Below are 461,373 nucleotides of genomic sequence, written 5' to 3' on the forward strand. Positions count from 1 at the left end.
CCGAAATCGATCGTCTGAACGATGTCGATACGACCCCGGTTATCGTCAACGGCGTGGTTTACGCGCTGGCGTACAACGGTGACCTGACGGCGCTGGATCTGCGCTCCGGCCAGATTCTGTGGAAACGCGAAATCGGCGGTGTGAAAGATCTGATTGTTGATGCCGGCCGCATCTATCTGGTCGATCAGGATGACCGTGTGATTGCCCTGAACGCGGACGGTGGCGTCGCTATCTGGCGTCAGAGCGATCTGCTGCATCGCAACCTGACTTCACCGGTGCTCTACAACGGCTATCTGGTGGTTGGCGACAGCGAAGGGTATCTGCACTGGCTGAACACCACCGACGGTCGTTTTGTCGCGCAGCAGAAGCTGGACAGTTCCGGTTTCCAGACCGAGCCCGTGGTCGCCAGCGATAAGCTGCTGATCCAGTCGAAAGATGGTGAGGTTTATGCGATTACCCGTTAACGGGTAAACGTCCGGCAGGTGAAATCCTCCGTTCCGACGGCTCCTGATTTAATCAGGGGCCGTTTCGTTTTTAGTCAGGCATGGTATTCTTTGCGCCTTAAGCCTGAACTTAACGGCCAGAGCCGTTATAATCACGCCATTCGGGCGATTCATTTTTTATTGAGGCATTTTGTTATGGTACCTGTGGTCGCGCTGGTTGGGCGTCCCAATGTGGGAAAATCTACGCTATTTAACCGCTTAACCCGCACTCGTGATGCGCTGGTAGCGGATTTTCCCGGACTGACTCGCGATCGCAAATATGGTCGCGCCGAAGTGGAAGGGCGCGAATTTATTGTTATTGATACCGGTGGTATCGACGGCACCGAAGAGGGTGTTGAAACGCGGATGGCCGAGCAGTCGCTGCTGGCGATTGAAGAAGCGGATGTCGTACTGTTTATGGTCGACGCACGTGCGGGCATGATGGCCGCCGATCAGCAAATCGCTAAACATCTGCGTTCCCGCCAGAAAGCCACTTTCCTGGTGGCGAACAAAACTGACGGGCTCGATCCGGATCAGGCGGTTATCGACTTCTATTCACTCGGCCTGGGCGAGATCCACGCCATTGCGGCGTCGCACGGTCGTGGTGTCACCAGCCTGATTGAAACGGCGCTGCTGCCGTGGATGGAGACGGTTGAGCCGGTCGAACTGACCGAAGAAGAAGAGAACCAGGCTTACTGGGCGGCGCTGGACGCCGAAGAGATCGCTGAGCAAGAAGCCGCCGAGGAAGAAGAAAACTTCGACCCGACAGGTTTACCTATCAAGCTGGCCATCGTGGGGCGTCCTAACGTAGGTAAGTCAACGCTTACTAACCGTATCCTCGGTGAAGACCGCGTGGTGGTCTACGATATGCCCGGCACCACCCGCGACAGTATCTATATTCCAATGGAGCGTGACGGACGTGATTACGTACTGATCGACACCGCCGGGGTGCGTAAGCGCGCCAAAATTTCTGACACCGTAGAGAAATTCTCGGTGATCAAGACGCTGCAGGCGATCGAAGATGCCAACGTGGTGATGCTGGTCATCGACGCCCATGCCGGTATCTCGGATCAGGATCTCTCCCTGCTGGGCTTTATTCTCAACAGTGGCCGCTCGCTGGTAATCGTGGTTAACAAATGGGATGGCCTGTCGCAGGAAGTGCGTGACGAAGTGAAAGAGACGCTGGACTTCCGTCTGGGCTTTATCGATTTCGCCCGCATCCACTTTATCTCTGCGCTGCACGGCAGCGGCGTAGGTAACCTGTTTGAATCGATCACTGAAGCCTATGACTGTTCGACCCGGCGCGTAAACACTTCGCTGCTGACGCGCATCATGAACATGGCGGCAGACGATCACCAGCCACCCCTGGTGCGCGGCCGTCGCGTTAAGCTTAAGTATGCCCATGCCGGTGGTTACAACCCGCCCATCGTGGTCATCCACGGGAATCAGGTGAAAGATCTGCCAGATTCTTACAAGCGCTACCTGATGAACTATTTCCGCAAATCCCTGAATGTGATGGGAACGCCAATCCGTATTCAGTTCAAAGAGGGTGAGAACCCTTATGAAGGCAAGCGTAACCTGCTGACGCCGACTCAGCAGCGTAAACGTAAGCGTCTGATGGCGCATATGAAAAAGAATAAGCGTTAATGAGAAGAGGGCCATGAGGCCCTCTTTTTTTTGTGCTGAACACGCTGCTCAGGAGGGGAAAGGTGACTATTCACTGCGAAAAATGTCAGCAGCCACTGCGGCTCAGCGACGGCGAATTTATCTGTGACCGCTGCAGTGCGCACTATCCGGCGCAGCCCGTCTGTCCGGACTGTCACCAGCCACTGACGGTACTGAAAGCCTGCGGTGCGGTCGACTATTTTTGTCAACATGGCCACGGATTGATCTCGCGCAGGCGGGTGCAGTTTCAGCCGTCCACACCGTAAGATTTGGCTATGATTAAACGCACCGGTGAACCCGACCCGCCCGCCGTTTTGTAGCAAAAATGCTATTACGTCGTAACAAATGAGTTGTATATGTTCACTCGGTTATGTACCAGGTGGTACAATCCTGCCGCGTCGTGGGAGGGGCCAGCCACATCTGTAGGCTTCCGGCCCTCAGATTCTTACGGACGCGGGTCTGTTTATAATTGATTTGAAACAGAACGGGGCTCTGCGCAGAACGTTTAAGGCGCGGAGTCCGGACGGTACCTGTCCGGACGTTCTGTTTATTCAGGAGAGATAGTTTATGGCTGAAACATCCTCCCGCTCCGCCAGGGGGTTGGGAATCGCATCCGTGCTGCTCGGACTGGTGCTGCTTGCTACCGGTCTGTTCTTTGCAATCGGTGGGGGCAAACTGGTTGCGCTTGGCGGCAGCTGGTACTTTTTGATTGCAGGGATCGTCATCGTACTTTCCGCAATTCAGTTCTTCCGCCGCAAATCGTCGGCAGCGGTTCTTTTCCTGCTGGTCTTCATCGGCACGCTGATCTGGTCGCTTTTTGATGCCGGCCTGGATTTCTGGCCGCTGGTCTCACGCCTGATGGTGCCAGCCGGACTGACACTGCTGGCCTTCCTGATCTGGCCTTCACTGCGTAAGCATGAAGGTAAGCCCTCACTGGCAAAACCTTCCTATACCTTCTCCGCACTGCTGGCCGCAGGCATGGTGGTCACGCTGGTGCAGATGTTCCAGCCGCATCCTACCGTGGCTGGTAACGGTGAAGAGCTGCCGCTGATCCCGGTCGATAAAACCAAACAGCAGAAAGACTGGGATAACTACGGCAATACGCCGCAGGGCAGTCGCTTTGTGGCGCTGGACCAGATTACCCGCGACAACGTGAAGGATCTGAAAGTTGCCTGGACCTTCCGCACCGGTGACACCCCGGTCAGCCCGACCGGTAACGGCGCAGAAGATCAGCAGACGCCTTTGCAGATTGGCAACACGCTCTATCTCTGCACCCCACACAATAATGTGATTGCGGTGGAAGCGAACAGCGGTAAGCAGATCTGGAAACGCGAAATCAATGCGCAGGCTGAAGTCTGGCCGCGCTGCCGTGGTCTGGCTTACTTTGACGCGACGAAACCGCTGCAACAGCCGGACAAGCCGGGGTCAGTTCCGGTAACGGCCGTTACCCTGCCTGCCGGTGACACCTGTCAGCGTCGTATTCTGATGAACACCATCGACGCGCGTCTGATTGCCATCAACGCCGACAACGGTGAGTTCTGTGAAGACTTTGGCGATCACGGCATTGTCGATCTGAAAGCCGGCATCGGTAAGGCGCCAGACCCGCAGTATCAGCTGACCTCAGCCCCTACGCTGGCAGGCACCACTGTCGTGGTTGGCGGACGCGTGGCGGATAACGTACAGACCGATATGCCGGGCGGCGTGCTGCGTGGATTCGACGTTATCACCGGCAAGATGCGCTGGGCGTTTGACCCGGGCAACGTTGACCCGAATGCGATCCTGATGCCGGGCAAGGAGTACACCCGCAGTACGCCAAACTCCTGGGCACCGATGTCATACGATCCGACCATGAACACCGTGTTCATTCCGATGGGCAGCTCCTCTGTTGACCTCTGGGGCGCGAACCGTACTCCACTGGATCACAAATATGGCGCATCCGTGCTGGCGCTGGATGCCACCACCGGTAAAGAGAAGTGGGTCTATCAGACCGTGCATAACGATCTGTGGGACTTTGACCTGCCGATGCAGCCAAGCCTGATCGACTTCCCGCAGAAAGATGGCAGCACCACGCCAGCGGTGGTGATCGGTGGTAAAACCGGCATGATCTTTGTGCTCGACCGGATGACCGGTAAGCCTTTGACCAAAGTCGAAGAGCTGCCGATGCCGCAGGGCCATATCCCGAACGAGCAGTACACTAAAACTCAGCCACACTCGACTGGCATGCCGCAGATTGGCAACCAGACGCTGAAAGAGTCTGACATGTGGGGGGCAACGCCGTTTGATCAGCTGGCCTGCCGTGTTGCCTTTAAATCGATGCGTTATAACGGCCTGTTCACCGTGCCGGACACCGACAAGTCGCTGAGCTTCCCGGGCTCGCTGGGTGGAATGAACTGGGGCAGCATGTCGACTGACCCTAACAATCATCTGCTGTTCGTTAACGATATGCGTCTCGGCCTGTGGGTGCAGATGATCCCTGCTGACACCAATAGCATTTCACGTGGCAGCAACGGTGGCGAAGCGATCAACACCGGTATGGGTGCAGTACCGCTGAAAGGCACGCCGTACGCCGTAAACAAAAATCGCTTCATGTCTCCGCTGGGCATCCCTTGCCAGAAGCCGCCATTTGGTACGCTGTCGGCGATTGACATGAAAACCCAGAAAATCGTCTGGCAGGTACCGGTTGGTACCGTGCAGGACACCGGACCGTTTGGTATCAAAATGGGCGTGAAAATGCCGATTGGTATGCCGACGCTGGGCGGAACGCTGGCAACGCAGGGTGGCCTAGTCTTCATCGCCGGTACCCAGGATTACTATCTGCGCGCCTTTGATTCTTCAACCGGTAAAGAGGTGTGGAAAGCGCGCCTGCCGGTCGGCAGTCAGGGTGGCCCGATGAGCTACGTCTCACCGAAAGATGGTAAGCAGTACATCCTCATCTCGGCAGGTGGCGCACGTCAGTCACCGGATCGCGGTGATTACGTGATTGCTTACGCGCTGCCAGACAGCAAGTAATATCGCAAAAGGAAAAGGGCCGACATTGTGGGCCCTTTTTTGCTTATTTGCCGTCGCGCCACAGCGCCTGCAATTCGGGAGGGGCGACCTGTTCCGGGATCAGCAGCACAATGGTGCCGACCTCACGGCGGGTCGCATACTGGATCTGAATGCGAAAATAGCGCTGATCGCCACTGCCCACCTGCGCGGCTTTCTCCTCGGGTTCGCCCAGCGGCATCGCCTGTTCCAGCGCATGGCAGACGCGCTGTTTTTCAGGCGGTGGCAGATCGCCCAGCATAAAGCGACGCTCGGCGCGCAGCCCCGGAATAAAGGCCATGCCGCCTTCACGCGCGACGATGACCGTAGCGTCATCGGTGAGTTCGGGCAGTTCACTCATAGCACGCCAACCTCCTTCCACGCCTGTTCAATGGCACGGCCGACCGACGAATTAAAGCGCTTTTCACCATGCTGAACGGTGAAGCGGGCAAAGGTCTTGAAGTCCGCATCCTGAGGCAGCTCGTCGTCACACAGGGTGTCATACCAGGCGTAGCCTGCCTGCTCCCAGGCAAAGCCGCCCAGCGCGGTGGCCGCCAGATAAAATGCCCGGTTAGGAATACCGGAGTTGATGTGAACTCCGCCATTATCTTCACGGGTTTTCACATAGTCATCCATGTGCGCCGGTTGCGGATCTTTACCCAGCATCGGGTCATCGTAGGCGGTGCCGGGTTCAGACATTGAACGCAAACCGCGCCCATTGATGCCGCTTGCCAGCAGGCCTTCACCGATAATCCAGTCCGCCTCTTCGGCGCGCTGTTTCTTGCTGTACTGTTTGACCAGGGAGCCAAAGACGTCAGACAGGGACTCATTCAGTGCGCCAGCCTGCTCAAAGTAGATCAATCCGGCTTCATTTTCCGTGACGCCATGCGCGAGTTCATGTGCCACCACATCAATCGCAATGGTAAAGCGATTAAAAATTTCGCCGTCACCGTCACCAAATACCATCTGCTGACCGTTCCAGAAGGCGTTCTGATATTTTTCCCCGTAATGGACGGTACCGAGCAGCTTCAGCCCCTGATTATCCAGCGAGTTACGCTGATAAGCCTGCCAGAAAAAGTCATAGGTGACGCCGAGGTAGTCCCAGGCTTCTTCAGCCGCCACATCATCGCTGGCGGGCTGGCCCTCCTGTCGAATCAGCTTACCGGGCAGGGTTTCTCTGCCCTGGGCATCATAAATTTCCCGGTCCACATGGCCGCCCGCAGCCGTTTTAGCCACGGCGGGCTTTTGCCAGTGTTCTGCCATCAGGTGCTGAACGTGGGTGAGGGTGCGACGCGCCTGCGCCTGCTGGTGACCGGAACCGTGAGCAATGATCTTACGAAGGATATAGGGAGGAATAACGCAGTAAGCCATCTGAAACTCCTTGGCAGCTGAGAAAGAGGTACCGGAGAGTATAGACCCGTCAGGCAGACAACTTTGACAGGCCATCTGAAACTCCCTGGCAGCAGAGATGTACCGGAGAGTACAGACCCGTCAGACAGACCACGTTGACAGGCCATCTGAAACGCTCTGGCAGCAGAGATGTACCAGAAAGTATAGACCGGTCACGGCGAATGCACGCGGTAAATGAGACCAGCCATAACTGGAAAGGAAGGGCGATAAGAGCGGAGCGGGTCAGGAGGCGGTTTTGCGGCGACGCTTTTTCTCAGGCAGTAACTGTGTGACCTGGCTTTCGACCCAGCCATCATCCAGACGGGTGCGCAGCAGGTCGCCGCTCTGCAGCTGCGCCGTTTTTTTCACCACCTGTCCGGTGGTGTCGGTCGTGACGCTGAATCCGCGTGCCAGCGTGGCCAGGGGACTGACGCCCTCCAGTTGCGCTACCAGCTGACCAAACTGCTGTTTTCCGCTGCTCAGCTGAGTGGTCATACTCTGCTGCAGGCGGTAGTGCCAGCTTTGCAGCTGCTTCTGCGCTTCGAACAGGCGCTGCTGCGGCTGTTGGGCACTGAGCCGGTGCTGCAGGCGATCCTGCTGACGGGTAGCGTGACGCAGACGGGTTTCCATCGCATCCCCCAGACGCTGCTGCAGGCGGAAGAGGGCAGTCTGCTGGCGGGCCAGACGCAGCTGCGGATGCTGCTGCTGCAGGCGATGCTCCAGGCGGCTGTAAAGCCGCTGCTGGCGCGCCAGATAGTAATCCATCGCCATCTCCAGCCGCTGCTGCTGCGACTGCAGCTGACGCAGCAATTCAAGCTGATTGCGGCTGACAATTTCTGCTGCGGCCGACGGTGTGGGCGCGCGTAAATCTGCGACGAAGTCGGCAATGGTGACGTCGGTTTCGTGTCCGACTGCGCTGACGATGGGAATGCGGCTGGCAAAAATTGCGCGCGCTACCCGTTCGTCGTTAAAGCTCCACAAATCTTCCAGCGAACCGCCGCCGCGCCCGACAATTAACACGTCGCATTCATTGCGCAGGTTAGCGACTTCAATCGCCCGGACGATAGCCGCAGGCGCATCGACACCCTGCACGACAGCAGGATAGATGACCACAGGCAGGGAGGGATCGCGGCGATGCAGCACGCGTAACACATCGTGCAGGGCGGCGCCGGTCGCCGAGGTGATCACCCCGACCTGACGCGCCGGTTCCGGCAGCGGCTGCTTATGCTGCGGGTCGAACAATCCTTCGGTCGACAGTTTTGCCTTCAGCAGTTCAAACTGCTGCTGCAACAGCCCTTCGCCCGCCGGATGCATACTCTCGGCAATCAGCTGATAGTCGCCACGAGGCTCGTAAAGGGTGATGCTGGCGCGCACCAGCACCTGCTGGCCGTGCTGCGGACGAAAAGTGACGCGACGATTGCTGTTGCGGAACATGGCGCAGCGCACCTGCGCGCCATCATCTTTCAGCGTGAAGTACCAGTGACCGGAAGCCGGCTGAGTAAAATTGGAGATCTCGGCGCTGATCCAGACCAGGCCCATCTCTTTCTCCAGCAGCTGACGCACTGTCGTATTGAGACGGCTGACGGTAAAAATATTGGCGTTGGATGGCAGCGACATGTGACGAAGATCAAATTCCAAATCAGCAGGTTAATTCACCGATACTACAGGGCTGCCAGTGCGGATCAAGAGTTTTTCGTAAATAATAGTGGAGGCAATCGATTACGGCCTGTATAATGCCGCGGCAATATTTTATCTAATCTCAATCACCCGAGGTGGAGTATTGCCATGTTAAGAATCGCTAAAGAAGCACTCACTTTTGACGACGTTCTGCTCGTTCCTGCTCACTCCACCGTCCTGCCTAATACGGCCGATCTCAGCACACAGCTGACCAAAAATATCCGTTTAAACATTCCTATGCTTTCCGCTGCCATGGACACCGTGACCGAAGCGGGTCTGGCAATTGCGCTGGCACAGGAAGGCGGCCTTGGCTTCATCCATAAAAATATGTCGATTGAACGCCAGGCGGACGAAGTGCGCAAGGTGAAGAAACATGAGAGCGGCGTCGTGACTGAACCGCAGACCGTACTGCCGACCACCCCACTGGCTGACGTCAAAGCGCTGACCGAGCGCAACGGCTTTGCAGGCTATCCGGTAGTTAACCGCGACAATGAACTGGTTGGTATCATCACCGGTCGTGACGTGCGCTTTGTGACCGATCTCTCTCAGCCTGTTTCTGCGGTCATGACCCCGAAAGATCGTCTGGTGACGGTGAAAGAGGGTGAAGCGCGTGATGTCGTGCTGCATAAAATGCATGAAAAACGCGTAGAGAAAGCGCTGGTCGTGGATGACAGCTTCCATCTGCTGGGCATGATCACCGTTAAAGACTTCCAGAAAGCCGAACGTAAGCCTAACGCCTGTAAAGATGCGCAGGGCCGTCTGCGTGTGGGTGCCGCTGTCGGTGCCGGTGCAGGCAACGAAGAGCGTATTGATGCGCTGGTTGCTGCGGGCGTTGACGTGCTGCTGATTGACTCTTCTCACGGTCACTCTGAAGGCGTGCTCTCCCGTATCCGTGAAACCCGTGCTAAATATCCGGACCTCGAAATTGTCGGCGGTAACGTCGCTACCGGTGCCGGCGCACTGGCACTGGTTGAGGCCGGCGTCAGCGCGGTCAAAGTCGGTATCGGCCCTGGCTCTATCTGTACCACCCGTATCGTCACCGGTGTCGGTGTTCCGCAGATCACCGCCGTCTCTGACGCCGTGACTGCACTGGAAGGCACCGGTATTCCGGTCATCGCCGATGGCGGTATCCGTTTCTCCGGTGATATCGCCAAAGCGATCGCGGCGGGAGCCTCCTGCGTCATGGTGGGTTCAATGCTGGCGGGCACCGAAGAGTCTCCGGGCGAGATCGAACTCTACCAGGGTCGTGCATTTAAATCCTATCGCGGCATGGGTTCACTGGGCGCGATGTCCAAAGGCTCTTCAGACCGTTACTTCCAGACCGATAACGCCGCTGACAAACTGGTGCCGGAAGGCATCGAAGGCCGCGTGGCCTATAAAGGCCGTCTGAAAGAGATCGTCCATCAGCAGATGGGTGGACTGCGTTCTTGCATGGGCCTGACCGGTTGCCCGACCATTGATGAGCTGCGCACTAAAGCGGAGTTTGTCCGCATCAGCGGCGCTGGCATCAATGAGAGTCACGTACATGATGTGACCATCACCAAAGAGTCACCGAACTACCGTATGGGCTCGTAATTCCGATTTCCCGCCCGGCTTAAGCCGGGCGCTTTTATTTATTAAGTCACCGTTCTGGAACCCCCTCAATGACGACGGAAAATATCCATAAGCATCGCATTCTGATTCTCGATTTCGGCTCGCAATATACTCAGCTGGTGGCACGCCGCGTGCGCGAGCTTGGCGTTTACTGTGAACTCTGGGCATGGGATGTGAGCGAAGAGCAGATTCGCCAGTTCAACCCAAGCGGCATCATCCTTTCCGGTGGCCCGGAGAGCACTACCGAACTGAACAGCCCGCGTGCGCCGGAATATGTCTTTAATGCTGGCGTGCCGGTCCTGGGCGTCTGCTACGGTATGCAGACCATGGCGATGCAGCTGGGCGGCGCCGTTGCCGGTTCAAACGAACGCGAGTTCGGTTATGCGCAGGTTGAAGTGACCACGCCAAGCGCTCTGGTTCGCGATATCGAAGATGCGATCAGCGCGGCCGGTAAACCGCTGCTGGATGTCTGGATGAGCCACGGCGATAAAGTCACCGCTATCCCGGCTGACTTCGTAACCGTTGCCAGCACCGAAACCTGTCCGTTTGCCATCATGGCGAACGAAGAGAAGCGTTTCTACGGCGTGCAGTTCCACCCGGAAGTGACCCATACCCGTCAGGGCCTGCGGATGCTTGAGCGCTTCATCATCGACATTTGTGAATGTGAAGCCCTGTGGACGCCAGCCAAAATCATCGAAGATGCGGTAGAACGTCTGCGTGAGCAGGTAGGAAATGACAAAGTTATCCTCGGTCTGTCTGGCGGTGTGGATTCATCGGTAACGGCGATGCTGCTGCACCGTGCCATTGGCGACCGTCTGACCTGCGTGTTTGTGGATAACGGTCTGCTGCGCCTGAACGAAGCGCAGCAGGTGATGGATATGTTTGGCGATCACTTTGGTCTCAACATCGTCCATGTTCCGGCTGAGCAGCGCTTCCTGGACGCACTGGCGGGTATTGATGAACCTGAAGCCAAGCGTAAAACCATTGGTCGCGTCTTTGTGGAAGTGTTTGACGAAGAAGCGCTGAAGCTGGAAGACGTTAAGTGGCTGGCGCAGGGCACCATCTATCCGGACGTGATCGAGTCGGCGGCATCAGCCACCGGTAAAGCGCACGTCATCAAGTCGCACCACAACGTTGGCGGCCTGCCGAAAGAGATGAAGATGGGCCTGGTTGAGCCGCTGAAAGAGCTGTTCAAAGACGAAGTGCGTAAGATTGGTCTGGAGCTGGGCCTGCCGTACGACATGCTGTTCCGCCATCCGTTCCCGGGCCCGGGTCTGGGCGTGCGCGTGCTGGGCGAAGTGAAGAAAGAGTATTGCGATCTGCTGCGTCGTGCCGATGCTATCTTCATCGAAGAGCTGCACAAAGCGGATCTCTACAACAAAGTCAGCCAGGCGTTCACCGTCTTCCTGCCGGTTCGCTCGGTCGGTGTGATGGGCGATGGCCGTAAATATGACTGGGTGGTTTCATTGCGCGCAGTGGAAACCATCGACTTTATGACCGCTCACTGGGCGCATCTGCCGTATGATTTCCTGGGCCGCGTCTCTAACCGCATCATCAATGAAATCAACGGGATCTCCCGCGTGGTGTATGACATCAGCGGTAAGCCACCGGCGACGATTGAGTGGGAGTAATCGGCCTGTAGCCGGTTAACCCTGACGAGGTTCAAGCCCGCTTCTCAGCGGGCTTTTTTCTGCCCTGGCTGCGCGCCGATCCACCGTTTTAACCTTTCAGCACATCCGCACCCGAACCTGGTGGTTTTCTGTTCACTTTGCCGCAAATTGCGCTATTCTGCTGGTCAGCAAAAGCACGTCGGGTTTCCTGTCTGACGCCCGCTTTTGACTCGCCGCTTTTACCGATTGTCCATATCTCAAAGCCGCCGCTTAAGGAAACCGCCCGCACCGCAGGCGTTTCCTGATTCTGACGCCACCAGGAATGTTGTCATGCTCTCACTCAAAGTGTTCAGCCTGTTTTTTGTTGTCGTATTGCTGCTCTCTCTGGGAGCCAGTATCGCCCAGGCGACCCGTCACAGCGAAACCGCAGAGCGGGGCGGCTGGTGGTCGGCGCGACGCGATTCAGCCGGTATTGCGCCCGACCCACGCGCCTTCGCTAATCTGGCTATCGTGCAGGTCTATGCCGCGCCCACCTATGGCTGGAAAGGGCGGGTCGCGGTGCATCCCTGGATCATCTTCAAACGTGCCGGTGAAACGCACTACAATCGCTATGAAGTGATCAGCTGGGGCAGTGGCGATAAAGTGCGTCACAATACCAATCTTCCTGATGGCTACTGGTATGGTGCAAAACCGCGGCTGCTGGTGAACCATCGCGGACCCGAGGCAGAAGCGATGATCCCGCAGATTGAAGCGGCTATTCAATCCTATCCCTGGCCGACGACCTATCACGCGTGGCCGGGGCCCAACAGCAATACTTTCCTGGCGCACATTGGTCGCGAAGTCCCGGCCTTAAAACTCGATTTGCCTGCGAATGCCCTGGGCAAAGATTACCGGCCACTGTGGCGTCCGGTCGGGCTGCCGCCATCCGGGCGAGGGCTGCAGGTATCGGTTCTGGGTGTGGCGGGCGTCACGCTGGGAGCGGAAGAGGGGTTCGAAGTGAATCTGCTGGGTCTGAACATGGGCCTCGACTTTACCCCGTTCCGCCTGCGGTTGCCGTTTATTGGCGGGCTGGGTAACGACAACCTGCAGCAGGATAAGCCCTGATCGTCTGGCCCCGCTAACGGGGCCGGTTTGTTTCAGCACACGCCAAAATCGCCCTCTTCGTGATAGAGGTTAACGCTCTCTGCCTTCACTTCAATCTCTTTTTTGGTCGCATCATCCACCCGTGCGCAATACAGGGTGTCACCTTCAACGCGCAATACCTGCATTTTAGGGCCACCGGTTTTCGACTGAACAAAATCCTCTGCTTTAAACATAGTTTCTCCGTCGTGAGTCGTGATTGCTGCCAGCATCGCGCTGACATTTTTTGCGTAACGTTTTCCAGTGTAGATCCTGACCGTTTTACTGTGTGAAAAAGTCTGCGCATGCTCAGCCGGATAAGAATATTTCTTCTGGTTGTCAGTTGACAACTTACTAATCCGACGGCAGGATAGTGGAGGACAGATGGCAAGGAAGCGGCATCCTGATAAAGAGATCGAAGCGGCGTTACGTTATGCCGAATCCCACGGCTGGCTGGTCGTTACGGGCGGTCATCACGCCTGGGGCAAAATGTACTGCCCGAACATGCTGCTGAGATGCCGCTGCGGGGAGTTTTGTCTGACCTGTATCTGGAGCACGCCAAAAAATGCGCATAACCATGCCCGTGCGCTCCGGCGAGTGGTCGACAATTGTGATTATCTGACGTCCTGAGAGTGCATAAGGAGAGGCATATGGAATATTGTTTTACATTACGGTTCAGCCTGCCGGAAGGGCATGCGCCGGCAGATGAGATGATGGAAGTGCTGGCCGCAGCCGGCTGTGACGATGCGCTGATCGGTCTGGGGACGCCGGGGCGAATCGCACTGGAGTTTACCCGGGAGTCAGGCTCTGCGACGGAGGCACTGGCAGAGGCAGAAGCGGCGGTCCTGCGCGCGATACCGGGTGCCACGCTGGTGGAAGCGGCGCCTGACTTTGTGGGACTGACTGACGTAGCCGAGCTGATCGGCATGTCGCGGCAGAACATGCGCAAGCTGATGCTCAGCCACCGCCCGCCATTTCCGCTGCCGGTGCATGACGGCAAAACCGCCATCTGGCACCTGGCAGATGTACTGGAGTGGCTGAACCAGCGCGGTAACTATGTGCTGCCGGTGGCGACCCGGGAACTGGCGCAGGTGACGCGCCAGCGTAATCTCTGCGGGTCACTGCAACGCTACGGTCTGCTCGCCTGAGGGTCAGTGCGTGGTCAGAAACAGCGTCGCCAGTCCCAGGAAGATAAAGAATCCGCCGGTGTCGGTGATGGCGGTAATCAGAACGCTGGAGCCGACGGCCGGATCGCGCTTCAGTCTGGTCATCACCAGCGGTACCAGCACGCCCATCAGCGCCGCCAGCAGCAGATTAAGCGCCATGGCCAGCATCATGACACCGCCCAGCGCCATATTGTCATACATCAGCCAGGTGATGCCGCCCATGATGCCGCCCCAGAAGAGGCCGTTGATCAGCGCCACGCCCAGTTCACGGACGATCAGAAACGAGAAGTTACCCGGCTCCACCTGATGCAGCGCCAGCGCGCGCACAATCATGGTGATCGTCTGGTTACCGGTATTGCCCCCGATCCCGGCCACAATCGGCATCAGTGTCGCGAGGGCGACGATTTGCGAGATGGTCCCTTCAAACAGCCCGATAACGCGTGAGGCAACAAAGGCGGTACAGAGGTTGATCGCCAGCCAGGCCCAGCGTTTACGGACTGACTTATGCACCGGGGCAAAGACATCCTCTTCCTGACTGATACCACCCATCTTACGGATATTGCTTTCGTTTTCGGCATTAACCAGATCGATGATATCTTCAATGCTCACACGGCCAATCAGTTTGCCTTTTGCATCGGTAACGGCGGCAGAGATGAGGTTATAACGTTCAAAGGCGCTGGCGGCGTCTTCAGCCTTGTCATTAAGCTGGAAGGTGGTAGGGCGTGCGTTCATCACCTCGCTCACCAGCGTTTTGGGCTTATTCAGCAGGATATCGGTCAGCAGCAGTTCACCCAGCAGCTGATTATCTTTATTCGTGATGAAGAGCTTATCGGTGCCGCCCGGCATACTTTTGCGCTTGCGCAGGAAACGCTGCACCGTCGCCAGCGTGACATCTTCACGCACCGTCAGGATGTTGAAATCCATCACCCTGGCGACGCGGTCGCGGTCAAACTGCACCATGCTGAGCATCCGGGCGCGCAGGCCAGGTTCCACGGTGGCCAGCAGGCGTCCGGTCAGGTCACGCGGCAGATAGCGCGCCAGCCAGACCTGATCGTCGATATCCAGCGGCTGGATGGCGCGCAGGATATCGCGGTCGCTCATCTCCTCCGTGAGGCTGGCCCAGACCGTTTCTGATGCTTCAACCAGCACGTGACCGCGCCGCTCGTTTGGCACCAGCCGCCATAGCGCCTGGCGCTCCTCTTCCGGCAGGGCTTCGAGAATATCGGCAAGGTCAGCGGCATGCAGCTGAAGAATATCCTGTTCCAGCGCTTCACGCTGGGCCGCATTTTCACGTTGCTGTTCAGGCGGCTGATCGCCGGATTTCTCCAGCAGGGCATCAACCAGATCGTGTTCATTGAGCAGCAGCGTCAGAATGCGATGACGGGTTTCACTTAAACGTTGAGAGTGAGAGGCAGACACATTGGATCCCTTTAGTCTGAAAGCACCAGCACGAAGTGTAGCGTTTCGCCTGAAAAAGGGATGCAAAAAAGCGTCCGATCGGTCGGATAACGTTTTAAATTCAGTTCAGAAGGGGACTGTGCGTTAGCGGGTATCGCCTGATGTCACTGTAACCGGTCCAGGCGTCGCTTTCTGTTGCTGATGATGTTCGAAGGCAGCAGGCAGGATGAAAATCAGGCGACTAAAGAGAATGATAAAACTGATCAGCAACACGATGCGGGTCATGGTGCCGGTTTTCTGACGTCTTCGGGGAGAAATAGCGCTGTTCACGCGGGGTGGTTCCTGTAGTGACCCTCATCGGGGCGATTGCAATATTTAGTCACAGTCGCCCGATGAAATCAATCGCTGTTGAAAAAAACAGCAGATAATGATCAGTAACTCGCTTTCTGCGCCAGCAGCGTGGCAAAGCGGCAGGTGATGCGCTGGCCGTTTTCATCTTTACGGTGCAGCTGGCCGGGATGCTCGTTGTACTTCACGATGTGCCAGTTGCGATAGTAGTGACTGAGTTCACCCGATTTAAACGCAAAAGAGAAATCAGCCGGGCAGGGCATATCGTCCGTATTCATCGCCGCGACAATCAGGTTAAAGCCATATTTCACCGTGCAGGCCTGCATGTCCGCAATCAGCTGTGGAATGGTCTGCGGCTGCAGAAACATCATCACCACGGTCGACAGCACAAAGTCATAGCCGCCATTGAAGCGCGTCGTGTTCAGGTCATGCTGCGCGGTGTGGATACCGCTGAGGTTTTCCTGCGTCACAATCTCCTGCAGGCGCGCCAGACTTTGTGGATTGTGATCCCACGCCGTCACGTCAAATCCCTGCTGATTCAGAAACAGCGTGTTACGGCCCACGCCACAGCCAAGATCCAGCGCCTTGCCGACGGTGAGCTGGGGCAGCGCCGCAACCACTTCAGAGTGAGGCGGAGTCAGGCCATAGGTTTCGGCGAAGTAGTTTGCGCCTGAAAGCAGTGTGGTTGGTTGTGTCATAGTCATCAGTTCAGTTAAAAGGGCGCCAGGCGCCCGTAAGGTCAGGCTTCTTCTTTAAGGATCAGTTTCCATCCCGTCACGTCATTCCAGTAAACCTGCTCACGTTCGAGATCGAGCTGAACCAGGTTGTTCTGACTGAAATAGCCTGCCGGGAAGGTCAGCGTCCAGTGGCCGTCATCACACTTCAGGCTTAACGCATCCGGGCGCGTCGTGGCCTGGCGCTGATTATTGAGCAGCGTACCCAGGCGCAGCAGGAAAATCAGCGGAATAAACTGCTTTTTCTTGAACAGCGTGACGCGCGGCAGCTCATCAAGTTTAATCGCTTTGCGATGGAATCTGACCAGCGCAGCCAGCAGCATCTGCTGATCCTGATTGAAACCGGGCAGGTTGGTGTTTTGCAGGATATAGGCGGAATGACGCTGCAGCGCGCTATGGTTAATGGTCAGGCCGACTTCATGCAGCATGGCCGCCCACTTCAGCAGCGCAGCCAGTTGCGGATTGGCCAGCTTAGGATTCTGCTCGCTCCACTGCACATAAAGCTGCTCGGTGGTGTCAAGCACGCGTCGCGCCTGATCGCTGTCGATGGCGTAGTGATTCGCCAGACTCTGTGCGGTCCGGCTGCGAATATCCTGATGGCGGAAGCGGCCTTCCATCTCATAGAGCACGCCTTCACGCAGTGCACCGTCAGAGAGGCGCAGCTCGCGGATCGCCAGTGCATCAAATACGCCACAGAGAATCGCCAGTCCCGGCACGAAGACGTTTTTGCGCTCTTCAGAGAGGCCCGGCAGGCTCAGTGCCGCAAAGGATTTATGCTTCATCACCTCGTCATAGAGCTTGTCGAGACGCTCAGGGGTGATCAGCTTCTCTTTCTCATCCATCGCCTGCAGCACTTCACAGGCGGCTTTGATGGTTCCGGACGCCCCCAGCGCATATTTCCAGCCATGCAGACGATACTGCCACGCCAGCGTTTCCAGCTTCTGCGCGGCCGCTAAACGGGCACGACGGAAGTTTTCACGGCTGATTTCCCCCTTAGGGAAATAGAGCTGGGCGAAACTGACGCAGCCCATGCGGCGGCTCTCAACCAGCTGCGGTTCAAAATCCTCGCCAATCACCAGCTCGGTCGAGCCGCCGCCGATGTCGATCACCAGCTTGCGGCCTTTTTCCGGCTGCGTATGCTCCACGCCCATAAAGATCAGACGCGCCTCTTCATGACCTGAAATCACCTCGATCGGGTAGGGGATCACCTCAGCCGCCCGCTGCAGGAAGGTTTCGGCGTTTACCGCCTCACGCAGCGTATGGGTGCCGACAATCGTCACGTTGCTCGGGCTGAACCCCTGCAGGCGCTCGGCGAACAGCGCCAGACAGGCTAAGCCGCGCTCCATCGCCTCTTCGCTGAGTTTGTGCTGAGCATCCAGCCCGTCAGCCAGATGGACGCGCTGCTTCAGGCGACCCAGCACCTGCATCGCACCGTCGACGACTCGCGCAATCACCATATGGAAACTGTTCGAGCCCAGGTCAATCGCCGCAAACTCCTGGGGTTTAGGCGTACTTTTATGAGAAATTGGCATAGGATTTAGTCAGGTTGTTCCAGTTTCTTGATGTAATCATAGATGGCCAGCTGCGAGCGCACTTTACGGCGATTGCCTCGCTGGACGTAATGGTTACTCAGCTCTTTGTCGACGATGCGGGCTTTCACCGTATCACTCAACTGAATGGCAATAATGTCGAGTATGCGCTGCCGGATGCGTGGATCGAGAATCGCCACCGCCACCTCGATACGGTAATCAATATTACGCGTCATCCAGTCAGCGGAGGAGAGGAACACCTTCTTATCGCCGCCATTCTCAAAAATATAGACGCGATCGTGTTCCAGATAGCGGTCAACAATACTGATGACGCGAATGTTCTCGCTGATCCCCGGCAGATCCGGGATCAGTGAGCACATGCCACGCACCAGCAGATTGACTTTTACCCCTACGCTGGAGGCTGTATAAAGCCGATCAACCAGCCCTTTGTCCACCAGATTGTTTATTTTCAGAGTAATGCCGGAGGGCTTCTGCTGCTGGGCATTGGCGATTTCGGTGTCGATCAGTTCATACAGCATCCGGCGTGAGTTCTGCGGAGACACCATCAGGTGATCAAACGTCACGGGCCGGTAGGGGTTCTCAATAAAGTTGAACACCCGACGCACTTCGTTGGTGATACGCGCATCGGCGGTCAGCAGGGAGTAGTCCGTGTAGAGCCGGGCGGTCTTCTCGTTAAAGTTGCCGGTGCCGATATGGGCATAGCGCACAATCTCTTCCCCTTCACGGCGTGAAATCAGGAACAGCTTGGCGTGGATTTTCAGGCCAGGGGCGGAGAAAATCACATGCACACCGGCTTCGGTCAGGCGTTTAGCCCAGTAGATGTTGGCTTCTTCATCGAAGCGCGCCTGCAGCTCAACCACCACCGTGACCTTCTTACCGTTATACGCGGCGTGGATCATCGCATCCATGATGCGCGAGTGTTTGGCGACGCGGTAAATATTGATTTTGATCGCCAGCACGCTCGGGTCAAACGACGCCTGACGCAGCAGCTCCAGCACATGCTCAAAGGTGTGATAAGGATAATAGAGCAGCACGTCGCGGTCGCGGATCGCATCAAAGCCGTTGCGGTAGCCGTCGAAGCCGATGTGGCGGATCTGCGGCAGCGGACGATTTATCAGGTTGTTTTTGCCGACGTTCGGGAAGCCGATGAAATCTTTAAAGTTGTGATAGCGACCACCGGGCAGAATCGAATCGAAGTTAGAGATAGAGAGCTTGTGGCACAGCAGTTCAACCATCGCCTCCGGCATATCGCGCTGATAGACGAAACGCACCGGCTCTGCCGTCAGTCGCTGCTTCAGGCTGGAGGACATCAGCTCCAGCAGGCTCGACTCCATCTCCGTCACCAGATCGTACTCGGCGTCACGCGTCATTTTCATGGAATAGGCGTTGAGCGCGTCGTAGTCGTAAAAGCCTTTGAAAATATCATCCAGGCAGTAACGTAAAATGTTGTCGAGCAGGATCATCGGCTTACGGCGACGCGGTGGCTCAGCCGGAAGATTGATAAAGCGCGGCACCTTGTCGGACGGGATCTCCAGCAGCGCATAGCGGATGTCGTCACCCCGGATAATCTCGACCGCCAGGTAGGTGTAGTCATCTTTAAGAAATTCGGTCAGGTCGGTTTCATGGGTGATCAGAATCGGCGAGATGTGCTGACGCAGCTCATGCTTAAAGTAGTGACGCAGCCACGCCTGCTGATTGGGCGACAGCTGACGTTCGTTGATCAGGAAGATCTGGTTGCGCGCCATCTCCAGCAGCAGTTCGTTATAGAGGGCATCGAACTCCTGATCGGACTTCATCACCCGCTGCTGAATTTTCTTAAACAGATGACGTGGCGTACTGGCGGAACCCTGCTCTTCACCAATCAGAATACGGCGTTTCAGGTCGGCAAAACGCACTTTATAGAATTCATCGAGGTTGTTGGAGTAGATACCCAGAAAGCGCATCCGCTCAATCAGTGGATTGCTTTTATCTGCCGCTTCCTGCAAAACCCGTTCATTAAAGGATAACCAGCTCAATTCTTTTTCAATATAAAGCTTTACCTGACCCATTCTCACTCCATTTAGCGGTTGCAGGACTGAAGATCCAGTGTCCCTGAACATTATGGCGAGAGTATGGCAGCGTTGTCCAACGCCAGGAGTTGTCTTATCAACCCGCTACGGGCAACATAGCGGCTTATTTCAGCCTGCTGCCGGAACCGCATGAGCGTAAACCACATTCCTGTCCAATTCAGCGATCGTAAGCGTCGTGCCATTGACCGCCTGACGCGGCGGCTGGTTACCTGCTGCGGCGTGGCGATCCTGCTGCTGATGCTGCTGCTGTTCTGCTGGCTGATTGGAGTGGTACTGCCGCTGTTTACGGCGCCGGGTCTGCAAATCGCCTCCAGCCAGCAACTCTGGGATCGTGCGCCTGCATTAGCGATGGGCAATCAGGGCAAGGTCGGCTGGCGTATCAGCGATCGCGGCGCGGCGCGTTTTATTCCGCTGGATGGGCAGCCCGCAGAACCGGCACTGGCGCTGACGCCACCACCGGGTGCGATTGTGCAGAGTGCCGACGGGCAGACGCTGCTGCTCAATATTGAGGGAGCGCTGACGCTGCTGCAGCCCACAGCCGACCAGCAGTGGCGCTTTCCGCTGGGCGACAAACCCTTTCATCTACCCGCTGGCGCGGTGACGAAGATGGCGCTGGCAACCCGCCATGCCGATCAATGGCGTATCGCGGCGCTCACCCAGGCCGGACTTCAGGTGCTGACGATCGGCACCGATCGTCAGGCTGCTATTCTCTCGCTGCCTCAGCATCAGCTTGATCTGCTGGCGCTTTCACCGACAGGCGATCTGCTCTACACCACGGAAGGCAATCTGCTGCGCGTCTGGCAGCTGGGTGATGCACAGGCGTCATTACGCGAAACGCACACCCTGCCGCAGCCGCCGCAAAGCCTGCACCTGCTGGTGGGCGGTGCAAGCCTGCTGATTCAGGATCGCAGCGGCGTGACACAGTGGTTTGCTGTGGCCGGCGAGCAGGGGCCGCGCCTGCAGCGCATAAAGACCTTCGCGGAAAGCGACGGTGAGACGCTTCTGGTGACGGAGCCGCACCGTCGCGTGTTCGCCACACTCAGCAGGCAGGGGCTGCTGCGGCTGTTCGCCAGCAAGCAGAGCGGCCCGATACTGGAGCGTCAGCTGGCGCCCGGCATCGTACAGGCGCAGTTTTCACCCCGCGGCGACAGCCTGCTGATTGAGCGGCCCGGACACTGGCAGATGCTGCGGCTCGATAACCCGTGGCCCGACGTCACGTGGCGTAATTTCTGGCAGAAAATCTGGTATGAGAACTATCCCGCGCCGGACTGGGTCTGGCAGTCGACCGCCGCGGGCGACGGCTATCAGGCAAAGTTCAGTCTGGTGCCGATGGTGACGGGCACGCTGAAAGCGGCCGGGTTAGCGCTGCTGTTTGCCACGCCGCTGGCGCTGGCCGCCGCCATGTACACCGCGTGGTTTATGGCCCCCGGCCTGCGACGCTGGGTGAAACCGGCGATTGAGATGATGGGGGCGCTGCCGAGTGTGGTGGTCGGGCTGATTGCCGGACTCTGGCTGGCACCGCACATCGGGCAGGCCCTGCTGGGGGTGCTGCTGCTGCCGCTCACCCTGGCGGGCGCGCTGCTGCTGTGCGGGGTATTCAGCGCCCGCTTACCGCCGCGCTGGCGTCAGCCCGGTCGCGAAGTGCTGATTCTGCTGCCGCTGCTGCTGTCAGTGACGCTGCTGACGCTGTGGCTGCCCGCTCGATTTATGCCGGATGCCGGCGACTGGCTGCCGCATTATGAACAGCGAAATCTGCTGGTGGCCGCGCTGGCGATGGGCTTTGCGCTGGTGCCGCTGATCTTTACCCTCTCGGAAGATGCGCTCTTCAGCGTCCCCGCGGCGCTGGGACAGGGCTCGCTGGCGCTGGGCGCGACGCCGTGGCAGACGCTGACCCGCGTGGTGCTGCCCGGTGCCTCTGCCGGTATTTTTGCCGCGCTAATGGTCGGTCTGGGGCGCGCCGTGGGAGAAACCATGATTCTGCTGATGGCGACCGGTAACACGCCGCAAAGTGAAGGGGGCCTGTTCAGCGGCCTGCGCGCGCTGTCCGCCAATATCGCTATCGAGATGCCGGAAGCGGCGGCGGGCAGTGCCCACTACCGGGTGCTGTTTCTCAGCGCTCTGCTGCTGCTGCTGTTTACGCTGGTTATCAACACCATTGCAGAGCTGATCCGTCAGCGGCTGCGTCAGCGATACAGTCAGCAGGAGGAGCAGGCATGAAGATGATGCGCCAGAACGATCGCTGGCGGTGGTTAACCGCTGGCGCGGTAGCCGTCTGCCTGCTCGCCTTTACGCTGCTGATTGGTTTGCTGGCCTGGCAGGGGGTGCGTGCCTTCTGGCCGCAGCGCGTTGACCTTTACAGCTTCACCCAGCCGGACGGCGGCGAGACGCGCCTGCTGGGTGAAACGCTGGAGCATCAGCGGCACTTTCCCGCCCCGGCCGATGAGCAGGGCAACCAGGGTGAGAAGGTTCATCGCTATCTGATTAAGACCGGTAACCGGGAGTGGGATGCGCCCGATTTCCGCGTGGTTTACAGCCGTCAGGCGGCGCAGGTCACTCAGCCCGCCGATGTCATGGTGCTGCAGCGGCGCGGCCACGGTCAGGCCTATGGCTGGTTTGTCGGGCTGCGTGAAGACAATGAAGAGTTAACCGCCAGAGACCCGGATGCGCTGCTGCATCAACGGCTCGGGCAGGTGCAGACCCTAGTGCGCCAGGCCAGCCAGATCCGCCGGGTCGATATGGCGCGTCTCAACAGCCAGCGGGAGCAGTTAGACGAGCAGGCGGAGGCACGACGGGCCGCCGGACGCTTTGATTTGCAGACTGAGTCGGAATTTCAGGCCAATCAGGCCGCCCTGCAGCGCCGTTTCAATCAGCTGAGTGAGACGCTGGCCTCTCTGCAGCAGCAGAGTCAGCGCGATCTGCTGATCCTGCGGGATGTGCACGGCACCGAACATGCGATTCCGCTGACCGACATTGTGGACAGCTGGAAGCCCAATGCGATGACGCCAGGCGGCAAAATGCTGCATTTCCTGCATCAGCTGTGGCGCTTCGTCAGCGACTCCCCTGCGGAGGGCGAGAGTGAATCGGGCGCGTTTCCGGCCATTTTCGGCACCGTGCTGATGGTGCTGCTGATGTCGGTGGTGGTGATGCCGCTGGGTGTGATCGCGGCAATCTGGCTGCATGAATATGCCGGACGTCATGCGCTGACCCGGCTGGTGCGTATTGCGGTGGTCAATCTGGCGGGCGTCCCCTCGATTGTCTATGGCGTCTTTGGCCTGGGCTTTTTCGTCTGGCTGGTGGGCGGCACGATCGACCAGCTCTTCTTCGCCAGCGCGCTGCCCAATCCGACGTTTGGCACGCCAGGGCTGCTGTGGGCCTCACTGACGCTGGCGTTACTGACGCTGCCGGTGGTCATTGTCGCGACCGAAGAGGGGCTGTCCCGTATTCCCAACAGTCTGCGACAGGGTTCGCTGGCGCTGGGCGCAACGCAGGCGGAAACCCTGTGGAATGTGGTGCTGCCTATGGCGGTGCCCGCGATGCTGACCGGCCTGATCCTGGCGGTGGCGCGGGCGGCCGGGGAAACCGCACCGCTGATGCTGGTGGGGGTAGTAAAAATGGTGCCGGAGCTGCCGGTAGACGCGGTGTTTCCTTATCTGCATCTGGATCGCAAGTTTATGCATCTGGGCTTCCAGATTTACGATCTGGCGTTTCAGAGCCCGAATATTGAAGCTGACCGGCCGCTGGTGTTTGCCACCGCGCTGCTGCTGGTGCTGATTATTCTGTCGCTTAATCTGCTGGCGATGGCCCTGCGTCACCGTCTGCGTGAACGCTATCGCCTTATGACTCAATAACAGGCTATGACTATGACGTCCGACACGGATATGGCGCTTACCGTTAACCATCTGTCGCTGTGGTATGGCGAGCGCCAGGCGCTGCAGGATATTTCGCTGCAGGTGCCGAAAAACAGGATCACCGCGCTGATTGGTCCCTCAGGCTGTGGTAAATCGACGCTGCTGCGCTGCTTTAACCGCATGAATGATGTGATCGATCACTGCCGGGTTGAGGGAGAGGTGCTGCTGGGCTCGCTGCCGATACTGCGACCGGAGCAGGATCTCTCCGCGCTGCGGCGTCGGGTCGGGATGGTGTTTCAGCGGCCGAATCCGTTTCCCAAGTCGATCTATGAGAATGTGGTTTACGGGCTGCGCCTGCAGGGGGTTCGCGACCGGCGGGTGCTGAACGAAGCCTGTGAGCGTGCGCTGCGTGCGGCGGCGCTCTGGGGCGAGGTGAAAGATCAGCTTTCTCAGAATGCGCTGGCGCTCTCGACCGGACAGCAGCAGCGGCTGGTGATTGCCCGCGCTATTGCGATTGAACCGGAGGTTCTGCTGCTGGATGAACCGACCTCTGCGCTGGACCCTATTTCGACGCTGGTGATTGAAGAGCTGATGACCACGCTGAAGCAGCATTTCACGCTGGTGCTGGTGACACACAATATGCAGCAGGCTTCTCGCGTGTCAGATTACACCGCGTTTATGCATCAGGGCGTGCTGGTGGAGTTTGATGAGACCGACCGTATCTTCACCGCGCCGAAACAGCGCCGGACCGAAGATTATATTACGGGGCGTTACGGCTGAGTCCGCAACGGGAAAGGGGCGCTCTGTCACCGGCTCAGGGGGCCTGTGTCCTGCGTAAAGACGCAAAAGACGCTTTCCATGGCGGGCTCAGCGCGGGCCCTCCATGGCCCGCTATGCTTTACTCCGGACACAGGCCCCCATCGCTTCAGGTTTATCCGCTGTCTGTGTGACTTCCGGTGTATCAGTCGTTAGCATAGCCCTGCGGCGGCAGCGGTTCGCCATCCAGCCAGGCCTTACCGTCACGCATCGCCAGCCGTCCCTCAACAAACCAGTCGATGACCAGCGGATAGATGGCGTGCTCCTGATGCTGCACCCGCTCCGTGATCTCCGCCTCCCTGTCGTCGGCAAAAATCGGTACTTTTGCCTGCAGGATCACCGGCCCGCCATCCAGCTCGTCAGTGACAAAATGCACTGACGTGCCATGCTCGCTGTCACCGTTCTCCAGCGCCTGACGGTGCGTATGCAGGCCCGGATATTTCGGCAGCAGGGAAGGGTGAATATTCAGCAGGCGATCGTGAAAATGGGCCACGAATGCGCTGCTGAGAATACGCATATACCCCGCCAGGACGACAAGATCGGGCGAGTACGCTTCAATCTCAGCGATCAGCTGGCGATCAAAGGCGTCACGGTCGGTGAAATCGCTGGCGGCCAGCGCGTGAGCCGGGATGCCCGCCTCACGCGCCCGCGTTAAGCCAAAGGCAGCGGCGCGGTTGCTGAACACGGCAGCCACGCTGCCGTGAATGCGCCCGCTGGCGCAGGCGTCAAGGATGGACTGAAGATTGCTTCCGTTGCCGGAGATCAGTACAACCAGCTTTTTCATCCGTTGATGACCACACGCTCTTCCGCCTCTGACGCTTTGATCACGCCGAGCTTCCAGGCTTTCTCACCGGCCGCTTCCATCAGCGCGATCGCTTTATCCGCGTCGGCCGGGCTCAGGGCGATGACCATCCCGACGCCGCAGTTAAAGGTACGGTACATCTCGAAACGGCTGACGTTACCGGCCTGCTGCAGCCAGCTGAAGACGGCCGGCCACTGCCAGCTCTTCTCATCAATCACCGCCTGGGTGTTGTCGGGCAGCACGCGAGGAATATTTTCCCAGAAGCCGCCGCCGGTCAGGTGTGCGATAGCATGCACATCGACCTGTTCAATCAGGCTCAGGATATTTTTCACGTAGATGCGGGTTGGTTCCAGCAGATGATCAGCCAGCGGTTTGCCTTCCAGCTGTTCGGTCAGCGGATCGGTGCTGCTGACTTCCAGAATCTTGCGCACCAGCGAATAGCCGTTGGAGTGCGGGCCGCTGGAGCCGAGGGCGATCAGCACGTCGCCATCCTGCACCTTGCTGCCATCAATGATTTCTGATTTTTCCACCACGCCCACGCAGAAACCGGCCACGTCATAATCTTCGCCGTGATACATGCCTGGCATCTCGGCCGTTTCACCGCCGACCAGCGCGCACCCTGACTGCAGACACCCTTCGGCGATGCCGGTGATCACCGCAGAGGCAGTATCCACGTCCAGTTTGCCGGTCGCGTAGTAATCCAGGAAGAAGAGCGGCTCAGCACCCTGTACTACCAGGTCGTTAACGCACATCGCCACCAGGTCAACACCAATGGCGTCGTGACGTTTGAGATCCATCGCCAGACGCAGCTTGGTACCAACGCCATCGGTGCCGGAGACCAGCACGGGTTCACGGTATTTTTGCGGCAGCGCGCAAAGCGCACCAAAACCGCCCAGTCCACCCATCACTTCCGGGCGACGCGTCTTTTTCACTACGCCTTTAATACGGTCAACCAGGGCATTACCAGCATCAATATCAACACCGGCGTCTTTGTAACTGAGAGAGGTTTTGTCGGTCACTGCGAGGTCCCCACGCGAGTTGCGGTTGGTGGTTAAAATAAAGCGCGGCAATTCTAACAGTGCAGGCAAACGTTTGCGAGTCCGGGATTGCGCATCGGACAATTTTCATTAATCCTTGTTTTATCCCGGCCAGACTCGCGGCTTTGCGCAAGGACAGGTGGCGCAGAGCGGAAAAGGCGGTATAATCCCGCGATTTTTTTTTAGCTCAACTCATTCCGGGAGAACACCAATGAAGATCGTGGAAGTCAGACACCCGCTGGTCAAACATAAACTGGGCCTGATGCGTGAGCATGATATCAGTACAAAGCGCTTTCGTGAGCTGGCGTCTGAAGTGGGCAGCCTGCTGACCTACGAAGCGACCGCCGATCTGGAAACGGAGCGCGTCACCATTGAGGGCTGGAACGGCCCGGTTGAAATCGATCAGATCAAAGGCAAAAAGATCACGGTGGTGCCGATTCTGCGTGCCGGTCTTGGCATGATGGAAGGGGTTCTGGAGCACGTTCCCAGCGCCCGTATCAGCGTGGTTGGGGTTTACCGTGATGAAGAGACGCTGGAGCCGGTTCCCTATTTCCAGAAGCTGGTTTCTAACATCGAAGAGCGCCTGGCGCTGGTGGTAGACCCGATGCTGGCGACCGGGGGCTCAATGATCGCTACCATCGACCTGCTGAAAAAAGCGGGCTGCACCAGCATTAAAGTGCTGGTACTGGTTGCCGCCCCGGAAGGGATCGCTGCACTGGAGAAGGCACACCCTGACGTTGAGCTCTACACGGCGTCTGTGGATCAGGGACTGAATGAGAAGGGTTACATCATTCCCGGACTCGGCGATGCCGGGGACAAGATTTTCGGAACCAAATAAATCGCATAGCCGACCAGAGAGTCGGCTTTTTTTTGCAAAAAAAAGCTCTCCGACCGGGGCGGGTTTGCCGCAGGGCTGACCCGCGTGCCTGAGGCTGTGCCTGAAGCGCGCACCCGTGGGGAAAATAACATAAGGGGATAAATGATGACTCGTCGCGCCATTGGCGTCACTGAACGACCGCCGTTACTGCAAACCATTCCACTCAGCCTGCAACACCTGTTCGCCATGTTTGGTGCCACGGTGCTGGTGCCGATTCTGTTTCACATCAACCCGGCGACGGTTCTGCTGTTTAACGGCGTCGGCACGCTGATCTACCTCTTTATCTGTAAGGGCAAAATCCCCGCCTATCTCGGTTCCAGTTTCGCCTTTATCTCGCCGGTACTGCTGTTGCTGCCGCTGGGCTATGAGGTGGCGCTGGGAGGATTTATCCTCTGCGGGGTGCTCTTTTGCCTCGTGGCGCTGATTGTTAAACGCGCGGGAACCGGCTGGCTGGACGTGATGTTTCCGCCAGCGGCGATGGGCGCGATTGTCGCCGTAATCGGTCTGGAGCTGGCGGGCGTAGCGGCCAATATGGCGGGCCTGCTGCCGGCAGAAGGCAGTGCACCCGACAGTAAAACGGTGCTGATTTCGCTGGTGACCCTGGCCGTCACGGTATTTGGTTCGGTGCTGTTCCGCGGCTTCCTGGCGATCATCCCTATCCTGGTCGGCGTGGTGGCGGGTTATCTGCTCTCCGCGTTTATGGGCATCGTGGACTGGCGCGGCGTGGTCAGTGCCCCCTGGTTTGCCCTGCCGACCTTCTATACGCCGCGCTTTGAGTGGGTGGCGATGCTGACGATTCTCCCCGCCGCGCTGGTGGTGATTGCCGAACATATCGGGCATCTGGTGGTCACGGCTAACATCGTGAAGAAAGATCTCATCCGCGACCCTGGCCTGCATCGCTCAATGTTCGCCAACGGCTTATCGACGGTGATCTCCGGCTTCTTCGGTTCCACCCCGAACACTACCTACGGCGAAAACATCGGCGTCATGGCGATTACCCGTGTCTACAGTACCTGGGTAATTGGCGGTGCGGCGATTCTGGCGATCCTGCTCTCCTGCGTCGGCAAACTGGCGGCGGTGATCCAGGCGATCCCGGTGCCGGTTATGGGCGGCGTGTCGCTGCTGCTGTATGGCGTGATCGGCGCATCGGGTATCCGCGTCCTGATCGAATCGAAAGTCGATTACAACAAAGCGCAAAACCTGATCCTGACCTCGGTGATCCTGATCATTGGCGTCAGCGGCGCGAAGGTGCACATCGGCGCGGCAGAGCTGAAGGGCATGGCGTTAGCGACAATCGTGGGCGTCGGACTCTCATTGATCTTCCGGGTGATCTCGCTGCTGCGTCCGGAAGAAGTGGTGCTGGACGCCGAAGAATCCCGCGAGCCCTGATCGCATCGTGACGGACAGGATCGGGGCAGGGACGCCCCATTCATCTCTTTCTGAAAACTGTGGTAGACTTCCCCCGATTTTTTGCTTGTTCTCTTGCTGAGGTGCTTCTGAACACGCCGGCACAATTGTCATTGCCACTCTATTTACCTGACGATGAAACCTTCGCCAGCTTCTGGCCGGGGGAGAACCCGTCGCTGATTGCCGCGCTGAAAGGCGCTCTCAGCCAACAACATGGCAGCTATCTCTACTTCTGGTCACGCGAAGGCGGCGGGCGGAGTCATCTGCTGCACGCCGCGTGCGCCGAAATGTCCGCACGCAGTGAAGCGGTGGGGTATGTGCCGCTGGACAAACGCACCTGGTTTGTACCGGAAGTGCTGGAGGGGATGGAGCAACTGTCACTGGTCTGCATCGATAACATTGAGTGCATTGCCGGTGAGCCGGAGTGGGAGATGGCGATCTTCGATCTCTATAACCGCATTCTGGAAACCGGCAACACGCGGCTGTTCATCACCGGCGATCGTCCACCGCGCCAGCTGAATCTGCAGCTGCCGGATCTCGCCTCGCGCCTGGACTGGGGGCAGATCTATCGCCTGCAGCCGCTCTCCGATGAAGATAAACTGCAGGCGCTGCAACTGCGCGCCGGGTTACGCGGCTTTGAGCTGCCGGAGGATGTGGGACGTTTCCTGCTGAAGCGACTGGATCGTGAAATGCGCACCCTGTTTGAAACGCTGGATCGGCTGGATCGTGCCTCGATCAGCGCCCAGCGCAAACTTACCATTCCCTTTGTTAAAGAGACGCTCGGCCTTTAAAGAATGTCGAGCACCGCTTCCGGCGGACGTCCGATTCGCGCCCGATCGCCCTTGATCACAATCGGCCTTTCAAGCAGTTGCGGATGGGCGGCGAGCGCGTCCAGCAGCGCACTTTCCTCTTTATCACTCAACGCCAGTTCGCTGTAGAGCGCTTCTTTCGTCCGCATCAGCTGGCGTGCGCTCTGCATCCCCAGCTTCTGCAGCAGACTCTGCAGCGTCTCGCGGTCAGGCGGCGTCTGCAGATAGAGCACCACTTCCGGTGTCAGGCCGCGGGCGTTCAGCAGGGCCAGAGTTTCGCGACTCTTGCTGCAGCGCGGGTTGTGGTAAATCGTCACCATGTCAGGCTCTCCCTTTCTGGCTGTTATGCTCAGCCTTTCTGATATTGTTTGAAACGCTGCTGCAACTGACGCAGCTGATCGATACGGGCATCGTAGCGCGCCTGCTTCAGGCTGCCGAGCGGCACCTGGGCGCTGGCGCTACTCAGTGCGCTAATCGCCTGATCGAGCTGACCATTCAGTGCCAGACTCTCGGCCCGCGCTGAGAGCTCCTCATCATTCAGCCCCTGCTGAGCAGAAGCCTGCGCCAGTAAATCCCAGCCGTTGGGATCATCCTTGTTTGCCCAGGTGTAGCGATTCAGAATGCGGCTGGCGCTGGCATACTGTTTCGCTTCCACATAGGCATTCGCCAGGTTGAGCTGCACCACCGGGCTGTTTTTCGCCCCGGTAGCCGCGGTGAGCAGGGCAATCGCCTGCTGCGGCTGGTTCAGGCCGATATCGATATCGGACATGATGTCGAGGAACCAGACATTACCGGGCTGCTTCGCCAGCAGTGGGGTCATAATCCGCTTCGCGTCGGCAAAACTCTTCGCCTGCAAAAACTGTATCGCTTTGCCATATTGTGAGGCCAGCTGCTCACGCGAATTGCCGCTGGCATACTGGCTAAGCAGTTCGTCAGTAAGCTGATTGCGCCCGGTGGAGTACATGCCCAGCGCCCGGACCTTCGCCAGATAAAAATCTTCCGTCGACTGCACGACTACTGGCCGCATCTGGTTGGCGCGGTTTCGGGCATCCGCCAGACGGCTGTCGGGCAGGGGGTGTGTCAGCAGAATTTCCGGTGGCTTTGACGAGAAGCGGCTCTGATCGGCCAGCTTCTGCAAAAAGTTCGGCATCGCCTGCGGATCGAATCCGGCGCGCTGCAGCACCTGAATCCCGATGCGATCTGCCTCCTGCTCATTTCCCTGGGTAAAGCTGATGATCCCCTGCTGGGTGCCCGCCAGCGTACCGGTCAGTGCGGCCATGCCCGCCTGCGGACTCGCCATCGCCAGCAGAATGGAGCCCAGCGCACCGACCCAGGTCAGCGGCGCATTGCGCTTCTGATCTTCCATCGCGCGCGCCAGATGGCGCTGGGTAACGTGAGAAATCTCATGCGCCATTACCGACGCCAGCTGGCTTTCATTCTCGGTAAAGCGGAACAGCGCGGAGTGCAGCACCACATTGCCGCCAAAGAAGGCAAAGGCGTTCAGCTCATCGTTCTGTATCAGAAAGAAGTGGAACGGCGTTTTCACCGAGTCAGCGTGCGCAACCAGGCGCTGGCCGAGTTGATTGATGTACTGATTGAGAAGCGGATCGTTGATCAGCGGTGCGCTGGCGCGAAGCTGGCGGACATAGAAGTCGCCCATCTGCAGCTCCTGATTAATCGACAGCGTCGAACCGGCCGTGGTGCCAATATCGGGAAGAGAATCACTGACATCAGCGTAAGCCGGTGACAGCGTGGACAGAATGAGCGTCGGCAGAAGCGCGGCGATCAGCGTTTTTTTTAACCGGTTCAACATGCCTTAATCCTGTAGAGAGGCTCTGAAAAGAGACAGGTGCGCAGCGGGTAGGTTCCCTTTTCCGCAGATAACGACGGTTTGCGCCTATCTTAACCAGTGCCCGAAAAGAAAGAAATGCTGTTTTCGGGGCCAGCCGGCGGCGCGGTTTGTGCAAGATCAGCGAATATGACGAAAAAAATTGAACATTCCTGAAACCTAAACCGTAGTTAAACGGATAAGTCGGGGCAGGGGATTGCCCGCGCCGGCGCGCAATTATACAACGGCTTATTTACCCTGCTGATTGAGTCCGGCATGAATAAAGCAGAATCTTCTGTCGGTCTTCTGACGTTAATCCGCTTTCCTTTTTAAAGTTATGTAAATTCACTCAAAAAAACTGAATATGGCATGATTTTTTCCAGGTCAAATCTGAAAAAAACAGCGAAACGCATGGGTTTAATTCCGTTTTTACATTGATAAATTCAATCGTTATTCCGGCCATATCTGTTTTTTTCTATTTAACGCTGGCTGTTATTTTTTAAATCTTTCCCCTGTCGCCATAAATAAGGCGGCCCTTATCGCGGGCCAGTGATAAGAAGATGGTTTTTAGTCGCTAATGAAATTTTTCGATTAATTCAGGCGGTGAATCATTTCTGCTGTCATCAGCAGCGTGCCTGCCCGCCTTTCCTTCAGGAGAGAATCACGTCCGCGCTGTGATATAGATAGCCGACCTGATTCAGTCCTGAATCGGCCAGAGATTATTTGCCGGAGAGAAGTGTTATGCGTTCAGCTATTTCGTACGCTTTAATCGCCATTATCGGTGGCGTAGTGGGTGCGGCTGTTACTCAGAGTGGCACTATTTATGACAAGGTCACACGCCATTTTGCCTCAGAGCCTCAGGAACCCGCCGGATTCTGGAGTACACCGGCGATTAAAGGCTACGGCAAAATTCATTATGAGCCTGATGCCGCCTTTAAACCGGTGCCGGGTCTGAGTAATAAAATTGTTTTCCAGATCACCCGCAGCGATGGCGCGATGACCGCACCCAATCTGGGACTGGAGCGCGTCGCGCGGGTAGTGAATCTTTATATCGCCTCTGGCGTTCCGGCCGATCAGCTGAAGTTTGTGGTTTCGGTTACCGGTGACGCGACCCCCGCCATGCTGGATAACGCCCATTTCAAACAGTTTTATGGCATCGACAATCCCAACCTGAAGCTGATTAACGAGCTGAATCAGGCGGGCGTCAAAGTCTCCGTGTGCGATCAGTCGGTGGCCTTCCACCACTATCCCAACAACTGGATTGATAAATCCGTTGTGCATGCGCTTTCCAGTCCAACCACGGTCTCAACGCTGCAAAACCAGGGGTATGCGTGGCTGGCAATGTAATTAACGTTCTATTTAATCGGGAGAATATCTGATGCGTCCAGCAGCTTTAGTGGTGGTGGCAGCCGTCGCGGGATTTATTGGCGGCAATGTTTTACAGCTGCCCGCTTTATTTGGTAAGGCCAGCGATAAACTGGCGGAGAATAAAACCGAGCCTGCCGACTTCTGGAGTACACCGGCAATTGAGGGGTATGGCAAAATACATTATGTCGATACGCCAGCCTTTAAACCCGGCACAACGACAGGCCTGAGTAATAAAATCGTCTTTCAGATCAACCGCAGTGAAGGGGATATCCGTAAACCGAATCTCGGTCTGGAGCGCGTCGCGCGTGTAACCAACCTCTATTATGCGGCGGGTGTTCCGCTCGATCAGCTGAAATTTGTGGTATCCATTAACGGCGACGCGGTTTCATCTGCCCTGAACAATGCGCAGTTCAGCAAAGCCTACGGTGTCGATAACCCGAACCTGAAATTAATCAGCGAACTGAAAAAAGCGGGTGTGCAGGTCACTATCTGTGACCAGTCAGTGGCGTTTCATCAGCTGGAGCGTGACTGGATCGACCCGATGGTCACCCACACGATCTCCAGCGGCACCACGGTCGCCACCCTGGAAAACAGCGGTTACGCCTTCCTGATGCTCTGATCCTCCTGACAGCGGCGTCATGGCCGCTGTCATCTGCTGTGCTTTGCTTTTCCTGTAAGGCGGACCGGCCTTACTCCTTTCTTCTCACCGGATGCGCCCTGTCGCTTCGGGCTGGCCTTAATTGCCGCGGCTCCTACGATAAAACGTCATGTTTACCGGGGTTCGGGACCACTATCTATCGTGCTTTTTCCCTGTCAGCAGGGAAGCCCCGATCATTAAATCAGTGCCAGGATAATTTGTATTTAGTCGGCTGAAATTTGTCTTAATGCTGCTCAAAAAGGCCAGCAGGGTGTAGACTTAAGCCCGGATTATCAGCTGGCTTTCATTAAAAAAATAATCAGGCATTCATGACATGACTTCCTTCTTCGGGGCGGCAACGCCATGCTAAAGCTGTTTCGGCCTAAAGCCGATTTGCGCAATCTGATCGCCCTGCTGGTCATTGTCAGTATTGTCATTACGCTCGCCAACACACTTTACGCCACCTGGCGGGTGCAGCGTCAGGTGCTGATCGATTCCACGCTTGAAGCTAACCGCGCCTATGCCGCCAAGCTCGCCTCTACCAGCGAAATCTTCTTCCAGCTGGCGCAGTCACAGCTGCACTTCAGCGCCAATCAGCTCAGTCGTGACTTCAATAATGATGCGTTGCTGAGCAGTGAGGTCAACCGCCTGCGTGAGCAGACCACCAGTTTTAACTCGGTGGTGGTGGTGGATGGGCAGGGCGTGGTCAAAGCGATCTCGCCTGAGTCCCTGACCCTGAAAGGCATGCATCTCACCAGTGATGCCTCGCGCGAAGCGCTGACGCTGCGGCAGCCGGCAATCAGCAAACCGACGCTGTCACCGGCTAATAATCTGCTGGTGTTTGTCTCGTGGCCAATCTGGAGCGAACAGGGCGACTATCTGGGCTACGTCGGCGGCACCATCTATCTGAAAAAGAAAAGTATTCTGAATGCGCTGCTGGGTGAACAGTTCTACCGCGATGGCACCACGGTCTATGTGCTCGACAGTAATAATGAGGTGCTGTATCACCAGAATCGTCAGCTGGTGGGCAAAACCCTGCCTGCCATCGTCAGTCCCAACGGTGAGGAGACTAACGGCTCGCTGATGATGACCGGTGCGGGAGAATCCACGCAGCTGGCCGGCTATGCCGTCGTTCCGACCACCGGCTGGACGGTGGTGGCCCTGAAGCCCATCAATGCCACGCTCGATCCGCTCTCCGGGCTGTTAATGAAAGTGCTGAAAAACTCGGTGCCGTTTGCGCTGCTGACCCTGCTGGTGGCTGTGGTGCTGGCGCGACTGATCGCCCGCCCGCTGTTTCAGCTGGCGCGCAAAGCCAGCCGGATGGATGCGCAGGGCGTCTCTAAGGAGATTGGCGGTATCAGCGCCTGGTATTTTGAGGCCGCACAGGTGAAGCGCGCGCTGCTCACCGGTATCGGCCTGGTGCAGGACAAAATCGGCCGTCTCAGCTCAGAAGCGCAGACCGACCCACTCACCCAGCTGCTGAATCGCCGCGGGCTGAACGCGGTCCTGGAGTATTACCGCACGCTGCGCCAGCCTTTCGCGGTGCTGGCGCTGGATATCGACCATTTCAAAAACGTTAACGACAGCTGGGGCCATGACGTCGGTGATCGGGTGATTCAGCAGGTGGCCAGCACGCTGCGTGCCAGCGCCCGTCACTCGGATGTGGTGTGCCGCAACGGTGGGGAGGAGTTTCTGATGCTGCTGCCAGGAACGTCGCTGGATGAAGCGCAGGTCATCGCAGAGCGGGTGCGGCAGGGCATTGCAGAAGCCTGGCTCAGGGATGTGGGGCGGATTACCCTCTCTATCGGCGTCGCGGCCTGGAAAGGAACGCAGGATGCCGGGCTGGAAGTGAGCCTGAAACAGGCGGATGCCGCGCTTTATGAGGCAAAGAATGCCGGGCGCAACTGCGTTATCGTTGTCCGATCTTAACGGTTCGGGAAGCGGGGAGGGCGGGAAAAGAGAAAGAAGAAGGGCGCGGCACCCAGGCTACCGCGCCCTTAAGATCAGGCGGACTTGACGTAATCCAGCACCATGTCGTGGTGATTCGAGGTCTTGAAGTTATCAAACACTTTCTCAACCTTGCCCTCTGCATCCACCAGGAAGCTGATGCGATGAATGCCGTCATAGGTTTTACCCATAAACGTTTTTTCACCCCAGACGCCAAACGCCTGGCAGACTTCATGGTTTTCATCTGAGAGCAGGGTAAAGTTCAGCAGCTCTTTTTCCGCAAAACGTGACAGTTTTTCCGGTTTGTCGGTGCTGATACCCAGCACTTCCACACCCGCTTTTTTCAACTCATCCATGTTGTCACGCAGACCGCACGCCTGCACGGTGCAGCCTGGAGTCATCGCTTTCGGGTAGAAGTAGACCAGAACGCGCTGTCCCTGGAAGTCGGTCAGATTCACTTGTTCGCCGTCCTGATCGGGCAGGCTAAATGCGGGTGCGGTGTCACCGGCTTTCAGTGGATTCATCACATCTCTCCATTTTTTTATTCAGGCTGTGGGTAATACACCATCCAGCGAAAAACAACCAGAGGGAACGTTACCATCAGGGGGTATTTCACCACATAGCCGGTCACGTTTCAGTGGCAGTAATGTGGAGAAATAACTCCGGTTTATTTGCAAAGTTTAGCGCACCGCGCTGACAGATTCGCTGCTGTCGGCGTCTGACACACTATAGAGGCGCAGCGTGCCCTGGGCATTCAGCTCCTGACACAGCGAATTGAACGCCTGCTCAAAGGTGGTGCCGCTGGTGCGTGTCGGACTGTGTGCCGTCATCTGAATATAGAGTGTCGGCGGCAAACTCTGTTGCGCGGGAGTGATGCGCGACACCAGTTCCGCCACGTTCATCTGATGCTTATCAATAAGATCGGTAAAGCGCTCGATGATGTGCGGTGAATCGGCGACCTCGACCTGGATAAAGGCGGTATCCGGCATCGGCGGGCGTAACCGCGCGTTGGTACGCTTCATGACGATCAGCAGCTCCAGCTCTGCCCCTTTCAGCGGCAGCGTCGATTCAATCAGCGTGATCGCATTCCAGCTGCCGGACAGCAGCATGATAAACGTGAACTCATCCCCGAGCATGGCAAGACGGCTGTCTTCAATATTGCAACCACAGCTGCTGACGTGTCGGGTAATGGTGTTGACGATACCCGGACGGTCAACACCGAGGGCGGTGATCACCAGATGATGGGGCTGAGATTGCGACAAAATGGCTTTTCCTCTGCTTTCGCTAATAACCATAAGGTAAACATAAAAAAAACTGCTGACAAGCGCGGGAATGGCGTGGCTTGCTTGCTTTTCCCTAAGCGTAAAACGTACCATGAAGCACTTGTTTGTCGAGGGGATCGCCAATGTTTACGGGAAGTATTGTTGCACTCGTTACGCCAATGGATGACAGCGGTAATGTCTGCCGGTCGAGTCTGAAAAAACTGATTGATTATCACGTCGCCAGCGGCACCGCGGCGATCGTTTCCGTCGGCACCACAGGCGAGTCTGCCACCCTGAGTCATGAAGAGCATGGCGATGTGGTGATGCTGACCCTGGAACTGGCCGATGGCCGTATTCCGGTGATTGCCGGAACCGGGGCTAATGCCACCGCTGAAGGCATCTCCCTGACGAAGCGTTTTGAACATTCCGGCGTGGTGGGTTGCCTGACCGTCACCCCTTACTATAACCGCCCGACGCAGGAAGGGCTGTTCCAGCACTTTAAAGCGATTGCTGACAGCACCAGCCTGCCACAGATGCTCTATAACGTTCCCTCACGTACCGGTTGTGACATGCTGCCGGAAACCGTTGCCCGCCTGGCCGAAATCAAAAATATTATCGGAATCAAAGAGGCAACCGGGAACTTATCGCGGGTTAGTCAGATCCAAGAGCTGGTTAATGAAGATTTCATTCTGGTGAGTGGCGATGATGCGACGGCACTGGACTTTATGCAACTGGGCGGCAAAGGCGTCATCTCGGTGACCGCGAACGTGGCTGCACGCGAAATGGCGGAAGTCTGCCAGCTCGCACAGCAGGGCAATTTCGTCGAGGCACGCCGCCTGAATCAGCGTCTGATGCACCTGCACCAGACGCTTTTCTGTGAACCCAATCCTATCCCGGTGAAATGGGCAGCGAAGCAGCTGGGATTAATCGCTAACGACACGCTGCGTCTGCCAATGACGCCACTGACAGCAGCCAGCCAGCCGAAAGTGGAACAGGCGCTGGTGAAAGCGGGTTTGCGATAATTTAGGGAGTTTGAATGAATTACTCAGTAAAGCGGTCAACAATTGCCACAGTGGTGGGGCTTTCTACCCTGATGCTGTTGTCGGCCTGTTCAACCGATCAGCGTTATAAGCGCCAGGTCAGCGGCGACGAATCCTATCTTCAGGCCAGTGAACTGCATGAGCTGAAAGCGCCTGCCGGGATGATCCTGCCGGTGCAGCGTGGCGACTATGATGTGCCCCGCACCGCCAGTCAGGGCCCTACCGGCAAGCAGCTGGACATCCGTCCGCCAGCACAGCCGCTGGCACTGATGAACGGCACCCGCGCGCAGTTCAGTAACAACACCGGCGCGCTGATCATTGATAACAGCCGTGGCTCGGTCTGGTCGCAGGTCGTCAATGTGGTGCAGTCCTACAAATTCCCGATCGCCTCCCGCAATGATGCCGGTCAGCAGCTGACGACCGACTGGGTTCAGTGGAACCGTGCGGATGAAGATCAGCAGTACCGCGGTCGCTACCAGATCAGCGTGCAGTCGCAGAGCTATCAGCAGCTGCTGACTGTGCGTCTGCTGGAGCTGCAGCAGGATGGGAAAACCATCACTTCACCTGCCCAGATCCAGCGTTACACCGCGCAGATGCTGAATGACATCAGTACCGGCATGGACAAGATCGATACCGCCAGTGAAAACGCGGCATCCGGCCGGGTGAATGGCGCGATCGATGTGCAGAGCGGTGCCGATGATACCGGTCTGCCTATGCTGATCCTGCGAACGCCTTACAACGTGGCCTGGCAGCGTCTGCCAGACGCAATGAAACGCGTTGGCATGGAGGTGACTGACACCACCCGCTCTACCGGCAGCATGAAGGTGACCTACAAGTCACTGAGCAGCAGCGACTGGGATTCCTTGGGCGCGAAAGATCCGGAATTGCCGAACGGCGATTACAAAGTGCAGGTCGGCGATCTCGACAACCGCACCAGTCTGCAATTCATCGACCCGAAAGGGCATGTGCTGACCCAGTCGCAGAACGATGCGCTGGTGGCCGTGTTCCAGGCGGCGCTGAACAAATAAAGTTGCCTCAGGCCGGAGATTCTCCGGCCTTTTTTTTTTGTTTTTGGCATAATAGCGCGCGGCGAAGTAAACGATTGCGTCAAGGCAATCGCCGCAGCGGCGCTGGCCGCTGAACACCCGTTATTTCAAGTCTGGAGTGAACAAGATGCAAAAGCGAGCTGAGTTGTATCGCGGTAAAGCGAAAACCGTATACAGCACCGATAACCCGGATCTGCTGATACTCGAATTCCGCAACGATACGTCAGCAGGTGATGGCGCCCGAATCGAGCAGTTTGATCGTAAGGGAATGGTTAACAATAAGTTTAACCACTTCATCATGACCAAATTGCAGGAAGCGGGTATCCCGACCCAGATGGAAGCGCTGCTGTCCGATAATGAGGCGCTGGTCAAGAAGCTGGAGATGGTACCAGTAGAGTGTGTGGTGCGTAACCGCGCCGCAGGATCGCTGGTAAAACGTCTGGGCGTGGAAGAGGGCATGGTGCTTAATCCGCCGCTGTTTGATCTTTTCCTGAAAGATGATGCAAAGCATGACCCGATGGTCAACGAATCCTACTGCGAAACCTTTGGCTGGGTCAGTAAACAGAACCTGGCGCGGATGCAGGAGCTGACCTTTAAAGCTAACGAGGTGCTGAGCAAGCTGTTCGACGAGGCGGGTCTGATTCTGGTCGACTTCAAACTGGAGTTTGGTCTGTTCAACGGTGAAGTGACGCTGGGCGATGAGTTTTCCCCGGACGGTGCGCGCCTGTGGGACAAAGAGACGCTGGATAAAATGGACAAAGACCGTTTCCGCCAGAGCCTGGGGGGTGTGGTGGAAGCCTATGAGGCGGTGGCACAGCGACTGGGCGTTAAACTCGACTGAGACTGACGACCGTGCAGAAGATAAAAAGGAGAGCCCCGGCTCTCCTTTTTTCATTTTGGCGTAAAGCTGGTGATTGCTTCGTCGCACAACTAAAATCATGCCATCTGAAGATTATCAAAGGGAGTAGAGCATGCGCTGGCAAGGGCGTCGCGAGAGCGACAATGTAGAGGACCGTCGCGATCAGTCATCCGGTTTTGGCGGCGGCGGACGCCAGATTCGTCTGCCACGTGGCAAAGGTGGCATCGTGCTGCTGATTGTGGTGGCGGTAGCAGGCTATTACGGTTACGACCTCACCGGACTGCTGACCGGCGGCGACGTGGCACCGACCAGCCAGCAGCAGCGCAGCGTCAGCGCCAATGATGATGAGGCGGCGAAATTCACGAAGGTGATTCTGGCTACCACTGAGGATACCTGGGGCAAACTGTTCCAGCAGATGAACAAGCAGTATGTGGCCCCGAAGCTGGTGATGTATCGCGGCGCAACCCGGACCGGCTGTGGCACCGGCCAGTCAGTGATGGGACCGTTTTACTGTCCTGCTGACCAGACCGTCTACATTGACCTCTCCTTCTACGACGAGATGAAGACGAAACTGGGCGCGGGCGGAGACTTTGCTCAGGGGTACGTGGTCGCCCATGAAGTGGGTCACCACGTGCAGAAGCTGCTGGGCATTGAGCCAAAAGTGCGTGAAATGCAGCAGGGCGCCAGCCAGACACAGGTCAATCAGCTCTCCGTCAAAATGGAACTGCAGGCTGACTGTTTTGCTGGTGTCTGGGGACACTACATGCAGAAGGAAAACATCCTGGAAGCGGGCGATCTGCAGGAGGCGCTGAATGCTGCCGAGGCGATTGGTGATGATCGTCTGCAGCAGAAAGGTCAGGGGCGCGTGGTGCCGGACAGCTTTACCCACGGCACCTCTGAGCAGCGCTACACCTGGTTCAAGCGCGGATTTGATGGTGGCGATCCGGGACAGTGCAACACCTTCGCCAGCAACTGATGTCTCTGCCACAGCAGACGCAGCTTATGCAGCAGGCCGGTGTCCGTCGTCTGGCGGTGATCAGCGGCGACCCGGCCTGGTGTGTGATGCGGGCTGCAGAGTGGCGTGAAATGCTCCCGGGCGACTGGCTGCAGGTGAGTCCTGAACCGCTGTTTACGGGGCCCTCTGAGGCTCCCGAACCGCATAAACCGCCCGCAGCGCTGCGAACGCTGCTTGGCCGCGAGTTTCATCACGCCATTTTTGACGCCCGACAGGGCTTTCATGCCGAGGCTTTTGCTGCGCTGGCGGGGACGCTCAGCGCCGGTAGCTGGCTGTTACTGCTGGTGCCGCCCTGGGGGCAGTGGTCGCAGCAGCCTGACGCCGATAGCCTGCGCTGGGCAGATGTTGCGGAACCGATCGCAACGCCCGGTTTTGTTCGCCATCTGCAACAGCTGATAATCGGCGATAAGCAGGTGCTGCTGGCGCGTCAGCATCAGTCTGACCGTTTTCCGCCCCCACCGGACTGGCCGTACTGGCACTGTCAGGCACCGCAACAGCAGCAGGCGATACTCGAGCAGCTGGCGACGATGCCTTCCGGCGTTGCAGTCCTGACGGCCGCCCGCGGACGGGGCAAATCGGCGCTGGCGGGCATGCTGGCCCGGCAGAACGGGCAGTGTCTGGTGACCGCCCCGGCCAGAGCCTCCACGGAAGTGCTGGCGGCCTTTGCTGCTGAGGCTTTCCATTTTATGGCCCCGGATGCTCTGCTGGCGTCTGATCCCCTACCAGCGGCGTCGTGGCTGATCGTGGATGAAGCGGCGGCCATCCCGGCTCCGCTGCTGCAGGCGCTGGTCAGCCGCTATCCCCGCGTCCTGCTGACTACCACCGTGCAGGGCTACGAGGGGAGCGGGCGCGGGTTTATCCTTAAATTCTGTGCCGGGCTGCCGCAGGCACGCTACTTCACGCTGGATGAGCCGCTGCGCTGGTCGCGTCACGATCCGCTGGAGCAGTGGCTGAATGCGGCGCTGCTGTTTGAGGATGCCGCTGCCACCACGTCCGCTTCTGCCGTGACGCCACACCCGGTCCCGCGTCACGATTTCCCCATGCTTGAGGCCGCCTATCGTCTGCTGACCAGCGCGCACTACCGCACCTCGCCGCTCGATCTGCGCCGCCTGCTGGATGCACCGGGTATGCAGCTGTGGCGGGCAGGGGAGCCGCCGGGTCTGCAGGGGGCGCTCTGGCTGGTGGAGGAGGGCGGGATGGAGCCCGCCCTGGCGCAGGCGGTCTGGGCAGGCACCCGGCGACCGCGCGGCAATCTGGTGGCGCAGTCACTGGCCGCACACGCGGGTCTGGCTGAGGCGGCGACCCTGCGCTCGCTGCGCATCAGCCGGATTGCCGTGGCGGCGGAGAGCCGCCGTCGGGGAATGGGGCAGCAGCTCGTGGCCGCTGCCGCCCGCGCCGCCGCCGAGCGCGACTACCTCTCGGTCAGCTTCGGCTACACTGAATCTCTCTGGTCATTCTGGCGCGCCTGTGGTTTTACGCTGGTACGGATTGGCAGTCAGCGTGAGGCCAGCAGCGGCTGTTATGCGGCGATGGCCATCCTGCCCTGTTCTGCAGCCGGCGAGGCATTGCAGCGTCGCGCGGCAGACCAGCTGGCGCGTGACTGGCCGCTGCTGCGCCAGCACATCGCGCTGGATCTGCAGTTTGAGGCGAGGTGTGATGATGGATGGCGTGTGCAGGACATCCCGCTGGCCGCAGGTTTTGCCTGGGCGCAGCGCCCACTGGAAGCGAGCCTGCCGGTGTTGCAGCGTCTGGTGGCGGCCAGTGCGGCCCCAGACTCACTGCTGGCCGCAGCGGTAAGCACACCGGATGCGTTAAGCGGGCTGGCACACCAGGCGGGCATAAGCGGACGCAAGGCGCTGATTTCGGTACTGCGTCAGCAGGCGGCAGCCGCCCTGGAAAGTCTGGGCATTCGGCAGGATGCGCTGCACCCGTCGTTGAAATAATTCGACCAGCGGGTTCAAATAATCCTCATATCATTCTTTGCCAGCTGGCGTAGAGTGAATAACGGAGGTCACTATGACACTGAAATATGTAATCGTTCAACAGCCTGCCACCACGGCTCAGCTGTTTCTGCTCTACCATGGCGTAGGCGATAACCCGGATTCTATGGGTGAGATTGGCAGCTGGTTTGCCCGGACATTTCCTGAGGCGCTGGTGGTTTCTGTTGGCTCGCCGGCTGCGGGCCGTCAGTGGTTCAGCGAGGCTGAACTGCACGATATGACGCTACAGCAGCGGGTTAACGCGGCGATGCCACAGTTTGTGGAATCCGTGCGTCACTGGCAGAAAAAAAGCGGTGTGCGCCCGGAAGCGACGGCGTTAATCGGTTTTTCCCAGGGCGGCAGTATGGTGCTGGAAGGGGTAAAAGCCCATTCCGATCTGGCCGGTCGCGCGGTGGTGTTCAACGGCCGGTTTATTACCCTGCCGGAGAAAGCCAGCACCCGTACCACGGTTCACCTGATCCACGGTGATTATGATGAGCAGATTCCGGTGTTTCATGCGCAGCAGGCGGAGCAGCGACTCACCGCCAGCGGGGGCGACGTCACGCTCGATATCGTCGACGATCTGGCGCACGCTATTGATGACCGCAGCATGGCGCTGGCGCTGAATCATCTGCGCTACACGGTGCCAAAACGCTACTTCGATGAAGCGTTAAGCGGGGCAAAACCCGGTGACGATGATGTCATTGCGATGATGTAAAAATGCCCCTGCAGAGCAGGGGCATTTTCGTTACTTCTTCTTCGGCCAGTCGTCTTCGTCATCCCACTTATCGTTAAAGTCACGGTGGGGCGGCAGGTCAGGTTTGTTATCCATGAATTTTTTATGGTCGATCCGTTTCAGATCTTTATAGACATTCATCAGCACGCCAACCATCAGCAGGATCACCAGGATCCACCAGTAATCTTTGATAAATTCCATTTGCTGCTCCTTAACATCGCCATCAGGCGATCAGTTGTTCCATGATGCGTTGGTACATCCGGCTTAGCATCTGCAGGTCGGAAGCTTTCACACACTCATTGATTTTATGAATGGTGGCATTCACCGGCCCCAGTTCCACCACCTGCGCCCCCATCCGGGCGATAAACCGGCCATCGGAGGTGCCGCCCGTCGTCAGCAGCTGCGGCTTAATTTCATTATAGTGCGCTACCGCTTTCACGACGGCATCAACCAGCTTTCCGCGTGAGGTCAGGAAAGGCTGACCTGAAAGTTTCCACTCAATGGTGTAACGCAGCTGGTGACGATCCAGCAGTTCTGCGACCCGCTGGCGGATCATCTCATCGGTGAGTTCGGTGCTGAAGCGGAAGTTGAACTGCACAAACAGCTCGCCGGGGATCACATTGTTGCTGCCGGTGCCCGCCTGGACGTTGGCAATCTGCATACTGGTGGCCGGGAAGAACTCATTACCCTGATCCCACTCTGTCGCCACCAGCTCATTCAGGGCAGGCATCGCGCGGTGAACCGGGTTGTCAGCCAGATGCGGATAGGCAACGTGACCCTGCACGCCATGTACCATCAGGTTGGCGGTGATCGAGCCGCGTCGGCCATTTTTCACCACGTCACCCACTACTTCGGTGCTGGAAGGCTCACCGACCAGGCAGTAGTCGAGGCGTTCCCGGCGCGCCATCAGCCGTTCCACCACTTTCACCGTGCCGTTGGCACCGCTGGCCTCTTCGTCAGAGGTGATCAGAAAGGCGAGTCGCCCTCTGTGATGGGGACGGGCCGCCACAAAACGCTCGGCCGCGACGACCATGGCCGCCAGCGATCCTTTCATGTCGGCCGCACCGCGACCAAACAGCATGCCGTCGCGGATGGTGGGTTCAAACGGCGGGTTAATCCAGCGGCTGGCATCGCCCGGCGGCACCACATCGGTGTGACCGGCAAACGCCAGCGTTTCCCCTTCGCCACGGGTGGCCCAGAAGTTCAGGGTATCGTCGATGTTCATCGTCTCAATCTGAAAGCCAATGGCTTCAAGACGGGCGATCAGCAAAGCCTGACATCCGGCATCATCGGGGCTGAGAGAGGGACGACGAATAAGCTGCTGCGTCAGCTCAATGACCGGGCAAAACATATTATGGCTTCTCCTGAATAGCATTCTGATAGGTGGCTTCGCTGAAACCGGCGAGCAGGCTGCCATCCGGGGCGCGCAACAGCGGACGCTTAATCATGGCGGGATGCGCCAGCATCAGCGCTTTGGCGCTGCGGGCATCGGTCACCGCGTTGCGGTCAGCCTCGGGCAGTTTACGCCAGGTAGTGCCGCGGGTGTTGAGCAGGGCTTCGTAGCCCAGCGCATCGATAAATTCCTGCAGCAGTGCATCGCTCAGGCCATCGGCCCGGTAATCGTGAAAGTGATAATCAACGCCTGCATCTGTTAAAAAGCGCCGGGCTTTTTTTATGGTGTCGCAATTTTTTATCCCGAACATCACCCACTGCGTGCACATCGCCTGATCCTTATTGTTATGAAGCGCGTTAAGCTGAAAAAGCAGCCAAAGCGCGAGTTTAGCATAGTGTGATCCGTTGCGGCATCTGCCCTGACGGCTGATCGTGCGTAAAGCGAGCCTCAGGCAGACGATCATTTCCCCCCGGGTAAACGCTATCAATTCAGCGGGCAATCATTACCCTGCTCATCATTTCGCGATTAAGAATTTCGCCATGCTGAAAAAATCGTCTACCGCTGGGTTAATCGCGAAATATTTCCTGCGTAGTTAGGAGGTTGCTGAAATGTGCGTCAGCTTACAAAATCCGCAATATTCATGTTTTCATCGCTGCTGCCGATAGTGATAACAGGTGTAAACGTATTCACCTGGCGAAAAAAAACGCGTAATATTGCCAGCACAATAAGAGAGGGCATTATGATTGACACTGAAATGGGAACCTGGAAAGAATTCATCGAAGCGATGTTACGCAACAAGTAACACGTGGAGATTAAAGCAGGACATTCCCGCTTGCTGACATTCTTACCACACACAGAAATAAGGCGGCCGCTGATCTCAGGGGCCGCTTTTTATTGGCTCCGCATTCAGTCATGCGGCTTCTCTTTCAGCGGGAAGCGACGGCGTACCAGCACAAAGAACAGCGGCACGAAATAGATCGCCAGCAGCGTCGCGGAGATCATGCCGCCCATCACGCCGGTTCCCACGGCATGCTGGCTGCCGGAGCCTGCTCCGCTGCTGATCGCCATAGGCAGCACGCCAAAAATAAAGGCCAGTGACGTCATGATGATGGGCCGCAGGCGCTGACGCGACGCCTCCAGCGTAGACTCCACCAGCTCACGCCCTTTACTGTTCATCTCACTGGCAAACTCGACAATCAGGATGGCGTTTTTCGCCGACAGGCCGATCACCGTCAGCAGGCCCACCTGAAAATAGACATCATTTTCCAGCCCGCGCAGCCAGGTGGCGATCAGCGCCCCGACGACGCCGAGCGGCACCACCAGCATCACCGAGAAAGGAATCGACCAGCTCTCATAGAGCGCGGCCAGGCAGAGAAAGATCACCAGCAGCGAAATGGCATAGAGCGCCGGGGCCTGTGAGCCGGAGAGGCGCTCCTGATAAGAGGCGCCACTCCACTGGAAGCCGACACCCAGCGGCAGGGCGTTAACCAGCTTCTCCATCTCATCCATGGCAGCGCCGCTGCTCACGCCACTGGCGGCTTCGCCCACAATCTCCAGCGATGAGTAGCCGTTATAACGCTCAAGGCGTGGTGAACCGGTCTCCCAGCGGCTGGTGGCAAAGGCGGAGAAGGGCACCATTTTGCCGCTGCTGTTGCGGACATACCATTTGTCAATGTCGTCCGGCAGCATGCGGAACTCAGCGGCGGCCTGCACATAGACCTTTTTCACCCGGCCGCGATCCAGAAAATCGTTGACATAGCTGGAGCCCCACGCTGTGGTCAGGGTGTCGTTGATGGTATCCAGTGACACGCCCAGCGCCTGCGCTTTGCGCGCATCCACATCGATCTGCAACTGCGGGCTGTCATCCAGGCCATTGTGCCGCACCCGCGACAGCGCCTTATCGTTGCCCGCCATCTCCAGCAGCCTGTCGCGCATCGCCATCAGCTGGGTATGACCGATGCCACCGTGATCCTGCAGCTGCAGGTCAAAGCCGGAACTGCTGCCCATACCGGTGATCGCGGGGGGACTGCTGGCTATCACCCGGCCCTCTTTGATCTGCTGAAAGGCTCTGGTCGCGCGCTCGATAATCGCAAAGGAGGTGCGATCGTCACCGGGCCGCTCCTCCCAGTTTTTCAGCCGCACAAACAGACGCGCCACGTTCTGTCCGTTGCCGCCCGGGCCTGCGCCAATGGTTGAGAAGACTGACAGTACGTTCGCTTTCTCCTGAGTCAGATAGTAGTGCTCCACCCTGGCGACCACGCGAGCGGTCTGTTCCAGCGTCGAGCCCGCCGGCAGCTGCACCTGCGTCAGGAATACGCCGCGATCTTCCAGCGGCAGAAACGAGGTAGGCAGGCGCAGAAACAGAAAGGCCATCAGGCCGATAAGGCCGAGATAGAGCAGCAGCCAGCGGCCTCCCCGGCGCAGAATCGCCGCGACCCCGCGCTCATAGCGGTCAGCGTTGCGGTTGAAGTGACGATTGAACCAGCCAAAAAAACCGCGCGCCGCATGCTGTTCGCCCTGTGCCACCGGCCTGAGCAGCGTGGCGCAGAGTGCCGGTGTCAGGATCATCGCCACCAGCACCGACAGCACCATCGCCGACACAATGGTGATGGAGAACTGACGGTAAATCGCGCCGACGGTTCCGCCAAAAAATGCCATCGGCACAAACACGGCTGACAGCACCAGCGCGATACCGACCAGCGCGCCCTGAATCTGGCCCATCGATTTCCGGGTGGCGGCCCGCGGCGAGAGTCCCTCTTCGCGCATGATACGTTCCACGTTTTCCACCACCACGATGGCATCATCCACCAGTAACCCGATCGCCAGCACCATGGCAAACATGGTCAGGGTGTTGATGCTGAATCCGCAGGCGTAGAGCACGCTGAAGGTGCCAAACAGCACCACCGGCACCGCAATGGTCGGAATGAGGGTGGCGCGAAAATTCTGCATGAACAGATACATCACGCCAAACACCAGCACGATCGCTTCCAGCAGCGTCTTCACCACATCGGTAATTGACGCTTTGACGAATGGCGAGGTTTCATAGGCCACTTTTGCTTCCAGCCCGTGCGGGAAGTAGTGCGACAGCTCCTCAATGCGCGCCCGCACCAGCTTATCGGTGTTCATCTCGTTGGCGCCGGAGGCGAGCTTTACCCCCAGCCCCGAGGCGGGCTGACCATTGTAGCGGCTCAGATAATCATACTTTTCCGCCCCCAGCGCCACGCTGGCGACATCGCCCAGCGTCACCACGGAACCGTCAGGATTGTTCTTCAGGGTGATGGCCCGGAACTGCTCCGGGGTCTGCAGCATCGACTGCGCATTGACCGTGGCGTTCAGCGCCTGCTTCTCCACCGAGGGCAGGCCTCCGACCTGACCCACGGCAACCTGTGTGTTCTGCGACTGAATAGCGCTGACCACATCCCCGGTGGTCAGGGCATAGGCGATCAGCTTGTTGGGATCGAGCCAGATGCGCATGGCATATTGCGAGCCGTAGGCGTCCACCTGGCCGACGCCATCAATGCGGCTCAGGGGGGCCTGAATGTTGCTGGCGACATAGTCTGCAATATCCTGCTTATCCATGCTGCCGTCGGTGGAGACGAAAGCTACCATCAGAATGTTACTGTCACCGGTTTTGTTCACCGTGACGCCCTGTGACTGCACCGCCTGTGGCAATTTGCGCAGCGCAGACTGCAACTGGTTCTGCACCTGCTGACGCGCTTCATCAGGATCGGTTCCGGCGGTAAAGGTGAGGGTGATTTGCGCCTGGCCGGTGTTGCTGCTGTTGGAGGACATGTACATCAGGTTATCGATGCCGGTCATGTTCTGCTCGATCACCTGGGTGACCGTATTTTCCAGCGTCTGGGCCGATGCGCCCGGATAGTTAGCGGTAATGCGGACATTGGGCGGGGCCAGGTCGGGGTACTGCTCAATGGGCAGTGACCTGATCGACAGCGTGCCGCACAGGCACAGCAGAATCGCCAGCACCCAGGCAAAGATGGGGCGGTCGATAAAGAAATTCGACATTAAACCGACACTCCTCACGACAGTTAAAATCGACCAGGCCTGCCCGCTACGGGCGCACTGACAGACAAATCGGATGTGCTTTGCCACGATTCGCCGCCGCCATTCACTCTACGTGCGGCAGCGGGGGAAATCGTGGAGAAATTGAGGAGAAAGTGTAAATTCGTTGGCTATTTGCGGCTTTCCAGCCACATCACCGTGGCGGCGACGCGCGAACGCACATCCAGCTTGCGCAGCAGATTGCGGATATGCACTTTTACCGTCTCTTCCGAGATGTGCAGAATAGCGGCAATCTCCTTATTTGACAGGCCGCGCGCGACCTCCTGCAGCACATCCCGTTCGCGATCGGTGAGCTGACGCAGCGGATCGGCGCTATGCTGGCGATTCGTCAGATAGCTGGCGACGCCTTCACTGAAGACTTTTTCGCCTCGCGAAGCCTGCAGAATATGCGCCAGCAGGATCTCCGGTTCGCTGTCCTTGAGCAGATAGCCATCGGCACCGGCATCCACCATCGCAAAAATGTCACTGCGGGCATCAGAAACGGTCAGCACCAGAATACGGGCGCTGATCCCTTCATGGCGCAGCGCCTTCAGCGTGTCCAGCCCGGACATGCCTTTCATATTCAGGTCGAGCAGAATGATGTCGGGCTCCTGACGGCGCGCCTCGGCCAGCGCCTCTGTGCCGTTATTCGCTTCGGCGACCACCGTCAGTTGCGGCTCCAGCGCCAGCAGCTGACGAATACCGCGACGCATCAGCGGGTGGTCATCCACAATCATCAGGGTTAATGCGGGTTGTTGCATAGTCTCTCCGTTTATCGGTTCAGTGAAACCGACAGTCTGTTCTGGCGAGTAAACCAGGCTGCGGCCCGTTACTCCAGCGGGCGGGCAGGCTGCGGCGGAAAGCGCAGTTCGACCCGGGTGCCCCGCGGTTGCGCGTGGATGGTCAGGTTGCCGCCCAGGCGCTGAGCGCGTTCCGCCATAATGGTCAGGCCATAGTGGCCGGGGGGTTCGTCGGTGCTGTTCATGCCCACACCGTCGTCTGTAATCGTCAGTAAGTGCTCACCTTTTTCACTGTGCTGATACTCCACCCGGATGACCTCTGCGCTGGCGTGACGTATCGCGTTCAGCAGCGCCTCACGGGCGATCTGCAATACATGCACCTGCTGCTGCGCTTCCAGACTCAGCAGCCCGGTCTGATAGCGAAACTGTATCTCTGCGCCACTCTTCTCCTGCAGCGAGGCGATCATCGCCTGCATCGCCGCGACCAGATCTGCCTGCTCAATGGTCAGGCGGAAGGTGGTCAGCAGTTCACGCAGCTGCCGGTAGGCATCAGCCAGCGCCCGATCGAAGTCGGCAATGATAGTGTGCGCTGCGCTATCCTCTTTATCGACGGTGCGGCGCAGCAGGGTCAGCTGAATGCGTAAAAAGGAGAGCGACTGCGCCAGCGAATCATGCAGTTCACGGGCGATGGTGGTGCGCTCTTCGATCAGCAGCATCTGCTGATACTGCTGCTGCGCCTGCCAGATCCAGATAGCGCGTCCGAGCATCGCCGCGAGGCTGCGCATCAGCTCATCCGGGGGAGAGGCTCCGGCTGTCTGCCAGCGCAGCTCGCCCATTGGCTGGTCGGCCTGCCGGACCGGCAGCCGCTGCCACTGACCCCCGGCCTCTTCATCACCGGCGCAGAACTGAAACTGATCGCTGTCGAGCCGGATAGCCGTCAGTTTTTCACGCGTCAGCACGCGGCTTAAGACGGCTTCAAACAGGGCCGGATGCAGCGGGCTGGCCGTCAGCATCTGTGAGCTGTCATAGAGCAGGGAGAGGGTGCGGTTCGCCTGGGTTAAATCCTCGGTCTTTTCACGCACCGTACTTTCCAGCAGCTTATAGTGCGAGTGCAGGCGTGCCGCCATGCCGCTAAAGGCGTGAGACAGTACCCACAGCTCATTCTGCTGTTCGACCTGCAGCGGCGGAAAAGCAAAATTGCCGCTCTCAACGTAGCGACTGGCGGTGACCAGCGCATTGAGGGGCCGTACCACCTGCAGACGGGTAAAGCGAATCGTCATCAGCGCCAGTGCCACAATCGCAATCACCCCCACCAGGCTGCTGCCCGCCACCAGATGCATTTTCAGTTCGGTGTAACGCTGTAAGCCCAGCACAAAGCGGTCGATCTCGGCGACGTAAACCGGGATCTGATGCTGCCAGGTGACGGTATCGCCCTGCAGCAGCTGCTGTTGCAGGTCGGGCCAGGCGGCGCGCAGACGTTGATAGCGAGTGCTGACTTCACGCGGAACCCAGGGGCGATCCAGCTTCTGAAACACCGGGGAGTCGAGCGTCTGCTGATAGAGCGCCAGATGTTGCGGCAGATTCTGCGGCTGACGGCTGGCATCCCAGGCCATGCGGTAACTCTGCATACGCAGTGAACCGGCCAGATTGATCGCCTCTGCGTCGCGCTGACTGCTGAGCAGCGTGACCAGGGCCAGACCTGTTGTGAGCAGCGACAGCAGGACAATTGCACTGAGCGCCTGCGCGATGCTTTGAGTTACGGAACGTTTAACAATCACATGAATGGCCCTGTGGTGAGTGCGGGATTATAAAAGAGCAATCCCCTGACGCAAATGATCCTGCTGCGGTTTATCGCCTCCGTCGTGTCGGACAGAACAAAAAATGACCGCAACTGACAGTTCCCAGGATCGACGACGGTTCTGTGGTCAAAAAACAAACAGCTTTACACCGCCCCGATGTTGCTTTTCATTGCAGCGCTAATAATTCTTCCAGTCACTGACTTACCCCCGATTACAGATTAAGGAGCATCCCATGAAAAAACTGAATGCTGTTCTGGCGGGCGCCTTACTGACTACCGCCTCATTTGCCACTTTCGCTGCTGCACCGGTCGATCAGGCCCAGGCGCAGAACCTGCAGAGCATCGGCAGCGTCTCGGTCTCCGGCGTGCGAGGCTCGCTGGATGATGCCAGCCGCCATCTGTCGCAAAAAGCGGAAGAGATGGGCGCCAGCCACTACCGTGTTATCGGCGTCGATAACCCAGGCGACTCCAGCCTGTGGAGCGGCACCGCAGAGATTTATCGCTAGCTATACCCTCCTGTTTCCATCCCTGTAGCTCTTACCGGCCTGAAAATGGCCGGTTTTTTTATTTTTGTGCATCATGACGGATTCTTACAAATCAGCCTGTGCATCCGCCCGGTATATTTTGCTTCGTTCCTGCATAACGGGTAGGATTCATCGCCGTAAATTCCCGCCTTGCCTGGCACTCACTCACAGGCAAGCGCACAGAGGAAAATACCCCATAACTCAGGGCATGACACCTGCATGGGGGAAGCGACGACTGATGGTCAGGACAAACAGGAAAGCTATGAAATCTAAAAAGAAAACCCCAGGCGAGTTGCGCGCTGCGAAACGACGCTGGCTCAATTCTCATGACGCGGGCTACCAGAAGGCTATGGGTAACCGGCACGTACAGATGATCGCAATCGGTGGTGCCATCGGCACCGGTTTGTTCCTGGGCGCAGGTGGCCGTTTGCAGGCTGCGGGCCCCGCCTTAGCCATCATCTATCTGGTGTGTGGCATTTTCTCCTTCTTTATTCTGCGTGCACTGGGTGAGCTGGTGTTACACCGTCCCAGCAGCGGCAGCTTTGTCTCTTATGCCCGTGAGTTCCTCGGCGAGAAAGCCTCCTACGTGGCGGGCTGGATGTATTTCGTCAACTGGGCCATGACCGGTATCGTGGATATCACCGCCGTCGCGCTCTACATGCACTACTGGGGCGCGTTTGGTGATGTGCCGCAGTGGGTCTTCGCCCTGGGTGCGCTGGCGATTGTTGGCACCATGAACATGATCGGCGTGAAGTGGTTTGCCGAAATGGAGTTCTGGTTCGCGCTGGTGAAAGTGCTGGCTATCGTGGTCTTCCTCGTGGTGGGCGTGGTGTTCCTTGGCACCGGCAAACCGCTGGATGGCAACAGCACCGGCTTCCATCTGATTACCGACAACGGCGGCATCTTCCCGCACGGCTTACTGCCTGCGCTGGTGCTGATTCAGGGGGTAGTGTTCGCCTTTGCCTCGATCGAACTCGTCGGAACAGCGGCGGGCGAATGTAAAGATCCGCAGACCATGCTGCCGAAAGCCATTAACAGCGTGATCTGGCGTATCGGTCTGTTCTACGTCGGTTCGGTGGTTCTGCTGGTGCTGCTGCTGCCGTGGAACGCCTATCAGGCCGGTCAGAGTCCGTTCGTGACCTTCTTCTCAAAGCTGGGCGTACCTTACATCGGCAGCATCATGAACATCGTGGTGCTGAGCGCGGCGCTCTCCAGCCTGAACTCCGGCCTCTATTCGACCGGACGTATTCTGCGTTCCATGTCGATGGGCGGTTCTGCACCGAAGTTCATGTCTAAGATGAACGGTCAGCAGGTGCCGTATGCCGGGATTCTGGTCACCATCGGCGTTTATGTCATTGGTGTAGTGCTTAACTACTACGTGCCGTCGCAGGTGTTTGAGATCGTCCTGAACGTCGCCTCACTGGGTATTATCTCCTCCTGGGCCTTTATCGTGGTCTGCCAGCTGCGTCTGCGTAAGGCGATCAAAGAGGGCAAGGCGGATGATGTGAGCTTCAAGCTGCCGGGCGCGCCGTTTACGTCCTGGTTGACCCTGCTGTTCCTGTTCAGCGTGCTGGTGCTGATGGCGTTCGACTACCCGAACGGCACCTATACCATCGCCTCTATTCCGCTGATTGCCGTGGTGCTGGTGCTGGGATGGTTTGGCGTGCGTAAGCGCGTTAACGCTATCGCTGAAACCGAGCATGATCATCATGAAGAGGAGGCAAAGCCGACCCAGCTGGCGGATGAATCCTCCCGCTGATCGCCATTGCCGTCATCAGGCCAGCCTTCGGGCTGGCTTTTTTTTGGGCGCAAACCGGCGCCGTGAATTAGGATAGTTTTCCCGCCTCCTTGCCCCTATGATGAAAGGCTCCCTTTATGCGGTAGCGGAGTCTGCATGTCGTTTAAGATCAACATCATCAAAGATAAACTCCTGTCTGAAAACTGGTTTGTGCTGCGTAACTACACCTATGAGATAACCGACCGTCAGGGTGAGGTGATCCGCCACAAGCGTGAAGTCTACGACCGCGGCAACGGGGCGACCATCCTGCTCTATAACCGTGAAAAAAACAGTGTGGTGCTGACGCGCCAGTTCCGCATCGCCACCTACGTCAACGGTAACGACAGCGGCATGCTGATCGAAGCCTGCGCGGGGTTGCTGGATGATGACACGCCGGAAGATTGCATCCGCAAAGAGGCCATCGAAGAGACCGGCTACGCCGTGGGTGAGGTGGAAAAACTCTATACCTGCTACATGTCACCGGGCGGCGTGACCGAACAGGTCCATTTTTTCGCGGCGGAATATCACGACGCGCTGCGTGACAATGCGGGCGGGGGCGTTGATGATGAGTCAATTGATGTACTGGAGCTGCGCTTCCCGGATGCGCTGGCGATGGTCGCCGATGGCCGCATTCGCGACGGTAAAACCATTATGCTGCTGCAGCATGCCCGCATCGCAGGCTGGCTGACGCCATAAACGTGCCCTGAACGGCCCGCCGCGCGACAGCCCGGGATGTAATGCGGACACTGTCTCCAGGTTATGCACGCTTTTTAAGCAGTTAACTGCGCTTTTTGCACGGGTTCACAGAATGCGAACCCTGTCTGGCCCATTGATGCGCTATCCTCTCCACTCTGGGTTTTTGGGGATCGATTTTCTTAATGTCGTACTGGATGAAATCGCTGTGGCTGTCGACGTCTCTGTGGGTGACCTGTGTTCAGGCGGAACCGTTGCAAAAGTCATTCAACGACTGGCAAATCACCTGCAACAACGAAGCCTTCTGCGTGGCCCGCAATATCCCCGGCGATAAAGGGCTGGTGATGACGATTTCGCGCCATGCGGGCGTTAACGATCGCCCCTTACTCCGCATCGACTACGGCAGTGCCTATACCGGCGCGCTGCCTGGCGGCCCGCTGCAGGATAATCTGCTGCTCGACCAGCGGCGTCTGAAACCGGACCTCAAACACTGGACGGCTGAACCGCACCATCTCGCCACCAGCAATGCTATCGCCATTGATGAATTTCTTGATCTGGTGATGGAAGCCAAAACTCTGCAACTCACCTACGATGCCAGTGCCGCGATCTCCCTGCGCGGTATGAAAGCTGCACTGCTGCTGATGGATGACAGGCAGGGGCGGGTGAACAGCATGAGCGCGTGGATTAAACGTGGCGACCGCGCCAGCTGGGAGGTTCCGCCGCCGCCGGCATTGCCACAGCTGCCTCCCCCCGTGAGGCCGCCTGCGCCCCTGACGCGCGAAGAGACCAGCGGATTAATCGATTACGGCACCTGGCGCATCAATACCGACTCCTGCTCACTCGACCCGCTGCGGCGTGAGGTCAGCGTTGCGCCTCTCACCGATCAGCATGCGCTGTTGCTGGTCAGTTGTGAAATGGGGGCATACAACGTCATCGATCTGGCGTTTGAAGTGACGCGCAGCCCGCCCTACGTGGCCCGGGGCATCACGCTGACGCTGCCCTTTACCCCGCCGCGGGCGAGTGACCGCCAGCTTGAGCTGATTAACGCCGACTATGATGCGGCCAGCGGCCAGCTTTATACTTTTGGCAAGGGGCGGGGGCTCGGTGACTGCGGCAGTGCCACACGCTGGCAGTTTGATGGCACCCGCTTTGTGCTGGCGGAATATGCGGAGGAGTCGACCTGCGATGCCTGGCACAGCAGTGATGACTGGCCAACCCTGTGGGTCAGCCAGTCAGACGGTGGCGTCCAGCAGCGTTAGCGGATGACCTGCACCATCATCGGAGAGCCGGTCTGGTTGCCGACCAGCTCAGCCAGCATGTTGTTTACGCCGTCGCTCATTGGCGTAAAGCGGGTCAGCGGCGAGCGCGTCACCACGACAAACACGCCCACATTATGCTGCGGCACCATCGCCATATAGGTAATGAAACCCCCGCCACCGCCGGTTTTCTGAATAATCCCGGGACGACCATTCTTTGGTCCCATGTAGACCCAGCCCATCCCCAGCGCATCCGCTTTCCCTGGCACATCCATGCCTTCCACGCGGGTCAGCTGATCGCGGCGATAGATCAGCGTTTGCAGCCGATCGATCTGCGGGGTGCGATGGTTAACCGACGAGTTAAGGAACTGCTGCATCCAGCGGCCCATATCATCCGGCGTGGAGTAAACGCCGCCGCTGCCAATCGCCGCCAGCGTGTTGTTACAGGGGCTGGCCCCTTTCTCAGCCACCATCAGGCGACCACACTGCTCAGGCGAAGGCGTAAAGGTGGTGTCTTTCATACCCAGCGGACGGGTGATCAACTGCTGAAACAGGGCCGGGTAGGGCGTGCCCGCCGCGCGCGACAGCGCATCGCCCAGCAGATCGTAACCCAGGTTGGAGTAGGCGGCACTGCTGCCCGGTGCGGCTTTGAGGTTCGCCCGTGACAGCCACGTCCAGCGTTCACTGCGCGTCGGCCAGACAAACACCGGTCGCTGCGCCTTGCCGCCAGGCTGTTCACGCGGCAGTCCGCTGGTGTGGGTGGAGAGGTTGATCAGACGAATGGGCTGTCCGTTATAAGCAGGCACGCGGGTGCCCGGCGGCGCATATTTACTCAGGGGATCGTCGAGGCGAATCTGTCCGCGCTCCGCCAGCTTGACCATCACTTCACTGGTCATCAGCTTACTCAGCGAGGCGATACGAATCAGCGAATCTTTTTGCGGGCGCACATTGTTGCCTGGCCGGGTTTCACCAAAGCTGGCGAAGACCCGCTGATTGCCATCAATCGCGACCAGTGCCATACCGGTTGCTCCACTGCCATAAAAGATATGCTCCGCATAGCGGTCAACAATCTGAGAGGCGAGCAGCGGATCGGGCGCGACCTGCGCCATGCTTTTTAATGGAAGCAGTGAAACCATCAGGGCCAGTAAATAGGGTGTGCGCATGTTCAACGGAAATGGCTTCGCTATAGAGATCGGAGGAGATCTGCCTTCACGCATCGGACAGACGCGGGCAGCACATCGCGTTATTCCGGCAGAACAGCAGCAGGAACAGGCGGGCAGCCAGGGCGCAGGCAGCATTAACTATGACGGCTCTATAGTAATCAGTTTGTGCGGGGCGTGAAGAGGGGAGAGGAGATTTTTTTCTGTTTCGGGCTATGTGATGAAATGGCCCTTCCCGGTGTGCCGGGAAGGGCAAAAGCATTACACCGGCTTGAGTAATGCTTCAGCGTGACTGACGATATTCTCTACCGTGAAGCCAAACTCCGGGAACAGCTTGCCGGCTGGCGCTGATTCACCAAAGGTGGTCATACCGACAATCGCGCCTTCCAGACCCACATACTTGAACCAGTAGTCGGCGATTCCGGCTTCCACCGCCACGCGCGCCTTCACGCCGACAGGCAGAACGGATTCGCGGTAGGCAGCATCCTGCGCATCAAACAGGTCGGTTGAAGGCAGTGAAACCACCCGCACCTTGTGACCGCCTGAAGTGAGCTTATCGGCTGCACCCAGGGTGATCTCAATTTCTGAACCGGTGGCAATCAGGATCACTTCGGGGGTGCCGTCGCAATCTTTCAGCACATAGCCGCCGCGTTTGATGTTCTCGATCTGCTCCGGGGTACGTTCCGGCTGCAGCAGATTCTGACGGGAGAGGATCAGCGCAGTCGGGCCATGATGGCGTTCGATAGCCGCTTTCCACGCCACAGCCGTTTCCACCTGATCGCACGGGCGCCAAACGCTCATGTTGGGGGTCAGACGCAGGCTGGCGATCTGCTCAACCGGCTGGTGGGTCGGGCCATCTTCGCCCAGACCGATGGAGTCATGGGTGTAGACCAGAATCTGTCGCGCCTTCATCAGCGCCGCCATGCGTGCTGCGTTACGCGCATATTCGACAAACATCAGGAAGGTGGCCGTGTAGGGGACGAAACCGCCATGGTGCGCAATACCGTTACCAATCGCCGTCATCCCGAACTCACGCACGCCGTAGTGAATGTAGTTGCCGGCCGGATCTTCTTTGATCGATTTGGAACCAGACCAGATCGTCAGGTTACTGGGCGCCAGGTCTGCAGAACCGCCGAGGAACTCCGGCAGTAATTTGCCGTAGGCTTCCAGCGAGTTTTGTGAGGCTTTGCGGCTGGCAATTTTCTGCGGGTTAGCCTGCAGCTCCTGAATGAAACGGGTGGCTTCGCTTTCCCACGTTGACGGCATCTCGCCATTCATACGGCGTTTATACTCTTTCGCCAGCTCAGGATGTGCCTCTTTATAGGCCGCAAATTTTGCATCCCAGGCTTTTTCCCGTTCTGCACCGGCGGCTTTGGCATCCCACTGCTGGTAGATTTCAGCCGGGATCTCAAACGCCGGATAGTTCCAGCCAAGTTGCTTGCGGGTCAGGGCGACTTCTTCCTCACCCAGCGCTGCGCCGTGCGACTCCTCTTTACCGGCTTTGTTCGGGGAACCGAAACCGATAATGGTGCGGCAGATAATCAGCGAAGGCTTATCGGTTACGCTCTGCGCCTCTTTGATCGCCTCGCGAATGGCGTCCGCGTCATGGCCGTCGATGTCGCCGATGACGTGCCAGTTGTAAGACTCGAAGCGCTTATGGGTGTCGTCGGTAAACCAGCCTTCGGTTTCACCATCGATCGAGATACCGTTATGGTCATAGAAGCCGATCAGTTTGCCGAGACCCAGGGTGCCCGCCAGGGAGCAGACTTCGTGCGAAATCCCTTCCATCAGACAGCCATCGCCCATAAAGACATAGGTATGGTGGTCAACAATCTCATGATCCGGACGGTTAAACTGCGCGGCCAGCGTGCGCTCTGCAATCGCCAGTCCAACGGCGTTCGCCAGACCCTGACCCAGCGGGCCGGTCGTCGTTTCCACGCCCGGCGTGTAGCCGATTTCCGGGTGGCCCGGCGTTTTGGAGTGCAGCTGACGGAAGTTTTTCAGCTCTTCAATCGGCAGGTCGTAACCACTCAGGTGCAGCAGGCTGTAGAGCAGCATTGAGCCGTGGCCGTTGGAGAGGATAAAGCGGTCGCGATCAAGCCAGGCGGGATTGGTCGGATTGTGCTGAAGGAAGTCGCGCCACAACACTTCGGCGATATCGGCCATTCCCATTGGCGCACCGGGGTGGCCGGAATTTGCCTTCTGAACCGCATCCATGCTCAGTGCACGAATCGCGTTTGCCAACTCTCTGCGTGAGGACATAAAGTTCTCCCTTGTTATGCATCAGGGCGGGAAAGTCCCGCCCGACTAAAATGAGGACTACAGACGTGCGGCCAGTACATCTTCCAGCTTCTGCTGGTCAACAGCGAACTGGCGGATACCATCAGACAGTTTCTCAACCGCCATCGGATCCTGATTATGCTCCCAGCGGAACTCCGCCTCAGAGAGCGGTGATGGCTGATGGAAGCCTTCGGTAGACGGCTCCAGCTTGCGCTCCAGCGGCGCGTCGCTGTTCTGCAGCTCTTCCAGCAGGTTAGGGGAGAGCGTCAGGCGATCGCAGCCCGCCAGCGCCACAATCTGCTCCACTTTACGGAAGCTGGCACCCATGATGATGGTGCTGTAGCGGTGCTTTTTGTAGTAGTCGTAGATGCGACGCACGGATTTCACGCCCGGATCTTCATCCGCCACGTAGGGTTCCATCGGCTTGCGTGAGTTATACCAGTCGTAGATGCGACCCACGAACGGCGAGATCAGGAACACGCCCGCTTCCGCGCAGGCACGCGCCTGCGCGAAGGAGAAGAGCAGGGTCAGGTTGCAGTGGATACCATTCTTCTCCAGCTCTTCCGCAGCGCGGATACCTTCCCAGGTTGAAGCCAGCTTAATCAGAACGCGTGAGCGGTCAATACCCTGCTCTTCGTACATCCGAATCAGTTTTTCTGCTTTGGTCACACACATGCCACGATCGAAGGAGAGGCGCGCATCCACTTCGGTCGAAACACGGCCCGGTATGCTTTTCAGGATTTCCATACCGAGATTGATTGCCACTTTGTCGCTGGCGTTGATGATCTGGGTCTCTTTGCTGCCGCCCTGTTTTTTAGCGTACTCAATCGCGTCATCCATCAGGTGTTTGTACCCTTCGAGACCGGATGCTTTCAGAATGAGAGAAGGGTTGGTGGTGGCGTCTTCCGGGTGGTAATGACGAATCGATTCAATATCGCCACTGTCCGCCACCACGGTGGTGAACTGTTTTAGGGCTTCTAGCTGGTTCATCTCTAAACTCCTTGAAAAGAAAAATGAAAGCGAACAGGGATCACCTCAGGCCTCGCAGCCGGTCTGTGGCATGTGCTGCTAGCGGGAACGCGAACCCATAACATTGCAACAGACACTTTCTGATGAAAATGCGGTTTCTCTGATTGTTGCGCTGCGAGGCGGTGCGAAGGAGCCGTCATGCGGTGTAACCCGAGGGGTGCGCCATATTCCACCCTTAAGCATAGCAGTCGGGGAAAATGACGCAGGCAACACTGTAGCAATCCGTGCCCTCTCCGCATCAAAGCGGCGTTACGACACTCACTCTCGTCATACGCCGGGAGCAGAAAACGGTGTGGTGAATCGGAAAGTAAAAACGGGGGACGGGAAAAGTGCTGCCACAGTGAAACGTGGCGGGGCAGGCTGAATGCTAAACAGGGGGGGGTGTCTGAGCCTCCCCGGGAGAGGCGTTTTAAAAACAGGCCGCGATGAGAGTACAGGCGGCCCGAATCCCGCGCTGCGCTATTGCCTCTCAAAAAATTGCGCCAGCGTTATTTTGTGGTGGGGGTAGTAAAATTTATTATGCGTCAGCGGGATATACATTCCTTCGGGTTCACCCGGCATAAAATAGTTGCCCTGCCAGCGGTTCGGTTCACAAACCGGCCCGTCGTTATAGACGGTGCCCAGCGGCGCATAAGTGACATCCCGACCGAAAATAGAATAGACGGCGGCATCGACAAAATTGAAAGATTCCGGAACGCCACGCAGATGGGTATCCTGAATCAGTAAGCTGTGCAGTTTATCTTTGATATAAAAGAGGCTGCCGAGGTCACGGATCACCTGTTCGAAATCGTGCGCGCCATCATGATGAATGATGACGTTTCCGCCTTCTTCTTTCATCAGCACATCCCTGACATACTCCGGAAGGGTGCCATGGTACATCCTGACCCGGCTTTCGACGGTTTCCGGATAGGCTCTTCTTGCGCGCTCTCTGGCGAACTGTAAATGGTCCGGGCTGATGTCGATCAAATCGAGTTCAATACCCAGATAGTGTGCACAGCCAGCCAGAACAGAGGTGCTGCCTCCCATAAAGACGCCCACTTCAACGATTCTGCTGACTTCACCCAGTGCCGACTTAATGGTATTAAAAATATCAAAGTAATATTTCCCGGAGCATTGATCTTCGTAGTGACCTTCAGTCGCCGCTCTCTTTGCGATGATGTCGTCGAAGATAATATTTCTGCCCAGCCAGGGAGAAAGGTCGGGTTTGAAACCACTGTATATTTCGATGTTAAGCCGTTCCGCTATTTCCGCAAAACTCTGTGTTTCAAGGTTTTTATCGGGGTCTGTGAATGAAGCCATCATTGGTGTCCTTATCCTGAATATGGCCTAGTGTATCAATGAAATTCAGGGCACTAATGAATGAGAAACAAACGGAACTGAACCCTTTTTATCGGTTATCAGGTCGGGTGGGAGCGGCAGGAAGATGAAGGGTTTCAGGCGGTTGAGACAGCGTAATGAACCGCAACGCAGGCAGAGAGCCACGTTGCGGTCCGGAGGATTATGACGGCAGATTGAGCCAGTTCTTCACCGGCAGGAAGTCGCGATAGAGGGCCGCTTCAGGCGAGTCTGGTTCAGGCTGATAATCATATTCCCAGCGCACCAGCGGCGGCATCGACATCAGGATCGATTCCGTGCGGCCGCCGGTCTGCAGGCCAAACAGGGTGCCACGGTCCCACACCAGATTGAACTCCACATATCGCCCGCGGCGGTAGAGCTGGAACTGGCGCTCGCGATCGCCCCACGGATGATCTTTGCGGCGTGCCACAATCGGCCGGTAGGCATCAATAAAGCCGCGCCCCACCGCCTGCATAAAGCTGAAGCTCTGCTCAAAATCGGGCGTGTTGAGATCGTCAAAAAACAGGCCGCCAATGCCGCGCTGCTCATCGCGGTGTTTCAGATAGAAATAGTCGTCGCACCACTTTTTATATCGCGGATAAACGTCGTCGCCAAAAGGCTGACAGAGGTCGGCGGCAGTCTGATGCCAGTGCAGTGCATCTTCTTCGAAGCCGTAGAACGGCGTGAGATCAAACCCGCCGCCAAACCACCACACCGGATCGGCACCGGGTTTCTCCGCGATAAAAAAGCGCACGTTGGCGTGGCTGGTGGGCACATAGGGATTGTTCGGGTGGATCACCAGCGACACGCCCATAGCTTCAAAGCTGCGGCCCGCCAGTTCCGGACGGTGCGCCGTAGCCGAGGCCGGCATCTTATCGCCATGCACGTGCGAAAAGTTTACGCCCGCCTGTTCAAACACCGCACCGTTTCGCAGTACGCGGCTCTGACCGCCGCCGCCGCCAGGACGCTGCCAGCTATCTTCTGCGAACGCTGCGCCGCCATCTTCAGCCGCCAGCTGGTTACAAATCTCATCCTGCAGAGCGAGCAGGAATGCTTTTACGCGGGAAATATCAGCCATCTTTTCGCTTATCGTCGGTTTTAATTTAGGGCGATTATACGCAAAATCGGCCTGCTTGCATGAGTGCGGCTATCCAGGCAGGCATACAATGGGAAATTTTCATGTCTGAAGAACCTTGCAGAATTTTATAAAAATGGGTGAAGCGCTGCGCAAAAATCCATCGGCCGCGGAGGAGTTTATTAATGCTATCGAAAACTATCAGGCTGATCCGTAAGCTGATAGCCGGGGTGTCAGGCGGACTTGTCCTTATGGCGATAGTGGTTGGCATATTTCTGACCGCAACGCTGAATGAAGGGGCGATGCGTATTGTCGGGCCGCTGCTGGTGCTTGTTGCTGGTCTGGTGATTTATGGGCTGACTTATCTTATCGCGGATAAGTCTGACCGCCGATAACCCTCTGCCACGATTAACTTCTGGCAGAGAGGCAGACAGAAGGCCGTCAATACGGCCTTACTTAAAACATAATTCAGGATGATCTCCGCCGCTCGCTTCGCCTGAACGTTACGTCGGATGGAGCATTTCTCAGGTTCACATGCGTTTATTCAAGCTTCTGCACTGAGTCATTATTACTTTCCGCATCAGGCATTACGGCGATCAAACTCATCAAAGTAGTTGACGATACCGCTGGCAATGGCGGCGGCAATTTTCTGACGAAATGCCGTGGTGCCGAGCAACTGCTCTTCGTGCGGATTGGTAATAAAGGAGGTTTCAACCAGCACCGAAGGAATGGAGGGCGACTTCAGGACCGCGAAAGCAGCCTGTTCCGTGTGCTGGCTATGCAGATGATGAACCGGGCGAATCTGATCCAGCACATGTTTGCCCAGTGTCAGGCTGTTTTTGATGGTGTCGGTCTGAACCAGATCGAACAGGATCTGCTGCAGATAGTGATCCTGCTGCTGCGCCTTCACGCCGCCCAGTTTGTCCGCATCGTTCTCACGCTGAGAGAGATAACGCGCCATTGAACTACTGGCACCGCGATTAGAGAGCGCAAATACCGAGGCGCCGCTGGCATCGGGGCTGGTAAAGCCGTCGGCATGGATCGACATGAACAGATGCGCGCCATGCTGATGAGCAATCTCCACCCGCTGGTAGAGCGGAATAAAATGGTCGCTGTCGCGGGTCAGACGCACTTCGATGCGCGGATGGCTCTGCAGTTGCCGTTTCACGTTACCGGCAATCTCCAGCACGATGTGTTTCTCTTCTGAACCCTCCTCGCCGACCGCGCCGGAGTCGATGCCCCCGTGGCCGGGATCAATCATCACAATGCGCTTTCCGTTACTGGCTGGCGGAGCAGGGCGTGCATGGCGGCCTGTTCCTGTAAGCGCGGAAGGCTCTCTGGCCTGAACCGCGCGCGGCGATAAAACGGCCAGAGCCAGACCGGAAAGGAGTAACTGACGGCGATGAATCAAACGTTTAAGCAGGTGCATGTGCGGGTCCGGTAACAGAAATCCTGCCGGTGTTATAGCCTAAGGCTCTGTTGTCTGCGATCACATAACCATTTCAGGGCATTACTTTGTATTGCAGGCCGCGAACAGAAAATTTGCGCTTTTTTATTTGCCGCCGTTCAGCCGAGGGTTGCGTGCGGCAGAGAATGCGTGATAATCAGCAAATTGTGCTTAATTGCAGGTGAAGAAGATGGAAATCCGCGCCTTCCGCCAGGAAGATTTTGAAGAAGTGATCACCTTATGGGAACGTTGCGATTTGTTACGGCCATGGAACGATCCGGAGCTGGATATCGAACGCAAAATGCATCACGACCCCGATCTCTTTCTGGTCGCTGAAGTCGGCGGCGTGGTCGTCGGCACCCTGATGGGGGGCTACGATGGTCATCGCGGTGCGGCCTATTATCTGGCGGTGCATCCTGACTATCAGGGACGCGGCTTTGCGAATGCGCTGATGAATCGTCTGGAGAAGAAGCTCATCGCTCGCGGCTGTCCGAAGCTGCATCTGATGATCCGTGAAGAGAACGATCAGGTGGTGGCCTTTTACGAGAAGCTCGATTATGAGCCGGTCGATGTGCTGCTGTTTGGCAAACGTCTGATCGAAGATCGTGAATACTAAACCGTCCCCTGACTATCAGCCGGACCACTATGACGCCAGAGGGCAGCTGCGGCTGCCGTTTCTTTTTTGGCTGATCCTGTTACTGCAGGCGCGCACCTGGCTACTGCTGGTTATGGCCGGGGCGTCACGGCAGCAGGGTAACGATCTGCTGGCGCTCTTCTATCCGGATCGCCAGGCGTTCTGGATCGGTCTTGCCCTGGGATTACCGGCGCTGGCAGGTCTGCTGCTGACCGGTTACCGGCTACGGCTGCCGCGACTCTGGCAGCACTGGCGCAGCGTGCTGTCGCTGTCATTTTTAGTGAATCTTATCTGGCAGGGGCTGCAGTTTGTGCAGGGTGATCTGCTCAGTTCGCCGCTGCCCTTGTTGCTGACGCTGTTTGACCTGCTGGCACTCATCTGGCTGCAGACTGACCGTCGCTGCCGCGACTGCTTTCTGCCTGAACATCATCTTAAATAAACTTTTTGGCGCTTTGCGACTCCAATCAGTTCCGCCTTCCGGCATCGTATTTACAGGAGTTCTCATGAAAGCTGTTCGTTCCACGCTACTGATCGCCGCCGTTGCACTGAGCGGCTGTGCCAGTTCGGGTTCCGGCACTGACAGCAGCCAGCAGGCCAGCTGGTGGAATCCGCTGACGTATCACTGGTCCTCGGCGCTGCCGTGGAACTGGTTCGGTTCATCGCTCACCGCGACGGAGCAGGGCGTAGGCGGACTGACCGCCTCGACGGCCATGAAAGAGGAGGCGATCAAAGCCGGCCTGAATGGGGATTACACCTTGCGTCAGGGCATGCGTGGCGAAAACGGTCAGGTGATTGCGTTCTGGCAGGCGCTGGATGACGACAAGGTGAAGCTGGTGATTTACGGGCAGTCGCAGGTTGAACGCATTGAAGTGATGGACAGCCAGATTGCCAGCAGCGACGGCAGTAAAGTCGGCGATGCCTTCAGCAATAAGTTCACCAAAGCCTTCAGCAACTGCACCCTGGCCAGCGGAACGGATGCGCGAGACGTAGCATGCCGGGCCCCTGGCAGTCAGCATCTCACCTATCTCTACCATGGCGACTGGCATGGACCGGAAGGGCTGATGCCTTCCGATGACACGCTGAAAACCTGGAAACTCAGCAAAATCGTCTGGCAGCGTTAACACTGCCTGCTAAACGCCATGCGCTGACGCGCCTGGTTACCCCCGCAGGCTGGTGCTCAGCGGGGGTTATCCTCTCTGCGGCTTTTGCTGATTTCTGCATAAACTCTGCCGCTGTCTTATGCTTTTTTCGACTTTGAAATCATCAAACGATATATAAAACCGTTACTGGTTTTCCCTGAGTTATAAATAAACTGATGTTTCAGCGGGTGAGATCCGCATCAAATTTTTTTCAGGGTGCCAAATGACATTACAAGCGATGAAAAAAGTCGTGAGCGGTATCGCGTTGTCGCTGAGCCTTGCTGGCGCAGCCAATGCCACTGAACTTCTTAACAGCTCTTACGATGTGTCCCGGGAGCTGTTTGTTGCCCTGAATGCCCCTTTCGTTAAACAGTGGGATGCCAGCCATCCTGCCGACCCGCTGACCATCAAAATGTCTCATGCCGGTTCATCTAAACAGGCGCTGGCTATCCTGCAGGGACTGCGCGCCGATGTTGTCACTTACAACCAGGTGACGGATGTGCAGGTCCTGCATGATAAAGGCAACCTGATTGCCGCAGACTGGAAAAGCCGTCTGCCGAATAACAGTTCACCCTTCTATTCCACCATGGCGTTTCTGGTGCGCAAAGGAAACCCAAAGCAGATTCATGACTGGTCAGATTTGACCCGTAACGATGTGAAGCTGATTTTCCCCAACCCGAAAACGTCCGGCAATGGTCGCTATACCTATCTGGCCGCCTGGGGGGCTGCTGATAAAGCGGACGATAACGATCAGGCTAAAACCCGTGCCTTTATGACGCAGTTTCTGAAAAACGTTGAAGTCTTTGATACCGGGGGCCGTGGTGCGACCACGACCTTCGCTGAGCGCGGTCTGGGCGACGTGCTGATTAGCTTTGAGTCGGAAGTGAACAATATCCGCAACCAGTACGGCAAAGATGAGTATGAGGTGATCGTGCCGAAAACCAACATTCTGGCGGAGTTCCCGGTGGCGTGGGTAGATAAAAACGTTGCCGCTAACCATACCGCGGATGCGGCCAGTGCCTATCTCCGCTACCTCTACACACCGGAAGCGCAGACGATTATTACGCACTACTACTATCGCGTGAACAATCCGCAGCTGATGGCAGAGCAGAAGGATCGCTTCCCGCAGACCAGCCTGTTCCGGGTTCAAGAGGCCTTTGGCGGCTGGGACAATGTGATGAAAACGCATTTCGCCAGCGGCGGTGAGCTGGATAAATTGTTAGCGGCGGGGCGTGGATAATGTTTGCAGCAAGTCATAAACGCGTGTTGCCCGGCTTTGGACTGAGCCTGGGCACCAGCCTGCTTTTTACCTGCCTGATTCTGCTGCTGCCCATCAGCGCCGTGATCATGCAGCTGTCACAGATGACCCTTCAGCAGTACTGGGATGTGGTGACCAACCCGCAGCTGGTTGCGGCCTACAAGGTTACGCTGCTCTCCGCCGGTGTCGCCTCGCTGTTTAATGCGGTGTTCGGCATGCTGATGGCGTGGATCCTGACCCGCTACCGCTTCCCGGGCCGCACGCTGCTGGATGGCCTGATGGATCTGCCGTTTGCGCTGCCGACCGCCGTCGCGGGCCTGACACTGGCCGGACTCTTTTCGGTCAACGGCTGGTATGGACAGTGGTTTGCCCATTTCGATATCAAAATCTCCTACACCTGGATCGGCATCGCCATCGCCATGGCCTTCACCAGCATCCCGTTTGTGGTGCGCACGGTACAGCCGGTGCTGGAGGAGTTAGGCCCGGAGTATGAAGAAGCCGCTGAAACGCTGGGTGCCACACCGTGGCAGAGCTTCCGTCGGGTTGTGTTACCGGAAGTCGCCCCGGCGCTGCTGGCGGGCACAGCGCTCTCCTTTACCCGCAGCCTGGGGGAGTTTGGAGCAGTGATCTTTATTGCCGGTAACATCGCCTGGAAAACGGAAGTGACCTCGCTGATGATTTTTGTCCGGTTGCAGGAGTTTGACTATCCGGCCGCCAGCGCCATCGCCTCGGTGATCCTGGCCGCCTCGCTTATCCTGTTATTTGCGATTAACACCTTACAGAGCCGCTTTGGCCGTCGACTGGGAGGTCACTAATGGCTGAGGTCTCACAACTGAATCATGCGGATCGCCAGCCGGTGAACTGGGGCAAATGGCTGTTGATTGGTATCGGCGCGCTGCTCTCGATTCTGCTGCTGCTGGTGCCGATGGTCTCCATCTTCTGGGAGGCGCTGAATCAGGGACTGCTGGTCTCCCTGAGCAACCTGGCTGACCCTGATATGCTGCACGCCATCTGGCTGACGGTGATGGTGGCGCTGATCACCGTTCCGGTTAACCTGGTGTTCGGCACGCTGCTCGCCTGGCTGGTGACCCGCTTTACCTTTCCGGGGCGTCAGCTGCTGCTGACCCTGTTTGATATTCCGTTTGCCGTGTCGCCGGTGGTGGCCGGTCTGATGTATCTGCTGTTCTGGGGCGTCAACGGGCCGGCGGGCGGCTGGCTGGATGCGCATAACATCCAGGTTATGTTCGCCTGGCCGGGCATGGTATTGGCGACCGTGTTTGTGACCTGTCCGTTTGTGGTGCGCGAACTGGTGCCGGTGATGCTGAGCCAGGGCAGTCACGAAGATGAAGCGGCGGTGCTGCTGGGCGCTTCAGGCTGGCAGATGTTCCGTCGTGTGACATTGCCGAACATTCGCTGGGCGCTGCTGTATGGCATCGTGCTGACCAACGCCCGTGCGATTGGTGAGTTTGGTGCGGTCTCGGTGGTATCGGGATCGATTCGCGGTGAGACCTATACGCTGCCGCTTCAGGTTGAATTATTGCATCAGGATTACAATACGGTCGGCGCCTTCACCGCTGCCGCGCTGCTGACCCTGATGGCCATTGTAACGTTGTTTCTGAAAAGTATTGTGCAGTGGCGTCTGGAGCAACAGCACAAGCACCTGCAACAGGAGGGAAATCATGAGCATTGAGATTAACAAGATCAACAAATCCTTTGGTCGCACCTCGGTGCTGAACGATATCTCTCTGGATATTGCCTCGGGTGAAATGGTGGCGCTGCTTGGCCCATCCGGCTCCGGTAAAACCACGCTGCTGCGCATTATTGCCGGGCTGGAGCATCAGAACAGCGGCCAGATCCGTTTTCATGGCAACGATGTGAGTCGTCTGCATGCGCGCGATCGTCAGGTTGGATTTGTTTTCCAGCACTATGCGCTGTTCCGCCATATGACGGTGTTCGACAACATCGCCTTTGGCCTGACGGTGCTGCCGCGTCGGGAACGTCCTTCTGCGGCCGAGATCAAACAGCGTGTTACCCGTCTGCTGGAGATGGTGCAGCTGGCCCATCTGGCGAACCGCTTCCCGGCTCAGCTGTCGGGCGGGCAGAAACAGCGTGTGGCGCTGGCGCGTGCGTTAGCGGTAGAACCGCAAATCCTGCTGCTGGATGAACCTTTTGGCGCGCTCGATGCGCAGGTGCGTAAAGAGCTGCGTCGCTGGCTGCGTCAGCTGCATGAAGAGCTGAAATTTACCAGCGTGTTTGTGACCCACGACCAGGAAGAGGCGATGGAAGTGGCAGACCGCGTGGTGGTGATGAGCCAGGGTAATATCGAGCAGGTCGGCACGCCAGATGACGTGTGGCGCGATCCGGCAACCCGCTTTGTGCTGGAGTTCCTGGGTGAAGTGAATCGCTTTGATGGTGAGATCCATGGGTCGCAGTTCCATGTCGGCGCGCATCACTGGCCGCTGGGGTATACCTCGGCACATCAGGGCCCGGTTGAGCTGTTCCTGCGTCCGTGGGAAATCGACGTGTCCCGCCACAGCAGCCTGGAAACCCCGCTGCCGGTGCAGGTGCTGGAAGTGAGTCCGCGTGGACACTTCTGGCAGCTGGTGGTGCAGCCCGCTGGCTGGCAGAGCGAGCCGTTTTCGCTGGTATTTGAAGGTGAACAGACCGCCCCGATTCGCGGCGAACGCCTGTTTGTTGGCCTGCAGCAGGCGCGTCTCTATAAGGGTGATACCCCGCTGCGCGCTGTTGCCTTTGCCCAGAGTGCCTGATATTTTCTGATCAACACCGGGCGGGAGTGTGACTCCCGCCTTTTTTTTGCCTTCTGTTTGCATTAAGCCAGGAACCTTACCGTGACGACTCTCGAAAATACCATCGGCAATACCCCGCTGGTCAGGTTACAGCGCCTGACACCCGCTAACGGCAGTGAGGTCTGGCTTAAGCTGGAAGGCAACAATCCGGCGGGTTCGGTCAAGGATCGTGCGGCCTGGTCGATGATCAATCAGGCGGAGCTGCGCGGGGATATCACCCCCGGCGATCAGCTGATCGAAGCCACCAGTGGCAACACCGGCATTGCGCTGGCGATGATCGCCGCGATGAAAGGCTACCGTATGCGCCTGCTGATGCCGGACAACATGAGTCAGGAGCGGCAGGATGCGATGCGTGCCTATGGGGCAGAGCTGATACTGGTGCCGCGCGAGCAGGGAATGGAAGGGGCGCGCGATCTGGCGCAGGCGATGGCGGCACGCGGCGAGGGCCGGGTGCTGGATCAGTTCAACAATCCCGATAATCCGCTGGGCCACTATCAGACCACCGGCCCGGAGCTGTGGCAGCAATCGAATCAGCGTATGACCCATTTTGTCTCCAGTATGGGCACCACCGGCACGATCACCGGCGTGGGACGCTACCTGAAAGAGCACAACACCGGCGTGCAGGTCATTGGCTTACAGCCCAGCGAGGGCAGCAGCATTCCGGGCATCCGTCGCTGGCCACTGGCCTATCTGCCGGGGATCTACCGTCCCAATCTGGTGGATGACGTCATCGATATGACGCAGAAGGAAGCGGAGGAGACCATGCGGGCGCTGGCACGCCGTGAGGGCATCTTCTGTGGCGTCAGTTCAGGCGGCGCGGTGGCGGGTGCACTGCGCATCGCCGAGGCAAATCCGGGAAGCGTGGTGGTGGCGATCGCCTGCGATCGCGGCGATCGTTATCTCTCGACCGGTCTCTATCACCCGTAACCGCTGTGGATGCGAAACCTGGCCTGTGAAGCGTCTGCTGCTCACAGGCCTTTTTTTTGCCCGGTTTACTGTGCCAGCGAGTGTGAATCTGTAAGGATCACGTAAATCAGGCTGCGCCGATCGGCCGCACAGGTGAAAATAGCGCCCGTTCTCCGGAGAAATGACCATGAAAATTCTGCTTGTAGATGATGATGTAGAGCTGGGCACGATGTTAAGCCAGTACCTGATTGCGGAAGGCTTCGATGCTCAGCTGGTGCTGACCGGCAGCGCCGGGATTCAGGGCGCGCTCTCCGGCCAGTTCACCGCGATGATCCTGGACATCATGCTGCCCGACATGAGTGGCATTGACGTTCTGCGCCAGGTGCGTCAGAACAGCCGCATACCGGTGATTATGCTGACCGCCAAAGGCGATAACATTGACCGCGTAATCGGTCTGGAGATGGGGGCCGATGACTATATGCCCAAGCCCTGCTATCCGCGCGAGCTGGTGGCGCGTCTGCGGGCGGTGCTGCGGCGTTTCGAAGAGCAGGCTCCGCAGCCGGATAGCCAGGAGCCGCTGCGCTGGGGGGGGCTGACCCTCAATCCCGCCACCCGTATCAGTGAATGGCAGGAGAAAGCCTTCGATCTCACCGCCTCGGAATTTAATCTGCTGGAACTGCTGATGCGCGCTCCGGACAGGGTGGTCTCAAAAGATGAGCTGTCGGAGAAGGGGCTTGGTCGCCCGCGCGAGGCGTATGATCGCAGCGTCGATGTGCATATCAGCAACATCCGTCAGAAGCTCAGTGCCTTAACCGCTGACAGCATCACGATCGAAACCGTTCGCAGTATCGGTTATCGCATTCGATGAGGCACTACCGTGGACGCCTGTTCTGGAAGATCTTTATCGGCTTCTGGATCGTCTTTGTCATTATCAGTCAGCTTATCTGGCTCGGCTTTTCGCTCTCCGGTAGACGACACGAGCCGCCTGAACTGGTGGCGGTCCGTCGCGTGGCCGATCTGCAACTCACCTCGGCGGCGACGGTGCTGGCGCAGAACGGGCCTGAGGCGCTGAACGCGATGCTGTCGGGCTGGGACGAACGTGACCGGCAGTTTTTCCACATCCTGCCACAGGCGCAACCGTCGGCTGCACAGGCTAACCCGGATGGGGAGGCGCATCGGCCCGCCGAAAGTAAACGCTGGGTGCGCGGCGCTGATGGAAAAGGGTATCAGCTGCGCTATGACATTGATGGCATGCGAAAAGAGAGCATGATGAACAGCATGCCGCGCAGATTCCTCAATATCCCTGAGCCGATGTTTGTCTTCGCCGGTTCGGTAGGATTACTCTTCAGCCTGCTGCTTGCCTGGAATCTGACGCGACCTATGCGTCAGCTGCGCGAAGGGTTCTCCCGGGTCGCAGAGGGCGATTTAAGCGTACGGCTTTTTCCGGTGATGCGTAAACGGCATGATGAGATTTCTGATGTCGCCCGGGCCTTTGATACCATGGCTGAGCGGCTGGAGACCCTGGTCCGCGCGCGAGAAGAGCTGCTGCACGATATCTCACACGAGCTGCGTTCACCGCTGGCGCGCCTGCAGCTGGCGACCGGGCTGGCCAGACAGACGCCAGAAAATGTGCATAGTTCGCTCGATCGTATCGACGAAGAGGCGCGCCGGCTGGATAAGATGATCGGTGAACTGCTGACGCTGTCGCGGGCTGAGCATGAAAGTATTCCGGATGAGCAGTACTTTGACCTCACCGGCCTGCTGGAGGCGGTGATCACCGATGTCCGCTATGAAGCGCAGCTCCCCGGTGTGCAGGTGGCGTTTCAGGTGGACGATCGGGCCGACTACACCGTGCGTGGCAATGCCGAACTGATACGGCGCGCCACCGAAAATGTGTTACGCAACGCGCTGCGCTTTTCCCTGCCAGGCCAGCGGATCGAGGTTGAAGTGCGCACCGCGCAGCAGTGGCTGGAAATTCAGGTGCGCGATCAGGGGCCGGGTGTCGATGAAGAGAAACTCTCCAGCATCTTTGACCCGTTTGTGCGGGTCAACTCACCGCTGATGGGAAAGGGCTATGGCCTTGGGCTGGCGATCGTCCGCAAAGTGGTGCTGGCGCATCAGGGCGAAGTCGAGGCACGGAACCGGCCGGAAGGAGGGCTGGAACTGACGCTGCGACTGCCGCACTGGCCCTCCTGAGAAGCGCGGAGAGCAGAAACGAAAACGGCACCCGAAGGTGCCGTCAGAGCAGGAACGAAGCCTTACTTTCTGATGCGAATCACCGGCGTTTCGCCGACGGTGACCTGGCCAGAGAGCTTAATCAGTTCCTTGATCTCATCCATGTTGGAGATAACAACCGGAGTCAGGGTTGATTTCGCTTTCTCTTCCAGCAATGGCAGATCGAACTCGATAACGACGTCGCCTTTTTTGACCTTCTGGCCTTCTTCAGCGATGCGTTTGAAACCTTCACCTTTCAGTTCAACCGTATCGATACCGAAATGCACAAACAGCTCAATGCCGTTGTCCGATTCGATTGAAAAAGCATGGTTGGTTTCAAAAATCTTACCGATAGTGCCATCCACCGGCGCAACCATTTTGTTGCCAGTCGGTTTGATCGCGATACCGTCGCCCACGATTTTTTCTGCAAACACCACATCTGGTACGTCTTCAATATTCACAATTTCGCCTGACAGAGGCGCTACGATATCGATTGTCCCAGCGCTATCCGTTTTTTCGCCAAAAAGTTTAGAAAACAAACCCATGATCTTCTCCTAAGCAGTAATTTGGGGCCAGCATCATGCAGATTAGCAGAGCGTTTTTTCTTTAATGAACTTGTTCACCAGGTTCATTAAATCTTCCGCTGTCGGTTGAGCCAGTGCCTGCTCTGCCAATGCCTTCGCATCTTCAAAATTAGTATTACGAATGATTTTCTTGATGCCAGGGATAGAAATGGCACTCATGCTGAACTCGTCCAGCCCCATTCCCAGTAACAGTAGTGTAGCACGTTCATCACCTGCCAGCTCACCACACATGCCGGTCCATTTACCTTCAGCGTGAGATGCATCAATGACTTGCTTAATTAAGTTAAGCACAGACGGCGTCATTGGATTGTACAGGTGCGAAATCAAATCGTTACCACGATCGACCGCCAGAGTATACTGCGTCAGGTCGTTTGTCCCAATACTGAAGAAGTCGACTTCTTTCGCCAGATGACGTGCAATCACCGCTGACGCCGGGGTTTCCACCATAATACCGACTTCGATGGACTCGTCGAACGCTTTGCCTTCTTCACGCAGCTGCGCTTTCAGCAGTTCCAGTTCCGCTTTCAGCGAACGCACTTCTTCAACGGAAATGATCATCGGGAACATGATGCGCAGTTTGCCGAAGGAGGAGGCGCGCAGGATAGCACGCAGCTGCGCATGCAGAATCTCTTTGCGGTCCATGGCGATACGGATAGCGCGCCAGCCGAGGAAAGGGTTTTCCTCTTTCGGCAGGTTCATGTAAGGCAGATCTTTGTCACCGCCGATATCCATGGTACGGACGATAACGGCCTGTGAACCCATGGCTTCAGCAACGGCTTTATACGCCTGGAACTGCTCTTCTTCGGTCGGCAGCGCATCGCGGTCCATGAACAGGAACTCGGTGCGGTAAAGACCCACGCCTTCTGCGCCGTTGCGCTCTGCGCCGGCGACGTCGCGCACGGTGCCGATGTTGGCACAGACTTCAACCTGATGACCATCCAGCGTGACCGCAGGCAGGTCTTTCAGCTTGGCTAATTCGTGTTTTTCCGACAGATACTGGTTCTGTACGGCTTTCAGCTCTTCCTGAACGGCGTCAGAAGGATTGACGTGAATCGCGTTGTTCACACCATCCAGAATCAGGAAGTCGCCGTTTTTAACCGTGACGGTGACATTGCCGGTGCCGACAATGGCTGGGATCTCCAGCGAGCGCGCCATGATTGAGGTATGTGAGGTACGGCCACCCAGATCGGTAATAAAGCCCAGCACCTTTTTCAGGTTTAGCTGTGCGGTTTCTGACGGCGTTAAATCTTTTGCTACCAGAATGGATTCATCCGGAATGGCGCTCAGGTCAACGATATGCAGACCGAGGATGTTTTGCAGCAGACGTTTACCGATGTCGCGCACGTCAGCTGCACGCTCTTTCAGATACTCATCATCTAACTCTTCCAGCGCTTTCGCCTGACCATCGATAACCGAGTCGACAGCAGCATCGGCAGAGGCGTGATCTTTTTTGATCAGGTCGATGATTTCCTGCTCCAGCTCTTCATCTTCCAGCAACATAATGTGGCCTTCGAAGATCGCAGCTTTCTCTTCACCGAGGGTTTCACCCGCTTTGACGCGAATCGCTTCCAGTTGCTGTGCCGCTTTACCGCGACCATCGAGGAAGCGCTGAACTTCCTGCTCAACCTGGTCATCAGAAATTTTTTTACGGTTGATGACGATCTCGTCTTCTTTCAGCAGCAGTGCTTTGCCGAAAGCGATACCTGGTGATGCTAAAATGCCTGAAATCATAACGCTACCTTTTAATCACGATGGCTGATGGGACTCTTTGCGGTGCCATTGTCGCGGGACACGTACTCTACGAAAGCAATAACGCGGACAGATTGTCCGCGATCAAGATGTTTGCACTCAATGGCGCAGAGGAGTCGATTGGCTGGAGAGCTGAGCGGAGATTACTCCAGTTCAGCCATCAGTTTGACCAGATGCTCAACTGCTTTCTGTTCGTCTTCGCCTTCTGCTGACAGGGTCACAACGGTTCCCTGCGTTAAACCCAGTGTCTGCAGCTTGAACAGGCTCTTGGCGCTGGCAGATTTACCGTTAGAGGTCACAGTGATTTCTGACTGGAAAGCTTTGGCTTCTTTAACGAATTGCGCTGCTGGGCGAGTATGCAGACCGTTTGGTGCAGTAATGGTAACTTCTTGCTGGAACATTCTATTTCCCCAACGTTATCAGAATGAGTGTTATGGATCTAAAGTCTAGCCTGGAGCCTTCACTTTAGCCTGTGTCGGTGCGCGGGTATAGCTTCATGCTGACCCAGGACGCGCATGCGTCAAATCGACATTCCGTTGCGTCGTAAAACCGATTCTACACGTCACCGGTTAATTATGCCGTGATTCGCCGTTTCACTGAATCCGTAAATCGATTCAGCTTGATCCACTTCAAACGCGGATTAATTTCAGGCATCGAAATAATTGGCAGTCTAAATACCAGAGCGGCGTCACTGAAATCAATCTGCCGGGTGGTGAAAGTGAGATCTGCGCCACAAAAAAGCACCCGGTCGGGTGCTTTTTGCGGCATTTTCAGACTTTCTGCCCCGACTACTGCAGCTCTTTTTCTGTAAAGAGATCGGCGAACAAAGCGGTACTCAGATAGCGTTCACCTGAGGAGGGGAGAATCACCACGATATTCTTGTTGGCGAAGGTTTCCTCTTCCTGCAACTTCAGTGCGGCGGCGACTGCAGCACCGGAGGAGATACCGGCCAGAATGCCTTCCTGCTCCATCAGCAGACGCGCGGTGCTGATCGCTTCCTCATTCGTGATAGCCACAACCCGATCAACCAGATTCAGCTCAAGGTTGCCCGGAATAAAGCCTGCGCCGATCCCCTGAATTTTGTGAGGGCCAGGTTTGATCTCCGCTCCTGCCAAGGCCTGAGCAATGACCGGCGAATCGGTTGGCTCCACCGCGACGGTGATCAGATCTTTTTTGCCTTTGGTGTTCTTGATGTAGCGGCTCACGCCGGTCAGCGTACCGCCGGTGCCGACACCAGCAATAAAGACATCCACTTCGCCGTCGGTATCTTCCCAGATTTCCGGGCCGGTGGTCTTTTCATGGATCTCCGGGTTAGCCGGGTTGCTGAACTGCTGCAGCAGGACATATTTATCCGGGTCGCTTGCAACAATCTCTTCAGCTTTGCCGATAGCCCCTTTCATGCCTTTGGCACCTTCAGTCAGGACCAGATTCGCGCCCAGCGCTTTCAGCAGCTTACGACGCTCAACGGACATCGTCTCAGGCATGGTCAGGGTCAGTTTATAACCGCGCGCGGCGGCCACATAGGCGAGGGCAATCCCGGTATTGCCGCTGGTCGGTTCAACCAGTTCAATACCCGGTTTCAGAATACCGCGTTTCTCTGCGTCCCAAATCATATTGGCACCGATACGGCATTTTACGCTGAAGCTCGGGTTACGGGATTCAACTTTCGCAAGGATGCGGCCGTTACCGATGCGGTTCAGTCGAACCAATGGCGTATGACCAATTGTCAAAGAGTTGTCTTCGTAGATCTTACTCATAGCCTGTCCTTAACTGTATGAATTATTGGGAACCCTATGAGCATACCTGTTCTGCCTGGGGGCGGAAGGAAAGAAATCGCATATCTATATGTCACCCGGCAATAAGCCTTGTTAAAAAGAGCATAAGGCGCGCTGATATGTTCAGCGCACTTCCTGCCGTGCCAGTTGCTGCCGATAGCGATCGACCCACATCGCTGTGGCCCCGCAGACGGCCACCGGCATGATGACCAGGTTCAGCACCGGGATCATGGTAAACAGACTGGTAAGCGCACCAAACTGCATATTGGCGGTTTTATGCCGACGCAGGGCGTTACGCATCTGCTGAAAAGGCACTTTGTGATTATCGAAGGGGTAGTCGCAATACTGGATCGCGAGCATCCAGGCGCTGAACAGGAACCACAGCACGGGCGCAACCGTCTGGCCGAAACCCGGGATAAAGTAGAGCAGCAGCAGTCCCACCGCACGTGGCAGGTAGTAGCCCAGCTTTTGCAGCTCGCGCTTCATGATGCGCGGCACATCTTTGATCAGACCCGCCCAGCCGCTGTCAGGCAGCGGTTTACCGGTCAGGCGTCCCTCAAGCTGCTCGGCCAGCAAACCGCAAAACGGTGCGGCGATAAGGTTAGCGAGGGTGGAAAAGAAGTAGCTGAAGACCAGCACAATCGCAATCACCGACAGTGGCCATAACAGATAGCTGAGCCACTGCAGCCAGTCCGGAATCGTGGCCATCAGCCGCGGGATCCAGTCACCCAGACGATAGAAAAGCCAGATGAATGCGCCACCCAGCATCAGAATGTTGATCAGCAGCGGCATGACCACAAAGCGACGAATGCCAGGCAGACGCATCAGTTTCCAGCCCTGGCTGAAGTAGTGTATGCCGTTAAAATCTGAGACGGACTTCTCAAGGGCCATATAGGCAATTCTCCTGAAGGTAATAGGGCGGGCCCACTATAACCTGGCTTTTTCCCCAGGCCAGGTGCCGTTTGGGTAAAAAAACAGCGAAAAAGCGTGGGTTGCCTATCTTATTTGTTAGAAAATAGTGCACAGACTTGCACTTGTGTAGCAGGGCAAATACAGTTAGAGGATAAAGTTTGCCGCGGTGGCAAGGTATTGGAACAACAGAGAATACAATGATGCAGGATTTGCGTCTGATATTAATCGTTGTTGGCGCGATCGCCATAATAGCGCTCCTTCTTCACGGACTGTGGACCAGCCGTAAAGAGCGTTCGTCAGTGTTCCGCGATCGCCCGCACAAACGTCTGAAACAACGTGATGAACATGATGAGCCGGACCTGATCGACGACGAAGATGATGGCGTCGGCGAGGTTCGTGTTCGCGCTGAGCGCAGCAACCATCAGGAACCGCGTTTCGATGATATTCGCGAATCCCAGCCGGTTGCGCCGCGTAAGCCCGCGCCTGCTGAGCCTGTACGTCAGCCTGCGCCACGACCTGCTCCGCAAGCCGAACCGGAAAGCGATCCGCTTTTCAGCCCCGCACCGCAGCCTGCTCCTCAGCCGCGTCCGGAACCGGCTCGTCAGCAGCAACAGCCTGCGCCTGCTTTTGTCGCACCGCCTGTGCAGGCCGATCCGCTGCTGGATCTGGACCCGCTGGAATCGGTGCAGCCTGCACCGCAGTACCAGGCTGAACCTGAGCCGCAGCCTGAAATCACTCAGGCGCCGGAACCGACTCCCGTTCCGCCGTCTGCACCTGCCGCACCGGCAGAGAAGCCGAAAGAAGCCGTGCTGGTTCTGCACGTTGCCGCACACTCGGGTGGCGAACTCAATGGTGAGGCTCTCCTTCAGGGGATTCTGCAGGCGGGCTTCCAGTTTGGTGAGATGAACATCTTCCATCGCCATCTCAGTCCGGCAGGCAGTGGTCCGGTCCTGTTCAGTCTGGCCAATATGGTCAAGCCTGGCTCGTTTAACCCTGACCTGATGACAGATTTCAGCACGCCGGGTATCTCTATCTTTATGATGGTGCCTTCCTATGGCGATGCGAATCAGAACTTCAAGCTGATGCTGCAGTCGGCACAGCGCATCGCTGATGATGTTGGCGGCGTAGTGCTGGATGATGAACGTCGCATGATGACGCCGCAGAAGCTGGAAACTTACAAGGCGCGTATTCGCGATGTGGTCGGTGTCTGACCACGGCGCAAACCGCTATCTGAACTGTTAAAACAAACCCCCGCATGTCGGGGGTTTTTTATCTGATGGGGCTTTATGAAATCCGTCCAGGATCACATCACCGAACTGCGCACTACGTTGCGTCATCACGAATACCTCTATCACGTCATGGATGCACCGGAAGTGCCGGATGCCGAATATGATCGCCTGATGCGTGAACTGCGCCAGCTGGAAGCGGATCATCCCGATCTGATTACGCCGGACTCACCAACCCAGCGCGTCGGCGCTGCGCCGCTGACGGTGTTTGAACAGGTTCGCCATGAAGTCCCGATGCTGTCGCTGGATAACGCCTTTGATGAAGCGACCTTTATGGCCTTCAACAAGCGGGTGCGCGATCGGCTGAAAAGCAGTGAAGAGATTACCTACTGCTGTGAACTTAAACTCGATGGCTTAGCGGTCAGCCTGATGTATGAAAACGGGCTGCTGGTTCAGGCCGCCACGCGGGGAGACGGCACCACCGGCGAGAATATTACCGCCAACGTGCGCACCATTCGCGCTATTCCGCTGCGTCTTAAAGGTGACAACATTCCGGCGCGGCTGGAAGTGCGTGGCGAAGTCTTTATGACGCAGCGCGGCTTCGAAAAGCTGAATGAGGAAGCGCGCCGCACGGACGGCAAAGTCTTTGCTAACCCGCGCAACGCAGCGGCAGGTTCGCTGCGTCAGCTTGATCCGCGCATCACTGCAAAACGTCCGCTGACCTTCTTCTGCTACGGTTTCGGCCTGCTGGAAGGCGGCGAGATGCCGCACAGTCACATGGCACGCCTGCAGCAGTTCAAAGCCTGGGGGCTGCCGGTCAGCGACCGCATTAAGCTGGTGCATAATGCGGAAGAGGCACTGGCTTTTTATCACGACGTTGAGCAACAACGCCCCAATCTCGGATTTGATATCGATGGCGTGGTCATCAAAGTCGATTCACAGGCGCTGCAGGAACAGCTGGGCTTTGTGGCGCGTGCGCCGCGCTGGGCGATAGCCTTTAAATTCCCGGCGCAGGAGCAGCTGACCTGGGTGCGGGATGTCGAGTTCCAGGTTGGCCGGACCGGGGCAATCACTCCTGTCGCCCGCCTGGAGCCGGTGCAGGTAGCGGGAGTGATTGTCAGCAACGCCACGCTGCATAACGCCGATGAAATCGCGCGGCTGGGACTGCGCATCGGGGACCGGGTCGTGATTCGCCGTGCAGGCGATGTGATCCCGCAGGTCGTGAATGTGGTCACCGCTGAACGTCCTGAAGAGACGCGTGAAGTGGTGTTTCCTGCTCACTGCCCGGTCTGTGGTTCTGAGGTGGAACGGGTCGAAGGTGAATCGGTCACGCGCTGCACCGGCGGTCTGATTTGCGGCGCGCAGCGAAAAGAGGCGCTGAAGCATTTTGTCTCGCGCCGGGCGCTCGATGTCGACGGCATGGGCGATAAGATTATCGACCAGCTGGTGGAGAAAGAGTATGTCTTGACCCCCGCCGATCTCTTCCGTCTCACGGCGGGTAAGCTGACGGGGCTGGATCGCATGGGGCCAAAATCGGCGCAGAACGTAGTGGATGCGCTGGAAAAAGCGAAGTCGACGACGCTGGCACGCTTCCTCTATGCACTGGGGATCCGTGAAGTGGGCGAAGCCACCGCCGCCAATCTGGCAAACCACTTTGGTGAGCTACAGAAGGTGATGGATGCCGATCTGGATGCGCTGATTGCCGTGCCGGATGTGGGTAAGGTCGTCGCCGCGCACGTTCGCAACTTTATGGAAGAGGAGAGCAACCGCGAGGTCATCCGCCAGCTGACGGACGATATTGGTGTTCACTGGCCGGCTGTTGTGGTGGTGAAAGCCGAAGAGATTGACAGTCCGTTTGCCGGGAAAACCGTGGTGCTGACCGGTTCGCTGTCGCAGATGAACCGCGACGATGCCAAAGCACAGCTGATCGCGCTGGGAGCTAAAGTCAGCGGCAGCGTGTCGAAGAAAACGGATCTGCTGATTGCCGGTGAAGCGGCGGGTTCCAAGCTGGCGAAAGCGCAGGAGCTGGGCATTGAGGTGATCGATGAAGCTGAAATGATCCGTCTGCTGGGTGCCTGAGATGGATAAGCATCAGCTGGTGGCGATAGCGAACACGGCGATGCCGTTTGGGAAATATAAAGGGCGGATGCTGATCGATCTGCCTGAACCCTACCTGCTGTGGTTTGCCCGCAGTGGCGACTTCCCCTCCGGCCAGCTGGGTGACCTGATGCAGCTCACGCTGACGATAAAAATCGAAGGTCTGGAGGGGCTGGTGAAGCCGCTTCAGACCCGGAAATAACGTGGCCCGCACAGGCGGGCCATGCAGACTATTTCTGCGACTCCATCACGGAGGTTTTCACCTCTAAAGCCTGCTTTTTCTCACCGCTCTTCTTATAGCGTCCGGCGATGAACGAACAGACCATCAGCTGAACCTGATGGAAGATCATCAGAGGCAGCACGATAATCCCCACGGTACTGGCCGGGAACAGGATATTTGCCATCGGTACCCCATTCGCCAGACTCTTCTTCGATCCACAAAACAGCACCACAATCTCATCGGCGCGTTTGAAGCGGAACAGGCGCGAAGCCAGCAGGTTGATAATCAGCACGGTGGCCAGCAGCAGAATGGAGCCTGCCACAATCCAGAGCAGGGTAATCACGCCCACGCGATGCCAGATGCCGTTCACCACCGCCTCACTGAAGGCACTGTAGACCACCAGCAGAATCGAGGTCTGGTCAGTTTTGCCAATCAGGCTGCGGTGCTTTTCAACCCAGCCGCCGATCCAGCGGCGTGAAAGATGGCCCAGTATGAACGGCACCATCAGCTGCAGCATAATCTTACCGATCTGCTCCAGACCGTCAGTCGGCGCGCTGCTGTGGATATCCATCACCACATTCACCAGCAACGGGGAGATGAAGACCCCCAGCAGGCTGGATGCCGAGGCGCTGCACACGGCGGCGGCGACGTTACCGCCGGCCATCGAGGTAAATGCGATGGCGGACTGCACGGTGGCAGGCAGGATACAGAGATAGATAAAGCCGGTATAAATTTCCGGACCGACATCAACCGGATGCCACCAGACCAGCAGCATGCCCAGCGCCGGAAAGAGCACAAAGGTGCTGAACATGATCCAGAGATGCAGCTGCCAGTGGCTGCTTCCCGCAATGATCTTCTCCCGCGACAGCTTGGCACCGTGCATAAAGAACAGCAGTGCGATAGCCGCGGTGGCGAGGTAGCTGAAGATATCGACGTAGATCCCTCTGGCAGGCAGGAAGGTGGCCAGCAGCACGGTGATGATGAGCTTAACCATCATCGGATCAAGTTTTAAAAATCCCATTGTTAAAATCCGGTAAATTTTTCAATAGGCCGATTGTGCGGGAATCATTTTTAGAAATAAAATTGATTTATTGCATTAATCTATGAGCGTAATCGATGAATTATACCCTGCGGCAATTGCGGACTTTCATTGCGGTGGCACATTATGGTGGATTCAGTCAGGCGGGGCAGGCGATAGGCCTGAGCCAGTCGGCGGTGAGTCACAGCATCAAAGAGCTGGAGGCGGAAACCGGCGTGCGGCTGCTGGATCGCACCACGCGCGAGGTGATGCTGACCGAGGCAGGAAAACAGCTGGCATCCCGCATGGAACGTCTGCTGGAGGAGATTAATACCACGCTGCTGGATATCCGCAGTTTTGGCGAACAGCGCAGCGGCACCGTGCGGGTGGCAGCCAGCCAGACGATTTCCGCGCATCTGATGCCTCAGTGTCTGGCGGCCAGCCAGCAGCACTTCCCCGACATTAAAGTGATACTGCACGACCGCGCGCAGCAGTGGGTGCTGCAAAGTGTGCGAAACGCCGAAGTCGATTTTGGCATCGTAATCGGGCCGCTGCGCGACAGCGATTTTGACACGATTGCCATTCTGGATGAGCCTTTCTTACTGTTGTGCCGGGATGATGATCCGCTGGCGCGGGTGGACAGGGCGGAATGGTCGATGCTGGATGGGCGCACGCTGGTGTTGCAGGATTATGCATCCGGCAGTCGGGTACTGATTGATGCAGCCATGCAGCAGCAGAATATTCAGGCAGAGGTGGTGCAGGAGATTGGTCATCCTGCCACGCTGTTTCCGATGGTGCAGGTAGGGATTGGTATCAGTATTCTGCCCGCGCTGGCATTACCCCTGCCGGCGGATCGCGCGCTCACCGTGCGGCGGCTTTATCCCGAGATCAATCGAAGTCTGACCCTCATTAAACGCAAAAACCGCTCACTGACGCCCGCCGCCGAAGCCATCTGGCAGGAGGTGCGCCAGCAGGCGGCGCTGCTGGCGCAACAGCGGGCCATTACGCCCGCGTTTTAGATATAGACATCGACATTATTTTTGTCAGTCGGGCGGTTAATCCCGTTCGCCTTGCTTTCACTGACCGGGTTAACACTGTCGCTTTTCTGCTGCGCCTTTTCGGCCTGCTCAGCCTGCTTCTTTTGCAGCTGAGCAATCTGCGCTTCCAGCATGGTGATCTGCGACTGGTACATCTGCGCTATTTTAGATTTCTGGTCTTCGTCAAGATCGTGGTTGTCGGCCAGCTCTTTGATTTTTTTCATCACGCTCTGAATCTGTTTATTCAGTGCGGCGATCTGCGAGGCGATACTGCCGCCGCCGCTGTCACCTCCACCTGGCATAACTTTTAAAACTCCGGCTATCGAGGACATCATTTTCTCCCTGTAGTTCGTCTATAAGGTTATCGGCGCAGGCAGGAATAACTGAAGTGTCAAAAAGAGCAGGGGAGTAAAAAAGCAGATTCTTCTTCTGAAAGCCCCTTTCTGAGGGGAGTCGTCATTCAGGCTTAGCCTGGCGCAGTAAAATAAACGTGGTACTCAGGCAGCCAGAATAAGTGAAGGGGGGCTGAAACGAAAAAAGCGCCTGAAAGGCGCTTTTCTCTGAATTGGTGGGTCGTGCAGGATTCGAACCTGCGACCAATTGATTAAAAGTCAACTGCTCTACCAACTGAGCTAACGACCCGAAGTGGTGGGTGATGACGGGTTCGAACCGCCGACCCCCTCCTTGTAAGGGAGATGCTCTACCAACTGAGCTAATCACCCACTTCGTACTTCAGTAATGCTAACAGGCAAGATATGGTGGGTGATGACGGGTTCGAACCGCCGACCCCCTCCTTGTAAGGGAGATGCTCTACCAACTGAGCTAATCACCCATATCTTCATACCTGTTCACTGCGGGCACCCTGTTAAGAGTGGTGGGTGATGACGGGTTCGAACCGCCGACCCCCTCCTTGTAAGGGAGATGCTCTACCAACTGAGCTAATCACCCCCGCTGTGTGGAGTCGCATTATAGGGATAGTTGATTTTGAGTCAACGCTTTTTAAAACATAAATGTTCGTTCGGTTTATTTTTAAACATCCTGTCGCGCTTTTAGCCAATATGCTGGTTTTACTGGCAGAAAAGCGTCTTTTCGCGGCCGGCAACCGGCTGGCATCCATTGAGGATTCATGGGCAGATGCTAGAATGTGCCCACTGTTTTTCGCGTCTAACCTGTTTTTTGTCATCCAGACAACGAACCCGCGCATCTAAGGCAATACTCAATGAAAATCAAAACACGCTTCGCGCCCAGCCCGACCGGCTACTTACATGTCGGTGGCGCTCGTACCGCACTTTACTCCTGGCTTTTTGCCCGTCACAACCAGGGCGAGTTTGTGCTGCGCATCGAAGACACCGATCTGGAGCGCTCCACGCCGGAAGCCATTGAAGCCATCATGGATGGGATGAACTGGCTGAGCCTCGACTGGAATGAAGGCCCTTACTACCAGACTAAACGTTTTGATCGCTACAACGCGGTCATTGATGAAATGCTGGAAGCGGGCACCGCCTATAAATGCTACTGCTCTAAAGAGCGTCTGGAAGCGCTGCGTGAAGCGCAGATGGCCAATAATGAAAAGCCGCGTTATGACGGCCGCTGCCGTGACAGCCATGGACATCATGCCGATGATGAGCCCTGCGTCGTGCGCTTCCGCAATCCGCAGGAAGGCTCGGTCATCTTTGACGACCAAATCCGTGGCCCGATTGAGTTCAGCAACCAGGAGCTGGATGACCTGATCATCCGTCGTACCGACGGGTCGCCAACTTACAACTTCTGCGTCGTCGTGGATGACTGGGATATGGGTATCACCCACGTTATTCGCGGTGAAGACCACATCAACAACACGCCACGCCAGATCAACATCCTTAAAGCGATTGGTGCACAGGTTCCGGTCTATGCGCACGTTTCGATGATCTTGGGCGATGACGGTAAAAAACTCTCTAAACGTCACGGTGCGGTAGGGGTTATGCAGTATCGTGATGATGGCTACCTGCCGGAAGCGCTGCTGAACTACCTGGTGCGTCTTGGCTGGTCACACGGCGATCAGGAAATTTTCAGCGTAGCTGAAATGACCGAGCTGTTTACCCTGGATGCGGTCAGCAAGTCTGCCAGTGCGTTCAACACTGAGAAACTGCAGTGGCTGAACCATCACTATATTAACGCGCTGCCGCCAGAATATGTGGCGACTCATCTGCAGTGGCATATTGAACAGCAGAACATTGATACCCGCACCGGCCCGGAACTGGCGAAGCTGGTTGGCCTGCTGGGCGAACGCTGCAAGACGCTGAAAGAGATGGCGGAATCGTGCCGCTACTTCTATGAAGACTTTGCCGAATTTGATGCGGATGCCGCGAAGAAACATCTTCGTCCGGTGGCGCGTCAGCCGCTGGAAGTGGTGCGCGATAAGCTGGCCGCAATCGCTGAGTGGAACGCTGAAAACGTGCATCAGGCTATTCAGAGTACGGCAGATGAGCTGGAAGTCGGGATGGGCAAAGTCGGCATGCCGCTGCGTGTTGCGGTGACCGGTGCTGGTCAGTCTCCGGGTCTGGATGTCACCGTGGAAGCAATCGGCCGCAGCCGCAGCGTGGCGCGCATTGAGCAGGCTCTGGCCTTTATCAGTGAGCGGGAAGCGCAGGCTTAATTCACACAGCCGGAAGCATCACGCTTCCGGTTTCTTTACTCCTGGCTGATGCCCAGTCGCTGCAGAACGCCTTTTATCCCTTCACGTAAGATTAACGCAGTGAACTGATCCTGCTCTTCCTGACTCATTTGCTGGACGGAACTTATTAATAACGCAGGTAACGAATTGGCTGCGGCACCGTAGGTTGCCACCGGTTCGTGGAGATTGCGGGTAGACTGTATAAAACTTTTCACACGCTCATCAATATGGATGAGACGCGCTTTGCCGCCTTGCACACCGGGCTTCGGTGTCGTCGTCCAGTTCTCACGCTTAATCCATTTATTCACCGTTTGCCGACTGTAACCCGTTTCTGCAGCCAGCTCTTCGGGAGTAAGCCATTCCTTTTTCACGATGCTATCCCTGTTAAATACATTAGCGGTACATATTACAGCAAAACCTAACGCGTGAAAGTAACTGAAGCAGAAATTGCCTTTTGTCGCTCGACAAAAGGCAAAAGAGGATTATTGCGGGTTGCTGGCAGGTTCAGCGGCAGGACGGAAGGCAAGGAAGTAGGCCAGGCCGACGAAGACGGCGCCCCCTACGGCATTGCCTGCGAAGACGGCAACGAAGTTGGGGAAGTATTCCGCCCAGCTCAGCTGACCGGCAAAAATGGCGGCCGGAATAATGAACATGTTCGCGACGACGTGCTGGAAGCCGATGGCCACAAACGCCATGATCGGGAACCACATGCCAAAGATTTTGCCCACCACATCTTTACTGGCAAACGCCAGCCAGACCGCCAGGCAGACCAGCCAGTTGCAGCCGATGCCGGAAATGAAGGCGTGCAGGAAATCGGCGTGAACTTTTGCCGAGGCGATGGCTACGGTCTTCTTCAGATAATCGCCTTCGGTCATGCCCAGGATGTGGCCAAAGAACCAGGCGACAGCCACGCTGCCGAGGAAGTTAGCCAGGGTTACCCAGAACCAGTTGCGCGCCACGCTCATAAAGCTGATGCGGCGGGCGAACCAGGCGACAGGCAGGGTCATCATATTACCGGTCAGCAGCTCACCACCGGCCAGTACCGTCAGAATCAACCCGACCGGGAAAACGGCTGCGCCGAGCAGGCCGCCAAAGGAACCCCAGTCTGCAGGCAGGGAGTTAATGACATGAAGATCCAGCAGGAAGCCGGTCGCGATAAACGCGCCCGCCAAAAAGCCGAGAATCAGAAGGATGCTGACAGGCACACGGCTTTTAGCCACGCCTGCCTGGATCGCCAGTTGTGCGATTTCTTTAGGTGTATGCAGCGACATAGTATCTCAGTAGTTTTTTTATGAATAATGGGACGATAAACGCCTGGTGGACGCGCGGCGCGCGGGAGAGGGTCCCGGCATCCGCTAAATTAGCGGGCTAAGTTTTGCATGCGTAAAAGATGAAGACAAGAAAATTCCTATAACATATTTAACCATGAATTAACCTGACCTCAGGGTAAATAACAGCCATTGTCCCCGTATGAGGTCAGCGTCACGGTTTTCCGCTGCGCCATGCTGCTGAAACTTCGCAGGTTGCCGCCTTTTTCAGCGATCAAACCGAGAATGTGATTTTGCCGTTGACACCCTGAGGGCGGTTTCATATTATGCCGTCCGTCGCTTAACACGACAGTTTTTCGGTTCGGGGCTATAGCTCAGCTGGGAGAGCGCCTGCATGGCATGCAGGAGGTCAGCGGTTCGATCCCGCTTAGCTCCACCAAACTTCTTCCCAAAAGTTTGGTACTGAAAAACGATTCCAGATGTGGGGGTATAGCTCAGCTGGGAGAGCGCTTGCATGGCATGCAAGAGGTCAGCGGTTCGATCCCGCTTATCTCCACCATTTTCTGACACATCGCTGTCAACATCCTTTCTGTAGTACGCATTCTTCGCCTTTTCTGCGAGTCTCACTTCCTGTTGCTGTTTCTCCCGCTTTGCCCTCGTTAACGCTTTCAGCCATCAGGGTTGCTCTGCGCCAAGCTACTGTCCCGGACACGCTGCGCGGCCTCTGTACGGCGGTTAAACGAAGAGAACAGGCCTGAGCAGGCAGGCGGAAGGCGAGCGAAGGGGATAAGCTAAAGCGATGCAGGGAAGAGAAGGGTAAGGCAGAAGAGAAGGGCGAGACCGGCTCGCCCTCTGAAACTTAAAACGCCAGCACCAGCCCGGCGATAGCGGCGGAGAGCACGCTGACCAGCGTAGAGCCGTACAGCAGCTTCAGGCCAAAGCGGGAGACCACGTTGCCCTGCTCTTCGTTCAGACCTTTAATCGCACCGGCCACGATGCCGATGGATGAGAAGTTAGCAAACGACACCAGGAACACCGACAGGATACCTTCTGAGTTTGGCGACAGCTGACCCGCAATTTTCTGCAGATCCATCATGGCAACAAACTCATTGGAGACCAGCTTGGTCGCCATGATACTGCCAACCTGCAACGCTTCACCGGACGGCACGCCCATCATCCACGCAAACGGATAGAAGACAAAGCCAAGCACGCCCTGGAAGGTGACGCCGAAGATGAGGTCAAACAGCGCATTCAGGCCTGAAATCAGCGCGATAAAACCAATCAGCATAGCCGCAACGATAATCGCGACGCGGAACCCCGCCAGAATATATTCACCCAGCATCTCAAAGAAGCTCTGACCCTTGTGCAGATCCTGCAACTGGAGGTCTTCTTCGTTCTCAACGCGATAAGGGTTTATCAGCGACAGCACAATGAAGGTGCTGAACATGTTGAGCACCAGCGCCGCGACCACATACTTTGGCTGCAGCATGGTCATGTAGGCACCGACGATAGACATCGAGACGGTCGACATCGCGGTTGCTGCCATAGTGTACATGCGGCGGTTAGACATCTTGCCGAGGATATCTTTATAGGCAATGAAGTTTTCTGACTGTCCCAGAATCAGAGAACTCACGGCGTTGAAAGATTCCAGTTTTCCCATGCCGTTCACTTTCGACAGCACGGTGCCGATACCGCGAATCACCCACGGCAGGATACGGAAATGCTGCAGAATGCCGATCAGCGCCGAGATAAAGACGATAGGGCAGAGGACGTTCAGGAAGAAGAAGGCCAGACCTTTGTCGTTCATGTTGCCAAAGACAAAGTTGGTTCCCTGGGCAGCATACTTCAGCAGATGGTCAAAGAAGCCTGCGAAACCTTTAACGAAGCCCAGTCCCGCTTCTGAGTTCAGGAAGAACCAGGCGAGGACTATTTCAATCACAAGAAGCTGTATGATGTAGCGGATGCGAATGCTTTTACGATCGTGACTGACCAGCAGGGAGAGTATCCCGACCACCACCAGTGCCAGAATAAACTGCAAAATATGGGACATAGTTGCTCCAAATTTGAGGAGGATTGTATTTTGCTGCGTATTCTATGTAACGCGTTACTTAAAAACGAGATCTGAACCACAATATAAGTATTCGCTATCGCTATATTTTCCAGAAAAGTTTCCGTGATCACGTCCTGTTTACAAATCATTTACCTCTTATAACCACATAATTATTGTCTATATTTTACACAGAGCGTAAAGTGACATGCTTGCTCACATTTTTAGCAGTCACTTCCTTTGCTGTAATGTATAGCAATGGCTATACTTTATAGCAGTATCTATTACACCGATAACAATAAACGAATTTCACTTGCTCATGCCAACCCCTAAGCTGCCGGGGCAGGCACATGTTCAGACAGGGTACCGGATATGTTTGAAAGTCGTACCGCCGAGCGCGCCGCTCGCGGAGTCAGAAAAGTCAAACTCGCACTGCTGGGGCCCGCTTTTATCGCCGCTATCGGCTATATCGATCCGGGCAACTTTGCGACCAATATTCAGGCGGGCGCCGCTTACGGCTATAAGCTGCTGTGGGTCGTGGTGTGGGCAAACGTCATGGCCATGCTGATCCAGCTGATGTCCGCCAAGCTGGGTATCGCCACGGGTAAAAACCTCGCTGAACATATCCGCGATCGTTTTCCCCGGCCCGCCGTCTGGTTCTACTGGGTGCAGGCGGAAATTATCGCGATGGCGACCGACCTGGCGGAGTTTATCGGGGCCGCGCTGGGGTTCAAACTGCTGCTCGGCATCTCGCTGATGCAGGGCGCAGTGTTGACCGGTGTCGCCACGTTCCTGATCCTGATGCTGCAGAGCCGGGGGCAAAAGCCGCTGGAGCTGGTGATAGGAGGACTGCTGCTGTTTGTGGCGGCGGCCTATATCGTCGAACTCTTCTTCTCTCAGCCTGACGTCAAAGAGCTGGTGACCGGGATGGCACTGCCCGCGCTGCCGACATCCGATGCCGTCTTCCTGGCGGCCGGTGTGCTGGGCGCCACCATCATGCCGCACGTTATCTATCTGCACTCAGCCCTGACGCAGGGTAAAAGTGAGGACAGCAAAAGTCAGCGTTACTCCTCGACCAAGCTGGACGTGGCCATTGCGATGACGATTGCCGGATTCGTCAATCTGGCGATGATGGCGACCGCGGCAGCCGCCTTTCACTTCAGCGGTCACAGTAAAATTGCGGAACTCGATCAGGCCTACCTGACGCTGCAACCGCTGCTGGGTCAGGCAGCGGCGACGGTCTTCGGTCTGAGTCTGGTCGCCGCGGGATTATCCTCGACCGTGGTGGGCACCCTGGCGGGCCAGGTGGTGATGCAGGGCTTTATCCGCTTCCATATTCCGCTCTGGTTACGCCGCACCATCACCATGCTGCCCTCGTTTATTGTCATCGCGGCAGGCTGGGACCCAACCCGGGTTCTGGTGATGAGTCAGGTGCTGCTGAGTTTCGGAATTGCACTGGCGCTGATCCCGCTGCTGGCTTTTACCGGCAATCGCGAGCTGATGGGGGAGGATATGGTTAACTCCCGCCTGATGCAGAACACCGGCCGCCTGATTGTGCTGCTGGTGATTACGCTGAACCTCTATTTGCTGGTGGGAGAGGCGCTGGGGCTGTAACGCGCCTGACTGACAAAAAACGCCCGGTTATGCCGGGCGTTTTGTTTAGTGACGATCGTGGCCGTGCGGGCCCGGTCCGTGAGGCCCGAACCCATGCGGCCCCGGACCACGACGGTCATGATGATCCCAGTCACGATCGCGGCGATGCTGATGTTCCCAGCGACGCTCACGGTCGCGCTCATGCCAGCGACGTTCACGCTCCCACTGCTGATGACGCCGCCACTCTTCGTGGCGCCACCAGCGGCGTTCATTATAAGAATAACGATCGTTCCACCAGCGCGGTTCACGCCAGCGACCGCCATCCCAGTAGTAGCCACGGCGATCGCGGTCACCCAGGTTCAGGGTTACGCCGGGGGCCAGTGTAATTGAGGCTCCAGAGGCTTGGGCGGTCTGGTGTGCCAGTGGCGACAACAGGGCCAGCAGGGCAGCAAATATCAGGGCTCTTTTCATTTTTTTCTCCTCATCAACAGTCTGATGCTGTTGCGGCGCAGTCTGTGCCTGCGGATTGCTGTTGTTACCGTATCATTGTGTCGGAAGATTGTGAGGAAATTGGGGAGAGAAAGGGGATTGAGACAATTCTGGCCCTGAAACTGCCCGGTGAGCACCGGGCAGGGCAGGGATCACATCAGGGCCGCGTCAATGGCTGCCAGCTCGTCATCGCTGAATTCACGGCGGGCCAGCATCGCCACGGCATCATCAATCTGCGCCGTTTTACTGGCACCAATCAGTACCGATGTGACGCGCTCATCGCGCAGCACCCACGCCAGCGCCATCTGCGCCAGCTTCTGCCCGCGCTGCTGCGCCAGGGTATTCAGCCTGCGCACCCGCGCCATTTTCTCCTCCGTCAGCTGGTTCTCATCCAGGAAGCGGCTGCCGCTGGCCACACGCGAATCGGCCGGGATGCCCTGCAGATAGCGATCGGTGAGGACACCACCCGCCAGTGGGGAAAAGGCGATACAGCCGACGCCCGCCTCGCCGAGCGTCTGAATAAGTCCCTGCTCCGGTGTGCGTTCAAACATCGAATAGCGCGGCTGGTGGATCAGACAGGGCGTGCCGAGATCGCGCAGGATCGCTATCGCGTCAGCCGCGAGCCCGGCCGGATAGTTCGAGAGGGCGGCGTAGAGCGCTTTGCCCTGACGCACCACATGATCCAGCGCGCGCATTGTCTCCTCCAGCGGGGTGTCCGGATCGGGGCGGTGATGATAGAAAATATCCACATACTCCAGCCCCATACGTTTCAGGCTCTGGTCCAGACTGGCGACCAGATACTTACGCGATCCCCAGTCGCCATAAGGCCCCTGCCACATGGTGTAACCCGCTTTAGTGGAGATAATCAGCTCATCGCGATGCGCCCGAAAATCTTCCCGCAGAAGCCGGCCGAAGTTCTCCTCTGCCGAGCCGGGCGGCGGACCATAGTTATTCGCTAAGTCGAAGTGCGTAATGCCACGGTCAAAGGCATGGCGCAGCAGTTCACGGCTGTTATCGACGCGGGTGCTGTCACCAAAGTTATGCCACAGCCCCAGCGAAATGGCGGGCAGCTTAATGCCGCTGCGGCCGCTGCGCCGGTATTCCATCTGCTGATAACGGTCGGGATGGGGGAAAGAGGACATTCAGCGCTCCTGAGTAAAAACGGGAAGATGTGCCAAAAGTCTATCAGTGTATACGGTTACACTCAGTGGCAATGCGCACCAGTTCGCAATTTTACAGAATATTCCGCCAGCGTAACGCCCGCTTTCCGCACATTGCGGCGGCTGAAAACCACCCCTTTTCTCGCTAATTTCAACGGCTGTCAGATACTTAAGCCGACTCTTCCCTGAAAGGAATGCGCGATGTCTACATTTACCGTTGGCGATTACCTGCTAAGCCGTCTGCAGGAGATTGGTATAGAGCATCTGTTTGGTGTGCCGGGCGACTATAACCTCCAGTTTCTTGATCGGGTCATTGCCCATCCCACCCTGAGCTGGGTAGGGTGCGCCAATGAACTTAACGCAGCCTATGCGGCGGATGGTTATGCGCGCTGCAACGGCGCAGGGGTACTACTGACGACCTTTGGTGTCGGCGAGCTGAGCGCAATCAACGGCGTCGCAGGCAGCTATGCTGAATATCTGCCGGTCATTCACATCGTGGGTGCGCCTGCGACAGGCGCACAGTCGCAGGGCGACTGCGTTCACCATTCGCTGGGCGATGGCGATTTTCAGCATTTCATTCGCATGGCCGGGGAGGTCAGCGCCGCAACCGCCCGGCTTACCGCGGACAACGCCACGGCTGAGATTGACCGGGTGATAACCCATGCGCTGCAGGCACGTCGTCCGGGTTATCTTTCGCTGGCGGTTGACGTCGCGGCGACGGAAGTCCCGCCACCCGCCCGGCCGCTGATTATCCGGCAAACCTCTTCGCCCGACGTCCGCCGTGCTTTCCGCGCTGCGGCGGAGCGGATGCTGGCTTCGGCGCAGCGCGTGTCACTGCTGGCGGATTTCCTTGCGCTGCGCTGGCAGCAGCAGGCGGCACTGGCCGCGCTGCGTGAACAGCGTGCGATACCCTGCGCCACGCTGCTGATGGGTAAAGGCGTACTGGATGAACAGCAGCCGGGTTACGTCGGCACCTATGCCGGTGAGGCGAGCGCCGGACAGGTGCGTGAACAGATTGAGCAGGTGGACGTGGCGATCTGCGTCGGCGTCCGTTTTACCGATACGATCACCGCGGGCTTCACGCAGCAGTTCGTCCCGGAGAAATGTATTGATCTGCAGCCGCACAGCGCCCGCGCAGGCTCGGAACAGTTTGCCCCGCTGTCGATGGCCGATGCGTTAAGCGAACTCCAGTCGCTGTTCGCGCAATATGGGCAGCAGTGGCAGAGTGGCGACACGCCCACCGTCGCGCAGCCCGAAGCGCCAGCGGCGATCATCAGTCAGCAGGCGTTCTGGCAGGCCATGCAGTCATTCCTGCAACCCGGCGACCTGATTCTGGCCGAACAGGGGACGGCAGCCTTTGGTGCAGCGGCCCTGCGACTGCCTTCACAGGCACAGCTGGTGGTGCAGCCATTGTGGGGTTCAATCGGCTATACTCTTCCGGCAGCCTTTGGCGCGCAGACGGCCGCGCCGGATCGCCGGGTTATCCTGATCATCGGTGACGGCTCGGCACAGCTGACCATTCAGGAACTGGGCTCAATGCTGCGCGACCAACAGTCGCTGATTATCTTTCTGCTGAATAATGAAGGTTATACCGTAGAAAGAGCGATTCACGGCGCAACTCAACGTTATAATGATATTGCACAGTGGAACTGGACCGCCTTACCGCACGCTTTCAGCCTGCAGGGCCAGGCGCAGAGCTGGCGCATCAGTGAAACGGTGCAGTTAAACGAGGTGATGGCGCGGCTCTCACGGCCTCAATGGCTGTCGCTGGTTGAGGTGGTGATGCCGAAAGATGATCTGCCGCCGCTGTTACGAAAAGTCACGGCCTGCCTGAATCAACGCAACGGCGGCTAAGATTCAGATAGTTGCCGCTGTGCAGGGTTGACTATCGCGGTTAGGCTGTAGCACACCTGAGTAAGACGCTCACCAATCGCACCGGTGAGCGTTGTTGTTTTATGGGCAGAATTTTATAGTGTCCTCCAACTCTTAAGACCCCAAGCGGAGCAACAGAAGAATGACAACCTATGCCTTGGTCGGCGATGTCGGCGGGACTAACGCGCGCCTCGCCCTGTGTGAGGTGGAAAGCGGCAGCATCTCCCAGGCCAAAACATTCTCAACATCAGACTACGACAGCCTCGAAGCTGTCATCCGCCACTATCTTGATGAACAACAGCAGGATGTTAAAGATGGCTGTATTGCCATTGCCTGCCCGATTACCGATGACTGGGTTGAAATGACCAACCATGACTGGGCGTTTTCGACGCGCAAGCTCAAAGAGAACATCGGTTTTGAACACCTGGAAATCATTAACGACTTCACGGCAGTCTCAATGGCGATCCCGATGCTGACCGCTGACAACGTGATTCAGTTCGGCGGAACTGAACCGGTAAAAGATAAACCTATCGCGATTTATGGTGCCGGTACAGGGTTAGGCGTCAGCCATCTGGTGCATGTGGACAAGCGCTGGGTAAGCCTGCCGGGCGAGGGCGGCCATGTCGATCTGGCGGCCAACAGCGAAGAAGAAGATCAGATTCTGGAAGTGCTGCGCGAAGAGCTCGGCCATGTTTCCGCCGAGCGCGTGCTGTCGGGTGCCGGTCTGGTTAACCTCTATCGCGCGATTGTTAAAGTGGACAAGCGCGTGCCGGAGAACCTGAAGCCGAAAGATGTCAGCCAGCGTGCGCTGGATGACAGCTGCACCGACTGCCGTCGTGCGCTGTCGATGTTCTGCGTCATCATGGGCCGTTTTGGCGGCAATCTGGCGCTGAATCTCGGCACCTTCGGGGGCGTCTACATCGCAGGGGGCATCGTGCCTCGCTTCCTGGAGTTCTTTAAGGCGTCCGGGTTCCGGGCTGCCTTCGAAGACAAAGGGCGTTTCCGCGACTATGTGGCCAGCATCCCGGTCTATATGATTACGCACGATCAGCCTGGCCTGCTGGGCGCGGGCGCGCATCTGCGTCAGACCCTGGGTCGCGAAATCTGATCCGGCTTCCGCTCGTGCACGGCATCTGACTGTGCGCGAGCGGGTTCCCGACTTGATCAGGGCGGGCCCGGGCACGCCTTATCCGCTTTACGACTCCCTTCCCGGACACGCTTTTCCCCGGCATCAGAGCCGCATTAACTGTCGAAACAGCTTGACCTTGCTGCGGCTGACCGGCACCTGAAACTCCAGATCGCGCAGTTTCAGCAGATAGGTATTGTTAAACCAGGGTTCGATTTCGCGAATTTTGTTCAGGCTGACGCAGTAAGAGCGATGGCAGCGGAAAAACTGCTGCTCCGGCAGGCGGGAACAGAACTCGGTAATGTTCATCGACATCACATAGGATTCACGCCGGGTGTAGACGAACGTCAGCTTCTCATGTGCCTCAACGTAGTAAATATCATTCACGTCCGTGACGAGGATGCGCTCATCTTTGACCAGATTGACCGTCTGCGGGGCGGGTGTGGCACTGAGATGGCTGACCGCCTGCTGCGCCTGTGCCGTGGCTTCAAGCTTGTTCAGCATGGTGACAATCCGTGATTCCTGATAGGGCTTGAGAATGTAGTCAAACGCCTCCAGCTCAAACGCCTCCACCGCATGCTCTTTCCAGGCGGTAATAAAGACAATCAGCGGCTTGTGGGCAAACTGATGGATGTTCTGCGCCAGCAGCATGCCATCCAGTGAAGGAATGTTGATGTCGAGAAAGATCACATCCACCCGATGCTGTTGCAGATACTTCAGCACGTCGAGGCCGTCATCAAAGCAGGCTTCAATTTCGATTTTGCTGTGATGCTGGATCATCCAGCTCAGCTCCTGCTGCGCCAGGAATTCATCTTCCACAATAATGGCTTTCATAACAGATTCTCCGCCAGCCGCTGGCCGTTTTTACTGAGCGTAAAAGAGATTTCCGTGCCCGGCTCATGCCGCACAATGCACAATCCCTGACCCGACAGCAGTTTCACCCGGTGATGCACGTTGAGCAGGCCGATTTTATTGCCGGGCATGTCGTTGCGCGCCACCCGGGCCATCACCTCCTGGCTGATCCCCTTGCCGGTATCCCGCACTGAAATCCGCACCTGGTCGCCCTGATCCCGCACGCTCAGCGTCACCACGCCTTTGCCTTTACAGGGCTGGATACCGTGCACAATGGCATTCTCCACCAGCGGCTGAATCAGCAGGCTGGGCAGCAGAAAGTGCAGATCTTCATCGACGTCATAAATCATCGTCAGCTTGTCGCCAAACCGCGCCTGCTCTATGGCGATGTAATCTTTGACCTGCCACAGCTCTTTGCGGATGTCGATCAGCTCATCGTCGTTCAGCTCCAGGTTGTAGCGCAGATAGCGCGACAGGTTAATCACCAGCTGGCGGGCGGTATCGGGATTGAGCCGGATGGAGGAGGAGATCGCGTTCAGGGCATTAAACAGAAAATGGGGATTTATTTTGCTTTGCAGCGCGCGCAGTTCCGCTTTATTGGCCATTTCGCGCAGCTGCTCGGCGCGCGACACCTCCAGCTGCGTAGAGATAATCTGTGACAGACCGATCGCCATCTCTTTCAGCGAGCCGGTAATACGATGCGCACGACGGTAGTAGATTTTCAGCGTACCGGTGACCTTGCCCTTTTCCCACAGCGGAATCACAATCATGGAGTGAATGTCTTTGGTGCGATGGGCTTCATCATTGTTTTTGATGATAATTTTACCGCTGGCGATCGACTGCGCGGTGGTAGGACTGATACCGTCATCCCCGTGCTGATAGTTATGTTCGCCATAGCCAACATAGGCCAGAATCTGCTTTTTATCGGTCATCGCCACCGCATCGGCTTTGATTTCCCGCCGGATAATGTCACAGATGTTGCGCAGTGAGTCGCTGTTAACCTGACGAAACAGCGGCAGCGTTTTATTGGCGATCTCCAGCGCCAGCTTGGCCTGACGCGCGGCAATCGCCTCTTTTTCCCCTTCAACGCTCTGCACCAGCAACACAATCAGGCCGATGCTGGAGGCGCCGAGGATCATCGGCAGGGCGATTTCGGACACTATCGCCAGGCCGAGCGATGTGGGGCGCGCCCACAAGACAATCAGCACCATCGTCAGGGCTTCACACAGCATCCCGCCGACGATACCGGCACGCCAGCGATGCTCTTTCAGGACCCGCCGGTTAATGCCACCCGCCACAACACCGGCAATGATGCTGGTAATCAGACAGGGAACAGAGGTCACGCCGTGGATATCGATCAGAAAACGGTGCAGGCCGGCGATGATGCCGGTGGCGATACCGACCCAGGGACCAAACAGGATGCCGCCCGCCATCACGGCGATCACCCGCACGTTCAGCAGCGACCCATCCACATTGACCCCCGACCAGGTGCTGAACAGGGCAAACAGGGAGAAGATCGCGGTGACCGCTATCTTCTCTGCGCGGGTGTGTTCATCTTTCTGCAGCAGCTGACGAAACGGACGGGTGCGCGTCAGGAAAAACAGGCAGATCAGCATCAGGGCGGCGCGGTCAAAAACGGCCAGCAACATCGTGAAGTGGGAGGGCACAGGCAGCTCGTCGGCAAGGGAAAGTGACCCTATGATAAAAAATGTGATCGCGAACCGCCAGCCTCCTGGTGAATCGTGCCGGGCATTCCTGCTGCAGGTCAATTTTTAAGGGAATGCAGCTAAAAGAGGAAAGCCTGAGCGCAATAAAGGGGAACAGTTTTCCCGCCGGTTAACGCTGGTCGCTGGAAGGCCGTTTTGCTATGTTGCCCGACTAACGCGCGCCAGCGATCGCCGGTAAACCGCATCACCCGGGAGCAGCAGATGCAACTTGTCACCACCCGTTTAACCCTCACCCGACTACAGCCAGAAGACTGGCAGCTGTTTCGCGCCGTCCATGAAGATCGCGACACCATGGCCTGGGTGAGTGAAATCCCTGATGAGGCGGATATCCGCCAGCGTTTCACGTCGCGTCTGGCCCCCTGGCAGCCCGGAAGCTTTCATATGCTCTGTCTGGTTGCGCGGCGGCGGGATAACGGGGAGCCGATTGGCCTGTTTGGCTGCAGCCCGGAGTGGGAGCCGCATCGGCAGGCAGAAGTGGGCTACATGCTGCTGCATCGCTACTGCGGTCAGGGATATGGCAGCGAGGCGCTGGCGGCCCTGTGCCAGTTTTTACTGGAGGCTGATTTCCATAAACTTAAGGCACTGGTGGTAGAAGGTAACTGGGCCTCGCGCCGTATTCTGGAGAAGAACGGTTTTCAGCTGGAGGGGACGCTGCGGGATAATTATCTGCTGAACGGCTGTTGGGTGAACGACTGGCTGCTGGGACGACTGAATCCGCAGCAATAAAAATATTTTCTGCCATGCTCGACAAAATGATCCTCACCACGTTATGTTCGTAACGGGTCACCGCAGTGACCCGCGTCGCTCGGACGGTCCGGGCGCTTACGTAATCCAGAGGACACTATGGCTGATAACAGCACACCCCGTCGTTTCTCGCGTATTGAACGTTTACCCCCTTACGTTTTTAATATCACCGCTGAACTGAAGATGGCTGCGCGCCGGCGCGGCGAAGATATCATCGACTTTTCAATGGGCAATCCCGATGGTCCGACCCCACCGCACATCGTCGAAAAGCTCTGCCAGGTGGCACAGCGTGATGACACCCACGGTTACTCGACTTCCCGCGGCATTCCGCGTCTGCGCCGGGCCATTTCCCGCTGGTACGCCGATCGCTACCAGGTCGAAATCGATCCGGAATCGGAGGCGATTGTCACTATCGGTTCTAAAGAGGGGCTGGCGCATCTGATGCTGGCAACGCTGGACCACGGCGACACCGTGCTGGTGCCGAACCCCAGCTATCCGATTCATATCTACGGCGCGGTGATTGCGGGTGCGCAGGTGCGGTCAGTGCCGCTGGTGGCGGGCGTTGATTTCTTCAACGAGCTGGAACGCGCCATCCGCGAGAGTTATCCCAAGCCAAAAATGATGATCCTCGGCTTCCCGTCCAACCCCACCGCCCAGTGTGTGGAACTCGACTTTTTCGAACGGGTCATTGCGCTGGCGAAACAGTACAACGTGCTAGTGATCCACGATCTGGCTTACGCCGACATCGTCTACGACGGCTGGAAAGCGCCGTCAATCATGCAGGTGCCGGGGGCGCGTGATGTCGCCGTGGAATTCTTTACCCTGTCGAAAAGCTACAACATGGCGGGCTGGCGCATCGGTTTCATGGTGGGCAACAAAGAGCTGGTTGCCGCCCTGGCGCGTATCAAAAGCTACCACGACTACGGCACGTTCACACCGCTCCAGGTGGCGGCGATTGCTGCGCTCGAGGGCGATCAGCAGTGCGTGCGCGACATCGCCGAGCAGTACAAACGCCGTCGCGATGTGCTGGTGAAAGGTCTGCATGAAGCGGGCTGGATGGTGGAGAATCCGAAAGCGTCCATGTACGTCTGGGCAAAAATTCCGGACCACTATGCGCATCTGGGATCGCTGGAATTTGCCAAACATCTGCTGCAGGAGGCAAAAGTCTGTGTCTCGCCCGGTATCGGATTTGGCGACTACGGTGATACGCACGTGCGTTTTGCGCTGATTGAAAACAGCGATCGCATACGTCAGGCGGTGCGGGGGATAAAAGCGATGTTTCGTGCCGACGGCGTGTTGCCGGGCAGCATGAAACTGCAGGAAGAAGAACGCTGACAGCCAGCAAGGGCGACGTTAACGTCGCCCTCTGGCGGCACTGTCACGCCGTTACTTCAGCAGCAGAACGAAGGTTCCGAACCAAAGTAATGCGAAAAAAGAAATTCCCATCAAGGCATATTTCACAAAGCAACTCCTCTGAGCGGTTACGATGATGGCGATCCCAAACCAGTGCAACGCGAACAGATGTGGAAAAGAGAGCGCCATAAGCGGCAGGGTCTTCTCTTGTCCGGGTCGATCTGAATAACTCAGAACAGGATCGAGCGCTAATTTACGCGTAATCCCGCCCAAATGAAATAGGTCCGTTCTGAGATATTGCTCACAATATTACGGTACGTCGATGTCCGGGATCGCAGACATGCCGACACGCAACTGGGCCAGATTGGGTTGGTCACTATCCAGCACAATTTTGACCGGCAAACGCTGAACCACTTTAGTGTAGTTGCCGGTAGCGTTATCGGGAGAGATAGCGGAAAAAGTTGCGCCGGTTGCCGGTGCCATGCTGTCCACGTGGCCGGTGAACGTCCTGCCAGGCAGGGCATCTACCCGGATCTGCACCCGCTGACCGGGACGCACATCGCTGAGCTGCGTCTCAAGATAGTTCGCGGTCACGTAGGTTTGCTGCAGCGGGACCACCGCCAGCAGACGGGTTCCGGCGGAGACATAGGCGCCTGTCCGCACCGCACGCTGACCGACCATGCCGTCCACCGGGGCGACAATACGCGTGTAGGAGAGATTCAGCCGGGCCTGATCGACGCTGGCCTTCGCGGCAGCCACATCCGCTTCCGCCGACCGCACCGCTGCCTGGAGTACCCCCACCTGTTTAACGGCTGACGCCAGCGCGGCCTGACTCTGGTGAACCGCCGCCAGGGCTGAGCGCTGAGTTGAGCTCGCTTTTTGCTGATCGTCGGCTGCAACGGTGCCGCTCTTATAGAGGCGGTTGTAGCGTTCCGCGCTCTGACCGGCATACTGTGCTGACGCCTGACTGGCCGCTACGCTGGCTTTTTGCTGATCGATCACGGACTGCTGCTGTTCAAGCTGCGCCTGACTGCTGAGCAGCTTCGCCTGGCTCACCTGCAGGTCAGCGGTAGCGCTCTCCAGCGCCACGCGATAGTCACGATCGTCCAGCGTGGCCAGCAGCTGGCCTGCTTTAACCTGCTGATTATCCTGAACCTGCACGCTGCTGACATAGCCCGAGACTTTCGGCGCCACCAGCGTGTAATCGGCATTGATGTAAGCATCGTTGGTGCGGTGATCGTTGCCGTTCATCAGTGACCAGACGACAAAGGCCATGACCAGCAAAATCACCAGCAGCAGAGTCAGCAGCAGGGTTCTTTTCATTTCAAAAGCACGCATATTCAGTTATTCCGGGAAGGGGGTTGAATCAGAGTCTGCGGCGGCCAGACCCGTTTTGGCAGGATGGCGGTCAGCACCAGCAGGCAGGCGGCAAAGCCTGTCAGCATCAGCCAGCTGTCGCTCAGGCCCAGCACCGTTGCCTGATGCCGCACCAGGGTGGCGAATCCACTCAGATTCGCGCTGGTACTGATGCTGCCGTCAGGCAACAGCGGCAGGCTGCTGCTGGCCTGAGCGGCAGTCGGGGCGGTCATCAGCCAGCTGCGGCTGGCCGCCTGGTCAATCAGCACGCTGGAGTGAAACTGCTCGCGGTGAGTCAGGAATACTTCAACCAGTGTGGAGGCTGCGATGCTGGAAAAGCCGCGCACCGTATTAAACATCGCCGAGGCAAAGGGGCCTTCGGGTGGCGCCACGACGCTGGTGGCGCTCATCAGAATCGGCAGAATGATCATGGGTTGTCCGAACGCCTGCAGGATCTGCAGCAGCCAGAAATTCTGTCGCGCCCAGTCGCTGGTGATCTGTGTGCCCAGCAGACAGGCAACCACCAGCAGGCCGACGCCCGCTGTCAGCATCCAGCGGCAGTCGACCCGGCGAATATTCAGCAGGGCGGCAATCAGCGGCGCGATCAGCAACTGCGGCAGGCCGACCGTCAGCGCCAGCGGGGCAAACTCCAGGGTGCGAAATCCGCTGACCTGAGCAAAATAGGCGGAGGGCAGGGCAGAACCTGACAGTCCCAGGATCAGCACGCAGGCCAGACCCAGCAAGCCATGCGCCAGATTGGGCCGCCGGAGCATCTGCAGCTTAAACAGCGGCAGCGGGTGAAACCACTCGTTAATCAGAAAGACCAGCAGCAGCGGCAGAGCCGTCAGCAGCATCCCGGTAATCAGCGGCGAATTGAGCCAGTCGAGGCGCTCCCCCTGGGTCAGCACCAGCACCAGCAGCGCCACCCCACTGCAGCCGGTCACCATGCCGAACAGATCGATCTGCTGAAAACGTTCGGGACGCAGTGGGTCCTGCGGGATCCCGTGGCTGATCAGCAGCATGGCAACCAGCATGCCGGGCACCACCTGCCAGAAGACCATCATCCAGCTGACGTGATCGGTCCACAATGCGGCGAGCGAGGCCGCCATGTTGGGACCGAACGTCGCGGTCAGGGCATAACCCGCCAGGCCAAAGAGTTTAAACGGGGGCGGCAGAAAGCGCAGGGCGACCGTCATCAGCATCGGCGGTAATGCGCCGCCAAAAAGTCCCTGCAGAACGCGCAGGCTGATAAACAGCGTAGGGTCAGGCACCAGCGGCAGCAGAATACCGGTCAGCATAAATCCCGCTGACACGCCGAGCGTGAAGCGTCGCAGCGACAGCGTGACGGCAAACCAGGGCGCAATCATCATGGCAGCGACTTCGGCTGCCTGATAACCGGAAATAATCCAGCTACCCTGATCGACACTGATACCGATTGCGGCACGTATATCGGCCAGCGCAATATCACTGACGCGATCGTTCAGTCCGGAGGTCAGGGCGGCGATCAGGACACCGACTAAACCCAGCGCCAGACGCAGCGTAAAAGGGTGGGGGGCCGGCACAGCGGCGGACCTGGCGTTCATAGCAGGCGATCTCGTAATTATGATGCAGTGTATTGCGATGTGATACAGACGGTAATATTACATCCCGGTATGCTGTATTGCAATGTGGTACATGCTGTAAAAAGTGCGGCAATCGGGTTACAGTAAGGCAGCTCAAACAGGACGACGCTATGGCACATCACCCCTCCAGCCGCGAGGATGAGAAAACGGGCGGTATACAGGTCATCGCCCGTGCGGCAAAAATTCTTAATGCGCTGGGCCAGCAGCCGGGCGGCATGAGCCTCGGCGAGATCGCGCAGGCGGTCGAACTGCCGCGTTCAACGGTGCAGCGGATTGTCGCCGCGCTGGACAGCGCAGAGCTGGTGCGCAGCAGCGGGGCGGGCGGACTGCGGCTGGGGCCGGCACTGCTGAAACTCATCTCCAGCGTCCATACCGATGTCGTAGATCTGGTCAGCCCGCTGCTGGAAAAACTCTCCTCCGATACCAACGAAACCGTCTCACTGGCACGCGCCAGCGGCAGCCAGCTGGCGATTGTTCATCACGTGGTGGCATCGCGTGAGCTTCGTGTCGTTCCGCATATGGGGCTTAATCTGCCGCTTTACAGCACATCCGGGGGGCGGGCACTGCTGGCGCTCGAGTGTGACAAAGATGTGCGAACGATTGTCGGCGATGACTGGCAGGAGTTAACGGATATGACCGTGAAAACCCTGCCGCAGTTGCTGCAGCTGCTCGGGGAGGTTCGCGAAACCGGCATTGCCGTGGATCGGGGCGAAACGCTGGAAGGGGTCTCTACCATGGCGTTTGCGCTGGATACGCTGTTTGGTCGTTTTTCTGTCTCTTTGCTGGTGCCCTCTGCACGTTTTCTGCGACACGAAGCCCGCTTTCGTGACGAGATGCTGAAGTGTAAAGAGGCACTGGTACGTGAAATCGGCAAAGTTGCCGCGATAGAAGGATAAGCATCTGATGAAAACCCTGCTGATGGCCATTGATCACTCTCCGGTAGCGGAGAAAGTGGTCGCCTTAACCATTGAAGAAGCGCTGGCACATCGTGCGGAAGTGGTGGTGCTGTGCTGTATAGATCCTGCCTACTCCGCCTGCAATCAGCCGATGGAAATCGACGCGGGTGAAGATCCGGCCGATTTTGTGGCCGCGCAGGATGAGCAGAACACTGCGGAGCTGGTGGTGCGCCATGCGCTGGCACCGCTGCTGCGCGCCGGCATTACGGCCCGAGGCATGATTCTGGCCGGTGACGCGGCAGAGTCTATCGTTGCCCAGTCGCAGCAGCTCAAGGCCAGCATGATCATTATGGGGCGTCGCCATCTCTCCTCTTTTAACCGGTTATTGAAAGGCTCCGTCAGCGCGTCGGTCATTGAACGTGCGCACTGTCCGGTGCTGATCGATGTGCGTAAGGATTAATCCCGCCGCATGAATGGGCTGCTTTTTATTACGCTGACGGCGTTTGCGCTGCTGGCGCTGATCATTATTGTTCTGATCAAAACGACCCGGCTGCGTTTGTGGCAGGGACTGGTTCTCTTTCTGCTGCCGCTGATACTGGCGAATCTCGTCTGGTTCAGCTGGGTCGCCCCGCATCGGTTGCAGGCCAGCCAGCATGAGCAGGCGGTGAAGCAGCTGGCAACAATGCCGGGCTACCGGGTGTTGCAGACGCAGGAACCGGCGCTGTGGCTGCTGCTGACCCAGGAGCTGACCCGCCGCATCCGGGCCGGAGAACCGGCTGAGCAGGCGACGGGCGAACTGCGCGGCTGGCTGATCGAGGTGATTAATCAGCGGCTGATGCGCGGAACGGATCAGGCGGTTGTTAACTATATCCGCGTTTCAGTCGAAGAGATGAAGGCGCTGAACAGACTCGATCCGGGCCTCTGCTTCCGTTATCTCTATCCGCAGGTGAGCGGAGGCATCAATTTGCTGACCACGCTGCCACCTTCCCTGAACCGCAAGGAGGCGGATGCGATGGAACAGCTGCTGCTGAACAGTCCTCCGCCCGATCAGCCACTGGATAAGCCGCTGGCACAGGCGGATCTGCAGAACATCGTCGGTCGCCTCTATCAGCAGTGGGGCGAAAAGCTGCAGCAGCTGAATATGCCTGCCGACACGGCGGTAGACCGTTCATCGCTGTGTGCCATGTCCATCGATCTCTACAGTGCCATTCTGGCATTACCTGACAAGCGCGCCGCTAATCTGTTACGTAGAATGATTGCCCTGACCGGTCAGTAACGGATGGCCGGAAGCGGGCAAAAAAAAGCCCGCTAAGCGCGGGCAGGGAAGAGAGGAACAGATTCTTATTTTTGGCATTTCCTGGTGTGGTGCAGTCTTTCGTTGGGTCTGACTGCATCCTGTCATGTCTGGTACGATAGCGATAGCCGTTTAATCATATCGCATTAATTGGCAAAATCTTCTAAGGTTTCGATTTTTCGCGCATTAATCCTATGGATGCGTGACAGGCCGCGTCATACACTGCGCGGCAAAGTGAGGACAACGAAATGAAAAAATTAATTACCGGCGCACTGGCGCTTATTCTGCTGAGTGGATGTACCTCCAGCAAACCCGGGGCATTTGAACGTGTTGACGAAGATCCCAGCTCAAATACCGTTCAGTATCGGTTTGACCCGCTGAAGGTCAATCGTGATGCGATGGATATTGACCTGGCGAATTACTGCAGCAACAAAGGATTTGATAAAGTGGAGGCGCTGCCGGCACAGGAAAGTCATATTCCGGGGCTGAAGAAAGCGTGGTTCCAGTGTAATTACGCCATAAAAAGCTAAATAAAAAAGGGCGGGATAATTATCCCGCCCTGACGATTTTATATTTTTATTTTATGCTGTGTGACATCTTTGCCCGTTAATGGCGATGGTGACCGCCATGATACCCTCCGTGATGATCTCCGTAATAGCCTCCGTGATACCCGCCACCTCCATGGTGCCAGCCGTTGTCGTGCCTCGGGCTGATGATACAACCGCTTAATAAGGTCATCAGCGTTACCACCGAAGCGACTTTAATTAATCTCTTCATCGGAAGCGTCTCCTCTTTTCCAATGACTATGACATTACGACGGAAAAGTGAAGTGAGAATGCAGGCTTTGTAGAGTTAGTTAAACAGATATGACGGAATATTTCAGCTCGTTCTTTTCTGCGGCGGCTGAAAATAAAGAAATCAGAATGGGCTGAATAATAAACACTATCAGAGAGAATCTTCTTAAAATCAAGCGAAAATAATTCTCATCTGACCGTTTTTATCACTACATTATTAGCAGGTCAGTTTAACGGGAGAAAAACATGGCACATGAAGTAAGACATATTCTGGCATTACAGGCTGAGCTGGGCGAATGTCCGCTCTGGTCAGTGGAAGAACAGGTGTTGTGGAGTGTCGATATTCTGGCACCGGCGATTCACCGTTTCGACCCGGCCAGCGGTGAACTGCAGACTTTTCCGCAGGCGGAAGAGGTAGGCTGCATTGGTCTGCGCGAGCAGGGTGGACTGATCGCCGCCTTGCGTAACGGTGTCTGGCTGCTGGACGCACAGGGCCGGCCTGAGAAAAAGATTGCCGAAAATCCGGGTGACGCGCCGTTAAGCCGGTTCAATGATGGACGCGTCGATCCCTGGGGCAATTTCTGGTGTGGCAGCCTGTGGGAGCCGCAGGATAAAAATGGCGGCCTGCTTTGCCGCGTCACGCCCGACCTGACGCTGGAGGTGAAAGCGCGCGACATCAAAATCTCTAACGGGTTGGCTTTCTCCCCCGATCGGCGCTGGATGTATCACAGTGACACGCCGAACGAGACCCTCTACCGCTATCCTTTAGATGAGCAGGGTGAACCGGGCGAGCGTTCGGTATTCCGGCGCTTCGATGCGAAAGGGGGATTACCGGATGGTGCTGCGGTGGATAGCGAAGGATTTTACTGGTCAGCCCAGTTCGATGGCGGACGTGTGGTGCGTATCGACCCGCAGAGCAGTGAAATTGTCGATGAGATCCTGCTGCCGGTGAAGTGGCCAACCATGGTGGCCTTTGGCGGCGCCGACCTTAAAACGCTGTTTATCACCAGCTCACGGGAAGATCGAACGGAGGAGGAGCTGGCGCGCTATCCCCTGTCGGGCGATCTCTTTGCTGTGGACGTGGCCGTGGCGGGTGTGGCAGAGCCGCGTTTCCGCGGCTGAGGATGATAGGGCCGTGGCAACACGGCCCGACAGGATCAGTGACGCTGCAATACCGGTGCTGGCGCAACCGTACGCTGTGGCAGACGGATAGTGAGTGACAGGAACAGGGAGATGACCAGCAGCGTCATAATCAGGCTGAATGTCACCGTGAAACCGCCAAACAGTGAGGCAACCAGTGAGCCCAGTACGCTGCCGATGCCAAAGCCGAGATAGAGCAGGCCATAGTTTTTGGTCAGGTTGTTAAGGCCGAAGAAGTCACTGACCAGCGAAGGGAATACCGTGATGGTTCCGCCAAAGCTGAAGGCCACACAGGCGAGCGACAGGAAGAAAGTGCTCTCATTCATCCGGGTGAAAAGCAGCACGCTCATCCCGATCAGCGACACTATCTGCGCCAGCGAAATCACCCGGATGCGCATCATCCGGTCGGACAACACGCCCAGCACCAGACGACCGCTCAGGTTAGCGATGGCGATCACGGTGACGGCACTGGCGGCAGTCTGGGTGGTCAGATGCACCAGGCCTTCACCGATGTCTTTAGCCACCCCGATAACATAGAGACCACTCATGCAGGCGGTCAGGAACATCAGCGCCAGCATCCAGTACTGCGGCATACGCACCGATTGTGCCAGCGTATAATCACGCGCCTGTTGCTGACCTCGCTGGCTGCTGCTGTTTTCCTGCAGAGGCGCATCGCGCATCAGCAAAGCCCCCAGGATAATCATCGACATGGCCAGCACGCCCCAGATCATAAAGGTCTGCTCCAGACCCACCGAGGCCAGCAGTGCGCCGCAGATGAACTTGAATCCCAGACTGCCCAGGCCATATGCGCCAATGGCACAGGCAGAGATCATCCCTTTGCGTTCCGGGAACCACTTCACGCAGTTTGACAGGGTCATCAGGTAACCCGCCCCATCGGCCAGACCCACCAGCAACCCGGCGCTGAAATAGAGCATCATCAGGTTATCAGCCTGCGCGGTCAGCCAGAAGCCGACCGCCATTAGCACACCGGCTCCGATCGTGACGCGGCGCACGCCAAAACGTTCCTGTAATTTACCGGCCAGTGACGAGGCAATTGCCAGCCCCAGACTCAGCAGGCCAAACGAAAAAGCCACCTGACTGATCGGTGCATTCAGCTTGTGGGAGAGCTGGCCGTTGAAAAGACTCCATGTGTAGACTGACCCCAGCGCGAACTGAGTGATTACGGTGCCGAACAATGTAAGCCAGCGGGAACGCTGGTATGAAGCCTGCTGCGTCTGGTTCATCATTTATCTCTCCCGTCCGGGAATCTGGAAACTGCGGTCAGAATAAAGCAGTAACGCGCGCGCAGGCGTAGCAAACGCATGAACGGAACGGATCAGGGAATGAAATGCCATCCAGCGGGTATGAATGGCATTGTGCACTCTCTGTGAGGTCGCGCTGAAGGTAACCAAAGCGGCAACCTGATGAGTAAGCGTAATGAGCGGTAAGATAATGTTTCACACTGCTGTTTCTGTAAGCAGGTTTCCGGATCTTTTGCCAGGATAGGGGTTCACTCAACAGGAGGAAATATGAAAGACCGGACATATGAATCCACTACCAGTGAAGACGAAGTCTGCTGCATCATCGGTCAGGCCGTGGTTGAACTCAGTACAGAACAGCAGCCTGTGACGAAATCGACGCTGGCACTCAAGCTGCTGTCGATGGCTGACCGTGACAGTGACGATGAGCGTGTTCTGCTCTACTGGATTGCGCGCAAAGCGATCAATCAGCCGCAGCAACTCCTCCCGCAGTCGTGGGCATAACAGTCAGCCCATGCGGGCGCTACGCCCGCATCTCTGTCAGACGGTCGCCCGGCTAACGCTGAGCGGCCAGCGGGCAAACATCACGACATTGCCCAGCAAAATCATGACAAGGCCAGGGATGGCACTGGCGTGCCACTCATATCCCTCATAGCGGGTTGACAGTGCCAGCGCGACCAGCGGAAACAGCACCGTCGTGTAGGCCGCCCGGCTGGCACCGATGCGACCCACCAGCGTAAAGTACGCACCAAACCCCATCACCGATCCCACAATCGCCAGATAGCTTACCGCGCCTGTCCATTGCGCGTTCCACGTCGGCTGCAGTGAAACCCCCTGAAGCAGTGAAACCAGCGCCATCATTAACGCGCCGTACAACATGCCATAGCTGTTGGTGGTCAGCACGTCACGATGCAGACGCTGATGCCGCTGACTGATCATATTGCCGAATGAGAATCCCAGCGTGCCCAGCGCACTTAATCCAATGCCCCATAGCAGGCCCGCAGAGGTCTCTGTGTTGCGCAGATCGTGCCAGAACAGCGCCACAATGCCTGCCATGCCCAGTACCATGGCCGGAAACAGTCGCGCGGAAGGGCGCTGACGGAAAAATATCCAGCTGTTAATGGCGTTATAGATCACCGCCATGGAGAAGATGACCGACTCCAGACCACTGCTGATATATCCCGAAGCGTAATAGAAACAGACAAAATTGAAGCCAAACACACAGCAGCCCTGCAGCAGACAGAAGAGATGATCGCGCAGGGTCAGCTTATCCAGCCGCTTTATCAGCTTAAGCAGAAGCAGCATCACCACCGAGGCCAGTAAAAAACGCCAGAAAACCGCGACGGTCACCGCGCTGGCGCCCGCAGACTGTTGCGCATAAATCGCAATCCAGGTTGTGCCCCAGATCACCACCACAGAAAGATATAAAAACAGGTTCATGGCCTGAATCTCCACGTTAAAAGGCGGAGTCTGCACCGGTACGGCAATCAGGTCTTACAGCGGATTGCGCGGAGTTTGCAAAATCTTGCGCATTTTTCTGTGTCGTCCCGATGTGACCTGTTTTCTGTCCCGCGTTGTCCGTAAACTGGCACTCTGTTCAACCTGAAATGCGACCCCGATGCCTGTTTATCAGACTTTTGAAATGCTGCAGCGCCAGAAAGCCCAACTGCGTGATCAGGTGCAGCTTCACAGCGGCATTCAGCTGGCCGCCTGGTTTAACAGTGGCGATCGTGTCACCAACTTCAGCGATCACCACACGCTGAGCCTCTATGTCGCGGGGGGATATGACACCTGGCACAAAACTGCGCATGGCTGGCGCAACGGTGGGGCACCGGATCGCTTCTGTCTGATGCCTGCCGGCACCGAGTCGACCTGGGACCTGCGGGCCGATCTCGCCTTTGTCCATCTCTACTGCAGTGAGACGCAGCTGCGACAACTGGCTGAACGGGTATGGGATCGCAGCCCGGCACAGTTAACCCTGCATGAGAAAATCTTTTCTGCTGACGACCGTATTACGCAGCTTTACCGGCACTTTCTGCTGAGCTGCGACTGGCAGCAGCCCGCCAGTCAGGTGATGCTGAGCAGCGCCTCCACCTTACTGCTGACCCACCTGTTGCAGCACTACAGCGATGTGCAGTGGCAGCTGCCCCAGGTGCGGGGCGGCCTGGCACCGGCAGTGTTACGGCGGGTGCTGGACTTTATTGAAACCCATCTTGACCAGCCTTTAACCCTGGCGGTGCTGGCACAGGAAGCGGCGCTCAGCGAGTTTCACTTTGCCCGCATGTTCCGGCACACCACCGGCGCAGCGCCACACCAGTTTGTGATGCAGCGTCGGATGACACGCGCACACGCTTTGCTGGCACGTCCCGATCTGACACTGACCGAAATTGCCTTTCAGTGTGGTTTTCACTCTTCCGCGCATTTCAGCCACCGGTTCCGCCAGGTTTATGGCATGACGCCCTCCGCCTGCCGTCGGGCGCAGAGCTGAAGGCGGTTTTTAAAAACGTTTTAAATGATATCCGGCCGCGTTTTAAAGAGTGCGTGAATCGGTATCTTCTGGTGGCGTAAATCACCGCGCTGGCTGGGTGTGGGGGAGGGTTTAAATCTATTCTCACCAGCGGTTCCTGCAATTATCGCATTAAATCAGGCACGCTTTGTCTTAATAAAAATTCGATATCATTCTGGACATCTTTCTTAGGAATATTCCACAGTTTCTCCTGTCAGCCCGCGTTATAACGTCCGACGTTTCTTTCCGCCTTTATATCTTCTGTTCCAGAATGCTCCTTCAGTCAGTCAATGACTCTTTTTGGTGTAGCTGTATTGATGCAAATCAATGCCATAACCATTTACGCGTAATTTTTCGTTCGTTTTCACTGCAGCGACATAAATGTTTATTTAATTGCTCACTTCTGGCTCAAATCGCTGGTATGGCGACAATCACCGCTATTAAAATTCAGCAGAAAATTCTTAATATATCGAGCAAATAGCGTAATGATCTTAATATTTGATCTTATCTCGATCATTATTCTATTATCGTGCGTCTATAGCTTTAGTCTGAAAAATCCATGTAGCGATAATCTGAGGGATGATGAGATGTCGGATAGTTTCCAGAGTGAAGTGCCGAAGGCACGTATTAATTTGAAACTCGATTTGCATACGGGGGGCGCAAGCAAGAAAACGGAACTCCCCCTTAAATTACTGGTGGCGGGTGACTTCAGTCATGGTCAGGAATCTGCACCCCTGTCTGAGCGTAAGAAAGTTAATCTCAACAAAAATAACTTTGACTCAGTGCTTTCCGAATATTCCCCAAACGTCAATCTGACCGTTAAAAACACACTTGCTGGTGATGGCAGTGAGGAAAATATCACGCTGACATTCCAGAGTATGAAGGATTTCACCCCGGAACAGGTTTCACGGCAAATACCCCAGCTGAAAGCCATGCTTTCCATGCGCAATTTACTTCGCGATTTAAAAGCCAACCTGCTGGACAACCAGGCATTCCGAAAAGAGCTGGAAAAGATTCTGCTCGATCCGGCATTGAGCGCAGAACTCAGAGCCGAACTCTCCGCCCTGGCCCCGAAACAGCCATAACGATCACGATGCTTTAACGGATTAATAAGGAAGATGCTGATGTCTGTAAAAAATGAGAATGCCGCGGGTGGCGAGAGTGTCGTGCTGGAACGTCCTGCTGCCGGTGGGGTATATGCCTCCCTGTTTGAAAAAATCAACCTGAACCCGGTGTCTGAACTGAGTGCGCTGGACATCTGGCAGGACGCGCAGGCGATGTCAGATGCGACCGCGGATGAGCGTCTGACTGCCGGGATGCAGGTGTTTCTGGAATGCCTGACAAAATCGGGCTCAAAAGTCGAAAAGCTCGACAAAAACCTGATTGACCACCATATCGCAGAACTGGACTATCAGATCAGCCGCCAGCTTGATGCCGTGATGCATAGCGAAGAATTCCAGGCAGTGGAAAGCCTGTGGCGCGGCGTGAAATCACTGGTTGATAAAACCGATTTCCGTCAGAACGTGAAGGTTGAACTGCTGGATATGTCAAAAGAAGAGCTGCGTCAGGACTTCGAAGACAGCCCGGAAATCATCCAGAGCGGATTGTATAAGCAAACCTATATTGAAGAGTATGATACACCGGGTGGCGAACCGATTGCCGCGCTGATTTCCGCTTACGAGTTTGATGCGTCTGCGCAGGATGTCGCGCTGCTGCGCAATATCTCCAAAGTCTCTGCCGCAGCACATATGCCGTTTATCGGCTCGGCTGGCCCGAAATTCTTCCTGAAAGATTCGATGGAAGAAGTGGCTGCTATCAAGGATATCGGTAACTACTTTGACCGTGCGGAATACATCAAGTGGAAATCCTTTCGCGAGACGGACGATTCCCGCTACATCGGTCTGGTCATGCCGCGTGTGCTGGGCCGTCTGCCCTATGGCCCGGACACCGTGCCTGTTCGCAGCTTCAATTATGTTGAGGAAGTAAAAGGCCCGGATCACGACAAATATCTCTGGACCAACGCCTCTTTTGCCTTTGCGGCAAACATGGTGCGCAGTTTTATCAATAACGGCTGGTGTGTACAGATTCGGGGCCCGCAGGCCGGTGGTGCGGTTCAGGATCTGCCTATTCATCTGTATGACCTTGGCACCGGCAATCAGGTGAAAATTCCGTCCGAGGTCATGATCCCGGAAACCCGCGAATTTGAATTTGCCAACCTGGGTTTCATTCCGTTGTCATATTACAAAAACCGCGACTATGCGTGCTTTTTCTCGGCGAACTCCACTCAAAAACCTGCGCTGTATGATACGGCAGATGCGACGGCTAACAGCCGTATCAATGCCCGTCTGCCCTACATCTTCCTGCTGTCGCGTATTGCCCACTATCTGAAGCTGATTCAGCGTGAAAACATCGGCACCACCAAAGACCGTCGTCTGCTGGAGCTGGAGCTGAATACCTGGGTGCGCAGTCTGGTCACGGAAATGACCGACCCGGGCGACGAGCTGCAGGCCTCTCACCCGCTGCGTGACGCCAGAGTGGTGGTGGAAGACATTGAGGATAACCCCGGCTTCTTCCGCGTGAAGCTCTATGCCGTGCCGCACTTCCAGGTGGAAGGGATGGACGTCAGCTATGCTGAAATAAAACAGAATGCCGCAGAGTAGTCGCAGGCGCGAAAAGGCAGTGTGATTAAGTCCGCTATAAGCATGGCGACCGCGATGCAGTCAGCGCGGATGAATGTTCTGCAGACTCTGCTCAATGCCTGCCCGAGTGACATTCCGGAAATCGTATTACCGGGTCAGACTCGTTGCATGACGAAACGTCATGGACAGCACTCAGATCAGGTTAACAAGTGAGGATTTATCGCGCCGGTAAAAAGCAGGTTTTTAATGCGGGCAGGTGTAAAAGGGAGGGCAGATATTGTCCCCTGCAGGAATCGAACCTGCAACTAGCCCTTAGGAGGGGCTCGTTATATCCATTTAACTAAGGGGACAGCGGCACGCAGTATAGCGAAACAGGCGATGAGATTCATCAGGTCGCCGCGCGTTTGCTCATTACGTCAGCAATGTCGCTGTTCAGCCTCTCTTTTGAGACTACTTTTTTCATGCAGGGGCCAGATAACACGTGCAGCGCAAATCCTTCTGTGCTGCACTTTTTTACCTGACGACGGTTATTCAGCACCTTCCTCTTTTTCTCCGCGCTCTTCACGCTCACGACGCTTCTCCTGCCTGCGCTTTTCCGCCTTCGCTTTGGCGACCGCCGCTTCACTCATGTCATTACGGATCTGTGCGTGACTGATCAGCGCAAAAATCAGGGTGCCGCCGGTGATGTTGCCGAGCAGGGTAGGCAGGGCAAACGGCCAGAGGAACTCATGCCAGCTGATGCTGCCATTGAAGACCAGATAGAGCACCTCCACCGATCCCACCACGATATGCGCCAGATCGCCCAGCGCAACCAGCCAGGTCATCATGACAATGACCACCAGTTTGGCCCCGCCCGCAGAGGGGAACATCCAGACCATGGTGGCGATAATCCAGCCGGAAATGACGGCGTTGGCAAACATCGAGCCGGGCGAGTTCTCCATCACTTTCATGCTGATGTCGGTAAAGGCCTGGCGGGTTGCCTCGTCAAAAATGGGCATCTCGTTGAAGGCCAGCGCACCCAGTGCCGTACCGATCAGGTTGCCCAGCAGGACAATACCCCATAACCGTAACAGCAGACCGCCATTACCCCAGGTCGGTTTGTGCATGACCGGCAGCACTGCCGTGACGGTATTTTCGGTAAATAACTGCTGGCGCGCCATAATGACGATGACAAAGCCAAAGGTGTAGCCGAGATTTTCCAGCAGAAATGCACCCGGCACGCCATCAAGGTGGACCTTGAATATCCCCTTCGCCATCAGTGAGGCACTCATGGAGAGGCCTGCGGCAATGGCTGACCAGAGCAGGGCCATCCCGTCACGCTCCAGCTCTTTCTCCCCATCCTGACGGATCTCTTCATGGATCGCCGCGGCGCGGGAGGGTAATGCCTCCTCATCGACTTCGATGTCAGTGCCCTTGTCCTTCTCTTCGCTATCGACGTCGTTAGGACCCTGTTCATTACCTGATGAAGGCTTCATATTTTCTCCTGGTGATAGTGCTGTGGCGTAATAAGCGTAGCTGTTTTTTATTTGCCAATTATGTAACGAGCGATGCGAATAAGCGTAACAAGCTTTTTCATACCTGCATTTTTATTCAGACTCAGCGCCAGACCGCACGAATAAACCCCTTACAGCGCGCCTGAGCAGCGGCTCAGACTTCGGCCCTTAGCAACATTGTGGTAATATCCCGGCCACTTTTAGCTGGTGCGATTCCCCCCTCGATGTTGGAAATCATTACGCTCACTTGTGCATACGATGAACGCGCGCTGTTTCAGCAGCTCTCATTTCGCGTCTCTGCCGGTGATATTGTGCAGATTGAAGGCCCCAACGGTGCCGGTAAAACCTCGCTACTGCGACTGCTGGCAGGGCTGAGCCGTCCTGAGCAGGGTGAGATACGCTGGCAGCAGCAGCCGATCCTGCGGCAGCGCGACGCCTGGCATCAGGCGATGCTTTATCTGGGCCATCATCCCGGCGTCAAAGGCGTCCTCACGCCGCTGGAAAATCTGCGGTTCTACCATCCTGACTGCAGTGACGCGCAGATTTTTGCTGCGCTTGACAGTGTCGACCTCACGGGTGACGAAGAGGTGCCGGTAAGCCGGTTGTCGGCGGGTCAGCAGCGTCGCGTCGCGCTGGCGCGCCTCTGGCTCAGCCAGGCCCGTGTCTGGATCCTGGATGAGCCGCTGACCGCCATCGACAAAGCGGGGGTTGAAAAATTAATGGCCAGATTTGCCGCCCATGCCGATAACGGGGGCGCCGTAATCCTGACAACCCATCAGGATCTACCCGCTGCGGCCGCGCGGGTGCGTAAAATTCGCCTCGGCGATGCGGAGGCAAGCTGATGCTGTTTCGCCTGATTCAGCGTGAATTGCGTATCGCCTTTCGCGGCGGCGCTGATGTGGTCAATCCGCTGTGGTTTTTCCTGATTGTGATTACCCTGTTTCCGCTGGGCATCGGACCTGATCCGCAGCAGCTGGCGCGCATTGCGCCGGGTGTCGCCTGGGTGGCGGCGCTGCTGGCGTCGCTGCTGGCGCTGGAGCGCCTGTTTCGCGACGATTTCAGCGACGGTTCGCTTGAGCAGCTCCTGCTGTTGCCTTCGCCGCTGCCGGTGACGGTCATCGGCAAAGTCGTGGCGCACTGGCTGATCACCGGTCTGCCGCTGATTATCCTGTCGCCGCTGGCGGCGCTGCTGCTGTCGCTGGATTTCAATGGCTGGCGGGCGATGGCCCTGACGCTGCTGCTCGGCACGCCCACTCTGAGTTTTCTCGGTGCCATCGGCGTCGGGCTGACGGTGGGATTACGCCGGGGTGGGGTATTGCTCAGCCTGCTGGTATTGCCGCTGGCGATTCCGGTGTTGATCTTCGCCAGTGCCGCGATGGAAGCCGCCAGTCAGGGCCTGCCGATGGGTGGCTATCTGGCGATTCTTGGCGCGATGCTGGCAGGCAGCGCCACGCTCTCGCCGTTTGCCACGGCGGCGGCGTTACGGATTACGTTGCAGTAACCGCGCATAAAAAGACGCGGCCTTTTTTATCGTTAATGTGAGCATTTGATATGTGGAAAGCGTTACATCAGCTGGCCCGGCCCGAACGGCTCTATCAGCTTTCGGGGCGCCTGGTGCCCTGGTTTGCGATAGCAGGCGTGGCGACGTTGCTGCTGGGCTGGATCTGGGGATTTGGATTTGCTCCCGCTGACTATCAGCAGGGCGACAGTTTTCGCATCATGTATATCCATGTGCCCGCTGCCATGTGGTCGATGGGCATCTATGCCGCCATGGCCGTCGCGGCATTTACCGGTCTGGTGTGGCAGATGAAAATGGCCGATCTGGTTTCTGCCGCCATGGCACCCGTGGGCGCAGTCTTTACCTTTATTGCACTGGTCACCGGTTCCGCGTGGGGCAAACCGATGTGGGGAACCTGGTGGATCTGGGATGCACGCCTCACCTCGGAGCTGGTGTTACTTTTCCTCTATATGGGCGTGATTGCACTCTGGCACGCGTTCGATGACCGCCGCACCGCAGGCCGGGCCGCCGGCGTCCTGATTCTGGTCGGCGTGGTCAACCTGCCCATCATCCACTTCTCAGTGCAGTGGTGGAATACCCTGCATCAGGGCTCGTCCGGCATCCTTCAGCAGGCGATTGCGCCGGTGATGCGAACGCCGCTGCGCTGGGCCATCCTCGGTTATCTGCTGCTGTTTATCACGCTGACGCTGATGCGGCTGCGCAACCTGATTCTGTTAACGGAACGCCATCGCCCCTGGGCACTTGACGTCGCAAAACGGGGAGAGCAGAAATGACGCCGGCCTTTTCCTCCTGGCACGCCTTTTTTGCCATGGGCGGCTACGCCTTTTACGTCTGGCTGGCGGTGGCCTGCACGCTGCTTCCGCTGGCGGGACTGACGCTGCATACCCTGTTACTGCGCCGCCGCCTGCTGGCGGAGATCCTCCAGCGTGATGCGCGTGAACGTCGCACCCAGGCAGCTAAATCCAGAAAAGCCGCGGCTGAAGCGGCAGGAGAGAGTGTGTGAATAGCCGTCGACGCAATCGCCTCTGTGCGGCCGTTGCGATTCTGCTTGGCCTGGGCCTGGCCACCGCGCTGGTGATGTATGCGCTGCGCTCAAACATCGATCTGTTTTATACCCCGGGAGAAATCCTCTATGGCAAAGGCGAGGCGCATGAGAAGCCGGAGGCGGGCCAGCGGCTGCGCGTCGGTGGCATGGTGATGCCCGGCAGCGTGCACCGGGACCCGAACAGCCTGGCGGTAACGTTCAAACTTTATGATGCGCGCGGCGTCGTCAGCGTCAGTTTTGAAGGCATCCTGCCGGATCTGTTCCGGGAAGGGCAGGGCGTCGTGGCGCAGGGCGTGCTGGCGGACGGTAACCAGATCGTTGCCAGAGAAGTGCTGGCCAAACACGATGAGAAATATACGCCGCCGGAGATAGAAGACGCGATGAAGAGCAATCACAACGGCCCGCAGTCACAGTATCAGGCGGGAAATAAATCATCATGATGCCGGAAACCGGGACTTTTCTGCTTTGTCTGGCGCTGGGGCTGGCGCTGCTGCTCAGCAGCTATCCACTCTGGGGCGCAATTCGTCAGGATGCGCGGCTGATGGCGATGGCGCGCCCGCTGGCCTGCGGGCTGTTTGTCTGCATCGCTGCGGCCTTTATGCTGCTGGTCTGGGCTTTTATCTGCAACGATTTTACCGTGGCCTATGTTGTCACCAACTCCAACAGCCTGCTGCCGGTCTACTACCGCATTGCCGCCACCTGGGGCGCGCATGAGGGATCGCTGCTGCTGTGGGTGTTGCTGCTCAGCACCTGGACCTTAGCCGTGGCGATCTTCAGTCGCGGTATGCCACAGGACGCGCTGGCGCGCGTGCTGGCGGTCATGGGGATGATCAATCTTGGTTTCCTGCTGTTTATCCTGCTGACGTCGAATCCGTTTGCCCGCACGCTGCCCGACTTCCCTGTAGACGGGCACGACCTGAACCCGATGCTGCAGGATATCGGCCTGATCTTCCATCCGCCGCTGCTCTACATGGGTTATGTCGGATTCTCAGTGGCCTTTGCGTTTGCCATCGCTTCGCTGATGGCCGGACGGCTCGATACCGCGTGGGCGCGCTGGTCGCGTCCCTGGACCACCGCGGCCTGGGTCTTCCTGACTATCGGGATTGTGCTGGGCTCGGCCTGGGCCTATTACGAACTGGGCTGGGGCGGCTGGTGGTTCTGGGATCCGGTAGAGAACGCCTCGTTCATGCCGTGGCTGGCGGGCACGGCGCTGATCCACTCGCTGGCCGTCACCGAAAAGCGTGGCACCTTTAAGGCCTGGACCGTGCTGCTGGCGATCACCGCCTTTTCGCTCAGCCTGCTCGGTACGTTTCTGGTGCGCTCCGGCGTGCTGGTGTCGGTCCACTCGTTCGCTTCCGATCCGGCGCGCGGCATGTTTATCCTCGCGTTTCTGGTGATTGTCATCGGCAGTTCGCTGCTGCTCTATGCGATCAAAGGGGGGCAGGTGCGGAGCCGGGTACAGAACGAAACCTGGTCACGGGAATCCTTTCTGCTGGGCAACAATGTGCTGCTGATTGCGGCCATGCTGGTGGTACTGCTCGGCACGCTGTTGCCGCTGGTGCACAAGCAGCTGGGACTGGGCAGCATTTCGGTGGGTGAGCCGTTCTTCAATACGATGTTCAGCTGGCTGATGGCGCCGTTTGCGCTGCTGATGGGGATCGGGCCGCTGGTACGCTGGCGGCGCGATGAACCGCAGAAACTGGCCAAACGGCTGGCGCTGGCGCTGCTCGTTACCCTGGCCTGTTCGATAATTATTCCCTGGTGGCTGCAGGATCGCATTGCGGCGATGACCGTGGTGGGCTTACTGATGTCCCTCTGGATCATTGTGCTGACGCTGCTGGAACTGCACGAACGCGCCACGCATCGCCATCCGTTTCTGACCGGGCTGCGTCACCTCTCCCGCAGCCACTGGGGCATGGTGCTGGGCCACCTTGGTGTCGGGGTCACGGTGATTGGTATCGCCTTCAGCACGCAATACAGCGTGGAGCGCGACGTGCGGATGCGGGCGGGGGATAGCGTGGACATCCATCACTATCACTTTGTCTTCCGCGGCGTGCAGAACCTGCAGGGGCCTAACTACAGCGGCGGCATGGGGATTATCGATGTCACGCGCAACGGGAAACCGGAAGCGACGCTGCAGGCGGAAAAACGCTTCTATACCGCGGCCCGAACCATGATGACCGAAGCGGCGATTGATGGGGGTTTCAGCCGCGATCTCTATGCAGCGCTGGGCGAGGAGCTGGAGGATGGCGGCTGGGCGGTGCGTATCTACTACAAACCCTTTGTCCGCTGGATCTGGGCTGGCGGCGTACTGATGGCGCTGGGGGGCCTGTTCTGCCTGTGGGATCCCCGCTATCGCTCGCGCAAAAAAGCCGCACGTGAGGAGCGCGCATGAACAAGAAAATCCTGTTTATCCCGCTGGTGCTGTTTCTGCTGCTGGCAGCGGCGCTGCTGTGGCAGCTGACCCGCAATGCGGATGGCGACGATCCGACCCGTCTTGAATCGGCGCTGATCGGTAAACCGGTGCCGCTGTTCCGGCTGGAAGCGCTCGACCAGCCCGGCAAAACTTATGACCAGCGCGTGCTGACCGATGGCAGGCCGATACTGCTGAACGTCTGGGCAACCTGGTGTCCGACCTGCCGCGCCGAACATCACTATCTGAATACGCTGGCGGAGCAGGGCATTCGGGTGGTCGGCCTGAACTACAAAGACGATCGCCATAAGGCGGTTAACTGGCTGAACACGCTGGGTAACCCCTACGCCCTGAGTCTCTACGATGGCAGCGGCATGCTGGGACTCGACCTCGGCGTTTATGGCGCACCGGAAACTTTTCTGATCGACGGTAAAGGGATTATCCGCTATCGCCACGCCGGCGATCTCAACGCGCGCGTCTGGGAGCAGGAAGTGAAACCGTTGTGGATGAAATACAGTGCGGAGGCGGGATCATGAGATCGCTGTTACTGATCTGTGGCCTGCTGTTCAGCATCAATCTGTGGGCGACCATCGACACACTGCAATTTGACTCTCCGGCTCAGGAGGCGCAATACCGTGACCTCACCGCATCACTGCGCTGTCCGAAATGTCAGAACAACAGCATCGCCGACTCGAATGCCATGATTGCCGCCGATATGCGGCTGAAAGTTTATGAGCTGATGAAGCAGGGGCAGAGCCGCCAGCAGATCATTGATTATATGGTGGCGCGCTACGGCAACTTCGTCTCTTATTCGCCACCACTGACCCCGTCAACGCTGATCCTGTGGGCTGGCCCGGCGCTGTTTGTGCTGCTGGGTGGCGCGGTGATTATTCTGCGCAGCCGTCGGCGTCACACCCACAGTGCGCTGGATGACGCTGAGCAACAGCGTCTCGATGCCTTACTGAAGTCAGACAGGAAGCCGTCATGAGTGCATTCTGGATTACCCTTTTTCTGTTACTGCTGGCGGCGTGCACGCTGTTCCTGGCCGCAGGCTGGCGGCAGCGTTATGCCAGCCCGGGCGACCGCGATCGCCTCAATCAGCGCTTTTACCATCAGCGGATCGATGAGCTGGCACAGGATGAAGAGCAGGGCGTTGTTGCTGAGCGCCCGGTAATGGAGCGCGAGTTACAGCAGACGCTGCTGGCCGATATTCCGCCGGCGCAGAGCCTCCCGTCCCACAGCAGCAGCCGCTGGATTTTGCTGCCGGGCCTGCTCGTGCTGATTGGGGTGTCGCTGGGAACCTATCTGAAAACCGGCGGCCTGACGCAGTACACCGGCTGGATGCAGGTGCAGCAGGCGTACCCTGCGCTGCGTGCGCGGCTGATGGACCCCGGCGCCAGACCGCTCAGCATGGAGGAACTGGCACGTTTAGAGCTCGGATTGCGTACCGCCCTGCAAACGGAACCGGATAATCTGGCCGACTGGACCATGCTGGGGCGGCTTGGCATGGTGCTGAATCAGGCTGATATCGCCAGTCAGGCGTTTGAGCATGCTTTACAGCTCTTACCCAACGATATGACGCTGAAGCAGGATTATGCAGAGGTGCTGACGCGCTCTCCCGATCCGCAGGATAACCGTCAGGCGTCACTGCTGCTGCGCGCTCTGCTGAAAGCGGAGCCGCAAAACCCGCGTACGCTTGGCCTGATGGCGTTTAACGCCTACGGCCAGCAGCAGTACGATCAGGCGATTGAGGCCTGGCAGGCCCTGCTGAACGTGCTGCCTGCCGGTGACACACGACGCGCGATGATCGCCCGCAGCATTGAGCAGGCGAGAAGTGATGCCGGAGAGCAGAGCCGTCAGCTGGCACTGACCGTGCGGCTGACCCCGCAGGCAGAAAAAATGTTACCGCAGGACGGAGTGTTGTATATTTCGGTTTCTGACGGGACGTCACCGGTGCCGGTGGCGGTGAAGCGCATGCCGCTGAGCCACTTCCCGCTGACGCTGACGCTGGATGACAGCAATGCCATGATGCCGGATCGCCTGCTGTCGGCGCAGCATCAGGTCGCGGTTCGGGTGCGTATCTCCCGCGACGGCAGCGCCAGCCCGCAGCCGGGTGACTGGCTGGGTGAGAGCGCCGTGACGCCCTGGGATGGTCATCAGCCGATCGCGGTAGAGATTAATCAGCAGCTTCCCTGAACATCATCAACGATCCTGTTCAGGTCGCTGCGTGCCATTGCCTGCTGCCTCTGGCATAAAGTCAGCTATGCTCATCGGGTAAGCCGATTCGACGCCGGGCTGTGCCTGAACGATGGGTAGCCCTTTTTCATCCGCACAGGGAGATTGGAATGAATTATCGCCTGACCAGCCTGGCTGTGGCCAGCGTCCTTCTGGTAGGTTGTGCCAGTTCAAAGCCGGCAAATAGCGATCCTGCGCAGCGCAGCGATCCGTTCGAAGGCTTTAACCGCACGATGTTTAACTTTAACTACAATGTGCTGGATCCCTATGTGCTGCGTCCGGTCGCTGTCGCCTGGCGCGACTATGTGCCGGTGCCTGCACGAACCGGCCTGAGCAATTTCCTCGGCAACCTGGAAGAGCCCGCCAGCATGGTTAACGCCATTCTGGTTGGTGACGGACGCGATGCGGGTATCCACTTCACCCGTTTCTTCCTGAACAGCGTGCTGGGTCTGGGTGGTTTCATTGACGTCGCCGGTAAAGCCAATCCGGAACTGGCGCGTGAACAGCCGCACCGTTTCGGCACCACGCTGGGCCACTATGGTGTCGGCTATGGTCCTTACGTTGAGCTGCCGGCTTACGGCAGCTTCACTATACGGCAGGATGGCGGTGACTACGTTGATACCCTCTATCCGATCCTCGGCTGGCTGACCTGGCCGATGTCGATTGGTAAGTGGACGCTGGAGGGGATTGAGACCCGCGCGCAACTGCTGGATTCCGATGCGATCCTGAAGCAGCAGAGCGATCCGTACGCCTTTATCCGTAACGCCTACTTCCAGCGTCACGACTTCCTGGCGCGTGGCGGCAAACTCAAGCCGGAAGAGAATCCAAACGCCGCCGCGATTCAGGATGACCTGAAGGATATCGACGCGCAGTAACGTTATGAGATCCTCAAGAAGCCGTGTCACATAAACTGTTCTGAGTTTGTTGACTGCGCCTGACCCGGTCTGCTTCAAGACCGGGTCAGCGCAAATAAGCGTTTTAAGCCTTTCCCAGACTGTCCGGTTTGCCTCGTTTTTGCTTCGGACCCTTTTCTCCTCTGTTTCTACTTCTGACGTTTTCCGTAACGACCTGTTTTTTTCCTGTCCGGGTCTGCTATTAGCTTCCTGCCTTCCGTTATGAGCCTGTTTTAAACAAATCTGGTGTCAGAGAATGACTGTTTATATGAGGCAGATCCGGGTGTAAAATTCGGAGGAAAATTCTGATGTGAAAAAACGCTGTGTAATCAGCGGGATATTTTTAGAGTGTTCCCCTCGTGAGCGGGGATAAACCGCTACTTATCCTGAATTCACTGCCAGGCGGTAGTGAGTGATAAGCAGCCTCCGGCTGTCATAGTCGCATGTAAAACCCGGATCAACAGTAAGTCATATGATACTCATTTTGCCAATTACCGACGCCGGCGTGATGAAGAAGGATTCCATTAAAAACTGCTGTACTGGCAGGCTTACAGAGTGGGATTGTGACTATCTATGGCAGGGCTGCCCGTAAACCGGCAGGCAGAGCCAGTACTTACCTGAGTCTGTGATAAAAGGCATCCTCGATAATCACACCGATCAGGCCGTCAGGATATCTCGTCAGATCCCGGAATATCGCATTTTTGAAGGCAACAGGTCTGACTGTCATTTCTTATTTCACTAACGAGTCAGGAGTAATATATTCCTGAACTACATGGAGCTAAATAGCCCTCGAAGGTGATTAGATGAATGTCTCAAATATGGATATGCAGCAGAAACTTGAACTTGCCATAATCAAGGCGGCAAAACTACTGCCGGGTGATGTGGGTGAACAATTGCTGGCAATGCTAACTCCATCAGCTCTGGCTACAATGGCAGCGATTACGGGGGGTTGGGCAGGCGCACACTTTTTTGGCATAGGAGAGTTAGCTGATCTTATTCTGATAGTGGCGGGTTGGGTTGCCGTTGGTGGTGTGGCTGTTGAGGCTTCAAAAAAACTCTATGAATTCGTTAAGACCACATACAGCGCCAGAACTGAAAGTGATCTGGATGAAGCAGCAGCCTGTTTAGCTGCAGCCATCACCCTAATTGGCGTCGATACTGTGATGGCGATTTTACTGAAAAAGAACCCTCGTGACGCCTTCAGGCATTCATACCGAAATATTCGTATGCCCAGATACAGCGCATCAGTGGGACGCGCAATGAATGGCCCCCGGAACAGTTCTCCATCCTGGCGGTATCGCCCTAAAATTCGCTTTACTGATAAGCAAAGCGCCGGATTAGGCTCAACTAACATGTGGGGTGACATTACCATTGGCCGTGCCTACGACCGTACGGTAAAAACAGCAGAACAGGCTGCTGAGGATGTTCTGGCGACCCTATATCATGAGCGGGTGCATTCATCCATTGCGCCGAAGTTTTATCTGCTTCGCGAGCTTAGAGCTTTCATGCATGTTAGCGCCTATCACAAATCATATATCTTACGGTATCTGGAAGAGGCATTTGCAGAGCTGGTTGGGTTAATGAGAGCGAAAGGGATGTCACCGCGTTATGTTATTGACGGTTTCAAATTCCCGTTGACCAACAACTATGAGATCACCTTTACCGCTCTGCGACATGAAGCAGCTGGCGTGCTTCTGGGGCCGGTTGTTGTCGGCGGGTCAATGTACAATGTCTATTATGGAATTCAGCAATGATCAACGCAGAAGATGCAAAGGATGCCGCACGCGACTACGCATTCCGACATAAACTGGGATGGAGTGAGAAATTCACTTTCATTAAAACGTCTTCTTTTGACGGCGTTGAATGCTATATCGTCGAAACATCGAGCGAAGATGCGGAAAACAAATCATGGATGGAAATCGAGACCTCTACTCCCGTGAATATTTACGTCGATGTGAACACCGGCAAATGCTTCGGGCATCAGTTCGGTAACAGAGGTTTTAACAAGGGTATCTGATACCCTTAATCTTCTGTTGTGTGCGTGTACCCCCGCGCCTGCGGGGCATCAGTCGGAATAGGTCAGCAGTCTGAAGGCGACTCATCCGAGTCGCCTTTTTGAATCCCACCCGCCGGTCAGAACTTGTAGTTAAAGTTCGCGCCGTAAAGCCAGGCCTTGCCTTCTGAGTTAAAGGTATAAGGACCTTCTTTCACCGTCACTTTCTGCCCATGCATATAGGAGATGCCCAGATCGACCGAGGCGTTATCATTGAAGGCGTACGAGGTACCCGCACTCAGCCATAAACGATCCTGATCCGGGATGGAGATAGAGCGTTTATCGGCTGGCACCGGGCTGTCATCAAATGCGATACCGGTGCGGAACGTCCAGTTGCTGTCGTAGAAATAGGTGGTGCCCAGCGCGATACGGTAGGCATCGTGGAAGCTTTCATCTTTATAGAACAGCGTCTGGCCCTGAGAACCGGTGGCTTTCAGCTCCTGGAACTGACTCCAGCTGGTGTAGGCCATGCTGTAGTGAACCGCCCACTGCGGAGCCACTTTATGCCAGCCCGACACTTCCCACATCTCCGGCAGATTCAGGGTTAACGCGCCCGGAACGGTCGTGCCGTTGGTACCAAAAGGCACGCCTGACACTTCCGGGTTGTTGACCGCGTTCAGACGGGAGGACAGATTACTTTTGTAATCGCCATCAAAGTCGATCTTCACCTCTGAACGATAGCTGAAGCCGAAGCGGTTATTTTCATCCACTTCATACAGGATACCGGCATTCCAGCCGTAGCCCCACTCGTCGCCTTTCAGATGGGCAACCTGCGTATCAGCCGGTACGCCCAGTCTCGCGCCTGATTCACCGGCATAGCGTTCAATTTTCGCTTTAGCATAAACCGCATCAAAACCGACGCCCACGCTGAAGTGCTCATTAAACCGGTAAGCGGTGCTGAGGTTTAAGTTGCCGGTCATCAGGTCCGTTTTACCGCCGTAGCCGCCAGCGGTGTAACCATTATTAAACTCTGTTGCTAAGCCATAGTTAGAGGTTGCCGATGCGCCAATCCACCACTGATCGTTGATGGGCTGAACGTAATGAATATTAGGTATCCACTGATTCGGGGCGATATTGCTGGCATTCAGGCTGCGTCCCGTCGGACTGCGGCCCGTGATATCCACATCCGGGTCAATATAAACCGCACCGATGGAAAATTCCGGGCGATCCATTAACGCCATCGTTGCCGGGTTACGGCTGGCGGATGCCGCCGTATCGCCCATTGCCCCTTCGCCTGAGTAGGCGCGACCTAAACCAATCGTAGAGAACTCATTTAACTGAAACCCAGCTGCGTAAACGTGTGAAGAGACAAGCGCCACTGCAGCCGCCACGGCTGACTTTGCGAACAGGTTCTTATGGTTCATGACCACAACCTCATGTGAATTATTATTTAACGCTATAACGTCGCGTAACAAAGGACGGCGGATTGTAGGGACTGACGGTAAACGCACATATCAGACCAGTGCGGAGAGTATAGGTCCGACCTGTGTGCAAGTTGCAATATTGTTTTTAAAATATTTCAGAGTTGATCGCTTAAAATTCGATCTGCATAACAAAAAGCACCCTGGTGAAGACAGCATACCGATTCCAGTTTGTTCTGGATCAATTTTTATTGTGATATTCGTCACTTAGCCACAGTCGCGTGGCGCATCTTATCGCAAGCGGGTAAAATTCCGGCCATAAAATCGCTTAACTCACCCGAAGCCGGGGCAGGAGATAAAGATGACTGATGCCATTAAAAAATGCAGTGCGACCGAAACCGCTGCCTGCTGCTGCGTTGATGTCGGCACCGTAATGGATAATACCGACTGCACCGCCAGCTGGTCAGAGTGGTTCCCGCAGCGACAGGATGCGGAAGCCAAAGCCGCCCGGCTGACTGAGCGTGCCCGTCAAGTGGAATCGGAACCCTGTGTGATTGACGTCCGGTTCAGCGATGTCGATCAGGGCGTGCAGCTGGATATCGATTTCACCTTCAGCTGCCAGGCTGAAACCCTGATTTTCCAGCTCGGCCTGCGATAACGCCTCTTACGCCGCCTCAGCGCGGCGTTTTTCAATTTCGTGTTTCCCTTCGCACTTTTTCCTTTCTGCTATTGGCGGCTCACCCGCTTGTGGTTAACACTGATCAGGTCAGACCTCTTCAGGCAATGATGCCACAGTCCCGGCTACAGGTGAGAACAATGAGCAAAGCGCAGCCGCTGCTGACGCGTGATGGCGAACGCATCGCAATTACCCACGGGTTACGAACCCCTTTCTTACGCCAGGCGACCGGCTTTCATGGCATTCCCGCCATTGAGCTGGGACGGATGGTGGTCAGCGAATTAATGGTGCGCAGTGAGTTACCGGCAGACGTGATTGAGCTGCTGGTATTTGGTCAGGTGGTACAGATGCCGGAAGCGCCAAACATTGCGCGTGAAATTGTCTTAAGCAGCGGGCTGAATGTGAATACCGACGCCTACAGCGTCAGCCGTGCCTGCGCCACCAGTTTTCAGGCGGTGGCGAATGTGGCAGAGAGCCTGATGGCGGGTACGGTTTCTGCCGCTATTGCCGGCGGGGCAGACTCCTCGTCAGTGCTGCCGATTGGGGTCACTAAAACGCTGGCCCGCGCGCTGGTGGATCTCAATAAGGCCCGCAGCCTGGGGCAGAAACTGCATATCCTTAAACGGCTGCGCCCGCGCGATCTGCTGCCGGTGCCGCCTGCGGTGGCGGAGTACTCGACTGGCCTGCGGATGGGGGACACGGCCGAGCAGATGGCGAAAAGCTACGGTATCACCCGTGAGGCTCAGGATGCGCTGGCGCTCCGTTCCCATCAGCATGCCGCCAGAGCCTGGCAATCCGGGGTGCTGAATCAGGAAGTCATGGCAGCCTTTGTACCGCCGTGGAAAACCGCAATCGATCAGGACAATAACGTGCGGATGAACGCTAAAGCAGAGGATTACGCCCGACTGCGTCCCGCCTTTGACCGCCAGCACGGCAGCGTTACCGCCGCCAACAGCACGCCGCTGACGGATGGCGCGGCAGCCGTCATTCTGATGCGGGAAGGGCGCGCCCGGGAACTGGGCGCCACGCCGCTGGGCTTCCTGCGCAGCTACGCCTTTACCGCCATTGATGTCCAGCAGGACATGTTGCTGGGGCCAGCCTATGCTTCGCCGCTGGCGCTGGATCGTGCCGGGGTGAGCCTGGCCGATCTGACGCTTATAGATATGCATGAGGCGTTCGCGGCCCAGACGCTGAGCAATCTGCAGCTGTTTCGTGACGAGCGTTTCGCCCGTGAGGTGCTGAACCGGCCGCATGCGCTGGGCGAGGTCAACGAAGAGCGTTTTAACGTGCTGGGCGGTTCCATCGCCTATGGTCATCCTTTTGCCGCCACGGGCGCGCGTATGATTACCCAGACGCTTAATGAACTGCGCCGCCGTGGAGGCGGGCTGGGACTGGTCACCGCCTGCGCGGCGGGTGGTCTGGGTGCGGCAATGGTTCTGGAGGCCGAATAATGGAGCAGAATGCGTTTCAGCTGACGATGCGACAGGATCACGTCGGCATTATCACGATTGATGTCCCTGGCGAGAAGATGAACACCCTGAAAGCGGAATTCGCCGGCCAGATTGCCGCCATCATTGCGGAAGCGCGACGCGATCCGCAACTGGCGGGACTGGTCCTGATCTCCGGCAAAACGGACAATTTTATCGCGGGCGCGGACATCAGCATGATTGACCGCTGCCAGAGTGCGCAGGAAGCTGAAGCGCTGGCGAAGCAGGGCCAGGAAGTGATGGCGATGATCGACGCGCTGCCTTTTCCGGTGGTGGCGGCCATTCACGGGGCCTGCCTGGGCGGTGGACTGGAACTGGCGCTGGCCTGCGATGCGCGCATCTGCTCGCTGGATGATAAAACCCGCCTCGGGTTGCCGGAGATACAGCTCGGCTTGCTGCCTGGCTCTGGCGGGACGCAGCGGCTGCCGCATTTAATCGGCGTTCAGCAGGCGCTGCCGCTGATGCTGACCGGCAAAAGTCTGCGCGCGAAGCAGGCGCGAAAGCTCGGCGTCGTCGATGATGCGGTTCCCCGCCCGATCCTGCTGGAGACCGCGATTGCACGGGTGAAAAAGGGCAAGGTCAGCGGACGCGTCCTGCCGCTGCGCGATCGGCTGCAGCATGGCCCGGTCGCCCGCCAGGCGTTGTTTGCGCTGGCGACACGCCAGACCGCGGCGAAAACGCAGGATAACTATCCGGCCGCCAGACGGCTGATTGAGGTGGTGCGCATCGGGCTGGAGCAGGGCAGCCGCGCCGGCCATGATGCGGAGGCGCGCGCCTTTGGCGAACTGGCGATGACGCCGGAGTCCGTTGCGCTGCGCGGACTCTTCTTTGCCACCACGGCGATGAAAAAGGAGCGGGGCGGTGAAGCTGAACCCGCGACCGTGAAGCGTGTTGCGGTACTGGGCGGCGGGCTGATGGGCGGCGGCATTGCCAGCGTCACCGCGATCAATGCCGGGTTGCCGGTGCGCATCAAAGATATCAGCCTGGAAGGCGTCAGCCATGCGCTGAAAACCAGCTGGGATCTGCTCAGCAAAAAGGTCCGTCGTCGTCAGCTGACCCCGGCAGCGCGCCAGCAGCAGATGGCGCGCATCACTGGTGGCATCGATTATCAGGGATTCTCGCAGCGCGACGTGGTGATCGAAGCGGTGTTCGAAGATCTTGCCCTGAAGCAGCAGATGGTGCACGACGTCGAGGCACACTGTCAGTCGCATACCCTGTTTGCTTCCAACACCTCTTCACTGCCGATTGCGGATATCGCCGCCGGGGCGCAGCGTCCTGAGAATGTCATCGGGCTGCACTATTTCAGTCCGGTGGAAAAAATGCCGCTGGTGGAGGTGATACCGCATCTGAATACTTCGGCCTCGACGCTGGTTACCGTTGTGGCACTGGCGCGCAGTCAGGGCAAGACGCCGATCGTCGTCGCAGACAAGCCGGGTTTCTATGTCAACCGCATCCTGACCCCCTATATAAATGAAGCGATGCGCTGTCTGCTGGAGGGGGAGCCGATTGAGCACATCGATCGGGCGCTGGTGAAGTTTGGTTTTCCGGTTGGTCCGCTTCAGCTGCTTGATGAGGTCGGCATTGATGTCGGCAGCAAAATCAGCCCCATTCTGCATCAGGCCTATGGTGAACGCTTTGCCGCACCCGCCGCGTTTGATGCGGTGATCAGGGATGGCCGTAAGGGCCGTAAAAATGGCAGGGGCTTCTATCGTTATGACCTGCCGCGCTGGCAGCGTAAAAAACCGGACGCCTCGCTTTATAGCCTGCTGAAGGTCACGCCGCAGGCCAGGCAGAGTGGGGCACAGATTGCAGAACGCTGTGTGATGATGATGCTGAATGAGGCCGCCCGTTGTCTCGATGAGCAGGTAATTCGCAGCGCCCGGGACGGCGACGTGGGGGCGGTGTTTGGCATCGGCTTTCCGCCTTTCCTGGGCGGGCCGTTCCACTACATGGATAAACTGGGCGCGGCGGAAATGGTCAGCCGGCTGAACCGTCTCGCGCAGCAGCACGGTGAACGATTTGCCCCCTGTGAGGCGCTGATTCAGGCGGCTGCAGAACAGACGAAATTTTACATTTCTCTGTGAAATGGAATAACGGCTCCGATTCAGCGGGTTAGAAAAGCGCCGCCCGCGTGTGCGGCGCAGCATGAATCTGAGAAGTGCTTATTTAATAAACAACCGGTTGACTATACTGAAGCCATTAGGGTAAAACACAGCGTTCATTCGCAGAGTGAAGAGTCTGACGCGTCGCGTCGGGCGATATCGACAAACAACAGCGGTGCTTTATGCAAGTTTTTATCATGCGTCACGGCGATGCGGCTCTGGAAGCAGCAAGTGATTCAGTCAGGCCTTTAACCTTATGTGGCTGTGATGAATCGCGTCAGATGGCCCACTGGCTTAACAGCCAGACGCCGGACATCGAGCGTGTCCTGGTCAGTCCCTATTTACGCGCGCAGCAGACGCTCGCTACCGTGCGTGAAGCCTATCCCCTGCCGGAAGGCCAGGACGTGTTACCGGAGTTAACGCCGGGTGGCGATCCGGGCCTGGTCGGCTGCTATCTGCAGGCGCTGGCGAACGAAGGGGTGAAATCGGCGCTGGTCATCTCCCATCTGCCCCTGGTGGGCTACCTGGTTTCCGAACTCTGCCCGCAGGAAACCCCACCGATGTTTGCCACTTCCGCCATTGCCTGCGTCGAGTTCGATCCGGCAGAGAGTGCCGGTAAACTGCTGTGGCAGGTCAGTCCGAAGAAGCTGGCGAAAGCCATCTGACGACGAGGGGCCGATGACACCGGCCCTGTCAGGGCAACTCAGGCGGTTGCCACTCCTCAATCTCAATCAGCACCAGCAGCGCAGCATCACCGCCGAACATTTTCGGCGCCTGATGAAACGCCATGACCCACGGATGCTGGGCCAGCCACAGCGGCGTCTGCTGCTTCAGAATATGTTTTCCATGTCCGGTCATGACGCTGGCGCAGAACAGATGTTCACGGCGGCAGGCGGCGATCAGTGCGCCCAGCTCCTGCTTGGCCTGCATCTGCGTTAAGCCGTGCAGGTCGAGAAAAATCTCCGGGGTATAGTCACCCCGGCGCAGTTTTTTCAGCTCAAAATGGCTGACATCGGCGCGCACGTAACGGGTAGCCCCTTCGGTCGAGAGCAGGGGCTGAAACTCATCCGAAAAGTAATGGCTGTTGTCCGCCTGCTCGGAAAGCAGACGCTTTACCGGAATCTCGCGGGTTTTTACCGGCGCTTTATGGACATAAGTGTCCTGTTTTAACTGACGTGTCCCCGTCATTAACTGGCGAAACAGCGCCTCATCATCCGGGCTTAGCGGTGTTTTTTTACTCATGGCAGGTCAGTCTTATCAGAAAAGGCTGTCACACAGCAGAGCTGATACCTTACCGTTAAGTGTCATTAATTGTCAGCTTTTTCACCTCGCTGCGCTGAATTCTCCCCGGCTTCATGGCACACTATCGGCCGATTTAGCAAAAGGCCTGCGGAGGGCTACGTGGACAAAATTTTCGTCGATGAGGCAGTGAACGAACTGCACACCATTCAGGACATGCTGCGCTGGGCGGTAAGCCGCTTTTCCGCTGCCGGAATCTGGTACGGACATGGCACAGACAATCCCTGGGACGAAGCCGTTCAACTGGTCCTGCCGTCTCTCTGGCTGCCGCTGGATATTCCGGAAGATATGCGCAACGCGCGTCTGACCGCCAGCGAACGTCTTCTGATCGTCGAGCGCGTCATTCGTCGCGTTAACGAGCGTATTCCGGTCGCCTACCTGACCAACAAAGCCTGGTTCTGCGGTCACGAATTCTTTGTTGATGAGCGCGTGCTGGTGCCGCGTTCACCGATTGGCGAATTGATCGAGAACCGCTTTGCCGGTCTTATCAGCACGCCACCCGCGCATATTCTGGATATGTGCACCGGCAGCGGCTGCATCGCGATTGCCTGCGCTTACGCCTTCCCGGAAGCGGAGGTCGACGCCGTCGATATTTCGACCGGTGCGCTGGCGGTGGCCGAGCAGAATATTGAAGAACATGGCCTGATCAATCAGGTCACGCCGATTCGTGCTGACCTGTTCCGCGAACTGCCGCCGCTGAAGTATGACCTGATCGTCACTAACCCGCCTTATGTGGATGCGGAAGATATGGACGATCTGCCCAATGAGTATCGCCACGAACCGGAGCTGGGTCTGGCGGCGGGCAGCGATGGTCTGAAGCTGGTGCGCCGCATTCTGGCCTGCGCGCCTGACTATCTCAGCGAGCAGGGCGTTCTGGTCTGCGAAGTCGGTAACAGCATGGTGCATATGATCGAGCAGTATCCCGATGTGCCCTTTACCTGGCTGGAGTTTGACAACGGCGGTGACGGTGTCTTTACGCTGACGCGCCAGCAGATCGTCGACGCACAACACCATTTCTCCTTTTACAAAGACTAAAAGTGGGGCGAAGCCTCGCCCGCCGAACCCTGACAAGGAAACAGCATGGCCGGAAACAGCATCGGACAATTTTTTCGAGTAACTACCTTTGGCGAGTCCCACGGTCTTGCGCTGGGCTGCATCGTTGATGGGGTGCCACCGGGCATCCCCCTGACCGAAGCGGATATCCAGCATGACCTCGACCGTCGTCGTCCTGGCACCTCGCGCTACACCACGCAGCGTCGCGAGCCGGATCAGGTGAAAATTTTGTCCGGTGTGTTTGAGGGTGTGACCACCGGCACGTCTATTGGCCTGCTGATTGAGAACACCGATCAGCGGTCGCAGGATTATGGCGCGATCAAAGATCTCTTCCGTCCCGGCCATGCCGATTACACCTACGAGCAGAAGTATGGTCAGCGCGACTACCGTGGTGGTGGCCGCTCTTCGGCGCGTGAAACCGCGATGCGCGTGGCCGCCGGTGCGATAGCGAAGAAGTATCTGCAGATGAAACATGGTGTGGTGGTGCGCGGCTATCTGGCGCAGATCGGGGATATCGCCTGTGAGCTGAAAGACTGGAGCATCGTGGAAGAGAATCCCTTCTTCTGCCCGGATGCGGAGAAGCTGGAGGCGCTGGATGAACTGATGCGCGGCCTGAAAAAAGAGGGCGACTCCATTGGGGCTAAAGTCACGGTCATGGCTGATAACGTGCCGCCTGGCCTGGGCGAACCGGTCTTTGACCGTCTGGATGCCGACCTGGCGCACGCGCTGATGAGCATCAACGCGGTGAAAGGGGTAGAGATCGGTGACGGCTTCGCGGTGGTCAGCCAGCGCGGCAGCCAGCATCGGGATGAAATCCGTCACGATGGTTTCCAGAGTAACCACGCCGGCGGCATTCTGGGCGGCATCAGCAGCGGTCAGACCATCAGCGCCAACCTCGCAATGAAACCGACCTCCAGCATCACCGTGCCGGGTAAAACCATTACCCGCGATGGCGAAGAGGTGGAGATGATCACCAAAGGCCGCCACGATCCCTGCGTCGGGATCCGCGCCGTGCCGATCGCCGAGGCGATGATGGCGATCGTCCTGATGGATCATCTGCTGCGCCAGCGGGCGCAGAACGGTGATGTTAACAGCACCGTGCCGCGCTGGTGATGGCATGAAGGCACTTCTGCTTACTCTGAGCGCGCTGTTGTTCAGCGCCTCCAGCCTGGCGGCGACGCCGTGGCAGCGTATTCAGCAGCCCATCAGCGGCGCACCGCAGTCCATCGGCGGCTTTGCGAATGGCTGTATTATTGGCGCCCGGGCACTGCCGCTCAATTCACCCGACTATCAGGTGATGCGTCAGGATCAGCGTCGTTATTTCGGTCATCCCGATCTGATTGCGTTTATTCAGCGGCTGACGACCCGCGTGCACAACCTGCAGCTGGGTAATGTGCTGATTGGGGATATGGGCATGGCGGCTGGCGGACGTTTCAGCAGCGGTCACGCCAGCCATCAGACCGGGCTGGATGTCGATATCTGGCTGCAACTGCCGAAAACCCGCTGGACCGCGCAGCAGCTGCTGAAGCCGCAGCCGCTGGATCTGGTCGGGCCGGGTGATAAAAACGTGATTGCGCGCCACTGGCAGCCGGAAATCGACAGCCTGATTAAACTGGCGGCGAAAGATGATGATGTCACGCGCATCTTCGTCAACCCGGCGATTAAAAAGCAGCTTTGTGCGGATGCCGGTGCCGATCGTGACTGGCTGCGCAAAGTGCGCCCCTGGTTCGCGCATCGGGCGCATATGCATGTGCGGCTGCGCTGCCCGACCGGCAGTATCGGCTGTGAAGATCAGCCGCCACCGCCTCCGGGCGATGGCTGTGGCGCAGAGCTGCAGAGCTGGTTCCTGCCGAAGCAGCCCGGATCGGGCGCGCCGGTGAAACGTGAACCGCCGCCGTTACCGCCTGCCTGTCAGGCTCTGCTGGATAAACATCTACTGTAAGGGATTCCATGGAGTGGTTCGTGGTCAGTCCGCTGCTGGTCGGGCTGCTGTTTCTGATTGCCATGCTCGCCGGTTTTATTGACTCAATTGCGGGTGGCGGGGGGTTGCTGACGGTACCGTCGCTGCTGGCGGCGGGTCTCTCACCGGCTCAGGCGCTGGCGACCAATAAACTGCAATCGGTCGGCGGGTCGTTCTCGGCCAGCCTCTACTTTGTGCGACGCGGCGCAGTTAATCTGAGTGAGCAGTGGCTGAATATCGCCATGACGCTGCTGGGGTCCGTGCTGGGCGCGGTGCTGATCCAGCGCCTGCAGGCGGACTTTCTGCGTCAGATGCTGCCGCTGTTTTTGATCGCGATTGGCTTGTGGTTTCTGCTGATGCCGCGTCTCGGTGAAGAAGACCGGGCGCGTCGCCTGCACGGCCTCGCCTATGCGCTGGTCGGGGGCGGGGCCGTGGGCTTCTATGACGGATTTTTCGGGCCGGGCGCGGGCTCTTTCTACGCGCTGGCCTTCGTCACGCTCTGCGGTTACAACCTGGCGAAGGCGACAGCCCATGCCAAAGTTCTCAACTTCACCTCTAACGTGGGCAGTCTGCTGTTCTTTATGTTCGGCGGCAAAGTGGTGTGGGGAACCGGCCTGATTATGATGCTCGGCGCGTTCTGCGGCGCGCGTCTGGGCGCCCGGCTGGTGCTGAGCCGCGGGCAGAAACTGATCCGCCCGATGGTGGTGATTGTCTCTGCCGTAATGAGCATAAAACTCCTGTGGGACAGCCATGGCAGCGCCGTGATGGCGTGGCTCTCCACACTGCAATCGTAACTTTTTACGTGATAACGTCATGAACCCGACCCATCATTATGAACAGCTGATTACGCTGTTCGATCGCTGCTTCAGCGATGAATTTCAGACACGCCTGATTAAAGGCGACGATGAACCGATCTATCTTCCTGCTGATGCAGAGTCGCCGTGGAACCGGGTGGTTTTTGCCCACGGCTTTTACGCCAGCGCCCTGCATGAGATCTCTCACTGGTGCATCGCCGGTGAGGCACGCCGTAAACTGGTCGATTTTGGCTACTGGTACTGCCCGGATGGCCGCGATGCGCTGACCCAGAGCCAGTTTGAAGCCGTTGAAGTGAAGCCACAGGCGCTGGAGTGGATGTTTTGTATGGCGGCGGGCTTTCCCTTCAACGTCAGTTGTGACAATCTCGACGGAGATTGTGAGCCGGATCGCATTGCGTTTCAGCGTAAGGTACATGCTCAGGTCATGAGCTATCTGACGGCGGGTATTCCCGCGCGTCCCGCGCGTTTTATTACCGCCCTGGCGGAATTTTATGGCAGGCCTTCATTAACAGCGGCGCAGTTTCCCTGGCCGGACGATCTGTGATGCAGGATGACATTATCAAAAGAGGAATTGAGATGATCGCAGAATTTGAAGCGCGTATCCTGGCCCTGATTGACGACATGGTCGAGCATGCCAGTGACGATGAACTGTTCGCCAGCGGTTATCTGCGCGGGCACCTGACCCTGGCGGTCGCTGAAGTGGAGCAGCTGGATGAGCATACGCCAGAAGCGCTACAGGTTCAGGTGACCCGCAGCCTGCAGAACGCTATTGCAGCAGGTGAGCTCTCACCGCGCGACCAGGCGCTGGTGGTCGGCATGTGGGACAACCTGTTTGTTCAGGCGCGCCAGCTCTCCGCATGATATGACAGGGCGGTAAGCGCCGCCCTGCAGACCCGCTTTACACCGCTTTCCCCTTCAGCAGTTTCCTGACCCAGTAGCGATTCGGATTGAGTGCTGCCAGCGTGGTCGCATCCAGCGGCTGTGGCTCACCTGCCAGCTGGGCGGCCAGCACCTCGGCCGCCAGCGGTGCGCTGCATAAGCCGCGTGAACCCAACGCACCAAACAGATAAAGCCCCGGCAGATCGGGCGCGTCAGCAATCTGACTGCCTGCCGCAAGCCGGGCCGGTAAATCGGCATACTGTGCCAGCGTCGCGGCATAATCGGGCACGCCGCCCACCATCGGCAGGTGATCGCGCGTGGCGCAGCGCACGCCCATTCTGGCTTCTCCCTCACTGACATCCACCGTTTCCGCCCAGCGGCTGTCAGGCAGACAGTGCAGCAGTCGACTGCGATTCTCCTGCTGATCCGCCTCGCGATAACGCGTTGCGGTTTCACCACGATGGTAGCTGGCACCGATACAGTGGGTACCAAACTGGGTGCTGACCGGCGTCAGATAGCCGTCGTAACAGAGCACGGTCTGCAGCGCGCTGAGGGCAGGCGTGGCGGGAACATGGCTTACCTGACCCGCTACCGGGTAGGCTGGCAGCGGGGCGCTTTGCGCAAAGTCGGCGATCGCGTGACCGTTTGCCAGGACCACCGCAGAATGGTGAACCGCCGGGCGGTCGCTGAAGGTCAGCGTCCAGCCATCTTCCTCTTGAGAAAGCCCGCTCACCCGGTGCAGCCAGTGAATGCGTAAGCCCTGTGTCTCGCCATGGGCGAGCAGCGCGGTGGTCAGCTCAGCCGGTGAGAGCCAGCCGCCCTCCGGATAGAAAATGCCGCCGCAGCCCAGCGCTACCTTCGCCCGGTTTTCCGCCTCTGCGACATCGACGCCGCAGGCGAGGGTTTCAGGCAGATCCATCGCCAGCATCTGTTCGATCTTTTTGCGGCTCTTTTCATCCCAGCCCAGTTGCAGCACGCCGCTCCACTCATGCTCAAAGGTGACCCCGCTCTGGTCGTAGAGTCGCCGGGCAAAGCTGAATGCCGCCGGGAAGAAGGTGGCGAGGGCCGGATCATGCTGATTGAGCAGCGGATAGAGTGCGCCCTGCCGGTTACCGGAGGCACCCAGCGCGGGCGCCGCATCGGCGCAGTAGAGCGTTACCCGCCAGCCTCGGCGCAGCAGCGCCAGCGCCAGGGTCGCGCTGGCCACGCCGCCGCCAATCAGGGCGACCTCCTGCTGCGCCGCCGGATGGCGATGATACCAGGGCTGCGTGCCGGGGAGCAGAGGCGCATCCTGCAGGCTGCCGCACAGCATTTCCCGCTTCGGGCCAAAACCTTTGCGGCGGGTGACATCAAATCCCGCCTCCTGCAGACCGCGCCGCACAAACCCTGCAGCAGTAAAAGTCGCGAAAGTCCCCTGTGGACGCGCCAGCTTCGCCATCATGCTGAACAGCGCAGGCGTCCACATATCAGGATTCTTTGCGGGCGCGAAGCCATCGAGGAACCAGGCATCGACCTGACGATGCAGGCTCTCATCCACCTTTTCCATCAGCAGGTTGATATCGCCCAGCCACAGATCCAGCGTGATGCGCCCGCCGTCAAACAGCAGTCGCTGGCAGCCGGGCAGGGCAGCCGGCCACTGGGCCTGCAGCGCTTCTGCCCAGGGGGCAAGTTCGGGCCAGTGCTGATGCGCCGCGATCAGATCCGCGCGGGTTAACGGAAATTTCTCAAAGCTAATGAAATGCAGACGTTTTACTGTCGCACCAGGCTGTTCACGCTGAAAGGCGTCAAAGGCCTGCCACAGAGTAAGAAAATTCAGGCCGGTACCAAACCCGCTTTCCGCCACGATCAGCAGATCGCGCGGATGCGCCGCAAAACGCTGCGGGAAACCGTTGCCACCAAGGAACACATAGCGTGTCTCTTCCAGACCGTTGTCGTTAGAGAAATAGACGTCGCCAAACGCTCGGGAAACAGGTGTACCCTGTTCATTCCAGTTTAGCTGCGCATGTTTAACCGGGGTTAATTTCACGGGAAAGGCTCGTTTTTCAGGCAGTGGCGCGATTTTAACGACCCAGGTCACATGACGCAAATTTACAAAAGGAAATAGCTGATCGGACTTGTTCGGCGTACAAGTGTACGCTAGAGTGCATGCCAATTACGAAGAAGTGGATGAGGAAGATTGAATGAAACGTGCTGTGATTACTGGCTTAGGGATCGTTTCCAGTATTGGTAATAACCAGCAGGAAGTGCTGTCATCTCTGCGTGAAGGACGCTCTGGCATCACCTTTTCTGAAGAGATGAAAGATTCCGGCATGCGTAGTCACGTCTGGGGTAACGTCAAATTAGATACCACCGGCCTCATCGATCGCAAAGTTGTGCGCTTTATGAGTGATGCGTCCATCTATGCTTATCTCTCCATGGAAGAAGCGATTAAAGATTCCGGCCTGACTGATGAAATGTATCAGAGCAACCCGCGTGTAGGGCTGATTGCAGGTTCGGGCGGTGGTTCCCCGCGCTTCCAGGTCTTTGGTGCTGATGCAATGCGCAGCCCACGCGGCCTGAAAGCGGTTGGCCCTTACGTGGTCACCAAGGCGATGGCTTCTGGCGTCTCTGCCTGTCTCGCCACGCCATTCAAAATTCATGGCGTAAACTACTCGATCAGCTCCGCCTGTGCCACCTCTGCGCACTGTATCGGTAACGCCGTTGAGCAGATTCAGCTGGGCAAACAGGATATCGTTTTTGCCGGCGGCGGCGAAGAGCTCTGCTGGGAAATGGCCTGTGAGTTCGACGCCATGGGCGCGCTCTCCACCCGTTACAATGACACACCAGAAAAAGCGTCACGCACCTATGACAACGAGCGCGACGGTTTTGTTATCGCCGGTGGCGGTGGCATGGTGGTGGTTGAAGAGCTGGAGCATGCGCTGGCTCGCGGTGCACACATCTATGCCGAAATCGTCGGCTACGGTGCGACCTCTGACGGTGCAGACATGGTTGCGCCTTCAGGTGAAGGTGCGGTGCGCTGCATGAAGATGGCAATGAACGGCGTCGACACGCCAATCGACTATCTGAACAGCCATGGTACCTCTACGCCAGTGGGCGACGTGAAAGAGCTGGGTGCGATTCGTGAAGTGTTTGGCGAGAAAACCCCTTACATTTCAGCAACCAAAGCAATGACCGGTCACTCACTGGGTGCGGCTGGCGTGCAGGAAGCGATCTACTCGCTGCTGATGCTGGAGCATGGCTTTATCGCGCCAAGTATCAACATCAACTCACTGGATGCAGCTGCCACCGGCATGAACATCGTGACTGAGCCGATGGAAAAAGAGCTGACGACCGTGATGTCCAACAGCTTTGGTTTCGGTGGCACCAACGCCACGCTGACCATGCGTAAATATCAGGCGTAATCTTTTACGTCAGCACGCTGAAGGGCCGGCTTTGCCGGCCCTTTTGTTTTCTGGCTTACGGTAAACCGGCGCCGGCCAGATTTATCCCTCCCGCTGCAGCAGCCTCAGCAGTTTATCGCACCCTGCAACAATTTCATCAGGCGTCAGCGCGGCGAAGCCGAGTATCCAGCCCTGCTGAGACGCGGAGCCGGCATAGAGCGGGCTGAGACGAGGCAACAGCAACCCCTGTTGTGCCGCGAGCGCGGTTAAGCGCGCTTCGTCCTGTTCCACTGTCACCGTCAACTGGAGTCCGCCGCCACTGGCGATGGGCGTGATCCACGGTGAGAGTCGCTGCGCAATCTGCTCCAGCAACCGATCGCGACGGCTGTGATAGAGCTGACGCATCAGCCGCAGATGAGTGGCAAAATGTCCCTGCTGCAGAAAGGCCGCGGTAATCGCCTGGGGCAGCAGGGCGCTGTGTCCATCCAGCACGCTGCGAGCCTGGCCCAGAGGGGCAATCAGCGCAGGAGGCACCACCATCCACGCCAGACGCAGTGAAGGGAACAGCGATTTCGAAAAGGTGCCGAGCGTAATGACCCGCTGATGACGGTCCAGTCCCTGCAGCGCAGGAATCGGGCGCTCGTCATAATGAAACTCGCTGTCGTAGTCATCTTCAATCAGCCAGCTTTGGTTGCGCTGCGCCCAGGCGAGCCAGGCGAGACGGCGGGGCAGGCTCAGCGTTACCCCGGTCGGATAGTGGTGTGAAGGGGTCAGATACATCAGCTTTGCACAGCCGTGACCCGGCACTGCGCCTTCGGCATCGACGGTTATCCCGTGCACCTTTGCGCCTGCGGCGAGCAGCGCGTTTCGTGCGCCGGGATAGCCTGGCTCCTCTATCCACACATCATCTCCGGGATCGACGAACATCATCGCCAGCAGCTGCAGCGCCTGTTGCGAACTGGTCAGGATAATCACCTGCTCCGGCTGGCACTGCATACCCCGCGAGAGCGCCAGATAATCAGCAATCGCACTGCGCAGCGGCAGGTAGCCGCAGGGATCGCCATATCCCATGGCGGCGCTGCCCAGCGAACGCTGCACGCTGCTGCTCAGGCGTCGCCAGCTGTCATGAGGAAAAGCGCGTAACTCCGGGGAACCGGCAGCAAAGGCGTGAGGAAACGGGGGATCCTGACAGCCTCCGGTTGCCAGCACCTGCTGCCCCCGCGCTGAGAAACGGGCGGGCTGAACGCGTGCCGCTGAAGCGGTGCCTGCGGGAATCGTGATGGCCACAAACGTTCCGCGACCGATCTCGCGTCGCAGATAGCCTTCGCTCTCAAGCTGACCATAGGCGGCCTCCACCGTGACGCGTGAAATCCGGAGATCCTGCGCCAGCTGGCGACTGGAGGGCAGCTGCTGACCGGCGTGCAGATGATGCCGGTTAATGGCCAGCCGCAGGGTGGTGCAGAGGCGCTCACGCACGCCGCCGCTGGCCTGATGCTGGAAAAGCTGCAACAGCGGAGAACTCATATGGGTCTTATTCCTGGCGCAAAATGGGTATCAGCAGGCAGTCCACTCTGCCGTAAACTGCACGCTCACTTCAACAGGAGAATCGCGATGTCATCTGTATTACATTTTCCCGCCGCCACGCCGCAGCAAAGCCTCGACTATCTGCAGGCAAAACTCGCTTATTATACAGACGCCTGGGATCTGGCGGAGGATCTGGCCCGGAATCTGCCCGGCATTCAGGTGATCGATGCGCGCGCACCGGCGGCTTATCGCGCCGGCCATATCAGCGGCGCGATTAATTTTCCCCACCGTGAGATCAATGCTTCCAGCTGCGAGCCGCTCGACCGCGACCGCGTTTATGTCACCTATTGCGACGGCATCGGCTGTAACGGCTCGACGAAAGCGGCTCTGAAGCTGGCGGAACTGGGATTTCAGGTGAAGGAGCTGACTGGCGGGCTGGATTTCTGGAAACGGGAAGGTCATCCGCTGACCTGGGGGGAGGCGCCGGGCGAATGGCCCGTCACCGCACCCGATGCATCCTGTGGCTGCTGACCTAAAGCACCAGCCAGAGCAGAAGAGTGATCACCACCAGCGCAACAAACAGACCCAGCAGGGGACGCTGCGCCAGGGGCTGCAGCGGTGATGGCAGCGAGGCGACAAAGGGCGACCAGATCGGCTGCGGTTTAATCTCACTGGCGGCCAGCGGCTGTTCGTGAACTTTCTCGGCACGATCGGCGCGACGGCTGAACAGGAAGTTCAGCAGATCCTGCGTCTGCGTCACGGTTAGCACCGTCTGCGGTGTGGCCTGAAAACGCTGCTGGCTGTACTCTTCCAGGCTATGCCGCTCGTGCTGATCCAGCGGCTGTTTCAGCGAGGCTTCCAGCAGCTGTAAGGTCGGTGCGCTGTGCTGACTCAGCGTCTGACGTACCTGCAGATACTGGGTGAGCAGCGGGAAGTGGCGCGAGGGGATGGGATCGCCGCTGGTCAGTCCGACCAGTTTCAGCGCCGCCGTCCAGAGTTTGCCGGTCGGTTCTCCGGTGGCGGCGGCCAGTCGGACCACCTGCTGATTGAGCGTCTGATGCTCCGCCGGGAGCAGGGTCCGATCGCTGACGCGGCTCTGCTGCGGCTGCGGGATCGCCATCTGCCCGTTCTGCAGCATCGTCAGCACCTGACGCAGCTGGTCCTGGCTCAGCGAACTCAGAACGGTCTGACCAAACTGCTGGCGGATAAAGTCACTCACCGCCTGACGGTTATTGCCCTTCGGCAGCAGTTCTGTGAGCTGAGTCATCAACTGACGCGTGGCATGGCCATTCTGCGCCTGAGTCAGACGACCATTGAGATACTGCTCCGCAGCCGGAAAGTGACGCGACTGCAGCTCCGCCTCACTCTTCACGCCCACCTCATGCCGGACGCCCGCCCAGAGTTCAGGTGCCTTCAGATTGCTGAGCGATAAGATACGCACGATCAGGCGTTCTAATGTCGTGCGCTGAGCCGGGGAGAGGGGCTGTTCACCCGCCACAGAACCGTGACGTGTTACGCCGGTTTGCGGATTAAGAGATGAACGATCGCCGACCGGCACACCGGGGCCGCTGAGAGGTTGCATGGCGGATTCCTTGGGAAAACAGAACAGCGTCGGGTGCGCCGGAAAAAGAATAGGCCATGATAGCAAAAGCCCCCGCGAAATCCCACGGGGGACGCACAGTTCAGCGTGAGATTTACTCTTCAGCCAGTCTGAGGCGATAGCGACGCCAGCGTTTCCAGATCGGTGGCAGAACCAGCACCGAAATCGCCAGCACCAGCAGCACTTTGCAGATAGGACTTTCCCACAGAATAACCAGGTTACCGTTACTGATTGAGAGGGCACGACGCAGGTTCTGCTCCAGCATCTCACCCAGCACAAAGCCCAGAATCAGCGGCGACATCGGAAAGTCCATCTTGCGCAGAATATAACCAAAGATTCCCAGGCCGACCATCAGGAGCAAATCGAAGGTGGTGCTGTGCACGGCATAGACGCCCACCGCGGAGATGGCGGCAATGGCCGGCACCAGTAACCAGAGCGGAATGCTCAGCATCCGGGCGAAAACATTGATCATCGGAATGTTCATCACCAGCAGCATAACGTTGCCAATCAGCAGTGCCGCGATCAGACCCCAGACGATATCTGGCTGCTCAACAAACATCGCCGGACCTGGCGTGATGTTATAGAGCGTTAAAGCGCCGACCATCACCGCTGTGGTGCCGGAGCCGGGGATACCCAGCGTCAGCATCGGGATAAAGGAGCCACAGGCTGAGGCATTGTTTGCCGCTTCCGGTGCGGCCACACCGCGAATATCCCCTTTCCCGAACTGTTCACTGCCGCTGATTTTTTTCTCCGTCATGTAGGCGATAGCGCTGGCAATGGTCGCTCCGGCACCAGGCAGAACGCCGACAAAGAACCCCAGAAAAGAGGAGCGTAGCGTCGCGCCTGTGGCCATCGCCGCCTCTTTCATGTTGAACATCATGCGGCCGCTTGCCCGCACCGCTTTCTGGCCGCTACTGGTCGACTCGAGCATCAGCAAAATTTCACTGACCGAGAACAGACCAATGACAACGACCACAAACTGAATGCCGTCAGAGAGATGAACGCTGTCAAACGTGAAGCGATAGACGCCGGTATTGGCATCCACCCCGACCGTGGCCATGCCCAGGCCAATGAGCGCCGAAAGAAAAGATTTCAGCGGATTGTGGCTCATCATGCTGCCCAGGCAGGCGATGGCAAACACCATCAGGGCAAAGTACTCTGCCGGTCCAAACGCCAGTGACCAGCTGGCCAGCAGCGGGGCGAAGAGAATAATGCCGACGATGGCAATCGTGGAGCCAACAAACGAGCTGACCGCCGAAATGGAGAGCGCGACGCCCGCTTTGCCCTGCTGCGCCATCGGATACCCATCCAGCGCGGTCATGATTGCGCCGGCATCGCCCGGAACGTTGAGCAGAATGGAGGAGATGCGCCCGCCATACTCACAGCCGATATAAACCGTGGCCAGCAGAATCAGCGCCGACTCGGCCGGCAGGTGCAGCGCAAAAGCCAGCGGCATCAGAATGGCTACGCCATTGATTGGCCCCAGGCCAGGCAGCAGACCAACAATGGTGCCGATAAAGCAGCCGATCAGGGCGATCAGCAGATTCTCTGGCGTCATGGCGACGGCAAAGCCCTGCATTAAAAAGGACCAGGTATCCATGATGCTCTCCTTAACTCAGCCAGCTGCCGACCGGAAGGGTGACTTCCAGCAGACGGTCAAAGGCGTAAAACAGCGAGGTGCCCATCACCAGCCCGGCCAGCGCGGCGGCCCACCAGCGCGCCCCAAACAGCAGGCCGATGCCAAAGGTCAGCAGCGTCGTGCAGATGGCAAAGCCCAGCGTCTCAAACAGCCAGCCATAGAGCATCATCATCAGCGCCAGCGCTACCAGCCGTTTCAGCGTGCCAGCTGCGGGCCACTGAATGGTGTCCGGTTTCCGAAAGAGCATCAGCAGGGCGCAGATGGCCATCAGGCCAAGGATCCCCATCGGGAAAGGACGCGGCCCCACGGGTTCGTAGCTGTATTCACTCTGAATCTGCCAGGCCATCACCATGCCGCCAAGGCAGAGGGCCAGCCACAGGCTGGCAAAAATGCGATCGCTCATCATCTGCTCCCGTTATTTGGCCAGACCAAAGGATTTAGCCTGCTCACGGTAATCCGCCACCTGCTTCTTCACGTAGCTGTCGAGTGCCTGGCCTGTCAGGTTAAATTCGAACAGTCCGCGCAGATCACGCTGCTTTTTAAACTCCGGCGTCTCAGCCATTTTTTTAAAGGCCTGTTCCCACCACTGATAATCCGCATCACTGACTTTTGGACCGAGGTAAAAGCCACGAATAATCGGCCAGACGATATTGAAACCCTGCTCTTTTGCCGTGGGTACCCCGGCCAGCTGACCCGGCAGACGCTGATCGGACATCACGGCCAGCACCCGCATTTTGCCGCCCTGCAGATACGGCACCATCTCACTCATATCACCTGAGACCACCTGAATATGGTTTCCGAGCAGGGCGGTTACCGGCTCACCGCCGCCTTCAAAGGCGACATAACGCATTTTGCGTGGATCGATTCCCGCTTCGCGCGCCAGCAACGCCGTTTTCATCCAGTCCTGACTGCCTATTGACGCACCGGCACCGACCACCACTTTGGTTGGATCGGCTTTCATCGCCGTCATCAGCTCACCTAACGTTTTCCACGGTGCATCCTCACGAACGGCCACCATGCCGTAATCGGTACCCACCGCCGCCAGCCACTTAACGTCGTCCACGGTATAACGACCAAACTTACCCTGTGAAAGGTTCAGCAGTGAGCCGCCAGAGAAGGCGACAACGGTGCCCGCTTCAGCCGGCCGCTGGGCAATAATCGCGTTGTAGGCCACCGCGCCGACACCGCCGGGCATGTAGGTGACGCGCATCGGCGTCTTAATTTGTCCGGTTTCCTGAAGAGAGACCTGCAATAGCTTGCAGGTGAGATCGAATCCGCCACCCGGTTTAGCTGGCGCGATACATTCGGTGCGACCGGGCTCCCCGGCGACAACGAGGGGTGTTGCCATCAGCGACAGCAGGGTAGTGGCAAGGGCGGTATGGATGATTTTTTTCATCTTATGCTCCATTCATTCTTCCAGAGTGTGATTGCCGCTGAAACATCAGCGTTACCGAATTGTTAAAACAGTTACCTTTCATTTACCTTTCAGTGCGCGGATTTAATAGCAGGATGTGATATGCGTCTCTTACTGGTTGAAGATACGGAAGACCTGGCACGCTGGCTGGAAAAAGCCCTCACACAAAAAGGGTTCGCCGTCGACCGGGTCGCGGATGGCATGGCGGCCGACCATGCTTTGCAATGTGAAGCCTATGCACTGGTCGTGCTCGATATTTCACTGCCACGCATGGATGGACTGGAGGTGCTGGCACGGTTGCGGCGACGCGGACAAAGTGTGCCGGTATTGCTACTGACTGCACGCAGTGCGCTGGACGATCGTGTACGGGGTCTGAACCTGGGGGCAGATGACTACCTGACGAAACCCTTTGAAATGGATGAACTCGAAGCGCGGTTACGGGCGCTGCTGCGACGCAGTCAGAGTCACACATCGCAAAACCAGTCACTGGGTCAGCTGGTGCTGGATGGCGAAGGCTATTTTCTGCTGGCAGACAGACCCCTGGCGCTGACGCCGCGGGAAGCAAGCATCCTGACGACACTCATGCAGCGGCAGGGCAGGCCGGTTTCGCGTCAGTCACTGTACGAGCAGACCTTTACCCTGTCAGATGAAGCCAGCCCGGAGAGTATCGAGCTCTATGTACATCGGGTGCGTAAAAAGCTGGCAGGCAGCAACGTGGCGATCGTGACCCTGCGCGGGCTGGGTTACAGCCTGGAAACGCTCTCATGCGGCTGATTCATTCGCTGCGGGGTGAGCTGCTGGCATGGTTTGGCCTGCCACTTTTACTGCTCTGGGCGCTCTCAGTCTATACCCACTATCAGAGCGGGCTGGCGGCCGCTAATCAGGCTTATGACCGCTCGCTGCTGGCGTCAGCGCGAACGGTGGCAGAGCGGCTGGTGGTGCGGGAACAGCATCTGGAGGTTGATGTGCCGTGGGTTGTGCTCGACAGCTTCGAACGCAACATGAACGATCAGCTCTTTTATCAGGTGATTTCACCGCAGGGAAAAACGTTATCGGGCTATAACGATCTGCCGCCCATACCCATCACCAGCAAAATGTCGAACGCTTATCCCGCACTGGTGCATTTTTATGATGGACGCTATCACCAGCATCGGATTCGCGTTGCGGCATTATGGCAGCCAGTGAGCGAAGCGGGAGTGGATGGCATGGCGCTGGTGCTGGTGGCGGAAACCATCAACTCACGTCAGGAGTTTGCCCGCCAGCTAATGCAAACTGCGCTGATCAGCCAGAGCGGACTGGTTCTGATGACACTGCTGCTGGCCAGCCTGATGCTGCGTCGGGTTTTGCGCCCGCTACGGCGGCTGTCGCGCATCGTATTGCAGCGCGACGGTGGCGAATTAACGCCTCTTCCCTCCTTGCCGTGGTCAGAACTGCAACCGCTTATCATCGCCTTTAACCGCTATCTTGCCCGACTGCGGGGACTGCTGGCGCGCCAGGATCGTTTCAGTGCTGACGCGGCACATCAGCTGCGCACACCGCTGACCATCCTCAAAACGCAGGTCAGCGTCGCGCTCAGCAGTGAGCGTCCTGAAGCCTGGCAGGAGAGTCTGCTCGGGATGCGTCATACACTGGATGAGACCATTATTCTGACCGATCGGCTGTTACAGTTAGCCCGTATCAAAGCGCGTCATGGCGAGGATAAACCGATGGCGCGGGTTGATTTAGCGGCTATCGTGCGCGATGCCTGTTTCAGCCGCTATATGGCGGCCCGTACCCGGCAGATCGATCTGGGTTTCGAAGGGGAGGAGAGCTGTCTGGTCAGGGGCGATGGCGTGCTGATTGGCGAACTGTGCGCCAACCTGCTGGACAATGCGATTAAATATACCCCCTGTCGCGGCATTGTCACCGCGCGGGTGATTGTGGGGGGCCTTGAAATTGAGGACAGCGGGCCGGGCATTGAGGGGGCGGAGCAGCTGAAGGCGTTACAGCCTTTTCAGCGGCTGGACAATGTCGGTATCCAGCCGGGAGCCGGTATCGGTCTCGCACTGGTGCAGGATATCTGTGCCTGGCATGGGGCAACCATGCACCTGGATCGCAGTTCGCTCCTGGGCGGACTGCGGGTGACCATATTATTTAAAGCTCACGCAGGTTAGCCGATTTGTACCGGGTTAAGGGCGTGCGCAGTCGCTGCGCCAGGATCACCCCGCCCAGCGTCAGCCCCCCGCCGATCCAGTGATAGCTGTGCAGCTGCTCATGAAGGAACAGCACGGCGATAAGCGCCGTGAACAGCGGAGTCAGATTCATAAAGATGCTGGTGGTGCTCGCGCCGAGGCGCTGTACACCGTGGATCCACAAAAATGGCGCGATAAGGGAGGCGAACAGGCCAGCAAACATCACCAGCGGCAGGTTATGCCGGTCAAGCGAGACATCAGGTGCCAGCAGAAAGCCGGGCAGCAACATCAGGACACCTGCCAGAATCTGCACATAGAGGCTGTGCCAGATGGGCAGCGGCAGCGCCCAGCGCTTAGTCAGCACGCCATAAAGGGCATAGGCGGTGGAAGCCGCCAGCATCATCAGCTCCCCTTTACCCAGTCCGTGATGCAGCAACTGCAGCACGTTGCCCTCACTGACCAGCCACACCAGACCGCCAAAGGAGAGGATGCTGCCGAACAGGATGCCGGATGTCGGCGCAATACGCAGGATCACCACGCTCAGCAGGACGGTAAGCAGCGGGATCAGCGCGCCGATGATCCCCATAAAGAGAGCGCTGACACTGTGCGCCGCGTAATAGGCGAGGCTCTGGTAGAGCACCATGCCAAGCAGACCGAGTATCGCCAGCCGCCAGAGATGGGGCTTAATCGCCTGACGGGCGCGCCACACACCGGGCAGCACAAACGGCGTCAGCACCAGCAGCGCCAGCAGCCAGCGATAGAATGAGATGGCTGCCGGATCGATCGCGCTGGCCGACAGTTTGCTGACGATCGCGTTGATCGACCAGATCATCACCGCACCGAGCGGATAGAGAAAAAACATACGGACTCTCCTGAATCATAATGCGACGCAGTGTACGCTTGTCCGGTTTTATCCAGATAGTTAATATCGGACAAAAATTTTAACAGAGCGGACAGAATGACTCTGAAAGTGACTTACCAGCCGCCCGCTGACGTCTCGCAGCTGCGCTACTTTATGCGCTATGAACAGGCCAATGCCCGCACGGAATATCTGCCGCATGCCCATGCCTGGGGCCAGCTGATTCTGGTAAAGAGTTACGTGCTGGAGATGCAGGTAGAGGGTGAACGCCTGCTGACCCCGGCTGACATGCCGGTCTGGATCCCGCCGGGGCAGCAGCACAGCAGTTATAACCATCGTCAGGCGCAGTTCCGCACCTTTAATCTGGCGGCCCCGCTTTGCGCTGGTCTGCCGCAGCAGGCCTGCCTGATGCGAATCGACGCGATTGCACACGCCATCCTGGATACCTTTGCCGATCAACAGCTTGAACAGCCCCAAACCGAAGCGCAGTGGCGGCTGTGTGAGGTACTGCGCGATCGCCTGCTGCTGGCGGAGGTGCAGGAGAGTTATCTGCCCACCTCTCAGGATAAATTTCTGGCGCCGGTGCTCCATGCCCTTGAAGCCTGCCCGGGAGATAACACCACCCTGGCAGGCTGGGCGGCGCGGGTCTTTACCACCGAACGGACGCTGGCGCGGCGCTGCCAGCAGCAGCTTCACATGACGTTTGGTGAATGGCGACAGCGGCTGCGCTTTCTGCGCGCCATCGTGCTGCTGGAGCAGGGCGAAAGCGTGCAGAGTATCGCCCATGAGCTGGGATACAGTTCCGCCTCGGCGCTGATTGTGATGTTTCAGCAGCAGGCGGGCACCACGCCGGAGCGCTACCGCGCCCGGTTAGGCTAAAGCGGTGCTTTGTGCCAGAATAATTGCCTCTCATGCAACAGACAGGAAAGCCGTGGTGAAAATTCTGGTCGATGAAAATATGCCTTATGCCCGTGAGTTGTTCAGCCGGACCGGCGACGTGGTCGCGGTGCCGGGACGTCCGCTGCCGGTGGATGAACTGGCCGATGCCAGCGGGCTGATGGTGCGCTCAGTGACGCAGGTGAATGAGGCGCTGCTGGCGGGCAAGCCGGTGAAATTTGTCGGCACCGCCACGGCGGGCACCGATCATATCGACGAGGCCTGGCTGCAGCAGGCCGGCATTGCGTTCTCTGCGGCGCCCGGCTGCAACGCCATTGCGGTAGTGGAGTACGTTTTCTCCGCGCTGCTGCTGCTGGCGGAACGTGATGGTTTCCAGCTGCGCGATCGCACGGTCGGTATCGTGGGTGTCGGCAACGTCGGTGGACGGCTGCAGAAGCGCCTGGAAGCCTGGGGCATCAAAACCCTGCTGTGCGATCCGCCGCGCGCCGATCGCGGTGACGAAGGGGATTTCCTGTCGCTGGAGGCGGTGACCGCGCAGGCCGATATCCTGACTTTCCACACGCCGCTGTTTAAAGAGGGGCCTTATAAGAGCTGGCACCTGGCCGATGCCGCGCTGCTGATGGCGCTGAAGCCCAACACTATTCTGATTAACTCCTGTCGCGGCCCGGTGGTCGACAACGTCGCGCTGCTGGAGGTGCTGAAAATGCGGCACGACCTTAGCGTGGTGCTGGATGTCTGGGAGCCGGAGCCGGACCTCTCTCTGGCGCTGCTGGACAGGGTCGACATCGCCACGCCACACATTGCAGGCTACACGCTGGAAGGCAAGGCTCGCGGCACGACCCAGGTGTTCGAAGCCTGGTGTGACTTTATCGGTCAGCCGCAGCAGGTGCCGCTCAGCACCCTGCTGCCGGAGCCGGAATTCAGTGAAATCACCCTGAATGGTCCGCTGGATCAGCCAACGCTGAAACGCCTGGCGCATCTGGTGTATGATGTGCGCCGCGATGATGCCCCCCTGCGAAAAGTGGCGGCGCAGCCCGGCGAATTTGATCGCCTGCGTAAGCAATATCTGGAGCGCCGTGAGTGGTCATCGCTGCGGGTGAAGTGTAATGACGCCACCACGGCTGAGATGCTGAATCAGCTGGGCTTTAACGCAATCCACTCTCCGGCGTAACCGGCGCGCGATGCCGCAGTGAACGCAGGCGGCGCTGCCGCGTGCTGGTTAAGGAGGGGGATAAATCTGAATCCCTGGGCGGTGAATATCACCGCCTTCTGTTTTTATGTCATTGTCTGGAGTAAACCAACATGTCTGACGGCTGGAATATTGCGCTACTGGGCGCGACAGGCGCAGTAGGGAACGCTGTACTGGAACTGCTGGCGGAACGCCAGTTCCCGGTTGGTGAATTGTATCTGCTGGCCAGCGAAAATAGCGCGGGCGAAAACAAACGTTTCGAGGGCCGCACGTTGCGGGTCGAAAATGCTGAGACGTTCGACTGGTCGCAGGCGCAGCTGGCCTTTTTCGTCGCAGGGCGTGACGCCTCAGCCCGTTTTGCGGAGGAAGCGGCCAACGCCGGGTGTCTGGTCATCGACAGCAGCGAGCTGTTTGCGCTGGAGCCGGATGTGCCGCTGGTGGTACCGGATGTGAACCCGCACGTGCTGGCAGATTACCGTAATCGCAATATCATCAGCGTGGCGGATAATCTGGTCAGCCAGCTGCTGACCGCGATTAAACCGCTGCTCGATGCGGCCGGACTGAGCCGCCTGCAGGTGACCAATCTGATCTCGGTCTCCAGCTATGGCAAAGTGGCGGTCGATGCGCTGGCCGGTGAAAGTGCCCGCCTGCTGAATGGCATCCCGGCCGACGATCACCATTTTGGTCGTCAGCTGGCGTTTAACCTGATGCCGCAACAGGCGGATGCGGAAGGCAGCGTTGAGAGTGAGCGCCGGGTGGTTGAGCAGGTGCGTAAAGTGCTGCAGGACGAAGGCCTGCCGATTGCGGTCAGCAGCGTTCAGGCGCCGGTCTTCTACGGAAATGCGCAGATCGTGCACATTGAAAACCTGCGTCCGCTCTCGGCTGAGGAAGCGCGTGCCGAACTGGCGCTGGCGTCTGACATTCGTCTCAGTGAAGAAGATGAGGTGCCGACGCCGGTTACGGATGCATCAGGCAACGGCGAGCTCAGCATCGGCGCTGTGCGCAACGATTACGGCATCCCGGAGCTGCTGCAGTTCTGGTCCGTGGCGGACAACATCCGTTTCGGCGGCGCGCTGATGGCGGTGAAAACCGCAGAGAAACTGGTTCAGGAGTACCTGTAACCATGTCCGAAGGTCAGATGCAAAAACTGGCGCTCGGCATTGAGTATGACGGCAGCCGTTACTACGGCTGGCAGCGCCAGAATGAAGTCCGCAGCGTGCAGGAGAAGGTTGAGCGTGCGCTGTCGAAAGTCGCCGATCATCCGGTCAGCATCTTTTGTGCCGGCCGGACAGATGCCGGCGTGCACGGCACCGGGCAGGTGGTCCATTTCGACACCACGGCGCAGCGGCCTGACGGCGCCTGGACGCTGGGCGTCAACGCCAATCTGCCGCCGGACATAGCCGTTCGCTGGGTGAAAGCGGTGCCGGAAGATTTCCATGCCCGCTTCAGCGCCACCGCCCGCCGCTATCGCTACCTGATCTACAATCAGCGTCTGCGTCCGGCGGTGCTGGCGCAGGGCGTGACGCACTTTTACCATCCTCTGGATGCGGAAAAGATGCAGCGCGCCGGGCAATGCCTGCTGGGCGAGAATGATTTCACCTCATTCCGCGCGGTGCAGTGCCAGTCGCGTACGCCGTGGCGCAACGTGATTCACCTCAACGTGACGCGTCAGGGCCCTTACGTGATTGTGGATATCAAAGCCAACGCCTTTGTGCATCACATGGTGCGCAATATCGTGGGCAGCCTGATGGAGATAGGCTGCGGCAACAAGCCGGAGTCATGGATGGCAACGCTGCTGGCGGCGAAAGATCGGACGTTAGCGGCCGCTACAGCCCGGGCAGAAGGGTTGTATCTGGTGGCGGTGGATTATCCATCCCACTTTGCGTTACCACAGCCGCCGATGGGACCCCTGTTCCTCGCGGATTAATTCACTTTCAGGACATTAAAGGGCACGCTATGGAGTTCCTCCATTTTCTGGTTGATTTTATTCTGCACATTGATGTGCACCTTGCCGAGCTGGTTGCTCAGTACGGCGTCTGGATTTACGCGATTTTGTTCCTGATTTTGTTCTGCGAAACCGGACTGGTGGTGACGCCCTTCCTGCCGGGCGACTCCCTGCTGTTTGTCGCAGGCGCGCTGGCAGCCCTGCCGGGGAACGATCTGAATGTGCATCTGATGGTGGCGCTGTTAGTGACCGCCGCGATTCTGGGCGATGCGGTGAACTACACCATTGGCCGGCTGTTTGGCGAACGGTTGTTCAGTAACCCGGACTCAAAGATTTTCCGCCGCAGCTATCTGGATAAAACCCATGCGTTTTATGCCCGTCACGGCGGAAAAACCATCATCCTGGCGCGCTTTGTGCCGATTGTCCGCACGTTTGCGCCGTTTGTCGCCGGTATGGGCCATATGTCCTATCGCCACTTCGCGCTGTTCAACGTCACCGGTGCGCTGTTATGGGTCCTGCTCTTCTCCTATGCGGGCTACCTGTTTGGCGATCTGCCGGTGGTGCAGGAAAACCTGAAGCTGTTGATTGTGGGCATTATCCTGGTCTCCGTCCTGCCGGGCGTTATCGAAGTCTGGCGTCATCGCCGTCAGGCTAAACAGCAGAAGCTGCCCTGAGACTTTGCTCAGGGGTAAGACCAGATTTTTATCCACAGTCTGAACAGGTTGTGGTTTAATGAGCGACATTTACCGTCTGCTGAAGCGGTTTTCAGCAGTATCAAGACGACTGGACCAGGTCAGTTTTAAACAGAAAGGTCATCAATGAGCTGGATTGAACGAATTCTTAATAAAAGCACCACGACGCCTGCGCGCAAAGCCAGTATCCCGGAAGGGGTCTGGACCAAGTGCGACAGCTGTGGCCAGGTTCTCTACCGCGCCGAGCTGGAGCGTAATCTTGAGGTCTGCCCGAAGTGTGACCATCACATGCGTATGCACGCCCGTGAGCGTCTCGGCAGTTTCCTCGACCAGGGCACCCTGGTTGAGCTTGGCAGTGAACTCGAGCCGAAAGATCTGCTCAAGTTCCGCGACTCCAAGAAGTATAAAGATCGTCTGGTCGCCGCCCAGAAAGACACCGGCGAAAAAGATGCATTGATCGTGATGAAAGGTCAGCTGCACGGCATGCCGGTTGTTACGGCCGCCTTTGAATTTGCCTTTATGGGCGGTTCAATGGGCTCTGTGGTCGGCGCGCGTTTTGTCCGTGCGGTTGAGCAGGCGTTAGAAGATAACTGTCCGCTGATCTGCTTCTCCGCCAGTGGCGGTGCACGTATGCAGGAAGCGCTGATGTCGCTGATGCAGATGGCGAAGACCAGTGCGGCGCTGGCGAAAATGCAGGAGCGCGGTCTGCCTTACATTTCCGTGCTGACTGACCCGACCATGGGCGGTGTTTCCGCCAGTTTTGCCATGCTGGGTGACCTCAACGTGGCGGAACCGAAAGCGCTGATCGGCTTTGCCGGCCCACGCGTTATCGAACAGACCGTGCGTGAAAAACTGCCGCCAGGCTTCCAGCGCAGTGAGTTTCTGATTGAAAAGGGCGCGATCGACATGATCATCCGCCGTCCGGAAATGCGCTACAAACTGGCAAGCCTGCTGGCAAAAATGATGAACCTGCCGGCACCGCTGCATGACGGTGAACAGTCCGCCCCTGCGCCGACTGAATCGGAAAGCAACGAGGCCTGACAGGAGATAGAGAGGCGCGTCCACCGCGCCTCTTACCAATGCACCGTATACCGCAGCAGCAGTCTGCCGGGTATCAATAAGCAAAACGGGACATATGGACAATCTTCACCTTCCTCAAGCCACGTCGCCTTTGGCCACGTGGCTTTATTATCTTGAGCACCTGCATACCCAGGCGATCGAACTGGGTCTGGATCGCATTCGCCAGGTGGCACAACGTCTCGACCTGCTGAAACCCGCCCCCTTTGTTTTTACCGTCGCCGGTACCAACGGCAAAGGCACCACCTGCCGCACGCTGGAAACCCTGCTGATGGCCGCAGGCTATCGGGTTGGCGTCTACAGCTCACCCCATCTGGTGCGCTACACCGAGCGCGTCCGGGTTCAGGGAGAGGAGCTGAGCGAAGCGCAGCACTGCGCCAGCTTTGCGGAGATTGAAGCGGGACGGGCAGACATTTCACTGACCTATTTTGAATTCGGCACGCTCTCCGCGCTCAATCTTTTTCGCCAGGCGAAGCTGGATGTGGTGATCCTCGAGGTGGGCCTCGGCGGACGACTGGATGCCACCAATATTGTTGATGCTGATGTCGCCGTCGTCACCAGCATTGCTCTGGATCATACCGACTGGCTTGGCCCGGATCGCGAAAGCATCGGGCGGGAAAAAGCGGGTGTGTTCCGGGCAGGCAAACCGGCGGTGGTCGGTGAGCCGGAAATGCCGCAGAGTATTGCCATGGTGGCGCAGGAAAAGGGCGCTAAGCTGATGCAGCGCGACCGTGAATGGTCCTTTCATGCGCAGGCGGAAAGCTGGTCGCTGCGGGATGCGGCCGGTGAGCTGAACGATTTGCCCCTGCCGCAGGTGCCGCTGCCCAACGCGGCGACGGCACTGGTGGCCCTGCGCATGTCCGGGCTTGCGGTCAGCGAGGCGCAGATTCGCGCCAGCCTGCCGCTGGCGATGCTGCCAGGACGTTTTCAGACCATCAGTGAATCCCCGCGTGTGATTCTGGACGTGGCGCACAACCCGCATGCGGCGGGCTATCTGGCTTCTCGACTGGCCGCCCTGCCGGCACGCGGCAAAGTGCACGCGGTTGTGGGTATGCTGCATGATAAAGATATCGCCGGAACGCTGGCAGCGCTGGCTCCGGTGGTGGATGCCTGGTACTGCGCGCCACTCGATGGCCCGCGCGGTGCCACGGCGGAGCAGCTGCTGAGCAGCCTGCCGCAGGGCGAGGCGTTCAGCTCGGTTGAACTCGCCTGGCAGCAGGCGCGTCAGCAGGCCGCGCCGCAGGACGTTGTGCTGGTTTGTGGGTCATTCCACACCGTGGCGCAGGTCATGGAATCGATTGAAACGGAGAAAGGACGTGGCAAGTAAGTTTCAGAACCGTTTAGTCGGCACGATTATTCTGGTCGCCGTTGGCGTGATTGTCCTGCCAGGGCTGCTGGATGGTCAGAAAAAGCATTATAAAGAGGAGTTCGCCGCGATTCCGCTGGTGCCAAAACCGGACGACCAGCAGGACAGCGAAATGGTGCCGCCGGTCACGCAGTCGCTGCCGTCGCAGCCGCCGGAAGGGGCGGGCAATGCGGTGAGCAGCAGTAACGGCAGCGGTAAAACCAACGTGACGGCAGAACAGGGCCGCACCCAGCCGGAAGAGGAGAGCGATCCGGCTGTGGTCTCGCCGCCACCGGTTCATCAGTCTGCGCCTGCGCAGACGGTCACGAAGCCGAAGGTCACCGAGCAGCAGAAAGCCAGAGTAACCGAGCAGCCTAAGCCGAAGCCCGTGGAACAGCCGAAGCCGAAAGTGGCAGAGCAGCCGAAGCCGAAGCCGGCTGAACAGCCTAAAGCGGTTGAGCAGCCGAAGGAAGAGACGGCGCCGAAAGCGGCAGAGACCACCGCGCCGGCAGGGCAGGCGTACGTGGTGCAGCTGGGCGCGCTGAAAAACGCCAGCAAAGTGAACGAGATCGTGGCACAGCTTCGGCTCTCGGGCTATCGCGCCTTTACCGTGCCGTCAACGCCGGTGCAGGGGCAGATTACCCGAATTTATGTCGGGCCGGACGCCTCTAAAGCCAAAATGCAGAGCGCAGTGGGCGAGCTGAAAAACATCTCCGGACTGGGCGGTGTGGTGAAACCCTACAGTGCCCGCTAATCGGGTGATTGGCGCTGCCGATAGCAGTAACAGGCAGCGTCTTTTACCGGCTGGCGCGTTCATTTATAGCGCAGCGTGACGGAAAAAGTGACGATTTTCAACGGCATGAACGGCTGAGAATCACCCGGGCGATAGCGAATTTTTTTATCGCCTTTTTTATGGATGCAGAAAAGGAAAACCGCTACGCAAACGTTTTCTTTTTCTGTTAGAATGCGCCCCGAACTGGATGCAGGGGTGCAATTGCACTGGCGCTGGAAGAGTTCATGATCTGGATTGATTACGTCATTATTGCGGTAGTTGGTTTTTCGGCTCTGGTCAGCCTGATTCGTGGGTTTGTCCGGGAAGCCTTATCTCTTGTTACCTGGGGATGCGCGTTTTTTGTCGCCAGTCATTACTACGCCTACCTTGCAGTCTGGTTTACAGGTTTTGACGACGAACTGGTTCGTAACGGTATCGCCATCGGTGTGCTGTTTGTGGCAACCCTGATAGTCGGGGCCATAGTGAACTACGTTATCGGCACGCTGGTGGAAAAAACCGGCCTGTCGGGAACCGACCGGGTGTTGGGAGTCTGTTTCGGGGCGTTGCGTGGTGTGCTGATTGTGGCCGCTTTGCTGTTCTTCCTTGATACATTCACTGGCTTTTCCAAAAGTCCGGACTGGCAACAGTCTCAACTCATTCCCGAGTTCAGTTATATCATCAGGTGGTTTTTTGATTACCTGAAAAGCACGTCGAGTTTTTTACCCCGGTGATGTGACCGGGAGTGCGGCTTAATGAGGAAATGACAACATGTGCGGTATTGTCGGTATCACCGGTTTCATGCCGGTCAACCAGTCGATCTATGACGCGTTAACGGTGCTCCAGCACCGCGGGCAGGATGCCGCAGGCATTTGTACTATCGATGCGCTGAAATGTTTTCGCCTGCGAAAGGCAAACGGCCTGGTCAGCGACGTTTTCGAAGCACGTCACATGCAGCGTCTGCAGGGCAACATGGGCATTGGTCACGCGCGTTATCCTACGGCGGGAAGCTCCAGTGCCTCTGAAGCGCAGCCTTTCTACGTCAACTCGCCCTATGGCATCACTCTGGCGCACAACGGTAATCTGACCAACGCCCATGAACTGCGTAAGCATCTGTTCGAAAAGGGTCGCCGTCACGTTAACACCACGTCAGATTCTGAAATCCTGCTGAACATCTTTGCGCAGGAACTGGATCGCTTCCAGAACGATCCGCTGGAAGCTGACAACATTTTTTCTGCGGTTGCAGCCCTGCATCAGCAGGTGCGCGGCGCTTACGCCGTCGTGGCGATGATTATCGGACACGGCATGGTCGCCTTCCGCGATCCTAACGGCATTCGTCCGCTGGTCCTCGGCAAGCGCGTCATCGCTGACGGCCGTACCGAATATATGGTTGCCTCAGAGAGCGTGGCGCTTGATACGCTGGGCTTTGAGTTCATCCGTGACGTGGCACCGGGTGAAGCGGTTTATGTCACTGAAGAGGGCCAGCTGTCGACCCGTCAGTGTGCTGAAAACCCGAAAAGCAATCCATGCCTGTTCGAGTATGTCTATTTTGCACGTCCCGACTCCTTCCTCGACAAGATTTCGGTCTACAGCGCCCGTGTCCGTATGGGCACCAAGCTGGGTGAAAAAATTGCCCGCGAGTGGGAAGATCTCGATATCGACGTGGTGATTCCAATCCCGGAAACCTCAACCGATATCGCGCTGGAGATTGCGCGTATTCTCGATAAACCCTATCGCCAGGGCTTCGTGAAGAACCGCTACGTCGGCCGCACCTTTATCATGCCGGGCCAGCAGTTACGTCGCAGCGCAGTGCGTCGTAAGCTCAACGCGAACCGCGCGGAATTCCGTGATAAAAACGTGCTGCTGGTGGATGACTCCATCGTGCGTGGCACCACTTCCGAGCAGATCATTGAGATGGCGCGTGAAGCGGGCGCAAAACGGGTTTACCTGGCGTCAGCGGCCCCGGAAATTCGCTTCCCGAACGTCTACGGCATCGATATGCCGAGCGCCACGGAGCTGATTGCCCATGGCCGCGAAGTGGAAGAGATCCGCCAGCTGATCAAAGCGGATGCGCTGATTTTCCAGGATCTCAACGATCTGATCGAAGCGGTGCGTGAAGAGAATCCGGATATTACCCAGTTTGAATGTTCGGTTTTCAACGGCGTCTACGTGACCAAAGATGTCGATCAGCAGTATCTGGAGTATCTTGAGTCGCTGCGTAATGATGACGCGAAAGCGCTTCAGCGCCAGAACGAAGTCGAGAACCTCGAGCTGCACAACGAAGGCTGATATCCCCGACAGGCGGACAGCACAGAACAGGGCGGGAGCAATCCCGCCCTGTTTGTTTTCAGAAATCGTCCGGCCGCGTTATGATGGTGCATTAGCGGAGACAAGGTTGGACTATGAAACGACTCATCATTGGCATCTCTGGCGCAAGCGGGGTGATCTACGGCGTGCGCATGCTGCAGGTGTTGCAGCAGGTGGAAGAGGTGGAAACGCATCTGGTCATGAGTCAGGCGGCGCGTCAGACGCTGGGACTGGAGAGCGACTACTCGGTTCGCGACGTACAGGCGCTGGCCGATGTGGTGCACGACGTGCGCGATATTGCCGCGAATATCTCCTCCGGGTCGTTTAAAACGCTGGGCATGGCGATCTTACCCTGCTCGATGAAAACCCTGTCAGGCATCGTTCACAGCTACAGTGACTCCCTGCTGACCCGGGCAGCGGACGTGGTGTTAAAAGAGCAGCGTAAACTGGTGTTGTGCGTGCGCGAGACCCCGCTGCATGTCGGTCATCTGCGCATGATGACCACGGCAGCCGAACTGGGGGCTATCATCATGCCGCCCGTTCCGGCGTTCTATCACCGTCCTGATACCATCGGGCAGATCATCGACCAGACCGTTAATCGCGTTATCGATCAGTTTGATATCGACCTGCCGGAAGATCTGTTTATGCGCTGGCAGGGTGCATAAAGTTCCGCGGGCGCACTTAATTAGTGCATAAGCGCGCCCCGGATCACTCTTCGTGCATCTGACGCACCAAAAGTTAACATCATCGCTTTTTCTCTTTTACTTCACTGCTATATTCCCCCCTATAAACAGGCGGTTTTCACCGCACTGGCGTCACGCTAACTGCGTGGATAACTTGCAGATCTGGCATGAAACATGCAGATTAATTAGCGCATTCACATCACGAACCACATAACAAAAAGCACTTCACTTGAGGGTAATCTATGAAAAAGCGTGTTCTGGCTCTTTCCCTGATGCTGGGCTTATCCAGTGCTGCCAGCGTCTTTGCGGCGGTTCCGGGGTCAATCCGCATCGGTACAGATCCAACTTACCCACCGTTTGAGTCGAAAAACGCGCAAGGCAAGTTAGTGGGCTTCGATATCGACCTCGCTAACGAAATCTGCAAACGTATCCATACCCAATGTACCTATGTCGAAAGTGATTTCGATGCGCTGATCCCTTCACTGAAAGCGAAGAAAATTGATGCCATCATCTCCTCACTCTCCATCACAGCAAAACGTCAGGAAGAGATCGCCTTCTCAGAAAAACTCTACGCCGCCAACGCACGTTTAGTGGCACCGAAGGGATCAAAAATCGAGCCGACGATTGAATCGCTGAAAGGCAAAAACATCGGTCTGCTGCAGGGCACCACGCAGGAAACCTATGCCAATGAGAACTGGCGGCCAAAAGGGGTGACGATTACGCCTTATGCGAACCAGGATCTGGTCTATCAGGATCTGAATGCGGGCCGTATTGATGCCGCTTTCCAGGATGAAGTTCAGGCCAGCGAAGGCTTCCTGAAGCAGCCGGTGGGCAAGAACTACGCGTTTGCCGGTCCGGCGGTAAAAGATGACAAGATCTTTGGTGTCGGAACAGGCATGGGGCTGCGTAAAGATGACAGCGAGCTGAAGGCCGCTATCGACAAAGCCTTTACTGATATGCGTAAAGATGGCACCTACGACAAGATTGCGAAGAAATACTTCGATTTCAATGTGTACGGCGACTAACCATCCTGTCGCTTTATCCTCTGGTTGCTGAAGCCCGCCGGAACGGACGGCTTAACGCCGCTGCGCCCCGCGGGCGGATGGCAGAGACGCCAGAGTGATAAAGCTAAACTGCCCGTCGATGTCTGGCGGGCAGCGTTTTGTTTTCACCCCACGACAGGACCCTTTCGATGCTGTATGGCTATTCTGATGTAATTCTCAGGGGCACACTGGTGACGCTGGAACTGGCGCTCACTTCCGTGGTGCTGGCAGTGCTGCTGGGGCTGATCGGCGCAGGCGCGAAACTGTCGCGCAGCCGGCCTCTGGCGATGATTTTTGAAGGCTACACCACGCTGATCCGTGGCGTGCCCGACCTCGTATTAATGCTGCTGATCTTCTACGGTCTGCAGATTGTCCTCAACCAGATCACCGATGCGCTGGGCATGGCGCAGTTTGATATCGACCCGATGGTCGCCGGTATCATCACGCTCGGCTTTATCTATGGTGCCTACTTTACTGAAACGTTCCGGGGTGCCTTTATGGCGGTGCCGAAAGGGCAGATTGAAGCGGCCACCGCGTTTGGTTTTACCGGCGCGCAGGTGTTTCGCCGCATTCTGTTCCCGGCCATGATGCGCTATGCGCTGCCCGGCATCGGTAACAACTGGCAGGTGATCCTGAAAGCCACCGCGCTGGTCTCGCTGCTCGGACTGGAAGATGTCGTTAAGGCGACGCAGCTGGCCGGAAAAAGCACCTGGCAGCCGTTCTATTTCGCCATCGTGGCGGGCGTGATTTACCTGCTGTTCACCACGCTGTCGAATGGCGTGCTGTGGTGGCTGAACCGGCGCTATACGGTAGGCGTGAAGAGGGCGACTTATGATTGATATTATTCAGGAATACTGGAAATCGCTGCTCTGGACAGACGGTTATCGCTTTACCGGCGTGGCGATCACGCTCTGGCTGCTGATCCTCTCGGTCGCCATTGGCGGATGCCTGGCTATTCTGCTGGCGATTGCGCGGGTTTCCCCTAATCGCTTTATCAGTTTTCCGGTCTGGCTCTTTACCTACGTCTTCCGTGGCACGCCGCTCTACGTGCAGCTGCTGGTGTTTTACTCCGGGATGTACACGCTGGAGATTGTGAAAGGCACGGAGTTGCTGAATGCCTTTTTCCGCAGTGGCCTGAACTGTACGTTACTCGCCTTTACGCTTAACACCTGCGCCTACACCACGGAGATCTTTGCCGGGGCCATTCGTTCTGTGCCGCACGGGGAGATTGAGGCGGCGCGGGCGTATGGCTTCTCGACCTTTAAACTCTATCGCTGCATCATTCTGCCGTCGGCGCTGCGCACGGCGCTGCCAGCCTACAGCAACGAAGTGATTCTGATGCTGCACTCCACGGCGCTGGCCTTCACCGCGACGGTGCCGGATCTGCTGAAAATCGCGCGGGATATTAACTCCGCGACCTATCAGCCGTTCACCGCCTTTGGCCTGGCGGCGGTGTTATACCTGATTATCTCTTACGTGTTGATCAGCCTGTTCCGCCTGGCGGAACGCCGCTGGCTGGCCCACGTGAAACCCTCTTCATCGCATTGAGTAGAACTATGGCTGACAATAAATTAAGCGTCACCGAATTGCATAAACGTTACGGTGAACATGAAGTGCTGAAAGGGGTCTCGTTAACTGCTAAAGCGGGCGATGTGATCAGTATCATAGGATCGTCCGGTTCAGGGAAAAGTACCTTTTTACGCTGCATCAACTTTCTCGAAAAACCGAGTGAAGGCAGCATCGTCGTCAACAACCAGCAGATCAACTTAGTCCGTGACAAAGATGGTCAGCTGAAAGTGGCTGATAAAGAGCAGCTGCGCGCATTGCGCACCAGCCTGACCATGGTGTTCCAGCACTTCAATCTCTGGAGCCACATGACGGTGCTGGAAAACGTGATGGAAGCGCCGATTCAGGTGCTGGGACTGAGCAAGGCGGAAGCGCGTGAACGGGCGATCCGCTATCTCGATAAAGTCGGCATTGACGCACGGGCACAGGCGAAGTATCCGGTTCATCTCTCGGGTGGTCAGCAGCAGCGTGTCTCGATTGCGCGTGCGCTGGCCATGGAGCCGGAAGTGTTACTGTTTGATGAGCCGACCTCGGCGCTCGATCCGGAGCTGGTAGGCGAAGTGCTGCGCATCATGCAGAAGCTGGCTGAGGAGGGAAAAACCATGGTCGTCGTTACCCATGAGATGGAGTTCGCCCGCCACGTTTCCAGCCACGTCATATTCCTGCATCAGGGCAAAATCGAAGAGCAGGGAGCGCCTGCGGAGCTGTTCGGTAACCCGAAAAGCCCGCGACTGCAGCAGTTCCTCAAGGGATCGCTGAAGTAACGAATAGCGGGGCGGACAGGTGCGGGAAGCAGGGCATCGGCGTGCCCTGCGCCTGCCCGCTGCGTCACGTCTGCAGTAACTTCAGCGCCGTGTCCTCGTCGGTCACCAGACCCGATACCCAGCCGCCCTGTAAGGCGGCCCGGATCGCCGGATACTTGCGTTCGCTACCGGCAAAGCCAATGATTTTGCGCTGTGTCTGGCTTTCCAGATGCACGCTGGTCAGGAGTTCATCCGTTTCCCCCCACACGCGTTCACCCTCCTGATTGAAAAAGTGACCGAGCATCTCGCCCGCGACGCCACGCGCATTCAGCGCCTCAACCTGCGCATCGGTAATAAATCCCTCGGCGTTCAGCGGACAGCCTGGCATCACTTCGCCAATCCCGACAAAGGCTACGTCTGCACGTAAGGCGCGTTCGGTGACGCGCTGATACACCTTATGCTGCACCCACATCGCTTTATCTTCAGGCGTGTCGGCGTAGAGGGGGGCCGGAATAAAGAAATACTTACCCTGCATCTTTTCAGCCATCTTCAGCGGGACATCATAACGTGTCCCGGAATCATCCCGCGCGATGGCGCCAATCATCGAAACGCAATGATGCTGCGGGCGATCCACCCAGGGTAACGCGTCGATGATCGAGCGTAAGGTTTTACCGGAACCAATGCCAAAGACCTGTGGCGCTTCCTCACTGATGAACTGTGCCATGACCGCCGCCCCTTCGACGGCCAGCATTTGCTGAATGGCATCCTCGTTCAGACTGGCCGAGGGCACGACGCGACAGAGTTCCAGACCAAACTTCTCCTGGACCTCACGCGCCAGCTGCAGACAGTGCGTGACGGGATGATCGATTTTTACGTTCACCATGCCCATTTCACGAGCACTGGATACCAGACGCTGCGCCACCTGGCGCGACAATCCCAGCGCCTGCGCAATCTCCTGCTGTGTCACGCCCGCAACGTAATACATCCATGCGGCACGCGCGGCCAGCTCCTGCTTTTTCTCTTCTCTGCTCATCACGCTGTTCCGTCGAATTCAGGGAGACATCTTAACGCGAGCCGGGCAAAAAGCGCTAACCGGGCAAAAGCCCAATAAAAGAGCAAAAGTATTATTTGTGACAGAGTTCGCAGAAGGATCCGCGTAATGAACACTATGCTAACGGCTATCGGGCAAATGCCCCTCACTGTGGCAAATGTTTAATTGAGGCGATTATGACCAATCAATCCGTGTGGATGCATATCGGCGCAGGATCTTTTCATCGGGCACATCAGGCGTGGTATCTGCATCAGCTGCGTAAGCAGGGCGACGAAAGCTGGGGCATCGCGCTGGGCAATATCCGCCAGGACGCCGCGCCGCTGCTTGATCAGCTCGCGCAGCAGCAGGGCGAATATGTGCTGGAAACCGTGACGCCCGAAGGTGAGCGCGACTATGAGACCATCACGTCGCTGCGCAAAATTTTGCCCTGGGATAGCGACATCAGCGCGCTGATTGAGCAGGGCGCCCGTGCGGAAACACGTGTGATTAGCTTCACCGTGACAGAAGCAGGTTACTACCTGACGCCCGCGTTTACGCTGGATCTCACTCAGGCGGACGTGAAGGCCGATCTGGGTGGCGACATCCGCACCCTCTACGGCGCACTCAGCCGCATTCTGACACAGCGGGTTGCCGTGGGCGGAGCACCGGTCACGCTGCTGAACTGCGACAATCTGCGCCACAATGGCGAGCGTTTTCGTGACGCCTTCCTGGCGTTTCTGACGGCCAAAGGCGATACCGCGCTGGCCGACTGGGTGCGTACACAGACCCGCTCACCGAATACCATGGTGGATCGCATCACCCCGCGACCCACCCCGCAGGTGGCCGAACGCGTGCAGGCGGCGACCGGCAGGGAGGAGGGTGCCGCAGTGATGGCCGAATCTTTTATTCAGTGGGTCATTGAGGATGATTTCATTGCCGGGCGCCCGGCACTCGAAAAGGTGGGCGTTGAGCTGGTGGAATCGGTGCTGCCGTGGGAAGAGGCGAAAATTCGCATCCTTAATGCGACCCATGCCGCGATTGCCTGGGCGGGCACGCTGATTGGGCTGAACTATATCGATGAGAGCACCCGTCATCCGGCCATTTATCAACTGGCGCACGACTACGTGACCCAGGATGTCATTCCCTCACTGTCACCCAGCCCGCTCGATCTGGCGGATTATCGCGATGTGGTGCTGGCCCGCTTCAGTAATCCCTATATTCAGGACACCAATCAGCGCGTCGGTGCCGATGGCTTGTCCAAAATTCCCGGCATGGTGACGCCAACCCTGCAGGCGTGTTACCAGCGCGGCGTGCAGCCGACCGCAACGGCGGTGATCCCGGCACTCTTCTTCCTGTTTATGCAGCGCTGGGCCAGTGACGACTTACCCTATCCCTATCAGGATGGTGCGCTTCAGGCCGAGACGCTGCGTAAACAGTTCGCCAGCGCCGATCCGCTCCGTGCGTTCCTGAGCGATCGCGCGCTGTTTGCGGAACTGGCGTCCGATAAGGCGTTTCATGAGCTGGTGACGCGCCAGGTGGCGAATCTGCAGCAGTGGCTGAAGCAGCCTGAACTGGCGGCGGTGTAATCATGTATCTCGGTATTGATATCGGTACCTCAGAGCTTAAAGCGCTGATCGTGAACACGCAGGGTGAGATTGTGGCGTCTCAGCACGCCACGCTCAGCGTGCAGCGTCCGCATGCTCACTGGGCAGAACAGGAGCCTGAGCGCTGGTGGCAAGCCTGCTGTGAGGTTCTGGCGGGATTGCGTCATCAGTCTCCTCAGGCATGGGCTGAGATTCGCGCGATAGGATTGTCCGGTCAGATGCACGGGGCCGTGCTGCTGGATGCCGGAGGCAGGGTGCTGCGTCCATGTATCCTGTGGAACGACACGCGCAGCGCACCACAGTGTGAAAGGCTGGCGAAGCAGCATCCCCGGATGATAGCGATCAGCGGCAATATGATTATGCCTGGCTTCACTGCACCAAAGCTCTGCTGGGTTGCGGAACATGAGCCAGAGATCTTCAGCCGTATCGATAAGGTGTTGCTGCCGAAAGATTACCTGCGCTGGCGTCTGACCGGACGCTTTGTCACTGAGCCTTCAGATGCTGCCGGAACGCTGTGGCTCGATGTATCCCGGCGTGACTGGTCGGACGAACTGCTGGCCATCACCGGACTGACGCGTGCCGCCATGCCTGAACTGGTGGAAGGCAGTGCAGTAAGTGGACATCTGCAGCCGACACTGGCGAGCGAGTGGGGCTTATCCACCTCAGTCACGGTGGCAGGCGGCGGCGGGGACAATGCCGCGTCGGCCGTCGGGGTAGGCGCGGTGAACGCCGGGGATGCTTTTATCTCACTGGGGACGTCCGGGGTGATTTTTGTGGTCAATGACCGGTTGCAGGCGGACCCGCAATCCGGGGTGCACGCCTTTTGCCATGCGCTGCCGGGCCGCTGGCATCAGATGAGTGTGATGCTCAGCGCCGCCAGTTGTCTGCGCTGGCTGTGCAATCTGCTGTCAGTGAGTGAAAGCCAGCTGATGGAGGAGATGGCTCAGCTCAGTGATGAACAGCTGCGCAGCGCCCCGATTTTTCTGCCCTATCTCTCCGGGGAGCGCACCCCTCACAACGATCCTGACGCCTCCGGTTCTTTCTTCAATCTGCGCCATGAAACGCCGCGCGCCCTGCTGGGCTATGCGGTGATTGAGGGCGTGGCATTCGGACTGGCTGATGGGGCAGAGGCGCTCGGCGAGGCCCGGCACCCCATTCAGCAATACAGCCTCACCGGTGGAGGCGCGCGCAGCACGCTGTGGGCGCAATTGATTGCCGATGTGCTGCAACTGCCGGTTGTTACTCACCCGGCCAGCGCCTCTGGCGCGCTGGGGGCGGCACGTCTGGCGTGGCTGGCTGATGGCGGTGCTGAGCATGAGGTGTGCCTGAAGCCGCCAGTCCAGGCGCGCTATCAACCGGACGACGCTCGCGCAGCCGTGCTGCAACAGCGGCTGCGTCTGTTCCGGGAACTCTACATCCAGCAGCAACAGGTGCGTAACCTGCTGCCTGCATAAAGACTAACCAAACAGAAGGTGATTGTGATGCAATCGAACGAATACTGGTTTGGCTTACCGAAAAAGATGTTCTGGGGCTTCCTCGCTATCGCCATCTTTATGGCGGGTGATGGCTTTGAAATGGCGTTTCTGTCTCGCCATATCACCGACATGGGCTTTTCGCCCGCGCAGTCTGCCGTCGTGTTCACCTTCTATGGTCTGGCAGCCGCGCTGGCAGCCTGGGCATCGGGTGTGGTCGCCGAGCTGATCACGCCGCAGCGCGCGATGATGATTGGCTTTGTGCTGTGGATCGTCATGCATGCCCTGTTTATGTCACTTGGGCTTGGGCTGCGTAACTATCCCCTCATGGTGCTGTTTTACGGCATTCGCGGGCTGGCTTATCCGCTGTTTATCTACTCTTTCATGATGATGCTGGTGCAGGTCTTACCGCGCGAGAAACTGGCGGCGGCGACCGGCTGGTTCTGGGCGATGTATTCAATCGGCATTGGCGTGGTGGGCAGCTATCTGCCCAGTCTGACCATTCCGATGCTGGGGGAGACCGGAACGCTGTGGCTGGCCATCATCTGGGTAGCCTGTGGCGGGATTCTTGCCTGGTTCAGCCTGCGCAACGTGCCGGTAGATCGTTCCCGCGTGAATCTGCCGATGCGTGACAAGATGACAGAGATGTCGCGTGCCGTGACTATCCTGTTCACCAATCAGCATGTCTTTTATGCCTGCCTGATTCGCATCATCAACACGCTGTCGCTGTTTGGTTTCGCCATTATCATGCCACTGCTGTTTGTCGACCGTCTCGGCTTTACCATCTCTGAATGGCTGCAGATCTGGGCGGTGTTCTTCTTTGTTACCATCTTTACGAATATCTTCTGGGGCCTCACCGGTGAGAAGCTGGGCTGGATCCGTCAGGTACGCTGGTTTGGTTGCCTGGGAATGGCTATCTCCAGCCTGACCTTCTATTACCTGCCGCTGTATGCGGGGCATAATTTCTGGGTGGCATTAATTCCTGCGGTCATGCTGGGGATCTTTGTCGCCGCGTTTGTGCCGATGACCGCCGTCTTTCCGACGCTGGAGCCGCATCACAAAGGGGCAGCGGTCTCGATTTACAATCTCTCCGCGGGACTCAGTAACTTTGTGGCACCGGCTATCGCCTCTGTCATGCTGCCATTCTTCGACATCGTCGGAGTGGTATGGGCCTACACCGCGCTGTATGTGTTCGCTGGCGTGCTGACCTTCATTATCCGCGTGCCACAACCGGGGCACACGCGGGAAGAGAAGGCGATGCAGTCGCGGGTCGCCGGACAGCGAAGCTGATTACCCCTGCGGCGGCCCTGGGCCGCTGCAGGGTTATCCTGCGACATCCTGCAGGGCTTCCTGCAAATCGTACCAGCGGAAGCCAAAACCAGAGGCTTCCAGCCGCTTCGGCAGCACATGCTGACCGCCCAGCACCAGCACCGACGACTCCCCCATCATCAGCTTAATGGCGCTGGCAGGCGTGCGCATAAAGGCCGGACGATGCATCACCCGCCCCAGCGTGGCGGCAAACTGCTCATTGCGCACCGCGTAAGGAGCCACCATGTTGAACGGGCCGTGCAGATCCTCATGATCCAGCAGCCAGAGAATCGCGTTGACCATGTCATCGATATGGATCCACGGTATATACTGTTTGCCACTGCCGATCGGCCCGCCCGCGCCAAACTTAAACGGCAGTTTCATTTTACTGAGTGCGCCGCCTTCACGAGCCAGCACCACGCCGGTGCGTATCAGGCAGACGCGGGTACGTTCACTCGCGGCGCTGAGTGCCAGCTGCTCCCAGCGGGCGCAGAGCTGATGGGTAAACTCATCATGGCCCTCATCCTCTTCAGTCAGCACCAGATCGCCGGTATTGCCATAGAAGCCGGTTGCCGAACCAGAAATCAGGACGGCGGGTGGTGTTGCGCTGGCATTAATCAGTGAGGCAATCTGCTCGGTGATCTGCCAGCGGCTTTCGCAGAGCTGCTGTTTATGGGGCTCTGTCCAGCGTTTATCGGCAATGGGTTCGCCCGCCAGGTTAATCACGGCATCAATGTTATTGAGGTTTGTCTGCTGCGCCAGACCTGACCAGAGCGCCACGCTCTCGCCCAGTTTTTCGCGTGCGCTGACGATATCCCGCGTCACGACACTGATCTGATGCCCCAGCTGTTGCAGCCGTGGAATCAGATGACGCCCAATCAGTCCCGTGCCACCGGTAATAAGAATGTGCATGTTGCGGCTCCCTTTGTGTTTTTGTTATCTGCTCCTTTCAGCATAGAAGAGCGGAGCCACTCTGAAGTGCGTCGCGTCGCGCTTTGTTATTCCGGCGTGAGAGGTCGGAGCAGCTCAGCGTTGCCTTCCCAAAAAAAAGTCGGTAAACATGATGCAACCCTGACAGCCAATCGAGGTAACCGATGAATTATCCGCCCATTGTCCTGTGGTCAGATTCATCATTTTTCAGTCCTTATGCCATGTCTGCCTATGTTGCTCTTACCGAAAAAGGGGTGCCTTTTCAGCTGAAACGCGTCGATTTATCGCAGAATCAGCAATATGCGGAGGCCTATCGGGCGCTCTCACTGACCTGCCGCGTGCCAACGCTGCAGATTGACAGCTTTCTGCTGAGCGAGTCTTCCGCCATCAGCGAATATCTGGAAGAGCGTTTTCCGGCACCTGAATTTGAGCGGCTCTATCCCCATGACCGCGAGAAGCGCGCCCGCGCCAGAGAGCTTCAGGCTTGGCTGCGCAGTGACTTTATGTGGATCCGCCAGGAGCGCCCGACGGAAGTGCTGTTTGCCGGTGAACGTTTTGCGCCACTGACGGCGTCAGCACAGCAGGCGGTCAGTAAACTGATTGCAGCCGTTGAGCGTCTGCTGCCGGAAGGGCAGCAGAACCTGTTTGGCGAATGGTCCATCGCGGATACCGATCTGGCGGTGATGCTCAACCGGCTGGTATTGCATGGCGATCCCTTACCGACACGTTTGCAGCACTATGCTGAATTTCAATGGCAGCGAGCCTCAGTCCAGCTGTGGTTAGCAGAAAGTGGTAAAAATCGATAACTGTCAGGGCTTGCTCAGGCTGACGGAAGTGATTACCTTACGCCACATTAAAATAACAAGTGGCAAACTGCGTGCATCTGGGCACGCCAAACAGGAAAGGGTTACGGATGGTGGATCAAACTGCGGGTGACGGCATCGAGTGGGTCGATATTGTAAGCGAAGAGAATGAAGTCGTTGCTCAGGCGACACGTGCGCAGATGCGCGCTCAGTGCCTGCGTCACCGCGCCACCTATATCGTGGTTCATGACGGTATGGGCAAGATTCTGGTTCAGCGTCGCACGGAAACAAAAGATTTCATGCCGGGCAAACTCGACGCAACGGCGGGTGGTGTGGTGCAGAGCGGTGAGGATATGCTGGAGTCTGCGCGTCGCGAAGCTGAAGAGGAACTGGGCATTGCCGCCGTGCCTTTTGCTGAGCATGGCAAATTCTACTTTGAAGATCAGCACTGCCGCGTCTGGGGTGGCCTGTTCAGTTGCGTGTCCCACGGGCCTTTCGCGATGCAGGAGTCCGAAGTCGATGAGATTTTCTGGATGACGCCCGACGAGATCACCGCCCGCTGCGATGAGTTTACTGACGATTCGCTGAAAGCGCTGTCGCTGTGGATGAGTCGTAACGGCGATAGCCGCGACTGAGACGCTTCCGGCGCCTTGCCTCAACGGGCAGCGCCGAATCGCACATTTGCGGATTAAAAAAAAGGCATGCCCCGGGGCATGCCTTTTCTGTTCTCACCTGGCGCTTAGCCTTCAGCCTGCTGTGACTGAATGGCGGTCAGCGCGATGGTGTAGACGATGTCGTCGACCAGCGCGCCGCGCGACAGGTCATTGACCGGCTTACGCATCCCCTGCAGCATCGGCCCGATCGAGATCAGATCGGCGGAACGCTGAACCGCTTTGTAGGTGGTGTTACCGGTGTTGAGATCCGGGAAGATAAACACGGTGGCGCGACCCGCAACCTGTGAGTTGGGCGCTTTTGATTTTGCCACATCTTCCATGATGGCAGCGTCATACTGCAGCGGACCATCGATCACCAGGTCAGGACGTTTTTCCTGCGCAATCCGTGTGGCTTCACGCACTTTTTCCACGTCGCTACCTGCACCGGAGGTGCCGGTGGAGTAGGAGATCATCGCCACACGCGGGTCGATACCAAAGGCTTTGGCAGAATCGGCGGACTGAATCGCGATTTCGGCCAGCTGCTCAGCGGTAGGGTCCGGGTTAATCGCGCAGTCACCGTAAACCAGCACCTGCTCAGGCAGCAGCATAAAGAACACCGATGAAACCAGTGAGCTGTTCGGCGCGGTTTTGATCAGCTGCAGTGGCGGACGAATGGTGTTGGCGGTGGTATGAACCGCACCGGATACCAGACCATCCACTTCACCGCTCTCCAGCATCATGGTGCCCAGCACCACGTTATCTTCCAGCTGCTCCTGCGCGACAACTTCGGTCATACCTTTGTTCTTGCGCAGCTCAACCAGGCGCGGCACATAGTTTTCACGAACCTGTTCCGGGTCAACGATCTCAACCCCTTTGCCCAGCTCAACCCCCTGAGCCGCCGCAACACGCTGGATCTCATCCGGGTTGCCTAACAGCACGCAGGTGGCGATACCGCGTTCAGCACAGATAGCGGCCGCTTTAACGGTGCGCGGCTCATCGCCCTCTGGCAGAACGACGCGTTTGCCCGCTTTACGCGCCAGCTCGGTCAGCTGATAGCGGAAGGCCGGTGGCGACAGGCGACGGCTGCGTTCTGACGTAGCGGTCAGCGACTCAATCCAGTCAGCGTTGATGTAGCTGGCAACATACTCCTGCACTTTCTCAATGCGCTGGGTGTCGTCAGCCGGGACTTCAAGGTTGAAGCTCTGCAAACTCAGGGAGGTCTGCCAGGTGTTGGTTTTCACCATAAATACCGGCAGGCCGGTCTGGAAGGCGCGATCGCAAAGACGGGCGATGCGATCGTCAATCTCGTAGTTTCCGGTCAGCAGGATAGCGCCGATCTCGATGCCGTTCATGGCAGCCAGACAGGCGGCGACCAGCACATCCGGGCGGTCTGCGGAGGTGACCAGCAGAGAGCCAGGACGGAAATGCTCCAGCATGTGCGGGATACTGCGGGCGCAGAAGGTTACCGATTTCACCCGGCGGGTCTGAATCTCACCTTCGTTGATGATGCGCGCACCCAGGTGGCGGCACATGTCGATCGCGCGGGTCGCAATCAGATCAAAGCTCCACGGCACGCAGCCCAGAACCGGCAGCGGGCTGTCTGAGAAGAGCTGCTTAGGATCGATATTGGCGATGCTGGCTTTCGACGAATCATCGAAGATCTCTGACAGGTCAGGGCGGGTACGTCCCTGATCGTCAACCGGCGCGTTCAGTTTATTGATGATCACGCCCGTGATGTTTTTATTCTTCTGACCGCCGAAGCTGCTCTGGGTCAGCTCAATGCGCTCTTTCAGCTGGGCCGGTGAGTCATTACCCAGCGCCATCACAAAGACGATCTCGGCATTCAGCGTTTTGGCAATTTCATAGTTCAGTGCGTTGGCGAACTGATGCTTACGGGTCGGCACCAGACCTTCAACCAGCACCACTTCCGCATCCTGCGTGTTGGCGTGATAGCGGGAGATGATCTCCTCCATCAGCACATCCTGCTGGTTCGATCCCAGCAGTGATTCCACACGGGACATCTGCAGCGGTTCGGCCGCAGGAATCGAGGAGTTCTTGCGAATGATAGTGGTGGTTTGATCCGGGGTATCGCCGCCGGCACGCGGCTGCGCAATCGGCTTAAAGACGCTGAGGCGGACGCCTTTGCGCTCCATGGCGCGGATAACGCCGAGGCTGACGCTGGTCAGGCCGACGCTGGTGCCGGTCGGAATGAGCATAATTGTACGTGACACGTTTGAACCTCTCAGTAATGGCAGGGTGTCAAAAACAACTCCGTCAGCCTGAGCTGACGGAGAGAAGGGGTTATGCAGTCAGACGCGCGGCGTCCTGGGCGATGACCAGCTCTTCGTTGGTCGGAATCACCAGGGCCGGACGGGTGCCTTCTTTATTGATGTAGCCAGATTTACCGAAGCGCGCTGCAAGGTTGCGATCATGATCAACCTCAAAGCCCAGCAGCGCCAGTTTTTTCAGTGAAAGTTCACGCACCATCGCCGCGTTCTCACCGATGCCGCCGGTGAAGACCACGGCATCAAGACGACCGTCCATCAGCGCCGTGTAGCTGCCGATATATTTCGCCAGGCGGTGGCAGAACACATCCATCGCACGTTTCGCATCTTCTTTCGTCGCGTAATTATCTTCCACGTAGCGGCAGTCGCTGGTGACTTCGGTCAGACCTAACAGGCCAGACTCTTTGGTCAGCAGTTTATTGATGGCGTCAACGCTCATGCCCAGGGTGTCGTGCAGGAAGAAAACAATCGCCGGGTCGATGTCGCCACTGCGGGTGCCCATCACCAGCCCTTCCAGTGGCGTCAGCCCCATGGAGGTATCGACGCACTCGCCATTACGGATGGCAGAGACAGAACCGCCGTTACCAAGATGGCAGGTGATGATGTTCAGTGATTCAAGCGGTTTATTGAGCATTTTGGCCGCTTCGTGTGTCACATAGAAGTGGCTGGTGCCATGCGCGCCGTAGCGACGCACGCCGTGCTCTTTATACAATTTGTAGGGCAGGGCGTAGAGGTAAGACTCTTCCGGCATTGTCTGATGGAAAGCGGTGTCGAATACGGCGACATTCTTATCTGACAGGTGCGGGAAGTTCTTCATCGCTTCATCAATCCCGATCAGATGAGCCGGGTTATGCAGCGGGGCAAAGGAGGAGGCGTCTTTGATGCCCTGAATCACTTCTTCAGAGATGATAACGGACTGAGTCAGCTTTTCACCGCCATGAACAATACGATGACCGATTGCAGCAATTTGTGCCGAAAGCTCTGGTTTTTGTGCCAGAATGGATTTAACGATGAAGTTCAGCGCTTCGCTATGCGCTGCACCGGCACCGAGAGGTGCTTCCTGTTTTTCGCCGTCCAGTTTCCATTTAATACGTGCTTCTGGAAGGTGGAAACATTCTGCCAGGCCCGACAGGAACTCTTCGCCACTGGCAGGGTTGAGGATGGCAAACTTAAGGGAAGAGCTGCCACAGTTCAGAACCAGAACTAACTTACTCGACATGGAAGTACCTATTTTTTGAGAGTGGCTAAATAAAACGCAATCAGACTAACAGCGTAGCCCATGAAAGCTGGTAGATTAATGACAAACATCATGCGGTAGACAGAAATCTGCATTTCCGCAAAAAATTTCGGTAATCTTACGCAAAAATTTGAAGATCGCCTTGTCGAAACATGGCTCAAGCCTCTTCCCAACGGCATCCCGCGCCCGGAAAGGTGTTGAAACGGCGTCAGAATAGCTGGAGTCATCTTTAAAGACAAAAAAAATTGAAGGATGTCACGTAAAGTTGTGTGGTTATAACTTTTTTTTAATGTTTGCAGGATTAGTTGAGGTGAGCCATGGCGAATGAATCTGGCAGTACCAATTGGTTTCAGATGTTTCAGCGCGGTCAGCACTACATGAAGACCTGGCCTGCTGATAAGCGCCTGGCCCCCGTGTTTCCGGAAAACCGTGTTTCATCCGTGACGCGCTTTGCCATTCGCTTTATGCCTCCCCTGGCGATTTTTACCCTGACCTGGCAGATCGCAATGGGCGGCCAGCTTGGCCCGGCCGTGGCGACGGCGCTGTTTGCCTGTAGCCTGCCGATGCAGGGGTTGTGGTGGCTCGGTAAGCGTTCTGTTACGCCGCTGCCGCCGACGCTGCTGAGCTGGTTTCATGAAGTCCGCGCCCGACTGGAAGAGGCGGGACAGGCTATCGCGCCGGTAGAAGGCAAACCGACCTATCAGGCGCTGGCCGACCTGCTGAAACGCGCGTTTAAACAGCTTGACCGCACGTTCCTCGACGATCTCTGATCCTCTTCAGGCGGGCGGTAATTTAATTACCGCTAACCCGCAACCAAATCAAAGAAAGGCGATACGGCGATTTCCGTATCGCTAACGCTATGCAATCATTTCCTCCTTGTCGATTAACTGAGCGGTCACCGACCGGGAGTGAATCATGGAAATGACCCATGCACAGCGTTTAATTCTAACCAACCAGTACAAAATCATGGCGATGCTGGAGCCGGAAAATGCTGAACGTTTTCGCCGTTACCAGACCATCATTGAGCGCGGTTATGCGCTGCAGATGCGGGAGCTGGATAAAGAGTTCGGCGAACTCAGCGAAGCAACCTGCCGGACGGTGATCGACATTATGGAAATGCATCACGCGCTGCACGTCTCCTGGTCAAACCTGAAAGATAAAAGTCAGACGGATGAGCGCCGTCTCGCTTTTCTCGGTTTTGATGCCGCGACAGAAGCCCGCCTGCTGGGATATGTGCGCTTCATGGTCAACACGGAAGGGCGCTACACCCACTTCGATTCCGGCACCCACGGCTTTAACGCGCAAACCCCGATGTGGGAAAAGTATCAACGCATGCTGGCTTTATGGCAGACTTGTCCGCGCCAGTACCATTTGAGTGCCAACGAGATTGCACAGGTTATTAATGCATGATGAGGAGAAGCGCGTGACCTACAGAGGTTTTCTTTTTGATTTGGACGGCACGCTGGTCGATTCGCTGCCCGCCGTAGAACGCGCCTGGAGCCAGTGGGGTGCGCGTCATGGTATTGCTGCCGATGAGATCCTCGATTTTATTCATGGCAAACAGGCCATTACTTCTCTGCGTCATTTTATGGCAGGCCAGCCGGAAGAGGCGATTCAGGCGGAGTTTGTGGCGCTGGAGCAGGCGGAAGCGGCGGACACCGACGGTGTGCAGGCGCTGCCGGGTGCCAGAGCGCTGCTGGAAAGGCTGAACGCGCTGCAGATCCCCTGGGCCATTGTCACCTCCGGTTCGGTGCCGGTTGCGCATGCCCGACATAAAGCCGCAGGCTTGCCGAAACCTGCGGTGTTTATTACTGCGGAGCAGGTGGCAAAAGGTAAACCGGAACCCGATCCCTATCTGCTCGGGGCGGAGAAACTGGGCTTAGACGCCGCAGCCTGTGTGGTGGCAGAGGATGCCCCCGCCGGCATCGTATCCGGACTGAACGCAGGCTGCGCGGTGATCGCCATCAACGCTCCGGCGGACACCCCCCGGCTGGATGAGGTGGCGCTTCGCCTCAGCTCACTGGCATCACTGGTCGTGACCCGGGAAGCTGACGGCAGTTTTACCTTCAGCCAGCAGGCGTAAGGAAGGGGCCGGCGGTCACGCCGCCGGGCTCAGAGTGGCGTATCCTGCGAGATTTCATCCAGCGACAGGCTGAAGCTCGGAATAAAGACCTCAACGAAATAATCCATCTCAGGCGAACGCCGTTGCGCCAGCGTTGTCTCCAGTCGCGCTTTCGCCAGTAAAAACTCATTGTTCCCGGCAGAGAGTTCCTCAAGACACTTAACATAAGCGCAGAGCGCATCGGCCTGCTTGACGACGGCCTGCTCCTCTTCACTGTGCAGGTGCTCATCGATTAACGGGCGATAGATCGCCTGAAACTCTTCCGGCAACATCTCAATCAGCTTCTGCTGCGCAATTTTCTCGATTTTTTTATATTCATGCGCGATCTGCGCGTTGTAATACTTGACCGGTGTGGGCAGGTCGCCGGTCAGCACTTCGCTGGCATCGTGATAGAGCGCCAGCATGGCGATGCGATCGGCATTCAGCGACCCGCTGAACTTAAGGTTTTTGATCACGGCCAGGGCGTGCGCCACCATGGCAACCTGCAGGCTGTGTTCAGACACGTTTTCGGTGCGCACGTTGCGCATCAGCGGCCAGCGATTGATCAGCTTGAGACGGGAGAGATGGGCGAAGAAGTGACTTTGAGTCATGCGCGTTCCTGTTAGCCGGCAGGGGAGAGACAGGCTCTCCCCAAATAGCTTCAGTATACGCGGGCGGGATTACTGACGATAGCCTTGCAGGAAACGGCCAAATTTATTGATGGCCATTTCCAGATCGTCCACGCGCGGCAGCGTGACGATGCGCAGGTGGTCGGGCGAGGGCCAGTTAAATGCGCTGCCCTGAACCAGCAGGACTTTCTCCTGCAGCAGGAAATCCAGCACCATTTTCTGATCGTCGAAGATGTTGAATTTTTTAGCATCGATTTTCGGAAACATATAGAGCGCGCCCTGTGGCTTCACACAGCTGACGCCCGGAATATCGTTAATCAGTTCCCAGGCGCGCTGACGCTGCTCGTAGAGACGTCCGCCAGGCATGATAAATTCGCTGATGCTCTGGTAACCGCCCAGCGCCGTCTGAATCGCATGCTGCGCCGGCACGTTAGCACAGAGACGCATTGAGGCGAGCATCTCCAGCCCTTCGATGTAGCCTTTAGCATGTTTCTTCGGCCCGTTAAGCACCATCCAGCCCTGACGGAAACCGGCCACGCGATAGGTTTTAGAGAGGCCGTTAAAAGTCACGGTCAGCAGGTCCGGCGCCAGTGCGGCAATGCTGTGATGCTGTGCCTCATCATAGAGGATCTTGTCGTAGATCTCGTCGGCAAAAATGATCAGGTTATGCTGACGGGCTATCTCAACCACTTCCAGCAGCAGCTCTTTGCTGTAGACCGCGCCGGTCGGGTTATTCGGGTTGATAATGACGATGCCGCGGGTGCGGGGCGTAATCTTGCTGCGGATGTCATCCAGGTCGGGAAACCAGCCTGCAGACTCATCACAAAGATAGTGCACCGCTTTCCCGCTGGAGAGGGAGACGGCCGCCGTCCATAACGGATAGTCGGGAGCCGGGACCAGCATTTCGTCACCGCTGTTCAGTAACGCCTGCATCGCCTGCACGATCAGTTCTGACACACCGTTGCCAATGTAGATATCTTCTACCGTGACGTCGCGCATGTCGCGCGCCTGGTAGTGCTGCATGATCGCTTTGCGGGCAGAGTAGAGGCCCTTAGAGTCGCAATAGCCCTGGGCGCTGGGAAGATTACGAATCACATCGACCAGAATCTCGTCCGGCGCTTCAAAGCCGAAAGGCGCCGGGTTGCCGATGTTCAGCTTAAGAACTTTGTTGCCTTCTTCTTCGAGGCGTTTTGCCTCTTTCAGTACCGGACCACGGATGTCGTAACAGACATTGTCGAGTTTCCCGGATTTATCAATTTGAAAAGTCATTGTTACCGCCTTAATGGGCAGAATCCTTTTGGCTGCCACAGAAATCAAACCAGCACAATGTACTCTCCTCAGGATAACAAAAGAAGGGTGCCGTCCGGTTTTGGCGGGTTCAACACCTTTTTGCCCGCCGCATAGCGAAAAAATTATTTACCACGGCTTTAGCTGGTCATTAAAACCATAAATAAGGGTAAGTTTAGGTTTTTAAACTGATGAATAGCGTGGCAGGGGCAGGGCTGCGGTGCGCGTTTTCTCAAAGCGGACCGTAAATAATCTGAAGCGGTCATTTTTCCGCCGCGGAAATATACCCCAGGAGAAATAGTTAAAGGATATTTTATGAATGCTCATTTTGTGGACGATTTTGCGGCCTCGTTAATACTTACGCCTTAACGCTGCTTAAGAGTATCCGGTTTAAGGTGTTGTGATCGCCGGAAAAGGTCCAAAAGCAGAGGGTAAAAGAGGCATCAGATTGAACTATTGTGGGCAGCAGTTAACAGTTTCTCACTAAATTTCAGAGCGATGAAGGCTTAAAAAGTGATCAATAATGTGGCATAAGGGTCTGGAAATGCCTTTGCCGCAAAATTTACAGCGCTTTTCACAAAATCATTTCCATTTTGAAGTCAAAAATGATTAAGTATAATTTATTATTTAATGCACTTTACCGCTTTGTCCCGCCAGCCCGTAAAGTGTGAATTTCGTCCTGTCCGGTTCTTTTCGGCAGGATCACGATTATGACGCAGCTTCCTGCATTCGCGCCCCCCGCGCTTACGGTTCAGACGTGGTCTTTTTCACGACAGCGTATGACCCATCAGGTGAGTGAGCCGTGCGGAATCCGCACAAGAGATTTTTTGTGCCAGTCTTCACACAGGACTGTCATTAAGCACCATTACTGCTTATCACTTTGATAAGCTTGTAATAACACCAGGGTAGTAGTTCGTAAAATCTTATAAGTGAAGAAAAAAACATGACTAATGCAAATCGTCCGATACTGAATCTCGACCTCGATCTGCTGAGAACTTTCGTTGCCGTTGCGGATTTGAATACCTTTGCAGCCGCCGCTGCAGCGGTCTGCAGAACCCAGTCAGCAGTCAGTCAGCAGATGCAACGTCTGGAACAATTGGTAGGTAAAGAGCTGTTTGCCAGACATGGACGTAACAAACTGTTAACAGAGCATGGAATTCAGCTTCTGGGCTATGCCAGAAAAATTCTGCGTTTTAATGACGAAGCCTGCACCTCACTGATGTACAGTAACATTCAGGGCGTACTGACTATCGGCGCCTCTGATGACACCTCAGACACGATCCTGCCATTCCTGCTGAACCGTGTGACCTCGGTGTATCCGAAGCTGGCTATCGATGTGCGGGTTAAACGTAATCCTTTCATGATGGAAATGCTCAACCAGGGTGAAGTGGACCTGGTTGTGACGACCTCCAGCCCGGGTAATTTCACCTATCAGGTGCTGCGGACATCACCGACTTTATGGTACTGCGCTGCGGATTATATCTTCCAGCGTGGTGAAGCCATTCCACTGGTGCTGCTGGATGAGCCAAGTCCTTATCGTGATATGGCCATCGACCATCTTAACGAAGCCGGTATCCCGTGGCGGATCTCCTATGTCGCTTCAACCCTGGCTGCCGTACGCGCCGCGGTAAAAGCGGGTCTGGGTGTGACAGCCCGTCCGGTTGAGATGATGAGTCCGGAACTGCGTGTGATGGGTGCGGCGGAAGGGCTGCCGGTGCTGCCGGATACGCAATACCTGCTGTGCCGCAATCCGGATAGCGATAACGAACTGGCACTGGCGATCTTCAATGCCATGCAGTCCACTAACGATCCCTACAATCTGAGCAATAATCCCGACGGTGCATTGTTGCTGGATGACGAAGAGTAGTTTCGCTTACGTATTACACCCCATGCCAGCGTGGCTGTCTTAATAGACGCTTATAAATCGCCTCTCGATTTCCTGACCGGACGAGAGGCTTTTTTTTGTCTGATGCACCTTTGACGCCCCTCCGCACACGTCCTGTCCCGCTGATTCACGTCCTTTTCGGCCTCACACCACTCTCTACTGAAACCTGCCAGTCATAAACCCGCTATTTTGTTCCATGATGTCTCATTTGAGGTGGATAAAATTGCGGCAAAAAGGGCAAAACTGTGTTCCTGATCAAGAAAATACCCCTGGTAAGGGGAAGGAAAACAGCGTGAGACCTGTCAAAATATGATTGTTAAATGCACGATCCATGCGTGTGAATACCCGCTACACTAAAATTAACCCTACAGACTGAAGCGATTTAGCTGGAAAGCGGGGCATCATTTGTTAATAATATGATGCAGGTGTGAAATAATGTTTGGATACTTTTGTCAAAGTTGACAAAAGGTTATAGAAAGGAGTAAAAAACCCCATAAAATTGCTGCTTATTGACAAATAACAGCGACGTTTGAAAGGTTTTTACCCTTCCCTTGAATCGATGTGGTCAGTTTGCTGCGGGAAACGCGTGCAGGATGCCAGCGCCACTTTTGATGAGTAAGCAATGAGTATGTCAACTACCACCGAAATCATCGCTCAGCACTGGGCGTTTATCGTATTTATCGTTATTGCCTTTGGCCTGTGTGCTTTCATGCTGACCGGAGGATGGCTGCTCGGCGGCAAAGCACGCGCCCGCTACAAAGACACGCCATTCGAATCAGGCATCGAATCCGTTGGTGATACCCATATCCGCCTCTCGGCGAAATTTTATCTGGTTGCGATGTTTTTCGTCATTTTCGACGTCGAAGCCCTCTTTTTATACGCATGGGCGACCTCAATCCGTGAAAGCGGATGGATCGGCTTTGCGGAAGCCGCAATTTTCATTTTGGTGCTCCTGGCGGGGCTGGTCTATCTGGTGCGCATCGGCGCGCTGGACTGGGCGCCTGCCCGCCGTCGCGTAGTGGTGAAAACCACTACGGTCAGCCACACCAAACCTCACAAGCAGTAAAAGAGAGGCAATAAGATGGACTATACGCTCACCCGCATAGACCCGAACGGTGGTGAGAACGACCGTTATCCTCTGCAAAAGCAGGAAATCGTCAGCGATCCGCTGGAGCAGCACGTTCATCGCAGCGTCTACATGGGCAAACTCGAAAATGCCCTGCATGACATGGTGAACTGGGGACGTAAAAACTCCCTCTGGCCCTACAACTTTGGTCTCTCCTGCTGTTATGTAGAGATGACAACGTCGTTCACGGCCGTGCACGACGTGGCCCGTTTCGGCGCGGAAGTGATGCGTGCCTCGCCACGTCAGGCTGACTTTATGGTCATTGCCGGTACCCCCTTCACCAAAATGGCCCCGGTCATTCAGCGTTTGTACGATCAGATGCTGGAGCCAAAATGGGTTATTTCCATGGGGGCCTGCGCCAACTCCGGCGGCATGTATGACATCTATTCCGTTGTGCAGGGTGTAGATAAGTTCCTGCCGGTTGATGTGTACATTCCTGGCTGCCCGCCTCGTCCTGAAGCCTATATGCAGGCACTGCTGCTGCTGCAGGAGTCGATCGGTAAAGAGCGCCGTCCTCTCTCATGGGTTGTCGGCGATCAGGGCGTTTATCGCGCCAACATGCAATCCGAGCGGGAAAGAAAGCGCGGCGAGCGCATCGCCGTCACTAACCTGCGTAGCCCGGACGAAGTCTAAAACCGTACGGATGGAAAATCGCGCCTGCAGCAGAACATCACAATTTAATGCATGGCCCCATCCTGACGCCTTCATTTGAGTGCCTGAGATCAGGCCGGAATGGTGAGTAACGTATGACAGATTTGACCACGCAAGATCTCGCTCAGCCGCTATGGCAAACCCGTGATCACCTGGACGATCCGGTGATCGGCGAGTTGCGTAACCGTTTTGGGCCGGACGCCTTCACTGTTCAGCCTACCCGTACCGGAATTCCGGTTGTCTGGGTAAAGCGTGAACAGATACTGGAAATTACCGAGTTCCTGCGTAAATTGCCGAAGCCTTACGTCATGCTGTATGACCTGCATGGTGTGGATGAGCGTTTACGTACCCACCGTGCAGGCCTGCCTGCTGCGGATTTCTCCGTTTTCTACCACCTGCTGTCGATTGAACGCAATCGTGACATTATGCTCAAGGTGGCCTTATCTGAAAACGATATGCATCTGCCGACGCTTACCCGGCTTTTCCCGAATGCCAACTGGTATGAGCGTGAAACCTGGGAGATGTTTGGCGTCACCTTTGATGGGCACCCGCATCTGACGCGCATCATGATGCCCCCCACGTGGGAAGGCCATCCGCTGCGCAAAGATTATCCGGCGCGCGCCACGGAGTTCGATCCTTTCACGCTGACGAAGCAGAAAGAAGATTTAGAGATGGAGGCGCTGACCTTTAAGCCTGAAGACTGGGGCATGAAGCGCAGCACCACCAACGAAGATTTTATGTTCCTCAACCTCGGGCCTAACCACCCGTCAGCGCACGGTGCGTTCCGCATCATCCTGCAGCTGGATGGCGAGGAGATTGTCGACTGCGTACCGGACATCGGTTATCACCATCGTGGTGCCGAAAAGATGGGCGAGCGTCAGTCGTGGCACAGCTACATTCCCTACACTGACCGTATCGAATACCTGGGCGGCTGCGTCAATGAAATGCCGTATGTGCTGGCCGTTGAGAAACTGGCCGGCATCGTGGTGCCCGATCGCGTAAACGTGATCCGCGTGATGCTCTCTGAGCTGTTCCGCATTAACAGTCATCTGCTCTATATCTCGACCTTTATTCAGGACGTCGGTGCGATGACACCGGTGTTCTTCGCCTTTACCGATCGCCAGAAAATTTATGACGTGGTTGAAGCCATTACCGGCTTCCGTATGCACCCGGCCTGGTTCCGCATCGGCGGGGTTGCCCACGATCTGCCACGCGGCTGGGAGCGTCTGCTGCGTGACTTCCTGGACTGGATGCCGAAACGCCTGAAGGAGTATGACAAAGCCGCACTGCGTAACAGCGTGCTGGTTGGTCGTTCCAAAGGCGTGGCCGCTTACAACATGGAAGAGGCGCTGGCGTGGGGCACCACCGGTGCCGGTCTGCGTGCCACCGGTCTCGACTTTGATGTGCGCAAATGGCGTCCATATTCTGGCTATGAAAACTTCGATTTTGAGATCCCGGTCGGCTCCGGCGTCAGCGATGCTTACAGCCGTGTCCAGCTGAAGATGGAAGAGATGTGGCAGTCGCTGCGCATCCTTGAGCAGTGCCTCAACAACATGCCAGAGGGACCGTTCAAAGCGGATCACCCGCTGACCACGCCGCCACCGAAAGAGCGCACGCTGCAGCACATCGAAACGCTGATCACACACTTCCTGCAGGTGTCGTGGGGGCCGGTGATGCCAGCCAATGAATCTTTCCAGATGATTGAAGCGACGAAAGGGATCAACAGCTACTACCTGACCAGCGACGGCAGCACCATGAGCTACCGCACCCGTGTGCGTACGCCGAGCTTCCCGCATCTGCAGCAGATTCCTTCGGTAATCCGTGGCAGCCTGGTATCCGACCTGATCGTTTACCTGGGCAGTATCGATTTTGTTATGTCAGACGTGGACCGCTAATTATGCACGATCAACACATTGCCATTAAAACGATCGACCCTGATGAGGTCTTCGTGCTGAGCGCGGAAGAGCATCACGCCATTGAGCACGAAAAACACCATTATGAAGATGCGCGTGCAGCCTCCATTGAAGCGCTGAAGATCGTGCAGAAACAGCGTGGCTGGGTACCGGATGGTGCCATCAACGCAATTGCCGACGTCCTCGGGATTCCGGCGAGTGATGTTGAGGGTGTGGCGACATTCTACAGCCAGATCTTCCGTCAGCCGGTAGGGCGTCATGTGATCCGTTACTGCGACAGCGTGGTCTGTCACATCACCGGCTATCAGGGCATCCAGGCCGCACTGGAGCAGCAGCTGAATATTAAACCGGGTCAGACCACAGCTGATGGCCGCTTTACGCTACTGCCGACCTGCTGCCTGGGGAACTGCGATAAAGGGCCGACCATGATGGTGGACGAAGATACCCATGTTCATCTGACGCCGGAAGGCATTCCCTCTTTGCTGGAGCAGTATCAATGACAATCAAACAGATCATTCGTACTGCTGAAACTCACCCGCTGACCTGGCGGATGCGCGACGACAAGCAGCCGGTCTGGCTGGACGAATACCGCAGCAAAAACGGCTATGCCGGTGCGGAAAAAGCGCTGAAAACCATGTCGCAGGATGAGATCGTCGCGGCAGTCAAAGATTCCGGCCTGAAAGGGCGCGGCGGTGCAGGCTTCTCGACCGGGCTGAAGTGGAGCCTGATGCCGAAAGATGAGTCGATGAACATCCGTTACCTGCTGTGTAACGCCGATGAGATGGAGCCGGGCACCTATAAAGACCGCCTGCTGATGGAGCAGATGCCGCACCAGCTGGTCGAGGGGATGCTGATCAGCGCCTTCGCTCTCAAGGCTTACCGTGGCTATATCTTCCTGCGTGGTGAATATATTGAAGCAGCGGTGCATCTGCGCCGCGCGATTGCCGAAGCGACCGAAGCGGGCTTTCTCGGCAAAAATATTCTTGGCACCGGCTTCGACTTTGAGCTGATCGTCCACACCGGCGCAGGACGTTATATCTGCGGCGAAGAGACGGCGCTGATTAACTCCCTGGAAGGCCGCCGTGCTAACCCGCGTTCCAAACCGCCCTTCCCGGCGAGTGCCGGTGCGTGGGGCAAGCCGACCTGCGTGAACAACGTGGAAACCCTCTCTAACGTCCCGGCGATCCTGGCCAACGGCGTGGAGTGGTACAAGAGCATCTCAAAAAGTGAAGATGCCGGTACCAAAATGATGGGCTTCTCCGGGCGGGTTAAAAATCCTGGCGTCTGGGAACTGCCATTTGGCATTACCGCGCGTGAAATCCTTGAAGATTACGCGGGCGGCATGCGCGACGGGCTGAAGTTCAAAGCCTGGCAGCCCGGTGGCGCAGGCACCGACTTCCTGACAGACCAGCATCTGGATCTGCCGATGGAATTTGCCAGCATCGGCAAAGCAGGCAGCCGACTGGGCACCGCCCTGGCGATGGCCGTCGACCACGAAATCAATATGGTCTCGCTGGTTCGCAACCTGGAAGAGTTCTTTGCCCGTGAGTCGTGCGGCTGGTGTACGCCATGCCGTGACGGTCTGCCGTGGAGCGTAAAAATTCTGCGCGCGCTGGAGCAGAAGCAGGGGCAGCCAGGGGATATCGAAACCCTGCTGCAACTCTGCCGTCAGCTCGGTCCGGGTAAAACCTTCTGTGCGCATGCCCCGGGCGCGGTCGAGCCGCTGCAGAGTGCGATTAAATATTTCCGTGAAGAGTTTGAAGCCGGCATGGCGCCGCAGGTCTTTGGCAATACCCGCTCCATTGGCGGGATCCAGCCAAACCTGCTGAAAGCGCGCTGGTAATTCGCCGCCGCACACGGAACAGGCCTGGTGCCGCCGCCCCGACAATGTCGTGCGTCGGGGCAAGAATATGATTAACGCTCGTCTCTGACGAGCCTTACGGAAGCATGTCACTATGGCTACAATTCATGTAGACGGTAAAGAGTATGATGTGAACGGAGCGGACAACCTGCTACAGGCGTGTCTCTCTCTGGGCCTTGATATTCCTTACTTTTGCTGGCATCCGGCGCTGGGAAGCGTCGGGGCCTGCCGCCAGTGTGCGGTAAAGCAATTCCAGAATGCCGAAGATACCCGTGGTCGTCTCGTCATGTCCTGCATGACGCCGGCCTCTGACGGCACATTTATCTCCATCGACGATGGCGAAGCGAAAGAGTTCCGCGAAAGCGTGGTGGAGTGGCTGATGACCAACCACCCACACGACTGTCCGGTGTGTGAAGAGGGCGGTAACTGTCACCTGCAGGATATGACAGTGATGACCGGCCACAGCTTCCGCCGCTATCGCTTCACCAAGCGCACCCACCGTAATCAGGATCTCGGCCCCTTCATCTCGCACGAGATGAACCGCTGTATCGCCTGCTATCGCTGCGTGCGTTACTACAAAGATTATGCCGATGGCAAAGATCTGGGCGTCTACGGCGCACATGACAACGTCTACTTCGGTCGCCCGGAGGATGGCACGCTGGAAAGCGAATTCTCCGGTAACCTGGTCGAAATCTGCCCGACCGGCGTGTTCACCGACAAAACGCACTCCGAACGCTATAACCGTAAATGGGATATGCAGTTCGCGCCGAGCATCTGCCAGCAGTGCAGCGTGGGCTGTAACACCAGCCCGGGTGAACGTTATGGTGAGTTGCGCCGTATCGAAAACCGTTACAACGGCACCGTTAACCACTACTTCCTCTGTGACCGTGGCCGCTTTGGCTATGGCTATGTGAACCGTAAAGATCGTCCGCGTCAGCCAATGCTGCTGCGTGGCAACGACTGGGTGACGCTGAACGCCGAGCAGGCGGTCAACGCCGGGGCTGATTTGCTGCGCCAGGCGAAGAAAGTGATCGGTATCGGCTCACCGCGCGCCAGCGTTGAAAGTAACTTTGCCCTGCGTGAACTGGTTGGGGCGGAGAACTTCTCAACCGGTATACCGGCAGCTGAGCAGGCCCGGCTTGAACTGATGCTGAAAGTGCTGCGTGAGGGGGGGATTTACACCCCTTCGCTGCGTGAGATTGAAAGCTACGATGCGGTGCTGGTGCTGGGTGAAGACCTGACCCAGGTCGGCGCACGTGTGGCGCTCTCCGTCCGTCAGGCGGTGAAAGGCAAAGCGCGTGATATGGCCGCGGCACAGAAGGTAGCAGACTGGCAGATCGCCGCGATCCTGAACATCGGTCAGCATGCGAAACATCCGCTGTTTGTCACCCACGTTGATGAAACCCGTCTGGATGATATAGCCGCATGGAGCTATCGTGCGCCGGTTGACGATCAGGCGCGTCTCGGTTTCGCCATCGCCAGTGCGCTGGATGAATCTGCGCCTGCGGTGACCGATTTCGACAGCGCACTCAGCGCCAGAATGGATGTAGTGGTTCAGGCACTGGCGGGCGCGAAAAAGCCATTAATCATCTCCGGTACCCATTCCGGCAGCAGCGCCATGATTGAAGCCGCCGCAAACGTCGCCAAAGCCCTGAAGGCCCGCGGCGCCGATGTCGGCATTACCTTGCTGGCCGGCCACGCCAACAGTGTCGGACTTGGCCTGATCGGCGGCAATCCACTGGAGCACGCGCTGGAGCAGCTGTCAGGCGGTGAAGCCGATGCGTTGGTGGTGCTGGAAAACGATCTCTATCGCCATGCGCCCAAAGCGCTGGTGGATGCGGCGCTGGCTCAGACCACGAACGTGATCGTGGTGGATCATCAGCGCACCGCGACCGTGGAGAAGGCGGGTCTGGTCTTATCGACTGCGAGCTTCGCCGAAAGCGATGGTACCTCTGTTAACCATGAAGGCCGCGCGCAGCGTTTCTTCCAGGTTTACGATCCCGCTTATTACGACAACAGCGTCGTGATGCTGGAGAGCTGGCGCTGGCTGCACTCGCTGCACAGCACCCTGGAAAGCCGTCACGTGGACTGGACCCAGCTCGATCACGTTATCGATGCCGTGGTTACCCGTCTGCCGCAGCTGGCCGGCATCAAAGAGGCGGCGCCTGACGCCAGCTTCCGTATCCGGGGCCAGAAACTGTCACGTTCGCCGATCCGTGCGAGTGGTCGTACCGCCGCGCGCGCCAACATCAGCGTCCACGAACCGCGTCAGCCGCAGGATCAGGACACGATGTTTGCCTTCTCGATGGAAGGGAACAACCAGCCGTCGGCCCCGCGTTCTCAGATCCCGTTTGCCTGGGCACCGGGCTGGAACTCCCCTCAGGCGTGGAACAAATTCCAGGCCGAAGTGGGCGGCAAACTGCGTCATGGCGATCCGGGCGTGCGCTTGTTTGAAGCCAGCGCCGGTCAGCTACCCTGGTTTACCCGTGTCCCTCACGCCTTTGTCAGTGAAGGGCAGTGGCGTGTGGCGCCGTGCTACCAGCTGTTTGGTAGTGAGGAGATGTCGCAGCGTTCCCCGGTTTTCCAGCAGCGTATGGCGCAGCCTGCTCTGGTGATCAACCCGGACGATGCGGCGAAGCTGGGCGTCAACGATGGCGCAGCCGTCGAGTTCAGCTGTGCCGGTGAGACCGTGCGTCTGCCGGTGCGTTTCTCGGCGTCACTGCAGGCGGGACAGATTGGTCTGCCGCTGGGCATGCCGGGCGTTCCGCCGTTCCTGGCGAACGGTAAAATCGACACTCTGCAGGAGGCGGCGCAATGAGCTGGTTAACACCGGACGTTATCGACATTCTGCTGGCCATTGTTAAAGCCATCGTCATTCTGCTGGTGGTCGTGGCCTGCGGCGCGTTCATGAGCTTCGCCGAGCGTCGTCTGCTCGGCCTGTTCCAGAACCGTTACGGACCGAACCGCGTAGGCTGGGGCGGGTCACTGCAGCTGGTGGCGGACATGATCAAAATGTTCTTTAAAGAGGACTGGGTCCCGCCGTTTACCGACCGCTTTATCTTTACTCTGGCACCGGTTATCGCCTTTGTTTCGCTGCTGCTGGCCTTTGCTATCGTGCCGGTTTCACCGACCTGGATGGTGACCGACCTGAACATCGGTCTGCTCTTCTTCCTGATGATGGCAGGTCTGGCGGTCTATGCGGTGCTGTTTGCCGGCTGGTCGAGTAACAACAAATACTCCTTGCTGGGCGCGATGCGCGCCTCGGCGCAGACCCTGAGCTATGAAGTGTTTCTGGGGCTGTCGCTGATGGGCGTAGTGGCGCAGGCGGGCTCGTTCAATATGAACGACATCGTCAACAGCCAGACGCATCTCTGGAACATCATCCCTCAGTTCTTCGGTTTTGTGACCTTCTGTATTGCAGGTGTGGCGGTGTGTCACCGTCATCCCTTTGACCAGCCAGAAGCGGAACAGGAACTGGCTGACGGTTATCACATCGAATACGCCGGGATGAAGTTCGGCCTGTTCTTCGTCGGCGAATATGTGGCGATTACCACGGTCTCCGCCCTGATCGTTACGCTGTTCTTTGGTGGCTGGCATGGACCCTTCCTGCCGCCGTTCATCTGGTTCGCCCTGAAAACGGCGTTCTTTATGATGATGTTCATCCTGATCCGCGCCGCGCTTCCGCGCCCACGCTACGACCAGGTGCTGTCATTCGGCTGGAAAGTGTGTCTGCCGTTGACGCTGCTGAACCTGCTGGCGACTGCCGCAGTGATTCTCTACACAGCGTCGTAAGGGGTTAACAAATGACTTTGAAAGATATTGTCGTCGGTTTTGGCACGACAGTTCGCAGTATCTGGCTGATAGGGCTGCACGCCTTTGCCAAACGTGAAACGCAGATGTACCCGGAAGAGCCGGTTTATCTGCCACCTCGCTATCGCGGCCGTATCGTGTTAACGCGCGATCCGGATGGGGCAGAGCGTTGCGTGGCCTGTAACCTGTGTGCGGTTGCCTGTCCGGTGGGCTGTATTTCGCTGCAGAAAGCGGAAACCAAAGATGGCCGCTGGTATCCGGAGTTCTTCCGCATCAACTTCTCACGCTGCATCTTCTGCGGCATGTGTGAAGAAGCCTGTCCGACCACCGCGATTCAGCTGACGCCCGATTTTGAACTGGGCGAGTTTAAGCGTCAGGATCTGGTGTATGAAAAGGACGATCTGCTGATTTCGGGACCGGGTAAATATCCGGAGTACAACTTCTACCGCATGGCAGGTATGGCGATTGACGGTAAAGATAAAGGCGAAGCGGAAAACGAAGCGAAGCCAATCGACGTCAAAGGCTTATTACCTTAAGGAGCAAGGCATGGAATTTGCGTTTTATCTTTGCGGACTGGTGGCGGTGCTGACGACGTTGCGCGTCATTACCCACACCAATCCGGTACATGCGTTGCTGTACCTGATCGTTTCGCTGTTATCGATCGCCGGCGTCTTCTTCTCAATGGGAGCCTATTTTGCGGGTGCGCTGGAGATCATCGTCTATGCCGGCGCAATTATGGTGCTCTTCGTCTTCGTTGTGATGATGCTGAACCTGGGCAAACAGACGCAGAAACAGGAGCGTGAGTGGCTCAGCCCCTCACTCTGGATCGGTCCGGGCCTGGTGTCGCTGCTGCTGCTGGTGGTGATGGTCTACGCCATCCTGACCGCTAATGACCAGGGTATTGACGGCACGATCATCGACGCTAAAGCGGTCGGTATCAGCCTGTTTGGTCCGTACGTCCTCGCGGTAGAGCTGGCGTCGATGTTGCTGCTGGCCGGTCTGGTCGTGGCCTTCCATATCGGTCGTGAAGAGCGCCAGGGTGAAGTCCTGAGCAACCGTCCTGCTGACGCCGCACAGGCGAAAAAGGAGAGCGCATGATCCCGTTACAACATGGATTGATTCTGGCTGCCGTGCTGTTTGTCCTTGGACTCACGTCGCTGGTTATCCGCCGCAATCTGCTGTTTATGCTGATCGGCCTGGAAATCATGATCAACGCCGCCGCGTTAGCCCTGGTGGTTGCCGGGAGCTATTGGGGTCAGGCCGACGGACAGGTGATGTATATCCTGGCTATCAGCCTGGCAGCAGCGGAAGCCAGTATTGGTCTGGCGCTGCTGCTTCAGCTCTATCGTCGTCGTCAGACGCTGAACATTGATACTGTGAGCGAGATGCGCGGATGAATCTTCTCAATTTAACTGTCTTGTTTCCGCTAATCGGCTTTCTGCTGTTAGCGTTTTCCCGCGGTCGCTGGTCAGAGAACCTGTCGGCCACGATTGGTATGGGATCGGTAGGCCTGGCGGCCCTGACCACAGCGATGATCGGTTTCGACTTCTTCGCTAACGGTCAGCAGGCTTATACCCAGTCGCTCTGGACCTGGATGCATGTCGGCAACTTCGACATGAAGGTGAACCTGGCGCTGGATGGCCTGTCGCTGACGATGCTGTCTGTGGTAACCGGTGTGGGTTTCTTCATTCACATGTTCGCCTCCTGGTACATGCGGGGTGAAGAGGGCTACTCCCGCTTCTTCGCCTACACCAACCTGTTTATCGCCAGCATGGTGGTTCTGGTGCTGGCCGATAACCTGATGCTGATGTATCTGGGCTGGGAAGGGGTAGGCCTCTGCTCCTATCTGCTGATCGGTTTCTACTACAGCAATCCGGAAAATGGCAAAGCGGCGATGAAAGCGTTCATCATCACCCGCGTGGGCGACGTCTTCCTGGCATTCGGTCTGTTCATCCTCTACAACGAGCTGGGCACGCTGAACTTCCGTGAGATGATGGCGCTGGCACCGGCGCACTTTGCCGCAGACAATCATATGCTGCAGTGGGCAACCCTGATGCTGCTGGGTGGTGCGGTCGGTAAATCGGCTCAGCTGCCGTTGCAGACCTGGCTGGCAGACGCCATGGCCGGTCCGACACCGGTTTCAGCACTGATCCACGCCGCGACCATGGTCACCGCGGGCGTCTACCTGATTGCCCGTAGCCACGGTCTGTTCCTGCTGACGCCGGAAGTGCTGCATCTGGTAGGGATTGTCGGGGCGATTACCCTGGTGCTGGCGGGCTTTGCTGCGCTGGTACAGACCGATATCAAACGCGTGCTCGCTTACTCCACCATGAGCCAGATTGGCTACATGTTCCTGGCACTCGGTGTTCAGGCGTGGGATGCGGCGATTTTCCATCTGATGACGCACGCCTTCTTTAAAGCGTTACTGTTCCTCTCCTCTGGTTCGGTCATTCTGGCCTGCCATCATGAGCAGAACATCTTCAAAATGGGCGGCCTGCGTAAAAGTATTCCGCTGGTCTACACCTGCTTCCTGGTGGGTGGCGCGGCCCTGGCGGCCCTGCCGCTGGTCACCGCGGGCTTCTACAGTAAAGATGAGATCCTGTTTGGCGCACTGGTTAACGGTCACATCAATCTGATGGTGGCCGGACTGGTCGGGGCATTCCTGACCTCAATCTATACCTTCCGCATGATCTTTATCGTGTTCCACGGCGAAGAGAAAATTCATGCGCATGCCGGTAAGGGGATTACCCATCATCTGCCGCTGATTGTGCTGCTGCTGCTCTCCACCTTTATTGGTGCGCTGATCACGCCACCGCTGGCGGGTGTCCTGCCAGCCAGTGAGTTCGGCGAAGCGGGCAAAGTGGGACTGGAAATCACCTCAGGCGTTGTCGCGATTGTCGGCATTCTGATCGCTGCCGCGCTGTGGCTGGGCAAACGTGAGCTGGTCACCCGGATTGCAAACAGTGCACCTGGCCGTTTCTTCGGCACCTGGTGGTTTGCAGCCTGGGGCTTCGACTGGCTCTACGATAAAGTGTTCGTCAAACCTTACCTGGGTATTGCGTGGCTGCTGAAGCGCGACCCACTGAATGGCCTGATGAACCTGCCTGCACTGCTGTCACGTATTGCCAACAAAGGCCTGGTCGTCAGTGAGAATGGCTACCTGCGCTGGTACGTTGCGTCAATGAGCGTGGGTGCCGTGCTGGTGCTGGCTCTGCTGCTGGTGATGTAAAGATTGATGAGCGGGGCAGGTTAGTTAATCTGCCCATTGAGAATGTCAAAAATTGTCCTGAGCAAGGGCGTTATCGTCGCAGCCAGTTTGGTTTCCGCCAGCGCGCAGCAACCGCAGCATACTGAAGTATGTGAAGATTGCGAGCACTGCCGGGAAGCAAAGTGGCCAGTAAGATAGCCCGAACTAAGACAAAGAAAAGGGAAGTGTGCCGTGTTATTACCTTGGCTAATTATCATACCCTTCGTCGGCGGTCTGATCTGCTGGCTGACCGAGCGCCTCGGCGCGAAGGTGCCACGCTGGATCGCGCTGATCACCATGGGGCTGACGTTGGCGCTTTCACTGCAACTCTGGTTGCAGGGAGGCTATTCACTGACGCAGGCAGCGGGCATTCCGCAGTGGCAGTCAAGTTTCTCCGTTCCGTGGATCCCACGCTTCGGCATCAGCTTCCATTTAGCTATCGACGGTCTGTCGCTGCTGATGGTGGTGCTGACCGGCCTGCTCGGTCTGATGGCGGTGCTCTGCTCCTGGAATGAGATTGAAAAGTATCAGGGCTTCTTCCACCTCAACCTGATGTGGATCCTGGGCGGCGTCATCGGTGTGTTCCTCTCCATCGATATGTTCCTGTTCTTCTTCTTCTGGGAAATGATGCTGGTGCCGATGTATTTCCTCATCGCGCTCTGGGGTCATAAAGCCTCCGATGGCAAAACCCGTATTACCGCTGCAACCAAGTTCTTTATCTACACCCAGGCGTCAGGTCTGGTGATGCTGATTGCGATTCTGGGACTGGTGTTTGTCCACTTCAACGCAACCGGCGTCTGGACGTTCAACTATGAGCAGCTGCTGCAGACGCCGATGACACACGGTGTTGAATATCTGCTGATGCTGGGCTTCTTTATCGCTTTCGCGGTGAAAATGCCGGTGGTGCCGCTGCACGGCTGGCTGCCGGACGCACACAGTCAGGCGCCGACGGCGGGTTCTGTTGACCTGGCGGGCATCCTGCTGAAAACCGCAGCGTATGGCTTACTGCGTTTCAGCCTGCCGCTGTTCCCGAACGCCTCGGCGGAGTTTGCGCCTGTTGCCATGTGGCTGGGCATTATCGGGATCTTCTACGGTGCCTGGATGGCGTTTTCGCAGACCGATATCAAGCGTCTGATTGCCTACACCTCGATTTCACACATGGGCTTTGTGCTGATTGCTATCTACACCGGCAGCCAGCTGGCGCTGCAGGGTGCGGTGATCCAGATGATTGCGCACGGGCTCTCGGCTGCCGCGCTCTTCATCCTGTGTGGTCAGCTGTATGAGCGTCTGCATACCCGTGATATGCGTCAGATGGGTGGACTCTGGTCACGCATCAAATGGATTCCGGGCCTGTCGCTATTCTTTGCTGTCGCCAACCTGGGGATGCCGGGTACCGGTAACTTCGTCGGCGAATTCATGATCCTGACGGGCAGTTTCCAGGTGGTGCCGACGATTATCATCATCTCCACCTTTGGTCTGGTGTTCGCCTCCGTTTACTCGCTGGTCATGATGCAGCGCGCCTACTACGGCGAAGCGAAATCAAAAGATCCGCTGCCAGGCATGTCACCGCGTGAGTTCATGACCATCGGGGTTCTGGTGGTCCTGCTGGTGCTGCTGGGCGTCTATCCACAGCCGATTCTGGATACTTCGCACGCTGCCATGAGCAATATTCAGCAGTGGTTTACCGCTTCAATTTCAACTACAAGGCCGTAATTCGCCATGACAATAACTCCTCACCAATTGATTGCGTTGCTGCCGCTGTTAATCGTCGGATTGACGGTGGTGGTTGTGATGCTGTCCATTGCCTGGCGACGCAACCACTTCGTTAACGCCACGCTAACGGTCGTTGGCCTGAACCTGGCGCTGCTGTCGCTCTATTTTGTCGGTCAGGTCGGCGCAATGGATGTCACGCCGCTGCTGCGTGTCGATGGCTATTCGATGTTTTACACCGCGCTGGTGATGCTGGCGAGCCTGGCGACCTGCACCTTTGCCTATCCGTGGCTGGCCGGTTTCCCGGACAACAAAGATGAGTTCTACCTGCTGGTGCTGATTGCGGCCCTGGGTGGCATCGTGCTGGCCAGTGCCAACCATCTGGCGGCGCTGTTCATCGGGATTGAGCTGCTGTCGCTGCCGCTGTTTGGTCTGATTGGCTATGCGTTCCGCCAGAAACGTTCGCTGGAAGCGGCGCTGAAATATACCATTCTTTCCGCGGCGGCCTCCTCGTTCCTGCTGTTTGGTATCGCGCTGATCTACGCCGACTCCGGTAACCTGAGCTTCGTTGCGCTGGGTCAGAGTCTAACCGACAGTATGATTCAGGAGCCCCTGCTGCTGGTTGGGCTGGGCATGATGATCATCGGTCTGGGCTTCAAACTTTCGCTGGTTCCGTTCCACCTCTGGACGCCTGATGTCTATCAGGGTGCGCCCGCGCCGGTGTCGACCTTCCTGGCGACCGCCAGCAAGATCGCCATCTTCGGTGTCATCATGCGTCTCTTCATGTATGCGCCGGTGACCGACAGCGAGGCCGTTCGCACGGTACTGGGCCTGATCGCCTTCGTATCGATCCTGTTCGGTAACCTGATGGCGATTTCGCAGAGCAACATCAAGCGTCTGCTGGGTTACTCTTCCATCGCCCACCTGGGTTATCTGCTGGTGGCGCTGATTGCGGTGAAAGATCATGAGCTGTCGATGGAAACGTCCGGGGTTTATCTGGCCGGCTACCTGTTCAGCAGCCTGGGCGCGTTTGGTGTGGTCAGTCTGATGTCCAGCCCGTATCGTGGCCCGGATGCGGACTCGCTCTACTCCTACCGTGGCCTGTTCTGGCATCGTCCGATTCTCTCTGCGGTGATGACGGTGATGATGCTGTCGCTGGCGGGTATCCCGATGACGCTGGGCTTTATCGGTAAATTCTACATCATCGCTTCCGGCGTCAGTGCCCACCTGTGGTGGCTGACCGGTGCCGTGGTGGCGGGCAGTGCGATTGGCCTTTACTACTATCTGCGCGTCACGGTCAGTCTTTACCTCAGCCCGCCAGAGCTGCACACCCGCGATACGCCAGCAAACTGGGCGTTTACCGCCGGTGGTGTGGTCGTGCTGATCTCCGCCATTCTGGTGCTGCTGTTAGGGGTCTACCCGCAGCCCCTGATCAGACTGGTGATGATGGCTCAGCCGCTGATGTAAGCGGAATGACGCTCTGATGAATCAGGCCTCCGGGCCTGATTTTTTTTGTCTGCCATTGACCTGTCATCTGTAAACCGCGACGTTATGACCTCGTCGCTATAACCCATCCGGCCTTCTCAGGAGAAATCATGGATATTTGCTGGCTCGATAAACACCATCGTGAACTCACGCCCGCCGAACTCTATGCGCTGCTGGCGCTGCGCAGTCAGGTCTTTGTGGTGGAGCAGCAGTGCGCCTATCTGGATGTGGATGGCAGAGATTTACAGGCAGAAAACCGCCATCTGCTGGGGATGGCCGGTGACCAGCTGGTGGCCTATGCGCGCCTGCTGTCTCCGGAAGAGGCCTCTGGCCCGGTAAAAATCGGCAGGGTGATCGTGTCCGATCGGGTGCGCGGTGCGCAGCTGGGACGTCGTCTGATGGAGCAGGCGGTCAGCCGTTGTCAGCAGCACTGGCCGGGCCGCGACCTGTTTCTCTCTGCGCAGGCGCATCTGGAGAACTTCTACGGGCAGCATGGTTTTGTGGCGACAGGGGAGGTCTATCTGGAAGATGGGATCCCCCACGTCGATATGCTGAAGGTCGCGCCATAAAAAAGGCGAGGCCGGAGCCTCGCCTGTTTACATCAGCCGACCGTCATCTGGCGGTCATCGACATATTTCCGCTGATCCGGCGCAGGTGGGAAGTATTGATAGAGCCAGGTTTCGCTCAGCGTCTCCTCTTTGGTGCGCAGGAAGAGGCGCATCTCGACCGGCGCGGTCGAGTCGCTGTTCGGATACCAGTCAAACAGAATGCGATAACCCTTCAGCGGATCGACATACAGAATTTCGACCTGTTTCACGCTACCGGACGACACGGTAATGACCGGCTCGATGCCTTTCGGCGCGGCAGCCTGCAAATCACCCCCGATGAAATCAATGGCGAAGCGGCGGCACCAGGTTTCCGGGAAGTGTTCGCCAGGCGCCCAGCCTTCCGGGAAACCGCCGATACCGGTGCGGGTGGCGTCAACGCGCGCCAGACCGCTGCGCACCGGCGGCAGACCACTCCAGTAGAGCTTGTAGGAGAAGTTCAGCTCGCTGCCCGCTTTGACCGGTTCTGCGGGTTGCCAGAAGCAGACCACGTTATCCAGCGTTTCGCCGGTCGTCGGGATCTCCATCAGGTTAATCGCACCTTTGCCCCATTTGCCGACCGGCTCCACCCACAGGCTCGGACGCTTGTCATACCAGCCAATCACATCCTGATAATCTTTAAAGTCGTGATTAAGCTGGAGCAGGCCAAAGCCACGCGGATTCTCATCTTCATAGGCGTTGAACTGCAGTCGCTGCGGATTGTTCAGCGGACGGGCAATCCATTCCCCTTTACCGGTCCACATCGCCAGGCGATCGGAGTCATGGATTTGCGGATGGTAGGTGTTGCACATGCGGCGTTCATTCGTGCCGCAGCTGAACATGCTGGTCATGGGCGAGATGCCAATCTGGCGGATCTCTTTGCGGGCAAACAGGTGGTTTTCCACCTCCATCACCACGCGTTTCTCTTCGCAATGGATGATGAACTTGTAGGCACCGGTGACGCTCGCGCCATCCAGCAGGGCGTAGCAGGTAAAGGTGGTATCTTCCGCCTTTGGCGTTTCAAACCAGAAGGCCGTGAAATCGGGGAACTCTTCCTGACCGTTGCTGAAGGTGTTGATCGCCACGCCGCGTGCCGAGAGGCCGTACTGGTAAGTATCGTCAACCGCACGGAAGTAGCTTGCGCCGAGGAAGGAGACGATATCCCGGCGAGCCAGTTCCGGTTTCTTAAAGGCGCGGAAACCGGCGAAGCCCAGGTCGGTTTTACCCTCCAGCTGCTTTGTATCGACCTTCGCATCGTTATAGTTAAACAGTTCAGGACGGAAGTGGATTTCGCGCGCCTCGCGGCTGGCACTGTCAACCGAGAACATGCGGATGCGGCGCTTGAAGCCCATGCCGACGTGGAAGAACTGCACGTCCAGCTGACGGTCGGGCAGGTTGTTCCAGAGCGAGTGATTCGCGTCATACTGAATTTCGTTGTACGCCTGCGGCGTCAGCGTTGCCAGTGTCTCCGGCAGTGCGCCTGGCGCGCCGCCCCAGGGTTGCTTCGCCAGCGCGGCCGCTTTTTTCTTCAATACGTCGAAATCGAAGCGTACTGCGGTTCCGTCAGCAATGCCATCTTCTGCCCAGGCGGATTGCGCAAACAGCGTTGACAGGCCGGTCATGCCGCTGACGGCGGAGAAGGCCATTGACGCTTTCATAAACATTCTTCGATTCATGCCAGAGATCATTCCTTAGCTGTTCGAGGGTGTCGTGACTGTCGTGCAAAATGCACTTTCATGGCCCGATAATCACAGGCAACAGAGGGGTACGACAGCAGGGTAACTGGAAAATTCAGTTCCGTTAAAATTTATCAGATTAATCAAAGAAGCGAAGCGAAATTGCGTCTCTGCCGCTGCGTCTTACGCATCTTTGCACAGGGAAGGGCGCGCTGCCTGACGCTGGCTCGGTTAACAAATGAAAAATCAGGTGATTCCTGGCGCAGGAAATCGGCAGAGCGTCAGATTGTGGCTATAGTTAATGAACTGCTTTGCAATTCACACGGAGGAAACGATGGTAAACCAGACAAATCAATTCGAAACGGGCCTCGATGACGATATTGCGTTACTGACGGAAACGCTGGAAGAAGTACTGAAGGCATCCGGTGATCCGGCTGACCAGAAGTACATCGAGCTTAAAAGCAAAGCCGAACAGGCGCTGCACGATGTGAAATCACGTGTCAGCCAGGCGTCCGATAGCTACTACTATCGTGCAAAACAGGCCGCTTACCGTGCCGACGATTACGTGCACGAAAAACCCTGGCAGGGTGTTGGCATCGGCGCTACCGCCGGTCTGATCCTGGGGCTGCTGCTGGCGCGTCGATAATCGCGACGCCCTGACAGTCATTAAACGGCGGGTCTCACCCGCCGTTTTTGTTTTTCCTGTACGCACGGCCCGCCTCCGCAAATCCTCGTTTTTCTCTTTCCGGCCTGAAGCGCCCTGTGCTCTCGAGGGGAATGCGCATTGTGTTTCTCTGATGGAGTTCCTAAAGTAAAGCAAACGTTAAAAAGGAGAATGCGACGTGATCAGAGTAGAGATGCTGTCAACCGGGGATGAGGTGCTGCATGGCCAAATCGTCGATACCAACGCGGCCTGGCTGGCGGATGTGCTATTTCAGCACGGCCTGCCGATGACCAGCCGCACCACGGTCGGGGATTCTCTCGATTCGCTGATCGCGACGCTGCAGGCGCGCAGTCACGAGGCGGATGTGCTGATCGTGAATGGCGGGCTGGGGCCGACCAGTGACGATCTCAGTGCGCTGGCGGCGGCTCAGGCCTGTGGCGTGGAACTGGAGATGCAGCAGGGGTGGCTGGAGCAGATGGAAGCCTGGTTTGCCAGCCGGGGACGGGTGATGGCGGCGAGTAATCGCAAGCAGGCCGAGATCCCGGCCAATGCAGAACTGATTGATAATCCGGTCGGCACCGCCTGTGGCTTTGCCCTGCAGCTCAATCGCTGCTGGATGTTTTTCACGCCCGGCGTTCCCTCTGAGTTTAAAGTCATGGTGGAGCAGCAGATCATTCCGCGCCTGAAGGCGAAGTTTACGCCGCCCGAGCCGCCGGTCTGTCTGCGACTGACGACCTTTGGTCGCGGCGAAAGCGATATCGCCGCTGAGCTGGAGTCGCTGCCGCTGCCCGAGGGTGTGGTGATGGGTTATCGCTCCTCCATGCCGATTATCGAGATCAAACTCACCGGCCCGGCAAGTCAGCGTGTGGCGATGGAGCAGGCGTGGCAGCAGGTTCGGCTGCTGCTGGCGGAATGCACCATTTTTGAAGGCACCGAAGGGTTACCAGCCCTGCTGGCCCGTGAACTGACGCAGCGCGGTTCAGCGCTGGCGATCAGTGAGCAGTACACCGCCGGACTGCTCTACTGGCAACTGGCTGCTGCCAGTGTGCCGTTGCGCGGTGCAGACATTCTGCCTTCCCGTCCTGAGACGCTTGAGCAGCAGGTTGCCCGCACCGGTCAGCTCGCCGCGCAGCAGCAGGCGGCGCTGGCGCTCTCTGTCGGCAGTCTGGATCAGGAAGAGATAGCGATTGCCCTGTATACTCCGGAAGGCAGTGTCGGACAGCGGGTGAAATTCAGCACCGGTCGTCATAACCTGGAGACGCGGCAGAAGGTAGTGGCAATGATGGCGATGAACATGCTGCGCCGCTGGTTGCACGGCAGCGAAGTCAGCACCGGTCACGGCTGGATTGATGTGGTTGAAACTATCAGACAGTGAGAACAGGGAAAATAAAACGGGCGCCTGAGGCGCCCGTTTTATTCTGACTGCTGGCCAGATTAGCCCTGATGGCTGCCAGATCGAGCCTGCGCAGGGAACCCGGTCAGATCGGAAAGACGCAAACAGCGTCATCCCTGACAGCTCGTCCCGCGCCGTCCATGGCGCGGGACGCTTTCCTTTTCTGACCGGGTTCCCTGTGCTTTTACTTAGCCATTGCGGTGAGTTTCACCCGCATTCAGGCAGCGTCGCAGTCAGAGAGATAGCTACCTCAGTTACAACTCAAGCTCAATCTCGCCTTTGGCTTTGCAGCAGCAGGGCAGGATCTCATCCTGCTGCACAAAGGCCAGCGGCTTCTGCGGGTAGTGCACTTCACCCTTCAGCAGCCGCATCCGGCAGGAGCCGCAGTAACCTTCGCGGCACTGGAACTCCACGCAGAGATTGTTGGCTTCCAGCAGCGTCAGCAGATTCGTGTGCTCGTCCGTGCATTCCAGCCGGGTGCCGGAGCTGCGCAGAATAACAACGTCGCGGCTCATGATTACAGCTGGAAGTCGTCGAAGTCGTTAGCGCCCACTTCAGAGTCAATCTGACCCACCAGATAGGAGCTCACTTCCACTTCCTGCGGCGCAACCTGAACGTTGTCAGACACCAGCCAGGAGTTGATCCACGGAATCGGGTTTGACCGCGTCTGGAACGGCAAATCAAGGCCCACCGCCTGCATACGGATATTGGTGATGTACTCAATGTACTGGCAGAGAATATCTTTATTCAGGCCGATCATTGAGCCGCCGCTGAACAGATAGTCTGCCCACTCTTTCTCCTGCTCGGCGGCCTTCTTAAACAGCTCGAAGCACTCATCACGGCACTCTGCCGCAATCTCTTTCATCTCCGGATCGTCTTCACCGCTGCGCAGCAGGTTCAGCATATGCTGGGTGCCGGTCAGGTGCAGCGCTTCATCGCGGGCGATCAGCTTGATGATTTTGGCGTTGCCTTCCATCAGCTCACGCTCTGCGAAGGCGAATGAACAGGCGAAGCTGACATAGAAGCGGATGGCTTCCAGCGCATTGACGCTCATCAGGCAGATATAAAGCTGCTTCTTCAGGGCGCGCAGGCTGACGACAACCGTTTTGCCGTTGACCTGATGCGTGCCTTCACCCAGCTGATGCCAGTAGTTGGTCATCTCAATCAGATCGTCGTAATAGCGTGAGATATCCTGAGCGCGCGCCAGAATCTGCTCGTTGGTGACGATATCATCAAACACCAGCGCCGGATCGTTCACGATATTACGGATAATGTGGGTGTAAGAACGGGAGTGAATCGTCTCGGAGAAGGCCCAGGTTTCGATCCAGGTTTCCAGCTCAGGGATCGAGATCAGTGGCAGCAGCGCGACGTTCGGGCTGCGGCCCTGGATCGAATCCAGCAGCGTCTGATACTTCAGGTTGCTGATAAAGATATGCTTTTCATGTTCCGGCAGCGCCTGATAGTCGATACGGTCGCGGGACACGTCGACCTCTTCGGGACGCCAGAAGAAAGAGAGCTGCTTTTCGATCAGCTTTTCAAAGATGTCATATTTCTGCTGGTCGAAGCGCGCCACGTTGACCGACTGACCGAAAAACATCGGCTCTTTCAGCTGATCATTTTTGTTCTGTGAGAAGGTGGAGTAAGCCATAAAAGTTGTCCAAAAAAAGAGGAAGCGAAGTGGCCTCGTGAAATGAATGAGGCGGGAGAATCTCCCGCCTGGCCATTAGATTTTACAGGCGCCGCTCTCGCAGCCATCATCCTGGATAGAAGGTGCCAGGTCATCCTGAGCATCTTCCGCACCGTCACGGGTGTTCTGATAGTAGAGCGTTTTCACGCCGAACTTGTACGCCGTCAGCAGATCTTTCAGCAGTTGCTTCATCGGCACTTTACCGTTGGCAAAGCGGGATGGATCGTAGTTGGTGTTAGACGAAATCGCCTGGTCGATGAATTTCTGCATCAGACCCACCAGCTGCAGATAGCCATCGTTGTTCGGCATTTCCCACAGCAGCTCATACTGATCTTTCAGACGCTCATACTCCGGCACCACCTGACGCAGGATGCCATCTTTCGAGGCTTTAATGCTGATGTGACCGCGTGGCGGCTCAATGCCGTTGGTGGCATTGGAGATCTGTGACGATGTCTCAGACGGCATCAGCGCTGACAGCGTCGAGTTGCGCAGGCCGTGAGTTTTGATCTCTTCACGCAGGCTTTCCCAGTCGAGATGCAGCGGTTCGTTGCTGATCGCGTCCAGATCTTTCTTGTAGGTGTCGATAGGCAGGATGCCCTGCGCATAGGTGGTTTCGTTGAACCACGGGCAGGCACCTTGCTCTTTCGCCAGCGCGTTTGAGGCTTTCAGCAGGTAATACTGAATGGCTTCAAAGGTCTTGTGCGTCAGGCCATTGGCGCTGCCGTCGGAGTAGCGCACACCGTGCTTCGCCAGGTAGTAAGCGTAGTTGATCACGCCGATACCCAGGGTACGACGACCCATCGCGCCACGCTTCGCTGCCGGGATGGGGTAATCCTGATAGTCGAGCAGGGCGTCAAGCGCACGCACCGCCAGGGTCGCGAGCTCTTCCAGATCGTCGAGGCTGTCAATGGCACCCAGGTTGAACGCAGAGAGCGTACACAGGGCGATTTCACCGTTCTCGTCGTTCACATCTTCCAGCGGCTTAGTCGGCAGCGCGATCTCCAGGCAGAGGTTAGACTGGCGAACCGGCGCGATGCTGGCATCAAACGGGCTGTGGGTGTTGCAGTGGTCAACGTTCTGAATGTAGATACGGCCGGTTGAGGCGCGTTCCTGCATCATCAGAGAGAAGAGATCGACCGCTTTGACACGCTGTTTGCGGATGCTCTGATCCTGCTCATATTTGGTGTAAAGGCGCTCAAACTCATCCTGATCGGCGAAGAAGGCGTCATACAGACCCGGGACATCAGACGGGCTGAACAGGGTAATCTCTTCCCCTTTCAGCAGGCGCTGGTACATCAGTTTGTTGAGCTGCACGCCATAGTCCATGTGGCGCACGCGGTTGCCTTCAACACCACGGTTGTTTTTCAGCACCAGCAGACTTTCGATTTCCAGATGCCACATCGGGTAGAACAGCGTGGCGGCACCGCCGCGAACGCCGCCCTGAGAACAGGACTTCACCGCAGTCTGGAAATGTTTGTAGAACGGGATACAGCCGGTGTGGAACGCTTCACCGCCGCGGATCGGGCTGCCCAGCGCACGGATGCGACCGGCGTTGATGCCGATACCGGCACGCTGAGAGACATATTTCACGATCGCGCTGGAGGTGGCGTTGATTGAGTCCAGGCTGTCGCCGCACTCGATCAGGACACAGGAGCTGAACTGACGCGTCGGGGTACGCACGCCCGACATGATAGGTGTCGGCAGGGAGATCTTAAAGGTCGAAACCGCATCATAGAAACGTCTGATGTAATCCATGCGGGTGTCGCGCGGATAGCCAGAGAAGAGGCAGGCGGCGACCAGGATGTAGAGGAACTGCGCGCTCTCGTAGATTTCACCGGAGACGCGGTTCTGCACCAGATATTTGCCTTCCAGCTGCTTCACGGCAGCATAGGAGAAGTTCATGTCGCGCCAGTGGTCGAGGAACTCGTCCATCTGTGCAAACTCTTCCGGGCTGTAATCTTCCAGCAGGTGGCGGTCATATTTGCCGAGGTCCACCATTTTGACGACCTGGTCATAGAGCTTTGGTGGCTCAAACTGACCATACGCCTTTTTGCGCAGGTGGAAGATTGCCAGGCGGGCAGCCAGGTACTGATAGTCAGGGGCATCGCGAGAGATGAGGTCTGCTGCGGCCTTGATGATGGTCTCATGAATGTCAGAGGTCCTGATGCCATCATAGAACTGAATATGGGAACGCAGCTCCACCTGTGACACTGAGACGTTGTTCAGCCCTTCAGCTGCCCAGTCCAGCACACGGTGAATTTTGTCGAGATCAATGCGCTCCTGGCGGCCATCGCGTTTAGTAACGAGCAGACTCTGGTTCATGTCGCGTTTTTACCTTTGCGTGAGTATCCAAAAATTAAAAGAAATCCCGGTTTATACACAGCATATTCATTGTGAATAATATGTGGATAAACACAACATCTAGGGGGTGATGGGAAAACCTGCAACTACATGGAGGCATATTTTAGTATTTTGCGGCGGGTTAACAAGAGCAAAAAATGATGACGGGAGGGGTTGTAATTCTGGCGAAAATTTTTAGCCCACGCCTTATAAGGCCTGACACCCTGTCAACCCGATCACACTTTTTTTTGTTAATTTGATCGGACGCGTATTTCTTATTCAATCCTCAGATGTGCGCAGAAAAAGGGATGAAAATTGCGCAAAAGCCGCTAGCGCTCTGCGGCTCTGGCAGAAAAGGCGGGCGGACAGGTGAAATCTGTCAGGGCCAGCCTGAGCTAAGTGACTGGCAGATATGAGAATGGTGTGGCGGTCTGAGCGGCTGCGCGGGGAGAAGGCCCGCCGGAGAAAGAGGCGGGCCAGAGACTTAGCGGGCGCGGTGGGTGTGCACCATATAATTGACGTCGGTGCCGGGTGCCAGTTTGAAGCGGTTGGTCACCGGGTTGTAGTGCAGGCCAATGATGTGACGTTCACGCAGGGTGGTCTCATCGACCCAGCCGAGCAGCTCAGAGGGACGGATAAACTTTTTCACGTCATGGGTGCCGCGTGGCACCATGCGCAGCACATATTCTGCGCCGAACACCGCCAGCAGCCAGGCTTTGGGATTGCGATTCAGCGTGGAGAAGAAGACCTCGCCGCCCGGCTTAACCAGCTGCGCACAGGCGTGCACCACCGAGCGCGGGTCCGGAACGTGCTCCAGCATCTCCATGCAGGTCACCACATCATATTTTCCAGCATTCTCTTCCGCATGCGCTTCTACGGTCTGCTGCACGTAGTCCAGCGTGACGCCGCTCTCAAGGGCATGCAGACGTGCGACCGCCAGAGGTTCCGCTCCCATGTCCAGTCCGGTCACTACCGCACCTTCGCGCGCCATGCTCTCGGCTAAAATGCCGCCGCCGCAGCCGACGTCTAGCACGGTTTTACCAAACAAACCGTTGCTGTGCTCCGCGATATAGCCCAGGCGAAGCGGGTTAATGCGGTGCAACGGTTTAAATTCACCCTCCAGATCCCACCAGCGCGAGGCAACGGCCTCAAACTTGGCAATTTCCTGTGCATCGACGTTCTGCTGATGATTCTGCGGTTGTGCATTCATTGAATCGTAACTCCTGACAAAATGTCCCCACAGTATAAACGCTTAACCGCCGATGGCACACCTTTCAGGCACAAGGAAAAGCGGGTGAAATCGGTGGTTAACGTTCACCAGAGCATTGCAGTGTGATATACTTTCGCACCTTTAAAATCCGGGATTAAGTAGAGGGATAGCGGCTCCATGAGCGACCTTGCGAGAGAAATTACACCGGTCAATATCGAAGAAGAATTAAAGACTTCTTACCTCGATTACGCCATGTCGGTCATCGTTGGCCGAGCTTTACCCGATGTGCGTGACGGCCTGAAGCCGGTGCATCGTCGCGTACTCTTTGCGATGAGCGAACTGGGTAACGACTGGAACAAACCCTATAAAAAATCTGCCCGCGTCGTCGGTGACGTTATCGGTAAATATCACCCGCATGGTGATTCCGCCGTTTACGACACCATTGTACGTATGGCCCAGCCTTTCTCCCTGCGTTACATGCTGGTGGACGGACAAGGCAACTTCGGCTCCATCGATGGCGACTCTGCCGCGGCGATGCGTTATACCGAAGTCCGCATGTCAAAAATCGCCCACGATCTGTTAGCTGACCTGGAAAAAGAGACCGTCGATTTTGTGCCGAACTATGACGGCACAGAGCAGATCCCTGAAGTTCTGCCGACCAAAATCCCTAACCTGCTGGTTAACGGTTCCTCCGGTATCGCCGTGGGGATGGCAACCAATATTCCGCCGCATAACCTGCGCGAAGTGATTAACGGCTGCCTGGCCTACATTGAAGATGAGAACATCAGCATTGAAGGGCTGATGGAGCACATTCCGGGACCTGACTTCCCGACCGCCGCCATCATCAACGGCCGCCGTGGCATTGAAGAAGCGTACCGCACCGGACGCGGTAAGATTTATATTCGTGCGCGTGGCGAAGTGGAAGCGGATGCCAAAACGGGCCGCGAGACCATCGTCATTCACGAGCTGCCTTATCAGGTCAACAAAGCCCGCCTGATCGAGAAGATTGCAGAGCTGGTGAAAGAGAAGCGTGTCGAAGGCATCAGCGCGCTGCGCGATGAGTCTGACAAAGATGGCATGCGCATCGTGATCGAGATTAAGCGTGATGCGGTCGGCGAAGTGGTGCTGAATAATCTCTATTCACTGACTCAGCTGCAGACTTCGTTTGGTATCAACATGGTTGCCCTGCATCAGGGTCAGCCGAAGATTATGGCGCTGAAGGAGATTCTGGAAGCCTTTGTTCGCCATCGTCGTGAAGTGGTGACGCGCCGTACCATTTTTGAACTGCGTAAAGCCCGTGACCGTGCGCATATCCTTGAAGGTCTGGCGATTGCGCTGGCGAATATCGATCCGATCATCGAGCTGATCCGCCGTGCGCCAACGCCGGCAGAAGCAAAAGCGGGTCTGATTTCGCAGGCGTGGGATCTCGGTAACGTGTCAGCGATGCTGGAGCGTGCCGGTGATGACGCCGCCCGTCCGGAGTGGCTGGAGCCGCAGTTTGGCATCCGCGACGGTCAGTACTACCTGACCGAGCAGCAGGCTCAGGCGATTCTGGATCTGCGTCTGCAGAAACTGACCGGCCTTGAGCACGAGAAGCTGCTGGATGAGTATAAAGCGCTGCTGGATCAGATCGCCGGGTTGCTGCTGATTCTGTCGAGCGCTGAACGTCTGATGGAAGTGATCCGCGAAGAGCTGGAGCTGATGCGCGATCAGTTTGGTGACGATCGTCGCACCGAGATTACCGCGAACAGCGCGGACATCAACATCGAAGACCTGATCAATCAGGAAGACGTGGTGGTGACGTTGTCGCATCAGGGCTATGTGAAGTATCAGCCGCTGAGTGACTACGAAGCGCAGCGTCGTGGTGGTAAAGGCAAGTCAGCGGCACGCATCAAGGAAGAGGACTTCATTGATCGTCTGCTGGTGGCCAATACCCACGATACGATTCTCTGCTTCTCCAGCCGTGGCCGTCTCTACTGGATGAAGGTTTATCAGCTGCCGGAAGCGAGCCGTGGTGCGCGTGGACGTCCAATCGTCAACCTGCTGCCGCTGGAAGCGAACGAGCGTATTACGGCGATTCTGCCGGTTCGCGAGTATACCGAAGGCTTCAATATCTTTATGGCGACCGCGCTGGGCACCGTGAAGAAGACCGCGCTGAAAGAGTTCAGCCGTCCGCGCAGCGCCGGCATTATTGCCGTGAATCTGCGTGACGACGATGAGCTGATCGGTGTGGCGCTGACCAACGGTAATGACGAAGCGATGCTGTTCTCCGCCGCCGGTAAAGTGGTGCGCTTCGCCGAGAGCGCTGTGCGTGCCATGGGCCGAACCGCGTCAGGTGTTCGCGGTATCAAGCTGGCTGAAGGCGATCGCGTAGTTTCTCTGATTGTGCCGCGTGAAGAGGGTGCGATTCTTACCGTGACGCAGAATGGTTACGGCAAGCGTACCGCCAACAGCGAATACCCGACCAAGTCGCGTGCGACGCAGGGTGTGATTTCAATCAAGGTGACCGATCGTAACGGTCCGGTGATTGGCGCTGTTCAGGTGGTGGATAGCGATCAGATTATGATGATCACCGATGCCGGTACGCTGGTGCGTACCCGCGTTTCAGAAGTCAGCGTCGTGGGTCGTAATACCCAGGGTGTGATTCTGATCCGCACCGCAGAGGATGAGAATGTGGTCGGATTGCAGCGTGTCGCCGAGCCGGTTGAAGAGGAAGAGCTGGATTCAATCGACGGCAGCGTGGCGGAAGGCGAGGATGATATCGCGCCTGAAGCGGATTCTGACGATGAAGAGATTGCACCGGAAGCGGAAGATGAAGACGACGCGGCTGAAGACGACGAGTAAGTTGTCTGGCATAAGCTGAGGTTCGTTGCAGAAACGGCAGGTCAGGGGAAACCCGGCCTGCCGTTTTTTTATGCGGTGTGCAAGGTAGCCTGTGGCGGCGGTGAGGCCGCTGCGATCGAAAGGCTTTTCTCGGCGGGGTATGGTGTCGCTTCAGGCCGTTGCGATCGAAAGGCCCGCCATGCCCGATCGCAAAGGATTCCCGCATCCCAGCGGATCGGCCACGCCATCCCTGGCGTGGACGCTTTGCTCTTCGGGCATGGCAAGCCTTTCTCGCCGGGATAGGGTGTTGCTTCAGCTCTTTCTGGCTGGGATGTGGTGTTGCTTCAGCTCTTTCTGGCTGGGATGTGGTGTCGCTTCAGCTCTTTCTGGCTGGAAAACGGTTTCGCTTCAGGCGGGGGATGGGGGACGTCAGGCGTGACGGCAAAAGCTGTCCGAAAAGCGTCCCAAACTGCCTGCCGGGCCTTCCGCTGGCTGGCTTTTTTCGCCCGATGAAGCTAGTGTATGGGCAATAAAAATTGATGATGCGATTAACCTTGCCAACTGCGAGTTCCCTTTGAAATATCCTGTCTCTTTCCGCACTACGCTTCGCATCTCGCGCTATCTTTTCCGCGCGCTGGCGCTGCTAATCTGGACGCTGGGCGCTGTTCTTACCGCGTTTTACATCATCAGCGTGCTGCACAATAAAGAGACGCAGGTTCGTCAGGAGTTTGCCAGCAACTACGGCACGATACAGTGGTATGTGCGGCACTCCGCCGACATGATGCGGGAGCTGAAATATATCACGGAGAACCGGCTGACGAATGCCAGCAACGGCATGGATGCGCTGACCGGCATGATCCCGGGTAAAACGACCCAGCCGCAGTTTACGCCGCTGTTTTCAGATGGCGACTGCACCGCCATGAGCAACACCTGGCGCAACTCGCTCGACTCCCTCAGTTATTACATCAACTACTGGAAAAGCAACTTCGCCTCCTCGTATGAGCTGAACCGGGTGTTCTTTATCGGAGGGGAAAGCCAGTGTCTGGCCGACTTCACGATTGGCAGCAGCACCGCCGATCGGGAGCGCAGCCTGAAATCGCTGCGTGAGAATGTGCTGCGCTACCGTAACAGCAACGAAGAAGAGCGCCGCAACCCGATGTACTGGATCAACAGCAGTGCTCAGCCGGGTGTCGGCACCTTCTACATGGTGGTGCCGGTCTACGTGGCCAACAAGTTGCAGGCGCTGCTGGGCGTCGAACAGAATATCCGCCTGGATGAGTTTATTCAGCCGGGCAGTCTGCCAATCATCGCCTCGATTACCGACGAAAATTATCGTCCACTGCTCAATTCGCGCCGGGGCGGGCTGGGCTTCTCGCTCGACAGTCTGCCCGATGACAAAACCTGGTTCGGTTATCTGAATGGTTACCGTCAGCTGGTGCTGAAAAAGCCGCTGCCGCCTTCCGATCTCAACGTCGTGTGGTCGATACCCACCGACGTGATGATGGATCAGCTGAAGCTGATGATCATCAATGCGCTGCTGCTCAATGTGTTCAGCGCCATCATTCTGTTTACGCTCGCCTGGCTGTTTGAGCGCCGGATGTTCCTGCCCGCCGAGGAGAATGCGCACCGGCTGGAGGAGCATGAGCAGTTCAACCGTAAGATTGTGGCCTCGGCGCCGGTGGGGATCTGTATTTTACGCACCAGCGACGGCACCAATATTCTGAGTAACGAGCTGGCGCACAATTACCTGACCCTGCTGACCCAGGAAGATCGCCTGCGGCTGAATGAGATTATCGGCGGCCAGCAGGTTAACTTTGTTGATGTGCTCACCGGCAGCAACACCAACCTGCAAATCAGCTTTGTCCATTCGCGCTATCGCAATGAGAACGTGGCGATTTGTGTACTGGTGGACGTGTCGGCCCGTGTCCGCATGGAGCAGTCGCTGCAGGAGATGGCCCATGCGGCAGAGCAGGCGAGCCAGTCGAAGTCGATGTTCCTTGCCACCGTCAGCCATGAGCTGCGCACGCCGCTCTATGGGATTATCGGTAACCTCGATCTGCTGCAGACCCGGCAACTGCCCAGCGGGATCGACTCGCTGGTGACGGCGATGAACAACTCCTCCAGCCTGCTGCTGAAAATCATCAGCGATATCCTCGACTTCTCTAAAATTGAGTCAGAGCAGCTGAAGATCGAGCCGCGTCCGTTTGCACCGCGTGAAATCGTGACCCACATCGTCGGCAACTATCTGTCGCTGGTGGTGAAGAAGCGGCTGACGCTCTACTGCTTTATCGAACATGACGTTCCGCAGGTGCTGGATGGCGATCCGCTGCGTCTGCAACAGGTGATCTCCAACCTGCTGAACAACGCCATTAAGTTCACCCACACCGGCTGTATTATCCTGCACGCCTACGTCTCGCAGGGCTATCTGGCCTTCCGGGTGCGCGATACCGGGGTCGGGATTCCGGCGAAAGAGCTGCCGCGCCTGTTTGATCCCTTCTTCCAGGTCGGGAATGGCGTGCAGCGCAATTTCCAGGGCACCGGGCTGGGACTGGCGATCTGTGAAAAGCTGATCAATATGATGGACGGCGACATTGAGGTCGACTCAGAGCCGGGCATGGGCAGTCAGTTCATTGTGCGTATTCCCGTCTACAAAGGGCAGAAGCCGTCGCTGATGCTGCTGGAGGATTTGCAGGAGAAGAAAATCTGGCTGGCGATGCGCAATGATTATCTGGCGGCGTTTATCACGCGTCAGATGCAGCAGCAGGGGATTCAGGTTGCGGATTATAACGGCAGACCGGGCCCCGACGATGTGGTGATGACCGATTACGAGCTGGAGATCGATTTACCGCTGCGGGCGCTGGTCACATTTGATGGATCGCATGTGGATATGCCGCGTGAACGTCAGCCTGGACGCTGGGTTCATTCGACCGCCACACTGCATGAGGTGCCGGCGCTGCTGGCGCGAATCTATCGCATCTCCCTCGGCCACGACGCGGCAGATGCGCTGCTGCTGGCTGGCCCGGTGGAAGAGAAGATTCACAACGATGACATCATGGTTCTGATCGTCGATGACCATCCGATTAACCGCATGCTGCTTTCAGAACAGCTCGGCACGCTGGGGTATCAGGTGAAAACCGCCCAGGATGGCGTCGATGCGCTTAACGTGCTGAGCCGCAATGAGATCGACATCGTACTGACCGACGTGAACATGCCGAACATGGATGGGTATCGCCTGACGCAGCGGTTGCGTCAGCTGGGGCATCTCTTCCCGGTCATCGGCGTCACGGCAAATGCGCTGGCCGAAGAGAAGCAGCGTTGTATGGACGCGGGCATGGATAACTGCCTGTCGAAACCGGTGACGTTAGATGTGCTGAAAAGCACGCTGGCAATCTATGCTGAGCGGGTGCGTAAAACGCGCATGAAGTAGGGCAGAGGGGAGGCGGTGCAGGCTGCACCGCCTCAGCGATCGATTAGTCTCTTTCGACCTGGGTCTGGCTGACAGAGGAGAGGTAGTTCAGCAGGGCAATATCGTTATCCACGCCCAGTTTCATCATCGCTGATTTCTTCTGGCTGCTGATGGTTTTGATACTGCGGTTCAGTTTCTTGGCAATTTCTGTCACCAGGAAACCTTCTGCGAACAGACGCAGCACTTCGCTCTCTTTCGGTGACAGGCGCTTGTCGCCGTAACCGCCCGCGCTGATTTTCTCCAGCAGTTTCGCCACGCTTTCCGGCGTATATTTCTTGCCTTTCTGCAGGGCTGCCAGCGCTTTCGGCAGGTCGGTTGGTGCGCCCTGTTTCAGCACGATGCCTTCGATGTCGAGATCAAGCACAGAGCTCAGGATCGCCGGGTTATTGTTCATCGTCAGAACAATAATGGAGAGATCCGGATAGTGGCGTTTGATGTATTTAATCAGCGTGATGCCGTCGCCATACTTCTCACCAGGCATAGAGAGGTCGGTGATCAGGACGTTAGCATCCAGCTTGGACAGATTGTTGATCAGTGCTGTTGAGTCTTCGAACTCACCTACAACGTTGACCCATTCAATTTGTTCCAGAGACTTTCGGATACCGAAAAGGACAATTGGATGGTCATCGGCAATAATTACATTTAAGTTATTCATCTTATTGGTTACCTTGCTGCAGCAGTTGATTGACGTAAGCGTCAATATCACTGGTGGTATTTGTAATGTTTGAATCGTCACACGCTTTAATGTGGTGTTCTAACTCTTCACAAAGCTGTTTGCCGGGAGACAGGTTGAGCATGGCAAACACGCCCTTCAGGCGATGCGCTGTCTGAGCAAGCGAGTCGTAGTCCTTTTCTGCTGACTCAGTATACAGTCTCTTCACATCAACCGGTACTGTCTCGGTAAACAGCTGGAAATAGCCGCCGCTCATCAATGGCGTGGCTGTGTCGTCTTCCCTGTCATTATCCATCACATCATGCGACAGTTGCTTCTCAATCAGGGCCAGCAATGCATCCAGCAGCGCATTACTGAGATTGAAATTGACCCGATACTGCTGGTCGTTCAGTGCATGGTGACCGAGCTCATCTTCCGCCAGCAGCAGTGCCCAGCCGCTCAGCTTCGACGGATCGTCGGTTACCAGCACGTCGTGATCCTGTCCGGAAATACGCTCGTCCGGGGTGAGACAGCGCGCTCCCCAGTTTTCCAGATGGCGGCAGACGATTTTATGGACATCCTCCACGGTGATCTCCATCAGGGCGGTGACCCCATCCAGAATTTTTTCCTCTTCTTCTTCCTGCTTCTGCTCCAGTGCCATCGGCAGCTGCATATTATAGCGGGTGCCGATATCCGCTTTCGCGACGATATCCAGACTGCCCCCCATCTGCTTGCAGAGCTGTTTACAGAGGAAGAAGGCCATGCCTGACGCCTGACCGTATCGATCCTGGCTGGTGTCGCCCAGGAACGGGAAATCGACATTCGCCAGCTCATCCACGGTCAGGCCCGCGCCGGTATCAACCAGTTCGATGATGAGTCTATCGGCCTGTTTATTCGCAACCTTAACTTCCAGGGTAATTTTTCCCCAGCGGGTGGTGGTCAGCGCATAGTGCATCAGGGTGGTCAGCACCTTACGCAGGGCGCGACGGTCGCCAAAGCGCATCTCATCATTGGCCAGATGGTTATTCACCACCAGTGACAACCCTTTGCGACGCATCAGCGGCAGGCTTTCCAGTGCGATCTCATCCAGCAGTTCCTGCAGGTTGAAGATGGTGGCATCCGGTGACCAGTCGTGCGCCTCCAGCCGGTTCAGCAGCACAATATCATCCACCAGCCGCGCCAGCCCCTGGCTCTCATCAAGCAGGTCGAGCACGGATTCATCGGCATCCCGCTGGCTGAGCTGCACCAGCTGCGCCACGATCTTCTCCAGCGGCTGATTCAGCGCATGACCGAGATTGTGCAGCAGCTGCTGACGCATCTGATGGTTGCGATCCAGCACCTGCTGCGCTTTCTGCAGCTTCTTGTTCACCAGCAGTTCGCGATCCTGGTCACGCATCATAAACAGCTGGGTATGGGGTGAGAGCACGCTGCGGGCGTGGCGAATCTCATACACTTCGTTATTGATGGTAGCCTGCAGAACGCCCTGATGCTGGTCGGACATATTAATAATCTTCTGCAGATTGAGGTGCGGCAGAAGATGCTCTGCAATTTTGTTGCTCAGAAGGGTGCGGTTGCTGGCAAAGTCATAGACCAGCAGGCCCACCGGCAGGCTGCCCACAATCTCTTCATTCAGTACCCGAAGCGAGTCGAGTTCCGCGCTCTGGTTCTCACTGGGGCGCAGGGACTGCTGACGCAGCAGCATCACACCGCCCAGCGACAGCAGGAACAGCAGCAGGTTGATCAGCAGCGGCCAGAGCAGGTTGTGCAGCGTGTCGACGATCAGGCGGGTAATCGGCACCTGATAGACCAGCTGCAGCGGGGTGCTGGGCAGCGTGGCAGCAATCTCGACGTTCGGGTTAACCAGCGAGATGTGCGTATTTTCCACCTCCTGCTGTTCACTGCTGGCAGAGGGCATTGAGCTGTCCTGGCGCAGCTGGAAATTCTCCAGCGGCATATTCTGCGGCACCAGATCGTTCACCGGCAGATCAAAGGCGACCACGGTGGCCAGGTGGCCCGGCTGATTAAAGGTGGTGCGCAGCGTGAAGTAGTGATCGTTCTGGAAGGCGAGGTGACGCAGGGGCGAGAAGCTCTCACGCTCGTCCAGCGCGTTCGCCTGCTGCAGCATTTCAGCGCGACGGCTGTCCACCATTGAACTGATGGCGCTCTCTTTGTAGCGCGTCGCCATATCCTTCAGCGGCAGCGTGGAGATCATGATCAGGCTATTGTCCTGACCATTTAAAAAGTACATCGACCAGGTCGGGTTTTCCGCGCCCCAGAGCGTATCCAGATAGTTGGACATCCGCATGGTCATATCCAGCGTGCTGCTGTCATGCGATCCGAAGATCAGCGCTTCGGTCTTGCGGCGGGTTTTTTCCAGATAGTAGACGTCAGGACGCAGGCGCGTCTCCTGCAGGCTGCTGCCCGGAGGCGTTCCTGCCGCACTGGTGGAGAGGTTTTCATAGATCTGCCAGGTGGCAAAGCGATAGGCGTCGATACGCTTCTGAACGTCGCGGGCCAGATCGTCCATGGCATAGCGTTTTCCGGTGAGCCAGGCATTCACGGAGTTCTGCACCATAAAGCCCAGCGCCAGCAGCAGCACCAGATTGAAAACCACAAAAAAGCGGGTGACATTGCCGGATGTCAGTGGAAACTTATACAACATAGCGTGTCAGGTACCTGAATTATCGCGCAACTCTTCGCGCACTGGCGGCTACCACTAACAGCAGCAGGGCGATCACTAAAAACGCGCCGCTGAGGCTGATCCATTGCGAAATGAATCCGATTAAAGCCGGACCTGAGAGAATACCCGCATATCCCAGCGTTGTCATGGCAGAAATCGCCAGGTTCGCGGGCATATCCTGTTGATTCCCGGCAGCATTGAACAACATCGGCACCGTATTGGATAAACCAAAGCCGACCAGCAGGAAAGCCAGCAGGGCGATCTCCGGCCACGGCAGCCACACCGCCAGCGTCATGCCCGCTGCGGCGGTCAGCGCCCCGGTTATCATGACCGGATAGCGGCCAAAGCGCTGGATGATTTTATCGCCGCTGAACCGCCCCAGCGTCATTGCCACGGAGAAGGTGGCATAGCCGAGGCCGGCATAGGCCGTTGACATCGCCGGGTTCTGCAGCAGCAGCAGCGCGCCCCAGTCGAGCACCGCGCCCTCTGCCAGAAAGAGAATAAAGCAGAGCAGGCCGAGAAACGCCACCCAGCCACGGGGGATCACCAGCCAGGGCTGGTCGGGCTGATGGAGACGCTCATTCATTAATACCGGGATGCGCCATAACAACAGCAGCAGCATCACGGCCATTACCACCAGCGTAGCGGCCAGCGGAGAGAACGACTGGCTCAGCAGCAGGCTGACCGTCCCCGCACCCAGAATGCCGCCAAGGCTGAAGAAGCCATGAAAGCCGGACATCATCGGCTTACCCGCCGCCTGTTCAACCTGAACCGCCTGATAATTCATGGCGACATCCAGCATGCCCAGCCCGGCGCCAAACAGCATCAGCGCGGCCGCCATCAGCAGATGCGAGTCCGCCGTGGCCAGCAGCGGCATCATGAGCAGCACTAACAGAGTGGAGAAACACATCACCCGACGGCAGCCAAACCGCGCAACCAGCGTGCCGGTGACCGGCATCGCCGCCAGTGAACCGATGCCGAGACAGAGCAGCAACGCACCCAGTGAGGCGCCGCTCAGCTGCAAACGATCACGGGCAAACGGCACCAGCGGTGCCCAGGCTGACATGCCTAACCCGTTGATCAGAAAGATGGTGCGGGTGCCCCAGTTCAGGCGGCTCTGCTGTTGATGTTGTTGTGCAGCGTCCAGTGCGGTCATAGGTCAGATTCATCAGTGATAAAGCGAAAAAGTGTAGCACCGGCCGGCAATCTGTGGCCGTCGCGCCTCTTATCAGCAGGGGTGCAGCACCCTCATCAATATGACAAAACCGGGAGTTTACCGATTTTTAATGCGCTGCGGATTTTTTCCAGAACTTTCCTGGCAGGGCGGGACGCCGCGCAGGTCGACTTAACTCAAATTTCAGTGCCGTTTTCAACGGGTTGTCTGCTTAAACGAAGCTGTCGGCTCGGTGGGAAATGCTGGCTGAATCGCATAACTAAAAAAATCTTTTCAGTGCCCTGAAGTTCTCAGAGTGGCGATATTTTAGCCGTTTTATGACATTTATGGAAACATCCCGCCACAAATTGACATGAAAAATCAAGGGTAAAGCGTTTTTTCGTGAACGTTTTATAGCAAGACTGACTTATGTAATAAAGATTAAATCATAATTAAATCTGTACATTGGTGTTGATTTTCAGCACGTTTAGGATAAAAGTTATTTTGTCAGAACCGCTACGTTTCGCGTCCGTCTGTACAACTTGATCTAACAATAAAAGCGTTTTTTTTCTGCCCGGACCAGGGTATCCGGCGCCGCTTGGCTTTGCCCTTACTACATACACCAGGTTAACGCGCTCGCTGTTTTTCAGTGGGTGAAACTAAGTGTGAATACCGCAAACGTAAAATAAATTTATGTTTATGGATTCAGTATATTAGCTAATCTGGTGGAGTAGAGGTTACAAATGGCAGAACTCACGCAAGGCCGTGTAGACATCATCTCGCGCGAAAACGGCACGCTCATCTCGCAGGCCACTCCCGGTTCATCACAATCCATTAACCTCACCGAGCCCAGCGTCGTGCGCATCAATGGCACCCGCGAACTGGTCACGCAGTATGAGCGCCAGGGAAATGACCTGGTCCTGCACATGCGTGACGGCAGCACCGTCCGCTATCAGAAATTTTTTGTTGATGATGCCGAGGGTAATCACAGTGAGCTGGTGTTCGATGATGGGGTCAATCCACCGGAACATGCCCTGTTCCCGCAGACCGCAGAAGGCACTGAACTGGCCTCCGGTTCCGTCACACCAACCTACGAATCACTGGAGAGCGTCGAGCCGCTGCTGCTGGCCGATAACACCAACGCCTCGATGGGTGTGATCACCGCAGGCGGTCTCGGCGTACTTGGCTTAGCCGGGCTGGCCGTGGGTCTGGGGGGTGGAGGCGGAGGCGGTGGCGGCGGAAATGACGGCGGCAGCGATCCCGGTACGAATCCCGGCACGGATCCTGGTACCGACCCCGGCACTGACCCCGGCACGCCGGGCAGCCCCGCCATCACGCTCAACACCTTTGCCGGCGATAATGTGCTGGATAATGCCGAAAAAACCACCGATCAGTTGCTGAGCGGTTCCACCAGCAATGTCGAGGCGGGACAGGTTGTCACGGTGACCCTGGGCGGCCAGACCTACAACACGACGGTGGGCGCTGACGGCAGCTGGAGCGTGACCGTGCCTGCTGCCGCGCTGGCGGCCCTGGCCGCCGGCTCTGCCACGATCGCAGTCAGCGTGACAAACGCAGCAGGCACCGCCGCCAGCGGGTCGCTGCCCATTACCGTGGCTGCTGCCGATCCGGGCACCCCTGCGACGCCCGCCATCAGCCTGAATCCTTTCGCCGGCGATAACGTGCTGGATAACACGGAAAAAACCACCCCGCAGACCTTATCCGGCAGCACCAGCAATGTCGAAGCCGGACAGATTGTTACCGTCACGCTCGGCGGTCAGACCTACAGCGGCACCGTTGCCGGTGATGGCAGCTGGAGCGTGACCGTGCCTGCTGATGCGCTCGCAGCGCTGGCATCAGGCACCACCACGGTGACGGCCACGGTCGCGAATCAGGCCGGTGCCTCCGCCAGTGGCAGCCTGAGCGTCAGTGTTGCAGCCCCTCTGACCCAGCCGGGGACGCCGGTCATTACCATCGATCAGTTTGCCGGCGATGACATTCTCAGTAATCCGGAGAAAAACAGCGCCCAGACGCTGAGCGGCTCCACCAGCAATGTGGAAGCGGGACAGGTTGTCACGCTGACGCTGGGTGACCAGACCTACAGCGCTGTGGTCGATGCCCAGGGCAACTGGAGCATTGCGCTGCCGCCTGCCGCGCTGAATGCCCTGGCCGCCGGAACGGTCACGATCTCCGCGGTGGTCACCACCCAGGCGGGCATTGAGGCCAGTGAAAACCGCGCGATCAGCGTCGATACGCCCGCCGTGCCGGGCGCGCCCGCCCTCACGCTGGATGATTTTACCGGCGACAATCAGCTGACTAACGCAGAAAAAACCAGCGATCAGACCGTGACCGGCAGCACCAGCAATGTTGAAGCCGGACAGATTGTTACCGTCACGCTGGGCGGTCAGACCTACAGCGGCAGCGTGGATGCGCAGGGCAACTGGAGTGTCACGCTGCCCCAGGCGGCCCTGAGCGCCCTGGCGGCCGGTGAAACCACGCTGACGGTGTCAGTCAGCGATGCAGCCGGTAACACCGTGACCAGCAGTCTGCCGATTACGGTAGAGGCCCCGGTGACACAGCCGGGCGACGTTACTCTGACCATCGATCAGTTCGCCGGGGATGACATCCTGAGCAACGACGAAAAAGGCACGGCGCAGACTCTCTCAGGCAGCACCACCAATGTCGAAGCGGGTCAGACGGTAACCGTTACCCTGGGGGGACAGACTTACCTTGGCACCGTGGATGGCAGCGGAAACTGGAGTGTGATTATCCCGGCCGCCGCCCTGAGCAGCCTGTCTGCGGGCAGCAATGCCATCAGCGTTACGGTCAGCAACCTCGCGGGGGCAACCGGCAGTGAAACCCGCGATATTGCGGTGGAAGCGCCTGCTACAGAACCTGGCGTGCCGGGGCTGATCCTGAATGATTTTGCCGGCGATAACCTGCTGAGCAACGACGAGAAGACGGTCGACCAGGCGGTCAGTGGCACCACCACCAATATCGAAGCCGGGCAGGTGGTCACGGTCACACTGGGCGGCCAGACCTACAGCACCACCGTGCAGGCGGATGGCAGCTGGAGCGTCACGGTGCCCGCCACGGCGCTCTCCGCGCTGGCAGCGGGCACGACCACGCTGACGGTTGCCGTCAGCAATGCGGCGGGCGACAGCGTGACCGCAACCCAGCCGATCACGGTAGACGCCCCGGCGACGCAGCCGGGGGCCGCCACGCTGACCCTCGACGCCTTTGCCGGGGATGACATCCTCAGCAACAGCGAAAAAGCCAGCGACCAGCTGCTGACCGGTACCACCACCAATATCGCAGAGGGCCAGCAGGTTACCGTCACCCTGAACGGGGAAACCTTTACCGCCACGGTCGGCGCGGATGGCAGCTGGAGCCTCACGGTGCCGGCCAGTTCTCTGGCAGCGCTGGCGGCGGGCAGCGCTACCCTGAGCGCCACGGTAACGGATCAGGCGGGGAACCCGGTCAGCGAAACGCGTGACTTCCTGGTGGAGTCCGCGGGCACCGCACCAGGCAACCCGACGCTGACCCTGAATGCCTTTGCTGAAGACAACGTGTTAAGCAATGAGGAGAAGCTGGAGGCGCAGGCCATCTCCGGCAGCACCACCAACGTCGAGGCGGGCCAGATTGTGACGGTCACGCTGGGTGGACAGAGTTACAGCGGAACGGTCAGCGCTGACGGCAGCTGGAATATTGCGATTCCGGCCGATGCGCTGGGCGCCCTGGCAGCAGGCCCGGCCTCACTGGTGGTGACGGTCAGCAATGCGGCCGGTACCTCTGTCAGCGACACGCTGGGTATCGTCGTTGAAGCCCCGGTGACGGAACCGGGCCAGCCGGTCATCACCCTCAATCAGTTCGCCGGTGATGATGTGCTGAGCAACGACGAGAAAGCCAGCGACCAGCTGCTGAGCGGCAGCACCAGCAATGTCGAGGCGGGCCAGGTGGTGACGGTGACGCTGGGCGACCAGAGTTACAGCGCCACCGTCGGGGCCGATGGCAGCTGGAGCCTGACCATCCCCTCCAGCGCCCTGGCCGCCCTGGCGGCGGGCAACGCGACCTTCAGCGCCAGCGTAACCACCCAGGCGGGTGTGGTCGCCAGTGAAGATCGGGTCATTGTGGTCGAAGCCTCACCGGAGCCGGGCGCACCAACGCTGACGATCGCTGTTTTTGCCGGCGACGACCTGCTCGACAACAGCGAAAAAGCGCTGGACCAGACGCTGTCAGGCAGCACCAGCAACGTAGAGGCGGGCCAGACGGTCACCCTCACGCTGAACGGGCAGACCTACAGCACCACCGTTCAGGCGGATGGCAGCTGGAGTCTGCCGATCCCGTCCGCTGCGCTGAGCGCACTGGCGGCGGGCACCACCACCCTGGTTGCCAGCGTGACCACGGCGGCGGGCGTTTCAGCCAGCGACAGCCGGGATATCAACGTCGCGCCTGCCGCAGGCGAACCGGGCGTGCTCACCATCGCTGAACCACTCAGTCTCGACGGTTTCCTTAACCAGCAGGAGGCTGTCAGCGATCTGATCATCAGCGGCTCGGCACTGGGCGTTAACCCCGGCCAGACGGTGCTGGTAGCCTTCAACGACAACACCTACAGCGCGGTGGTAAACAGCAACGGCTTCTGGAGCGTCACCGTTCCGGCCAGCGACCTCACCGGCATCACCGACGGGACAAAACTGATCTCCGCGACGGCCACCGATGCCAGCGGAGCGCTGCTGACCGACGCCGCACAGCTCAATGTGGTGGTGAACACGCTGCCGCAAATCACCCTGGATGAGAGTGCGATCAGCGATGGCATTCTGAATCAGGCGGAAGCGGGCAGCGACCTGACGATCGGCGGAAACACCGGTAAAGCCGTACCGGGCCAGCAGGTCACCCTGGAACTCAACGGGAAAACCTACAGCACCACGGTGAATGAGGACGGCAGCTGGAGCCTGACGCTGCCCGCCGCCGATCTCGCCTTACTGCCGCAGGGCGCTAACACGCTGACACTGACCGCGATCGATGAGGCGGGTAACCGTGTTGACCAGACGCTGGACTTCAGCGTCGATACCCTGCCACCGAATCTGATTGTGGCGGCGGTGGCAGGCGGAGATGGCATTCTTAACGGCGCTGAAGTGGCGGCGGGCGTGCCGGTCAGCGGTTCAGGTGCCGCGCCGGGCGACGTCGTCTCGGTCACGCTGAATAACCTGATCTACAGCGCCACGGCAGATGCACAGGGCAACTGGACGGTGGATCTGCCCGCGGAGGATCTGCAGGCGCTGGCTGAGGGCAGCAGTTATACGCTGGTGGTCACCCTGACGGATGCCAGCGGCAATACGGTCAGCCAGTCGCAGACGCTGGCCGTCAGCACCCTGTCGCCGGATGTCTCAGTTAACGCGCCGGGCGGTGACGGTGTGCTGACCAGTAATGAACTGACCCAGCCGCTGCTAATCAGCGGAACCGGCACCCCAGGCGATCGGATTACGGTTGAGTTAAACGACAAAACCTACAGCGCGCTGGTTGACGACAATGGCAACTGGAGTGCGCAGGTGCCGGTGGCCGATCTGGGCACGCTGACCAATCAGACCTATCCGGTGACGGTCACCGTGACCGATCCGGCGGGCAACAGCAGCGTAGAGAACACGTCACTGCGGGTTGCCAGCGCAGTGCCTGCGCTGACGCTGGATGCGATCAGCGACGATGGCGTCATCAACGTCATCGATGCACAGCAGCCGCTGATCGTCAGCGGAAGCGGCGACGCGGGCGATACGATCAGCGTGACGCTGAATAACCAGACCTACACCGCCGTTGTGGCGGAGGGGGGCCGCTGGAGTGTCACCATTCCGGCATCCGACCTGGCCGCTGTTCCTGACGGAGCACAGCCGCTGGCAGTGGTGGCGACGGATGGTGACGGGAATACCACGCTGATCAACAGCGCTCCGATCTTTGCGACTACGCCGCCGCAGTTGACCGTCTCCACACCGGGCAGTGATGGTTACATTAATATTGCGGAACATAGCCAGGATCTGACGATTGACGGGCGCGGAGGCGTGCAGGGCGACACGGTTTCGGTGAGTTTCAATGGCGAAACCTACACTGCCACCGTGGATACCAGCGGCGCGTGGCAGGTTACGGTGCCTGCGGCGGTCGTCAGCCAGCTGGGCGATGCCCGCTATCCTGTGGATGTAGTGCTCAGCGACGCGTATGGCAACAGCAGCAGCGTCGCCTCCAGCGTGACGGTACTGGCGGCCGCATCGCCGGTCCTGACCCTGGATCCTGTGACCGGCGACAACCAGATCGACAGCGCGGAACAGCGTGTTGATACACTCATTACCGGCAGTGTGACCGGCGTACCGGCAGGCCAGCCGGTTGTGGTAACCATCAATAACCAGTCTTATGATGGCGTGGTGCAGGCAAACGGAAGCTGGAGCGTGACGCTGCCTGCCGGATCGCTGGGAGGCGCGGGCGACAAGCCCTTTACCGTGGCGATCACCGATGTGGCTGGCAACCCGGCGCAGCCCGCGCAGGGGCTGATCACCGTGGTCACCAGCGACACGCCGCTGCTGTCGATTGCGCCGATAAGTGAAGATAACGCGCTGAATGCGCTGGAAGCGCAGAGCGATCTGATCCTCAGCGGCAGTTCCGCCAGCCTGCCTGAAGGCAGCCCGGTCAGCGTGACGCTGGTGCCGGGCGGGACCGTTTACAGCACCACCATCGATCCGGACGGTAACTGGACGGTTACCGTGCCCGCCGCCGATCTGGCGAACCTGTCGCAGGGTGACACCACGGTGACCGTTACTTCCGGCGACGTGCAGAGCAGCCAGACGCTGCTGGTGGCAACCACACCGCTGGCAGCCCCGCAGATTGATACCCCCTTCACTGACGGCATCCTCAGCAATAACGAGGCCACCGCGCCGCAGACCCTGACCGGTTCCGTCACGGAAGGCCAGGCCGTCAGCGTCACTCTGGGCGGCGTCAGCTATCCGGCAACGGTCGCGGCGGATAACACCTGGAGCGTCACGCTGCCGCCGGAAGCGCTGCAGGCCCTTGCTCAGGGCAGCAACCCGATTACCGTAACGGTGAGCGATAGCGCGGGTAACAGCACCAGTATCAGTGAACCGCTGACGGTGGATACCGGCACACCGGCGCTGACCGTGAACCCGATTGCCACCGATGGCGTCATTAACGCGGCGGAAGCCGCCGCCGACCTGATCGTCAGCGGTACCGCTGCGCCGGGCAGCAGCGTCAGCCTTGTGCTGGGCGGCGAAACCTATAACGCCGTCGTGGCCGCCGATGGCAGCTGGAGTGCAACGCTGCCCTCCGCCGATCTGAGTCAGCTGGCCGATGGCCGTTACGATCTCAGCGTCACCGTAACTACCGTGGGCGGCAACGTCGCCACCACGCCGGTGCCGGTTACCGTCGACACCAGCGTGCCGGACTTCAGCATCAATCCGCTAGCGGGCGATGGTGTGCTGAACCTTGCTGAACAGGCGGCCGGGTTCAGTTTCAGTGGTGCAGGCAGTGAGGGCGACCAGGTCAGCCTGACCCTGAATGGCGTGACCTACACCGGCACCGTCGGCGCAGACGGTCTCTGGACTCTGGTCGTGCCGCCTGCGGCACTGGCCGGTCTGGCCAGCGGAAGCAGCTATCCGGTTGTGGTGACGGTGACCGATGCTGCCGGTAACAGCAGCAGCCAGAACAGTTCGCTGACCGTCGACACGACGCCGCCTCCACTGGTGGTTGCGCCGATCAGTGAGGATAACGCGCTGAGCGTCGGCGAACTGGCAGAACCGCTGGTGGTCAGTGGCAGCGGACAGAACGGCGACCTCGTGATGGTTCAGCTTAATGGTCAGACTTACAGCACCACCGTCGGGGTGAACGGTCAGTGGACGCTGGAGATCGCGTCTGGCGATCTGGCAGCGCTGCCGTCCGGCCCAAATCCCGTCACGGTGACCGAAACGGACGCCAGCGGAAATCAGAGCAGCCAGGTGGTGGATCTCAATGTAGCCACCTCGCCAGCGGTGCAGCCGGAACTTAGCGTCGACAGCAGCACCTTTGCCGGTGACGGTATCGTCACCGCCGCGGAGCAGTTACAGCCGATTACCCTGCGCGGCAGCAGCCTCAACGTCGAGCCGGGTCAGCAGGTCACGGTTTCACTGAACGGCACCGATTACAGCGGGGTGGTTGAGGCGAGTGGCAACTGGAGCATCATTCTGCCAGCGGGCGCGCTGGCGGATCTGGGCGAGGGCAGTCAGACGCTGATTGTCAGCGTGAACAACGCCGTCGGTAACAGCGCTAGCGCGCCGCTTAACTTCAGTGTGGACAACACACTGCCCGCGATTGCGCTGGCACCCGTCAGCGACGATAACTATCTGAATGCAGGCGAGCTGAACGGCCCCGTCGTCGTCAGCGGCAGCAGCAGCGGTCTGCCTGCGGGAAGCCTGGTCACCGTTGACGCCAACGGGACGCCGTTCACCACCACGCTTAACGCCGATGGCAGCTGGAGCCTGACATTACCGGCAGGCACCTTCAGCGGCGTGGCGGATGGGCCGCAGACCCTGACCGCCACGGTCAGCGATGCAAACGGCCAGCCGCTGGCGACCACTGACACCACCCTGACGGTCGTGGCCAGCGCGCTGCCGGTCGCGACACCGGGCGTGGCCTTTGATGATGGCATTGTGAATAGCGGGGAAGCCGCAACCGGGGGAGCTATCACCGGTAACACCGGCGTAACGGGTGACGGTCAGACGGTCAGCATTACCCTGGATGGTGTCAGCTACAGCGGCACGGTCGATGCTGCGGGCAACTGGCAGGTCACGGTTCCGGCTGGCGCACTCGCTGCGCTGCCGCAGGGCGACACGGCTTACAATGTGGTGGTCAGTGATGTGGCGGGCAACAGCAGCCAGGCGACAGGCACGCTGCGGGTCGATACGCTGCCGCCGGTGCTGACCGTTGTCACGCCGTCCGACGGCATCATCAACGCCGCTGAAAGTCAGCAGCCGCTGACGCTGAACGGCAGCAGCGAAGCCAATGCACTGATTGTGGCCAGCTTCAACGACACCAGCCTGAGCACCACCGCTGACGCCAGCGGCAACTGGTCGCTGACGCTGCCCGCCACCGTCTACAGCGGGCTGGTTAACGGCAGCTATCCACTGACGGTTACCGCCAGCGATGCGGTTGGCAACGCCACCACCACCAGCCGCGATCTGGCGCTGAAAGTGGAGGCGGGCACGCTGCCCACGCTGGCCCTGGATGCCTTTGCCGGCAACAATGTGGTCGATGGCGCGGAACGCCTCACCGACCAGCGGCTGAGCGGCACGACAACCAATGTCGAGGCGGGCCAGCTGGTGACCGTCACGCTTGACGGAACGGTCTACAGCGCCGCCGTACAGGCCAGCGGGGCCTGGAGTCTGATTGTGCCAGCCGGCGCGCTGGCTGCGCTTGCCGATGGCAGCGCCACATTTACCGTGGCGGTCAGCGACGTGGCGGGTAACACCACCACCAGCAACCTCGCTTTTGACGTCAACAGCAACGCGTCTGGTCTGGCGCTGGATGCCATCAGCGAAGATAACTACCTCAATGCACAGGAGCTGAGTCAGCCGCTGATAGTCACCGGCACCGCGGTAAACGTGCCGGCGGGCAGTACCGTCACGCTGCTGTTCAACGACACCGCTTACACCGCCCAGGTTTCGGCCAGCGGGCGCTGGAGCGTTATCGTTCCGGCGGAGGCACTGACGGCGCTCGCCGATGGACCTTACACGCTGACGGTTACCGCGACCGATAGCGGCGGAGCAACCCTCAGCAGCGAAGCTACGCTCAGCGTGCTGGCGACCGGCCTGCCGGAACCGCTCATCGTCTCGGCGTTTGGTGATGGCGCGCTCAACAGCAGCGACGTTACCGCGGCACAGAGCCTGAGCGGCACCACCGGCGTAACGGGCGATGGACAGAGCGTCAGCGTGCTGCTGAATGGCGTGACCTACACCGGCACCGTCGACGGCAATGGCAACTGGCTGGTGACCGTTCCCGCGACGGCGCTGGCTGACCTGCCGGAAGAGACCCTCAGCTACACCGTCACGGTGCAGGATGCCGCCGGTAACACAGGCAGCACCCAGGGCAGCGTCACGGTGGATCTGACGCCACCGACGCTGACGCTGGCGGCCGTCGCGGATGATGACATTGTGAATATCGCAGAGAGCACCGGACCGATCGTGCTCAGCGGGACGACCAGTGCCGAAGCCGGACAGACGGTCTCCATCACCCTCAACAACCAGCTCTATACCACCACCGTGACTCAGGATGGCGACTGGAGCCTGACGCTGCCAGCCGGGGCGCTGGCCGGTATCCCGGCCGGGGCCTATACCCTGACGGTAACGGTCAGTGATGCGGCGGGTAATCCGGTGACGGAAACCCGTGACATTACGCTGGCGACCGGCGCGCTGTCGGTGACGATTGATACCCCGTTCGGCAACGGTTATCTGAACCAGAGTGAGACCGGCGTCAGTCAGACCCTGAGTGGCAGCACCGGCGTCACCGGTGAGGGGCAGACGGTCACCGTCTCCCTGGGTGGCGAAGAGTATCCCGCCACGGTGGATGCACAGGGCAACTGGACGCTGACCCTGACGCCGGAGGCGGTGCAGACGCTGGACGAAGGGGTGAATACCCTGGTGGTGAATGCCAGCGATGGGGCCGGAAACAGCGGTTCGCTGACCAGTGCGGTCACGGTGGATCGGACGCCGCCTGCGCTGAGCCTGGACCCGATCAGTGACGATAATATTGTTAACGCTCTGGAAGTGCTGGAAGCCGTCACCATCAGCGGCAGCGCGTCAGCGGAGGATGCCGGACAGACGGTCACCGTCACTTTCCAGAACAGTAATTACACCACTCTGGTGCTTTCTGATGGCAGCTGGCAGGTGACGCTGCCGGCCAGTGTGATGCAGGGACTGACCGATGGCGGCTACCCGGTCAGCGTAACGCTGACGGACGCGGCAGGCAACAGCAGCAGCGCGACCGCCACCCTGACGCGTGATGCAGACAGTGCCGGCCTGCCGACCCTGACGATCGGGCCGATCAGCGGTGACAATTTCCTGAATCAGGCTGAGTCGCTGCAGGATCTGAGCATCAGCGGCAGCAGCACCAATCTGGCCGAGGGCCAGCTGGTCACGGTGACGCTGAACAACGTTCAGTACAGCGGCACGGTGACACAGGATGGCAGCTGGACGGTAACCGTGCCGGCCGCCGATCTGGGCGCGCTGCCGGATGGCGATCAGCTGCTGGTGGTGGTCTCTGCGGATGCCTCCGGCAACCCGGCCAGCAGCAGCGCCTCACTGGTGGTGCTGGCCAGCGCCCAGGCGCAGCCAACGCTGACCCTGGACGTGGTGGCTGGGGATGATGTGATCAATGCCAGCGAGGCCGCCTCGGATGTGGTGGTCAGCGGTAGCAGCACCCAGCTGGCCGCGGGCACCCCGGTGACCGTGTCGTTTAACGGAACGGACTATGAGACGACGCTGGACGCTGACGGCAACTGGACGGTGACTCTTCCCTCCACCGCCTTTGCCGGCGTGACGGCGGGCAGCACGGAGACCCTTACCGTGACCGCCAGCGACATTGCCGGGAATCCGGCCACTGCCAGCCAGACGGTGACGTTCAGCACCACACCGCCAGCACTGACGGCGATCACCGTCAGTACGGGTGACACCCTGAACTTTGCGGAGTCGCTGGAGGATATCAGCGTCAGCGGTTCCACCACGGGGGCCCTGCCGGTGACGGTGACGCTGAATAATGTCAGCTACAGCACCACGGCCGATGCCGACGGTAACTGGTCCGTCACCATCCCGTCAGCCGATCTGCAGCAGCTTGCAGATGGTGCTAACGCGATCGCGGTTTCCGTCACCGACGCGGCGGGCAATACCACCACGGATACCACCACCTCGCTGGACGTGGCGTTTAATACGCTGCCTGCGCTGACGCTGGATACGCCGTTTGGCGATGCGCTGGTCAGTGCTGCGGACGCTGCGGGCGCGCTCACGCTGAGCGGCGACAGCACCAATCTGCCGGAGGGCAGCCTGATTAGCATCACCATTGGCGGGCTGGATTTCAGCACCACGACCAATGCCAGCGGCAACTGGACGCTGAATCTGGCCGCGGGCGCGCTGTCAGGGCTGGACGATGGCGTGACCGACGTGGTGGTGACTGCCACCGATGCAGCAGGCAATCCGGCCCAGGTGACCGCCGGGGTTGAGATCCTGCAGGCTGCGCCGGATAACGCCACCTTTGACAGCACGTTGTTCGGCGACAACATCATTAACATCAGTGAAGCGGGTGTCGTTCAGCTTGTCACCGGGACATCGGACCCTCTCCCGGGCCAGACCCTGAGCGTGACGGTAGGCGATCAGAACATCCCGCTGTCCGTGACGGTGGATGCCAGTGGCAACTGGACAGCCAGCCTGACGCCAGAGGTGATCGCCAGCCTGGGGGCGGGTGAACAGACGCTGACTCTCACCACCACCGATCGGGCAGGCAATACCAGCGTCACGACCCAGACATTTGTCTCGGCGATTACGCCGATTGCGGCGCCCACGCTGGACACGCCCTTTACCGATGGAAGGCTCAATGCGGATGAGGCGGCCGCAGGGGGTTCACTGAGCGGCGCGGTCAGCATTGATAACGCGGCGTCGGTGACGGTAAATGTGAATGGCTCCGTCTACGCCGCCCAGCTCAGCGAGGATGGGACGCGCTGGTCGCTGGCGCTGTCACCGGCGCTGTTGCAGTCCCTGCCGGATGGCAGCTGGCCGGTGACGGTGACCGTCACCGATGAGGACGGCAACATTGCCAGCACCAGCGGCAGCCTGCTGGTCGCTGTTAACGCGCTGCCGGACGTCACGCTGAACCTGCCGTTCGGGGATGGTGCGCTGAATGCTGAAGAAGCGCTCAGTGAACAGACGCTCAGTGGCACCACCGGCATTACCGGTGCCGGGCAGACGGTCTCGGTACTGATTTCAGGCTTTAACGGCGATGCGCCGCTGACGGCCACGGTGCAGGACGATGGCAGCTGGTCTCTGGCGCTGTCGCCTGCGCAGTTAAGCACCTTCACCAGCGGGGCGCACACCATCACCGTGACCGCCACCGATGTCGCCGGTAACAGCGACACGACGGCGCTGAGTGTGGTAACGGAAGTGGCGGTGCCGGTGCCGACCTTCAGCCCGGATGCCTTTGGCGGCGACGGCCTGCTTAACATCAGTGAAGCGGCGGCTGGCGTGACCCTGACCGGCACCACCGGCAGCGTCGGGGCAAACCAGGCGGCCAGCATTACCGTTGATTTCAATGGCAGCCGTTATTCGGGTGTCGTTGACAGTAACGGGAACTGGCGCGTCACGATCCCTGCTAACGCGCTGAGTGCCCTGGATGATGGCGCGCAGACGCTGACGGTGAACGTGGTGGATGCGGCAGGCAACAGCGCCTCGGCGCAGCTGCCGTTCACCGCCGATCTCAGCGCACCTCAGCCTGCGCTCAATCCGGACTACTTCGGGGGCTATGTTAATGCAGCTGATGTGGCAGGCGGCATTACCCTGGGCGGCACCACGGGTGTCAATGAGACGGTGCAGCTCACGCTGGCAGGCACAGTCTATACCGCGACTGCGGATGAGAACGGCAACTGGTCGGTGCCGCTGACGACGGCGCAGCTTTCCGCGCTGGCGGATGGCACCTATCCGGTCATCATCACGGCCACGGACGCGGCGGGTAACAGCACGACGCTTAACAGCGCCTTTGTGCTGGACAAAACCCCACCCGTGCTCACTGCCTCGCAGTTCACCGGCGACAACGTGCTGAACTACGCGGAGAGCATTCAGCCGCAGACGCTTACTGGCACCGCAACGGGAGCAGGGACGGGCGCAGTGGTCACCGTCTCGCTGAATGATACCCCGCTTGGCACGGCAATAGTGGCGGCCAACGGCAACTGGAGTCTGACGCTGACGCCAGAGCAGATGGCCACCTTCGGGCCTTCCACCACGCTGGCCTTGGCGGTGACCGATCTGGCAGGCAACCTCGCCACCGGCTCCGTTCCGCTGACGGTCGATCTGACCCCACCGCCCGGCCCGCTGGTGACACTGGGCACCGTGTCGGGCGACAACATCATCAGCACCCAGGATGTCGCGGGGGGCGTGGTGGTGAGTGGCACCTCGGCCAATCTCGGCACCGGTGGCACGGTGACGGTGCTGATCAATGGCACGAGCTACCCCACCACGCTGGATGCGTCAGGCAACTGGTCAACGGCGACCCTGCCGGTCAGCGCGTTTGGCGAAACAGATGGCAGCGCGACCGTCACGGTAAATGCGACGAACGGCACGGATACCGTCAGCGTCAGCAATAACATCGCGATTGACCTGACGCCACCGACGCTGAACCTGGATAACTTTGCAGGCGACAATCAGGTCAACGGCAGTGAAAGTGCCACCAGTCAGACCATCAGCGGCACCGCCGATGTCAGCGAAGCCGGTCGCACGGTGCTGGTGACCTTTAACAACAAAACCTACAACGCGGTGGTGCAGGGGGATGGCAGCTGGTCGGCCACGGTGCCCGCCAGCGATATGCAGGCGCTCACCAGTGGCAGTTCGCTGCAGATCACCGCGCAGCTGGCGGATGTGGCGGGCAACGTGACTACGGCGACACAGACGGTCACGGTGGATACCGGGGCGCCCGTGTTGCAGGTGGATGCCCTGGCGGGCGATAACGTCCTCAATGCCACGGACCTGGTGACCACGCAGGTGCTCACCGGCAGTGCGCAGGGCGCAGAAGGCCAGACCATCGGCCTCTACCTGGGCGATGCCGCACCGATTGCCACCGCTATTGTCGGAGCCGACGGCCGCTGGAGTATCGATCTGACGCCGGAGGTGCTGACGAACCTCACTGAGGGCGCGCTGGTCTTTGGCGTGCGGGTCAGTGACACCGCCGGGAACCAGACGGATGCCACGCTGACGGTCAACAAAGTGGTCAACAGTGCGCTGACGCTGGTCGTCGATTCGGTCTTCGGCGACGGCACACTCAGCGCGCTGGATACCACGGTGGCGCAGACCATCTCCGGGGTGGCGACCTCGGCGGGCGTCGGTGCGACGGTCTCCGTGGTGCTGGGCGGTACGACGCTCTCGGCAGCGGTGGGGCAGGATGGTAAATGGGCTATCGTGGTGCCGCCGTCGGTGCTGGGTCTGTTAAGCGATGGTCAGCTGGACGTTGACGTCACGCTGACGGATGCGGCAGGCAACACCCGTACCGTGGGTGAAACCGTCACCGCGATTGTCGATGCGGTGCCGGTCGTCAGCGCGCTCACCGGGCTGTTTGGCGGTGATAACCTGCTGAACATCGCGGAAGCCGCTGCCGGACAGGTGGTGGGTGGCGTCATCGACAATGCGGCGGTGGGTTCACAGGTCACCGTGACCCTGGGCAGCAGAAGTTACAGCACTACCGTGCAGGCGGGCGGTGCCTGGAGCGTTAACCTGCCGGCCAGCGATCTCACCTCCCTGCTGGATGGCAACCTGACGCTGGGCGTCAGCGTCCGGGATGTGGCGGGTAACGTCGCCTCCGGCAGTGCCACGGTCGGCATCTTCACCCAGACGCCATCCATCTCGCTGACTTCGCTGTTCGGGGATGGGGTGCTTAATCTGGCGGATATCGCGACCGGGCAGGTGATCAGCGGGGTGGTAAATAACGTCGCCCAGGGCAGTGTCGTCACACTCTCGGTGGGGAACAGCCAGCTGACGGCTACCGTCGGCGCGGGCGGGGCCTTCAGCGCCACGGTCACACCGGATATCCTGGGCACCCTGGCGCAGGGGAACCTGACGGTAGGGGCATCGGTGACCGATGCGGCGGGTAACACCGCCAGCACCAGCGCCGGCATCCGCGTCGACACGCTGCTGCCGACCATCACCATCAATCCGCTGTTTGGTGACGGTCTGCTGAACGTGGCGGATGCGCTGGTCACCCAGGTGATCGGCGGCGTGGTGGGCGGCGCGGAAGCGGGCTCACGCGTGGTGGTCTCCGTAGGCGCCCAGCAGTTTGTGACGGCGACCGATGCGAACGGTAATTTTAACGTCTCGCTGACGCCGACGCTGCTGCAGGGCATTGCGGACGGCAATCTCACGGTGGGCGTGAGCGTCACCGACAGCGCCGGTAACACCAGCAGCGCCACGGCGGGGGCACTGGTCGGCATTCACAACGTGCCGAAAGTGACGCTCAATCCGCTGTTTGGTGACGGGGTGCTCAACCTGGCCGAGTCGCTGGTCACGCAGACCATCAGCGGCACCGTCTCCGGCGTGGCCGCGGGCAGCAGCGTCAGGCTGGCGATAGGCAACACCACCGCGACCGCGCTGGTCAACGCCGACGGCACCTTCTCAACCACCGTCTCACCGGCCGTGCTCTCGACGCTGCTGAACGGTAACTTCACCGTCAGCGCCTCGGTCACCGATCCGGTCGGCAACGTCAGCAGCACCAGTGCAGGCGTTTCGCTGGGACTGGTTCAGCCGACCCTCTCGGTTAACACGGTATTCGGCGATGGCGTGCTGAGCGCGGCCGATCTGGCCTCAAACCAGACGCTGAGCGGCAGTTCCAGCCTCTCTGCGGGGGCAACCGTCAGCGCCACGCTAAATGGCATTACCTACACCACCAAGGTAGCCAGCGGCGGTAACTGGAGCATCAGCGTGCCGAAAGCGGATCTGGTTGCGCTGACGGACGGCAGCAAAACCGTGACGGTGACCGGTACGGATGCCTACGGCAACGTGGCGAATGCCAGCGGCTCGCTGAACGTCATCAGCCAGTCGACGCCGGTGGTGGCGATTACCTCGCTGTTTGGCGACGGCGCGCTCAGCGCGGCGGATGTGAAAACGGCACAGACCATCAGCGGCACCGCGAGTAACGCCGAGGGATCGGTGGTGCGGGTCACGCTGGGCGGCCAGACCTACAGCACCACGGTGAGCAGCAACGGCAACTGGAGCCTGTCGGTTCCGGCGGCCAGCCTCGCCGCCATTGCGGATGGACTGCAGACCGTGACGGCCAGCGTCACCAACGGCGCGGGCAGCAGCGGCACCATCTCCGCGTCGCTGGGTGTCGTCAGCCACACCACGCCAACGGTCAGCGTTAGCAGCTTCTTTGGCGGCGATGGCTACCTCAATATCGCGGAAGCCAGTGCGGCGGAAACCATCAGAGGCACCAGTACTAATGCGGCGGGCGGCACGGTGACGGTAAACGTGGCGGGTAACATTCTCACGACCACCATTGGTGCCAATGGCGCATGGAGCGTCAGCGTGCCGTCAGCGACGCTGAAAAGCATCCCCGATGGCAGCCGTCCTCTGACGGTGACGGTGACAGATATTGGCGGTAACACCGCCACCAGCACCAGCAGCTTTACCGCGCTGTCGCATAATCAGCCGGTCGTGGGGGTCGATCCGGTGCTCAGCCTCGTCGGTTCGCTGCTCACCGGTCTGGTGGTGCAGGGCGGATCGCTCAATGCGGCGCAGGGATCAAGAGTCAGCGTGACGCTGCTGCTCGCCAACGGCAGCAACGGCCCAACGCTGAATACCACCACCGACGCACTGGGGCGTTATGCCGTCAACTTCTCACCGTCACTACTGTCGGTGGGTGGCCTGCTGCTGTCGCTCAACACGCTGGCAAAAGTGTCGATCACCGACGTGGCGGGTAACAGCTACACCACCACCAACACCCTGCTGCTGGGTTCTGTACTGCCGGTCACCCTGGCCGCTACCGAGTCCGTGGCCCTGTTCTCGGTGGTGGATGACAGCGCCACGGTGGCCAGCACGGAGACGCAGCATAACAGCAGCACCAGCAGCGATGACGGCAGCGCCCATGTGGCCGTGGCCTCTACGCTGGTGACCGACGCGGATGTTGCGACGCCGGTCAGCAGCAACCAGAGCGCCGTGGTCAGTGACACAGCGGTGGCTGCAGCCCCGGCCGAAGAGGCGGGTTACACCATTGGCGGGGTAGTCATTACGCTGGCGGATGGCAGCACGGCGCAGGGGGCCTCGGTTACCGGCAGCAGCGGCGCGGATACCGTGACGGTCAGTGACCTCAGCTTTACCCATATTGATGGCGGCGCAGGCACCGATACCCTGGTGCTGAACGGTGAGAACCTCACTCTGGATCTCACCGCGCTGGGCCTGAAAGTCGAACACATTGAAGTGCTCGATTTGGGTAAAACCGGCACCAACTCGGTGAAACTCGATCTCAATGAGGCACTCAATCTGACGGATAAACAGAGTGACGATTTGCTGATCAAAGGCGCGGACGGCAGTCAGGTGACTCTGGCTAACAGCAATGGCGGTATCTGGGAAGTGACCGGCGAACGGACGGTGGATGGCAGAGTCTTTGAGATCTACCACAACTCGACGCTGACCAGTGATAACACCCTGGGGGATGTGCTGGTACAGCAGAACCTGCAGGTCCATGTGATGTAGCCACGACGTTGTCTGTCAGGCGGTTCTGAGGCGCGGGTGCGAAAGCACCCGCTTTTTTTGCGTCAGCTCCGTGATAATTTCACTTTCCAGATTTTCGCCACTATTCATTAGCGGAATGAAAGCTTAGGGTAGGCGCAGCAAACGGCGACACGCCGTCAATCACGCTTCTGATCTTATTTGACGCGTTATTCGCGTCCTGTTCATCACGCCCTGTTACCTGCGGGTAACCGGTTCAGACCAGCGGAAACGGGCAGCTTCGGCTGACTCACTACCACGTTGTCAGAGTCAACTCTCGGGCTATCCGACGGTTTTGCTCTGCGTTTCTGATCTGTTATGAACTGAGGTGACCGATGTCAACACGCGATACGTTTCGTACCACCCGGCTCGACGCCATTTTCCAGGCGGCAGTCAGCGACTTTGCCGTTGCCGACAGCGCCGTGCCCGCTATGCCGCCCGTGGCCACGCCGCGCCTGAACCTGCCCATAAAACCGCAGCCCGCCGAAACACCCCATACCCTGGCGACCGCCGACAGTGCCCGCACCGTCAGTGCGGCTGAGAGTGCGTCACCCGCAGCCCTGCGGCCCTACGAACCTGTCGCTGCCGATGGTGTGATCGCTGGCTGGGAAGCACAAAAGCGGGTGCATCTGCGCGGCCGGGCTGAAGGCGAAGCGGGTTCGACCGTCACACTCACCTTCAACGACCAGAGCTGGTACAGCACCGTCAACAAGTGGGGCTACTGGAACGCCTCAATGCCGGCTGAGGCGCTGAAAGGGGTGCCGGATGGCAATCACACGCTGACGCTGACCCTGACCAATAAAGCAGGCCACAGCACCACGACTGAGGTGGGTTTTGGTCTCTATGCTGACCGCACCCTCAGTCCGACCCTGACCATCGACACGGTCAGCGGTGACAATGCGGTGAATATCGCTGAAAGCATCTACGGCGTTGAGATCAGCGGCAGCGCAACCCACCTGCCGGCAGGGTCAGTGCTCAAATTAACCCTGGGCACGCAAACGACCACCGCCACCATGGGAAGGGATGGCAGGTGGTCTGGCACATTTTCTGAAAGCGATATGCAGGTGCTGCAGGATGGCGTCTACAGCCTGAAAGTGACCGCGACCGATCCCAACGGGAAAACCGCAACCGACTATCACGATCTGACGCTGATCACGCACCTGAGCAGCCTGCCACTCATTACGTTCGACAACGTAACGCCGGATGATGTGATCAATCTGGCGGAAACCCAGCAGGACCTGCTGCTCAGCGGTACCCTCTCGACGGTTATGCCGGGTCATCGGCTGGTGATCACCGGTGCGAATCAGAAAGATTACGCTGCCACACTGGACGAAAGCGGGCACTGGCAGGTGGTGATCCCGGCTGCAGAGGTGAACGCTTTCATCAACGTGGGTGAGATCCGCGCCTGGTCGATCGACGGGGCCAGCAACTACACCGACGTCACGCATGTACTGAATATCCACACCGGGTTTATTCCGGTTTACACCGAGATGAATATCGGCGGTGACATGACGCTTAACTATCAGGAGGCGCAGCACGATCTGAGCTTCTACGTTGAGGGATGCAACACCGTTGAGATCAACGGCATAACTTACCAGCCCGATAGCGGGGGAATGGTGACGCTGACTTCCGCCGAGCTGATGGCGCTGGCGGATGGCCCGGTTGCCGCCACGTTTCATCGCTGGGATCAGTATGGCAACAGCGACAGCCAGACCCAGGATGCGCTCTTTACCGTCGCTGTGCATCAGCGGCCGACGCTGACGCTGGAGACCGCCTTTGGCGATAACGTCATTGATGCCGCCGATGTGAACAGCTGGCATCTGATTCAGGGCAGTTCCAGCCATCTGCAGCCGGGCAGCCTGGTGCAGCTGACGCTCGGTGACCAGCACTACAGCGCCAGTGTGAAGGCCGATGGCGGCTGGGCGCTGACCATTCTGGCCGGACAGCTGGCTCCGCTGGAGGAGGGTGACTACACGATGACGGTCAGCGGCCAGGACAGCGCCGGGAATCTGGCCACGGCCAGTCAGAGCGTGCGGGTGGCCTCCCATACGGAAAGCGCCGGCACCTTGCCTGCGCAGACGGTGGATCGGCTGCTCGACAGTTTCAGCGTGACGGCGGAGCACGCGCCGGAGGCGCAGGTGTCGTCCGCGTCCGAAGGGGTGATCGTCTCTGGCATGCCCTATACCCTGGCCGATCACCTGTTACAGCATCCGGCAGCGCATCCCCTGGCCTGATGCGGAACATTAAGAAAGGCAGGGCCTTCCGGACAGGTCTGTTCAGTCTGTCTGGAGTGGCTCAGGCTGTTAAGGTGGCGTTTTTTTATGCAATCGGCAGAAAGATGAAAGATTTCATCAGTTTTTAACAGGACTCGGTGCAGAATATGATCTAATAATGTTATGGGTTATTCAGGCTGTGGCTTGTAAAACATAAATAAAATAACGCAATAAAACCTTTAAGTGCGCCGTAACGCCTTTTCTGTCTGCTTTGTTCACCAGGAAAAAAACCATGATCATAAGAACGCCTGTTGGTATGGATAATGAACAAAGCACGATTAACTTTTCTGATATGCGCCCTGAGTGGCGTGGCACTCCCGGCGGCCTGGGCCGCACCGTTACCGAAGGCGGAGTTTAACTGGCGCGCTGCGCCCAGCGAAGAGCAGATTGCCAGCTTAACGCTGCGCGACGCCATCCTCCGGGCCTTCGCCCGTAATCCAAAAATCTCGGAAGCCGCGGCACAAATCCATGTCGGTGAGGGCGATCTCGACGCCGCCCGCAGTGCCTGGTATCCGCAAATCTCACTGCAGGGCGCGGCGGGGCGTTCGCATCAGACCGACTCCGCAGGCAGCCTGAACAATAATGGCTCCGGCGGCGTCACGCTCAGTCAGCTGCTCTACGACTTTGGTCGCACCGGCAGTGCCATCGACGAGCAGCATGCCCTGTCAGATGCCTATCGTTACGGCCTGTTCGACGCAATGACCACCGTGGCGGAAGATACGCTGCAGGCCTACCTCGAAGTCAAACGCTATCAGGCGCTGGCTGAAACGGCGCACACCAATATCGCCTCACTGCAGCGGGTGCGGGATATTGCCGGACTGCGCGCCGATGCCGGACTCAACTCCCGATCCGACGTGCTGCAGGCGGAAACCCGCATCGCCGCCATGCAGGCCACGCTTGAGCAGTATCGCGCCCAGCTGCGCTCTGCCACGGCCCAGCTGACCGTGCTGACCGGCGTGGTGCCCGCCACGCTGCCGGAACTGCCGCAGGCGCTGCTGAAACAGCAGATCACCCTCGACAAAATCGCCTATGAAAGCAGCGCTGCGGTTCGCAGCGCCCAGTCTAAACAGGAAGCAGCCCGTGAACGGGTGCGTCAGGCGCAGTCGGGTCACTGGCCGACGATCAAAGTGCAGGCGGGCCGGACCCGTTATGAAAACGATCGCCAGTCGTACTGGGATGATGAAGTGCAGCTTCAGGTGGAAGCTCCCCTCTACCAGGGGGGCATGGTGAATGCGAAAACGGCCTCAGCCGAGGGCGATCGTGAGGCGGCGCAGGCGGCGGTGCAGCAGGCCAAACTCGCCATCAATCAGAACGCCTCAACGGCCTATGCGGATATGATCGGCGCGCAGCAGCGGCAGGCTGCCGGAGAAGTGCAGCTGGCCAGTGCCGATCATACCCGCGCTGTCTACGCCGACGAATATCGCCTCAGCAAGCGCAGCCTGAACGATCTCCTGAGTGTGGAGCAGGATGTGTTCCAGGCCGACAGTTCGCGGATCACCGCGCTTTATGATGGCTGGGATGCCACCGTTCGCTACGCCGCCGCAGTCGACAATCTGCTGGATATCATGGGTATCGATCGCCAGCAGAGCAGCGGCGATCTTCTTCCTTCGCTGCAATAGCGATAAGGCAATAATAATGAGTACAGCCACCCTGAACACTGAAAACTGGATTGCCGCCATGCTGCGCGTGGCCGCGCGATTCGGTAAACCGGCCGATGGCAAAACCCTGCGACAGCAGATGCGCTGGTTTGAACATCTGCCGGTGTCCCAGCAGCTGGAGCGCCTCTCCGGTCTGCTGGGACTGCATCTGACAATGGTGCCCCAGAATAAACTGCGCTGGCGTCAGGAGATCACCCCTGTGGTGCTGGTGCTGGAAAATGCCAGCGTGGCGGTGCTGGAGAGCATCGATAAAGAGGGCAGCGCGCGCTACTGGCTGAGTGAAGGCGGCGACGTGGTGCGGGAAAGCCCGTTATCTGAACTGCTGGCGCGTGCCCAGGGGGATGTGGGGGTCACGGGCGTCGCGGCGCGGGGCCGGGATGCGCGCATTGATGAGTTTATCCAGCCCTATGAGCCGCACTGGTTCTGGAAAAATTTTCGTGGCATGGGACGCCGCATCACGGAGATCTCGCTGGCCTCGGTGGTCAGCAATGTCCTGGCGCTGGCCGGCATCCTCTTTTCGATGCAGGTCTACGATCGGGTGATCCCGGCGCAGTCGCAGTCGACGCTCTGGGTGCTGTTTGTCGGCGTGCTGATTGCGGCGGCTATCGAGTATCTGATCCGGCTGATGCGCACCCAGGTGTCGGACCTGATGGGCAAACGGATCGACCTGAAAGTCTCCGCCATGCTGTTTGCCCGGGCGATGAGCATCCGCAATGAGGCGCGGCCAAAATCGACCGGTTCGTTTATCTCGCAGCTGCGTGAGATTGACCAGGTGCGCGAGCTGCTGACCTCCACCACCGTGGGGGCGGCTGCCGATCTCCCCTTTGTTATTCTCTTCCTGTTTATCATGTCGTTTGTCGGCGGCTGGCTGGTTCTGATTCCGCTGGCGGCCATTCCGCTGATCGTGATCCCCGGTCTGCTGGTGCAGATCCCGATGGCGCGGCTGGCGAAAGAGGGGCTGCGTGAGGGGGCGCTGCGCAATGCGGTGCTGGTGGAGACCATCGAAGGCATTGAGGATATCAAGGCTCTGCAGGCCGAGCCCTATTTTCAGCGCCAGTGGGAACAGACGCATGAAGTCAGCGCTTCAATCAGCAATCAGCAGCGCCTCTGGGGTGCGCGTCTGACCGGCTGGGCGGCGACTGTGCAGCAGCTCACCTACGCGGGCATGCTGGTCTTTGGCGTTTACCTGGTGCTCGATTCGCAAATCACCACCGGGACCCTGGTCGCCTGTAGTCTGCTCTCCTCACGGACCATCGCCCCGCTGATGCAGCTGACGATGGTCTTCTCACGCTGGCAGCACGCCAAAATGGCGATGAAAGGGCTGGATGAGCTGCTGAAGAAGCCGCTGGATCAACCGGAAGCCAGCACGCTGGCGCACTGTCCGACGCTGACCGGCCATTACGATCTGCGCAACGTGCACTACAGCTATGACGAAGAGAATGAAAAAACGGTGCTCAGCGTGCAGCAGCTGCAGATCAAGCCGGGCGAGAAGGTGGCGATCCTCGGCAAGGTGGGGGCCGGAAAGTCGACGCTGCTGAAGATCCTGGCGGGTCAGGCACTGGCGACCCAGGGCAAGGTGATTGTGGATGGCGTCGACATCGAACGCATCGATCCCGTCGACCTGCGCCGTCAGCTCGGCTGGCTGTCACACGACTCCCGCCTCTTCTTTGGCACGCTGCGGCAGAACCTGATGCTGGGCAATCCCCACGCCAGTGAGCAGGAGATGCTGCAGGCGCTGCGCATCAGCGGCGCGCTGTCGCTGGTGCAGCAGGATGCCGCCAGCCTGGATCGCATTATCAATGAGGGGGGACGTGGACTGTCGGGCGGACAGAAACAGATGGTGATGCTGAGCCGGATGATCCTGCGTCAGCCGCAGGTGGTGTTGCTGGATGAGCCCACCGCGGCGATGGATGAACAGCTGGAGGAGCAGGTGATCCGGCAGCTGCAGGGCTGGATCAGCGGGCGAACGCTGGTGCTGGTGACTCACCGTCCGGCGCTGCTGAAAATGGTCGATCGTATTGTCGTTATGGATAACGGCCGGATTGTGGCCGATGGCCCGCGCGACGATATTCTGCGCCGCGCGACGCCGCCGTCGCCCGGTAAAGGAGGTGCCGCATGAGTCTGGTGATTGTTGATAAAGATCTTGCCCGCCATGAGCGCCGCACATCGGCGATTATCTGGCTCTGCACCGCCGCGCTGGCCCTTTTTCTCATCTGGGCGCACTTCGCCATTCTGGATGAGGTCACGGTCGGCACCGGCAAAGTCACCCCCTCCAGCCGCGCACAGGTGATCGACAGCCTGGATGGGGGCATCGTCAAGCAGCTTAACGTTCATGAGGGTGACATCGTTGAGAAAGGGCAGGTGCTGGCAACGCTCGATCCTACGCGCTTTCAGTCGAACTTCGGCGAGGCGCAGGCGAAGGTGCGCACGCTGCGCGCCTCTGCCGAGCGGCTGGAGGCGGAGCTCTCCGGCACGCCGCTGACCTTCAGCGCAGAGACCCTTAAAGAGCCGCAGCTGGTGACGCGGGAACGTCAGCTCTATGAGTCGCGACGTCGCAACCTCACCGAAACGATCAGCAATCTGCAGCAGTCGCTGCGGCTGGTGCAGGATGAGCTGCGGCTGACGGAGCCGCTGGTAGCTAAAGGCGCGGCCGGCCAGGTGGAGGTGATTCGTCTGCGCCGTCAGGTCAGCGATCTGCGCGGCAAAATCGATGAGGCGCGCAATGACTATCTGGTTCGTGCGCACGAAGAGCAGGTGAAAAACAATGCGGAACTGGATGCGCAACTGCAGGTGGCCGCTGGCAAAGAGGATCAGCTGACCCGCGCCACGCTCTACTCGCCGGTGCGCGGCATCGTCAAAGATATTCAGGTTACAACGGTGGGGGGCGTACTGGAGCCGGGTGGCAAACTGATGGAGATCGTTCCGCTGGAGGATCAGCTGCTGATTGAAACGCGCATCAACCCGCGCGATATCGCCTGGATCCGGCCTGGCCTGGCAGCCATCGTCAAGGTGACGGCCTACGACTCCTCTATCTATGGCGACCTGCCGGGTGAAGTTGAGACGGTCTCACCGGACACCCTGCAGGATGAGGTAAAACGCGATCAATATTACTACCGGGTCTACGTGCGCACCCGGAAAGCGGAGCTGACCAACCGGGCCGGGCGAAAATTCCCGATTGTGCCCGGTATGGTGGCCAACGTGGAGATCAAAACCGGTCAGAAATCGGTGATGGATTATCTGATTAAGCCGCTGAATAAAGTCAAAGAATCGCTGCGGGAACGCTGAGACTTTTCTGAAGCCAGCATAACCGCCTGCTTAATTACGGTGATAAATTAACATGGCGGTTATTTCAGCATTCAGGCGGGAAAAGGGGGCGAAATTTACCACTCTGTGCGGTAACCGCCGGATGTTAATTTAACCCACTTAAGAAAGTTTACGCAGATATAGCGAAACGGTAAATCGCAGGCAAAAAAAAGCCGGACAAACTGTCCGGCGGGAAATAATAAGTTGTACATCTCATTCGGGGAGAATGAAGGTAATAATGGAATAAATGATGATAGCGGGGACTATTCTATTCTCAGATGAGTCATAAGTTTTATCATTCAGTGCTTCGGAATGATCTGAAATAACTCATTGATAACCAATGAATCTGAATAGGTTTAGCGATTCGTGCGGCAATTTTTATCGATCTGTGCTGGTTATTAGTTCCCCGTAATTTACATTATGAAATAACTGTTTCGACTTGTGTAACACTTTTGGAAATTTAGTAGCATTTTCCAGGTGGATTATTACCCGTTATAAAAGAACAATGGCCTGCCGGCTGAATTTTAAACATTCAGTTAGCAGTGGCAAATTATAAAGGCACATAACAGAGGGTAATAAAATGAAACGTCGCGTTCTCTCCCTGGTGATCCCTGCATTGCTGGCAGCAGCAGGATCAGCAAACGCAGCTGAAATTTATAACAAAGACGGCAACAAACTGGATCTGTTCGGTAAGGTTGACGGTCTGCACTACTTCTCTGACAACGACGGCTCTGACGGTGACAAGTCATACGTTCGTTTTGGCTTCAAAGGTGAAACGGAGATCAGCAACGAGCTGACCGGTTATGGTCAGTGGGAATATCAGGCTGCGCTGAACAACTCCGAGGATGAAGGCACCGCCGACAGCTATACCCGCGTGGGCTTTGCCGGACTGAAGTTCGGTGATGCCGGTTCATTCGATTACGGCCGTAACTACGGTGTCGCCTACGATATCGGCGCATGGACCGACGTGCTGCCAGAGTTCGGCGGGGATACCTATGGCGCTGATAACTTCATGTTCCAGCGCGGCAACGGCATGGCGACCTACCGTAACAATAACTTCTTTGGTCTGGTGGATGGCTGGAACTTTGCTGTTCAGTATCAGGGCAAAAATGATAACAACACCGAGTCGGCTGGTGGCCGCGACGTGCTGGGTGAGAATGGTGACGGCTGGGGTCTGAGCACCACCTATGATCTGGGCTCAGGTTTCGGTATCGGTGCAGCCGCATTCCAGTCCGATCGCACGAACCGCCAGAATGGCGGATCAGAGGGTATCCTGGGACGGGGTGATAAGGCGGAAGTTTACACCGGTGGTCTGAAATATGATGCCAACAACGTCTACCTGGCGGCCATGTACTCACGCTCTTACAACGCCACCCGCTTCGGCGACAGCAGTGACAGCTCTTCAGCCTACGGTTATGCCGATAAAGCGGACAACTGGGAACTGGTTGCCCAGTATCAGTTCGACTTTGGCCTGCGTCCTTCTCTGGCCTACGTGACCTCACGCGGCACCGACATGCAGAACTGGGGCAAACAGAACCTGAAAAAATATGTTGATGTCGGTGCGACGTACTACTTCAACAAAAACATGTCCACCTATGTTGATTACCAGATCAACCTGCTGGACGACAACGACTTCACCGACGCAGCCGGTATCAATACCGACGACGTGGTGGCACTGGGTCTGGTTTACCAGTTCTGAGTCAACAGGGAGCGCAGTTACCGCTGCGCTCCTGCGTGACCCTGCGGGCTGACCGCGTCAGCCTTGCGCCATTTTGCCGGTTCCGCCACCGTGGTTTCTGGCGATACCACGCTACCAAATCGCGCACCTTCAAAGGCTACACCCGCCAGGGTGAAAGCTGAAAAGCTCAGCCAGTGCTGCCAGGCTGCCTGCCATCCGGAATTTTTCATTCTGCACCTCTCATCAGAGATAAACACTGTTTCAACAGTGCAGAATTCATGCCAGCTTAACCGCTCTCACAGCCACAGACTTTACGCCTGCTTTGATACACTTGCTGCGCCCGACGGGAGCAGATTGCCCCACGCCGGTGCAGTGCAGCCTGTTAATGGCGCGGCCGGGAAGGGAGCATGTGACGATGACGACGCTGATGCAGAACTTTATAGGTGCTGAAAACAAACAGCCCCAGGGCAATGGCGAGAATCAGATAGATCATCTGCTGCTCCTTTATTAAATGAATGTCGATCGCCTGATTAAAGGCGGGCAGAGGGTAGATGACGGGTCAAGTTTGAGGGGCTTAACAGAGATATTCAACTCTCTTTAAGCGTCTTTACCCGAAGTTTATGCTTTGTAGCAGGTCGGAATAAAGTGTTACAAGTGAGGAAGGATGCGTTATCAGACTAATCTGCTGCTTACAGCAGTGCTGGCACTGTCATTAGTGGCCTGCGATAAACCTGCGGCTGAACCGGCGCTGGTGCTGGAAGGGAAAACGATGGGAACCGTCTGGCGGGTGAGCCTTGCGGGTGTCGATCAGGCGCGCAAGGCGGAACTGCAGCAGCGTATTCAGCAGCGGCTGGATGCTGACGATGCGGAACTCTCGACGTGGAAGCCGGACTCCGCGCTGTCACGCTTTAACCAAAGCCGCGATCTCACACCGCAGCCGGTGAGTGAAAACATGGCAGACATTGTCACCACCGCACTGCGGATTGGCCGTAAAACCGGTGGCGCGATGGATATCACCGTCGGCCCGCTGGTCAATCTGTGGGGCTTCGGCCCGACGAAACAGCCCGTCCACACGCCCGATGCTGCACAGATCGCGGCCGCCCGTGCGGAGACCGGTCTGCAGCATCTGCGGGTGGTGCAGGGTGCCGGGGGGCAGTGGCTGCAGAAAGATCTGCCGGGGCTCTATGTTGACCTCTCAACCGTCGGCGAGGGCTTTGCGACCGATCATCTGGCGCGACTGATGGAGCAGCTCGGCATCAACAACTATCTGGTGTCGGTGGGCGGCGCGGTGCTGAGCCGCGGGCTGAATGCGCAGCAGCAGCCCTGGCGGGTGGCGATCCAGAAACCTACCGACCGCGAGAATGCCGTTCAGGCGCGCGTTGATCTGCAGGGGCACGGCATCAGCACCTCCGGCAGCTATCGCAACTATTATGAACTGGACGGCAAACGGATTTCTCATGTCATCGATCCCGTTACCGGACGGCCTATTGAGCATAAGCTGGTTTCCGCCACGGTGATTGCCACCACGGCGCTGGAAGCGGATGGCTGGGATACGGGCCTGATGGTACTCGGCACGGAGAAAGCCAAAGCGCTGGCACTCGAACAGCATCTGGCGGTCTATCTGATCAGCAAACAGGGCGATAAATTTGTCAGCTGGATGTCGCCGCAGTTTGCTGCTTTCCTGATCCCCGCTGCAACGACCGGAGAACCCTGATGTTAGATCTCTTTAGTGAAGAGCAACCCTGGCAGGAGCCGCTGGCAGAAGGCGCCGTGATCCTGCGCCGCCGCGCGCGTGAGGAGGCAGAAACGCTGTATCAGCAGGTGATGGCGATTGCAGAACAGAATCCGTTTGCCCACCGCATTACGCCCGGCGGGCACCGCATGTCGGTCGCGATGACCAACTGCGGCGACTTTGGCTGGTCGGTGGATTCGCGCGGCTATCAGTATGAGCAGCAGGACAATCTTAATGGCCGCCGCTGGCCCCCGATGCCGCCCCTGTTTCGCACCCTGGCGCAACAGGCCGCCCTTGAAGCGGGCTTTCCCGGCTTCAATCCGGATGCCTGTTTACTTAATCGCTATGAACCGGGCGCAAAGCTGACGCTGCATCAGGACAAAGATGAAAAAGATATGCGCCAGCCCATTGTCTCCGTGTCGCTGGGGCTACCGGCCGTGTTTCAGTTTGGCGGCTTTGAGCGGGGCGACGCTACTCAGCGGGTGCTGCTGGAACATGGCGACATTGTGGTGTGGGGCGGGCCGTCACGCCTGCGTTATCACGGTATCCTGCCGCTCAAGCCCGGCGTGCATCCGCTGGTGGGTGCCTGGCGTTATAACCTCACGTTCCGCCGCGCCTTCTGAGCCCTGGGGCGCGAGGCGGCGTGGTGAGAATAACTATTGCTATCATTCCGCATCCCATTACACTGCAGGCTGTTTTTTGACTGCTGGATTGCCTGCATGACGTTGCTACACGTTGTTTTTCGCCAGTTCCGCTGGCCTTTCATTGGGGTGATTGCCCTGACGCTGTTAAGCGCAGTGCTGGGCATCGGGATGATCGCCTTCATCAACCGCGAAATGATTGTCGCCATTAACACCTCTTTTGCGGTACTGCCGCAGTTCCTGTTGCAGCTGGTGGTGCTGATGGCGGTCACGCTCGCCTCGCAGCTGGCGCTGACGACGCTCGGCCATCAGTTTGTCTGGCGGCTGCGCGGTGAATTTATCAAACGTATTCTCGACACCCGGGTCGAGCGCATTGAGCAACTCGGCAGTGCCCAGCTGCTGGCCGGGCTGACCAGCGATGTGCGCGCCATTACGCTGGCCTTTGTGCGGCTGCCGGAGCTATTTCAGGGCGTCATCATTACCCTCGGTTCGGCGATCTATCTCGCCTGGCTCTCTCCGGCGATGTTACTGGTGACCAGTCTCTGGATGGCCGTCACGCTGGTGGGCGGCTGGCTGCTGGTCTCGCGGGTCTATCAGCATATGGCGAAGCTGCGGGACATCGAAGATAGCCTCTATCGCGATTACCAGACGGTGATAGAGGGGCGTAAAGAGCTGCAGCTTAACCGGTCGCGCGCTCAGCAGGTCTACGACACGGTTTATCAGGAAGATGCCCGCGCCTGGCGTCATCATATTGTGCGGGCCGACACCTATCATCTCAGTGCGGTTAACTGGTCGAACATCATGACCTTAGGCGCTATCGGCATCGTCTTTTTTATGGCCAACAGCCTGGGCTGGGCTGACACGGCCGTCGCCGCGACCTTCTCTCTGACGCTGCTGTTTCTGCGCACGCCGCTGCTCTCGGCGGTCGGCGCGCTGCCTACGCTGCTCAGCGCGCAGGTGGCGTTCCGTAAGCTTAACGCCTTCGATCTCGCTCCCTATCAGCCCGGCTTCCACGCGCCAGCCGCCACCGCGGCGTGGCAGACGCTGGAGTTACGTGATGTCTCCTTCCACTACGGCGACAACGGCTTTAAGGTCGGGCCGATCAACCTGACGCTGCGCCGGGGAGAGCTGGTCTTTCTGATTGGCGGTAACGGCAGCGGGAAATCGACGCTGGCGATGCTGCTGACCGGGCTTTATCAGCCGCAGTCCGGCACGCTGCTGCTGGATGGCCAGCCGATCACGGCAGATGAACTCGATCGCTGGCGCAGTCAGTTCTCGGCGGTCTTTACCGATCTGCACCTGTTTGATCGGCTCATCGGGCGGGAAGGGGTTCCGGCCAATCCGGCGCTGGTTCAGCAGTGGCTGGAGAGGCTTAAGATGCAGGATAAGCTGAAACTTGCCGGTAATAAGGTGCTGAACCTCCGGCTGTCCAAAGGACAGAGCAAGCGCCTGGCACTGCTACTGGCGGTGGCAGAAGAGCGGGATGTGCTGCTGCTGGATGAGTGGGCGGCCGATCAGGACCCCCATTTCCGTCGCATCTTCTATCGTGAGCTGCTGCCGTGGCTGCAGGAGGCGGGCAAAACGGTATTTGCCATCAGCCATGACGATCACTATTTCATTCACGCTGACCGGCTGCTGGAGATGCGCGAAGGGCAGTTAACGGAGCTGACCGGTAATGAGCGCGACCTCGCCACGCTCGACTCGGTAAAACGCACCGACACCGGCCTTTAGCGGCAGATGGCAAAACTTAGCAAAAAAGCGTATTGGCAGGCCGCGCCTGAAAGCGGTTACTGTAGCGGACAGCAGAAACAGCGGTTTCTGCGATCCTGAAACTTCTTCTTTCGTCTGTGTTTACCCCCGGCTAAGCTGCGTTGTTTAGCCGGTTTTTTAAACCGGATGCACCACCTGCGTCATCACCAGATTTTCCCGCCACAAAAATGTCGCCTGTAATAATGTGCCCGCCGGAAATCGCTCACTGAAGTGCTGAGTCAGCCGCAGCGTGGCGTGCTGTCGGGCATGATCCACCGACACCAGCGCCGCCTGAAGAAAGTCCATCGGCTGATGCAGTTGGGGCCAGAGTGCCTTGTAAACACTCTCTTTCAGAGAGAACAGCAGGGTCGCGGCGGCACTGAAGCTGACCGGCAGCGACCGCAGCAGTTGCTGCTCCTGCGCATTCATCAGCAGCCCGGCCATGTCGTTTGCCGTCGTCTCCGGCATGATCTGTTCAACATCGACCCCGACAGCGCAGGACTGACGCGTTGCCGCGACGACCACAACGCCCGCGCTGTGTGACAGCGACGCCTGAATACCCGCCGGCCAGCAGGGAGAGCGGTCGGGGGCATTGTTCAGGATAAAATCAGGGATGCCCAGTTCTGCCATGACCGACCTCACCAGCATCCGGCTGGCCAGGGATTCGGCACGACGTTTGCGGACAGCCTGTTGCAGGCGGGCAGGCAGCGTGATGCCCCAGGCAGCAGCCAGTGCCTCATCGTAAGCGTGCGGATTAAAGTGACTCACCGCCAGCAGCGGATCGCTGTGGCTCAGGTGCGAGGAGAGAATAAAGCCGCCTGCAACAGGCGGCAGCGGCAGGTCGGGATAGCGCATGCGGAACCATGATGGATGCCAAAACGGCATTAAATCAGGTGCATGCAAACAGGGCAAGCAGCCTGCCGGGATCAGTCGTTGGGCGGGATGGCAAAACTCTTCAGAGAAACAACAAAATGGTGATGACCTTTGCTGATACGCGCGCCGCGGTCGCACCAGTGGCTTGCCAGGCGAAAGAAATCGTCGCTGCCGATGTCATACGCCAGTTCCACTTTGCTGATGCCTGAGTGCAATAACGTTTCTGCATCTTTCAGGCTCTTTGCTTTAATCGCCATACACATTATCCGTCAGTTTCAGGGGAATTCAGGGTAAGGCGTTTCTGTGACATTTTTGTTTCAGTTTGATGAAAAAGCGTAGCGGGAGATGATTTCTGTGAGGCGGATCCACCTCTGCTGCAAGCCATAACTGGCTGATTGCAGAGATAATGTTAACGGCTGGCAGGATTAATCTGAATATACGAACAGGAATTACTCTGTCAGAAAAAGGCCGCGTCACGCGCGGCCCTGGTGGGTTACTTCTGGTCTGGCGGGGAAGGTTGCTTATCGCCTGACTCAGGTGCTTCTGTTGGATCGTCTTTTTCAATAAAGGTCATAAACTCTCCTCTTGTTACCCACAGGCTGTTAAGTATAGATCGGATTGGCGGGGACGCGAGGAAAGGGGGATTTGATCAAGTCGGCGGCATGAAGCGGCAGGTTTGCTCTCAGGCCCGGTTGTTGTGGGAGGATTAATGTATAACGCCTGGTATGGAGCTCAGAAATGCTAACGGAAAATCAGGCAATTGAAATAGCGAAAGAATATGCGCTGGAAACAGGCTCCGGATGGGATGAGCGTTTTCATGAGGTTAAAAACGCTTTTTTAGACGGTCAATCTGTCTGCGTTGTTTCCACCTCAGACTTAACATATTCTGAAGAACTTCCCTGGATGATGGAAAATATGCCTAATCCAGTGAGATATTACATAGATATGTCCCGCGGTAAGTGTATTGCAGTGGGAGGCAGAGGAGGTGCAATTGTTCGCTTAGACGAGTAAGAATGTGGCGCATGATTTAGAGAGGGGTATCAATTGCACTTGCACAGTAAGGGCCATAAATAAAAAGGGCCAATCTTGCCACGGGAGGGTTTAAATCAGCATTGTAACTATGCTGCCTCTATATCTTCTGGAGTCATACCAAAATATCCTGACCGACCAGCATAAGTAAGCTGGTGGGCCAGAATCAGCTTGTTCAAATTTTTCCTCCGGAAATCTGAAAGATTAAGTCATCAGAATGAAAAATTTTTCCAACTATGAAATCAGTGAGTAGTTTCTATCAGGTAAAAATATGGATGAGCCATATATTCGTACTAATGATGCAAAAGCCATCATTGATAGAATATTAATAAATGGCAATGATTTTTTCTACTCAGGATTTATCATCAGGTATGCTCGTAAATGCGCCTGATGATGTTCACTAAAGTAACTGTGCTTGGTTTATCGCAATAATTTATCAAGTTCCACGCTTTTCTTTTTACTCTCGCATATTAATTGGCTGTAAATGGTCCTTTTTTGTCCTGCTGGCCTATGTAATCAGCCAATATAAAGTTGCACTTTTCAGTTCAGAAAGTGAACCTGATTTTTTGAAAAAAAAACCGCCGCTTATCACATGTTTTTGGCGGTTAATTGTAGTTTTATAATTTACCAGCGTAGCTCTGACGTTGGAATGAAGGCGACAGATCTGACGTTATCCATAACATCATAGCTGATCTGCATACTGATGGGTAAAGTATATCCTTCTCCTTCGTAAAGATCAGTCCATCCAAAGGCTCTTTTCATAATGACTTTTGGTGGTGCGCTTCTTAATGGAACGCCAAGATTTTCATGCACCCACTGCCGGGACATGTTTTTCTGTAATGGTGACGGCAGTTCATTTGGGAAAACCCAATTACTTACTTTGTCATGCTGAATCCTTAAGACAACGGTCTGTAAAATCCGCCCATCTCGCTTAAAAGATAAATAAACTCCCTCTTTAGCCATATCTAAACTGATTTCGGAGTCACCTGAAAAGCCAGTCGGCGGGGTTTTATAGGGAACAAGATTTGCGGCAAGCAAATCATTATATGATTTTCCAAGGCTATGTATCAACGCTTCTACGTTCACAGTCATTTGTACAATCCCATATCGCTGTTTAACTTGTGTATTTTTGTTCTTGCAGTCTCTATCTGAGCCTCGGTGGCACCCTGATTTATTAACGCGGGTTTAATGGCTTCCAGATTACGATCCACTGCTGCCCGCAAATCTAAAACATCCCTTTTAATCTGCGCCGCATCGTTACGTGTGTTACGTCCACCATAAGTTTCACTAAGTTTCTGATGAATATCTTTGGGAATAATAATTGCAGCCACATTTTGAACAGCCACATCAATATCGTCTGGTAGCATTTCAGGCGCATTAGCCTTTAGATACTCACGAACTGCTGCCGCCGATGGCATATGGTCTGCCTCATATTTCCCCTGCCGTGACCGCCGTGTAAAATCACTGTATAGCTCAACCTCCAGAAATTCTACCGGTGGTTTACTCAGATAGATATAAATCGGCGGAATATCCGGATGCGGAAGGATAAGGATGTAATCCGCGAAGCTCTTCTCTTCCGGGGCCGGTGACGTGGTGGACGTAATGCCGGTACTCTCCGGCAGCGGGTCAACGATTACCGGGTTCGGCAGCACCGGCCGCTTCTGGTTGCCGGTGTGTGACGGCGTGTTTACACCGGCATTATCCGGCGTCCAGATGATGGTGATTCGCGGCTCTTCCGTGGTCGTGAACGAGTAAGCCTGATAGCGGCTGTCCCACGACATTTTGCGCACCCGCACTTTATCCCTGCCCGGTGGCGTGTGCCAGCCGTGCGGCACCGGGTTGCCGCTGCTGTCATTTTCCCAGGTATAACGCACGCGGCTCGGGGCTTCGCTCAGCGATTCCATTCTCCGCCGGTCAAGGTAATCCTGCTCACCGTCATTGAGCCTTCCGGGCATCATCCCCAGCAATACCCCGGCGACTGAGGCACCGGCACCGGCGGTGGCAATCTCAGCGCCGCGAATGGCCCAGGTTCCGTAAGTCAGGGAACGCCCGGCAAGCTGCTCCAGCACACCCGCTCCGGCTGTCGCTGCCTGCGCCCGCGATGCGGCGGCGGCCGTCGCTACCGCCGCCTGATAGTCCATTTCCTCCTTATTGCCGTTCCACCACTTCCAGAGCGCGCTGCGTTTTTTCGGCTTCGGGATATCCTCTGGAGCAGCGGGCTTCTTCTTAGCCGTCTGGGCGTGCTGCGGAGCATCAGTATCCGCCGGTGGCAGCGCCCGGAAAAAGCACATGTCAGTAAAGTTGGTGTGGGGTTCGCTCTGCTCTCCGGCATCGTTGCAGCCGTCACCCCGGAGGCAGGATTTCGCAAATACCCGGTTACGCTCCCGCTCATCTGCCCGTCGCTGCGCTGCGGCTTCCTGCTCAGCCTTCAGAGCAGCCAGCATCGCCACATGTTTTTCCTGTGCTATCTGCTCAGGAGAGGGGCCGGAACCCAGCCATTGATCTTTCGGGGCAATAATCCGGTTACTGCCTGGCGGGCAGCCACACCGCACGACAGAGCGATCAACCGCCGCCGCGACGCCGTGCCAGACAGAGTGCGATTCACCGTCAACAATTACCCCATGTTCACCGCACTTCGGACAGGCCGTCGTCGGGTCGCCCACCCGGACAACGGCGCGACCGTGCTCAGTACAGTTCGGCAGGGTGGATAAAATGGTTGCACCCGTTGTTGTTCTGTCGCCGTGGAGTGCCAGCCCGCGCCCGTAACAGTCAGTCCGGTAGCCACCCATCTTTATTTCTGACCGGCTGTCAGAAAGTCTTCGGGCACCGGTACACCTTTGCGGCCCACCAGCATTCCCTCTGACTGCGGCGTACTGATGATGACGTCACCGTTATCCAGCTCACTGCCAACCAGCGCAACCCCCCGTTCTTTATAAGTATGCCTGCTCCCAGCACTGCTGATAATCCGTGCTGTAGTCCCGTCCGGATAGCTTACCGTACAGCCTTCAGTCAGTACGCTGACCCGCTGGCCATTACTGAGGCGATACTTGTATCCCTGATTAGGGGCAGCATTAAACTCAACGCCTGTACCACCGCGCCGGGTCAGACAGCCCGCCACCGCCAGCCGGTAAATGGCGTTAACCGGATGCTGACGACAAAAAGCTGCCTGCTCAGCTACCAGCGCCCGTGCTTCACTGCTCATCTCAGCCAGCTGCTCTGCCGTAAAGGGGGACTGATCCATTGCGGCCAGAAGGGCCGGAGTAAGTTCGTTGGTAAACTGAAGCGTCATTTTAAAATCCCTTTATAAGCCGGAGTAGTTTTCCGTTTCATGCCGCAGCCAATCCAGGCGGAATGATGAACGTGGAAAAATAAAATATTTTCACGCCTGATTAACTAGGCGATCTGACGCAGCGGCGTGCTGATCTTGATCAAGAAGTCGGCGGAGGCAGACGGGGGAGGTTCATGACAGGAACGATGAATTCATTATTTCAGGGCGGGGTGTGATGCAGTTTTCAGTCCGGTTCAGTATGTGTTGAATGAGACAAAACAGGCTATTGAGTCAGAACTGATAAAGCATTGCTGCGTTTCTTTTATCCTGACTGCCTCAGATGACCGGCGGCCGGATTCAGTGCATATCAGCATTCCGGCTGATTATCCTCGCGGCGTGATTCGCTGTCAGGCGTCTCCGGATTCCCTCGCGCCTTATTGGGGAATAAATGGTTATAAACCGGAATTCGGGACAATTTTTAAACCTTAAAATTGTACGTTTACTTGTGTCTTATCTTTAATTGTTCAATTCTGCTAACTACAGACAATAAAAAACCCGCAAACTCAGAGAGAATGCGGGTTTTTTATCGGGTTTCCGTCAGTAACTGATACTGACAGAATATGTATTTGGTCGGCACGAGAGGATTTGAACCTCCGACCCCGGACACCCCATGACCGTGCGCTACCAGGCTGCGCTACGTGCCGAACACTGGAGGATTAGTCTACTGGTTATCGGCATGAATGCAAGACACCAGCTGACTATTTGCCTGATAATTAATCAGTTAGCGATAAATCGCTTCTCCTCAGTTAATACCTGCAACAGCAACGTCAGTTCCGGCTTGTGATCCTTCAGCGCATTGCCCGCGGCATCATAAGCGCGATAGCTGCCGTTGTTGTTGAGCACCAGCGTCACCTGCGGCGTGGTGATCACCAGCTTGTTCTCTTCGCTGCTGGCGACCCAGTCATGGCGACGACGTGCAGCAAACAGATCTTCACCCTGCGAATAGTTCACCGGATTGGTTCGCACATGCAGCAGGCGCTGCATCAGCGTCGTCATCACATCCTGATGATCGGAGAGACGATCAACGGTCTGCGCGGGCGTATCAGGCCAGTGAATCACTAATGGCACCTGCAATGTCTGGCGATTGCCTGCGCTGTCAGGGTTACCCTCCAGCGCCAGACCGCGCTGCGCGGTGATCACCACCACTGTATTCTTCAGCAAATCACGCGCCTGCAGGCTGCTCAGAACGGCATGAATCTGCTGATCGACGGCGGGTGCCTGACGCAGATAACTGCGCTGACGGGCTTTGGCACTGTCGCCGGTGACGTCAGGGCCGTTCAGCGCGATCCAGGAGAACCAGGGTGCCTGGGAACCTGTCTGCTTCTCCAGCCAGTTCTGCCATTGCGCGACGGTGCTGGCGTTCGGCTGGCTGGTCATCGCCGGCAGTGAATAGTCGGTCAGCAGCGCCTGTCGGTAGAGCGGCGGATTAAAGCCCTCAGAGGAGAACAGGCCAAACTGATAACCCTGCGTGCTCAGCGCGCCCAGCAGGGCAGACGGCGTACGGGATGCCAGAATACCGTTCATGTAGCTGGAGGAGATGCCGTAGAAGAGGCCAAACAACCCTTTCTCCGGGGTATCTCCGGCGCTGTAGTGCTGCGTAAAACGCACGTTTTCGCTGGCAAACTGATTGAGTTGCGGCAGCGCACTGGCCATCGTGGCGTTATTCAGGCCATCCACGGTCAGCACCAGCAGGTTGTTGCGTGTACCGCCATCGCGGAAGGTAATGTCGCTCAGCGGATATTCCACCGCCAGCGCTTCCGGGTCGCCCTGCTGAACCAGGCGACGCTGATACTCCTGCGCATCCAGCAGACCGTGACGCTCCAGGAAACGGCGGGCGGTCATCGGATAGGAGAGCGGCAGGTTAGCGCGCTGCATGGTTATCGGGCGATAGAAGTTGGCATCAGCCCAGATATACATCAGGTGGCTGGCAAAAAAGGCGCTGATAAACAGGGCCGCGAGCGGCTTACCAAATGAACGGCGATTCAGGCTGCGCAGTTTCTGCCAGCTCCAGGTCGCAAACAGCATCTCGACCAGGAAAATCAGCGGCACGCTGATAAACATCAGCTGCCAGTCGCGCGCCATCTCGCTCTGATCGGGGTTAATCACCAGCTCCCACACCACCGGGTTCAGGTGAAGGTGGAAGCGGCTGAACACCGCGCTGTCGACCATGACCAGCGTCAGACCTGCGGTGGCGACCACCGCGGACACTACCCGCATCAGCCGTTGCGACATCAACACAAACGTCAGCGGGAAGATGATCAGCAAATAGGCGGCAAAAACGATAAAACTGAAGTGGCCAACCCAGCTGGTATAGGCGTAGATACGCCCCGCCAGTGAAGAAGGCCAGTCGGCGACCAACAGGTAGCGACTGCCTAAAATCAGCGCGAATAAGATATTAAACAGAGCAAACCAGTGCCCCCAGCTAATCATCTGGGAGACTTTTTCGCGGTAGCGCTGCCGGTTGGTTACCATATTATAAAATCAAATCAGCCAATTAGTGAGCGTTGTCGTCACGCACTGACGCCTGCAGGGCATCGGCGAAAGATCGGGCCAGAGAGCGACGCTGCGCCGGGGCAACATCGCTGTTAATCAGGTTGGTCACCATATTGCCCAGGACCATCAGGGAGAGGTCGGTGGGGGCCTTATCCTTCTGCAGGATTTGGGCCATTTCCGCGAGGAGTTGTTCCACGCGTTCGTCGCTGTAACGGGATGATTGTGGCATAAGGTCGTCTGAGCTCATTTCAAAAGGCGATATAGTACCGGAACAGCGTACTTTTTTCCGCAATTTTATCGAAAGTACCGCGTCCGCTTTACGTATGGAGTTGAAAGCCGATGCCGGCGGTGTTTGAATACGCGCCTGAGCTAAAAGGAGAGTCTACCATGAGTCTGGATATCGACCAGATTGCCCTGCATCAGTTAATCAAACGCGATGAAAACCAGCTTGAGCTGGCGCTGCGCGATTCGCTGCTGCCTGCCACCAACACGGTCAACGCGATGGTGGAGGAGTTACACCGGGTTTACAGCGCAAAAAGCAAAGCCTACGGCCTGTTTAATGCAGAGAGTGAACTGGCAGAAGCGCTGCGTAATTGTCGTAAGGGCAACGATGATTTTCTCGCCTTTAGCCGTGCCGCCACCGGCCGTCTGCGTGACGAACTGGCGAAATATCCGTTCGCCGAAAGCGGCGTGGTGCTGTTTATTCACTACCGCTATCTGGCCGTAGGCTATCTGCTGATCGCCGTGCTGAACAGCCAGTCCAGCATGCGCGTCAACGAGCAGATGGATATCAGCAGCACCCACTATCTCGACATCAATCATGCGGACATCGTCGCGCGTATCGATTTAACCGAGTGGGAAACCAACCCGGAATCGACCCGCTATCTGACCTTCCTGCGCGGCCGCGTCGGACGTAAAGTGGCTGACTTCTTCATGGACTTCCTCGGTGCCGAAGTGGGATTAGACACCAAGGCGCAGAACCGGGGACTGTTGCAGGCGGTGGATGACTACTGCAACGAATCCGGGCTGGATAAGCAGGAGCGGCAGAATTATCGCCAGCAGGTCTACAGCTACTGCAATGAGCAGCTGCAGGCGGGCGAAGAGATTGCGCTGGAAGATCTGTCAGGCGAACTGCCACCGGTGGGTGAAAAAACCTTTCAGGCCTTTACCCAGGAGCAGGGCTACGAACTTGAGGAGAGCTTCCCGGCGGATCGCAGCACGCTGCGCCAGCTGACGAAGTTTGCCGGCAGCGGCGGGGGACTGACCCTGAACTTCGACGCCATGTTACTGGGCGAGCGTATTTTCTGGGACCCGGCAACGGACACCCTGACAATCAAAGGCACGCCACCCAATCTGCGTGACCAGCTACAGCGCCGCACCAGCAGCAAATAAAAAAGCCGGGCTCAGCCCGGCTTTTTTGACGCTGCGCGGTGATAACCTTTGGCAGCGACAGACAAAATAAAAGGGCCGGTTTCGCAACCGGCCCTTCTACGTTCAACAAGGCTCGCGATTACGCGCGAACGAAGTCGATGTGAAACAGTTTTGGCTTGAACGGGTGACGCTGAACAGCCTGAACTTTCACTTTGGTTTCTTTACCGTCAACAACCAGGGTCAGCACTTCTTCGTAGAAACCTGGTTTTGCCTGCAGGTTCATTACGGAGTCGTGATCCAGGTCGATGGCAACAGCCGCTTCAGAACCACCGTAGATGATGGCCGGGAAACGGTTTGCTGTACGCAGGCGGCGGCTCGCACCCTTACCCTGCTCTTTACGTTCTACTGCATTGATAGTGAACATTAATACGTCTCTTTATTTAATTCCTGCTACAGGCGACCCAGTAACAGGCAGGTTATTCAATTCCGCTGATGCACATGCAAAAGCGGGCGGCAGTATAGCGGTTATCCCTGCCAGGAGCAAACGATATAGCCGCCTGCCAGCGGCGCATCCGCGTCAGCGCAGCTCATTCGCGCGGCGGTAGCGGCCCTGATAATCAAACATCTTTTCACGGATCTGCCAGAACTGGCCTTTGGCCCTGGCCACCACAAAATCGGGATGACGCAACAGCGGCTGCAGCGCCAGCACGTCGGCGGCGGTCTGCCAGCCAAGCGGTACGCCGGGTGCGCGCTGATGCGGACGCATAAAGAGCTGCTCAAACGCTTTCCGCTGCGCGGGCGTCTGCAGCCGGAAACGCTCGCTGACGCTGGTGCCATCCTCGTCATGGTAGGTCGCTTTGAGCCACTCACCTTTGGCATCCGATCCCTGTTCCAGCGTCATGCCGCCACAGCGCAGCACCAGTGCATCCTTGAGTTTCAGCGCCGCTTTGAGCATATCGTCGGGATCGACCAGCACTTTATCGCACTGGTGACAGCGCCGGGCGGCGATATCATTTTCCGCGCCGCAGTCGGGACAGCTCTTAAAGCGGAAACGATAGTCGCACTGTTCGCGTTCTCCCTCATCATCTTCCAGCACCCCCTGGCAGCGCCGGCCAAAATGTTCGATGACCATGCCATCTTCGGTCGCCTTGCCCCAGAAGGTGTTAGCAAAGCCGCAGGCGGGGCAGAAAACCTGCACCGGCTGATTGTCGCTGGCCCCTTTCGGCGCGCCGACTTCCGGCGTGAAGAGGTCGTGGGGATTACCGGCATAATCGAGGATCAGGCAGTCGCGCTTACCGGGCGAGAGCCGCAGGCCGCGGCCGACGATTTGCTGATAGAGGCTGACCGACTCGGTCGGGCGCAGTATCGCAATCAGGTCTACGTGCGGCGCATCAAAGCCGGTGGTCAGTACCGCTACGTTCACCAGGAATTTCAGCTGCTGCGCTTTAAACGCCAGGATCAGGGCATCACGCTCGCGGGCGGACGTTTCGGCGGAGACCAGCGCGCTGTTTTCGGGCAGCAGCTGCAGGATTTCACGCGCATGATCCACGGTGGAAGCGAAGATCATCACCCCCAGCCGATCCTCAGCGAACTCCACAATCTGACGAATGATATGGGGCGTCACGCGCTGCTGCTGTTTCAGTTCGCGATTCAGATCGGCTTCGCTGAACAGGCCGTTCGACTGCGCCGTCAGGCGGCTGAAGTCATACTGCACCACCGGCATATCCAGCCGCTCCGGCGGCACCAGGAACTGATGCTTGATCATGTAACGCAGCGGCAATTCATAGATGCAGTCGCGGAACAGCGATTTCTCGTCGCCCCGCACCATGCCGTGATAGTGGAACTGATAGATCCAGCCTTTGCCCAGCCGGAACGGCGTGGCGGTCAGGCCAAGTAAACGGAGCTGAGGATTGTGCTGGCGCAGATGACTGAAGATCTGCTGATACTGGCTCTCTTTGTCATCGCCGATGCGATGGCACTCGTCGACAATCACCAGTGAAAAGGCGCTGTCGAACTGTTCGAGGTTACGCGCGATGGACTGCACGCTGCCAAATACCACTTTGCGCTGACTCTCTTTGCGCTGCAGTCCGGCGGCAAAGATGTCCGCCTCCAGCCCGTACGCTTCATATTTGCTGTGGTTCTGTGCTACCAGCTCTTTGACGTGCGCCAGCACCAGCACCCGGCCACGTGCCAGCCGTGCCAGCTCGGCGATCACCAGGCTCTTCCCGGCGCCGGTGGGCAGTACGATCACTGCAGGTTCCTGATGACGACGGAAATGCGCAACGGTGGCATTAACCGCATCCTGCTGATAGGGGCGTAAGGTAAAAGACATGGCGCTCACTTTTGCAAAACTGGCGGCAATTATGCCATGAAAGTCCGGTAAACGCGCTGTCAGGCGGACGCAGATCACGTTATACTTCCCGCACATTTTCAACGGTTAACCAGGCCGTTTCAGATTCCCTCCGCAGTAACAGGCAAAACGAATTCATGCGACTCGACAAATTCATCTCTCAGCAACTGGAAATCAGCCGCGCCATCGCTCATCGCGAAATCCGCGGCCAGCGTGTCACCGTGAACGGGGAGATCGTACGCGATACCGCGTTTAAACTGCTGCCCGACCACGAAGTCGCCTATGACGGCAACGTGCTGCAGATGCTCACCGGTCCACGCTACTTTATGCTGAACAAACCGCAGGGTTACGTCTGCTCAACCGACGATCCCGATCATCCCACCATCCTCTATTTCCTCGAAGAGCCGATGTCATTCAAACTGCACGCAGCAGGGCGTCTCGATATCGACACGACCGGACTGGTGCTGATGACGGATGATGGTCAGTGGTCACACCGGATTACCTCGCCGCGTCATCACTGCGAGAAAACCTATCGCGTCACACTGGAATCGCCGGTCAGTGACGATACGGCCGCGCAGTTTACGGCGGGCGTACAGCTGCACAATGAGAAGAGCCTGACCAAACCGGCACAGCTTGAAGTAATCACGCCGACCGAAGTGCTGCTGACCCTGAGCGAAGGGCGTTATCACCAGGTGAAACGGATGTTTGCGGCGGTGGGCAATCGGGTGGTGGAGCTGCATCGTGAGCGCATTGGCGACATCGTGCTGGACGCCGATCTGGAACCGGGCGAATACCGGCCGCTGACGGCAGAAGAGATCGCCAGTATTGGTCTGCCAAAAGAGTTACAGGCTAAATAAGCGGACGGGCTGCCAGCAGCCCGTGCCAGTCCCACAGGGCAGGAGAAGGTGTGCGTAAGGAAAAGAATTCGCCAACAGGTCTGGTCGTCATCCTCGGTCTGTTAGCCATGCTGATGCCGTTGTCGATTGACATGTATCTGCCTGCCATGCCGCAGATTGCGCGTGAGTTTGGCGTGTCGGCGGGTAGCGTGCAGATGTCGCTGAATCTCTACATTCTGGGCTTCGCGATCGGGCAGCTCATCTATGGGCCGCTGGCGGACAGCTACGGCCGCAAGCCGGTGATTGCGCTTGGCACGCTGATCTTTGCCTGCGCCGCCGCTGCCTGTGCGTTGTCACAAAGTATTGATCAGCTGATTACCATGCGCTTTCTGCATGGGCTGTCGGCTGCGGCCGCCAGCGTGGTGATCAACGCCCTGATGCGCGACAGTTACTCGAAAGAGGACTTTTCGCGCATGATGTCCTTCGTGATGCTGATCACCACCATTGCGCCGCTGCTGGCGCCGATTATCGGCGGCTGGCTGCTGGTGCTCTGGAGCTGGCACGCCATCTTCTGGGCGCTGTCGGGCGCGGCATTAGTCACCACACTGCTGGTGACCACGCAGATCCGCGAAACCCTAAAGCCGGAGCAGCGCCAGCGGTTCCATCTGCGCACCACGCTGGGTAATTTCGTCACGCTGTTTCGTCACAAACGGGCCTTCAGCTATATGCTGGCGAGCGGCTTCTCCTTTGCCGGACTCTTCACCTTTCTTAACGCCGGTCCCTTTGTTTATATCGAACTGAATCACGTTTCGCCGCAAAACTTCGGCTACTACTTTGGCCTTAACGTGGTGTTTCTGTTCGTGCTGACCCTGATTAACAGCAGGGCCGTGCGCCGCTTTGGCCCGGTCGCGATGTTCCGGCTGGGGTTGCTGATCCAGTTCTCTATGGGGATCTGGCTGCTGCTGGTCAGCGCCTTTGACCTGGGCTTTTTGCCGCTGGTGCTGGGTGTCGCACTGTTTATCGGCTGTGTGTCGATCGTCTCATCCAATGCGATGGCGGTGATCCTTGATGCGTTTCCGCATATGGCGGGCACGGCTTCCTCACTGGCGGGCACCCTGCGTTTTGGCGTCGGGGCTTTTGTGGGGGCGCTGCTGTCGCTGATGAGTTTCAACAGCGCCTGGCCGATGGTGGGCACCATCGCGCTGTGCGCGACGATTTCCCTGCTGCTCTTTTTCTACGCGTCACGTCCCCATACTGCGTCCCGCTAGCCGGGCGCAGGAGTTTTTCCCCGTTACCGCTGGCTCTGTTAGCGGCCTTTCTGGTTATGTTTCTTTATTGTGAAAATCTTTAGCTAAAAAAGTAATCATATTGCGTCTAAAATGATTGTTAACGGCGTGTGAACGCGGTACATATAGCCAGAAGTGCGATGCGAGTCGCAAAAAATGCGCGCGGGCAGACGATTAACACTCGTCCGGACTCAGCGGTTGTCGGTCAGCTTTCAGCGTCGGTTGCTGTGTGTTGCGACATAAACTCATTCGGGGAGAGTAAACGATGCTGCAACTTTCAATTGTGCATCGCCTGCCGCAGCGTTTCCGCTGGGCCAGCGATCGCCACAGTGCTATTGAGCCTGATGAAGCCCTGGATGACCAGGAGTTCGTGGCGCTGCGTCTGATCAGCCACGATGGTATTCCGGCGTGGGAAATCCTGCAGCAGTTAAAAGAGGTGCTGGCAGAGATCCAGGTCGACTGTAAAGTGGCCGAATGTGAAGGGCAGCCCTGCCTGTTCATTCAGCGCCGTGACGAGAGTGCCACTAACTGCTGCCTGAAAAATCAGGGCGTGGCGATTGCCGAAACCTTTAACGCAGGCTGAGCCGGGACGACTGCAGCAGCTCGCGGGTGTAGTCGTTCTCAGGTGAAGCAAACAACTTTTCACACTCTCCCTGTTCTGCCACTTCCCCCTGACGCAGCACGATAAGCTGGTGACACAGGGATCGAACCACATCGAGATCGTGACTGATAAACAGATAGCTGAGCTGGCGCTGCTGCTGCAGACGACGTAGCAGAGTCAGGATCTGTTTCTGTACCGTGCGGTCCAGCGAGGAGGTCGGTTCGTCCAGCACCAGCAGCTCCGGTTCCAGAATCAGCGCCCGCGCGATGGCGATCCGCTGTCGCTGCCCCCCCGAAAATTCGGCCGGATAGCGGTGACGGCTTTCCGGATCGAGTCCCACTTCTTCCATCACCGCGATGACGCGCTGCTCCTGTTCTGCCCGGCCGATAGCGGGCAGATGTACCGCCATGCCTTCGGCAATAATCTGCTGCACCGTCATCCGCGGATTCAGGGAGGAGTTGGGGTCCTGAAACACGACCTGAATGCGCTGGCGCAGCGGCAGCAGTTGCCGGCGCGTCAGCTGATGCAGCGGCTGACCATCAAACCAGACTTCCCCGCGCGAGCGGATCAGCCGCAGCAGCGCCAGCCCGGTGGTGCTTTTGCCCGAACCGGACTCGCCAACCAGGCCCAGGCTTTCGCCGCGCCGCAGGGTAAAACTCAGCCCGGCGAGTATGATCTTTTCGGCCGCCTGCCGCCGGAACAGTCCGCGCCGTAGCGGAAAACTGACCTGAAGCTGTTCGACCCGAAGTATCACCGGGGCGTCCGCAGGCAGCTGCAGCGCGGTTCCTTCCGGTTCGGCGGCCAGTAACTGCTGGCTGTAGGGATGCTGCGGCTGGTCCAGCAGAACCTGACCGCGGTTCTGTTCCACGATGCGACCCTGACGCATCACGCTGACGCTATCCGCCAGCTGGCGCACAATATTCAGGTTATGGGTGATAAACAGCATGCCCATGTTCATCTCCCGCTGCAGTTCGCGGAGCAGCTTCAGGATCTGCGCCTGCACCGTCACATCCAGCGCGGTGGTCGGCTCATCGGCGATCAGCAGCTGGGGTTCGGTCAGCAGGGCCATGGCGATCATCACGCGCTGGCGTTCGCCGCCGGAGAGCTGGTGCGGGAAATCGTTGAGCCGGGCGGCAGGCTGCCGGATGCCGACCCGATCGAGCACGCTGAGTATCTCTCCGCGGGCCGCCGGACGACGCAGTCCGCGATGTAGCGAGAGCACTTCATACAGCTGCTTTTCCACGGTGTGCAGCGGGTTGAGCGACACCATCGGCTCCTGAAAAATCATCGCCATCTGGTTGCCGCGAAAGGCACGCAGCCGCGCCTCCGGGGCGCGCAGCAGATCTTCACCCTGAAACAGGATCTCGCCCCGGGGATAAACCACCGACGCCTCATGCAGCAGTCGCATCACCGACAGCGCCGTCACGCTCTTGCCGGAGCCTGACTCGCCCACCAGCGCCAGGGTTTCGCCTGCATTGATGCGCAGGGAGAGATCCTCCACCACCGGGCGAAGCGCATCGCCCTGACGAAAGGCAATCGAAAGATCGTTGATGGCCAGTAAGGGTGTCGTCATTCAGGCTCCTTTGCCCGGATCGAAGGCATCGCGCACCGCTTCGCCAATAAAAATCAGCAGCGAAAGCAGGATCGCGAGCGTGAAAAAGCCTGCCAGGCCTAACCATGGCGCCTGCAGGTTGTTTTTGCCCTGCAGCAGCAGCTCCCCCAGCGAGGGCGAGCCCAGCGGCAGACCAAAGCCGAGAAAGTCGAGTGAGGTGAGGGTGGTGATCGACCCACACAAAATAAACGGCAGAAAGGTCAGGGTCGCCACCATGGCGTTAGGCAGCATATGGCGCAGCATAATCCGGCCGTCACTGACGCCAAGGGCCTGCGCCGCGCGAATGTAATCGAAGTTACGGGTGCGCAGAAACTCGGCCCGCACCACGCTGACCAGACTCATCCAGCCGAAGGCGACGGTGACCAGCAGCAGCCACCAGAAGCCGGGCTGGATCACGCTGGAGAGTAAAATCAGCAGAAACAGCGCGGGCATGCCGGACCAGACTTCAACCAGCCGCTGCCCGATCAGATCGATTCTGCCGCCGAAATAGCCCTGCACCGCGCCGACCACAATGCCAATTACGCTGGAGAAGAGCGTCAGCAGCAGACCGAACAGCAGCGAGATGCGCGTGCCATAAAGCAGCCGTGCCAGCACGTCGCCCCCGTTGGCGTCGGTGCCAAGCCAGTTCTGCGCCGACGGCGGAGAGGGGAAGGGCACCTGGGTCGCAAAATTGAGGGTGCTGTCGCTGAAGCGAATCGGCGCCCACAGGGCCCAGCCCTGCCGGGCAATGCGCTGCTGCAGCCACGGGTCCTGATAATCGGCGGCGGTCGGCAGCACGCCGCCATAGTCCGTTTCGCTGTAGTTAAACAGCAGTGGCAGCATCCAGCGCTGCTGGTAATGCACCAGCAGCGGCTTTTCATTGGCAATCAGCTCGGCACCCAGCGACAGCAGAAAAAGGACCAGAAAGATCCACAGCGACCAGTAGCCGCGCCGGTTATGGCGAAAGCGCTGCCAGCGCTGCTGAGTGAGGGGAGAAAGCGGCATCAATGGCTCCTGAAATCGATGCGCGGATCGACCAGCGTATAGGTCAGATCGCTGAGAATGTTCATCAGTAACCCGATCAGGGTAAAAATATAGAGCGTGCCAAACATGACCGGATAGTCGCGTTGCAGGGTGGCGTCATAGCCGAGCAGCCCCAGGCCATTCAGGGAGAACATCACCTCGATCAGCACGGAACTGGTAAAGAACATGCTGATAAAGGTGGCAGGAAAGCTGGCGATGACCAGCAGCATCGCGTTGCGAAACACATGATGATAGAGAATACGCCGCTCCGGCACCCCTTTGGCGCGCGCGGTCACCACATAGAGTTTGCGGATCTCATCCAGAAACGCGTTTTTCGTCAGCATCGTCAGCGTGGCGAAGCCGCCGATCACCGTCGCCAGCACCGGCAACGCGATGTGCCAGAAGTAATCCAGCACCTGACCATACCAGGGCAGCGTGTCGTGCTGCGCAGAGGTGAGCCCGCGCAGCGGAAACCAGTCAAGATAGCTGCCCCCGGCAAACAGCACGATCAGCATGATACCGAACAGGAAAGCCGGAACGGAGTAGCCCACAATAATCAGGGCGCTGCTCCAGATATCAAACGCAGAGCCGTTGCGCACCGCCTTGCGGATACCCAGCGGGATCGACACCAGATAGATAATCAGGGTGCTCAATAACCCCAGACTGATGGAAACCGGCAGGCTCTCTTTGATCAGCCCCACTACCGAGGCGCTGCGAAACAGGCTGTCGCCAAAATCGAAGCGCAGATAGTTCCACAGCATCTCGCCGTAGCGCTGCCACAGGGGTTTATCGAATCCGTAGCGCTGTTTGATCTCTGCAATTACCTCCGGGTCCAGCCCGCGTGCGCCCCGGTACTGATTGTCGACAGGATTGAGATGACTGCGCGTGGCATGTGAACCGGCGCTGTCGGCGCCGCTGCCGGACAGGCCGGTTGTCTGACCAAACTCAATATTAGCCAGCGCCTGATCGACCGGTCCGCCGGGAGCGATTTGCACGATAAAGAAGTTCAGCGTGATGATCGCCCACAGCGTCGGAACGATCAGCAGGAGTCTGCGCAGAAAGTAAGCGGCCAACGGTGCCTCCTTAGCGTTTACTGGCCGGCAGGCGTCCGGCTTTGTGTGCGTCGTACCACCAGCTATCCAGACCGGTACTGTAGGCAGGCTTGCGGGCGGGATGGGAAAACTTATCCCAGTAAGCCAGCCGCTGCTCTGCGTTGTACCACATCGGGATCATATACGCATTCCACAGCAGTACCCGATCCAGTGACTGCGCCAGCGGTCGCAGCGCAGCGGGATCGCCCTGGTGCGCCACGATCTGCTGCACGAAGTGGTCAACGACAGGATCTTTCACCCGCGCGGTATTCCAGGAGGAGCTGATGTAGTCCGACTGCCACAGGATCTGCAGGCTGGAGGTGGGGATCGGCATCGCCTGATAGAGGGTGGCGATCATGTCATAGTCGCCTTCACGCCAGCGCCGCAGATATTGCGAGCTGTCGATCTGCCGCAGGTTCAGGGTGATGCCGAGCCGCGAGAGCGCGTGCTGGAACGGCAGTGCCCACTCCGTGCTGGTGCCGCCGCGCAGCAGCAACTCAACGGTGAACGGCTGACCGGTTTTGTCATTGACCAGACGCTGATTCTTAATCTGCCAGCCGGCCTCTTTCAGTAGCGCGTATGCTTTTAACAGGCTGGCGCGGTCGTAGCCACTGCCATCGCTCGCCGGAGGCTGGTAAGGCTGAGTGAACAGTCCGGCGGGCAACTGCGCGCGCCACGGGGCCAGCAGGGCCCGCTGTTCCGCATCCGGCGCACCCTGAGCAGCATACTCTGTGTTCTGGAAGTAGCTGCTGGCGCGCTGCCAGGCACCGTAATAGAGCGCCTTATTCATCCAGTTAAAATCGAACATCAGTGAAAAAGCCTGGCGCACGCGACGGTCATGGAACAGCGGTTTCTCATTGTTAAACGCCAGCCAGCGGGTATCAGTAGCGGCCTCGTTGGGCGTGGTCTGCTTCACTATATCGCCCTCGTCGAAGGCGCGGCCGCGATACTGAGTGGCCCATTTCTTCGCTGAGACCTCCTCACGCCAGTCGTAAGCCCCCGCTTTAAAGGCTTCGAACGCCACGTTGTCATCCAGATAGTAGTCGTAGCGCATCCGATCAAAATTGAAGCGCCCGCGATTCACCGGCAGATCGGCGGCCCAGTAATCTTTGACCCGGCTGAACTCAATAAACTGACCCAGCTTCCAGCGGCTGATGCGATAGGGCCCGCTGGAGAGCGGCGGGGCGCTCAGCGGCTCATTAAACTGCTTATCTTTCCAGAATGACGCCGGGATGACCGGCAGCGTCAGCAAGCCCATCAGCAGATCTCTGTCCGGTTTGGTGGCGTCGATGCGCACCGTAAGATCGTTCAGCGCGGTCACCGTCACGCCGCGATAGGCCACACGGAACTGAGGCACGCCTTCGGTCATAAACTTCTGAAAGCTGAAAGCCACATCGCGGGCCGTAATCGGTGAGCCATCGTGAAAGCGGGCGCGGGGATTCAGGCGAATCTCAGTCCACGAAAAATCGCTGGCGTAGCGCGCCGACAGGGCGATCAGCGGGTAGTAACTACCCGGCTCGTCGTCTGAACTGGTGTAGAGCCCATCATAAAGCGCACCGGTATTGATACCCGGATTGCCGCGCGAGGCGTAGCGGTTGAAGTTGTCGTAGGTGCCAATGACCGCCAGGGTGATGCTGCCGCCTTTGGGCGCCTCGGGATCGGCATACTCATAGTGGCTGAAGCCGGGCGGATATTTCGCTTCCCCGGCCTGAGTAAAAGCGTAACTTTGCAGAACGGAGGCGGCCAGCAGCGGGGCGCTGAGTAGGGCACCTGTCAGCAGAAGTCCAGCGCGAAGCAGCATAGCGAATGCCCTCTCCAGTAAGTGTTCGACTCCGCCCGGGCCAGACCGGTCAGGCGCGATGACGCTGAAAATAGTCTATCAGCGTTTCCGGCCGCAGCGGGCGACTAAAGATATAACCCTGCAGGTGAGTCACGCCGCGATTGATCAGCCACGCCGCCTGTTCGCCCGTTTCCACGCCCTCGGCCACGCTTTTCAGGTTCAGCTTTTTCGCCAGCTGCAGCACGGTATCCAGCACCGGCGAGGTCAGCGTCTCGGTGCCGATACTCTGCACAAAGCCGCGATCGATTTTCAGGTAATCAAAGGCGTAGCGCTCCAGATAGATCAGTGCGCTGTGCCCGGTGCCAAAGTCATCAATGGCGATGCGAATCTGCTGCTGATGCAGCCAGTCAAACAGATCGCCGACATTTTCGTCGCGCACCATGACGCGTTCAGTAATCTCGAACACATAATTAAAGTGGCCGGCCGGCATGCTCTCAAGCCAGTTCAGGACATCCTGACGGAAGCTGCGGTCGGCCAGGTGCAGGGGCGAAATGTTGAGGCTGAGGCTGGCATAACGGGGAACGGTGTGACAGAGCAGGTGCGCATCGCGGGAAACCAGCTGAAACAGATGGCGGGTCAGTGGAACAATCAGGTTTTGCGACTCGGCATACTGAATAAAGACATCGGGCGGGATCGGACCTTCCGTCGGATGCGTCCAGCGCAGCAGTGCCTCCATGCCATAAGGCTGACTATCGTGAGAGGTAACCAGCGGCTGATACTCCACGTGAAACTCGCCGCGCTTCATGCCCCGAATCAGCTCTCTGCCCGGACGCTGATAGTGGGCGAGCAGCAGCCAGCAGCCACCGGCAACCAGCAGTGACAGCAGCAGACCACTCAGCAGGATGTTCTGATAATCGCTGAAGGCGAGAGTGGAACCGTAGAGAACAAACTGCAGCGGATAGCCTTCCAGCGACCGCTGAACCAGCGGTGTCGGCAGGTTCTCATTCTCCATTACGCCATGCTGCCAGCTGGTCAGGGCACTGTGCTGTGCCACCAGCGCCATACCGGTAATCTCCGGATGCCAGGAGGCCATCAGCTGATAGGGGGCCAGGCTGATGTTGAGTGTCGCGAAAACCCCGGTCTGCAGATTGCCGGGATTCTTCACCCACAGGGCCAGGGCCGGTTTATCCGGCTGCAACGGCGTGCCCGGCATCAGTTGCAGATCGGTATCGCGCGAGATATCACTCTGGGGCGAAATCACGTTGATCGGCAGACTGAAACTGCCGGTGGCCGAGGAGCAAAAAGCATTGCCATTATTCACCAGCAGGATGGCACGAAGATTCCCGGCAAAGGCGGCGCGTGAGGTCAGTTCACGATTGATGGTGTGGCAGGCATTATGGGTAAACGGGAGCAGGGGACTGAGGGTGCTGTTATACAGGCTGGCGAGCGTTTGCTGTAGTGCCGACCGGCTGTGCTCCAGCAGGCGCTGATGTTGCCGCTCGCGCTTATGCCAGGTGTGATGAATCGCCAGCAGCGTGAACAGGAGAAAGAATAGGCCGCCGACCATCGCGCTACGCCATGCGATTCGGTGAGGATAGGTGGCATGGCGCTGTAGCGCCCCCGACAGTGGCATGAGGAGCTTCCCCTGATCAAATTATTATTATGTTAATGCACACGACTGCTTCGGTTTAAGCGACCGAGAATATAACGAGAATGCCGGGGATGTCTCGTTATTAATCTGAAATACAATGCTTTTATCTGCTATGGCGAAGGCGGATAAAACAAAAGACGAAAAAAAACGCTGCGTAAGCAGCGTTTCATGTTCTCTGGCTGAGAGAAAATCGAATCTGAGGATCAGGACGGGTTACGACTCAGTACCCGGCGCCCTTCACGGTAACGCTTTTTCCAGTAGTCATCATTCAGACTGGAGATCATGACGCCACTGCTGGTTGAGGCATGAACGAAGTTATCGTTGCCCAGATAGATCCCGACATGACGACCGGTTGAACCTGCGCGGAACATCACCAGATCGCCCGGACGCAGTTTACTGCGGGTAATCTCTCTGCCGGTGTCCTGCTGCTCAGAGGTGGAGCGGGGTAATTCCAAGCCAAACTGATCGCGGAAGGTACGTTGTACAAAGGCGGAACAGTCGATTCCGCGTTTGGTATCGCCACCGAGACGATAGCGCACACCTTTCCAGACGGCGTATTGTTCCATGATGCGCGACTTAACGTCGACATTACGCACCATTTCTTCAAACTCATCCTGAGACGCCTGAAGTAAAAAACCATTGTGGTTGTTAACTTCATGATTCTCGTTATTCGCGTTCTGACTGCTATGGGTACTGCTACAAGCTGAGAGGAGGGTTGCCAGCGCCAGTGCGGGCACAATCCGCAAAATATATCTCAGTATTGGTTGAGACTTGACCATTATTCGGGTTTTCCTTCGATGTCCTTACGACAGAATTGTCGCCAGCCAGATAACAAAACAGGGAGATTAATAAGCGAGACAGACTAAGACAAATCCTTAATGACTAAAATGTGTTAATGGACACATTTTTTCACGGTAAAAATCCGAATTTTCTGCCGCTAATGCCTCACAGGGACTGAGGTTAACTGATTACACACGCCGTGGCGAGTGCTTTTAATCAATTTTATATAGGTTTTTTTGATGTGAAATCAAACCGTAACACGCTGACTAATTTAGCAACAATTATGGGGAAATGATGGCGATAACAAGCGGTAAAAGGGGCGCCAATTCGGCGCATAGAAACGGATTCTGGAATTTTCTTTATTGACAGCGGCGGGTGACGACTATTTAACCACCTGGCGGGGTCATAACCTTTTCCTCTCGCTATTTTAATTAGCAGACTAATAATGATGAGCTGTTTTTTATTAGCGCGGGCAGTTAACATCCTGTCAAATAAACCGACCGCGCTTAACATTTACATCACGGGCTTATATTTTCCCGGTAATTTGCGATAAAACCAGTTAACCAGCGCGTCACTGGCAGGGGTTAAAAGCCACCAGCTCAGACCCACCAGAACCACGGACAGCGATCCCACGGCAATATCGGTAAACCAGTGCGCCCCGGCCATGACGCGCGGCAGAGAAAATAGCACCACAATTGCCAGCGCGATTAAAAAACGGCTGAAACCAAAATAACGCCAGATAAAGCAGGCGAAAATAATCAGCATCATGCCGTGGTCGCCAGGGAAGCTGTCTTTCGACGCATCTTTGGCGGGAATGCCGGTCAGCTCACTGACGCGATGCACGTTTTCGAAGAAGAGGGTCGGGCTGGAGTGTTTCACCGGCAGCAGATGCCCCAGCTGATTCAGCACCACGGCAGTCAGCAGCATGGTGATACCGATCGCCAGCATCCGGCGGCGTGCCTGAGGCGCTTCATGTCGCCAGATCGACAGATACAGCAGGCCCATCGCCAGCAGTGACACCACATCAAAGCCACGGAAGTTAGTGATAGCGACGATCAGCGCAAACAGCGGATGGGTCACCATCTGATTATTGAAGCCATAAAAAATGGATTTATCGATGCCAAACCAGAAACCATGCTGAGGCGGCAGATACCACGAAAGAAAGAGCACGACGCCCAGGGCATTCAGTAGCAGGATAGTAATAAGACGAATTGCGCGCATAAGTAAGCTCAATTAAAAAAATAACCGCCGACAATACCTCTGTTAGCGTAAACGGCACTTCAACAACGCCGATTGTAGCCGATTCCAGTCAGCCTGCTCAGAATGAATAATCTCGATGCGGCTGTCGGGTGGCGTGGCGGCGAGTGTCTCACTCTGCAACTCTTTTGCCTGACGGTTAATACGCATTGTGCCTTCGCGGGTGCGCATCACGCCTTTGATCCGATCCACCGGCGCCTGCCGGACCCACTCCAGCAGCGCAGCGGCGTCAAACAATGTGTCACCATCAAACAGCCAGCCGCAGGCGCTATAGCCCTGTCCGTGGTTCAGCGCCCGCCGCCAGCGCGCCGCTCCTTCCAGCTGTAAGGCGGCCAGACCGCTCGCCGGTTTCGTCGTGTGAGGGTGATGATGGTGTGGCAGGGGAAGTTCACGTGGCTGGCGCGGCGTATCAAGCAGGCCGGAGGGAATCCGGCCAAACTCGGTCGCTATCACCGGACGTGGCGGCTGCATCTGCTGCTGCCAGTCAGTCAGACGCTGACGATCTTCATCCTCCCAGCAGTCGCGCTTATTGGCAATAATGATGTCGGCAGCAGCCAGCTGGTCGCGAAAGTTCTCATCAGCGACCACGCGCGGGTCGGCAAGCTGGCGCGCATCGAGTAGCGTCAGGGTGGCATTGAGTTGCAGCCACGACTGATAGACCGGTGCGCTGAGCATCTCCAGCACCTGACGCGGATGCCCCAGGCCGGTCGGCTCTATCAGCAACCGGTCGGGCCTGCTCTTCAGCAGCATATTCAGCCCGACCTGCATGGGCAGGCCATTGACGCAGCAGAGACAGCCGCCAGGGATCTCTTTCAGCGTCGCGCCGCGATCCGCCAGCAGCGCGCCATCGATGCCGATTTCGCCAAATTCATTGACCAGCACGGCCCACTGTTCGCCTGCGGGCCTGGCGGCCAGCAGATGGCAGAGCAGGGTGGTTTTTCCGCTGCCTAAAAAACCGGTGATGAGATTAACGCGCGTCATGGGAAAGGCTCCTGCCGGGGATAGCGTGATAATGTAATACTATAACATTATCACGATCGGTTTCCCGCCCTCTACCTACTCGGCGCGCCCCATATAGCGACGTTCGGCAATATGGATGCGGATGCGGTCACCGTTGCTCAGATATTCCGGCACCTGAATCGAGAGGCCGGTGCTCATTCCTGCGGGTTTGGTGCGGGCGCTGGCAGAAGCACCTTTGATACCCGGCGAGGTTTCAACGATCTCCATATCGACCGTCTGGGGCAGTTCCAGTGCCAGCACCTGGCCTTCCATCGTCAGCACATGGATACCCGGAATGCCTCCTTCCGGAATAAACAGCAGCTCTTCTTCGATCTGATCGCGTTTGAAGGTGTAGGGGGTGTAGTCTTCGTCATCCATAAAGATATATTCGTCACCATCTATATAAGAGAAGGTCACGCTGCGACGGCTGAGCGAAATCGCATCAATAATCTCGTCGCCCTTGAAGCGCTCTTCAACTTTTAAACCGGTGCGGACATCGGTAAAGCGCATCTTATAGAGGGTGGCGGCACCGCGTGCGCTGGGGCTCTGGACATCAATGTCCTTAACCAGCAGCAGTTTACCGTTGTGCGTGACGGCCATCCCTTTTTTGATTTCGTTGGCTTTTGGCATTGCTGTTCTCGCTATCTTGAGAGTGAAGTGCGCGCAACGTTACTCGCGCCGGTGAAAACTGGCAATATCGCGGGTGCGAAATTTTGCGTCAGGCCGCCGCATTCATGGTAATTGTCGCGCCGGACTGCTATTGTCGCCGCGACTTTCTTTGCCGGAGCTCAGCATGCAATGCCGTAGCCAGTGCGGTGCCTGTTGCACGGCACCCTCTATCTCATCCCCCATCCCCGGTATGCCCGACGGCAAGCCCGCCAATACCCCCTGCATTCAGCTTGATGCGCTGCTGCGCTGCAAACTCTTTGGTTCGCCCCTGCGTCCCGCCGTCTGTTCCGGGCTGCAGCCGCAAGCGAGCATGTGCGGCGACTCGCGCGAGCAGGCGATGACCTGGTTGCTGCAGCTGGAAGCGGATACGGCCCCCTGAGGCGCTGACGCAGCTGACGTTTTTCTGACGGCGCGGTTGCCTTACAGCAACAGCTTCAGCCGGATCGGCCTTTCTGCCTCACAACCGTCATGAAATGTGCGTAACATCAAAAATCTGCTACGCCGTTTGCGCATTTTCTTGCCTGCAGAATCGCGCTGTACCACAATCCCTGAAACGTTTCAGCGGTGGTCCGGCAACCTGTCCCTGACAGTGCGACGCAAAAATCTCCCCACCGGCTGAAACGATTCAATCTCAGCAAGCGAGGAGAATTATGTTCCAGCTCGAATTGCAGGCTATCCATACCGGAGCCAGCGCCCAGAATAAAGAAGAGGCCATTCGTCAGGTCGCTGCCGCGTTAACCGCGGCGGGCAATGTGACTGAAGGGTATGTCAACGGCATGCTGGCACGCGAACAGCAAACCTCCACCTTTCTCGGTAACGGCATCGCTATCCCTCATGGCACCACAGACACCCGCGATCTGGTGCTGAAAACCGGCGTTCAGGTGTTTCAGTTCCCGCAGGGCATTGCCTGGGGTGACGATCAGACCGCCTATGTCGCCATCGGCATTGCCGCGAAGTCTGATGAGCATCTGGCGCTGCTGCGTCAGCTGACCCACGTTCTGAGCGATGACTCCGTTGCCGAACAGCTGAAAACCGCCTCTGCTGAAGATCTTCGTGCGTTGCTGATGGGCGAGAAACAAGCCGCCGAATTCAGCTTCGACACCGCATTAATTACCCTTGACGTCGCGGCCAGCGACCTGATCACCTTACAGGCGATGAACGCCGGTCGTCTGCAATCCGCTGGCGTTGTGGATGCCAGCTATGTGGCGGATGTAGTTTCAGCCTCCCCGCTGAACCTGGGGCAGGGCATCTGGCTCAGTGACAGCAGCCTGGGCAACCTGCGCAGTGGCGTGGCGATCAGCCGTGCTGCGCATCCCTTCGACCATCAGGGCGAATCGGCTGCGATGCTAATCAGCGTGTCGGCAACCGATGAACGTCCACTGGAGGTACTGGGTTACCTGAGCGCCTTACTGCAGCAGGGGAAAGCCGATCGTCTGCTGAAAGCGGATGCCGCAGGCGTTTATGCGCTGCTGACCAGCGAAGTCGATGAGCAGGCTGACGTGCTGACCGCTGAATTCACCATCCGCAACGAACATGGCCTGCATGCCCGTCCGGGCACGGCGCTGGTCAGCGTTATCAAGCAGTTCAACAGCGAGATCACCGTGACCAACCTCGACGGCAGCGGTAAGCCTGCTAATGGTCGCAGCCTGATGAAAGTGGTCGCGCTGGGCGTGAAGAAAGGGCATCGCCTGCGCTTTACCGCCAGCGGCGATGATGCTCAGCAGGCGCTGAACGCCATTGAAGAGGCGATCAGCAGTGGTCTGGGCGAGGGGGCAGCATGAGCAGACGTGTCGCCACCATTACGCTGAATCCGGCGTATGACCTGGTGGGCTATACCCCTGAAATTGAACGCGGCGAAGTCAATCTGGTGAAAACCACCGGACTGCATGCGGCGGGCAAGGGCATTAACGTCGCCAAAGTCCTGAAAGATCTGGGCATTGACGTGACCGTCGGCGGCTTCCTGGGCAAAGAGAATCAGGATGGCTTCCAGCAGCTGTTCAGCGAGCTGGGTATTGCTAACCGTTTTCAGGTGGTGCCAGGCCGCACCCGCATCAACGTGAAACTCACCGAACAGACCGGCGATGTGACCGATCTGAATTTTTCCGGTTTTCAGGTGACGGGTCAGGACTGGGATCGCTTCACCACCGACTCCCTGACGTGGCTGGGCCAGTTCGATATGGTCTGCGTCAGCGGCAGCCTGCCGGAAGGAGTCGATCACGACGCCTTTACCCGCTGGATGACCGAACTGCGCACCCACTGCCCGTGCATCATCTTTGACAGCAGCCGTGAGGCGCTGGTGGCAGGACTGAAAGCCGCCCCGTGGCTGGTGAAGCCTAACCGCCGTGAGCTGGAAATCTGGGCCGGTCGCAAACTGCCGACGCTGCAGGATGTCATTGGTGCCGCGCACGAACTGCGTGAGCAGGGCATCGCCCATGTGGTGATTTCACTGGGCGCAGAAGGGGCGCTGTGGGTCAATGCCTCTGGCGAATGGATTGCCAAACCCCCGGTCTGCGATGTGGTCAGCACCGTGGGTGCCGGCGACTCGATGGTGGGCGGCCTGATTTATGGTCTGCTGATGCGCGAGTCCAGCGAGCATACGCTGCGTCTTGCCACTGCCGTGGCGGCGATGGCCGTCAGCCAGAGTAATGTTGGTGTATCCGATCGAACTCAGTTGGCCGCCATGATGGCGCGTGTCGACTTACAACCCGTTAACTGACAGCAGGAGAGCGATAATGAAAACGCTGCTGATAAAAGACCCTACACTGGGACTGGCTTCCGCTTACATGGCGCAACAGCGCCTGGCTGCTGCGGCAGCTGCTGCGGGCCTGACCCTGACTGAAAACCCTGCCGATGCTGAACTGGTGATTGTGCTGGGTAAAAACGTGCCGGACGACGCGGCGCTGAACGGCAAAGCGCTCTGGCAGGGCGATGTCCAGCTGGCCGTCCGTGAGCCGGAAACCTTCCTGAACCGCGCGAAAGCAGAAGCCAGAACCTGGCAGTCGCAGGCTGCGGTGGCGACACCGGCGGGCGCATCTGCTGCGGCACCGGCTCAGGCTGGCGCGCAGAAACGTGTGGTTGCCGTTACCGCCTGTCCGACCGGCGTGGCGCACACCTTTATGGCGGCAGAGGCGATTCAGGCCGAAGCAACCCGTCGCGGCTGGTGGGTGAAAGTTGAAACCCGCGGTTCAGTCGGGGCCGGTAACGCCATTACCCCGGAAGAAGTGGCGGCAGCCGATCTGGTGATCGTGGCCGCTGATATCGAAGTCGACCTGGCGAAATTTGCCGGTAAGCCGATGTACCGCACCTCAACCGGACTGGCGCTGAAGAAAACCGCCCAGGAACTGGATAAAGCGGTAGCCGAAGCGAAGCCTTATAAAGCGGCTGCCAGCGGACAGAGCAACGCCAGCGCAGAAGAGGAGAAAAAGCAGGGCGGCGCAGGGGCGTATCGTCATCTGCTGACCGGCGTCTCCTATATGCTGCCGATGGTGGTCGCAGGCGGTCTGAGCATCGCACTCTCATTTGCCTTTGGTATCACCGCATTCAAAGAGCCGGGCACGCTGGCGGCTGCCCTGATGCAAATCGGTGGTGGCAGCGCCTTTGCCCTGATGGTGCCGGTACTGGCGGGCTTTATCGCCTTCTCCATCGCTGACCGTCCGGGTCTGACCCCGGGTCTGATTGGCGGGATGATCGCCACCAGCATCAACGCCGGCTTCTTAGGCGGCATTATCGCGGGCTTCATTGCCGGTTATGCGGCGAAGCTGATCAGCGGCAAAGTTAAACTGCCGCAGAGTATGGAAGCGCTGAAACCGATACTGATTATTCCGCTGTTTGCCAGTCTGATTACCGGCCTGCTGATGATCTACGTGGTAGGCAAACCGGTTGCGGGCATCATGAACGGTCTGACCCACTGGCTGGCGAACATGGGCACCGCCAACGCGGTTCTGCTGGGCGCAATTCTGGGCGGCATGATGTGTACTGACATGGGTGGTCCGGTGAACAAGGTGGCTTACGCGTTTGGCGTTGGCTTACTGAGCTCGCAGACGTATGCCCCGATGGCCGCCATCATGGCCGCAGGCATGGTGCCACCGCTGGCGATGGGTGTGGCCACGCTGGTTGCGCGTCGTAAGTTCAACAAAGGTCAGCAGGAAGGGGGCAAAGCGGCGCTGGTTCTGGGTCTCTGCTTTATCTCTGAAGGTGCGATTCCGTTCGCGGCCCGCGATCCGATGCGTGTTCTGCCTTGCTGCATCGTGGGTGGCGCGGTGACCGGTGCCATCTCCATGGCGATTGGCGCGAAACTGATGGCGCCGCACGGTGGACTGTTCGTTCTGCTGATCCCTGGCGCGATTACCCCGGTACTCGGTTATCTGATGGCGATCGTCATCGGCACCGCGATTGCGGGTCTGAGCTACGCGGTACTGAAACGTCCGGAAGAGCAGCTGGCGAAAGCCTGATACGCGGAAGTGAAATAAACAGGGAGCCAGATGGCTCCCTGTTTGCTTTGATAAGGTACCTGCTTCCCTCGCTTTGATGTCATCACCGTCTGGAAAAGCCTTCAGGCTCCTTTTTCTATGCCTGCTGTTCGGCTTTCAGCCATGCAATCTCATCTTTCCAGATATCGGGATTGATGGTTTCCAGAATCAGCGGGATGCCATCGAAGCGGGGATCTTTCATCAGCCAGCTGAACACCGTCCTGCCGATGTTTCCTTCTCCCAGACTGTGATGGCGGTCAACGCGGCTGTCGAAGGCGCTCTTGGCGTCGTTCAGGTGCATGCCACGCAGATACTGAAAACCGACGATGCGCTCAAAGCTGGCAAAGGTCGCTTCGCAGTCTGCCTCGGTTCGCAGATCATACCCGCCGGCAAACGCATGGCAGGTATCAATGCAGACCCCGACACGCGATTTGTCTTCGACATGCTCAATAATAGTGGCGAGATGCTCGAAGCGGAAGCCCAGATTACTGCCCTGACCGGCCGTATTTTCGATGACGGCGGTAACGTTCTGCGTCTGGTCGAGCGCGATATTGATCGACTCAGCGATGCGCTTCAGGCAGCTCTCCTCATCGATCTGATGCAGATGGCTGCCGGGGTGGAAGTTCAGCAGCGTCAGCCCCAGCTGATCAGCACGCCGCAGCTCATCAATGAAGGCCGCGCGGGATTTCTCCAGCGCCTCCTCAACCGGATGGCCCAGGTTAATCAGAAAACTGTCGTGCGGCAGGATCTGCTGTGATGTGAAGTGATAAGTCTCGCAGGCGGCGCGAAAAGCATCAATGACTTCAGTGGTCAGCGGGGCGGCCTTCCACTGACGCTGATTTTTAGTAAAGAGGGCGAAGGCGGTGGCTTCTAATTCATGGGCGCGGATCACGGCCTGATCCACCCCCCCTGCCGCACTGACGTGTGCGCCAATATATTTCATGCCTTTCTCCTGGGGCTATGCACGGATGAAACGGCATGATACCCGATGCGGTTAGCCCATGAAATGTTGCACCAGCAGATTGATCGTGCCACCGCCTGCGATTAACCAGCCAAAGACCAGCGCACCCAGCAACAGAGGTTTAACGCCCGCTTCACGCAGCGCGCTGAAACGGGTGGTTAAGCCCAGCGCGGCCATCGCCATCGCCAGCAGCAGGCCAGCCAGCTGATTCAGTGAGGCCACCAGCGCAGCAGGCAGCAGCTGCAGCGAGTTAAACAGCGCGACCGCAATAAACAGTAAGGCAAACCAGGGAAAGGTCACCGGCTGACGGGCGCCGCCCTGACGCCCGCTGCGCAGCATCGTCCCCAGGCAGAGCAGGAACGGGGCCAGCATCATCACCCGCAGCATCTTGGCAATGACCGCGCTGTTTTCGGCTTCCGGGCTGATACTGTGTCCGGCTGCCACCACCTGCGCCACTTCATGAATCGTGGAGCCGGTGAAAACGCCAAACTGTGCAACACTCAGAGCCGGAAACAGATGATGCGCCAGCGGCCAGAGCAGGGGATAGATGAAGATCGCCAGCGTGCCGAACAGCACCACGGTCGCGATGGCCACCGCGACTTTCGACGGCGCGGCTTTGACCACCGGCTCGGTCGCCAGCACCGCTGCCGCACCGCAGATACTGCTGCCTGCGCCAATCAGCCAGACGGTTTCGCGATCCAGCTTCAGTAACCGGATACCCAGCAGACAGGTGATAAAGAAGGTGCTGCTCAGGGTCAGCGCATCGATCAGGATGCCGCTGACGCCGACATCGGCAATCTGCTGTAAAGTAATACGAAAGCCAAACAGGATGATCCCGAGCCGCAGCAGCTTCTGCTTCGCCAGCGCGACGCCGCTGTCGCAGTGTGATGAGAGAGGGGAGTAAACGCTATTCCCGACCACGATGCCCAGCATGATCGCCAGCGTCAGTGAACCCAGTCCCAGCCCCGCGATCAACGGCTGTTGCCCCAGCCAGCTCGCCGCAGCGGCGAGCGCGGCGGTCAGCAGCAGACCGGGAAACAGGCGCACAACGGGATAGTGCGTTTTAACGATGCTCAGTTCGGCCATAAGGGTCACTCCTCTTCAGTGAGTGTCGATCATGGCGCGCACTGGCTTAAAAGTGAAATTGATAATATATTTATAATCAACCGGAATAAACGATAAGGCCGACATTATGAGCGTTTTGCGTCTGCGCCGCTGGGCAACGCTGATCAAGAGGGATGTGCTGGTACTCTGGTTCGCCTTTCGCGATCCGCGCACGCCCTGGTGGAACAAGCTGGGCATGCTGGGCCTGGTCGCCTATGGCGTCAGCCCGATCGATTTCATCCCGGATGTGATCCCGTTTGTGGGACTGCTGGATGACGCGGTCATCATCCCGACCGGTGTTATGCTGCTGCTGCGCCTGCTGCCGCGTGAGGTGCGCATCAGCAGCAGCGAAAGGGCCGCATCCCGGCGTTCCCGCGGCAAAAAAATCGCAGGCTGGCTGGTGGTGGTGGGGCTGATCTGGCTGGCGCTGATCATCTATCTCGTCAGACATTAACAGACTTAAGGATCGACGATGCACATTACGCTGCGGCAAATCGAAGTCTTTACCGAAGTGCTCAAGAGTGGCTCGACGACCCAGGCGTCGCAGCTGCTGGCGCTGTCGCAGTCGGCGGTCAGCGCGGCGCTGGCCGATCTGGAGAGTCAGCTTGGGGTTCAGCTCTTTGATCGGGTCGGTAAACGACTGGTGCTGAACGAACATGGCCGCCTGCTTTATCCCCGCGCCGTGGGTCTGCTGGAGCAGGCGGGGGAGATTGAGCAGCTGTTCAAAGAGGACAACGGGGCCATCCGCATCTTCGCCAGCAGCACCATCGGTAACTATCTGCTGCCGGGCATGATGGCGGCCTGGCGACGCGATTTTCCCGGCCTGCCGCTGGAGCTGAGCGTAGGCAACAGTCAGGATGCGATTCAGGCGGTCTCCGACTTCCGCGTCGATGTGGGCCTGATTGAGGGGCCGTGCCATATGACCGAACTGGTCAGTGAACCCTGGCTGGAGGATGAGCTGGTGGTGTTTGCCGCGCCGGATGCGCCTGTTCTGCAGCAGCCGGTCACCCTGAAAACGCTGGCTGACGCCCCCTGGATCCTGCGCGAACGCGGCTCCGGCACTCGTGAAATCGTCGATTATCTGCTGCTGTCTCACCTGCCGAGCTTTCAGCTGGGGATGGAGCTTGGTAACTCTGAAGCGATTAAACATGCGGTGCGCCACGGCATGGGGATCAGCTGCCTGTCGCGCCGGGTGATCGCCGATCTGCTGGAGGCGGGAACGCTGATCGAACTGGCGATTCCGCTGCCGCGCCTGACCCGGACGCTCTATCGCATCCATCACCGGCAGAAGCATATTTCCAAAGCGCTGACGCGCTTTTTATCCTACTGCCGTGAGTGACCGCTAATAATTCGGGCGCGATCATGAACTTAACTAATAACAGCGTGGCTTCGCTATACAGAGGCGAGCTGGCTGCTACAATCTCGCCTCATTTTTACCCTTCGTAGCGTTTACACATGCATAATGACTCAAAAACAACACAACAACCTGCGTTACAGCGTGCACTAAAAGCACGTCATCTCACCATGATCGCCATCGGCGGCTCCATCGGAACCGGCCTGTTTGTCGCATCGGGTGCCACTATTGCTCAGGCCGGACCCGGCGGAGCACTTCTCTCCTATATGCTCATCGGTCTGATGGTCTATTTCCTGATGACCAGCCTGGGTGAACTGGCGGCCTTTATGCCCGTGTCCGGTTCGTTTGCCACCTACGGCGCAAAATATGTCGAAGAGGGCTTTGGTTTCGCACTCGGCTGGAACTACTGGTACAACTGGGCGGTGACCATCGCGGTTGATCTGGTGGCGTCACAGCTGGTGATGAATTACTGGTTCCCTGACACGCCAGGCTGGATCTGGAGCGCGCTGTTCCTGGGCCTGATGTTCATGCTCAACTACATCTCCGTCAAAGGCTTTGGTGAAGCGGAATACTGGTTCTCGCTGATCAAAGTGGCCACCGTGGTGATTTTTATCGTGGTTGGCGTGCTGATGATCACCGGCATTATGCGCGGTGCAGAACACGCGGGCTGGCATAACTGGCAGGTGGGCGAAGCGCCATTTGCGGGCGGTTTTGCGGCGATGATCGGTGTGGCGATGATTGTGGGATTCTCCTTCCAGGGCACCGAGCTGATCGGTATCGCGGCGGGCGAATCTGAAGATCCGGCAAAAAATATCCCGCGTGCGGTGCGGCAGATCTTCTGGCGTATCCTGCTGTTTTACGTCTTCGCGATTCTGATTATCAGCCTGATCCTGCCGTACACCGATCCCAAGCTGCTGCACAATGACATCAACGATATCAGCGTCAGTCCGTTCACCCTGGTGTTCCAGAATGCCGGTCTGCTGTCAGCGGCGGCGGTGATGAATGCGGTGATCCTGACGGCCGTGCTGTCAGCGGGTAACTCCGGCATGTACGCCTCAACCCGTATGCTTTACAACCTGGCCTGTGAAGGCAAAGCGCCGCGTATTTTCGCCAGACTCTCTAAAGGCGGCGTGCCGCGTAATGCACTCTGGGCGACGACGGTGGTGGCGGGACTCTGCTTCCTGACCTCGAAATTTGGCAATCAGGAGGTTTACCTCTGGCTGCTGAATACCTCAGGCATGACCGGTTTTATCGCCTGGCTCGGTATCGCGATCAGTCACTACCGCTTCCGTCGCGGCTATGTCGCTCAGGGACATGACCTGAACGCGCTGCCTTACCGCTCCGGCTTTTTCCCGCTGGGTCCGATTTTCGCCTTTGTGCTCTGCCTGATCATCACGCTGGGTCAGAACTATCAGGCGTTTCTCAACGACACCATCGACTGGTACAGCGTAGCGGCCACCTACATCGGCCTTCCGCTGTTCCTGATCATCTGGTTCGGCTACAAGCTGACGCGCGGCAGCCGTTTCGTGAAGTACAGCGAGATGGATTTCCCGGTTCATAAAGATTAGTTCTGTGCGCTGACTCCTGCGCACGGTGCCTGCCGCAGTTCTGGCAGGCCGCAGGAATCGTGAAGCGATGGGAGCCTGTGCCTGTAGCAAAGCATAGCGGGCCAGGGATGGTCCGCGCTGAGCCCGCCAGGGATGGCGGGTTTTGCGTCTTTGCGAAAGGCACAGGCTCCCTGAGCCATTCTCCCGCCTGCAACACCGTTTTTTACCCTTTTTTCACGTCTCGCTTATCTTCACGAATTGATAATTATTATCACCTGCACTATTGTGGCTGCGTTTTCTGACAGGATAGCCACACAGGGTTAAAACATGACTACCGAAACTTCGCTGCTGGCGGGAGAAGAGACGCGTCAGCACAGCATGCATAGCTACCAACTGGTGCTGCGTCGCCGCGTCATCTGGATCGGCGTGCTGCTGCTGGCCATCATCGCCTCGCTGGTCCTCGACTTCACGCTGGGTCCGGCCGGACTCTCGCTGGAGACGCTGTGGAATACGCTGCTCAGTCCCGACAGTGTCGACGCCGGAACCCGCGTCATCGTCTGGGACATCCGTCTGCCCTATGCCCTGATGGCGATTGTGGTGGGCCTGTCGCTCGGCTTCGCGGGCGCAGAAATGCAGACCATTCTGAATAACCCGCTGGCCAGCCCCTTTACCCTCGGTGTCTCCTCGGCGGCGGCATTTGGTGCCGCGCTGGCCATCATCCTCGGCATCGGCATCCCCGGCATTCCTGACCAGTGGTTGATCTCCGCCAACGCCTTCGTTTTTGCGCTGTTTGCCGCCCTGATGCTGGACGGCATCACCCGCTGGACCCAGGTCTCCTCGGCGGGCGTGGTGCTCTTCGGCATTGCACTGGTCTTTACCTTCAATGCGCTGGTCTCCATGATGCAGTTCATCGCCAGCGAAGATACCCTGCAGGGGCTGGTTTTCTGGACCATGGGCAGCCTGGCGCGCGCCTCCTGGGAGAAGCTGGGCGTCCTGACCGTGGCGCTGGCGATCCTGGTGCCGTTCTCCATGATGAGCAGCTGGAAGCTGACGGCGCTGCGGCTGGGTGAGGATCGGGCGGTCAGCTTTGGCATTGACGTGCGTCGTCTGCGTCTGGCGACGCTGCTGCGCATCAGTATTCTCTCGGCGCTGGCCGTGGCCTTTGTCGGCCCGATTGGCTTTATCGGCCTGGTCGCTCCCCATATTGCCCGCATGATGTTTGGTGAAGATCACCGCTTCTATCTGCCAGCCAGCGCGCTGGTCGGAGCGCTGGTGCTGTCGCTGGCCTCGGTCGCGTCGAAAAACCTGCTACCGGGCGTGATCATCCCGGTCGGCATCGTCACCTCACTGATTGGCGTGCCGTTCTTCCTGAGTATTATTCTGCGTCACCGGGGGACAGTGTGATGGAACAGGGTCTGACGTTACGCGGCTTCAGTGCCGGTTACCCAAAACATAAGGTGATTGAGAATCTCAACGTGGCGCCGCTGCCGCGTGGGGAGATCACCGTGCTGCTGGGGCCCAACGGCTGCGGCAAATCGACACTGCTGCGGGCCCTGGCCGGACTGAACAAAGGGCAGGGCGAAATGTGGCTCAACGGCGAGGATCTCATGACCCAGCCGTTTGCCCGCCGGGCGAAGAACGTGGTCTATCTGCCGCAGTCCCTGCCTGCAGGCGTGCATCTGCATGTGCTGGAGTCGATCATTGTGGCACAGCGCGCCTCCGGCGGCCTGCACAGCGCCAGCAGCGAAGCCGAAATCATGCACCTGCTGGAGCAGCTGGGCATTGCCCATCTGGCGATGCGCTATCTCGATCAGCTCTCCGGCGGACAGAAGCAGTTAGTCGGGCTGGCACAGTCGCTGATCCGTCGCCCTGAGCTGCTGCTGCTGGATGAACCGCTGAGCGCGCTGGATCTTAACTATCAGTTTCATGTGATGGATCTGGTGCGGCGCGAAACTGCCCTGCGCAACATCGTCACGGTGGTGGTGGTGCATGATATCAATATTGCGCTGCGTCATGCGCAGCATGCGCTGATGCTGAAACAGGGGGCACTGGTGGCGCAGGGGCAGCCGGATAAGGTGATTACGCCCGCGACCCTGGCGAAAGTCTATGGCGTCGATGGACGAATCGAGCACTGCTCGCGCGGCATTCCGCAGGTGATGATTGATGGTCTGACCGGTCCGGCGCTGGTCTGACACAACGGCGGGTCGCTACCGGCCCGGCATCGTGCAAAAAAGTTCAGGGCCGCAGTTGCGGCCCTGATTTTTTACGCCAGAAGATGCTGCGCGTGGAAGCGCAGGTGATCTTCCACAAAACTGGCGATAAAGAAGTAGCTATGGTCATAGCCCGGCTGAATGCGCAGCGTCAGCGGGAATCCCACCTCACTGGCCACGCTTTCCAGCCGCTCCGGTTGCAGCTGGTCGGCCAGGAACTGATCGCTGTCGCCCTGGTCGATCAGGATCGGCAGACGATGCGCCACCTCCGCCATCAGCTGACAGCTGTCATATTCCCGCCAGGCCGCCGGGTCATCGCCCAGATAGGCCTGAAACGCTTTCTGACCCCACGGCACCTGCATCGGGTTTACAATCGGTGCGAAAGCCGACGCCGAAGCAAAGCGGTTGCCCAGACGCAGCGCCAGCATGAGCGCGCCGTGTCCGCCCATAGAGTGACCCATGATCGACTGACGGTCGCTGACCTTAAAGTTATCCGCAATCAGCGCAGGTAACTCGCTGCTCAGGTAGTCGAACATGCGGAAATGCGCGGCCCAGGGCTGCTGGGTGGCATTGAGATAAAATCCCGCTCCCTGACCCAGATCGTAGCCCTCATCGTTGGCCACCTCATCGCCGCGCGGGCTGGTGTCCGGCATAATCAGCACCAGACCCAGCTCCGCCGCCACCCGCTGCGCGCCCGCTTTGGTCGTGAAGTTCTCGTCGTTGCAGGTCAGCCCGGCCAGAAACCAGACCACCGGTGGCGGCGCATCGCCCTGCGGTTCAGGCAGATAGATGCTGAAGGTCATCGGGCAGTTCAGCACGGCCGACGCATGACGCCAGCGCTGTTGCCAGCCGCCAAAAATACGGTGTTCTTCCAGTAGCTCCAGAGTGGATGCCATAACGCCTCCTGATTACCTGTTGAAATGCACAACCGAGCGGATCGATTTTCCTTCGTGCATTAAATCAAAGGCGTCGTTGATCTCTTCCAGCGGCATGGTGTGGGTGATGAAGTCGTTCAGGGCAAATTTACCGTCGAGGTAATCCTGCACGATACCCGGCAGCTGTGAGCGGCCTTTCACGCCACCAAAGGCGGAGCCGCGCCAGACGCGCCCGGTCACCAGCTGGAACGGACGGGTAGAGATCTCTTCACCGGCACCGGCTACACCGATAATCACGGACTCGCCCCAGCCTTTGTGGCAGCACTCCAGCGCAGAACGCATGACGTTGACGTTGCCGATACATTCAAAGGAGAAATCCACGCCGCCATCGGTCAGCTCAACAATCACCTCCTGAATCGGCTTATCGTAATCTTTCGGGTTGATCAGGTCAGTGGCACCCAGCTTGCGCGCCAGGTCGAATTTACTGGTATTGATGTCGATGGCGATGATGCGGCCGGCTTTCGCCATTTTGGCACCGATAACGGCCGACAGGCCAATGCCGCCGAGGCCGAAAATCGCCACGGTGTCGCCTTCTTTCACTTTGGCGGTGTTCATGACCGCGCCCATGCCGGTGGTGACGCCACAACCCAGCAGGCACACTTCTTCCAGCGGCGCTTCTTTACTGATTTTAGCCAGTGAGATCTCCGGAACGACGGTGTACTCCGAGAAGGTCGAGGTGCCCATATAGTGGAAAATCGGTTTGCCATCTTTAAAGAAGCGGGTGGTGCCATCCGGCATCAGACCTTTGCCCTGGGTCGCACGGATCGCCTGACAGAGGTTGGTTTTACCCGACAGACAGTACTTACACTTGCCGCACTCCGGAGTGTAAAGCGGGATGACATGGTCACCCACTTCCACGCTGGTCACGCCTTCGCCTACGGCTTCCACGATGCCGCCGCCTTCATGGCCCAGGATCGCCGGGAAGACGCCTTCCGGATCGGTGCCGGAGAGGGTGTAGGCGTCGGTATGGCAGACGCCGGTCGCGACGATACGCACCAGGACTTCGCCTTTCTGCGGTGGCATCAAATCCACTTCTTCAATTTTCAGCGGTTCGCCAGCAGCCCAGGCAACGGCGGCACGGGTTTTGATCATTTTCATGCAATCCCTCTTCCAGTCAGATTGTGACGCACGGTGGCGCCAGGTGGTCGTGATTAATCAGAGCCAGGCTCTTAAACATAGCGCGGAACGCTTATTCCGCCGCCTGTAAGGGGTAGATCAGCTCATCATTGAGCGGCCGATCGTCAAATTTTTCGATAATCAGGTACTTCAGCGCCTCCACGTTGGGAGTAAAGGCGTCCCGTCGCCACATCAGCCAGGTGGCCGTATTGCGATAAGCAGGGGGGAGGGTGTGCGCCTGCACCCGTGAACGGTCCGGCATCTGTTTCAGCACCGAGGCCGGGATCATGGCGACGCCCGCACCGCCCGCCACGCAGGCCAGCATGGCGTGATAGGACTGAATCTCCATCACATTGTCCGGCGCGGTCTGGCTGTCGCGATACCAGCTCTCCAGCTTAACGCGGTAGGAGCAGCTGTTGCGGAAAGCAAACAGGGTATCGTCCTGCACGTCGCGGGCGGTGGTGATGGGGGCATGATCCAGCCCGGTAATCAGCACCATCTCCTCGCGAAACGCGATGCAGCCGTTCAGGTCATCATGCGCCACCGGGCCATCCACCAGCGCCGCCGCCAGGGTGCCTTCACGCACCCGATCGATAATTTCGCCCGAGGTGCCGGTAATCAGCGAGAGGGCAACACCGGGAAAGCGCTGGTGATAGGCGGCCAGTAAACCGGGCAGGCGGGTGGCGGCGGTGCTCTCCATCGAGCCGAGCGCAAAGTTACCCGCCGGTTCGCCGGTGCGGGTCATGCTCAGCGCTTCTTCACTCAGGGCCAGGATGCGTTGCGCATAGTTGAGGAAGTTATGGCCCATCGGTGACAGGCGAATGCGCTGCTTCTCACGAATAAAGAGATCCACACCCAATTCTTCTTCCAGCTGACGCAGCCGCGTGGTGAGATTAGAGGGGACGCGATGCAGCTGTTCGGCGGCGCGTGCCAGGGAACCCGTTTCGGCGACGGAACAGAACATACGTAGTTGTACTAAATCCATATCTTCTCTTCCTGTAAACAAGTTGGTCATGATTATTCACTTTTCGTGAGTGTAAACATCCTGCAAGCTGTTAGCAAGTCAGAAAAGATCCCAGCCCGAAACCACAGGAGTTCAGCCATGGCGTTACGCGTCGCGCTCAGCGCGTTCTTAACTTTGTTTGTCGCGATGGGTATTGGCCGGTTTGCCTTTACGCCGCAGGTGCCACTGATGATTCAGGCGCACCAGCTGACCCTTACCAGCGCCAGCCTTGTGGCCGCACTCAACTATCTTGGCTATCTCTGTGGCTCGTTCGATGCCATGCGGGCGCATAAGCGGGTAGAGCTGCGCCTGACGGCGGGCATATGGGGTGCGGTAATCCTGACGCTGCTCTCAGCCTGGGCCAGCGGGCCGTGGCTGCACGGTGCCATTCGTTTCCTGATCGGCTGGGCCAGCGGCTGGGCGATGGTGCTGGTGGCCGCCTGGAGCAATGAACAGCTGCATCGTTATGGCCGGGCGGGGCTGTCGGCGGCCGTGTTTGCCGGGCCAGGCTGCGGCATCTTTGTCAGCGGCCTGCTGGGGGTGGCGCTGCACACGCTGCAGGCCTCTGCGGGGCTGGCCTGGGCCGCCTATGGCGCACTGGCGCTGCTGCTGGTGGCGCTGATTGCCCGTAATCTGCCCCGGCGTGGCGAGCTGCATCGCCCCGATCAGGCCCCGGAGCCGCTGGTGCTGGACCGCAACCTTAAACGACTGGTGCTGAGCTACAGTCTGGCGGGCTTTGGCTATATCCTGCCTGCGACCTTCCTGTCGCAGATGGCTGCCGCGCGTTTTCCGGATGGCGCATTCGCCCAGTTTGTCTGGCCGATTTTTGGTGGCGCAGCGATGGTGGGGATCCTGCTGGGCATCCTCACGCGCAACCGGGGGCGCAGCCACGTCCGTCTGGCGCTGGTGCTCTGGGCGCAGGCGCTGGGGGTCTTTGCGGCGGCGCTGCTGCCGGGCTTCAGCGGCCTGCTGGTGGGCGCCTTGCTGGTCGGCGGCGGCTTCCTCAGCGTGGTGCAGCTGTCGCTGCTCTGCGCGCGTGAGCTGGCTTCCAATCATCTGCGCTATATGGCTGGCCTGCTGACCACCGGCTATGCCGTGGGACAACTGGTGGGCCCGCTGCTCTCGTTTCTCTCCACCGCCTTTTTACACCGGCTGGAACCCGCCCTGTGGGTGGCCGGCGCGAGCCTCATCTGGGCGGGCCTGCTGGTCTGGCGGCGGAGCCGATAAACGCTTTCTTCACCAATCTGATTGATTGCTGGATTCCCCGCAAAGAAAGTTTCACAATACGCGCCTGATTACAGGGCCCGCCGCAACAGCCGACGGGCGCAACACCCAGCCGGAGAAGAGTACGATGAGCACCCTAAGTCAGGAAGCTGCCCTGGTTCATGAAGCGCTGCTGGCGCGTGGCCTGGAAACGCCATTACGCGCACCGACACGCGACATTGATGACAACACGCGCAAGAGCCTGATTGCCGGGCACATGACCGAAATCATGCAGCTGCTGAATCTGGATCTTGAAGATGACAGCCTGATGGAAACCCCGCATCGCATCGCGAAGATGTATGTGGATGAGGTCTTTTCCGGTCTCGATTACGCCAACTTCCCGAAAATCACCGTCATTGAAAACAAAATGAAGGTGGATGAGATGGTGACCGTGCGTGACATCACCCTGACCAGCACCTGTGAACACCACTTTGTGATTATCGATGGTAAAGCGACCGTCGCCTATATTCCCAAAGATAAGGTGATTGGCCTGTCGAAAATCAACCGCATCGTGCAGTTCTTTGCACAGCGCCCGCAGGTGCAGGAGCGTCTGACACAGCAGGTACTGGTTGCCCTGCAGACCCTGCTCGGCACCAACAACGTGGCCGTTTCCATTGATGCGGTGCATTACTGCGTGAAAGCGCGCGGCGTGAAGGATGCCACCAGCGCGACCACCACCACCTCACTGGGCGGCCTGTTCAAGTCCAGTCAGAATACCCGCCAGGAATTTTTGCGCGCGGTACGTCATAGTTGAGTTAACGGCGGGCGCATAATGCTGCCCGCCTCAATGGGGCAGGGTGCCGCATGCAACGCTATCACGCGCTGGATTTTATTCGAGGCTGTGCCATTCTCGGCATTCTGCTGCTCAATATCGTCGGCTTTGGTCTGCCCTCTGCGGCCTACCTGAATCCGGCCTGGCAGGGGAGTGTCACCCTCGCTGACGCCTGGACATGGGCCCTCTCCGATACCTTTGCCCAGCTCAAATTCCTGACGCTGTTTGCGCTGCTGTTTGGTGCCGGTCTGCAGATGCAACTGCCGCGCGGCAGCCGCTGGCTGACTGCCCGGCTGTCACTGCTGGTGCTGATCGGTTTTCTGCACGGGGTGTTTCTCTGGGAGGGGGACATCCTGCTCGATTACGGCATCATCGGGCTGGTGGTGTGGCGGGTCGTGCGCGATGTTCCTTCCACCCGCAGCCTGATGAACACCGGTATTCTGCTTTACATGGTGGGCTGCGGTGTGCTGCTGGTATTCGGGTCGATCTCCGATCCTGAGCCGACCCGCTCCTGGCTGCCCGGCGCGGCCGATCTGCAATATGAGCGCTACTGGAAACTGGCCGGCGGCTGGGAAGCGATTCAGAACCGGCTTGATCACCTCTCATCGGGGCTGATGGCGCTGGCGGCGCAGTATGGCTGGCAGCTGGCGGGCCTGATGATGATCGGTGGCGCGCTGCTGCGCAGTGGCTGGCTGACGGGCCAGTTTCCCCTGCAGCACTACCGTCAGGCCGCCGTCGTGCTGCTGACGGCGGGATTCTCGATAGCGGGGGCCGGTGTCGCTGCGCAGTGGCTGTTACACTGGGAGTTCCGCTGGAGCGGCTTTTATCTGCAGACCCCGCGCGACCTCGCCAGCCCGCTGATCAGCCTGGGCTATGCGGCGCTTTGTCTGGCCTGGTGGCCGCAGATTTCACGCTGGCGGTTCAGTTATGCCATTCAGTGTGTCGGGCGCATGGCGCTGACCAACTACCTGATGCAGTCGCTGATCTGCACCACGCTGTTCTACCGCTTTGGCTTCTACATGCACTTTACCCGGCTGGAGCTGGTGCTGATGGTGCCTGCGGTCTGGCTTATCAATATCCTCTTTTCACTCATCTGGTTACATTTCTTCGCACAGGGCCCGCTGGAGTGGCTGTGGCGGCGGCTTACCCTGCTCTCAGCCGGAAAACCACGCCTTTCCGACCACGCCAGATAATGACCGCCATCACAAAGGTTACAGAATTGTATGTAACCGCTTTCATTGATGTGACGCAATTCACGCTGCACATCGCCCGCCCCTGACAAAATAGCGCCGGTGTTCAACCCGGCGTGATGCCCTCTTTTTCCTTTCTGGAACTGCTGCATGATAACAATTCGTGATGTTGCCCGTCAGGCTGGCGTCTCAGTGGCGACCGTATCGCGCGTCCTCAATCAGAGCAGCGCCGTCACCTCTGATACCCGCGACGCTGTGTTACAGGCGGTTGAGGCGCTGGGGTATCGTCCTAACGCCAACGCGCAGGCGCTGGCGACTCAGGTCAGCGACACCATCGGAGTGGTGGTGATGGATGTTTCCGATCCCTTTTTTGGCGCGCTGGTTAAAGCGGTGGATACCGTGGCGCAGCGCGTCCATAAGCATGTTCTCATCAGCAACTCCTGGCATCAGGAAGAGAAAGAGCGTCATGCGATTGAAGTGCTGATCCGCCAGCGTTGCAGCGCCCTGGTGGTGCACGCGAAAACGCTTTCAGACGCGGAGCTGGCTGACTTTATGCAGCATGTGCCGGGCATGGTTGTCATCAACCGCGTCATACCGGGATTTGAGCAGCGCAGCGTCAGTCTGGACAACGTCGCCGGTGCGCTGATGGCCTCCCGGACCCTGATACAACAGGGGCATAGCCGCATCGGCTATCTCTGTTCCAGTCATCCTATCGAAGATGTCGCCCAGCGCCGCGAAGGGTGGATGCAGGCGATGGCAGAGCAGGGTATCCGGCCGCATGAGAGCTGGATTGCCAGCGCAGAGCCCGACATGCAGGGCGGCGAAGCGGCGATGGTGGAGCTGCTGGGGCGCAATCTCAACCTCAGCGCGGTGTTTGCTTACAACGACGGCATGGCAGCGGGCGCGCTCACGGCGCTGAAAGACAATGGCATTCAGGTGCCACAGCATTTTTCTGTCATTGGCTTTGATGACATCCCTATCTCGCGTTACACCGATCCCCAGCTTACCACTGTGCGTTATCCTATTGTTTCTATGGCAAAAATTGCGACAGAGCTGGCGCTGCAGGGGGCGGCAGGCCTGCTGGATGACACCGCCACGCACATCTTTATGCCGACGCTGGTGCGGCGTCATTCAGTCGCGCAGCGGCAAAATGTGGAGTCCGTCACTAATTCAGGCGATTCAGCCATGTAACCGCTTTCAATCTGTGATTACATTCACAGTTAATTAACATTGCTCTCACTATGATGGCAGCGTCTTACCGGACTGAAACATTATGTAACGCCAGTGTAACGGCATCAGTTGTGGTCTCAGTAGCCGGTTAACGGGTTCATCCCCTCTTCACGGACGTGTTCAGGCACAGGGAAGTCAGGTTTTAGACGGCGTCAGCGGTAAGCGGCAAATTGCGCAGACTGCCCCGCCGATCTGTTTTACCGATTGCTTTCGCGCCACGTCGCGCGGCAGCGCTAAAAAGACCCTGCATAATAAAACCGGAGATACCATGAATAAGAAGGTTTTCACGCTTACCGCACTGGTTGCCAGCATGATGTTTGGTGCAACCGCTCACGCAGCTGACACCCGTATCGGCGTGACCATTTACAAATATGATGACAACTTCATGTCAATGGTGCGCAAAGACATTGAGAAAGAAGCGAAAACCCTTGGCGGCATTCAGCTGCTGATGAATGACTCGCAGAACGACCAGTCCAAACAGAACGACCAGGTTGACGTACTGATGGCAAAAGGCGTGAAAGCGCTGGCCATTAACCTGGTTGACCCGGCTGCCGCGGCCGTGGTGGTCGACAAAGCGCGCGCGAATGACGTGCCGGTGGTCTTCTTCAACAAAGAGCCTAACGCGAAAGTGCTGGCCGGTTATGACAAAGCCTACTATGTCGGGACCGACTCTAAAGAGTCCGGCATCATTCAGGGTCAGCTGATTGAGAAACACTGGAAAGCGACCCCGGCCTGGGATCTGAACAAAGATGGCACCATCCAGTTTGTGCTGCTGAAAGGTGAGCCAGGCCATCCTGATGCGGAAGCCCGTACCAAATATGTGATCGATACGCTGAACAAAGATGGTCTGAAAACCCAGCAGTTAGCGATGGATACGGCGATGTGGGATACCGCACAGGCTAAAGATAAGATGGATGCGTGGCTGTCAGGCCCGAACGCGAAGAAAATCGAAGTGGTGATTGCCAACAACGATGCGATGGCGATGGGTGCCGTTGAAGCGCTGAAAGCGCACAACATGACCTCTATCCCGGTCTTCGGCGTCGATGCCCTGCCGGAAGCGATGGCGCTGGTGAAATCGGGTGCGCTGGCCGGTACCGTGCTGAACGATGCGGAAAACCAGGCGAAAGCCACGCTGGATATCGCCAACAACCTGGCTAACGGCAAAGCCGCGACAGAAGGTACGAACTTCAAGATGGTGGATAAGATCGTCCGCGTACCTTACGTTCCGGTTGATAAAGAGAATCTGGCTCAGTTCCAGAAGTAAGTTCGATTCCGGGCGCGACCCCTGTCGCGCCTTTTTTATGTCACCACCGTTTTTTAGCCAGGTAAAATATGGCCAGTGATAATACGACCGCGCAGCGAGAATATCTGCTGGAGATGAAGGATGTCTCAAAATCATTTCCCGGCGTTAAAGCGTTAGATAATGTGAATTTAAAAGTGCGGCCTCACTCTGTTCATGCGTTAATGGGCGAGAACGGTGCCGGTAAATCCACGTTATTAAAATGCCTGTTTGGTATTTATAAAAAAGATTCCGGCAGTATCCTGTTTCAGGGTAAAGAGATCGACTATAAAAGCTCCAAAGAGGCGCTGGAAAATGGCGTGTCGATGGTGCATCAGGAATTAAACCTGGTCCTGCAGCGCACCGTGATGGACAACATGTGGCTGGGGCGTTATCCGCGCAAAGGCTTCTTTGTCGATCAGGATAAGATGTATCAGGATACCAAAGCCATTTTTGACGAGCTGGATATCGATATCGATCCGCGCGACAAAGTGGCGAATTTGTCTGTATCGCAGATGCAGATGATTGAAATTGCCAAAGCGTTCTCTTATGACGCAAAAATTGTGATTATGGATGAGCCGACCTCCTCGTTAACGGAGAAAGAGGTTAATCACCTGTTCACGATTATTCGTAAGCTGAAAGATCGTGGCTGCGGCATCGTCTATATCTCACATAAAATGGAAGAGATTTTCCAGCTGTGTGATGAGATTACCATTCTGCGTGACGGACAGTGGATTGCGACTCAGCCGCTGGAAGGGCTGGATATGGATAAGATCATCGCGATGATGGTCGGCCGTTCACTGAACCAGCGTTTTCCTGACCGTACCAACGTGCCGGGGGAAACCATTCTTGAGGTGCGGAATCTGACCTCTCTGCGTCAGCCTTCGATTCGTGACATCTCATTTGATTTGCGTAAAGGGGAGATCCTCGGCATTGCCGGGCTGGTGGGCGCCAAACGTACCGATATCGTCGAAACGCTGTTTGGCATTCGCGAAAAATCGGGCGGCACCATCAAACTGCATGGTAAACCGATTAATAACCACAGTGCGAATGAAGCGATTAATCACGGGTTCGCACTGGTGACGGAAGAGCGTCGCTCAACCGGTATTTATGCTTATCTGGATATCGGATTTAACTCCCTTATCTCGAATATTAAAAAATATAAAAGCAGTATGGGGCTGCTGGATAATAAACGCATGAAAAGTGACACCCAGTGGGTGATCGATTCCATGCGGGTAAAAACGCCGGGCCACCATACGCAGATTGGTTCGCTTTCGGGCGGTAATCAGCAAAAGGTGATTATTGGCCGCTGGTTATTGACCCAGCCTGAAATCCTGATGCTTGATGAACCAACACGCGGTATTGATGTTGGTGCAAAATTCGAAATTTACCAGCTGATTGCTGAGCTGGCGAAAAGAGACAAGGGCATCATTATTATCTCATCCGAAATGCCGGAGCTGTTAGGCATTACCGATCGTATTCTGGTAATGAGTAATGGTCTGGTAGCAGGCATAGTTGATACCAAAACAACCACGCAGAACGAAATATTGCGTTTAGCGTCATTACACCTTTAATGAAGCAAGGGCTGTTAACATGAAAGCGACTACAAAAAAGAATGCGCTAACCTGGTTAAAAGAGGGCGGCATTTATGTCGTGCTGCTGGTATTGCTGGCTATTATTATTTTCCAGGACCCGACATTTTTAAGTTTAATGAACCTGAGTAATATCCTGACCCAGTCTTCAGTGCGCATTATTATTGCACTGGGCGTGGCGGGCCTGATTGTGACCCAGGGTACTGACCTGTCAGCCGGACGTCAGGTTGGGCTGGCGGCGGTTGTCGCAGCGACGCTGCTGCAGTCGATGGACAACGCGAACAAAGTGTTCCCGACGCTGGATACGGTGCCAATTCCGCTGGTTATCCTGACCGTGTGTGTGATCGGGGGAGTGATTGGTCTGGTGAACGGTGTGATCATTGCCTATCTGAAGGTGACGCCTTTTATCACCACGCTGGGCACCATGATTATCGTTTACGGTATTAACTCACTCTATTACGACTATGTGGGTGCGTCACCGATTGCCGGTTTTGATGCAGGCTTCTCGAAATTCGCACAGGGCTTTTTGCGGTTTGGTGATTTTAAACTGTCGTTCATCACGTTCTACGCGGTGATTGCGATTGTGTTCGTCTGGGTGCTGTGGAACAAAACCCGTTTCGGCAAAAACATCTTCGCTATCGGGGGTAACCCGGAAGCGGCGAAAGTGTCAGGCGTGAACGTGCCGCTGAACCTGATCCTGATTTATGCGCTGTCTGGTGTGTTCTACGCCTTTGGCGGGATGCTGGAAGCGGGTCGTATCGGTTCGGCGACTAACAACCTCGGCTTTATGTATGAGCTGGATGCGATTGCAGCCTGTGTGGTCGGCGGCGTCTCGTTCGCCGGTGGTGTGGGTAGCGTGGCGGGTGTGGTAACCGGTGTGTTGATCTTCACCGTTATCAACTACGGTCTGACCTATATTGGCGTTAACCCTTACTGGCAGTACATTATTAAAGGCGGCATCATCATCTTCGCCGTGGCGCTGGATTCACTGAAGTATTCGCGTAAGAAGTAACGTTCTCTGCTGCGAAAAAAGCGACCTTCGGGTCGCTTTTTTTATGAGGATGGCGCTGGGCGGTTGATGTGAGACGGAGTATGCGAAGGGAACAGGGTCAGATCGGAAAGGCGCAAAAGCCGCCATCCATGGCACGCTCGGCCCGCGCCGTCCCTGGCGCGGGACGCTTTCCTCTTCTGACCGTGTTCCCTCCGCTTCAGGCTTATTTATTGCTGTTAGATTCGCCTAAGCCTCAGGGAATTCAAACAGACGACTCACCCACTTAAAACGATGGGAGCGTACGCCTGCAGCAAAGCATAGCGGGCCATGGATGGCCCGCGCTGAGCCTGCCAGGGATGGCATCTTTTGCGTCTTTGCGAAAGGCGTATGCTCCCTGAGTCTTGTACCTTGCTGCCAGACTGCAGCTCAGCGCATATAACAGAGTTTCATTCAACCGCTGAACGTCAGCTACTTCCGTAACTTCTGTTCCAGCTCCAGCAGCTGTTCCGGCGTTACAGCAGGATAACTCTGCGCATCATCCGGAACGGTTCGCACGGCGGGAATGGGCACCAGCGGGCCAAGAAAACGGGGTTCACGCTTGAGCAGGAAGAGGTCTGCCAGCGCACCCAGTCGGGCCCCCACTTCACGGAAGCGCACGCTAAGCATGTTCTTCGGCGAGGGCACGGCATAACACTGCGCCTGAATGCCCAGCTGCAGGGCGATGAAGAGCGCGCGCTCACAATGAAAACGCTGCGTGATAATAATGAAGTCGTTGGTATCAAAGACCTTACGGGTACGTACGATCGAATCCAGCGTGCGGAATCCGGCGTAGTCGAGCACGATATCGGCCGGATCGACGCCCGCTTTGATTAAATCACGGCGCATTGTCATCGGCTCGTTATAACTCTGCAGCGCATTATCCCCGCTCAGCAGCAGATAATTGACTTTACCGCTGTTATAGGCGTTCAGCGCACCCTGCATACGATAGAGGTAATACTGATTGATCACGCCGGTGCGGTAATATTTTGCCGTTCCCAGTACCACGCCCACCTGACGATGCGGCAGAGAAGAGACATTTTCGTAGATGAAAGGCGCCGTTTTCCAGCTGATCCAGCGATCGAGGCCGAGCGCAGTTGCCACCATCACTAAGATGATGAAAAGCAGACCAATGAAAACGCGTTTCAGCATGCGCCTGGAGACTCGGTATCAGAATGTTGAGATGGCACAAGGCTACTTGAGGCGTCGCAGCGAAGCAAGTTACTGCCGGCTGGCTGTGCGCTTTTTGAACACTGCCGGACCTTATCAGGTCCGGCAGGCTGAGGATTAAATCGAGGTACGGCGATAGTGACGGTACTGCGGCAGCCAGAAGTTGTTGGCAATAGCCTGTGACAACACATCTTCTGAGGTCACCACGGCAACGCCCGCCAGCTGAGCGGCTTTGCCCACTTCCATCGCAATGATCTTCGACACGCCCTGAATATCTTTGATCTCAGGCAGTACCGGGCCTTCGCCTTCGTTGACCAGCGGAGAGCAGTCAGCCAGTGCGCGGCTGGCGGTCATCAGCATGCTGTCGGTGACGCGGCTGGCGCCTGAGGCAATCACACCCAGACCAATTCCCGGGAAAATGTAGGAGTTGTTGCACTGCGCGATCGGATAGGTTTTACCGTTCCAGCTTACTGGGGAGAACGGGCTGCCGGTGGCGACCAGTGCTGCACCGTCAGTCCAGGCGATGATATCGGCTGGCGTCGCTTCCACGCGTGATGTCGGGTTCGACAGTGGCATCACGATAGGGCGCTTACAGTGCTTGTGCATCTCACGGATGATCTCTTCGGTGAACAGACCCGGCTGACCGGAGACACCAATCAGGATATCGGGCTGGGCATTGCGCACTACGTCCAGCAGCGAGATTGCGTCGCTGGCGACATCCCAGTTCTGCAGGTTTTCGCTCTTCTGCACCAGCTTGCTCTGGAAATCGAGCAGGTTAGGCAGTTTGTCAGTGAGCAGACCAAAACGATCCACCATCATCACCCGGCTACGGGCTTCGTCGTCGCTCAGACCTTCAGATTTCATCTGCGCGATGATCTGCTCAGCGATACCACAACCCGCGGAACCGGCTCCCAGGAAGACCACTTTCTGCTCGCACAGACGGCTGCCGGCTGCGCGGCTGGCGGCGATCAGCGTGCCGACGGTGACGGCGGCAGTGCCCTGAATATCATCGTTAAAGCAGCAGACCTCTTCGCGATAGCGGTTCAGCAGCGGCATCGCGTTCTTCTGGGCGAAATCTTCGAACTGCAACAGCACCTTCGGCCAGCGGCGCTTAACGGCCTGAATGAACTCATTGACGAAAGCATCATACTCTTCGCCGGTGATACGCGGATGACGCCAGCCCATATAGAGCGGGTCGTTCAGCAGCTGCTGGTTATTGGTGCCGACATCCAGCACGACCGGCAGGGTGTAAGCCGGGCTGATGCCGCCGCAGGCGGTATAGAGTGAAAGCTTACCAATCGGAATCCCCATTCCGCCGATGCCCTGGTCGCCCAGACCCAGGATACGCTCGCCATCGGTCACCACAATCACCTTCACATTCTGTTTGGTGGCGTTCTGCAGCATATCTTCAATGCGATCGCGGTTCGGGTAGGAGATGAAAACGCCACGCGCACGACGGTAGATTTCAGAGAAGTGTTCGCAGGCTGCGCCGACGGTCGGGGTGTAGATGATGGGCATCATCTCTTCGAGATGGTTATCCAGCAGGCGGTAGAACAGCGTTTCGTTCGTGTCCTGGATGTTTCGCAGGTAGACGTGCTTATCGTTATTGTTTTTGAAGTCCTGGAACTGACGCCAGGCGCGCTTTGCCTGCTCTTCAATCGACTCCACCGCTTCAGGCAGCAGACCATTGAGGTTAAATTCGTTACGTTCTTCGAGGGTAAAGGCGCTGCCTTTGTTCAGCAGGGGAAATTCAAGCAAAATCGGGCCAGCATATGGGATATAAAGCGGGCGTTTACTTTCGTAGTCGAGTTCCATGCGGTGATGCTCCGGTTGCAGTGTTGTCTGGCGTCACGCCGGAAAGGTAGCGCCAGTTTTCTTACCCGTTATAGCTCAGACTGCAGGCCTGTAGCGGCAGGGTCACCGCTGCGGGAAATTCACGACCGTGCTGCCATCCTGCAACCTGAATTATTCAGAGTAATTTGTCATGACGTGAATTCTGGCGCCAGATCCTATGAAATTTCCCGCAGAAGTACAGCGTTTGTTCATAAAAGCTCACAAAACTGTGGCCTTTCTGACAGCCGGTTATGCTTTGTTCAGCGTCACATGCAGCAGCTCACTGCAGCCAAATGTCTGCAGCGTGGCTTGCGTGGCGGCAAACTGGCTCAGCGTGGCATTTTCTGCTTCCGCTAATACCGCTCTTTTTATCTGACGGACATCGCCGCCCTGCATGTTCAGCCGCACCAGCGCCGCCTGAAGGGGCGGGAAGCTGGGATTAAACGCGGCGTTTTCCGCATAGCGGCCGGTGACAATTGAACCGCTCACGGTCAGCAGCGCAACCCCGGCGTGCGACTGGCTGTAGGGGGCGTGACTGGCATTGGCGGCGGCAACGGCAGCCTGCACCAGTTCGTCACCCGCAGCGACGTAGCCGTGGTCAACGTGGTCCATCAGGAAAGTGCTGATGTCGAGGTCGCGCGGGCCAAATGCATCCGGCAGATAGTCAGCCAGGGTACTCACTGCGCGCTGCGGCAGGCTGATACGAATAGCGGTGCCGCTGTTCAGCTCGTTCATAAACTGGCGGCAGTGACCGCACGGCGTGTAGTTGACGGTGATGCTCTCCAGCTGCGGCTCGCCGCACAGCCAGGCGTGGGTAATCGCGCTCTGCTCGGCGTGAACCGTCTGCTGCAGGGGGGCGCCGATAAACTCCATGTTCGCCCCGAAGTACCAGGCACCGCTGACGCCACGGGCGATCGCGCCGACGTTGAAGTGGGAGACGGTGGCGACAGCGCAGGCCGCTGCCAGGGGCAGCAGCGCCAGCGCCAGCGTATCGGCGTCCATCTGCGTCTGTTGCTGCAGTGCAGCGACCTGGCTGGCGCTCAGTTGCGCCTGAAAGTCAGGATCGTCCAGCAGGGGAGCCAGCGCCGTTTGCAGCGTTGATGGCAATGCCTCAAAAGCGGAGAGGAAACGGGATTGCATGAGAGCCTCATTAAATTCAGCAGGGCGACGTGCCGGTCACCGGTTTATATGTGATCCAGGTCGCTCTGACAATGTAACCTGTGTTGCATGTTTCAACTTTGCGAGATCTCTCGCAAAGTTTTAGCCAAACCAGTGCAGCAGCAGCGGAAAAACAAAGGGGGCCAGCAGTGAGGTGATGATGCCGCAGATCACCAGCGCCAGCGAACTGAAGGCGCCCTCCTGAAAATCAAGTTCGGCTGCACGCGCCGTGCCGAGTGCATGTGACGCATTGCCAATCGCCAGACCGCGTGCGGCTTTAGACTTCACGCCGAGCAGGTTCAGCACCATATGACCGAAGACCGCACCCAGCACCCCGGCGATCAGCACACAGATGGCGCTGATGGCCGGAATACCGTGCAATGAACCGGAGACGGCCATGGCAATCGGTGTGGTCACCGATTTCGGCACGATAGTGGCCGCAATTTCGGGCGTCGCCCCCAGCCAGAGCGCAATGGCCGTGCCCGAGGTCATGGCGGTCAGGCTGCCGATAAAGCAGACGCCGATAATGGATTTCCAGCGGGCGCGGATCTGATGGATCTGTTCATAGAGCGGCAGTGCCAGCGCCACCACCGCCGGTTGCAGCAGCTGATTGAGAATCTGGCTGCCGGCGAAATAGCGCGAGTAGGGCAGCTGCAACAGCAGCAGTATCGGAATAATTATCGCCATCGCGACCAGCAGCGGATTGAGCAGCGGGAGCTTCAGCCGTATTGCCAGTTTGCGCGCCAGGAAAAAGGCCGCCAGCGTCAGCGGCAGTGACCACCAGATTTCACTCATCGCCCGACTCCCCGGCCGGCTTCCGGCTGTGCAGCTTGTGGGCGCTCACGCCGACAATGGAGAGCACCAGCAGGGTGCTGACGACACAGGAGATCACGATAGGGCCAAACTGCGCGGTCAGGACATCGGTGTAGTTCATGACCCCGACGCTGATCGGTACAAACAGCAGGGCCATATAGCGAATCAGCAGATGACAGCTCGGTTTCACCCAGCTTACCGGCAGGATTTGCGACGCGAGCAGGGCAAACAGAATTAACATGCCGATAATGCTGCCGGGCAGGGTAATGGGCAGCAGCGAGGCGATGCCGATTCCGGCATACAGACAGAGATAGATGATGATAAAGGCGCGCAGATAGCGCCCGCAGACAGACAGCACGGTGAGCATGGCAGGCTCCTGTTTTTACTGAGCTTCATCATACGCATTAACAGCTTAGCGTGCTAGCGATCACATTTATGCGCCGGAAAGCGGCAGGAGAGGAGGCCGCGTTCACCTGTGCAGGAAGAGAGCGTGCGTGGCGGATATAAAAAAACCCTTCGCACCCGCAGAGGCGCAAAGGGTTTCAGTCCGGAACGGATTTCGTCAGCGGCGGGTTACTTAACCGGCATACCCGGTACCGCACCGCTATCCACGGAGAGCACGAAGAGATCTTTGCCGCCTGGTCCTGCTGACAGCACCATGCCTTCAGAGATGCCGAAGCGCATCTTACGTGGTGCGAGGTTGGCGACGATGATGGTCATTTTACCGACCAGCACTGACGGATCAGGATAAGCGGCGCGGATGCCGGAGAAGATCTGACGCTTTTCCCCGCCCAGGTCAAGCTGCAGACGCAGCAGCTTGTCTGAACCCTCAACCAGTTCCGCCTGCTCAATCAGCGCCACGCGCATATCCACTTTGGCGAAATCGTCGATGGTGATGGGCTCACCGACAGGTGACTCTGCCAGCGGGCCGCTTGCGGCCGGTGCAGCTGCGGCGGCAGCATCCTCTTTTGAGGCCGCAATCAGTCCCTCAACCTTCGCCATTTCAATGCGGCTGTAGAGCGCTTTAAACGGCGCGACCTGGTGATCCAGCAGCGGCTGAGCGATAGCCTCCCAGCTCAGCTCGCACTTCAGGAAATCTTCGGCGCGTGCGCTCAGGGAAGGCAGCACCGGCTTCAGCCAGGTCATCAGGATGCGGAACAGGTTGATACCCATTGAGCAGATAGCCTGCAGGTCGGCATCGCGGCCTTCCTGCTTCGCCACCACCCACGGTGCCTGCTCATCGACATAGCGGTTAGCCAGGTCAGCCAGCGCCATGATCTCACGAATCGCACGGCTGAACTCACGGCTGGCCCAGGCTTCACCAATCTTCTCTGAGGCATCCACGAAGGTCTGATAAAGGGCCGGATCGGCCAGCTCAGCCGCCAGTTTGCCGTCAAAGCGTTTGGTGATAAAGCCCGCGTTACGTGACGCCAGGTTAACCACTTTATTGACAATGTCGGCGTTCACGCGCTGAACAAAATCTTCCATGTTCAGGTCGATATCGTCGATGCGTGAAGAGAGTTTCGCCGCATAGTAATAGCGCAGGCTGTCGGCATCCAGATGCTGCAGCCAGGTGCTGGCTTTAATAAAGGTGCCACGCGACTTCGACATTTTTGCACCGTTGACGGTGACATAGCCGTGCACAAACAGGTTGTTTGGCTTGCGGAAGTTGCTGCCTTCCAGCATCGCGGGCCAGAACAGGCTGTGGAAATAGACGATATCTTTACCGATGAAGTGGTACAGCTCGGTGGTGGAATCTTTACGCCAGAACTCGTCGAAGTCGATGTCGCCGCGCTTGTCGCACAGGTTTTTGAACGAGCCCATATAGCCGATAGGCGCATCCAGCCAGACGTAGAAATATTTGCCCGGCGCACCTGGAATTTCAAAGCCGAAGTAAGGCGCGTCGCGGGAGATATCCCACTGCTGCAGGCCCGACTCAAACCACTCCTGCATTTTGTTCGCAACCTGATCCTGCAGTGCGCCAGAACGGGTCCAGGCACGCAGCATCTCGCTGAAAGAGGGCAGATCAAAGAAGAAGTGTTCGGAATCACGCAGCACCGGCGTCGCACCGGACACCACGGATTTCGGATCGATCAGCTCTGTCGGGCTGTAGGTCGCGCTGCAGACTTCGCAGTTGTCGCCATACTGGTCAGGTGACTTACATTTCGGGCAGGTGCCTTTTACAAAGCGGTCCGGCAGGAACATCCCTTTTCCCGGGTCATACAGCTGCGAAATCGTGCGGTTCTTGATGAAACCGTTCTCTTTCAGGCGACCGTAGATCAGCCCGGCCAGCTCACGGTTTTCGTCGCCATGCGTTGAGTGATAGTTGTCATAGCTGATATTGAAACCGGCAAAGTCCGTTTCATGCTCCTGTTTCATTTCTGCAATCATCTGCTCCGGTGCAATCCCCAGCTGCTGCGCTTTCAGCATGATAGGGGTACCGTGCGCATCGTCGGCGCAGATGAAATAAACCTGATTGCCACGCATTCGCTGATAACGCACCCAAATGTCTGCCTGGATATGCTCGAGCATGTGGCCGAGATGGATTGATCCGTTCGCGTAGGGCAGGGCGCACGTTACCAGAATTTTTTTAGCGACTTGAGTCATAGTTTGCGTAGCTTTCTGTTGATTGAAAAAACGGGCTTAGATGGTAACTGAAGGCTTCTCCTGCGTAAACACAAGGGATTCATCCCGCCAGTCGCCGCGAATCCATGTGCTTCTGATATCATTGAGGTTACCTCGCTGAAAACAGCGTAAGCAGAGCAGAAATAAGGAGTGAGGGATGACAGCACAATCCCGGGAACCGCATACGCCAGAAGGGCTGCGCGCCATTGTGGCTGGCGTACTGAAACGCTTTGAGCATCCGACCCTGCACCAGAACCTGACCGCGCTGAAGGCGCTGCATCATGTGGCGCAGCTTGACGGTACGCTGCACATTGAAGTGATGATGCCTTTTGCCTGGGCCAGCGGGTTCGACGCCCTGAAAGAGCAGGTCAGCGCCGAACTGCTGCGCCAGACCGGCGCGCGTGCGATCGACTGGCGGCTCAGTCATGATATTGCCACCCTGAAGCGGGTGAAAAATCAGCCGGGCGTGAACGGTGTGAAAAATATCATCGCGGTCAGCTCCGGCAAAGGGGGCGTCGGCAAATCGAGCACTGCCGTGAATATGGCGCTGGCACTGGCCGCCGAAGGCGCGCGCGTCGGGATCCTCGACGCCGACATCTATGGCCCGTCAGTGCCGAACATGCTCGGCACGCAGGACCAGCGGCCGACTTCGCCGGATGGCACCCATATGGCCCCGATTATGGCGCACGGGCTGGCGACGAACTCAATTGGCTATCTGGTCACCGATGATAACGCGATGGTGTGGCGCGGCCCGATGGCCAGTAAAGCGCTGATGCAGCTGCTGAACGAGACGCTCTGGCCGGAACTGGATTATCTGGTGCTGGATATGCCTCCGGGTACCGGCGACATTCAGCTCACGCTGGCGCAGAACGTGCCGGTCACCGGCGCGCTGGTGGTCACCACGCCGCAGGATATTGCCCTGATTGATGCCCGCAAAGGGCTGGTGATGTTTGAGAAGGTCAATGTTCCGGTGCTGGGCGTGGTGGAAAATATGAGCCTGCATATCTGCAGTCAGTGCGGCTTCCATGAGCCGATTTTCGGCACCGGCGGGGCGCAGAAGCTGGTTGAAGATTACCAGACGCAGCTGCTGGCCCAGCTGCCGCTGCACATCGACCTGCGCGAAGATCTCGATGAAGGCGAACCGACGGTGATTCGCCGGCCTGACAGCGATTTTACGGCGCTGTATCGCCAGCTGGCCGGACGCGTCGCCGCCCAGCTTTACTGGCAGGGTGAGGTGATCCCTGGCGAGATCGCCTTCCGCGCACTCTAAGCCCGACCCGACCCGCTGGCATAGGCCGACGCCAGCGGGTAGTGCATCAGCACGTAGCCGCCATGCTCCCCTTCGCCTTCCGAAATCATCTTCCAGCCATGTTTCAGGTAAAACGCCTGGGCTGCTTTATTCATCTGCAGACACTTCAGCGCCCCGGTTGAGGTGAAGCGCGCCTGGACCGCCTCCAGCAGGGCACTGCCCGCGCCGCGCCCCTGCCAGTCGGGATCGACATAGAGACTGTGCAGAAAATTGTCGTTCTCCAGCAGTCCGGCAAATCCGACGCGCTGCCCCTCAGCCTCGGCGACCAGCACCGTCTCCCCCAGGATCACCCCATCAAAATCTTCAAGCTGCCACTCGCTGCCATCCAGCCAGCGCCAGTTATGCCGACGCGCCGCCAGAAACAGCGTGCGCAGGAAAGGACGATCGGCTTCAGTAAACGGACGTATCTCCACAGCTCTGCTCCCTTTTTATCCGGTCTTACAAAACTAGCAGCGATTCGGGAAGAGAGGGGGAAAGACAAAGCGGGTTTAATGTCATGAAAATCGCTGTACACTGCCCGGCGGGCCAGAGAGCATCAGGCTCTCAGCGTTTGATAGCTTTCGTTAATCAGATTGATAACGTCTGCATATTAGATGTTGGCCCGAAAATTATGTAACCTGCATCACATATTTTAACGGAGGCCACAGATGTCTATTATCAATACCAAAATCAAGCCGTTCAAAAACGCAGCATTCAAAAACGGCGAATTCATCGACGTAACCGAGAAAGACGTTGAAGGTAAATGGAGTGTGTTCTTCTTCTATCCTGCTGACTTCACCTTCGTCTGCCCGACCGAGCTGGGTGACGTGGCTGATCACTACGAAGAGTTCCAGAAACTGGGCGTAGATATCTACTCTGTTTCTACCGACACCCACTTTACCCACAAAGCCTGGCACGGTTCTTCTGACACCATCGCGAAGATCAAGTATGCGATGATCGGCGACCCGACTGGCGCGCTGACCCGCAACTTCGAAATCATGCGTGAAGCAGAAGGTCTGGCTGACCGTGGTACTTTCATCGTTGACCCGGAAGGTATTATCCAGGCTATCGAAATCACCGCTGAAGGCATTGGCCGTGACGCCTCTGACCTGCTGCGCAAAGTGAAAGCGGCTCAGTACGTTGCTTCTCACCCAGGTGAAGTCTGCCCGGCGAAATGGAAAGAAGGTGATGCAACGCTGGCTCCATCTCTGGACCTGGTTGGCAAAATCTAATCCCGCTTCGGCCTTTCGACCATTCTCCAATCGGGTGCCACGGCACCCGATTTTTTGACCAGGATATCACTATGCTCGACACAAATTTGAAAACGCAGCTCAAGGCTTACCTTGAGAAATTAACCAAACCTGTTGAGTTGATCGCCACCCTGGATGAGGGGGCAAAATCAACCGAGATCCGTGAACTGTTGGTTGATATCGCCGGTTTGTCTGACAAAGTCAGCTTCCGCGAAGAGAACGATCGTCAGGTGCGTAAGCCCTCGTTTCTGATCACTAACCCAGGTTCGAACAGCGGCCCGCGTTTTGCCGGTTCACCTCTGGGCCACGAATTTACCTCACTGGTGCTGGCACTGTTACAGACCGGTGGGCATCCGTCTAAAGAAGCACAGAGCCTGCTGGATCAGGTTGCTGAGCTGGACAGCGATCTCCATTTCGAGACCTACTATTCACTCTCCTGCCACAACTGTCCTGATGTGGTGCAGGCGCTGAACCTGATGGCGGTGATCAACCCGCGCATCAGCCACACCGCAATCGACGGTGGCCTGTTCCAGAATGAGATTCAGGAACGCAACGTGATGGGCGTGCCAGCGGTTTACCTTAACGGTAAAGAGTTTGGTCAGGGTCGCATGAGCCTGGCGGAAATCGTCAGCAAAGTGGATACCAACGCGGACAAACGCGCAGCGGAAGAGCTGAACAAGCGTGACGCGTATGAAGTTCTGATTATCGGCAGCGGCCCGGCGGGCGCAGCAGCAGCCATCTACTCCGCGCGTAAAGGTATCCGTACCGGCCTGATGGGCGAGCGTTTCGGCGGGCAGGTGCTGGATACGGTCGATATCGAAAACTATATCTCTGTACCTAAAACCGAAGGTGCAAAACTGGCAGGTTCACTGCGTGCACACGTTGATGATTACAATGTGGATGTCATCGACAGCCAGAGCGCCATTAAACTGATCCCGGCGGCGAAAGAGGGCGGACTGCACGCCATCGAAACCGCCTCCGGTGCCGTACTGAAATCACGCAGCATCATCCTGGCGACCGGCGCACGCTGGCGTAACATGGGCGTGCCGGGTGAAGAAGAGTATCGCACCAAAGGTGTTACCTACTGCCCGCACTGTGATGGCCCGCTGTTTAAAGGCAAGCGCACCGCGGTCATCGGCGGCGGTAACTCTGGCGTCGAAGCGGCAATTGATCTGGCCGGTATCGTGGAACACGTGACGCTGCTGGAGTTTGCTGGTGAGATGCGTGCTGACCGCGTGCTGCAGGATAAACTGCGCAGCCTGAAGAACGTTGATGTGATCCTGAACGCGCAGACCACGGAAGTGAAAGGCGACGGCAGCAAAGTGACCGGCCTGCACTACATTGACCGTACGACGCAGACCACCCATGAGCTGCCGCTCTCCGGTATCTTTGTCCAGATCGGTCTGTTGCCGAACACCCCATGGCTGGAAGGCGCGGTTGAGCGCAACAAAATGGGCGAAATCATCATCGATGCGAAATGCGAAACCAGCCTGAAAGGCGTCTTCGCAGCAGGCGACTGCACCACCGTGCCGTACAAGCAGATCATCATTGCCAGCGGCGAAGGTGCGAAAGCGTCACTGAGTGCCTTTGACTATCTGATCCGTACCAAAACGGCTGAGTAAGTTTAATCAGCCAGGCAATAAGCCCTTCAGCCCCAGTGCTGAGGGGCTTTTTTTATTCGCCTGTTAATAGCCCGCCAGCGTCATCAGCATCATCCATACCGGCGTCGTCACAGCCGCAAACACCGTAGAGAAAAGCATACTGGCCGCTGCCGGGCCGGTAATGACATTGAATTTCTGCGACATCAGATAGACGTTAACCCCGACCGCCATCGACCCCAGCAGCACCACCACTTTACTCTCCAGCGGGGGTAGACCGGTCAGCCACGCGATAGCCCATACCGTCATCGGTTGCAGAACCAGCTTCAGCAGGCAGATCGTATAACTCTCTTTTAAACCATCCCGCACCCGATAATGCGCCAGGCTCATGCCCAGCGTGACCAGCGACAGGGGGGCTGCCAGCGAGGCCAGCATCCGCAGCGGTTCAGCGACGATCTGCGGCAAGGGGTGCTGAAGGAAGCTCCAGGCCGTGCCGCTGAGAATGCCGACGATCAGCGGATTCTTCAGCACGCCGATCAGGGTGCGCCAGAGACCTGTCAGGGAAAAGCTGCCCTGTTTTGCCCACTCGACCGAAACGGTCAGCAGGGTCCAGAGGATGAGGCTGTTAAACACCAGCACCAGCGCCACCGGTGGCAGCGCTTCTGGCCCGAGCAGGACGGTAGCCACCGGGATCCCCAGCATCACGTTGTTGGAGAAGATCCCCCCCAGCGCAAAGACCGAGGCGGCCACGCCGTCAAGCTGAAACAGCCGTGTCGCCAGCAGGCGTCCCACGATAAACACCAGCAGGCAACTGCCAAAAAAGGCCAGCAGCAGGCGAGCATCCACCGGCGGGCTTTGCGAGAAGGTACTCATCACCCGAAACAGCATGCAGGGCAGCGCAACGTTAAACACAAAGCGGTTCATGCCTTCGCTGATGCTGGCAGGCCATTTTCCGAAGCGTGTCAGCCCATATCCGAGCAGGATCAGGATAAACAGCGGGGCTGACAGGTAAATCTGATGGCTCAGGCTTTCAAACAGCAGTGGCATAAGAGGCGTCTGGGTAAATCATGGATAGTTACCAGACTAACAAATCGCTAACTAACTGTTAACTCCTCCCTGCTTTGGAACCGGCCGTCGGGCGGGCTGTCAGCCTAACCAGCGACGCGCCTGCTGGTCGCTGATGTCCCGGTAATAAACACGATGGATGGTTTCGCCGCAGCCCGCACAACGGGCTGAAATATAGGTGGAAAGGTAATGCCGGCCATTAGGGGCGATGGCACCCTGACGTTCGATCTGAACATCCTGCCATCGATGGCGGTGAGGAATAAGCGCTGACAATCGCATCATACATCCTGAGTAGTATGAAGTTCCGCTTCAGGAGTCGATAACTCCATGAAATAAAGTGTTTTTTACAACGGTGTTTCGCGCAGGTTAATTATTATGAAATGGTCAGAGTCCGAGCGATGGCCAGGACCCATCAGGCCTGACAGCAGGAGTACCTCTTAAGAGGTATCCCTGAGGCCCGCAGCATTAAGCCTTTTTTTGCACCATGGAACGTTGATCGGGATCATGCGGAAGGTTCCGTTCCGGTCATTCCGCTGGCGGCTGTTACTTGCTTTCAGAGGACGGCTTGCCTATGCTGCAAACCGTAATTCGACTCGGGGTGCCCTTCTTTGTGAAGGCTGAGAAATACCCGTATTACCTGATCTGGATAATGCCAGCGTAGGGAAGTCTGATGCCTGACCGCATTCGCCTTCTTGTCCGCCGGTTGGGAGCTACGATGATACAGCCATCTCAACACCTTTCTGCCGCGCAGTTCGCGCACCTTCTGCACACCTTTCGCCGTCAGTCACCGCTGGTGCACTGCATGACGAATGACGTGGTGCAGAACTTTACCGCCAACGTCCTGCTGGCACTCAATGCGTCACCCGCGATGGTGATCGATGCTGACGAATCGGCACAGTTCAGCGGCTTTGCGGATGCCCTGCTGATTAATGTCGGGACGCTGACGCGTGAGCGTCAGCGGGCGATGCAGGCAGCGGTTAGCGCGGCGCGGGAGGCGGGCACGCCCTGGACGCTCGATCCGGTCGCTGTCGGTGCCCTGACGCTGCGCAGCGACTTCTGCCAGCAATTATTAAGTCAGCAACCGGCGGTGATACGCGGCAATGCGTCAGAGATTCTGGCGCTGGCGCAGCAGGCCAGTGGCGGACGCGGCGTGGATACGCTTCACCCGGCAGATGCGGCGCTCGACGCGGCGCGGCAGCTGGCGAAAGAGTGGAACACGCGGGTCATCGTCACCGGTGAAGTGGACTACGCAACCGATGGTCAGCGCACTTTTGCCATTCGTGGCGGCTCTCCCATGCTGACGCGGGTTGTGGGAACCGGCTGTGCGCTCTCGGCGGTGGTGGCCGGGTTCAGCGCACTGCCCGGCGATGGCCTGCTGAATATTGCTGCGGCCTGTCAGGTGATGGCGACAGCCGGTGAAAAGGCAGCGGGGCAGGCGAATGGGCCCGGCAGCTTTGCCACGGCGTTTCTGGATGCACTCTGGACCCTGGAGGGCGATCATGAAACGCATTAATGCCCTGACCATTGCCGGCACCGATCCCAGCGGTGGCGCAGGGATCCAGGCCGATCTGAAAACGTTCTCGGCGCTGGGCGCTTACGGCACCAGCGTCATTACTGCGCTGGTGGCACAAAATACGCAGGGCGTGCAGGCTGTTTATCGCATCGAACCGGACTTTGTCGCCGCCCAGCTCGATTCTGTGCTGAATGACGTGCGTATCGACAGCGCGAAAATCGGCATGCTGTCAGAAACGGCTATCGTGGAGCAGGTGGCGGCGCGGCTGAAGCAGGCGGCGATCCCTTTTGTGGTGCTGGATACCGTGATGGTGGCGAAAAGTGGTGATGCGCTGCTCTCACCGGACGCCGTCGCCAGCGTTCGTGAGCGGTTGCTGCCGCAGGTTTCGCTGATCACTCCGAACCTGCCAGAGGCGGCGGCCCTGCTGGGTTGCACCATTGCCACCGATGAGACGGAGATGCGCGAACAGGGGCGGGCGTTGCTGGCGCTGGGCTGTCAGGCCGTGCTGATGAAAGGAGGGCATCTTACGGCGGCGGAGAGTCCTGACTGGCTGATTACGCCATCGGCAGAGCAGCGGTTCAGCACACCGCGCGTGAAGACCCGTCATACGCATGGCACCGGCTGCACGCTGTCGGCAGCACTGGCCGCATTGCGTCCGCGTCATGGCAGATGGGAGACGACGATTGAGGAAGCGAAAAACTGGCTGCAGCAGGCGCTGATGCAGGCGGATTCGCTGGAGGTCGGCAAGGGCATCGGGCCGGTTCACCATTTTCATCAATGGTGGTAAGAGAGACTGCCCGTCTCGCCCGGATAATCAGGCGAGGCGGGCACCCCGCGGGAGGGATTCAGGGGGCTTCAAACCAGGCGCTGTTCCGCTCAGCAATCGGGGTGATGGAGAAGATCATCTCCTGCAGGTGATGACGCATGGCCGCTTCGGCGGCATCGGCATCGTGCTGTTTCAGCGCGGCATAAATCTCTTCATGCTGCTCAATGACCTTTTCCGGCGGTGAGACTTCACTCAGCGTCAGGAAGCGCACCCGATCCATCGTCGCTTTGATATTCTCGACCGTTTCCCAGGCCAGCTTGCAGTCAATGCTTTCCGCGATCAGACGATGAAACTCATCGTCAAGCGTGAGGAACGCCTGGCTGTCATGCCGCTCCGCCGCCATCCGCTGCAGTTGCAGATTGTGCTCCAGCGTCATCAGCGCCGAATCACTAATCTCCAGCGCGGCACGACGAACCACCGACACTTCCACCGCCTCACGGATAAAGCGGCCATCCGCGACCCGCTTAGCAGAGATTTTACGCACGAACGTGCCGCGCTGCGGCAATACCTGTACCAGTCCGGCTTCCGCCAGCTTGATAAACGCTTCGCGCACCGGCTGACGTGAGACGCTGAAGCGTGCGGAGACCTCTTTTTCAGAGAGCAGCGAACCTGGCTGAATCGCGCAGGTGACAATATCTTTGCGCAGATAACGGTAAATCTGCTGATTGACCGGTTCGCTGGTGGTTATGGTATAGGCGCTCGACATGCAGCAATATCCCTATTACGGCTGGCAGAGGCCAGCGCGTTGGCAAAGTGTCAGTCTAATCAGCACGCTGCGTCTGCGCCAGCGCTTTATTGTCCCGCCTTCAGCCGCGATTCAGGCACTGATGCACTGTGGCACGCGCGCCCTGGCTGGTCAGTTGCTGATACCAGGCCGTCAGTCGGGCGACCACGTCGTCGTTCTGCAGCAAATCATCGCCAAACACTTCGCGGAGGGCGAGCAGCGCCCGCACGCGCGCTTCACCCTCTTCGCTGGCGGCAACGCACTCCGCCAGTTTTTTCTGCATCGGGTCACGGATCTCAATCGGCTGGCCCTGTTCATCAACGCCGCCCACATAGCGCATCCAGCCCGCGACGCCAAGCAGCAGCAGGTCGCAGCGGCTGCCACGCTGCAGGTGCCAGCGCAGACTGTCGAGCAGGCGCTGCGGCAGTTTTTGTGTGCCGTCAGTGGCGATCTGCCCTGTGCGATGTTTAATCGCACGGTTTTCATAGCGGGCGATCAGCGAATCGGCATAGGCATTCAGATCCACGCCCTGGGTGCGCAGCGTCGGGGCCTGTTCATCAATCATCAGTGAACGGGCGGCGGCGCGGAAATGGGGATCGGCCACACAGTCGCTGATGTACTCATACCCCGCCAGAAAGCCGAGGTAGGCCAGGAAAGAGTGACTGCCATTCAGCATGCGCAGTTTCATCTCTTCATAGGGCAGTACATCACTGACCAGCTCGGCTCCCGCTTTTTCCCACGCCGGTCGGCCATTAACGAAGTTATCTTCAATCACCCACTGAAAGAAGGGTTCTGCTTCAATTGCGACCGGATCTTCACATCCCAGACGCTTGTGCAGCGCGGCCAGTGCGGTGTCAGTCATGGCCGGAACGATGCGGTCCACCATGGTGGAGGGGAAGGTGATGTGCTGCTGAATGTACTCTGCCAGCGCAGGATCCTGCCGCTCCGCCAGCTGGGTCACTACATTGCGGGTCACATGCCCATTCTCCGGCATGTTGTCGCAGGACATCACGGTGAAGGGCGGTAATCCCTGCTCGCGGCGACGGCGGATCGCCGCCAGAATGACACCGGGCACCGTGCGGGGGGCTTGCGGATGCTGCAGGTCATGGACGATATCAGGATGATCGCTGTTTAAATTGCCGCTGGCCGGCAGATGGCAGTAACCCTTTTCGGTCACGGTCATGGAGACGATGGCGATATCCGGCTGGCTCATGGCGTTGATCACGGCTTCGATACCGTCTTTGTCGCCTTTCAGGGCGCTGGTGATGACGCCGATCACCCGGGTCTGCTGAGAACCATCCGCCAGCTCAGTGAGGGTGTAGAGCAGGTCCTGCTGGCGCAGCGCCGTAATCAGTCCGGTGCTGTTCATGAGATTGACCTCACAGTAGCCCCAGTCGCTGCCCTGTTCTTCGGCCAGCCTGTCGCTGCACATCGCCTGATGTGCGCGGTGAAAGGCACCAAAACCGATGTGTACCATGCGGGTCTTCAGTTTGCTACGGTCGTAGGAGGGGCGTTTAACCTCAGCAGGCAGGCGATCAATCTGTAACATAATCCGTCCTTTTGAAAAGCGGGGCGCTCAGCGCCCCAGTCAGCGTTCTGTTAGCGGAACAACACTCAGACCGAAACCGGTTTGTCCTGGGTTTTCGGACTGCGAATCACAAACAAGACCAGGAAGGCGCCCAGCGCGGCGACACAACCGGCCAGCACGAAGGCGCTGTCGAATTTGCCGGTGTGCTGAACAATAAAGCCGGTGACAATCGGCCCGATGATGCCGGAGAGGCTGCCTGTCAGATGGATGAAGCCGCTGATGCTGCCGATGCGACTCTTATGTACCACATCCTGAATGATGGCCCAGTAGATCGCGCCGGTGATGTAGAGAAAGAAAATCGATACCGACATCATAATCACGGCAGGCACGACCTCTTTTATCGTACCCGCCAGCGCCACGCAAATTGCCGCGGCCAGCAGTGAGACCACCAGCACAATTTTGCGTGACAACAACAGCTTGCCGGTGATGTTAAAGATTTTATCGGAGATCCAGCCGCCCAGCGCCAGGCCGACGAAACCGACGATCCACGGGATCATGGTGGTGATACTCATCGATTTAATATCCAGGCCGTGTGCCTGCACCAGATAGGCCGGGAACCAGCTCAGGAAGAAGAACAGGATGTAGTTGTAGCAGAAGAAGGCAAACGCCGTGACCAGGATAATCGGCTGGCGCAGGTAGTAACCAAACGGATGAGCCGTTTCTGACAGGTCAACCTCATCGTTCGGACTGGTCGCCTTGAGGCGTTCGATCAGCAGCCGCTCTTCTTCAGTGACGCGCTTGCTCTTCGCCGGATTATCCGCCGCGAAGAAGAGCCAGAATGTCATCCAGACCAGCCCGATGCAGCAGACAATCACAAACGCCGGACGCCAGCCGTAAGCCAGGGCCAGATAGCCAATAATCGGACCGGCGACGGCACCGCCCAGCGGCGACCCGGCACTCAGTAAGCCCATGGCCGTTGCGGCCTGTTTTTTCGGGAACCAGCCGTTAATCGCTTTGTTAGCCGAGGAGCAGATGGGGCCTTCTGCCATGCCGAACAGCACGCGCAGGATCAGCAGCGACCAGAAGCCGGTGGCCAGCGCGGTCATACCGCAGAAGATGGACCACGCGGCCACCGCTACGGCCAGCACGATCTTAGGGCCAAAGCGGTCGGTGGCGAGGCCGCCGACAAAGTTGAACAGGGCATAGCCAAAGAAAAAGCTGCCGAAAATCATGCCGAACTGCTCTGCATTGATCGCCAGATCTTTTTCAACCAGCGGAACCGTCAGGGAGAGCGCGACACGATCGAGGTAATTGATCATGTAAACCAGAAACAGCAGTAAAACGAGGGTCCAGCGCAGATTCTTGAACATAAAAACTCCGTGATCTGTTTTCTCTTTTTAAGTGTGCCAGCGCGAACGCTGGCTCAGGACACCTGGTGTTCAGCAACGCATTACCCCATCTGCAGGATCACTTTGCAGCAGGTGCGCGGATCTTTTTCGAACAGGGTCATCGCGCGCTCAATCTCCTGCAGGGGGAAAGTGTGTGTGACCAGTTTTTCTGGCTGGATTAACCCTTTTTCTATCCAGTCGATCACCTGCGGAAAGCGGTTGCTGTTCAGACGTGAGGTAAACAGCGACAGCTCTTTACTGGTCAGGCTCTGCTGGGTCAGGCTGCAGGGTTCACCGGAGAAGCCGAGCAGGCCGATACGCGCCGCCGGTGAGGCGAGGGCGACGGCTTCCGCCAGAATGGCGGGATGGCAGGCCGCATCAATAATCAGCGTGGGCTGCACGCCCTCCAGCTGCGCTGCCAGCGGGATCGCGCTGTTGTCGAACAGCTGGTCGGCACCACTCTGTTCAGCCAGCGCCAGACGTTCCGGCAGCCGATCCACCACCATCACTTTTTTCACCTTATAGACGCCTTTCAGCACCTGAATCGCGGTCAGTCCCATCGGGCCAGCACCATAAATCAGTGCCACGTCGTCCGGCTGCGGCCTGAGAAAGGCCGTGATATTGGCCGCGATGGTAAACGGCTCGACCAGACTGGCGAGCTGGTCGGGAATGGTGTCCGGCAGGCGCCAGGCATTGTTTGCCGGTGTCAGCGCATACTCACTGAAACCGCCGTCACGATGCACGCCCGTCACCTGCAGCGTGGTGCAGACGTTGGGGCGGCCCACCGAGCAGGGATAGCAGCTGCCGCAGCTCACCACCGGATCGACGGCAACGCGTTCACCCAGTCGGCCAGTATCAACACCGTCACCGACCGCATCGATCACGCCGAAAAATTCGTGACCAATCACCCGCGGGTATTTCGCAAAGGGATTATGGCCGTGCCAGATATGCACATCAGAGCCGCAGATGCTGGCATAGGCCACCTTCACCCGGACTTCCCCTGGCGCAGGCTGTGGCAGGGGACGTTCAGCGACGACCAGCCTGCCCGGTTCTTCAATTACAACGCTTTTCATAACGGTCTCCTTACCAGTTCCAGAGGGTGCCATCTTCAAGACGGGCGACCGGCAAATAGGCGGGTTCATAGGGATATTTCGCCGCCAGTTTTTCGTTGAAGTCGATGCCGAGGCCCGGCTTGTCGCCAGGATGCATATAGCCCTGGTCAAAGGTCCAGCTGGCGTCAAACAGCTCCATCATCTGCTCAGAGAAGCCCATATACTCCTGCACGCCGAAATTGGGTACCCAGAGGTCGAAGTGCAGCGCCGCGGCCATGCAGATTGGGGAGAGGTCAGAGGGGCCGTGTGAGCCGGTGCGCACCTGATAGAGCGACGCAAAATCAGCGATGCGTCGCATGCCGGTAATGCCGCCCGCGTGGGTAATGGTCGTGCGGATATAGTCGATCAGCTGCTCTTCAATCAGCTGCTTACAATCCCAGATGCTGTTGAACACTTCGCCCACCGCAATCGGTGTGACGGTGTGCTGGCGAATCAGGCGGAAGCATTCCTGATTCTCAGCCGGCGTCGGATCTTCCATCCAGAACAGACGATAATCTTCCACGCTTTTGCCAAAGCGCGCCGCTTCAATCGGCGTCAGACGATGATGCATGTCATGCAGCAGATGCTCATCGAAACCGAACTTATCGCGGATCGCGGCGAACAGTTTCGGGGTGAAATCGAGGTATTTTTCCGTTGACCAGAGCTGCTCTTCCGGCCAGTTACCTTTGGTCGCCGGTTCATAGGCCAGTCCTTTCCCTTTCGCCATGCCGTAGGTGGTCTTCATGCCCGGCACGCCGCATTGGGCGCGAATCGCCTTAAAGCCCAGCTCTTTGTGCTTCGCGTAATCATCCATCACTTCATCGATGGAGTGACCGGTGGTGTGGCAATAGACCATCACGCCCGTGCGGGAGGCGCCGCCCAGCAGCTGATAAACCGGCATGCTGGCCGCTTTGCCTTTGATATCCCACAGCGCCATATCGACCGCCGAGATCGCAGACATGGTGACCGGGCCACGACGCCAGTAGGCCCCTTTGTAGAAGTATTGCCAGATATCTTCGATCTGATGCGCATCGCGGCCGATCAGCTGCGGGCAGACATGATCTTTCAGGTAGGAGGCGACCGGCAGTTCCCGGCCATTAAGGGTCGCATCACCAATGCCGGTCAGACCCTGATCGGTGGTGATTTTGACGGTGACAAAGTTTCTGCCTGCGCAGGTTACAAATACTTCTGCTTTTACAATCTTCATCCTGTTTGCCTTGAGTCAGCCTTCGATGATGAAAACGTACGCGTATTAATACTACCATACAAGTTAAAAGGACAGAGTTGTGAAGCCAGTCACATGCTGTTTTTATCGCCAGAAAAAGCGTGAGAAAACAGGGGTGTATGTTAATAAAGGTAACATCAGGAGGGGAGGGAGAAACAAAAAGGGGGCGCTGCCCCCTCAGCATCAGGAGAGTAAGGCACACTGCGGAGGCAGACGGCAGCTCAGCGCGCCTGCCATTACCTCAATCACAAATTCGCGTCCGGAGAGCGGTTCACCATCCAGGTTAAAGGTCATCTCATGAGGCGAGCGGATCGTCAGTGATTCCAGCTGCGTGGTGACGATGCCGGGATTGTCATCATCGCCGGTCAGGGAATGGAACAGGGTCGGCAGCAGCTCCTGCGCGGTGACGATGCTGACATCAAGCCGCCCATCGTCAATCAGGGCAGAGGGACACAGTCGCTGTCCGCCGCCTGCCTGACGCCCGTTTCCGATGCCGATCACCAGCGCATCACCCTGCCAGGCAAAATCGGGACCGCTGATCTCACAGGTGTCGGGTTTCAGCGTGTCCATGCGCATCAGGCCGTGAATAAAGTAGGAGACACCCCCCAGCGCCGATTTCAGCTTTTCCGGGGTTTCTGTGGTGATCCGGGTACCGAAGCCGCCAGTCGCCATGTTAATGAAGTAGTGACTCTGGTTGACCCGTGCCAGATCGATGGCACTCGCTTTGCCCTGAATCGCCAGCCGCAGTGCCGGCTCCATCTCTTCCGGGATACCGACGCTGGTGGCAAAGTCGTTGGCGGTGCCCAGCGGCAGAATGCCCAGCACCGGGCGATGTTCCGCTTCCGAAGCCGCCAGCGCCGTCGCAACTTCGTTGATGGTGCCATCGCCGCCACCGGCAACGACGGTAGCAGCCCGCAGCGTAATCGCCTCTTTGACATAGCGATCGCCGTCGCCTTTCTCAAAGGTGACGCGCACCGCAATCTCAAAGCCTTCTTCCCGCAGGGTCGTGATAGCATCGCGCAGATCGTCATTACCGGCGCCTTTCCCATTCAGGATGAGCAGCGTAAGCGGTTTATTGTCCATTGTGCGTTCCTTGATGATCTACAGAGTAGGAGGGGGAAGGTATAACACAGCTTCCAGCACCAGATTATTGGCGAAAGCATGAAAAAAGAAAACCCGCACGGGGGAGCCGGGCGGGTAAATGAGGTGGTTCCTGGTAAATCTGCCGTTTGTTGTTACTCGTTAGCAGCAGGCGGGACTATAAAGCAGCCCGGCGCAGGGGTCTGTGATCCTGTTCTGATTTCATCAATTTGTTTCCGTTGGTAAACGATTATGAGGCGCCCGGGTATCTTCGCCGTGATCGAAGTTACGCAGCAGCAGCGCAAAGGGCAGATCCACCGCCTCAGGCACCCGCAGCCAGACGCGATGACCGTCGCCCGGTGCTACGTCGGTCGGTTCGCCACGGCTGTCCTGCAGCGCATCGAGCTGGCACTGCAGGTTGCCGTCGGGCGTCATGATCTCCACGCTGTCGTGCAGCATGAACTTATTTTTTACCGCCACTTCGGCCCATTCGCCCCGGCGTTCGCCAGTAAACTCGCCCACAAACTGCTGACGATCGGAGACGGAAAAGCCCTGCTCATAGTTCTGGTAGCTGTCGTGAGTGTGACGACGCAGAAAGCCTTCGGTATAGCCGCGATGTGCCAGACCCTCCAGGGTGAGCAGCAGTGACGCATCAAAGGGTTTTCCCGCGGCGGCATCGTCAATCGCGCGGCGATACACCTGGGCGGTGCGTGCGCAGTAGTAGTAGGACTTGGTGCGTCCCTCAATCTTCAGCGAATGGACGCCCATCTCGCTGAGCCGCTCCACATGTGCCACCGCACGCAGATCCCGCGAGTTCATGATATAGGTGCCATGCTCATCTTCGAACGCGCTCATCACTTCGCCAGGTTTCATCTTCTCTTCCAGCAGGAACACCTTGTCGGTCGGCTGACCGATGCCCAGCGCTGGCATCACCTCCTGCACCGTCACCGGCTGGTGGATGCCGACAATGTTGCCCACCTCATCCTGCTGGCCTTCCGCCACTTTGTATTCCCAGCGGCAGGCGTTGGTGCAGGTGCCCTGGTTCGGATCGCGTTTGTTCATATAGCCGGAGAGCAGGCAGCGGCCGGAATAGGCCATACAGAGCGCACCATGAACAAAGACTTCCAGCTCCATCTCCGGCACCTGCTGACGGATTTCGGCGATCTCCTCCAGCGACAGCTCGCGCGACAGAATCACCCGGCTCAGCCCCATCTGCTGCCAGAACTTCACCGTGGCCCAGTTGACCGCATTGGCCTGCACCGAGAGGTGGATCGGCATCGCCGGGAAGGCCTCACGCACCAGCATAATCAGACCCGGATCGGACATAATCAGCGCATCAGGCTGCATCGCCACCACCGGCGTTAAGTCACGAATAAAGGTTTTCAGCTTGGCGTTGTGCGGCGCGATGTTGACCACCACGTAGAATTTTTTGCCCAGCGCGTGCGCTTCGTTGATGCCCAGCGCGAGATTTTCGTGGGTAAATTCATTATTACGCACCCGCAGGCTGTAGCGCGGCTGACCGGCATAGACGGCATCGGCACCATAGGCGAAGGCGTAACGCATGTTTTTCAGCGTCCCGGCGGGGGAGAGCAGTTCAGGTTTCATGGGATTCTCACTGATGTCAGGTCAGTATGCCGCCAGAGGCGGCAGCGGCAGGGCCGTGAAGCCCTGCCAAAGGTGCGGAATTGTAGGCAGTGAGAAAAGGGAAGTAAATTGATCGGGATCAAACTAGATCAAATGACAGGCATCCGCTTCCCAGCGATAGCCCATGCCGTAGACGGCACGGATAAAGGGTTGCTCGCTGTCGAGATTCTCCAGCTTGCGCCGCAGATTCTTGATATGGCTGTCGATGGTGCGATCGGTTACCACGCGGTAATCATCATAGAGATGGTTGAGCAGTTGCTCGCGCGAAAAGACCTTACCCGGTTCCAGCGACAGGGTTTTCAGCAGACGAAACTCGGCCGGGGTTAAATCGAGCGGCTTATCACGCCAGCTGGCCGAAAAGCGGCTCTCATCGACTCTGAGCAGCGAACTGCTCTGCGGCTCTTCCGCCGAACGTTTTACCCGGCGCAGAATGGTCTTAACCCGGGCGACAACTTCCCGCGGGCTGAAGGGTTTGCAGATATAGTCATCGGCACCCAGCTCCAGCCCCAGCAGCCGATCGATCTCCTCGGTGCGGGCGGTGACCATAATAATCGGCAGTTCCGAATGACGGCGGATTTCCCGGCACAGCGTTAAACCGTCGGTGCCGGGCAGCATCAGGTCCAGCAGCATCAGATCGGGTGGGGTCTGGCGCACATAATCCAGCACGCCGTTGCCGTCGGCGATGTGATGGGTGCGGTAATTGGAGGCGTGCAGATAGTCGATCATCAGCTGCGCCAGTTTGGGCTCATCTTCGACCACCAGAATCAGCGGGTCGTGGTTTTCCAGGCTCATAAGCGTCTACGCAAGGGGAACATAGCGCAAGTGTAGCGCGATTTTCAGTCCACCTAAATCAGAGTGCGACGCAGAGATATCGCCGCCGTGCGCGTCTGCAATGTTCTTACAGATGGCGAGGCCGAGTCCCGATCCGCCGCTGGCCCGATTACGGGAGCCTTCGGTGCGGAAGAAGCGTTCAAAAATCTGCGCCTGATGTTCCCGATCCACGCCCGGCGCGCTGTCATCAAACTCTACCCGCCAGTGCGGAGCCTGATACTTCAGGGTCACCTCAACCCGGCCTCCGCTGTCGGTGTAGCGCAGGCTGTTCTCCAGCAGGTTGGTGAAGAGCTGCATCAGGCGATCGGGATCGCCGAAGAAGGGGGCATCATCGGGCAGGTTCAGCTTTAACGTCAGGCCATGCGCGCGGTAGCGTTCGGCAAAGCTGCCCGCCGTGACTTCCAGCAGCTGCACCAGGTCAGTCGCCTGTTTGCGGTAGGCCAGGGCGCCCTCATCCGACAGCGACAGCTGATGCAGGTCATCCACCAGCTTGGTCAGCACCACCACTTCACTCTGCAGCGAAGCGATCGCTTCCGGCGTCAGTTTGCGCACGCCATCCTGCATCGCTTCCAGTTCACCGCGCAGAATGGCCAGCGGCGTGCGTAACTCATGGGAGATATCCGCCATAAAGGCGCGGCGCATGCTTTCGTTTTTCTCCAGCGAGCTGGCGAGAAGGTTAAAGTCACCGGCCAGCTGGCCCAGCTCGTCCCGGCTGCTGACTTCGACGCGGGTGGCAAAGTTGCCCGCGGCCAGATGATGGGTGCCGTCGACCAGCCGTTTGACCGGGGCCAGCAGCCCGCGCGCCATCAGCCAGGTGGCCAGCGCCGCCAGCAGCGTCGAGAGGCCAACGATAATCCAGCTGGTGCGGCGCTGCTGCTGATCGAAGTTAATGTCGGTGCTGCGCGTCAGCCGCTCCGGCGGTGAGCCGATAACCCAGCCGACCACCTTACCGTTGCTGGTGGTGATATTGCGTCGCGTGCCCTCGGGCGGCACCGGCGTGGGCGGCCCGACCAGCACCCTGTACTGCTGGTCGAGGATCCAGAACTGGGTGCGCCAGCCATGCGGCGGCAGCTGACTATTACCCGGATTCTGCTCCAGCGAACGCAGCATGGTGAACACCAGGCGGTCGTTGTGGCGCAGGAAATCCCAGTTGCCGTGCTGCTCATACTGATCGGCCAGCGCATCGCCGAGCAGGCTCAGGCGCTGCTGATTGCCGCGCTTGATATAGTCGACAAAGCCATGCTCAAAGCTGAGGCGGACTCCCCAGTGCATGGTAATCAGTACCAGCATGCAGGTGGCGAAAATCGCCATAAACAGTTTGGCCCCGATACCCAGGCGCAGGTTAACTCTCATTGTTTTCTCCGGCGTCGCAAATCGACGTTGCTGCTCACCTGCGGCGGAACGCGCCAGAAGATCAGCGCGGGCAGGATAATAATCAGTGACATGCACAGGTAGGTGTAAATAAACATCTGATGTTCTGCTGCGCTGTTGGCTGCGCCCTCCTGAGCAAAGGCGCCCAGCAGCAGCCCGGCAACGGTGACGCCAATACTCATCGACAGCTGCATAATCATCGACAGCAGGCTGTTTCCGCTCGACGCCAGCGTGTCCGGCAGCTCTTTCAGCGTCAGCGTGTTCATCGAGGAGAAGCGAATGGCGTTGACCATGCCCTGCAGAAACAGCACCAGCGGTAGCAGCCAGACCCAGCCCAGGATCGCCACCAGCGGAAACAGCAGCACCACCAGCGCCAGCGCCACGGTCGACATCACCAGCACGTTGCGGTAGCCATAGCGATTAACGATGCGCACCACAATACGCTTCATCCCCATGTTGCCCAGCACCATCGGGATCATCATCAGACCGGCGTGGAACGGGCTGTAGCCCATGCCGAGCTGCAGGAAGATGGGCGTCATAAAGGGCAGCATGCCGCTGCCGATACGGCCGGTAAAACTGCCCAGCAGGCCGATAGCGTAGAGGCGGTTATCAAACAGCTTCAGGCTGAACAGCGCGTTATCATTGCCGCGCGCGTGCATCAGGTAGAACAGCAGCGAGAACAGGCCCGCGAGGATCATCGCACCCAGCAGCAGGGCGGAGCCGCCGCTGCTGCGCTGACCGTCCAGCGCCAGCGTCAGGGTTGCCATACCGGCGGCCAGCAGAAAAAAACCGGCAAAATCGAAGCGGCGGGTCTGCATGCTGTAGTTGGGCATCAGCATCAGGGTGGCAATCGCGCCGGCGATGCCGACCGGGATATTGATCAGGAAGATCCAGTGCCAGCTGGCGTATTCGACCAGCACCCCGCCCAGCGCCGGGCCCAGCAGCGGGCCAATCTGGCCGGGCAGGGTGACAAAGGTCATGGCGGACATATACTGCTCACGTGGAACTATTTTCATCACCGTCAGTCGCCCCACCGGCACCATCATGGCACCACCAATCCCCTGAACCACCCGCGCCAGCACCAGCTGATCCAGCGTGCCGGAGAGGGCACACAGCAGCGATCCCAGACTGAACAGCAGGATCGCGCTGAAGAAGATGTTGCGCACGCCAAAGCGATCCGCCAGCCAGCCGCTGACCGGCAGCATCACCGCCACGGTGAGGACGTAATAGACGATCACCGCATGCATGTGCAGCGGGCTGACGCCCAGATCGTGCGCCATCGCCGGAATAGCCGTATTCACGATGGTGGTGTCCAGCGTCTGCATAAAAAAGCCGATGGCGACAATCCACAACTGCCAGCGGACGTTCGTGCTTTGCGTACTCATCCCTTCCCCCGATTCAGCCGATCTGCCCGGTGACCTGCCGCAGCCCCAGGCGTTACGTCTGCGGTGCGGCTGACCGCGACCGCTTTCTGCGCCGCAGCTTATCCATCATCAGGTAGATCACCGGCGTGGTGTAGAGCGTCAGTAACTGACTCATCACCAGACCCCCTGCAATGGTAATCCCCAGCGGCTGACGCAGTTCCGCCCCGTCGCCACTGGATAACACCAGCGGCAGCGCGCCAAACAGCGCCGCCAGTGTGGTCATCATGATCGGCCGGAAGCGCAGCAGACACGCCTGGAAAATGGCATCCCGCGCGCTGAGCTGGCCGTTGCGCTCAGCTTCCAGCGCAAAATCGACCATCATGATGGCGTTCTTTTTCACGATACCGATCAGCAGCAGAATACCAATCAGGGCAATCAGGCTGAAGGGGGTATCAAACAGTTCCAGCGCCAGTAGCGCGCCCACGCCTGCCGAAGGCAGCGTGGAAAGGATCGTCAGCGGATGCACATAGCTCTCATAGAGGATCCCCAGCACGATATAGACCGCGGCAATCGCCGCCAGCATCAGCCACAGCTGGCTGCTTTGCGACTGCTGAAACACCTGCGCCGTGCCGGCAAAGCTGCCGCGTACGCTGGAAGGCACGCCCAGCGCGGTCATGGTGCGCTCAATCGCGTCAGAAGCCTGTGACAGCGAGACCCCTTCCGGCAGATTGAACGAGATGGTCGAGGCGGCCGACAGCCCTTCATGGTTCACCGACAGTGGGGCATTGGCGGGCTGCCAGTGGGCGAACCACGACAGCGGAATCGCTTTGCCTTCGCTGTTTATCACAAACATCTGTGACAGGGCACTGATATCCTGGGTATAGCGCGGATCCACCTCCATCACCACTTTGTACTGGTTAAGCGGCTGGTAGATGGTGGAGATCTGCCGCTGACCAAAGGCGTTATTTAACAGCGCATTGGCTTCGGAGACATCGATGCCCAGGCGGGCCATGCTTTCACGATCGTAGGTCAGCGCCATCTCGCTGCCTTTATCCTGCTGATCGGAGTTCACATCCGCCAGCTGCGGCAGGGCAGAGAACGCCTGACGGATTTTTGGCTCCCAGGTGCGCAGGGCGTTGAGATCGTCCGACAGCAGCGAATACTGGTATCCGGCGTTCGACTCCCGGCCGCCGACGCGCAGATCCTGCACCGCATTCAGATAGAGGCTGGCACCCGGCTCTTTCGCCAGCTTGTCGCGCAGCCGGGCGATAACCGCCTGCGCGTTCTCTTTCCGCTCAGAGAGCGGTTTCAGGGAGATAAACATGGAGCCGCTGTTGGTGCGCATGCCGCCGGTAAAGCCCACCACGCTGTCCACCGCCGGGTCGGCTCCGACGATCTCCATGAAATCCTGCAGCTTACTGCGCATCGCCTGAAACGAGATACTCTGGTCGGCGGAGATAAACCCGGCGAGTCGCCCGGTATCCTGTTCCGGCATAAAGGTTTTCGGGATTGAGACAAACAGCCAGCCGGTCAGGGCAATCGTGGCGAAAAAGAGCAGCAGCACCCAGCGCGCATGATTCAGCACCACGCTTAACGATCGGCCATAGCCCTGCTGAATCGCCATCAGCAGCCGACCTGCACCGCGCCGGCGCGGCTGGCTGCGTGGCGCGTGAGGCTTCAGCAGATACGCGCACATCATCGGCGTCAGGGTGATCGAAATAACCAGCGAGATGGCGATCGCCACCGACAGGGTAATGGCAAATTCAGAGAAGAAACGGCCAATCAGCCCGCCGATCATCAGCAGCGGCAGGAAAACCGCAATCAGCGACAGGCTCATCGACAGCACGGTAAAGCCCACTTCGCGCACGCCCTTCAGCGCGGCGGCCAGCGGTTTCATACCCGCTTCTACATGGCGGGCGATGTTCTCCAGCACCACGATCGCATCGTCCACCACAAAGCCGGTGGCTATGGTCAGCGCCATCAGCGACAGGTTGTTGAGGCTGAAGCCGCACAGGTACATGGCCGCGAAGGTGCCAATCAGCGAGACCGGCACGGCGATGGCGGGGATCAGCGTGGCGCGTCCGGAGCGCAGGAACACGAACACCACCAGAATCACCAGCCCGACGGCGATTAACAGCGACTGCTCCACTTCATGCAGCGAAGCGCGGATGGTAGGGGAGCGATCCTGGGCAATCTGCAGGTCGATGGCGGCCGGGATCACCTCATGCAGCAGCGGCATCTCGGCACGGATGCGGTCAACCGTCTCAATGACGTTCGCGTCAGGGGTTTTGCGGATCAGTAACAGCACGGCCGGTTTACCGCGTGACATCCCGGCGTTGCGTACGTCCTGAACCGAATCTTCCACGGTCGCCACATCAGACAGCTTCACCGCCGCGCCATTTTTATAATGCACGATCAGCGGCTGATACTCGCGGGCGGTCTGCAGCGCGTCATTGGTGCGCAACTGCCAGCGCTGCTGTGAATCATCGACAGCGCCCTGCGGGCGGCGCTGGTTGGCGTCGGAAATGGCGGTACGCACCGCATCCAGCGAGACACCCTGATTAAACAGCGCCTGCGGATTCAGCGCCACGCGCACGGCGGGCAGCGAACTGCCCCCCACGGTAACGTCGCCGACCCCCTGAATCTGCGACAGCTTCTGCGCCAGCTGCGTCGAGGCATAATCGTAGAGCTGACCCGGATTGTAAGTATCCGAGGTCAGCGTCATGATCATAATCGGCGCATCAGAGGGGTTCACTTTGCGGTAAGTCGGACGTGAGGGCATGCCGGTCGGCAGCAGGCTTTGCGCCGCGTTGAGCGCAGCCTGCACGTCGCGCGCGGCACCGTTGATGTCGCGATCGAAATCGAACACCAGAATGATGCGGGTACTGCCCAGCGAGCTCATCGAGGTCATTTCACTGACGCCCGCGATACGTCCCAGCGACCGCTCCAGCGGCGTGGCGACCGACGACGCCATGATCTCGGGTGAGGCCCCCGGCAGCGAGCCGGAGATGACGATCACCGGAAAATCGACCTGCGGCAGCGGGGCAACCGGCAGCAGCCGGAACCCCAGAATTCCGGCCAGCGCGATGGCCAGCGTCAGCAGGGTGGTGGCGACGGGCCGGTGAATAAACAGGGCAAAGAACTTCACTCTGCGGCCTCCGTGCGGCCGAAGCGGCGGCGGGTGGCGTGCGCCAGGCGATCAAACAGCAGGTAGATCACCGGCGTAGTAAACAGGGTCAGCACCTGACTCAGAATCAGGCCGCCGACCATCGCAATCCCCAGCGGATGACGCAGTTCCGCGCCGACGCCGGTGCTGAGCATCAGCGGCAGCGCACCCAGCAGGGCCGCCAGCGTGGTCATCAGAATCGGACGGAAGCGCAGCAGTGAGGCCTGATAGATGGCGTCATAGGGTTTCATCCCCTGTTCACGTTCGGCCGCCAGCGCAAAGTCGATCATCATGATGGCGTTCTTTTTCACAATACCGATCAGCAGGATGATGCCGATGATCGCCACAATATCCAGCTCGTTACCGCTGAGCATCAGTGCCAGCAGCGCGCCGACACCGGCCGTGGGCAAGGTGGAGAGGATGGTGATGGGGTGGATGAAGCTCTCATAGAGCACACCCAGCACGATATACATCGCGACAATCGCCGCCACAATCAGCCAGACGGTGCTGCTCAGCGCCGCTTCGAACGCCAGGGTGCTGCCCTGGAACTGGGTCATCATCTCCGCCGGCATCCCCAGCTCCGCTTCAGCCTGCGACACCGCTTTCACCGCATCTTCCAGCGAGTAGCCGTCAGCGACGTTAAAGGAGAAGGTCGCCGAAGGAAACTGGTCGAGATGGCTGATGCTGAGGGGCGCATGGCGCTGTTCGATGCGGGCAATGGCGCTCAGCGGCACGCTGCCGCCGTCGGTGCTGTTCAGGCGAATCGCGTCCAGGCTCTGCAGGCCCGGCGTGGCGTGATTGTCCTGCTCCAGCACCACGCGATACTGATTGGCCTGGGTGTAGATGGTGGAGATCAGCCGCTGGCCGAAGGCGTTATAGAGCGCATTATCGACATCCGCCATGCTGATGCCGAGGCGGCTGGCGCTGTCGCGATCGACATTGACGTAGGCTTCCAGCCCCTGATCCTGCCAGTCGCTGCTGACATCACGCAGCTGCGGCAGGGTTCTGAGCCGGTTCAGCAGGGCGGGCACCCAGGTGCTGAGCGACGACAGGGAACCCGACTGCAGCGTGAACTGATAGGGGGTGCGGCTCGCCTGCGTATCGATAGTGAGATCCTGCACCGCCTGCAGCCACAGCTGGACGCCCGGCAGCTGACTGACCTGCTGTTGCAGGCGCTGCTCGATTTCCGGAATACGGTCATCGCGCTCATCCAGCGGTTTCAGGTTGATCTGCAGCCGCGCGCTGTTCAGCGAGGCGTTGGTGCCATCCACGCCGACAAAGGAGGTCAGGCTCTGCACCGCCGGATCTTTCATGATGACCGAGGCGACGTCGCGGGTGCGCTGCGCCATGCTGGCGTAGGAAACGGACTGGGGAGCCTGCAGCGTACCCTGAATAATGCTGTTGTCCTGCTGCGGGAAGAAGCCTTTGGGGATGATCATCCAGAGCACCAGGGTCAGTACCAGCGTTCCCAGCGCCACCGACAGCGTCAGCCAGGGGTGATTCAGCACCCGGCTCAGGCCGCGACCGTAAACGGCCACGATGCGGTCAAACATCGCTTCACTGGCCCGGGAGAAACGGTTCTGTTTGCGCAGCGACTCTGCGCTCAGCATTCTGGCGCACATCATCGGCGTCAGCGTCAGCGAGACCACGGCAGAAATCAGAATCGCCACCGCCAGCGTCACGGCAAATTCGCGGAACAGGCGGCCAATCACATCCCCCATAAACAGCAGCGGGATAAGCACCGCAATCAGCGAGAAGGTGAGGGAGATGATGGTAAAACCGATCTCGCCAGCCCCTTTCAGCGCAGCGGTGAGCGGCTTTTCTCCTTTCTCGATATAGCGTGAGATGTTCTCAATCACCACGATGGCATCGTCGACCACAAAGCCGGTGGCGATGGTCAGCGCCATCAGCGTAAGGTTGTTGATCGAAAAACCGAGGAAATACATCGCGGCAAAGGTGCCGATCAGCGACAGCGGCACGGCGACTGCCGGGATCAGGGTGGCCGGCACATTGCGCAGAAAGAGGTAGATAATCATCACCACCAGCGCCATCGCCAGCATCAGCTCATGCTGTGTGTCACTGACTGACGCGCGGATATTGGTGGTGCGGTCGGTGAGCAGTTTTACCTCCACCGATTTTGGCAGCGTCGCCGTCAGCGCAGGCAGCATGGCGCGAATGCTGTCGGCGGTGGCGATGATATTAGCTCCGGGCTGACGCTGGACGTTGAGCACAATCGCCGCATCGCGGTTAGCCCACGCACCCAGCCAGCTGTTTTCCGCGCCCTGTTCGATGGTCGCCACGTCGCCTAGCCGCACCGGTGCGCCATTTTTGTAGCTGATAATCAGCTGGCGGTAATCCTCAGCAGATTTCATCTGGTCATTGGCTGACAGGGTGACTGAGCGGGTCGGGCCATCCAGGCTCCCTTTGGCGGAGTTGACGTTGGCATTGCTGATCGCGGTACGCACGCTTTCGCTGGTCAGACCCAGCGCTGCCAGCGCCTGGGAATTCATTTTTACCCGCACGGCCGGACGCTGACCGCCCGACAGGGTGACGAGGCCGACGCCGCTGACCTGAGAAATCTTCTGCGCCACCCGCGTTTCCACCATGTCCTGAACCTGCGTCAGCGGCATGCTGCTGGTGGTGACCGCCAGCGTCATGATCGGCGGATCGGCCGGGTTCACTTTGCTGTAGACCGGTGGATTGGGCAGATCGTTGGGCAGCAGGTTGGTGGCGGAGTTAATGGCGGCCTGCACCTCCTGCTCCGCCACATCCAGCGGCAGCGACAGCTGGAACTGCAGGGTCACAACCGAGGCGCCCCCCGCGCTTTGTGATGCCATCTGTTTCAGGCCGGACATCTGGCCAAACTGGCGCTCCAGCGGGGCGGTAATGGAAGAGGTGACCACATCCGGGCTGGCGCCCGGATAGAGCGTGACCACCTGGATGGTCGGATAGTCCACTTCTGGCAGGGCCGACACCGGCAGGAAGCGATAACCCAGCACCCCGGCCAGTAAAATCGCAATCATCAACAGCGTGGTGGCGACCGGACGCAGAATAAACTGCCGTGACGGCCCGCCACTGTGATCGGGAGGCATGACCTGCATTACTCACGCTCTCCTTTTGACGGCAGGGTGGCCCGGCTGCTGCCCGGTGCACTACTCTGGGCGGTCACGACCTCGACTTTCGCACCTTCAGTCAGGCGATCCAGACCGTCGGTGACGACACGCTCACCCGCTTCCAGACCGGCGCTGACCACCACCTTCTGGCTGTCCTGCAGCCCGGCCATCACGCTTTTCTTACTGACCTTGTTGTCGCTGTTAACCACCCAGACAAAGTGGCCCTCGTTGCCCATCTGCAGTGCGGCAGGCGGGATCACAATCGCATCCTGCAGGGTGTTGACCTTGAGGCGCACATTGACGAACTGGTTGGGGAAGAGCGTGTCATCCTGATTGTCAAAACGCGCTTTGATTTTGATGGTGCCGGTGGTGACATCAATCTGGTTGTCCAGGCTCAGCAGCTTACCGCTGGCAATCAGATTCTGGTTACTGCGATCCCAGGCTTCCACCAGCAGTGGCTCACCGCTTTTCTGCGCTTTCAGAATCGGCGTGATGCTGTTTTCTGCCAGGGTAAAGACCACATCGATCGGCTGCGTCTGGGTGATGATCACAATGCCGTTGGTGTCGCCGCTGGTCACGTAGTTGCCGACATCCACCTGTTTCAGACCCACCCGGCCGGCAATGGGTGCGGTGATCCGACTGTAGGTGAGGTTAAGCTGCGCACTGGCGACACTGCCCTCATCGGCTTTCAGCGTGCCGAGCGTTTCGCTGACCAGTGAGCGCTGGGTATCCAGATCCTGTTGCGACACCAGCGATGTTTTCGCCAGCTTTTCATAGCGTGCCAGGTCCCGGCGGGCGTTAGCCAGCGTCGCCTGATCTTTCGCCAGTTGGCCCTGTGCCTGGGTGAGGGCTACCTGATAAGGCCGCGGATCGACTTCCGCCAGCAACTCGCCCGCTTTGACCTGCTGACCTTCGGTAAAATGAATCGCCAGCAGATCGCCATTCACCCGGCTGCGCACCGTGGCGGTATTGGCGGCGGTGACGGTGCCGAGACCGCTCAGATATTGCGGCACGCTCTGGCGGGTCGCTGTAGCGGCCTGAACCGGTGCCAGCGAACGGCGTGCGCCGTCATCGCCACCCTTACCGCGTGGGGCTGGCGAGCCACTCTGGCTGCTCTGCGGCTCAGCGGGGCGCTGCCAGACGTAATAGCCGCCAGCGGCCACGGCGATCAGGGCCAGCACGATCAGGGTTTTTTTCATTACAGGATGTCGGGTGCTCATGATTGTTGATGCTCTCCAGCAGTGACGTAGTCCCAGGCGCAGGCATCAAAGGGGGAGCCTGCAAACGACAGAGTGTAGTCGCCTCTGACAGGCAGAAATTGAAGGAATTAAGGATATCTGTCAGGACGGCGTAATTATGCCTGTTCTTTCATTAATCGCAGCACAATCGTCATTAAGCCATGAAAATCCCTTTGCTATGCTGAAATAAAGACCCTTTATCAGGCAAATAAGGAGCAGAGGATGAGTCAGAATCAAACCCGGCAGTTAGGTGACAGTGGTATCGCGGTGCCGTTGCTGACGTTTGGCGGCAATGTATTTGGCTGGACGGTGGATCAGCCGACCTCCTTTTCGCTGCTGGATGCGCTGGTGGAGAAAGGACTCTGGTTTATCGACACCGCCGACGTCTATTCCCGCTGGGCACCGGGCAACAAAGGGGGAGAATCGGAAACCATTATTGGTGAGTGGCTGAAAAAAAGCGGTAAACGTGACCAGATCGTACTGGCGACCAAGGTCGGCATGGAGCTGTCACCCGAGAAAACCGGGCTGAAGCCGCAATATATTCGCCAGGCGGTCGAAGATTCACTGCGCCGGTTACAGACTGACTATATCGATCTCTATCAGGCGCATCGTGACGACCAGGATACGCCGCTGGCCGACACCCTGAGTGCCTTCGACAGCCTGATCCGTGAAGGGAAAGTGCGCGCCATCGGAGCCTCTAACTACAGTGCGGCGCGGCTTGAGGAGGCATTGCAGGTGAGTGAGAGCCAGGGGCTGGCGCGCTATGAGACCTTACAACCTGAATATAACCTCTACGACCGTCAGCCCTATGAATCGGAGCTTGAGCCGGTGGTCATGGCACAGGGTCTGGGCGTCATCAACTACTACTCGCTGGCGAGCGGTTTTCTCAGTGGCAAATACCGTGATGCGGCTGATGCCGGAAAAAGCGCACGGGGGCAGGGCGTGGTAGAGAAATACCTCAATCCGCGCGGATTGCGGATTCTCGACGCGCTGGATGCCATCAGCGAGGCGCATCAGGTGACGCCGACGCAGGTCGCACTCGCCTGGCAGATTGCCCGTCCCGGGATTACCGCGCCGATCGTCAGCGCCACCTCGCTTCAGCAGATCGACGACCTGGTGGGGGCGACACAGCTGACCCTGACCCCAGAGCAGATTGCACAGCTGGACGAGGCCAGCCGCTGATTCAGGGGGCGCTAGCGCCCCTTTATCGATTACGCCTGTCAAAAAATGCGCATTCTGCCCGCAGAATAACCATTCAGCGATCCCGATCACAAATGCGTTAATAAACTGATGTTTCAGGAAATTATGCGCACGTATTTACAAAAACTGAAGCTTATCCAGCACTATCCTCTGCGCGTCACTTCCTGTCACTCACATAAGAAAACGCACCATGAAAAACAGACAAGCAGAGCACGCTTTTCCGCTGCGCCGTGTGGCAACCGGCACCCTGATCCTGGCTATTCTCTCCGCGCCCGCTATGGCGGCTGACGCTCTGAGCCCGGATTCCGAATGGATGTTTGGTGACTGGGACGGTTACCGAACGCAGCTGCAGGACGAAGGGATTAAGTTTGACGTTAACTACACCATGGAAAGTGCCGCCAATCTGGGTGGCGGCGCAGATACCAACACCACCATGCGCTACAGCGATCAGTGGACGTTTGGCACCAACTTCGACCTGGAAAAACTGCTGAACTGGCAGGATGCAGAGTTTCAGATGACCGTCACTAACCGCGACGGACAGAATCTCTCTGAGCAGGTGGCGGATAAACGCACCGGTATGCTCTCATCGGTTCAGGAGGTGTACGGTCGCGGTCAGACCTGGCGGCTGACGCAGTTCTGGTTGCGCAAAGGGCTGTTCAACAATGTGGTTGATCTGAAAGCCGGGCGGGTCACCGTGGGCGAGGACTTCGATAACTTTGACGGCAACCTGTTCCAGAACCTGGCGCTGGGCAGCGGCCAGGCGGGTAACTGGCGTGGCGACCGCTGGTTCAACTGGCCGGTCTCGCAGTGGGGCGGTCGGGTAAAAATCAATATGACGCCTGAGCTGTTCTTCCAGGTGGGTTTCTACAACCAGAACCGCGCCAACTACGATCGCGGCGATGGCTTCCGGCTGGATACCAGCAACTCTGAAGGCAATCTGGTGCCGGTCGAACTGGGCTGGAAACCGACGTTCGGGCCGGAGAAATTACCGGGTAACTACCGCATCGGCTACTACTACTCGTCAGTGGATGGCGATGTTTATGGCAGCTGGCGCAACGGCGGCTATCAGGATCAGGCTCACGCCTATGGCGGCTATCTGCTATTACAACAGCAGCTGACCGCGCAGGATGGCGATGTGAATCGTGGTCTGGGCGTGCGGGTGCAGGCTGTGATGAACGATCACAAGACCTCGAAAACCGACAACTACCAGTCTGTCGCCTTTACCTGGACCGGTCCGTTTGATGCCCGTCCGCAGGATGAGATTGGCGTAGGCGCATCACGCATTCATGTGAACAGCGACTATACCCGCTCACTGCGTCAGCAGAATCAGGCTAATGGTGAGAGCCGCTTTGACAGCCCGACCTATCTGCCGATTCAGGAAGGGTCAGAGTACAACTATGAGGTTTACTACAACGCCAAAGTGACGAACTGGATGTCACTGCGACCTAACCTGCAGTATGTGGTGGCACCGGGTGCGGTGAGTGAAGTCAAAGATGCCTTTATCGGCGGTATCAGCGCCAATATTGCCTTCTGATCCACTGCTCAGGCCTTATCCGGAAGAGCGATTTGGACGGGGATAGCGATCTGAGGCGGTGAGCACAGGCTATACGCAAAATCGCTATAGCGGACAGATTTATGGCGGGCCATTCCCGGCCCGCCATACTTTGCTACAGATGTCTGTTTTTATCTTCTGACGTTTTACTCATTATGTCCGCGTCGATAGAGTTCAACACTCACCATATTTAACTCAGCCAGACTGTAAAATGAAACAACGTCCTGATTTTGTGAGGACCGCCAGCATTCAGCTTTGGTCTGGCACTGCTTTTGTTTTTCATATCCTCTGGAGAACAGATAGTCACGGATTCTGCTGGTATCGGTTGTACCCTTAAACTGAAGACCATAAACAAAAGCCTGTGGACCACTGATATTGCTGTAGCTGAATTCGTAATTGTCAGAAAGGCGAGGCATCTCTTTCAGTAAATCGGGCGTGTAATAGTTGTACTGGCGCTTATCCTGCTGGGAATAATGAGCGCTACTGGCAAAAGCCATCCTTACATAGGGCCATCCCATCGCCACCACAACCATCCCCATGACAATGACGCTCATCAGAACGGCGCTGCCTCTTCTCATAATCCCATCCTGCTTTTAACTGAGCCTAAAATCATGAATGTTTTACCGTGCCGGGGCAAAATGACGTTTCCAGACAAAAAATCGTGATAGGGAATCACCGTGCGCATGAAGGCGGGAAGCACTCCGCTCCGGGGAGATGAATGAGGGAATTTTTCCGGGTCAGGGAACAGTAAAGGCCTGAAAGTCTCGTTTTTCCAGCGACCGATGTTACCGTAGTAATCCCAGCGTTTCAGCGCTTCATTTTTACTCACCGGACGTAGCATTTCAAAGGGGTTTTGGATCGACACGACACGATAAAAACCCAGCAGGTCTGAGACCAGGTCTTCGCCACTAAAACCGCTGTCAGAGCCAAGGTGATAGGGAAACGCGCTCTGAAAATCCTCGAATTTTCGAGCTATGCTCATCATCATCGCCAGCGCGATACTTTTTTGCTCCCAGCCAGGCCGGCCATGTCGGATCTGCCAGGTGGTCATCTTTCCTGATCGAAACTGGCCCCGGATTCCGCTCATGCCCTGCGAATATCTGACCTCATAATAGTGCTTTCCTGAGGACTCACCCAGCGTGATTAACCTCAACAGCTCCCGAATATCTGTACCCTGCGCGTGGCCTAGATCGACCCAGCCCAGCACTTCGGTATAAACCAGCCCCCTGTTTGCATAAGGTGCCTGAGCGCCTTCAATAATGTCTGACCGATTACTCATCCTGAGTCTCTCCATACGTTATCTATTTATGGCGGTCTGATGTTCTCTGACACGGGATCGCCGGACCACTGTGAAGGAGAGGGAGCGTTCGCTGTGAACACACAGCTCCAGCAATAGTGGCTTAACAGGTAAAACGAAGCGACCTTACAGATAAACGCTTCCTGTGACAGGTTAAACGACGTTGCTATAGCGTGTCCGTGTGGCAGATCGCTGAAAACAGAAATGAGGGTTCCTGCCGTAAGAGAGCGTCCGGTTCAGGCTTTTCCCTGAACGGCGCGGGTAGAGCAATGGATATGTTTTAATGAGCCAGTGAGGGCAGCGTTACCCGCAAAAAAAACGGCACTCACGGGTGCCGTTTTTTCATTGCAGAGTAAAGAAGAGCACTATTACCGGAACAACACCTCTGCCCAGCGTGCCAGACCGGCCGTGACCGAGGCGAAATCATCGCCACCGGCAATCGGCGTGTCGGGCAGCGTCTGCTGCAGCGCCGCGCGCAGCAGAGGCGAACGCGCACTGCCGCCGGTCAGGTAAATGACATCAGGCTTAATCTGGCTGGTGGCTAAGGCGAGCTGCACCTGCTCCAGAATTTTCTCCAGCGGCTGACTGATCGCCTCCTGCAGCTGACCCACGCTCACGTCTGTCTGCAGCGCGGCGGCCACGAAGTCGAGTGAGGCGGTATGCACCGGGGCGTCTGACAGCGCAATCTTGCTCTCTTCCGCCGCGCGCACTAAACGGTAACTCAGCTTCTGCTGCCACACTTTCAGCAGACGCGCCACGATGTCACCCTGTTCTGCGTCACGCACTAAATCCCGCAGCCATTTCCCACAGGCGGCGCTGTAAAAGTCGCTCTGCGCCGGCACATCATTGATGGCAATCGCGTTCCACCACGGCAGTGCGGGCAGGGCGGTGCCCTTCTGAGTGTTGCCGCCCAGACCCAGCAGCGGCATCAGCGTCTTAAAGGCCAGCATGATATCCAGATCGTTACCGCCGACGCGACAGCCACTGTGGCCCAGCAGGCTTTCACGACGGTCGGCTCTGTTGCGCCATTGCGGGCCCATCAGCAACATCGAGCAGTCGGTGGTGCCGCCGCCGATATCCACCACCAGCACCCGCGTCTCCTGCTGCAGGGTCGCTTCGAAATCGAGTCCGGCGGCGACGGGTTCAAACTGAAACTCAACGTCACGGAATCCGGCGCGGTGGGCGGCACGCAGCAGGATACCCTCTGCCTGCTGGTTCGACTCATCGCTGCCCAGCCCCTGAAAGTTGACAGGGCGACCGATCACCGCCTGATCGAGGGTCTGCCCGAGCTGGATTTCACCCTGCTGGCGGATGTGCAGCATCATGGCGCAGACCAGATCTTCAAACAGGGCGATCTGCTGTGGCTTCAGGCCACTGGCACCCAGAAAGGATTTGGGGGATTTAACGAACCAGACATCTTCGGGATCGACCATGTAGTGCTGCAGGGCGGTCAGACCAAACTGCACACTGCCGGGCTGAACCTCGATATCCTCTTCGCGGTTGTAACGCAGCGCGCGCTGCAGCAGCGCGGTGGTTTCACTGTCAGGGGTCGCCACCTGATGATGGCGATAGAGCCATTCGCTGACCGACTCGCGGGTCGGTGCACAGATCATTGACGGCAGCAGACGCTGACCCTTTTCCAGCGTTAACAGACGCGGCGAGCCATTTTCGCTCACTGCAATGGAGCAGTTAGCCGTGCCGTAATCGAATCCTATGAACATTTTCGCCCCCATGCCGGAAAAAAGGGGGCGACTTTAGCGCAGCTTCAGCAGGGTGGCAAGCGGCCAGCGCGGGAATCAGCGGATAGCAAAGAGGCGATCTTCTGCCAGGGAACGGAGCGGCTGACGCTCGGTTACCGCGCTGCCCCAGACGCCATCGACGTCAAGATCAGCCAGCGTGCTAAGCACCGCCGGAACGGAAACCGGACCCGCCAGCACCGAAATATGGCGCTGCGTTGCCTGGCCCTGAATGATGGTCAGCAGCATCTCATCCATCAGGCTGGTGTGGGCGTTAGCGACCAGTTCCGGTGCCAGCACCAGGTAATCGACCACTTCGTCACTCAGCAGATTAAAGGCGTCCAGATTGCGGCCAAAGTGGTGCAGCGCGATGCGACAGCCACACTCACGCAGCTGCAGCAGCGCGGTATAGAGCCGATCGCTCTTACTCAGTACGCTGGCGGCCGGGAAAGCAAAACCACAGCGGCTGCTGGCGAGACCTGCGGCGACAAAGCGCTGACAGAGTTGCTGCACAAAAGCGGCGTCACCGAGCAGCTCTTCACTCAGCGGCAGGATGACCGGGATCCCTTTTTTATTCAGCGTCCCGACGTCCTGGCGGAAAAAGGCCTCGATGATATTGCTATCGAGCCGGCGACGCAGCGTTTCATCCGGCAGGTTATGACGCAGCAGGGTTTCATCCACCAGTATCCCCTCCGCAGTCAACAGCTGGACCTCCAGCAGCCAGATAAAGGCTGACTGGGGCGTTTTGGGTGGGGCGACAGCCCAGGCGGGCAGCTCAATTTGCAGCGCATCAATCATCGCAGCATCCACTCCCTGAGGGTTGCCCGGCAGCGGCAGACGATGCTGCTCAAAGACGACCAGCCGTCCGCGCCCGCTGCGTTTGGCGTTGTAGCAGGCGATGTCTGCCTGCGACAGCACATCACCGCTGATGCAGTTGTCGGCGGAAATCTGTGTGACGCCCGCGCTCGCCCCCACCTGATAGCGGCGTTCCTGCCACTGGAAACGATAGTCGTTTACGGCGGCCACAATCCGCTGCACCACGTCACGCGCCTGGTCAACCTGACAGTCGGCCATCAGCAGGGCAAACTCATCGCCGCCCAGTCGGGCCAGGAAATCACTGCTGCGCAGATGGTGCTGCATCAGCTCTGAAAGTTCCCGCAGTAACGCATCGCCGGCGGCATGGCCGGCGCTGTCATTGACCGCTTTGAACTTATCCAGGTCGATGAACACCAGCACGTGCTGATGATGATGTTCAGCCGCGTCAAACAGCAGTCGCTTAAGCTGCAGCTCAAAACTGGCCCGGTTAGGCAGACGCGTCAGGGTGTCATGAAGCGCGCTGTAGCTCAGGCGCTTCATCAGTTTTCGCGACTCGCTCACATCCTGAATAACCATCACCGCGCCCTGTTCAAGACCCGCTTCGGAGCGCAGTGGCGTAATGCTGTAGTGAATATCGATATGGCCGCCATCTGGCGTGTGCAGCACCAGATCTTCATCCAGATCGGGGGTAATTTTTTCCGGCGGTAACTGGCACAGCAGCAGATTCTCCACCTCAGGGCCGGTCTGTCCCTGGGTGATGTGCAGCAGCTCGCTCAGCGGCTTGCCGGCGGCCTGCTCCTGAGACCAGCCGCTCATCTTCTCCGCCACCGGATTCATAAAGGCCACGCGCATCGCTTCATCGGTACTGATCACCGCCTCGCCGATCGAGTCCAGGGTGATCGCCATGCGCTCTTTCTCCTGAAACAGCGCTTCATTGAGATTACGCAGCGGCGTAATGTCCTGACAGATGCCGAGCATACGCTCGATACGGCCCTCTTTACTCAGCTGCCGGTTCGCCTGCGTGCGGATCCAGCGCTGACCCTGCGCGTCCACGATGCGATACTCCATATGGAACGCACTGCGCAGCTCTATCGCCTGCTGCACCGTCAATGCGGCATATTCGCGATCGGCGGTATGCAGCAGATGGAGCCAGAGGTCATAACTGGGCGACTCGTGCGGAGCCAGACCAAACAGGGCGTACATGCGCTTGTCCCACAGCATCTCGCCGGTCAGCAGGTTCCACTCCCAGACGCCGATGCCGCCCGCCTCATTCGCCAGCGTGATGCGCTCCATCAGGCGCCGGTTTACCTGCTCGCTCTTTTTCAGCTCGGAGATGTCGATGATCTGCGCAATAAAATAGAGCGGTGTCGTGTCGCCGTCACGCACCAGCGACACTGTCAGCCGCGCCCAGACGATCTCGCCATCCTTGCGGAAATAGCGTTTTTCAAAGGTGTAGGTATCAATCTCACCTTCCAGCAGCTGGTTTACATGCTGCAGGTCGAGAGCCAGATCGTCGGGATGGGTAATCTGCTGAAACGTCAGCCGCTTCAGCTCCTCCGCCGGGTAGCCCAGGATCTGGCAAAGCGAACGGTTCACCTGCAGCCAGTTACCCTGCGGCGCGACCAGCGCCATACCGATCGCGGAGTACTCCATCGCATGACGGAAACGGGTTTCACTGTCGGTGATATGCAGCTTTTCGCGCCGGAACGCATCCATCACCAGCGACATAATATGGCTGGGGATCAGGACCAGCAGGAAGGGTAACCAGCTGGAGACCGGGCCCAGCGCGGTGTTGTTATTCACCACGCTGACCAGGTTACAGGCCAGCAATAATGCGATAAAGCTGGCATTGAGGAAGAACAGCACAAACGCCTGCAGCTTAGGCAGGCGAACGGCGCACCAGAAGAGGATCACTACGATAAAGGTAAAGGGCCACGGCATAAAACGCAGTGCCAGGTAGCTGGCGCCTAAAGTGATAAGCAGCGTCAGCACGCACTCCGCCGGACGCAGATCGCTGAAGTGCGCGCGACGCAGCGGCCACGGCATCAGCAGTAACATCGGGCCTAACACCAGCATGCCGATGATTTCAGAGATCACCCAGGTATAGAAGAAGGGAAACGACGCGTGCCCGCTGACCCTGAGCATCCACAGCGCCAGCAGCCCGCCGAGCAGAGGGGTCACAATGCCCACCGACAGCACCAGCCGTGCCCAGTCGTGCAGCGAATTCAGCGGCGCGCGCCGATCGAGCAGGGCGCGCAGCAGCATCCCGCCCACGCCCGCCTGCACCAGGTTGAGCAGGGCGAATTTAATGTTAGAGAGGGCAGGGCCGATGACGATGGCATTAGCGGCTGCGGTGCCAAGCACGCAGGCCGTCAGCAGCAGCGGCAGCTGACGTAACGGGCAGCGAAACACCACAATGGTCATGAAGGTGGTCGGGAACCAGAGCGGTGAAATTTTCACGCTCACCACGATCAGTTCAAGACAGAACAGCGTCAGGACAAATACCGCACAGCCCAGGAGCAGGGCCGAGAGCCAGCGGCCAGGTGTGCTATTTTGCGGGGCAAAGATCTCAATCGTCATGCAGACTTCCGGCAGGGTGCAGGGCTCCGCAATGGCGAATCAGGCACCGGTCATTCTCTGACTGCATGCTAGCACATTCGGCAAAGAAAAAAGGGATGAAATCGAGTTTGCCCGCTATTCAGCGAATTGACGGGCGGGGAAATGTCGATGGGCAGCCTGTTGATTACTGGCGAAAAAGATCGGCCCGGGTATAGGGTTTTTCCAGACCCGCCAGGCTGGCGGAGAAGCGCTCCAGAAACTGCTGGGTAGTGGCAACGCGACCGTGACTCATCAGGACAAAAGGCACGAGCAGCGCGGCCCCGATTTGCGGCCAGCTGAAGCCCTTTAGCGCGGTGCGGCGCTGGGAGATCAGAAACGCGGTGCTCAGCGTGAAGCCCAGCAGCAGACCGGTCGCCACCTCACTTTTCGAGTGTGCGTGGATAACGAGACGGGAGAAACCGACCATCAGCGGGATCAGATAGCCAACGCCAATCGCCGCCACGCGCAGCAGCGCAGGCCAGCGCCCGGAGATTAGCCACAGCATCACTGGCCACAGGGTGGCAGACATGGCGCTGTGACCGCTGAAGCCGGTAAAGTTGAAGCGGGCGCTGCCGATGCCAAAGCCCAGAAACAGAATTTTAGAAAGGCTGACGGTCAGACCGGCCAGGCCAAATGCCACAATCCAGTAAAACACCGTAAGACGGTTATCACTCTTCCACGGCAGAATCAGCGCAATAATCACCGCTGTCGGAATCAACAGCATGCTGTCGCCAAAATAGGTCAAAGTCTTCCAGTGCATACAACTCCTGATGCATCATTCGGTGGTCACGTTCGCGACACGAGTTATCTGAACGGCCCGCTGCGCAGGCCATTTTTTTCTGAGTAGGGGGTGACACTAGTTTATCGGTGAAATGAGTGGCGTCCAAAGGAGAAAGTCTGAAAAGTCGCAGACGCCATTTCTCTGGCATCAAAAGGCCGAAATCCCTATACTTAGCGCGAACACACCCTCTCCATTTCGGCCCGTCAGCTGCCCGCGTAATGTGTGACCAGTGGCAGGCTCCAGTTATCAGGTCTTAAAAAAGTATGACTGACAAGTCCCATCAGTGCGTGATTGTAGGCATTGCCGGCGCTTCCGCATCCGGTAAAAGTTTAATTGCCAGCACGCTCTATCGTGAAATCCGTGATCAGGTTGGTGGCGAGCATATCGGGGTTATCCCGGAAGATGCGTATTACAAAGATCAAAGTCACCTCACCATGGAAGAGAGGGTTAAAACCAATTATGACCATCCGAGCGCGATGGATCATGATTTACTGCTGCAGCACCTGCAGGCCGTCAAAGCCGGGCAGGATATTGAGCTGCCGGTGTATAGCTATGTTGAGCACACCCGCACCCAGGAAACGCAGATCCTCAAGGCGAAGAAGGTGATTATCCTTGAGGGGATCCTGCTGCTGACCGACGCGCGCCTGCGCCAGGAGCTCAACTTCTCCATCTTCGTGGACACGCCGCTCGACATCTGTCTGATGCGCCGTATGAAACGTGACGTCAATGAGCGTGGCCGCTCCATGGATTCGGTGATGAGCCAGTATCAGAAGACCGTGCGCCCGATGTTCCTGCAGTTTATCGAACCGTCTAAGCAGTACGCGGATATCATCGTGCCGCGCGGCGGCAAGAACCGTATCGCCATCGATATCCTCAAGGCGAAAATCAACCAGTTTTTTGAATAGTTCACGTCCCTGAGGACGTGAGGCAGACCGGCGGCAGGCACGCCTGCCGGTTTGCTACACTCATGTCATGGAGTTACCGCAATGAGATTATGCGATCGCGATATCGAAGCCTGGCTGGATAGCGGCAAGCTGGCGATTGAGCCGCGTCCGCCGGTCGAGCGCATCAACGGCGCCACGGTCGATGTACGCCTGGGCAATCAGTTCCGTACCTTCAGCGGTCATACCGCAGCCTTTATCGATCTGAGCGGCCCGAAACAGGAAGTGAGCGCGGCACTGGATCGCGTGATGAGTGATGAGATCGTGCTGGCGGATGGCGAAGCCTTTTTCCTGCATCCGGGTGAACTGGCCCTGGCGGTGACGCTGGAGTCGGTGACGCTGCCGGACGATCTGGTGGGCTGGCTGGATGGTCGCTCTTCGCTGGCCCGGCTCGGACTGATGGTGCATGTCACGGCGCACCGCATCGATCCCGGCTGGCAGGGACGGATCGTGCTGGAGTTCTACAATTCCGGTAAACTGCCGCTGGCGCTGCGTCCCGGTATGCTTATCGGCGCGCTGAGTTTCGAGCCGCTTTCTGGCCCGGCTGCGCGCCCTTATAACCGTCGTGAAGATGCCAAATATCGGGGTCAGCAGGGCGCTGACGCCAGTCGTATCGACAAAGACTGATCTGAGGATTTGATGAAAAGAGTGATAACCACGCTGGCCATCCTGTTAGTGGTGGTCGTAACGGGAATGAGCGCGCTGGTGCTGCTGGTCAATCCCAACGACTTTCGTGCCTATATGGTGCAGCAGGTCGAACAACGCAGTGGTTATCAGCTTCAGGTCAGCAGCGATCTGCGCTGGCACGTCTGGCCGCAGCTCAGCATTCTCTCCGGCCGGATGAGTCTGACCGCGCCGGGTGCCAGCCAGCCGCTGGTCTCGGCCGACAATATGCGGCTGGATGTGGATCTCTGGCCGCTGTTATCCCATCAGCTGAGCGTCAGCCAGGTGTTGCTGAAAAATGCGGTGGTGCGCGTCACGCCAGACAGCGCTGCCCGGCTGAGCAAAAATGCTCCCCAGGGACCCCGTGATGCCGATCCGGTTGCTCCCTCCGGCGGCTGGTCGTTTGACATCGCTAAACTGCAGGTGGCAGACAGCCTGCTGATCTGGCAGCAGCCAGGCGGCGACGAATACAATTTCCGCGACCTCAACATGAACATGGAGCAGGACGCGAACAAGCAGGCGACGCTGGCGCTGAGCACCACGCTGATGCGCAACCAGCGCAACGCCACTGTCACCCTCAAAGGTCAGCTGGATGCCGCCCAGTATCCTCATCGTCTCACCGGCCAGCTCCAGCAGTTTGATTACACCCTTTCCGGTGCCGATATCCCGCCTCAGGGCATTAAAGGTTCGCTGACCCTGCAGGGTGAATGGAATGGCGACCGCCAGCAGTTTGCCTTCAGCAACCTGCAACTCACGGCTAATGACACCACGCTGACCGGTCAGGGTGAGGGTCATATTGCGCCGCCGCAGCGGCTGGCGCTGGATCTGAAAGCGACCACGCTGAACCTCGATAATCTGCTGAACGGTGCCCCCGTTGCCGAGACGCCCGGCGTGCAGCGCGCGACCGTCGCACGGTCGCCGGTGATTGCTGCGCCGCGTGAAACCCGCAATGCCGATTCCCCGCTGAACGAGATGGATCTGGCCCTGAAATTACAGGCGGACAGTGCGGTCTGGCGCGGACTGTCGCTCACCGGCCTCACCGTCGATGCCATCAACCAGCAGGGGCTGATGACCCTGAACACCCTGCGCGGCAAACTGGGCAATGGCAGTTTCTCGATCCCTGGCAGCATTGATATCCGTCAGCCGGAGACGCAGGTGGCCCTGAAGCCCCAGCTCCGGCTGATTGCCATTCAGCCGCTGTTGAAGGCATTTGCGCTGCCGGAGAGTCTGCAGGGCAATCTGAGTCTTGATGGCGAACTGGCCGGCGACACGCTGAATGTCGAGGCGGCCAAACGTCGCTGGCAGGGCAGGGCGACGATCAGCGCCAGTAACCTGAAGCTGGCTCAGATTAACCTTCAGCAGATGGTGCAGCGCGCCGTGGCGCGGGTGAGCGACAAAGTCAGCAATACTGAGAAGGCCGATGAAGGCATTGAGTCGATCAGTGCGCAGGTCGCCCTGAATAAAGGTGTGCTCAGCTTCAGCGACATCGAAGGCAATGGTCAGGATCTCGGCTTACAGGGCGCGGGCAGGGTGGATCTGGCGCAGCGTCAGCTGGATGTCACGCTGGGGCTGAAAATCAGCGGCTGGCAGGGCGACGACGCGCTGGTGAAGACGCTGTCTGCTCAGCCGATTCCGCTGCGTATGTATGGCGACTGGGACAGTCTGCAATATTCACTGCCGGTGGATGCCGTGCTGCGTGACCGGTTGCAGAGTGAAGCGAAATCCCGGCTCAATCAGTGGATCGATCGTCAGAAAAATGACGAGAACAAACAGAACCTGAAGAAAATCCTGCGCCCGTAACGGGCGCAGGATCTTACACCTCCTCAACAACAGGGGGCTGGAAGAGGATCTCCACCTTCTGAACCCGGTGGTTTTCAACCTGTAGGGTTTTCAGCAGATAGTCGCCCAGCTGCAGAGCATCGCCGGCCTGCGGGATGTGTTGCAGCTTATCCATCAGTAATCCTGCCAGCGTATGATAGTCGCGCTGTTCATCCAGCGGCAGCTTCACATAGAGCGCCAGATCTTCCAGTGGCATGTGGCCGTTAGCCACCCAGTGGCCTTCAGCCAGAATCTGAATATCGTAACGGGCGTCGATTTCACCGGCTTCGTTCGGCAGATTGCCGGCGATAGTTTCCATCACATCACTCAGGGTGACGACGCCCTCCACCGAACCAAACTCATCCACCACAAAGGCGAAGTGCGTGTGCGCCTGGCGAAACTGCTCCAGCGCCTGCAGCAGCGTCAGGCGTTCAGGAAACACCAGCGGCTGGCGGATCAGGGCGCGCAGGTCGAGCGACACATTGTGCAGTGACTGATGCAGCAGATCGATGACGTGAACCACGCCGAGCGGTTCGCTGGAGTGGTCGGTAATCAGGATCCGCGTGTGCTGATTGCGGTCAAGGCGTGACATGATCTCTGCCGGGTCGTCACTGAGATCGATATGTTCGACGTCATGGCGCGAGGTCATGATGCTGTTGACGTGGCGCTGACCCAGGCCCAGCACCCGGGCAATCATCACCCGTTCCTGCCGGTTAAACAGCATGCTGTCATCGCTGTCTGCAATCAGTGACGAGGTCTTTGCGTCCAGCTCCGCCGGTTCCGCCGCGCCACGCAGCAGTCGCAGCACCGCCTCCGCCGTTCGCTGACGCAGCGGGCGGCCCGCCGAGAGGACCCGCCTGCGGTTGAAGTGAGCCAGCTGGTTCAGCGCCTCAATAATTACCGAGAAGCCAATGGCGGCGTAGAGATACCCTTTCGGGATCACAAAGCCAAAGCCCTCCGCCACCAGACTGAAGCCTATCATTAGTAAAAAGCTTAAGCAGAGGATGACAATCGTCGGATGGCTGTTCACAAAGCGGGTTAAGGGCTTACTGGCCAGCAGCATCAGCAGAATGGCAATCGTAACCGCAATCATCATAACCGGCAGGTCGTTGACCATCCCGACGGCCGTAATCACGGCATCCAGTGAAAAGATGGCGTCCAGCACCACAATCTGCGCCACCACCGGCCAGAATTTAGCGCCGCCTTTTTGTTGACCGCTCTCTTCATCATGGCCTTCCAGCCGCGCATTCAACTCTGTTGTGGCCTTAAATAACAGGAAAATCCCGCCTGACAGCAGCAGCAAATCGCGCGCACTGAAGGGATGGCCCGCCAGCGTAACCCAGGGTTCCTTCAGCGTAACCAGCCAGGAGAGCGAAGCCAGCAGCAGCAACCGGCACAGCAGCGCCAGCAGCAGTCCGATCACGCGTGCCCGGTCACGAAGCGGCCCGGGAAGCTTTTCAACCAGAATGGCGATGAAGATCAGATTGTCGATACCTAAAACCAGTTCCAGAACGATTAGCGTTACTAATCCTGCCCAGAGCGAGGGATCCGCCATTACGTCCAGCATCTCGTGTTCACCTGAATATTTTAAATTGCGTTTTCTCTGATGATAGTGGAGTGCGAAGCCCGGTACAAATGGCAGGGCAGGGGCGTTGCAGCCGAATAGCCCGGATTTATCGTGCAAAAGATGAGCATAACGGTGTGACGGTTTGATTAACTCTGCAGAGGGGAGGGGAGATAATTCTTACTCATTCTGCACCGTGAAAACGATATTCACCTGCGGGGCTTATGCGATTTATCGCAGCGGGAGTATGGCATTAATCCGAATTATTACGAAAGGATTGCACTGCCTGTCTGGCTTCAATACTAATCGCTGGTAGTCTTTTTCCTAAAATAGTCCAGGGATAGCGGGACCTGCTTGTAAACAAGCCAGTAATAACTAGTATAGCAACAAGTTAGCAAACTCTTCCCCAGAGTCGTAATTTGCGTACCAATTCGACATTAATCGCAATGTCCGGATTGCGTAATTTGAGCGCGAACGTCTGTATGATGCGTTCCGGTAACGCTGACGCATTATGGGGAGCAATATGAATGATGACAGCGATATTGGCAGCGACAGCCAAGGGCGGTAGCGTGCCTGAATCGTGTTTTTCGTTGATAAAATGAGCAGCGCTGGCGGTGATTAAAGTCAGAGTAATCTGTTGGTATTCATCACAATATTATTGGATTTATGGTTAAGATCATGGGCGTAAACGCCGCAGGAGCTCCCCTTAGAAACGGCTCAGTCTGAAGAGGCTTCATCGTTCAGCGATTAAACAGGCGATAGCCGTTGCGGGTTAAAGGAAATAAAATAAAGAGTTAAATATGCGCGATACACAATTTACGTTTAAAAGTCTTATTACCAAATTAACGCTGGCCTGTTCAGATTTAATTTGTTTCAACGCAGCTTTATTTATAGCGATGATGCTAATTAATGTTCAGTCAGATTCGCCGCTGGCAGATATTTCTGAAAAAGAAATGAATCTACAAATTGCCACGCACATTTGTCTGTCAATTATTTGCATCGGCTGGTTCTGGGTAAGACTTCGTCACTACACTTACCGCAAACCTTTCTGGTTCGAATTAAAAGAAGTTTTTCGTACCATTCTTATATTTTCTGTTATTGACCTGTCGATTACCGCGCTGTCGCAGTGGCAGATGTCGCGTTTTGTCTGGCTGCTGACCTGGGTACTGGCGCTGATTTTCATTCCAACCTGTCGCGCCCTGGCAAAACGTCTGCTTAATAAAAATGGCTTGTGGAAAAAACAGACCATTATTATTGGCAGCAGCAAAAATGCCCACGAAGCCTGGCAGGCGCTGCAAAGCGAAGAGGTAATGGGCTTTGACGTAGTGGCCTTCTATGACGTTGATGGAACCTGCCCGCAGGAGATCATGAATGGCGTGCCGGTGCTGCGCGACGAGCAGGAACTCTGGCATCTGGCCAGCAGTGAAACCCAGTTCATCGTGGCGGTGGAGTTTGAGCAGAGTCAGTACCGCGATATGTGGCTGAAGTCGCTGGCGATGCACAACTGCCGTTCCGTCTCCGTTATCCCGACCCTGCGCGGTGTGCCGCTCTACGGGACCGACATGGCCTACATCTTCAGCCATGAAGTGATGATTCTGCGTGTTCAGAACAACCTGGCGAAACGCACGTCGCGCTTCCTGAAGCGGACATTCGATATTGTCGGTGCGCTGTCGATTATTCTGATGTTGATGCCTGCGCTGCTGGTGCTCGGCTTCCTGGTCGGCCGTGATGGTGGACCGCCGATTTATGGTCACGAACGTGTAGGAATGAATGGCCGTAAATTTAAATGCCTGAAGTTCCGTTCGATGGTGATTAATTCCAAAGAAGTGCTGGAAGAGGTCCTTCGTACTGACCCGATTGCACGTGCGGAATGGGATAAAGATTTCAAACTTAAAAATGATCCACGTATTACTAAAGTGGGCCACTTCATTCGTAAAACCAGTCTGGATGAGTTACCTCAGCTCTGGAATGTGGTGCGCGGTGATATGAGCCTGGTCGGTCCTCGTCCGGTCATTGAAGATGAACTCTGCCGTTATGCTGGTGATGTTGATTATTACCTGATGGCTAAGCCAGGCATGACGGGATTGTGGCAGGTCAGCGGTCGTAATGATGTTGACTATGAAACCCGCGTCTATTTCGACTCGTGGTACGTAAAAAACTGGTCACTGTGGAATGACATCGCCATTCTGTTCAAAACAGTGGGTGTCGTCCTGAAACGTGACGGTGCGTATTAAGTGTGAGTCGAAAGGAGTGCGTTAACGCGCACTCAGAGGTGTTGTGCCGTTGTCAGGCGTGTCGTTGTTGGCGCCATCGTCAGGGATATCGTCGTGCATTATTGGTCTACTATGATGCACGGCACGCAGATTCGCCCTGACAGATGGCGACAACGTATAACAAGTGGAGCAAGGATAATGAACGACAGGTTCAGAGCTTAAGTCAGGCAGGATTTACTTTTTTTGTTGGACGCTTACACAGCGGCGGTTTCGCCTCTATCAATAAATAACTGATAGCGAAGATCTAAATGATTACAATCAAAATGAAATTGATACCCTTGCTGGTATCCGCCACATTCCTCAGCGGGTGTACGATCGAACCAGGTCAGCGCCTTTCTACGTCGGGAAAAGATGTCATTGAGCAGCAGGATAGCAACTTTGACATCGACAAATACGTCAACGTCTTTCCGTTAACCCCTTCACTGGTTGAGAAGATGCGTCCTAAGCCACTGGTGGCCCAGGCGAACCCGACTCTCCAGAACGAAATTCAAAACTACGAATACCGTATCGGTGTGGGCGATGTCCTGACCATCACGGTCTGGGATCACCCGGAGCTGACCACCCCAGCCGGTCAGTATCGTAGCGCCAGCGACACCGGCAACTGGGTACACTCAGACGGTACCATCTTCTATCCTTACATCGGTCGTGTGCGTGTCGCGGGCCGTACCGTCGGCGACGTTCGTAACGAAGTCGCCCGCCGCCTGGCACAGTACATCGAAAGTCCTCAGGTTGATGTCAGCATCGCCTCGTTCAAATCACAGAAAGCCTACGTGACCGGTTCAGTCACCACCTCAGGCCAGCAGCCGATTACCAACGTGCCGCTGACGATTCTGGATGCGATTAACGCCGCGGGCGGCCTGGCTGCCGATGCAGACTGGCGTAACGTCGTGCTGACGCACAACGGTCGTGAGCAGCGTGTCTCTCTGCAGGCGCTGATGCAGAATGGCGACCTGAGCCAGAACCATCTCCTCTATCCGGGCGATATCCTCTACGTTCCGCGTAATGACGATCTGAAAATCTTCGTCATGGGCGAAGTGAAGCAGCAGGCGACCCTGAAAATGGACCGCAGCGGCATGACGCTGGCGGAAGCGCTGGGTAATGCGGCCGGGATGGATCAGACCACCTCTGACGCCACCGGTGTCTTCGTTATCCGTCCACTGCACGGTACCGATCGCAGCAAGATTGCCAACATCTATCAGTTGAACACCAAAGATGCGGCATCCATGGTGATGGGCACCGATTTCCAGCTTCAGCCTTACGACATCGTTTATGTCACCTCTACACCGCTGACGCGCTGGAACCGTGTGATCTCGCAATTACTACCAACCATTGCGGGTATCAACGATGTGAGCGAGAGCGCGCTGCGTATCCGCAACTGGTCGAACTAAGGTCTGACCATGATTACGTCCGTGTTAGTCGTTTGCGTCGGCAATATCTGCCGCTCTCCCACCGGAGAGCGCCTGTTTAAACGCGCGCTGCCCGATTTGGATGTTCGTTCTGCTGGCCTGGGGGCGCTGGTAGGCCACCCGGCCGACCAGACAGCCTCTGACGTCGCCGCTGCGCAGGGTCTGTCGCTGGACGGTCACCAGGCGCAGCAGCTGACGGCCGAGATGTGCCGTCAGGCCGATCTGATTCTGGTGATGGAAAAGCGACAGATTGAACAGGTGAATCGCATCGACCCCGCTGCGCGTGGCAAAACCATGCTGCTTGGGCACTGGCTCAATCAGAAAGAAATTGCGGATCCGTATCGAAAAAGCCGTGAGGCCTTTGAAGAGATTTACGGGTTACTGGAAAACGCTACCCAGAAGTGGGTCAACGTATTAAGCCGATAGTTGGGATTATCCATGAATATAAAAAATAAGGTCAGAACCGCGCCGGGAGAGGAGTCGAATGGATGGGATCTGGCGCATCTTGTGGGACAGCTAATTGATCATCGCTGGATCATTGTTGCCGTTACCGCTTTTTTCATGCTGGCGGGAACACTCTACACACTGTTTGCGACACCGATTTACAGCGCAGATGCGCTGGTTCAGGTTGAGCAGAAGAACGCCAGCACCGTTCTGAACGAAATTGACAGCATTCTGCCACCGACCCCGGCGTCTGATACGGAAATTGAGATCCTCGAATCCCGTATGGTCATCGGCAAAACGGTTGACGATCTGGGTCTGGATACCGTGGTTGAGCAGAACTACTTCCCGGTTATCGGTAAGGGTCTGTCGCGCCTGATGGGGAATAAACCTGCCAGCATCGCGATTTCCCGCCTGGAAATCCCACGCACCATCGACAAGCGTAACGTGGAACTGGAAGTGACCGGCCCGCAGAGCTACACCGTTTCTAAAGATGGTGATGAGCTGTTCAAGGGTAAAGTCGGTCAGCTGGAGTCGCACGGCGACGTCACCATGCTGGTCAGCGAGATCCACGCTGACGAAGGCACCAGCTTCACCGTCACCAAGCTGAACGACCTGCAGGCGATCCGTTCTGTTCTCTCCAACCTGACCGTAGCTGACAAAGGTAAAGATACCGGCGTGCTGGGTCTGGAGTACCTGGGTGAAGATCCGGAGCAGATCAGCAAAGTCCTGAATCAGATCGTGAACAACTATCTGCTGCAGAACGTTGAGCGCAAGTCTGAGCAGGCCGAGAAAAGTCTGGAGTTCCTGCGCACTCAGCTGCCTGCCGTTCGCAGCAAGCTGGATGATGCGGAAAACAAACTGAACGCCTTCCGTCGTCAGAACGAATCGGTTGACCTGTCACTGGAAGCGAAATCTGCCCTGGACTCTTCTGTCAGCGTGCAGAGCCAGCTGAACGAACTGACCTTCCGTGAAGCGGAAGTCTCTCAGCTGTTCACCAAAGATCACCCGACCTACCGTGCGCTGCTGGAAAAACGTAAAACGCTGGAGAATGAGCAGGCTCAGCTGAACAAGAAAATCTCTGGCATGCCTCAGACTCAGCAGGAAATCCTGCGTCTGACCCGTGACGTTCAGTCTGGTCAGGAGATCTACATGCAGCTGCTGAACCGTCAGCAGGAGCTGGGCATCAGTAAAGCGAGCACCGTGGGTGATGTCCGCATCATCGACAGCGCGCAGACAGCAAACGCGCCGGTCGCACCGAAGAAGATGCTGATCATCGCCGCAAGCCTGATTCTGGGTCTGTTCGTGTCGGTCGGTCTGGTTCTGCTGAAAGCGCTGCTGCATCACGGCATCGAGAACCCGGATCAGCTGGAAGAGCTGGGCATGAATGTCTATGCCAGCGTGCCTTTGTCAGACTGGCAGCGTAAGAAGGATACTGAAGCCCTGGCGCGTCGCGGCAGCAAGGTGAAAACCGATCCGCACGAAACGCTGCTGGCGCTGGGTAACCCGACTGACCTCTCTATCGAAGCGATTCGTAGTCTGCGTACCAGCCTGCACTTCGCCATGATGGAAGCGAAAAACAACATCCTGATGATCACCGGCGCCAGCCCGGGTATTGGTAAAACCTTTATCTGTGCCAACCTGGCGACCCTGGTCGCGAAAGCGGGTCAGCGTGTCCTGTTCATCGATGGCGACATGCGTCGTGGCTACACCCACGAACTGCTGGGCGCGGATAACAAATCAGGCCTGTCCAACGTCCTGTCCGGTAAAACGGAGTTCAGCCCGGCGCTGATTCAGCAGGGTGTATACGGTTTTGACTTCCTGCCTCGTGGTCAGGTGCCACCGAACCCGTCTGAGCTGCTGATGCATCGTCGCATGGGTGAGCTGCTGGACTGGGCGAGCAAGAACTACGACCTGGTATTAATCGATACGCCACCTATCCTGGCCGTTACCGATGCGTCAATTATCGGTAAGCTGGCAGGCACCTCGCTGATGGTGGCGCGTTTCGAAGCCAACACCACGAAAGAAGTGGACGTCAGCTTCAAACGCTTTGCCCAGAACGGTATTGAGATTAAAGGTGTGATCCTCAACGCCGTGGTGCGTAAAGCGGCCAACGCGTATGGCTATGGTTACGACTACTACGCCTACGACTACGGCAAGACCAACAAAAGCTGATCATTGAGTAAGCAACAGGGGGCGGTCTGACCGCCCCTTTTTATCGTCCCTTTGAATGACGACACGCATCAATTGACACAGGTTATTCTGTCCGGACCCGGAAAAGCGATAAAACGATAAATCGCATGGCGAGCGTCACTCAACAGACTTCATCTCCAGCAGGGCATCGCCCGCACGTCATTTATGATCGTGCTCTCTGGCTCGCGGAAAAGCCGGCCGGGAAGGCGAAGCAGGATGATTGCTGGCATGAGAACTTGTGGAATTAAGGAATCACACCATGGCTCCCTATTGGTATGTATCAGGCTTTTTACTGCTGCTTGCGCTGTTTGAAATCGCGCTAAAAAAAGACGAACGCACAAATCATATTCTGACCTGGCTGCTCTGTGTGGCCGCCATACTGTTGATTGTTTTCGGGGGGATTCGCGGTCTTGGCACCGGCATGGATGATTTCCAGTACCGGAGTTTCTTTGAAGACTTTGTCAGACGTATCGAGATTAACGGCTTCTTTAAAACCGTCGCATTTTTCCGTTATGAACCGCTGATTTTTGCGATCGCCTGGCTGACCAGCCTGTTTTCGCACAACGCCAGCATCTTTCTGTTTGTCTTCTGTGCGATTGCCGTTTTCATTAACACTTACTTTTTCCGGAAGATGTCACCCTATCCGGTGCTGGCGCTGATGCTCTATTCGGCGCACATCTTTATCAACAAAGACATCAACCAGATTCGCTTTGGCCTGAGCTCGGCGCTGTTCCTTGGCGTCCTGTGGTCGATCTATCTCAAGCGCTACTGGTGGGCGTTTGCCTTCTTCGTGCTGTCATTCACCAGTCACAACACCGGAATCATGGTCGTGACGCTGGTGCCGTTCCTGTTTATTCGTGACTGGCGCTGGTGGCCGGTGATCATCATCGTGGCCAGCCTGCCGCTCTCCGTCGTGGGCGGTTCCAGCTTTATTGCCCTGATTGCCGGACATCTGGGATCGCTGGGTGAGAGGGCGTCGGGCTATAACAATGACCCCTCTTATGCGATGGGTGGCAGTATCCTGGCGGTGTCGAACCTGAAAAACATCATGCTGGTGTTTGTGTTTTTCTATTTCATGCTGACCGATGAGCTGAAGCGCGAAAATTACGCCCAGTATCGTCTTAACTATCTGCTGATTTTAAGTTTTGCCATCGGCGGCGCGATCAGGATCTTCCTGTACAACTTCCCATCCGGTTCGCGTCTGTCTAACTATCTGCAGCAGGTTGAACCGATCATCCTGACCTCGCTGATTTATCAGGCCAGACGGTCATGGAAACCCGCGCTGTTTGGCATGCTGGTGTTCTTCCTGCTCTATTACCTCTACTACAACACCATTTCAACCAAGCAGGCGGTGACCGGCTATGAAGTGGCGCGGGAGTTTTGGTTGATTCACTGATTAACGGGCGGCTGGACTCTCCAGAGGCAGCCGCCTGTCAGATCCCCGGTTTTTCTTCGACGGTTGTCGACTGAACTGTTTATTTTTGAATTATTTTGATGAGGTGCTGGCCATGAAGGACATTCGTTTCTCTATCGTAATTCCGGCTTATAACGCGTCAGAATCGATTGTCACGACGCTGGATTGCGTTAAAGCTCAAACGTATCGCAATTTTGAGGTCATCATCGTTGATGATAAGTCGGCGGATGCCGCAGCGCTGGCGGACGTTGTTCGCAGCGAACGCTATCAGGAGCTGGATATCAATCTGGTGCTCTCTGAGGTGAAACTTAACGGCGCCGGTGCGCGCAACAAAGGCATTGAGCTGGCCACAGGCGACTATGTCAGCTTCCTGGACGCCGATGATGAGTGGGCCGCTGACAAACTGCAGCAGGTGAGCGAGAAAATCGCGCAGCTGGAGGGGCAGGGCAGACAGAAATTTGTCATCTTCAGTCAGGTCAATATCTATCAGGATGGATCGTTCCTGAAAGTGATGCCGATGCAGCCACCAGGCAAAAACGAAACCGTCGCCGAGTATCTGTTCGGCTGCTACGGCTTTATCCAGACCAGCACCATCGTGCTGAAGCGGGAAGACGCGGCAAAAATTCAGTTCGATACCCGCTATATCCGCCATCAGGATTATGATTTCTGCATTCGTGCCGACCGCATGGGCTATGACTTCGTGATGATTGCCGCGCCGCTGGCGAACTATCATCTGGTCACCAAATTTGGCTCCAAGCACAAAGGCGAATCGGTGAAATATTCGATGTTCTGGCTTGATACCATGAAGCCGCATCTGACCCCGCGTGATATCCACACCTACAAAGCCTTTAAGCTGCCGCTGCGCTACAAGATGGATGGCAAGTCGCTGATGGCGAGCCTGAGCTTTGCCCGCTACTTCTTCCTCACTAACAAAGATAACCGTGCCTATTTCATGAACCGGGTCAAAGACAAGGTCAGAGCACGTTTCGGTGGTGAGAAAGCGATCTCCTGACGCGCGGCGCGTCCCGCTCTGCTCCTGATATCAGGAGCCACTCTCTTTTCATTTAATTCAGGGTTGAAGATGAAGACTTCTGTTGGAACCGTTGGCATTGTGATGCCTATGTATAATGCCCGTCAGACGGTATTACGCGCCGTGCAATCGGTGATCAACCAGCACTATACCGACTGGCACCTCTATCTGGTCAACGATAAATCCACTGACGACTCGCTGGCGTTTGTGCGTGAGCACTGCCAGGACCCGCGCATCACCATTCTGGACAACGCGGTCAACATGGGCGCAGCAGAGACCCGCAACGTCGGGCTGCGTGCGGCCACGGAAGAGATTATCGCCTTCCTCGACAGTGATGATGAATGGCATGCGGATAAGCTGACTCAGCAGGTGGCCGCCATTGAGGCCGGTGATGATTTTGTCATTACCGAGTATCACTACAAAACCCGCAAGGCTGAGCACGACATCACCTACGGCAAACCTTATCTGCAGCAGGAAAACTTCGTGAAAAAGCAGTATCGCGTCTGTTTCTCTTCCGTCTGCTTCCGCCGCCCGCCTCAGGGACTCTTCTTCCAGCGCAAAGGGCACGAAGATTTCCTGTTTCTCTATGAGTTGTTCACCCGCTACAAGCAGGCACGCGTAATTCAGACGATTCTGGTCAACTATTACGAGTTAGGGGATTCCCTTTCGCGCAATAAGAATAAAGCGGCCCAGTGGCACCTCGAATTATTAAGAATTATCTATAAAAACAATCCTTTAAAAATCTATTACTATTACGCCTGGTATATGGTGAATGGTGTGCTGTTTACCCTTAAGCATCGTTAAGCTCGTCGGCAGGATTGTCTTTAAAATTTGAGGTGGATAGCGTTTCATGAAAAAAATTGTCCTGGTGATCAAAGATGCTTACTCCTATGCGGGCACCGAGAACATCTGTAACTTTATGTCAGAATGTCTTGGCGAAACGCATGACGTCACCATCTACTCGCTGGAAGGCAGCGGAAAAACCTTCTACCCGTTTGAGCATGTCAAAGAGATTGTCAGCTTTGAAGGGCAGAGCAACCCCATTAAAAGCGCGGTTGCCCGAATCCATGAAGAGGGTTTCGACACCGTCTTCCTGATCAGCATGGGCCGCCTGAGCGTGATGTTCGCCTTCTGGAATCTGCTGCTGATGAAGAAGAAGCGTGGCAAAGCCTACGCCTGCGAACACATCGCCATTAACTCCTTCAGCAAACCGATTAAGTTCCTCAAGTTCCTGCTGCTGCGCTACTACGACCGCGTGATTGTTCTGACCGACAAAGATCATCAGGTGTTCAGCCGCTGGCGCATTCCCAGCATGCAAATCCCCAATCCGGTGGTTTACAAAGGCTATCAGCGCCAGACCCGATCCCGTCAGGCGCTGGCCGTCGGACGTCTGGATAACCAGAAGGGGTTTGACCTGATGCTGGATATCTGGCGCGACTTTGCCAGAAAACACCCGGACTGGACGCTGGTGATTGCCGGTGATGGTGAACTGCGTCAGCAGCTGCACGATCAGGCGGCAGTGCTGGGGATCACCGACAGCGTGAAGTTTGTCGGCAAGGTCAGCAACATCAATGACTACTATCGCGACAGCGACATGGCGCTGATGACCTCCCGCTATGAAGGATTGCCGCTGGTGCTGCTGGAAGCGAAATCCTGGTCACTGCCGGTCGTCGCCTACGACTGCCCGACCGGGCCTCAGGAGATCATCAACCACGGCGAAGATGGTTTCCTGGTGCCCATGAATGACAAAGCCACGTTTCTGGCGCGAATGGAGCAGCTGGCGACAGATGATGCGCTGCTCTATGCCATGAGCGAAAAAACGAAACAGACCGCGCTGAAATTCGACGGTAATCAGATCAAAAAAAGCTGGCTGTCATTGGTTTAACCGGAGCTGGAAACGCTCACTTGCGACGTGCCTCAGGGACACCGCCATGGCCAATGGCCTTATTGACTACGGGAATTGATGCATGAAAAGAAGAGAAGTGTTACAGACCGCCGCCTCCGCTCTGGTGGGGGCTCTCTCCGTGAGCACCTTTTCCAGCTACGCTGCTAAAAGTAACGGCATTGCCCTGAAACCGGTTGATGCCACCGCCGTACCGAAAGGAGACGTGCCGATCCTGACGCCGGAAAATGTTTACGCGATGCCACCGCAGTTCTGGCAGAGCTTTGAGGGTAAGCTCTGGATTGGTAAAGCCGGTGTGGATGCCAGCAAGCCTGGCAACCAGATTCCGGTCTTCCTGCGTGACGCCAGCGGTAAGGTCTCCGAGATTGCTCAGCCTATCGCGTTGAACAAGGGCAACTTTGCGCAGTTTATCCAGGATAATGCTGCGCTGATTGCCGATCCTTCGCATTCGATGACGGTAGAAGATAATAACGGGCAGACCCTGTTTAACATCGCGGATGTCAGTCGCCCGGGCGCCGCTGATTTCAGTCAGCGCCTGTCACAGCCAGCGGGTTATCAGCTGATTGGCGAGATCCCGTCCGTGGCGGAGTTACGCAAGACCCGTCCGCTGTTTGAAGGGGCCAAGATCAAACTCAAAAGCTGGCACGAGGGACGGGAAGTGGGCGGCGGCGAGTTCGTCGGCAGCTTCCAGCCCGCGCAGAATGATGGCGGCGTCAACTTTGCCGGTGACGGCTTTCACTGGCGTCGTGTGGTAGACGATTTCAACCGCCTGACGCTGTTTGATTTCGGTGCCATCGCCGATGGGAAAACCGATACGGCACCCGCCATTATGGCGATGTTCCAGTGGTCGCAGCAGGCGAACCAGCAGATCTGCGTTCAGTTCCCGGCCGGGACCTTTATGGTCTCGGCATGCAACCTGGGCGACAAGTATCTCAACTTCTTCCGCATGTCCGGTGCGATGGTCAACTTTGGTTACTTCCCGGCGACCACCCTCGTTTCCGATGGTAAGTCAGAGTTCGTCTTCCAGATGAATGCCCGCCGGGTCGAGCTTTCCAACCTGATCTTTAACGGCAACAGCGATAAGAGTCCGAACCAGCAGGGCTTTTTCCACAACATCTGCCCGGGCGGACAATATTTCCGGGGTGCCTGCCTGCGCTTTAACGCCGTCGGCGGTACCGCGATCAGCCTGCAGGATACCCTCGATTGTAAAATCGACCAGTGGTACGCCTCCCGCTGCAGCGGCGACGTCATCAAATCGGGCTGGTCAGGACAGAAGCAGGGCAAATGGGACCACAGCACCGCTATCGAGCTGTCGAACTTCAACGCGCAGTACTGCCGTGGGGGCAAAGTCCTCAACCTGCCGCGCTGCGGTCAGTCGATTATCCACAACGGCTGGATTGAGCACTGTGACAACCCGGGCGATCTCTCCAACGGTCAGTGGATCGTTGATGCGCTGAGCCTGGAGGATTGTAAGAACCCGCTGATTGCCCACAACACCCGTCTGAATATGCGCCAGACCAGCCTGCAGTCGGGCAGCTGGATCGATAACTCGATGCAGGGCGATCGTCTGCTCAGCATCTGGGAGATGGGGTCGACCCGCGTTGAATCTTACGGCGTCGCGCTGGATGGCAGCCTGAAGTACAACTACATCACCTCGCGCTGGCGTCTGGAGAACAACACCAACCAGGAGACCTGGTTTGATCTCGGCAGCCTCTACTCACCCACGGTGGGCGACTCCTGGGAGATCGAAATCTTTGGTCAGGCGCAGTTCAGCAACGGCAGCGGCGACAAGCCCCTGATGAACCTGATCAGCGACAAAACCACCGGTGGCCGCGCCGTGATCCACGTGCAGCGCAAGAAAGACCTCTCTGAAGCGAGCTGGTCAGCCGAAGGCAGCAGCCCGGTCCTCGATGTGCGCTATGTCGCTGAACATGACACCGACGTTCGCCTCTTCGTCAAACTGGCGGGCTGGACGCCGTCGGCCGCCGTGCTGGTGAAAACCACCGGCAAGGATCGCTTTGTTACCGGTCGCTGCGCGCGCGTTAACGCGCGGATGGAGCCAGGCAATCCGCCGGCGGGCGATAAGACCAAACGCGCGCCGCAGCGCTTCAGTCTGCACAACGGCAAAGCGGGTGTCGGGGCCAACGAGCAGGGCGATCTGCTGATGGCGTCGCGTCCGCTCTCTGCCGATCAGGTCGATACCAGCAAGCCGGAAGGCTTTGTTTCCGTGGTCATCAACGGGAAACAGGTTGCCCTGCCTTACTTTGCCATTAAGTCATAACCCTTGCATGACGGCCGCCACAACGGAGGCGGCCGGTTTTAACAGGAGCGGTACCTTTGGGTGCGTTATCCCGTAAGCATTATTTTGAACAGAGCTCATTTTGCCCATGACGGATCCGGGCGGCTTACAGAATTAAAAAAATTTATTCGGAGTTGTTATGAAAATTTTATTGGTGGGTAACCATACGTGTGGGAATCGTGGGGATGGCGCGATTCTTCGTGGACTGATTGATTCAATGAAGTCTGCACGCAGTGATTTAGACATTGATGTGATTAGCCGTTATCCAACCAGCTCCGGTTATCTGCTCCAGCAGGATATTCAGCAGGATGCGCTGTTTCTGCACAACAGCAAGTCAGGAAAAGGTCTGGTCGGTTCGTTTAAGCGTAAAGTCGCGAACCGTCTGATGCCCGACATCATGATGGCGCACCTGGGCAAGGGCGGCGTCTTTAAGTCGTTTGCCGTGCCACCGCACCTCAAAGCCTTTACCGAAAGCCTGGCGAAATATGACGCCATTATTCAGGTTGGCGGGTCATTCTTCGTCGATCTCTATGGCGTCACCCAGTTTGACCACGCACTTTGTGCGCTGATGGCGAAAAAGCCTATTTACCTGATTGGTCACTCGGTGGGCCCGTTCCAGAACCCGCGCGTCAATGCGCTGGCGAACTTTGTTTTTGATCGCGTTAACAGCCTGGTTCTGCGTGAGTCGGTCAGCCTCGATCTGATGAAACGTGATGGCGTGACCAGCTCGAAAGTCGCAGCCGGCGTCGACACCGCTTTCCTGGTGCGCGCGCGTGAAGTGGAAAATCCGAGCCATAACCTGCTTCACTGGCAGGGGATTATCAGCAGCCGTAAAACCATCGCCATCACCGTGCGCGAACTGGCTCCGTTTGATAAACGTCTGGGCGTCACACAGAAAGAGTATGAAGCAGCCTTTGGTCGGGTGATCAATGCGATGATCGCAGAAGGTTACCAGGTCGTGGCGTTCTCCACCTGTACCGGCATCGACAGCTATGCCAAAGATGACCGCATGGTGGCACTGACCCTGCGCGATCACGTGGAGCAGCCTGAGCATTACCATGTCATCATGGATGAGTTTAATGACCTGGAGCTGGGCATCCTGCTGAGCCACTGCCATCTGACCATCGGTACCCGCCTGCACTCGGCGATTATCTCCATGAACTTTGGCACCCCGGCCGTGGCGATCAACTATGAGCACAAGTCGATGGGTGTGATGAACCAGCTGGGTCTGCCGCAGATGGCAACCGATGTGAAAAGCCTGATGGATGGCTCGCTGATCGACAAGGTGAAGAGTGTGCTTGCCGACTACGACGACATTAAGCTGAAGGTCAATACGGCCGTTGCGAATGAAAGGGAAATTGGCAACCGGATCACTGAAGAGATTCTCAAAGTATTAGGGTAATGTGATGAAACTGACTTTTTTCACCATGCGTTTCCCGGTTGCCTCTGAGACATTCGTTCTGAATCAGGTAACCCATTTTATTGATGCCGGTTACGAGGTGGAGATTATTTCAGTCTTTCCCGGCGATTTAGTGAACCGGCACGCCGCGTTTGATGAGTATGGTCTGGCGGCGAAGACGCATTATCTGCTGCCGGAAGAGAAGATCTCGATTGTCGATAAGCTCAACCAGCGCATCAGGCTGGTGCTGCCGAACGTGACCAAACCGTCGCTGCTGCGTTCGCTGAACATGCGTCGTTATGGCGCGCAGTCCAGCAAGCTGCTGCTGCCGTCGATCGTGGCCAATGCGAAGCAGACCTTCACCGCGGATGTTTTCCTGGTGCATTTCGGCTATGCCGGTGCGCTGGCGAATAAGCTGCGTGAGCTGGGCGTACTGAAGGGCAAGCAGGCGACCGTGTTCCACGGCGCCGATATTTCCCGTCGTCACATTCTGGAAGAGCACAAGCTCGACTACGTCAACCTGTTCCGCCAGAGCGAACTGATGCTGCCAATCAGCCACCTGTGGGAAAACAAGCTGATTGAGATGGGCTGCCCGCCGGAAAAAATTCATGTGACACGCATGGGGATTGAGCCAGAGAAGTTTAACTTCCAGCCGCGGCAGGCATTTCACAAGCCGCTGCGTATCGTTTCGGTGGCGCGTCTGACCGAGAAGAAAGGACTGGATGTGGCGGTGAAAGCCAGCGCTATCCTGAAGCAGCGGGGCGGTCAGTTCCAGTACACCATCATCGGCAATGGCGATCAGGATGAGATGATGCGTGATTTCATCGCCCGCGAGGGGATGGAAGATTGCGTCAGTATGCCGGGCTTTAAACCACAGGAGGAGATCCGTCGTGCGCTGAGCGAAGCGGACATCTTCCTGCTGCCCTCCAAAACTGCCGCCGATGGCGACATGGAAGGGATTCCGGTTGCGCTGATGGAGGCGATGGCGGTCGGCCTGCCGGTGGTCTCCACCTTCCACAGCGGTATTCCCGAACTGATTGAGAACAACGTCTCCGGCTGGCTGGTGGAAGAGGACGATCCCGAGGCGCTGGCAGAGACGCTGCTTAAGCTCTCTGAGGGCGAAGTGGATGTGGCCCCGGTGGTCGCTGCTGCGCGGCATAAAGTTGAGACGGAGTTTAATCAGCATATCGCCTATGGCGAACTGGCACAGATTCTGGAGCGACTGGCGTGAGTGGATTTAAGTCACAGGCGATTTGGTTGTTTGGCAGCACCTGCTTTTCTGCGGTGCTGCAGGTTGCACAGCTGAGCTTTCTCGCCCGCAAACTGGAAACCCACGAGCTGGGACTGCTGGCCATCATCAACGCCATTCTGGCGGTGGCGGGTGTCCTGCAGGATATGGGGATGAGCAGTTATCTGGTGCATCGCCAGAACATCACCCGCCGTGAGCAGAGCACCATCTACTGGGTTAACGTATCACTCAGTCTCTGCACCGGCCTGATCATGCTGCTGATCGCTTTCCCGGTGGCCTGGTTCTATCACCTGCCGGAGCTGACGGGGCTGATCATGCTGACCAGTCTCAACTTCCTCGTGCTGGGACATCTGTCGCAGTATCAGGCGCACTACATCAAGACCAAGCGGATGGTGTCGCTGGCGAAGATTGAGATGGGCACCAAGCTGTTTGCCTTCCTCTGTGTGGTGGCAATGCTGGAGTTCACCTCACTGACCGTAGCGGCAGCGATTCTCGGCCTGTTCATCAATGCCTTTACCCGTATCCTCTGCATGATTGCACTGGGGGAGAAGTCATGGCGCCCGACGTGGGAGTTCGACAAAGCGACCTTCTTCGGGGCGATTCGCTACGGCAGCTACCAGCTTGGCTCCCAGACCATTAACCAGCTGCGCACCCAGGCGGATGCGCTGGTGGTCGGTAAGGTGATGGGCGCTGAGATGCTGGGTGTCTACTCGCTGGCAAAAGAGCTGGTGCTGCAACCGCTGAAGCTGGTGACGCCGGTCATCAACCGTCTGGCGCTGCCGCGCTTTGCTGAGAAGCAGCACGATGCTGAGCAGCTGAAAAAGCTGTTCCTCAAGGGGACGCTGGGGATCATGCTGTTCAGCAGCGCGATGTACCTGGTCATTGGCATCTTCTCGCCGGTGATCGTCCGTATACTTTATGGCGCGTCACACGAGCAGGTTTACCACCTGATCCCGCTGATGCTGCTGTTCGGTATGCTGCGGCCGATGGGGGGACTGACCGGTGCCATTTCGCAGGCTAACGGACGCACCAACGTCGAGTTCTACTGGAACATCGTGGCGAGTATCGTGGTGCTGGGCGTGCTGGCGACCACCTTTATCTGGCCTAACGTGCTCTATGTGGCGCTGACGCTCTCCATCTCGCAGATCCTGATCTCGGCGCTGGCTCACCCGTTCTTTATCAAGCCGGTAATTGGCATTCGTTTTATGCCCTATGCCCGGCAGTGGGTGGCGGTGTCGGTGGTCTTTGTCGGCCTGATGGTGCTGGTGAACCACTTCAATCTGTTCATCATGCCGGAGTGGTTTGAAGGCTGGCTGTAATCATCACACAGCGATATTAACGGGTGACCTCAGGGTCGCCCGTTTTCATTTATGGCTGGTCTCAGCCATGCAACGAACAGTGCTGCAGATCACAGTAGCAATCTGCGATTACTGATTGTCTTTACTCAGTTTATGGTATCGCGTGCAATGGGCAAAATGCCGAATTTCTAAGTTATGACAGAGAGTTACTGTCCGCTTTTCAGATAAAGATTATACTTGCTCTTCCGGCCGATCCTGCATAATCGACCCACATCTTCATTTTATTAAACGGAATAAATATGACCAAGCTTAAAGCAGTAATCCCGGTTGCGGGCCTCGGTATGCATATGCTCCCTGCGACTAAAGCCATTCCGAAAGAGATGCTGCCTGTCGTCGACAAACCGATGATCCAGTACATCGTTGACGAATGTGTTGCCGCAGGTATTAAAGAGATCGTGCTGGTCACGCATGCATCGAAAAATGCGGTCGAGAACCACTTCGATACCACTTATGAACTGGAAGCGCTGTTGGAAGCGCGTGTGAAGCGTCAGCTGCTGAGCGAAGTGCAGTCTATCTGCCCGCCGGGCGTGACCATCATGAACGTGCGTCAGGCACAGCCGCTGGGTCTGGGCCACTCGATTCTCTGCGCCCGTCCGATGATCGGTGATAATCCGTTTGTCGTGGTGCTGCCGGACGTGCTGCTGGATGATTCCACTGCTGACCACCTGCGTTATAATCTCGCGGCGATGGTTGCCCGTTTTGAAGAGACCGGCCACAGTCAGGTTCTGGCACAGCATATGCCTGCCTCCGACCTCTCTGAGTACTCGGTGATCACCACCGAAGAGCCGATCAACAACCCAGGCGATATCAGCCGTATCACCAACTTTGTTGAGAAGCCAGAGCATCCGGCTGAGCTGAACTCTGACCTGGCTGCGGTAGGGCGCTATGTGCTCTCTGCGGACATCTGGGCTGAACTGGAGCGCACTGAACCGGGCGCCTGGGGCCGTATCCAGCTGACCGATGCGATCGCCAGCCTGAGCAAAAACAAACCTGTTGATGTTTCACTGCTGACCGGTCACAGCTTCGACTGCGGTCGTAAACTGGGTTACATGCAGGCGTTCGTCTCTTACGGACTGCGTAACAACGCCCAGGGCCGCGATTTCCGCGAAGCGATTCAGAACATCCTGGCAAAACAACAGTAATTACTTTGCCGCGCACTGCGCGGCAGCTTACAAGGAGTGCACATGGCTATTTTGGTAACGGGCGGGGCAGGCTATATCGGTTCCCATACCGTACTGGCGCTGCTGCAGCGTGGTGATGATGTGGTGGTGCTGGATAACCTCTGCAATGCCTCACGCGAAGCGATCAACCGCGTTGAAAAGCTGGCGGGGAAGAAAGCGACCTTCGTCGAAGGCGACATCCGTGACCGCGCCTGCCTGCGCGACCTGTTTGCCTCAAACAGCATTTCCGCCGTCATCCACTTCGCCGCGCTGAAAGCGGTCGGAGAGTCGACGCGTATGCCTCTGGAGTACTACGAGAACAACGTCGCGGGTACGGTAGTGCTGCTGGAAGAGATGCGTAACGCGGGCGTCTGGAACTTCATCTTCAGTTCATCGGCCACCGTTTATGGCGCGGATGCACCGGTTCCCTATGTGGAAACAACCCCGATTGGCGGCACCACCAGTCCTTACGGCACTTCTAAGCTGATGATCGAGTTCGTCATGCGTGACTTTGCTAAGGCAGAGCCGAAGTTTAAGGCGATTGCGCTGCGCTACTTCAACCCGGTTGGCGCGCATGAGTCAGGCGAAATCGGCGAAGACCCGACCGGCATCCCGAATAACCTGCTGCCTTACATCGCACAGGTCGCGATTGGTCGTCTGGAGAAGCTGGGTGTGTTTGGCGGTGACTACGATACGCCAGACGGCACCTGCCTGCGTGACTACATCCATGTGGTCGACCTGGCTGAAGGACACCTGAAAGCGCTGGACCATCTGAGCAAAGTTGAGGGTTACACCGCCTTTAACCTCGGCGGCGGCAAAGGGTTCTCGGTTCTTGAGATGATCAAGGCGTTTGAGCAGGCCTCCGGCAAAGCGATTCCGTTTGAGATCAAACCCCGTCGTGACGGCGACCTGCCTGCCTTCTGGGCGGATGCGTCCCTGGCGAACCGTGAGCTCGACTGGCGCGTGACGCGCGGCATCGATGAGATGATGCGCGATACGTGGAACTGGCAGAGTAAGAACCCGGATGGGTTCCGGTAGTTGAAAAAAGGCGAACTGAGGTTCGCCTTTTTTAATGTTTACATTGAAATATCTTATCGACCCTTTCTCACTATTCTGATTGTCTCGTCCTGGCACATCAGTAACCATCCCCTGCGTCAGTCAAGCGCTCATAAGTTGAACTAACACCTGTTAAACAAACGCATTTTATTCGTAATAGCCATACCTGAGTGATAGAATTTGCGATTGTTGAATGATAAACCCACTTAAACAATTTCATTAATAAAGTGATATCAATCAATGAAATGCTGATCGTGAAGCGAGTGCTCGGTATCAGCATAGTCATTCGTCTGAAGACAATCAGCATTGTGGGAGCTGTAACCCAGGGGCGGTAGCGTGCTCTGGACGCATATGATTGTCTGCATTTTATACAGGCACCCATGCCTCAGATAGCTTGTCAGGAATAAACACGTTATGAAGATACTTATCACTGGTGGTGCAGGTTTTATCGGTTCGGCAGTTGTCCGTCATGTTATTAACAATACGAATGATGAAGTTATAAACGTTGATAAACTGACTTATGCAGGCAACCTGGAGTCATTAAAAGACGTCAGCGACAGCTCCCGCTACACGTTCAGACAGGTTGATATCTGTGATGGACAGGCTGTCACTGACGTACTGAATGAATTTCAGCCAGATGCCATCATGCACCTAGCCGCTGAAAGCCATGTTGACCGTTCAATTACTGGTCCGGCAGAGTTTGTTCAGACGAACGTGGTAGGCACCTATGCTCTGTTAGAGGCGGCACGTCATTACTGGAGTGCCTTACCTGAAGCACGAAAAAATGCCTTCCGTTTTCACCATATCTCGACGGATGAAGTTTATGGTGATCTGCCGCATCCGGATGAAATGGATGGCGAGCTGCCATTGTTTACCGAAGAGACACCTTATGCGCCGAGCAGCCCTTACTCCTCGACTAAAGCTGCCAGCGATCATCTGGTTCGCGCATGGGGCCGCACCTACAAGTTGCCGGTGATTGTCACTAACTGCTCAAACAACTATGGTCCTTATCACTTCCCGGAAAAATTGATCCCGTTGATCATCAGCAATGCGCTTGAAGGCAAACCACTGCCAATCTACGGTAAAGGCGATCAGATCCGTGACTGGCTCTATGTTGAAGACCACGCGCGCGCACTCTATACCGTGGTGAAAAATGCAAAAACCGGGACTACTTACAACATCGGTGGCCATAACGAAAAGAAAAACATCGATGTAGTGCTGAAGGTCTGCGAATTGCTGGATGAGTTGCGTCCAAAAGCAACCCCGTATAGCGATCAGATTACCTACGTTCAGGATCGCCCGGGACACGATCGCCGTTACGCGATCGATGCTGCTAAAATTGAAAAAGATTTGGGCTGGAAACCGGAAGAGACCTTTGAAACAGGTCTGAAGAAAACTGTCGAATGGTACCTGAACAATTCACAATGGGTTGAGCATGTAAAGAGTGGTGCCTATCAGAACTGGATCGAACAAAACTACGAGAAACGTAGCTAATGGATATTCTGCTTTTTGGTAAGAACGGTCAGGTTGGCTGGGAGTTACAGCGTGCACTGGCACCGCTGGGTAATCTGATTGTCGTAGATCGTCACTCTACTGACTTCTGTGGCGATTTTGAAAATCCTGAGGGGATTGCAGAGACAGTTCGCAGAATCAGGCCAGCCGTTATCGTCAATGCTACTGCCTATACCGCAGTGGATAAGGCTGAGTCAGAAGAGGACAAAGCCCGTCTGGTCAATGCTACCTCAATTGATGCGCTGGCCAGAGCGGCCGAAGAAACTGGCGCGTGGTTGATTCATTACTCAACCGACTATGTGTTTGATGGATCGGGTTCTCAACCCTGGCGTGAAGACGATGCAACAGCGCCACTGAATGTCTATGGGCAGACCAAGCTGGAAGGGGAGCAGGCCATCGTCAGTAACATGACGAAATACCTCATCTTCCGTACCAGCTGGGTCTATGCCGCAAAGGGAAATAACTTCGCTAAGACTATGCTTAAACTGGCAAAAGATCGTGATGCATTGTCTGTGATTAACGATCAGTATGGCGCGCCAACTGGAGCAGAACTCATCGCGGATAGCACTGCTCACGCAATCAGAGTGGCGCTGGGTAACAGCAGCGTTGCTGGCATTTACCATCTTATTGCAGCAGGTGAGACCACCTGGCATGCCTATGCCACTAAAGTGATTGAGTTTGCGAAAGCACAGGGTGTTGAGCTTCAGGTTCAGACAATTAATGCGGTACCCACCAGTGCATTCCCGACACCGGCTAAACGCCCGGCTAACTCAAGACTGAATACAGAGAAGTTCCAGCAGGCTTTCGGTCTGACACTGCCGGACTGGTCTGTGGGCGTCGAACGTATGTTGCTTGAAACTCTTATTTAATAGCCGCAGGCTGCACAAGCGGCCTGGTCAATTAAGGTGAAATAGTGAAAAAGAATAAAGGTATTATTCTCGCTGGTGGCTCAGGAACACGCCTCTACCCGGTGACGATGGCAGTGAGTAAGCAACTGCTTCCGGTCTATGATAAGCCAATGATTTATTATCCACTCAGCACGTTAATGCTGGCTGGTATCAACGATATTCTGATCATCAGTACGCCGCAGGATACGCCACGCTTTGAGAGTCTGTTAGGCGATGGTTCCCAGTGGGGGATTTCGATTCAGTATAAAGTTCAGCCAAGTCCGGATGGCCTGGCGCAGGCCTTCATTATCGGTGAAGAGTTTATTGGTGAGGATTCTGTCGCTCTTATTCTGGGCGATAATATTTTCTACGGGCATGACCTTTACAAGCAGCTTGAAGCCGCGTCTGTGAAAGACGAAGGGGCCACGGTCTTTGCCTACCACGTGACCGATCCTGAGCGCTATGGTGTTGTCGAGTTTGACAGCGAAGGTAAAGCTGTTTCACTGGTAGAAAAACCTGAGCATCCTCGCAGTAACTATGCCGTAACCGGACTCTATTTTTACGATAACCGCGTGGTTGAGATGGCGAAAAACCTCAAGCCATCACCGCGCGGCGAACTGGAGATAACGGACATCAACCGCATCTACATGGAGCAGGGTAAGCTTTCTGTTTCCATTATGGGCCGCGGACATGCCTGGCTGGATACCGGCACGCATCAGAGCCTGATGGAAGCGAATAATTTCATCCAGACCATAGAATCACGTCAGGGGCTGAAAGTCGCTTGTCCGGAAGAAATTGCCTTCAGAATGGGTTTCATTAATAAAGCGCAATTACAGGAACTGGCTAAGCCCTATCTTAAAAATGAATATGGCAAATACCTGATGGCGCTGGTGGAAGGGCGTTTATAATGAAGATTATCGATACTAAAATTGCTGATGTAAAAATTATTGAGCCAAAAGTCTTTGGTGATGAACGTGGTTTTTTCCTGGAAACGTTCCAGAGTGAAAAATATAAGCGCGCGCTTAACATTGAAGGTGAATTTGTTCAGGATAACCATTCGCGCTCAGCAAAAAATGTGTTAAGAGGTTTACACTTCCAGCGCAATAATCCTCAGGGCAAGCTGGTTCGTGTTGTAAGAGGGGAAGTTTTTGATGTCGCAGTCGACATCAGGCCTGAATCACCAACCTATAAACAGTGGGTTGGCGTCTATCTGTCAGAAGAAAATAAGACGCAATTCTGGGTTCCGCCAGGCTTAGCACATGGCTTCGTCGTAATTTCAGATTTTGCAGATTTTGAATATAAATGTACCAACTATTATGATCCTTCAAGCGAAGGCTGTCTGTCATGGAATGACCCTGAATTAGGCATTGACTGGCCTGTTTCAGATCCTATCTTATCTGAAAAAGATAAAGCCGGATTACTCCTGTCCGAACTGAAGTGATTATTTTGATTTGTTAAAGTTAAGGATGAGCCAATAAAAATGGCCATCCTTTACTTGTTTTAAGGCGCAGTGTCGCTGAAATTCCACCACAGATTGTATCAATAAAGATTGAGAAGAAAGCTCAGTTTACGCCAGAATTTAACCGACAGGCCCGGATGCCTTTTAAAACACGAGAAAATATTAATCATCGTGTGTCTGGCAATCAGTATTGCCGGGACTATAAGCGTTTGAAGTCAAAATTAGTTCGTAACAGCAGTAAAAACTCCAGCTCAAGCTTTTAAGAGATTACTAATGAATCCGCATAGTTCGAGATCTACCTCACTCTTTTCTCTGATTCGTCAGACATGGGCAAACCGAAATCTCATTTTTCAAATGACCAAACGAGAGGTTGTCGGTCGTTATCGCGGTTCGACAATGGGCATTTTGTGGTCTTTTATTAACCCAGTCTTTATGCTCATGGTTTACACCTTCGTTTTTTCAGTGGTTTTTAAAGCCCGGTGGGGAACCGCTGGCGCGCTGAATGAATCAAAGACTGATTTTGCCGTGATTCTGTTTGTCGGCCTGATTATACATGGTCTTTTTGCCGAAACGCTTAGTCGTGCTCCTTCACTGATACTCGGCAACGTAAACTATGTCAAAAAAGTGGTATTTCCTTTAGAAATACTGCCGGTTGTGAGTTTTTTGAGCGTTCTTTTCCATAGCTTTATCAGTTTGCTCGTTTTAATCACCGCTTTCTTCATTTTCAATGGTTATATCCATTGGACTATCGTTTTTATACCCGTTGTTATTTTGCCATTGGCTCTGCTGACTTTAGGGCTAACCTGGTTCCTATCCTCTTTAGGCGTCTATCTACGCGATGTGGGACAGACAATTACCATAATTATGACCGTGATGATGTTTTTGTCGCCGGTATTCTATCCGATATCTTCACTCCCCGAAAATCTGCGTCCGCTGATAATGCTCAATCCGTTAACGTTCATCATTGAGCAGGCCCGGGCGGTGCTTATATGGGGCAAGTTACCTGATTTTTCTGGTATGGCAATCTACACACTTATCTCACTTTTGATCATGTGGCTGTGTTACGCCTGGTTCCAAAAAACGCGAAAAGGTTTTGCTGATGTCCTTTAATGAAAATGCGATTATTATAGATGGCGTAAGTAAATGTTTTCAGGTGTATGAAAATCCAGTACGACGATTAAAACAGTTTATTGTGCCAAAAGTAGACCGGGTAGTAGGACGCGAAAGCCGGGCTTATCATGAAGATTTTTGGGCTTTAAAGGATGTTTCTTTTGTTTTACCCAAGGGTGAAACAATGGGTATCGTCGGGCGAAATGGTTCGGGCAAATCTACGTTATTGCAGATTATCGCCGGAACATTAACGCCCACATCCGGTAATGTCACCGTTAACGGGCGCGTGGCCGCACTGCTGGAGTTGGGTGCAGGATTTAACAACGACTTCAGCGGACTCGAAAACGTTTACCTCAACGCATCCCTGATGGGATTGACCCGTGAAGAAACTGAATCACGACTTGATGACATTCTTTCGTTCGCTGACATCGGCCACTTCATCCATTCTCCTGTCCGCTCATATTCAAGCGGCATGCTCGTCCGACTGGCTTTTGCTGTTCAGGCTCAGATCGAACCGGAAGTGTTGATCGTGGACGAAGCTCTTGCCGTGGGAGATGCAAAGTTCCAGGCTAAATGTTTTGCCCGGTTGAAAAAGCTCAAACAAAATGGCACCTCCATTCTCTTTGTTTCCCATGCAACCGAGCAGATCGTAACGCATTGTGATCGGGCATTACTGCTTGATGGGGGGATTACGCAGGAGTGTGGTGCACCCCGTGAAGTGATAAACCGCTATCTGGATATTTTATTCGGAAAAAAACGCGATAATGACAGCACGCGTGCCGATGTGGATAAGCAAATCGCGCTGGCGGCTAAAGGTGAAGAGGAGCGGCTGGAGCGGGAAACTGATCTGGAAACAGCGGCGGAGGGTAACACAGAAAGCCATCGCAGGCTGAACAGCGTGTTCGATGAGCGGCCCCATTACAATCCCTCAGAATACCGGTGGGGAGATAAGGCGGCAGAAATTTATGACTATCATTTTGAACAGGATGGTCAGGCATTCCCGGGTATCTTTGAACCTAAACTGCCCATTAACTTTCTGTTTAAAGTCATTTGTCATGACTATATTTTCAGACCTATTTTTGGTTTTGCGATCAAAACCAAAGAGGGTGTCACCATCTACAATACCAACAGTGAGTGGCAGGCCGTTTCGATCGTCGAAGAGGCAAAGCCCGATCAGTCCTTTATCGTATCGGTAACACTGCCAAATCTTCTTTTTGAAGGCGACTATTTTGTTTCTGTGGGCATCGCGAGTAGTAACACGCAGGGCGAAATAATCCCTCATGATCGTCGCTATGACTCAATTCATTTGCCTGTAGGACCTGTGGGTACTTTTACCGGTTTGGCCGATTTAAACGCGAGAATAAAACTTGAAAATGGCTAATTTAGAAAAAATTTTATCAGATGCTGGTTTTCAGAAAAATGAAAAGACGACCCTTTGGTCGCCTTCAGACATGAAGGATTTTGCGTATAGCGACGGCGAAGAGACTGAAAACTACATATACAAAACAATCAGTGAAGTATCAGACGTCAGCGTTGACTCAAAAGAATTAGAACCCTTCATTGTAGACTGGCCTTCAACCTATCATCTTAGCCCTGTTCGTTCGAACCTGTTACGCCCCTTCCAGGAGTGGATGAAGGGGAAAAGAATATTAGAAATCGGTTGTGGATGTGGTGCAATCAGCCGGTTCCTCGGTGAGAATGCGGCAGAGGTCGTCTCTGTTGAAGGAAGTTTCCGTCGCGCCACGATTGCCCGCTCACGCTGTCGTGATCTTCCGAATGTCACTGTCATTTGTGCGCCTTCCGATACGCTCCCGGATTTCGGTGATTTCGATGCGGTTTTACTGATCGGGGTGCTTGAATACGCACGGGTCTTCGTTGGTAAAAACGGTGAGCAGAAGCTTTTGCAGGCGTGCAAAAAACGTCTGAAGAAAGAGGGTAAATTATTTGTAGCCATTGAAAATAAACTGGGCATCAAATATTTCTCGGGCGCACGTGAAGACCATGTGAATTTACCAATGTATGGGCTGAATAACAGTTATGACGAAAAGAGCGTTGTAACGTTTGGTCGTAAAGAGCTGCTAAATGAACTGGATAAAGCCGGTTTTAAGGACACCCTGGAATATATTCCGTTACCGGATTATAAGCTGCCCTGCACAGTGGTCACCCCGCTGGGCTGGCAGAAGCATTCCAGAGCGTTAAGCCAGTTAGCCATGGAAAGCGCACACAAAGAAAAGCAACTTGTACCACAGCATCTGTTCTCAATTGAGCAGGGCATCAAAAACATCTGGAACAATGAAATTGCTGCTGATCTCTCAAGTTCCTTTTTGATGGTCACAAGTGCGGTTAAGCAGGATGCTATTCATGAAAACGTGGCTGCTATTTACTATTCAGATGAGCGTAATGCAGATAAGAAAAAGAATGTAGAATTCATACAGACAGATGAGGGCTTATCTGTATTTTCAGGATCCAGTCAGGACAACGATGTTGAGTCTGCGGATATGGAAAGGTTCATTTATGGCCAATCTCTTTGGACCGATCTTTTACGTATTATCAATCGTCCTCACTGGCGTGTCGAAGAACTGGCGGCATGGGCAAAAGGGTGGCTTGATCAGCTACAGCTCAGAGCGCAGGTGCCGTTAGTGACAGATAAAGATATTGTCCTGCCCGATTCTTATCTGGATGCCTTACCCTTTAATGTGATCAGAAAAGACAACGGTGAGTTTGTCTTCTTTGACCAGGAGTGGCACGCGTCCGACGCCATCACGCTGGGTTATATCGCATATCGCGGTATTTATCACTCCCTGCTACGGGTGACCTCTGCTGGTAATAGCCGAAACTGTATTAGTAATAACATCGCTGAACTAACCACGGCAGTGTTGAATGCTATGGGCTTTTCATGCTCAGGGGCTGACTCACGAAAATATCTGAAGCAGGAGTCAGCTTTTCTGGCGAAAATTCAGCATAAGAATGCTGAAGATATTTACAGCACGCTTAAAGGATTTTCGCTTGCCGTTCGTGCTGAATACTGGACTGACCTGAACGGTCTCAATTCACTAATAAGCCACGAAAAAAACCTCAAAGATCAATACCAGCTGCGTATTGTTAATCTTGAAGAATCACTTAAGAATGAAAGTGATCGCGCCATCAGATTGCAGGATGAATTAAATCAGCTTCATGCACTTCATGAACATCAGAGCCATCTTCTGAACAAATATCGTCATGATGTCGAAACCATTCTGAACTCTGCCAGCTGGAAAATTTCCGCCCCATTACGTGTTGCAGGCCGCCGGGTTCCATTGCAGATAAGACAACCAATTAAGAGAAACTTCTTCAGGCTGTTTTATCTGGGGCAGAGAATAAAAGTAAAATCAGGTAAGGCCATTGCACAGGCGAAGGCTAACAACAGCGGTTTGAAAAAGCGCGTGAGAGAAGTATCGCGCAACGTCTATCTGCAATTACCTGAGCGATATAAAGAAAAAGCATTAAAAATTGCCATGAAAGTAAGGCCTGCCTGGTTCCGGCATCATCCTGCCTTCAATCAGGCTTTATATGAACATACGATTATCAATAATGGCAAAGGTCATAAGCCAGTTTTTCTCTCGCACAGTAATAATGGAACCTACTCGTTCTCTGAACGTCCGGATGAGTACGTTTATATTCCGGCCAGGAAGCCGAATTATTTTGAAGATATTCTCAATGAGTTCGAGGTCAAACCGCTTTTCTCAATAATTGTGCCTATCTACAACACGCCGCTGGATTTACTGGCGTTGATGGTTAAGTCGGTTGAAGATCAATGGTATGACAACTGGGAACTAGTGCTGGCTAATGATTGCAGTCCTGACGAGGAGACCGCACCGGCTCTCGATGCTTTATCCGATCCCCGAATCAAAGTCATTCATATGGAAAAAAATCAGGGGATTGCAGGTGCGACCAACGTTGCGATAGAGAATGCAAGCGGTGATTACATTGTTTTCCTGGATCATGATGATGAATTAACACAGGATTGCCTGTTTGAATTCGTAAAATGCATCAACGAAGAAGATCCTGATTTTATCTACAGTGACGAGGATAAATTCACCCCGGAAGGCAACTATTCTCAGCCTCACTTCAAACCAGACTGGTCGCCAGATACCATGATGGGTACTATGTATACCTGCCACGCAGCATGTGTTCGTCTGAGCACTGCCCGTCAGCTGGGAGGATTACGGACAGAATTTAATGGTTGTCAGGACTGGGACTTCATTCTCAGACTGAGTGAAATTACTCAGAAAATTTCGCATATACCCAAAATTCTTTATCACTGGCGTATTATCCCCGCCTCAGTCGCGTCGGATATTACTGCCAAGCCTTACGTCTTAGCCGCTTCCAGAGCGGTACGTGAAGATGCGCTGAAGCGTCGTGGTATCGAAGGTGTTGTTGAGGAGCTGCCTGGCTATCATGGTTATTTCCGCGTGAATTATGATCTCCGTCCAGAGACCTTAATATCGATCATCATTCCTACGCGGGACAATCATGACGTGCTCGCGCGCTGCATTGATTCAATTCGCACCAAGACCAGTTGGGTTCATTATGAAATAATCGTGGTTGATAACGGATCTCAGAAATCCGAAACGCTTGCGTATCTCGATAAGCTCAAGCTCGAAAGTGCTGTCTCTGTAATACGACACGACCAGCCCTTCAATTTTTCCGAGCTCAATAATATTGGTGTTGCGCACGCTGAGGGGAGTTTGTTACTTTTCCTCAATGATGACACTGAAGTCCTGCAGGACGACTGGCTGAACAGACTGGGCGGCTACGCTCAGCAGAAACACGTGGGTGCTGTTGGCGCTAAACTGGTCTATGCTGACGGGCAGACAATTCAGCATACCGGGGTGCTCAATCTTCAGACAGGCCCTGTGCACGCCTATATTGGACAGGATAAAAACCATCCCGGCTATTTCTTACGCAATCAGATTGAATATAACTGGCTCGCCGTTACAGGAGCATGTCTGATGGTTGCACGTGATAAATATGAGTCGATAAACGGTTTTGATGAATCATTCCCGATCGCTTATAACGATGTTGATATTTGTATGCGTCTGGTTGAAAACGGTTATTATAACGTTATGTGTCAGGCTGTTACGCTAATACATCATGAATCTGTTTCGCGCGGTCTTGATCATATGGATGCTGAAAAAGTAAGACGTTTGCAAAATGAACTGAGTCGTCTGAACAGTAAACATCCGCAGTACTATCAGTATGACCCTTTCTACAATGTCAACTTTGCGTTTAATGGACATAATTTCGAGATCATGAAATGATTAATTGCGATAACACTGTTAACACTGCTTATACGAAAGAAGAGATGGATCTGATTTCGCTTCGTCATTTAGCTAAAGACGCCAGAGTTATCTCTTTTGATTTTTTTGATACTCTTTTTATTCGTCCACTGGACGATCCTGAAGATGCTTTTGATCTGTTAGCGAATAAGTTCTATCTTCCAGACTTCAGACAGTTGCGTCGTAAAGCGCAAAAAAATGCCTTTGCTCAGATGGTCAGAGAGGGCAGAAAAGAGATCACCCTTAAGAATATCTATAATAATTTTCAGGGCACCCGTGGCGGTACTGAAAGCCTGATGGAAGCGGAATATCAGCTTGAGCTGGCTCTGGTCGAGCCAAATCCTTTCTTTGTTGATTTTTTTAACGATTTGATTTCATCGGGTAAAACCGTAGTTATCACTTCAGATATGTATCTTGAAGAGGATTTCTTCCGCGCGGCATTGAAGAAGTATGATATGCCAGACGTGCCGTTGTACATTTCTGCAAGTCGTAATGCGACGAAACGTGATACGGGAGAAATATTCGACTACCTGCTTGCAGAGTGCGAAGTGGAACCGCATCAGGTATTGCACATCGGTGATAATGAACTGGCTGATTTTATTAAGCCACGCGAAAAAAGTATCACTGCATGGCATTACCAATCGCCTCATTTAATCAATAAGGGGAAAAAGCAGCCTCTGGCCTCTTCCCTGATTAACGGCATGATGCGAACCCTGCGGCCTGAAAATGTCGCTGCCGGTTCTTTTCAGCAGCTGGGCTATGAATACCAGGCACCCGCGACCTGGGGCTTCCTTGAATGGATTCGAAAAGAATGCATTACAGACAATGTTGATAAGCTATTGTTTGTTTCCCGTGATGGTTATGCGCTGGAAAGACTGGCATCGCGTTATTTCACGGAAAAGCTGCCTTCTTTCTCCTATTTCATGGGATCCCGGATTGCTTTCAATCTCTCTCTGATGGACGAAGAGAACTTCAGCCAGAACCTGCCCTTCCTGATGTCAGGCTCTGATGGATTATCCCCGGGTGAATTACTGGAGCGTATTGGCGTAGAGCCACCGGCTGAGAGCGTGATGGTCTCAGCCGGTGTTGCACCTGATCTGGTCATTGCCCCAGAAAATTACGAGATAGTTGAAAAGTTTCTTATCGCGCTCCGCGCAGAAATTCTGAAGGTATGTCAGCGTAATCGTCGCGGATTGTTCATTTATCTTCACTCTCTGGGCATTAAAGAGGGCGACACTGTCGCGATGGTAGACGTGGGCTGGAGCGGAACGACTCAGGAAGCGTTTATCCATACTGTCAAGAAATTCATGAACATAAATGTAATTGGCTACTATTTTTGCATTGCCAATACTTTTGAAAGAAAACGTCGTACACCCCATCAGATAATGAAAGCATTTATTGATAATGATACGACCAGTCCGGATTTAGTGGACAGGATTTATGAGAATCGCGTGGCCATAGAGCTATTTTTCTCGGCACCACATAATACGGTTATTGGCTACAAACCGGTTAAAGGGGGTGTTTATCCAGTAACGGATCCTGGCCGGACTAAATCAAAAGATCATAATCTGATTAATGCACAATTGACCGAAGGTGTAGATAGATTTTGTGACGATTTTCTGACGATGGTAGCAAGATTACAGGTGAATCTCACCCCGATGCAGCTGGCGGAACCGCTTATTTCACTGACGACAAAAGATGACTGGCGTAAAAATCATCTTTTCATGCAGATAGAGAATTTTGACTCCTGGGGCAGTACACGTAATAAAGTTGTTAAGTTTCAGGATTACTTCAAGAACCATCCCCAATGTTAACCACACAACATAAGGGACAGGTTGCTATTCTTATGGGCACCTTCAATGGTGCCGCTTTCATCGGCAAGCAACTGCAGTCTATAAAAGATCAGGAGTGGAAAAACTGGTCTTTATGGGTGTCTGATGACGGCTCCTCAGACGATACCCGCTCTGTCACAGAGCGGTTTTTTTCGGGTGCAGAAAATAGCTGCACAGTGCTTGCCGGTCCGAAAAAAGGGTTTTGCGAAAATTTTAAGTCTCTGATTGGCAACCCGGCAATAGAGGCAAATTTTTATGCTTTTGCTGACCAGGATGACATATGGCATCCTGCTAAGCTGTTACGTGCCGTTGAATATCTGCAATCCCTGCCCGACGAGAGCCCGGCACTCTATTGCAGCAGAACCCGGTTAATAGACGAGCATGATCAGGTTCTGGGCTTATCGCCACTTAATGCTAAAAGACCTGGCTTCCCTAACGCATTACTGCAAAATATCGCAAGCGGAAACACCATGGTCTTCAATGCTGCGGCGCGCCAGCTTTTTCTGAAGATACTCGACATGCCTGTTATCGCCCATGACTGGGCGCTTTATTTGCTCGTCACCGCCTGTGGTGGAAGCGTCTTTTATGATCCTGAGCCATCAGTGTTATACCGACAGCACAACGCTAACGTGATTGGCAACGGAATGAAGCTGACACAGCGAGTCAGTAATTTTATTGATGCTCATCAGGGACGCAATCGGCACTGGAATGATGTGAATTTCAGCTTTCTGGCACAACTTAAAGCTGAAATGACTCCTGAAAATCGGGTTGTTTTTGATGCTTTTCGCCAAATCAGGGACAGCGCGTTACCTGCGCGTTTAAAATTATTCAAAGCCTCGGGCGTCTATCATCAAAACCGCCTGGGGCAGATGACGAATTTCTCTTACGCTCTATTTAACAGGTTCTAATTTTGGTAATCTTGTGAAAATAATCGCATCGCTTGTCCTGTATCGTCATGCTTATGAGGATATTTCACGCACGCTGGATTCATTGCTGGCTGAGAAAAGTATTGATAAAGTTTGCATAGTTGACAATGGTGGTCATTGTAACTGGTTAAATGATTATTCTCATCCGAAAGTTTCGGTTTTAACTGTAGCAAATAACAAAGGTTTCGGTGCTGGCCATAATAAAGCCTTTCAGGAATATAAGCATCAGTGTGAATATATGCTGATTTGTAATCCTGATATCAGCTTTGGCTGCGGTGAAGTTGATTCTCTTTATCGATTTACCAAAGAAAATAATCTTTCACTGACTATTCCTAAAGTGATTTACCCTGATGGAACTCTTCAGCATAGTTGTAAGCTGTTGCCGACGCCTTATCAGTTATTCATGCGACGCTTTTGCTCGCGTTATATGAAAGTTTCAAATAACGATTATGAGCTGCATCAAGCTGATTATAGTCGTCCATTTTATGCTCCTTCACTTTCTGGCTGCTTCATGCTTATCAGCCGGCAGGCGCTCGATCATACCAATGGATTTGATGAACACTTTTTCCTCTATATGGAAGATGTGGATCTCTCCAGGCGTGTCTCCGCTTCCGGGCTTGGCATCCAGTATTGTCCTGAATCCACCGTTGTGCATGAATCGCAACGACGCTCATACCAGGATGTTAAATTCCTTTTCTACCATATTGTTTCCGCTGTCCGTTATTTCAACAAATGGGGCTGGTTTAACGATCGTGAAAGAGAGCAGTTTAACGCTAAATGCCTTTCACAGTTTAACTGTAAGAATTCGTAATAAGACAGGTTTGAGATTTTACTTATTGTCGCCTCTCTTATTGTTTAGCAGTGCTTTCCTTCAACACGACCTTAGTGTTACGGATAACATTCTTTAAAAAAATGTTGTATGGTAATCGCTAAGTTAAAATTGTCTGAATTCATAAGTGGGATAGAGCTGAACGGCTCTGTATATATCGATCAGGAGTAAAATATGTCCAAGCAACAGATCGGCGTTGTAGGTATGGCAGTGATGGGCCGCAACCTGGCTCTTAACATTGAGAGCCGCGGTTACACTGTTTCAATCTTCAACCGTTCACGCGAAAAGACTGATGAAGTCATCGCTGAGAACCCGGGCAAGAAACTTGCTCCTTTTTACACCGTTGAAGAGTTTGTCGAATCGCTGGAAAAACCTCGTCGTATCCTGCTGATGGTTCAGGCGGGTGAAGCGACCGATAAGACTATCGCCTCTCTGACTCCACACCTGGATAAAGGCGACATTCTGATTGATGGTGGTAACACCTTCTACAAAGATACTATCCGTCGTAACAAAGAGCTGTCTGACCAGGGCTTCAACTTCATCGGTACCGGTGTTTCCGGCGGGGAAGAGGGCGCACTGAAAGGCCCATCTATCATGCCTGGTGGCCAGAAAGAAGCGTATGAGCTGGTTGCGCCAATCCTGGATAAGATTGCAGCACGTGCCGAAGATGGCGAAGCCTGTGTGGCTTACATCGGTCCAAATGGTGCGGGTCACTATGTGAAGATGGTTCACAACGGCATCGAATATGGCGACATGCAGCTGATTGCTGAAGCTTACGCACTGCTGAAAGGTGCGCTGGGTCTTAGCAATGAAGAGCTGGCTGAAACCTTCACCGACTGGAACAACGGCGAGCTGAGCAGCTACCTGATCGATATCACCAAAGATATCTTCACCAAGAAAGATGAAGACGGTAAATACCTGGTTGATGTGATTCTGGATGAAGCAGCGAACAAAGGCACCGGTAAGTGGACCAGCCAGAGCTCGCTGGATCTCGGCGAACCTCTGTCCCTGATCACCGAATCTGTCTTCGCGCGTTATCTTTCTTCGCTGAAAACCCAGCGTGTCGCGGCGTCTAAAGTCCTGAGCGGTCCACAGGCGCAGGCCTTCACCGGCGACAAAGCTGAGTTTATCGAGAAAGTTCGTCGTGCTCTCTACCTGGGTAAAATCGTCTCTTATGCGCAGGGTTTCTCACAGCTGCGTGCGGCATCAGAAGAGAACAGCTGGGATCTGCACTACGGAGAAATCGCGAAGATTTTCCGTGCTGGCTGCATCATCCGTGCCCAGTTCCTGCAGAAGATCACTGATGCTTATGAAGCAGACGCGGGTATTGCTAACCTGCTGCTGGCGCCTTACTTCAAAGATATCGCGGATCAATATCAGCAGGCGCTGCGTGATGTCGTTTCTTACGCCATCCAGAACGGTATCCCGACGCCGACCTTCTCGGCAGCGATTGCTTACTACGACAGCTATCGTTCAGAAGTCCTGCCTGCTAACCTGATTCAGGCGCAGCGTGACTACTTCGGTGCCCATACTTACAAGCGCATTGATAAAGACGGTGTGTTCCACACCGAGTGGTTAGATTAATCACTAAAAAGGGCTTCCCTCGGGAAGCCCTTTTTTTATCCCACCAGTAAATCTCCGCTGCGAATCTCTTTCTCTCCCGCCAGCCTCACCACCAGCATGCCTGCTGTAGCAAACCTCACCCAGTGCCGTGCATAGAGAATACCGCCATGCTCCGCCACCAGCGGGGTGATGTGGTCCGTCAGTGGATCGACAATCTCAGCCACCACCTCTCCCGGACGAATCTCTGCGCCCAGCGGTTTACGATGCAGAATCAATCCTGACACCGGCGAATGAATATATTCACAGCCAGCCAGAGGTGTCGGCGGGTTTTTCAGGGCAGGGGAGGAGGCCGCAAAACCCTCACTATGGCGTTCTTTTATCACGCCAGTCTCTCCCGGCGCTTCAGCCGCATCGGGTACGGTTAAACCGATGGGGCCGTCATTGATGGCCACCACATCTTCCCCGCCTGCGCTCGCCGGGACCAGCTCATCACCGCCAATAACGGGCGCGGCCACTTCCACAGAAATTGAAGGTTCGCTGTAGCCGATATAGCCGCCCTCCTGCAACGCTGAAATAATGGCATCGGCATCCTTTTCTGCCTGCTCAGGTGAGACATCACGCACGCCACGCAGCTCCAGCGTCACCGGCAGCAGCCCGCGTGGCATCGGATACGCTTTGCCAAACCGCTCCGCCAGCGTCAGCCAGGGTTCGCAGCAGGCTTCATCAAAGGGTTCGCCGCCGGAGATTTGCGCCAGCAACTGCACTTCACTGCCCAGCCAGCGTGCCAGCGGCTCAATATCCGGCCACGCATGCGGGGTGGTGTAGAGATGTGGCACGGCTTCCCAGTCGCAGTGCAGGTCAATCATCAGATCGGCCTGGCTGGCCATTCGCATCAGCGTGTAGCGCTGTGCATCGAGTTCGGTCTTAGGGACGGTATCGCGGTAGTGGCGATCGATCGCCTCGCGGATCAGGCTTCTGTTCTGCGATTCACTCTGGGTCAGGCTCTCAGCCAGCCCGGCCGCCAGGGTGGTGCCCAGTGAGGGGAAACGGCGATTAAAATCCTGACCGGAGAGGGTATGAAAACGTCCGAGGTGAGTGCCGTGCCAGTGCTGGCCCAGTGCCAGAGGATTGGCAACCGGCACCAGCGTAAAGGCGGCTTTGAGTTGCCCGGCGGATTCCAGCGCCTGCAGCCGCTGTTTCAGAAACCACGCCACCGCCATCCCCGGCAGTTCATCGCCGTGCAATGCCGCCTGGATATAGACCTGACGCTCATGCTCCTGAGCAAAGTGAAAGCTGATGATTTCACGCTGGGTGCCTAAAGAGGCGCTTAACAGTGGATGATGTTGTTGATGCATACCGTGTTAATGTCCTTAATCGGCAAAGGACGACAGCGCGCCGTCCCGAAAAGGTTAGAGTATAGTGCCGGATCGCGGTGAGGACGAAAATGGGGCCCGCGACACTACTGCTGAATAGAGATATCCGTGGCGAAGTAGCGCTTCTGAATCTCATCAAAGGTGCCGTTCTTTTTGATGTCGGCAAAGGCGTTATCCAGCGCGGTTTTCAGCTCACTGTCGCCTTTACGCAGGCCAATCGCCGTGCCGGGGCCGATGATCGGATCCTGAATAATCGGACCGGCCAGCTCAAACGCTTTGCCCTGTGGCTGTTTGAGGAATCCGATAGCCGCCTGTGCCGCATCGGTAAAGACCGCGTCCAGCCTGCCTGAAACCAGATCGCTTTCTACCTGTGCCTGATCGCCATAAGGGACGACGGTCACACCATGAGGCTGCCATTTCGCCAGGGCATAGCGCTCCTGAACCGTTCCCTGTTCCACGCCAACCGTTTTTCCTTTCAGAGACTCGACGGTGGGCAGGATGCCGGCGCCTTTACGGGCAATCAGTTGAGTGTGGGTGTCATACAGCGGCACGGTAAAGTCAATCTGCTTCAGGCGCTCTTCCGTAATGCCCATATCTGACAGGATGGCATCAAACTTACGTGCTTTCAGCGCGGGAATCATGCCGTCAAACTGGCTTTCGACCCAGACGCATTTCGCCTGCATCTGTTTACAGAGTGCGTTGCCCAGATCAATGTCAAAGCCGACCAGCTTGCCCTGGGGCGTTTTCGATTCAAACGGCGGATAGGTCGGGTCAACCGCGAAACGCACCTGTTCAATTTTTGCCTGCGCGCCAAATGCACAGCCTGCCAGAAGGGTGACAGCCAGCGTCTGACGCAGGCGTTGAGTGAAAATGTTCATGATTTTGCTCTTATTCTGTCGTGATGAGTGATTATGCAGAGTATCGCCGGGCTGCCAGGATGGCAATTATTGCGTTATCTCTATCACGTCAGCCTTGCACAGCGCCCGGTAGTCTTCGGTGTTCAGGATCACTGAGCGCTCCAGCAGACCGGCGTTAAATGCGATCTCCGGATAACGTTCAAACAGCGCGGGGTCCACAATCAGTCGGAGGTCGGGATGAAAGCTGAATGGCGGTATCGCCCCGAATACGCAGCCGGTGAGCAGATCGGCCTCCGCCGGGCTGGCAAGTGAGGCGCGTCGTCCACCGGCCGCCGCGGCGACTTTGCCCAGATCGGCCTGCCGATCGGCCGGTAACACCGCCAGCACATGCTGTTTAACGCCGTTGCCCTTTACATGGCAGACCAGCGCTTTCGCGCCCTGACCGATTTCGGTGCCGCGTATTGCCGCGACGGCCTCGCACTTACCGGTCGGCTCATGCTCCATCAGGCGGTAGCGTGCCTGATGCTGCTCCAGCAGGGCGATTAACTTTTCATGGGTGGTCATGGTCTTCTCCCGGGAAGATGAGCGGTGATCACTAAGGGGGAGCGGTGCAGGATATGAGAAGAATGCTGCTCAGAATCCGCATAAAAACGGCATTCTGAGCAGTATGTTGCACATTTACTGATGGCGGGCGCGCAGGTTATTGATCACCGTGCTGAAGTCGAGATCCTGATCCTGCAACAGCACCATCAGATGATAAACCAGGTCTGAGGCTTCATTGGTGAGCTCATGCCGGTCATTGACGGTTGCCGCCAGCGCGGTTTCCACCCCTTCTTCACCCACTTTCTGCGCGATACGCTTGGTGCCGCTGGCGTAGAGGCGGGCGGTGTAGGAGCTCTCCGGATCGGCTGTTTTGCGCGAAGCGAGCAGCTGCTCCAGCTGATAAAGGAAGGTCCACTCCGGTGCCGCGGGGGAGAAGCAGCTGCTGGTGCCCAGATGGCAGGTCGGGCCAATCGGATTGGCCAGGATCAGCAGCGTGTCGTTGTCGCAGTCTGGCGTAATGCTCACTACCTGCAGAAAGTTGCCGGAGGTTTCACCTTTAGTCCACAAACGGTTTTTGGTGCGGGAGAAAAAGGTGACGTTGCCTTCAGCCAGCGTTTTTTCCAGTGCCGCCGGATTCATGTAGCCATGCATCAGGACTTCGCCTGAGACATTGTGCTGCACGATGACCGGCATCATGCCTTCTGTTTTGTCCCAGTCGAGCTGAGCCTGTTGTTGTTCGGTTAGCACGCGCGAATCTCCACTCCGTTGTCGATCAGGAAGCTCTTCAGCTCTCCGATATTAATAATCTGCTTATGGAATACCGAGGCGGCCAGCGCCCCATCAACATTGGCTTCGGTAAAGGCTTCCAGGAAGTGCTGCATCGTACCTGCGCCGCCAGAGGCGATCAGCGGCACCTTGCAGACATCCCGCATTTTCTTCAGCTGCACCAAATCATAGCCATTACGCACGCCATCCTGATTCATCATGTTCAGCACGATTTCACCCGCGCCCAGCTTCTGCACTTCCTGCACCCACTCCAGCGTTTCCCACTGGGTCACGCGGGTGCGCGCTTCGTCACCGGTGTACTGATTAACCTGATATTTGCCGCTGCTCTCATCGAACCAGGTGTCGATCCCGACCACAATACACTGCACACCGAAACGGTCCGCGAGGCGGGTGATCAGCGTCGGGTCAGCCAGCGCCGGTGAGTTGATCGAAATCTTATCCGCACCAAATTCTAGGATACGCGCCGCGTCTTCGGGGGTTTTGATACCGCCCGCTACGCAGAACGGAATATCGATCACTTCCGCTACCCGCGACACCCAACTCTTGTCCACGACCCGGCCATCGGAGGAGGCGGTGATGTCGTAGAACACCAGTTCGTCAGCCCCTTCGGCGGCGTAGCGCTGGGCCAGCGGCACGATGTCACCGATGATCTCGTGATTACGAAACTGTACGCCTTTGACCACCTGGCCGTCACGCACATCAAGGCAGGGAATTATCCGTTTTGCCAGCATGAGATCGCCTCCGAAACAGTGAATTTATCTTCCAGCAGCGCACGACCGACAATGACGCCCTGAACACCGCTGCCGCGCAGGGCGGCGATATCATTAAGTTCGCCAATGCCGCCAGAGGACTGGAAGGCGACGGACGGGAAGCGTGCGGTCACTTCCTGATAGAGGGCGACGTTGGAGCCAGTGAGGGTGCCGTCACGGGAGATATCCGTGCAGAGCACGTGCTTCAGGCCCACCTGCTGAAAATCGGTAATCACCTCTTCCAGCGTCACGCCTGCCGCTTCCTGCCAGCCACTGATGGCCACTTCTTTACGGTTACTGGCGTCGATACGCACATCCAGCGCCAGCACGATAGCCTCAGCGCCAAACTCGGCAAACCACCGTTTGACCTCTTCCGGCTGTTTGATGGCGGTGGAACCCACCACCACACGACTGGCACCGGCTTCCAGCAGGGCGTGCACATCGTCTCGGCTGCGGATGCCTCCACCGACCTGCACCGTCACATCCACCCCTTCCAGCAGGGTTTTCAGCAGGGGGATCTGACGCTTCGCCGGATCTTTCGCGCCGGTCAAATCCACCAGATGCAGAACGGTTGCGCCCTGACGAACGTAATCCTGCAGACGCGGCAGCGGGTCACTGCCGTAATCGCGCTGCTGCCCATAATCGCCCTGATGCAGACGAACGACTTTACCGTCGATTAAATCTAACGCGGGGATAATCATTACATCTCCAGGAAATTTTTCAGCAACTGTGCGCCCGCTTTGCCCGAACGCTCCGGGTGGAACTGGACGCCGAAGAAGTTATCCTTCTGTACCGCTGCGGTGAAGGCTTCGCCGTAGTGACACTGTGCGATGGTGCTGGCGTTGACCGGCATGGCGTAGCTGTGAACAAAGTAGAAATAGCTGCCATCGTCGATGCCGCGGAACAGGTGATTGCCCGCCTGCGCGGTAATCTGGTTCCAGCCCATGTGCGGCAGCGGCAGACCCTGCGTGTCCATTAACGAAACCGGTTCATCAATAATGCCCAGCGTCGGCACGCCGCCGTTTTCATCGCTGCCGCGTCCCAGCAGCTGCATTCCCAGACAGATCCCCAGCACGGGCTGGGTACAGGCTTTCACCAGATCGATCAGGTCACGCTCTTCCAGCTGCGTCATCGCCGCCTGCGCGGTACCGACGCCCGGCAGAAACAGTTTGTCGGCGCGCAGGACCACATCAGGATCGCGGCTGACTTCCGGGCGGTAGCCCAGACGTTCAATCGCCCATTTCACTGAGGAGAGGTTGGCGCACCCGGTATCCATGATCACCACGTTCATCACAGCACTCCTTTCGAACTCGGCAGGGTATTACCCTCTACGCGAATCGCCTGGCGCAGCGTACGACCAAAGGCTTTGAACAGGCTCTCGACACGGTGATGGTCGTTCTTGCCTTTGGTTTTGAGATGCAGGGTGCTCATCATGGCGTAAGAGAGCGAGCTGAAGAAGTGCTCGACCATCTCGGTGCTGAGGTCACCCACACGCTGGTAGTTGAACTCGGCTTTGAACTCGATGTGCGGACGGCCGGAGATATCGAGCGCACAGCGCGCCAGGCATTCGTCCATCGGCAGCACGAAGCCAAAACGGCCAATACCGCGTTTGTCGCCCAGTGCTTTCAGCAGCGCTTCCCCCAGGGCCAGACCGGTATCTTCCACCGTGTGGTGATCGTCAATATAGAGATCGCCTTTCACTTCAATGTGCATGCGGAAACCGCCGTGCACCGCAATCTGGTCCAGCATGTGGTCGAAGAAGCCCACGCCGGTATTGATCTTACTGCCGCCTTCGCGGTCCAGCCACAGTTCAACCCGAACCTGCGTCTCTTTGGTGTTGCGCTGCACCAGCGCATGACGATCGCGCTGGGTCAGACGCTGCTGGATGGTCTGCCAGCTCTGGCCATCAGCGCCATAGCGGATAGCCTGAATGCCCATATTCTCCGCCAGCTGAACGTCGGTCAGGCGATCGCCGATGACGTAGCTGTTGGCGGTATCGAGCGCGCCCTCCGCCAGCCAGGCTTCCACCATTCTGGTTTTCGGCTTGCGGCAGTCGCAGTGATCGTCCGGCATATGCGGGCAGATCAGCACATCATCAAACGCGATACCCTGTGAGGTCAGTACCTGCATCATCAGATTGTGCGGTCCATCGAAGTCCGCCTGCGGGAAACTGGCGGTGCCGAGACCATCCTGATTGGTGATCATCACCAGCCGATAACCGGCGGTCTGCAGCGCCAGCAGCGCCGGGATAACGTCTGGCTCAAACGCCAGCTTATCCAGTCGGTCAACCTGATAATCTTCAGGCGGCTCAGAGATAAGGGTGCCATCGCGGTCAATAAAAAGGGTCTTCTGGCTCATGCTTGCTCCACAGAAAAGGCTTGCAGCGCGGCGATCACTCGTTCGCACTCTTCACGCGTGCCGATGGAGATGCGCAGGCATCCCGACAGGCCTGGGTTTTTGTTTTGATCACGCAGGATAATGCCCTGATCCCATAAGGTTTTGAAGACTTTAGGCGAATCGGTAAAGCGCGCCAGCACATAGTTGGTTTCACTGGGGAAAACCTGTTCCACGCAGCTCAGCTGAGCCAGTGCATCCAGCAGCCAGCCGCGACTGGCATTCAGCTGCGCCACATGCTCACGCATCAGGGCGATACCCTGCTCGCTGAGCGCCTGACCCGCAACGTCGGCCACGGGCGTCGCCAGCGGGTAGGGGGCAATGACCTTCATCAGCAGGTCGATAACCGGCTTATTTGCCAGCGCAAAGCCACAACGCAGGCCTGCCAGCGCAAAGGCTTTCGAGAGCGTACGCAGGATCACCAGATGCGGATAATCCTTGAGCCATCCGGTCAGGGTCGCCTGCGGGCAGAACTCAATATAAGCCTCATCGGCCACGACCAGCGCTTTTCCGGCGGTCATCGCCAGCAGCTGACGGATATCCTCCTGATTGATTAGGTTGCCGGTCGGGTTGTTGGGGCTGCAGAGATAAACGACTTTCACGCCTTCCAGCTGCTCTGCAATCGCGGGCAGGTTCAGCTGCCAGCCGTCCAGCGCGGGAACGGTGCGGTATTCGATGCCGATGGTTTCGGCGCTGACGCTGTACATGCCATAGGTCGGTGGACAGAACAGAATCGCATCATGACCCGGCTCACAGAAGGCGCGCATGATCAGTTCAATGGCTTCATCCGCGCCGCGGCTCACCAGCACCTGCTCGGGGGTTAAGCCTGCGTAGGCGGCGTAGCGCTCAATCACGATTTTCGGCTGACACTCGGGATAGCGGTTCAGCGTCTGCTGCGACAGCTCAAACGGCACCGGCAGCGGAAACTCGTTGGCGTTAAGCCAGACATCGCCGTTACCACCCAGACGACGCGCCGACATATAGGGGGTCAGAGCGCGCACATTGGCGCGCGCCAGCTGCTCAATATCCTGACTCATGCTTGCTCCTTCAGTGCGGCAACGCGCAGGGTGACGGCATTCCTGTGGGCATCCAGCTGCTCAGCGGCGGCCAGGGTTTCAATCGTCGCGGCCAGGTTCAGGAAACCCTGCGGCGTCAGCTCCTGCACCGTCATGCGTTTCTGAAAATCGGCCAGTCCCAGGCTGGAACAGGTCGCGGTGTAACCGTAAGTTGGCAGGACGTGATTAGTGCCTGACGCGTAATCCCCCGCAGACTCCGGTGACCAGTCGCCCAGGAAGACGGAACCGGCGCTGGTGATGGTGTCCACCAGTTCGCGCGGCTGACGCGTCTGCAGAATCAGGTGCTCCGGGCCGTAGAGGTTAGAAATCGCCACGCACTCTTCAAGGTCACGCGCCACGATCAGGCGACTGCTCTCCAGCGCCTGACGGGCGGTGGCTGCACGCGGAAGCTGTGCCAGCTGCTGTTCAACCGCGTCCGCAACTGCCTCAGCCAGCTTCAGGGAAGGCGTCAGCAGAATCACCTGTGAATCGGGGCCGTGCTCCGCCTGTGAAAGCAGATCAGAGGCGACAAACGCGGGCGTCGCCCCCTCATCGGCGATCACCAGCACTTCAGAGGGGCCTGCCGGCATATCGATTGCCGCGCCATCCAGGCGCTGACTCACCTGACGTTTTGCCTCGGTGACCCACGCGTTGCCCGGACCAAAAATTTTGTCCACGCGCGGCACCGTTTCCGTGCCGAAAGCCATGGCGGCAATAGCCTGCGCGCCGCCCACCTGAAAGACCTCTTCAACACCACACAGCTGCGCGGCATAAAGGATCTCATCGGCAATCGGCGGAGGTGAACAGAGCACCACGCGCCCGCATCCGGCGATGCGTGCCGGTGTTGCCAGCATCAGCACGGTTGAGAAGAGCGGGGCGGAACCGCCGGGGATATAGAGCCCGACCGATTTCACCGGACGGGTAATCTGCTGGCAGCGCACGCCGGGCTGTGTTTCCACATCCACGGGCGGCAGGATCTGGGCATTGTGGAAGGTTTCGATATTCTTCACCGCCACAGCCATCGCCTGCTTCAGTGCGTCACTCAGACGGGCGCTGGCTTCTGCTATTTGCTGTGGAGTCACGCGCAGATGGTCAACCTGCGCCTTGTCGAACCGGGCGCTGAACTTGCGCAGCGCCTCATCACCACCGGACTTCACCTGCTCCAGGACGTCGCGCACCGTCTGTGTGACGTTGTCAGAGGCGGCAATCGCAGGACGTAACAGCAGCGCCTGCTGCTGTTCCGGGGTGCACTGCTGCCATTCAATTGGGGTAGAAAAGGCCATGGCTTACTCCATCATCTTCTCAATTGGCAGCACCAGAATCGAACTGGCACCCAGTGACTTCAGTTTTTCCATCGTTTCCCAGAACAGGGTTTCGCTGCTGACCATGTGCATCGCCACGCGGCTGACATCACCCGCCAGCGGCAGAACGGTCGGGCGCTCTGCACCAGGCAGCAGGCTGATCACCTCTTCCAGGCGCTCACTCGGCGCGTGCAGCATGATGTACTTCGATTCGCGCGCTTTGATCACGCCCTGAATACGGGTCATCATCTTATCGATCAGCTCCTGCTTGGCGGCAGGCATCTCGCCGTCGCGCTGAATCAGGACGGCTTTTGAACGATAGATCACTTCCACTTCACGCAGGCCATTGGCCTCCAGCGTGGCCCCGGTGGAGACCAGGTCGCAGATGGCGTCAGCCAGACCGGCGCGGGTCGCAACTTCAACGGAACCGTTCAGCATACAGGTTTTGAAGCTGACGCCTTTTTTGTCGAGGTACTGCTTTAACAGGTGCGGATAGGAGGTGGCGATACGGGCGTTGTCGAGGCACTGCGGGCCGGTGTACTCGTCATCGGTTCCCATCGCCAGCGACAGGCGGCAGCCGCCGAAGTCGAGGCGGCGCAGGGTGAAATAGCGCGGGTCTTCACCCTGCGCCCGGCGTGAGAGTAACTCCTCTTCCAGCACGTTCTCACCGATGATGCCTAAATCGACCACACCATCCATGACCAGGCCAGGAATATCGTCATCGCGCACGCGCAGGATGTCGATGGGCATGTTCTCCGCAAACGCAATCAGGCGCTGTTGCTGAAGGTTGATTTTAACGCCGCAGCGCGCCAGCAGTTCGCGTGAATCATCACTTAAACGGCCAGATTTCTGCATAGCTATGCGTAAACGGGTGTTATCTAACATGGTTCCTGTCCTCTTAATCCTGTCCTGAATGTGTGGTTACGTCAGCCCATAAAAAAACCCCCGGAAGACGATCTTCCGGGGGTTCTCTTGCGTTCGCACCACTGGAAGATCTTGAAAGTCTTCCAGCACCAATCGCCTGAAAGACTAGTCAGGATGATGGTGGTGGTGATGGTTAAACTGAACGCGTGTCATAATAATCTCGTCGATGAATGAGTATTCATTTGTGGGGTTTAACCTAGCGAAGATGCGTGCCGTTGGCAACACTTTTTTATAGGCCCGGTTCGGAAAGCACTGAAACAGGTTGTCCTGGTTTGCAATCCGGGGGCAAACTACGGTGAAGTCAGGGTGGATGTTTTACGTCAGGAGTCAATATGAAGAAGGTCGCGATTGTGGGACTGGGCTGGTTGGGCATGCCGCTGGCCACGGCGTTAACGGCGCGGGGCTGGCAGGTGACGGGCAGTAAAACCACGCCGGACGGTGTTGAGGCGGCCCGCCGCTGCGGCATTGAGGCTTTTCAGCTGGAGCTGACGCCTGAGCTGGTGTGTGAGGCCGCCGATATCGAACCGCTGTTCAACGTTGATGCGCTGATCGTGACGCTGCCCGCCAGCCGCACCGCAGAAGGGGGCGAGGCCTATCTGCAGGCGGTGCAGAATGTGGTCGACACCGCGCTGGTTTACAGGGTGCCACGCATTATCTTTACCAGCTCCACCTCTGTATATGGCAGCAGCTCCGGGCCTAAGCGGGAAAACAGCCCGCTGACCGCCGAAACCGTTGCCGGAAAGACGCTGGTGAAACTGGAAAACTGGCTGCACGATCTGCCTGGCACCAGCGTCGATGTTGTGCGTCTGGCGGGGCTGGTCGGGCCAAAACGCCATCCGGGACGCTTCCTGGCGGGAAAACAGGATGTGGCCAATGGTTCGCAGGGCGTCAATCTGGTGCACCTCGACGATGTGGTTGAGGCGATTACGCTGCTGCTGCAGTCGCCGAAAGGGGGCCGGACCTATAACCTCTGTGCGCCGAAGCACCCCTCCCGTGACACCTTCTATCCGGCGGTAACGCGCCAGCTTGGGCTGCAGCCGCCTCAGTTCGCGCCCGAGGCAGTGAAAGAGAGCGGTAAGCTGATTGACGGGTCGCGTATCTGCAGCGAGCTGGGGTTTGAGTATCGCTATGATGATCCGGTGAAGATGCCGCTGGAGTAAGGCGCTGAACACCATTTTGCGGGAGCCGGCTGCTCCCGCTGCATCTTCTCCTGTTCTGCCTGTTTGGTAGTTACAACATACTTGCAGCAAGATACCGGGGCTAACCGTGCCCGTCTGAAATCCGGTAGTTCAGTCGGACAGGCAGCGGTGACCGTCACTTACCTCACAACGATAAGCCCTCCCCGCGGCTTTTCATTTTACAAGCATCGAGTAGGATCTGTGCTTTTAGATACGCCATTGATGCAGTTGCCCGGAGTTGAACCCAGCTTAACTACGACAACGTTATTAATTTTAAATACCGAATCTTTAGCAGGCCATAACGGAGCTGAGTTTATTTTTTCAATCTCTGGCTTTATTTCATCAAAGGAAGCCGGAATTATTTTTGCTATTGCGGTAGCATTCATAAAAGCCGAAATTCGTGCGGAGTTTCCGGCATCCCAGTTGAGGAAAGAGCTTCCAAACATGTCGTGGTTGGTAGGTTTATCAACCGAGTCAACGTTGAGTGCACCATAGAAATAGATCCTGACTGGCCTGTCTGGTGGCGTACCAACATATTTGTATATGTCGTTAGCAATAAAAGACGACACATTATAATCCTGATTATAAGAGAGATAACCGGTGTAGAAGAGTTTGCTGGATGAAGCGGTTCCATAGAGTAAAACAATCACAGGAACAGCCCATAAAATCCTCTTTTCAGCATAGAGAGTAAATAGGATAACACCCGATGCTGCGAAAGATATAGCAAGGCAATTCATCGCTCTGGGAGGCAAGAATCCGCCGATTATTACGTTCATCAGGAACGGCGATAGTATTACAGCGGCTGCTGAAAGCAGAAAAACAAAGCGGTTTTTAATGGGGCTGACAAAAATTACAACAAGAAAAAGTAACGAAAAGGCATAGATACTCAGCCCATAAGGGGCATTAAAAGAAAAATAATCAATTATGAATGCTACTATAGACTTTATAGTTTCATTTACGGGTTGATGAATCCAGCCAATCATGTTGAGAAAGTATGACTCTGAACTTTTACCAAAATGCCATTGAATGATCTTTGTCAGTAATGAATAGGCGACAGCAGCAACAATCATTACAATAACAGGTTTGAACACGATGTTTTTGAATGTTAAATCAGACTTGTTGTTGGCAATAGCATAGCAAATATAAGAAGCAATGATTGATACAGGAAGGAAAATTATAGACTGATAAATCGAAACGGAAAATGTTAATGCGATTACAGGTGTTATAACACTCAGTAAAAATCCTTTTTTTCTTAATGTAAGATAAGTTGATACAGAGGATAGAAGCACGGCTGTAGCTAATGTATCTGATTGGTTAGAGAATTCTAGCTGATATGCAAACTGAGGCAGGGCAGAGTAAAGAATCGAGAAAAATACAGACTGTTGCGTATTTAGGCCTAACGTTTTTGAGATAACAGAGCATGAAAGGGCAAGTATAACCAGAGACAATATTTCAGTATAAAATGTAATAAATGACTCAGGAAAGATTGTTGATTTGAGCAACACATGTCCCCACCGACCCATACTGATAGTGTGAGCAATATTATTACTAAATTCCTCATCAATAGATAGGGTGAAGTGGGTAAGTTCAAAAAAGTAAACGATGAATAATACTAATAACGATGATATGAATTAAACTAAAAGAGTTTCTTTTTTTAAGGCGGCTTTAATTTCCATCAGAAAAATCTCTAGGTGAATTTTACTTTCAGTAAAGAAAAATGCCCTAAAAGGGCAAGTTTCATTACTTTTTGATCAGATGCATTTTCCAACCTGGTGGATTAATGCTTATATCTGCTTCAGTTCCCGGTGGGGAATTTTCAAACAATCTGATTTGCTCTTTATAGCCAACTTCAAAATAAGGATATATATGAAAATGTCTGATGTACATTGTCGCCATTAAAATATTCAGGCACAACAATGCGATTGCTGGCCTCTTTGTTTTGCTTGTCAGAAAAGTTATAAAGCTGAAAAAGGCTATGTTTGTCACAAAAAAATATCGTTCTCCGCCCAAGGGTGATAAAAATAAAGGCCACTGTGGGTCTGTCATGCTCATCATTGGCTTAGCAAGAGCAAATCCGAGCATCAGTGATGGAAAAAGAAGTATGGACTTATAGCGCCATCCTGATTTTAAAGCATAATATAATATGGATGTTATTATTATTACATTTAACGCAATGGATGCCTGATTGCCATTTATGCCTGGCTTCCAGGTGTTATCAATAAGAGCGCCACGAATAATGCGATAAAAAGTAATATCAGAGAATAACTGAATACTTGCGCCTAAAGGGGCCGATGAACGGGTAGCGCCAGATGAAGTTAGAATTGTATATAATTGAATTAAAAAACAAAGTGTAAAAACGATATCGAAGGAGTTAATTTTCCTAACGGCGTTAACAATTCCGCCATGTTGGCATACTCGCTTCATGAGTAGACACGGAGCGATGAAAATTACAAATGGCCCACTTAGCCCACTGACTATCAATAAAACATAATCGTGTATCTTCCATGCTGTTGACTCCGGCCTTTCAGACATTATTACACAGAGAAGATACATTGAAAGATACCAGTGCATATTGGTAGAAATGGCACCTGGTGGTATGTATCTGTTATATCAATATATATTATATTGCAGTGTTTCTCTGGGGCATGGGTGGGGCAAAGTCGTTGAGCTTGTTGTTCAGGAGAGCCACCTGCGCACTGTTATTGTCTTTCATCCATTTGCCGTAAACGTTATAAACCATCTGCGCATTACTATGCCCCATCTGTGTAGCAATGAAGCTGGGGTTTGCTCCTGCAGATAGAGACCAGCATGCGTATGTGTGCCTAGTTTGGTATGGCTTTCTCAGCCTAATTCCCGATCTCCTCACGAGGTTCCTCCACATACCATTGACTGACATCACCGAGTAATAGTCCCTCCCCACACCAGCGACATCGGTCACCTCAGAACTGAAAACAAACGTAACCTCCATGGATTCCTTTTTTCTGTACTCTCTACCTGCAACTTCTATTTTCACAGGCCTTCTCATTTGTGTTAACGCCCTCTGGCTTTTCAGTACCTGAATCGCCGGATCAATAAGTTCTATCGTCCTTTCACCAGAGGTAGTTTTAGGCATGCAGAAATTCCCTAACGCTGTTAGGTTTCTGCAGACGGTTATTGTCCCCCTGCTAAGGTCTATATCCTCCCAGGCTAGAGCGCAAAGCTCACCGTGTCTCATGCCGGTGTACACGGCAAGAGACCAAAAGTTGCGGATTTGCTGGTGACTTGCCGCGTCAATCAGGCGAAGAAATTCGTCCCGCGTTAAAGGGTCAGGATTGGTTTTGTCTTTCTTCATCTGATAGATACCATCCGCAGGGCTACGGCTAATGTAGCCATTTTTCACAGCAAATGTGAGAACCTCTTTTAAGTGAGAGATAGATGAATTGACAGTTGTTACTTTTCTTCCCTGCTTAGCCGAATCATGCCCATGCCTGGAAAACTGACGCCCATTAAGCAACTCACCTCTTAAGGCCAGGATGTCTTCATGCATGATTTCTTCCAGTGGCTTGTCGGCGCCCAGAAGAATACAGACAGTTTTCAGTCTGGCCTTGAGGTTCTTAAATGTTATTGCTGAAATTGTTGGCCTCTTCAGCTCCATGAACTTGTCACAAACCTCTGATATCGTATTTTTACCGCGGTTAGATGAGGTGTGCTGGGAGTTGTGTTTTGAGTTAGGGAACTGCTCTTGATAGTCGAAAGTCCCCGTCTTTATCCTGTAATTAACAGCTGTTCTTAACTCTCCAGCAAGCTTCCGGTTCTTGGCATTGTCTGGAATCCCCAGCGATTCCCTTCTCCGCTTCCCCTCATGTACAAACCATATCCTTAGAGTGCCGCCGTGATTTTCGACGCCGGTTGGGTAAACGACCTTTGACATAGTGTGCTCCTGTTGTTTGAAGTGGCGATAAGGTTAAGCCTTTTTCCTCATAACCGCACCCGGTTGATTTTTTGCCTGGCTCTCGATCCACTGGTCGATTGCCTCGCGGTTATACATTGCCTCACTATTTGCTTTTGGCTGCCCCTCTGGAGAAAAGAGGAGATATTCGCGGCCCTGCAGCCACGCCTTCTCTCTTGCTCTCTTAATCGTTCCGGGACGAAGACCGGTGACAGCGATAAGAACAGATTCAGATACCCATTTGCTCGGCATCAACTGCACAATGTTTTCCATATCTACTCCTTATACGGCCAGCACAGAGCCAGCACGATGCAAATTAAAAAGACGAGCCACAGAGTGAACTCGCCGGGGGATATGTCGTGGATGGTGTTCATTTTGCAGAGGCGCTCTCCTTATCCACCTGGCGCACATAGAACGCCAGCCAGAGCTTTGCTGGAAACGTATCAGGCGGCAGGGCGGTGATTGATTTGGCGTGTTTGTCGAGGAGTGTGGTGATGATCCGGTCGTGTTCTTTCTTGGGCCTGCCTTCTATGGCGCTGATGATTTCGCTCCTGCATTTACGCGCTACGGCCCTTAGCACGTTCTCTGCTACCGGCGTCACGCTACCCTGCGATGCTGCTTAGCGCGCTCAATGCGCTCGTAATCTTCTCTACATTCAGCCGAACAGAAGCATCCCGCTGTCACCGCCTCTTCGCAGTAATGGCAGGCCCCGTTAAATTGCATTTCCGGGTGTTTACGGTTAGCCAGCGCGATATTGCGCTCCAACTCTTCAAACTCAGCGGCCTGGTCTAATTCGTCAGACATGTTCTACCTCCGAAATTTGGGCGTAAAAAAACCTGCCGGAGCAGGTTTATGATGAAGAATTCATTTAAGCAATTACGGTGTCATCAAAAATGTGATGCTTGTAGTTACTGCCGACGTATCTGTAGCGGCCATCATAAGTACAGGGAAATGACAAATCCTTTACATCATAAAAGCTATCTCTGATGAATGATGCCAGTTCAGGATGCAGAGATTCATCATTATTAATGACGATTATTCTATGATGAATAACAGTTGGATTGAAGGTAACGAAAGCTACCTCACCCTCAGCATCATAAGACTTGCCGTTTATCTCAATCTTGATTGGCTCGAATACACCCCTCATCACTTCTACTCCCTTTGATAAACCGGGTCCGATCCCCGTGGAAACTTCATCGGCTCTTCCAGATAAAACATTAGTTGCGTGCAATAAAAAACCCCGCTGTGGCGAGGTTCAGTGGTTCTCAATTTGTTGATGATGGTCGGGGGCTGTATTTTGCAACCGCCGCATCCAGTTCATTTTGATGGGGTGGGCCAAATTCAGATGCCACATTGTAAATAGAATCTCCAGATTTCATCCTGTAGACCTTAATGCTTTTCCATACTCGCGGGTTCTCGCTTTCCAGAATAGAGACTGTTGGTAACCCTGCCTCCCAATGCATTGGCTGTCCAGAATAAGCATAAGAAAAAACAAGATAATCTTCTTTCATCAGCTATCCTCCTTCTGATAAACCGTGGCAGTGCCGCGCGGGTACTGCAGCGAAGCGTTCCTGTAATGCTGCAATCTCTCCCTGAAATAATCCCTCATCGCTTCAGGCTGCTGCATCTCCACTTCATGCGGTATTACAGGCTGATTCATACGCTCCTTGTATGCGAATCCTGACGCGGCTAAATCCATGTTAATCCTGTCGCGCTCTTCTCTGCTGCGTGCTGCTAAATTTTGTGAGGTCACCTTAAGCTCGCCATGCATTAACCATGATCACATGACTTTTATGGGATGCGCTGGACTCATACCCTAGATGCATTAGGCCGGTTACAACAGATTTTCTGCAGGTTTCAAATTCAGTAAAGGTAAATGCTTTTCCATTTGCATTTCTCATTATCCATTCATAATTTGCATAGTGTGTTTCTGAAACAAGGTGGATAAGGCTTTCAGCTAGCTCACAATTCATGTCGACCTCCGCTATGATCTAACTCTAAAGTGCATCAAGAAACGGTTAATTTGCAAGCAGCTAACTACTTTATTTTGTCTTGTTCTGCCTGTTTCTTTAAGGGGCACTATCGCGTTATTCATCTTTTACAAACTTTTACTCAGGCGTACAGGAGTTTATGCCGTTTCAGTCTCAATAGCGTGGCAAAATGGTCATACAAAAGGCAATAAAAAACCGCCCGAAGGCGGCTTTTTGTAAGGAGTCAATGGGATTAAATACCCATGCGGTACTCTTCGTACGTACGAGGTTCCGAGTCACCTTTTTTGCGGAAAACAAGCATCTCTTCCTTCCGGTTCGTAACATAACCCAGTGTTTCAGTGAGCTGGCGTCGTAGAGTAGTAGGCATCTGAGGAATGGTTTTATCGGTGAGTCCACTCTCGATTTTATTCATGATTTCGAGTGCCAGGGCAATCTGCTCCTCATCAATCAGAATATTGACGCGATAACCCTCTCGGGTCTCTTGCTCGCTGCCTAACTGCCGGGTCAGTTTATCGACCTGATCGGCATAGTCGTCCAGTTGAGACTGTACATCTGCAGGCACTTCACCAGTTTTTTCAGCCAGTGCTTTGAGTGCATTGATGTTATCGATCGCCTGTTGTGCCAGGTCTGTAGCAGTGGTCATATTCGGTATCCTTTAAAAAGGTAAAATCAGAAGTTCCGTGAGGTTAAAAGGCCGACTTCCATCGGCCTAAAAAAGTCAGTTACTGACTACCTGTTACGGGTGTTCGTACTGCTGGAAAGTGCGCGGTTCAGGGTCGCCGGGCTTGCGGAACATTTCGTTGTCGTTTTTGCGCTCTTTCAGATACATCAGGGTCCGCTTAGCCTGATACTGGTCAGCCGGAGTAAGTGAGCCCGGCGTGCCGGCTTCACTTGCCGCTACCACTTTGGTCAGAATCTCAATGCCCAGGCCGACTACTTCAGTGGTATCCAGAATCGCAGAGCGATACAGTGCATTCAGGTTTTGCAGGTCTTCAAATTCCTGGTCGGTATGTTCCATGATAAATCCTCTTTCAGTTGAGTGAGTTAGGTTGTGAATTCACTCAACCACCTTACTCTCACCACCTGATGATAACCAGTAAAATACTGTTTATATGTACAGTGTTTTTGTGTCATAAATTTGGCTTAGTGCCATCTATAGCTTTGCTGCGCTCTTCCAGAAAACGTATCCGGCTGCGACTGGCACGCTGGCGTACAGACTCGTATGAGCGGTTGAGTTGTCGGGCTATAAGTTTGGGTGGGATGGTTGCTGCGAGTTCTTTCAGAAGGCCTATCTCATCGGGGGACCAGCGACGGCCAAGAGTTAATTGATTGCCACGACGCCGGTATTCCTGAGTTTGCAATTTCATCTCCTTTATAAGGCATTTGTAGATGCGTGCTAATCCTGCACCACGGCACCAAAGCGGCCCCGCAGCTCTGTCTGATAGTCGTTCCAGGCAACATCAGGATTTGTCACGATGATTCGTGGAAGTTGCGGATAGAATGCTGCCTGTCTTGCGTATTCGCTTGTGGCGCGCTCCCTGCGCCGTGCTTCCAGTGATTCCTTTGTGCGTGACTCAATCCGGCACCGCTCACCGTACCGGGCGGCAATCTGCTGTTGTGCGTCCTGCATAGCCAGCCGATGCAAGCGCTGTGACTCCATTTCATCAGGGCGTGCAGAGTCCGCCGAAGGTTCGGTGAGGTTCATGGTCGGTGCCTTATTGGTGGGTTAAATCAGAACGGGATAGAGGTGTCGTAATCAGGTTCGGTAGATTGCCCACGCGACTGCTGCGGACGACTCTGTTGCTGTCCGCTCTGCTTTGGCGGCAGGTCGATATCCCGAACAAGGATGGTTGGCGTTGAAACTTTGGTGCCGTCATCCTTCGTCCATTCTTCCAGAACGAATTCGCCGGTAACTGTGACCTTCGCGCCTTTCTGAATTGACGCGGACAACTTCTCAGCCATAGCGCCGAACATCTTGCATTGCAGCCAGGACGTTTTCTCGTTATCACCAAAGCCTGACTTAGCCGGCACTGAGAATGACGCGATGTGCTTTCCGTTTGGGGTAACACGCAGAACGGCATCCTTGCCGACATTACCTGCGATTGTGATCGTGTTGATTGGCATTATGCTGTTGCTCCTTCAAGCTCTGATTTTTTAAGGTCGTAGACTTCCTTCGCTTTGGCCTGCTCCGGGGTTCCGTCCAGCGCCTGCCACGCTCTGGCGAATGACTGCTTCAGCTCTTCCGGAGTTTTCTTGCTGAGTGCAGCCTCAGAGAAGGCGGCAAGGATGTCAGCGGGCTTAGGCTTTGGTTTTTGCTGCTGGGGTGCTGACGCTGACTGCTGGCGATGCTCGTTGGTGTCTGCATCCTTAGAGTCGTCGATGCCGAACAGGCCATTCAGGCAGTACTTCCGGGCGTAAGAGCTGGTCGCGCCAGTTATCTGCGCATCATCCATGCCTTTCTTGTCGACAGCTTCACGGGCCATTGCAGAGGCGCTGTGAGTGGTCTCACCATCGGTGATCGTCGCTGTGGCTTTTACGTAATACCGGTCGCCGATCAGAACGATTTCATCAGAGATGGACAGGAACAGGCCGTTAAGCAGCGGCTTCACACCCTCAAGAATGTCTTCACAGCTGCGGTAGTGATACTTGCCAAAGCTGTTGTATTGGCCCTTTGGCGCTTCCAGTGTGCGCTGTATCTCTGCCAGCCTGACGTAAAATTCCTTACTCATAACCAACTCCCATTCTCGCTGCCTGCTGCTCCGTACGGTAATCAGCGGCCGCATCCATTGCTGCCTGCTCATATGTCATTGGCTCAGCTAATTCGCCGAGCATGCCGCGCATCAGTGCGACAAATTCATCTTCGTTATGCTGCATGATTGTTGAACCTCTTATTCCAGTCGTCGTCCTGACATGAGTGCCAGCCTAGTGAAATCACAGAGGCCCACTCATAGGCCTTGTGCATGCCCTCCTTCGTATCTGGAAAGGCTTCTTCGTACAGCTTGTTGAAGTGGCTGCAGCCCTGCTGAACCAGAATGGTTCCGTTAACGGGAATAATGGTCATAGCGGATATGCAGCCGAACTGAACGTGGCTTCTGCTCTGGTGCTGAATAAGTTCCAGAACAAATCCTACTTCTACGGCATCGCTGGCCTGCAGAACTATGGCCTGCTTAATGACCCATCCCTGCCAGCCTCGATCACCCCGGGAGCAACCGGCACCGGTAGCGGCGTTACATGGTCAACCAAAGATGGTCAGGCTGTGTATGACGATATCCTGAAGCTATTCGGTCAACTGGTATCGCAGACCAAAGGCCTGCTTGATATGAGCACGCCAATGACGCTGGCGATGTCCCCGGCAATGTCGGTTAACCTGGCTAAGACGAACATGTACAACGTGAACGTCTCAGACCTGCTGAAAAAGAACTTCCCGAACCTGAAGATTGAGACCGCTATCGAGTACTCAACTCCGGCCGGTGAAATGGTTCAGATGATCGCAGATCGCCTGGGTGAGCAGGACACCGCTTACGCAGCCTTCACTGAGAAGATGCGTGCGCATGCAGTGGTGACTGAAGAGTCATCATGGAAGCAGAAAAAATCTGGCGGCACCTGGGGTGCAATTATCCGTCAACCGCTGGCAATCGCCACCATGCTGGGAGTGTAAGAAATGGCTGAAGTCGTAACAGTAGGATGCAAGCTGCCGAATGGCCTGGTGATTGATGTGGATGGTGCGCAGCCTATCGTGCTGAATGGCGCCAACTCATCCAATGTCATCGGCGGCTAACCCAGAAAACACGACATCTGCATTAACCGGGTGGGTGCCATCTGGATTCTATGGAACCACGGCCATTACGGGCTTGTCTGGCTCAAGTGTAACGCTCACAACACTGCAGGCCGGGCGTGATCGAATTACGCTGGCAGGAACTCTGACATCTAACATTAACCTGATAGTTCCTGCGTGGGTCAAACGGTGGGAAATCGTTAATAACTGCACAGGTTCATTCAGCGTTACAGTTAAAACTCCAACCGGCAGCGGTGTTTCTGTAGCTGCTGGGATTAGTGCCTTTGTGTATGGCGATGGCACTAACATCAATCAGGCAGCAAGCCCTGGCAGCCTTATCAATGTCCAGGTGTTCACATCCAGCGGAACCTATACACCTACTTCGGGTACAAAAAAAATTATCGTCGAGGTTCTGGGTGCTGGCGGTGGTGGTGGTAGTTCTAGCGCTGCAAACACAAGCGCGAATGGATTAGGAACGGGTGGCGGTGGTGGTGGTTATGCCAAGTCTTACCTGACGTCGGTGCCAGCATCTCAGTCTGTCACGGTGGGCGTTGGTGGTGCTCCTGCTTCTAACGGTGGCGCATCATCTTTTGGGTCCATAGTGAGCAATGGTGGTGTAGCGGGAGCAAACAATCTAAATGCAACTTATCAAAGCGGAGTGACTCAGCAGCGTGGTGGTGCGGGTGGTACAGCCAGTGGAGGAAATCTTATTAATGCTCGAGGAGGCACGGCTCTACAGGCTCTATGGACATCAGTCGGAAACTGCCTTAGTGGATCTGGCGGCTCGTCACATTTTGCAGGCACAACGACCCCGGTAGGTGGTGCAGCAGGGGCGGGTGATAGCGGAACGCTCGGTAATGGCGGATCTGGTGCGAACTCAAATGCTACAACTTCTGTTTTAGCTGGAGGTAGCGGTGGTAACGGAATCGTAATAGTTTGGGAGTATGCATGATGAATAGTTACGCACTAATTTCGAAAGGCAAAGTTGTAAATACTGTTGTTTGGGATGGAGAGGCTGAGGTGGATTTTGGGAAAGGCATTACGGCAGTTCTGATTACTGATGAAACTCCTGTAAGTATCGGATGGACTTATGAAAACAAACAGTTCTCACCACCTCCTTTAACTGAAGAAGAGCTTGCTAACCAAAACTCCCTGGCTATAACAGCAAATATCGGAATGAAGGCGTTGTTTATGGAGCAAGCAAGCCAGAAGATAAGCGTGTTACAGGATGCAGTTGATTTAGAAATGGCTACAGATGAGGAGGCAGCGGGCTTGCCGCTATGGAAAAAATACAGGGTACTTTTGAGCCGCATAGATGCTAACACGGCAAGTAAAGTAGATTGGCCGCAACAGCCCTAAACCACAGGGGCTATGCAGCCCCTGTATGCCTCACACCTGCAAGCCCTGAGCAAATAAATATAACCATAGATATCTCTGAGAAAAAAATTACGCGTTGGCTTGAAGCATAAACTGTTGGTGACAGGCCGATTGCCACAGTGATCGCTGCCCCCATTATTAAGCAGAATGCACAAATAGTTTTTATTTTTAAGGGCATTCCTGACTCTAGTGTACATATCAACATTAAAGATGCATGGGCAGCTGCGATACTGAAGTAAATATATTTTATATTAGATAGCCAGTTCTGTGGGGATAATTGCTGTGTCACCTCTGAATTCAAGATTACCAGCTTAGATAAAATAAAGATTGCAAACGACGCCCTCAAAGCGCGAAAAACCCATCCTGATTTATTTATGGTTACAAGCAAGATCAAAAGTGAAGCTATAGTAAAAAGTAATTCAGCACTGTCGAAAATGCCAGAAACATACCTGTCTATGCCGAAAGACAATTTTTGCAAGAAAGAAAAATCAACAAAGTTAGGCATGAACTTGCCGGATTCAATGGCAAATCTCTTGTGAGCTCCTGGAGAAAGGAAAAGTATAAGGGAAGAAACTATATTGGCGATGTAATAAAAAAGTGAGTACAGGCTTAACCCTCTTTTTATGGTAAGAGTTAGGTTTAAAAAAGATATCGTTAAGAGAATTATGGCGCATTGTTCACTATTTGAAGATACTATTAAGGATAATATCGATATTACTTTCAGTTTTGCGCTGAAAGCATCCTGGTTCATCAGAACGCAAACTGAGAATAGGCCAAGTGATGCAGGGACTAGATAATTGAATGCTCCTGCAGCCCAATAAACAGCTTCGGCTGAAACTGATGGATTTATCATCAAAGTTAACATTATGACTAGTGGCATTCCATAATGATAACTAATTCTTTCCGATAAGGTTATTCTCCATACTGAATAGGAAAGTAGTATGTAGCATGATACCACGAGCATCTTGAGCGCATATGTATATGGCATGATACTAACGGCAAGGAACTCAACGGCAACTCTTCCGCTCCACGAGTTATATCTTTTCCAAAAGTAATCAATATACCCTGCATTATTTAAGGCTGTTAAGTATGAGACATCATCAGGGCTTGTACTAACTCCAGTTTTAAAACCTATAAAACAAATAAATATAAACATAACCGTAAAAAAGAAAACATCACGTTCCGTCAGGTTTTTTTTATTGGCAGTTATACTCTTCACTATACAGAACTCCTTTTCTTAAAATGTTTATATTGAATGACCTATCGTTACTGTCATGGATTTTTGAAGAGAACCTGAACCCGGAGTGGTCTAGCGATTCGCCCCTATTAAAAACCTTAGAAACATCGACGCGATTACTAATCATGATTTGTGGCATGTAGAAAGCGCCATGATCCTTTACCGTTATGAATAGTTTTTGCTCGTTTGGATTTGCATCAATAAAAGCCCATCCAGAAGAGTATAAAATTCCATCTTTGATGATGCACTCATCAACACTGAATTTCATCCTCTCAACTTTATCTCTTTTATATTTTTGTGGTTCAAATAAATTTTTTTCCGCCCATAATGAATGGATAGCTAATAAAATTGTTAATGGCGTTAAAAATATCAAAGAATAAAATATGTTTTTTACCAGAAAATTCATGGCATCCCTTGATGTATTGAGTATAAGTTAACTAATCACAAGATTATGCATGAACGACGCTGAGCGTAAAGTAAAAAAGCCCGGCGACCGGGCAATGACTCAACCGCGCCTCTCTGAGCAGGCTACGGGGTGGGTAATTTGAGATTAGCCACACATAACCGAAGCCGCCAGCCTAAAATTCCCGCGCCAACAATGGCTTTACAAAACTGTGAGCCGTTTCGCCTTGATCAAATCCACCGACCAATATTACTGTTTATCCATACAGTATTTATCAGAGGAGGATTAATGATGGCGAGAGACTACGAGATAAAGCCTGCATTCGTACAGGCGATAACGCTGGACCGGCTGGGGCGGCAGATAGTGACGACCAGCGCATTCCAGGCAAACTTGGAGGCCGCTAACCATCACTGGACGCTGCAGCAGTGCAACCAGTGGATACGGCGCGAACAGAACATGTTCATGGAGCTGGCGACAGAGAACGGTGACAACCGCACCTACGCCCTGCGCAATATGGGATATGTGAGGTAGTCATGGGATTTCAGTCACCGGCGCAGGATTACGTCGAGAGCCGCCTCGACCTCAACAGGCTGTTTGCACCTCACCCAGGGCATATGCTCCGGATAGAAACGCCTGGCGGATTTGCTCTGATCGACCGTTCGATTCAGGCCCGACCAGGCGACACTGTTGCATTCCAGTTCGACGACTACCCTCAGCTGGGGAAATTATTCAATACAGGGATTATCACTCAGGATGGCGAGACAATAGAAGGGAGTGGGCTGGAGGGTGTTATCGTGCTTGGGAAAGTAACAGCGGAGATTTTGTCTGTTTATGAGCCATATCGGCCGATAATTTAGAATATACCTATTTTTCCAGTTAAATTAAAAAAGGCCCGAATGGGCCTTTAGTTTTAATCGATGACTCTTTTGATGTTAAACAAACTGTACAATATGAGTGATATGTTGAAGACATATAATACCCTTTCGCCCGAAGCATAAGCGGTTGGAGACAGCCCAATTGCTACCGTCACAAGCATGCCTATCATCAGCGTAAGAAACGCTCTGTAGTCCTTGGTTCCATCAGAACTCTCAATTGACCCCACCGCCATGCAGATTAGACTAATTAGGTAAAACAAATAGCACCCATAAACTTTTAAGCTTCCGAAATCAATATTGTAAAACTTTCCATAATATGTCAGGTAATCAATATCTTTCATATAAAAGGACAAAGACGTCAGGCAGATTATGGTAGATGTTACGCTAAAGATGAGGCATATCTTACTCAAGGCATCGCCTTTACTTTTCCTGCAAAGGTAAGCAATAAAGATAAAGGAGGATGCTAAAAAGATGATGTTACGTCCAAATGAAACATTCTCCACCAATCTGTCTACGCCAATGATGGCCTTTTGTAAAATATTCATCTCCGCGATCTGAGGCATATATCTTGCGGCTTCTACAGAAAACCTGGATGCTGAGCCGGGGCTAAGGAGTGTTATCGCAGCCCCAATCAATACAGTTACGTAAGCCACAGCTAGAGCACGGTTTCCCTTACGTTTATCGCTTCCGACAAAGAAAATGAAAGGAATTACTACAACCAAGAAAACTGCAATCTGTTCGGAAGATGTTGCAATAAACGAAAGTAATAGGGAAGAAAATAACTTTCTCATGCCAGCAGATGGTGACAGTAGAACGTTAGCCAGGAAAAGAGCGCAGGTCATAGGGAGAAGGTAATTATAGAATCCTGTAACCCACCACTCTGAGTCACCAGCGACAGGTGAATTTATGATAAGCGCTGCTGACATTACAAGCGGTGTGCCAATCTTGTAGTCAATTTTATTTTTAAGTGTGATAGACCACATCAAATACGCTGAAGAAATGAAGCAAAGTGGAATAAGTATCTTCCAAAACCCATGAAGGCCTATTGTTGATACCATGATTGCTTCTATTACGATACGCCCACTCCATGTCTGATAACGATGCTGCAAATAATTGAGCAGAGATATGTTATCAAGAGCGTGAGAGAACGTAACATCATCTGCATAGCTCATCAGACGTAGTTTGCTAATGATGACTACGAAGAGAATGGATGTGGATGCATAGAATAGCCAATTCGAAAACGATTTATTTGTTGCAAGCATAGCTAAGCGCCTTTTTTACATTGCCGTTCTTGTCTTTAATGTAGAAATTAAAGGTGGGATTTGTTCCAAAGCTGATCATCCTTCCGCTTATGGACGCATTGAAGCCAACCTTGTCAAACAAATCCGTCCGCGCAAACAACTGAGACACATCACCACGTGTAAACGTGAATGAAGGCAATACAAACTCACCATTGCCAGAATTGATAGTTACAATCAGCGATCCTGATTTTGGATAATCACTGCTAAACATCCATCCTTTTGCAGAGATAAAATCCTTATTAACAGAACACGAGTCAATACTATATTTCAAGTCCGCTGAATCGACATTTTGTAGTGAGGCTACACTGAAGCTCTTTGCCTTGTTCCATGACAGGAAAGAGCCTGCCACAGCGATAAAGCAAGCAGATATCAGTACAAGAAAAATTACTCTTGGGCTGGAGATTAATCGTGATAATGACATGACGTTAGGCTCATCCTTAATGTTCACCTGCCCCATGGGGCAGATATGGGGCAAAAAATTGCCGCAATCCTGCTCGATCTTGACTGACAGACCTGCAACGATTGCGGCAATGCTCTGCGTTAGCTCGAAGTAACTCGAAGTAACCCGTACTTTTTCCACCTACATTTCATATTGGTGATATTTGGATAACCTTCTGCAACGTTTGGCATCAAAAGAACGTAAAGTGCAACAGTTGCCCGATAAGCTATAGGAGCAAACTTAATACGACTTGAAAGTATGAATGCAATGAAACAAGCTCTGATTAAAATACCTATTATGTTAGCGACTAAGGCAGCTTTACTTAAACCAAAAAGCAGAGCAATACTGTAGGTCAGGCGAGATATAGTCTGAAAATAACCATTTTCAGGCATGAAAAGCGTGTTAAATATGCCGTTGTTATATGCGTCCTGTAACCAAAACCTGCCATCTTCAGCCCAGGGTTGCGCGTTTGAGATAATGTCTGGCCTTCTCATTATTATAAGAAAAACAATAATTAAAAATATTGTAGCGTTGAGAAGATACTTTTTGTTTTTTTTAATTTCTAAATTCATGAGTTCCGCCTGAACATTAAAAAAGTTATCAAACCTTTTCCCTAAATATCGCTATCATTTCTGATAATGTATCTCGGGCGTTGCTTGGTCTCGATATAAATCCTGCCGATATATTCTCCCAGCACACCGATACCAATTAGCTGAATGCCGCCCAGGAAAAGAATCGAAACCAGAATTGACGGATAACCGGCTACAGGGTTTCCCCAGATCAGCTTATCTGCAATCATCCACACGCCATAAAAAAACGAGAGCCCGGCAACAAAGAAACCGATATAGGTCCACATGCGTAAAGGAAACGTAGAGAATGACGTTATACCTTCCAGCGCAAGGTTCCAGAGTTTCCATCCATTAAATTTTGTCGACCCAGCGACGCGTTCAGCGCGCGTGTATTCGACTACCTCTGTTCTTCCACCCACCCATGAAAGAATACCTTTCATAAACAGGTTTCGCTCAGGCAGCAGCTTGATGTTATCAACCACATGGCGGGACATCAGCCTGAAATCACCCACATTCTCTTCAATCTGCGGTTTGCTGATCATGTTGTGTAATTTATAGAACCATTCAGCGCTTTTACGCTTCAGATGGCTATCGGATGAGCGATCAACCCGTTTAGCAAGCACAACATCTGCGCCTTCTTTCCACTTCGAGATCAGAAGCGGGATAACCTCGATGGGATCCTGCAGGTCTACATCGATAGGAATAACCACATCTCCGGTCGAGGCCTCAAGGCCTGCAAACAGGGCGGGCTCTTTGCCAAAATTTCGCGTAAAGCAAACATATTTGACTAACGCGTCATTTTTCATGATCGCATGAATCTGAGATTCTGTATTGTCTGTACTGCCATCGTTGATGAAAACAATCTCAATTTCATCATCTGCAAGCGGCGTGTAATTTCTTACCGTCTGATAGAAAACAGGAAGGGCTTCCTGCTCATTCAGGACGGGAACAACAAGCGATATTTTCATTTCTTATCTCGAAAAATGATGTACTTCGAATAGACAAAGCCACATACCAGACTTATTGCTGAGAAGACGATAAGGGTTACGACCGGATTGACCTTCATCCGGTCAGCATAGGAGCCAATCATGACGGCCACCATGCCCATGAAAAACACATACATGATGTAGCGGATCGTTGTGGCTTCTGAACTGAACGTCCACTTTGCGTTTGCAAAGAAAGAGAAGGTGACAGCAACGCAGAATGCAATAAAGTTGGACAGTGACTGCTGTAACCCCTTTTCTACACAGATGGCGAAGGTAACCCAGTGAATAAGCGTGTTAATCACACCAACTGACATGTATCGTGCAAAAAGTTTCAGCATGGCAAAGTTCTGTAAAAAGTGAGGTGCAAATCCTGACACCTGGCAGCGCCAGGATCAAGAAATTGTTAAGGCCATTTTCCCAGTTCATGCAGAGAGGGGTTATGTGCATCTGGAGCAGGATTTGGATGTGCGAAGACTGCGCTTTTCAGGCATGCAATAGGTATTCCGCTTAAGCAGAAAAAAAGATGAGCCTGCTACCGGTTGAAAAACATCCAGGCACGTTCATGTGAAAAATTAACGCCAGGCGACTCAGTCACGCCTGGCCGTAAGTGAAACTGCGCGCAAAGCGTATTTGATTCAGTGGGGCAATCTACTCTGCGTTACACATTTCCTGCCTCTCCGGGCGTTTAAATATCCAGGTATCAATAGCAACACCGCATGATTAAGTCTGACTGAGGGGAGGTAACAAATCACCTCAAACCCCCAGCCGATCCCGCAGCGCATACCACACCGCGCCCATCGCCGTCAGTGGCACCTTAAAGCGTCTGCCGCCGGGGAAGGGCAGATGCGGCAGGCGGGCAAAGGCGTCAAAACGCTCAGCATCGCCGCGTAAAACTTCACTGATCAGCTTGCCGGACAGATGGGTACAGGTCACGCCATGACCGCTGTCACCCTGCATGAAATAGACATTGTTCTCCAGCCGGCCAAACTGCGGCATGCGCGAGAGCGTCAGCAGGAAATTGCCGCTCCAGCTAAAGTCCAGCCTGACGTTCTGCAACTGGGGGAAGGTGCGACGCAGTTTGGGACGAATCAACGCTTCAATGTCTGCCGGTTCCCGTGCCCCATAGACCACGCCGCCGCCATAGAGCAGCCGGTTATCCGCCGTCAGACGAAAATAATCCAGCAGGTAGTTACAATCTTCCACGCAGTAGTTGTTAGGCAGCAGCGACAACGCCTGATCGGGTGAAAGCGGCTCGGTAACCACAATCTGTGAACCACACGGCATGCTTTTCCTGCTCAGTCGCGGCTCAAGCTGCGGCGAGAGATAGGCATTACCGGCGAAGATGACAAAGGTGGCGCTGACCTCACCCTGGGCGGTTTTTACCCGATTCGGTGAGCCATAAATCACCTTCAGGGCCGCAGACTGTTCGTAGATACGTCCGCCATGTCGCCGTATCGCTTCCGCTTCGCCCAGCGCCAGATTCAGGGGGTGCAGATGGCCGCCGCGCCGGTCCAGCAGCCCGCCGACATAACGTTCGGTCGCCACTTCGCGGCGGATCCCCCGTTCATCGAGCAGCTCCAGATCGTGATTGCCATACTGCTGCCACAGGGTTTTCTGTTTCTGCAGATGTGCCATCTGGCGAGCATTCAGGGCGGCAAAGATGCCGCCAGGCCGGTAATCACAGTCAATCGCGTAACGATCAATGCGATCGCGGATGATCGCTGCGCCTTCAAACATCATGCTGCCCAGCATGCGGGCGCTCTCTTTGCCGTAGCGCTGCTCAATCACATCCACGTCGCGGCTATAGGAGTTGACCACCTGGCCGCCGTTACGTCCGCTGGCACCAAAGCCGATGCGTGCGGCTTCCAGCACGACCACGTCATAGCCAACTTCGGTCAGATGCAGCGCCGCAGAGAGGCCGGTAAAGCCGCCGCCAATAATGCAGACGTCACACTGGATGCTATCCTGCAACGTCGGCCAGGGTTCATGAGCATTGGCGGTTGCCGCGTAATAACTCTCCACATAATTCATAACAACCTCCTGAATGCGCCTAAAAGTTAGCGGGCGTGTGGGCACTGACGATGCGACAGGGGATATCGGCACTGTTGGTGAAGCTGTGCGGTAAGCCGGTATCAATCACATAACTCTCTCCGGCGGAGAGATGAAAGCGCTGCCCGTTGATCATCAGGATAATTTCACCCTCCAGCAGCGTACCGGTCTCTTCACCGGGATGACGCAGCTTCTCACCGGTACTGGCACCGGGCTGGTAAGTTTCCAGCAGCATCCCCAGCGAACGCTGGGCTTTACCGTTGTCGATCAGTTTCAGCGAGACCCCCTGACTGCCAATCTCCAGCAGTTCGCCGGGCCGGACGATAATTTTCGGCTCTGCATCCGGCCTGGGATCGGAGAAGAACTCCGACAGGGAGAGGCCATAGACCTTCAGCAGTTTCTGCAGGGTGCTGACCGCCGGGCTGACCTTATCCTGTTCGATGGTGCTGATTGCGCTGTGGGTCAATCCGGCCAGCTCAGCCACGCGGCGCTGCGACAGCCCCAGCGTCTGCCGGATCTCCGCCAGCCGTCGTCCCGGTGCCAGCGTGGCATCACTCATCGTCTTTTCCCCTGTGATAACGAATGGCAGCCTGAATAAATCCGCTGAACAACGCCTGCGATCCTGGCGTCATTTCCGGCTGCCATTCGGGATGCCACTGCACCGCCAGGGCGAAAGGGTGATGACGCAGGCTCACGGCTTCGACCAGACCATCGGCTGCGCGCGCTTCGATGCGCAGCTGCGGTCCCGGCTCGCGGATGCCCTGATGATGCAGAGAATTGACCTCCAGGGTGCTGTCGGCAAACAGCGTCGCCAGCACGCCGTCCGGTTCGACGGTCACCTGATGCACCGGCGCATACTGCTCAGCCAGGGGGCGCGTCTCATCTTCATGATGACGCTGAAAGTCAGGCCGGGCGCTGAGATCCCGCCACAGGCTGCCGCCATTCGCCACTACCAGCTCCTGCAGTCCCCGGCAGATGCCAAACATCGGCATTTTGTGGCTGGTGGCCCAGGTGATCAGCTGAAAGGCGAGGCGGTCACGACCCGGATCGGCGTGCGGCTCCTCACCGGCCTCGCCATAGTGCCAGGGTTCGATATTGCTGGGACTGCCGGTCAGCAGCAGACCATCCAGCACAGCCATAGCGTTTTCTAATAGATGAGGGGCGTTAATCAGACTATGGGGCAGGGCGAGCGGTACGCCTCCTGCCTGAACGAGTGCATCGCAATATTTGTTGTGCACCGTCTGAGTCGGATGACCGCCGGTATCCTTCTGGCACATCACTACGCCAATCAACGGCTTGTCAAAAATAATGCCCATCTCACGTCCTCGCTTCGCTGTTCGAAATATCTACCGAAAGGGCACGTCTGGCGGTTAAGTGTTCAATATTTTTTCAATCTAGCAATCTGCTGTTTGTTCTTCAAACAGATTTGTTACATTTGCACACTTTTTATGTTGGCGCTATGTTAGTGGTGTGGCCGTTATTTTGAGCATTACGCAAACCTTATAGGGGCGGGTGAGATCATGACTAACCTGGTAGAAGTGGAAGACTTCACGCTTCACAGTGAAGAGAAACGAACCAGCGCGTTCCAGCTTGAGGTGAAAACCTGGCTGGAGCGCCATCCTGAAACGCAGTATGTCGACATCCTGTTAAATGATTTAAATGGTGTGTTTCGCGGCAAGCGCATTCCGGTCTCCGCGCTGCCCAAGCTGGAAAAAGGGTGTTATTTCCCCGCCTCGGTATTCGCCATGGATATCCTCGGCAATACGGTGGAAGAAGCGGGACTTGGCCAGTCACTGGGCGAACCCGATAATCTCTGCCTGCCGGTCAGCGGCACCTTAGTTCCCTCCGCCTCCGATCCTCAACACATTGCGCAGCTGCTGTTAACTATGTGCAACCAAGATGGCACTCCCTTTGACGTTGAACCCCGAAATGTCCTCAACCGGCTGTGGCAACAGCTGCGCAACCGAGGCCTTTTTCCGGTGGTAGCGGTAGAGCTGGAGTTCTATCTGGTTGACAAAAAGCGCGATGCTGAAGGGTTTATCCAGCCGCCCTGTGCGCCGGGCAGTGATGAACGCAACATGCAGAGCCAGGTTTATTCGGTCGATAACCTCGACCACTTTGCGGATGTGCTGCGTGATATTGATGATCTGGCGCGTCAGCAGGGGATACCGGCCGATGGCGCACTGGCGGAAGCCTCGCCCGGACAGTTTGAAATCAACCTGCATCATACCCGCGACGTGCTGCGCGCCTGCGACCATGCGGTGCAGCTTAAGCGGCTGATCCGGCAGGTGGCGGAGAACCACGGTATGACCGCCACCTTTATGGCTAAGCCCTATGAAGAGTATGCGGGCAGCGGGATGCATGTGCACATCAGCATGCTGGATGCCGCCGATCATAACGCCTTCGCCTGTGACGACGGCAGTGATTCGCCGCTGATGAAGCGGGCGCTGGCTGGCATGATCGACCTGATGCCGGCGTCGATGGCACTGCTGGCGCCCAACGTGAATGCCTATCGCCGCTTTGTGCCGGATGCGTATGTGCCGTTACAGGCCTCATGGGGCCATAACAATCGCACCGTCGCGCTGCGTGTGCCGTGCGGAGATATCGACAACCATCGCATTGAGTATCGGGTGGCGGGGGCGGATGCCAACCCCTATCTGGTGGTTTCTGCTATTCTTGCCGGTATGCTGCACGGACTGGATACGCAACTGCCGCTGCCGCAGCCGGTGACCGGCAATGGGCATCATGCGGAAGGCCTGGCCCTGCCGATCCGGCAGAGCGATGCCCTGTATGAATTTGACAGCAGCTATCCGCTGCAGAAGTTACTCGGCGAACGCTTTGCCAGCGTCTGGCACAGCTGCAAACACCATGAGCTGATGCAGTTTGAACGGCTGATCACCGCCACGGAAATTGACTGGATGCTGAAAAATGCCTGACCGGGGCGTTAATCGCTAATGTGAATTGCTTTTTTTGCTTATGATGCCCCGACGGCTTGAATTTCTGCCCGCGGTTGGGCAGAATACGCGGCCTGCAAAATCAGACGATAACCGACGCTTTAAGCGCCGGTTATTTTTTTGCATTCAGTTTTAACAGAGCATTTTTGCTGACTTAACCGAGGCCGGGCACGCACCCGGATAGATAAACACTGAAAACACGCACACGCGTGAGATTGAGGATTACAAAGATGGGGATGTTTACCACACTGCCAGTCAATGCTGGCACGCGTTTTCGTGATGATTACGGCGCCGCGTTAACCGCTAACCCTACTCCCTGTCGCTTAATGCGCAGTTGCCCTGTGACCCAGCCCAGCCAGGTTGTCGCACATGGGGGACTGAAGCATGTCGCTTAATACCTCCGCCGCACCGCAGCGTGCGCAACTCAAAAAAACATTAACGTTACTTCCGGTCGTCATGATGGGCTTAGCCTACATGCAGCCTATGACCCTGTTCGATACCTTTGGTATTGTTTCTGGTCTGACCGATGGTCACGTTGCCACTGCTTATGCTTTCGCGCTGATTGCGATTCTGTTCACTGCCGTAAGCTACGGTAAGCTGGTACGCCGCTTCCCCTCTGCGGGCTCCGCTTATACCTACGCTCAGAAGGCAATCAGTCCGCACGTCGGCTTTATGGTTGGCTGGTCATCCCTGCTGGACTACCTGTTCATGCCGATGATCAACATCCTGCTGGCAAAAAACTACTTTGAGTCGCTGGTGCCCGGCATCCCGTCGTGGATTTTTGTGGTACTGCTGGTCGGTTTCATGACGCTCTCTAACCTCAAGGGCATCAAAACTGTCGCCAACTTCAACAGCGTCATTGTGGTGCTGCAGGTTGTTGTCATGCTCGGTATCACCGGCATGGTGATCTACGGTGTGGCAAGCGGCGTGGGTTCGGGCACTCTGGTGAGCAGCAGACCGTTCTGGTCTGAGAATGCGCATGTGGTGCCGATGATTACCGGTGCGACGATCCTCTGCTTCTCGTTCCTCGGCTTTGACGGTATCAGTTCGCTGTCGGAAGAGACCAAAGATGCAGAACGCACCATCCCGCGCGCGATTTTCCTGACGGCGCTGATCGGTGGTGTGATCTTTATCGCGGCATCCTATTTCCTGCAGCTCTACTTCCCGGACATCAGCCGTTTCCAGGACCCGGACTCGTCACAGCCTGAAATCATGCTGTTCGTCGCCGGTAAAGCGCTGCAGGTCGGCATCCTGATCTTCTCGGTGGTCACGGTGCTGGCATCCGGCATGGCGGCACATGCGGGCGTTTCGCGCCTGATGTATGTCATGGGTCGTGATGGCGTGTTCCCGGAGCGTTTCTTCGGTTACATCCATCCAAAATGGCGTACCCCGTCGCTCAACGTGCTGCTGGTGGGCGCGATTGCGCTGATGGCGATTAACTTCGACCTGGTCACGGCGACGGCGCTGATCAACTTCGGTGCGCTGGTGGCGTTTACCTTTGTGAACCTGTCGGTGATCGCGCAGTTCTGGATCCGTGAGAAGCGTAACCGCACGCTGAAAGATCACGTTCAGTATCTGCTGCTGCCGCTGCTCGGCGCGCTGACGGTCGGTGCGCTGTGGGTGAACCTGGAAGAGAGTTCTATGGTGCTGGGCCTGATCTGGGCCGCCATCGGGATTATCTACCTGGCCTTTGTGACCCGCAGCTTCCGTAATCCGGTGCCGCAGTTCAGCGAAGAGATTTAATCGCGACGACGTTGCCGCCTTTCCGGCTCTTCCGGGAAGGCGGCAATAACCTAACCTGCCAGTACCAGCTCCCAGCTCCCCGCATTTAACTGTTCCAGCGCCGCTTCACTCAACTTTTTGTCGGTAATGATCTGATCAAACCTCTCCAGCGGCAACGCCAGAAACGTCGCTATCCGGCTGTACTTCGAACTGTCACTGAGCAGCACGCGCTTACTGCTCACCTCGCTGACCGCCTGCTTCACGGTGACCTTATCTTCGTCGGGCGTAAACAGGCCTCGTGGCCCCCAGCAGGAGGCGGAAATAAACGCGATATCAATAGCCAGATGACGCAGGCTTCTTGCTGCCGACTCGCCGACGCAGGAGCGGTTTTCCCGGCAGACCGTTCCGCCGGTGTGGATCACTCTGCACTGACTGCTCTCCATCAACAGATTCGCGACCATAAAATCGTTGGTCACCACCAGTAAATCATCACGATCCACTACCTCTCTCGCCAGGGCCAGCATGGTGGTGCCGGCATCCAGATAGATGCAGCTATTGCGGGGAATATGCCGGGCGGCGGCGCGGCCAATCGCATATTTCTCATCGTTAAACAGGGTACTTTTGGTGAGATGTGAAGGCTCAGCCGCCAGCCGATCGGCAGTGCGTACGCCGCCGGAGACTGACAGCACCGCACCCTGTTCCTCCAGTTTCTGCACATCACGACGTATCGTCATGTGTGAGACCCCCAGCCGCTCCGTCAGCTCGGCAATGCTCACCACGCCACGATCGGCAACCAAGGCAAGGATCTGTTGATGACGTTCAACCGGAATCATACCTGCTCCTGCTATTTACCATTTTTTCACATTGTAGAGTATTTCACGGTTTATCAGAACAGATAATCACAGGGTCAGGGCTGAGAGTATGTTCAGATTCCCAGACAGAACAGGGAAGCCCGACCGTGTTAAAAATTGTTCTCTGACGAAGCTGTGATGTTTTTTGTGAGATGTGACACATTTTCAGCCGCCGGATGCTGGCACGATTAACAGTAACAAACAAATAATCACTTAATTTAACAGGGGGCGTAACGTGCCAGCGAAGAACATCTGTGTTATCGGGTTAGGATCCATGGGCATGGGGGCTGCACAATCCTGCCTGCGCGCCGGTCTCAACACCTGGGGCGTCGATTTAAATCCGGCCGCACTTGAGACGTTGCGCCGGGCAGGTGCGCGCGATGCGCAGCCCTCAGCATCTGCCTTTGCTGACCAGCTCGATGCTGTTTTGCTGCTGGTGGTCAATGCGCAGCAGGTGAACGCGGTTCTGTTTGGTGAAAATGGCCTGGCGGCAAAGCTGCGCCCGGGGACCGTGGTGATGGTCTCATCCACGCTGTCAGCCAGCGACGCGCAGCAGATTGAGCAGCAGCTGGCGCAGCATCAGCTGCTGATGCTCGATGCACCGGTCTCCGGCGGGGCTGCCAAAGCGGCCAGCGGTGAGATGACGGTCATGGCGTCCGGCAGTGAGGCGGCGTTTAGCCAGCTGCAACCGGTACTGGATGCGGTCGCGGCCAAAGTCTATCGCGTGGGCAGTGAGATCGGGGCGGGCTCCACCGTCAAAATCATCCATCAGCTGCTGGCAGGCGTTCACATCGCAGTGGGGGCAGAAGCGATGGCGCTGGCGGCACGAGCCGGTATTCCGCTGGAAACGATGTATGAAGTGGTCACCAACGCTGCGGGTAATTCATGGATGTTCGAGAACCGTATGAAGCATGTGGTAGACGGTGACTACAGCCCGAAATCGGCTGTCGATATCTTTGTGAAAGATCTTAACCTGGTGGCCGACACCGCCAAAGCACTGCATTTTCCGCTGCCGCTGGCCTCCACCGCGCTTACTATGTTCACCGAAGCCAGCAACGCCGGTTATGGTCGTGAGGATGACAGCGCCGTGATCAAGATCTTCAGCGGCATAACGCTGCCGCAGGCGAAGGAGGAGGGATGATGCGTCTTGGTGTAATCGCAGATGATTTTACCGGTGCCACCGACATCGCCAGCTTTCTGGTGCAGAACGGGCTGAGCACCATTCAGTTCAACGGCATTCCCGCCGGTGAAATCGCCACCGATGCGCAGGCGGTGGTGATCAGCCTGAAGAGTCGCTCCTGTCCGGCAGAGCAGGCGGTTGCTCAGTCGCTGGCTGCGCTGGAATGGTTGCAGCAGCAGGGCTGCCAGCGCTTCTATTTTAAATATTGCTCCACCTTCGACAGCACCGCCCAGGGCAATATTGGTCCGGTGACCGATGCCCTGCTGAAGGCGCTGGGTGAGACGCAGACCGTTATCTGTCCGGCTCTGCCGGTCAATGGCCGCACGGTCTATCAGGGCCATCTGTTTGTTGGTGACCAGCTGCTGTCGGAGTCGGGGATGAGTCATCATCCGGTTACGCCCATGCGCGAGAGCAACCTGCTGCGTCTGATGACATCACAGGCGACGGGCAAAGCCGGACTGATTGCGGCCACGCAGGTTGACCAGGGCGCCGACTCCGTCCGGCAGGCGATGCATCAGCTGGCAGAGCAGGGCGTCAGCTACGTGGTGATCGACACGCTGCATCACCAGCATCTGCTGACGCTGGGCGCGGCCCTCAGCGATCTGCGGCTGGTGACCGGCGGTTCCGGGCTGGCTATCGGTCTGGCGCGGCAGTGGGCGAGAGCCGGGGCGGATGCTCAGGCAGAGCAGGCAGGGCGTCCGCAGGGTGGGCGCGCCGTGGTGCTGTCCGGCTCCTGTTCGCAGATGACCTGCCGGCAGGTCAGCCTCTATCGCCAGCAGGCACCGGCCTGCGAAGTGCAGGTCGAAGCCTGCCTGCAGAATTCAGATGACTATGCCCGCCAGCTCTGTGACTGGACAGAGGCCAACAGCCAGCACTCTCTGGCTCCGCTGCTTTATGCCACCACCGACGCACAGCAGCTGCAGGCGATCCAGCAGCGCTATGGTGCGCAGCGCAGCAGTGAGGCCGTTGAGCAGCTGTTTGCCGCCGTAACACGGGAGCTGAAACGGCGCGGCTGGCAGCGCTTTATTGTGGCCGGGGGAGAAACCTCCGGTGTGGTGGCGCAGACGCTGGGCGTGACCGCCTTTCACATCGGCCCGACAATTTCGCCGGGCGTGCCCTGGGTGCGTGATATCCACCAGCCGCTCTCTCTGGCACTGAAGTCGGGGAATTTTGGCGACGAAGACTTTTTCCGCCGCGCGCAAACGGAGTTTACCTATGACTGAATCTTTCTCTTTAACTGAGCAGCAGGCGCGTGATGAGATGGTGCGGCTGGGGGCCTCATTTTTTCAGCGCGGCTATGCCACCGGTTCGGCGGGCAACCTCTCCCTGCTGCTTGAAGACGGTAATCTGCTGGCGACGCCGACCGGCTCGTGCCTCGGCGAGTTACAGGCTGATCGGCTGGCAAAAGTGACGCCGGAGGGGGAGTGGCTCTCTGGCGACAAACCCTCCAAAGAGATCGCTTTCCACCGCGCGCTCTACCTGAATAATCCCGACTGCCGGGCGGTCGTGCATCTGCACAGCCACTACCTGACGGCGCTCTCCTGTCTGCAGGGGCTGGACACGGACAACTGTATCCGGCCGTTCACCCCCTATGTGGTGATGCGTGTCGGGGATGTGCCGGTCGTGCCCTACTATAAGCCCGGCGATGGGCGACTGGCGGAGGATCTGGCGCGGCTGGCCCCCCGCTACCGCGCCTTTTTGCTGGCGAATCATGGCCCGGTGGTGGTGGGAAAATCACTGCAGGAAGCCGCTGATAACACGGAAGAACTGGAAGAGACGGCCCGGTTAATCTTTACGCTGGGTGACCGGCCCATTCGTTATCTCAATGCTGCCGAAGTGGCGGAATTAAGGAGCCGATAATGCCAAAGTTTGCTGCTAACCTGACCACCCTGTTTACGGAACTGCCGTTCGCGGAGCGCTTCGCGGCGGCGGCTGACGCGGGCTTCCGCGCCGTAGAGTTTATGTTTCCCTATGACTATCCCGCCAGCCAGATCAAAACGTGGCTGGATGAGCATCAGCTACAGCTCGTGCTCTTTAATACCGCCCCCGGCAACGTCGCGGCGGGTGAGTGGGGCGTCACCGCCATTCCTGGCCGGGAAGCGGATGCCAGGGCAGACATCGATCGCGCCCTGAGCTATGCGCTGGCGCTGAACTGCCCGCAGGTGCATGTCATGGCGGCCACCGTGCCGCCGGGTGCTGACCGTCAGCGCTATGCCGACACCTTCATTCACAACATGCGTTATGCCGCGGAGCGCTTCGCGCCGCACGGCATCAATCTGCTGATTGAAGCCCTGAATCCGACCACCAAACCGGGTTATCTCTACGCCAGCCAGTATCAGACGCTCGACATGGCAGAACAGATCGATCGCCCTAACGTCTTTACTCAGCTCGACCTTTTCCACGCACAACGTGTGGATGGCAATCTCACGCACCTGATTCGTCACTATGCCGGGCGCTATGCCCACGTGCAGATCGCCTCAGCACCGGACCGTCATGAGCCGGATGAGGGTGAAATCTATTATCCGTATCTCTTCTCGCTGCTGGATGAAGTCGGCTATAGCGGCTGGGTGGGCTGCGAGTATATCCCGCGCGGTCGCACTACCGAGGGGCTGGGCTGGTTTGCGCCCTGGAAGATAAAAGCCTGATGTAACGCGCTGTAAAAAACCGGTGTTCCGGCACCGGCAGGGAGCGGCTTGCCCTTTTTCCGGCCCTGCACCTGCTCTCCCTGTACCCCGATAACCTAAAAAATATAACCATTTCTGAGGCTTACTATGTCCACCGCACTGCTGTTAGCCATAGCGACCGCCAGCATTGTGATCCTGCTGCTGCTGGTGATCAAAGCTAAAGTCCATCCGTTTGTCGCCCTGTTAATTGTCAGTCTGCTGGTGGCGATCGCCACGGGCATCCCGGCCGAAAAAATCATGGAGACGATTGTTACCGGTATGGGCGGGCTGCTTGGTCACATCACCATTATTATCGTTCTCGGTGCCATGCTCGGCGCGATCATCGAAGCCTCGGGGGGCGCCGAGTCGCTGGCGCAGCGTTTCAGTAAGACGCTGGGGTTAAAACGGACCGTGGCGGCCCTCACCATGGCGGCTTTTATCCTCGGAATCCCGGTCTTTTTTGAAGTAGGCTTCATCATTGTTATCCCGCTGATTTATGGGTTTACCAAAGTGGCGCGGGTCTCACCCCTGAAGTTTGGCCTGCCGATGGCGGGCGTGATGCTGACGGTGCACGTGGCGCTGCCGACCCATCCCGGTGCCGCCGCCGCCGCGGGGATCCTGCACACCGACATGGGCTGGCTGATGATGCTGGGTATCGCCATTTCGATTCCGGTCGGGATCATCGGCTACTACGTGGCGAAGGTGATGAACCGTCGCCACTATCATCTGTCAGTGGACGTGCTCGAACAGCTGCAGATGGCAAAACCCGAGGGTCAGGAAAAGAAGAATGAGCCCGCACCGCCTGGCGCGCTGACCATCAGCGGGCTGATTGTGGTGCCGATTGTCCTGATTGTGCTGGGCACGCTGTCCCACACCCTGATGGATGAGGGCAATCTGCTGCGGAGCGTGATGACCGTAATCGGTACCCCACCCATTGCTCTGCTGATTGCCCTGGGGCTGGCGGCCTGGCTGCTGGGGGTACGCCGTGGCTGGAGCAAAGATAAGCTGGAAGACCTGACCGGCCGGGCGATTCCCACGTCTGCCAGTGTGATACTGGTGGCGGGTGCCGGTGGCGCTTTCGGCAAAGTGCTGGTGGAGTCGGGCGTCGGCAAAGCGCTGGCGGTCACGCTTGAGACGCTGCATCTGCCGCTGGTGCCTGCTGCGTTTATCCTGTCGCTGGCGCTGCGTGCGTCACAGGGCTCCGCCACCGTGGCGATCTTGACGACCAGCGGATTGCTGACGCAGGCGGTGACCGGCGTAACGGACATGCAGCGGGTACTGGTGACGCTGGCGGCCTGCTTTGGCGGGCTGGGACTGTCACATGTCAATGACGCAGGTTTCTGGGTGGTGACGCGCTATCTCGGGCTGTCAGTGGCTGACGGTCTGCGCACCTGGACGGTACTGACCACCTTAATGGGGCTGAGCGGTTTTGCCCTGACCTGGCTGGCGTGGACGCTGCTGTAATCCACGACACAGCCCGGTGCCAGACCCGGCAGAGGATGCCGGGCGGCATTCAGGATTCAGGAGACCAGCTCCTGCGCGTAAAGATAGAGCGCTTTCAGCTGTCCGAGTTTTTCCGCATCAGCTTCATGCAGACTGGCGAGCGACTCCAGCTCCTGCATAAACGCCTGCACCCGATCGCTGTTAAGCACTTCACGCCGATGCTGCAGCCAGCGCTGCTGCTCGGCATCATCCAGCGTGCCGGGGAAGTTACGCGCCCGGTAGCGGAACAGCAGTTTCGCCACCCGCGCACTCTCAAAGGTCAGGTCCAGCGCAGGCAGATTCGCCGGGGCGGTCTGGCGGATGATGTTCATCCCCGCGCGATCCGCATCACTGAAGAAGCCGTCATAGAGTTGCGTGTCTACGTCGTCTGATGGCGTAAACGGCTCGGCTTCGGCAAACAGCGTCACCAGTTTCTCCCGCACGTCGGGCTGCTGGCGCAGCAGGGCCAGATTCGCCAGACAGTGCTGACGATCGATGCCCAGTCGGGCAGCATCTTCCGGGCGCAGCGTGCTGGCCGGGGCCAGAACCGGACACTTATTGATATGCACCAGTTTAACCGGCACGGCCGGCAGATCGCCTAGATCGTTTTTCGGCGTATAGAGACGCTCACGCAGTGCAGCGGCATCCAGTTCCAGCAGCGGTGACATATCACCCGCCAGATCCACCACGATCAGCGCATTCCGGTTATCGGGATGCCAGGCCAGCGGCACAATCCAGCTGGTATTCCCGCGCGCGGCACCGAACATACCTGAGACATGCACCAGCGGCTTCATCTGCGGGATGTCGATCAGCGTCATCAGCTTGTTCTTGTTACGATGAGTGAACAAAAACTCAAACAGCTTTGGCTGCTTCTCTTTCACCAGCTTCGCCATCGCCAGCGTGGCGTACACATCGGACATCGCATCATGCGCATTTTCATGCGCCACGCCGTTGGCTTTGGTCAGATGCTCCAGCCGGAAGCTGGGAAAGCCTTCCTCATTCTCCGGCCAGTTGATGCCATCCGGCCGCAGCGCATAGCAGGCACGCATCACGTCGAGCAGGTCCCAGCGGGAATTGCCATTCTGCCAGCTCCAGCCATAGGGATCGTAGAAGTTGCGATAGAAGATATTGCGCGTGACTTCATCGTCGAAGCGCACGTTGTTGTAGCCCACCACACAGGTTTGTTCCGTGGTAAACAGGGAATGGATACGTTCAGCAAACTCCGCTTCATTCACGCCGCGCGTCATCGCCACCTGAGGCGTGATACCGGTAATCATCACCGCTTCGGGCTGCGGCAGATAGTCATCAGGCAGACGGCAGTAGAAGACTTCGGGTTCACCCACCGGATTAAAGTCACTGTCAGTGCGCAGCCCGGCAAACTGAGCAGGCCGGTCGCGCGACGGGCTGGTGCCGAAGGTCTCGTAATCGTGAAAGAGGAAGGTAGGTTGTCCGGGGTCGTTTTTCAATGTGCGTTACCGTTCGTCATTTTTTATTAACTTTCTGATTTAAAAACAATTTTCATCATTTCATTGCCTGGGTTTATTCACGTTTGCCTTTCGTTGCTGTTCGCTGTTATACCGGCAACATCGTGTTCCGGATGCGTACCAGAAGCACATTTTGCTGTGTACCAGAAATTATTAAGGCGCTGAGTGACCCTTAATTACGCTCCCTACATGGTAAACCATAATCCGGCCCGGCTGAAATTTCAGATCCTGATGGGCCGGGGACACATATCGCCAAACAGGGGGATACTGATTCAGTATCCCTACAAATTGAACGGTAAAAGCCCAGCGGCTGAGTTCAGTTGATATCCTGCACTTACTCTTCAGTATGCCTGCAATCGGATTAGAGCACTTGTAATACTGCGTGTATTTTGGTCGCAGATGCAGGGAGGCTGGTAGTGAAAAGGAGGATGGCGGGGTAATCGGTGATAGTTGGATGTGCGGTAGCGTAGTTAATAATACCCGTACTCATAAACCCTTCCCGATGCTATTGGCTTTACTTTTTATCTGCCAACATCAACCCGGCTTTCACCGGGTTTTTTATTAATTACGCTGTATGTCTTTCATTCCATGCATCTGCATATTGAATATTACCATCTACGATCTTCCACGTTATTTTTTCATACTGAATGCTCCCGCTTTCAGTATGATTCATCTTGTTATTACCCTCAAGTTTAACATTAGGGACGCTACAATTAACGCCAGTGATTCTAACGTTTTCCATCAAGACGCTGTAATAACAAACTTCCTGGCCAGCATCGTTAATATTATAAAATTTTATCTCAGCACTTTTAAGTGTCTGGCCTGTGGCCGCAGCTTTATAGAGATAGGGCGTAGAGCTATCAACCTCTTTTTCTATCATCATGGGTGAATGCTGCCGCGTAGCCGTTATTTTACCGTTTGCGCTGTCTACAGGCAGATTTATACCGTGGCTAAGCCCGATAATTTCGATACTACCATCACGATCTTGCACGTCAACGGAACCTTTAATATCTGCGCCGCCGTCATCCTTAAGCCACATATAGGCAGGAATTGGCATTCTAAGTGCTCCTTAATCTTCTGATTAACTTCATTGTTACGATATAAAAAAGAGTGCTGATAGTCAGCATTATAAATAAGTCTATATATGAATAGGCATCATATATAGAATCAGCATTTTCATTATCATTGATAATTAATGCTAATTTCCTGGCCATTTCATAGTCAATGTAACCTTCTGGCGAAGGCAAACCATGGCCAGTGCAATAAAACAGCACTACAAAATAAGCTAATCTGACAAAACTAAGGGCAAATTTTTTTATAGCCACCGGCCACCACCTCCACCCAGCCGCGTGCCATAAGTGACCGTTTACAGGGAACAGAAATAAGAGAAGTATTCATCAGAGCATTTCTGATCATTGCAAAATCTGAATTGTGTGCAATGGTAATGCAGCCCTTAGACACGGTTCCTGGATGGAGCCGGAAATTTCCCCGCTCAACCCCCTCTATCCATGTATAATCATCTATCGTCCAGTCATCGCGCCAGAGAGCAAACCAATCAGTGCTGCCGAACTCTCGACGACCCACCAGCTTATTCAGTCCATCATGGATTTCTGCTTTTTTTTGAGAGAACCAGTTACCTTCTCTGCGATCAACAATCCAGTATTTACCGGGAGGCGTGGGGCCAACGTCTGGAATAGCTGCGCAATTCGCATTGTTTCGATAGACGCCCAGCCCGGAGTGCGCCATAAAAACCCCAACGCCATACAGATTAAATGGCGCGTAATCAGCGCCATTGAGAAGCATTTTTCCATGTAGTGCCATGCTCAATCCCTTAGCAAAAAGTGAGAGTTAATTACTCACCGGATAAATCTCTGGCTGCCACCTGCCTATAGCAAAGTAATTACCCACACTAAAAATAAGGTCTTCAGGTTATATTGTAAACAGAAAAGTGATCTGATACGGGCTGTCAATACTTTTAAAATAACTGCACCTATGTTCTGCGCAATTAAGGGAATCAGAGGTAAGCATAAGATTTGAAGTGAGACACTTCCGTATTTCTGTCCGCTCTCTGCGCCTCTGCACGCAGCAGGGTGAGTGAAGATGGTTGTCTGTTACACGCCTCAATGATTCAGCGTAACCGAACCACTATAGCGGTTCCGGGCCTGTCTCTATGGTAAACCATATTCTTATGCGCCTGAAGTTAAGGGCTCTTCTCAGGAACGCAGAGGCACCCCGGTTCATACTTTTTTTCAATTTATTCAAACCTTCACAACGCTTTTGCCGTAAAACGTGCGGCTGTTTCCGTTTCGTTTTAGAAATTTTCTCTCCCGTGTAATTAAGGATGAAGTGTTGAAAAGGCGTCTGCTGTTCACCGTTACCGCTACTGTTTTTTGGGCCTCGCTGGCACAGGCCGATGCGATCCCGTTTCCTGTGACGCCGCCGGCGATTGATGCCGCTTCCTGGGTGCTGATGGATGCCATGACCGGGCAGGTTCTGACTGCCGGTAATCCCGATGAGCGCCGCAATCCCGCCAGCCTGACCAAACTGATGACCGGCTATGTGGTCGACCGCGCCATTGACCAGAAGAAAATCAGCCGTGACGACATGGTTACGGTGGGAAAAGATGCGTGGGCAGCGGGAAATCCGGTGTTCAAAGGCTCCTCGCTGATGTTCCTGAAGCCTGGCGATAAGCTGAGCGTCCGGGATTTAAGCCGCGGGGTCATCATTGATTCCGGGAATGACGCCTGCGTGGCCCTGGCCGACTATGTCGCAGGCAGCGAAGCAAATTTCGTCGGCATGATGAATCACTACGTTGAGAAACTCGGCCTGCAGAATACCCACTTTGAAACGGTTCACGGTCTGGATGCGCCGGGTCAGTACTCCAGCGCACTGGATATGGCGAAACTCTCCCGCGCGATTATTGATGGTGAGCCTGACTTCTACGCGATGTACAGTGAGAAGACCCTGACCTGGAATGGCATCACCCAGAACAACCGTAATGGTCTGCTGTGGGACAATAACCTCCATGTTGACGGGCTGAAAACCGGCCACACCGAAACGGCCGGGTTTAACATCATCGCCTCCAACGTGGTGGGTAAGCATCGCCTGATTGCTGTCGTAATGGGCGGGAAAAGCGCGAAAGGGCGTGAAGAGCAGGCGCGTAAACTGCTGGTCTGGGGCCAGAACACCTTCGATACCGTTCAGCTGTTCCACGCCGGTAAGAAGATTGGCAGCGAAAACGTCTGGTACGGCAATCCGCATCAGGTCGAGGTCGGCACTGCAGAGGATATCTATCTGTCGCTGCCGCGCAGTGAAGTGCAGAACGTGAAAGCGAAATATGTCATCGACCGCAAAGATCTGGAGGCGCCGCTGAAAGCCAATGAGGTGATCGGTGAGATTCAGGTGATGGATAAAGATCAGGAGATCGCCCACTATCCGCTGGTGGCGCTGAGTGCGGTTGAACCCGCCGGTGTCATCACCCGCCTGACCGACTATCTCAAACAGAAGTTCTGATCGATCAATGGGTCACCACTGAAACGGGCAGCCTCTGAGCTGCCCGTTTTTACAGGGGAGCAGCTTCCCGTCTGATCCGGCGCCGGTTAAGGTTAACGAGCAGTAATAAATTGTTTTTAATTTACGGGCGGCAATGTGAGCCGGATGTTGATATTTGTAAGATAACGTCAAAATGGTCTGTAAATAGCGGGCGCAGGCTAAGCCTGAACCCCGTTCGGGGTTAAGATAGCGGCAATATAATCCCGCAACCGGAAAGTCACTTTGCGTTCTGATAAACCCATCTCAAAACTGGAATTCTGGTTTTACCGCCACTATCGCGCCGTCCATGGCGTGCGCATTGCCATCGCCTTTTTGCTCTGCTTTATCTTTGTCCGGGCCACTCATATCCCTGAAGGCACCTGGCCCCTGATTACGCTGGTGGTGGTGATGGGGCCCATCTCTACGTGGGGAAACGTCTTCCCACGCGCCCTGCAGCGCATCAGCGGCACCGTAGCCGGCTCGATTTCCGGTCTGATTGCGCTGAAGCTGGAGCTGATCTCCATGCCGATGATGCTGGCCTGGTGCGGCATGATCATGTTCATCAGTGGCTTCCTGACGCTGGGCAAGCACCCCTATATGGCGTTGCTGATCGGGATTACGCTCAGCGTCGTCGTCGGGGCACCGACCGGTGACTTCACGATGGCGCTGTGGCGCGGCGGGGATGTGATTCTGGGGTCGCTGATGGCGCTGCTGTTCACCGCTATCTGGGCGCAGCGCGCCTATACCCACTGGCGCATCCAGCTCTCTGACACGCTGGCGGAGATGGCAAAAATCTACCACGCTGGTTTCTCACCCAATCTGGTCGAAAAGCCGCGCCTTAACAAGCCGCTGGGCAAATTGCTGAGCAGCGTCATCAAAATGCGGGCGCTGCTGGAGCCGTCCAGCAAAGAGACGCGCATCCCGAAGTCGGTGCTGGAAGCCATTCAGACCATTAACCGTAATATGGTTTACACCATTGAGATGCAGATTAATGCCTGGTGGGCGTCGCGTGAAAGCCACCTGATTATGCTCAACGCACCCGCCTTACGCCGCACCCAGCAGATGACCGAGAACACCCTGCGGGCGCTGTCCGTCATGGCAATCGAGGGGGAAACGGAAGAGGTGGTCGCCAACAGTCACGAACTGACTGAAATCAGTGATGAACTGCGGCGTCTGATTGCGGAGGCGGGCAGCGACGCGCTGGAGGAGACGCCGATCTACGGCTACGTCTGGCTGACGCTGGAACTGGCGAAACAGCTGGAGCGGATGACCGATCTGATGCGGATGGCGCTGCGCAAATAATCACCTCAGACAATGACTTAATGTGAAACGGGGTTTCTTTGCGCTAAGATAAGAGCCAGTCTGAATTTAGCTGTGAAAATTGCTTACCTGGCGGGCTAGCCGCTAAGCTGATCGTTTTGACTCTCTCCCTGCGTCAGCAGGCTTAAAGAAAGGTGCCATCATGGAAAATGCCAAGCAGTCATTTCAGGACGTACTGGAGTTCGTGCGTATGTTCCGCCGCAAAAACAAACTGCAGCGTGAAATTGTCGACAACGAGAAGAAAATTCGTGACAACCAGAAGCGCGTTCTGCTGCTCGACAACCTGAGCGAATACATCAAGCCGGGCATGAGCGTTGAGGCTATTCAGGAGATCATTGCCAGCATGCGCGTGGATTATGAAGATCGCGTGGATGAGTACATCATCAAAAACGCCGACCTCTCGAAAGAGCGTCGCGAGCTGTCGAAAAAGATCAAAGCTATGGGCGTGGGTGAACATCCGAAAGCCTGATAGCCGATAACGGAGCGCAGCGGCTCCGGTTACTGAAGATGACCCGCATCCACCCCGGTGGCGCGGGTTTTTTTATGGCGGCCGGCAGAGCTGGTGCTACTGGCCGGCCAGCCGACGGGCGATCGCCTGAAGCTGTTGGGACAGCGCGACTAAATCGAGCGGATTATCGGCTGGCGGGGCGGTGGTTTCCCGGATAACCAGCGTGGTTTCCAGCGCAGCGTCAGAAACCTCTATGCCGCGCAGCCGGGCCAGCATCCGCTCAACGCTCTGCGCGCCCAGATAATGCAAATCCTGGCGCACCGTGGTCAGCGGCGGCTGATACCAGGCACTTTCCGCGGTGTCATCATAACCAATCACTGAGATCTCGCCCGGAATCGCCACGCCATACTGATGCAGCGCCCGCATCGCACCCAGCGCCATCTGATCGTTCGCCACCAGCAGTGCCTGGGGCAGGGCGTCCGGCAGCTGCGACATCAGCGCCTGATAGCCCGACTGCGCGCTCCAGTCGCCGCGCAGAGAGCAGTGCGGGGTGAGCTGATGCTCAGCCAATGCCTGAAGCCAGGCCGCTTCACGCTGACGCGCCGAGACCGACCGCAGTGGCCCGTTGAGCAGGCCGATCCGGCGATGACCCAGCGCCACCAGATGTTCAACCGCGGCGCGCGCGCCGGAGGCGTTCGGATACTGACACTGCGCCACCGCGGCACGCGGTTCGACATCCAGAAACAGCACCGGCTTACTGCCACACAACAGCTGAATCTGCTGCGCCTCATCCGCCGCCAGCGGCAGGTTGATTAGCAGTCCGTCGACCCGCTGCGCCAGCAGTTCATTCACGGTAGCGGCCGCATCATGACCGCTCTCCATCGCAATCACCAGATGATACCCCGCGGCGGCGGCCCGTTGCTGGATCGCCGAGGCGATCTGAGCCGGTGCCATCAGCGCCAGGTCGCTGGTGGCCAGACCCAGCGTGCGCGTCGCCTTGCCTGCCAGCTGCTGTGCCACGCGATTAGGCACATAATTGAGCTGCTGCATTGCCGCCTCAACCCTTTCCCGCGTGCGGGCTGACACCTGTTCAGAACGGTTTAAAACACGTGAAACGGTTTGGTATGAGACGCCGGCCAGTTGCGCGACATCATCAAGGGTCACGGAGCGGGAAGTCATTGCACTCTCCAAAAGATGAAGCGCCGAGTGTAACAAAATTTCCTGCCACACTGCTGCTGCTCATTACACATTCACTCTTTTGCCATCCGGGACCCATGCGGCCCCGGTCAGAACGGATTACCGCTATCCGGCTTAGCGCTGCTGCAGATAGACCTGCAGATTCACATCGACCGCGTTAAGCAGCGGAGTTATCAGACCTTTTCGTTTAGCCCGCAGCAGCAGGTCACCGATCACCTGATCGGCTTCGATATCAAATCCCTGAGTCAGGTCACGATACATCGAGGAGGTCATCGGGGTCTCCGGGTTGTTCAGCAGTTCAAAAATGCGGGCGGTGACGGCCGGACGCGGCTGATACCCTTCGGCGGAAATCACCGCCAGAATCTCGCTGAAGATCCCCTGCAGCAGCGCTTCGCCCCCGCGGGTGGTCAGTATCTGCTGCGTATCGCCACGCGCCAGGCAGCAGACCGCCCCGAGCGTACTCAGCAGCAGCCACTTCTCCCACAGCTCATCCATAATGTTATCGCTGAAGCGGTTATCGACCTGACTGGTGCGCAGGGCGGCGTCAACCCGCTGCAGGCGCGCATCGTTATTACCATCCAGCGCACCGTAGTAAAGCTGATGCAGCGGTGTCATCTGGATCACTTCACCGCTGTCACCCAGCGTGGCGTTGATTTTGCACAGGCCGCCTATCACCTTATCGTCACCGAAACGCTGCTGCAGTGTTGCGATGTGTCGCATCCCGTTGAGAATCGGCATGATCAGCGTGTCAGGGCCGACCGCAGGCGCGATATCCTCCATGAGCTGTTCAAGCGCAAAACTCTTTACGGTAATCATGATCAGGTCATAGTGGCCGCTCAGCGAGCGGGCCTGGATCAGCTGCGGTTCCAGCTTTTCCGTTCCCTGCGGCGTCTGTAACACCAGTCCATTCGTCTGCAGCTGCTGAAAACGGCGTTCGCGCACCAGAAACGTGACGTCCTGACCCGCCTGAGCCAGTCGGGCACCAAAATATCCGCCGGTCGCGCCGGCTCCTGCCATCAGAATGCGCATCTGCATCTCCCGTTGCTGAAAACCTCTACCTTAAAGCGGTGTGAGCGGGCTTACCAGTGCTGACGTCAGCAGAAAAGGAACGATGCGGGTGTCACCGACGGGCAGAGCAGGGCTTCCGCTGACGGAGCGGCGGGCCGGAAGGGCGTAAAACGTTAAAGCCGGGGGAGGCCCTGCGCAGCCGCGTCGTGCTCCCAGTCCAGCACAATCTGATAATCGTCCCGCTCTGCCGGGCTGAATCCGCCGATCAGATTGTCGTCACAGACGCCACGCCAGGCCGTCTCCTGCACCAGCTGGTGCAGCGCCATCCGGAGATGCGCCAGCCGGGTGGAGGAGGTTAACGCTGCCGTGATCAGCGGCAGTCCGGGTGCAAGGGGTGTTTCACCGATAATATGCAGGCCCTCCAGTGCTTGCGGTTCATAACGCGCCAGCAGCGCCCAGCTGACGCAGTCGATCGCAGCAATATCGGCATGGCCTTGCTGCAACGCAGCCAGCGACCGGCGATGCCCGCCGCTCAGGATGAGCTGAGAAAAGGTGACGCCCTGACGCGCCGCAACAAACCGCAGTGCGTTATAGCCGGAGTGAGAGTCCAGGCTGTTCGCCACCGCCCGCCGGCCAGTGAAATCGGTCAGCGTCGCCTGTTTATCCCGCGCCACCAGCCAGCTGCGGTAGTCGCGACCGCTGCAGCCGGGCGCCCGATAGTGAAAGGTGCCGACAGACTGGACTGCGGTAAGCCGGGTGACCAGTGGATAGCCACAGGTCTGACTCAGCAGCATATGCGCATCCTGCCAGTGTGCCTGCAGGTCGTCAGGCCAGACCGGCTGCGCTTCTATGCCGCGCCGCGCCAGCATCGTCTTAATGGCCTGCATCAGCGCCCGGGTGGCGGGCGGGTGAATCGCGTACATGGGCAGCGCGAGCCGGTTAGTCATCAGGTTTCTCCCGGTCAGGATAGGGTAGTCCCCCCGCGCGAAGATCGGGCTGCATCAGGGGATAAATAAGCAAAGCAGATAATCAGCCGGGCTATGTCGAAATTCCTGAATATAGCGCTGAAAGATATTGACTATCAGTTGTGGCGCGGAGGGCGTAACCTTTGCCTATCAGAAATTGCCTTACATCCACGGGCGTTTATCCCGTCAGGAGAATGACAGATGAAAAATATCGGCTTCTTATCTTTTGGTCACTGGACCCCCTCTTCACAGTCAGCCACCCGCACGGCGCAGGATGTATTACTGCAGTCGATCGACTTAGCGGTTGCCGCGGAAGAGCTGGGTGCCGATGGCGCTTACTTCCGTGTCCACCACTTTGCCCGTCAGCTCAGCTCACCGTTTCCGCTGCTGGCAGCGGTCGCGGCACGCACCAGCCGGATTGAGATCGGCACTGGCGTAATCGACATGCGTTACGAAAACCCGCTCTATATGGTGGAAGATGCCAGCGCAGCCGATCTGATCTCCAACGGTCGTCTGCAGCTCGGTCTGAGCCGCGGCTCACCGGAGCAGGTTATTGATGGCTGGCGCTACTTTGGTTTTGAACCCAAACCAGGGGAAAGCGATGCCGATATGGGCCGTCGTCACACCGAGGAGTTTCTGGAGGTGCTGCGCGGAGAAGGCTTCGCTAAGCCGAACCCTCAGCCGATGTTCCCGAACCCGCCAGGTCTGCTGCGCCCGGAGCCGCTGTCTGAAGGGTTACGCGACCGTATCTGGTGGGGCTCCGGCTCCAACGCAACGGCGGAGTGGGCGGCGAAAATGGGCATGAATCTGCAGAGTTCGACGCTGAAAGATGATGAAACGGGCGAGCCGTTCCACATTCAGCAGGCGAAGCAGATCCGCGCCTACCGTGAAGCCTGGAAAGCGGCGGGGCATCAGCATACCCCTCGTGTTTCTGTCAGCCGCAGCATCTTTGCGCTGGTCAACGACATGGACCGCGCTTACTTTGGCCGCAGCGGCAACGACCGTGACTCTGTCGGTTTTCTCGATGAGAAAACCCGCGCCATCTTTGGCCGCAGCTATGCTGCTGAGCCAGAGGTATTGATTAAGCAACTGGCGCAGGATGAGGCGATTGCTGAAGCCGATACGCTGCTGCTTACCGTGCCAAATCAGCTGGGTGTGGCCTATAACGCCCATGTGATTGAAGCGATTCTGAAGTACGTCGCCCCGGAGCTGGGCTGGCGTTAATGACCGGCAGCGCTCTCCTGCGGAGGGCGCTGCGGTTTTGTTCCTGATCCGATCCCCTCGTCAGCCCCACCTCTTTTCTCTTCCGCTCTGCCTGTTCTTTGTTCTCTGTATCCCCACGCCTTTTCAAGGCTGTTCTGGCAACAGATCACGCACGCTTTATGCACCGGATTGCGTTACCGGTCAGCAACTCTTTCATCAGCCGGTTGTTAAACGCAGTTTGCCAGAATAGTCTGATGAAGAACGGTGTCGTTTCGCTGAAGGTGACGCGGATAACAGCCGTTTGCCATCGTTGGGAGCTGTTAAATAAGACCTTATTCAAAGGGATAAGCTATCAATCATATAGGATAAGACAGGTGTGCCTTCCTGAAAATCCTCTATAGAGTAGCGATGAAAATACAAAAAGAGGTGTGACCATGAGCAATTCCATTGATGAAGATGCAAAAGATGCAAAGCCAATCGTCGAAGCCGACCGTGAAGCTGATCGCGAAGCACCAGCGGGCAAATGCCCCTTTCATGCAGGGAAGTCAGCGCAGCCAAATCAGGCGCCGGGCGGCGGAACAACGAACCGTGACTGGTGGCCTAATCAGCTGCGCGTTGACCTGCTGAATCAGCACTCATCCCGTTCAAACCCCCTTGATGAATCCTTCGATTACCGCAAAGAATTTGCAAAACTAGACTACTCAGCGCTGAAAGCGGACATCAAAGGGTTGCTCACGGAGTCACAGGCCTGGTGGCCCGCTGACTGGGGCAGCTATATCGGTCTCTTTATTCGTATGGCCTGGCACAGCGCCGGAACCTATCGCTCCGTAGACGGACGTGGTGGTTCAGGTCGTGGTCAGCAACGTTTCGCTCCGTTAAACTCCTGGCCGGACAACGTCAGCCTGGATAAAGCCCGCCGCCTGCTGTGGCCGGTAAAACAGAAGTATGGTCAGAAGATCTCCTGGGCCGACCTCTACATCCTGGCGGGTAACGTCGCGCTGGAAAATTCCGGCTTCCGCACCTTTGGCTTTGGTGCGGGACGTGAAGATGTCTGGGAACCGGATATGGATGTGAACTGGGGCGAAGAAGCGACCTGGCTGGAACATCGTCATCCGGAATCGCTGGCGCAGTCACCGCTTGGCGCGACCGAGATGGGTCTGATCTACGTGAACCCGGAAGGCCCGGAACACAGTGGCGATCCCGCCTCTGCCGCCCCGGCTATTCGTGCCACCTTTGGCAACATGGGCATGAACGACGAAGAGATCGTGGCACTGATTGCGGGTGGCCATACGCTGGGTAAAACCCATGGTGCCGCTCCGGCCAGCCATGTCGGTGTCGACCCGGAAACCGCTCCGATTGAAGCGCAGGGTCTGGGCTGGGTCAACAGCCACGGCAGCGGCGTAGGTGCCGATGCGATTACCTCTGGCCTGGAAGTGATCTGGTCGCAAACGCCTACCCAGTGGAGCAACTATTTCTTCGAGAACCTGTTCAAATATGAGTGGGTGCAGACGCGCAGCCCGGCAGGCGCTATCCAGTTTGAAGCGGTCAATGCGCCGGAAATTATCCCGGATGCCTTTGACACGGCGAAAAAACACAAGCCGACCATGCTGGTGACCGACCTGACGCTGCGTTTTGATCCGGAATTTGAAAAAATTTCGCGTCGCTTCCTCAACGACCCGCAGGCGTTCAACGAAGCGTTTGCCCGTGCATGGTTTAAGCTGACGCACCGTGATATGGGGCCGAAAGCGCGCTACATCGGACCTGAAGTACCACAGGAAGATCTGATCTGGCAGGATCCGCTGCCTGCACCGGTTTATCATCCGACCGTCGCGGATATTGCGCAGCTGAAAGAGAAGATTGCCGCATCCGGCCTCAGCGTCAGCGAGCTGGTTTCCGTTTCCTGGGCCTCGGCGTCAACCTTCCGCGGTGGCGACAAACGGGGTGGTGCCAACGGTGCCCGACTGGCACTGCTGCCGCAGCGCGAGTGGGACGTTAACGCCGTTGCGGCGCGCGTGCTGCCGACGCTGGAAGCGGTTCAGCGTGAAGTGAACAAGGCTTCGCTGGCGGATGTGATTGTGCTGGCTGGTGTGGTCGGGGTTGAGCAGGCGGCGAAAGCGGCAGGCGTGACCGTCGACGTGCCCTTTACGCCAGGACGTGTCGATGCGCGTCAGGATCAGACCGACATTGAGTCGTTCAACCTGCTGAAACCGCGTGCCGATGGTTTCCGTAACTACGGCACCGGCTTCGGCAAAACCACCACCGAAAACCTGCTGATCGACAAGGCGCAGCAGCTGACCCTGACCGTGCCGGAGTTAACGGTACTGGTTGGCGGGATGCGTGCTCTGGGCGCTAACTTCGATGGCAGCCAGCACGGCATCTTCACGGACAAAGTGGGTTCGCTGAACACGGACTTCTTTGTCAATCTGCTGGATATGCGCACCGAGTGGAAGGCTGCCGATGCGAGCAACGAGTCCTTCATCGGACGCGATCGCGTCAGCGGTGAAACCCGCTACACCGCGACCCGCGCCGATCTGGTGTTCGGCTCCAACGCGGTGTTACGCGCCTCGGCGGAAGTTTACGCCAGCAGCGACGCCCGTGAAAAATTCGTCAAAGACTTTGTGGCCGCCTGGACCAAAGTGATGAATCTGGATCGCTTTGAACTCTGATAGCTCTAAAAGCTGAAACCTGGCTGCACCTCAAAGGTCGGAGACCCGACTGAGTAGGGTGCAGTTTTTTTTGCCTCTCATCTCAGGCTGGTCAGGATGTTCCGGTAAAAGGAGAGTGGAAAATTCCCGCCGGTGGCGTTGCATCCCGGTGCGGAGGCTTGAGTGGAATTCCAGAAACTGTGCAATCCGGCTTTACTCAAATGAATGTTTAATTTACAGAACTCTGGGCGCAGAAATCCACTTCAGCGCTTTTTTTTATTTTTAGTGGCCCTGTAGATACTAATCGCTCCACCTGTCACTATTGTAAGCAACGTACATAAAAACCAGTAATCAGGAATGACAAAATAGTAGAACAGGAAAAGGCATATAGCGATGACATGCGCACTGATGTAGCCAAGCTGGCCCCTGATGAATGCTGAAAAAAAACTCATCATTTCACCTTTTAAATTTTGAATAAATCAAGCCAGAAATAATAAGAGCAACCAAAGCTGAAAATAAAACCAGCAGCGCAACAAGGGTTTCCAGAGAGGCATGAAGACCCAGGAAGCTTAATTTATCCATTAAACTGATAACAAAGTCAGCAGTCAATAAGCGGAATACAAATTCAAAGAGCAGCACAACTAAAAGAATAAAAGAAAAAATAAAAGTAAGAGCAGTAAAAGTCCATTTCTTCAAAGTAAAATCCTCATGATATAGTATGCAAACTATCATGTACTTTTTACCACAGGAAAGGAAAGCCTACAATGTCTGTATCATCAATAGTGAAGTTCAGAATGAATAATGACAGGAGTGCAGCCGAAGCGCTCGAGCGGGCCATGTATGGGGTAGCGCAGAATAATAAAAGCGTGTTGCAGGATGTTAAATCAGGGGTTGAGAGAGCGTCGTGGTACAGCTCATGCCTTTTTGATAAGTACGCGGGCGAGTGCGCTATTCTTAAAGAAGAAGACAAACGGTTTCTGAAAAATATATTTGAAATATACAAAAGACAAGACATCATTCGTGACATGATGAAAATGTATTTTAACGAGGAGCTAAAAAATATAAGTAATAGCCAGATACAGTCTCTTGATATGGTGCTGACAAAAAAGATAGCTGACTATTATGGTGGAAAAGCAACTAAAATTTCAATTGCAAATTCACTATCAATAGTCATAGTCAATTCCTTTAATTTCAAGGCTGAAGTAATGACTCAGTTAAATAACTATGCATTGCTCATCGTTACTGTGGCGTCTCTTTATGGAAAGGTTCAGGTGGCTGCATTGGCAGCAAGGAATTTAAAAATAATATCCCCAGCACTTTATACGGTTCTCTATAATAATAATATGGAAATGCTCTACTTCCTTGTTAGTGAGAGAATAAATAAAGCCTTAATAAAATCTATGGGTTTGCGTGGGGAAGATCGTATTGTCTCAATTATTAAAAACCTGACGTAACCATAAAACCTTACTCTGAGTCTGACCCGGCAGAAGTCCTGCTACAGGTGTTTCTGACGAACGTCATATGCAGCCTGTGGCACCAGATTTTGTAAGCGACTTTGCGTCGGCTTTATGGCATCGCGGAATGGTCGGCGCATCGTCAGCATTAAGATTACTGAAGTCCGTCCTGTCAGCAATTCCGACAACGTTTTTTGTCAGGCAGCTGATGAGAACAGGTAAGCCGGGTCAGGTCAGGATCACTTTTATCCGTTAAAGAGGTAGCCTGGCATGGTTTAACAGCAGTGACTTTGAGAGGAAGGTGGGTGCGATCGTTATAAAGCAAAAAAGCAGATATCCGAAGATATCTGCTTTTTCTAAGCTGGCTCCTCTGACTGGACTCGAACCAGTGACATACGGATTAACAGTCCGCCGTTCTACCGACTGAACTACAGAGGAATCGTTTGAACGGGGCGCATAGTAACGGCCACGCTGAGCCATGTCAAAGCTCTTTTTCATAAATCTGCGCGACTGCTGAAATAGTCGCCAGTACGGCGTTTAATACACCAGAAGAAGTCCGTCAGACGCTGAACGGGGTGTCACAGCCCGTGCGGCAGACTGAGGTATTTATGAGGTGTTTTACCGTTCTACCTCTCTTGCCAGGCGGCACGAGGCGTGGTTTGCCCGGATAGTTTTTTACTGCCGTCACAAAGTTTTCATTACGCCTTTGTCAGCAGATAAAACGAAACGTAGATTTCATTTCAACCCTGAAATGAATATCCGGAGCTGAAATGAAACAAGTCCGAATCGGCATGATCGGCAGTGGTTATATCGGGCGCTGCCATGCGATTGCTTATGCTCAGGCCCCGACCGTGTTTGCGCTGAAAGGTGAGATCGTGCGGGAGATGCTGGCCGAGGTAAATCCAGAGCTGGCGGCCCGTCAGGCAGCCACCTTTGGCTTTGCGCGTTCCACGGGAGACTGGCGCGAGCTGGTCAGCGATCCCGCCATTGATGTGGTGGATATCTGCGCGCCCAATTTTCTGCACAAAGAGATGGCGCTGGCGGCGATACGCCACGGCAAGCATGTCTACTCAGAAAAACCGCTGTCCTTAAGCGTGGCGGATGCGCAGGAGATGGTAAGCGCTGCGCAGGCGGCAGGGGTGAAAACGCTGGTCGGCTTTAACTACATGAAGAACCCGACCAGCCAGCTGGCGAAAGAGATCATTGCCCGCGGAGAAATTGGCGAGGTGGTCCATTTTTACGGCACGCATAACGAGGATTATCTTGCCAGACCGGAGACACCGCTCGACTGGCACTGTCAGAAAGCGCTGGCAGGGCTGGGTGCGCTGGGCGATCTGGCGGCGCATATCGTCAACATGGCGCACTATCTGGTCGGTGATATTGCGGAAGTCAGCGGTGACATGATGACGGTCATCACCGCACGACCCGACCCGAAAGCGCCCGGACGTCAGTTACCGGTGGAAAACGAAGATCAGGCCAGTGCGCTGCTGCGCTTCCGCAATGGCGCGCACGGCGTCATTGAAACCTCGCGTATCGCCTGCGGCGCGAAAATGGGCCTGACCTATGTTGTGACCGGGACCAAAGGCACGCTGCGTTACACCCAGGAGCGCATGGCTGAACTTGAGCTTTATCTGCATGACGAGCCCGCCGGGCGACAGGGATTTAAAACGATCCTGACGGGACCCGCCCATCCTGACTATGCGAACTTCTGTGTTTCAGCCGGACATGGCATCGGCTTTAACGACCAGAAAACGGTAGAGGTCCGCGATCTGATTAACGGTATCGCGGCGGACGACCGCATGTGGCCCGATTTTGCCGAGGGGTTACAGGTGCAGAAGGTGCTGGAAGCGATCGCGCACTCTGCTGAGCAGCGGCGCTGGGTGGAAGTGTAACGGCAGATCAGGAAGAGTGCAGATAAGAAGGGGGCAGGGCGGGAAGAGAGCTTCCCGCCCTTTAAAATCAGATCAGGCCGCTTTTCTCCCACCACAGCTTATCCAGCGCATAGAAGCGATCGCGCTGGCTCTCAGGCTGGTTAAGATCGCGCTTCCACGGCTTGGCCAGTATGTAGTGCAGGTTTTTCACCTCATCGTCCTGCCAGAGCCCGCGGTGCTGGAACGGCAGCGTTTTCAGCGCATTGTAGATATAAGAGAGCGGCTTCCAGCGGTCGGCAAAGATTTCATTCAGCAGGTCCTGCTCCGAGAAAGGATAGGCGCTCAGGTCATCAATGGCGGCAATACGTTTTTCCATCGCCTCAAACACCGCATTATCGGGCTTCAGCACCAGAAAACCACCGTTGAGGTAGAGATCCACACTCTGTGGCGCAGCTTCGCCGCGTGCCTGCCAGGTGTAGTGACACTGCTCCGGCTGCCATTCCGGCGGATAGGAGGCGATCTGGTTGGGATTGCAGCGGCAGGCGTGGCAGGCCGCCAGCAGATTGTCACCCAGATCCAGAGTAAACAGCTCATCCATGTTCTGCAGCACGAGCATGTCCGCATCCAGAAAAACGACGCGCTCGTAATCCGTCAGTTGCCAGGCGCGCAGCTTGGTCCAGACCTCGCCGAACTGCGCCGAGGCGTAGTGCTGATCCAGATCTTCACGCGGATAGAGTGGCTCAACCGGCTCAATCACGCAGCCTGCATCCTGCAGACGCTGACTGTCCGCCTCAGAAATGGCGGGAGTCGTCATCACCACCAGTGGCCACTGGCTGTGGCTCTGTTGCAGCGAACGGTGCAGCGCTTGTACGCCCACCAGATAATCGGGTTGTGTTAACAGCGTTACCCAGGCAAACATGGCTTTCCTCAGTCAAAAAGTGGCGTGATGTAGTCGTTACCCAGTCGTCCCTGTGGGTCGAGCTGGCTGCGCAGGGCGCGGAAGGCGTCCCATTGCGGATAGATCTCACGCCAGTTGTAGCGTTCTTCATCGTAATACTTGCCCCAGTGCGGGCGTCCTCCCTCTTCGGCCAGCAGTTTCTCCACCTCCGTCAGGAAGTGCAGACCCTCCTGCGAAAGCGAACCATCGTCGGCGTAATAGACGACAAAGCCGAAAAAACAGGTGGGCTGATCGGCGGCCGGGCTGAGCCAGGCCGAGGAGGCGCCGGTGCAGCGCAGAATAATCGGGTAGTGCATATGCGGCCGGTTCTCTGCATACCATTGCTTTATCCGGCGGATGATGGCTGGCGTTTTTGCCAGCGGGACGCCGATCTCTACGTTGATCTGTGGCACCGCAATGCCCCGGCAGAAGAGCTGATAGATGTCACCGGTAACATCTGTGAAGTCGCGAAAACGGGTCACGGTGCGAAACTGCTTGCCGCCTTTACCCTGAATCTGGGTATCGCGGTGCATGTGCGCCAGGGTCTGATCGATCGTCTCGTTCAGACTGTCATCCGCTTCGCCCTCATGCTCGACCACTTTGCGCCCCTGCTGCTCATAGCGCTGGCGCTCCTCCTCGCTGGCTTCATGGGCGTTCCAGACATGCATCAGATTGTCGTCAACGAACCACCAGGCTTTGCTGAGAGGGTAATCGTTGTTCCAGCACAGCAGATCCTCTTCCAGCGTATCGGCAGAGACCGCGTTCTTATGGCAGGTGAAGATGCGGTATGGCCCGGTGCGCAGCGTCACGGCGGTGACAATACCCAGCGCCCCCAGAGAGACCTGAGCTGCCGGGAAATCCGCGTCGCCCCGGACAAACTCGCGCACGCTGCCGTCGGCCAGCACCATGCGGATGGCCAGTGCTTCATCGGCAATCGAACTCTGCTGCAATCCCTGGCCGTGCGTGCCGGTGGCCATCGCCCCTGCCAGGGTCTGAATGGCAATCACACCCGGCGACGACGCCAGCATGCGGTTCATGCGGGTCAGAGTGCGATAAACCTGATCCAGCGGGGTGGCTCCCCCGAAGGTCACGCTATCCTCATCGCTGGCAAGCTGACCGCTGAGCGCGCTGAGGTCGAGCAGTAAATCATCTTCACTGACGTGCAGCATCCGTCCAGGGGAGAGCTTGCTGCCGATGACCCGAATCTGGCCGCGTGACTCCCGGATAAGCGTCTGTAATTCCGCTTCGCTGGCGGGGCGCTGAACCTGATGACGGCTGCCGATTTTAGCGTTCTGCGCCCAGTTCCAGAGCGCATCATCATCGGGTTCAACATGAGTCTGGCGAAGCGGATAGAGGCGTGCGTCTCTGCTCACAACAGCGTTCCTTTTATGGCAATTTAATGACGAATGTTTACTAAGCGTAGACCATGGGTAAGCGAAGCCAGAGTGGTGAGCAATTATTTGCGGATATAGCGCAGTGTGGCGGTGACAGCGAGCTGACGATTGCGCCGGATACTCTCTTCTTCGCTGTTATCCGGACTGAAGAGGGCATTGAAGGTGTAGCGGTTTGAGACGTGATGAACACAGATACTGCTGATCAGACGATGAACGTCGATGGTCTGCACATCGGCGATAAAAACGCCCTCCTGCTGACCGCGGGCCAGGATGTCATCCAGCAGATCCAGCGCGCTGCGGTTAAGCGCTTTAATCTGCGGTGACTGCGTGATGTAGCGACCGCGCAGCAGGTTCTCACTGCAGACCAGCCGCATAAAGTCGGGATGGGCAACGTGGTAATCGAAGCTCGCTTCCACCAGGCGGGTCATGGCCAGCTCCGGCGTCATGGCGGCCAGGTTCAGATCGGTTTCATGCGCGCGTATCTGCTGATAGACCTGCTCCAGCACTTCGATATAGAGCTGCTCCTTGCTGCCAAAGTGATAGACCACCATGCGTTTGGTGGTCTGAGCGTGTTCGGCGATCTGCTCCAGTCTGGCACCCTGCATACCAAACTCTGCGAAGGTTTTCAGTGCGCCTGCGATAATGCGTTTTTTCAGCCCTTCCGGGTCATTTTTGCGTTTCGTAATTTCGGACATGGTGCTCAATAAGGTGATTCTGACCGGGGAATGGTAGCACAGTGTTGAGGCGTAGCCCGCAATCGCGGCGTCAGCCTGGCACAGCCTGAAAGATTACAGGTATAATCCCGGACAATATTTAACAGATTCAGAGACGACAATGACAAAACTCACCTTACAAGAGCAGATGCTGAAAGCAGGCCTGGTATCCAGCAAAAAAATGGATAAGGTTCAGCGCACAGCGAAGAAATCCCGGGTTCAGGCGCGTGAAGCCAGAGCGGCGGTCGAAGACAACAAAAAAGCGCAGCTTGAGCGCGATAAGCAACTTAACGAGCAGCAGAAACTGGCCGTCCTGTCGAAAGAGTACAAAGCACAGGTCAAACAGCTGATCGAAATGAACAAAATCGAGGTGGCAAAAGGCGACATCAGCTTCAACTTTACCGACAACAACCTGATTAAAAAAATCGTGGTGGATAAGCTGACGCAGACCCAACTGATTAATGGCCGTCTCGCCATTGCCCGCCTGACTGCTGACAAAAATGGCGAAAGCCAGTACGCCATTATCCCGGCCAGCGTGGCGGATAAAATTGCCCAGCGTGATGCCAGTGCTATCGTCCTGAACAGCGCATTGAGCGAAGACGTACAGGACGAAGATGATCCCTATGCCGATTTCAAAGTACCGGACGACTTGATGTGGTAACCGCGGACTGAGGCAGTCAGAAGGGGCTGGCGGCTGAGACGTGTAGAGGCTCACCGCTGACCGGATGTGTAAACGCTAATCCACTGGCGTGCAGCATCAGCCTCTCCGCCTGCTCAGCGCCCGGCAGCACCTGCCCGCCATAGAGATCACAGCCCAGAATCGGGTGCCCCAGCTGCTGACAGTGAATGCGCAGCTGATGGGTACGCCCCGTTTCCGGCGTCAGCTCAACCCGTGTAACCGCCACCTCCATTCCTTCTCGTCCCTGCCAGTGGCCGCGCGCGATAACCCGGAAGCGCGATCTCGCAGGCTTGCCCTGAAGCGGGCAGATTGTCATGCGGGGAAACTGCGCCGGATCTTTCGCGATGGCGGCATCAATCACACCTTCATCCTCAGCCAGATGGCCGCACAGCAGCCCCTGATACGTTTTGCTCACGCTGCGCTGGCTGAACTGCTGACTGAGCGCCGCGTTGATCGCTTTATTCAGCGCGACGACCATCAGTCCCGAGGTGCCAAAATCGAGCCGGTGCACCAGCGTACAGCCCGGAAACAGTCTGACCAGCCGGTGATGCACTGAATCGAGGTTTTGCGGATTCTTACCGGAAAGGCTGAGCAGCCCGCTGGGTTTATTCACCACCAGCAGATGATCATCCTGAAACAGAAGGGTGATCTCGTCATGGCAGGGCGGAGCAATAAACGTATCGACAATGGCAGACATAGTAAAACCGGACGATGAAGGGCAGAGGATCATAACCGATTGTGTGTTGAGTGACGACTCCCGGTCTGGCAGGGCAGAGACACAGTGAAGGGATGGCAAAAAAACATTTAGTATTTTGTTCAGCAACTTGCGCGATTTTTAGTGATAAATTCGGGCAGTTCTCTCTTTTACGACTACAGTCTCTGGTGAGGTTGTTTTCAATTCGTACCAATGGAGGATTTTCTGTGTTAATTCAAAACGACGAGAAAGGCCACGTAATTATTGGCGAAGCGGCACTGAGCCTTGCCCTGGGTGAGAGGGAAATCAGTATCGCATCACTCTTTACTCAACTGGGATACATGGCGAAATCCGAGAGCAACCCCGACCGGCTGACGCAAATCTCCGAGGCCCGAAGCTGGCTGAGCAGTTTTACGTCACCGGCGATTGCCCAGCAACAGGTGCCGTATCTGCAGACACTTACAGGCCTGAACGACGAACTGAACTAGCAGCAACTGAACTGACACCAGTGGACGTAGTCCGGCTCCGGCCGGAAAACGACGAAGCGAATAACCTCACAGGTTGCGCGAAAGCGTATACCGGCCGGAGAAACTGTCATGGACGACACTCCTCTCGCCAGACCCTATTTATCTCCCCGCCCGCGTTATTCAGCCTGAACGATCATCGCGCAGCCAGCCCTGTTGATCAGGACTGGCCAGACGATACCCAGTTAAAAACTTTCCCAGCTGCTCTCTGCAGAAGCCTTAAGCGGCACGGCCGGAACAAGGCGAGGCGCTGAAGCAGGCGCGGGGCGGCTGACGGCGTGCTGAGCACCAGAGAGGCGGAACACCGCCACCGTTTTTTCCAGCTCCTCTGCCTGTGCTTCCAGTGAACTCGCTGCTGCAGAGGACTCTTCAACCAGTGCGGCGTTCTGCTGGGTCGTCGTGTCCATCTCGGCCATCGCCACGGCGATCTGGGAGATGCCCCGGTTCTGCTCGTCCGAGGCCGCAGCGATTTCGCCCATGATATCTTTCACCTGACTGACGGAGCGGACGATATCATCCATGGTGGACCCCGCGCGTTCTACAAATCCGGACCCTTCACTGACCCGGTCCAGTGACTCCCGGATCAGCGTCTCAATCTCTTTGGCCGCCAGCGCGCTGCGCTGTGCCAGATTTCTCACTTCACCCGCGACCACTGCAAACCCGCGTCCCTGTTCACCGGCACGTGCGGCTTCGACCGCGGCGTTGAGCGCCAGGATATTGGTCTGGAAGGAGATGCTGTTGATGACGTGAATGATTTCACCAATTTTGCCGGAACTCTGGCTGATGCTGTTCATTGTCACCGTCACATCACGGATGATCTCGCCACCGCGACCGGCATTCACCGACGCCTCTGTCGCCAGCTGACTCGCATGATGCGCATTTTCCGCATTCTGTTTAACCGTCGACGACAGCTCTTCCATACTGGCTGCGGTCTGGACCACGGCCGCAGACTGCTGTTCTGTACGGGAGGAGAGATCGGTATTGCCTGCTGCGATTTCCGCTGAGGCACGTGCCACGCTGCTGACGCCGTCACGCACGTTGGTGATGATGTTCTGCAGGCTGCTGTTCATGGCATCGACCGCCAGCATCAGCTGACCGAATTCATCTCCACGTGTTGTGGTCAGTGAGGTGGTTAAATCTCCCCCGGCAATACGCTGCGCGGCGCTCAGCGTCTCTTTCAGAGGCTGGGTAATGCTGCGGGTGATCCGCCAGGCGATCAGCAGACTCAGTACCACGCAAATCAGTGCGGCAAAAGCAATGCGCCACTCTGCCTGTTTGATAAATTCCGCAGAGAGCTGTGACTGGAAAGCGAATGTATCGGAAACCGCCGCATTAAGACGCTCAGCGCTGGTGGTCAGACCCGCCGACTCACTTTTCTCTTTCTCTGCAGCATCGACATAGCGCGTTAGCGCCTCGCGCTGCTGCGCAAGGGTGCTGAGGACCGTGCGGGACACTTCGTTAATTGCAGGCTGTGCAAGGCTGTCCAGCTGCTCACTCAGCGTGGTGATCGCCGTGAACTCCTCAACGACTGACTCTCTGCTGGCCTGAGAGGGTTTATCCAGAAACGCCTGTTCAATGTTTGCGGCATCAAACAGCGCGGCGGCCAGACGCATGACGGGTAATCCGGCATCAGGGGTCAATGCCAGATCCAGCGACTCCGACTGATGCGCAAGGGCAATCAGGGCATCCGGTTTAATGGCATCAAAGGCGTGGGATGTGGTCTGTGCGGCGGTGACAAATTTCTGTCGCTGCTTCTGATAATCGTTAAGCAACTGCCCCATCAGCGCGACTTTCTGCTGACCGAGTTCGTCCCACTGAAAGCCACTGAGGCGTTGATACAGCGTATCCAACTCCTTCAGCGCCTGTACGTTACGGGCGGCAAATTCAGGATCTTTAGTGTACTGGTAGAGCGTGCGGTTAAGGCGCGCATTACTTAAGGTGTTTACCATCTGAACGGTGATGGTGCGTCGTGCCGAGTTATCTTTGATACGACTGAAGCAATCGAAAGCGAGCCAGGTAATAGCCAGAGAGGCGGCGATGACGATGATAAAACCGGCACCCAGTTTTTTCCCAATTTTAATACTGGAGATGTGTTGAGCAAGGCCCATAAGTTTCACCTTTAATGAGGTTTCTGAAGCGGGAGAGAGGCGATTAAATAATCTCTGTCATCTTCTTCTTATCGTCAGGGTGGGGTGAAGCTTTAATAAAAATTATATATTTCAGTTTATCTTCTTAATTAGAATGCCATTGTTTTCCCTGGAAACTATCGGCCTGCTAATCTTCAGGGGGAAACCTTAATGTCATTGATATTAAAATCAAATGGGAATGTCTGATGCAGGTGATGCCGTTACATTAATTTGAGAAATTTTTATTGATTAAGATCAATTTATTTACTCTTTTAAAGATAATATGTCAGGCAGGCTAAGGGATTTGTTACGCAGAGCTGATTAATGCAGGTTGTTTAACTCACCTTTACGCACGCGAGCTTACATGAATGTCAGACTATAACTTTTACACCAGGGGCAGACACACGGTTGCAGTGAATCGATCAGACGTCACCCGTGCCGTCGCGCTGACGGAGCAGGGGTATAAAAAACAGTTTGAGGAGGTCCGCGCCCCTGATGAGCAGCAGGCACTGACACGGCTGGCAGATATGCGCAGAAACCAGGATATCGATCAGCATAACTTCCTTGCCAGTGCGGCGACGATGCCATTGATCGGTGTACTGACCGCGCTGGCAACTTTGCTGTTCTGGCGAAAAAAGCGCTGAAGTGAACCGGCTGCATTTTGCACAAGCCGGATAAAGAGAGAGCATAGCGTCAGTAAGAAGGCGCATATTCTGCAACCGCTTACCTTCCAGTTTCAAACCCTCCCGATTTATAAGCCCGCTCAGTCAGCCCGAGCGGGCTTTTTCATTTAGTGTAGCCATCCCCTGAGCCGCACCCTTATCTGATCCGACGTGGGTCGCAAAACAGTGAAATTATTATGCGTTCTTCACTGATAAGGCGGAATACCTCTCGCTGTTCGCGCCAGGGACGCATGCATTCCGGCTGATTCTGCATCACACTCCATTATCGCTTTACACCTATATAGCCCCTGAGCTATATTGATAAGGATATCTTGTGTGGCTGGTTAAAACGACCGACAGGTTTGATCGCTGGTTTAGCTTACTTAATGACACCGACCGTGCCTGTGTGCTGGCTGCATTAATGGTATTGCGGGAGAAAGGGCCGGGCCTGGGAAGACCTTATGCAGATACGCTCAGAGGTTCAGCCTATATCAATATGAAGGAGCTGCGTATTCAGAGCCGGGGTGATCCAATCAGGGCATTTTTTGCATTTGACCCGAATCGTACTGCGGTCGTGCTCTGTGCCGGAAATAAGGCCGGCAGCGACAAACGCTTTTATCGGGAGATGCTTCCGATTGCCGATCGGGGATTCACACACTGGCTGAACACCTTTAAATATAGGGAGTAACGTGATGGGCAGAACGCTGGAACAGCTTATTGCGGATGAAAAACCGGACGTCGTTGCTGACGCTGAGGGGAAGGCAACGGATATCCTTCTTAACATACACCTTGCTGAACTGCGCGAAAAAGTGCAGAAAACGCAGGTTGAAATGGCGGAAGCGCTGGGCATCAGACAACCTACCGTTGCCGGAATGGAGAAACCAGGCCGTGACCTGAAGCTCTCAACCCTGAAACGCTATGTTGATGCGGCAGGCGGTAAACTGCGCCTGGTTGTGGAACTGCCGGACGGCTCACACTACGGGTTTGAGGTGTAATCCTCCCGCCCTGGATGACCTCCCGTATTGCCCGGAGAGAGAAAGCAAAAAGCCCGCTCAGGTTTCCCCGAGCGGGCTTTTCTGAAAGGCTGATATTTAGTTCGATGTGATCTGACTAATAATCACACCCTTAATACTTTTGTTTTCAAAAAAATACTGGAGGCAGTTCATTTGAGTAAAATCGCCATAGTTTTTTGTGTTAGTACAGTACTGGACTATATTGCCATCTGATTTGTTCAGGAAGATTGACGAGATCTTTTCAAATGAAGCATCCAGCAAAGGTGTTCCCTTGATTGTAATGCTCAAATGACCCTTATAAGGAGAGCAGTTTCCTTGTTGCTCTGCCCTGGCAATGGCAATTGATGTTAAATCCCCATGTCCCATCTCATTATCAGAGATAAACCAGTAGTTAACACCTTCAGAAGCGAGGCACAGCCACGATGCATGGTTGTCTTGATTAACAGTCACGCCAGTCGTTTTTGCCATGTCTGTAAGCCTGCTTAATTCCATTGTATAGATATTATCTCCGACAATAATATCCGGCACTAAGCTTTTGTGAGGGTCGTAGTCAGGGATGGATAAATCGTCCTGGTAGTAGCTGGCACCAAAACCTTCCATCTGCGTAGCCGTCGCAACGCAGGATGTTACGCAAAGAGCAAAGAGGAGATATTTCATTTCACCTTTATCCTTTCCATGGGTCAGAGTGAATAATCTTGCCATCCAGATATGCCACGTGATTTTCTCGTAAGCTAAATCTGCATATTTAAAATAAGCACATCTTCATAAATAAACCGGAACAGCCATTCGACAAACTCCCTTGTCAGGATAAAGAGAGAATTATCTTCCTGATTCTCTTAAAAGGTAAAATGTTAATCAATTATTAATTGATAAAGCTCAATTAAATGCTGAGTGATACGCGAAGAAAGAATAACAGACTCATATAAAGAGCATCTGCGCTTTCATTTTCTGCCACGCCCTGTATGAAAAACTTCTTTATCTCCCCTCGCCGGAAAGGCTCAGGTTTCAGGGCGCTTCCATACGGAATCACCCGAATCATTTGACCATTTTGTTTTCGTGTCAAACCCGGCTTTGGCCACTATAGCGAAGCAGCGTGTCTTATCACATCTGGCCTTTAGCTCTTCAACCTCTGCCTGCTTCTTTGCATCAGGGTCGATGCCTGGTGCATGAAGCCTTGTGGCCTCACCAGGCCGTTGTCTTGCACCAGCAAGTGAAACAGCAGGGTGAACACCGACAGAGAAGATATTTTGCTCTGATATCAGTCTGTGCCATGAAAGCTTCCCCTCGTTTGTTGCTTAAAGGGGAAATCGAACCCGCATTCCCAGCATTTTTATCATCAAAGGATAGGGCTTTGAGTGGTTTTTAGTGAACGAGGGTGAACGTTTAAGAAGGGATAACCCATTGCCAGAAAGCAAAAAACCAGATGTCAGCAGACATCTGGTTTCTTTAATTTGGCTCCTCTGACTGGGATCACCTTTGCCAGTAACTGGCTAATAAGGAAGCTAAACTTGAATCTTCATCCTGTCAAGACCACCAAAATGACCACCATTAGTTGTGGGTTAAATAAATCTGTTTATAGGCATTCAATGTTCCCTAATTGTGGCGCTGGGAAGCCTACTTGTGCGGTCGTACCTGCTATAAAAATAGTACTGACTGAGGCCAATAAGACTTGTTAGCAAAAAGCGGTTTGTTCGCTTTTTGCTGTGAGTTCAACGGGTCGATGCAACGCTATCCTTAATCAAGGGGGACGTTGCCATGAAACGAAGAACGCGGATTTACTAAACGTCGGAACAGAAAGCGATTATCCAAGACAGATACAAACAAGGTGATTCCGTGCATGATATCGCCAGAATGTTCGACAGATATCATTCTTCTATTATGCCCACTATCCACCAGACTGGTGGATACCGTCCCCCTGTCGGAAAGCGGCACCCGTTAGCGCTTTCACTTGATGAAAGAGAGGAAATATCCAGAGCGCTTGTAGCAAAAATCAGCATCAGAGCGATCGCAAACAAACTATCGAGAGCTCCCTCAACGATTAGCCGCGAGATTAAGAGGCACGGTGGTGCAAAACAATATCGTGCATCAAAAGCGGATGCTGCTGCGTGGGAAAATGCTCTGAGACCAAAACCTTGCAAGCTAATTGAAAGACCTACACTTTGTAAAATCATCGCAGAGAAGATGCATCAGGACTGGTCGCCGGAACAAATCGCCGGTTGGCTGAAACGCTGTTATCCGGATAATCAGGAAATGCATGTGTTACATGAAACGATATATAAAACGCTTTTCATACAAACTCGGGGGGCATTAAAAAAAGAACTGCAGCAATGCCTCCGAAGCGGAAGAGCCGTGCGTAGATCCAGAACGTCATCGCTTAAAGGGAAAGGATTAGGATCAATCTCGAATGCGGTACAGATAAGCGAGAGGCCACCTGAAGCCGCAGACAGAGCCATACCGGGTCACTGGGAAGGTGACCTGATCCAGGGCTCGAAAAACTCCTGTATCGTCACCCTCGTAGAACGCCATTCCCGCTTTGTTATGTTGGCCAAAATCAGGGACAACAAGACCATAACCGTTATATCTGCACTCATCAGGCAAGCCCGGGGATTACCTGTTGAGCTTTATAAAACATTAACCTGGGATCGAGGAGCTGAAATGACCAGCCACACCCGATTTACTGTAGCTACAGACATCCAGATTTACTTCTGTGATCCTCAATCTCCCTGGCAGGTGGCTCAAATGAAAATACGAATAGGTTGCTCAGACAATATTTTCCAAAGAGAACTGACTTATCGATTCACAGCCAGCAGAGACTAAACAGCGTTGCCAGACAGCTCAACGAAAGACCGAGAAAAACGCTAGACTATGAATCACCCGCAGAACGGTTCAATCAGTGTGTTGCATCCATCAGTTGAACTCACAGCTCATAGAGGATTTGACCTGCCCCCGGTATTAGATACAACCGTCAGTCCATAATGTCGGTTTGTTGAACCGCTCCCCGTATGTGATCCATTCATAATCAGGAATAACTGGCTTCATTCTGGCTGCATATTCTGGCAACCGGCAGATTTTACGGCAAATTCGGAGGGGGTCATCCAGCCCAGCGCAGAATGGGGACGACTTTGGTTATAGTGTATGCGCCAGGCTTCGATTTTGCACCGCGCATCCTCCAGGGACATGAACCAGCTCTCGTTCAGACATTCCTGTCGCAGCCTGCCGTTGAAGGACTCTACCGTCGCATTGTCCGTCGGCGTTCTGGGGCGTGAGAAGTCGATACGGATACCCCGTTCATACACCCAGCTGTCCAGCATTTTCCCCGCAAATTCAGAGCCGTTGTCGGTTTTCAGCATCTGAGGTAACGGACGCCTGAGCTCTATGCTGTTCAGCATTTCCGCCACTTCTGTTGAACGCAGATTCTGCACCACGCAGATCCCCAGGCATTCGCGGGTGTACAGGTCTATAACCGTCAGCAGGCGTAGTCGCCTTCCGTCAAACAACGCATCAGAGACAAAATCCATGCCCCAGACGTGATTCGGATACAGCCCCTGAGGCTGCGGCTGTCGCCGCTGTGCGGATTTATTACGGCGTGGACGCTTGGGGCGCAGCGACAGGCCCTGTTCACTGTACAGGCGGCAAATGCGTTTGTGGTTATCACGCCAGCTTTCCCGCCTGAGCATCACGTGTACCCTGCGGTAGCCATGGTGAACCCTGGTTTAGGTAATCTCCCTGATGCGCAGGCGCAGCGCACTGTCGTCTGCCGCAACGGAATGGTACCGGAACGAGCTGCGGCTGAGCCATAGCGCAAAACAGATTTGTCTTTCGCTGGCACCGTATCGGGCCTGTAAATCCCTGATCCATTCGCGCAGGCGTGCCAGCGTCAGTTCTTTTTTGCCAGCACGTCCTGCAGCATAGCCTTGTCGAGGCTGAGATCGGCCACCAGTTTCTTCAGACGCAGGTTTTCCTCTTCCAGCTGGCGCATGTGCTTTAGTTCTGAGGGTGAAATGCCACCGTATTTCTTACACCAGGTGTAAAACGTGGCGTCGGAGATGCCCAGCTTGCGGCAGACGTCCGGTACGGACATCCCCAGCTCGGCCTGCTACAGGGCAAAGACAATCTGCTCTTCGGTAAATCGTGACTTTTTCATCGGCACCACCTCCGTTCAGGGGAGTGTTTATCATGCCGGAATTCTGTTTCTGAATGGAGCAGGATTTTGGGTCAGTGTCACCCCAGCAGTTGCAGCGCGTCGGTTTACTCGTTCAGCGCGTAGCGTGCGATGGTGCCATCACTGGCTTCTAATATGTAGACAAAAGTTTGCGCCAGCAGTGGCGCGCTGGCGGCAATCGATGCCATGAGCGCCACCGCACGTAATATTCTCTTCATTTCGCTTCCTTAGCGAACCATTGACGGACGTTTGGCATCATAGCGCCAGTTATCAATTAAAAATTGCATCCCCAGCGCATCGTTTCGGTTCTTATCCGGCAGCGCGTTGTAAAGCGCATGCGCCTCCTCGACGCGTTCCATATTCAATTCGATGCCAAAACCCGGGCCTGGCGGTAATTCCAGATAGCCATCGCGGATCTGCGGCGGTTGATGCGTCAGTTGCTGGCCATCCTGCCAAATCCAGTGAGTATCAAAGGCGGTCTGACGATCGCCAGGCGCCGCTGCGCCCAGGTGCGCCACCATTGCCAGTGAGATATCAAAATGATTATTGGAGTGGCAGCCGGTGGTCAGCCCCCATTCGTTGCACAATTGCGCTATCACGTTGGCATTGCGCATCGTCCAGAAGTGCGGATCGGCAAGCGGAATGTCGATGGCGTTAAGTTGCAGCGCATGATGTAATTGGCGCCAGTCGTTAGCAATCATATTGGTCGCGACCGCCACGCCCGTGGCGCGACGGAATTCGGCAAGCGTTTCCCGCCCTGAATACCCTTGCTCAGCACCACAGGGATCTTCCAGATAGGGCACCTTTCCTGCCAACTGTTTACCAAAGCGAATCGCCTCATCCAGCGACCAGCTGGCATTGGGGTCGACAGTGACGCGCGCGCCGGGAAACCGCGCCAGTAGCGCTTCAACCGTTTCCACTTCCGCTTCGCCTGCCAGCACGCCGCCTTTTAGCTTGAAGTCACGAAAGCCGTACTGCTCCACTGCCGCTTCCGCCAGCCGTTGAACGCCAGCGCTGTCCATTGCCGCCTCATGACGCAGACGGAACCAGCCATCCGCCGCGTTATCGCCCGAGCGGTACTGCATTGTGGTGCGCTTGCGATCGGCGATATAGAACAGATAACCCAGCACCGGAATACGCTCACGCTGTTTGCCGCTGGCAAGCAGATCGGCGACCGGCAGGTTAAACAGCTTGCCTTGCAGGTCTAGTAGCGCGGCCTCAATCGCCGCCGCAGCGTTATAAAACTTCTCCGGATTCATCTGCGGAATGTGGATGTCGTTGGTGTGTGAAGTGTGCTTCTGACGCGCCTCACTGTTGAAAAGCTGGCTCAGCGTGGCATTCAGGCGCAGCAGCGAGCTGCCTACAATCAGCGGGCGAAACTGCTCCAGCAACTGCAACGTCGAGGCATGACAGGGCGTTTCGCCCACCCCGGTATGCCCGGCAGAATCGGTGAGGATCACGATAATGCGCGTGAAGAAGCAGTTATGGGCACCGCCGATATTCAAAAGCATGCTGTCATAACCAGCAACTGGGACGATGCGCATGGTATTAATGACTGGACTGTCTGACATGAAGTCTCTCCTTGTGACCTAAAGCGGGGGGAACAGGTTTGGTGCGCAGCAACAGCCACAGGCCGGTCACCACGGACACGCTGGTCAGCGCGTAGAGGCCGCCGGTGGTGCTGCCGGTGTGCATCTCCAGATAGCCAAACACCGTGGGTGCGAAGAATCCGCCAAGGTTGCCGACAGAGTTGATCATCGCAATGCCCGGTGCCGCTATCGAGACGGGCAGTTCGCTTTGCGGCATCGGCCAGAAGAACGCGGCACTGACTTTGGAACCGATGCAAGCCACAATCATCGCCACAAAGCCAAACCACGGCGTGCCAAGCGTGGCCATAAAGGTGCCGCATGCGGCGATCAGCATGGCGATGCCCAGCCCTTTCTCCAGCTTATCGCGATAACGGTCGGTGGCTTTGCCCAGCAGAAACAGCGCAACAATGGCGAAGAGCCACGGGATGGCGGTCAGCAGTCCGGATTCGAAACTGTTGAACCCCTGAATACGCTGGATAATTTGCGGCAACCAGAACACCAGCGTGTAACCGGTCATGGTCATGGTGAAGAAGATCAGGCAGTAGAATATAAGGCTGCGATCGGTGATCAATCCCCAGCGTCCCTGTGTGACGGCACGCTCGTCACGCGTCGCGTCTTCAATTGCCAGTTGCTGCGCGAGCGCCTGTTTTTCCGCGTCGCTGAGCCATTTCGCCCCTTCTGGCTTCGATACCAGTACAAACGCCGCCAGCAGGCCGATCACTATCGATCCGCCGCCTTCCAGAAACATGACCCATTTCCAACCCGCAAGTCCGCCGACATCGTGCATCATCAGGATTGCGCCGGTGAGCGGGCCAGAGAATAGAAACGCGCTTGCGGTTGCACTCAATACCATTGCGGTTGCGCGGCCTCGCCAGGCATTGGGCACCCACTGACGAAAATAGAACAGCACGCCAGGGAAGAAGCCCGCCTCCGCCACGCCAAGCAGGAAACGCAGCATATAAAAATGCATTGGCGTGCTGACGAAACCGGTAAGTACCACCACCGTTCCCCAGGTGATCATAATGCGCGTGAGCCACACCCTTGCGCCGAACTTCTTCAGCATCATATTGCTGGGCACTTCAAACAACGCATAGCCGATAAAGAACAGTCCTGCGCCTAAGCCGAAGGCCGCCGCGCTGATTCCGGCATCGGTTTGCAGCTGGGCTTTGACGAAGCCAATGTTGGCGCGATCAATCTGGTTAATAATAAGCATCAGCGCCAGCATCGGGATAATGCGGCGGAAGAATTTGCCAATCGCAGAAGCGATATGCGCCTCATGATCGGCTGATAATTCATGGCGTTGTTGTGTCATGCGTCACCTTCAGTGAGAGAAAAACACCGCTATAGTTATACGCAGCAGGGTTGGTGAGTAGTTATGTATTTTTGCCCTGGAAGGGTTAGGCAAATGCCATACAGTTATAAAATTTCATAAGGTTATGTAAATTCACGTCGAAGAGTTTCGTGCGGGTTTGTGCGCTGGCTCACTCAGGAGGTGATGTCCGCTTCACGCGCTGAGACATTCGACAAGCTTTTTATGGCTTCAGTAAGGGCGAGTTTCGCGCTTGGAGAGCCAGCAAATACTTTGCTTCGTCGTAACAGGTTCTGTTTTTCCAGCAGCTATAAATTATCCGGATCTATTTGAACGCCAGAGCTCGGATAGCGGATTGATGCGATTTTCCTTTTTCTCGCTGGCCCAGTACGATGAGTTAACCGTCTTCGCAGTCCATTCCACGAATGTCTGTCGGACGAACTTCGCACACTGCCAACGCCAGCGTAGTTTTGAATTTCTTCGGCGCTGTTGAAGCGGTCGCGGTTATCATCCAGTGCGGCAAGCATGCGCGGTCCCATAACTGAACAGTTGGCAACACAAAGCCTCGGAGCTTGGGAGTACAAAGAGAATGTCAACAGGTTGTGCAGGCAGTGTAATGTAATGCCAAAACAGGTCAGACCGTGGTTCACCAAACCTGATAAGACTTCCGAACGTTGAGTTCGCTGAGGTAATTGTGAGATGTGGGCCAGCGGATTTCATTAAGGCCCGCGGCAGAACAATTGCTGCATTAAGGCCGGCAATCGTCCTGTCCGTCATCAAGTACAATGCCTGGCAAACAACGGGAGGCGAGTCTTAAAGCTACGTTTAAGCCTAGTCAAAGTGAAATCATGGGGACTGTTCTTACTGAGCCAGAGCGATGCTAACTGAAGAACGCGCTAAACTGATACTGGCGCTGAGCGTATCGCTGCAGGCTTTATCAACAACTCCAGACGAAGGTGATTATAAAGGTAACGATGTCTTTGACAACGTGCGCGCGTTGGTTGATGCAGCAGGATTCAGATGAGTAACGGATGCAGCCGCTCTGTCAGTCGGCATAAGGCGCGCGGTTAATATATGCACGTCACAAAGCTCTGTTCAGGCTTTATAAGGCTGTATGTAAATTCTCGTTAATCAGGGAATATACTTATGTTTACCGGATATGCACCGTACTGCCGTGCTCTCAGTTAAACCGACTGGGCGTTTTACCGAAGCTCTGACGGAATACGTCAATATAGGCGCTGACGTTACTATAACCGCTCAGCGATGCGATTTCACTGACTGGCAATCCCTCTGACACCCAGCGCAGTGAAGCCACCACCTTTGCCTGCTGGTGCCAATGACTGAAACTCAGCCCGGTCTGCTGACTGAATAGACAGTTGATGCTTCTGATGCTGAGCCCCGCTTCATGGGCAGGCTGTTGCTGATCCATTATGCAGGCCGGCTGGCTCAGCAGCTTGTCTGCAACGCTGCGCGCCCTGCGTTCTGTTGGCAGCTTCAGCGCCAGCGGCAATTCCCGACAACGGAGTGTTTCATAGCCCAGCAGCGTCAGAAGGGGGTTCGTGTATTCCTCAGGGAAGCCAGTGACAAGCTTGTTTTTGGAATCTTTGCCGCACAGGCGGAGTTTGAGCGAGAATTGATTGCCGAGCGAACAACAGCAGGTCAGGCCTCAGAAGGGACCCGAGGGAAGAAGGGGCGGCCTAAAAAATGACGCCAATAAAATCGCTACCGGCAATGGCATTAATAGGACGGCCAGAAACGAAAGTCAGTACATTATGCCACGAACTCAGGGGGTGAAAGTACGCTTAGTTTTCTTGCTCATTAAGTCATTTGTTTTGTGTTGAATGAGAATATAACCTTTAATCAGGTGGCCAAATTTTCTATGCCACTACAATCAGAGCTTCATTGAGGAATTCAGGTGTGTGTAATTTACGGGGCTTTTTGCTTATTGATAATGATCTTGTCATGAGTCCCTCTGGTTGAGAGTTTTCTCACTTAGTCCCGTGTCCACTATTGCAGGGTAGGATTAATCGAGGGAAGTGTCCCTCGCTGGATCTGATGCTTACATTGGACGGCGCAGGCTATGGCATCGGCTTGATGACTGCGACCAAGATCCCGGTAAGCCAACGATCGGATGTCGTTATCCGTCACCTGGCAGTCGAATCGGCTTTGACTATTTACTTGCTTCGCTCCGAGAACAACCGCTTGTCTGTTTCACTAGAGTGGCTTATCGATCGTCTGCGCGATGGCTTGGGCGAATAAATTTCCTGCAAACCGGTCTCAAGAATCCGCAGCAGACTGTGTATTCCTTTTCGAGCTTCTCGCTGTTGCCACGGAGGCCGGTGAACGAGCCACGGCTGGGGCGGGAAACCACTGCCACATTCCACAGCCATGAAGTGTCATGCGCGGTCGGAGTAACGTGCGGTACCCCGATAAAACAGATCATTCTATCCATCCACGGCACTCGAAGATGCCGTTGCTCTCGATCAACTGAGCCGGAGGTTGCGTTCAGCTATGTAGCGCCTCGGTGAAGTGCCGAGTGATTTGCGGAACATAGTCACAAAGTTACCGGCACTTTCTTAACCCAGACTATCGGCGACCTGTCGAACCGACATTCCAGTACTCAACCATTTCACCGCAAGAATGACTTGGATCTGCTGGCGCCAGCGTTCGAAGCTCATACCGGTTTCCTGAATAAGCAACCGTGCGAGAGTGCGTTCACTCAGGCCGACACGAATAGCCCAAGTGCGGACGGTCCCGCGGTGTATTGGGGCTTCCATGAGATCTTCTGCAGTCGCACATCGGGCGGCATTGGCAGGCGAAGATTCCCCCTTGGTACCACCTAAATTTCACCTAAAAGTAAACTAATCAGATGTGTTTCTGCCCTCTGGATAGAACATAGAGAAACTTGCGGAGCGGATCACTAGCTCACGTAACAATGGTGTCGCAGATATCGTGCAGAACTTCGACGGAAGACTCGAAGCAGCGCTTGAGTTGATGTAGGCGATTTAGCATTCGATTATACCTGCGGCCAAGATCTTGTGAAAGAAGCCTCCCGGCACATTGATCTCTGGTGCTAGCCGCGTCTCCCGGTCGGTCTTTATAAACCTTCATTATATGGCAGCAATGAAGCGCTTCGAAGCGTCGGTTTAGAGCAAACCAGATGCCTTATGGCACTAAGTGCCTTATTGTCACTTGGTGCCAGATATGACAGAATACTCTCATGGCAAATAAAAATCCCGGCCTTCGCGAAAGGCACAAAGAGAGCACCCGGAGGGAGCTATCCAACCTCGGGCTTGAGTTGTTTCTGAAACAGGGCTTTACCCACACGACCATCGAACACATCGTCGAGCCGCTTGGTGTGGCTAGGCGTACGTTCTTTCGCTACTTCAAGACTAAAGAAGATCTGATCTTCCTGTGGCACGACGAGAAGACGCATGAGCTGGTCGATGAATTGCGGGGGCGTCCCGACCACGAGGGGCCACTGGATGCGGTCAGAGAGACGCTGGCCACGACGCTCCTGCGGTATGACGCCAATCCTGACATGGCTTTTGCACTGGTGCGCCTGCTGAAGGAAACGCCGGCTCTGCTCGCCAAGGGATGCGAAAAGCGGATGGATCGGGAGGTGTCGCTCGCTGCCGCACTCGTGGAACGAGAAAGCGAGACCGGGCTGAGCATGCTCAAAGCGCGCATCATCGTGGGCGCGGTGACGTCCGCATGGACGGCTGCCCTTGACGAGTGGTATGCGGATGGCGGCAGGCAGAACCTGCGCTCCATCGTGGCCAGGGCGTTTTCATTGGTGGGCGAACTGTGATGGCAGCTATGCACGTCTTGTCGGGCCATCAGCAACGCTATCGTCCCCGGCTCATGACGAGCGTGCTGGTCGCTGCGCCTGGCCCTGGTCCCAGCCAGACCAGATGCGCTCAATGGCCCGGGGTCAACGGCGCGGTGTCGCGAGACAAATCGCAAACCCAGACAGGTGGCACAGACACGATCAGCACCACTTCGGGGTTCTCTGGCGCCAGGTTCTTGTGAGAGCCAGACCTGTGGGGAGATGCCCCTGCGACAGAAGAAGTGGCCCGCAGTGAGCCTGATGCGCGCAACGCCAATGACGTGAGTTCCCTGACGGCTATGTTCCCCGCGTGGCTGGATGCGGATACCTCTCTCCAGACCGCCGATGCGTCTGCAGTTGCGCGCACGCGAACGAAGTCCGGTATAAGGCGGATGTAATCACCTTATTCGGGCAGGAAGGCCCGGGTTGACAGCTCAGGGGCGCGCAGGAAAGCGCCATCGCCGCTGCTTACGATCGCACCCATCCCGGGTCTCCTTGTGCGCGCCGCAGGGAACCCGCCGTTATGGGCCGCAGTACCGCAGCCCACAACGACTGAGCAAATGGACGACGCTCCGTCTGCCACCCCTGTATCGCCCGTAAGGAAAATTATCGCCATGAGTCAGGAACAAGAACACCGTAACCAGCCCACCCGGGGACACCTCCGGCGGCACCGGATCGCGTATTTCGTGGGGGGAGTGGCCCTCGTTGTGACGGCGCTGGCGATAGTCGTCGGCAGGGGCGATACGACGCTGGAGGAAGCGACTGCCGCGGCGACGCCGGCGCTGACCGTCACATGCACCATCCCCCGGGAAGTCTCGTGGCCCATAGAGATCAGGGCTTCGGGTGCGATTGCCGCATGGGAAGAAGCCAGCATCGGTGCTCAGATTGGTGGTTATCAGCTCATCGATGTTCGCGTCAATGTCGGCGATATCGTCAGGAAGGGACAGATTATCGCTCGTTTTGACCCGGATCTGTTGCTGGCGGAACGCGCGGAACTGAAAGCGAATGCCGATCAGGCTGCCGCCAACCGGCAGCGCGCGCTCGCGTTGCAAAGCAGCCGCGCGATGAGTGAACAGGACGTGCTCCAGCTGGTGACTCAATCCAGGACCGCGGATGCGCTGCTCGCTGCCAATCAGTTGCGGCTGCGTTACACCGACGTCACTGCGCCGGACGATGGTGTCATCAGCCACAGGACTGCAACGCTCGGCAGCGTCGTTACGGTGGGCCAGGAACTGTTTCGCATGATTCGCCGGGGGCGCCTGGAGTGGCGTGGCGAACTGACCGCCGAGCAACTCGCTCAGGTCGAGATCGGGCAGCAGGTAACATTAGACCTTCCCGACGGCAAGACAGCGAAGGCGACGGTTCGCCAGACCTCGCCGATTCTGGATAGCACCTCTCGCCTGGCCACTGTTTACGCCGACATCCACCCTGGAAGCACGGCACGGGCTGGTATGTACGCCAACGGCAGGCTCGGACTCGGGACAGAGCCGGCGCTGGTCGTGCCCGCCGAGAGCGTTGTCATCCGCGATGGGCGCAGCCACGTCCTGGTGCTGGCCGACACCAGTGCCACGTCCCGCGTGTCGCTGCGAAGCGTCAGCGTCGGCCGGCGTAATGGCCGTGAGGTCGAGGTCACCGAGGGGCTTGGCAAGGACGAGCGTGTTGTTGTCCGGGGAGCCGGCTTCCTCAAGGATCGCGATCTGGTCCGGGTTTCGCAGGGGCAGCCTGCTGGGGCGGGCAGACCATGAATTTCGCTACCTGGTCCATTCGCAATCCGATCCCCTCGATCCTGCTGTTCGCACTGCTGGCACTCGCAGGGCTATGGGGGTTCCAGAAGCTGCCTACGCAGGATCTTCCAGACCTTGATCTACCAATGGTCACGGTCATGCTGACGCAGCCGGGGGCGGCTCCTGCGCAGCTGGAGACGGAGGTCGCGCGCAAGGTCGAGGATTCACTTGCGACCTTGAGTGGTTTGAACCATCTGCGCACATCGATCACGGATGGTTTGGTTTCAATCCAGGTCGAATTCGTGCTGGAGAAGAACCTGTCGGACGCGCTGATCGAAACCAAGAACGCGGTTGACAGCATCCGGTCTGATCTGCCGGATGATCTTCTGCAACCGACCGTCAGTGCTTCCACGAGCGTAGGTTCGCCCGTTCTGACCTACGCCATATCGTCGTCCCGGCTTAATGAGGAGCAGCTTTCGTGGTTTGTGGATGACACCATTGCCAAGACTATTTTCTCGCTTCCCGGAGTCGGTCGGTTCGAGCGGCTTGGCGGAATCGAACGTGAGGTTCGGATTGAGCTCGATCCGTCGCGCATGTCTGCCCTCGGCATCACGGCGGCGGATGTCTCCCGTGCACTGCGCCAGGTTCAGCAGGAATCTTCCGGCGGCCGTGGTCAGCTTGGCGGCCAGGAGCAGTCGGTTCGCACGATTGCCACGGTTCGCCAGGCATCGGAGCTTGCGGACCTGCGAAT

General features: G+C 56.5%; 399 protein-coding genes, 9 tRNA genes, 7 pseudogenes, 1 riboswitch and 1 other annotated feature (2 of these 417 cut by a window edge). Of the genes and pseudogenes, 225 read left to right on the forward strand and 190 right to left on the reverse strand.

The window, feature by feature from the left end:
* The 4 genes from bamB to F3I47_RS07435 all read left to right on the forward strand — a co-directional run.
* Positions 1–464, forward strand: the 3' portion of a protein-coding gene (gene bamB / locus F3I47_RS07420; protein ID WP_150028948.1) for an outer membrane protein assembly factor BamB. 718 nt of this gene lie to the left of the window's left edge; only the last 464 of its 1,182 coding nucleotides appear in the window; its start codon lies off the left edge, out of view; the stop codon is at positions 462–464.
* Between the two features lie 174 nt (positions 465–638).
* On the forward strand, positions 639–2,129 hold the full coding sequence (der, locus tag F3I47_RS07425; RefSeq protein WP_009088735.1) for a ribosome biogenesis GTPase Der: 1,491 nt from the start codon (positions 639–641) through the stop codon (positions 2,127–2,129).
* A gap of 62 nt (positions 2,130–2,191) precedes the next feature.
* On the forward strand, positions 2,192–2,413 hold the full coding sequence (locus F3I47_RS07430; RefSeq protein WP_009088737.1) for a zinc ribbon domain-containing protein: 222 nt from the start codon (positions 2,192–2,194) through the stop codon (positions 2,411–2,413).
* Positions 2,414–2,714: 301 nt separating this feature from the next.
* Entirely contained in the window at positions 2,715–5,156 is a 2,442-nt protein-coding gene (locus F3I47_RS07435; protein WP_150028947.1) for a glucose/quinate/shikimate family membrane-bound PQQ-dependent dehydrogenase, read from the forward strand.
* Between the two features lie 43 nt (positions 5,157–5,199).
* Here the strand turns inward: F3I47_RS07435 and F3I47_RS07440 are convergent, their stop codons facing one another.
* The 3 genes from F3I47_RS07440 to xseA all read right to left on the reverse strand — a co-directional run bounded on the left by F3I47_RS07440 (position 5,200) and on the right by xseA (position 8,177).
* Positions 5,200–5,532, reverse strand: a complete 333-nt coding sequence (locus tag F3I47_RS07440) for a protealysin inhibitor emfourin (RefSeq protein WP_009088741.1) — start codon at positions 5,530–5,532, stop codon at positions 5,200–5,202.
* A complete protein-coding gene (locus F3I47_RS07445) occupies positions 5,529–6,542 on the reverse strand; it encodes a M4 family metallopeptidase (protein WP_009088742.1) in 1,014 nt (337 codons plus the stop codon). Before F3I47_RS07445 ends, F3I47_RS07440 begins: the two co-directional genes overlap by 4 nt.
* Before the next feature lie 261 nt (positions 6,543–6,803).
* Positions 6,804–8,177, reverse strand: a complete 1,374-nt coding sequence (gene xseA / locus F3I47_RS07450) for an exodeoxyribonuclease VII large subunit (protein WP_150028986.1) — start codon at positions 8,175–8,177, stop codon at positions 6,804–6,806.
* Between the two features lie 168 nt (positions 8,178–8,345).
* On the opposite strand from xseA, the gene guaB reads away from it, so the two are divergent.
* From guaB to F3I47_RS07465, 3 genes are all read left to right on the forward strand, one after another.
* The gene (gene guaB, locus F3I47_RS07455) at positions 8,346–9,812 is read left to right on the forward strand and encodes an IMP dehydrogenase (RefSeq protein ID WP_150028946.1); all 1,467 of its coding nucleotides are present in this window, start codon (positions 8,346–8,348) and stop codon (positions 9,810–9,812) included.
* Positions 9,813–9,880: 68 nt separating this feature from the next.
* The gene (guaA, locus tag F3I47_RS07460) at positions 9,881–11,461 is read left to right on the forward strand and encodes a glutamine-hydrolyzing GMP synthase (protein ID WP_009088749.1); all 1,581 of its coding nucleotides are present in this window, start codon (positions 9,881–9,883) and stop codon (positions 11,459–11,461) included.
* A 309-nt stretch (positions 11,462–11,770) separates the two neighbouring features.
* The gene (locus tag F3I47_RS07465) at positions 11,771–12,544 is read left to right on the forward strand and encodes a DUF3750 domain-containing protein (protein WP_150028945.1); all 774 of its coding nucleotides are present in this window, start codon (positions 11,771–11,773) and stop codon (positions 12,542–12,544) included.
* Between the two features lie 32 nt (positions 12,545–12,576).
* Here F3I47_RS07465 and F3I47_RS07470 read toward each other — a convergent pair whose 3' ends face one another.
* Positions 12,577–12,756, reverse strand: a complete 180-nt coding sequence (locus F3I47_RS07470; protein WP_009088756.1) for a hypothetical protein — start codon at positions 12,754–12,756, stop codon at positions 12,577–12,579.
* Between the two features lie 187 nt (positions 12,757–12,943).
* Between F3I47_RS07470 and F3I47_RS07475 the strand changes: the two genes are divergently transcribed.
* Together F3I47_RS07475 and F3I47_RS07480 are read left to right on the forward strand one after the other, a co-directional pair.
* Complete coding sequence (locus tag F3I47_RS07475; RefSeq protein ID WP_140029703.1) at positions 12,944–13,189, forward strand: hypothetical protein; 246 nt, start codon at positions 12,944–12,946, stop codon at positions 13,187–13,189.
* Positions 13,190–13,209: 20 nt separating this feature from the next.
* Entirely contained in the window at positions 13,210–13,707 is a 498-nt protein-coding gene (locus F3I47_RS07480; protein WP_150028944.1) for an AlpA family transcriptional regulator, read from the forward strand.
* A 3-nt stretch (positions 13,708–13,710) separates the two neighbouring features.
* On the opposite strand, the gene mgtE is transcribed toward F3I47_RS07480, so the two are convergent.
* The 5 genes from mgtE to ppk1 all read right to left on the reverse strand — a co-directional run bounded on the left by mgtE (position 13,711) and on the right by ppk1 (position 19,803).
* On the reverse strand, positions 13,711–15,144 hold the full coding sequence (gene mgtE / locus F3I47_RS07485) for a magnesium transporter (protein WP_009088760.1): 1,434 nt from the start codon (positions 15,142–15,144) through the stop codon (positions 13,711–13,713).
* Positions 15,145–15,267: 123 nt separating this feature from the next.
* Positions 15,268–15,453 (reverse strand): YfgG family protein, encoded by a 186-nt coding sequence (locus F3I47_RS07490; RefSeq protein WP_033736145.1) that lies wholly within the window; start codon positions 15,451–15,453, stop codon positions 15,268–15,270.
* A gap of 101 nt (positions 15,454–15,554) precedes the next feature.
* Positions 15,555–16,169 carry a tellurite resistance methyltransferase TehB gene (tehB, locus tag F3I47_RS07495; RefSeq protein WP_009088764.1) on the reverse strand — a complete coding sequence of 205 codons (615 nt, stop codon included), beginning with the start codon at positions 16,167–16,169 and terminating at the stop codon, positions 15,555–15,557.
* 41 nt (positions 16,170–16,210) lie between these two features.
* Positions 16,211–17,737 carry an exopolyphosphatase gene (ppx, locus tag F3I47_RS07500; protein WP_009088767.1) on the reverse strand — a complete coding sequence of 509 codons (1,527 nt, stop codon included), beginning with the start codon at positions 17,735–17,737 and terminating at the stop codon, positions 16,211–16,213.
* Between the two features lie 5 nt (positions 17,738–17,742).
* Positions 17,743–19,803, reverse strand: coding sequence for a polyphosphate kinase 1 (gene ppk1, locus F3I47_RS07505; RefSeq protein WP_046102362.1), 2,061 nt, complete (start codon positions 19,801–19,803; stop codon positions 17,743–17,745).
* 150 nt (positions 19,804–19,953) lie between these two features.
* On the opposite strand from ppk1, the gene F3I47_RS07510 reads away from it, so the two are divergent.
* Genes F3I47_RS07510 through pstB form a run of 3 tightly spaced genes read left to right on the forward strand, consistent with a single transcriptional unit; the run spans position 19,954 to position 24,452 of the window.
* Positions 19,954–22,041, forward strand: coding sequence for an ABC transporter permease subunit (locus F3I47_RS07510; RefSeq protein ID WP_150028943.1), 2,088 nt, complete (start codon positions 19,954–19,956; stop codon positions 22,039–22,041).
* Positions 22,038–23,672: a phosphate ABC transporter permease PstA gene (pstA, locus tag F3I47_RS07515; RefSeq protein WP_150028942.1), complete on the forward strand. Its 1,635-nt coding sequence runs from the start codon at positions 22,038–22,040 to the stop codon at positions 23,670–23,672. The genes F3I47_RS07510 and pstA overlap by 4 nt, the downstream gene beginning before the upstream one ends.
* Before the next feature lie 12 nt (positions 23,673–23,684).
* Complete coding sequence (pstB, locus tag F3I47_RS07520; RefSeq protein WP_150028941.1) at positions 23,685–24,452, forward strand: phosphate ABC transporter ATP-binding protein PstB; 768 nt, start codon at positions 23,685–23,687, stop codon at positions 24,450–24,452.
* Positions 24,453–24,633: 181 nt separating this feature from the next.
* On the opposite strand, the gene purN is transcribed toward pstB, so the two are convergent.
* Positions 24,634–25,272 (reverse strand): phosphoribosylglycinamide formyltransferase, encoded by a 639-nt coding sequence (gene purN, locus F3I47_RS07525; protein ID WP_150028940.1) that lies wholly within the window; start codon positions 25,270–25,272, stop codon positions 24,634–24,636.
* Entirely contained in the window at positions 25,269–26,309 is a 1,041-nt protein-coding gene (gene purM / locus F3I47_RS07530; protein WP_058957429.1) for a phosphoribosylformylglycinamidine cyclo-ligase, read from the reverse strand. The genes purN and purM overlap by 4 nt, the downstream gene beginning before the upstream one ends.
* A 229-nt stretch (positions 26,310–26,538) precedes the next feature.
* On the opposite strand from purM, the gene upp reads away from it, so the two are divergent.
* The 3 genes from upp (at position 26,539) to hda (ending at position 29,402) form a co-directional block, all read left to right on the forward strand.
* The gene (gene upp, locus F3I47_RS07535; RefSeq protein WP_009088774.1) at positions 26,539–27,165 is read left to right on the forward strand and encodes a uracil phosphoribosyltransferase; all 627 of its coding nucleotides are present in this window, start codon (positions 26,539–26,541) and stop codon (positions 27,163–27,165) included.
* A gap of 144 nt (positions 27,166–27,309) precedes the next feature.
* Positions 27,310–28,593, forward strand: a complete 1,284-nt coding sequence (gene uraA / locus F3I47_RS07540) for a uracil permease (protein ID WP_046102358.1) — start codon at positions 27,310–27,312, stop codon at positions 28,591–28,593.
* A gap of 107 nt (positions 28,594–28,700) precedes the next feature.
* A complete protein-coding gene (gene hda / locus F3I47_RS07545) occupies positions 28,701–29,402 on the forward strand; it encodes a DnaA inactivator Hda (RefSeq protein ID WP_219854829.1) in 702 nt (233 codons plus the stop codon).
* Here the strand turns inward: hda and arsC are convergent.
* Both arsC and F3I47_RS07555 read right to left on the reverse strand, forming a co-directional pair.
* Positions 29,399–29,740: an arsenate reductase (glutaredoxin) gene (gene arsC / locus F3I47_RS07550; RefSeq protein WP_009088779.1), complete on the reverse strand. Its 342-nt coding sequence runs from the start codon at positions 29,738–29,740 to the stop codon at positions 29,399–29,401. The genes hda and arsC overlap by 4 nt on opposite strands.
* Positions 29,741–29,769: 29 nt before the next feature.
* Positions 29,770–31,233 (reverse strand): M48 family metallopeptidase, encoded by a 1,464-nt coding sequence (locus F3I47_RS07555; protein WP_009088781.1) that lies wholly within the window; start codon positions 31,231–31,233, stop codon positions 29,770–29,772.
* 756 nt (positions 31,234–31,989) lie between these two features.
* Between F3I47_RS07555 and F3I47_RS07560 the strand changes: the two genes are divergently transcribed.
* The 3 genes from F3I47_RS07560 (at position 31,990) to F3I47_RS07570 (ending at position 35,182) form a co-directional block, all read left to right on the forward strand.
* On the forward strand, positions 31,990–32,595 hold the full coding sequence (locus tag F3I47_RS07560) for a DsrE family protein (RefSeq protein WP_150028939.1): 606 nt from the start codon (positions 31,990–31,992) through the stop codon (positions 32,593–32,595).
* A 31-nt stretch (positions 32,596–32,626) separates the two neighbouring features.
* On the forward strand, positions 32,627–33,235 hold the full coding sequence (locus tag F3I47_RS07565; protein WP_009088786.1) for a DsrE family protein: 609 nt from the start codon (positions 32,627–32,629) through the stop codon (positions 33,233–33,235).
* Between the two features lie 381 nt (positions 33,236–33,616).
* A complete protein-coding gene (locus F3I47_RS07570; protein WP_009088788.1) occupies positions 33,617–35,182 on the forward strand; it encodes a sensor domain-containing diguanylate cyclase in 1,566 nt (521 codons plus the stop codon).
* Between the two features lie 74 nt (positions 35,183–35,256).
* Here F3I47_RS07570 and bcp read toward each other — a convergent pair whose 3' ends face one another.
* On the reverse strand, positions 35,257–35,724 hold the full coding sequence (gene bcp, locus F3I47_RS07575) for a thioredoxin-dependent thiol peroxidase (protein ID WP_009088790.1): 468 nt from the start codon (positions 35,722–35,724) through the stop codon (positions 35,257–35,259).
* Between the two features lie 156 nt (positions 35,725–35,880).
* Entirely contained in the window at positions 35,881–36,462 is a 582-nt protein-coding gene (locus F3I47_RS07580; protein WP_150028938.1) for a glycine cleavage system transcriptional repressor, read from the reverse strand.
* A gap of 143 nt (positions 36,463–36,605) precedes the next feature.
* On the opposite strand from F3I47_RS07580, the gene dapA reads away from it, so the two are divergent.
* From dapA to ypfH, 6 genes are all read left to right on the forward strand, one after another.
* Positions 36,606–37,484 (forward strand): 4-hydroxy-tetrahydrodipicolinate synthase, encoded by an 879-nt coding sequence (gene dapA / locus F3I47_RS07585; protein WP_009088794.1) that lies wholly within the window; start codon positions 36,606–36,608, stop codon positions 37,482–37,484.
* 14 nt (positions 37,485–37,498) lie between these two features.
* On the forward strand, positions 37,499–38,530 hold the full coding sequence (bamC, locus tag F3I47_RS07590; protein ID WP_150028937.1) for an outer membrane protein assembly factor BamC: 1,032 nt from the start codon (positions 37,499–37,501) through the stop codon (positions 38,528–38,530).
* Between the two features lie 145 nt (positions 38,531–38,675).
* A complete protein-coding gene (gene purC / locus F3I47_RS07595) occupies positions 38,676–39,389 on the forward strand; it encodes a phosphoribosylaminoimidazolesuccinocarboxamide synthase (RefSeq protein ID WP_009088797.1) in 714 nt (237 codons plus the stop codon).
* A gap of 130 nt (positions 39,390–39,519) precedes the next feature.
* On the forward strand, positions 39,520–40,383 hold the full coding sequence (locus F3I47_RS07600) for a neutral zinc metallopeptidase (RefSeq protein ID WP_009088799.1): 864 nt from the start codon (positions 39,520–39,522) through the stop codon (positions 40,381–40,383).
* A complete protein-coding gene (locus F3I47_RS07605) occupies positions 40,383–42,365 on the forward strand; it encodes a tRNA(Met) cytidine acetyltransferase TmcA (protein ID WP_150028936.1) in 1,983 nt (660 codons plus the stop codon). The genes F3I47_RS07600 and F3I47_RS07605 overlap by 1 nt, the downstream gene beginning before the upstream one ends.
* A 73-nt stretch (positions 42,366–42,438) precedes the next feature.
* Entirely contained in the window at positions 42,439–43,119 is a 681-nt protein-coding gene (ypfH, locus tag F3I47_RS07610) for an esterase (protein ID WP_150028935.1), read from the forward strand.
* Between the two features lie 30 nt (positions 43,120–43,149).
* Here ypfH and F3I47_RS07615 read toward each other — a convergent pair whose 3' ends face one another.
* The 6 genes from F3I47_RS07615 to narQ all read right to left on the reverse strand — a co-directional run bounded on the left by F3I47_RS07615 (position 43,150) and on the right by narQ (position 51,107).
* The gene (locus F3I47_RS07615; RefSeq protein WP_009088805.1) at positions 43,150–43,338 is read right to left on the reverse strand and encodes a YpfN family protein; all 189 of its coding nucleotides are present in this window, start codon (positions 43,336–43,338) and stop codon (positions 43,150–43,152) included.
* 22 nt (positions 43,339–43,360) lie between these two features.
* On the reverse strand, positions 43,361–44,488 hold the full coding sequence (dapE, locus tag F3I47_RS07620) for a succinyl-diaminopimelate desuccinylase (RefSeq protein WP_009088806.1): 1,128 nt from the start codon (positions 44,486–44,488) through the stop codon (positions 43,361–43,363).
* 1 nt (position 44,489) lies between these two features.
* Positions 44,490–44,858, reverse strand: coding sequence for an ArsC family reductase (locus F3I47_RS07625; protein WP_150028934.1), 369 nt, complete (start codon positions 44,856–44,858; stop codon positions 44,490–44,492).
* A gap of 578 nt (positions 44,859–45,436) precedes the next feature.
* The gene (gene acrD, locus F3I47_RS07635) at positions 45,437–48,553 is read right to left on the reverse strand and encodes a multidrug efflux RND transporter permease AcrD (RefSeq protein ID WP_150028933.1); all 3,117 of its coding nucleotides are present in this window, start codon (positions 48,551–48,553) and stop codon (positions 45,437–45,439) included.
* Between the two features lie 167 nt (positions 48,554–48,720).
* On the reverse strand, positions 48,721–49,350 hold the full coding sequence (locus F3I47_RS07640; RefSeq protein WP_058957420.1) for a response regulator: 630 nt from the start codon (positions 49,348–49,350) through the stop codon (positions 48,721–48,723).
* A 68-nt stretch (positions 49,351–49,418) separates the two neighbouring features.
* The gene (gene narQ / locus F3I47_RS07645; RefSeq protein ID WP_150028932.1) at positions 49,419–51,107 is read right to left on the reverse strand and encodes a nitrate/nitrite two-component system sensor histidine kinase NarQ; all 1,689 of its coding nucleotides are present in this window, start codon (positions 51,105–51,107) and stop codon (positions 49,419–49,421) included.
* 253 nt (positions 51,108–51,360) lie between these two features.
* On the opposite strand from narQ, the gene F3I47_RS07650 reads away from it, so the two are divergent.
* From F3I47_RS07650 to F3I47_RS07665, 4 genes are all read left to right on the forward strand, one after another.
* Complete coding sequence (locus F3I47_RS07650) at positions 51,361–51,633, forward strand: YdgH/BhsA/McbA-like domain containing protein (protein ID WP_009088813.1); 273 nt, start codon at positions 51,361–51,363, stop codon at positions 51,631–51,633.
* Positions 51,634–51,913: 280 nt separating this feature from the next.
* Entirely contained in the window at positions 51,914–53,410 is a 1,497-nt protein-coding gene (gene ansP / locus F3I47_RS07655) for an L-asparagine permease (RefSeq protein ID WP_009088814.1), read from the forward strand.
* 135 nt (positions 53,411–53,545) lie between these two features.
* Positions 53,546–54,124: a GDP-mannose pyrophosphatase NudK gene (nudK, locus tag F3I47_RS07660; protein ID WP_150028931.1), complete on the forward strand. Its 579-nt coding sequence runs from the start codon at positions 53,546–53,548 to the stop codon at positions 54,122–54,124.
* Positions 54,125–54,306: 182 nt separating this feature from the next.
* The gene (locus tag F3I47_RS07665) at positions 54,307–55,380 is read left to right on the forward strand and encodes a DUF1176 domain-containing protein (RefSeq protein ID WP_150028930.1); all 1,074 of its coding nucleotides are present in this window, start codon (positions 54,307–54,309) and stop codon (positions 55,378–55,380) included.
* On the opposite strand, the gene ampH is transcribed toward F3I47_RS07665, so the two are convergent.
* On the reverse strand, positions 55,377–56,540 hold the full coding sequence (gene ampH / locus F3I47_RS07670) for a D-alanyl-D-alanine-carboxypeptidase/endopeptidase AmpH (RefSeq protein ID WP_046102347.1): 1,164 nt from the start codon (positions 56,538–56,540) through the stop codon (positions 55,377–55,379). The two genes, F3I47_RS07665 and ampH, sit on opposite strands and share 4 nt — an antisense overlap.
* Here ampH and F3I47_RS07675 point away from each other — a divergent pair.
* Positions 56,539–56,718, forward strand: a complete 180-nt coding sequence (locus F3I47_RS07675; protein WP_058957422.1) for a hypothetical protein — start codon at positions 56,539–56,541, stop codon at positions 56,716–56,718. The genes ampH and F3I47_RS07675 overlap by 2 nt on opposite strands.
* Positions 56,719–56,798: 80 nt before the next feature.
* Here F3I47_RS07675 and tkt read toward each other — a convergent pair whose 3' ends face one another.
* From tkt to hemF, 4 genes are all read right to left on the reverse strand, one after another.
* The gene (gene tkt, locus F3I47_RS07680) at positions 56,799–58,799 is read right to left on the reverse strand and encodes a transketolase (RefSeq protein ID WP_150028929.1); all 2,001 of its coding nucleotides are present in this window, start codon (positions 58,797–58,799) and stop codon (positions 56,799–56,801) included.
* A gap of 57 nt (positions 58,800–58,856) precedes the next feature.
* Positions 58,857–59,807, reverse strand: coding sequence for a transaldolase (gene tal / locus F3I47_RS07685; RefSeq protein WP_009088826.1), 951 nt, complete (start codon positions 59,805–59,807; stop codon positions 58,857–58,859).
* Positions 59,808–60,305: 498 nt separating this feature from the next.
* On the reverse strand, positions 60,306–61,145 hold the full coding sequence (locus F3I47_RS07690) for a class I SAM-dependent methyltransferase (protein WP_190311317.1): 840 nt from the start codon (positions 61,143–61,145) through the stop codon (positions 60,306–60,308).
* Positions 61,146–61,344: 199 nt separating this feature from the next.
* On the reverse strand, positions 61,345–62,259 hold the full coding sequence (gene hemF, locus F3I47_RS07695) for an oxygen-dependent coproporphyrinogen oxidase (RefSeq protein WP_009088828.1): 915 nt from the start codon (positions 62,257–62,259) through the stop codon (positions 61,345–61,347).
* A 182-nt stretch (positions 62,260–62,441) separates the two neighbouring features.
* Between hemF and F3I47_RS07700 the strand changes: the two genes are divergently transcribed.
* Positions 62,442–62,651, forward strand: a complete 210-nt coding sequence (locus F3I47_RS07700; RefSeq protein WP_150028927.1) for a hypothetical protein — start codon at positions 62,442–62,444, stop codon at positions 62,649–62,651.
* A 185-nt stretch (positions 62,652–62,836) separates the two neighbouring features.
* Here F3I47_RS07700 and amiA read toward each other — a convergent pair whose 3' ends face one another.
* On the reverse strand, positions 62,837–63,685 hold the full coding sequence (gene amiA / locus F3I47_RS07705) for an N-acetylmuramoyl-L-alanine amidase AmiA (protein ID WP_009088831.1): 849 nt from the start codon (positions 63,683–63,685) through the stop codon (positions 62,837–62,839).
* A 208-nt stretch (positions 63,686–63,893) separates the two neighbouring features.
* Between amiA and F3I47_RS07710 the strand changes: the two genes are divergently transcribed.
* From F3I47_RS07710 to F3I47_RS07755, 10 genes are all read left to right on the forward strand, one after another.
* On the forward strand, positions 63,894–64,319 hold the full coding sequence (locus F3I47_RS07710) for a GNAT family acetyltransferase (protein WP_140029692.1): 426 nt from the start codon (positions 63,894–63,896) through the stop codon (positions 64,317–64,319).
* Positions 64,309–64,776, forward strand: coding sequence for a DUF2919 domain-containing protein (locus tag F3I47_RS07715; RefSeq protein WP_009088833.1), 468 nt, complete (start codon positions 64,309–64,311; stop codon positions 64,774–64,776). Before F3I47_RS07710 ends, F3I47_RS07715 begins: the two co-directional genes overlap by 11 nt.
* 64 nt (positions 64,777–64,840) lie before the next feature.
* Complete coding sequence (locus F3I47_RS07720; RefSeq protein WP_150028926.1) at positions 64,841–65,458, forward strand: RpoE-regulated lipoprotein; 618 nt, start codon at positions 64,841–64,843, stop codon at positions 65,456–65,458.
* 241 nt (positions 65,459–65,699) lie between these two features.
* Positions 65,700–66,716 carry a sulfate ABC transporter substrate-binding protein gene (locus F3I47_RS07725; protein ID WP_150028925.1) on the forward strand — a complete coding sequence of 339 codons (1,017 nt, stop codon included), beginning with the start codon at positions 65,700–65,702 and terminating at the stop codon, positions 66,714–66,716.
* Entirely contained in the window at positions 66,716–67,549 is an 834-nt protein-coding gene (gene cysT / locus F3I47_RS07730) for a sulfate/thiosulfate ABC transporter permease CysT (protein WP_009088836.1), read from the forward strand. The genes F3I47_RS07725 and cysT overlap by 1 nt, the downstream gene beginning before the upstream one ends.
* On the forward strand, positions 67,549–68,424 hold the full coding sequence (gene cysW, locus F3I47_RS07735) for a sulfate/thiosulfate ABC transporter permease CysW (RefSeq protein WP_046102340.1): 876 nt from the start codon (positions 67,549–67,551) through the stop codon (positions 68,422–68,424). The genes cysT and cysW overlap by 1 nt, the downstream gene beginning before the upstream one ends.
* Positions 68,414–69,502: a sulfate/thiosulfate ABC transporter ATP-binding protein CysA gene (gene cysA, locus F3I47_RS07740; protein WP_140029689.1), complete on the forward strand. Its 1,089-nt coding sequence runs from the start codon at positions 68,414–68,416 to the stop codon at positions 69,500–69,502. Before cysW ends, cysA begins: the two co-directional genes overlap by 11 nt.
* Positions 69,503–69,583: 81 nt before the next feature.
* Positions 69,584–70,468 carry a cysteine synthase CysM gene (gene cysM / locus F3I47_RS07745; protein WP_046102338.1) on the forward strand — a complete coding sequence of 295 codons (885 nt, stop codon included), beginning with the start codon at positions 69,584–69,586 and terminating at the stop codon, positions 70,466–70,468.
* 166 nt (positions 70,469–70,634) lie between these two features.
* Positions 70,635–71,315: a response regulator transcription factor gene (locus tag F3I47_RS07750; protein ID WP_150028924.1), complete on the forward strand. Its 681-nt coding sequence runs from the start codon at positions 70,635–70,637 to the stop codon at positions 71,313–71,315.
* On the forward strand, positions 71,312–72,643 hold the full coding sequence (locus F3I47_RS07755) for an ATP-binding protein (RefSeq protein ID WP_150028923.1): 1,332 nt from the start codon (positions 71,312–71,314) through the stop codon (positions 72,641–72,643). The genes F3I47_RS07750 and F3I47_RS07755 overlap by 4 nt, the downstream gene beginning before the upstream one ends.
* Positions 72,644–72,705: 62 nt before the next feature.
* On the opposite strand, the gene crr is transcribed toward F3I47_RS07755, so the two are convergent.
* The 5 genes from crr to cysZ form a co-directional block, all read right to left on the reverse strand.
* Entirely contained in the window at positions 72,706–73,206 is a 501-nt protein-coding gene (crr, locus tag F3I47_RS07760; protein WP_009088842.1) for a PTS glucose transporter subunit IIA, read from the reverse strand.
* A 42-nt stretch (positions 73,207–73,248) separates the two neighbouring features.
* Entirely contained in the window at positions 73,249–74,976 is a 1,728-nt protein-coding gene (gene ptsI / locus F3I47_RS07765) for a phosphoenolpyruvate-protein phosphotransferase PtsI (RefSeq protein WP_009088845.1), read from the reverse strand.
* A gap of 161 nt (positions 74,977–75,137) precedes the next feature.
* Positions 75,138–75,395, reverse strand: coding sequence for a phosphocarrier protein Hpr (gene ptsH / locus F3I47_RS07770; RefSeq protein WP_003848868.1), 258 nt, complete (start codon positions 75,393–75,395; stop codon positions 75,138–75,140).
* A 387-nt stretch (positions 75,396–75,782) separates the two neighbouring features.
* Entirely contained in the window at positions 75,783–76,751 is a 969-nt protein-coding gene (gene cysK, locus F3I47_RS07780; protein WP_009088849.1) for a cysteine synthase A, read from the reverse strand.
* A gap of 141 nt (positions 76,752–76,892) precedes the next feature.
* Positions 76,893–77,660, reverse strand: a complete 768-nt coding sequence (gene cysZ, locus F3I47_RS07785) for a sulfate transporter CysZ (RefSeq protein ID WP_150028921.1) — start codon at positions 77,658–77,660, stop codon at positions 76,893–76,895.
* 218 nt (positions 77,661–77,878) lie between these two features.
* Here cysZ and zipA point away from each other — a divergent pair, with 218 nt between their 5' ends.
* The 3 genes from zipA to F3I47_RS07800 all read left to right on the forward strand — a co-directional run bounded on the left by zipA (position 77,879) and on the right by F3I47_RS07800 (position 81,206).
* Positions 77,879–78,892, forward strand: a complete 1,014-nt coding sequence (gene zipA, locus F3I47_RS07790) for a cell division protein ZipA (protein WP_033736157.1) — start codon at positions 77,879–77,881, stop codon at positions 78,890–78,892.
* 75 nt (positions 78,893–78,967) lie between these two features.
* Positions 78,968–80,986 carry an NAD-dependent DNA ligase LigA gene (gene ligA, locus F3I47_RS07795; RefSeq protein WP_150028920.1) on the forward strand — a complete coding sequence of 673 codons (2,019 nt, stop codon included), beginning with the start codon at positions 78,968–78,970 and terminating at the stop codon, positions 80,984–80,986.
* Between the two features lies 1 nt (position 80,987).
* Positions 80,988–81,206: a DUF3820 family protein gene (locus F3I47_RS07800; RefSeq protein WP_009088854.1), complete on the forward strand. Its 219-nt coding sequence runs from the start codon at positions 80,988–80,990 to the stop codon at positions 81,204–81,206.
* 28 nt (positions 81,207–81,234) lie between these two features.
* Here the strand turns inward: F3I47_RS07800 and F3I47_RS07805 are convergent, their stop codons facing one another.
* Entirely contained in the window at positions 81,235–82,245 is a 1,011-nt protein-coding gene (locus F3I47_RS07805; protein ID WP_111208557.1) for a bile acid:sodium symporter family protein, read from the reverse strand.
* Positions 82,246–82,340: 95 nt separating this feature from the next.
* On the opposite strand from F3I47_RS07805, the gene F3I47_RS07810 reads away from it, so the two are divergent.
* Positions 82,341–83,261: a LysR family transcriptional regulator gene (locus F3I47_RS07810; RefSeq protein ID WP_058957427.1), complete on the forward strand. Its 921-nt coding sequence runs from the start codon at positions 82,341–82,343 to the stop codon at positions 83,259–83,261.
* Here F3I47_RS07810 and F3I47_RS07815 read toward each other — a convergent pair.
* The 5 genes from F3I47_RS07815 to F3I47_RS07835 form a co-directional block, all read right to left on the reverse strand.
* The gene (locus F3I47_RS07815) at positions 83,258–83,611 is read right to left on the reverse strand and encodes a FlxA-like family protein (protein ID WP_150028985.1); all 354 of its coding nucleotides are present in this window, start codon (positions 83,609–83,611) and stop codon (positions 83,258–83,260) included. The genes F3I47_RS07810 and F3I47_RS07815 overlap by 4 nt on opposite strands.
* A gap of 234 nt (positions 83,612–83,845) precedes the next feature.
* Positions 83,846–83,921: transfer RNA gene (locus tag F3I47_RS07820), tRNA-Lys, on the reverse strand.
* A gap of 4 nt (positions 83,922–83,925) precedes the next feature.
* Positions 83,926–84,001 (reverse strand) — tRNA-Val (locus tag F3I47_RS07825).
* A gap of 34 nt (positions 84,002–84,035) precedes the next feature.
* Positions 84,036–84,111, reverse strand: a tRNA-Val gene (locus F3I47_RS07830).
* Between the two features lie 40 nt (positions 84,112–84,151).
* Positions 84,152–84,227, reverse strand: a tRNA-Val gene (locus F3I47_RS07835).
* Positions 84,228–84,498: 271 nt separating this feature from the next.
* Between F3I47_RS07835 and gltX the strand changes: the two genes are divergently transcribed.
* Positions 84,499–85,914, forward strand: coding sequence for a glutamate--tRNA ligase (gltX, locus tag F3I47_RS07840; protein WP_150028919.1), 1,416 nt, complete (start codon positions 84,499–84,501; stop codon positions 85,912–85,914).
* A 35-nt stretch (positions 85,915–85,949) separates the two neighbouring features.
* Here the strand turns inward: gltX and F3I47_RS07845 are convergent, their stop codons facing one another.
* Positions 85,950–86,303, reverse strand: a complete 354-nt coding sequence (locus F3I47_RS07845; RefSeq protein WP_009088863.1) for a YfeC-like transcriptional regulator — start codon at positions 86,301–86,303, stop codon at positions 85,950–85,952.
* A gap of 111 nt (positions 86,304–86,414) precedes the next feature.
* Complete coding sequence (locus F3I47_RS07850) at positions 86,415–87,203, reverse strand: formate/nitrite transporter family protein (RefSeq protein ID WP_009088865.1); 789 nt, start codon at positions 87,201–87,203, stop codon at positions 86,415–86,417.
* 360 nt (positions 87,204–87,563) lie between these two features.
* Between F3I47_RS07850 and F3I47_RS07855 the strand changes: the two genes are divergently transcribed.
* Positions 87,564–87,639: transfer RNA gene (locus tag F3I47_RS07855), tRNA-Ala, on the forward strand.
* Positions 87,640–87,683: 44 nt separating this feature from the next.
* Positions 87,684–87,759: transfer RNA gene (locus tag F3I47_RS07860), tRNA-Ala, on the forward strand.
* 300 nt (positions 87,760–88,059) lie between these two features.
* Here F3I47_RS07860 and F3I47_RS07865 read toward each other — a convergent pair.
* Positions 88,060–89,250, reverse strand: coding sequence for a NupC/NupG family nucleoside CNT transporter (locus F3I47_RS07865; RefSeq protein ID WP_009088868.1), 1,191 nt, complete (start codon positions 89,248–89,250; stop codon positions 88,060–88,062).
* 369 nt (positions 89,251–89,619) lie between these two features.
* On the opposite strand from F3I47_RS07865, the gene F3I47_RS07870 reads away from it, so the two are divergent.
* Positions 89,620–90,861 carry an Nramp family divalent metal transporter gene (locus F3I47_RS07870; protein ID WP_009088870.1) on the forward strand — a complete coding sequence of 414 codons (1,242 nt, stop codon included), beginning with the start codon at positions 89,620–89,622 and terminating at the stop codon, positions 90,859–90,861.
* Between the two features lie 45 nt (positions 90,862–90,906).
* Here F3I47_RS07870 and F3I47_RS07875 read toward each other — a convergent pair whose 3' ends face one another.
* Positions 90,907–91,311: a DUF2502 domain-containing protein gene (locus tag F3I47_RS07875; RefSeq protein WP_009088875.1), complete on the reverse strand. Its 405-nt coding sequence runs from the start codon at positions 91,309–91,311 to the stop codon at positions 90,907–90,909.
* Between the two features lie 170 nt (positions 91,312–91,481).
* On the reverse strand, positions 91,482–92,471 hold the full coding sequence (gene mgrA / locus F3I47_RS07880) for an L-glyceraldehyde 3-phosphate reductase (protein WP_150028918.1): 990 nt from the start codon (positions 92,469–92,471) through the stop codon (positions 91,482–91,484).
* Between the two features lie 219 nt (positions 92,472–92,690).
* Between mgrA and ipdC the strand changes: the two genes are divergently transcribed.
* Both ipdC and glk read left to right on the forward strand, forming a co-directional pair.
* Complete coding sequence (ipdC, locus tag F3I47_RS07885; protein WP_150028917.1) at positions 92,691–94,343, forward strand: indolepyruvate decarboxylase; 1,653 nt, start codon at positions 92,691–92,693, stop codon at positions 94,341–94,343.
* 160 nt (positions 94,344–94,503) lie between these two features.
* Positions 94,504–95,469, forward strand: coding sequence for a glucokinase (glk, locus tag F3I47_RS07890; protein WP_009088878.1), 966 nt, complete (start codon positions 94,504–94,506; stop codon positions 95,467–95,469).
* A 123-nt stretch (positions 95,470–95,592) separates the two neighbouring features.
* On the opposite strand, the gene F3I47_RS07895 is transcribed toward glk, so the two are convergent.
* Together F3I47_RS07895 and F3I47_RS07900 are read right to left on the reverse strand one after the other, a co-directional pair.
* A complete protein-coding gene (locus tag F3I47_RS07895) occupies positions 95,593–96,321 on the reverse strand; it encodes a LytTR family DNA-binding domain-containing protein (RefSeq protein WP_150028916.1) in 729 nt (242 codons plus the stop codon).
* Positions 96,318–97,988: a sensor histidine kinase gene (locus F3I47_RS07900; protein ID WP_111208565.1), complete on the reverse strand. Its 1,671-nt coding sequence runs from the start codon at positions 97,986–97,988 to the stop codon at positions 96,318–96,320. The genes F3I47_RS07895 and F3I47_RS07900 overlap by 4 nt, the downstream gene beginning before the upstream one ends.
* Before the next feature lie 279 nt (positions 97,989–98,267).
* Here F3I47_RS07900 and F3I47_RS07905 point away from each other — a divergent pair, with 279 nt between their 5' ends.
* On the forward strand, positions 98,268–98,792 hold the full coding sequence (locus F3I47_RS07905) for a GNAT family N-acetyltransferase (protein ID WP_111208575.1): 525 nt from the start codon (positions 98,268–98,270) through the stop codon (positions 98,790–98,792).
* A gap of 117 nt (positions 98,793–98,909) precedes the next feature.
* A complete protein-coding gene (gene alaC, locus F3I47_RS07910) occupies positions 98,910–100,145 on the forward strand; it encodes an alanine transaminase (protein WP_009088884.1) in 1,236 nt (411 codons plus the stop codon).
* Between the two features lie 51 nt (positions 100,146–100,196).
* Here alaC and ypdK read toward each other — a convergent pair whose 3' ends face one another.
* From ypdK to F3I47_RS07925, 3 genes are all read right to left on the reverse strand, one after another.
* Positions 100,197–100,271, reverse strand: a complete 75-nt coding sequence (ypdK, locus tag F3I47_RS07915) for a membrane protein YpdK (protein WP_099257831.1) — start codon at positions 100,269–100,271, stop codon at positions 100,197–100,199.
* Positions 100,272–100,472: 201 nt separating this feature from the next.
* Positions 100,473–101,501: an HlyD family secretion protein gene (locus tag F3I47_RS07920; protein ID WP_150028915.1), complete on the reverse strand. Its 1,029-nt coding sequence runs from the start codon at positions 101,499–101,501 to the stop codon at positions 100,473–100,475.
* Between the two features lie 2 nt (positions 101,502–101,503).
* Positions 101,504–103,102, reverse strand: coding sequence for an MFS transporter (locus F3I47_RS07925; protein ID WP_150028914.1), 1,599 nt, complete (start codon positions 103,100–103,102; stop codon positions 101,504–101,506).
* A gap of 149 nt (positions 103,103–103,251) precedes the next feature.
* Here F3I47_RS07925 and F3I47_RS07930 point away from each other — a divergent pair, with 149 nt between their 5' ends.
* The 5 genes from F3I47_RS07930 (at position 103,252) to F3I47_RS07950 (ending at position 107,247) form a co-directional block, all read left to right on the forward strand.
* Positions 103,252–104,037: an IclR family transcriptional regulator gene (locus F3I47_RS07930; protein WP_009088889.1), complete on the forward strand. Its 786-nt coding sequence runs from the start codon at positions 103,252–103,254 to the stop codon at positions 104,035–104,037.
* A gap of 7 nt (positions 104,038–104,044) precedes the next feature.
* Complete coding sequence (locus F3I47_RS07935) at positions 104,045–104,497, forward strand: universal stress protein (protein WP_009088890.1); 453 nt, start codon at positions 104,045–104,047, stop codon at positions 104,495–104,497.
* A gap of 9 nt (positions 104,498–104,506) precedes the next feature.
* The gene (locus tag F3I47_RS07940; protein WP_150028913.1) at positions 104,507–105,313 is read left to right on the forward strand and encodes a hypothetical protein; all 807 of its coding nucleotides are present in this window, start codon (positions 104,507–104,509) and stop codon (positions 105,311–105,313) included.
* 266 nt (positions 105,314–105,579) lie between these two features.
* On the forward strand, positions 105,580–105,861 hold the full coding sequence (locus tag F3I47_RS07945; RefSeq protein WP_009088892.1) for a lipoprotein: 282 nt from the start codon (positions 105,580–105,582) through the stop codon (positions 105,859–105,861).
* A 510-nt stretch (positions 105,862–106,371) separates the two neighbouring features.
* Positions 106,372–107,247, forward strand: coding sequence for an SMP-30/gluconolactonase/LRE family protein (locus F3I47_RS07950; protein WP_150028912.1), 876 nt, complete (start codon positions 106,372–106,374; stop codon positions 107,245–107,247).
* 35 nt (positions 107,248–107,282) lie between these two features.
* On the opposite strand, the gene F3I47_RS07955 is transcribed toward F3I47_RS07950, so the two are convergent.
* Positions 107,283–108,509: an OFA family MFS transporter gene (locus tag F3I47_RS07955; protein ID WP_033736497.1), complete on the reverse strand. Its 1,227-nt coding sequence runs from the start codon at positions 108,507–108,509 to the stop codon at positions 107,283–107,285.
* Positions 108,510–108,794: 285 nt separating this feature from the next.
* Here F3I47_RS07955 and F3I47_RS07960 point away from each other — a divergent pair, with 285 nt between their 5' ends.
* Positions 108,795–109,028, forward strand: a complete 234-nt coding sequence (locus F3I47_RS07960) for a hypothetical protein (RefSeq protein ID WP_058958160.1) — start codon at positions 108,795–108,797, stop codon at positions 109,026–109,028.
* Positions 109,029–109,064: 36 nt separating this feature from the next.
* Here the strand turns inward: F3I47_RS07960 and F3I47_RS07965 are convergent, their stop codons facing one another.
* A complete protein-coding gene (locus F3I47_RS07965) occupies positions 109,065–109,964 on the reverse strand; it encodes a DMT family transporter (RefSeq protein WP_046102320.1) in 900 nt (299 codons plus the stop codon).
* A 178-nt stretch (positions 109,965–110,142) separates the two neighbouring features.
* On the opposite strand from F3I47_RS07965, the gene F3I47_RS07970 reads away from it, so the two are divergent.
* The 3 genes from F3I47_RS07970 to tssC all read left to right on the forward strand — a co-directional run bounded on the left by F3I47_RS07970 (position 110,143) and on the right by tssC (position 113,690).
* Positions 110,143–111,012 carry a helix-turn-helix domain-containing protein gene (locus F3I47_RS07970; RefSeq protein ID WP_058958158.1) on the forward strand — a complete coding sequence of 290 codons (870 nt, stop codon included), beginning with the start codon at positions 110,143–110,145 and terminating at the stop codon, positions 111,010–111,012.
* Between the two features lie 605 nt (positions 111,013–111,617).
* A complete protein-coding gene (tssB, locus tag F3I47_RS07975) occupies positions 111,618–112,115 on the forward strand; it encodes a type VI secretion system contractile sheath small subunit (protein ID WP_046102420.1) in 498 nt (165 codons plus the stop codon).
* A 33-nt stretch (positions 112,116–112,148) separates the two neighbouring features.
* Positions 112,149–113,690: a type VI secretion system contractile sheath large subunit gene (gene tssC / locus F3I47_RS07980; RefSeq protein WP_150028911.1), complete on the forward strand. Its 1,542-nt coding sequence runs from the start codon at positions 112,149–112,151 to the stop codon at positions 113,688–113,690.
* 257 nt (positions 113,691–113,947) lie between these two features.
* Here tssC and F3I47_RS07985 read toward each other — a convergent pair.
* Together F3I47_RS07985 and F3I47_RS07990 are read right to left on the reverse strand one after the other, a co-directional pair.
* Positions 113,948–114,019 (reverse strand) — tRNA-Arg (locus F3I47_RS07985).
* A gap of 177 nt (positions 114,020–114,196) precedes the next feature.
* Entirely contained in the window at positions 114,197–115,144 is a 948-nt protein-coding gene (locus F3I47_RS07990) for a formate/nitrite transporter family protein (RefSeq protein WP_009088915.1), read from the reverse strand.
* Positions 115,145–115,386: 242 nt separating this feature from the next.
* Here F3I47_RS07990 and ccmA point away from each other — a divergent pair, with 242 nt between their 5' ends.
* The 12 genes from ccmA to F3I47_RS08050 all read left to right on the forward strand — a co-directional run bounded on the left by ccmA (position 115,387) and on the right by F3I47_RS08050 (position 125,284).
* Entirely contained in the window at positions 115,387–116,004 is a 618-nt protein-coding gene (gene ccmA, locus F3I47_RS07995) for a cytochrome c biogenesis heme-transporting ATPase CcmA (protein ID WP_009088917.1), read from the forward strand.
* Positions 116,004–116,663: a heme exporter protein CcmB gene (ccmB, locus tag F3I47_RS08000; RefSeq protein WP_009088919.1), complete on the forward strand. Its 660-nt coding sequence runs from the start codon at positions 116,004–116,006 to the stop codon at positions 116,661–116,663. Before ccmA ends, ccmB begins: the two co-directional genes overlap by 1 nt.
* A gap of 50 nt (positions 116,664–116,713) precedes the next feature.
* The gene (locus F3I47_RS08005) at positions 116,714–117,454 is read left to right on the forward strand and encodes a heme ABC transporter permease (RefSeq protein ID WP_058956857.1); all 741 of its coding nucleotides are present in this window, start codon (positions 116,714–116,716) and stop codon (positions 117,452–117,454) included.
* A complete protein-coding gene (gene ccmD, locus F3I47_RS08010; RefSeq protein ID WP_150028910.1) occupies positions 117,451–117,684 on the forward strand; it encodes a heme exporter protein CcmD in 234 nt (77 codons plus the stop codon). Before F3I47_RS08005 ends, ccmD begins: the two co-directional genes overlap by 4 nt.
* Positions 117,681–118,166 carry a cytochrome c maturation protein CcmE gene (ccmE, locus tag F3I47_RS08015; RefSeq protein ID WP_009088922.1) on the forward strand — a complete coding sequence of 162 codons (486 nt, stop codon included), beginning with the start codon at positions 117,681–117,683 and terminating at the stop codon, positions 118,164–118,166. The genes ccmD and ccmE overlap by 4 nt, the downstream gene beginning before the upstream one ends.
* On the forward strand, positions 118,163–120,121 hold the full coding sequence (locus F3I47_RS08020; protein WP_150028909.1) for a heme lyase CcmF/NrfE family subunit: 1,959 nt from the start codon (positions 118,163–118,165) through the stop codon (positions 120,119–120,121). The genes ccmE and F3I47_RS08020 overlap by 4 nt, the downstream gene beginning before the upstream one ends.
* Positions 120,118–120,675, forward strand: coding sequence for a DsbE family thiol:disulfide interchange protein (locus tag F3I47_RS08025; RefSeq protein ID WP_009088927.1), 558 nt, complete (start codon positions 120,118–120,120; stop codon positions 120,673–120,675). The genes F3I47_RS08020 and F3I47_RS08025 overlap by 4 nt, the downstream gene beginning before the upstream one ends.
* On the forward strand, positions 120,672–121,127 hold the full coding sequence (locus tag F3I47_RS08030) for a cytochrome c-type biogenesis protein (protein ID WP_181405338.1): 456 nt from the start codon (positions 120,672–120,674) through the stop codon (positions 121,125–121,127). Before F3I47_RS08025 ends, F3I47_RS08030 begins: the two co-directional genes overlap by 4 nt.
* Positions 121,124–122,335 (forward strand): c-type cytochrome biogenesis protein CcmI, encoded by a 1,212-nt coding sequence (gene ccmI / locus F3I47_RS08035; RefSeq protein ID WP_150028908.1) that lies wholly within the window; start codon positions 121,124–121,126, stop codon positions 122,333–122,335. Before F3I47_RS08030 ends, ccmI begins: the two co-directional genes overlap by 4 nt.
* A 149-nt stretch (positions 122,336–122,484) precedes the next feature.
* Positions 122,485–123,249, forward strand: a complete 765-nt coding sequence (gene mlaA / locus F3I47_RS08040) for a phospholipid-binding lipoprotein MlaA (protein ID WP_140923029.1) — start codon at positions 122,485–122,487, stop codon at positions 123,247–123,249.
* Between the two features lie 821 nt (positions 123,250–124,070).
* Positions 124,071–125,021: a hypothetical protein gene (locus F3I47_RS08045; protein WP_150028907.1), complete on the forward strand. Its 951-nt coding sequence runs from the start codon at positions 124,071–124,073 to the stop codon at positions 125,019–125,021.
* Positions 125,018–125,284 carry a hypothetical protein gene (locus tag F3I47_RS08050; RefSeq protein ID WP_150028906.1) on the forward strand — a complete coding sequence of 89 codons (267 nt, stop codon included), beginning with the start codon at positions 125,018–125,020 and terminating at the stop codon, positions 125,282–125,284. The genes F3I47_RS08045 and F3I47_RS08050 overlap by 4 nt, the downstream gene beginning before the upstream one ends.
* A 116-nt stretch (positions 125,285–125,400) precedes the next feature.
* On the opposite strand, the gene fadL is transcribed toward F3I47_RS08050, so the two are convergent.
* The gene (gene fadL / locus F3I47_RS08055; RefSeq protein WP_150028905.1) at positions 125,401–126,684 is read right to left on the reverse strand and encodes a long-chain fatty acid transporter FadL; all 1,284 of its coding nucleotides are present in this window, start codon (positions 126,682–126,684) and stop codon (positions 125,401–125,403) included.
* A 358-nt stretch (positions 126,685–127,042) separates the two neighbouring features.
* On the opposite strand from fadL, the gene F3I47_RS08060 reads away from it, so the two are divergent.
* The 4 genes from F3I47_RS08060 to sixA all read left to right on the forward strand — a co-directional run bounded on the left by F3I47_RS08060 (position 127,043) and on the right by sixA (position 131,611).
* Positions 127,043–127,339 (forward strand): YfcZ/YiiS family protein, encoded by a 297-nt coding sequence (locus tag F3I47_RS08060; RefSeq protein WP_009088938.1) that lies wholly within the window; start codon positions 127,043–127,045, stop codon positions 127,337–127,339.
* Positions 127,340–127,497: 158 nt separating this feature from the next.
* Positions 127,498–128,808 carry an acetyl-CoA C-acyltransferase FadI gene (gene fadI / locus F3I47_RS08065; RefSeq protein ID WP_150028904.1) on the forward strand — a complete coding sequence of 437 codons (1,311 nt, stop codon included), beginning with the start codon at positions 127,498–127,500 and terminating at the stop codon, positions 128,806–128,808.
* A complete protein-coding gene (gene fadJ, locus F3I47_RS08070; RefSeq protein ID WP_150028903.1) occupies positions 128,808–130,928 on the forward strand; it encodes a fatty acid oxidation complex subunit alpha FadJ in 2,121 nt (706 codons plus the stop codon). The genes fadI and fadJ overlap by 1 nt, the downstream gene beginning before the upstream one ends.
* 200 nt (positions 130,929–131,128) lie before the next feature.
* Complete coding sequence (gene sixA, locus F3I47_RS08075) at positions 131,129–131,611, forward strand: phosphohistidine phosphatase SixA (RefSeq protein WP_009088942.1); 483 nt, start codon at positions 131,129–131,131, stop codon at positions 131,609–131,611.
* A gap of 28 nt (positions 131,612–131,639) precedes the next feature.
* Here the strand turns inward: sixA and smrB are convergent, their stop codons facing one another.
* Complete coding sequence (gene smrB, locus F3I47_RS08080; protein WP_009088943.1) at positions 131,640–132,188, reverse strand: endonuclease SmrB; 549 nt, start codon at positions 132,186–132,188, stop codon at positions 131,640–131,642.
* Between the two features lie 159 nt (positions 132,189–132,347).
* Between smrB and prmB the strand changes: the two genes are divergently transcribed.
* Genes prmB through F3I47_RS08110 form a run of 6 tightly spaced genes read left to right on the forward strand, consistent with a single transcriptional unit; the run spans position 132,348 to position 136,934 of the window.
* Entirely contained in the window at positions 132,348–133,280 is a 933-nt protein-coding gene (gene prmB / locus F3I47_RS08085) for a 50S ribosomal protein L3 N(5)-glutamine methyltransferase (protein WP_009088944.1), read from the forward strand.
* Between the two features lie 45 nt (positions 133,281–133,325).
* Positions 133,326–134,411, forward strand: a complete 1,086-nt coding sequence (gene aroC, locus F3I47_RS08090) for a chorismate synthase (protein WP_009088945.1) — start codon at positions 133,326–133,328, stop codon at positions 134,409–134,411.
* 4 nt (positions 134,412–134,415) lie between these two features.
* Positions 134,416–135,240 (forward strand): penicillin-insensitive murein endopeptidase, encoded by an 825-nt coding sequence (gene mepA / locus F3I47_RS08095; protein ID WP_009088946.1) that lies wholly within the window; start codon positions 134,416–134,418, stop codon positions 135,238–135,240.
* A gap of 8 nt (positions 135,241–135,248) precedes the next feature.
* Positions 135,249–136,052, forward strand: a complete 804-nt coding sequence (locus F3I47_RS08100) for a sulfite exporter TauE/SafE family protein (protein WP_009088951.1) — start codon at positions 135,249–135,251, stop codon at positions 136,050–136,052.
* A 19-nt stretch (positions 136,053–136,071) separates the two neighbouring features.
* Entirely contained in the window at positions 136,072–136,617 is a 546-nt protein-coding gene (locus F3I47_RS08105) for an elongation factor P hydroxylase (protein ID WP_009088952.1), read from the forward strand.
* Positions 136,618–136,649: 32 nt separating this feature from the next.
* Positions 136,650–136,934 (forward strand): YfcL family protein, encoded by a 285-nt coding sequence (locus tag F3I47_RS08110; protein ID WP_009088954.1) that lies wholly within the window; start codon positions 136,650–136,652, stop codon positions 136,932–136,934.
* Between the two features lie 37 nt (positions 136,935–136,971).
* On the opposite strand, the gene mnmC is transcribed toward F3I47_RS08110, so the two are convergent.
* Positions 136,972–138,978 (reverse strand): bifunctional tRNA (5-methylaminomethyl-2-thiouridine)(34)-methyltransferase MnmD/FAD-dependent 5-carboxymethylaminomethyl-2-thiouridine(34) oxidoreductase MnmC, encoded by a 2,007-nt coding sequence (gene mnmC, locus F3I47_RS08115; protein ID WP_150028902.1) that lies wholly within the window; start codon positions 138,976–138,978, stop codon positions 136,972–136,974.
* Positions 138,979–139,132: 154 nt separating this feature from the next.
* Here mnmC and fabB point away from each other — a divergent pair, with 154 nt between their 5' ends.
* The gene (fabB, locus tag F3I47_RS08120; protein ID WP_009088958.1) at positions 139,133–140,353 is read left to right on the forward strand and encodes a beta-ketoacyl-ACP synthase I; all 1,221 of its coding nucleotides are present in this window, start codon (positions 139,133–139,135) and stop codon (positions 140,351–140,353) included.
* A gap of 81 nt (positions 140,354–140,434) precedes the next feature.
* On the opposite strand, the gene F3I47_RS08125 is transcribed toward fabB, so the two are convergent.
* Positions 140,435–141,856: a PLP-dependent aminotransferase family protein gene (locus F3I47_RS08125; protein WP_150028901.1), complete on the reverse strand. Its 1,422-nt coding sequence runs from the start codon at positions 141,854–141,856 to the stop codon at positions 140,435–140,437.
* Between the two features lie 87 nt (positions 141,857–141,943).
* On the opposite strand from F3I47_RS08125, the gene F3I47_RS08130 reads away from it, so the two are divergent.
* Complete coding sequence (locus F3I47_RS08130) at positions 141,944–142,387, forward strand: rhodanese-like domain-containing protein (protein ID WP_046102291.1); 444 nt, start codon at positions 141,944–141,946, stop codon at positions 142,385–142,387.
* Between the two features lies 1 nt (position 142,388).
* On the opposite strand, the gene flk is transcribed toward F3I47_RS08130, so the two are convergent.
* The 4 genes from flk to F3I47_RS08150 form a co-directional block, all read right to left on the reverse strand.
* Complete coding sequence (flk, locus tag F3I47_RS08135) at positions 142,389–143,438, reverse strand: flagella biosynthesis regulator Flk (RefSeq protein ID WP_009088962.1); 1,050 nt, start codon at positions 143,436–143,438, stop codon at positions 142,389–142,391.
* A gap of 112 nt (positions 143,439–143,550) precedes the next feature.
* The gene (locus tag F3I47_RS08140) at positions 143,551–145,056 is read right to left on the reverse strand and encodes a tripartite tricarboxylate transporter permease (protein WP_150028900.1); all 1,506 of its coding nucleotides are present in this window, start codon (positions 145,054–145,056) and stop codon (positions 143,551–143,553) included.
* A gap of 10 nt (positions 145,057–145,066) precedes the next feature.
* Positions 145,067–145,498, reverse strand: coding sequence for a tripartite tricarboxylate transporter TctB family protein (locus F3I47_RS08145; RefSeq protein ID WP_046102288.1), 432 nt, complete (start codon positions 145,496–145,498; stop codon positions 145,067–145,069).
* A gap of 12 nt (positions 145,499–145,510) precedes the next feature.
* On the reverse strand, positions 145,511–146,491 hold the full coding sequence (locus tag F3I47_RS08150; RefSeq protein ID WP_150028899.1) for a tripartite tricarboxylate transporter substrate binding protein: 981 nt from the start codon (positions 146,489–146,491) through the stop codon (positions 145,511–145,513).
* Between the two features lie 120 nt (positions 146,492–146,611).
* Here F3I47_RS08150 and tctD point away from each other — a divergent pair, with 120 nt between their 5' ends.
* A complete protein-coding gene (tctD, locus tag F3I47_RS08155) occupies positions 146,612–147,283 on the forward strand; it encodes a transcriptional regulator TctD (RefSeq protein WP_140923021.1) in 672 nt (223 codons plus the stop codon).
* Positions 147,274–148,662, forward strand: coding sequence for a sensor histidine kinase (locus tag F3I47_RS08160; protein ID WP_150028898.1), 1,389 nt, complete (start codon positions 147,274–147,276; stop codon positions 148,660–148,662). The genes tctD and F3I47_RS08160 overlap by 10 nt, the downstream gene beginning before the upstream one ends.
* Here F3I47_RS08160 and F3I47_RS08165 read toward each other — a convergent pair.
* Entirely contained in the window at positions 148,643–149,542 is a 900-nt protein-coding gene (locus F3I47_RS08165) for a DMT family transporter (protein WP_150028897.1), read from the reverse strand. The genes F3I47_RS08160 and F3I47_RS08165 overlap by 20 nt on opposite strands.
* 96 nt (positions 149,543–149,638) lie before the next feature.
* On the opposite strand from F3I47_RS08165, the gene F3I47_RS08170 reads away from it, so the two are divergent.
* From F3I47_RS08170 to hisP, 15 genes are all read left to right on the forward strand, one after another.
* On the forward strand, positions 149,639–150,418 hold the full coding sequence (locus F3I47_RS08170; protein WP_009088969.1) for a helix-turn-helix transcriptional regulator: 780 nt from the start codon (positions 149,639–149,641) through the stop codon (positions 150,416–150,418).
* Between the two features lie 55 nt (positions 150,419–150,473).
* On the forward strand, positions 150,474–151,607 hold the full coding sequence (pdxB, locus tag F3I47_RS08175) for a 4-phosphoerythronate dehydrogenase PdxB (protein ID WP_150028896.1): 1,134 nt from the start codon (positions 150,474–150,476) through the stop codon (positions 151,605–151,607).
* 131 nt (positions 151,608–151,738) lie between these two features.
* Complete coding sequence (locus tag F3I47_RS08180) at positions 151,739–152,746, forward strand: aspartate-semialdehyde dehydrogenase (protein ID WP_111207526.1); 1,008 nt, start codon at positions 151,739–151,741, stop codon at positions 152,744–152,746.
* Between the two features lie 2 nt (positions 152,747–152,748).
* Positions 152,749–153,552: a tRNA pseudouridine(38-40) synthase TruA gene (gene truA / locus F3I47_RS08185; RefSeq protein WP_009088974.1), complete on the forward strand. Its 804-nt coding sequence runs from the start codon at positions 152,749–152,751 to the stop codon at positions 153,550–153,552.
* A gap of 29 nt (positions 153,553–153,581) precedes the next feature.
* On the forward strand, positions 153,582–154,244 hold the full coding sequence (locus F3I47_RS08190) for a DedA family protein (RefSeq protein ID WP_009088975.1): 663 nt from the start codon (positions 153,582–153,584) through the stop codon (positions 154,242–154,244).
* Positions 154,245–154,388: 144 nt separating this feature from the next.
* Positions 154,389–155,303, forward strand: a complete 915-nt coding sequence (gene accD / locus F3I47_RS08195) for an acetyl-CoA carboxylase, carboxyltransferase subunit beta (protein WP_009088976.1) — start codon at positions 154,389–154,391, stop codon at positions 155,301–155,303.
* Between the two features lie 94 nt (positions 155,304–155,397).
* Positions 155,398–156,666, forward strand: a complete 1,269-nt coding sequence (gene folC / locus F3I47_RS08200; RefSeq protein WP_150028895.1) for a bifunctional tetrahydrofolate synthase/dihydrofolate synthase — start codon at positions 155,398–155,400, stop codon at positions 156,664–156,666.
* The gene (gene dedD, locus F3I47_RS08205) at positions 156,656–157,438 is read left to right on the forward strand and encodes a cell division protein DedD (RefSeq protein ID WP_140029083.1); all 783 of its coding nucleotides are present in this window, start codon (positions 156,656–156,658) and stop codon (positions 157,436–157,438) included. Before folC ends, dedD begins: the two co-directional genes overlap by 11 nt.
* Positions 157,439–157,701: 263 nt before the next feature.
* Positions 157,702–158,187: a colicin V production protein gene (gene cvpA / locus F3I47_RS08210; RefSeq protein ID WP_009088980.1), complete on the forward strand. Its 486-nt coding sequence runs from the start codon at positions 157,702–157,704 to the stop codon at positions 158,185–158,187.
* Between the two features lie 37 nt (positions 158,188–158,224).
* Complete coding sequence (gene purF / locus F3I47_RS08215; protein ID WP_009088981.1) at positions 158,225–159,742, forward strand: amidophosphoribosyltransferase; 1,518 nt, start codon at positions 158,225–158,227, stop codon at positions 159,740–159,742.
* Between the two features lie 113 nt (positions 159,743–159,855).
* Complete coding sequence (locus F3I47_RS08220) at positions 159,856–160,425, forward strand: UbiX family flavin prenyltransferase (RefSeq protein ID WP_009088982.1); 570 nt, start codon at positions 159,856–159,858, stop codon at positions 160,423–160,425.
* A gap of 260 nt (positions 160,426–160,685) precedes the next feature.
* Entirely contained in the window at positions 160,686–161,468 is a 783-nt protein-coding gene (argT, locus tag F3I47_RS08225; RefSeq protein ID WP_009088983.1) for a lysine/arginine/ornithine ABC transporter substrate-binding protein ArgT, read from the forward strand.
* 167 nt (positions 161,469–161,635) lie between these two features.
* Entirely contained in the window at positions 161,636–162,325 is a 690-nt protein-coding gene (locus tag F3I47_RS08230; RefSeq protein ID WP_009088984.1) for a histidine ABC transporter permease HisQ, read from the forward strand.
* Positions 162,318–163,034, forward strand: coding sequence for an ABC transporter permease (locus F3I47_RS08235; protein WP_009088985.1), 717 nt, complete (start codon positions 162,318–162,320; stop codon positions 163,032–163,034). The genes F3I47_RS08230 and F3I47_RS08235 overlap by 8 nt, the downstream gene beginning before the upstream one ends.
* Positions 163,035–163,042: 8 nt before the next feature.
* Positions 163,043–163,816, forward strand: a complete 774-nt coding sequence (gene hisP / locus F3I47_RS08240; RefSeq protein WP_009088986.1) for a histidine ABC transporter ATP-binding protein HisP — start codon at positions 163,043–163,045, stop codon at positions 163,814–163,816.
* 64 nt (positions 163,817–163,880) lie between these two features.
* On the opposite strand, the gene F3I47_RS08245 is transcribed toward hisP, so the two are convergent.
* Positions 163,881–164,828, reverse strand: a complete 948-nt coding sequence (locus F3I47_RS08245) for a sugar-binding transcriptional regulator (protein WP_046102278.1) — start codon at positions 164,826–164,828, stop codon at positions 163,881–163,883.
* Positions 164,829–165,022: 194 nt separating this feature from the next.
* Between F3I47_RS08245 and dalD the strand changes: the two genes are divergently transcribed.
* From dalD to F3I47_RS08260, 3 genes are read left to right on the forward strand one after another with little or no spacing between them, the layout of a single operon-like run.
* Positions 165,023–166,411: a D-arabinitol 4-dehydrogenase gene (dalD, locus tag F3I47_RS08250; RefSeq protein WP_150028894.1), complete on the forward strand. Its 1,389-nt coding sequence runs from the start codon at positions 165,023–165,025 to the stop codon at positions 166,409–166,411.
* A gap of 2 nt (positions 166,412–166,413) precedes the next feature.
* The gene (gene xylB / locus F3I47_RS08255; protein WP_150028893.1) at positions 166,414–167,883 is read left to right on the forward strand and encodes a xylulokinase; all 1,470 of its coding nucleotides are present in this window, start codon (positions 166,414–166,416) and stop codon (positions 167,881–167,883) included.
* A gap of 27 nt (positions 167,884–167,910) precedes the next feature.
* Entirely contained in the window at positions 167,911–169,191 is a 1,281-nt protein-coding gene (locus F3I47_RS08260; protein WP_009088990.1) for an MFS transporter, read from the forward strand.
* A 33-nt stretch (positions 169,192–169,224) separates the two neighbouring features.
* Here F3I47_RS08260 and F3I47_RS08265 read toward each other — a convergent pair whose 3' ends face one another.
* Positions 169,225–170,121, reverse strand: coding sequence for a TIGR01777 family oxidoreductase (locus tag F3I47_RS08265; RefSeq protein ID WP_150028892.1), 897 nt, complete (start codon positions 170,119–170,121; stop codon positions 169,225–169,227).
* A 182-nt stretch (positions 170,122–170,303) separates the two neighbouring features.
* On the opposite strand from F3I47_RS08265, the gene yfcF reads away from it, so the two are divergent.
* Complete coding sequence (gene yfcF / locus F3I47_RS08270; RefSeq protein ID WP_140029077.1) at positions 170,304–170,945, forward strand: glutathione transferase; 642 nt, start codon at positions 170,304–170,306, stop codon at positions 170,943–170,945.
* A gap of 107 nt (positions 170,946–171,052) precedes the next feature.
* A complete protein-coding gene (gene yfcD / locus F3I47_RS08275; protein WP_009088996.1) occupies positions 171,053–171,577 on the forward strand; it encodes an NUDIX hydrolase YfcD in 525 nt (174 codons plus the stop codon).
* Positions 171,578–171,681: 104 nt separating this feature from the next.
* Here yfcD and pta read toward each other — a convergent pair whose 3' ends face one another.
* Positions 171,682–173,811 carry a phosphate acetyltransferase gene (pta, locus tag F3I47_RS08280; protein ID WP_033736164.1) on the reverse strand — a complete coding sequence of 710 codons (2,130 nt, stop codon included), beginning with the start codon at positions 173,809–173,811 and terminating at the stop codon, positions 171,682–171,684.
* A gap of 85 nt (positions 173,812–173,896) precedes the next feature.
* On the reverse strand, positions 173,897–175,099 hold the full coding sequence (gene ackA, locus F3I47_RS08285; protein ID WP_150028891.1) for an acetate kinase: 1,203 nt from the start codon (positions 175,097–175,099) through the stop codon (positions 173,897–173,899).
* Positions 175,100–175,434: 335 nt separating this feature from the next.
* Between ackA and yfbV the strand changes: the two genes are divergently transcribed.
* The 3 genes from yfbV (at position 175,435) to F3I47_RS08300 (ending at position 177,200) form a co-directional block, all read left to right on the forward strand.
* Positions 175,435–175,887, forward strand: a complete 453-nt coding sequence (yfbV, locus tag F3I47_RS08290) for a terminus macrodomain insulation protein YfbV (protein WP_009089002.1) — start codon at positions 175,435–175,437, stop codon at positions 175,885–175,887.
* 145 nt (positions 175,888–176,032) lie between these two features.
* Positions 176,033–176,527, forward strand: a complete 495-nt coding sequence (locus F3I47_RS08295; protein ID WP_150028890.1) for a YfbU family protein — start codon at positions 176,033–176,035, stop codon at positions 176,525–176,527.
* Between the two features lie 13 nt (positions 176,528–176,540).
* Positions 176,541–177,200, forward strand: a complete 660-nt coding sequence (locus F3I47_RS08300; protein ID WP_058956893.1) for a sugar phosphatase — start codon at positions 176,541–176,543, stop codon at positions 177,198–177,200.
* A gap of 29 nt (positions 177,201–177,229) precedes the next feature.
* Here the strand turns inward: F3I47_RS08300 and yfbR are convergent, their stop codons facing one another.
* Both yfbR and F3I47_RS08310 read right to left on the reverse strand, forming a co-directional pair.
* A complete protein-coding gene (gene yfbR / locus F3I47_RS08305) occupies positions 177,230–177,829 on the reverse strand; it encodes a 5'-deoxynucleotidase (protein WP_058956884.1) in 600 nt (199 codons plus the stop codon).
* Positions 177,830–177,898: 69 nt separating this feature from the next.
* Complete coding sequence (locus F3I47_RS08310; protein WP_009089010.1) at positions 177,899–179,116, reverse strand: pyridoxal phosphate-dependent aminotransferase; 1,218 nt, start codon at positions 179,114–179,116, stop codon at positions 177,899–177,901.
* 961 nt (positions 179,117–180,077) lie between these two features.
* Here F3I47_RS08310 and lrhA point away from each other — a divergent pair.
* From lrhA to F3I47_RS08385, 15 genes are all read left to right on the forward strand, one after another.
* Entirely contained in the window at positions 180,078–181,001 is a 924-nt protein-coding gene (lrhA, locus tag F3I47_RS08315; protein ID WP_003854247.1) for a transcriptional regulator LrhA, read from the forward strand.
* A gap of 640 nt (positions 181,002–181,641) precedes the next feature.
* The gene (locus tag F3I47_RS08320; RefSeq protein ID WP_071987796.1) at positions 181,642–182,085 is read left to right on the forward strand and encodes an NADH-quinone oxidoreductase subunit A; all 444 of its coding nucleotides are present in this window, start codon (positions 181,642–181,644) and stop codon (positions 182,083–182,085) included.
* A gap of 15 nt (positions 182,086–182,100) precedes the next feature.
* Positions 182,101–182,778, forward strand: a complete 678-nt coding sequence (locus F3I47_RS08325) for an NADH-quinone oxidoreductase subunit B family protein (RefSeq protein WP_009089012.1) — start codon at positions 182,101–182,103, stop codon at positions 182,776–182,778.
* 113 nt (positions 182,779–182,891) lie between these two features.
* Positions 182,892–184,691, forward strand: a complete 1,800-nt coding sequence (gene nuoC / locus F3I47_RS08330) for an NADH-quinone oxidoreductase subunit C/D (protein ID WP_009089013.1) — start codon at positions 182,892–182,894, stop codon at positions 184,689–184,691.
* A 2-nt stretch (positions 184,692–184,693) separates the two neighbouring features.
* Entirely contained in the window at positions 184,694–185,209 is a 516-nt protein-coding gene (nuoE, locus tag F3I47_RS08335; RefSeq protein ID WP_009089015.1) for an NADH-quinone oxidoreductase subunit NuoE, read from the forward strand.
* 2 nt (positions 185,210–185,211) lie between these two features.
* Entirely contained in the window at positions 185,212–186,552 is a 1,341-nt protein-coding gene (gene nuoF, locus F3I47_RS08340) for an NADH-quinone oxidoreductase subunit NuoF (RefSeq protein ID WP_181161926.1), read from the forward strand.
* A gap of 112 nt (positions 186,553–186,664) precedes the next feature.
* A complete protein-coding gene (gene nuoG / locus F3I47_RS08345; RefSeq protein ID WP_150028889.1) occupies positions 186,665–189,388 on the forward strand; it encodes an NADH-quinone oxidoreductase subunit NuoG in 2,724 nt (907 codons plus the stop codon).
* Positions 189,385–190,362: an NADH-quinone oxidoreductase subunit NuoH gene (nuoH, locus tag F3I47_RS08350; protein WP_009089020.1), complete on the forward strand. Its 978-nt coding sequence runs from the start codon at positions 189,385–189,387 to the stop codon at positions 190,360–190,362. The genes nuoG and nuoH overlap by 4 nt, the downstream gene beginning before the upstream one ends.
* An 11-nt stretch (positions 190,363–190,373) precedes the next feature.
* Positions 190,374–190,916 carry an NADH-quinone oxidoreductase subunit NuoI gene (gene nuoI / locus F3I47_RS08355; RefSeq protein ID WP_009089021.1) on the forward strand — a complete coding sequence of 181 codons (543 nt, stop codon included), beginning with the start codon at positions 190,374–190,376 and terminating at the stop codon, positions 190,914–190,916.
* A gap of 10 nt (positions 190,917–190,926) precedes the next feature.
* Complete coding sequence (nuoJ, locus tag F3I47_RS08360; RefSeq protein ID WP_009089036.1) at positions 190,927–191,478, forward strand: NADH-quinone oxidoreductase subunit J; 552 nt, start codon at positions 190,927–190,929, stop codon at positions 191,476–191,478.
* Complete coding sequence (gene nuoK / locus F3I47_RS08365; protein WP_003854236.1) at positions 191,475–191,777, forward strand: NADH-quinone oxidoreductase subunit NuoK; 303 nt, start codon at positions 191,475–191,477, stop codon at positions 191,775–191,777. The genes nuoJ and nuoK overlap by 4 nt, the downstream gene beginning before the upstream one ends.
* Entirely contained in the window at positions 191,774–193,609 is a 1,836-nt protein-coding gene (nuoL, locus tag F3I47_RS08370) for an NADH-quinone oxidoreductase subunit L (RefSeq protein WP_150028888.1), read from the forward strand. The genes nuoK and nuoL overlap by 4 nt, the downstream gene beginning before the upstream one ends.
* Positions 193,610–193,819: 210 nt before the next feature.
* Entirely contained in the window at positions 193,820–195,340 is a 1,521-nt protein-coding gene (gene nuoM / locus F3I47_RS08375) for an NADH-quinone oxidoreductase subunit M (RefSeq protein WP_009089040.1), read from the forward strand.
* A gap of 6 nt (positions 195,341–195,346) precedes the next feature.
* Entirely contained in the window at positions 195,347–196,804 is a 1,458-nt protein-coding gene (gene nuoN, locus F3I47_RS08380; protein ID WP_150028887.1) for an NADH-quinone oxidoreductase subunit NuoN, read from the forward strand.
* A 128-nt stretch (positions 196,805–196,932) separates the two neighbouring features.
* Positions 196,933–197,391, forward strand: a complete 459-nt coding sequence (locus F3I47_RS08385; protein WP_058957787.1) for a GNAT family N-acetyltransferase — start codon at positions 196,933–196,935, stop codon at positions 197,389–197,391.
* Positions 197,392–197,423: 32 nt separating this feature from the next.
* Here the strand turns inward: F3I47_RS08385 and F3I47_RS08390 are convergent, their stop codons facing one another.
* The gene (locus F3I47_RS08390; RefSeq protein WP_033736167.1) at positions 197,424–199,082 is read right to left on the reverse strand and encodes a glucan biosynthesis protein D; all 1,659 of its coding nucleotides are present in this window, start codon (positions 199,080–199,082) and stop codon (positions 197,424–197,426) included.
* 334 nt (positions 199,083–199,416) lie between these two features.
* On the opposite strand from F3I47_RS08390, the gene elaB reads away from it, so the two are divergent.
* Together elaB and F3I47_RS08400 are read left to right on the forward strand one after the other, a co-directional pair.
* Positions 199,417–199,728 (forward strand): stress response protein ElaB, encoded by a 312-nt coding sequence (gene elaB / locus F3I47_RS08395; RefSeq protein WP_009089050.1) that lies wholly within the window; start codon positions 199,417–199,419, stop codon positions 199,726–199,728.
* Positions 199,729–199,924: 196 nt separating this feature from the next.
* Positions 199,925–201,121 (forward strand): nicotinamide mononucleotide deamidase-related protein YfaY, encoded by a 1,197-nt coding sequence (locus F3I47_RS08400; protein WP_150028886.1) that lies wholly within the window; start codon positions 199,925–199,927, stop codon positions 201,119–201,121.
* A gap of 272 nt (positions 201,122–201,393) precedes the next feature.
* Here F3I47_RS08400 and yfaE read toward each other — a convergent pair whose 3' ends face one another.
* From yfaE to ubiG, 4 genes are all read right to left on the reverse strand, one after another.
* Positions 201,394–201,654 carry a class I ribonucleotide reductase maintenance protein YfaE gene (yfaE, locus tag F3I47_RS08405; RefSeq protein WP_009089055.1) on the reverse strand — a complete coding sequence of 87 codons (261 nt, stop codon included), beginning with the start codon at positions 201,652–201,654 and terminating at the stop codon, positions 201,394–201,396.
* A gap of 2 nt (positions 201,655–201,656) precedes the next feature.
* Positions 201,657–202,787, reverse strand: coding sequence for a class Ia ribonucleoside-diphosphate reductase subunit beta (gene nrdB / locus F3I47_RS08410; RefSeq protein ID WP_009089058.1), 1,131 nt, complete (start codon positions 202,785–202,787; stop codon positions 201,657–201,659).
* A 75-nt stretch (positions 202,788–202,862) separates the two neighbouring features.
* Positions 202,863–205,148, reverse strand: coding sequence for a class 1a ribonucleoside-diphosphate reductase subunit alpha (nrdA, locus tag F3I47_RS08415; RefSeq protein ID WP_009089060.1), 2,286 nt, complete (start codon positions 205,146–205,148; stop codon positions 202,863–202,865).
* A gap of 502 nt (positions 205,149–205,650) precedes the next feature.
* Positions 205,651–206,376, reverse strand: coding sequence for a bifunctional 2-polyprenyl-6-hydroxyphenol methylase/3-demethylubiquinol 3-O-methyltransferase UbiG (gene ubiG, locus F3I47_RS08420; protein ID WP_009089062.1), 726 nt, complete (start codon positions 206,374–206,376; stop codon positions 205,651–205,653).
* Positions 206,377–206,553: 177 nt separating this feature from the next.
* Between ubiG and gyrA the strand changes: the two genes are divergently transcribed.
* Positions 206,554–209,220, forward strand: a complete 2,667-nt coding sequence (gene gyrA / locus F3I47_RS08425; protein WP_111207499.1) for a DNA topoisomerase (ATP-hydrolyzing) subunit A — start codon at positions 206,554–206,556, stop codon at positions 209,218–209,220.
* Between the two features lie 553 nt (positions 209,221–209,773).
* Positions 209,774–212,626 carry a two-component system sensor histidine kinase RcsC gene (gene rcsC, locus F3I47_RS08430; protein ID WP_058957783.1) on the forward strand — a complete coding sequence of 951 codons (2,853 nt, stop codon included), beginning with the start codon at positions 209,774–209,776 and terminating at the stop codon, positions 212,624–212,626.
* A 43-nt stretch (positions 212,627–212,669) separates the two neighbouring features.
* Here the strand turns inward: rcsC and rcsB are convergent, their stop codons facing one another.
* The 3 genes from rcsB to F3I47_RS08445 are packed head-to-tail and all read right to left on the reverse strand — an operon-like array spanning position 212,670 to position 217,153.
* On the reverse strand, positions 212,670–213,320 hold the full coding sequence (rcsB, locus tag F3I47_RS08435; RefSeq protein ID WP_009089068.1) for a response regulator transcription factor RcsB: 651 nt from the start codon (positions 213,318–213,320) through the stop codon (positions 212,670–212,672).
* Position 213,321: 1 nt separating this feature from the next.
* Positions 213,322–215,979 carry a phosphotransferase RcsD gene (rcsD, locus tag F3I47_RS08440; protein WP_150028885.1) on the reverse strand — a complete coding sequence of 886 codons (2,658 nt, stop codon included), beginning with the start codon at positions 215,977–215,979 and terminating at the stop codon, positions 213,322–213,324.
* Positions 215,980–215,998: 19 nt separating this feature from the next.
* Positions 215,999–217,153 carry an MFS transporter gene (locus tag F3I47_RS08445; protein WP_150028884.1) on the reverse strand — a complete coding sequence of 385 codons (1,155 nt, stop codon included), beginning with the start codon at positions 217,151–217,153 and terminating at the stop codon, positions 215,999–216,001.
* Between the two features lie 740 nt (positions 217,154–217,893).
* On the opposite strand from F3I47_RS08445, the gene F3I47_RS08450 reads away from it, so the two are divergent.
* From F3I47_RS08450 to ompC, 6 genes are all read left to right on the forward strand, one after another.
* On the forward strand, positions 217,894–235,605 hold the full coding sequence (locus F3I47_RS08450; protein WP_150028883.1) for an Ig-like domain-containing protein: 17,712 nt from the start codon (positions 217,894–217,896) through the stop codon (positions 235,603–235,605).
* A 350-nt stretch (positions 235,606–235,955) separates the two neighbouring features.
* Positions 235,956–237,854, forward strand: a complete 1,899-nt coding sequence (locus F3I47_RS08455; protein WP_150028882.1) for an Ig-like domain-containing protein — start codon at positions 235,956–235,958, stop codon at positions 237,852–237,854.
* A 302-nt stretch (positions 237,855–238,156) separates the two neighbouring features.
* Complete coding sequence (locus tag F3I47_RS08460) at positions 238,157–239,512, forward strand: TolC family outer membrane protein (RefSeq protein ID WP_058957778.1); 1,356 nt, start codon at positions 238,157–238,159, stop codon at positions 239,510–239,512.
* Between the two features lie 16 nt (positions 239,513–239,528).
* Positions 239,529–241,670 (forward strand): type I secretion system permease/ATPase, encoded by a 2,142-nt coding sequence (locus F3I47_RS08465; RefSeq protein WP_150028881.1) that lies wholly within the window; start codon positions 239,529–239,531, stop codon positions 241,668–241,670.
* Complete coding sequence (locus tag F3I47_RS08470) at positions 241,667–242,836, forward strand: HlyD family efflux transporter periplasmic adaptor subunit (protein ID WP_046102252.1); 1,170 nt, start codon at positions 241,667–241,669, stop codon at positions 242,834–242,836. The genes F3I47_RS08465 and F3I47_RS08470 overlap by 4 nt, the downstream gene beginning before the upstream one ends.
* A 598-nt stretch (positions 242,837–243,434) precedes the next feature.
* Positions 243,435–244,553: a porin OmpC gene (gene ompC / locus F3I47_RS08475; RefSeq protein ID WP_150028880.1), complete on the forward strand. Its 1,119-nt coding sequence runs from the start codon at positions 243,435–243,437 to the stop codon at positions 244,551–244,553.
* Positions 244,554–244,570: 17 nt separating this feature from the next.
* On the opposite strand, the gene F3I47_RS08480 is transcribed toward ompC, so the two are convergent.
* Together F3I47_RS08480 and F3I47_RS22315 are read right to left on the reverse strand one after the other, a co-directional pair.
* Positions 244,571–244,762 carry a hypothetical protein gene (locus F3I47_RS08480; protein WP_009089085.1) on the reverse strand — a complete coding sequence of 64 codons (192 nt, stop codon included), beginning with the start codon at positions 244,760–244,762 and terminating at the stop codon, positions 244,571–244,573.
* 152 nt (positions 244,763–244,914) lie between these two features.
* A complete protein-coding gene (locus F3I47_RS22315; protein WP_009089087.1) occupies positions 244,915–245,025 on the reverse strand; it encodes a hypothetical protein in 111 nt (36 codons plus the stop codon).
* A gap of 171 nt (positions 245,026–245,196) precedes the next feature.
* Here F3I47_RS22315 and apbE point away from each other — a divergent pair, with 171 nt between their 5' ends.
* From apbE to F3I47_RS08495, 3 genes are all read left to right on the forward strand, one after another.
* Positions 245,197–246,246, forward strand: coding sequence for an FAD:protein FMN transferase ApbE (gene apbE, locus F3I47_RS08485; RefSeq protein ID WP_150028879.1), 1,050 nt, complete (start codon positions 245,197–245,199; stop codon positions 246,244–246,246).
* A complete protein-coding gene (gene alkB, locus F3I47_RS08490; RefSeq protein ID WP_150028878.1) occupies positions 246,246–246,887 on the forward strand; it encodes a DNA oxidative demethylase AlkB in 642 nt (213 codons plus the stop codon). Before apbE ends, alkB begins: the two co-directional genes overlap by 1 nt.
* A 96-nt stretch (positions 246,888–246,983) precedes the next feature.
* On the forward strand, positions 246,984–248,636 hold the full coding sequence (locus tag F3I47_RS08495) for a multidrug ABC transporter permease/ATP-binding protein (protein ID WP_150041091.1): 1,653 nt from the start codon (positions 246,984–246,986) through the stop codon (positions 248,634–248,636).
* Positions 248,637–248,792: 156 nt separating this feature from the next.
* On the opposite strand, the gene F3I47_RS08500 is transcribed toward F3I47_RS08495, so the two are convergent.
* Complete coding sequence (locus F3I47_RS08500) at positions 248,793–249,509, reverse strand: 4'-phosphopantetheinyl transferase (protein ID WP_150028877.1); 717 nt, start codon at positions 249,507–249,509, stop codon at positions 248,793–248,795.
* Positions 249,510–249,580: 71 nt separating this feature from the next.
* Positions 249,581–249,784 carry a hypothetical protein gene (locus F3I47_RS08505; protein WP_009089095.1) on the reverse strand — a complete coding sequence of 68 codons (204 nt, stop codon included), beginning with the start codon at positions 249,782–249,784 and terminating at the stop codon, positions 249,581–249,583.
* 481 nt (positions 249,785–250,265) lie between these two features.
* On the opposite strand from F3I47_RS08505, the gene F3I47_RS08510 reads away from it, so the two are divergent.
* A complete protein-coding gene (locus tag F3I47_RS08510; RefSeq protein ID WP_111208552.1) occupies positions 250,266–250,538 on the forward strand; it encodes a hypothetical protein in 273 nt (90 codons plus the stop codon).
* Between the two features lie 642 nt (positions 250,539–251,180).
* Here F3I47_RS08510 and F3I47_RS08515 read toward each other — a convergent pair.
* The 6 genes from F3I47_RS08515 to F3I47_RS08540 all read right to left on the reverse strand — a co-directional run bounded on the left by F3I47_RS08515 (position 251,181) and on the right by F3I47_RS08540 (position 256,606).
* On the reverse strand, positions 251,181–251,648 hold the full coding sequence (locus tag F3I47_RS08515) for a DUF6392 family protein (protein WP_111208551.1): 468 nt from the start codon (positions 251,646–251,648) through the stop codon (positions 251,181–251,183).
* Positions 251,645–253,345, reverse strand: coding sequence for an S-type pyocin domain-containing protein (locus tag F3I47_RS08520; protein WP_150028876.1), 1,701 nt, complete (start codon positions 253,343–253,345; stop codon positions 251,645–251,647). Before F3I47_RS08520 ends, F3I47_RS08515 begins: the two co-directional genes overlap by 4 nt.
* A 2-nt stretch (positions 253,346–253,347) precedes the next feature.
* Positions 253,348–253,845, reverse strand: a complete 498-nt coding sequence (locus F3I47_RS08525) for a hypothetical protein (RefSeq protein WP_150028875.1) — start codon at positions 253,843–253,845, stop codon at positions 253,348–253,350.
* A gap of 606 nt (positions 253,846–254,451) precedes the next feature.
* Positions 254,452–254,528 (reverse strand) — tRNA-Pro (locus F3I47_RS08530).
* 73 nt (positions 254,529–254,601) lie between these two features.
* Entirely contained in the window at positions 254,602–256,356 is a 1,755-nt protein-coding gene (gene yejM / locus F3I47_RS08535; protein WP_150028874.1) for an LPS biosynthesis-modulating metalloenzyme YejM, read from the reverse strand.
* A gap of 22 nt (positions 256,357–256,378) precedes the next feature.
* The gene (locus F3I47_RS08540) at positions 256,379–256,606 is read right to left on the reverse strand and encodes a YejL family protein (RefSeq protein ID WP_009089108.1); all 228 of its coding nucleotides are present in this window, start codon (positions 256,604–256,606) and stop codon (positions 256,379–256,381) included.
* 158 nt (positions 256,607–256,764) lie between these two features.
* Between F3I47_RS08540 and yejK the strand changes: the two genes are divergently transcribed.
* Positions 256,765–257,769, forward strand: a complete 1,005-nt coding sequence (yejK, locus tag F3I47_RS08545; protein ID WP_150028873.1) for a nucleoid-associated protein YejK — start codon at positions 256,765–256,767, stop codon at positions 257,767–257,769.
* Between the two features lie 118 nt (positions 257,770–257,887).
* Here the strand turns inward: yejK and rplY are convergent, their stop codons facing one another.
* Positions 257,888–258,172, reverse strand: a complete 285-nt coding sequence (gene rplY, locus F3I47_RS08550; RefSeq protein WP_009089112.1) for a 50S ribosomal protein L25 — start codon at positions 258,170–258,172, stop codon at positions 257,888–257,890.
* 153 nt (positions 258,173–258,325) lie between these two features.
* Positions 258,326–260,080 carry a DEAD/DEAH box helicase gene (locus tag F3I47_RS08555; protein WP_150028872.1) on the reverse strand — a complete coding sequence of 585 codons (1,755 nt, stop codon included), beginning with the start codon at positions 260,078–260,080 and terminating at the stop codon, positions 258,326–258,328.
* A gap of 155 nt (positions 260,081–260,235) precedes the next feature.
* On the opposite strand from F3I47_RS08555, the gene rsuA reads away from it, so the two are divergent.
* The 3 genes from rsuA (at position 260,236) to F3I47_RS08570 (ending at position 262,803) form a co-directional block, all read left to right on the forward strand.
* Positions 260,236–260,955 carry a 16S rRNA pseudouridine(516) synthase RsuA gene (gene rsuA / locus F3I47_RS08560; protein WP_009089116.1) on the forward strand — a complete coding sequence of 240 codons (720 nt, stop codon included), beginning with the start codon at positions 260,236–260,238 and terminating at the stop codon, positions 260,953–260,955.
* A 50-nt stretch (positions 260,956–261,005) separates the two neighbouring features.
* Entirely contained in the window at positions 261,006–262,202 is a 1,197-nt protein-coding gene (locus tag F3I47_RS08565) for a Bcr/CflA family multidrug efflux MFS transporter (RefSeq protein WP_150028871.1), read from the forward strand.
* Between the two features lie 283 nt (positions 262,203–262,485).
* Complete coding sequence (locus F3I47_RS08570; protein WP_009089120.1) at positions 262,486–262,803, forward strand: hypothetical protein; 318 nt, start codon at positions 262,486–262,488, stop codon at positions 262,801–262,803.
* Here F3I47_RS08570 and yejF read toward each other — a convergent pair.
* From yejF to yeiP, 9 genes are all read right to left on the reverse strand, one after another.
* The gene (gene yejF / locus F3I47_RS08575) at positions 262,790–264,394 is read right to left on the reverse strand and encodes a microcin C ABC transporter ATP-binding protein YejF (RefSeq protein ID WP_150028870.1); all 1,605 of its coding nucleotides are present in this window, start codon (positions 264,392–264,394) and stop codon (positions 262,790–262,792) included. The two genes, F3I47_RS08570 and yejF, sit on opposite strands and share 14 nt — an antisense overlap.
* Entirely contained in the window at positions 264,395–265,417 is a 1,023-nt protein-coding gene (locus F3I47_RS08580; RefSeq protein WP_046102243.1) for an ABC transporter permease, read from the reverse strand.
* A complete protein-coding gene (yejB, locus tag F3I47_RS08585; RefSeq protein WP_150028869.1) occupies positions 265,417–266,508 on the reverse strand; it encodes a microcin C ABC transporter permease YejB in 1,092 nt (363 codons plus the stop codon). Before yejB ends, F3I47_RS08580 begins: the two co-directional genes overlap by 1 nt.
* A 10-nt stretch (positions 266,509–266,518) precedes the next feature.
* Positions 266,519–268,327, reverse strand: a complete 1,809-nt coding sequence (locus F3I47_RS08590; protein WP_150028868.1) for an extracellular solute-binding protein — start codon at positions 268,325–268,327, stop codon at positions 266,519–266,521.
* Between the two features lie 49 nt (positions 268,328–268,376).
* On the reverse strand, positions 268,377–269,939 hold the full coding sequence (locus tag F3I47_RS08595; RefSeq protein ID WP_167431418.1) for a cyclic di-GMP phosphodiesterase: 1,563 nt from the start codon (positions 269,937–269,939) through the stop codon (positions 268,377–268,379).
* Between the two features lie 221 nt (positions 269,940–270,160).
* Positions 270,161–270,736: a bifunctional murein DD-endopeptidase/murein LD-carboxypeptidase gene (gene mepS / locus F3I47_RS08600; protein WP_150028867.1), complete on the reverse strand. Its 576-nt coding sequence runs from the start codon at positions 270,734–270,736 to the stop codon at positions 270,161–270,163.
* 514 nt (positions 270,737–271,250) lie between these two features.
* A complete protein-coding gene (locus tag F3I47_RS08605; RefSeq protein ID WP_009089134.1) occupies positions 271,251–271,958 on the reverse strand; it encodes a phosphatase PAP2 family protein in 708 nt (235 codons plus the stop codon).
* A 42-nt stretch (positions 271,959–272,000) separates the two neighbouring features.
* Positions 272,001–272,975 carry a GTP-binding protein gene (locus tag F3I47_RS08610; protein ID WP_150028866.1) on the reverse strand — a complete coding sequence of 325 codons (975 nt, stop codon included), beginning with the start codon at positions 272,973–272,975 and terminating at the stop codon, positions 272,001–272,003.
* Positions 272,976–273,050: 75 nt separating this feature from the next.
* A complete protein-coding gene (gene yeiP, locus F3I47_RS08615) occupies positions 273,051–273,623 on the reverse strand; it encodes an elongation factor P-like protein YeiP (protein WP_009089138.1) in 573 nt (190 codons plus the stop codon).
* Between the two features lie 163 nt (positions 273,624–273,786).
* On the opposite strand from yeiP, the gene F3I47_RS08620 reads away from it, so the two are divergent.
* The 4 genes from F3I47_RS08620 (at position 273,787) to fruA (ending at position 278,113) form a co-directional block, all read left to right on the forward strand.
* Positions 273,787–274,041 carry a YkgJ family cysteine cluster protein gene (locus F3I47_RS08620; RefSeq protein WP_009089140.1) on the forward strand — a complete coding sequence of 85 codons (255 nt, stop codon included), beginning with the start codon at positions 273,787–273,789 and terminating at the stop codon, positions 274,039–274,041.
* A gap of 271 nt (positions 274,042–274,312) precedes the next feature.
* Positions 274,313–275,443, forward strand: coding sequence for a fused PTS fructose transporter subunit IIA/HPr protein (fruB, locus tag F3I47_RS08625; protein ID WP_009089143.1), 1,131 nt, complete (start codon positions 274,313–274,315; stop codon positions 275,441–275,443).
* Positions 275,440–276,378 carry a 1-phosphofructokinase gene (gene fruK / locus F3I47_RS08630; protein ID WP_009089145.1) on the forward strand — a complete coding sequence of 313 codons (939 nt, stop codon included), beginning with the start codon at positions 275,440–275,442 and terminating at the stop codon, positions 276,376–276,378. The genes fruB and fruK overlap by 4 nt, the downstream gene beginning before the upstream one ends.
* Before the next feature lie 16 nt (positions 276,379–276,394).
* Positions 276,395–278,113 carry a PTS fructose transporter subunit IIBC gene (gene fruA, locus F3I47_RS08635; protein ID WP_046102236.1) on the forward strand — a complete coding sequence of 573 codons (1,719 nt, stop codon included), beginning with the start codon at positions 276,395–276,397 and terminating at the stop codon, positions 278,111–278,113.
* 115 nt (positions 278,114–278,228) lie between these two features.
* Here fruA and nfo read toward each other — a convergent pair whose 3' ends face one another.
* Both nfo and F3I47_RS08645 read right to left on the reverse strand, forming a co-directional pair.
* A complete protein-coding gene (gene nfo / locus F3I47_RS08640; protein ID WP_150028865.1) occupies positions 278,229–279,074 on the reverse strand; it encodes a deoxyribonuclease IV in 846 nt (281 codons plus the stop codon).
* 51 nt (positions 279,075–279,125) lie between these two features.
* Positions 279,126–280,178, reverse strand: a complete 1,053-nt coding sequence (locus F3I47_RS08645; RefSeq protein WP_150028864.1) for a YeiH family putative sulfate export transporter — start codon at positions 280,176–280,178, stop codon at positions 279,126–279,128.
* A gap of 106 nt (positions 280,179–280,284) precedes the next feature.
* Here F3I47_RS08645 and F3I47_RS08650 point away from each other — a divergent pair, with 106 nt between their 5' ends.
* The 5 genes from F3I47_RS08650 (at position 280,285) to F3I47_RS08670 (ending at position 285,289) form a co-directional block, all read left to right on the forward strand.
* Entirely contained in the window at positions 280,285–280,650 is a 366-nt protein-coding gene (locus tag F3I47_RS08650) for a YkvA family protein (RefSeq protein ID WP_046102233.1), read from the forward strand.
* An 18-nt stretch (positions 280,651–280,668) separates the two neighbouring features.
* On the forward strand, positions 280,669–281,535 hold the full coding sequence (gene yieE / locus F3I47_RS08655; RefSeq protein ID WP_009089154.1) for a DNA-binding transcriptional regulator YeiE: 867 nt from the start codon (positions 280,669–280,671) through the stop codon (positions 281,533–281,535).
* Between the two features lie 116 nt (positions 281,536–281,651).
* A complete protein-coding gene (locus tag F3I47_RS08660; protein ID WP_150028863.1) occupies positions 281,652–283,118 on the forward strand; it encodes an amino acid permease in 1,467 nt (488 codons plus the stop codon).
* Between the two features lie 306 nt (positions 283,119–283,424).
* Positions 283,425–284,501, forward strand: a complete 1,077-nt coding sequence (locus tag F3I47_RS08665) for an iron ABC transporter permease (RefSeq protein WP_150028862.1) — start codon at positions 283,425–283,427, stop codon at positions 284,499–284,501.
* Entirely contained in the window at positions 284,501–285,289 is a 789-nt protein-coding gene (locus tag F3I47_RS08670; protein WP_046102230.1) for an ABC transporter ATP-binding protein, read from the forward strand. Before F3I47_RS08665 ends, F3I47_RS08670 begins: the two co-directional genes overlap by 1 nt.
* 71 nt (positions 285,290–285,360) lie before the next feature.
* Here F3I47_RS08670 and fghA read toward each other — a convergent pair whose 3' ends face one another.
* The 3 genes from fghA to F3I47_RS08685 form a co-directional block, all read right to left on the reverse strand.
* Positions 285,361–286,203 carry an S-formylglutathione hydrolase gene (fghA, locus tag F3I47_RS08675; RefSeq protein ID WP_046102229.1) on the reverse strand — a complete coding sequence of 281 codons (843 nt, stop codon included), beginning with the start codon at positions 286,201–286,203 and terminating at the stop codon, positions 285,361–285,363.
* Between the two features lie 12 nt (positions 286,204–286,215).
* Complete coding sequence (locus F3I47_RS08680; RefSeq protein ID WP_009089162.1) at positions 286,216–287,340, reverse strand: S-(hydroxymethyl)glutathione dehydrogenase/class III alcohol dehydrogenase; 1,125 nt, start codon at positions 287,338–287,340, stop codon at positions 286,216–286,218.
* 91 nt (positions 287,341–287,431) lie between these two features.
* Positions 287,432–288,343 carry a LysR family transcriptional regulator gene (locus F3I47_RS08685; RefSeq protein WP_033736177.1) on the reverse strand — a complete coding sequence of 304 codons (912 nt, stop codon included), beginning with the start codon at positions 288,341–288,343 and terminating at the stop codon, positions 287,432–287,434.
* 117 nt (positions 288,344–288,460) lie between these two features.
* Between F3I47_RS08685 and F3I47_RS08690 the strand changes: the two genes are divergently transcribed.
* The 7 genes from F3I47_RS08690 (at position 288,461) to mglC (ending at position 296,699) form a co-directional block, all read left to right on the forward strand.
* The gene (locus tag F3I47_RS08690; protein ID WP_150028861.1) at positions 288,461–289,588 is read left to right on the forward strand and encodes a YbfB/YjiJ family MFS transporter; all 1,128 of its coding nucleotides are present in this window, start codon (positions 288,461–288,463) and stop codon (positions 289,586–289,588) included.
* Positions 289,589–289,712: 124 nt separating this feature from the next.
* On the forward strand, positions 289,713–290,378 hold the full coding sequence (gene folE, locus F3I47_RS08695; RefSeq protein WP_009089168.1) for a GTP cyclohydrolase I FolE: 666 nt from the start codon (positions 289,713–289,715) through the stop codon (positions 290,376–290,378).
* A 50-nt stretch (positions 290,379–290,428) separates the two neighbouring features.
* Positions 290,429–291,589: a DUF418 domain-containing protein YeiB gene (yeiB, locus tag F3I47_RS08700; RefSeq protein ID WP_150028860.1), complete on the forward strand. Its 1,161-nt coding sequence runs from the start codon at positions 290,429–290,431 to the stop codon at positions 291,587–291,589.
* 147 nt (positions 291,590–291,736) lie between these two features.
* Positions 291,737–292,777 (forward strand): HTH-type transcriptional regulator GalS, encoded by a 1,041-nt coding sequence (galS, locus tag F3I47_RS08705; protein ID WP_009089173.1) that lies wholly within the window; start codon positions 291,737–291,739, stop codon positions 292,775–292,777.
* 307 nt (positions 292,778–293,084) lie between these two features.
* Positions 293,085–294,080, forward strand: coding sequence for a galactose/glucose ABC transporter substrate-binding protein MglB (gene mglB / locus F3I47_RS08710; protein WP_009089175.1), 996 nt, complete (start codon positions 293,085–293,087; stop codon positions 294,078–294,080).
* Positions 294,081–294,148: 68 nt separating this feature from the next.
* Complete coding sequence (gene mglA / locus F3I47_RS08715; RefSeq protein ID WP_140922988.1) at positions 294,149–295,669, forward strand: galactose/methyl galactoside ABC transporter ATP-binding protein MglA; 1,521 nt, start codon at positions 294,149–294,151, stop codon at positions 295,667–295,669.
* A 19-nt stretch (positions 295,670–295,688) separates the two neighbouring features.
* On the forward strand, positions 295,689–296,699 hold the full coding sequence (gene mglC, locus F3I47_RS08720; RefSeq protein ID WP_009089178.1) for a galactose/methyl galactoside ABC transporter permease MglC: 1,011 nt from the start codon (positions 295,689–295,691) through the stop codon (positions 296,697–296,699).
* Positions 296,700–297,146: 447 nt separating this feature from the next.
* On the opposite strand, the gene sanA is transcribed toward mglC, so the two are convergent.
* The 6 genes from sanA to metG all read right to left on the reverse strand — a co-directional run bounded on the left by sanA (position 297,147) and on the right by metG (position 304,295).
* Entirely contained in the window at positions 297,147–297,866 is a 720-nt protein-coding gene (sanA, locus tag F3I47_RS08725) for an outer membrane permeability protein SanA (protein WP_009089181.1), read from the reverse strand.
* A 135-nt stretch (positions 297,867–298,001) separates the two neighbouring features.
* A complete protein-coding gene (locus F3I47_RS08730) occupies positions 298,002–299,699 on the reverse strand; it encodes an NAD-dependent malic enzyme (RefSeq protein ID WP_046102224.1) in 1,698 nt (565 codons plus the stop codon).
* 267 nt (positions 299,700–299,966) lie between these two features.
* The gene (gene cdd / locus F3I47_RS08735; protein WP_150028859.1) at positions 299,967–300,857 is read right to left on the reverse strand and encodes a cytidine deaminase; all 891 of its coding nucleotides are present in this window, start codon (positions 300,855–300,857) and stop codon (positions 299,967–299,969) included.
* Between the two features lie 120 nt (positions 300,858–300,977).
* Positions 300,978–301,670: a CidB/LrgB family autolysis modulator gene (locus F3I47_RS08740; protein WP_009089186.1), complete on the reverse strand. Its 693-nt coding sequence runs from the start codon at positions 301,668–301,670 to the stop codon at positions 300,978–300,980.
* Positions 301,663–302,055: a CidA/LrgA family protein gene (locus F3I47_RS08745; RefSeq protein WP_150028858.1), complete on the reverse strand. Its 393-nt coding sequence runs from the start codon at positions 302,053–302,055 to the stop codon at positions 301,663–301,665. The genes F3I47_RS08740 and F3I47_RS08745 overlap by 8 nt, the downstream gene beginning before the upstream one ends.
* Positions 302,056–302,261: 206 nt before the next feature.
* Entirely contained in the window at positions 302,262–304,295 is a 2,034-nt protein-coding gene (metG, locus tag F3I47_RS08750) for a methionine--tRNA ligase (protein ID WP_150028857.1), read from the reverse strand.
* Between the two features lie 175 nt (positions 304,296–304,470).
* Between metG and apbC the strand changes: the two genes are divergently transcribed.
* Positions 304,471–305,583, forward strand: a complete 1,113-nt coding sequence (gene apbC / locus F3I47_RS08755) for an iron-sulfur cluster carrier protein ApbC (protein WP_058956704.1) — start codon at positions 304,471–304,473, stop codon at positions 305,581–305,583.
* Here apbC and F3I47_RS08760 read toward each other — a convergent pair.
* The gene (locus F3I47_RS08760; RefSeq protein ID WP_150028856.1) at positions 305,580–306,035 is read right to left on the reverse strand and encodes a GNAT family N-acetyltransferase; all 456 of its coding nucleotides are present in this window, start codon (positions 306,033–306,035) and stop codon (positions 305,580–305,582) included. The genes apbC and F3I47_RS08760 overlap by 4 nt on opposite strands.
* Positions 306,036–306,269: 234 nt before the next feature.
* On the opposite strand from F3I47_RS08760, the gene ahpC reads away from it, so the two are divergent.
* Both ahpC and ahpF read left to right on the forward strand, forming a co-directional pair.
* The gene (ahpC, locus tag F3I47_RS08765) at positions 306,270–306,833 is read left to right on the forward strand and encodes an alkyl hydroperoxide reductase subunit C (protein ID WP_150028855.1); all 564 of its coding nucleotides are present in this window, start codon (positions 306,270–306,272) and stop codon (positions 306,831–306,833) included.
* Positions 306,834–306,904: 71 nt separating this feature from the next.
* Positions 306,905–308,473 carry an alkyl hydroperoxide reductase subunit F gene (ahpF, locus tag F3I47_RS08770; RefSeq protein WP_009089198.1) on the forward strand — a complete coding sequence of 523 codons (1,569 nt, stop codon included), beginning with the start codon at positions 306,905–306,907 and terminating at the stop codon, positions 308,471–308,473.
* 63 nt (positions 308,474–308,536) lie between these two features.
* Here the strand turns inward: ahpF and F3I47_RS08775 are convergent, their stop codons facing one another.
* Entirely contained in the window at positions 308,537–309,496 is a 960-nt protein-coding gene (locus tag F3I47_RS08775) for an AEC family transporter (protein WP_150028854.1), read from the reverse strand.
* Between the two features lie 99 nt (positions 309,497–309,595).
* A complete protein-coding gene (locus F3I47_RS08780; RefSeq protein ID WP_072052741.1) occupies positions 309,596–309,793 on the reverse strand; it encodes a hypothetical protein in 198 nt (65 codons plus the stop codon).
* Between the two features lie 305 nt (positions 309,794–310,098).
* Positions 310,099–310,195: riboswitch (TPP riboswitch) on the forward strand.
* A 34-nt stretch (positions 310,196–310,229) separates the two neighbouring features.
* Here F3I47_RS08780 and thiM point away from each other — a divergent pair.
* Together thiM and thiD are read left to right on the forward strand one after the other, a co-directional pair.
* Positions 310,230–311,027: a hydroxyethylthiazole kinase gene (thiM, locus tag F3I47_RS08785; RefSeq protein WP_150028853.1), complete on the forward strand. Its 798-nt coding sequence runs from the start codon at positions 310,230–310,232 to the stop codon at positions 311,025–311,027.
* On the forward strand, positions 311,014–311,814 hold the full coding sequence (gene thiD / locus F3I47_RS08790; protein WP_150028852.1) for a bifunctional hydroxymethylpyrimidine kinase/phosphomethylpyrimidine kinase: 801 nt from the start codon (positions 311,014–311,016) through the stop codon (positions 311,812–311,814). The genes thiM and thiD overlap by 14 nt, the downstream gene beginning before the upstream one ends.
* A gap of 58 nt (positions 311,815–311,872) precedes the next feature.
* Here thiD and F3I47_RS08795 read toward each other — a convergent pair whose 3' ends face one another.
* The 13 genes from F3I47_RS08795 to F3I47_RS08860 all read right to left on the reverse strand — a co-directional run bounded on the left by F3I47_RS08795 (position 311,873) and on the right by F3I47_RS08860 (position 331,598).
* Positions 311,873–312,559 (reverse strand): GntR family transcriptional regulator, encoded by a 687-nt coding sequence (locus F3I47_RS08795; protein ID WP_009089205.1) that lies wholly within the window; start codon positions 312,557–312,559, stop codon positions 311,873–311,875.
* A gap of 100 nt (positions 312,560–312,659) precedes the next feature.
* Complete coding sequence (locus F3I47_RS08800; protein ID WP_140029044.1) at positions 312,660–314,126, reverse strand: mannitol dehydrogenase family protein; 1,467 nt, start codon at positions 314,124–314,126, stop codon at positions 312,660–312,662.
* Positions 314,127–314,191: 65 nt separating this feature from the next.
* Positions 314,192–315,475, reverse strand: a complete 1,284-nt coding sequence (locus F3I47_RS08805; RefSeq protein ID WP_058956697.1) for an MFS transporter — start codon at positions 315,473–315,475, stop codon at positions 314,192–314,194.
* A gap of 80 nt (positions 315,476–315,555) precedes the next feature.
* Positions 315,556–316,566: a Zn-dependent oxidoreductase gene (locus F3I47_RS08810; protein ID WP_046102209.1), complete on the reverse strand. Its 1,011-nt coding sequence runs from the start codon at positions 316,564–316,566 to the stop codon at positions 315,556–315,558.
* A gap of 10 nt (positions 316,567–316,576) precedes the next feature.
* Positions 316,577–317,791 carry a D-mannonate dehydratase ManD gene (gene manD / locus F3I47_RS08815; protein ID WP_150028851.1) on the reverse strand — a complete coding sequence of 405 codons (1,215 nt, stop codon included), beginning with the start codon at positions 317,789–317,791 and terminating at the stop codon, positions 316,577–316,579.
* 201 nt (positions 317,792–317,992) lie between these two features.
* The gene (gene yegS, locus F3I47_RS08820) at positions 317,993–318,892 is read right to left on the reverse strand and encodes a lipid kinase YegS (RefSeq protein WP_046102207.1); all 900 of its coding nucleotides are present in this window, start codon (positions 318,890–318,892) and stop codon (positions 317,993–317,995) included.
* Between the two features lie 222 nt (positions 318,893–319,114).
* Entirely contained in the window at positions 319,115–320,494 is a 1,380-nt protein-coding gene (yegQ, locus tag F3I47_RS08830; protein WP_150028850.1) for a tRNA 5-hydroxyuridine modification protein YegQ, read from the reverse strand.
* A 123-nt stretch (positions 320,495–320,617) separates the two neighbouring features.
* Positions 320,618–321,325, reverse strand: a complete 708-nt coding sequence (baeR, locus tag F3I47_RS08835; protein ID WP_009089220.1) for a two-component system response regulator BaeR — start codon at positions 321,323–321,325, stop codon at positions 320,618–320,620.
* 6 nt (positions 321,326–321,331) lie between these two features.
* Complete coding sequence (baeS, locus tag F3I47_RS08840; RefSeq protein ID WP_058956693.1) at positions 321,332–322,717, reverse strand: two-component system sensor histidine kinase BaeS; 1,386 nt, start codon at positions 322,715–322,717, stop codon at positions 321,332–321,334.
* Positions 322,714–324,120 (reverse strand): MFS transporter, encoded by a 1,407-nt coding sequence (locus tag F3I47_RS08845; protein WP_058956692.1) that lies wholly within the window; start codon positions 324,118–324,120, stop codon positions 322,714–322,716. The genes baeS and F3I47_RS08845 overlap by 4 nt, the downstream gene beginning before the upstream one ends.
* Before the next feature lie 52 nt (positions 324,121–324,172).
* Complete coding sequence (gene mdtC, locus F3I47_RS08850) at positions 324,173–327,247, reverse strand: multidrug efflux RND transporter permease subunit MdtC (RefSeq protein WP_046102203.1); 3,075 nt, start codon at positions 327,245–327,247, stop codon at positions 324,173–324,175.
* A complete protein-coding gene (locus F3I47_RS08855; RefSeq protein WP_150028849.1) occupies positions 327,244–330,366 on the reverse strand; it encodes an MdtB/MuxB family multidrug efflux RND transporter permease subunit in 3,123 nt (1,040 codons plus the stop codon). Before F3I47_RS08855 ends, mdtC begins: the two co-directional genes overlap by 4 nt.
* Positions 330,366–331,598, reverse strand: coding sequence for an MdtA/MuxA family multidrug efflux RND transporter periplasmic adaptor subunit (locus F3I47_RS08860; RefSeq protein ID WP_058956690.1), 1,233 nt, complete (start codon positions 331,596–331,598; stop codon positions 330,366–330,368). Before F3I47_RS08860 ends, F3I47_RS08855 begins: the two co-directional genes overlap by 1 nt.
* A gap of 240 nt (positions 331,599–331,838) precedes the next feature.
* Here F3I47_RS08860 and F3I47_RS08865 point away from each other — a divergent pair, with 240 nt between their 5' ends.
* Entirely contained in the window at positions 331,839–332,798 is a 960-nt protein-coding gene (locus F3I47_RS08865; protein WP_009089229.1) for an aldo/keto reductase, read from the forward strand.
* A gap of 208 nt (positions 332,799–333,006) precedes the next feature.
* Positions 333,007–334,350 (forward strand): carbohydrate porin, encoded by a 1,344-nt coding sequence (locus F3I47_RS08870; RefSeq protein WP_190311315.1) that lies wholly within the window; start codon positions 333,007–333,009, stop codon positions 334,348–334,350.
* Positions 334,351–334,514: 164 nt separating this feature from the next.
* Here the strand turns inward: F3I47_RS08870 and F3I47_RS08875 are convergent, their stop codons facing one another.
* From F3I47_RS08875 to F3I47_RS08895, 5 genes are all read right to left on the reverse strand, one after another.
* Positions 334,515–334,946: a hypothetical protein gene (locus tag F3I47_RS08875; RefSeq protein ID WP_046102199.1), complete on the reverse strand. Its 432-nt coding sequence runs from the start codon at positions 334,944–334,946 to the stop codon at positions 334,515–334,517.
* Positions 334,943–335,647 carry a hypothetical protein gene (locus F3I47_RS08880; protein ID WP_046102198.1) on the reverse strand — a complete coding sequence of 235 codons (705 nt, stop codon included), beginning with the start codon at positions 335,645–335,647 and terminating at the stop codon, positions 334,943–334,945. The genes F3I47_RS08875 and F3I47_RS08880 overlap by 4 nt, the downstream gene beginning before the upstream one ends.
* 386 nt (positions 335,648–336,033) lie before the next feature.
* Entirely contained in the window at positions 336,034–337,386 is a 1,353-nt protein-coding gene (yegD, locus tag F3I47_RS08885) for a molecular chaperone (protein WP_150028848.1), read from the reverse strand.
* 75 nt (positions 337,387–337,461) lie between these two features.
* Positions 337,462–340,797 carry a diguanylate cyclase gene (locus tag F3I47_RS08890; RefSeq protein ID WP_150028847.1) on the reverse strand — a complete coding sequence of 1,112 codons (3,336 nt, stop codon included), beginning with the start codon at positions 340,795–340,797 and terminating at the stop codon, positions 337,462–337,464.
* A 163-nt stretch (positions 340,798–340,960) separates the two neighbouring features.
* Positions 340,961–341,575 (reverse strand): phosphatase PAP2 family protein, encoded by a 615-nt coding sequence (locus tag F3I47_RS08895; protein WP_009089238.1) that lies wholly within the window; start codon positions 341,573–341,575, stop codon positions 340,961–340,963.
* A 284-nt stretch (positions 341,576–341,859) separates the two neighbouring features.
* On the opposite strand from F3I47_RS08895, the gene udk reads away from it, so the two are divergent.
* The 3 genes from udk (at position 341,860) to asmA (ending at position 345,000) form a co-directional block, all read left to right on the forward strand.
* A complete protein-coding gene (gene udk, locus F3I47_RS08900; RefSeq protein ID WP_009089240.1) occupies positions 341,860–342,501 on the forward strand; it encodes a uridine kinase in 642 nt (213 codons plus the stop codon).
* Between the two features lie 81 nt (positions 342,502–342,582).
* A complete protein-coding gene (dcd, locus tag F3I47_RS08905) occupies positions 342,583–343,164 on the forward strand; it encodes a dCTP deaminase (RefSeq protein ID WP_009089244.1) in 582 nt (193 codons plus the stop codon).
* A 12-nt stretch (positions 343,165–343,176) separates the two neighbouring features.
* The gene (asmA, locus tag F3I47_RS08910; RefSeq protein WP_140922975.1) at positions 343,177–345,000 is read left to right on the forward strand and encodes an outer membrane assembly protein AsmA; all 1,824 of its coding nucleotides are present in this window, start codon (positions 343,177–343,179) and stop codon (positions 344,998–345,000) included.
* Positions 345,001–345,013: 13 nt separating this feature from the next.
* Here the strand turns inward: asmA and F3I47_RS08915 are convergent, their stop codons facing one another.
* Complete coding sequence (locus F3I47_RS08915; RefSeq protein ID WP_140029034.1) at positions 345,014–346,585, reverse strand: TerC family protein; 1,572 nt, start codon at positions 346,583–346,585, stop codon at positions 345,014–345,016.
* Positions 346,586–347,382: 797 nt separating this feature from the next.
* On the opposite strand from F3I47_RS08915, the gene wbaP reads away from it, so the two are divergent.
* From wbaP to gndA, 25 genes are all read left to right on the forward strand, one after another.
* Positions 347,383–348,816: an undecaprenyl-phosphate galactose phosphotransferase WbaP gene (gene wbaP, locus F3I47_RS08920; RefSeq protein ID WP_009089249.1), complete on the forward strand. Its 1,434-nt coding sequence runs from the start codon at positions 347,383–347,385 to the stop codon at positions 348,814–348,816.
* A gap of 287 nt (positions 348,817–349,103) precedes the next feature.
* Complete coding sequence (locus tag F3I47_RS08925; RefSeq protein ID WP_009089251.1) at positions 349,104–350,243, forward strand: polysaccharide export protein; 1,140 nt, start codon at positions 349,104–349,106, stop codon at positions 350,241–350,243.
* Positions 350,244–350,252: 9 nt separating this feature from the next.
* Positions 350,253–350,687, forward strand: a complete 435-nt coding sequence (locus tag F3I47_RS08930; protein ID WP_009089253.1) for a protein-tyrosine-phosphatase — start codon at positions 350,253–350,255, stop codon at positions 350,685–350,687.
* 12 nt (positions 350,688–350,699) lie between these two features.
* Positions 350,700–352,877 carry a tyrosine-protein kinase Wzc gene (gene wzc, locus F3I47_RS08935; protein ID WP_009089255.1) on the forward strand — a complete coding sequence of 726 codons (2,178 nt, stop codon included), beginning with the start codon at positions 350,700–350,702 and terminating at the stop codon, positions 352,875–352,877.
* A 277-nt stretch (positions 352,878–353,154) separates the two neighbouring features.
* On the forward strand, positions 353,155–354,291 hold the full coding sequence (locus tag F3I47_RS08940) for an EpsG family protein (protein ID WP_009089257.1): 1,137 nt from the start codon (positions 353,155–353,157) through the stop codon (positions 354,289–354,291).
* Between the two features lie 112 nt (positions 354,292–354,403).
* The gene (locus F3I47_RS08945) at positions 354,404–355,321 is read left to right on the forward strand and encodes a glycosyltransferase family 2 protein (RefSeq protein ID WP_009089259.1); all 918 of its coding nucleotides are present in this window, start codon (positions 354,404–354,406) and stop codon (positions 355,319–355,321) included.
* A gap of 69 nt (positions 355,322–355,390) precedes the next feature.
* Positions 355,391–356,143: a glycosyltransferase family 2 protein gene (locus F3I47_RS08950; protein WP_046102193.1), complete on the forward strand. Its 753-nt coding sequence runs from the start codon at positions 355,391–355,393 to the stop codon at positions 356,141–356,143.
* A gap of 46 nt (positions 356,144–356,189) precedes the next feature.
* Positions 356,190–357,224, forward strand: coding sequence for a glycosyltransferase (locus F3I47_RS08955; RefSeq protein ID WP_009089262.1), 1,035 nt, complete (start codon positions 356,190–356,192; stop codon positions 357,222–357,224).
* An 82-nt stretch (positions 357,225–357,306) separates the two neighbouring features.
* Positions 357,307–359,523, forward strand: coding sequence for a phage tailspike protein (locus tag F3I47_RS08960; protein ID WP_009089264.1), 2,217 nt, complete (start codon positions 357,307–357,309; stop codon positions 359,521–359,523).
* 157 nt (positions 359,524–359,680) lie between these two features.
* Complete coding sequence (wcaK, locus tag F3I47_RS08965; protein WP_150028846.1) at positions 359,681–360,943, forward strand: colanic acid biosynthesis pyruvyl transferase WcaK; 1,263 nt, start codon at positions 359,681–359,683, stop codon at positions 360,941–360,943.
* 4 nt (positions 360,944–360,947) lie between these two features.
* Positions 360,948–362,171 (forward strand): glycosyltransferase, encoded by a 1,224-nt coding sequence (locus F3I47_RS08970; protein ID WP_111208253.1) that lies wholly within the window; start codon positions 360,948–360,950, stop codon positions 362,169–362,171.
* Entirely contained in the window at positions 362,168–363,508 is a 1,341-nt protein-coding gene (locus tag F3I47_RS08975; protein WP_009089269.1) for a lipopolysaccharide biosynthesis protein, read from the forward strand. Before F3I47_RS08970 ends, F3I47_RS08975 begins: the two co-directional genes overlap by 4 nt.
* 278 nt (positions 363,509–363,786) lie before the next feature.
* On the forward strand, positions 363,787–364,689 hold the full coding sequence (galF, locus tag F3I47_RS08980; RefSeq protein WP_009089271.1) for a UTP--glucose-1-phosphate uridylyltransferase GalF: 903 nt from the start codon (positions 363,787–363,789) through the stop codon (positions 364,687–364,689).
* A 42-nt stretch (positions 364,690–364,731) separates the two neighbouring features.
* Positions 364,732–365,745: a UDP-glucose 4-epimerase GalE gene (gene galE, locus F3I47_RS08985; RefSeq protein ID WP_009089272.1), complete on the forward strand. Its 1,014-nt coding sequence runs from the start codon at positions 364,732–364,734 to the stop codon at positions 365,743–365,745.
* Between the two features lie 432 nt (positions 365,746–366,177).
* Positions 366,178–367,257 carry a dTDP-glucose 4,6-dehydratase gene (gene rfbB, locus F3I47_RS08990; protein ID WP_111208246.1) on the forward strand — a complete coding sequence of 360 codons (1,080 nt, stop codon included), beginning with the start codon at positions 366,178–366,180 and terminating at the stop codon, positions 367,255–367,257.
* The gene (rfbD, locus tag F3I47_RS08995) at positions 367,257–368,144 is read left to right on the forward strand and encodes a dTDP-4-dehydrorhamnose reductase (protein WP_140922973.1); all 888 of its coding nucleotides are present in this window, start codon (positions 367,257–367,259) and stop codon (positions 368,142–368,144) included. The genes rfbB and rfbD overlap by 1 nt, the downstream gene beginning before the upstream one ends.
* 44 nt (positions 368,145–368,188) lie before the next feature.
* Entirely contained in the window at positions 368,189–369,070 is an 882-nt protein-coding gene (gene rfbA, locus F3I47_RS09000; protein WP_150028844.1) for a glucose-1-phosphate thymidylyltransferase RfbA, read from the forward strand.
* Entirely contained in the window at positions 369,070–369,603 is a 534-nt protein-coding gene (gene rfbC / locus F3I47_RS09005; protein WP_111208243.1) for a dTDP-4-dehydrorhamnose 3,5-epimerase, read from the forward strand. Before rfbA ends, rfbC begins: the two co-directional genes overlap by 1 nt.
* A gap of 291 nt (positions 369,604–369,894) precedes the next feature.
* Positions 369,895–370,731 carry an ABC transporter permease gene (locus tag F3I47_RS09010; protein ID WP_150042060.1) on the forward strand — a complete coding sequence of 279 codons (837 nt, stop codon included), beginning with the start codon at positions 369,895–369,897 and terminating at the stop codon, positions 370,729–370,731.
* Positions 370,721–372,112 (forward strand): ABC transporter ATP-binding protein, encoded by a 1,392-nt coding sequence (locus F3I47_RS09015; RefSeq protein ID WP_150028843.1) that lies wholly within the window; start codon positions 370,721–370,723, stop codon positions 372,110–372,112. Before F3I47_RS09010 ends, F3I47_RS09015 begins: the two co-directional genes overlap by 11 nt.
* On the forward strand, positions 372,105–376,031 hold the full coding sequence (locus F3I47_RS09020) for a glycosyltransferase (protein ID WP_150042062.1): 3,927 nt from the start codon (positions 372,105–372,107) through the stop codon (positions 376,029–376,031). Before F3I47_RS09015 ends, F3I47_RS09020 begins: the two co-directional genes overlap by 8 nt.
* A 44-nt stretch (positions 376,032–376,075) precedes the next feature.
* Positions 376,076–377,863 (forward strand): haloacid dehalogenase, encoded by a 1,788-nt coding sequence (locus tag F3I47_RS09025; RefSeq protein ID WP_150041089.1) that lies wholly within the window; start codon positions 376,076–376,078, stop codon positions 377,861–377,863.
* Positions 377,857–378,789: a glycosyltransferase family 2 protein gene (locus F3I47_RS09030; protein ID WP_150028839.1), complete on the forward strand. Its 933-nt coding sequence runs from the start codon at positions 377,857–377,859 to the stop codon at positions 378,787–378,789. The genes F3I47_RS09025 and F3I47_RS09030 overlap by 7 nt, the downstream gene beginning before the upstream one ends.
* A gap of 13 nt (positions 378,790–378,802) precedes the next feature.
* Positions 378,803–379,618 carry a glycosyltransferase gene (locus F3I47_RS09035; RefSeq protein WP_150028838.1) on the forward strand — a complete coding sequence of 272 codons (816 nt, stop codon included), beginning with the start codon at positions 378,803–378,805 and terminating at the stop codon, positions 379,616–379,618.
* A 192-nt stretch (positions 379,619–379,810) separates the two neighbouring features.
* Positions 379,811–381,220 carry an NADP-dependent phosphogluconate dehydrogenase gene (gene gndA, locus F3I47_RS09040; protein WP_150028837.1) on the forward strand — a complete coding sequence of 470 codons (1,410 nt, stop codon included), beginning with the start codon at positions 379,811–379,813 and terminating at the stop codon, positions 381,218–381,220.
* 35 nt (positions 381,221–381,255) lie between these two features.
* Here gndA and F3I47_RS09045 read toward each other — a convergent pair whose 3' ends face one another.
* The 12 genes from F3I47_RS09045 to hisL form a co-directional block, all read right to left on the reverse strand.
* Complete coding sequence (locus F3I47_RS09045; RefSeq protein WP_140029023.1) at positions 381,256–382,554, reverse strand: succinylglutamate desuccinylase/aspartoacylase family protein; 1,299 nt, start codon at positions 382,552–382,554, stop codon at positions 381,256–381,258.
* A 104-nt stretch (positions 382,555–382,658) separates the two neighbouring features.
* On the reverse strand, positions 382,659–383,450 hold the full coding sequence (locus tag F3I47_RS09050) for an ABC transporter substrate-binding protein (protein ID WP_150028836.1): 792 nt from the start codon (positions 383,448–383,450) through the stop codon (positions 382,659–382,661).
* Positions 383,451–383,516: 66 nt separating this feature from the next.
* The gene (locus F3I47_RS09055; RefSeq protein ID WP_150028835.1) at positions 383,517–383,993 is read right to left on the reverse strand and encodes a YbaK/prolyl-tRNA synthetase associated domain-containing protein; all 477 of its coding nucleotides are present in this window, start codon (positions 383,991–383,993) and stop codon (positions 383,517–383,519) included.
* 114 nt (positions 383,994–384,107) lie between these two features.
* On the reverse strand, positions 384,108–384,719 hold the full coding sequence (gene hisIE, locus F3I47_RS09060) for a bifunctional phosphoribosyl-AMP cyclohydrolase/phosphoribosyl-ATP diphosphatase HisIE (protein ID WP_150028834.1): 612 nt from the start codon (positions 384,717–384,719) through the stop codon (positions 384,108–384,110).
* Complete coding sequence (hisF, locus tag F3I47_RS09065; RefSeq protein WP_009089307.1) at positions 384,713–385,489, reverse strand: imidazole glycerol phosphate synthase subunit HisF; 777 nt, start codon at positions 385,487–385,489, stop codon at positions 384,713–384,715. The genes hisIE and hisF overlap by 7 nt, the downstream gene beginning before the upstream one ends.
* On the reverse strand, positions 385,471–386,208 hold the full coding sequence (gene hisA, locus F3I47_RS09070) for a 1-(5-phosphoribosyl)-5-[(5-phosphoribosylamino)methylideneamino]imidazole-4-carboxamide isomerase (RefSeq protein WP_150028833.1): 738 nt from the start codon (positions 386,206–386,208) through the stop codon (positions 385,471–385,473). The genes hisF and hisA overlap by 19 nt, the downstream gene beginning before the upstream one ends.
* Positions 386,208–386,798, reverse strand: a complete 591-nt coding sequence (gene hisH / locus F3I47_RS09075) for an imidazole glycerol phosphate synthase subunit HisH (protein WP_046102181.1) — start codon at positions 386,796–386,798, stop codon at positions 386,208–386,210. The genes hisA and hisH overlap by 1 nt, the downstream gene beginning before the upstream one ends.
* Positions 386,798–387,865, reverse strand: a complete 1,068-nt coding sequence (gene hisB / locus F3I47_RS09080; RefSeq protein WP_150028832.1) for a bifunctional histidinol-phosphatase/imidazoleglycerol-phosphate dehydratase HisB — start codon at positions 387,863–387,865, stop codon at positions 386,798–386,800. Before hisB ends, hisH begins: the two co-directional genes overlap by 1 nt.
* Positions 387,862–388,938, reverse strand: coding sequence for a histidinol-phosphate transaminase (gene hisC / locus F3I47_RS09085; protein ID WP_140925582.1), 1,077 nt, complete (start codon positions 388,936–388,938; stop codon positions 387,862–387,864). The genes hisB and hisC overlap by 4 nt, the downstream gene beginning before the upstream one ends.
* Entirely contained in the window at positions 388,935–390,239 is a 1,305-nt protein-coding gene (gene hisD / locus F3I47_RS09090) for a histidinol dehydrogenase (RefSeq protein WP_150028831.1), read from the reverse strand. Before hisD ends, hisC begins: the two co-directional genes overlap by 4 nt.
* 3 nt (positions 390,240–390,242) lie before the next feature.
* Positions 390,243–391,142, reverse strand: a complete 900-nt coding sequence (gene hisG / locus F3I47_RS09095; RefSeq protein ID WP_009089318.1) for an ATP phosphoribosyltransferase — start codon at positions 391,140–391,142, stop codon at positions 390,243–390,245.
* Positions 391,143–391,190: 48 nt separating this feature from the next.
* Positions 391,191–391,311: a sequence feature (His leader region), on the reverse strand.
* Positions 391,287–391,334 carry a his operon leader peptide gene (gene hisL, locus F3I47_RS09100; RefSeq protein ID WP_100396937.1) on the reverse strand — a complete coding sequence of 16 codons (48 nt, stop codon included), beginning with the start codon at positions 391,332–391,334 and terminating at the stop codon, positions 391,287–391,289. It overlaps the preceding feature by 25 nt.
* A 179-nt stretch (positions 391,335–391,513) precedes the next feature.
* On the opposite strand from hisL, the gene F3I47_RS09105 reads away from it, so the two are divergent.
* Positions 391,514–392,341 (forward strand): NAD-dependent epimerase/dehydratase family protein, encoded by an 828-nt coding sequence (locus F3I47_RS09105; RefSeq protein WP_150028830.1) that lies wholly within the window; start codon positions 391,514–391,516, stop codon positions 392,339–392,341.
* A 197-nt stretch (positions 392,342–392,538) separates the two neighbouring features.
* On the opposite strand, the gene F3I47_RS09110 is transcribed toward F3I47_RS09105, so the two are convergent.
* From F3I47_RS09110 to F3I47_RS09185, 16 genes are all read right to left on the reverse strand, one after another.
* Positions 392,539–393,987 (reverse strand): glucosyltransferase domain-containing protein, encoded by a 1,449-nt coding sequence (locus tag F3I47_RS09110; protein ID WP_150028829.1) that lies wholly within the window; start codon positions 393,985–393,987, stop codon positions 392,539–392,541.
* Positions 393,988–394,099: 112 nt separating this feature from the next.
* Positions 394,100–394,891, reverse strand: coding sequence for a hypothetical protein (locus F3I47_RS09115; protein WP_150028828.1), 792 nt, complete (start codon positions 394,889–394,891; stop codon positions 394,100–394,102).
* 88 nt (positions 394,892–394,979) lie between these two features.
* Positions 394,980–396,269 (reverse strand): site-specific integrase, encoded by a 1,290-nt coding sequence (locus F3I47_RS09120; RefSeq protein WP_150028827.1) that lies wholly within the window; start codon positions 396,267–396,269, stop codon positions 394,980–394,982.
* Positions 396,270–396,302: 33 nt separating this feature from the next.
* The gene (locus tag F3I47_RS09125) at positions 396,303–396,560 is read right to left on the reverse strand and encodes an excisionase family protein (RefSeq protein ID WP_150028826.1); all 258 of its coding nucleotides are present in this window, start codon (positions 396,558–396,560) and stop codon (positions 396,303–396,305) included.
* Between the two features lie 97 nt (positions 396,561–396,657).
* On the reverse strand, positions 396,658–396,888 hold the full coding sequence (locus tag F3I47_RS09130) for a hypothetical protein (RefSeq protein ID WP_150028825.1): 231 nt from the start codon (positions 396,886–396,888) through the stop codon (positions 396,658–396,660).
* On the reverse strand, positions 396,885–397,091 hold the full coding sequence (locus F3I47_RS09135; protein WP_150028824.1) for a hypothetical protein: 207 nt from the start codon (positions 397,089–397,091) through the stop codon (positions 396,885–396,887). The genes F3I47_RS09130 and F3I47_RS09135 overlap by 4 nt, the downstream gene beginning before the upstream one ends.
* A 64-nt stretch (positions 397,092–397,155) precedes the next feature.
* The gene (locus F3I47_RS09140; RefSeq protein ID WP_150028823.1) at positions 397,156–397,518 is read right to left on the reverse strand and encodes a hypothetical protein; all 363 of its coding nucleotides are present in this window, start codon (positions 397,516–397,518) and stop codon (positions 397,156–397,158) included.
* A gap of 34 nt (positions 397,519–397,552) precedes the next feature.
* Positions 397,553–397,798 (reverse strand): hypothetical protein, encoded by a 246-nt coding sequence (locus tag F3I47_RS09145; protein ID WP_150028822.1) that lies wholly within the window; start codon positions 397,796–397,798, stop codon positions 397,553–397,555.
* Entirely contained in the window at positions 397,798–398,058 is a 261-nt protein-coding gene (locus tag F3I47_RS09150; RefSeq protein ID WP_150028821.1) for a DNA polymerase III subunit theta, read from the reverse strand. Before F3I47_RS09150 ends, F3I47_RS09145 begins: the two co-directional genes overlap by 1 nt.
* A gap of 452 nt (positions 398,059–398,510) precedes the next feature.
* Positions 398,511–398,921, reverse strand: a complete 411-nt coding sequence (locus F3I47_RS09155) for a hypothetical protein (RefSeq protein ID WP_150028820.1) — start codon at positions 398,919–398,921, stop codon at positions 398,511–398,513.
* Positions 398,922–399,014: 93 nt separating this feature from the next.
* Entirely contained in the window at positions 399,015–399,296 is a 282-nt protein-coding gene (locus F3I47_RS09160) for a hypothetical protein (protein ID WP_150028819.1), read from the reverse strand.
* Positions 399,297–399,674: 378 nt separating this feature from the next.
* A complete protein-coding gene (locus tag F3I47_RS09170; RefSeq protein WP_150028817.1) occupies positions 399,675–399,983 on the reverse strand; it encodes a hypothetical protein in 309 nt (102 codons plus the stop codon).
* A gap of 26 nt (positions 399,984–400,009) precedes the next feature.
* Complete coding sequence (locus tag F3I47_RS09175; RefSeq protein ID WP_150028816.1) at positions 400,010–400,402, reverse strand: single-stranded DNA-binding protein; 393 nt, start codon at positions 400,400–400,402, stop codon at positions 400,010–400,012.
* On the reverse strand, positions 400,402–401,007 hold the full coding sequence (locus tag F3I47_RS09180) for an ERF family protein (protein WP_150028815.1): 606 nt from the start codon (positions 401,005–401,007) through the stop codon (positions 400,402–400,404). Before F3I47_RS09180 ends, F3I47_RS09175 begins: the two co-directional genes overlap by 1 nt.
* The gene (locus F3I47_RS22320) at positions 401,000–401,152 is read right to left on the reverse strand and encodes a hypothetical protein (protein WP_190311314.1); all 153 of its coding nucleotides are present in this window, start codon (positions 401,150–401,152) and stop codon (positions 401,000–401,002) included. Before F3I47_RS22320 ends, F3I47_RS09180 begins: the two co-directional genes overlap by 8 nt.
* Positions 401,142–401,339, reverse strand: a complete 198-nt coding sequence (locus F3I47_RS09185; protein ID WP_061061762.1) for a DUF5444 family protein — start codon at positions 401,337–401,339, stop codon at positions 401,142–401,144. Before F3I47_RS09185 ends, F3I47_RS22320 begins: the two co-directional genes overlap by 11 nt.
* Here F3I47_RS09185 and F3I47_RS09190 point away from each other — a divergent pair.
* From F3I47_RS09190 to F3I47_RS09200, 3 genes and pseudogenes are all read left to right on the forward strand, one after another.
* Positions 401,334–401,936: pseudogene (locus F3I47_RS09190) on the forward strand (major capsid family protein); the annotation flags it as partial. The gene F3I47_RS09185 and the pseudogene F3I47_RS09190 overlap by 6 nt on opposite strands.
* A gap of 103 nt (positions 401,937–402,039) precedes the next feature.
* Entirely contained in the window at positions 402,040–403,005 is a 966-nt protein-coding gene (locus tag F3I47_RS09195) for a hypothetical protein (RefSeq protein WP_150028814.1), read from the forward strand.
* Entirely contained in the window at positions 403,002–403,412 is a 411-nt protein-coding gene (locus F3I47_RS09200; RefSeq protein WP_150028813.1) for a tail fiber assembly protein, read from the forward strand. Before F3I47_RS09195 ends, F3I47_RS09200 begins: the two co-directional genes overlap by 4 nt.
* 10 nt (positions 403,413–403,422) lie before the next feature.
* Here F3I47_RS09200 and F3I47_RS09205 read toward each other — a convergent pair whose 3' ends face one another.
* Complete coding sequence (locus tag F3I47_RS09205) at positions 403,423–404,649, reverse strand: DUF6056 family protein (protein ID WP_150028812.1); 1,227 nt, start codon at positions 404,647–404,649, stop codon at positions 403,423–403,425.
* Entirely contained in the window at positions 404,627–405,073 is a 447-nt protein-coding gene (locus F3I47_RS09210; RefSeq protein WP_150028811.1) for a hypothetical protein, read from the reverse strand. Before F3I47_RS09210 ends, F3I47_RS09205 begins: the two co-directional genes overlap by 23 nt.
* A gap of 285 nt (positions 405,074–405,358) precedes the next feature.
* Between F3I47_RS09210 and F3I47_RS09215 the strand changes: the two genes are divergently transcribed.
* Entirely contained in the window at positions 405,359–405,601 is a 243-nt protein-coding gene (locus tag F3I47_RS09215) for a hypothetical protein (protein WP_223812708.1), read from the forward strand.
* Positions 405,602–405,980: 379 nt separating this feature from the next.
* Here F3I47_RS09215 and F3I47_RS09225 read toward each other — a convergent pair whose 3' ends face one another.
* From F3I47_RS09225 to puuD, 8 genes are all read right to left on the reverse strand, one after another.
* Entirely contained in the window at positions 405,981–407,207 is a 1,227-nt protein-coding gene (locus tag F3I47_RS09225; protein ID WP_150028809.1) for a DUF6056 family protein, read from the reverse strand.
* Positions 407,191–407,826 (reverse strand): hypothetical protein, encoded by a 636-nt coding sequence (locus tag F3I47_RS09230; RefSeq protein ID WP_150028808.1) that lies wholly within the window; start codon positions 407,824–407,826, stop codon positions 407,191–407,193. Before F3I47_RS09230 ends, F3I47_RS09225 begins: the two co-directional genes overlap by 17 nt.
* Entirely contained in the window at positions 407,787–408,257 is a 471-nt protein-coding gene (locus F3I47_RS09235) for a hypothetical protein (protein WP_150028807.1), read from the reverse strand. The genes F3I47_RS09230 and F3I47_RS09235 overlap by 40 nt, the downstream gene beginning before the upstream one ends.
* Before the next feature lie 41 nt (positions 408,258–408,298).
* The gene (locus tag F3I47_RS09240) at positions 408,299–409,222 is read right to left on the reverse strand and encodes a glycosyltransferase family 2 protein (protein ID WP_150028806.1); all 924 of its coding nucleotides are present in this window, start codon (positions 409,220–409,222) and stop codon (positions 408,299–408,301) included.
* On the reverse strand, positions 409,219–409,578 hold the full coding sequence (locus F3I47_RS09245; protein WP_111208224.1) for a GtrA family protein: 360 nt from the start codon (positions 409,576–409,578) through the stop codon (positions 409,219–409,221). The genes F3I47_RS09240 and F3I47_RS09245 overlap by 4 nt, the downstream gene beginning before the upstream one ends.
* 415 nt (positions 409,579–409,993) lie before the next feature.
* Positions 409,994–411,271: an FAD-binding oxidoreductase gene (locus F3I47_RS09250; RefSeq protein ID WP_150028805.1), complete on the reverse strand. Its 1,278-nt coding sequence runs from the start codon at positions 411,269–411,271 to the stop codon at positions 409,994–409,996.
* A 19-nt stretch (positions 411,272–411,290) separates the two neighbouring features.
* A complete protein-coding gene (gene puuR, locus F3I47_RS09255) occupies positions 411,291–411,848 on the reverse strand; it encodes an HTH-type transcriptional regulator PuuR (protein WP_009089325.1) in 558 nt (185 codons plus the stop codon).
* The gene (gene puuD, locus F3I47_RS09260) at positions 411,841–412,605 is read right to left on the reverse strand and encodes a gamma-glutamyl-gamma-aminobutyrate hydrolase (RefSeq protein WP_150028804.1); all 765 of its coding nucleotides are present in this window, start codon (positions 412,603–412,605) and stop codon (positions 411,841–411,843) included. Before puuD ends, puuR begins: the two co-directional genes overlap by 8 nt.
* 201 nt (positions 412,606–412,806) lie before the next feature.
* On the opposite strand from puuD, the gene F3I47_RS09265 reads away from it, so the two are divergent.
* Positions 412,807–414,225, forward strand: coding sequence for a glutamine synthetase family protein (locus tag F3I47_RS09265; protein WP_181161925.1), 1,419 nt, complete (start codon positions 412,807–412,809; stop codon positions 414,223–414,225).
* Between the two features lie 402 nt (positions 414,226–414,627).
* Entirely contained in the window at positions 414,628–415,986 is a 1,359-nt protein-coding gene (locus tag F3I47_RS09270) for an APC family permease (protein ID WP_009089331.1), read from the forward strand.
* Between the two features lie 50 nt (positions 415,987–416,036).
* Here F3I47_RS09270 and ygbI read toward each other — a convergent pair whose 3' ends face one another.
* Positions 416,037–416,798, reverse strand: a complete 762-nt coding sequence (gene ygbI / locus F3I47_RS09275) for a DNA-binding transcriptional repressor YgbI (RefSeq protein ID WP_150028803.1) — start codon at positions 416,796–416,798, stop codon at positions 416,037–416,039.
* Positions 416,799–417,051: 253 nt separating this feature from the next.
* On the opposite strand from ygbI, the gene ltnD reads away from it, so the two are divergent.
* The 5 genes from ltnD to F3I47_RS09300 all read left to right on the forward strand — a co-directional run bounded on the left by ltnD (position 417,052) and on the right by F3I47_RS09300 (position 422,123).
* Positions 417,052–417,957 (forward strand): L-threonate dehydrogenase, encoded by a 906-nt coding sequence (gene ltnD / locus F3I47_RS09280; RefSeq protein ID WP_033736190.1) that lies wholly within the window; start codon positions 417,052–417,054, stop codon positions 417,955–417,957.
* The gene (gene otnK / locus F3I47_RS09285; protein WP_150028981.1) at positions 417,957–419,219 is read left to right on the forward strand and encodes a 3-oxo-tetronate kinase; all 1,263 of its coding nucleotides are present in this window, start codon (positions 417,957–417,959) and stop codon (positions 419,217–419,219) included. The genes ltnD and otnK overlap by 1 nt, the downstream gene beginning before the upstream one ends.
* Complete coding sequence (locus F3I47_RS09290; RefSeq protein ID WP_009089340.1) at positions 419,212–419,856, forward strand: aldolase; 645 nt, start codon at positions 419,212–419,214, stop codon at positions 419,854–419,856. The genes otnK and F3I47_RS09290 overlap by 8 nt, the downstream gene beginning before the upstream one ends.
* Positions 419,856–420,641 carry an HPr family phosphocarrier protein gene (locus tag F3I47_RS09295; protein ID WP_150028802.1) on the forward strand — a complete coding sequence of 262 codons (786 nt, stop codon included), beginning with the start codon at positions 419,856–419,858 and terminating at the stop codon, positions 420,639–420,641. The genes F3I47_RS09290 and F3I47_RS09295 overlap by 1 nt, the downstream gene beginning before the upstream one ends.
* A gap of 126 nt (positions 420,642–420,767) precedes the next feature.
* Positions 420,768–422,123: a GntP family transporter gene (locus tag F3I47_RS09300; protein WP_009089343.1), complete on the forward strand. Its 1,356-nt coding sequence runs from the start codon at positions 420,768–420,770 to the stop codon at positions 422,121–422,123.
* A 56-nt stretch (positions 422,124–422,179) separates the two neighbouring features.
* Here F3I47_RS09300 and sbcB read toward each other — a convergent pair whose 3' ends face one another.
* The 3 genes from sbcB to F3I47_RS09320 form a co-directional block, all read right to left on the reverse strand.
* Positions 422,180–423,607 carry an exodeoxyribonuclease I gene (sbcB, locus tag F3I47_RS09305; protein ID WP_009089345.1) on the reverse strand — a complete coding sequence of 476 codons (1,428 nt, stop codon included), beginning with the start codon at positions 423,605–423,607 and terminating at the stop codon, positions 422,180–422,182.
* Between the two features lie 583 nt (positions 423,608–424,190).
* Positions 424,191–424,682, reverse strand: coding sequence for a type VI secretion system tube protein TssD (locus tag F3I47_RS09310; protein ID WP_150028801.1), 492 nt, complete (start codon positions 424,680–424,682; stop codon positions 424,191–424,193).
* A gap of 242 nt (positions 424,683–424,924) precedes the next feature.
* On the reverse strand, positions 424,925–425,446 hold the full coding sequence (locus F3I47_RS09320) for a DUF2778 domain-containing protein (RefSeq protein WP_150028799.1): 522 nt from the start codon (positions 425,444–425,446) through the stop codon (positions 424,925–424,927).
* Positions 425,447–425,974: 528 nt separating this feature from the next.
* Between F3I47_RS09320 and dacD the strand changes: the two genes are divergently transcribed.
* From dacD to tmaR, 3 genes are all read left to right on the forward strand, one after another.
* Positions 425,975–427,138 carry a serine-type D-Ala-D-Ala carboxypeptidase DacD gene (dacD, locus tag F3I47_RS09325; protein ID WP_009089351.1) on the forward strand — a complete coding sequence of 388 codons (1,164 nt, stop codon included), beginning with the start codon at positions 425,975–425,977 and terminating at the stop codon, positions 427,136–427,138.
* Positions 427,139–427,399: 261 nt separating this feature from the next.
* Entirely contained in the window at positions 427,400–428,458 is a 1,059-nt protein-coding gene (locus F3I47_RS09330; protein WP_009089353.1) for an FUSC family protein, read from the forward strand.
* A 160-nt stretch (positions 428,459–428,618) separates the two neighbouring features.
* The gene (gene tmaR / locus F3I47_RS09335) at positions 428,619–428,945 is read left to right on the forward strand and encodes a PTS system regulator TmaR (protein ID WP_004571340.1); all 327 of its coding nucleotides are present in this window, start codon (positions 428,619–428,621) and stop codon (positions 428,943–428,945) included.
* A 96-nt stretch (positions 428,946–429,041) separates the two neighbouring features.
* Here the strand turns inward: tmaR and F3I47_RS09340 are convergent, their stop codons facing one another.
* The 3 genes from F3I47_RS09340 to F3I47_RS09350 form a co-directional block, all read right to left on the reverse strand.
* Entirely contained in the window at positions 429,042–430,103 is a 1,062-nt protein-coding gene (locus F3I47_RS09340) for a LacI family DNA-binding transcriptional regulator (protein ID WP_150028798.1), read from the reverse strand.
* Between the two features lie 132 nt (positions 430,104–430,235).
* A complete protein-coding gene (locus tag F3I47_RS09345; protein ID WP_150028797.1) occupies positions 430,236–431,150 on the reverse strand; it encodes a ketopantoate reductase family protein in 915 nt (304 codons plus the stop codon).
* A 152-nt stretch (positions 431,151–431,302) separates the two neighbouring features.
* Positions 431,303–432,076, reverse strand: coding sequence for a phosphate/phosphite/phosphonate ABC transporter substrate-binding protein (locus F3I47_RS09350; RefSeq protein ID WP_150028796.1), 774 nt, complete (start codon positions 432,074–432,076; stop codon positions 431,303–431,305).
* A 219-nt stretch (positions 432,077–432,295) separates the two neighbouring features.
* Between F3I47_RS09350 and F3I47_RS09355 the strand changes: the two genes are divergently transcribed.
* Together F3I47_RS09355 and katG are read left to right on the forward strand one after the other, a co-directional pair.
* Positions 432,296–433,318: an LLM class flavin-dependent oxidoreductase gene (locus F3I47_RS09355; protein WP_046102167.1), complete on the forward strand. Its 1,023-nt coding sequence runs from the start codon at positions 432,296–432,298 to the stop codon at positions 433,316–433,318.
* Between the two features lie 413 nt (positions 433,319–433,731).
* Positions 433,732–435,963 (forward strand): catalase/peroxidase HPI, encoded by a 2,232-nt coding sequence (gene katG / locus F3I47_RS09360; protein ID WP_150028795.1) that lies wholly within the window; start codon positions 433,732–433,734, stop codon positions 435,961–435,963.
* Between the two features lie 435 nt (positions 435,964–436,398).
* Here katG and F3I47_RS09370 read toward each other — a convergent pair whose 3' ends face one another.
* Positions 436,399–436,638 (reverse strand): hypothetical protein, encoded by a 240-nt coding sequence (locus F3I47_RS09370; RefSeq protein WP_150028793.1) that lies wholly within the window; start codon positions 436,636–436,638, stop codon positions 436,399–436,401.
* Positions 436,639–436,706: 68 nt separating this feature from the next.
* Here F3I47_RS09370 and F3I47_RS09375 point away from each other — a divergent pair, with 68 nt between their 5' ends.
* Complete coding sequence (locus F3I47_RS09375; RefSeq protein ID WP_150041083.1) at positions 436,707–437,396, forward strand: hypothetical protein; 690 nt, start codon at positions 436,707–436,709, stop codon at positions 437,394–437,396.
* Between the two features lie 362 nt (positions 437,397–437,758).
* Here the strand turns inward: F3I47_RS09375 and F3I47_RS09380 are convergent.
* A tRNA-Asn gene (locus tag F3I47_RS09380) sits at positions 437,759–437,834 on the reverse strand.
* 332 nt (positions 437,835–438,166) lie between these two features.
* On the opposite strand from F3I47_RS09380, the gene F3I47_RS09385 reads away from it, so the two are divergent.
* Positions 438,167–439,288: a Gfo/Idh/MocA family protein gene (locus tag F3I47_RS09385; RefSeq protein ID WP_046102163.1), complete on the forward strand. Its 1,122-nt coding sequence runs from the start codon at positions 438,167–438,169 to the stop codon at positions 439,286–439,288.
* Between the two features lie 67 nt (positions 439,289–439,355).
* Here the strand turns inward: F3I47_RS09385 and F3I47_RS09390 are convergent, their stop codons facing one another.
* The 3 genes from F3I47_RS09390 to F3I47_RS09400 form a co-directional block, all read right to left on the reverse strand.
* Complete coding sequence (locus tag F3I47_RS09390; RefSeq protein ID WP_150028791.1) at positions 439,356–440,186, reverse strand: glycosyltransferase family 8 protein; 831 nt, start codon at positions 440,184–440,186, stop codon at positions 439,356–439,358.
* An 8-nt stretch (positions 440,187–440,194) separates the two neighbouring features.
* Entirely contained in the window at positions 440,195–441,577 is a 1,383-nt protein-coding gene (locus F3I47_RS09395; protein WP_150028790.1) for a D-arabinono-1,4-lactone oxidase, read from the reverse strand.
* A gap of 83 nt (positions 441,578–441,660) precedes the next feature.
* Entirely contained in the window at positions 441,661–442,293 is a 633-nt protein-coding gene (locus F3I47_RS09400; protein ID WP_009089375.1) for a TetR family transcriptional regulator, read from the reverse strand.
* Positions 442,294–442,432: 139 nt separating this feature from the next.
* On the opposite strand from F3I47_RS09400, the gene F3I47_RS09405 reads away from it, so the two are divergent.
* A complete protein-coding gene (locus F3I47_RS09405) occupies positions 442,433–442,972 on the forward strand; it encodes a DUF2058 domain-containing protein (RefSeq protein ID WP_046102161.1) in 540 nt (179 codons plus the stop codon).
* A 16-nt stretch (positions 442,973–442,988) separates the two neighbouring features.
* Here the strand turns inward: F3I47_RS09405 and F3I47_RS09410 are convergent, their stop codons facing one another.
* Positions 442,989–443,687, reverse strand: coding sequence for an RluA family pseudouridine synthase (locus tag F3I47_RS09410; RefSeq protein ID WP_150028789.1), 699 nt, complete (start codon positions 443,685–443,687; stop codon positions 442,989–442,991).
* A 224-nt stretch (positions 443,688–443,911) separates the two neighbouring features.
* On the opposite strand from F3I47_RS09410, the gene F3I47_RS09415 reads away from it, so the two are divergent.
* Positions 443,912–444,172, forward strand: a complete 261-nt coding sequence (locus tag F3I47_RS09415) for a hypothetical protein (RefSeq protein WP_150028788.1) — start codon at positions 443,912–443,914, stop codon at positions 444,170–444,172.
* A gap of 221 nt (positions 444,173–444,393) precedes the next feature.
* Here F3I47_RS09415 and F3I47_RS09420 read toward each other — a convergent pair whose 3' ends face one another.
* On the reverse strand, positions 444,394–446,316 hold the full coding sequence (locus F3I47_RS09420) for a methyl-accepting chemotaxis protein (protein WP_150028787.1): 1,923 nt from the start codon (positions 446,314–446,316) through the stop codon (positions 444,394–444,396).
* Between the two features lie 431 nt (positions 446,317–446,747).
* On the opposite strand from F3I47_RS09420, the gene F3I47_RS09425 reads away from it, so the two are divergent.
* The 3 genes from F3I47_RS09425 to F3I47_RS09435 all read left to right on the forward strand — a co-directional run bounded on the left by F3I47_RS09425 (position 446,748) and on the right by F3I47_RS09435 (position 447,991).
* Positions 446,748–446,978 (forward strand): hypothetical protein, encoded by a 231-nt coding sequence (locus tag F3I47_RS09425; protein WP_370461973.1) that lies wholly within the window; start codon positions 446,748–446,750, stop codon positions 446,976–446,978.
* A 352-nt stretch (positions 446,979–447,330) separates the two neighbouring features.
* The gene (locus F3I47_RS09430) at positions 447,331–447,684 is read left to right on the forward strand and encodes a type II toxin-antitoxin system RelE/ParE family toxin (protein WP_150028785.1); all 354 of its coding nucleotides are present in this window, start codon (positions 447,331–447,333) and stop codon (positions 447,682–447,684) included.
* A gap of 4 nt (positions 447,685–447,688) precedes the next feature.
* Positions 447,689–447,991 (forward strand): helix-turn-helix domain-containing protein, encoded by a 303-nt coding sequence (locus tag F3I47_RS09435; protein ID WP_009089390.1) that lies wholly within the window; start codon positions 447,689–447,691, stop codon positions 447,989–447,991.
* Between the two features lie 96 nt (positions 447,992–448,087).
* Here the strand turns inward: F3I47_RS09435 and F3I47_RS09440 are convergent, their stop codons facing one another.
* Both F3I47_RS09440 and F3I47_RS22490 read right to left on the reverse strand, forming a co-directional pair.
* On the reverse strand, positions 448,088–448,711 hold the full coding sequence (locus F3I47_RS09440; RefSeq protein WP_223812707.1) for a hypothetical protein: 624 nt from the start codon (positions 448,709–448,711) through the stop codon (positions 448,088–448,090).
* A 299-nt stretch (positions 448,712–449,010) separates the two neighbouring features.
* A pseudogene (locus tag F3I47_RS22490) lies at positions 449,011–449,280 on the reverse strand (integrase arm-type DNA-binding domain-containing protein); the annotation flags it as partial.
* Positions 449,281–449,809: 529 nt separating this feature from the next.
* Here F3I47_RS22490 and F3I47_RS09450 point away from each other — a divergent pair.
* A pseudogene (locus F3I47_RS09450) lies at positions 449,810–450,924 on the forward strand (IS30 family transposase).
* A 120-nt stretch (positions 450,925–451,044) separates the two neighbouring features.
* Here the strand turns inward: F3I47_RS09450 and F3I47_RS09455 are convergent.
* The 5 genes and pseudogenes from F3I47_RS09455 to F3I47_RS09475 all read right to left on the reverse strand — a co-directional run.
* Positions 451,045–452,096: pseudogene (locus F3I47_RS09455) on the reverse strand (IS3 family transposase).
* Positions 452,097–452,257: 161 nt separating this feature from the next.
* Positions 452,258–452,389, reverse strand: a complete 132-nt coding sequence (locus tag F3I47_RS22615) for a hypothetical protein (RefSeq protein ID WP_255467567.1) — start codon at positions 452,387–452,389, stop codon at positions 452,258–452,260.
* Between the two features lie 9 nt (positions 452,390–452,398).
* On the reverse strand, positions 452,399–453,742 hold the full coding sequence (locus F3I47_RS09465; protein WP_047062999.1) for an enolase C-terminal domain-like protein: 1,344 nt from the start codon (positions 453,740–453,742) through the stop codon (positions 452,399–452,401).
* The gene (locus F3I47_RS09470) at positions 453,720–455,072 is read right to left on the reverse strand and encodes an MFS transporter (protein WP_047955839.1); all 1,353 of its coding nucleotides are present in this window, start codon (positions 455,070–455,072) and stop codon (positions 453,720–453,722) included. Before F3I47_RS09470 ends, F3I47_RS09465 begins: the two co-directional genes overlap by 23 nt.
* A 220-nt stretch (positions 455,073–455,292) precedes the next feature.
* Positions 455,293–455,608, reverse strand: a pseudogene (locus tag F3I47_RS09475) (IS110 family transposase); the annotation flags it as partial.
* A 338-nt stretch (positions 455,609–455,946) separates the two neighbouring features.
* On the opposite strand from F3I47_RS09475, the gene F3I47_RS22325 reads away from it, so the two are divergent.
* A complete protein-coding gene (locus tag F3I47_RS22325) occupies positions 455,947–456,093 on the forward strand; it encodes a hypothetical protein (RefSeq protein ID WP_154400831.1) in 147 nt (48 codons plus the stop codon).
* A 156-nt stretch (positions 456,094–456,249) separates the two neighbouring features.
* On the opposite strand, the gene F3I47_RS22330 is transcribed toward F3I47_RS22325, so the two are convergent.
* Positions 456,250–456,498, reverse strand: coding sequence for a helix-turn-helix domain-containing protein (locus tag F3I47_RS22330; RefSeq protein ID WP_072057116.1), 249 nt, complete (start codon positions 456,496–456,498; stop codon positions 456,250–456,252).
* A 147-nt stretch (positions 456,499–456,645) separates the two neighbouring features.
* On the opposite strand from F3I47_RS22330, the pseudogene F3I47_RS09485 reads away from it, so the two are divergent.
* Together F3I47_RS09485 and F3I47_RS09490 are read left to right on the forward strand one after the other, a co-directional pair.
* Positions 456,646–456,854, forward strand: a pseudogene (locus F3I47_RS09485) (recombinase family protein); the annotation flags it as partial.
* 258 nt (positions 456,855–457,112) lie between these two features.
* A pseudogene (locus F3I47_RS09490) lies at positions 457,113–457,328 on the forward strand (LysR family transcriptional regulator); the annotation flags it as partial.
* 317 nt (positions 457,329–457,645) lie between these two features.
* Here the strand turns inward: F3I47_RS09490 and F3I47_RS22495 are convergent.
* Positions 457,646–457,846, reverse strand: coding sequence for a helix-turn-helix domain-containing protein (locus F3I47_RS22495; RefSeq protein ID WP_052768067.1), 201 nt, complete (start codon positions 457,844–457,846; stop codon positions 457,646–457,648).
* 443 nt (positions 457,847–458,289) lie between these two features.
* Here F3I47_RS22495 and F3I47_RS09500 point away from each other — a divergent pair, with 443 nt between their 5' ends.
* The 3 genes from F3I47_RS09500 to F3I47_RS09510 form a co-directional block, all read left to right on the forward strand.
* Positions 458,290–458,880: a TetR family transcriptional regulator gene (locus tag F3I47_RS09500; protein ID WP_047063004.1), complete on the forward strand. Its 591-nt coding sequence runs from the start codon at positions 458,290–458,292 to the stop codon at positions 458,878–458,880.
* A gap of 632 nt (positions 458,881–459,512) precedes the next feature.
* Positions 459,513–460,643 carry an efflux RND transporter periplasmic adaptor subunit gene (locus F3I47_RS09505; protein WP_047063006.1) on the forward strand — a complete coding sequence of 377 codons (1,131 nt, stop codon included), beginning with the start codon at positions 459,513–459,515 and terminating at the stop codon, positions 460,641–460,643.
* A protein-coding gene (locus F3I47_RS09510; protein ID WP_047063008.1) for an efflux RND transporter permease subunit crosses the window boundary here: on the forward strand, positions 460,640–461,373 show its beginning. 2,350 nt of this gene lie beyond the right edge of the window; only the first 734 of its 3,084 coding nucleotides appear in the window; its start codon is at positions 460,640–460,642; its stop codon lies off the right edge, out of view. Before F3I47_RS09505 ends, F3I47_RS09510 begins: the two co-directional genes overlap by 4 nt.

The organism is Pantoea sp. M_10, from assembly GCF_008631515.1.
Taxonomy (GTDB): Bacteria; Pseudomonadota; Gammaproteobacteria; order Enterobacterales; family Enterobacteriaceae; genus Pantoea; species Pantoea anthophila.

Bases quoted from the DNA above. Each gene is read 5' to 3' on its own strand.
- der (WP_009088735.1), top strand. From the start codon at position 639: ATGGTACCTGTGGTCGCGCTGGTTGGGCGTCCCAATGTGGGAAAATCT.
- F3I47_RS07435 (WP_150028947.1), top strand. From the start codon at position 2,715: ATGGCTGAAACATCCTCCCGCTCCGCCAGGGGGTTGGGAATCGCATCC.
- F3I47_RS07440 (WP_009088741.1), bottom strand. From the start codon at position 5,532: ATGAGTGAACTGCCCGAACTCACCGATGACGCTACGGTCATCGTCGCG.
- F3I47_RS07445 (WP_009088742.1), bottom strand. From the start codon at position 6,542: ATGGCTTACTGCGTTATTCCTCCCTATATCCTTCGTAAGATCATTGCT.
- xseA (WP_150028986.1), bottom strand. From the start codon at position 8,177: ATGTCGCTGCCATCCAACGCCAATATTTTTACCGTCAGCCGTCTCAAT.
- guaB (WP_150028946.1), top strand. From the start codon at position 8,346: ATGTTAAGAATCGCTAAAGAAGCACTCACTTTTGACGACGTTCTGCTC.
- guaA (WP_009088749.1), top strand. From the start codon at position 9,881: ATGACGACGGAAAATATCCATAAGCATCGCATTCTGATTCTCGATTTC.
- F3I47_RS07465 (WP_150028945.1), top strand. From the start codon at position 11,771: ATGCTCTCACTCAAAGTGTTCAGCCTGTTTTTTGTTGTCGTATTGCTG.
- F3I47_RS07470 (WP_009088756.1), bottom strand. From the start codon at position 12,756: ATGTTTAAAGCAGAGGATTTTGTTCAGTCGAAAACCGGTGGCCCTAAA.
- F3I47_RS07475 (WP_140029703.1), top strand. From the start codon at position 12,944: ATGGCAAGGAAGCGGCATCCTGATAAAGAGATCGAAGCGGCGTTACGT.
- F3I47_RS07480 (WP_150028944.1), top strand. From the start codon at position 13,210: ATGGAATATTGTTTTACATTACGGTTCAGCCTGCCGGAAGGGCATGCG.
- tehB (WP_009088764.1), bottom strand. From the start codon at position 16,169: ATGACACAACCAACCACACTGCTTTCAGGCGCAAACTACTTCGCCGAA.
- ppx (WP_009088767.1), bottom strand. From the start codon at position 17,737: ATGCCAATTTCTCATAAAAGTACGCCTAAACCCCAGGAGTTTGCGGCG.
- ppk1 (WP_046102362.1), bottom strand. From the start codon at position 19,803: ATGGGTCAGGTAAAGCTTTATATTGAAAAAGAATTGAGCTGGTTATCC.
- F3I47_RS07510 (WP_150028943.1), top strand. From the start codon at position 19,954: ATGAGCGTAAACCACATTCCTGTCCAATTCAGCGATCGTAAGCGTCGT.
- pstA (WP_150028942.1), top strand. From the start codon at position 22,038: ATGAAGATGATGCGCCAGAACGATCGCTGGCGGTGGTTAACCGCTGGC.
- pstB (WP_150028941.1), top strand. From the start codon at position 23,685: ATGACGTCCGACACGGATATGGCGCTTACCGTTAACCATCTGTCGCTG.
- purN (WP_150028940.1), bottom strand. From the start codon at position 25,272: ATGAAAAAGCTGGTTGTACTGATCTCCGGCAACGGAAGCAATCTTCAG.
- upp (WP_009088774.1), top strand. From the start codon at position 26,539: ATGAAGATCGTGGAAGTCAGACACCCGCTGGTCAAACATAAACTGGGC.
- uraA (WP_046102358.1), top strand. From the start codon at position 27,310: ATGACTCGTCGCGCCATTGGCGTCACTGAACGACCGCCGTTACTGCAA.
- arsC (WP_009088779.1), bottom strand. From the start codon at position 29,740: ATGGTGACGATTTACCACAACCCGCGCTGCAGCAAGAGTCGCGAAACT.
- F3I47_RS07555 (WP_009088781.1), bottom strand. From the start codon at position 31,233: ATGTTGAACCGGTTAAAAAAAACGCTGATCGCCGCGCTTCTGCCGACG.
- F3I47_RS07560 (WP_150028939.1), top strand. From the start codon at position 31,990: ATGCGTTCAGCTATTTCGTACGCTTTAATCGCCATTATCGGTGGCGTA.
- F3I47_RS07565 (WP_009088786.1), top strand. From the start codon at position 32,627: ATGCGTCCAGCAGCTTTAGTGGTGGTGGCAGCCGTCGCGGGATTTATT.
- F3I47_RS07570 (WP_009088788.1), top strand. From the start codon at position 33,617: ATGCTAAAGCTGTTTCGGCCTAAAGCCGATTTGCGCAATCTGATCGCC.
- bcp (WP_009088790.1), bottom strand. From the start codon at position 35,724: ATGAATCCACTGAAAGCCGGTGACACCGCACCCGCATTTAGCCTGCCC.
- dapA (WP_009088794.1), top strand. From the start codon at position 36,606: ATGTTTACGGGAAGTATTGTTGCACTCGTTACGCCAATGGATGACAGC.
- bamC (WP_150028937.1), top strand. From the start codon at position 37,499: ATGAATTACTCAGTAAAGCGGTCAACAATTGCCACAGTGGTGGGGCTT.
- purC (WP_009088797.1), top strand. From the start codon at position 38,676: ATGCAAAAGCGAGCTGAGTTGTATCGCGGTAAAGCGAAAACCGTATAC.
- F3I47_RS07600 (WP_009088799.1), top strand. From the start codon at position 39,520: ATGCGCTGGCAAGGGCGTCGCGAGAGCGACAATGTAGAGGACCGTCGC.
- F3I47_RS07605 (WP_150028936.1), top strand. From the start codon at position 40,383: ATGTCTCTGCCACAGCAGACGCAGCTTATGCAGCAGGCCGGTGTCCGT.
- ypfH (WP_150028935.1), top strand. From the start codon at position 42,439: ATGACACTGAAATATGTAATCGTTCAACAGCCTGCCACCACGGCTCAG.
- F3I47_RS07615 (WP_009088805.1), bottom strand. From the start codon at position 43,338: ATGGAATTTATCAAAGATTACTGGTGGATCCTGGTGATCCTGCTGATG.
- dapE (WP_009088806.1), bottom strand. From the start codon at position 44,488: ATGTTTTGCCCGGTCATTGAGCTGACGCAGCAGCTTATTCGTCGTCCC.
- F3I47_RS07625 (WP_150028934.1), bottom strand. From the start codon at position 44,858: ATGTGCACGCAGTGGGTGATGTTCGGGATAAAAAATTGCGACACCATA.
- acrD (WP_150028933.1), bottom strand. From the start codon at position 48,553: ATGTCGAATTTCTTTATCGACCGCCCCATCTTTGCCTGGGTGCTGGCG.
- F3I47_RS07640 (WP_058957420.1), bottom strand. From the start codon at position 49,350: ATGCAACAACCCGCATTAACCCTGATGATTGTGGATGACCACCCGCTG.
- F3I47_RS07650 (WP_009088813.1), top strand. From the start codon at position 51,361: ATGAAAAAACTGAATGCTGTTCTGGCGGGCGCCTTACTGACTACCGCC.
- ansP (WP_009088814.1), top strand. From the start codon at position 51,914: ATGAAATCTAAAAAGAAAACCCCAGGCGAGTTGCGCGCTGCGAAACGA.
- nudK (WP_150028931.1), top strand. From the start codon at position 53,546: ATGTCGTTTAAGATCAACATCATCAAAGATAAACTCCTGTCTGAAAAC.
- F3I47_RS07665 (WP_150028930.1), top strand. From the start codon at position 54,307: ATGTCGTACTGGATGAAATCGCTGTGGCTGTCGACGTCTCTGTGGGTG.
- F3I47_RS07675 (WP_058957422.1), top strand. From the start codon at position 56,539: ATGTTCAACGGAAATGGCTTCGCTATAGAGATCGGAGGAGATCTGCCT.
- ampH (WP_046102347.1), bottom strand. From the start codon at position 56,540: ATGCGCACACCCTATTTACTGGCCCTGATGGTTTCACTGCTTCCATTA.
- tkt (WP_150028929.1), bottom strand. From the start codon at position 58,799: ATGTCCTCACGCAGAGAGTTGGCAAACGCGATTCGTGCACTGAGCATG.
- tal (WP_009088826.1), bottom strand. From the start codon at position 59,807: ATGAACCAGCTAGAAGCCCTAAAACAGTTCACCACCGTGGTGGCGGAC.
- F3I47_RS07690 (WP_190311317.1), bottom strand. From the start codon at position 61,145: ATGGCTTCATTCACAGACCCCGATAAAAACCTTGAAACACAGAGTTTT.
- hemF (WP_009088828.1), bottom strand. From the start codon at position 62,259: ATGGCTGATATTTCCCGCGTAAAAGCATTCCTGCTCGCTCTGCAGGAT.
- F3I47_RS07700 (WP_150028927.1), top strand. From the start codon at position 62,442: ATGCTATCGAAAACTATCAGGCTGATCCGTAAGCTGATAGCCGGGGTG.
- amiA (WP_009088831.1), bottom strand. From the start codon at position 63,685: ATGCACCTGCTTAAACGTTTGATTCATCGCCGTCAGTTACTCCTTTCC.
- F3I47_RS07710 (WP_140029692.1), top strand. From the start codon at position 63,894: ATGGAAATCCGCGCCTTCCGCCAGGAAGATTTTGAAGAAGTGATCACC.
- F3I47_RS07720 (WP_150028926.1), top strand. From the start codon at position 64,841: ATGAAAGCTGTTCGTTCCACGCTACTGATCGCCGCCGTTGCACTGAGC.
- F3I47_RS07725 (WP_150028925.1), top strand. From the start codon at position 65,700: ATGACATTACAAGCGATGAAAAAAGTCGTGAGCGGTATCGCGTTGTCG.
- cysT (WP_009088836.1), top strand. From the start codon at position 66,716: ATGTTTGCAGCAAGTCATAAACGCGTGTTGCCCGGCTTTGGACTGAGC.
- cysW (WP_046102340.1), top strand. From the start codon at position 67,549: ATGGCTGAGGTCTCACAACTGAATCATGCGGATCGCCAGCCGGTGAAC.
- cysA (WP_140029689.1), top strand. From the start codon at position 68,414: ATGAGCATTGAGATTAACAAGATCAACAAATCCTTTGGTCGCACCTCG.
- F3I47_RS07750 (WP_150028924.1), top strand. From the start codon at position 70,635: ATGAAAATTCTGCTTGTAGATGATGATGTAGAGCTGGGCACGATGTTA.
- F3I47_RS07755 (WP_150028923.1), top strand. From the start codon at position 71,312: ATGAGGCACTACCGTGGACGCCTGTTCTGGAAGATCTTTATCGGCTTC.
- crr (WP_009088842.1), bottom strand. From the start codon at position 73,206: ATGGGTTTGTTTTCTAAACTTTTTGGCGAAAAAACGGATAGCGCTGGG.
- ptsI (WP_009088845.1), bottom strand. From the start codon at position 74,976: ATGATTTCAGGCATTTTAGCATCACCAGGTATCGCTTTCGGCAAAGCA.
- ptsH (WP_003848868.1), bottom strand. From the start codon at position 75,395: ATGTTCCAGCAAGAAGTTACCATTACTGCACCAAACGGTCTGCATACT.
- cysK (WP_009088849.1), bottom strand. From the start codon at position 76,751: ATGAGTAAGATCTACGAAGACAACTCTTTGACAATTGGTCATACGCCA.
- cysZ (WP_150028921.1), bottom strand. From the start codon at position 77,660: ATGGCCCTTGAGAAGTCCGTCTCAGATTTTAACGGCATACACTACTTC.
- zipA (WP_033736157.1), top strand. From the start codon at position 77,879: ATGATGCAGGATTTGCGTCTGATATTAATCGTTGTTGGCGCGATCGCC.
- ligA (WP_150028920.1), top strand. From the start codon at position 78,968: ATGAAATCCGTCCAGGATCACATCACCGAACTGCGCACTACGTTGCGT.
- F3I47_RS07800 (WP_009088854.1), top strand. From the start codon at position 80,988: ATGGATAAGCATCAGCTGGTGGCGATAGCGAACACGGCGATGCCGTTT.
- F3I47_RS07805 (WP_111208557.1), bottom strand. From the start codon at position 82,245: ATGGGATTTTTAAAACTTGATCCGATGATGGTTAAGCTCATCATCACC.
- F3I47_RS07810 (WP_058957427.1), top strand. From the start codon at position 82,341: ATGAATTATACCCTGCGGCAATTGCGGACTTTCATTGCGGTGGCACAT.
- F3I47_RS07815 (WP_150028985.1), bottom strand. From the start codon at position 83,611: ATGTCCTCGATAGCCGGAGTTTTAAAAGTTATGCCAGGTGGAGGTGAC.
- gltX (WP_150028919.1), top strand. From the start codon at position 84,499: ATGAAAATCAAAACACGCTTCGCGCCCAGCCCGACCGGCTACTTACAT.
- F3I47_RS07850 (WP_009088865.1), bottom strand. From the start codon at position 87,203: ATGTCGCTGCATACACCTAAAGAAATCGCACAACTGGCGATCCAGGCA.
- F3I47_RS07865 (WP_009088868.1), bottom strand. From the start codon at position 89,250: ATGTCCCATATTTTGCAGTTTATTCTGGCACTGGTGGTGGTCGGGATA.
- F3I47_RS07870 (WP_009088870.1), top strand. From the start codon at position 89,620: ATGTTTGAAAGTCGTACCGCCGAGCGCGCCGCTCGCGGAGTCAGAAAA.
- F3I47_RS07875 (WP_009088875.1), bottom strand. From the start codon at position 91,311: ATGAAAAGAGCCCTGATATTTGCTGCCCTGCTGGCCCTGTTGTCGCCA.
- mgrA (WP_150028918.1), bottom strand. From the start codon at position 92,471: ATGTCCTCTTTCCCCCATCCCGACCGTTATCAGCAGATGGAATACCGG.
- ipdC (WP_150028917.1), top strand. From the start codon at position 92,691: ATGTCTACATTTACCGTTGGCGATTACCTGCTAAGCCGTCTGCAGGAG.
- glk (WP_009088878.1), top strand. From the start codon at position 94,504: ATGACAACCTATGCCTTGGTCGGCGATGTCGGCGGGACTAACGCGCGC.
- F3I47_RS07895 (WP_150028916.1), bottom strand. From the start codon at position 96,321: ATGAAAGCCATTATTGTGGAAGATGAATTCCTGGCGCAGCAGGAGCTG.
- F3I47_RS07900 (WP_111208565.1), bottom strand. From the start codon at position 97,988: ATGTTGCTGGCCGTTTTTGACCGCGCCGCCCTGATGCTGATCTGCCTG.
- F3I47_RS07905 (WP_111208575.1), top strand. From the start codon at position 98,268: ATGCAACTTGTCACCACCCGTTTAACCCTCACCCGACTACAGCCAGAA.
- alaC (WP_009088884.1), top strand. From the start codon at position 98,910: ATGGCTGATAACAGCACACCCCGTCGTTTCTCGCGTATTGAACGTTTA.
- F3I47_RS07920 (WP_150028915.1), bottom strand. From the start codon at position 101,501: ATGCGTGCTTTTGAAATGAAAAGAACCCTGCTGCTGACTCTGCTGCTG.
- F3I47_RS07925 (WP_150028914.1), bottom strand. From the start codon at position 103,102: ATGAACGCCAGGTCCGCCGCTGTGCCGGCCCCCCACCCTTTTACGCTG.
- F3I47_RS07930 (WP_009088889.1), top strand. From the start codon at position 103,252: ATGGCACATCACCCCTCCAGCCGCGAGGATGAGAAAACGGGCGGTATA.
- F3I47_RS07935 (WP_009088890.1), top strand. From the start codon at position 104,045: ATGAAAACCCTGCTGATGGCCATTGATCACTCTCCGGTAGCGGAGAAA.
- F3I47_RS07940 (WP_150028913.1), top strand. From the start codon at position 104,507: ATGAATGGGCTGCTTTTTATTACGCTGACGGCGTTTGCGCTGCTGGCG.
- F3I47_RS07945 (WP_009088892.1), top strand. From the start codon at position 105,580: ATGAAAAAATTAATTACCGGCGCACTGGCGCTTATTCTGCTGAGTGGA.
- F3I47_RS07950 (WP_150028912.1), top strand. From the start codon at position 106,372: ATGGCACATGAAGTAAGACATATTCTGGCATTACAGGCTGAGCTGGGC.
- F3I47_RS07955 (WP_033736497.1), bottom strand. From the start codon at position 108,509: ATGAACCAGACGCAGCAGGCTTCATACCAGCGTTCCCGCTGGCTTACA.
- F3I47_RS07960 (WP_058958160.1), top strand. From the start codon at position 108,795: ATGAAAGACCGGACATATGAATCCACTACCAGTGAAGACGAAGTCTGC.
- F3I47_RS07965 (WP_046102320.1), bottom strand. From the start codon at position 109,964: ATGAACCTGTTTTTATATCTTTCTGTGGTGGTGATCTGGGGCACAACC.
- F3I47_RS07970 (WP_058958158.1), top strand. From the start codon at position 110,143: ATGCCTGTTTATCAGACTTTTGAAATGCTGCAGCGCCAGAAAGCCCAA.
- tssB (WP_046102420.1), top strand. From the start codon at position 111,618: ATGTCGGATAGTTTCCAGAGTGAAGTGCCGAAGGCACGTATTAATTTG.
- tssC (WP_150028911.1), top strand. From the start codon at position 112,149: ATGCTGATGTCTGTAAAAAATGAGAATGCCGCGGGTGGCGAGAGTGTC.
- F3I47_RS07990 (WP_009088915.1), bottom strand. From the start codon at position 115,144: ATGAAGCCTTCATCAGGTAATGAACAGGGTCCTAACGACGTCGATAGC.
- ccmA (WP_009088917.1), top strand. From the start codon at position 115,387: ATGTTGGAAATCATTACGCTCACTTGTGCATACGATGAACGCGCGCTG.
- ccmB (WP_009088919.1), top strand. From the start codon at position 116,004: ATGCTGTTTCGCCTGATTCAGCGTGAATTGCGTATCGCCTTTCGCGGC.
- F3I47_RS08005 (WP_058956857.1), top strand. From the start codon at position 116,714: ATGTGGAAAGCGTTACATCAGCTGGCCCGGCCCGAACGGCTCTATCAG.
- ccmD (WP_150028910.1), top strand. From the start codon at position 117,451: ATGACGCCGGCCTTTTCCTCCTGGCACGCCTTTTTTGCCATGGGCGGC.
- F3I47_RS08020 (WP_150028909.1), top strand. From the start codon at position 118,163: ATGATGCCGGAAACCGGGACTTTTCTGCTTTGTCTGGCGCTGGGGCTG.
- F3I47_RS08025 (WP_009088927.1), top strand. From the start codon at position 120,118: ATGAACAAGAAAATCCTGTTTATCCCGCTGGTGCTGTTTCTGCTGCTG.
- F3I47_RS08030 (WP_181405338.1), top strand. From the start codon at position 120,672: ATGAGATCGCTGTTACTGATCTGTGGCCTGCTGTTCAGCATCAATCTG.
- ccmI (WP_150028908.1), top strand. From the start codon at position 121,124: ATGAGTGCATTCTGGATTACCCTTTTTCTGTTACTGCTGGCGGCGTGC.
- mlaA (WP_140923029.1), top strand. From the start codon at position 122,485: ATGAATTATCGCCTGACCAGCCTGGCTGTGGCCAGCGTCCTTCTGGTA.
- F3I47_RS08045 (WP_150028907.1), top strand. From the start codon at position 124,071: ATGAATGTCTCAAATATGGATATGCAGCAGAAACTTGAACTTGCCATA.
- F3I47_RS08050 (WP_150028906.1), top strand. From the start codon at position 125,018: ATGATCAACGCAGAAGATGCAAAGGATGCCGCACGCGACTACGCATTC.
- fadL (WP_150028905.1), bottom strand. From the start codon at position 126,684: ATGAACCATAAGAACCTGTTCGCAAAGTCAGCCGTGGCGGCTGCAGTG.
- F3I47_RS08060 (WP_009088938.1), top strand. From the start codon at position 127,043: ATGACTGATGCCATTAAAAAATGCAGTGCGACCGAAACCGCTGCCTGC.
- fadI (WP_150028904.1), top strand. From the start codon at position 127,498: ATGAGCAAAGCGCAGCCGCTGCTGACGCGTGATGGCGAACGCATCGCA.
- fadJ (WP_150028903.1), top strand. From the start codon at position 128,808: ATGGAGCAGAATGCGTTTCAGCTGACGATGCGACAGGATCACGTCGGC.
- sixA (WP_009088942.1), top strand. From the start codon at position 131,129: ATGCAAGTTTTTATCATGCGTCACGGCGATGCGGCTCTGGAAGCAGCA.
- smrB (WP_009088943.1), bottom strand. From the start codon at position 132,188: ATGAGTAAAAAAACACCGCTAAGCCCGGATGATGAGGCGCTGTTTCGC.
- aroC (WP_009088945.1), top strand. From the start codon at position 133,326: ATGGCCGGAAACAGCATCGGACAATTTTTTCGAGTAACTACCTTTGGC.
- mepA (WP_009088946.1), top strand. From the start codon at position 134,416: ATGAAGGCACTTCTGCTTACTCTGAGCGCGCTGTTGTTCAGCGCCTCC.
- F3I47_RS08100 (WP_009088951.1), top strand. From the start codon at position 135,249: ATGGAGTGGTTCGTGGTCAGTCCGCTGCTGGTCGGGCTGCTGTTTCTG.
- F3I47_RS08105 (WP_009088952.1), top strand. From the start codon at position 136,072: ATGAACCCGACCCATCATTATGAACAGCTGATTACGCTGTTCGATCGC.
- F3I47_RS08110 (WP_009088954.1), top strand. From the start codon at position 136,650: ATGATCGCAGAATTTGAAGCGCGTATCCTGGCCCTGATTGACGACATG.
- fabB (WP_009088958.1), top strand. From the start codon at position 139,133: ATGAAACGTGCTGTGATTACTGGCTTAGGGATCGTTTCCAGTATTGGT.
- F3I47_RS08125 (WP_150028901.1), bottom strand. From the start codon at position 141,856: ATGAGTTCTCCGCTGTTGCAGCTTTTCCAGCATCAGGCCAGCGGCGGC.
- F3I47_RS08130 (WP_046102291.1), top strand. From the start codon at position 141,944: ATGTCATCTGTATTACATTTTCCCGCCGCCACGCCGCAGCAAAGCCTC.
- flk (WP_009088962.1), bottom strand. From the start codon at position 143,438: ATGCAACCTCTCAGCGGCCCCGGTGTGCCGGTCGGCGATCGTTCATCT.
- F3I47_RS08140 (WP_150028900.1), bottom strand. From the start codon at position 145,056: ATGGATACCTGGTCCTTTTTAATGCAGGGCTTTGCCGTCGCCATGACG.
- F3I47_RS08145 (WP_046102288.1), bottom strand. From the start codon at position 145,498: ATGAGCGATCGCATTTTTGCCAGCCTGTGGCTGGCCCTCTGCCTTGGC.
- F3I47_RS08150 (WP_150028899.1), bottom strand. From the start codon at position 146,491: ATGAAAAAAATCATCCATACCGCCCTTGCCACTACCCTGCTGTCGCTG.
- tctD (WP_140923021.1), top strand. From the start codon at position 146,612: ATGCGTCTCTTACTGGTTGAAGATACGGAAGACCTGGCACGCTGGCTG.
- F3I47_RS08160 (WP_150028898.1), top strand. From the start codon at position 147,274: ATGCGGCTGATTCATTCGCTGCGGGGTGAGCTGCTGGCATGGTTTGGC.
- F3I47_RS08165 (WP_150028897.1), bottom strand. From the start codon at position 149,542: ATGTTTTTTCTCTATCCGCTCGGTGCGGTGATGATCTGGTCGATCAAC.
- F3I47_RS08170 (WP_009088969.1), top strand. From the start codon at position 149,639: ATGACTCTGAAAGTGACTTACCAGCCGCCCGCTGACGTCTCGCAGCTG.
- F3I47_RS08180 (WP_111207526.1), top strand. From the start codon at position 151,739: ATGTCTGACGGCTGGAATATTGCGCTACTGGGCGCGACAGGCGCAGTA.
- truA (WP_009088974.1), top strand. From the start codon at position 152,749: ATGTCCGAAGGTCAGATGCAAAAACTGGCGCTCGGCATTGAGTATGAC.
- F3I47_RS08190 (WP_009088975.1), top strand. From the start codon at position 153,582: ATGGAGTTCCTCCATTTTCTGGTTGATTTTATTCTGCACATTGATGTG.
- accD (WP_009088976.1), top strand. From the start codon at position 154,389: ATGAGCTGGATTGAACGAATTCTTAATAAAAGCACCACGACGCCTGCG.
- folC (WP_150028895.1), top strand. From the start codon at position 155,398: ATGGACAATCTTCACCTTCCTCAAGCCACGTCGCCTTTGGCCACGTGG.
- cvpA (WP_009088980.1), top strand. From the start codon at position 157,702: ATGATCTGGATTGATTACGTCATTATTGCGGTAGTTGGTTTTTCGGCT.
- purF (WP_009088981.1), top strand. From the start codon at position 158,225: ATGTGCGGTATTGTCGGTATCACCGGTTTCATGCCGGTCAACCAGTCG.
- F3I47_RS08220 (WP_009088982.1), top strand. From the start codon at position 159,856: ATGAAACGACTCATCATTGGCATCTCTGGCGCAAGCGGGGTGATCTAC.
- argT (WP_009088983.1), top strand. From the start codon at position 160,686: ATGAAAAAGCGTGTTCTGGCTCTTTCCCTGATGCTGGGCTTATCCAGT.
- F3I47_RS08230 (WP_009088984.1), top strand. From the start codon at position 161,636: ATGCTGTATGGCTATTCTGATGTAATTCTCAGGGGCACACTGGTGACG.
- F3I47_RS08235 (WP_009088985.1), top strand. From the start codon at position 162,318: ATGATTGATATTATTCAGGAATACTGGAAATCGCTGCTCTGGACAGAC.
- hisP (WP_009088986.1), top strand. From the start codon at position 163,043: ATGGCTGACAATAAATTAAGCGTCACCGAATTGCATAAACGTTACGGT.
- F3I47_RS08245 (WP_046102278.1), bottom strand. From the start codon at position 164,828: ATGAGCAGAGAAGAGAAAAAGCAGGAGCTGGCCGCGCGTGCCGCATGG.
- dalD (WP_150028894.1), top strand. From the start codon at position 165,023: ATGACCAATCAATCCGTGTGGATGCATATCGGCGCAGGATCTTTTCAT.
- xylB (WP_150028893.1), top strand. From the start codon at position 166,414: ATGTATCTCGGTATTGATATCGGTACCTCAGAGCTTAAAGCGCTGATC.
- F3I47_RS08260 (WP_009088990.1), top strand. From the start codon at position 167,911: ATGCAATCGAACGAATACTGGTTTGGCTTACCGAAAAAGATGTTCTGG.
- F3I47_RS08265 (WP_150028892.1), bottom strand. From the start codon at position 170,121: ATGCACATTCTTATTACCGGTGGCACGGGACTGATTGGGCGTCATCTG.
- yfcF (WP_140029077.1), top strand. From the start codon at position 170,304: ATGAATTATCCGCCCATTGTCCTGTGGTCAGATTCATCATTTTTCAGT.
- yfcD (WP_009088996.1), top strand. From the start codon at position 171,053: ATGGTGGATCAAACTGCGGGTGACGGCATCGAGTGGGTCGATATTGTA.
- pta (WP_033736164.1), bottom strand. From the start codon at position 173,811: ATGCTCATTCCGACCGGCACCAGCGTCGGCCTGACCAGCGTCAGCCTC.
- ackA (WP_150028891.1), bottom strand. From the start codon at position 175,099: ATGTCGAGTAAGTTAGTTCTGGTTCTGAACTGTGGCAGCTCTTCCCTT.
- yfbV (WP_009089002.1), top strand. From the start codon at position 175,435: ATGGCGAATGAATCTGGCAGTACCAATTGGTTTCAGATGTTTCAGCGC.
- F3I47_RS08295 (WP_150028890.1), top strand. From the start codon at position 176,033: ATGGAAATGACCCATGCACAGCGTTTAATTCTAACCAACCAGTACAAA.
- yfbR (WP_058956884.1), bottom strand. From the start codon at position 177,829: ATGACTCAAAGTCACTTCTTCGCCCATCTCTCCCGTCTCAAGCTGATC.
- F3I47_RS08310 (WP_009089010.1), bottom strand. From the start codon at position 179,116: ATGACTTTTCAAATTGATAAATCCGGGAAACTCGACAATGTCTGTTAC.
- lrhA (WP_003854247.1), top strand. From the start codon at position 180,078: ATGACTAATGCAAATCGTCCGATACTGAATCTCGACCTCGATCTGCTG.
- F3I47_RS08320 (WP_071987796.1), top strand. From the start codon at position 181,642: ATGAGTATGTCAACTACCACCGAAATCATCGCTCAGCACTGGGCGTTT.
- F3I47_RS08325 (WP_009089012.1), top strand. From the start codon at position 182,101: ATGGACTATACGCTCACCCGCATAGACCCGAACGGTGGTGAGAACGAC.
- nuoC (WP_009089013.1), top strand. From the start codon at position 182,892: ATGACAGATTTGACCACGCAAGATCTCGCTCAGCCGCTATGGCAAACC.
- nuoE (WP_009089015.1), top strand. From the start codon at position 184,694: ATGCACGATCAACACATTGCCATTAAAACGATCGACCCTGATGAGGTC.
- nuoG (WP_150028889.1), top strand. From the start codon at position 186,665: ATGGCTACAATTCATGTAGACGGTAAAGAGTATGATGTGAACGGAGCG.
- nuoH (WP_009089020.1), top strand. From the start codon at position 189,385: ATGAGCTGGTTAACACCGGACGTTATCGACATTCTGCTGGCCATTGTT.
- nuoI (WP_009089021.1), top strand. From the start codon at position 190,374: ATGACTTTGAAAGATATTGTCGTCGGTTTTGGCACGACAGTTCGCAGT.
- nuoJ (WP_009089036.1), top strand. From the start codon at position 190,927: ATGGAATTTGCGTTTTATCTTTGCGGACTGGTGGCGGTGCTGACGACG.
- nuoK (WP_003854236.1), top strand. From the start codon at position 191,475: ATGATCCCGTTACAACATGGATTGATTCTGGCTGCCGTGCTGTTTGTC.
- nuoL (WP_150028888.1), top strand. From the start codon at position 191,774: ATGAATCTTCTCAATTTAACTGTCTTGTTTCCGCTAATCGGCTTTCTG.
- nuoN (WP_150028887.1), top strand. From the start codon at position 195,347: ATGACAATAACTCCTCACCAATTGATTGCGTTGCTGCCGCTGTTAATC.
- F3I47_RS08385 (WP_058957787.1), top strand. From the start codon at position 196,933: ATGGATATTTGCTGGCTCGATAAACACCATCGTGAACTCACGCCCGCC.
- F3I47_RS08390 (WP_033736167.1), bottom strand. From the start codon at position 199,082: ATGAATCGAAGAATGTTTATGAAAGCGTCAATGGCCTTCTCCGCCGTC.
- elaB (WP_009089050.1), top strand. From the start codon at position 199,417: ATGGTAAACCAGACAAATCAATTCGAAACGGGCCTCGATGACGATATT.
- yfaE (WP_009089055.1), bottom strand. From the start codon at position 201,654: ATGAGCCGCGACGTTGTTATTCTGCGCAGCTCCGGCACCCGGCTGGAA.
- nrdB (WP_009089058.1), bottom strand. From the start codon at position 202,787: ATGGCTTACTCCACCTTCTCACAGAACAAAAATGATCAGCTGAAAGAG.
- nrdA (WP_009089060.1), bottom strand. From the start codon at position 205,148: ATGAACCAGAGTCTGCTCGTTACTAAACGCGATGGCCGCCAGGAGCGC.
- ubiG (WP_009089062.1), bottom strand. From the start codon at position 206,376: ATGAATGCACAACCGCAGAATCATCAGCAGAACGTCGATGCACAGGAA.
- gyrA (WP_111207499.1), top strand. From the start codon at position 206,554: ATGAGCGACCTTGCGAGAGAAATTACACCGGTCAATATCGAAGAAGAA.
- rcsB (WP_009089068.1), bottom strand. From the start codon at position 213,320: ATGAATAACTTAAATGTAATTATTGCCGATGACCATCCAATTGTCCTT.
- rcsD (WP_150028885.1), bottom strand. From the start codon at position 215,979: ATGTTGTATAAGTTTCCACTGACATCCGGCAATGTCACCCGCTTTTTT.
- F3I47_RS08445 (WP_150028884.1), bottom strand. From the start codon at position 217,153: ATGACCGCACTGGACGCTGCACAACAACATCAACAGCAGAGCCGCCTG.
- F3I47_RS08450 (WP_150028883.1), top strand. From the start codon at position 217,894: ATGGCAGAACTCACGCAAGGCCGTGTAGACATCATCTCGCGCGAAAAC.
- F3I47_RS08455 (WP_150028882.1), top strand. From the start codon at position 235,956: ATGTCAACACGCGATACGTTTCGTACCACCCGGCTCGACGCCATTTTC.
- F3I47_RS08460 (WP_058957778.1), top strand. From the start codon at position 238,157: ATGAACAAAGCACGATTAACTTTTCTGATATGCGCCCTGAGTGGCGTG.
- F3I47_RS08465 (WP_150028881.1), top strand. From the start codon at position 239,529: ATGAGTACAGCCACCCTGAACACTGAAAACTGGATTGCCGCCATGCTG.
- F3I47_RS08470 (WP_046102252.1), top strand. From the start codon at position 241,667: ATGAGTCTGGTGATTGTTGATAAAGATCTTGCCCGCCATGAGCGCCGC.
- ompC (WP_150028880.1), top strand. From the start codon at position 243,435: ATGAAACGTCGCGTTCTCTCCCTGGTGATCCCTGCATTGCTGGCAGCA.
- F3I47_RS08480 (WP_009089085.1), bottom strand. From the start codon at position 244,762: ATGAAAAATTCCGGATGGCAGGCAGCCTGGCAGCACTGGCTGAGCTTT.
- F3I47_RS22315 (WP_009089087.1), bottom strand. From the start codon at position 245,025: ATGATCTATCTGATTCTCGCCATTGCCCTGGGGCTGTTTGTTTTCAGC.
- apbE (WP_150028879.1), top strand. From the start codon at position 245,197: ATGCGTTATCAGACTAATCTGCTGCTTACAGCAGTGCTGGCACTGTCA.
- alkB (WP_150028878.1), top strand. From the start codon at position 246,246: ATGTTAGATCTCTTTAGTGAAGAGCAACCCTGGCAGGAGCCGCTGGCA.
- F3I47_RS08495 (WP_150041091.1), top strand. From the start codon at position 246,984: ATGACGTTGCTACACGTTGTTTTTCGCCAGTTCCGCTGGCCTTTCATT.
- F3I47_RS08500 (WP_150028877.1), bottom strand. From the start codon at position 249,509: ATGCGCTATCCCGACCTGCCGCTGCCGCCTGTTGCAGGCGGCTTTATT.
- F3I47_RS08505 (WP_009089095.1), bottom strand. From the start codon at position 249,784: ATGGCGATTAAAGCAAAGAGCCTGAAAGATGCAGAAACGTTATTGCAC.
- F3I47_RS08510 (WP_111208552.1), top strand. From the start codon at position 250,266: ATGCTAACGGAAAATCAGGCAATTGAAATAGCGAAAGAATATGCGCTG.
- F3I47_RS08515 (WP_111208551.1), bottom strand. From the start codon at position 251,648: ATGACTGTGAACGTAGAAGCGTTGATACATAGCCTTGGAAAATCATAT.
- F3I47_RS08520 (WP_150028876.1), bottom strand. From the start codon at position 253,345: ATGGGTGGCTACCGGACTGACTGTTACGGGCGCGGGCTGGCACTCCAC.
- F3I47_RS08525 (WP_150028875.1), bottom strand. From the start codon at position 253,845: ATGACGCTTCAGTTTACCAACGAACTTACTCCGGCCCTTCTGGCCGCA.
- yejM (WP_150028874.1), bottom strand. From the start codon at position 256,356: ATGGTAACCAACCGGCAGCGCTACCGCGAAAAAGTCTCCCAGATGATT.
- F3I47_RS08540 (WP_009089108.1), bottom strand. From the start codon at position 256,606: ATGCCACAATCATCCCGTTACAGCGACGAACGCGTGGAACAACTCCTC.
- yejK (WP_150028873.1), top strand. From the start codon at position 256,765: ATGAGTCTGGATATCGACCAGATTGCCCTGCATCAGTTAATCAAACGC.
- rplY (WP_009089112.1), bottom strand. From the start codon at position 258,172: ATGTTCACTATCAATGCAGTAGAACGTAAAGAGCAGGGTAAGGGTGCG.
- F3I47_RS08555 (WP_150028872.1), bottom strand. From the start codon at position 260,080: ATGTCTTTTACCTTACGCCCCTATCAGCAGGATGCGGTTAATGCCACC.
- rsuA (WP_009089116.1), top strand. From the start codon at position 260,236: ATGCGACTCGACAAATTCATCTCTCAGCAACTGGAAATCAGCCGCGCC.
- F3I47_RS08570 (WP_009089120.1), top strand. From the start codon at position 262,486: ATGCTGCAACTTTCAATTGTGCATCGCCTGCCGCAGCGTTTCCGCTGG.
- yejF (WP_150028870.1), bottom strand. From the start codon at position 264,394: ATGACGACACCCTTACTGGCCATCAACGATCTTTCGATTGCCTTTCGT.
- F3I47_RS08580 (WP_046102243.1), bottom strand. From the start codon at position 265,417: ATGCCGCTTTCTCCCCTCACTCAGCAGCGCTGGCAGCGCTTTCGCCAT.
- F3I47_RS08590 (WP_150028868.1), bottom strand. From the start codon at position 268,327: ATGCTGCTTCGCGCTGGACTTCTGCTGACAGGTGCCCTACTCAGCGCC.
- F3I47_RS08595 (WP_167431418.1), bottom strand. From the start codon at position 269,939: ATGCCACTGTCGGGGGCGCTACAGCGCCATGCCACCTATCCTCACCGA.
- mepS (WP_150028867.1), bottom strand. From the start codon at position 270,736: ATGGTCAAGTCTCAACCAATACTGAGATATATTTTGCGGATTGTGCCC.
- F3I47_RS08605 (WP_009089134.1), bottom strand. From the start codon at position 271,958: ATGCGCGCAATTCGTCTTATTACTATCCTGCTACTGAATGCCCTGGGC.
- F3I47_RS08610 (WP_150028866.1), bottom strand. From the start codon at position 272,975: ATGACGCGCGTTAATCTCATCACCGGTTTTTTAGGCAGCGGAAAAACC.
- yeiP (WP_009089138.1), bottom strand. From the start codon at position 273,623: ATGCCAAAAGCCAACGAAATCAAAAAAGGGATGGCCGTCACGCACAAC.
- F3I47_RS08620 (WP_009089140.1), top strand. From the start codon at position 273,787: ATGCAATGCCGTAGCCAGTGCGGTGCCTGTTGCACGGCACCCTCTATC.
- fruB (WP_009089143.1), top strand. From the start codon at position 274,313: ATGTTCCAGCTCGAATTGCAGGCTATCCATACCGGAGCCAGCGCCCAG.
- fruK (WP_009089145.1), top strand. From the start codon at position 275,440: ATGAGCAGACGTGTCGCCACCATTACGCTGAATCCGGCGTATGACCTG.
- fruA (WP_046102236.1), top strand. From the start codon at position 276,395: ATGAAAACGCTGCTGATAAAAGACCCTACACTGGGACTGGCTTCCGCT.
- nfo (WP_150028865.1), bottom strand. From the start codon at position 279,074: ATGAAATATATTGGCGCACACGTCAGTGCGGCAGGGGGGGTGGATCAG.
- F3I47_RS08645 (WP_150028864.1), bottom strand. From the start codon at position 280,178: ATGGCCGAACTGAGCATCGTTAAAACGCACTATCCCGTTGTGCGCCTG.
- F3I47_RS08650 (WP_046102233.1), top strand. From the start codon at position 280,285: ATGAGCGTTTTGCGTCTGCGCCGCTGGGCAACGCTGATCAAGAGGGAT.
- yieE (WP_009089154.1), top strand. From the start codon at position 280,669: ATGCACATTACGCTGCGGCAAATCGAAGTCTTTACCGAAGTGCTCAAG.
- F3I47_RS08660 (WP_150028863.1), top strand. From the start codon at position 281,652: ATGCATAATGACTCAAAAACAACACAACAACCTGCGTTACAGCGTGCA.
- F3I47_RS08665 (WP_150028862.1), top strand. From the start codon at position 283,425: ATGACTACCGAAACTTCGCTGCTGGCGGGAGAAGAGACGCGTCAGCAC.
- F3I47_RS08670 (WP_046102230.1), top strand. From the start codon at position 284,501: ATGGAACAGGGTCTGACGTTACGCGGCTTCAGTGCCGGTTACCCAAAA.
- fghA (WP_046102229.1), bottom strand. From the start codon at position 286,203: ATGGCATCCACTCTGGAGCTACTGGAAGAACACCGTATTTTTGGCGGC.
- F3I47_RS08680 (WP_009089162.1), bottom strand. From the start codon at position 287,340: ATGAAAATGATCAAAACCCGTGCCGCCGTTGCCTGGGCTGCTGGCGAA.
- F3I47_RS08685 (WP_033736177.1), bottom strand. From the start codon at position 288,343: ATGGATTTAGTACAACTACGTATGTTCTGTTCCGTCGCCGAAACGGGT.
- F3I47_RS08690 (WP_150028861.1), top strand. From the start codon at position 288,461: ATGGCGTTACGCGTCGCGCTCAGCGCGTTCTTAACTTTGTTTGTCGCG.
- folE (WP_009089168.1), top strand. From the start codon at position 289,713: ATGAGCACCCTAAGTCAGGAAGCTGCCCTGGTTCATGAAGCGCTGCTG.
- yeiB (WP_150028860.1), top strand. From the start codon at position 290,429: ATGCAACGCTATCACGCGCTGGATTTTATTCGAGGCTGTGCCATTCTC.
- galS (WP_009089173.1), top strand. From the start codon at position 291,737: ATGATAACAATTCGTGATGTTGCCCGTCAGGCTGGCGTCTCAGTGGCG.
- mglB (WP_009089175.1), top strand. From the start codon at position 293,085: ATGAATAAGAAGGTTTTCACGCTTACCGCACTGGTTGCCAGCATGATG.
- mglA (WP_140922988.1), top strand. From the start codon at position 294,149: ATGGCCAGTGATAATACGACCGCGCAGCGAGAATATCTGCTGGAGATG.
- mglC (WP_009089178.1), top strand. From the start codon at position 295,689: ATGAAAGCGACTACAAAAAAGAATGCGCTAACCTGGTTAAAAGAGGGC.
- sanA (WP_009089181.1), bottom strand. From the start codon at position 297,866: ATGCTGAAACGCGTTTTCATTGGTCTGCTTTTCATCATCTTAGTGATG.
- F3I47_RS08730 (WP_046102224.1), bottom strand. From the start codon at position 299,699: ATGGAACTCGACTACGAAAGTAAACGCCCGCTTTATATCCCATATGCT.
- cdd (WP_150028859.1), bottom strand. From the start codon at position 300,857: ATGCAATCCCGTTTCCTCTCCGCTTTTGAGGCATTGCCATCAACGCTG.
- F3I47_RS08740 (WP_009089186.1), bottom strand. From the start codon at position 301,670: ATGAGTGAAATCTGGTGGTCACTGCCGCTGACGCTGGCGGCCTTTTTC.
- F3I47_RS08745 (WP_150028858.1), bottom strand. From the start codon at position 302,055: ATGCTCACCGTGCTGTCTGTCTGCGGGCGCTATCTGCGCGCCTTTATC.
- metG (WP_150028857.1), bottom strand. From the start codon at position 304,295: ATGACTCAAGTCGCTAAAAAAATTCTGGTAACGTGCGCCCTGCCCTAC.
- apbC (WP_058956704.1), top strand. From the start codon at position 304,471: ATGACAGCACAATCCCGGGAACCGCATACGCCAGAAGGGCTGCGCGCC.
- ahpC (WP_150028855.1), top strand. From the start codon at position 306,270: ATGTCTATTATCAATACCAAAATCAAGCCGTTCAAAAACGCAGCATTC.
- ahpF (WP_009089198.1), top strand. From the start codon at position 306,905: ATGCTCGACACAAATTTGAAAACGCAGCTCAAGGCTTACCTTGAGAAA.
- F3I47_RS08775 (WP_150028854.1), bottom strand. From the start codon at position 309,496: ATGCCACTGCTGTTTGAAAGCCTGAGCCATCAGATTTACCTGTCAGCC.
- F3I47_RS08780 (WP_072052741.1), bottom strand. From the start codon at position 309,793: ATGCGATTGTCAGCGCTTATTCCTCACCGCCATCGATGGCAGGATGTT.
- thiM (WP_150028853.1), top strand. From the start codon at position 310,230: ATGATACAGCCATCTCAACACCTTTCTGCCGCGCAGTTCGCGCACCTT.
- thiD (WP_150028852.1), top strand. From the start codon at position 311,014: ATGAAACGCATTAATGCCCTGACCATTGCCGGCACCGATCCCAGCGGT.
- F3I47_RS08795 (WP_009089205.1), bottom strand. From the start codon at position 312,559: ATGTCGAGCGCCTATACCATAACCACCAGCGAACCGGTCAATCAGCAG.
- F3I47_RS08800 (WP_140029044.1), bottom strand. From the start codon at position 314,126: ATGTTACAGATTGATCGCCTGCCTGCTGAGGTTAAACGCCCCTCCTAC.
- F3I47_RS08805 (WP_058956697.1), bottom strand. From the start codon at position 315,475: ATGTTCAAGAATCTGCGCTGGACCCTCGTTTTACTGCTGTTTCTGGTT.
- F3I47_RS08810 (WP_046102209.1), bottom strand. From the start codon at position 316,566: ATGAAAAGCGTTGTAATTGAAGAACCGGGCAGGCTGGTCGTCGCTGAA.
- manD (WP_150028851.1), bottom strand. From the start codon at position 317,791: ATGAAGATTGTAAAAGCAGAAGTATTTGTAACCTGCGCAGGCAGAAAC.
- yegS (WP_046102207.1), bottom strand. From the start codon at position 318,892: ATGGACAATAAACCGCTTACGCTGCTCATCCTGAATGGGAAAGGCGCC.
- yegQ (WP_150028850.1), bottom strand. From the start codon at position 320,494: ATGAAACCTGAACTGCTCTCCCCCGCCGGGACGCTGAAAAACATGCGT.
- baeR (WP_009089220.1), bottom strand. From the start codon at position 321,325: ATGAGCCTGGAAAACCACGACCCGCTGATTCTGGTGGTCGAAGATGAG.
- baeS (WP_058956693.1), bottom strand. From the start codon at position 322,717: ATGAGAGTTAACCTGCGCCTGGGTATCGGGGCCAAACTGTTTATGGCG.
- F3I47_RS08845 (WP_058956692.1), bottom strand. From the start codon at position 324,120: ATGAGTACGCAAAGCACGAACGTCCGCTGGCAGTTGTGGATTGTCGCC.
- F3I47_RS08855 (WP_150028849.1), bottom strand. From the start codon at position 330,366: ATGCAGGTCATGCCTCCCGATCACAGTGGCGGGCCGTCACGGCAGTTT.
- F3I47_RS08860 (WP_058956690.1), bottom strand. From the start codon at position 331,598: ATGAGCACCCGACATCCTGTAATGAAAAAAACCCTGATCGTGCTGGCC.
- F3I47_RS08865 (WP_009089229.1), top strand. From the start codon at position 331,839: ATGAGTCAGAATCAAACCCGGCAGTTAGGTGACAGTGGTATCGCGGTG.
- F3I47_RS08870 (WP_190311315.1), top strand. From the start codon at position 333,007: ATGAAAAACAGACAAGCAGAGCACGCTTTTCCGCTGCGCCGTGTGGCA.
- F3I47_RS08875 (WP_046102199.1), bottom strand. From the start codon at position 334,946: ATGAGAAGAGGCAGCGCCGTTCTGATGAGCGTCATTGTCATGGGGATG.
- F3I47_RS08880 (WP_046102198.1), bottom strand. From the start codon at position 335,647: ATGAGTAATCGGTCAGACATTATTGAAGGCGCTCAGGCACCTTATGCA.
- yegD (WP_150028848.1), bottom strand. From the start codon at position 337,386: ATGTTCATAGGATTCGATTACGGCACGGCTAACTGCTCCATTGCAGTG.
- F3I47_RS08890 (WP_150028847.1), bottom strand. From the start codon at position 340,797: ATGACGATTGAGATCTTTGCCCCGCAAAATAGCACACCTGGCCGCTGG.
- F3I47_RS08895 (WP_009089238.1), bottom strand. From the start codon at position 341,575: ATGCACTGGAAGACTTTGACCTATTTTGGCGACAGCATGCTGTTGATT.
- udk (WP_009089240.1), top strand. From the start codon at position 341,860: ATGACTGACAAGTCCCATCAGTGCGTGATTGTAGGCATTGCCGGCGCT.
- dcd (WP_009089244.1), top strand. From the start codon at position 342,583: ATGAGATTATGCGATCGCGATATCGAAGCCTGGCTGGATAGCGGCAAG.
- asmA (WP_140922975.1), top strand. From the start codon at position 343,177: ATGAAAAGAGTGATAACCACGCTGGCCATCCTGTTAGTGGTGGTCGTA.
- F3I47_RS08915 (WP_140029034.1), bottom strand. From the start codon at position 346,585: ATGCTGGACGTAATGGCGGATCCCTCGCTCTGGGCAGGATTAGTAACG.
- wbaP (WP_009089249.1), top strand. From the start codon at position 347,383: ATGCGCGATACACAATTTACGTTTAAAAGTCTTATTACCAAATTAACG.
- F3I47_RS08925 (WP_009089251.1), top strand. From the start codon at position 349,104: ATGATTACAATCAAAATGAAATTGATACCCTTGCTGGTATCCGCCACA.
- F3I47_RS08930 (WP_009089253.1), top strand. From the start codon at position 350,253: ATGATTACGTCCGTGTTAGTCGTTTGCGTCGGCAATATCTGCCGCTCT.
- wzc (WP_009089255.1), top strand. From the start codon at position 350,700: ATGAATATAAAAAATAAGGTCAGAACCGCGCCGGGAGAGGAGTCGAAT.
- F3I47_RS08940 (WP_009089257.1), top strand. From the start codon at position 353,155: ATGGCTCCCTATTGGTATGTATCAGGCTTTTTACTGCTGCTTGCGCTG.
- F3I47_RS08945 (WP_009089259.1), top strand. From the start codon at position 354,404: ATGAAGGACATTCGTTTCTCTATCGTAATTCCGGCTTATAACGCGTCA.
- F3I47_RS08950 (WP_046102193.1), top strand. From the start codon at position 355,391: ATGAAGACTTCTGTTGGAACCGTTGGCATTGTGATGCCTATGTATAAT.
- F3I47_RS08955 (WP_009089262.1), top strand. From the start codon at position 356,190: ATGAAAAAAATTGTCCTGGTGATCAAAGATGCTTACTCCTATGCGGGC.
- F3I47_RS08960 (WP_009089264.1), top strand. From the start codon at position 357,307: ATGAAAAGAAGAGAAGTGTTACAGACCGCCGCCTCCGCTCTGGTGGGG.
- wcaK (WP_150028846.1), top strand. From the start codon at position 359,681: ATGAAAATTTTATTGGTGGGTAACCATACGTGTGGGAATCGTGGGGAT.
- F3I47_RS08970 (WP_111208253.1), top strand. From the start codon at position 360,948: ATGAAACTGACTTTTTTCACCATGCGTTTCCCGGTTGCCTCTGAGACA.
- galF (WP_009089271.1), top strand. From the start codon at position 363,787: ATGACCAAGCTTAAAGCAGTAATCCCGGTTGCGGGCCTCGGTATGCAT.
- galE (WP_009089272.1), top strand. From the start codon at position 364,732: ATGGCTATTTTGGTAACGGGCGGGGCAGGCTATATCGGTTCCCATACC.
- rfbB (WP_111208246.1), top strand. From the start codon at position 366,178: ATGAAGATACTTATCACTGGTGGTGCAGGTTTTATCGGTTCGGCAGTT.
- rfbD (WP_140922973.1), top strand. From the start codon at position 367,257: ATGGATATTCTGCTTTTTGGTAAGAACGGTCAGGTTGGCTGGGAGTTA.
- rfbC (WP_111208243.1), top strand. From the start codon at position 369,070: ATGAAGATTATCGATACTAAAATTGCTGATGTAAAAATTATTGAGCCA.
- F3I47_RS09010 (WP_150042060.1), top strand. From the start codon at position 369,895: ATGAATCCGCATAGTTCGAGATCTACCTCACTCTTTTCTCTGATTCGT.
- F3I47_RS09015 (WP_150028843.1), top strand. From the start codon at position 370,721: ATGTCCTTTAATGAAAATGCGATTATTATAGATGGCGTAAGTAAATGT.
- F3I47_RS09020 (WP_150042062.1), top strand. From the start codon at position 372,105: ATGGCTAATTTAGAAAAAATTTTATCAGATGCTGGTTTTCAGAAAAAT.
- F3I47_RS09025 (WP_150041089.1), top strand. From the start codon at position 376,076: ATGGATCTGATTTCGCTTCGTCATTTAGCTAAAGACGCCAGAGTTATC.
- F3I47_RS09030 (WP_150028839.1), top strand. From the start codon at position 377,857: ATGTTAACCACACAACATAAGGGACAGGTTGCTATTCTTATGGGCACC.
- gndA (WP_150028837.1), top strand. From the start codon at position 379,811: ATGTCCAAGCAACAGATCGGCGTTGTAGGTATGGCAGTGATGGGCCGC.
- F3I47_RS09045 (WP_140029023.1), bottom strand. From the start codon at position 382,554: ATGCATCAACAACATCATCCACTGTTAAGCGCCTCTTTAGGCACCCAG.
- F3I47_RS09050 (WP_150028836.1), bottom strand. From the start codon at position 383,450: ATGAACATTTTCACTCAACGCCTGCGTCAGACGCTGGCTGTCACCCTT.
- F3I47_RS09055 (WP_150028835.1), bottom strand. From the start codon at position 383,993: ATGACCACCCATGAAAAGTTAATCGCCCTGCTGGAGCAGCATCAGGCA.
- hisF (WP_009089307.1), bottom strand. From the start codon at position 385,489: ATGCTGGCAAAACGGATAATTCCCTGCCTTGATGTGCGTGACGGCCAG.
- hisA (WP_150028833.1), bottom strand. From the start codon at position 386,208: ATGATTATCCCCGCGTTAGATTTAATCGACGGTAAAGTCGTTCGTCTG.
- hisH (WP_046102181.1), bottom strand. From the start codon at position 386,798: ATGAACGTGGTGATCATGGATACCGGGTGCGCCAACCTCTCCTCAGTG.
- hisB (WP_150028832.1), bottom strand. From the start codon at position 387,865: ATGAGCCAGAAGACCCTTTTTATTGACCGCGATGGCACCCTTATCTCT.
- hisC (WP_140925582.1), bottom strand. From the start codon at position 388,938: ATGAGTCAGGATATTGAGCAGCTGGCGCGCGCCAATGTGCGCGCTCTG.
- hisD (WP_150028831.1), bottom strand. From the start codon at position 390,239: ATGGCCTTTTCTACCCCAATTGAATGGCAGCAGTGCACCCCGGAACAG.
- hisG (WP_009089318.1), bottom strand. From the start codon at position 391,142: ATGTTAGATAACACCCGTTTACGCATAGCTATGCAGAAATCTGGCCGT.
- F3I47_RS09105 (WP_150028830.1), top strand. From the start codon at position 391,514: ATGAAGAAGGTCGCGATTGTGGGACTGGGCTGGTTGGGCATGCCGCTG.
- F3I47_RS09115 (WP_150028828.1), bottom strand. From the start codon at position 394,891: ATGTCTGAAAGGCCGGAGTCAACAGCATGGAAGATACACGATTATGTT.
- F3I47_RS09120 (WP_150028827.1), bottom strand. From the start codon at position 396,269: ATGTCAAAGGTCGTTTACCCAACCGGCGTCGAAAATCACGGCGGCACT.
- F3I47_RS09125 (WP_150028826.1), bottom strand. From the start codon at position 396,560: ATGGAAAACATTGTGCAGTTGATGCCGAGCAAATGGGTATCTGAATCT.
- F3I47_RS09135 (WP_150028824.1), bottom strand. From the start codon at position 397,091: ATGTCTGACGAATTAGACCAGGCCGCTGAGTTTGAAGAGTTGGAGCGC.
- F3I47_RS09145 (WP_150028822.1), bottom strand. From the start codon at position 397,798: ATGAAAGAAGATTATCTTGTTTTTTCTTATGCTTATTCTGGACAGCCA.
- F3I47_RS09150 (WP_150028821.1), bottom strand. From the start codon at position 398,058: ATGCATGGCGAGCTTAAGGTGACCTCACAAAATTTAGCAGCACGCAGC.
- F3I47_RS09155 (WP_150028820.1), bottom strand. From the start codon at position 398,921: ATGACCACTGCTACAGACCTGGCACAACAGGCGATCGATAACATCAAT.
- F3I47_RS09160 (WP_150028819.1), bottom strand. From the start codon at position 399,296: ATGGAACATACCGACCAGGAATTTGAAGACCTGCAAAACCTGAATGCA.
- F3I47_RS09170 (WP_150028817.1), bottom strand. From the start codon at position 399,983: ATGAACCTCACCGAACCTTCGGCGGACTCTGCACGCCCTGATGAAATG.
- F3I47_RS09175 (WP_150028816.1), bottom strand. From the start codon at position 400,402: ATGCCAATCAACACGATCACAATCGCAGGTAATGTCGGCAAGGATGCC.
- F3I47_RS09180 (WP_150028815.1), bottom strand. From the start codon at position 401,007: ATGAGTAAGGAATTTTACGTCAGGCTGGCAGAGATACAGCGCACACTG.
- F3I47_RS22320 (WP_190311314.1), bottom strand. From the start codon at position 401,152: ATGCAGCATAACGAAGATGAATTTGTCGCACTGATGCGCGGCATGCTC.
- F3I47_RS09185 (WP_061061762.1), bottom strand. From the start codon at position 401,339: ATGACCATTATTCCCGTTAACGGAACCATTCTGGTTCAGCAGGGCTGC.
- F3I47_RS09195 (WP_150028814.1), top strand. From the start codon at position 402,040: ATGTCATCGGCGGCTAACCCAGAAAACACGACATCTGCATTAACCGGG.
- F3I47_RS09200 (WP_150028813.1), top strand. From the start codon at position 403,002: ATGATGAATAGTTACGCACTAATTTCGAAAGGCAAAGTTGTAAATACT.
- F3I47_RS09210 (WP_150028811.1), bottom strand. From the start codon at position 405,073: ATGAATTTTCTGGTAAAAAACATATTTTATTCTTTGATATTTTTAACG.
- F3I47_RS09215 (WP_223812708.1), top strand. From the start codon at position 405,359: ATGATGGCGAGAGACTACGAGATAAAGCCTGCATTCGTACAGGCGATA.
- F3I47_RS09225 (WP_150028809.1), bottom strand. From the start codon at position 407,207: ATGCTTGCAACAAATAAATCGTTTTCGAATTGGCTATTCTATGCATCC.
- F3I47_RS09235 (WP_150028807.1), bottom strand. From the start codon at position 408,257: ATGAATTTAGAAATTAAAAAAAACAAAAAGTATCTTCTCAACGCTACA.
- F3I47_RS09240 (WP_150028806.1), bottom strand. From the start codon at position 409,222: ATGAAAATATCGCTTGTTGTTCCCGTCCTGAATGAGCAGGAAGCCCTT.
- F3I47_RS09245 (WP_111208224.1), bottom strand. From the start codon at position 409,578: ATGCTGAAACTTTTTGCACGATACATGTCAGTTGGTGTGATTAACACG.
- F3I47_RS09250 (WP_150028805.1), bottom strand. From the start codon at position 411,271: ATGAATTATGTGGAGAGTTATTACGCGGCAACCGCCAATGCTCATGAA.
- puuR (WP_009089325.1), bottom strand. From the start codon at position 411,848: ATGAGTGATGCCACGCTGGCACCGGGACGACGGCTGGCGGAGATCCGG.
- puuD (WP_150028804.1), bottom strand. From the start codon at position 412,605: ATGGGCATTATTTTTGACAAGCCGTTGATTGGCGTAGTGATGTGCCAG.
- F3I47_RS09270 (WP_009089331.1), top strand. From the start codon at position 414,628: ATGTCGCTTAATACCTCCGCCGCACCGCAGCGTGCGCAACTCAAAAAA.
- ygbI (WP_150028803.1), bottom strand. From the start codon at position 416,798: ATGATTCCGGTTGAACGTCATCAACAGATCCTTGCCTTGGTTGCCGAT.
- otnK (WP_150028981.1), top strand. From the start codon at position 417,957: ATGCGTCTTGGTGTAATCGCAGATGATTTTACCGGTGCCACCGACATC.
- F3I47_RS09290 (WP_009089340.1), top strand. From the start codon at position 419,212: ATGACTGAATCTTTCTCTTTAACTGAGCAGCAGGCGCGTGATGAGATG.
- F3I47_RS09295 (WP_150028802.1), top strand. From the start codon at position 419,856: ATGCCAAAGTTTGCTGCTAACCTGACCACCCTGTTTACGGAACTGCCG.
- F3I47_RS09300 (WP_009089343.1), top strand. From the start codon at position 420,768: ATGTCCACCGCACTGCTGTTAGCCATAGCGACCGCCAGCATTGTGATC.
- F3I47_RS09310 (WP_150028801.1), bottom strand. From the start codon at position 424,682: ATGCCAATTCCTGCCTATATGTGGCTTAAGGATGACGGCGGCGCAGAT.
- F3I47_RS09320 (WP_150028799.1), bottom strand. From the start codon at position 425,446: ATGGCACTACATGGAAAAATGCTTCTCAATGGCGCTGATTACGCGCCA.
- tmaR (WP_004571340.1), top strand. From the start codon at position 428,619: ATGGAAAATGCCAAGCAGTCATTTCAGGACGTACTGGAGTTCGTGCGT.
- F3I47_RS09340 (WP_150028798.1), bottom strand. From the start codon at position 430,103: ATGACTTCCCGCTCCGTGACCCTTGATGATGTCGCGCAACTGGCCGGC.
- F3I47_RS09345 (WP_150028797.1), bottom strand. From the start codon at position 431,150: ATGCGCATTCTGATGGCAGGAGCCGGCGCGACCGGCGGATATTTTGGT.
- F3I47_RS09350 (WP_150028796.1), bottom strand. From the start codon at position 432,076: ATGACTAACCGGCTCGCGCTGCCCATGTACGCGATTCACCCGCCCGCC.
- F3I47_RS09355 (WP_046102167.1), top strand. From the start codon at position 432,296: ATGAAAAATATCGGCTTCTTATCTTTTGGTCACTGGACCCCCTCTTCA.
- katG (WP_150028795.1), top strand. From the start codon at position 433,732: ATGAGCAATTCCATTGATGAAGATGCAAAAGATGCAAAGCCAATCGTC.
- F3I47_RS09375 (WP_150041083.1), top strand. From the start codon at position 436,707: ATGTCTGTATCATCAATAGTGAAGTTCAGAATGAATAATGACAGGAGT.
- F3I47_RS09385 (WP_046102163.1), top strand. From the start codon at position 438,167: ATGAAACAAGTCCGAATCGGCATGATCGGCAGTGGTTATATCGGGCGC.
- F3I47_RS09390 (WP_150028791.1), bottom strand. From the start codon at position 440,186: ATGTTTGCCTGGGTAACGCTGTTAACACAACCCGATTATCTGGTGGGC.
- F3I47_RS09400 (WP_009089375.1), bottom strand. From the start codon at position 442,293: ATGTCCGAAATTACGAAACGCAAAAATGACCCGGAAGGGCTGAAAAAA.
- F3I47_RS09405 (WP_046102161.1), top strand. From the start codon at position 442,433: ATGACAAAACTCACCTTACAAGAGCAGATGCTGAAAGCAGGCCTGGTA.
- F3I47_RS09410 (WP_150028789.1), bottom strand. From the start codon at position 443,687: ATGTCTGCCATTGTCGATACGTTTATTGCTCCGCCCTGCCATGACGAG.
- F3I47_RS09420 (WP_150028787.1), bottom strand. From the start codon at position 446,316: ATGGGCCTTGCTCAACACATCTCCAGTATTAAAATTGGGAAAAAACTG.
- F3I47_RS09435 (WP_009089390.1), top strand. From the start codon at position 447,689: ATGGGCAGAACGCTGGAACAGCTTATTGCGGATGAAAAACCGGACGTC.
- F3I47_RS09440 (WP_223812707.1), bottom strand. From the start codon at position 448,711: ATGGCAAGATTATTCACTCTGACCCATGGAAAGGATAAAGGTGAAATG.
- F3I47_RS22615 (WP_255467567.1), bottom strand. From the start codon at position 452,389: ATGAAGAGAATATTACGTGCGGTGGCGCTCATGGCATCGATTGCCGCC.
- F3I47_RS09465 (WP_047062999.1), bottom strand. From the start codon at position 453,742: ATGTCAGACAGTCCAGTCATTAATACCATGCGCATCGTCCCAGTTGCT.
- F3I47_RS09470 (WP_047955839.1), bottom strand. From the start codon at position 455,072: ATGACACAACAACGCCATGAATTATCAGCCGATCATGAGGCGCATATC.
- F3I47_RS22325 (WP_154400831.1), top strand. From the start codon at position 455,947: ATGCTAACTGAAGAACGCGCTAAACTGATACTGGCGCTGAGCGTATCG.
- F3I47_RS22330 (WP_072057116.1), bottom strand. From the start codon at position 456,498: ATGGATCAGCAACAGCCTGCCCATGAAGCGGGGCTCAGCATCAGAAGC.
- F3I47_RS22495 (WP_052768067.1), bottom strand. From the start codon at position 457,846: ATGGAAGCCCCAATACACCGCGGGACCGTCCGCACTTGGGCTATTCGT.
- F3I47_RS09500 (WP_047063004.1), top strand. From the start codon at position 458,290: ATGGCAAATAAAAATCCCGGCCTTCGCGAAAGGCACAAAGAGAGCACC.
- F3I47_RS09505 (WP_047063006.1), top strand. From the start codon at position 459,513: ATGAGTCAGGAACAAGAACACCGTAACCAGCCCACCCGGGGACACCTC.